Below are 442,829 nucleotides of genomic sequence, written 5' to 3'. Positions count from 1 at the left end.
ACGCCATCTCCGTCGACAAGCTCAACGTCTCCTTCGGCGACTCGCATGTCGTGAAGGACCTCTCCTTCGCGGTCGCGCCGGGCGAGAGCTACGGCATCGTCGGCGAATCCGGCTCGGGCAAATCGACCGTGCTGCGCGTGCTCGCCGGCCTCAATCGCGACTGGAGCGGCGAGGTCGACATCCTCGGCAAGCGCCAGCCCAAGCTCCGCGACAAGGCCTTCTACCGCGCCGCCCAGATGGTCTTCCAGGACCCGTTCGGCTCGCTGCATCCGAAAAAGACCGTCGACGACACTTTGGCGGAGCCGCTCGCCATCCATGGCATCAGCGACGCCGAGGCGAAGATCAGCCGCGCCATGCAGGATGTCGGCCTGCCCACCTCCTTCCGCTTCCGTTATCCGCACCAGCTCTCCGGCGGCCAGCGCCAGCGCGTCGCCATCGCCCGCGCTCTCGTGCTGGAGCCGACCATCCTGCTCTTGGACGAGCCGACCTCGGCGCTCGACGTCTCGATCCAGGCCGAGGTGCTGAACCTGCTCCAGGCCCTGCGGCACGAGCGCAAGCTCATCTATATCCTGGTCAGCCACGACCTCGCCGTGGTCGGGCATATGTGCGAGCGGCTCCTCGTCATGCAGTTCGGCCGCGGCGTTGAGGAGATGACGGCGGCAATGCTCGCCGCACGCATGCCTGAGACGGCCTATGCCCGCGAGCTATTGCGTGCGAGCGAGGGTTTCCGGCGGGCGGGTTGACGTCCGGCATGCGCCCAAAGCGTTTGGCAAGCTGCCGGCTTGGTCGCATTGTCGTCGCAGGATTCGGTTCGACTGGCGCGCTTTCCGATCGACCGGAATGGATCGATCGACGAGAATTCGCGCCGACTCGTGTCGGCCGATCAGGAGTATGTCGTCATGGATGCCATCGCCGAACGCCTGCTGAAGCCGGAGGCCGCGCCTGAGCGCACGCCGGTTCCGCCCTTCGACCTGGTGATCTTCGGCGCCGGTGGCGACCTCGCTTTGCGCAAGCTCTTCCCGGCGCTGGCCCAGCGCAACGAGGAAGGCGTGCTGCCGGAGGAGAGCCGCATCATCGGCATCGTCCGCAAGCAGGAGGATGTCGAGGGCATCCCCAACGAGATCGCCGCCAAGCTCGCCGCCGCCGGCCTGTCGCAGGAGCGCATCGCCGCCTTCCGCCGCCGCCTCACCATGGTGCTGCTCGATGCGGTCAAGCCCGAGACCTATGGCGCGCTGAAGGAGGCGCTCGGCGATTCCCAGCGCGTGCGCTCCTTCTATCTCTCGACGCCGCCGGACCTTTTCATCCCGATCTGCGAGAACCTGGCGAACTCCGGCATCCTGACGCCGACCTCGCGCGTCATCCTGGAGAAGCCGCTCGGGCGCGACCTCGCCTCGGCGCGCGAGATCAACGACGCCGTCGCCCGCATCCTGCCGGAGAGCCGGACCTACCGGATCGACCATTATCTCGGCAAGGAGACGGTGCAGAACCTGCTCGTCTTACGCTTCGCCAACACGCTGTTCGAGCGCTCCTGGTCGAGCCGCGACATCGACAATGTCCAGATCACGGTGGCCGAGACGGTCGGGCTCGAATCCCGCGCCGGCTATTACGACAAGGCCGGCCATCTGCGCGACATGGTGCAGAACCATGTGCTGCAATTGCTCTGCCTGTTCGCGATCGAGCCGCCGAACCAGCTCGAGGCCGACGCCGTCCGCGACGAGAAGGTCAGGGTGCTGAAGGCGCTCAGGCCGATCGTCGGCCCGGACGTGCAGCGCATGACCGTGCGTGGCCAGTACGGGCCGGGCGTCATCGACGGCCAGCGCGTCAAGGGCTACTCCGAGGAGCTCGGCCATCTCAGCGGGACGGAGACCTTCGTCGCGATCCGCTGCGAGCTCGACACCTGGCGTTGGGCTGGCGTGCCGATCTATCTGCGTACCGGCAAGCGCATGGCGCAGCGCTATTCCGAGATCGCCGTCACCTTCAAGCCGGTGCCGCATTCGATCTTCGGCCGCGCTCCCGGCTGCGAGGAGCTCTATGCCAATCGTCTTGTCATCCGGCTCCAGCCCAATGATGGCGTGCAATTGCAGCTGATGATGAAAGTGCCGGGCTCCGGCAAGCTCAAGGTCGTGCCGCGCCAGCTCGACCTGCGCTACGAGACCGCCTTCGACGTGCGCACGCCAGATGCCTATGAGCGGTTGCTCACCGACGTGATCCGCGGCGACCAGACCCTGTTCATGCGCCGCGACGAGGTCGAGCAGGCCTGGAGCTGGATCGACCCGATCCTTGCCGGCTGGCAGGAATACTACCCGCAGCCGCACCGCTACGCCGCCGGCTCCTGGGGACCCTCGCAGGCGATCGGGCTGATCGAGCGCGAGAGCCGCTCCTGGGCCGATCCGGAGTTTACGGAATGAGCGCGGCCGGCCCGCTGGTCCGTCATCGCTTCGAGACGCTGGCCGACGCCTCCGAGGCGCTGGCCGAGGCGGTCGCGGTCAGGCTGCGTGCGCTCGTCGCCGCGCAGGGCAGGGCGCTCGTCGCCCTGCCGGGTGGGACGACGCCTGCGCGGTTCCTCGCGGCGCTCGGTGCGCATGACCTGCCCTGGGAGAGCATCACGCTGATGCCGACCGACGAGCGCTTCGTCGCCCCTGGCGACCAGGCCTCGAACGAACGCATGATCCGCGCAGCCTTCGCCCCGTTGCGCGACGGGCGGAGCCCCTTCGTCTCCTTCCATAATGCCGGGGATGACCTCGCCGTCGCAGCCGCCAGCCTCGACCGCGTGCTGAAGGGCCTGCCGGCGCTCGATATCGTCGTCAGCGGCATGGGCGCGGATGGCCATGTCGCTTCGCTCTTCCCCGGCGAGACGGCGGCACTGACCGCGCCGGCTTCCGTGCACGCCGTCGCCGCGAGCCCGCCTGACCTGCCGCCGCGGCTCTCGCTGTCGCCGGCACGATTGCAGGGCGCTGGCCATGTCGCCTTGCTGATCTCGGGGCAGGAGAAGGAGCGCGTGCTGGCATCGGCGGTCGAGATGCCCGGGGCGTTTCCGGTCGGCCTGCTGCTCGCCCGTCCGCAAGGGCTCGACGTCTACTGGGCCAAGGCGTAAGCGAGGCGCGAAAGGAATTCTGCCGATGTCGATTGCTCCCGAGATCGCCCGCCTCAAGGCTTGCGGCGTCGTACCCGTCGTTGTGATCGACGAGGCCGAGATCGCCGTGCCACTGGCGGAAGCTCTGCTCGCCGGCGGCATCGACGTGATCGAGATCACGCTGCGCCGTCCCGCCGCGATGGCAGCGCTCGAGGTCGTCGCAAAGAAGGTGCCCGGCATCCTGCCCGTCGCCGGCACGGTGGTGACCCCGGCCCAGGCGGCCGAGGTCCACAATGCCGGCGCGCTAGCCGTGGTCAGCCCGGGCTTCACCGAGAGCGTCGACGAGGCCATGCGCAAGACCGGTTTGCCCTGGCTGCCGGGTGTCGCCACCGCCTCCGACTGCATGCGCGCCGTCTCGGCCGGTCGCCTCACCTGCAAGTTCTTCCCGGCCGAGCAGGCTGGCGGTGTTGCCGGCCTCAAGGCGCTGTCAGGCCCGTTTCCGCAGATGCAATTCTGCCCGACCGGCGGCGTCTCGCTCGCCAATCTCGGCAGTTACCTCGCCCTGCCGCAGGTGATCTGCGTCGGCGGCTCCTGGCTCGTCCCGGCCGACGCGGTGAAGAACCGCGACTGGGCGCAGGTGACGAAGCTCTCGCGGGAAGCGCGCGAGAAGGTCGCCGAGCTGCGCGGCTAATCCTCGCTACGAACCCCGCTCCAGGCCAGCTCCTGCGCATAGGTGCGGATGTCGGCCGGCCAGCCTGCGGCCTGCCGGAAGAAGCCGATCTCGTCATTGGCGAAGAGCGCACGCGTCGCCTCCTCGAAACTCGGCAGATTGCCGGCGAGCGCGCTCATGAAGCGATAGGCCGCCTCGCGGGCGATGCGCCCTTGCGTCTCGCCGCGATCGCCGCGCCTGGCCTCGTCGATCAGGCGCCGCAGCGCCTGCGAGGCGCCGCCCGGCTGGGCCAACAGCCATTCCCAATGTCGCGGCAGCAAGGTCACCTCACGCGCGACGACGCCGAGCTTTGGCCGGCCGCGTCCACGGGCTTCGCCGCTGAGGCGCGCGACGACCTCGGCTGGCGTGCCGCGCAGATCGAGGTCAACCACCCGGCCGGTCGCGTCGTCGAAGGTCAGTACAGCCGCTTCCGGGCGCTCGGCCAAACGCTGCTGCACGGCAAGCGCGACCTCGGCCAGGCGGCCGCGGGCCAGGATGGTGTTGCCGTCGAAGGCGGTTGAGAGATGGTCGGCGTCGGGCATGATCGTTTCCTGAGTGAGGCAATAAAATACCCGGATAAAAATACTTGAGTCAATATTGCCCGGGTGATATTTGCAGCGCCTCAACAAGGAGGGCGCGATGCGTCACGAGGACAGGAGGGCCGTCGTCGCGGCCTATAAGGAACGCAAGGTCGTGGCCGGCATCTATCTGGTGCGTTGCCTTGCGAGCGGCGAGCGCTGGGCCGGGCAAGCGCCGGATCTTTCGACCATCCGGAACCGCGTCTGGTTCACGCTGCGCCATGGCAGTCACCGCCAGCACAGCCTGCAGACAGCCTGGACTGCACATGGCGAGGCCGCCTTCGCCTTCGAGGAGATCGAGCAGCTCGACGAGAAGGCGCTCGAAGCCGGCCGCGAGCGCGTCATGAAGGCGCGGCAGGCGCATTGGTGCGCGGAGCTGGGGGCGGAAGCGGTGTGACCCGCCACCGTCACGGCCGGGGGGCTTGCGGGCCGGGTCGTGATCGAGACGTCCGCCGTTGCCGGCGAGGGCACGGTCAGCTGCCTACGGGCCTGATGCGATACAGGATGAAGCGGGAACTCGATGCGACCGGCTCCAGAAGCGGAGTGCGCAAGGCCTCGCCTTTGGGATTGATCAGAAGCAGATAGTTGAAGTCGCGCGTCCAGTTCCTGACATAGGCGAGCTCCTCAGGAGGAGCGGTGCCGTTCGCATAGGCCTGGAGCAAGCTCCAGGGGATCGCTGCGCCTTCAAGCAATTTCAGGTGCTGGGCCGATGGATGGGGCCTGAGAGGCTGCTTGCCGGGGGAGGTGAAGAGGGTCGGCACGAATGCGTCGCGCGTATGCACGGCGAGCGTCGCGGCATGGTACATCGGATAGTCGAGGAGATCGGAGGGCGGATCCTCCTCCTGTCCGAGGCCAGCCGGAAGCAGGCGCGATCCAGATGGCATGAGTTCGAACGCAGCGGTCAGACCCTGATATTCGCTCCGGTAGCTCAACTGCACGAAGATCGCGAAGCTGGCGTTGATCAGACAGGCCAGGACGAGCGTTGTGCGGAATATCTCGGCGATCCGCTCGCGCGGGAAGCGGGCGGCGGAGAAGGCCGGAAGGATCAGCAGCGTCGCGAGCAGGACGCGGCCATCGACGAAGGCCGTGTCGAAGAGCCTGAACGGCAACACCAGGAAAAGCAGTGCGAAGCCTGCAGCCAGCCATGGTCCGGGGCCGACCAGGCGAAGCCAGCCGCGCAGGAAGGCGAGACAGAGCGGAACCGCGAGGAGGAGCGTCGGAACCAGCGAGAATTCGCGGCTCCATCCGTTCAACATGCTCAGCCAGTAGAGTTTGGCGCCTGCCGACCAGATCGTGCCGGTGCCGCCGATCGAGCCCCCGCCTGCGCCGGCCAGGAGCGCAACCGCGATCGCCGGTGCCGCCATGCCGCCCCAGAGGATGGCGATGCGGCGCGGCGGCGGCAGGCCCTGCCTCAAGCGCCAGAGCTCGATTAGGCCGATGGCAAAGCCGTAGATGCCCAGAACGAAGAGGTGAGCGAAATAGAGGATCGTGACTGCAATCGCATGCACGGCTAGGCGCAGGCCGAGCGGGCGATTTGCTAGCCGCACCCAGATCGCCAGGGCAAAGAGCGCAAGGCCGAGGGCGAACTCGAAATTCACGAAGCCGAAGGCGAACGGCATCGCATAAAGCAGCAGGCAGGCGATGATACCAGCCGTCATCGTCCCGCCGCCGGCCGCCGCCGCGAGGGCGGCCGTGCCGCCGACGATCAGGATTTGCGAGACGAGGTAGAACAGTTTGGTCGCCGCTTCGACACCGATCCAGCGAGCCACAGGCGGAACGATGACGTCCATGGCGAGATTGGGATAGGGCGCCCACGCGATCTGATAGAGCGGATGCTCCAGCGCCGTGCCTGCCCGGGCCAGGATCGACATGCGGGCAAGGTGGTTCGGGTAGTCCACCATCGCCGGGATGTCGACGAGCAGGACCGGCAGCAGGCAAAACATCGTCAGGCACGCCAGCGCGGCCAGGTTCGCACGCGATGGCGACGCAGAGGTCACGCGAGAAGGGGCCGAGACGGCGGGGCCGGGCATATGCGCACGCTGAAATCGAGGAAGTGCGGCACCAGAATACGCCGGAACCGTATACATCTCGTTTGGCCGCTACCGCGCGATTCCTCTCCGCTCGGTCACTTCTGGTCGAACGGGCTCTAGCGCAGCCGCTCCACCACGATGTCTGCGATCGCGAGCGAACTCGTCAGGCCGGGGCTTTCGATGCCGAGCAGGTTGACCAGCCCGGGCACGCCATGCACCGCCGGCCCGTCGATGCGGAAATCCACGATCGGCTCGGTCGGCCCATGCAGCTTCGGCCGGATGCCGGCATAGTCGGCGACGAGCGCGCCGTCGGGCAGGCCCGGCCAATAGGTCCGGATCGCCGCATAGAACTTTTCGGCGCGGGCGGGGTCTACGACCAGATCCTGATCGTCGTCTACCCATTCGACATCGGGCCCGAACTTGACGCGGCCGGCCATGTCGATGGTGGCGTGGATGCCTAAGCCCGCCGCTTCCGGCACGGGATAGACCAGATGGCTGAAGGGCTGCTTGCCGAGCAGCGAGAAGTAGTTGCCCTTGGCGAAATACTGCTTCGGCACAAGCTCGGCCGGAAAGCCGTCGAGCTTGCCGAGCAGGCGCGGCGCAGTATGGCCGGCGGAGTTCACCACGGTGTTGACGGTGTAGCTCGCAGGGTCGTCGCCGCCGAAATCGACGCTGAAGCCATCCGCCTCGCGTCGCCATGCGATAATCGGCGTGTTCAGCGCCAGCGAGCCACCGGCGGCCTCGCATTCGCCGAACAGCGACAGCATCAGCGCGTGGCTGTCGACCGTGCCGGTCTCGGGCGAGAGCAGGGCGATCTCGCAGGTCACCTCCGGCTCCAGCGCCTTCGCTTCAACGCCATCGAGCCAGCGCACCGAGGTCACGCCCGAAGCCTGCGCGCGGTTCGCGATCGTCTCCAGCGCCGGCCGCTGGCCGGCATGGGTGCCGACGATCAGCTTGCCGCAGGCCTTGTGCGGCAGGCCGCGCTCGCGAAGGTAGGCGTAGAGGAGCTTGCGCCCTTCGACGCAGACCCGCGCCTTCAGCGAGCCCGGTGGATAGTAGATGCCGGCATGGATGACCTCGCTGTTGCGGGCCGAGGTCTGGGTGCCGATGCCGTCGGCGGCCTCGGCGATCACGACCTCGCGGCCGGCGAGCGCAAGCGCGCGCGCCGTCGCGAGGCCGACGACGCCGGCCCCGATGACCAGGCAGTCGATATCGCTCATGCAGCGCGCTGCGGCATCGCCATTTCGACCAGGCTCGCCCAGTAGGTCATGCCGACCGGGATCGCCTTGTCGTTGAACTCATAGGCGGGGTGGTGCAGCCCGGCGGAATCGCCATTGCCCATGAAGATATAGGCGCCCGGACGCTCCTCCAGCATGAAGGAGAAGTCCTCCGAGCCCATGGTCGGCGGCACGGTGGTGTCGATCGCTTCCTTGCCGAAGGTGCTCTTGGTCGCGCTGGTGACGAAGTCGGTCTGGCCGGCATGGTTGAAGGTAACCGGATAGCCGCGGTCGTATTCCAGCGTGAAGGTCAGGCCGAAGGCCTGGCAGGTGCCGGTGACGATCTCGCGCAGGCGCTTCTCGGCGAGGTCGCGCATTTCGGTCGAGAGCGTGCGGACCGTGCCCTTGATCTCGACATGCTGCGGGATGACGTTGAAAGCCGTGCCTGCCTGCAGCGCCGTCACCGAGACGACGAGGGAATCGAGCGGGTCGGCATTGCGCGAGGCGATGGTCTGCAGCGCGGTGACGAGCTGGCAGGCGGCGACAAGCGGGTCGATCGTCTCGTTCGGCTTGGCGGCATGGCCGCCGCGGCCTTCGAGCTTGAGCAGGAACTTGTCGGCGGCCGCCATCATCGGCCCCTTGCGGATGGCGAACTGGCCGATCGGCAGGCCCGGCATGTTGTGCAGGCCATAGACCTCCTGCACGCCGAAGCGCTCCATCATGCCATCGGCGCACATCTCGCGGCCGCCGCCGCCGCCTTCTTCGGCCGGCTGGAAGATGACGATCGCGGTGCCGTCGAAATCACGGGTGTCGGCCAGGTACTTGGCGGCCCCTAGCAGCATGGCGGTGTGACCGTCATGGCCGCAGGCGTGCATCTTGCCCGCCACGGTCGAACGGTGCTCGAGATTGGTCTCTTCGTGGATCGGCAGCGCGTCCATGTCGGCGCGCAGGCCGATGACCTTGCCCGAGCCCTGGCCCTTGCCCTTGATCACGCCGACGACGCCGGTGCGCCCGATGCCGGTGACGACCTCGTCGACGCCCCATTCCTTCAGCTTGTCGGCGACGATGCCGGCGGTGCGCTGCACGTCGAAGAGCAGCTCGGGATGGCGGTGGAAATCGCGGCGGATCGCGCTGATCTCGGGTTCTATCGCGGCGATGAGATCGGATTTGGGCATGGTGTCCTCGGCAGGTCGCGGCTTTGCAACAAACGGGTTTGGCAGAAAACGGGTTGCCAGCCGCGCAAGCTAGCGCGGAGCCGGGCGTCCTGTCCAAGCCGATTGCGGCATGAGGGGGCGGAGGCTGGCGAATGCGTCGCGCCCTCCTGTCCACATCGCTGCGAAAGGGTTAAGAGCGGCGATCCCGACCTGACGAGTGCTGCGATGTCCGAGGCCAACACCATCCGCGATGTCACGATCCCGGAGCTGCCGAACCATTATCGCGGCAAGGTCCGCGAGAATTACGATTTGCCGGATGGGCGCCGCATCATCATCGCGACCGACCGGCTCAGCGCCTTCGACCGCGCCATCGCCTGCATCCCGTTCAAGGGCCAGGTGCTGACGCAGACGGCGCGCTTCTGCTTCGAGCAGACGGCGGACATCTGCCCCAACCACGTGCTCGACTATCCCGATCCCAATGTCGTGGTCGGGCAGCGGCTCGACATCCTGCCGGTCGAGATCGTGGTGCGCGGCTATCTCGCCGGCACCACCGGCACCTCGATCCTGACCATGTACAAGCAGGGCCAGCGCGAGATGTACGGCGCCCGCTTCCCCGATGGTTTGCGCGACAACGAGGCCTTGCCGCAGGCGATCATCACCCCGACCAGCAAGGCCTTCGACGGCGGCCATGACGAGCCGCTCTCGCCTGCCGAGATCCTGGAGCAGGGGCTGCTGACCAAGGCGCAGTGGGAGACGCTGTCGGATTACGCACAGGCGCTGTTCGCCCGCGGCCAGAAGCTCGCCGCCGAACGTGGGCTGATCCTCGCCGACACGAAGTATGAGTTCGGCACTGATCCCGAGGGCAGGATCATCCTGGCCGACGAGATCCATACCCCCGATTCGAGCCGCTACTGGTTCGCCGGAAGCTATCCCGAGCGCTTCGCGAATGGCGAAAAGCCGGAGAGCTTCGACAAGGATTTCGTGCGCAACTGGGTGGCGGCGCGCTGCGACCCCTATAACGAGCCGATCCCCGCGATCCCGGACGAATTGATCGAGCAGACCTCGCAGGTCTATATCCGCGCCTTCGAGACGATCACCGGCAAGGCCTTCGAGCGGCCGGCCGCCGATGTGGCGCCGCTGGAACGGATCAGGCGGAACCTGGCGCGTTATTTCTGACCTGATGAGGACTCAGGTCCGGGAGCCGCCGAAGCGCCGTCGCCGGGCCGGGTCCGTTGCGGGAAAGCGTCAGAAATCCATGCCGCCCATGCCGCCACCACCCATGGGAGGCATCGGGGCGTCCTTCTTGGGTGCCTCGACGATCAGGGCCTCGGTGGTGATCAATAGGCCAGCGATCGAAGCCGCATCCTGGAGTGCGGTGCGCACCACCTTGGCGGGATCGATCACGCCGTTCGCGACGAGGTCCTGATATTTGCCGGTCTGGGCGTTGTAGCCATAGGCGTAATCCTTCGACTCGAGCAGCTTGCCGACCACGACCGAGCCGTCCTCGCCGGCGTTCTCGATGATCTGCTTGGCCGGGGCCAGGAGCGCGCGCCGCACGATCTCGACGCCGGTCCGCTGGTCAGCATTGGCCGGCTTGACGTCGGCGAGCGCCTTCAGCGCCCTGAGCAGGGCAACGCCGCCGCCCGGCAGGATGCCTTCCTCCACCGCGGCGCGGGTGGCATGCATGGCATCGTCGACGCGGTCCTTCCTTTCCTTGACCTCGACTTCGGTCGCGCCGCCGACGCGGATCACCGCGACGCCGCCGGCGAGCTTGGCCAGGCGCTCCTGCAGCTTCTCGCGGTCGTAGTCCGAGGTGGTGTCCTCGATCTGCGCCTTGATCTGCGCGACCCGAGCCTGGATCTGCTTCTTTGATCCGGCGCCGTCGACAATGGTGGTGTGCTCCTTGTCGATCATGACCTTCTTCGCGCGGCCGAGCATGTCGAGAGTAACGGTCTCAAGCTTGATGCCGAGATCCTCGCTGATGGCCGTGCCACCAGTCAGGATCGCGAGGTCCTCGAGCATGGCTTTACGGCGGTCGCCGAAGCCCGGAGCTTTGACGGCCGCAATTTTGAGGCCGCTACGGAGCTTGTTGACGACGAGCGTGGCGAGCGCCTCGCCCTCGACGTCCTCGGCGATGATCAGCAGCGGCTTGCCGGTCTGCACCACGGCTTCGAGGATCGGCAGCATCGCCTGCAGCGACGACAGCTTCTTCTCGTGAACCAGGACATAGGCGTCCTCCAGCTCGGCCCGCATTTTTTCGGCGTCGGTGATGAAGTAGGGCGAGAGGTAGCCGCGGTCGAACTGCATGCCCTCGACGACGTCGAGCTCGATGGCCAGCGATTTCGCTTCCTCGACGGTGATGACGCCCTCGTTGCCGACTTTTTTCATCGCAGCAGCAATCATTTGCCCGATCTCGGTGTCGCCATTGGCCGAGATGGTGCCGACCTGCGCGACTTCCGCGTTCGAGGTGACCTTCTTCGCGTTCTTCTTGAGGTCCGCCACGGCGGCCTCGACAGCGAGGTCGATGCCGCGCTTCAGGTCCATCGGGTTCATGCCGGCAGCGACGGCCTTGGCGCCCTCGCGCACGATCGCATGGGCGAGCACGGTCGCGGTGGTGGTGCCGTCGCCAGCGGCGTCGTGCTGCTTCGAGGCGACTTCGCGCACCATCTGGGCGCCCATGTTCTCGAACTTATCGGAAAGCTCGATCTCCCTGGCGACGGCGACGCCGTCCTTGGTGATGCGGGGAGCGCCGAACGACTTCTCGATCACGACGTTGCGGCCCTTGGGACCGAGCGTGACCTTGACGGCGTTGGCGAGGATCTCGACGCCGCGCAGCATCTTCTCGCGGGCTTCCGACGAAAATCGCAGTTCCTTGGCAGCCATGATCCGATCCTCCTGGTCGGGGATGAAATGGCGCGGCACTCGGTCATGATGCCGGTGCGGCGATCTTCGTGCCTGGTGATGTCGGGATGATGGTGATGTCCTTAGGCTTTCCCTGGTTCCTTGCCGTTCGCATGTCCGACGGGGGCCGCTCGGCCCGCGGTGAGATGAGTATACCACCCAGACGCTGTACCCTCGAAGATACAGCCTGTCCCGCCCTTGCGCCCGCGAGATTGGTGGCGCCCACGCCGGTTTAGTGCTAAGATACTGGAAATATTGTGAAACGGCAATTTTTTCGTTGCCGGGCCGTTGACTTGGCGCTGCGATCTTTCGCCAGCAGTCACGGAGCAGAAAATGGCCTCGTCCGACTTCGCGCGCCAGCTCGCCGGCTATGGTCTGACCACCGCCGACATCCTCTACCGCCTGCCGGACCATCCCTCGATCCTGCAGGAGTATATCTGGCAGGATTACGATCTGGCGCCGTCTTTCCCGGAGTTGAAGCGCTTCCTCGCCTTCTGGCAGAGGTCGCTCGAAGGCAAGCTCTTCCGCGTCATCGTGAGTCATCACGGCCTGATCGGCCCGGCGGACCTGCGGGCGATCTCCTGCGAATTCAGGCTGCAGTGACAAGGCGGCGATCCACCTCGCGCAGCCGGAGCCGGCGGGGGCCGGCGCCGGCTTCGGTGTTCGCTCGGCGCTTCACTCCGGCTGGATGCCAGCCGCCTTGACGATATCGGCCCATTTTTTGATCTCGACCGGCACGAAGGCCTTGAGCTCGTCCGGCGTGCTGGTTTCCGGCTCGATGCCGGCGGCGAGCAGCCGCTCCTGTGTCGTCTTGTCGTTGAGTGCGGCGACAAAGGCCTGGTTGAGCTTGTCGATGACCGGGCGCGGCGTCTTCGCCGGAGCGAAGGCGGCGAACCAGGCTGCGAGGTCGTAGCCGGCGACTCCGGCCTCCGCCATGGTCGGCAGGTCAGGCGCGAGCGCGCTGCGCTTGGCGGTCGAGACGGCGAGCCCGTTGACCTTGCCCGCCTTGATCTGCGGCAGCGTCGTCGAGATGTCGGCGAAGACGATCGAGATCTGGCCGCCGAGCAGATCGGTGATCGCCTGCGGGTTGCTGCGATAGGGCACATAGGTGAGGTCCAGCCCGGCGAGCGACTTCAGCATCTCGCCGGCGATGCGCGACGAGCTCGAGCCGGCGCCGAAGGTGAGCTTGCCCGGATTGGCCTTGGCGTAGGCGATGAGCTCCCGCACCGTCTTTGCCGGCACGGACTGGTGGGTTGCGAGCGCCAGCGTGATCGTGCCGAGCTTGCCGACCGGCTCGAAATCCTTGACTGCGTCATAGGGCACGCTCTTGAGCAGGCTCTGATTGGCGCCATGGGTGGTGTTGGTGGTGATCAGCAGGGTGTGGCCGTCGGGATCGGCCCGGACGACGTTCTGCGCCGCGATGATGCCGCTGGCGCCGGGGAGGTTCTCGACCACGATCGGCCGGCCGAGAGTTCTCGAGAGATGCTCGCCGAGAATGCGCGCCAGCGCGTCGGTCGCGCTGCCGGCGGCGAAGGGCACGACGAACTTGATGTTCTTGGCCGGGAAGTCCTGCGCTGCCGCCGGCAGGGCAAGGCCTGTCGCGAGCATCGCGGCCGTCGAGAGCATCCACCGTCTCGTCTTCATCATCGTCTCCTCCATTGTCGTGATCATCGCCCGCTTCACGCGGAGTTCTTCAGTCGTCGGGAAGGTCGAGATCGAGCAGGGCCGAGCTCAGGCTCTTGCCGTGGGTATCGAGAATAAGGGAGCGGGTGACACCGCCGCCGAGCGCCTGGCGCATGACGAAATTGAGGGCGCCCAGGCTCGGCACCTCGTAGCGCGTGACTTCGCCGGCGACGAGCGTGCCGAAATGCGCGCCGACGCGCTCGGCCGTGACCTCGCGCGCGAGCCGCGGATAGTCGGCGGGATCGAAGGCGATGAGCGCAATGCTGGAGGTGTTGCCCTTGTCCCCGGTGCGGGCATGGGCGATCTGGCGCAGCTTCATCTCAGCTCTCCAGAATGTGCACGGCGGGAACGACCTGCTCGCGTGGCAGATAGGTCGAGAGCACGCCGAGCACCTCGCGCACCGAGGTCGTGACACCGCCGCCACCGGCCGGGCCGTTGGTGTAGAGCGTCTCGACCTCGCGGCCGATGCGCTGGGCCTCGGCCCGGTTTGCGGTGCGGCCGGCGATGCGGGCCCGAACTTCGTAGGGCTCCTGGCCGCCACGGGCCGAGAGCGTCTCGCCATGCAGGGCATTCACGCCGATCAGGTCGAAGCGCAACTCGCTGGTGGCGACGCCGGTCAGCGCCAGCCGCTCGCGCACGATCGCGAGCGCGAGCTCGCCGCGCGCCCTTGCGCCCGGGCCGGCATAGGAAATCTGGCCTTCGCCGGTGAAGCCTTCCGCGATGCCGAGCGAGACCTTGAGCTGTTCAGGCCGCATCCGGCCGCTTGCGCCCTCGATGCGCACCCGGTCCGGCCCGATCTGCGTAACGCGAGCCTGCGAGAAGTCGGCGGTGACGTCGGGGGTGAGATAGCGGGCCGGATCGTGCAGTTCGTAGAGGATCTGCTCCTTGCAGGTCGCCGGCGTGACCTGGCCGCCCGAGCCCTCGACCTTGGTGACGACGACGCTGCCGTCCTCCGAGGCCTCGCCGATCGGGAAGCCGAGGCGTGCGAGGCCGGCGATATCCTTGAAGCCGGGGTCGGCGAAATAGCCGCCGGTGACCTGGCCGGCGCATTCGAGCAGATGACCGATCAGCGTCGCCTGGCCGAGCCGGTGCCAGTCGTCGAAGGACCAGCCGAACCCGTGGACGAGCGGTCCGACGAAGAGCGACGGGTCGGCGGCGCGGCCGGTGATGACGATGTCGGCGCCTTCGGCCAACGCCGCGGCGATCGGTTCTGCGCCGATATAGGCGTTGGCCGAGACCAGGCTGTCGCCGAGCGCGGAAATCGGACCGCCGCTCTCTTCGATCGCGAGTTCGCTGCCGGCGATGGCCGCAACCACGTCGTCGCCGGTCACGGCGGCGATCCTGAGACCGGGAAAGCCGAGCTCACGGGCGATGCCGGCGGCCTGTTCGGCGGCGGCCAGCGGATTGGCCGCGCCCATATTGGTCACGATGCGGGTGCCGGCGCGCCGGCAGGGTGCCAGAACGGCTCTGAGCCGCTCGCCGAGCAAGGGGTCGAAGCCACCAGCCGGGTTCTTGCGGCGCGCCTGCTGGGCCAGTGCGATCGTGCGCTCGGCCAGGCACTCGAACACGAGATAATCGAGCGCGCCCTTCTCAGCGAGTTCGAGCGCCGGCTCGATCCTGTCGCCGGCATATCCCGCGCCTGCCCCGATCCGCACCGTTTTCATGCGTCCTCCCGTGCTGACATCAGGAGCAGGGTCAAATTGATTAAACAATTGAAATTATTGGATATCAGTAATAGTCATAAATTATGAATCTCGATGTCGGGCAGCTGCGAGCCTTCGTCACGATCGCCCATAGCGGCAGCTTCACCCGCGCGGCGGCGAGCCTGAACCTGTCGCAGCCGGCGCTCACCGTTCAGATTCGGAAACTGGAAGAGGCGCTTGGCGTGCGCCTGTTCGACCGCAACACCCGCGTGGTTGCGCTGACCCGCAACGGTGCCGAGCTCTTGCCGACGCTCGGCCGCATCCTGCGCGATCTCGACGGCGTGCTCGCCGAGACGCGCCAGCTCTCGACCATGCAGCGCGGCATCGTCAGGCTCGCCGTGCTGCCGTCCTTCGCATCGGGTATGCTGCCGGAAATCATCGCTGATTTTCGCACGAGCCATCCGGGCGTCGGCTTTGTGGTCCGCGACGTGATCGCGAGCGGCGTCGCCGAGCTGGTCGCCAGCGGCGAGGCCGATCTCGGCCTGACCGGCGGCGCGGTCTCGAATGCCGACCTCGAAATCCTGCTGCACGGTAGCGACCGGATGCACGCGGTCTATCCGAAAGACCACCCGCTCGCCCGGCTGGCGAAGATCGGGATCGCCGATCTGGCAAGGCACCCGCTCGTGCTCATGGATGCTGCGACCAGCGTCCGGCAGGTGGTCGATCGCGCCTTCGCCGAAACCGGCACGGTGCCGCTCGTCGGTGCAGAGGTGACCTACATGTCGAGTGCCGTCGGCATGGTGCGTGCCGGTTTGGGGGTCGCCATCCTGCCGGGCGCGGCCATGGAGGTCCGGGCCGAGCGCAGCCTGCGCTCGCAGCCGATCGAGGGCGATGGCTTCGTTCGCCCGATCGCGGTGGTGAAGCGTCGCGGCCGGACCCTGCCGCCGGCGAGCGAGCGCTTCCTGGCCGAGCTCAAGCGAATGCTCGCAGCCGAGAGATGATCTCTTCAGTCGGGCGGCTCTCGCCTTGGAACAGCCAAAGAGTCCGCGCGTTGATGCGTGACGATCCTTTCTCGAATGGGAGGCCGCCATGCGCCGCCTGATCGTTCTCGCCGCTTCTTTCGTCCCCTTGCTGGTTTTCGCCGCCAATGACGTCTCGGCGCAGATCAGCGGCAGTGCCTTCCCCGGTGGCGGTGTCCGCGCGGGCGGCGGCGCTCCGAGCGGTGGCGGCGGTCCTGCGCTGTCTGGTCGCAGCTTCGGCGGCGGCAATCGCGTCGGAGTTGGAGGCGGCTTTGGCGGTAATCGCGCCGGCCTCGGAGGGGGAAGCTATGGCTATCGCGGCAGCGCCTACCGCGGCGGCGCGGGCTGGGGCTACCGGTCCAACCGCTGGGATGGCAGCGGCTATTACGGACGTCCGGGTTACGCCCGGCGCGGCTATTATGGCGGTGGCTGGGGATGGGGCGCGGGAGGCCTGGCCGCCGGTGCCATCATCGGGGGCGCTGCGGCTTATCCCTATTATTACGGCACGCCCTATTATGAAGAGCCGCCCCCCTATTACCCCCGGCGATACTATGCCGAGCCCTACTATGCGGCTCCGGCCTCTTCAGGCATCGGCAACTATTGCCAGACGCCCGTCCGCACCTGCCAGCTGATCAATCCGGCCGATCTCGGCGCTGGTTGCTCTTGCCGCGTCGCGGGTGGACGGGCTCGCGGCAGCGTCATTCCGTAGCTGAAGCGTGAAGCCGGAGGGCGCGCCTCGGTCGGTGCTCCCGCGCAGGTCGGCTCAGAGCCCGAATTCCTGGCGCCAGCGCTCGATGTCGTCGAGCGCGACGTTCGAGCCGCACAGCACCAGCGCGACGCGCTCGCCGGGCTTGAACTGGTCCTTGCGCGCCATGGCGGCGGCGACCGTGCAGGACGCGGCCGGCTCGAGCAGGACGCGCCCGTTCTGCAGGACCCAGACCAACTCGCGGACCGCTTCGGCGTCGGGCACGACGATGATCTCCTCGAGGAACTGGCGCGCGGCCGCCATGGTCCGCTCGGTCGCGAAGGGAGCGCCGAGCGTGCGGGCGATCGAGGTCGGGCGGATCGGCACCGGCTTTCCGGCTGCGAGCGCCTGCGTCATCGTGGTGGCGCCCTCTGTCTCGACGCCATGGATGCGCACGGCCGGGTCGAGCCCTTTCAGCGCTGCGCCGACGCCGGCCGAGAAGCCGCCGCCGCCGATCGAAATGAAGACATGGTCGACCCGCCCGCCGGCATCGGCCGCGAGTTCGAGGCCGACGGTGCCATGGCCCGCGATGATCGCGGGGTCGTCATAGGAGTGGACATGGGTCATGCCCTTGCCCTCGTACTTCTCCGCCTTGGAGAAGGCAGCGAGTGCATCCTCGCAGAGCTCGACTTCGCCGCCCGCTTCCTGCGTCAGGCGGATATTGAGCGGTGCGACGTTCTTCGGCATCAGCACCAGCGCCTTGATGCCGAGCATGCTGGCGACCAGCGAGACGGCAATGGCGTGGTTGCCACCGGAGACCGTAACGACGCCGCGTGCCCTCTCGGCTTCGGAGAGGCCGAGCAGCTTGTTGTAGCAGCCGCGCACCTTGAACGAGCCGGCGAGTTGCAGGCTCTCGACCTTGACCACGGTCTCGACGCCGAGCCTGGCCGAGAGGCCGGCGCTCAGGAAGGTCGGGGTCCGCCTGACCTTGCCGGCGATGCGGACGGCGGCGGCCTGGATGTCGGCGAGGGTGACGTCGAAGGACATGGCGGACTCACGGGATTCTTGCTTGGCCGGCACATGAGCGCGTCGGGCGCAGCCCGGTCAAGCGCCCGATGCCGATTGACGACAGACGGTGCGTGCTTAGCCTGCCGGCACGGTTCATGCCTGTCGACCAGCTCATCGGAGATTTTTACCCGTGCGTTATTCCCCCAAGGAGATGCTGGCCAAGCTGGTGTCGTTCAACACCGAGTCCTGGCGCAGCAATCTCGAGCTGATTCATTTCTGCCGCGATTACCTCGCTGCGCATGGCGTCGAGAGCACGATCGTGCCGAGCCCCGACGGCGAGAAGGCCAATCTCTACGCGACCGTCGGGCCGCAGGCCGCCGGCGGCATCGTCCTCTCCGGCCATACCGACGTGGTGCCGGTCGAGGGCCAGGACTGGAGTTCCGATCCGTGGACGCTGACCGAGCGCGACGGCAAGCTCTATGGCCGCGGCAGCTGCGACATGAAGGGCTTCGACGCGATCGCGCTGGCGCTGGTGCCGGAGATGCTTGAGGCCGGGCTGAAGCGGCCCTTCCACATCGCGCTCTCTTATGACGAGGAGGTCGGCTGCATCGGCGCTGCGATCATGATCGATGCGATGGCGGAGGCGGGCTTGAAGCCGTCCGCGGTGATCGTCGGCGAGCCCTCGATGATGCAGGTCGTCACCGGCCACAAGGGTGGCACCCGCATGAAGACGACGGTGCGCGGCCATGCCGTGCATTCGAGCCGCGTCGATATCGGCGTGCCCGCGGTCATGGTCGCCGGCAAGCTGATCGCTTGGCATGACGACGTCATGCAGGAGAACAAGGCGAAGGCGCAGCCCGGCATCGCGTTCGAGCCGCCTTATTCGACGCTGCATGTCGGTGTCGTCGCTGGCGGCACGGCGGTCAACATCACCGCCGAGCATGCCAGCTTCAGCCACGAGGTCCGGGTGATGCCGGGCGACGATACCGACTATGTCGCGCGCTACCGAGCCAAGATCGCCGAGCTGGAGGCGCCGATGAAGGCGATCGCGCCCGAGACCGGCATCACCATGGAGATCACCTCCCAGACGCCGCCGCTGGCACCGGAGAAGGAGGGTGCCGCCGAGACGCTGTCCCGGCGCGTCACTGGCGACAATGCCAACCACGTCGTCGCCTACGGTACCGAGGGCGGCCTGTTCCAGGCGGCGGGCTGGTCGACCGTGGTCTGCGGCCCCGGCGACATCGCCCAGGCGCATCAGCCGGACGAGTTCCTCACCGTGGCTCAGCTCGACGCCGGGACGGCGTTCGTCCGCGCGCTGATCGCGGAGCTGGCCCGCTGACCACGCAAAGCGGGGCGCTTCATTGCGGGCCTTTGATGCGTCCTTCGCAGCTTCGTGCGTTGCATTAGTAAGATTCGCAACAAAGTTCGATCTGGAACGAAGTCGATCGGACGCACTGGACGCGGGCTTCGAACCGTCATTAATCTGCCGCCTTCGTCGGTGTGCCGCCAAAATAAGCAGGCAGCCGGCACCGCTCCTGGGGAGGAGTGGTTTCAACCAATCGGGAGCAGTCTCACATGTCGTTCAAGACCCATTGCCTGGCAGCCGTGGCGGCCCTGGCCTTGATGTGCGGGGCTGGACAAGCCCAGACCTTGCGATACGCCAACCAGGGCGAGCTCAAGTCGCTCGATCCCTACACCGTCAACGAAACCACGACGAACGCCCATCTCGGCCATCCCTATGAAGGCCTGACGGCGCGCGGCAAGGATCTCAAGATCGAGCCGGCCCTCGCCGAGAAGTGGGAAGTGTCCGACGACGGCCTGAAATGGCGCTTCTTCCTGCGCAAGGGCGTCAAGTTCCATGACGGCTCGGACTTCACCGCCGATGACGTGCTCTTCTCGGCCGAGCGCGTTCGCGCCACGGGCTCGAACTTCACCACCCGCATCCCGACCAGCGCCAAGTTCGTCAAGGTCGACGACCATACGATCGACGTCGTCCTGACCGCGCCGAATCCGATCCTGAATGCGCAGTGGGACACCTGGTACATCATGTCGAAGAAGTGGGCGGAGGCGAACAACGCCGTCGCCCCGACCCCTGCGGCCGCGACCACCCCGAGCCATGCCTCGCTCAACGCCAACGGCACCGGTCCCTACAAGATCGAGAGCCATCAGCCGGGCGTGAAGACCGTCTTCAAGCTCAACGAGGGCTACTGGAAGAAGATCGAAGGCAACATCAAGGAGATCATCTTCACGCCGATCTCCTCGGACGCGACCCGCGTCGCCGCGCTGCTCTCCGGCGAGGTCGACGTGATCGAGCCGGTTCCGATCCAGGACATCCAGCGCGTCAACGCCGCGGGCAATGCCCAGGTTCTGACCGGGCCGGAATTGCGCACCATCTTCCTCGGCTTCGACCAGACCCGTGACGAGCTGCTGGAATCGAGCGTCAAGGGCAAGAATCCCTTCAAGGACGTCAAGGTCCGCCAGGCCTTCTACCAGGCGATCGACATCGAGACGATCAAGAGCCGCGTCATGCGCGGGCTCTCGACCCCGTCGCCGCTGATGATCGCGCCGGAGCTGTTCCCGACTGCCGGCTTCACTCGCGCCAAGTTCGACGCCGAAGCCTCCAAGAAGCTGCTCGCCGAGGCCGGCTATCCGAACGGCTTCGAGCTCGGCATGGACTGCCCGAACGACCGCTACGTCAATGACGGCCAGATCTGCCAGGCCGTGGTCGGCATGCTCGCCCGCATCGGCGTCAAGGTCAGCCTCAACGCCCAGCCCAAGGCGCAGTATTTCGCCAAGGTGCTGAAGCCCGGCGGCTACAAGACCTCGTTCTACCTGCTCGGCTGGACCCCCGGCACCTTCGACAGCCACAATGTCCTTTATGACATCCTCGGCTGCCGCGATGTCGCCGGCTCCTCGCGTGGCGAGTCGAACCTCGGCAACTACTGCAACAAGAAGGTCGACGAGCTGACCGATAAGATCCTGGTCGAGTCGGACACCGCCAAGCGCAACGCGATGATCGGCGAGGCCTACAAGATGACCGTCGACGAGTTCTCCTACATCCCGCTCCACCAGCAGGCTCTGGCCTGGGGTGTCTCGAAGAAGGTGAAGCTCGCTCAGCGCGCCGACAATTCGGTGCTGCTCTACTACGCCACCAAGGAGCAGTGAGGGCCTGTAGGGCGCGCGGGCGAAGAGCTCACGCGCCCTTTCTCTATCTGCGGAATAGAGCCGGTCCTGATCAGCTTGCGTCGCAAGCCGATCGGTAAAACGATCTCTATTATGGTTGGAGACGGTTTCACCGATCAGGTTGATTTAACCTGATCGGACCCGGCTCCAGAGGCCGTTCCGTACGAACGGCGTCGGATTCCTTGTAAGGGCGAACATGCTCGCATTTGTGCTGCGCCGGCTGTTCCAGTCGCTGATCGTGATGCTCGCGGTCGCGCTCATCGCCTTCGCCATGTTCCGCTTCGTCGGCGACCCGGTGAACCAGATGGTCGGCGTCGACACGCCGCAGGAGCAGGTCGCGCAGCTGCGCCAGACGCTCGGCCTCGACGAGCCGGTGGTCGTCCAGTTCGCGCGCTATATCTACAACGCCGCACGGCTCGAATTCGGCGTCTCCTACCAGTTCCGCCTGCCGGTGATCTCGCTGCTCGGCGAGCGCGCGCCGGCGACGCTCGAGCTCGCCTTCATGTCGGCGCTGTTCTCATTGCTGGTTGGCATACCCATGGGCGTCTACACGGCGCTGCGCCGCGACAGCTGGCTGGCGAAGATCTTCCAGACGGTCTCGCTCGTCGGCATCAGCCTGCCGACCTTCCTGATCGGCATCCTCCTGATCTACCTGTTCTCGGTGACGCTCGGCTGGCTGCCCTCCTTCGGGCGGGGCGAGGTCGTCAAGATCGGCAACTGGTGGACGACAGGGCTTCTGACCGCCTCGGGCTGGAAGGCGCTCATCCTGCCCTCGATCACGCTCGGCCTGTTCCAGATGACGCTGATCATGCGCCTCGTCCGGGCCGAGATGCTCGAAGTGCTGCGCACCGACTACATCAAGTTCGCCCGCGCCCGCGGCCTCAAGACGAGAGCCATCCATTTCGGCCATGCGCTGAAGAACACGCTGGTGCCGGTCATCACCATCGCCGGCCTGCAACTCGGCTCGATCATCGCCTTCGCCATCATCACCGAGACGGTGTTCCAGTGGCCGGGCATGGGCCTGCTCTTCCTCAAGGCGGTGCAGCAGGTCGATATCCCGATCATGGCGGCCTATCTCATGTTGATCTCCTTCCTGTTCGTCAGCATCAACCTGATCGTCGACCTGCTCTACGCGCTGGTCGATCCGCGCCTGCGCGCGACGATCGGGGCGCATTGAGGTCGGTCATGAGTGTGCAACCCGCTTCCTCCCCGAAAAAGCCGCCCTCCCTCTGGGCCCGCATCCTCGACAGCGACATCCTTGCGAGCTTCCTGCGCTCGAAGGTGACGATGGTCGCGGCCGTCATCGTGCTCGTGATGTTCATTGGCGCCGCCTTCTCGCCCTGGATCGCCCCGACCAATCCGTTCGACCCGGCGACCGTCTTCCTCGCCGACGCCAACATCCCGCCGGCCTGGCAGGATGGCGGCGATCCCAAGTTCATCCTCGGCACGGACGACCAGGGCCGCGATCTCTATTCGGCGATCCTCTACGGCCTGCGCGTCTCACTGATCGTCGGCCTGCTCGGCGTCGCCTTGGCGGCAACGATCGGCATCACGCTCGGCCTGCTTGCCGGCTATCTCGGCGGCCGCGTCGATTCGCTGATCATGCGTATCGCCGACGTGCAGTTGACCTTCCCGGCCATCCTGATCGCCCTTCTGATCGACGGCGTCGTCCGCGGCATCTTCAAGGGCGCGAACCGCGAGGACACCGCCCTCTATGTGCTGGTGATCTCGATCGGGCTCTCCTTCTGGGTGCAATACGCCCGCACCATCCGCGGCTCGACCCTGGTCGAGCGCAACAAGGACTATGTCCAGGCTGCCAGACTCGTCGGCCTGCCGGCGCCGCTGATCATGCTGCGCCATGTCCTGCCGAACGTGATCGGCCCGGTGCTGGTCATCCTGACCATCAACCTCGCGCTCGCTGTGATCACCGAGGCGACGCTCTCTTTCCTCGGCGTCGGCCTGCCGGCGACCCAGCCATCGCTCGGCACGCTGATCTCGATCGGCAATCGCTACCTGTTCTCCGGCGACTGGTGGATCGTCACCTTCCCGGGCGTCACGCTGGCGATCCTGGTGCTTGCCGTGAACCTGCTCGGCGACTGGCTGCGCGACGCCCTCAATCCGAGGCTGCGATGAACAGATTTTGCTGCGCTTGCTGCCTGTTCGCACAGCAAATGCCCGCCGATGTCATGTGTTTTACGCAGATTGGACCCGTGACAGACAAGGGGACGGGTCCTAACATCCGGCGCTTCGGCGGCCGGTCGATCCGGTCGCGACTGGGAGGTCAATTCCGATGAAACCGCGTTATCTTGCGCTTGCCGCCGCACTGTTCGGCGTGTCCGTGCTGGCGCTCGGCGCCGCCGAGGCGAAGCCCGTCAAATGGGCCTCCGCCGGCGATGCGCTGACGATCGATCCGCACGGCCAGAACGAGGGCCTGACGACCTCGGTCAACCAGCACATGTATGAGAGCCTGACCGAGCGCGACCATGCCGGCAAGCTCCACCCGCTGCTGGCTTCGTCCTGGAAGGTGCTGCCGGACGATCCGACCACCTGGGAGTTCAAGCTCCAGGAGGGCGTCAAGTTCCATGACGGCGCGCCCTTCACCGCCGACGACGTGGTGTTCTCCTATGAGCGCGCCATGCAGCCGACCTCGGACTTCAAGGGCTATCTGACCTCGGTCGAAAAGGTCACGAAGGTCGACGACCTGACGGTCCGGATCAAGACCAAGGGCCCGAACCCGCTTTTGGTCAACAACACCTCCTCGATCCGCATCATGAGCAAGGCCTGGGCGGAGAAGAACAACGCCACCAAGGCGCAGGACTTCAAGAACAAGGAAGAGAACTACGCCGTCCGCAACGCCAACGGCACCGGCCCCTTCGTCCTCGTCTCGCGCGAAGCCGACGTGAAGACGGTGATGAAGCGCAACGAGAACTACTGGGCCAAGGCCAAGGTACCGCTCGAAATCACCGAGCTCACCTATGTGCCGATCAAGCAGGACGCGACCCGCATCGCGGCGCTGCTTTCCGGCGAGGTCGATTTCGTCCAGGACGTGCCGGTGCAGGATATCGCCCGGCTGAAGAGCCAGCCGAAGATCCGCGTCACCTCGGGTCCCGAGAACCGCACCATCTTCTTCGGCATGGATGTCGCGTCCAAGGACCTGAAGGGCGACAATGTCGAGGGCAAGAACCCCTTCGCCGACAAGCGCGTCCGCCAGGCGATGAACATGGCGCTCAACCGCTCGGCCATCCAGCGCGTCGTGATGCGCGGCGAGTCGATACCGACCGGCATCATCCTGCCGCCCTTCGCCAATGGCTGGACCAAGGAGCTCGACGCTGCGCCGGCGACCGATGTCGCCAAGGCCAAGGCGTTGCTGGCCGAGGCCGGCTATCCCAACGGCTTCTCGGTGACGCTGCACTGCTCGAACGACCGCTACATCAACGATGAGGGCATCTGCCAGGCGGCGGTCGGCATGTTCGGCCAGATCGGGGTGAAGGTGAACCTGGTCTCGCAGTCGAAGTCGATCCACTTCAACCTGATCCAGAAGAACCCGCCTGAGACCGAGTTCTACCTCGTCGGCTGGGGCGTTCCGACCTTCGACAGCGACTATGTCTTCTCCTACATGTACCACAGCCGCACCGGCTCGCAGGGCAGCTGGAATGCGACCGGCTATTCCGACAAGGATGTCGACGCGCAGATCCAGACGCTCTCCAAGGAGATCGACATCGCCAAACGCGACGCCACCATCGCCAACATCTGGGCGAAGGTGAAGGACGAGACGGTCTACCTGCCGCTCCACCATCAGTCGCTCAGCTACGGCATGAATTCGACCCTCGACATCCCTGTCGACGTCTCGAACAACCCGAAGCTGAAGATGGTTTCGTTCAAGGGCTCGTAGAGCCGGCAATCTGTCGCAGGGGCCGCGCCAAGACGGCCCCTGCGACTTATCGTTCGTATAAGGGGTTCAAGACGCGATGCTCGCCTATATCCTGCGCTCGCTGATGCAGGGGCTGGTGGTGATGCTCGCCGTCGCCTTCATCGCCTTCTCGATGTTCCGTTTCGTCGGCGATCCGGTCGTCAACATGCTCGGCCAGGAGGCGACGCTGCAGGACCGCGCCGAGCTGACTGAGCGGCTCGGCCTCAACGATCCCGTGCCGCTGCAGTTCGCCCGCTTCGTTGCGGACGCAGCGCGGGGCGATTTCGGCATCTCCTATCGCCAGGGCCGCAAGGTCTCCTCGCTGATTCTCGAACGCCTGCCGGCGACGGTCGAGCTCGCCGTGCTTTCGGCGATCTTCGCCTTCGTCACCGGCATCGTCTTCGGTGTCTATGCCGCGATCCGCCGCGACAGCTGGATCGCCAACGTCGTCATGTCCGTCTCCCTGATCGGCGTTTCCCTGCCGACCTTCCTGATCGGCATCGGGCTGATCTATATCTTCGCCGTCGAATTGCGCTGGCTGCCGTCCTTCGGGCGCGGCGACACCGTCCAGATCGGCTGGTGGTCGACCGGGCTGCTGACCGTGAGCGGGCTGAAGTCGCTGGTCATGCCAGTGCTGACGCTCGGCTTCCTGCAGCTCACGCTGGTGATGCGCCTCGTCCGCTCCGAGATGCTCGAGGTGATGCGCGCCGATTTCATCCGCTTCGCCCGCGCCCGCGGCATCCCCGAGCGCAAGATCGAGTTCCGCCATGCCCTGCGCAACACCATGATCCCGGTGATCACCATCGCCGGCGTCCAGCTCGGCGGCGTCATCGCCTTCGCCATCGTCACCGAGACGGTGTTCCAGTGGCCGGGGCTCGGCGCGCTCTTCGTCAACGCCGTGCAGTTCGTCGACGTGCCGGTGATGTCGGCCTATCTGCTCTTCGTCGCCTTCGTCTTCGTGCTGACCTCGCTGCTGGTCGACATCGTCTATGTCGCGCTCGATCCGCGCTTGCGCGGCGGCACACTGGTTCCGGCGAAGTGAGGCTGCGATGACGACAGCTCCACTCCCCACCCCGAAACCGCCGGGCCGCTTCGCCCGGTTCTGGGATTCCGATCTCATCTATTCCTTCCGCTCCTCGCCGATCACGGTGGTGGCGAGCATCATGGCGCTGCTGCTGGTGCTGGCCGCCGTCTTCGCGCCGCTGATCGCGCCATACGACCCGTTCGATCCGTCCTCGCTCGACCTCTCAGACGGCTTCTCGCGGCCGATGCAGCCGAACGAGATCACCGGCAAGGTCTTCTGGCTCGGCTCCGACGGGCAGGGGCGCGACATCTTCTCGGCGATCCTCTACGGCTCGCGCGTCTCGCTGATCGTCGGCGCGGCCTCGGTGCTGTTCTCGCTGGTGCTCGGCGTCGGTCTTGGCCTCGTCGCCGGCTATGTCGGCGGCCGCACCGAGGCGCTGATCATGCGCGTCGCCGACATCCAGCTCTCCTTCCCGGCGATCCTGGTGGCGCTGCTCGTCTTCGGCGTGGCACGCGGTTTGATCGCGCCAGCGGCACAGGAGCAGATGACGCTGCTCGTCCTCGTCATCGCCATCGGCCTGTCGAATTGGGCGCAATATGCCCGCACCGTGCGCGGCTCGACCCTGGTCGAGAAGAACAAGGTCTATGTCGACGCCGCCCGCCTGATCGGCCTCAAGGCCTGGCCGGTGATGCTGAAGCACGTCCTGCCCAATGTCGCCGGTCCCGTCCTGGTCATCGCCACGATCAACCTCGCGCTTGCGGTGATCGAGGAGGCGACGCTCTCCTTCCTCGGTGTCGGCATGCCGCCGACCCAGCCCTCGCTCGGCACGCTGATCCGCTTCGGCCAGCAATACCTGTTCTCCGGCGAGTGGTGGATCCTGCTCTTCCCTTCGCTCGTGCTGATCCTGTTCGCGCTCTCGATCAATCTGTTCGGCGACTGGCTGCGCGATGCTCTCAATCCGAAACTGAGGTGACGATGATACGCTTCTCGTCTTCATTCGTGTCCGCGGAGCTGCGATGACCCAACCCGTCCTCTCGGTTCAGGACCTCACCGTCGAGTTCGTCACGCGGCGTGCCACGCTGCGCGCCCTCGACAAGATTTCCTTCGATATCGCCCGCGGCGAGGTGCTCGGCGTCGTCGGCGAATCCGGCGCCGGCAAGTCGGTCACCGGCTCGGCGATCATCGGCCTGATCGATCCGCCGGGCCGCATCGCCGGCGGCAAGGTCGTGCTCTCGGGCGAGCGCGTCGACAACCTTTCGCCCGAGGAGATGCGCCGCGTCCGCGGCAAGCGCATCGGCATGATCTTCCAGGACCCGCTGACCAGCCTCAACCCGCTCTACCGGGTCGGCGAGCAGTTGATCGAGACGATCCAGACGCATACCGATCTCAATGCGGCGGATGCGCGCAAGCGCGCCATCGCCCTGCTCGACGAGGTCGGCATACCCGCGCCCGAACGGCGCATCGACGGCTATCCGCACGAATTCTCCGGCGGCATGCGCCAGCGCGTCGTCATCGCGCTCGCGCTCTGCGCCGAGCCGGAATTCATCATCGCCGACGAGCCGACCACCGCACTCGACGTCTCCGTGCAGGCGCAGATCATCAGCCTGATCAAGCGGCTCTGCAAGGAACGCGGCACCTCGGTGATGCTGGTCACGCACGATATGGGCGTGATCGCCGAGACTGCCGACCGCGTCGCCGTGATGTATGCTGGCCGCGTCGCCGAGATCGGCCCGGTGCGCGACGTCATCAAGGAACCGCTCCACCCCTATACCCAGGGGCTGATGGGCGCGATCCCCTCGATCACGGGCGATGCCGAGCGGCTCGTGCAGATCCCGGGCTCGATGCCCAGGCTCTCCAGCATCCCCAGCGGCTGCGCCTTCAATCCGCGCTGCTCCAAGGTTTTCGCCCGTTGCCATGTCGACCGGCCGGAACTCATCGATGTCGGCGGCCATCAGGTCGCCTGCCATCTCTACGACCAGGCGAAGGTGCCGAGCGGCAAGACGGAGATCGCGGCGTGAGCGAGAAAGCCTTCGTCCAGGTCCGTGACCTGAAGCGCGTCTTCGACGTCTCCAGGCCCTGGCTCAACCGGGTGCTGGAGAATGCGCCCAAGCAATATCTCAAGGCCGTCGACGGCGTCTCCTTCGACATCCGCAAGGGCGAGACCTTCGCGCTCGTCGGCGAGTCCGGCTCGGGCAAGTCGACCGTGGCGCGCATGGTCGTCGGCCTGTTGCATCCCTCCGGGGGCACGGTCTCGATCGACGGCGTCTCGATGTCCGATCAGGCCGCTTCCGCCGAGCGCCAGCGCCTGCGCAAGCGTATCCAGATGATCTTCCAGGACCCTTACGCCTCGCTCAACCCGCGCTGGCGCGTCGGACGGATCATCGCCGAGCCGATCCGTGCCTTCGGCATCATCCAGGGCGATGCCGCGATCGAGACGCGCGTCGGCGAATTGCTCTCGCTGGTCGGCCTGCATCCCGACGACGGCAAGAAGTTCCCGCACGAATTCTCCGGCGGCCAGCGCCAGCGCATCGCGATCGCCCGCGCGCTCGCTTCCAATGCCGAGTTCATCGTCTGCGACGAGCCGACCTCGGCGCTCGACGTGTCCGTGCAGGCGCAGATCCTCAATCTGATGCGCGATCTGCAGGAGAAGTTCGGGCTGACCTACCTGTTCATCTCGCACAATCTGGCGGTCGTCCGGCACATGGCGACACGCATCGGCGTGATGTATCTCGGCCGCCTCGTCGAGGTCTCCGACGGCAAGCAGCTCTTCGCCGCCCCGCGCCATCCCTATACCAGGATGCTGCTCGATGCGGTGCCCGACCTCGCCATGATCGGCAAGGCGCGCGAGGGCGTGAAGGGCGAGATCCCGAACCCGATCAACCCGCCCTCGGGCTGCACTTTCCACCCGCGCTGTCCGCTGGTCTTCGATCGCTGCCGCATCGAGAACCCGCCGGTGATCGACGGCGTCGCCTGTCATGCGGTGAATGCGGGGCGGGCGGCGGCGTAAGCGCTTTGCTCAGGCGGCGCGCCGGCCATGTAAGCTGAGCAGCTCGAGGCCCTTGCGCGTCACCGTGACCTGCCTGTCCTGACGCGTGAGATAGCCGCGATCGACGGCGTCCTCCCAGACCGTCAGGTGCGGGCAGGAGGTGCGCCAGGTCTCCAGGAGTTCGGCATGGCTGCGCGCGTCGCGTGCGACCCATTCGACGAGATCGAGGATCAGCGGATCGTCTTCGGCAAGCATCGCGGCCTCGCCTTCCCGGGACGGGGCACGATAATAGCGCTCCGCAGCCGGCCAGAAAAGCTGCGTCCCGTCACGCTCCGGTCGGCGGGCTTGGCGCCTTCGGACGGCGGCTCAGGGGCGCCACCGGCCGCTCGGTGCGGTACTGGCCGCGTGCGATCGCGGTGAACAGCAGCGCGACGGCGGTCAGCGTCATCAGCCACCAGGTCTGGAACGAGGCGAAGCCGAGGGCCGCCAGCGCGAAGGCAGTGACATAGGCCGCGACGCCGCCGGCGGCGAGCGCGCCCGGCATGCGGCCGGCGGCGCTGACCGCAAAATAGAGGCAGAGCGCGCTCGTCGCTGCGCCGACAAGGCCGAGCTCATACCAGGTCTCGAACAGGATCGTGGTCGGCACCTCGAGCGGCAGCGCCCCGGTGGTGCGCCCGCGCAGCACGGTGTCGAGACCATGCCCGGTGATGAGCTGCACCGGCCGGCTGGAGATGATGTCGGCCCAGATGTCGAGGCTGATGCCGACCGTGCTGAACACCGCGGGCGAGAGTCGGAAGAACGGCAGCAGCAGGAAGGGCAGGAGCGGGGCGAGCAGCATCAGCCCGGCCATGATGCCGCCCATCAGCCTCGCGCCGACGATGCGGTTGGCGCTGACCGCGCCGAAGGCGATCGCGCCGCAGAGCATCGCCATCGCCTCGCCATCCTCGATGCGCGACAGTGCGAGCAGGCCGACGACCAGCGCCAGTCCCAGCGCGGTCAGGCCGCGCTCGCGCGAGAGCAGCCAGGCGAGCGCCGGCCAGGCCATGATCAGCACGATGCTGACGCCGCGCTCGACGCTACCAGCGGCGTTGGCGGCGCGCGAGTCGATCGGGCTCAGCGCCTCGGTCAGCAGCAGCCCGAGCGCGAAGATCGCAGCGGTGCCGGCGCCCAGGGCCGCGAGGTTGAGGTTCGAGGCCCGCATGCGCTCGGGCAGCGCGGCGGCGCCGGCGAAGCCGAGCGCCACGGCAAGGAAGAGATTGGCCGCCTTCTCGGTGGCCGAGCCGGTATAGGGGCTCCAGATCAGCGAAAGCACCGCCCAGCCGACCAGCGCCCACAGCGTCACGCCGGCGCGGCTGAAGATCGCTGCCCTGATATTGCCGGCGAACCAGCGCGGCGCCTCGATCAGCGCGGCGATCGCCAGCAAGATGACGCCGATCGGCACCAGCACGACGGCGGCGCGGCGCGACACCAGCGAGGCCAGCGGCAGAGCGAGCGCCAGCGTCGCAAAGCCGATGCGGCGCAGCAGCAGAGCTGCGTCGGTCGCGGGGTCGAGAGGCGTCTGGGCGTTGGGACGGATCATGGGCAAGCTGACTCGGCGAGCCGCGCCCGGCCGGAATGCCGAGTTCAGCCCACGCCACCCTAGCGCCTGCCTCAAGCTTCGACTGTAGGTGCGTTGCAACACTGGCAAAGCATCTCGCGCAGTTTGGAACACCTAAAGTTCACTGGCTGCGCCGGCCGTTCCGTGAGATGTAAGAGACGATGACTGCTCCGCTCGCCGCGATCGTCTATTCCACCGGCTTCCCCATCGACGAATTGATGGCGGAGGTGGCCGATACCTTGAAGCGCGAGGCCGTCCGGCTCGGCGGCGTGGTCCAGCACAACGATGGCGATTGCGCGAGCGGCTGCGCCAGCATGTCGCTCGAGGATCTCGCCTCGGGCCAGCTCTTTCCGATCAGCGAGGATCGTGGCGCGGGTTCGGCCGGCTGCCGGCTCGACGCGGCCGGGCTCGCTGCTGCCGGCGCCGCCGTCTCCGGCGCGCTGTCCGGGCCGGTTGATCTCGTCATCGTCAACAAGTTCGGCAAGCAGGAGGTGCTCGGCCAGGGCCTTCGCGCCGAGATCGCCGCCGGCGTCGTCGCCGGGCTGCCGCTGCTGACCGCCGTGCGCGACGACATGCTCGCCGCCTGGTCGGAATTTGCAGGCGAAGACTGGCAGCGCCTGCCGCCCGAATCTGCCGCGGTGACGGATTGGGCGATGGCGGTGCTGCGCCAGCCGGCCTGAAGGCTCGCAAGGAACTACCCGTGCCTGTTGGCAGCGACTTCCTCGACGACTACCTGATCCGGCCCGATCCAGCGGCTGCTCGTCTCGGCGCGACGGTTGCCGGCATCGACCATAGCGGCGCCCGCGTCGAGACCCGCGTCGTCACCGAACGGGCGCTGACCCTCTATCTGAACAGCCAGGAGATCGTCACGATGATGACGATCGGCGACCACCCGGAGTATCTGGCGCTCGGCTATCTCCTCAACCAGAACATGCTGAAGCGTGGCGACCCGGTCGAGGCGGTCGATTATGACGAGGAGCTCGAGGTCGTCGTCGTCCGCACGCCCGAGCGCACCGATTTCGAGCAGAAGCTGAAGAAGAAGACGCTGACCTCGGGCTGTGCCCAGGGCACCGCCTTCGGCGACCTGATGGAGGCGATCGACGAGATCGTCCTGCCGAAAGCCGAGCTGCGCACGAGCTGGCTCTATGGGCTGACCCGCAAGATCAACACCACGCCCTCGCTTTATCTCGAGGCCGGCGCGATCCATGGCTGCGTGCTCTGCGAGCGCGACAAGCCGCTGGTCTACATGGAGGATGTCGGCCGCCACAACGCCGTCGACAAGGTCGCCGGCTGGCTCTTCCGGCACGATGTCGATCCCGGCAGGATGATCTTCTACACCACTGGTCGGCTGACCTCGGAGATGGTGATCAAGACCGTGCGCATGGGCATCCCGATCCTGGTCTCGCGCTCGGGCTTTACCGAATGGGGTGTCGAGCTCGCCCGCAAGGCCGGGCTCACTTTGATCGGCCGCGCTCGCGGCAAGCGCTTCCTGGCGCTCGCCGGCGAGGACCGCATCGTCTTCGATCAGGACCCGGACAGCGTCGAGGAGGAAGGCGGCAAGCATCGCCGCAAGGGATCCGGCGATGACTGATACCAGCCGGGCAACCCTCGGCCTTCTCCTCGCCGGCGGGCTCGCCCGTCGCATGGGCGGAGGCGACAAGCCGCTGCGCACCATCGCCGACCGGACCATCCTCGCTCATGTCGTCGAGCGCTTGGCGCCGCAATGCGACGGCCTGCTGCTCAACGCCAATGGCGATCCCGCCCGCTTCGCCGATTACGGTTTGCCGGTCGTCGCCGACAGCGTGCCGGATTTCGCCGGACCGCTCGCCGGCATTCTCGCCGGGCTCGACTGGCTGGTCGCGAACCGGCCAGACCAGCAATGGCTGGTCAGCGTCGCCGCCGACACGCCCTTCATCCCGCGCGATCTGGTGGCGCGGCTGCATGCGGCGCGTGGAGTGGCGAACGTCCCGCTCGCCTGCGCCGCCTCGGGCGGCTGGACGCATCCAGTGATCGGGCTCTGGCCGGTCGCACTGCGCGAGCAACTGCGCCATGCACTCACCATCGAGGACGAGCGCAAGATCGACCGCTGGACGGCGCGCCATGGCGTCGTTTCGGTCGAATGGCCGGTGACGCCGGTCGACCCCTTCTTCAATGCCAACCGGCCCGACGATCTCGCCGAGGCCGAGCGGCTCCATGCCGCGCTCGGCGCTGCTTGATCGGGGGACGCGCCGCCCCTAGATTCAACTGATAAGCGAAGCTTATTCGCCTGCCTCTGGGGGAAGTCGCATGAAGTCCTTTGTCATCGCCGTCGCCTTCGCCGCCATCGCCGCCTATGGCGCGAGCCTGGTGCTGGCGACCTATCAGCGTCCGGTCGACGTCGCCTACTCGACCAGCAGCGTCCGGCTCTGACGCGTCCCGCTTAGCCTTCCAGCAGGGCTTTCAAGCGAGCGAGGTCGGTCGCGATTGTTTCGGCATCGCGGGCGAACGCGTCGTCCGTCATCTCCGGGTGCCTGAACAGCGTGAACACCACCTCGCTGCCGCTGCCATTGGCGAGCACGCGCATCGGGTTGTGCATCGGCGGGGCGGCGTCGGGAACGACGGCGTGGTCGAGGATGCCGTAGGGGTTGGGCTCGCTGAACATCACGCGCATCGGCCCCATCGGCGTCTGGGCGCGATAGGTCATGCCCTCGACATGGTGGAACTCGCCGCCGAGCCCTTCCGCCCATTTCGGGAAATTCATGGGCTCGGCGAGGAAGCCATAGACCTCCTCGATCGGCCGTTTGATCGAGATGCTGATATGGCGCGCTGGCAAGACGGGCATCACCGCTTCTCCTAAACTTTGACGATAGAACATAACATGAACAAAATCGAATGTCATCGCGTATCGGTGATGGGCTGTGTCCGAGCTTGCCGCGGGTCGATCAAGATTCCGCCGGCTTCCCGGCCCTCTATTCCCGCGGCGACGGATCAGGAGATTCGATATGGAGCAGACCATCGGCTTGGGCTTGGCGATTTTCGTGCAGCACGGACGCGAGCAGCAGGCAGCGGACTTCTACAGCGAGGCGTTCGAAGCACGGCAGTTGAAGGCATACAGGGTCGATGGCGAGATCGCTGGGGTCGACATGCTGATGGGTGGAACGCGGATTTCCGTCGCCGGTTCCAATCCGCGCCGCGAGGAGGAGCCGTCCTATGGCGGTCCGTTCTTCCCCAAGGCGGCCGGCGCGGTCAGCACGATCGTCCAGCTGACGGTGCCGGATATCGAGGCCTGCTTCGCACAGGCGATCGTGGCCGGGGCCGCGCTGCGCGACCGGGTCCAGACCGATGTCGAGGGACGGCGGGTGGCCTCGCTGTTCGACCCGTTCGGGCACATCTGGGTGCTGATCGAGCGGCAGGTGGAGTCGGCTAGAGTGTCTCCCGACCAGCTCGCAGTGCAGGCTGAGCGCTCGAGCGGGCTCGATCTGCGGAACTAGAGCATCGGACCGAAAAGTGGGAACCACTTTTCGGTCCGATGCGGCGATCCAAAAACCCTTATTCGATCACGATCCGTGGCGCTGCCCTGGCCGGCCCGGCGAGGCCGGCCTTCACCTGCCGCGCCAGGGCGACATAGGCCTTGGCATGGGGGCTGTCGGGGTCGCTCGCCACGATCGGGCGGCCGCCATCGGAGGTTTCGCGGATCGGCATGGCGAGCGGGATCTCGCCGAGGAAGGGCACACCCTGCCGCTCAGCCTCGTGCCGCGCCCCGCCATGGGCGAAGATGTCGGAGCGGTGGCCGCATTCCGGGCAGATGAAGTAGCTCATATTCTCGACGATGCCGAGGATCGGCACCTCGACCTTCCTGAACATGGCGACGCCGCGGCGGGCATCGAGCAGCGCCAGGTCCTGCGGCGTCGAGACGATCACTGCGCCAGCGAGCGGGGTCTGCTGGGCCATGGTGAGCTGGGCGTCGCCGGTGCCGGGCGGCATGTCGACGACGAGCACGTCGAGCTCGCCCCAGGCGACCTCGCGCAGCATCTGGGTGATCGCCGAGATCACCATCGGCCCGCGCCAGATCATCGGCGTCTCCTCGTCGATCAGGAAGCCGATCGACATGATCTTCAGGCCATAGGCCTCCATTGGCGCGAGCGTGCGGCCCGAGACCAGCCGCGGCTTGCCGGTGATACCGAAGATCTTCGGCACAGAGGGCCCATAGATGTCGGCATCGAGCACGCCGACCTTGAGGCCGAGCGTCGCGAGGGCCACGGCGAGGTTGGCGGTGGTGGTCGACTTGCCGACGCCGCCCTTGCCGCTCGCCACCGCGATGATCTGCTTGACGCCGGGAATGCCGGCTGCCTTCGGCACCGGCCCGCCGGGGCCGGGCTGGCCATGCGCCTGCCGGCGCGCCTCCGCCGCTTGCGATGGCGCCGGGCGCCCCGGCGCCTTGTCGGCGGTGAGGCCGACCAGCACCTGTGTCACGCCAGGAATGCCGCCGACCGCGCTCTCGGCCGCCTTGCGCACCGGCTCCATCGCGCCGGCCTCGGTCGCGTCGATGCCGATCGCGAAGATGACCTTGCCGTCGTCGATCAGGATGTCGCCGATGCGGCCGGACGCCGCCAGCGATTGCCCGCTCGCCGGCAGCTTCACCAGTTCGAGCGCGCGCAGGATGTCGTTTTGCGAAAGGGCCACGATCTGGGATTCCCGTGTTTGCGCGACGCTAGGCCGCGGCCTTGCGGATGTGGAAGACCAGCAGCTCGCCCTCGCTGCTGCTGAGTTCGATCGCGTCGCCGGTCTCGCGCATCAGGTTCGGGATGTCGATCGCCGCCATCGGATCGGTGCATTCAACCAGGAACAGAGCGCCGGGGGCCGCACTTTTCAGCGCCTTGCGCACGCGCAAAGCGGGAAGAGGGCATTTCAGGCCGCGCAGATTGAGGGGGATCGAAGTCATGCTGCGCTTCATATGATGGCTTTTCGCAAGGGAGCAACAGCATCTATCCTTCTCCCCCCGGGGGGAGAAGGTGTCTGCGAAGCAGACGGATGAGGGAAGTCATGCGCCGGCGCCTTTCATGCCCTCATCCGTCAGCGCTTCGCGCTGCCACCTTCTCGCCCAAGGGGCGAAGGGTTCGCGTGGCGCTTCTCGCGCTTTTCATTGCAGCGTTGCCGGCCACCGCCCAGGAACTGCGCGGCCATGGCGGGCCGGTGCGTGCCGCCGCCGTCTCGGCCGATGGCGCGGTGGCCCTGACCGGCTCCTTCGACCAGTCGGCGATCCTCTGGGACCTGGCGCGCGGCAGCGCCATCAAGGTGCTGCGCTTCCATCAGGGGGCGGTCAATGCAGCGTTGTCCGTCAACGGCGTCGGCTTCGCCACCGGCGGCGAGGATGGCAGGATCGCGCTCTGGCGCGGCGATGCGCCCGAGCCTGCGAAGGTCATCGAGGGGCATAAGGGGCCGGTCGCGGCGCTGGCAATCTCACCGGAAGGGCAGCATCTCGCTTCCGCCTCCTGGGACGGGACTATCCGGGTCATCGGGCTTGCCGATGGTTCTGCGCGCGTGCTCGAAGGCCATCAGGGTCCGGTCAACGGCGTCGCCTTCGCGCCGGGCGGTCTGATCGTCTCCTCCGGCTATGACGCGACCTTGCGCCTCTGGCCCGCCGATGGCGGCGTGCCGCTGATCGTCACCACGCCGGCACCGCTCAATGGCGTTGTCGTCGCGCCCGACGGCGAGATCGCGGTCGCGGCTGCCGATGGCCACTTGCGCCTGTTCGGGCCGGATGGAGTACAGCGCGCCGAAATCCCGGTCGGCGAGACGCCGTTGATCGCACTCGCCATCTCCCCCGATGGTGGAACGATCGCAGCCGGCGGGCTGCGCGGCCAGGTCGCGCTGGTCGACCGCAGGACGCGAACCATCCGCGCGACGCTTGTCGGGCCGGGCCTGCCGGTCTGGTCGCTCGCTTTCCTGCCCGATGGTCGGCAATTGCTCTCAGGCGGCGCCGACCGGCTGGTCCGGCGCTGGAACGCCGTCACCGGCGAGCATGTCGGGGCGGTAGTGCCGCGTGCCGGCGAGGATGCGCTCGCCGCCTTCCAGGGCGAGCGCGGGGCGCAGGTCTTCCGCGCCTGCGCGGCTTGTCACACGCTGACGCCGGCCGATGGCAACAGGGCCGGTCCGACCCTGCATGGCATCTTCGGCCGCCGCATCGCCACCGCACCGGGCTATGCCTATTCCGAGGCGCTCAAGGGCATGGACATCGTCTGGAGCAAGGAAACCGTGGCGAAGCTGTTCGAAATCGGCCCGAACGCCTACACGCCCGGCACCAAGATGCCGGAGCAGACGATCGGCTCGGCTGAAGATCGGCAGGCCCTGGTCGACTGGCTGGAGAAGGCGACGGCCCGCTGACTCCGTCAAAACTGGGGATAACCACACCCTCCGGTTGTCATGACGTAGAGTTAGATCAAGAATTGCCTCGGGTTGGGGCATTTTCCATGACATTCAAGCTGCGCTTGCCGCTGGCATTCATGGCCGGACTGTTCCTGTCCGGCTGCGCGATCACGGATGAGTTTTCACGACAGGGTGGATTTACGGACCGAATTCTAGATGGAGTGCTCTTTAGCGCCGACGAGAAAGAGCACAGGGTTTTCCGATCCTACCTATTGGTAGGTATACTGGCCAGGATTGGCAGTGAATCGCCCGTAAATATTGATGACCGAGAAGCGATTGGCTTCAGAATTGCTCAAGCTGTTCAGGCCAGCAGGGAGGCTTTGATTTGCGCCAGGGACTCAAACTGCGCGTTCTTCGAAGATCGGCAGGCGATACTTGATCGGCGGTTGTTCCGATTGGCGGTCGCTGTTCTGTATCCTGAAGAGACGCGAGACCTGCTTTCCAAGGTAGGAAAATCATTACAAGGTAAGCTGCCGGTCGCGGGGCGGGCGCTGCAGGCGGCCTCGGCTGCCGTCGAGCTGGTTGGAGAAGCCGGAGGGACTGTCAACGAAGCGGCGGGTATCGTGAATTCCTTGCTCGATCTCGGCTTTGTCGCGTTCCAGTACAGTCAGCGACTGGGGCCGCTTTATCGCGATAGCATTGATCTCGATATGAGTATTCTGAAAGAGGCGCTAATCGCGCGGCTGGAGGATGGGGGCTGGTCGTGTAACAAGGATGGAGAGGCCAAAAGCATTGGCATGCCCGTTGATGAGGAGAGCGCTTTAACGGTCGAGGAGGCAAAGAATATTTGCTCGGTAAGCAAACGTGCAACGAGCCTTCATAACAACGGGGTAGGGTCCATTCGTGAATGGCGCGGCTTTCTGAGTGAAACCGCAAAAGCATTGTTAGCGTACATGAAGCCGCAAGACCGTCACTGGGCGCAAGCGAGCGACCTGATTTCACGAGGATGTATGCTGCTCCTCAAAGAGAAGAAGGTGGAGGTTTGTCGCCCTAAGAATTCACTCATTCACGAGCGCGAGCTCAGGCATATGCTGAAACGACAAAAAGAGATCGATAAGGAACTGAATTAAGCTCGCTTACGCCCGATCGAATTGCTCCTACCCCAGCGGATCTTCGCCACGCTCCGCGCGTTCGCGCAGATAGTCGTCGGTGGTGCGCACCGGCGGGCGCTGCGGCGAGAGGTGCGGGTCGAAGCTCTCGTTGACCACGGCCTCGACCCGGCAATCCTCGCACATGCGCAGGATCGAGGCGCGCTTTGCGCCTTCGCCGGCGAACATCCAGTGCTTGTTCTCGAGCTTCGCCGCGATCTTCTCGATCGTGCTCCGGACGCCGAAGGGCTTGGCGCAGGAGATGCAGTGGAATGGTTCCTCCTGCTTGACGATGCGGCGGCCACCCTTCCAGGCGTCGAAATCGATGCGCGGCTCCAGCGTGATCACCTTTTCCGGGCAGGTCGCGGCGCAGAGCCCGCATTGCACGCAGAGGTCCTCCTGGAAGGTGAGTGTCGGCCGCTCCGGATTGTCGCCGAGCGCGCTGACCGGGCAGGCCGAGACGCAGGCGAGGCAGAGCGTGCAGCCCTCCGTGTCGACATGGACCGCGCCGAAGGGTGCGAGCGGCGGCATCGCGACGTTGGCGACCGGCGCTGGCGCGATGGCATGCAGTTCGCCGATCGTCTGGCGCAGCAGCGGCCGCCCGGCTCCCATCGGCCGGAAGCGTGCGGGCTGCGCGGCGCTCGTGCCGGGCGCGATCCTCGTGAGGGTGGCGGCCAGCTGATCGGGGTCGTCGGTCTCGATCAGCGCGGCGCGGGCCTCGCCATAGCCGAGCGCGCCGGCCAGCGCATTGGCATAATCGAGATTGCGCGTCAGGCCGGATATGTCGTGCTTGGGCTTGGCCCGGCCGAGCACGCGGATGGCGGAGGCGCCGAAGGCGAGTGCGGCGGCGAAGGTCTCCAGCCCGATCTGGGTGATCTCGTTGACGCGCAAGGGGAGTACGCGTGCCGGCAGGCCGGCGCCATGGCGCGCGAGCGCCTCGATCAGGGGCTCGCCATGGTCGCCGTCATGAAGGAGCACGACTGGCTCGCGCCCGCCGGCCTCGGCATAGGTGACGAGCAGGGTCCGGAGCTTGCGGAGCAACGCATCGGCCGGAGGCAGCGTATAGGTCACCGCGCCGGTCGGGCAGACGGCGGCGCAGGCGCCGCAGCCGGCGCAGATCTCGGCCGAGATTGCGACATGGTCGCCTGCCGGGGTGATCGCGCCGGTCGGGCAGAGCTCTAGGCAGCGTGTGCAGCCGGTCTTCTTCGAGCGCGCATGGGCGCAGAGCCCTTCGTTGAGGGCGACATAGGCCGGCTTGTCGAACTCGCCGACGAGCCCGCTCGCCTGGAAAGCCAGCCGCTCGACTGCGGCCGGATCGCGCGGGTCGGCACGCAGATAGCCGGCGCGCAGGTCACCCGCCGGGAAGAGTGGCGTGCCGCCGGAGATGTCGATCACGACGTCGCATTGCGAGATCGCGCCATTGCGCGGCGCCTCGAAGACGAGCTTGCCGCGCGAGGAGGGGCTCGGGGCGGCGTAGTCGTTGACGGTGAGCTCGAAGGCGCCGAGCCAGCCGTTCGCCTGCGCGATCGTCCCTTTCAGCACCGGGAATTCGTCGGTGCGCGGCGGCGCGATCTCGCCGGGGCGCGACAGCAGCACGGTGACGTCGAGATGCTCGGCGAGCCGATGCGCCAGGGCGATCGCGACCTCGTCACGGCCATAGATCAGCGCGACACCCTTGCTGGTCAGCGTGGTGAAGGAGGCCGGCGGCAAAGGCTCGCTCGCGGCGGCGAGCAGGGCGGCCATCTTGGGGCCGGCGGCCTTGGCTTCATCCGACCAGCCGGCCTGTTCGCGGATGTTCGTGAAGACGAGATCGCCGGCATAGTCGAGGTCGGCGGCGATCTCTTCGAACAGCGGCGCCTCCTGCGTACAGGCGACAGTGATCGCGTCGCTCTGCCCGAGCATGGCGCGGAAGCGCTCTACCTGGCTGCGGCAGAGATGGCGGTGCTCGCTGATCTCGGCGCCGCTGCAACCGCGCCGCAGCGCCGCGCCGTCGAGAGGCATCGTGTCCTCGCACGAGCAGACCATCAGCGTGCGGGCGACATTGGTCATCGGGCAGGCATCCTCATGATCGCAGCAGCGTCTTTGGTCGCGCTTGCGATAATCTCATCTTATATGGAATTGGAATGGCTCCAAAGAAGCAAGCCTCTCCCTTGGGATGAGAGGCGCAGGGCAGGGACGATGGCGGCAGGGCCGGTCAGGCAGGACGATCTCAGGCGCGAGCCGGTGCTGCCACCGGGGTTTTCGCTCGTCACCCTGCGCGAATCGGGCGATGCCTTCGCCCATGCGCAGGCGATTGCGGTAGAGGCCGGGGCTGCGACCTTGGTCTGGGTGCGACGTTTCGACATCGTCGAGTTCGCGGTGGTGCTGGAGCCTGACGCCATCCTCGCCGAATCCAGGCTTGCGCACTACCTCGCCATGAATGCGCTCGCCGATGCGCTCGCAGTCTATTCGCCGCCGGAGCGGCCACTGCTGTTCCGCTGGCCGGATGCTCTGACCTATGATCTCGGTCTGATCGGCGGTGGCCGCCTCGGCTGGCCGGCCGAGTGCCCGGAGGGGCAGGTTCCGGACTGGCTCGTCTTCGGCGCGATGGTCCGGGCGACGACGATGTCGCCGTTCCAGCTTGGCCAGACCGGTGTTGGCATGGCCGAGGAGGGTTTCGAGGAGGTCGATGCCGTCGATCTGATCGAGGCCTTTTGCCGCCATCTCATGCTCGGCGTCAGCCATTGGCAGGAAGAGGGCGCCAAGGCGGCGGCGCGGCGCTGGCTCGACCGGCTGGAGAAGACTGTCGGCGTGCGTCACGGCATCGAACCGAATGGCGACCTGATCGCGACCTCGCAGCACGGCGTCGAGCACCGAAGCATGGTCGAGGCGCTGGCCAAGGTCGACTGGCTCGACCGCGAGAGTGGAGCGCCGAAGCTGTGAGCACTCTCAAGCTTCCCCGCGCCATCCGGCTCGACCCGTCGGATGGTTTCGTCTTCCGCAAGGCGGCAGAGCCCGGCGAATGGCTGGTCACCGGCTCCTTCCTGTTCACGCCGGAGAGCGTTGCCGGGCTCGACACCAAGGGCCGGGTCGCCTTCCGCTCGGGTTTCCTCGGCATCGGCAGCTTCGGCTGGAGCACACTCGCGGTCGTCACGGAGGCGACAACGGAGGAGCGCGAACGGGCGGTGGCGGCACTCGCCGCGCAATTCGTCGACAAGCTCGGTGCGCCCGATCTTGCGGCTGCACGCGCTGCTGCCGAAGAGGAGATCGCCTTTGCCGCCTCGCTCTGCGATCATCCGGCGCAGACCCTGCTCGCTCTGCATCGTACGCTGGAAGATGGCGAGATTCGCGAACGTTTCCGCAGCCTGATGCCGCGCGGCGACCGGCCGAAGGATGCCTTCCGCGCCTTCGAGTTCGTCGAGGTCGATGGCGAGGACGAGCCGCAGGAGCAGGTCGACCTAATGCAACTGATGAGGGACGCGCCGCGATGACCCATTTCTGGGCGAGCTCCGGCCATCTCCTGCTCGACCGCGAGGAGGGCGGCGGTCTCGTCGTCACCGATGATTTCCTGAAGGCCTATCTGGCGCGGCCGGAGGTGCTGCCGCCTGAGGAGGCCTGCGATGCAGAGCGGGCCTTGCATGCCAGGCTGATGGCAGAGCCGCAGGCCGAGATCGCCGAGCGCGAGATCGCCGCCATCGCCGATGCCGATGCGCGCGAGAACTGGCGCTTCCTGCTCGGCTGGCGCGAGCGCCTGCTGGCGGCGCCGACCTTGCAGGGCGCCTATGCCGGAATCATCCGCAGCGGAGCTTCGGGCATCCCGCCTGTCTTCCTCGACCAGCTTGTGCACGTCATCCTGCGCGCCGGGCTCGACGAGGAGAGCGATCCCTTCGTGGTGCGCGCCGCCGAATGCCTGTTCCGGCCGCAGCGCGCCACGCTCCACGAGAACACGATCCTGCTCGCCGATGCCGAGATGATCGAGGGCCACGAGGCCGACCGGCATGCCTCGCCGCTGCTCGCCATGCTCGGCGGGCCTGCAGTGACCTCGCTCGATATCCTAAAGAGCGCCGATGCCGACCGCTACTGGCAGCGCTCCGACGCCTTCGACATGGTGCTCGACCTCGGCGGCAAGCCCTCGGGCCGGGTCGCGCTCGGCAAGGCGATCGCGCACTGGATCCGGCAGGTCCATGGTTTCGATGTCGAGATCGAAGCCGTCGAGAACGTCCGCGATGCCGATTGGCGCTGGTTCGTCGGCCTCGATGCGCAGGCAACCGCGATCGGCAACGCGCTCTGGAAGGGCGAGATGCTCGATGAAGACAAGGCCTCGCGCCTGATCGCACTCTACCGTTTGACACTGCCATCGGAGGTGCCGGTACTGCCGGCGGCCAAGGGAGCGCCTATCTATCTGATGCTGGCAATGGATGGCGACCGGATCGTCCGGATGAAGCCGCAGAACCTGGTGACCGGCCTGCCGCTCGCGGTGCACGAGATGGCGAACTGAGGACGAGGCCATGCAGCAGCATCACGAGGTCGGTGTCGTGGTCGAGCGACGCAAGCTCGATTCGCCCTGGGCCGACCATGTCTGGGCCCCGATCGCGGTGCTGCCCGAGCCACCGCCGCTCGCGCCCTGGAGCCGGCTGGCCGGCGATGACAGGCGCGAGCAGTTCTATCTCGGCTCGGCCGTGCTGACGCTGCACTCGGTCGACACCGCCCATTTCCGCGAGAATTTCGCGACCGGCCAGGCCAGGCTCTGGGTCGCGGTCAGGCCGACAGGGATCGAGCCGGCGCTGGAGCTGGTCGGCGTCACTGCCGACCCGTCCGAGGGCGAGGTCTTCCTGGAGAATGTCGACGACATCGTCGAGGCCGTGCCGATGCCGGCCGCGATCGCTGAGGCCGTGCTCGCCTTCTTCGAGGCGCATCATGTCGAGCGCGAATTCATCAAGCGCAAGCGCACCGAGCACGATCCGCGCAAGGGTGGCTTGCGGCCGCGCCCGGGCATCGAGCGCGGAGAGGACTGATGTCGCGCCCCGACGACGCGGATCGTGAGGAGGGCTTCCTGGGGCGCTGGGCGCGTCGCAAGCAGGAGGCTCAGCAAACAGCTCCGCCGGCTGCCGAGCCGACACCGATCACCACTGAGCCTGTTTCGGAAACTGCCGCGCCTGCACCTGAACCCGAGATGGTCGAGCCGCCCTCGCTCGACCTGATCGACAAGGATTTCGACCTCGCGCACTGGCTGAAGCAGAACGTGCCGGAGGAATGGAAGCTCAAGGCGCTGCGTCGCGCCTGGGAGAGCGATCCGATGATCTCGGGCTATCTCGATCCGGCCCGCGACTACGCCCTGGACTGGAATACGCCGGGTGGCGCGCCAGGCTACGGGCCGCTCAGCGAGTCGGACAATGTCGAGGAGATGCTGGCCAATATCTTCGGCAAGCCGCCCGAACCCGCCGCCGAGCAAGGCGAGGCGGTGCGTAATGACGTCGCAGTTGTTCAACCTTCGTCTAATGACGAGAGCGGGCCTGATTCTGCTGCGGCGCAGCAGGTTCCTGCTATAGCCGCCGATACCGCCCAGCCAGTGCGGCTGAGCGACGAGGGTGTTTCCCGAAAATACGTTGAAAAAGCCGCTGAATCGCGTGTTTCTCCGAGCGACAATTCTGTTGCGATGCAAAAAACGCCCGATATTCAGCCGCCCCAGCAGCGGGCAAGGCGACGCGGCGGCGGTGCGACACCGCTCTGAGCTTCAGTTGAGAACAATTGCAATCTATGGCGATAAGGTCTCATTATCACCGCGTGTGCCAGCACGTCCGAACGTGCCGGTGCGGGATTGGAGACGCCTTCGTTTATGCGAGACCAAGCTCTGGAACGGGCGATTGGAGCGGCCGGCGGCGTACGTGCGCTGGCGCGGGCGGTCGGTGTCTCGCAGCCGGCGATCTCGAGCTGGAAACGCGTCCCGGCCGATCGCGTGCTCTCCGTCGAGACTCTCACCGGAATTTCGCGCAGCGAGCTCAGGCCCGACCTCTATCCGCACGAACCGATCGTTGCGCCTGCCGCTGCCGAGATCGACGAGATCGACGCTGCCCGCGCCGATGAATTCGAGCTGATCGGCGCCTTGCTCTGGCGCGCTCCGACGGCCGAGACGCTGGCCGCTCTGCAAGGCCTGCGCGGTGATGCCTCGCCGCTCGGCATGGCGCATCTGGCGCTGGCGGAAGCGGCGGCGGAGGCGAGCCCCGACCAGGTCCGCGACGAGTTCTTCCAGATCTTCATCGGCGTCGGCCGCGGCGAGCTCCTGCCTTACGCCTCCTATTATCTCACCGGCTTCCTGCATGAGCGCCCGCTCGCTCTGGTACGCGAGGACATGGGCAAGCTCGGCCTCGCTCGCGCCGAGCGCGTCGGCGAGCCCGAGGACCATGTCGCCGTGCTGATGGACATCCAGGCCAAGCTGATCCGCGGCGAGGTCTCGGGCGAGGGCGTCGACGACGCGTCCTTCTTTGCCCGCCATATCCGGCCCTGGGCCGACCGCTTCTTCGCCGATCTCGAAACCACTCCGGCAGCGCGCTTCTACCGCGCCGTCGGCCGGGTCGGCAGCCTCTACCTTTCGATCGAGACGCAGGCTGCGAGCCTGCCCGCATGACTTACGGCACGGAGGAGACGACGATGTCGCAGAAGAACAAGGATGCGGGGCTCGACCGCCGCAACTTCTTCAAGGCGCTCGGCGCCGGCGCGACTGTAGCGGTCGCACCTGTCGCGGTCACGCCTGCCGCCGCCGTCGATCCCGGCAAGGACGAGACCAAGGCGCGCTATCGCGAGAGCGAGCACGTCAAAGACTTCTACCGCGTCAACCGTTACTGAGGAGGCCGGCGTCATGCTGATCAAGCGCAAATCCGCCGACGTCCAGCGCGGTCGCCTGCAGAGCGCCCTCGGAGGCCTTGCCTCCGGCGTGATGGACCGCCGCTCCTTCCTGCGCCGCTCCGGCCTCGTCGCCGGTGGCGTCGCGGCTGCCGGCGCCCTGCAGATCGGTGCCGTCCGCAAGGCGGAAGCTGCCGGTTACGGTCCCGCGACCGGGACCAAGGTCGTCAAGAACATCTGCACGCATTGTTCGGTCGGCTGCACCGTCCGCGCCGAGGTCGCCAATGGTGTCTGGGTCGGCCAGGAGCCGGCCTGGGAGAGCCCGATCAACCGCGGCAGCCATTGCGCCAAGGGCGCCTCGGTGCGCGAGCTCGTCCATGGCGATCGGCGCATCAAATATCCGATGAAGCTGGTCGACGGGCAGTGGCAGCGCCTGTCCTGGGACCAGGCGGTCAGCGAGATCGGCGACAAGATGATGGAAATCCGCGCCAAGTCGGGCGCCGATTCCGTCTACCTGCTCGGCTCGGCCAAGTTTTCCAACGAGGGCTCCTATCTGTTCCGCAAATTCGCGGCCTTCTGGGGCACCAACAACGTCGACCACCAGGCGCGCATCTGCCACTCGACCACGGTCGCGGGCGTCGCGAACGTCTGGGGCTACGGCGCGATGACCAACTCCTACAACGACATCCGCAATTCGAAGACCGTGATCTTCATGGGCTCGAACGCGGCCGAGGCGCACCCGGTCTCGATGCAGCACATCCTGACCGGCAAGGAGCAGCAGCGCGCCAACGTCATCGTCTTCGACCCGCGCCTGACCCGCACCGCGGCCCACGCCACCGACTATGTCCGCTTCCGCTCCGGCACCGACATTGCGGTGATCTGGGGCCTGATGTGGCACATCTTCCAGAACGGCTGGGAGGACAAGTCCTTCATCGCCGCGCGCGTCCACGGCATGGACGACGTCCGCAAGGAGGTCGAGAAATACGATCCCAAGACGGTCGAGGACATCACCGGCATCCCCGGCGAGCAGCTGAAGCGCGTCGCCCAGACCTTCGCCACGGTGAAGCCGGCGACCTTCGTCTGGTGCATGGGCGTGACGCAGCACTCGGTCGGAACGGCCAATGTCCGCGCCATCTGCACGCTTTTGCTGGCGACCGGCAATGTCGGCTCGAACGGCACCGGCGCCAACATCTTCCGCGGCCACTGCAACGTCCAGGGCGCGACCGATTTCGGCCTCGATATCTCGAATCTGCCTTGCTATTACGGCCTGGTCGAAGGCGCCTGGCGCCATTGGGCCCGCGTCTGGGGTGTCGACTACGACTATTTCATGTCGCGCTTCGACGAAGTCCCGGCCAAGGGCGGCCGCGCCGCCCGTACCCGCAAGCAGAACATGGAGACCTCGGGCCATACCTCGACCCGCTGGTTCGACGCCGCGAACCTGCCGGCCGAGCAGGTCGACCAGAAAGACAACCTCAAGGCCATGTTTGTCATGGGCCATGGCGGTAACACCATCCCGCGCATGCCCGATGCGGTGAAGGGCCTCGAGAAGCTCGAGCTTTTGGTCGTCTGCGATCCGCACCCGACCAATTTCGTTTCGCTCGGCGGACGTAAGAATGGCACCTATATCCTGCCGGTCTGCACCCAGTTCGAGACCTCGGGCTCGCGCACCTGCTCCAACCGCTCGGTGCAATGGGGCGAGAAGGTCGTCGAGCCGATCTTCGAATCCGCCAGCGACTATGCGGTCATCTACAAGCTCTCGCAGAAGCTCGGCTTCGCCACCGAGATGTTCCGGCCCTACGAGATGGTCCAGGGCAAGATCGGACTGGAGCCGACGGCTGAATCGATCCTCAGGGAGATCAACCGCGGCGGCTGGTCGACCGGTTATACCGGCCAGTCGCCCGAGCGCCTCAAGCTGCACATGGCGAACCAGGACAAGTTCGACATCGTGACGCTGCGCGGCGCCAAGGGCTCCCCGGTCGAGAACGACTTCTACGGCCTGCCCTGGCCGTGCTGGGGCACGCCGGAGTACAAGCACCCCGGCACCCATATCCTCTACAACACCTCGCTCGCAGCGAAGGACGGCGGCGGCACTTTCCGCCCGCGCTTCGGCCTGACCCGCGAGCGCACGCTGCCGGACGGAAGCAAGGTCGAGGATACCCTGCTCGCCGAGGGCGGCTCCTACTCTCTCAACTCGGATATCAAGGACGGCTATCCCGAGTTCACCATGGGCGTGCTGAAGAAGCTCGGCTGGGACAAGGACCTGACGCCGGCGGAACTGGCGACCATCTCCTGGATCGGCGGCAACACGATCGACAATGTCTCCTGGTCTACCGACCTGTCGGGCGGCATCCAGCGCGTCGCGATGGAGCATGGCTGCGTGCCCTATGGCAACGGCAAGGCGCGGGCCAATGCCTGGAACCTGCCCGATCCGGTGCCGACCCATCGCGAGCCGATCTACTCGCCGCGCGTCGATCTCGTGGCGAAATGGCCGGCGCGGCCGGACGAGCGGACACTGCGCATCCCGAACCTGCACACCTCGGTGCAGAAGGCGGCGGTCGAGAAGGGCATCGCCAAGTCCTTCCCGATCGTCCTGACCTCCGGCCGCCTCGTCGAATACGAGGGGGGCGGCGAGGAGACGCGCTCGAACAAGTGGCTGGCCGAATTGCAGCAGGACATGTTCGTCGAGATCAATCCGGCGGACGCGGTCGCGCGCGGCATCAGGGACGGCGCCATGGTCTGGGTGACTGGTCCTGAGAACAACTCCAAGGCCAGGGTCAAGGCGCTGGTGACCGAACGCGTCGGCAAGGGCGCCGCCTTCATGCCCTTCCACTTCGGCGGCGTCTTTCAGGGTGTCGACCAGCGCGGCAACTACCCGAAGGGGCTGGACCCGATCGTGCTCGGCGAGTCCGTCAACACCATCACCACCTATGGCTATGACCCCGTGACCGCCATGCACGAAGGCAAGGTCACGCTGTGCCAGATCGCAGCGGCGTGAGGAGGAGCTGAACCATGGCCCGGATGAAATTCCTCTGCGACGCCGATCGCTGCATCGAGTGCAACGCCTGCGTCACCGCCTGCAAGAACGAGAACGACGTGCCCTGGGGCATCAACCGTCGACGCGTCGTCACCATCAATGACGGCAAGCCCGGCGAGCGCTCGGTCTCGATGGCCTGCATGCATTGCACGGACGCACCCTGCGCCGCAGTCTGCCCTGTCGATTGCTTCTACACCACGGCGGATGCGGTGGTGCTGCACAACAAGGACCTGTGCATCGGCTGCGGCTACTGCTTCTACGCCTGCCCGTTCGGCGCCCCGCAATATCCGAAGGTCAGCAACTTCGGCTCGCGCGGCAAGATGGACAAGTGCACCTATTGCTCCGGCGGCCCGGAGGTCGACCTCTCGCCGGCCGAATTCCAGAAATACGGGTCGAACCGCCTCGCCGAGGGCAAGCTGCCGCTCTGCGCCGAGATGTGCTCGACCAAGTCGCTGCTCGCCGGCGACGGCGAGGTGATCGCGCAGATCTACAAGGAACGGGTGGTCAAGCGCGGCTATGGCTCGGGAGCCTGGGGCTGGCAGACGGCCTACCGGGAAACCATCACGATCTGAGCTGGGGGAGGGGGGCGCATCACGGCCTGAAAAGGTCGGGTGCGTTCCTCCCCAGTCAGATACCGCCTTCGTGAAAAGGACGCTCGCAATGTCGCTCCGCGCCCATCTCCGCTTCCTCGTCGCGGCATTGCTGCTGGCCGTCGCGGTCGGCTTCGCCCAGCCCGGCGCCGCCCAGCAGGTCAATCCGACGGCTGACTCGGTCAAGGAGAAGCAGTTCCTCGACGCGCTGAAGGGCAACCCTTCAGCCGAGTTGCAAGGCCGGATCAGCATCCCCGACACCAAGGCGGCGACGCTGGAGCGTCCGGCCGGGCGCGAATGGCGCGCCTTCCATCAGAATACGATGACGAAGATCGGTGCGGTCGCCGTGCTCGGCATGCTGATAGCGCTCGTCGCCTTCTATCTCTTCCGCGGCCGCATCCGGATCGAGGGCGGCCCATCCGGGCAGACGCTGACACGCTTCAACGGCTTCGAGCGCTTCGTCCACTGGCTGACCGCCGCCTGCTTCATCGTGCTGGCGCTATCCGGGCTCAACGTCACCTTCGGCAAATCGTTGCTGCTGCCGCTGATCGGCCCGGAGGCATTCACCAATATCTCGATCCTCGCGAAATGGGCGCACAACTATCTCGCCTGGCCGTTCATGCTCGGCATCGCCCTGATGTTCCTGGTCTGGATCAAGGACAACATCCCCAGCATGATTGACGTCCGCTGGTTCGCGGCCGGCGGCGGCATTGTCGGCAAAGCCCACCCGCCGGCGAAGCGCTTCAATGGCGGCCAGAAGATCGTGTTCTGGACGGTGGTGCTCGGCGGCGCGGCGCTCGGCGTTTCCGGCATCTATCTGCTTTTCCCGGCGACGGCCGGCGGCGTGCTCGACCTGCAATTCTGGAATGTGGTCCATGGTATCGTCGGCGTGCTGATGGTCGCCGCGATTCTGGCGCACATCTATATCGGTACGATCGGCATGGAGGGCGCCTTCGACGCGATGGGCTCCGGCGAGGTCGACCTCAACTGGGCCAAGGAGCACCATTCGCTCTGGGTCGCCGACGAGGTGCGCAAGGGGCATGTCGGGAGCGGCAAGCTGCAGCCGGCCGAGTGAAGCGCTGACGTCATTGCGAGCGCAGCGAAGCAATCCAGAAGGTTTCGCTCGACGGCTCTGGATTGCTTCGTCGCTCCGCTCCTCGCAATGACGGTGAGCCTTGACCGGCTGAACCCATTTGCACGATGACTGCCGGGCGCCTCTTGCGCCCGGCTTTGTCTTTTTTGGGATGTCCTTGTCGATGCGTGTGATCGGACTGGCGGGCTGGAGCGGGGCCGGCAAGACGACCCTCCTCACCAGGCTGATCCCGGAGTTCAACCGCCGGGGCGTTACGGTCTCGACGATCAAGCATGCCCATCACGCCTTCGATCTCGACACGCCCGGCAAGGATTCCTGGGCTCACCGGCAGGCCGGCGCGTCCGAGGTGCTGATCTCGTCGGCGAAGCGCTGGGCGCTGCTGCATGAATTGCGCGACGAGCCGGAGGCCACGCTGCCGGAGCTGCTGGCGCGGCTGTCGCCGGTCGATCTCGTCATCGTCGAGGGCTTCAAGCGCGATCCGCACGCCAAGCTCGAGGTCTATCGCGCCGCCAACGGCAAGCCGCCGCTGCATCCGGATGATCCCAGCATCGTCGCCATCGCCAGCGACACCGCCTTCCCGGAGGCCCGCCGGCCGGTGATCGGGCTCGACGATGTCCCGGCCATCGCCGATTGTCTGTTCGCTGAGGCGCAGCCGCTCGACGCGGTGCTGGCGCGGGCAAAGAAGGGTCTCTGACGATGGCGCAGCTCAGCGCGGATGCCGACGCCTTCGGGCCGATGCTGACCATCGAGCAGGCGGCCGAGCGCGCTGCCGAACGGGTCAAGGCCGTAGCCGGGATCGAGACGGTTCCGCTTGCTGCGGCAGATGGGCGCGTGCTGGCGCAGGACGTGATCGCGCCGGTCGATCTGCCGCCCTTCGCCAACTCGGCGGTCGACGGTTATGCGGTCCGCTTCGCCGACCTGACGGCAGGCGGGGAGACGAGGCTGCCTCTGTCGGGCCGGGTCGCGGCCGGCGCCGACGCTGCCGGTGTCACGACGACGGGGATGGCGGTGCGCGTCTTCACGGGTGCGCCGATGCCGGCCGGTGCCGAAACCGTCTTCATGCAGGAGGATGTCGCACTGGAGGGCGGCGCGGTCGTTCTCCCGGCCGGGCTGAAGCGCGGCGCCAATGCCCGCCCCGCCGGCGAGGATATCGGGCGCGGCAATCTCGCGCTCGCCGCCGGCCGGCGCCTGCGCCCGCAGGATTTGGCACTGCTCGCCGCGCTCGGCCTGACCGAAGTTGCAGTCCGCCGCCGTGTCCGCGTGGCGATCTTCTCGACCGGCGACGAGCTCAACGAGCCCGGCACGGCCCTGCCGCCAGCCGGCATCTACGACGCCAATCGCAGCCTGTTGCGCGCGATGGTGGCTCGCGCCGGGGCGGAGGTTGTCGACCTCGGCATCCTGCGCGATGAGCCGGAGAGCCTTGCCGCGCGGCTGCTTCAGGCGGCGGAAAGCTGCGACCTGATCCTGACCTCGGGCGGCGTCTCGACCGGCGAGGAGGATCACGTCAAGGCGGCGGTGGAGCGCGCCGGCGAACTCGCCTTCTGGCGGGTGGCGATCAAGCCCGGCCGGCCCGTCGCGATGGGGCTGGTCAGCGGCACGCCCTTCATCGGCCTGCCGGGCAATCCCGTCGCGGTCTTCGTCACCTTCGCCTTCGTCGCCCGGACGGTGATCGCGCTGCTGTCGGGTACGACGCCAGCGCGGCTGCATGGCCTGCCGGTCAGGCTCGGCTTTCCCTACAAGAAGAAGGCGGGGCGACGCGAATATGTGCGGGTCACGCTTGCGCCAGGAACTGACGGCATCGCGGTGGCGCAGAAGCACCCGCGGGACGGGGCCGGTGTGCTGACCTCGCTGACCGAGACCGACGGGCTGGTCGAGTTCGCCGACGACCTGACGAGCGTCACTGAGGGCACGATCGCGCCCTTCCTCGCCTATGAGGTGCTGACGGGCTGAGCTTCGCCGTCATTGCGAGGAGCGTCAGCGACGAAGCAAACCAGGGGCGGCAGAGCTCTACGTCTCCCTGGATTGCTTCGCTGCGCTCGCAATGACGGAAATGGCTCAATCGCGCCGGAAGATCACGGTCGCAAGCCAGCCGAACAGTAGCGCGAGGACAGCGGTCGCCAGGCCATAGAGGAACGGCCGCTCATGCGCCGCCGACGCCATGCTCTGTTCCGCACCGGTCTTCACCACTTCGAAATTGGTGGTCTGGCGCGCCAGCACCGAACCGCCGGCATAGAGCAGGATCTCGACTTCGTAAGGACCGGTCGGCGCCGTCGCCGGGATCTTGATCTGCGAGCTGAACAGGGCCGGCGACAGGAAGGTGACGCCGCGCTCGTCGAGCAAGTAAAGCTGCTTGCCTTCGAGGGTTCGGATCAGCGCGTCGCGATAGCGGCCGATATCGAAGTCAAAATCGAAGCCGGCTTGCGAGCGCTGCGCGTTGGCGAGACCGATCCGGTCGCGCCGTGCCGCGTCCTCCGACACGATCTCCTTGATCGGCCGGTTGGTCGCGACCGAGAGATAGATCGAGCGGTCGGGGAAGCGCCGCTGGCTGCGGTTGATCCAGATCGGCCCGACGCGCTCCTTCTCGCGCACGATCAGCATGCGCTGCGGTCCGCGCACCGTGACGACGATGTCGTGGGGGTCGGCGCGCGCCACCGAGCGCCCATCGCGCTCGACCAGGCCGAACACCGCGAGTTGGTCTCCGGTGAAGTTGGAGGCGATCGCGATCCGGTGGGTCGACAGGGCCGCGATCAAGGTCTCGGCCTTCGCCGGAACGCTGGCGAGCGTCGCGAGGCAGGCTGCGGCCAAAGCGAGCGCCGCGCGTCTCATCGCTGCGCTCCCTCCGGCACGACCACCGAATAGGGTTCGTTCGGCGGCAGGAAGAGCTCGACTCCAAAGCGCAGGCCGACCGAGAGGATCAGCAGTGCCAGCAGCAGCCGGAACGACGACACGTTGAGGTTGCGCGCCGCCCGGCCACCGAACTGCGCGCCGATGACGCCGCCGACCAGCAGCAGCATGGCGAGGATGATGTCGACCGACTGGTTGGTGACGGCGTGCAGCACCGTCGCGCCTGACATGGTGACCAGGATCTGGAACAGCGAGGTGCCGACCACCACGGCCGGCGGAATCCGGAAGAAATAGATCAGCGCCGGCACGAGCATGAAGCCGCCGCCGACGCCGAGCACGGCGCCGATGAAGCCGATGACGACGGCGAGGCCCGCGATCGGGATGACGCTGGCATAGAGCTGCGAGCGCGGGAAGCGCATGCGCAGCGGCAAGCCCATCCAGGGCGGGTGCGAGCCGGCCTCGCGCAGGCGGCGGGCCGGCTTGCCGCTACGGTCGCGCAGTGCGGCGCGCACCGCGTCGAACAGCATCAGCCCGCCGATCAAGGTGAAGAGCGTGACATAGGACAGGGTGATGACCAGCTCGAGCTGGCCGAGGCGCCGCATCGAGTTGAAGAACAGCACACCCATGATCGTGCCGAACAGGCCGCCCGCGACCAGGACGCCGCCGAGCTTGAAGTCGAGCGCATTGCGTCGCCAGTAGGTCAGAACGCCGGTCATCGACGAGCCGGCGACCTGGGCCGCGACGGTCGCGACCGCGACGGCCGGCGGGATGTCGAGGAAGATCAGCAATGGCGTCAGGAGGAAGCCGCCGCCGACGCCAAACAGACCCGAGATGAAGCCGACCGCGCCGCTCAGACCAAGGACGAGGAAAATGCTGATCGGCAATTCCGCGATCGGGAGATAGATCTGCACTCTTCCAAACCCCGTCCGCCGTCGACGCCTTCACGCCGGGCATGGTCCGCAGAAGTGGACACCACTTTTGCGACGAGAACGTGCCCGATCTGCCTTACCGGCGCGAATTCGGGCCGAACGGAACGTGCTGCAGCGTCGAGCCAGTGACGCTACAGCCGAAACCTTTTCAATTTGTGCAGCTCTGAGGGACTCTCGGGCGCCTGCTGAAGGGCTCGTGCCGCGACGACTCAGCCGCGGCCGGGCTTCGCCGGCTTCTTGGCTGCGACCGGCTGCTCGTCCCAGCCCTTTGCCGGCGGCGTCACCTCGTTGGCGTTCGCCTCCAGCGGCTTCGGCTTCCAGCTCTCTGTCGCCGCCTTGGCCGCGGCAAGATCGCTGGCGGAGAGCCGGCCCGCGACCTCGTCGCGCTTGCGCCCTGCATCCTCGTCGCCCTGGGCGGCGGCGATCGCGAACCAGCGATAGGACTGGCCGAGATCGGCCGGTGCGCCGAGGCCGCGGCCGAGCAGGATGGCGAGGTTGTACTGGCTGTCGCGCACGCCGTGCTCGGCGGCGCGGCGGAACCATTCGGTCGCCGTGGCGTAGTCCGGCTTGCCGCCGGCGCCTTCGGCGTAGAGCACCGCGAGATTGTGCATCGCCTTGGCGTTGCCGCGTTCGGCGGCGCGGCCATACCAGACCTTGGCGAGCGCCGGGTCGCGATTGGTGCCGATGCCCTTCTCGAACATGTTGCCGAGGCGGAACTGGGCAGGCGTGAGGCCGGCGACGGCGGCGCGCTCGAACAGGCGCAGCGCCAGCTTCGGGTCGCGATTGGCCGGTGCGTCCGCCGCCTGGGCGGCGAGCTGATAGACGGCGCGCGCATCGCCCGCGAGCGCCGCCTTGCGCAGGCCGGCGCTGCCGAGCGCTGCCGGCAGATCGCCGATGCCGGTGACGGTCTCGGTCGCCTCGGACGGGCTCTGCAGGGGCAGTGCGGCGACCAGGGAGGGCACTGTGGCAGCTGGCGTCTCTGGGCTCGCTGCCGGCAAGGTCGGGACAGGCGCGAACGCGGCTGCCTGTGCCGGTGTCGTGCCGAGCTGCAGGGGAGGCAGGGCGGAATTCTGATCCTTTACCGGCGGAGCCGCCTGCTCGATCGGGGCGGACTGCGGTGTCGGCTGGATCGCCGGCGTCTCGACGGGCGCGGCCTTGGAGGGGGCGGTCTGGATGCTCTCGTTCGCCACCTGCTTCTTGGCGCTCTGCTGGGACAGGTAGGTCCCCGCGGCGCCGACCGCCAGGATAAGGGCGGCGAAGCTGAGCAGCAGCGGCCGCCGGCGCTTCTCCATGATCTCCTTGAGGCGCCCGCTGGAGGCCGGCTTGCCGGCCTTGCCGGGCTTGGTCGTCTCGGCCACGGCCGTGGGATTGGCGGAGGCTGCCTCGCTGGCGGCCTTGGCGGAGCGCCGTGCCGCGGCGATCAGGCTCTGGCGCACGGCCTGGGGATCATTGCCCTGCGGGGCGGGCGCATCGGGGCGCGGCCGGCCGGAGCCGGGCTCCAGCGGCAGATCGAGCCCGCTTGTGCGCGGCAGCCGCGGCTCGGCGGCGAAGCGCTCGGCCATCACCGGTGCGGTGAGGGCCGGTGCCCTCGCATCTTCGGCCTCGGTTGCGGCCTGAGCCCGCGGCGCCGCTGCGCTGCCGCGGCGGCCGCGGTCGACACCGAGCTCGGATTCGAGGTCGCCGAGGCGGCCGATGATGGTTTCCAGCGTCCGGTGGACTGCGCCGATCGCATCCTGCGTCTCGCGCCCGGCCGAGACATGGGTCTCGCGCAGGCCGGTCATGAGATCGCTGAGCTCGGACAGGCTCGCGCCGCGCGACGGCGCCATGTCGGCCATGGCGGCCCGTGCAGCGCGCTCGGCGGTGACGGCGGTGTCCTCGCGCATGCCCTGCAGATGGACCACGAGATCCTGTAGCGTCCGCTCGATGCCGTTTTCGGCCGTGCGCGTCGCCGCCTGCTCGTCGAGCCGCTGCGTCAGGCCCGCGATCTGCTGCTCCAGCGCATCGAAGGAATCCGAACCGGCGCCCGGCCGGCCGGCTTCGTCGATCTTGGCTGCAAGGCCGCGCAGCATCTCCTCGACCGGCCGCATGTCGACCCGCGCCAGCGGGGTTCCGCCATCGTCGACCATGTGGGCGAGGGTGCTCGAGGCCGCGAGCTGCTCGACGCGGCTGGTCAGCGCCTCGATCCGTTCATCGAGCCGGCTCGGGGCCTTGTCGGCGAGGTGTTCGAGTTTGACCACCAGGGCTTCGATGCGCTCGGCCAGCTCATTGGACGCCGGGCGCCCGCTGGCGTCGAGCTCGCCGAGACGGGCGATCAGCTGGTCGACCTGGCCGTCGATGACGGAGGTCTTCATCGCCGGCAGAGAATCGATCTTCTGAGCGAGCGCTTCGACCTGGCGCGACAAGGCAAGCAGCGGGCCGCTCTCGCCGAGGCGCTCGCGCGAGCGATCAGAAAGCAGCGTCTCGCGCACATCCTCGATCGCCAGCGACAGGCCGTGCAGGTCGCGATTGTCGTCGCGCAGGCGGCCGACATCCGAGGTCAGCGCGTTGAGCTGCAGCGAGAGATCGTCGAACCGCCGGCCATCCGACGAGGAGACGACCTCGCGCAGCTCGGCCAGCTCGTTCAGGATCGGGGCGATCGTCTGGCGGTCGCCGCCGCGCGTGGCGAGCGCGTCGACCTTGGCGGCGAGATGGGCGATCTCCAGCTCGAAGCGATTGTAGCTTTCATTGGAACGCGTCTCGGCCAGCCGGCCGATCTCGGATTCAATCCGCGCCAAAGGCTTGAGGACCGGATCGAGCCGGTCACGCCCGTCGAAGCGATCGAGCCGGGCGCCGAGCTCGCCGATTGCGCGCTCCAGCGGCCGGTAGGCGCCGCGCTGGTCTTCGGCGCGCGGCACGGGCTGCGGGGCTGGGGCGATCCGGTCGCTGAGCTGGCGCAAATCGTCGCGCAGGCTCGCGAGCGACGGCGCGGGGGCCGGCCGCTCGAAAGCGGTAGCGCGCGCATCACCGTCGAGGGAGCGCTGGCGCGAGCGGATATCGGAAACGGCGGCGGCCAGGCCGTCGCGGCTCAGCACCGGACGCGGCGGTGGTGGCGGCGGCGCGACCGGCCGGCGGCTCGCCTCCTCGGCCCGCCGCTCCATCTCGCTGAGGCGTTCGCCCATCGCCTTGATGGAATCGGCGATCACGCTGGTGGTGCGTTCCTGCCGCTCGACCGTGGCACGCTCGCCTTGCGACAACCGGCTCTCGGTGCGCTCCATCCACTTGGCGATCGAGTCGAGGGCGCTTGCTGTCCTGGCATTGCTGTCGCGCGTCAGGCGCTCCGCCATCGCCGCCTGGGTGATGAACGCGTCCATACGATCACGCGCGATCTCCGGCCTGGCATTGGCAGCCTGGGGTGCCGCGGCCGTCTGCATCCCACCCTGGGAGAGGCGGGCGAGGCGCTCCGACAGCGCGACGATGTCTTGCTCTTCCGCCTCGTTGACGACGGAATCGGGTTCGCCGGCCTCTTCGCGGATCTTGCTGTCGAGCCATTCGCCGAGCGTCATCCCGGCCCGGCGTGCGGCAGTCTTCGCCGCATCGCGTGTGCGCGGGTCGACGCCCTTGACGCTCCAGGGCAGGCTGGTCGCCATGTCACGTTCGCCTCGAGGGGCCGGTCTTGGCTTAGCGAGCGCGCAGCCCCCTCATGCGGCGGCGCCCCTGCGATCTCGGCATTCATGAACATCGGGTTGATGTGGCTGATGCTGGAGATCGCGGTACCGACTTTTCGCAGTCACGGTAAACAGAGCGTTAAGATCAGGGGCGCGGACGTTAATTTTGTCCAAACATGCGCCACGACAGCCCGTTCGAGGCTCGGTATACACGGGGCATAACCGTAACTTACCCCCAGCCGGAGGCGAATAACGTGACGTAAGGGAGCCGTAGCCCCTACATTGCCGGCAACGCAGGAGCGCCTTCCGATGGGGCAGGCAGCTCCGCCCCGCAACCCGCAAGGATCAGATATGCCGCGCCAAGGCTCAGCTCTGGCGGCCACACCGAGTCACGACGGCCGCTCCGCCTCCCCCCAGACGACGAACGACAGCGAAGCCGGTGGCTTCACCATCAGCGATCTCGCCCGCGAGTTCGGCGTCACCCTGCGCACATTGCGCTTCTATGAATCGCGCGGCTTGCTAGCGCCGGCCCGTTCGGGCCTGACCCGGATCTATTCCGGCCGCGACCGTGCCCGCCTCGCGCTCATCCTCAAGGGCAAGCAGCTCGGCTTCACGCTGGTCGAGATCCGCGCCATGCTCGCCAATGAGGAAGGCAAGGAGATCAAGGGCAAGGAGCCGTCCGCCTCGGTCGGTGGCCTGCAGCTCAGCCGCAGCCAGATCGCCGAGCAGCTTGAATTGCTGCGCAGCCAGCGCACCGAGATCGAGGCCGCCATCGCCGAGCTCGAGACGACTCTTTCGCGCCTCGACGCCTGACGCGGCCCGGTCGGCTGACCGGCCCATACCGCTGAGATCACGATGCCCCGAACCTCGCCGGTCCGGGGCATTTTTCGTTTGCAAGCCGATCGCTGCTCGCGCCAATCTCTCTTGGCAGCGCTGTCCGGGCGAAAAAGTTGATGTGGCCCCTTGGCAAGCTGCGACCAGATAGTTTATATATGAACTATTCCGAGGCGCCGCTGTCATATAGAGCCGGCAAGCTTCGTCCAAGATCGTTGTCAAAACGCCAGGGAGGAATGCGATGCCGGTTTACAAGGCACCCGTCGAAGACACGCTGTTCCTGCTCAACGACGTCTTCCAGTTCGAGCGCTACAACAACCTGCCGGGCTTCGCCGAGGCGACGCCCGATCTGGTCGAGGCCGTGCTCGGCGAGGGCGCCAAGCTCTGCGAGGAGGTGCTGCAGCCGCTCAACCATTCCGGCGACAAGGAAGGTTGCAAGCGCAACGATGACGGCTCGGTGACGACCCCGAAGGGCTTCAAGCAGGCCTATGAGGCCTATGCCGCCGGCGGTTGGGTCGGGCTCGCCATGGACCCGGAATATGGCGGCCAGGGGTTGCCCTATACGCTCGGCGCCATCATGAACGAGTTCTCCTCCTCGGCGAACATGGCGTTCTCGATGTATCCCGGCCTGACCATGGGCGCGATGGCCGCGCTCTATGTCCACGGCTCCGACGAGGTGAAGCGCACCTATCTGCCGAAGATGGCCGAAGGTACCTGGTCGGGCACGATGAACCTGACCGAGCCGCATTGCGGCACCGATCTCGGCCTGATCAAGACCAAGGCCGTGCCGAACGGCGACGGCACCTATGCGATCACCGGCACCAAGATCTTCATCTCGGCCGGCGAGCAGGACATCACCGAAAACATCGTCCACCTCGTGCTCGCCCGCATCGAGGGCGCGCCGCAGGGCGTCAAGGGCATCTCGCTCTTCGTCGTGCCGCGCAACGAGGTCGGTGCCGACGGCTCGGTCGGCGCGAACAACCACGTCTCCTGCGGCTCGATCGAGCACAAGATGGGGATTCACGGCAATTCGACCTGCGTCATGAACTATGACGGGGCCAGGGGCTGGCTGGTCGGGACCGAGAACAAGGGTCTCAACGCCATGTTCGTGATGATGAACGAGGCCCGCCTCGGCGTCGCGATCCAGGGCCTGGCCCAGTCCGAGGTCGCCTATCAGAACGCCGTCGTCTACGCCAAGGACCGCCTGCAGGGCCGCGCGCTGACTGGCGCCAAGAACCCCGACAGGGCCGCCGACCCGATCATCGTCCATCCGGACGTGCGCCGCACGCTGATGTCGATCAAGGCCTTCAACGAGGCGGCGCGCGCCTTCGTGCTCTGGAACGCGATCAAGTCGGACGTCGCCCACCGCTCGACCGACGCCGCCGAGCGCCAGGCCGCCGACGATCAGCTCGGCCTGATGACGCCGGTGCTCAAGGGTGTGCTCACCGATGTCGGCTTCGATAATGCGGTGAAGGCCCAGCAGATGTATGGCGGCCATGGCTACATCGCCGAATGGGGCATGGAGCAGTTCGTCCGCGATGCCCGCATCGCCATGATCTACGAGGGCGCCAACGGCGTGCAGGCGATGGACCTGGTCGGCCGCAAGCTCGGCCGAGACGGTGGCCGCGCCATCATGGCTTTCTTCAACGAGGTCGGCGCCTTCGTGAAGGAGAACGAGGGCGACGAGGCGTTGAAGCCGCTGCTGGTTTCGCTCGCAGCCTCGCTCGGCCATCTCCAGCAGGGGACGATGTGGTTCATGCAGAACGCGCTCGCGAAGCCGGACAACGCCGGCGCCGGCGCGCATGACTATATGCACCTGCTCGGCCTGGTCTCGCTCGGCTATATGTGGGCCAAGATGGCCAAGGTCGCGCAGGACAAGCTCAAGGCCGGCGCGAATGGCGCGACCGAGCGCATGAACGCCAAGCTCGTCACCGCCCGCTTCTTCATGGAGCGTTCGCTGCCCGAGACCGCCGCCCATCTGGCGCGGATCACCACGGGGGCGGATTCGACCATGGCGCTGAGCGCCGAGCAGTTCTGAACGTGAACGTCATGCCCGGGCCCAGGCCCGGGCATCTTGCAGAATTGCCTCGTCATGAAATGGTCGGGTCAAGCCCGACCATGACGGCGGGGACCGAAACGAGCCGCAATCGCGGCCAGCCCGGGAGGCCTTGATGGCTGACGCCTTCATCTACGATCACGTCCGGACGCCGCGCGGAAAGGGCAAGGCCGACGGTTCGCTCCACGAAGTCACCGCGATCGAATTGGGCACGCAGACCCTGCGCGCCATCAAGGAGCGCAACAATCTCGATACCAAACTGGTCGAGGACGTCGTCTTCGGCTGCGTCGACCCGGTCGGCGAGGCGGGCGCCGACATCGCTCGTACCGTCGCGCTCAAGGCCGGCTATGGCAAGGAAGTGCCGGGCGTGCAGATCAACCGCTTCTGCGCCTCGGGCCTCGACGCGGTCAATCTCGCCGCGGCGCAGGTCATGTCCGGCCAGAAGGAGATGACGATCGGCGGCGGCGTCGAGAGCATGAGCCGCATCGGCATGGGCGCCTCGGGCTTCGGCATCGCGGTCGACCCCTCCGTCGCTATCGATACCTATTTCATGCCGCAGGGCGTCTCAGCCGACCTGATCGCGACGAAATACGGCTTCTCGCGCGATGATGTCGACGCCTATGCCGTGCGCTCGCACAAGCGCGCCGCGGCCGCCTGGCAGGCCGGCCACTTCAAGAATTCGGTGATCCCCGTCACCGACGTCAACGGCCTGATTATCCTCGACCGCGATGAGACCATCCGCCCGAACACCGACATGCAGGCGCTGGCCTCCCTCAAGGCTTCCTTCGTCCAGATGGGCGAGATGGGCGGCTTCGATGCGGTCGCGACAGCCGCTCACCCGGATGTCGAGTTCGTCAACCACGTCCACCACGCTGGCAACTCGTCGGGCATCGTCGACGGCGCCGCGGCCGTGCTGGTCGGCTCGAAGAAGGCCGGCAAGGCATCCGGCCTGAAGCCGCGCGCCCGCATCCGCGCCTTTGCCACCACCGGCTCCGACCTCGCGCTGATGCTGACCGGCCCGGTCGACGTCACCGAGCTCGTGCTGAAGAAGGCGGGGATGAAGGTCAAGGACATCGACCTGTTCGAGCTGAACGAGGCCTTCTCCTCGGTCGTGCTGCGCTATCAACAGGCCTTCGACATCGACGACGCGGTGCTCAACGTCAATGGCGGCGCCATCGCCATGGGCCACCCGCTCGGCGCCACCGGCGCGATGATTTTGGGCACCGTGCTCGACGAGCTCGAGCGCACCAACAAGCAGGTCGCGCTGGTGACGCTCTGCGTCGCCGTCGGCATGGGCGTCGCCACCATCATCGAACGGGTTTGAGGAGAGAGCCGATGAACCTCGTCAATTTCCGCTTCGAGACCGACGCCGACGGCATCGCCACCCTGACCTGGGACATGCCCGAGCGTTCGATGAACGTCATCACCCCGCAGGTGATGGAAGAGCTCAATCAGATCGTCGACAAGGTCGCCTCGGATGAGGCGATCAAGGGCTGCGTCATCGTCTCTGGCAAGGAGGCCTTCTCCGGCGGCGCCGACCTCACCATGCTGCAGGGCCTGCGCGACCTCTATGTCAAGCTCGCCAAGGAGCAGGGCGAGCAGATCGCGATGCAGCGCTTCTTCGACGAGAGCCGCAAGCTCAGCCAACTCTATCGCAAGCTCGAGACCTGCGGGAAGCCGTTTGCGGCGGCGATCCATGGCGTCTGCCTCGGCGGCGCCTTCGAGCTCGCGCTCTCCTGCCAGCTGCGCGTCGTCTCGGACGATGCCTCGACCCGCGTCGGCCTGCCCGAGATCAAGGTCGGGCTGTTCCCCGGCGCCGGCGGCACCCAGCGCGTCTCGCGCCTGATGCAGACCGGCGACGCGCTGCAGATGATGTTCAAGGGCGAGCAGATCAAGGCGCTGCCGGCCCGCAACTCCGGCCTCGTCCATGCGGTCGTGCCGCGCGACCAGATCGTCGCCACCGCCAAGGAATGGCTGAAAGCCAATCCGCAGGCCAAGCAGCCCTGGGACGATCCGAAGTTCAAGCTGCCGTCCAACAAGGTGCATTCGCCGGCCGGCATGCAGATCTGGCCGCCGGCCAGCGCGATCTATCGCCGCGAGACCAACGACAACTACCCGGCCGCCCGCGCCATCCTGAGCGCGGTCTATGAGGGCCTGCAACTGCCGATGGACCTCGCCCTCAAGGTCGAGAGCCGCTATTTCGCGAAAATCCTGCGGACGAAGGAGGCGGCCTCGATGATCCGCTCGCTCTTCGTCTCGATGCAGGAGCTCAACAAGGGCGCCCGCCGCCCGCCCGACGTCCCGGCTTCGAAGCTGAAGAAGATCGGCGTCATCGGCGCCGGCTTCATGGGCGCCGGCATCGCCTATGTCACCGCCAATGCCGGCATCGAGGTCGTCCTCGTCGACAAGGACCTCGAGGCTGCCGAGAAGGGCAAGGCCTATTCGCACAAGCTGGTCACCGACCAGATCACCAAGGGCCGCGCCAAGACCGCCGATCGCGATGCGCTGCTCGGCCGGATCAAGGCCAGCGCCGACTATGCCGACCTCAAGGGCTGCGACCTGATCGTCGAGGCGGTGTTCGAGGACCCCAAGGTCAAGGCCGAGGTCATCGCCAAGGTCGAGGCTGTGGTCGGTCCCAAGACCATCTTCGGCTCCAACACCTCGACGCTGCCGATCACCGGCCTCGCCGAGCACAGCGAGCGCCCGAAGAATTTCATCGGCATCCACTTCTTCTCGCCGGTCGAGAAGATGCTGCTGGTCGAGATCATCATGGCCAAGAAGACCGGCAAGAAGGCGCTCGCCATGGCGCTCGACTTCGTCCGCGCCATCAAGAAGACGCCGATCGTCGTCAACGACACCCGCGGCTTCTACGCCAATCGCTGCGTCGGCAACTACATCCGCGAGGGCCACCTCATGCTGATGGAAGGCGTGCCGCCGGCGATGATCGAGGCTGCCGGCAAGCAGGCCGGCATGCCGGTCGGCCCGCTCTCGCTCAATGACGAGGTCGCGGTCGATCTCGCCTACAAGGTGCTGAAGGCGACCAAGGCGCAGCTCGGCGACGCCTCCGTCGATCCGGCGCAGGAGAAGCTCCTCGCCGAGATGGTCGAGAAGCACGGTCGCCTCGGCCGCAAGAACAAGAAGGGCTTCTACGACTATCCGGAAGCCGGTCCCAAGCGGCTCTGGCCCGGCCTTGCCGATCTCACCAGGAACAAGCTCGAGCCCGAGCTGGTCGACATGGAAGAGCTGAAGCATCGCCTGCTCGTTACTCAGGCGCTGGAAGCGGCCAAGACCTATGAGGAAGGCGTCGTCACCGATCCGCGCGAGGCCGATGTCGGCTCGATCATCGGTTTCGGGTTCGCGCCGTATTCGGGCGGCACGCTGAGCTACATCGACAATATGGGTGCGGCTGCCTTCGTGAAGCTCTGCGAGGGCCTAGCCAAGAAGCATGGCGAACGCTTCAAGCCGAACCGGCTGCTGAAGCGCATGGCCAAGACCGGCGAGAGCTTCTACGGCAGCGCCGGGAAGAAGGCCGCGGCTTAGGTGTAGTCGGCGCCTTGGCTGTCCGAAGCATCATTGCCTTTCCCGATCCCCGGCTGCGCCTGCCCGCGCAGCCGGTCACGCGCTTCGATGCCGATCTGCGCGCGCTCGCCGAGGATCTGCTCGACACGATGCGGGCCGCGCCGGGCGTCGGCATCACGGCGCCGCATATCGGCGTGCTCTCGCGGCTCGTCATACTGGAGCTCTCGCCCGGCGAGGTCCGCACCTATGTCAATCCGGAACTGGACCAGGTCTCGCGCGAAACCATCCGTCACACCGAGGGCAGCGTCTCGATGCCGGGCGTCACCGACGAACTCGAACGCCACGCCCGCATCCGTGTGCGCTATCAGGATCTCGGCGGGACGGAGCAGAGCGAGGACGCGGACGGCCTGCTTGCCGTCTGCCATCAGCACGAGATCGACCAGCTCGACGGCGTCTTCTGGATCGACCGCCTGTCCCGGCTCAAGCGCGACAGGCTGATCGCGCGCTACAACAAGCTGCGGCGGTAATGTTCTGACGGCAGAGCGTCATGCTCGGGCTTGACCCGAGCATCTCGTTCCGCAGGAGGCTCCAATGCCCCTTCCGGCCGGAGATTCTCGGGTCCGCGCTTCGCTTAGCCCGAGAATGACGCCTGTTCTGCTCAGTTCGCCACCGCCTTGATCACCCGGCGCAGCTTCTCGACCAGTTCCTCGACCTGGGCTTCCGTGATGATCAGCGGTGGCGAGAAGGCGATCGTGTCGGCGGCGGTGCGGACCATCAGGCCTTCATCGCGGAAGAGGCGGTCCATCGCCTCGAAGGCGCGCTTGCCAACGCCCTCCGCCCGCGGCGCGAGGTCGACGGCGCCGACCAGGCCGAGCGTGCGGATGTCGACGACGTTCGGCTCGCCCTTCAGGCTCATCACAGCATCGGCCCAGCTGTCTTCCATCGCCCGGGCGCGCTCGAACAGGCCCTCGTCGCGATAGATGTCGAGCGCCGCCAGGCAGGCCGCAGCCGCCAGCGGATGGCCGGAATAGGTATAGCCGTGGAACAGTTCGATGACGTTGTCCGGCCCGCCCATGAAGGCGTCGTAGATGTGCTTGCGCACGATCACGCCGCCCATCGGCACCGCTCCCGAGGTCACGCCCTTGGCGAAGGTGATCATGTCGGGGATGACGCCGTAGCGCTCGGCGGCGAAGGCGAAGCCGAGGCGGCCGAAGCCGGTGATCACCTCGTCGAAGATCAGGAGGATGCCGTGCTTGTCGCAGATCTCGCGCAGGCGCTTGAGATAGCCCTTCGGCGGCGGCAGCGCGCCGGTCGAGCCCGCCATCGGCTCGACGATCACGGCGGCGATGGTCGAGGCGTCGTGCAGCGCGACGACGCGCTCGAGATCATCGGCGAAATGCGCGCCATACTCCGGCTCGCCCTTGCTGAAGGCCTGCTTCTCGCGGTCATAGGTGTGCGAGATATGGTCGGTGCCGGTCAAAAGCCCGCCGAAGAACTTGCGGTTGTTGACCATGCCGCCGACCGAGATGCCGCCGAAGCCGACGCCGTGATAGCCGCGCTCGCGGCCGATCAGCCGGGTCTTCGAGCCCTTGCCCGAGACGTTCCAGTAGGCGAGGGCGATCTTCAGCGCCGAATCCGCCGCTTCCGAGCCGGAGCCCGCGAAGAAGACATGGTCGAGATCGCCCGGCGCCAGCGCTGCGATGCGGGCGGCGGCGGCGAAGACCTTGGGGTGGCCGTATTGGAAGGAGGGGGCGTAGTCGAGCTCGCGCGCTTGCGCCTGGATCGCCTCGATGATCGGTTCGCGGGCATGGCCGGCATTGCAGCACCAGAGGCCGGCCGTGCCGTCCATCACCGGCTTGCCCTCGGGGGTGTAATAGAACATGCCCTCGGCCCGGGCGACCATGCGCGGGTTCTGCTTGAACGACCGGTTCGCCGTGAACGGCATCCAGTAGGCTTCGAGGTCGTTCGGCGAGCTGACGGCGCGCGGCGCAGAGGTCATGATCCGGTCCCATTTAGTTTTTTAAAGCTTCCTCAACCTAGCAGCGCGGTCGGGGCTGTAAATCCGCGTCGGCTCGGGGCATGCCTGCGTCCGGCGGGCGACAGCCCGTCTTTCTGGGTAGGTGACGTAACGTCGTTTCTGGCGTAGCTTCAGCATGGGGGTAACACTGGACTACGCCCCAATGACTGAAGGCGTTGCCGGTCGGGATGGGAGCGAGCCAGTCGCGCCGGAGGAGATCCGCGCGGAACTGGAACGTGTCCTCGCCTCCGACATTTTCCGCAGCGCGCCGCAGCTGAGCTCTTTCCTGAGCTATGTTGTCGAGCAGGCGCTGGCCGGCCGGGCCGGCGAGCTGAAAGGCTATACCATCGCCGTCGAGGCGTTCGGCCGCTCCGCCGATTTCGATCCGCAATCCGATCCGATCGTCCGGGTCGAGGCCGGCCGCCTGCGCAAGGCGCTCAATCTCTATTTCGCGGCCGACGGCGTACGCGATCCAGTCCGGATCGCTATTGCGGTCGGAGCCTATGTGCCAAGTTTTACGCGACTCGCCGCGTCCGAGTCGGAGCCGACCGCGGTGGCGTCGGATACGGGGCAGGCCGTGATGCCGGCCGCCGCACTGATGCGCTTCCGGCTCTATGCCGCCGGCTCGGCCGCGCTGCTGGCTGCCCTGATTGCGCTTGCCGCCTGGTATGTCTCGCGCATCGGGTCGGAGCCCGGGACGACGATGGCAAAGGGGGATGCGCTCGCATCACGACCCGCATTGTCGGTCACGCCGGAGCAAAAGCCGCCGGAGACCGCTGCCGAACCGGTCACGGTGGCGGCGAGCCTGCCGGTGGTCGCCGTCCTCGTCGCGGGCGACATCGTCGACCCAGCGGTCGAGGATGCGGCGCGGCTGTTCATGCGCCACCTCGTCGACACCATGGCTCGTTTCGACGACCTGCTCGTGGTCAAGACACCAGGCACGGCGCTGCGGCCGGAGGATGGAGCCGATTATGTCCTCACCCTCAACACCGCGCGGGCCGGCGACAAGGTCGAGGGCTTCGTGCGGCTCAGTGCCGCGAAGGACGGACGCATCGTCTGGACCACGTCCGGCGAGCGCAACCTCGCCTCACTTGGGGACGGTGTGGAGCTGCGCGAAATGGCCCAGCAGCTGGCGATCCGGCTCGCCCAGCCTTACGGCATCCTGCATGCCGACCTCAGGCTGGCGACGCTGCCGCCTGCGACCAGCTGTATCTATCAGGCGCTCAACGTCCGCCGGCATATGCGGGCCGAAGAGCACCTTGCCGCTCGCAGCTGCCTCGATGCGCTTATCGCGCGCGATCCCGAATTCCACCCGGCCTGGTCGCATCTGGCGCTGCTCACCGCGGACGAATACGCCTCCGGCCTGAACGTTCGTTCCGGCTCGCCGCTCGATCGTCTTCTCGCCGCCGCGGTCAATGCGGTGCGGCTGGCGCCGGTGAGTGCACGGGCGCACCAGGCGCTGATGGAGGCGCAGTTCCTGCGCGGCATGACGGAGGAAGCGCTCAAATCGGGCCGGGAGGCTCTGGCGCGCAACCCGTACGATCCCGACATCATGGCCGATCTCGGGGCGCGCTATGTCCAGCTCGATCGCGCGGCAGAGGGGCTGCCGCTGCTCGAGCGCGCCGCCGCCCTGAGCAATGGCCGACCCTCCTGGTACGATATCTACCTGTTCCTCGCGGCCCACCTGACCGGCGCCGGCAAGCTCGCCGAAAACCAGGCTGCCTTGATCAAGTCGGACGAGACCCCCCTCGGCCTGATCGGGCGCGCCGTGGCGGGCGCTGCCGCCGACGACCGTGTCGATCTGGCGGAGGTGCTGCGATTGCTCGGACAGGCCGAGCCGCTGTTTGCCCTCGATGCGCGCCTCTATCTGACCCGCAAGGGGTTTTCCCCGGCGGCCAGCGACCGCATTCTCGCTGCCATCGGGCAGGTCGGATTGCAGCCGCGCTAGCGCCGGTTCCTGTGCACTTCTCCGGACGCGCCCGCGAGATTTGTCGAAGGGCCTCGCAGTCGATGAATCCGGTCGCTATTCTGCGTTGATCGCAGCTGATTCGTAGCGTCGCGTTCCCTCTCAACCCCTTGCGCGATTTCGGCCCTTGGCTCGCATCCGACTCAGCGCTCTCTCTCCGGCTGCCAGCGGCGTCGCCGGCTTTTCGCTGGGTGCCGCCGCCATTCTGCTGTTGCCGGGCAATCTCGCCAATGCGCTGGGGCTCCTGAGCGCCGGGCTCGGCCTTGCCGGCGCCGCGGCTCTGGCGCGCCGTAACTCAACGCGCGAGCGCGAGCAGCTGCTCGCAGCGATCGGAGAGGTCAAGGTCCGCCTCGCTACGAATGCGATCCGTGTCGATGCGATGGCGAAGCGCTTCGACCAGATGCCGATGGGCGAGGCTGATGCCGCGCCGGCCAAGGCGATGCTCAATGAGCTGACGGCCGAGGTCGGCCTCCTCGGCGATCTCCTGCAACAGGTCGCGACGACGCTCGGTGAGCATGACGACCAGCTCAGCCGGATCGAGGGGCGGCTCGCCAATCCGCAGCCACAACCGGCACGCCTCGCAGCGTTCGCGCCCGAACGCACCGAGCCCCGCATTCCGGAGCCTCTGACCGCGAGCCGGCAGGATCCCGCCGAAGCGGCGCAGCGCCGCGCCGCCGAAGAGCGTGCTGCCTTGATCAGCGAGGCGCTGGCGAAGGGGCAGGTCGAGGTCCATCTCCAGCCGATCGTCAGCCTGCCGCAGCGCCGGACGCGTGGCTATGAAGCGCTCGTCAGGCTGAGGCTCGACGAGAAGACGCTGCTGCTGCCTTCGGAATTCCTGACCACGATCGAGAAGCGCGGCTTCGGCCCGACCCTCGATGCGCTCGTCCTGACGCGGGCCCTTGCCATCGCGCGTCACCTCGGCAGCAAGTCGGGCGAGCTCTTCGTCTCCTGCAATTTCAGCGCAGCAACCTGGAATTCGTCGCGGGCGCTGGCGGCGTTGTCGCGCATCCTAGAAAAATACCACGATCATATCGGCAATCTCGTCATCGAGGTGCCGCAGCGGGTCTTCAGGTCGTTGGAGCCGGCGAGCCTCGGCCTGCTCGGCGCTATGTCGGCGGGCGGCGTGCGCTTCGCGCTCGACCATGTCTCGGACCTGCGCTTCGACCCGGTTTCGCTGCATGATCGCGGCGTGCGCTTCGTCAAGGCTTCGGCGGCGCTGCTGCTGGCGGAGGCGCGCGGCAGCAAGCTCGTCGATATCGCCGTGGGTGATCTCGCAGTCCAGCTCGCCCGCGGCTCGATCCAGCTCGTGGCCGAGGAGGTCGAGGACGACCCGATGGTCGCCGACATGCTCGACCTCGGCATCGGCTTTGGCCAGGGCATCGTCTTCTCGCCGCCGCGTCCGGTCAGGCCTGAAGTTTTCGCCGAGCCGCGGGTGGAGGCCGCTCCCGCCGCAATTCCCACGCCTGCGGTCGCGTCAGCGCCGCCCGCTTCCGCCGACGTGGTGGAGCATCCCGCTTTGGCACAGCCGGCGGCGGTGAAGCGCGTGCCCTTCCGCGATATCCTGCGCCGCGCCACCGCCTGAACGCCTCGCTGAGGACGGAAGCGCTGGCTCGATTCGGCGAAGCCGCGTAAACAGGCCGCGCCTGTCGCCAGCGGAGCCTGCCCCGTGCCGTCTATCACCCGTCTGCTTTCTGGAATCGCGCCTGTCATCGGCCAGTATGAGCTTTGCCTCTGCGACATCTGGGGCGTGGTCCATAACGGCGTCGCGCCCTTCGCCGCGGCCTGTGACGCCCTGGCGAGGATGCGGGCGGCCGGCGTCACCGTCGTGCTGGTCTCGAATGCCCCGCGCCCGCGCTCGGAGATCGCCGTCCAGCTCGGCAAGCTCGGTGTTCCCGGGGATACCTTCGATGCGATCGTCACCTCCGGCGACGTCGCGCGCGACCTGATCGCCCATCGCGCCGGCGAGCCGCTCTATCATCTTGGCCCGCCGCGTGACCTGCCGCTGATGGCCGGGCTCGATGCGCCGCGCGTCGGCCCTGCCGAGGCGCACTATATCGTCTGCACCGGCCTGTTCGACGACGAGACCGAGACGGCTGAAACCTATGCCGATCAGCTCGCCGGCTTCGCTCGCCGCGACCTGACGCTGATCTGCGCCAATCCGGATCTCGTCGTCGATCGCGGCGGGCGCATCGTGCCTTGCGCCGGCTCGCTCGCGGTGGCCTATGAGAAGCTCGGCGGCAAGGCGATCTATGCCGGCAAGCCGCATGCACCGATCTACGATCTCGCCATTCGCCTCGGCCAGGAGCTGCGCGGCGAGACGGTCGAAAAGGCGCGTATCCTGGCGATCGGCGACGCGATCCGCACCGATATCGCCGGCGCCGTCGGGTATGGGCTCGATTCGCTGATGTGCGTCGCCGGCATCCATGCCGGCGAGATGGAGGGCTTGTCGGAGGAGGCGCTGCAGGGCTGGTTCGGCCGGCAGAACCACAAGCCCGATTACGCCATGCCGCATCTGGCCTGGTGAGTTCCAGCTTTGCGCGAATTCTGATCGTTCGACCGTTCCGGTCGAACGGAAAGCGCGCTCAGGCGGCGCAGGCCGCCTCGATCTTCGATTTCAGCGTCTGCGCGTTGAACGGCTTGACGATGTAGTTGTTCACGCCGGCCTTCTTGGCGGCGATGACGTTCTCGGTCTTCGATTCCGCCGTCACCATGATGAACGGCGTCTCGGAAATGGCGTCCTCGTTGCGGACCTGGCGCAGCAGCTCGTAGCCGGTCATCGGCTCCATATTCCAGTCCGAGATCACTAGCCCGTATTTCTTGTCGCGCATCTTGGCGATCGCGGCAGTGCCGTCGGAAGCATCGTCGACATTCTCGAAGCCGAGTTGCTTCAGCAGGTTACGGATGATCCGCACCATCGTCTGATAGTCGTCCACTACCAGGATCGGCATTGACGGATCGACAGCCATGACGGCGCTCCAAGCAAGTAGTCCGCGGCGCCGACGATGCCGACGCGGGCCGCTCTCGCAGAGAGGCGACCTTTGGTCAACTGTGATAGGCCGGCGACGTTTCAAAGCCGTTAACCCGGTCGCGGAGTGACCTTGCGGCATACGACCTTTGGGGGAGATCGGAACAACGGAACAGGCACCAAAGTTCAATGGTGCGGTGCAGCGACGTGTGAGACGCTTCCTGCTCAATCCGGATGCAGGCGGTCCTCCGCCGTGCTGCAGTTGCGAGAACTGACCGATGATGGCGAGCACGCTCTATCAAGTTCACGCCTTCGAGGATCTGGTCGTCGGGCAGCGCGAGAGCCTGATGCGCACCGTCATGGAGCGCGATATCTCGCTCTTCGCCGATCTATCGGGTGATGCGAATCCGATCCATCTTTGCGACCGCTATGCCGCCTCGACCAAGTTCGGCCAGCGCATCGCCCATGGCATGCTGACGGCGAGCCTGGTCTCGGCCCTGCTCGGCACGCGCCTGCCGGGGCCGGGTGCGGTCTATCTCTCGCAGACGCTCAATTTCCTCGCGCCGGTGAAGATCGGCGATGTCGTCACTGCCCAGGTCGAGGTGGTCGAACTCGTCCCCGAGCGCCGTCGCGCCCGGCTGTTCTGCGAATGCCTGGTCGACGGCAAGGCCGTGCTGGAAGGCGAAGCCTGGGTGGCGTTACCGCGCGCGGCGGCGAAGGGCTGAGGCCCGGCCTTGACGCTCCCCGCTGCTTGGGGCCAAACACGGCCCTAGCCGGGGCTTCCCGGTGCCGACCTTGCGTTCCATGACCTCATCCTCCGGCGCGCCGCGATCCGATGCGCAGCCCGTCTTCGTTCTCGATCCCGGCAAGCCGGTGCCGGCCGAACTGCGCGGCCGGGTGCTGGCGCTCGGCAATTTCGACGGCGTCCATCGCGGCCATGCCGAACTCGCGCGCGTCGCCAGCAAGATGGCGATGGAGCAGGGGACAAGCGCCGCGGCGCTGACTTTCGAGCCGCATCCGCGCAGCGTGTTTCGGCCGGAGCAGCCCGTCTTCAGGCTGACGCCTGAGCCGATCAAGGTCGCGCTGCTCGCCGGCCTCGGGCTTTCACCCAGCTTCATCATCCCCTTCGATCGCGCGATCGCCGGCATTCCGGCGGAGGCCTTCGTCGACGAGCTGTTGCTCGGCCAACTTGGCGCTGCCGGTCTCGTCTGCGGCTATGATTTCCATTTCGGCAAGGGCCGCACCGGCTCACCCGAAATGCTGCAGGCCCGTGCCGGTCATGCCGGCATCCCCGTTGCTGTCGTGCCGCCCTTCGCCTTCCAGGGCGAGCCTGTCTCCTCGACCTTGGTGCGCGCCGCGCTCGAAGCCGGCGACGTCAGCCATGCTGCCGCACTGCTCGGCCGGCCCTGGTTCGTGCGCGGCGAGATCGCCCATGGCGACAAGCGCGGCCGTGATCTCGGCTATCCCACCGCCAACATGCATCTGCCCCGCGACTGCCGCCTGCGCTTCGGCATCTATGTGGTCCGGATGAAGATCGACGGTGTCTGGCGCGATGGCGTCGCCAGCTTCGGTAGCCGCCCGACTTTCGACGACGGCGCGCCCCGGCTCGAAACCTTCGTCTTCGAGTTTTCCGGCGATCTCTACGGCAAGATCGTCGATGTCGCCTTCGTCGCCTTCCTGCGCGGCGAGGCGAAATTCGATACGCTCGACGCGCTGATCACCCAGATGGATGCCGACGGTGCGAGCGCGCGCGACATCCTGGCGAAAACGCCGGCCTTCCTTCCGTAAGCGCCCGCTGCTAGAGCGGGTGGATCGCTATGGTGGCGCGACGCCGTCATTCCGGACAAGCTGCGAAGCGGCGCAGCTCCGGAATCCATCCTAGGGCCTCGAGCTTTACGATGGATTCCGGGACTTCGCTTCGCTACACCCGGAATGACGGCGCGTTTCCATAGTAATCTGAAATGCGTTAGAAGCCGCTCATGTCCGCTCTCCACATTGCACCGTCCCGGCGAATTACGAGCCCGGCTGCCGCCCCGCGCTGACGCGCGGGCGCCTGCGCAGTCCGGGCCGCCACTGCTTTTCCCCAAGCCTTCGCGGACAAGAGCGCAGCGCCAGACCGATCTGGCCCGCCTGTCCGCACTGCCCGAGCCGGATCATGACCGACAAGACCGCTGAGAAGTCCGAGACCGCCGATTATTCGCAGACGCTGTTCCTGCCGCAGACGGAGTTTCCGATGCGCGCTGGTTTGCCGCAGCGCGAGCCCGAGCTGCTCGCCCGCTGGGCGAAGATGGACCTCTACCGCAAGCTGCGCGAGGCCGGCCAAGGCCGCGACCGCTTCGTCCTGCATGACGGCCCGCCCTATGCCAACGGCAACATCCATATCGGCCATGCCCTCAACAAGGTGCTGAAGGACCTGGTGACGCGCTCGCAGCAGATGCTCGGCTACGATTCCAACTACGTGCCGGGCTGGGACTGTCACGGCCTGCCGATCGAGTGGAAGATCGAGGAGCAGTACCGCGCCAAGGGCTTGAACAAGGATGACGTGCCGGTCGTCGAGTTCCGCAAGGAATGCCGCGTCTTCGCCGAGAAGTGGGTCGATATTCAGCGCAACGAGTTCAAGCGCCTCGGCGTCGAGGGCGATTGGGACGACCCCTACCTGACCATGGCCTATGGCGCCGAGGCGCAGATCGCCCGCGAGATCATGAAGTTTGCGCAGAACGGCCAGCTCTATCGCGGCTCCAAGCCGGTGATGTGGTCGGTGGTCGAGAAGACGGCGCTGGCCGAGGCCGAGGTCGAATACGAGGAGCATACGAGCGATACGGTGTTCGTGGCGTTCCCGGTGTTATTTGCGTCTCGCGACGGCGCTAAGATGGCCGCCGATCTTTTGGCTGCAAAGGTAGTAATCTGGACGACTACTCCTTGGACGATCCCTGGAAATCGAGCGATCTCCTATTCGAACAAGATCAGTTACGGGCTGTACAGAGTGACAGGGGCGCCTGCGGGTAACTGGGTGACCGCCGGCCAAACGTACCTTCTTGCCAACAGGCTTGCAGCCGACGTTATGAAGGCGGCCCGCGTAGATGCCTTCGAAAAAGTCCGAGATGTGTCAGCGCAGGAAATCGACGGCTTAGGCTGCCGTCATCCGTTGAGCGGTTTGGACGATCTAGGCGATGGATATAGTTTTGCCGTCCCATTGCTCGACGGCGACCATGTCACCGACGATGCCGGTACCGGTTTCGTCCACACCGCGCCGGGCCATGGCCGCGAGGACTTCGACGTCTGGACGGCCAATGGCCGCATGCTCGCCGAGCGCGGTATCGAGACCCGCATCCCCTACACCGTCGATGCCGATGGCCGCTTCACCAAGGAGGCTCCGGGCTTCGAGGGCGCGCAGGTCATCACCGACAAGGGCGAGAAGGGTAATGCCAACGAGGTCGTGATCAAGGCGCTCGCCGCCTCCGGCAATCTCGTCGCGCGCGGGCGCCTCAAGCACCAGTATCCGCATTCCTGGCGCTCGAAGAAGCCGGTGATCTTCCGCAACACGCCGCAATGGTTCATCGCCATGGACAAGCCCTATGGCGAGGCTGGCGCGCCCGACCTGGAGGCTCCCGCGCCGACCGCCGGCGGCAATGCCGACACGCTGCGCAATCGCGCGCTGAGCGCGATCAAGCAGACGCAGTGGGTTCCCGCCGCCGGCGAGAACCGCATCAACGGCATGATCGCCAACCGGCCGGACTGGGTGGTCTCGCGCCAGCGCGCCTGGGGCGTGCCGATCACCGTCTTCGTCGAGAAGGAGAGCAAGGAGATCCTCCTCGACCCGAAGGTCAACGCCGCGATCGCCGAGGCCTTCGAGCAGGAAGGCGCCGACGCCTGGTTCACCGACACCGATGGCGCCCGCTTCCTCAAGCCCTATGGCTATGATCCGGCCAAGTACGAGCGCGTCACCGACGTGCTCGACGTCTGGTTCGATTCCGGCTCGACCCATGCCTTCACGCTGGAGAAGCGCGCCGACCTGAAGACCCATCGCGTCGTCGATGGCGGCCGCGACAAGGTGATGTATCTCGAAGGCTCGGACCAGCATCGCGGCTGGTTCCATTCGAGCCTGCTCGAAAGCTGCGGCACGCGTGGCCGCGCGCCCTTCGACGTAGTGCTGACCCACGGCTTCTGTCTCGACGAGAAGGGCGAGAAGATGTCGAAGTCGAAGGGCAACGTCACCGCGCCGCAGGACATCATCAAGGACAGCGGCGCCGACATCCTGCGCCTCTGGGTGGCGGCGGCCGACTATTCCGACGACCTGCGCATCGGCAAGGAGATCCTCAAGACCTTCGTCGAGACCTATCGCAAGCTGCGCAACACCATGCGCTGGATGCTTGGGACGCTGGCGCATTTCGACGAGGCGAACCGCATCGCCGATCCGGCCTCGATGCCGGAGCTGGAGCGGCTGATGCTGCACCGTCTCGCCGAGCTCGGTCCGCAGGTCGAGGAGGCCTACCGGACCTATGACTACAAGAAGGTCGTGACCCTGCTTTCGCAGTTCATGAACACCGAGCTCTCGGCCTTCTATTTCGACGTCCGCAAGGACGCGCTCTATTGCGACCCGCGCTCCAGCCATGTCCGCAAGAGCGCGCTGACCGTCGTCGACCAGCTCTTCCGCTGCCTGACGACCTGGCTCGCGCCGATCCTGGTCTTCACCGCCGAAGAGGCCTGGCTCGAGCGCTATCCGGACGCCAAGGTCGGCGAGGCTTCCGTCCATCTTGAGCTCTTCGCCAGGGCGGACGAGGCCTGGCTCGACCCGGAGCTGGCCGAGCGCTGGGCCAAGATCCGCAAGGTACGCCGCGTCGTCACCGGCGCGCTCGAACTGGAGCGCGCCGGAAAGCGCATCGGCTCCTCGCTCGAGGCTGCGCCGATCGTCCATATCGCCGATCCCGATCTGCGCGCGGCGCTGAGTGGCCTCGATCTCGCCGAGATCTGCATCACCTCCGGCGCCAGGATCACGGACGGGGAGGGGCCGGCCGATGCCTTCCGCCTGCCTGATGTTCCGGGTGTCGCGGTCGTGCCGGCGCGGGCTTCGGGCGTCAAATGCGCCCGCTCCTGGAAGTATTTCGACCCGGCCACGGCCGAGCCGGGCTTCCCCGAGGTGACGCCGCGCGACGCCAAGGCGCTGCGCGAGCTCGGGCGCGCGGCCTAGCGCATGTCCCGGAAAAGTGGAGACCGGTTTTCCGATCGGGACATGCGCCAGAATAATCTGATGACGCAGTCGCGCCGCCTCGGCGTCTGGATCGTCGCGCTCACCTTCGTGCTCGACCAGGCGCTGAAGCTCTGGCTGCTCTTCGGCGCGCGCCTCGCCGAAGAGGGGCCGTTCCAGCTCGCCTCCTTCCTGGAGATCGTGCTCGCCTGGAATCGCGGCATCTCTTACGGCCTGTTCCAGCAGTCGACCGATATCGGCCGCTGGGCGCTGGTCGTGCTGTCCATCGTCGCGGCGATCTGGCTCTGGCGCTGGATGTGGCGGACAAGGGATCGGCTGACGGTGGTGAGCCTGGCGCTGATCATCGGCGGTGCGCTCGGCAACGGGCTCGACCGCATCGTCTACGGCGCTGTCGTCGACTTCGTGCATTTTCATGTGGGCAGCTTCAGCTGGTACATCTTCAACATCGCCGATGCGGCGATCGTCTTCGGCGTGCTCGGCCTGCTCTACGAGTCTTTTCGGCCGGGTGCGGACCGCTCGAAGCCGGCCTGACGGAGCTGCTTTGAACCGGCTGGCCACAGGCCATTTACATCGATCCGGCAAAGGGGCTCCCGATTTTGCCGGATATGGGTTAAAAGGCCCGCCATGCTTTTGCCGCGCCGCTGATCCATGACAGCGGCCGACATCCGTACGGAGAGGTGAAATGGCTTATCGGATCCGCGCTTCGCACATGCTGCTCGCGGGCGGCCTGCTGCTGGCGGCGACCCCTGCTTTCGCCCAGGAAGGCATGCTCTTCCAGAATCTGGTGAAGGGCATGGGCCTGTTCGGCACCGACAAGGCTGACATCGAGTACAAGCAGCGCGCTCCGCTGGTCGTGCCGCCGTCCTCGACCCTGCCGAAGCCGCAGGAGGCTGGCGCCAGCCGCAGCGCTGCCTGGCCGGATGATCCGGACGTCGCCCGCCGCAAGGCCGAGCGCGACAGCTCCAACATCCTGTTCTCGAACACCGAATCCTATCGGGCCAACACCAAGCCGCTGCTGTCGCAGGAAGAGCTTCGGCGCGGGCGCGTCACCGGCCGTACGAACGGGCCGGAGGGCATCGTCGAGGACCACAACACCGGCAACAACCAGATCGGGCCGATCCGTATCGGCCGCGAAATGGCGGCGCGTCAGGCCCAGACCGACGTTTCGAACCTGGCCTATGGCAGCGAGCCGCGCCGGCAATATCTGCACGAGCCGCCGACCGGCTATCGCCGTCCAGCCGGCTCGGCCCCTCTCGGCCCGGGCGCATCCGGCCCGCGTGAGGACAAGCAGGCAGTCGGCCAGCGCGAATTCATCACCGGCCAGAAGGTCTACGAGTAAGCGCCGCGATCGTTCCCCGTTGCGTTGGTTTTCCGGCGCGGCCAGCCTATCTATGAACGAGCCTTTCCCCGGCTCGGGTCCTTGCGGGCCCGGGCCGGATTGCTATCGAGCCAGTGCAGGAGCCCACCCCGATATGACGGTCCACACCCCGCCCGGCCAGGTTCCGTCCGGCAACGCAGCCAGCCCGGTCGAATCCTTTCGGCTCCCCAACGGGCTGGAGATCGTCGTCGCGCCCGACCATCGCGCGCCCGTCGTCACCCATATGGTCTGGTACCGCAACGGCTCCGGCGATGATCCGGCGGCTAAGTCGGGCATCGCCCATTTCCTCGAGCACCTGATGTTCAAGGGCACGGCGAAATGGCCGGCGGGTGAGTTCTCGAAGATCGTCGCCGGTTATGGCGGCCAGGAGAACGCTTTCACCTCTTACGACTACACCGCCTATTTCCAGCGCGTGCCAAAGGAACATTTGCGCGCGATGATGGACTACGAGGCCGACCGGATGACCGGTCTTGCCTTCGACGAGAGCGTGGTCGCGCCCGAGCGCGACGTCGTGCTGGAAGAGCGGCGCATGCGCGTCGATGCCGACCCGGCCGCCCAGCTTGGCGAGGAGTTCTCCAGCGCACTCTATGTCCATCACCCCTATGGCACGCCCGTCATCGGCTGGGAGCACGAGATCGAGGAGCTCTCCCGCGACGACGCCTTCGCCTATTATCAGCGCTTCTACACGCCGGAGAACGCCATCCTGGTCGTCGCCGGCGATGTCGAGCCGGCGCAAGTGCTGCGCCTGGCGCAGGAGACCTATGGCGTGATCCCGGCCCGCGGCGAGGCCCCGCGCCGCAAGCGCCCCGCCGAGCCGGAGCCGCGTGCCGCCCGGCGTGTCGTGCTCAACGACCCGCGCGTGCAGCAGCCTTCGCTGCGCCGGGCCTGGCTGGCGCCGACCTATGTCTCGTCCGAGCGTGACGAGGCCTTCGCGCTCGAGCTCGCGGCCGAGATCCTCGGCGGCGGTACGACCTCGCGGCTCTATCGCAAGCTCTGCGTCGAGCAGGAACTCGCCGCCGGCGCCGGCGCCTATTTCATGGGCTCGATGGTCGACCGCTCGACCTTCCAGCTCTCGGTCAGCCCGCGCCCGGGCGTCGAGATGACGGCGCTCGAAGCCGGCCTCGATGTCGCGCTCGCCGCCTTCATCGCGGAAGGGCCGACCGAGCTCGAACTCACCCGTGCCCGCACCCGGCTGGTCGCCGAGACGGTCTTTGCCCGCGACAGCCAGTCCTCGCTCGCCCGCATCTTCGGTTCGGCGCTCGCCGTCGGCGAGACCGTCGAGGACGTGCTGCTTTGGCCGCAGCGGGTCGAGGCAGTGACGCGCGAGCAGGTCACCGAGGCGGTCAGGCGCTATCTCAGGCCCGACCGCTCGGTCACCGGCCTGCTCCTGCCGGCCGCTGCCTGACACCGCGATCAAGCCATTACGGTGGGCTCCGGTCCGCCATCGAGGATTGCTGATGACCGTTTCGCTCGCCCCCGCCATCGCCTCTCCCGGCCCCTCGCTCGCCGTCCAGCGCGTCACTGCCGCCTGCGGCGTCGAGGCCTGGCTGGTCGAGGAGCACAGCCTGCCGCTGCTCGCGCTCGACTTCGCCTTCGATGGCGGCGCCAACCGTGACCCGGCCGACGCCGCCGGCAGCGCCAACCTCGTCTCCGGCCTGCTCGACGAGGGCGCCGGCGATCTCGACGCCGAGGCCTTCCAGGGCCGCCTTGCCGACCACGCCATCAACCTCTCCTTCGACGCCCGCCGCGACGATTTCCACGGCCAGCTCCAGACGTTGTCGCAGCATCGCGAAGTCGCCTTCGAACTTCTGGGCCTGGCGCTCAACGCGCCGCGCTTCGACGCCGACGCGGTGGCGCGCGTCAAGGCGCAGGTGATCGCCGGGCTGCAGCGCCAGGCGCAGAATCCCGACGTGATCTGCCGCAATGCGCTCTTCGCTGCGGCCTTCCCGGGGCACGCCTATGGTCGGCCGGAGCGCGGCGATGTCGCCAGCGTCGGCTCCCTGCAGCCGGCCGGGCTGAAGGCGTTGACGCGCGATCTCTTCACCCGCGGCGGGCTGAAGGTCGTCGCGGTCGGCGACATCACCGCGGCCGAGCTGGCCGCGCGTCTCGACGCTTTGTTCGGCGCTCTGCCGGCCGGCACGCCGCGCGCCCAGCCAGCCGCTCCATTGCCGATCGCCGATCTCGGACAGACGCATGTGCTCGACCTCGACGTGCCGCAGACCGTGCTGCGCTTCGTCGGCCCCGGCTTGATGTGGGACGATCCGGATTTCATCGCCGCGACCGTGCTGAACCATATCCTCGGCGGCTCGGCCTTCACCTCGCGCCTGTTCATGGAAGTCCGCGAGAAACGCGGCCTCGCCTATGGCGTCTCCTCCAGCCTGATGCCGCTGCGCCAGACCGGCTTCCTCGTCGGCGGCACCTCGACCCGCAATGACCGCGTCGCCGAATCGATGAGCGTGATCCGCGAGGAGATCGCCAAGCTCGTGACCGAGGGGCCGAGCGAGCACGAGGTCGAGGAGGCCAAGCGCTACCTGATCGGCTCCTATTCGCTGCGCTTCGACACCTCGCCGAAGATCGCCGGCGAACTGCTCGGCCTGGCGATCCGCGGCGAGCAGCCGGACTTCGTCGAGACCCGCAATCAACGTTTCGCCGCGGTGACGCTGGCCGACGTCCGGCGCGTCGCACAGCGCCTGTTCGGCGAAGGCAAGCTGCTCGTCCAGGCCGTCGGCCGGCCGGTCGGGCTGGTGTGACATGCCTATTGTTTTTTGATGGAAACACGTCGTCATTCCGGACAAGCGCCGAAGGCGCGCAGTTCCGGAATCCATCTAAGGGCGTTGAACTCTACGATGGATTCCGGCGCTCCGCTTCGCTGCGGCCGGAATGACGGCGTGGTTTCGTGCTGTATCCGCCGGCAGAATAGCCCATGACCGTCCGCCGCCTCGATCCCGTTCTGGTCGATCGCATCGCCGCCGGCGAGGTGATCGAACGGCCCGCTGCGGCGGTGAAGGAACTGGTCGAGAACGCGATCGACGCCGGTGCCAGCGCCATTGCCGTCACCATCGCTGCCGGCGGGCGCGAGCTGATCCGCGTCGTCGATGACGGCATCGGCATGAGCCCGGAGGATCTTGCCCTCTGCGTCGAGCGCCACGCCACCTCGAAACTGCCCGACGGAGACCTCTTCGCCATCCGCTCGCTCGGCTTCCGCGGCGAGGCGCTGCCGTCGATCGGTTCGGTGGCGCGTCTCTCGATCACCACCCGCCAGCGCGATGCGGCGCAGGGCTCTGCTCTGGTGGTCGAGGCCGGCGCCAAGGGGGCGGTCCGGCCGGCAGCCGCTGCGTCCGGGACCCGCATCGAGGTCAGCGACCTCTTCATCTTCACGCCCGCACGCCTCAAATTCCTGAAGAGCGACCGGGCCGAGGCGCAGGCCGTCTCCGACATGCTGCGGCGGCTCGCCATCGCCCATCCGGAGGTCCGCTTCTCGCTCGAGGACGAATATGCCGGCGCCTTCGACTGGCCGGCCGAGCCGATCGGCCGTGAGGGCCATCTGCGCCGTCTTGGCCGCGCCCTCGGACGCGACTTCCCCGAGAACGCTTTGCCGGTCGAGACCGAGCGCGAGGGCGTCCGGCTCTCGGGTTTCGCCGGCCTGCCGACCTTCCATCGCGGTACCTCGGCCGGCGTCCACATGGCGGTCAACGGCCGGCCGGTGCGCGACAAGCTGCTGCTCTCGGCCGTGCGCGGCGCCTATGCCGACGTCGTGCCCTCGGACCGGCATCCCGTGCTCTATCTCGACGTGCTCTGCGATCCCGCCGTCGTCGACGTCAACGTCCACCCGGCCAAGAGCGAGGTCCGCTTCCGCGATCCGGCTTTGGTGCGCGGCCTCGTGGTGTCGAGTCTCAAGGCCGCGCTCGCGAGCGCCGGCCATCGCGCCACCACGACCGGAGGCGCCCGCACGCTCGATGCCTTCCGCGCGGTCTTCTCGGGCGGCGGGCTCGGCGGTGGGCCAACCACGATCCAGCGCCCGAACTTCGGCAGCGTCGCCGACTGGCGTCTGCCGGAGTCAGCTGCGGCGCAGCCGATGCAGGCTGGCTTTTCCGATCTCGCCATGCCCTCGGCCGATGCCCGCGCACATCTCGCCGAGCCGCTGCAGGATGCGCTCGACCGGCCGCTCGGCGCGGCCCGTGCCCAGGTCCATGGCACCTATATCGTCGCCCAGACCCGCGACGGCATGGTCATCGTCGACCAGCACGCCGCGCATGAACGCCTGGTCTATGAGCGCCTCAAGGCCGAGCGGGCAAAGGCCGGCATCATCAGCCAGCCGCTGCTCCTGCCCGAGGTGGTCGAGCTCGATCCGGTCGACGCCGACCGGTTGAACGCGGCGGCGGCCGACCTCGCCTCGCTCGGCCTCGTCATCGAGAGCTTCGGGCCCGGCGCCGTGCTGGTGCGCGAGGCGCCGTCCGCCATCGCCGGCGGCAACCTGCAGGGCATCGTCCGCGACGTCGCCGATGCGCTCGCCGAGCATGGCGATGCCGGCTCGCTGGAGCGCCGGCTCGACCATGTGCTGGCGACCATGGCCTGCCACAACTCGGTCCGCGCCGGCCGCCGCCTCCGCCCCGAGGAGATGGACGCGCTGCTGCGCGAGATGGAAGCGACACCGAACTCCGGCCAGTGCAATCACGGCCGGCCGACCTATGTCGAGCTCAAGCTCAGCGATATCGAGAAACTGTTCGGGAGAAGGTGAGCGGCGCAGCTGCGGTCACGTCGGCTTGAACACGCCCGTGTCGAGGTTATGAAGCGTCATACCCGCGTCGCCGGCTTGCGGGTGCCATTTCTCGTCGACAATGGCCTGTAGCTCGCGTCGCGCTGCAGGGTAGTCGACAGCGAGATTGGCTCGCGCTGCCGTCAGGCGCACTTGCATGTTCGAGTGACCGAACAGCCGCATCAAGGCGCGCCGTTGGTCGCCGGGTCGCGATTTCAGCTCATGTTGGATCGCTTGAATCCTGTCATATCGCCTGTTGAAGGCTGCGATCTCATTCCGTTCCAAGGCGTTATACTGCGCGATGCAGAGTTCTTCGAAGAGCCGCGTGAGCGCGCCTGTTGAAAGTGGTGCGAGATTGGCGTCCCTCATTTCAGTACCCCGAATTTTCTCATTGCAGAGAGCCCAACCCGCACCTGCTCGTCCCAGCTTTTGCCGCGCAGGTATTCGCGGGGTGTGAGCCCGCCAAAATCGGGGTTCTTCGTATTGTACCAGCCCGTAATCTCGTGGTGCTTGTATTTCGGTACGCTGACCACATTGTCGGCGGCGTCAATCTGTGATCGTGAAAACCCTTCGGGTCCGCCTGCGCTCTGCTCGACGATGTGGTGATCTTCATAGCCTGGACGCCTCTTGCCGGCGTTCTGTTGAAGCTCTGCAAGCGTTTTCGGCTGATCCTGATAGGATGTGATCGAGGGGATTTCGGAATAGTGTTCTGCTACCTCGATAGCGGTGATGAGAGCTCCGATCGGGCCGGCTCGTCGCAGAATCTGCTTCGCCAGCTCTTTGGCTGCTTGCAAGCGCGAGGGCTTGTCCTTCGGTGGCTCCTTGGGAGGCTCCGGTGGGTCTAATGGCGGCCCGCCATTGTCGCCCATGCTCGGCTGTCGGTCTTGAGCGTAGCCTTCGACATAGATCCATTGCCCGCCGCCCGGCCCGCCTCCGGGCGCACGCGGTTGGTCCGGGTTGAAACCAGCCTTTTCGACGAGCGCCTGCAGGCGGGCGAAGGCCGCCATCATGCGCTCGCCGGCGATATGGCAGGCCAGCGCGCGGGCGCTCAGCTGCCTTGGGCGCCTTGATTGGGGAAGCGATTGTTTGGGAAGCATCCGTGCGCATCTCCGCGACGGATACGAATATTAAGCGCGAAAATCAGACCGGGGATAAGATCGCATTCTATCCTCGTCCGTCGGGGCAAAGACGAGTCCGCCTTACACCGCCTTCAGAAACCGCACCTGCGTCTCGCCATAATCCCGCCGGTCGAGTTCCTCGAACCCTTCGGGCAGCGCGATCTCCACCTCCGCTGCTTCCTCCAGCAGAACGAGCGCATCCTTCGCCAGCCAGCCGCCCTCGTGGGCCGAGGCGAGGGCCTTCTCGCCGAGGCTCTTGCGATAGGGCGGGTCGCAGAAGACGAGGTCGAACGGCGCCATGCCGGTGATCGGGCCGAGCTTCGTCGCGTCGCGGCGGAAGATGCGGCTATGGCCGGCAATCCCCAGCGCCATCTGGTTCTCGCGGATCAGCCCGCGCGCCTCGGCCCCGTCATCGACCAGGAGCGCGAAGGCGGCGCCGCGCGAGAGAGCCTCGAACGCCATCGCGCCGGTGCCGGCGAAGAGATCGAGCACGCGCGCCCCGTCCGCCGCATCGCCATGGCCATGCGCCAGCACGTTGAACAGCGATTCCCGTAGGCGGTCCGAGGTCGGCCGGATCGCGCCGATGCCCGGCTTCGGGCTGGCGAGCGGCCGGCCACCGAAGCGCCCTCCGACGATGCGCATCGATCAGGCCTCAGCCGCGACGGTCACGCCCGCCACCTGAGCGCGGCGGGCCGGACCGTGGCGGACCGGAGCGCGGTGGGCGCTTGTCGCCGCCGGCGCGCGGGCCGCCTCGTCCACCGGGCCGATCGCCACCCGGTCGGTCGCCGGTTGGCTTGTCGCGGAACGGACGGGCAGGGCGCTCGCCGGAGCTCGGCGGGCGTTCGCCAGCACCGCCGCTCGGCGGGCGCTTGCCGCGCGGCGGCTTGTCCGCCCAGTCGCCGCTACCGCTCCAGGGCGACTCGCCGCCGCGATCGCGGCCGAAGCTCTCCTCGCGTGGTGCCCGCTCCGGGCGCTCGCTGCGCGGTGCACGCGCCGGTCGCTCCGCCCGCGGCTCGTCGCTAGGCTTGGCGCTGATGCGCTCGACCTTGACGCGCCGTCCCTTCGGATCGGCGATCGCCTTGTCGCGCACGCGCTTGACCGTGCCGGTCGCCTCGCGCGCCTGCCGCTCTTCCTTCGGGTCGAGGCCGCGCCGCGGAGCCGCCTTGCGCTCGCGCTGCGGCTCGGCCTCGGCATCGCGCCAGACGCCGCGCGTCCATGGCTTGTCGCCGCGTAGCGGGCGCGCATCCTCGGCCCGCTCGACCTGCTCCTCGCGGGGACGGCGGCGCGGCCGGTCGTCGCCCGCGGGCGCGGGCCTGCCGCGCGCCGGCCTCTCGTCCGATCGGATTTCGTCGCGCCGCGGCGAGTCGAAATCGACGCCCGCCTTGGCCATCAGCTCGGTGCCGAGCTGGTCCTTCAGCACCTTGGAGCGAACCTCCTCGGCCTCGCCCTCGGGCAGATCGCCGAGCTGGAACGGGCCGAAGGAGACCCGGATCAGCCGGTTCACCTGCAGGCCGAGATGCTCCAGCACCGTCTTGACCTCGCGGTTCTTGCCTTCGCGCAGATCGACGGTGAGCCAGGTGTTCGAGCCCTGCTCGCGCTCGAACTGGGCTATGACGGGTCCGTACTGGACGCCGTCGATGGTGACGCCGCCCCTCAGTGTATCGAGCTGGCCCTGGTTCACCTGGCCGAAAGCGCGGACGCGATAGCGCCTGAGCCAGCCGGTCTCCGGCAGCTCCAGCATGCGCGCCAGCCCGCCATCATTGGTCAGCAGCAGCAGGCCTTCGGTGTTGATGTCGAGCCGGCCGACCGAGAGCACGCGCGGCAGGTCCTCCGGCAGCGCGTCGAACACGGTCGGGCGCCCTTCCGGATCATGGTTGGTCGTCACCAGGCCGCGCGGCTTGTGGTAGAACCAGAGCCGCGTGCGCTCGCGCGCCGGCAAGGGCTCGCCATCGACCAGCACGACATCGTTCGGGCCGATATCGAGTGCCGGGCTTTCGATCACCTTGCCGTTCACGCTGACGCGGCCTTCCGCGATCAGCGCTTCGCTGTCGCGGCGCGAGGCAACGCCGGCGCGGGCCATCACCTTGGCGATGCGCTCGGGCTCCTGCGGCGCGGCCGGAACCGAGACGGCCTCGGCGATCTCGGCGGCGTTGCGATGCGCCCGGTCGGGGCGAGTGCGGGTCGGGTTGCTGCCGCGCGGCGCGTCGAAGCGCTTGGCGCCGAAGCTGCGGCCTTCACCGCGGTCGTCGCGACGTGGCGGCCGGGCAGCGCGCGGGCCATCGCCACTGCGCTCGCGGAAGGGACGCTCGCCGCGGCCAGGTTCATCGCTGCGGGCCCGCGGCGGCCGGCGCTCCTCGCCGTCACGCGGGCGGAACGGCCGCTCGCCTCCTTCGCGCGGGGGGCGGGATGGTGCGCCATCACGGGAAGGGCGCCCGAACCCACCGGGCCTGTCGTTGCGTGGCCGTTCGCCCTCACGCGGCGGTCGGCTGCTGCGGCGCTCGTCACTGCCGCGGTCGCGAAATGGCCGCTCGCCGCCCTCGCGCGGTGGGCGCGACGGGGCGCCGTCGCGGGAAGGACGCCCGAAGCCGCCGGGCCTGTCGCCGCCAGCCCTGTCGCGACTTGGCCGTTCGCCGGCGCGGGGCGGTCGGCTGGCGCGGCGCTCGTCACCGCCGCGGTCGCGGAACGGGCGCTCGCCTCCCTCGCGTGGCGGCCGCTCGCCGCTTGGGCGCTCGCGGAACGGCTTTTTCTCGAAGCGTGGCGCCGCCGGGCGCTCACCTTCGCTGCGGCGACGCTCGGCACCTTCAGCGGGCGCACGCCGGGGCCGCTCCTCGCCATCGCGCGAGCGGAAGGGGGGCTTCCCGCCACGCCCGGGCGGCCTGCCGCCGGGCCCGCCCCGTCCAGGGCCGCCATCGCGTCCGCCGCCGCGGCCGCCGGTTCCGCCGCCCTTGCGCGGGCCGCGGCTTTTCTGATTGTTGTCGTCGCTCATGGTGGCTCCTGAAGCCGGATCATCGCGGACCGGGTTGCGAAGCGATCCGGGACGGCAGCGGCTCTTGAATCTGGTATTAGCCGGCGCTTGTAGCAGGCGCTTTCGCCCGCTGCGACGGCAAAGATGAAGGTTTTATGGGATCGATCGACGCAAAGCGAGCCGAGGTGGTGCCGATGGCACTGGCGCTGATTGAGGCGCGCGCCGCGGCTGGGCGCGGCGAGGTGCCGGTCGGGGCGGTGATCGTCCGTGACGGCCAGGTGCTGGCAAGCGCCGGCAACCGCACGCTCGAACTGAAGGACCCGACCGCACATGCCGAGACATTGGCGATCCGGCTGGCCTGCGAAGCGATCCAATCGGAACGGCTGATCGACTGCGATCTCTATGTCACGCTCGAACCCTGCCCGATGTGCGCAGCAGCCATCTCCTTCGCCCGGATCAGGCGGCTCTATTTCGGCGCGCCCGATCCGAAGGGCGGGGCGGTCGAGAACGGCGTCAGGCTCTATCACAGCCCGAGCTGTCATCACGCGCCGGAGGTCTATGGTGGCCTGAGCGAGCGCGAGGCGGCGGAGCTGCTGCGCGAGTTCTTCCGGGAGCGACGCTGATGGCGGACGCTATCCGCGCCGCGACATCGGCCGACGCGCAGGCCATCGCCATGCTCAATCGTGCAGCCTTCGGCGGCGAGGACGAGGTCGGCATCGTCGAGCGCCTGCGCCGCGACGGTCTCGTCGCGGTCGAGCTGGTCGCGGAGCAGAGCGGTGCGATCATCGGCCATATCCTGCTGAGCTGGCTGCCGACGATGATGGACGGCCGCGCCGTGAAGGCCTTGGCGCTGGCGCCGATGGCGGTCCTGCCCGGGCTGCAGAAGCAGGGCGTCGGAGGCCGGCTGATCGCGGCGGCGCTGGACGGGGCGAAGGCGGTCGGAGGTGAGGCCGTGATCGTGCTCGGCCATCCCGACTATTATCCGCGCTTCGGCTTCTCGGCGGCGCTGGCACGGAACCTCGCCTCTCCTTTCACCGGCGAGGCCTTCATGGCGCTGGAACTGGTGCCGGGAGCCCTGGCGGGCGAGCGGGGATCGGTCAGCTATCCGGCCGCGTTCGGGCTGTAGCCGTCCATTTCAAGGCCGCTTCGCCGAGTGGATGTCGACCTCATCCGCGCATCGAAGGCCACGGTGGCGCAGCCTGAAGCGCGGCGGCAGAGCTGGTGGGCGAATTCTTACAAGGGCCGGCTTAGCACTTGGATTTCAAGTAATTATCTTTCTTATGATGTATACACCTGTTCTGATTGAAATATAAATTAGGTATCTCTGGTCTATCAAAGGGCTAGTTCGATGGGCCTACTCCCGATGGGGTAAGGAAGCGGTGAGTTGATCGGTTTTGGCGTTGCTGGTGGATATCGCCATGTTTTTGCCTTGTATCATTCGTAGGTCGCCGATGCACTGCTCAGCCAGACCAAGGAATGGTGGCTTGAGCCTTCCATTCCCCTAAGTCGGTTCATCTCCATTATGCGTAAAGTTGCGTTGGCTGCGCTATCCGCGGCCTGTTGGTCTGCGTCCCCCTCCTTCGCCGCCGATACCCATCTCGCGAAGATCTCGTTCCAGCCGCAGGTGAAGGGTCTCGGCTGCCTGAAACCGGAGACCCTCGGCATGATCAAGGAACTCACCGCGAAGATCGGCCCGATCCAGATCACCTCGACCTGCGGCGGACGCCATGCTCGCAACTCCCAGCATTATCGCGGCAACGCCATCGATTTCCGCCCGCTTGCCACCTCGCCCCGGAACGCCGCTGCCGCCGCCAAGGCGATCGCGAGCGTCGGCGGCGTCGGCTCCTATTCGAACGGCCTCGTCCATGTCGATGTCGGCGATCGCGAGATCGCCTGGTACGGCAAGAAGCGCAGCCGCCGCCTGGCCTATGCTGGGCGGGCGCTAGCTCAGAGCAATGTCCGGGCGACCAGATAGCCGCCGAGCCCTAGCAGTCCGGCGAAGAAGCAGAGCTTGAAGGTCGCCGCCGAGATGCGCTGCCGGATCGCCTGGCCGAACCACATCCCGGCGAGCGCCGGCAGCAGCGCCAGCAGCGAGGCGCCGGCAACCTTCAGGTCGAGCGCGCCGGCGCCGACCAGCCCGAAGGACAGGGCGATCGTCGAGACGATGAAGGAGAGGCCGAGCGCCTGCACCAACTCGTCCTTGTCGAAGCCGAGTGCCTGGAGATAGGGCACGGCCGGCAGCACGAAGACGCCGGTCGCAGCGGTGGCGGCGCCGGTGATGATGCCGACCAGCGGGCCGAGCCAGATCTCCGCCTTCTCCGGCACGCGCAGTTTCGCTGCCTTCAGGCCGACCAGCGCATAGAGTACCAGTGCGATGCCGAGCCAGAGCGTCGCCGAGCCGTCCTTGGCCTTTTCCAGCAACCCGGCGCCGGCCCAGGTGCCGACGCAGGTCCCGGCCAGCATCGGCCAGAGCCGCATGGCGATCGCCTTCAGCTTCGGCCCGGTGATCTGCCAGCTATTGGTGACGAGGTTGGGGATGACCAGCAGCGCCGCCGCCTGGGCCGGCGCCATCACTACGCCGAGCACGCCGACCGCGATCGTCGGCAGGCCGAGTCCGATCACGCCCTTGACGAAGCCGGCGAGCACGAAGGTCGCGGCGATGAAGGTGAGGAGCGTCGTCTGGTCCATGATCCTGCCGGCCCTGTCGGTCGATTGCGTTGGATCGCTTGTCGCAGTCCTGCCCGTTCCTGTCGCGAGCGGATACTACGGTCTCGGCCGTAGCGTCCTTGCTTGCCTCAGCAGGCGCGGACGTCATCATGGCAGCCACACTGGAGGCGTTGAGCCATGGCCATGCACGGACCCTATCTCGCCGAGATCGCCCATCTGATGGGCGATCCGGCCCGCGCCAACATGCTGCATGCGCTGATGGACGGGCGCGCGCTGACGGCGAAGGAACTCGCCTTCCTCGCCGGTGTCGCGCCGCAGACCGCGAGCGGCCATCTCGCCAAGCTGATGCAGGGCGGCCTGCTCGGCGTCGCCGTGCAGGGCCGCCATCGTTATTACCGGCTCGCCGGGCCGGAGGTTGCTGCGGCGCTGGAAGGGTTGATGGTGCTTTCCGGCGGGCAGGCGAACGGGCGGCGGCTGCCGTCGCGTGTCGGCGCGGACCTCGCCCGAGCGCGTACCTGCTACGATCATTTCGCCGGACGGCTGGGCATCGCGATCCATGATGCGCTCGTCGCCGGCGGGCATCTCACCGTCGCCGATGGCGGCTATGGGCTGACGCGCTCCGGTGTCGCGCTCTTCGCCGGGCTTGGCGTCGATCCCGCGACCGCAAGCAAGGGCAAGCGGGCCGCGCTGCGTCCCTGTCTCGACTGGAGTGAGCGCCGCCCGCATCTCGCCGGCTCGCTCGCCGCGGCGCTGGCTTGCCGCTGCTTCGAGGACGGCTGGGTGACCCGGATCAGGGACAGCCGTGCCGTGATCCTGACAGAAGAGGGGCGCATAGCGCTGGAGGCTGGTCTGCCGGGCTTCCGCTGCGATGAGCCCGACGCGGTCACGCCGCCCGTTCGAGCGCCTCTGACAGTCTCCGCTTGACCTCCTCCTTCGCTGGCTGCGCGGCCTCGAGGATCGCCTGCCAGCGGAAGAAATCGAGCCCGCCGAACCCTTCGCCGCCTGCTCGGATCAGGATGTCCGGCGGCTGGCGCTCGATCATGCGCTGGACCAGCGCCCGCGTCAGGATCTGCGAGACGCCGACCATCGCTTCCAATGGTTCGGGCACACGGCTGTCGCTGACGGTCGCCGGTGCGCTTGTATCGACCGCGAGCACGAGGCGCCCCGGGCCGAGCAGGCGGTCATAGGGCAGGGGATTGATGGCGCCGCCATCGATCAGCACCCGCCCGCCGATCGTCACCGGCTTGACCAGGCCGGGAATCGCCAGCGAGGCGGCGACGGCCGGCGTCAGCGGGCCGCTGCCGAGGACGACCTCGTCATGCAGATGGTAGTCGGTCGCGACGCAGAGGAAGGGGATGCCGAGTTCTTCGAAGCGATCGGGCACGACCTGCGGCCAGAACAGGTCGAGCAGGCGCTCGCCATCGATCAGCACGGGATTGCCGAGCCCGCCGCGCCAGAGATCGGCGATCTTGCCGATGCGCGCTTCGAGCAACCGGGCAATCACTCGGGCCCGGTCGCGGAAGCTTGCCTCGACATGGGCGCGTAAGTCGCGGCCGGAGAGCCCGGCGGCATAGGCGGCACCGACGATCGCGCCCATAGACGAGCCGGCGATCAACGCCGGCTTCAGGCCGAGCTCGTCGAGCGCCTCCAGCACCGGGATATGGCTGAGGCCGCGCGCGCCGCCGGAACCGAGCACGAGGACGAGCTCGGGGCCGGACGGATCGGGCAGGCGGGCGAGAGGGCTGGAGACGCTGGTCATGGCCTGATGTTGCGGTGCGGGAGCCGCTCAGGCAACCTCCCTTGCGAGGAAAGGTTTCACTGCCGCGAGCGTGTCCTGCGGATTCTCCTCCGGCAGAAAGTGGCCGCTGACGATCGCCTGGCCATCCGCCTGCGGGGCGAAGGTCTCGCGCCAGATCTCGAGCGGACTCGCGCCCTTGGCCGGGATGCCGGCCTCGCCCCATAGCGCCAGGACGGGGCAGAGGATCTTTTTCCCCGCCCCGAGATCGGCCTTGTCGTGTTCGAGATCGGTGGTGGCGCCGGCACGATAATCCTCGCAGGCGGCATGGATGCGCGCGGGGTCGTTGAAGGAGTCGGCGTAGGCCGCCATCGCCAGCGGGTGAAAGGCCTCGATTTTCTTGGCCCGCGTCCAGCTCGCGATCGTGTGGTCGAGCCAGCCGGTGGGGTCGGCCTGGATCAGTTTTTCCGGCACCGGCTCGGGCTGGGCCAGGAAGGTCCAGTGATAGACCTGCATGGCGCGCGCCGCGTTCATGCCCTCCCACATCGACACGGTTGGCAGAATGTCGAGCAGGACGAGCCGCTCGACCCGGCCGGGATGGTCGAGCGCGAGGCGATAGGCGACGCGGGCGCCGCGGTCATGGCCGATCACCGCGAAGCGGTTGAAGCCGAGCGCGCTCATTACGGCGACAATGTCCTCGCCCATGCCGCGCTTGCTGTAGAGCGCCTTGCCGCCATCGCCATGCGGTGCGGCCGACCAGCCATAGCCGCGCAGATCCGGGCAGACGACGGTATGGGTCTTCGCCAGCTCGCCCGCCATTTCGTGCCATTCGGCATGGGTCTGAGGAAAGCCGTGGATCAGCACGAGCGGCGGTCCCTCGCCGCCGACACGGGCGAAGATCTTGCCGACCGGCCCGTCGATCCAGTGCGGTTTGAAGCCGGGGAAGAGGCTGTCGATATTGGTCATGGTTGGGCGCCCTGTGCGACGGCCGGAACGATGTCGGTCCGGCCGAAATCCTCGCCCTTGTAGAGCAGAGACGCGTTCAAAGATTTGGCAAGAGCGTAGGAAAAGCAGTCGCCGAGGTTGAGCTTGGCGGGGTGGCGGCCCTTGCCGAAGCGCAGGAAGGCGTTCGCGGCAATAGAAGCCTGGGCTGGATCGGCAGGAGCGATATCGATGGCGAAATCCGACATGGACTGAGTGAAGCGCTCCAGAGATAGCCCGGGTGCCCGCGTCGAAAGCACCATGACGCACTCCACGAAGCTCATGGCCGAGCAGATATTTCGAGGACTGAAGCTCAACCGTTCCAAGAACGATCGAGCTTCCGGCTCCTCAAGCAGGATCGCAACAATGGCCGAGCTGTCGACGACGATCGCATCAGCCGTCACGATGGCAGGCCGTTCTCATCATAGCCGATGATCTCGTCATCGGTTCTCGGATCGTCGACCCGATAGGTTCGGATTTCAGCCAGCAGCTTCTCGACCTTTTCCATGTCGATCCGCCCCCGCTTCGGCAAGCGTGCCAGACGCTCTTGCGCCGCCGCTTTGACCGCCTCGGTGATCGTCTCGCCGGTCCGGGCCGCGAGTTCCCTCACGATTCGGTCCGCATCCGGGTCCTTGATCAGGATGGCCATGGCATCCTCGTGTATATATCGATCGTCTCTCGATATATACGACGTCGCGACCTTCCTGTCAGCCTTCGCGCTCGCGCTTGACCGCCTGCCAGCCGATATCGCGCCGGCAGAAGCCGCCCGGCCAGTCGATCAGGTCGACGGCCTTGTAAGCCTTGGCCTGCGCCTCGCTGACGCTCTTGCCGAGCGCCACCACATTGAGCACCCGCCCGCCATTGGCGACAAGGTCGTCGCCCTTCGCCTGGGTGCCGGCATGGAAGACCAGCACGTCCTTTTCGGCGGCAGCCTTCTCGATGCCCTTGATGATGCTGCCCTTCTCCGGCGTGGCTGGGTAGCCGTTTGCGGCCATCACGACAGTCAGCGCCGCCTGTTCCGACCAGCGCAGATCGACGGCGTTCAGCACGCCGTCGCGCGCGGCTAGCAATGCCGGCACGATGTCGCTCTTCAGGCGCGGCATCAGCACCTCGCATTCGGGGTCGCCGAAGCGGGTATTGTATTCGATCAGCTTCGGACCATCAGCCGTGATCATCAGCCCGGCATAGAGAATGCCTTTGAACGGCGCGCCGCGCTGGTTCATGCCCGCCAATGTTGGCGCGATGATCTCGGCCATGACGCGCTCCTCCAGAGCCTTGGTCATCACCGGCGCCGGCGAATAGGCGCCCATGCCGCCGGTGTTCGGGCCGGTGTCGCCATCGCCGACGCGCTTGTGGTCCTGAGCCGAGGCGAGGGCGAGCGCATGCGTGCCGTCGCAGAGCGCGAAGAAGCTGGCTTCCTCGCCGATCATCCATTCCTCGATCACGACCTCGGCGCCGGCGGCGCCAAGTCCGCCCGAGAACATCATCGCCAGCGCCTCATTGGCCTGCTCGATGGTCTCGGCCATGACCACGCCCTTGCCGGCGGCGAGCCCGTCGGCCTTGATCACCAGCGGCGCTCCGGTCTTCGCAACGTAAGCCCGGGCTGTAGCCTCGTCGCTGAAGCGGGCGAAGGCGGCGGTCGGGATGCCGAACTCGGCGCAGAGTTCCTTGGTGAAGGCCTTCGAGCCTTCGAGCTGCGCGGCTGCCCTGGACGGGCCGAAGGTCTTGATCCCGGCGGCCTCGAGATCATCGGTGATGCCGTCGACCAGCGGGCCTTCCGGCCCGACCACGACGAGGCCGACGCCCTGCAGTCTGCAGAAATCGGCGACGGCGCGGTGGTTTGCGATGTCGAGCACGACATTCTCGCCGCATTGGCCGGTGCCGGGATTGCCGGGCGCGATGAAGAGCTTGTCGCAGAGCGGCGAGGCCGAGATCGCCCAGGCCAGGGCATGCTCGCGCCCGCCGGACCCGATCAGAAGAATGTTCATCGCATCTCTCCGCTTGCTCAAAGGCGCAATAGCTGCCGCAGGCTGACGGGGCAACGCTTCTGCTTGCGTCCTCCTGCCGCTAAGTTCGCGCCATGGACAGCGAATCGCCTCAAGCCCCCGGCAATGCCCCCGAATGGTCGGTCTCCGATCTCTCCGGCGCGCTCAAGCGCACGCTGGAGGATGCCTTCGGCTTCGTGCGCGTGCGCGGCGAAATCTCCGGCTATCGCGGCCCGGTCGGCTCCGGCCACGTCTATTTCTCGCTGAAGGACGCCAACGCCAAGATCGACGCTGTGATCTGGAAGGGCGTGTTCGGCCGGCTGAAGACCAAGCCCCAGGAAGGGCTCGAGGTCATCGCCACCGGCAAGATCACGACCTTCGCCGGCAAGTCGAGCTACCAGATCATCATCGATTCGCTGGAACCTGCCGGCATCGGCGCGCTGATGGCGCTGCTGGAGGAACGCCGCAAGAAGCTCGCCGCCGAAGGCCTGTTCGATGCCGGCCGCAAGCAGCTCATCCCCTTCCTGCCGCGCGTCGTCGGCGTCATCACCTCGCCAACCGGTGCCGTCATTCGCGACATCCTGCACCGGCTGGAGGAACGCTTTCCGCGCCATGTCCTGGTCTGGCCGGTGCGCGTCCAGGGCGAGAGCAGCGCGGCCGAGGTCGCCAATGCGATCGCGGGCTTCAACGCGCTCCCCGAAGGCGGCCGCATCCCGCGCCCGGATGTGATCATCGTCGCGCGCGGCGGCGGCTCGCTCGAAGACCTGATGGGCTTCAACGAGGAGGTGGTGGTGCGCGCCGCCGCCGCCTCGCTGATCCCGCTGGTCTCGGCCGTCGGCCACGAGACCGACGTGACCCTGATCGACCACGCCGCCGATCTGCGCGCGCCGACGCCGACCGGCGCGGCCGAGAAGGTCGTGCCGGTGCGTGCCGAATTGCTGGCGCAGGTCACCGACCTGTCGCGCCGGCTGTCGGGCGCGACGCTGCGCCTGTCCGAACGTCGCCGTAGCGACCTGCGCGCGCTCGCCCGCGCACTGCCGACGGCGGAGAACCTGCTGGCCGCGCCGCGCCAGCGGCTCGATCTCGCGGCCACGCGGCTCGGCCCGGCACTGGCGCGCAATGCCCGTGCTTACGAACAGCGTCTCGCCCAGCTCGACCGCCGCCTTCATACGCAGTCGCCGGCGGCGCGGCTGAAAACCCATGCCGCCCGCCTTGATGGGCTCGGCAAGCGGCTTGCGGCGGCTCGCGGCGCGCTTCTTCGCACCGAGCGTGATCGGATTGCCCGTGCCGGAGATCGGCTGGATGCCGTCGCCGCACGCGCGGTCGCCGCCTTCTCGCGCCAGCTCCAGCGTCGCCGCGACCGGCTGGAGAGCGTCTGGGCGCTGGCCGCCTCGCTCGGACCGCAGGCGGTGCTGGCGCGCGGCTATGCGCTGGTGCGCGACGAAGACGGCAATCTCTTGCGCAGCGCGGCCGCGGCAAGGCCGGGATTGGCCCTCCAGGTCACGCTTGCCGATGGCAGCTTTGGCGCCGTCGTGCCGGGTGGAACCTCCGCGCCGCCGGCGCCGCGACAACCCGGGCGCAAGGCGGCCGGAGGTGGCGGGCAGGGCGATCTGTTCTGAGATTCGGAAAACCTGCGTTCACCACGGTTTTCGATGAGCCTCGTCCCGTTCAGATAGCGTTCAGCTAGCTCTGGCTAATCGCTGACTGATAGCGGTTGGGGGATGCTCCTAGATGCTCGCCGGTTTCCGGACAGGCCTTGCTTGCGCCTTTGCCATGCTTGCGTTCGCGGGCCTGCAGTCCCAGCAGGCGAGCGCCTCCGAATTCATCTGCAAGCCGTCGACGCTCACACGCGATGCCATCGATCTCGCTTCGGCCTGGAACAGGGGCGGCGCGCCTCTGCGCATTCTCGCCATCGGCTCGTCCTCGACCGAGGGGATCGGCTCCAGCGGCAAGGACAAGACCTATCCGGCCCGGCTCGGCACGCTGCTCCGCGAGGGCCTGTCCGGCCGCTCCATCGAGATGGTCAATGCCGGTATCGGCGGTGAGACCGCGCCGCAGACACTGTCGCGCCTCAAGAGCGCTCTGGTGGAAGGCCGCTACGATCTGGTGATCTGGCAGGTCGGCACCAACGACGCCGTCACCGGCGGCGATCTCGGCACCTTCCGCAATCTCGTCGCCGATGGCATCGCCGCTGCCAAGCAGGTCCGTACCCGGCTCGTCATCCTCGATCCGCAGTTCTACCCCGGCATCAAGGAGACGGCGCGCTACCGTGCCTATGTCGACGCCATCGCCGAGACTGCGCGCGCGCAGGCCGTCCCGGTGCTGTCGCGCTATCAGGCGATGCTGGGCTGGTATCAGCAGGACGAGGCTGGTTTCATGGCCGCGCTCGCCGGCGACCGCTTCCATATGAGCGATGCCGGCTATGCTTGCCTCGCCCAGGACATCGCCCGCTCGCTTCTGGGCGACAAGCCGGCAGTGACGCTCGCAGCCTCGGTGCGCTGAACGTCCGCCGCGCGCTATTTTGAGCCGACGGCGGTCGTCACGAAGTCGATGACCGTGCTTGTGGCTGCCCGGGTCGCCTCCGGATCGGCCCCGACTGTCGGGCCCGTGCGCACGCACTCGTCGCCATAAGTGAAACGGACTTTCGTCGCTTCGTTGATCAGTGCGGCGCTGTCGTCTTCCCGGATACGGCACTGACGGACGGTCTGATCGGCTCGCGCGGCGACAGGCGGATTCGCCCCGAGTGGATTGTCGAAGCCATGCGGCGCATTCGGATATTCGGTCAGCTGGACATCCGCGCCTTGGGCCTTCAGGCGTTCGACGAAGGCTTTGCAGGGCGAAACCGGGTTATAGTCGTCGGGCGTGCCGTGAAAGATGCGGATCGGGCGTTTGGAGACCTCGGCATCGTTGCGATAGGTCGTCGCGCAATCCGGATAGAACACGACATAGGCGGCGAAGTCTGCGCCACTCCTGTTCCAGAGCTTCTGGAACCGGCTGACACTCGAATAAAGGGCCGCCTGCCCGCCGCGCGAGAAACCCATCATTACGATCTTGTTCGGGTCGACGCGCGGATGCTTCGCCAGAATGTCGAGCGAGCGATAGATGTCGAGGATGAAGTTGAGCCGACCCAGCGCCGCTTGATTATCGCCGACACGCATCAGTCCGCGGCCGGTCAAGCCGTCGATGACGAAGGTCGAGACGCCGACCGCGTGGAGCTGGCGCTTCCAGTGTTCGATATTGCCGCCTATGCCGCCGGAACCATGCATTAATACAGCGACCGGCAGGCGACCGGAGCCCTGGGCGATACTGAAGGCGCCAGTCAGGGTGACGTCCTTGCCCTTGTCGTCGCCCGCCAGGAACTGGCTGTCGCTGATGGTGAGAGACGGGAAGGCATGAAGCTCGACTCGCGGCGGCATGTCCTTGGTGGATTGTGCACTGGCTGTTGCGGTGAGCGCGCAGATGGCTGCCGCGGCGCCGGTCAAGCGGATCATTGAGCTTCCCCCTGGTGGCATGTTTCTTTTTGGGCTGCAGCGGAGCTGCTGAGAGCCACGAACAAGCCTAGGAAGCGCGTGATGCCATGTCCATAAGGAAGGTGGCCGGGGGCGTCACTTGCCCATCAGGAAAGCCTTGACCCGCCTGATTGCGTCGTCGCGCGCCGCCGGGTCGGTTCCCACGGTGACCTTGCCGGTACCGGAGGCGGAATAGGCGACGCCTTCCTTCTCGCGCCGGTCCAGGCGCGGATGGTCGAAATCATGCACGGCTCCGGGATAGAGCACGATCTCGACCGGCTCGCCGCGTGCGCGGGCGGCCTTGGCGAGGAAGTCGCAAGGGGCGGGCGGCGTCCAGTCGTCGGCATCGCCCATCAGGATCAGGGTCGGCAGGCGGGCCTCGAAGCTGCCGGATTCCGATTGCGTCCGGCAACCGGGATAGAACGCCACGGCACGCACAAAATCGGGCTGGCGGTCGGCGGGCCTGCGATCCTTCCGGATCGCGGCGAGGATGGTGGAGCCGCCGCCCGACCAGCCGAGCAGCGCGATCGCGTCGCGGCGCACATCGGGCCGCTCCTGCAGCCAGCGCCGCGCTGCCATCGCGTCACCCACGCGCTCGCGGCTGGCGCGGATGGTCACGTCCTTGACGCCGCATTGCGAGCCGAGTCCGCGCGAGCCGTAGCTGTCGGGCATCAGCACGATCAGGCCCGTCGCGGCCAGGCGCTCGCCCCAGTCGCTGTGTCGCAATGAGAGCTTGTCCGGCTCGCGCCAGAGTCCGCCGCAGCCATGCAGCGCGACGACGGCTGGGAAAGGACCGGGCCCCGGCGGGCGGAACAGCACCGCATCGAGCTGGTAGTCGTCATGGGGAATGCGGACGCGCTCATAGCCCCCGGCAATCGCGGGCACCGCGAGCAGGGTAACAAGACCAATCGCCAGGGCCACGGCGCGGGTCAGGCTGGACATCATCGTAACTGACGCTATCACAGAAAGACCCTTCTGGAACAATGCGTTGATTCAGAAGTGGTTGCGTCCTGTCGCAACCTTTACGCTAGCCCTTCGCCGCTCTATCGTCCGGCTCCGTGATGAACATCAACGAACGCCTGCCCCCCTCCGGATCGGAAGCGCTGGTCGACTACGGCCACGGCGAGTTCCGCGTCGTGCGTCCCGGCGCCTTTGTCCGCTGCGCCATCACCGGCGCCGTGATCCGGCTCGAGGATCTGCGCTACTGGTCGGTGGAATGGCAGGAGGCCTATGCCTCGCCGGAAGCCGTGCTGCTGCGGGTCCGCCGCTCAGGCCGTAGCTGAGCGGACCCGCGCAAGCGTCGCGCGCAGCAGCGCATCGAGCGCCGGCTCGTCCTCGAAGACCAGCGTGACCGGCACACAGAGCAGAAGCGAACGCTCGGTGGCCGGCCAGAGCGGCGCGAGCTTGACCATGTCCTTTTCGGTGACGGCGATGCAGCAGGCTTTCGCCTTCGCCTCGGCGATCAGCGCCATGACATCGCCCGCCGTATAGGCGTGGTGGTCGCCATAGGCGTGTTCGCCGACGAGCCGCGCTCCCGCCGCTCGCAAGGTCGCCGCGAATTTCTCCGGCCGGCCGATTCCCGAGACCGCCAGAACCGGCAGATCGGCGAGCTCCGCCTGGATGTTTGCTGGTGGCGTGAGTTTCGCGCGCAGGACTGGTTTTCCGCCGGCGAGTGCCTGGTTGGCGACATGGTCTCCTGCCAAGCCGTCTCCGATCAGGACGATCGCGTCGATCTGCTCCATCTGACCTGCAAGCGGTGCGCGCAGCGGCCCGGCCGGCAGGCACAGGCCATTGCCGACGCCGACTGCGCCGTCGACGACAGCCAGCCGCAGATCCTTGTGCAGCGAAGGGTTCTGCAGCCCGTCATCCATCAGGACGAGGCTGGCGCCGGAACCGCGCGCGAGCGCCGCGCCGGCCGGCCGCTTGCGTGCGACGATGGTCGGCAGGCGGGTGGCGAGCAGCAGCGGCTCGTCGCCGACATCTGCGGGGACGTGCCGGGCCGGATCGACACGAACCGGACCCGTGAGCCGGCCGCCATAGCCGCGCGTCAGGGCAAAGGATGTCTCGCCCATCGCGATGAGCCTGGATGCGAGCGCCAGCGTCGTCGGCGTCTTGCCGGCGCCACCGGCGACGAAATTGCCAACACAGATCACCGGGATACCAGCGTTCGCGCCCGGTTGGCGCATTCGTTTCAGCGTGATCGCGCCGTAGAGCGCCCCGAGCGGGCGCAGCAGCCGGGCGAGGGCGGATGGCGGCGAGCACCACCAGAAGCCCGGGGCGCGCATCAGTCCGTGGCCTCGCGCTGGCCGATCGTGGCCCGCAGCAGCAGCGGCTCGATCGCCTGCACCGTCCGGTCGAGCGCGCCGCTGAGCTCCGTGCTGGTTCGGGCCGCGGCCCGGGCGGCCTGGCGCGCCGCAGCCGGATCGCTGAGCCAGCGATGCACCGCCTGGGCGAGCTCCTGCCGGTCGGCGACCTCAATCGCGCCGCCGCCGGCATCGAAGGCGGCGAAGAGGTCGGCGGATTTGTGGACGAGCGGGCCGTGCAGCAGGGCGCAGCCGAGCTTGGCCGGTTCGATCGGGTTATGCCCGCCGATCGGCGCGAGCGAGCCGCCGATGAAGGCGACGGGCGCCAGCCGGTAATACAGGCCGAGATCGCCGAGCGTGTCGGCGATATAGAAGTCGATGTCGCGCTCGGGTAGCTGCCCGAGTGAACGGCGGGCACTGACGACGCCATTGGCCTTCGCGAGAGCCTCGACCTCGCCGCCGCGATCGGGATGGCGCGGCACGACGATGGTGAGGAGCTTGGGCAGATGCGCCCGGACGCCGAGATGGGCGGCGAGCACATCCTCTTCCTCGCCCGGGTGCGTGGAGGCCGCGACCCAGACCGGTCGGCCCGCCGCCAGGCCGTCAAGCAGAGCAAGTGTGTTGGGATCGGCGGGCGGGGCCGGGACGTCGAATTTCAGGTTGCCGGCGATGCTGACGCGCGGCGCACCGAGCTGGGCGAGGCGCTGCCCGTCCTCCTGCGACTGCGCCAGGCAACGATCGAAGCCGGAGAGCAGATAGCGCGAAGTCTTGGGGAATTTGTACCAGCGCTGGAAGGAGCGCTCCGACATGCGGGCGTTGACCAGGACGAGCGGCACGCTGCGCTTGCCCGCTTCGATCATCAGGTTCGGCCAGATCTCGGATTCGCAGATCAGGCCAAGATCGGGGCGCCAATAGTCGAGGAAGCGCCGCATATAGCGCGGCACATCGAGCGGCAGGAATTGATGGATCGCGCCGGCCGGCAGGCGCTGCGCCAGGAGCCGGGCCGAGGTCACGGTGCCCGAGGTCACCAGCACGGCGAGACCGCGCCGCTGCAGGCGCTCGATCAAGGGGAGCAGCGTCACCGTCTCGCCGACGCTGGCGCCGTGCAGCCAGACCAGAGTCTTCGCTGGTCGCTCGACGCTGGGATATCCGCGTCGCTCCGACAGCCTTGCCGGGTCTTCCTTGCCGCGCCGGCGCCGCCAGAGCAGTAGCCCAGCCGCGGCCGGCTCGAGCAGGGCCGAAACCGTGCGATAGGCGCTGATGACGAAGCTGCGACCGATCATGCGGCGTTGGCCTTGGCAGCGGCCTTGGCGGCCGCGGCCTCGCGCAGGCCTGCGCCTGGATCGCGCGCGCCGATCAGCGCATAGGCGCGTTCATGCACGGCATCCAGCCCGGCCTGGACGGCGAGCCGCGCTTCCTCGCAGGTCGCTTCATCCGCGTCCCGGGCGACCCGGACCGGTTCGCCGACGACGATCGCGCCGCGTCCGAAGGGCAGGCCGATCGAGGCGCGGTCCCAGTTGTTGAAATCGATCCGCCGGCTGGTCACCACCGCGATCGGATGGATCGGCCGGCCCGAGGCCCGCGCCAGCTGGACGATACCGGGACCGCAGACGCGCGCGCGCTTGGGAATATCGGCGGTCAGCACCATGGTGTCGCCGGCGGCGAGCCGCCTGATCATTGCGAGGAAGGCCGGTGCGCCGCCCTTCTCGCGGACTTTCTTGCCCGAGGCCCCCGATCCGCGGATCGCGCCGATGCCGAGCTCGCGCAGCGCCACGGCGTTGAAGCCGCCGTCGCCATGGCGCGAGACCAGCGAAAAGGACGGCATCCAGTCCGGCCGGGCGAACGGGATCATGATGTGCTGGCCGTGCCACATCGCGATGATCAGCGGCAGCTCGCCGCGGACCTGCTCATAGATGTCGGCCGGCTCGACGACGAAGCGGTTCGTGCGTCTGACCAGGCGCAGATAGAAGGCGAGGCTGCGGCCGAGCGCCTCCTGTGCGAACTTCGTCTTGAGCAGGGAAAATCCCATCGAACCGGTCTGGCAGCGTCTTTTATCGTCAGTGCTGGCTCGTCGACGGATCGAGCAGGCGGTGCAGGTGCACGACGAAATAGCGGGTCTGGGCCTGGTCGACGGTCGCCTGCGCCTTCGCCTTCCAGGCGGCATGAGCGGCAGCGTAGTTGGGGTAGACGCCGACGATGTCGACCTTGGAGAGATCCTTGAACTCGACTCCGTCGAGCGAGCTCAGCTCGCCGCCGATCACGAGGTGCAGCAGCTGCTTGTTGTCCTGGCTCGCGCTCATCATCCGTCTCCGGCCTGTGTCTTGAAATATCTGGCGAAAACACGCCGAGGCGTTGCCGGACCCGCTCCGGCTTGCCTCAGCTGCATTTTTGCCGTGCGATCAGATAAGCCATCCGCAGTTCGCGCGCGAGGCCCGTTCAGCAAGAAAATGCGGTTATTTCCGGCAGTTTTCGTTGTACCGTGACGCTAGCAGCGTTGCGCGGCACTCAACTGCGCTGCGGCTGGCTTTCGCGCAGGCGGCGCAAGGCTTGCGCGAGCGGAGTGACGAGGCTGCTTCCGGACGCGACCAGCATGCCGTGCATCGGCACCTCGCGATTATAGCGCATGGCCTCACCTTCGCCTGTCGTGACCTGTCCACCGGCTTCGCTGAGGACGAGGTCGGCGGCGGCAAGGTCCCAGTCGCGTGCATCGGGCGAGACCAGCCCGGCATCGATCGTGCCGTCGGCGATGCGGGTGAGGCGCAGCGCCAGCGACGGGATCTTGTCGGCAGGGATGAAGCTCTCCAGGCGTGCCAGCGCATCGAGCATCGGTTTCGGTCCGGCAATGCGTGCGCCGGCGAGCGTGTCGACCGCGCGTGTCCGGATCGGCCTGCCGTTGCTCATGGCGCCGCCGCCGCTGATCGCCGTATAGGTCGTAGGGCCTGCAGGGGCGTGCACCACGCCGAGTATGGGTCTGCCCTCGTCGAGCAGGGCGACGCAGACCGCCCAGTCGGGCGAGCCGGTCATGAAGGCGCGGGTGCCGTCGATCGGGTCGACGACCCAGACGAAGCGGCGCGACAGGCGCAGCGCATCGTCGACCGTTTCCTCGGAGAGCCAGGCTGCGTCCGGCAGCAGCGCCGACAGGCGCACATGCAGGAAGGTGTCGACGCCGATATCCGCTTCCGTCACCGGTGAGCCGCCGGCTTTCGACCAGGTTTTGGCAGCCGTCTGCGCTCCGGGGCGGAACAGGTCGAGAGCGAGCTGGCCGGCCTCGCGGCAGGAGGCCTCGACCGCGGGCAGCATATCCTCGGCGATTGGCAGTGGAGAAGATTGCATCATGTCCCGTTATGGCCGGAGAGTGCGACGGAACAAGGAAAAAAACCGGGGCCGCCCGAAAGATTCCGTCAAGCATCATCCGGGAAAGCGGCCGGTGTCGGGCTGAAAACCGCTTCAACACCTTTGTTTAACCCAAGCTCTTAAGCGCTCGGACAATCCTTCCGGCCACTCTCCTCCCTGTAAGCACGAGAACCCCGCATCGACAGAGGGTTCCGGGCGGCAGGGATTGAAGAGAGGCGTTAAAACCGATGGCCAGCGTCACGCCGGCCACCGGGGAGAGCGGGCGCGCGCCCGTCTACCCCGGTGGCGCACAGAATCAGAACGGACAGTCCCCGCAGCCGGCAAATGCGCCGTTGCAGCAGGACGGCCCCCGTATCGAACGCATCGGCCCGGTGCGCATCCTGCGCGGCGGCGCCGGCTGGCGTGGCATCGCGCTGCGCCTCGCTGGTGGCGCGATCGCCGACGATGACCGTTTCCAGCTCGCTTTGACCGCAGGCGACGGCCGCTCCGTCATCGTCGCCGTGCTCGATCAGGACGACGCCATTGCCGTCTGGCGCGATGCCGGCCGCGCCAGCGGCCTGCCGCTCCTGCTCGAAACCGGCGACGGCGCGATCACCGAACCCTACCCGCAAATCGGCCGGCTCGCTCTGGGGCCGACCCGCATTCGTCGGCGTCACGCCCTGCTGGCCGGGCGCCGCCCGCGCTTCCTGACGAGGCGCAAGACCGGCCGCCTTGCCGAGCGCCCGGTGGTGATCCGGGGCGAGATCCTGTCCTAGAGCAGGATGCGAAAAAGTGGGAACCGGTTTTTCGCATCGATCCTGCTCTAATCCTTTGATGAGAGACGGATTCAGATTTCAGTTGGCATCGCCTTGCGATTCCAACTGAAATCATCCGGCTCTAGAAGACGAAAGAGACCAGCGCGTCGAGCGCGAAGCCGGCCGCCAGGATCAGGCCGGCATTCCAATTGGACCGGAACAGCATCAGCGCGTTACGCCCATCGGCGCCGGCGATGCTGTAGACCTGCCAGCCCAGGTGGAGCGCGAACAGTCCAAGACCGATGAAGGCGACGAAGCCAGCCCCGGCAAGCCAGGCGGCGACGCCGGCGAGCGCGATCGTCGCGCCATAGCAGATTCCGACGGCCTGCTGGGTGAAGGCGCCGAAATAGCGCGCGCTCGACTTGATCCCGGCGATCACGTCGTCCTCGATGTCCTGCATCGCGTAGATCGTGTCGTAGCCGATCGTCCAGAACACCGCGGCGGCATAGATCAGATAGGCCGGCGGATCGAGCCGGCCGAACACCGCGCTCCAGCCGACCAGCCCGCCCCATGAGAAGGCAAGGCCGAGCACGAACTGGGGCATGTTGGTGATCCGCTTCATGAACGGATAGATCGCGACGATCGCCAGCGAGGCGATGCCGGCGATCACCGTGAAGCGGTTGAACTGCAGCAGAACCATAAGGCCGACCAGCGACAATCCGACCATGAAGAGGGCGGCAGCCTTCGCGCTGACCTGGCCTGACGGCAGGGGCCGGCCGCGCGTGCGCGCCACCTGCGCGTCGAGCTTGCGGTCGACGATGTCGTTGAAGGTCGAGCCGGCGGCGCGCATCACGACCGCGCCGATCAGAAAGAGCAGGCAGTGCCAGAGATTGGGAAAGGGCAGCCCGGCTGCGATCGCGGCGAGCCCGGCCGACCACCAGCACGGTAGCAGCAGCAGCTGCCAGCCGATCGGGCGTTCGATCCGGGCGAGCTTGAGATAGGGCCGCAGACGCTTCGGCGCTTTGGTGTCGACCCAATGCCCGGTCAGCGCGTCGGGAAGTGGCGCATCGGTGAGGGGAGGCGCCATCGTGGCGCCCGCAGCGTCAGAGCGCGCCCTGCGGCACGCGCATCGCGCCGCCGGTGATCGAGTCGGCGCCGCCAAACGGGTTGGCACCTTGCCGCTGCTGCGCCTGCTGCTGCGCCTTGCGCTGCATCGCCGCCTGCTGCTTCACCGCGTTGCAGGCCTGGCCGCGGAAATTATCGGCCTTCTCGTTGTCGGTCTTCATGCCATCAACGAAGGTCGCCGGAATCTGGCACCAATCCTGATTGGCGGTGGCAAACTTGATCAGCGCATTGCCGTTGCCGACCAGCCGGTTGAACGTGCCGCAGGCCTGTTGCGGCGTCATTTTGCGTTTCGCCTTGGTGGAGGCGTTGAGCTGCCCCACGATCGACTGGCGCTCCTGCATGAGCTTCTGCAGGTTCTCACAGCCCGACGGCGCCTGCGCCAAGGCCGGCTCGGCCAGGCCCAGGCTAGCCAGGGCCGCAGCCAGCTTCAGGGTCGCGTATCGCCGCATCATCCGCTCCGCTCTTGTCCCGTAATCTACGCCCGTCCCGGCGTTGCGGGCTTTTCCATAACAGTGAGAGCCATGCGCCAACAAGCGCTGGCTCGCATTTCGCCATGTTCCACTTGCCGATAGCGCGGGATTGTGGCGACTTTCGCGCCATTCTTGTGGATATCGGATTGGGTTCGTATGCGGGATTTCACCAAGCACCGGCTGTTTAGCGAGGCGCCGTTGGCGGCGGAAGCCGTGCTGGAGCTCGCGCGCGACCAGGCCAATTACCTGCTCAACGTCCTCAGATTGCGCGGCGGCGATACCATCCTGGTCTTCAACGGCCGCGATGGCGAATGGCTCTGCGCGATCCGCGCAGAGGGGCGCAAGCAGGCCAGCCTCGAGGCGCTGGAGCAGGTTCGCTCGCAGCCGCCGGCGCCCGATCTCAGCTATCTCTTCGCGCCGCTGAAGCATGCGCGGCTCGATTACATGGCGCAAAAGGCTGTCGAGATGGGGGCGGGCGTGCTCCAGCCGGTCCTGACCCGTTTCACCCAGGTCTCGCGGCTCAACCTCGACCGTCTCGCCGCCAATGCGGTCGAGGCGGCGGAACAGTGCGGCATCCTGGCCCTGCCGCAAATCAGGTCCGAACAACCACTGGCCGCGGCGCTTGCCGCCCTCGAACCGGAGCGGCTGCTGATCTTCTGCGACGAGGCGCTCGGTGCTGAAAGTCCGATTGCTGCCTTGCAGGGCGCATCGCGCGGACCGTTGGCCGTGCTGATCGGTCCCGAGGGCGGCTTCGACGAATCGGAACGCGCGCTGATTCTCCGGCGCGAGCGGACGCTGCGCCTGTCGCTGGGGCCGCGCATCCTGCGGGCCGACACCGCGGCGGTCGCGGCGCTCGCCATCGTCCAGGCGACACTCGGCGACTGGTCCGCCAACTAACTCCGTGGCTTGCGCATTGGCGGTGTCTTTGCTGCCGGTCGGAACGCGGCGACCGGTTCCGCGTTTAGGCGTGGAAACTGCGCCACCGGTCGCAGTTCCGACTCATTGACTGGCAGTCTGGCGCCGCCGCTCCGTTTCGGAGCGCGTCGCCACGGGGGAGAGACATCATGGTGAGCAGCGCCTACCGCTTTGGCGTCGAGGAAGAGTATTTCCTGTCCGACGCAAAAAGCCGCGGCGTCGTGCGCAAGATCGCACCGCATTTCATCGAGGCGGCGCAAGCCGCATTCCCGGACGAGTTGCAGCGCGAAATGCTGCAGTCGCAGATCGAGGTGGCGACGCCGGTCTGCGAGAACATGGCCCAGGCGCGCCTGTCGCTGCGGCGGCTGCGCTCGGATCTCGCCATGCTCGCGCGCGAGCATGAGATGCTCCTGCTTGCCTGCGGCACCCATCCAAGTGCCGCCTGGGCGCGCCAGCGCGCGACCGAGGCCAAGCGTTATGACGGCATCATGCGCGACCTGCAGATGCTCGGCAGCCGCAACCAGCTCTGCGGCCTGCACATCCATGTCGAGGTGCCGGACGAGGAGCAGCGCATCTCGATCATGGTCAGGATGCTGCCCTTTCTGCCGCTGCTGCTTGCGCTCTCGACCTCCTCGCCCTTCTGGCAAGGCCGCCGCACCGGCCTGATGGGCTATCGGCTCTGCGCTTATGCGGAGCTGCCGCGCACCGGCCTGCCGGAGCTCTTCACCAGTGCCGCCGACTACCGGACTTATGTCGACACCATGGTGGCGTCGGGGGCCATGCGCGATTCCAGCTTCATCTGGTGGGCGATCCGATCGTCGCGGAAGCATCCGACGCTGGAGCTGCGCGTCGCCGACAGCTGCACGCGGCTCGACGACACGCTCGCCATCGCCGCGCTCTATCGTTGCCTCGTGCGCCATCTCGCCCGCAAACCCGGGCTCAACTCCGATCTGACGGCCGCCTCGCGCGCCCTCGCCGGAGAGAACATCTGGCGGGCCCAGCGCTATGGCCTGCATGGCGGCTTCGTCTGCGAGAAGCGCCGCGCCATGCTCCCGGTCGGGCAGGTTCTGGACGAGGTGCTGGCACTGCTCGACGAGGACGCCGCCGCGCTCGGCTGCGGCCTCGATCTCGCCCATTGCCGTACCATCATCGCCGGCGGCACAAGTGCCGACATGCAACTCGCGGTCTATGAGGAGGCGCGCGCCGGCGCCGGTGGACAGGCCGCAGGTCTCGTCGCCGTGACCGACTGGATCGCCGCACAGACGCGTGCGGACGAAGACGGGCTCGTGCCGCAAGGGGCAAATCAGCTCCGCGGCGCCGCCTGACGCATCCCCGGCCATGCATGCATTCATGCAAGGTCGAAGCGCGTTCGCACGCGCTGGCGGTCGTTGTCGGATTGTCGCGGCTCGCCTATGTCTGGCGCTCCTCAGCGCATGGCGCGGCGGGCGTCCGCTCCTGCCTGTCATGCTGCACAGTTCGACCCGGAGCGTTCTCCAGCTGCCTGAAAGGGCAGGCGGCGCGCCGGAGCACGCATGCCGGAGCGCCCATGGCCCGCGACGTATCCGATTCGACGCCGATCAGCTCGAAGGCCGAACTCATCGGCTGGATCGCGCAGGGCGAGAAACCGGCCTCCAAATTCAAGCTCGGCACCGAGCACGAGAAGTTCCCGTTCTACACCGACGATCTCGGCCCGGTTCCCTACGAGGGCGCAACAGCCGGCCGCAGCGGCGGTATCCGGCAATTGCTCGAAGGCATGCAGGCCCGGCTCGGCTGGGAGCCGATCCTCGATGCCGGTCACATCATCGGCCTTGCCGGTCCCGATGGCGGTGGCGCGATCTCGCTCGAGCCGGGCGGCCAGTTCGAGCTCTCGGGGGCGCCGCTTGCAGACATGCATGAGACGGCGCGGGAACTCGACCAGCATCTCGTCGATCTGAAGGCTGTCGCCGAGCCGCACGGCATCGGCTTCCTCTCGCTCGGGCACTCGCCGCTCTGGACGCGCGAACAGACGCCGATGATGCCGAAGCGGCGCTATACGATCATGAAGAACTACATGCCCAAGGTCGGTACGCGCGGCCTCGACATGATGTTCCGGACCTGCACGGTCCAGGTCAATCTCGACTTCGCCAGCGAGGCCGACATGGTCCGCAAGCTGCGGGTCTCGCTCGCGCTGCAGCCATTGGCGGCGGCGCTCTTTGCCGCCTCGCCGTTCAGCGAGGGCAGGCTCAACGGCTTCCAGTCGATGCGCTCCGAGATCTGGCGCGACACCGACAATGCCCGCTCCGGCATGCTGCCCTTCGCTTTCGACGAGGGCATGTCCTACGAGGGCTATGTCGACTGGGCGCTCGACGTTCCCCTGTATTTCGTCAAGCGCGGCGACACCTATCACGACGTCGCCGGCGCCTCCTTCCGCGACCTGCTCGCTGGCAAGTTGGCACAATTGCCCGGCGAGCGCGCTACCATGTCGGACTGGGTCAACCATCTTGGAACTCTGTTCCCGGAGGCGCGGCTGAAGCGCTATATCGAGATGCGCGGCGCCGATGCCGGCCCGGTCGAGATGCTGAACGCATTGCCGGCCTTCTGGGTCGGCCTGCTCTACGACGACGTCGCGCTCTCGGCGGCCTGGGACCTGGTCAAGGGCTGGAGCGCAGAGGAGCGCCAGCAGCTGCGCGACACCGTGCCGAAGGCCGGGCTCAATGCCCGGATCGGGACACGCGCCTTGCGGGAACTGGCCCGCGAGGTCGTGGAATTGTCGCGCGCGGGCCTCGCCCGCCGGGCCCGCCTCGACGCACAGGGCCGCGACGAGACACAGTATCTCGACCCGATCGTCGCGATCGCCCAGAGCGGCCGCACGCTCGCCGAGCGCCTGGCTGTCCGCGAGCAGGGCGCCTGGGGCGGCAAGGTCGAGCCGGTCTTCCCGGAGCTCGCCCTCTAGAGCATTTTCGAGCGAAGTGGACACCGGTTCGCGTGAAGAAAATGCAATAAAACAAAGAGCTAGAGCATGTCCGCGATTCAAGGAAACGCGGACATGCTCTAGCCGGCGGGTTCGAGATCAGGCGAAGACGAACCGGCGCGTTTCGGGCTTCGGATTAACCAATCGTCCGGGATTTGGCGCTAATCTGCGGCCATGGCACGCTTCTCCGCCCTGGTTCTCGACTTCCTGCGCGATCGCCGCGGCGCGACCGCGCTGGAATACGGCTTCATCGCGTTTCTGATTTCAATTGCTGCGGTCGCTGCCATCCGGGAAATTGGTCCGTCGCTCGCCGCGAAATATGCCGGCGTGCTGCCCGGCCTCCAGTAGTCCGACGATAGCCCGCGCACTGAGGGCTGAGATGCGAGGCCATCTTGGGCTTCGGCGACTTCGGCCGCCACATTCCGTGGTCAGTTTTAACTGCATTTTACCATGTTGGCCGAGAACTCCGCGGTTTCGCCGGTTTCCGCAGCGATACCAGTGACATTCACTGGTTCTGGAAAGGTTTTCTCAATCGCCGCGCGCCTAGCGTCCAGGCAATCGTCCCGTTGCTTGCCTGTGCCACCTGCGAGGCCATCCGATGCCCGGCCTGTTCCGATCGTTCCTCAAGGACGCACGCGGCGTCAGCGCGCTGATGTTCGGCCTGGCGGCGCCAGCAACCATGCTCGCGGTCGGCGGCGGCATCGACTACAGTCAGGCGGCCTCTCGTCGGCAACGCATTGCCAGCGCGGTCGAACTCGCCTGCCAACACGCAGGGCAGGAAGTTGGCTACCGGAAGAGCCAGACGGGTGCCAACCCCAATCAGGATTACAAGCCGGTCGTCAACGAGATCACGAACAAAAAGATCACCGACGCCGCGATCAACGGGGTCAGCGGCGTTGCGGTTTCAAGCACGATCGCGAACGACGTCATCACCATTACCGTGACTGCGGCCAGCGCCAACGCCTTCGGCGGCATCCTCGGCTATGCGAGCATTTCGGTGGGAGCCGAGCGTAACTGCAACGTTGTGGTGTCGGGATCGGGCACGCCCCCCGGCAAGGTCCTGTTCAGCGAATCCTTCGAGAACAATCACAATGTCGCCTCGAACAGCTGGACCGTCCTGAACAACTGGAATGGCTGGACGACGCAGAGCGGCAAGGGCGGCATCGAGATCAACGGCATTCCCGAGCTTGCGGCCAACACCATCCGCTTCGGCAATTTCTTCGCCGAGCTGGACTCGCACTGCTACACGTCGGGCTGCAAGACCAATTCCAACATGTGGCGCGAATTCGGGACCAACCCGCAGCTCGAGATTGGCGACTACGAGCTGAGCTACTGGTACATCTCGCGCGTCCGCAATCCCGACTATGCCGGCAAGACCCTGTGCGCCTATAAGACGGATTCCACGACGAAATGGAACGAACTCGCCTTGGCGAAGTGGGATGATCAGACCAACCGCATCGAGGTCTTTTTCCAGCAGAAGAAGTCGGGCGCCTATGCCACGCCCGCCAAAGACGTGGACAAGGCCACCGACCAGGTCGATGTCTGCGTGCACACCGACAAGTGGACCGAGCGCAAGATTCCTCTGAAAGTCACGACCAAAGGGACCTATCGCATCTTCTTCCAGGCCGCTGGCCGGGAGGACACCTATGGCGGCCTGATCGACTACATCCGCTTTTGCAGCGGCATATGCCCGTAAGCTGGTGTCGTGATGTCGAAAGGGCTCGTTCTTCAGCTGAATCCAAGGCGCCTGGCGGCGAGGCTGGGCGTTTTCCGCCGGGATATGGCGGGTTCGACGGCGGTTGAGTTCGCCTTCATCGGCATGGTGTTCGTGACCCTGCTGCTCGGCATCATCCAGTTTGCGCTGGTCTTCATGGCGCAGATGTATCTGCACGACGCGGTTTCCGAAGCCGCGACCGGCAAGACCGCGGCGACCTATGCCGGAAACCGGTCCGGGGCCGTCACGCAGATCTGCGGACGAATGTTCGTGCTCGACAATTGCGCCACCAATCTGCTTGTCGAGGCCCAGCCGCTGGCCAGCTACTCGACGGCCCAGCAGGCGATATCGGGAACAGTGTTCGTTGCCGCCGTCGTGGGAACGCCGATGCTGATGCGGGCAAAAGCGCCGGTCGTGACGTTCGTGCCGGGGCTTCCGCAATTGAGCATCAGCGCCACGGCCCTGTATGCGAGGCGTTCGTGATGAAGGCGTTCCCAAAATTGCTTCGGCGTAGCCGGCGGCGTGAGATCGCCAGCGACGAGCGCGGGGTGGCGGCGATCGAGTTCGCCCTGATCAGTACCATGATGTTCATGCTGCTGTCCGGCGCCGTCGATGTCATCCAGATGATCACGGTTCACCGGGATCTTCATCGCATTACGGCGGAGGCTGCGCAGGTTTTGGCCGCATGCCCCGACAGCAGCTCGTGCCGTACAGACTTTCCGCTCGCTCTCGGCGATAGGCGGGTGAACATCACTCCTCAGCTCACGGACGTGCAGATCAGCGCGGCTTCCTTCACGAGGCTCAAAGACAAGATCGACAACATGGCTGGTACGATGACATTTCTGCCTGCCGACATGAACTCGGATGCCTTGGCGATGCTCGCCAACGACGATTCCGGCGTGGCCGTGCTCGCGACCTATACGCACAAGCCGATCATTCTCGGCTTCGCGCAAAAGTGGGGCTTCACCACCACGGATTTCCGCGCCTACACCGTGAATCTGCGTGGCCGCCAGAAGTGAGACCGTCGCCGCGGCCCTTACTCCGCCGCCACCTTGAAGCTCTGCAGATTGTCCAGGCTCTGGATGATGTGCTCGGCGAGCGCATTCGACAGGATCGACGGGTCGTGCCTGGTGCGTAGCAGGCCGATCTTGCAGGAGGGCAGGGTGGAGAAGCCTTCCCCCGGTCCCAGGATGCGCATGCCGGGCCTGACCGCACTCTCCGGAAGCACAGAAACAGCGAGGCCTGCCACCACGGCCGCGCCGACCGCGGTCGAATTCCAGCTGGCATAGAGCACGCGGAAGCGCCGGCCCTTGCTCTCCAGCGCCTCGACCGCCGCCTGGCGCCAGTTGCAGGTCGGCCGTCCCAGCGCCAGCGGCAACGGGTCTTCCTCGTGCACGCAATGGCGGGCCGAGGTCACCCAGAGCAGGGGCTCGATCCGGATGATCTCACCCTGGCCGCGACCCTCGACATGGGTAATGATTGCAAGGTCGATGTCGCCGGTGCCGATCCGCTCCGCCAGCATCGGCGTCGGCTCGCAGACCACGGTGACCTCGGTGCGCGGGTTCGAGCGGGCGAAGCGCGCCAGGATTTCCGGCAGATAGCGATCGGCATAGTCGTCTGGCACGCCGAGCCGGATGCGGCCCTTGAGATCGGCCTCGGTGAAGCTCGCGACGCATTCGAGATTGAGCCGGACGATGCGGCGGGCATAGTCGAGCAGGCGCTCGCCATCCTCGGTCAGCTTGGCGTGCCGGCCGTCGCGGCCGAAGAGCGGCCGGCCGACACGCTCTTCGAGCCGCTTCATCTGCATCGAAACGGCCGATTGCGTCTTGAAGACGATCTCGGCGGCGCGGGTGAAGGAGCCGGTGTCGGAGATGGCGACGAAGGTCTTGAGCTGATCGGCGTCGAGCACATGGGCCATGCCGGCCTCCTCCCAGAGGTTCATCAAGATCGGTTGTGTCAACCATCATAACCATTCGTTTGGCTGATGACCAGAGCAGAGTTATCCTTTGGTCACTATCCCGCTCCTGCCGGCCTGTGTCGCAGCCCGGGTGGAGTATCGACCGTCCAACCCCGAGGAGGCTGTCATGCTGGTCATGACCTTCGTCACGAAGACCTTGTCTGCCGTTTCCGGCGGCGCGGCGCGTGCTGCCGCTCACACGGTTACGGGCACGAAAAATCTGGTGCGCGCCTTCGTGCACCGCCGAGAGGTGATGCGTCTCAGCGAGCTCGATGAGCGCGGCTTGAAGGATATCGGCCTCGTTCGTTCCGATATCGCCGGCGCGCTTGCGACCTCCTGGCTGGAAGACCCGTCCAGTGTGCTGCAGGCCCGCTCCGACCAGCAGCAGTCTGCGGCCGCGAGCCGGCGAGAGGCCGGGGTTCGACGGCCGGTGGTGACCCAGGCCGCGCCGCGGCCGAGCGCCAAGGACATCAAGATCGCGTGCAACGCCTGACCCCTTGGCGTGACGCGTCCCTGCGGGCGGTGGCTTCGGCTGCCGCCCTTTTTTGTGCCCGCATGCGATCGTTAACCGGTTGGCACGCATCGTAACGCTTCATTCAGCAAGTTCGACCACATTTGCGCCGCATTGCGCCGACTTCGGCGCCCCGATCCCTCGCCCCGGGGTTTTCCATGCGACGCTTCCGCTTTCGGCTTCATGATCTGAGGATCAGGACCAAGATCGCCATCCCGATGCTGGTCATGGGAGCGATTGGCATCGGCTCGGCCGTCTACGGCGCATTCGAGTTCGGCAGGATCGAGAAGACCTACGCCGACCTGGTCTCCCAGCGCGCGACGGCCATCCTCGACTCCGCCCGCGCCGCCAGCGCCATGACCGAGATCGTCGGCAATCTCTACCAGGCGATCGCTTATCCCGAGTTCATGAAGCAGAACGGGACCAGCATCGAGAAGGTGAAGACCGCCTATGCGGCCTCGCAGCAGGCGCTGGTCGAGGCCAAGATCAGTTTCCCGCAGCGGGCCGAGAGCTTCGACGAGTTGAGCCGCCGCCTGCAGGCGGCGAAGTCCGACATCGACCAGATCATTGCCCAGGCTGCCCGCGACGAAGACCTGCCGGCGCTCTCGATCATGTCCCAGCTCGACAAGACGATCGGCGAGATCGCCGGCGCTGCCGCCAAGGTCAATGGCGAGATCAAGAAGGATACGGAGGCGGCCTCCGAAGCGCTTGCCGCCGACGCTGATCGCGTCAACCTGATCGTCATCGGCCTGAGCCTCGCAGGGGCACTGCTCGGCCTGATCGGTGGCGCGATTCTGACCAGCGCAGCTATTACGCGTCCGCTGGAGCGGCTCAAGCTCCGCATGGGCCAGATCGCCAATGGCGACTATGCCGGCGAGGTCGAGGGCCAGGGCCGCCAGGATGAGGTCGGTGAAATGGCCCGCGCCGTCCAGGTGTTCAAGGAGAACGGCCTCGCCGTCCAGCGCCTCGAGAGCGAGACCGAAGCTGGCCGCACCGCAGCCGAGCGGCAGCGTCTTGCAGCCGATGCCGAACGCGCCAGCGCCGCGGCGATGCAGCAGCGCCTTGCGGCCGAGCAGGCGGTCGTGGTCAGGGCCCTGGCCGAGGGTTTGACCCGGCTTTCACAAGGCGATCTCAGCGTCCGCGTCGAGGACGAGGTCGCCGCCGACTATGCCGCGCTGAAGCAGGATTTCAACAGCGCCGTCAGCCATCTCGCGCAGACGATCGCGACCATCCAGGCGACCTCCGCCGATGTCGGCAATGCCGCGCGCGAGATCAATTCCGGCGCCGACGACCTCTCGAAGCGCACCGAGGAGCAGGCCTCCTCGCTCGAGCAGACGGCCGCCACCACCGAGCAACTCGCCGCCTCGGTCAAGGCCTCGGCGCAGGCTTCGCGCCAGGCTGTCCAGCTCGCCAACGAGGCGACCGGTGTCGCGGTCAATGGCGGCGCCGTCGCCAGCCAGGCGGTCGAGGCCATGGCGCGGATCGAGCAGGCCTCGAAGAAAATCTCCGACATCACCTCGGTGATCGACGAGATCGCCTTCCAGACCAACTTGCTCGCCTTGAACGCAGCGGTCGAGGCGGCCCGCGCTGGCGACGCCGGCAAGGGCTTCGCCGTGGTCGCCAGCGAAGTGCGCACATTGGCTCAGCGTTCGGCCGAAGCCGCCAAGGACATCACCGCACTGATCGCTCAGTCGGGCGTCGAGGTCGAGCAGGGCGTCGGGCTGGTGCGCGCCGCCGGCGAGGCGCTGAGCCGGATCGTCGAAGCTTCGAAAAAGGTCTCGGCGACGGTCTCGGACATCTCGGCGGCGTCCGCCGAGCAGGCCAACGGTATCGACGAGATGAGCCAGACCGTCGCCCATATGGACGAGATGACCCAGCAGAATGCCGCGCTCGCCGAGGAGAGCGCCGCTTCCGCAGGCTCGCTCAGCGGCCAGATTCGCCGTCTCAACGAGCTGGTCGCGAGCTTCCGCACCGGCGATGATGCCGTGATGCTGACCGGCACGCCGGTCGCGGGTGAGGCCTATGAATGGGATGAACGCCGCCGCGCCTGAGCATAGGCGGCATCACTGGAATTGATGACGGCCACCTTCGGGTGGCCGTTTGCTTATGGGCTCAGGCCTTGCGCTGGCCGCCGCCGAGCATCGTCTCGAAGATCGAGCGCAGCGCGTCCTGCTGGCCCGCCTGGACCTGGCGGCCGTGCTCGAACATCTGGTTGAGCGCATCGAGGCCGATCGAGCCCGGCCCAGTCTCTCCGGAGGACGGGGGCGGCTCGTCCGGCTCGGGCGCAGGCGCCGGCCGGCGGGACTGCGGCGCCGGGCTGGGACTGCTCTCCGGGGCTTGCCCCTGCGCACCACCGAACATGCCGCCGAGGATCTGGCCGAAGATATTGCCCATGTCGGCAGGCATCCCCGGCATGGCGCCGCCGCCGAACGGGCCGCCGCCCGGCGCCTGGCCGGTCGGAGGCCTCTGCCCGCCGAACATGCCGCCGAGGATCGCTTCCAGCGGGTTGGCGGGGTTCGCCTGCGGGGCCTGGGGCTGCTGCCCAGGCATCTGGCCACGCATCATCTCGGCGAACTGGCCGAGAATGCCGCCGAGCCCCTGATTGTTCACCGATTTAAACAGCCCGCCCATCAGGATTGAGGCGATCACCGGCAGCATCTGCTTCAGGACCGCCTGGCCGACGCCGCTGGTCGCCGCGGCCTGGGCGGCAACGGCGTTGGCGACCTCCTTCGAGCCGAAGAGCTGGCTCATCACGTCCTGGCCCATCGGCATCGCCCGGTCGGGAATGCCGTCGCCGTCGCTGTCGTACATCTGGCCGAAGGGCGTCGCCGTCATCATCTGGGCGAGGTTGCCGAAGGCATAGGGGTTCTGGGTCTGGCGCTGCAGCCCCATCGAGAAGGCGGGGAGCAGAGCGTCGAGCGCCGACTGGGTCTGCTGCATCGAAAGCCCGTATTGCCGGGCCAGGTTCTGCATGGCCTGGCCGTTCTGGGCCGATTGCATCATCTCGAAGAGATTCATCATGGCGCGCTCCCTCGCGGGACGAGCCCGCCAACTCACGGAATCGACGATAGCAGCCGGTCGCCGTCAGGCAAGCGACGGTCTCGCAGCCATCCGGGCCGCGCGCTCGAGCCGGGCGATGCCGCGATAGGCGGTGACCAGCGCGGCGATGCCGAACAGGACCGCGCCCAGCGCCGCCCCGGCGAGCGCGCCCTTGGGGCCGGCATATTGCGCCCCCAGCCAGGCGAGGGGCACCGTGCCGAGCGTGGCGCGGCCCCAACTGAACAGGGTCGAATAGAACGGCATGCCGAGATTGTTGAAGGCCGCGTTGGCGACGAAGAGCGCGCCGACGAAGAGCCACATCGGCCCGGCGATCAGGCCGAAGAAGGCGACGAGCTCGGCGGTTTCGCCGCTGGTGCCGAACAGCGCGCTGATCTGGTGACGCAGCAGCGCCAGCAGCAGGCCGGCGACCGCAACATAGGCCGCAGCGAAGACGACGGAATCGGTCAGTGCGCGGCGCATCCGGTCATAGCGCTGCGCGCCCCAGTTCTGCGCCAGGATCGGCCCGACCGCGCCGGACAACGCGAACAGCACACCGAAGGCGACGGGAACCAGCCGATCGATGATCGCGCTCGCCGCGATGACCTGATCGCCGAAGCGGGCGATGATGCCGAAGAAGCAGGCATTGGCGATCGGATTGGCGAGGTTGGTCATGATCGCCGGGGCCGCGATCGCGAAGGTCGGCCGCACGTCGCGGCGCAGGGCTGCAAAATTTGGCCGTGCGATCATCCGGTGGACGCGAAGAGCGCCGTGGAAGCCGACGGCGAGGAAGACGACGCGCGAGAACACGGTCGCCCAGGCGGCGCCATCCGGGCCGAGGCCGAGGCCGAAGATCAGGAGCGGGTCGAGAGCCGCCGTAACGATGCCGCCGGCGAGGGTGACATACATTGCCCGCCTGGCGTCGCCGACGGCGCGCAGGACGCCGGACAGGCCCATGCCGAGCGCCATCAGCGCGTTCGACGGGAGGGTGATCCACAGGAAGGAGGTCGCGACGGCCAGTGATTCGCCTTGAGCGCCGAGCTTGGGCAGCAACCAGGGCAGCAGCGGCAGCATGACGACGCTGAGCGCCAGCCCGGCGATCGCCATCACCGTGAGTGTCGAGCCGGCCATCCGCCGCGCGCCCTCGCGGTCGCCAGCGCCGAGCGCGCGCGCCGTCAGCGCGCTCACCGCGATCATCAGGCCGACATTGAAGGAGATCATCAGGTAGAGCACGATCGTCGCGTAGCCGACACCCGCCGTTGCCTCGGGCCGGCCGAGGCGCGAGACGTAGAGCAGCGACAGGAAGTCGACGACGAAGATCGCGATCAGGCCGACCGAGGCGGTCGCCGTCATCACCGCGACATGGCGGAACGTCGAGCCGCTGACGAAAACGGCCTGCGAGGGTTTCGTGGGCGCGTTCACTCGGCCGGTTCCCCGACCCCGCCGACCGCTATCTCGGCACCGCCATCCTCGATGACGTCCTGCGTCTCCTTGGTGAGCGCCTTCGACTTGCCCTTCGGCGCGATGATGGGCTCGGGCGTGACGCGCGGTACCTTCTCGAGGCCGGCGGCGACGCCCTCGCTGAACTGGATCTCCATGCGCTGGGCATCGCGGTCGCGCACATGCTCGATCACGAAGCTGGCTTCCTCATAGCTCAGGCCGAGCGCTTCCAAGGTCACCCGGCCGAAGCCGAGGGCCGATTCGAAGGTCTCGCGCATCTGGTAGTCGACATCGAGGCGCATCAGATCCATCGCATGGACGCGATCATAGGCGCGGGCATGGATGCGCACGGAAGGGAATTCGACCTTGGCCATCTCGACGATGCGCAGCGCCGCCTGCCGGTCGTCGATGCAGATGCACACGACCTTCGCCTTGCCGGCGCCGGCGGCGCGCAGCACGTCGAGCCTGGTGCCGTCGCCATAATAGATCTTGAAGCCAAACTTCGCGGCGGAACGAATCCGCTCGATATCGGAATCGATGATGGTGACGTCGAGATGCTGCAGCAGCAGCGCCTGCGTCACCACCTGGCCGAAGCGGCCGAAACCGATGACCAGCACCGAGGGCGTCACGCCGTCGAAGGTCTCCTCGATCTCCTCGGGCGGCGGTGCGTTGGCGGCGAGCCAGAGATCGATCAGCTTGGCGGCGATCGGGCCGATCAGCATGCTGAGCGCGGCGATCGCCGTCGCCAGCGCGCCCTGCCTTTCGTCGAGCAGGCCGAGCGAGGCGGCGAGCGGCAGCAGCACGAAGGCGAATTCGCCGGCGGGCGAGAGCAGGGCGCCGGCCCGGATCGCCTCGCTCGTCGAGGAGCAGGAGGCGCGCAGGATCGCCGCGGCAGCGGCGATCTTGAACAGCACCAGGAGCGGTGCTGCCAGCGCCAGCAGCAGCGCGTTCTCGGCGACGAGCTTCAGGTCGATCGACATGCCGACCGCCATGAAGAACAGGCCGAGCAGCACGCCGCGGAAGGGCTCGATATCGGCTTCGAGCTCGTGGCGGAAATGCGAATCCGCCAGCAGCACGCCAGCGAGGAAGGCACCCATCGCCATGGAGAGCCCGACCTTTTCCATCAGCAGGGCGGCGCCGAGCACGACGAGCAGCGCGGCCGCGGTCATCACCTCCTTGGCGCCGGCCTTGGCGAGGAGCCGGAAGAACGGATTCAGCGCATAGCGGCCGGCGAGCACGACGGCGGCGATGGCGAGCAGGGCAAGGCCGAGCCCGGTCAGCGCCGTGGTCGAGCCGCTGCCACGGGCCGCGCCCGTCGTCGCCAGCAGCGGCAGGAAGGCCAGCGCCGGAGCAATCGAGATGTCCTGGAACAGCAGGATCGAGAAGGTGCGCCGGCCGTAGGGCTCGGCGCCGTCGCCGCGCTCCTCCAATAGTTGCAGGGCGATCGACGTCGCCGACAGGGCGAGCGCGAGCCCGATCGCGATGGCGCCGCCCATGGCGACACCGAACTGCCAGGCGGCCGCGCCGATCGCCAGCGCACTGAGCAGCATCTGGGTCAGGCCGGCGCCGAGGATGTCCTTGCGCATCGAATAGAGCCGCGCCGGCTGCAATTCGAGCCCGACCAGGAAGAGCAGCAGCACGACGCCGATCTCGGCGGTGCCGCGGATCGCATCAGGATCCTTGATCACGGCGAGTGCGGAGGGACCGATCGCGATGCCGGCGGCGAGATAGCCCAGCACCGCCGACAACCCGAAGCGGCGGAACAAGGGCACAGCCACCACCGCACCCGCACAGAAGGTCAGGATCGGCGGCAGATAGCTGGCATGCGAGGCGGCGTCGGCCATGCGGGAACTCGTGCTGGAGCGAAGTCAGGCCGCGTCGAGGCAATGGCCGGTTGAGCGCAATGTAGGGCCTGCCGCGGCATCCTGCGAGAGGGGGCGTTGCATGGGCGGCGATGCGCTGCGGCGCCAGGCTTTCTTGACATCGAAGCCGCCAGACCGAAAGAAGGCGCGATCTCCTCGGAACCCGCGCTCCAGTGACCGCCAAGCCGCCGCTCGACATATTGCTCTGCGCCCCGCGCGGCTTCTGCGCCGGCGTGGTCAGGGCGATCGACGCCGTCGAGAAGGCGTTGGCCCTGCATGGTGCGCCGGTCTTCGTGCGCCACGAGATCGTGCACAACAAATACGTGGTCGAATCGCTGAAGCGGAAAGGCGCGGTCTTCGTCGCCGAGCTCTCCGAGGTGCCGGATGCGACGCGGCCGGTGATCTTCTCGGCCCATGGCGTGCCAAAATCGGTACCGGCCGAGGCGCAGGCCCGCAACTTCTTCGCCATCGACGCGACCTGCCCGCTGGTGACCAAGGTGCATCGCGAGGCCGAGGTCCATCGCAAGCGCGGCCGGCACATCCTCTTGGTCGGTCATGCCGGCCATCCCGAGGTGATCGGCACGATGGGGCAGTTGCCCGAGGGCGCGATCACGCTGATCGAGACGCTCGACGACGTCGCGACGCTCGCGCCGCCCGAGGACAAGGAACTGGCCTATGTCACCCAGACCACGCTCTCGGTCGACGACACCCGCGAGATCGTGCAGGCGCTGCAGGCGCGCTTTCCGGCGTTGATCGCCCCGCACAAGGAAGACATCTGCTACGCCACCACCAACCGCCAGGAAGCGGTGAAGCGCGTCGCCCCGCTGGTCGACGGGCTGATCGTGGTCGGCTCGCCCAATTCCTCGAACTCGCAGCGCTTGCGCGAGGTCGCCGAGCGGGCCGGCTGCCCGATATCGCGCCTCGTCCTGCGCACCGACGAGATCGACTGGTCGCTCTTCGGCGGCATCCGCCGCCTCGGCATCACCGCCGGCGCCAGCGCCCCCGAGGTGCTGGTCGAGGAGATCATCGACGCCTTCGCCGAGCGCTATGAGGTCACGGTCGAGACGGTCTCGACCGCCGATGAGAGCGTCTTCTTCCCGCTGCCGCGCGAACTGCGTGAGCCGACCCCGACCGCAGCAGAGTAAAGAACGCGTGGCCGTCTATACCGAAGTGCCCGATGACGAGATGGCTGCCTTCGTGGCGAGCTATGGCATCGGCGATCTGCTCGCGGTGAAGGGCATCGCCGAGGGCGTCTCCAACTCCAATTTCCTGCTCCACACCAGCAAGGCCTTCTACATCCTGACGCTGTACGAAGAGCGGGTCGATATCGCCGATCTGCCCTTCTTCATCGGCCTGATGGAGCATCTGGCCGCGCGTGGGCTGATCTGCCCGCAGCCCGTCAAGGCGCTGAACGGCTCGGCGGTTGGCCGCCTCGCCGGCCGCCCGGCCGCGATCGTGACGTTTCTGGATGGCCTCTCCGTGCGCCGCCCGAATGCGACGCATTGCGCCGAACTCGGCCGCGGTCTGGCTTTGCTGCACCAGGCGGGTGCCGATTTCCCGATGGAGCGGGCCAACTCCCTGTCGGTCCCCGACTGGCGGCCTCTGGCCGAACGTGCCGGCACTGGCGCCGACAGCGTCTCGCCCGGTCTCGCCAACCGCATCATGACCGAGATCGACATTCATGAGCGGTCATGGCCGCAGGATTTGCCGCGTGGCGTGATCCACGCCGACCTCTTCCCGAACAATGTCTTCTTCATCAAGGATAGGCTTTCGGGGCTGATCGACTTCTATTTCGCCTGCACCGACGCCTTCGCCTACGACCTCGCCATCTGCCTGAACTCCTGGTGCTTCGAGGCCGATGCCTCGTTCAACCTGACCAAGGGCCAGGCCATGCTGGCGGGTTATGAGAGCGTGCGCCGGCTCGAGGAAGCGGAAGTCTCTGCGCTGCCGGCGCTGTGCCGCGGCTCGGCGCTGCGCTTCCTGCTGACGCGGCTGGTCGACTGGCTGAACGTGCCGCCGGGCGCGTTCGTCAAGCCGCTCGATCCGTTGGAATACGATCGCAAGCTCGCCTTCCACCAGCGCGTCTCGGACGCCAGAGAATACGGATTGAGGCGATGAGCGAGCCGGTCGAAGTGTGGACGGACGGCGCCTGCTCGGGCAATCCGGGACCCGGCGGCTGGGGCGCGATCCTCAGCTTCAAGGGCAAGGAGCGCGAACTCTCCGGCGGCGAGGCGCAGACCACCAACAACCGCATGGAGCTGATGGGCGCGATCGCGGCGCTGGAGACGCTGACCCGGCCCTGCACGGTCGCGCTCCACACCGACAGCCAGTATCTGCGCCAGGGCATCACCAGCTGGATCCATGGCTGGAAGAAGAACGGCTGGAAGACCGCCGATCGCAAGCCGGTCAAGAACGAGGAGCTCTGGAAGCGCCTCGATGCCGCGCTGAAGCAGCACAAGATCGAGTGGAAATGGGTCAAGGGCCATGCCGGCGACGAAATGAACGAGCGTGCCGACGCGCTGGCGCGCGCCGGGATGGCGCCGTTCAAGCCGGGGCGGTGAGCGGCGGCGGACTGCTATCTCAACGGCAGCTGTGGGTGGGTTGCTGAAATTCGTAGAGCACCTCCTGGGTGTCGCGGTCGCGCCAGCAGCCGACGTTCGACTACTGCCGGAAGGCAGACATTACCGGGCGACTGTTGCTGACCAACCGCTACCGGCCCTCAGCGGGCATTCGCAAGAGTCGCTGCTCACCAGGCGAGTCGCGGGCCAGTCATTGCACTCCGATTTTCTCCCCTGGGCCAATTTGTCGCCCCAAGCCTGCCATGTCCCTAACTCGCCATTAACCTTGATCGGTCAATTCCTCGGACGAGTAGTGGCTCCGCGCGGGCTGTAGCTGCTGCAGTGCGAGGGTAGCAAACCATGCGGCTGATCGTCGGCGCAATCATTGTCTTCGTCTGCGTCTTCGGCAGTTACGCGGCCATGGGTGGCCACCTCTTCGTCCTTTGGCAGCCGTTCGAGTTCGTCATCATCCTCGGTGCAGCGATCGGTGCCTTCATCATCGGCAATCCCCCGCCGGTCCTCAAGGCCGTGCCGTCCATGCTCGGCACGATCCTGAAGGGCTCCAAGTACACGCAGGAATGCTATGTCGAACTGCTGGGGATGCAGTATTCATTGTACAAGCTCGTGAGGCAGAAGGGCATGCTCGCGGTCGAGGAGCACATTGAAAATCCGAGCAAATCGACGCTGTTCAATGCCTTCCCGACGTTTGCTGCGAACCATCATGCGGTCGAGTTCGTCTGCGACTACATGCGCATGTTGACGCTGGGCGCCAACAACGCCCACGAGATCGACGCTCTCATGGACGAGGAACTGGAGACGCACCACCAGGAGCAGGAGCGTCTCGTTTCGGCCATGCAGTCGCTCGCCGACGGAACACCGGCGCTTGGCATCGTCGCCGCCGTGCTCGGCGTGATCAAGACGATGGGGGCAATCAAAGAGCCGCCGGAGGTGCTGGGACACCTGATCGGCGGCGCGCTCGTCGGCACCTTCTTCGGCGTCTTCGTCGCCTACGGCTTCTTCGCGCCGATGGCGGCGTCGCTCAAGAGCACCTTCGACGCGGAAGCCAAATACTTCCTGTCACTCAAGGCGGGCCTCCTCGCCCATGTCAGCGGCCAGCCACCGGTGATGGCGGTCGAATTTGCCCGCAAGGCTCTGATGAGCGACGTCCGCCCGACCTTCAGCGAAGTGGAAGCGGCAACCGCCAAACTGGCCGCCTAGATCCGGCTCAATCTCCAGCAGGGACTCGATGACCAAGCCCGCCCAGACGATTATCGTCAAGAAGGTCAGGAAGGCCGCGCATGCGCACCATGGCGGGGCCTGGAAGATCGCCTATGCGGACTTCGTGACCGCCATGATGGCGTTCTTTCTGCTGATGTGGCTGATCAGCATGACGACGCAGGAGCAGAAGGAAGGCTTGGCGGAGTATTTCGCGCCGGGGTCTTTGAGCCCCAGCACCAGTGGCGCTGGCGGCATGCTGTGGGGTACCGCCCTCGACAAATCAGGCAGCAAGCCGTCGCCGCCACGCGAGGTGGCGACGGGGACCAACAGGCAGGAGGACAGGGCGCGCCGGACCAGCTCTGGCGGCAGCGCCGACCGCGAGGTCAACCGCTCGGTTGCCGGCCAGCAGGCCAGCCACAGCGCGATAGCCAGCCTCCGGCAGACGCTCCAGAGCATGCCCGAGATTGCCGATCTGTCGCGCAACATCGTGATCGAGCCGACCAAGGAGGGGTTGGATGTTGCCCTCATGGACGAGTCCGGCCGCTCAATGTTCCCCGAGGGCTCGGTCCAACCCTACCCGAGCACCCGTCGCGTGCTGGAGACACTCGCGCCCACTCTGCGCCGCCTGCCCAACCGCCTGGCGATCACCGGCCACACGTCCGCCGCGCGCCCGGGCTCGGCGGCGGGCGCCGAGCCCTGGAGCCTTACCACCGGGCGCGCGCTCGCAGTTCGCGAGATCCTGTCGGGCGCAGGGTTCCCCAACGACCGCTTCGCTTCCGTGGTGGGGCGCGCCGACACCGAGCCGGTCTTCCTCGACAATCCTTACATCGCGCCAAACCGACGGGTGAGGATCACTCTGCTCACTGAAGAGCCGCCATTGCCCCCGAACCACTTTCGCTGAACACATCGCCCCGGCCGCCTCACGGTCCGTTTGGGATTGAGCTCAAGGCTGACAAAACGCGAGAGGCTGATCATTGCAACGCGGAGCATGTGCGTCCCGGCATCAGCGCCAGTCGATCGCGAAACGCTATCCATCACGTCAGGCTGTCAGCCAGCCAGGCCCCCGAATCCGGACACTGCAAATGCCCGCAATTGGGCTAACTCCGGTCGCCGGACATCGATCGTCTGATGTCTCAGATGGGTCGGAAGCAGGACGATCAGACCAGTACCCGTTCTCTCCGGCGCCATAGCTACGCGCCCCTCAGCGCCAGCCTAGCCCCGGCGCGACATGCTTCAGGATCGCCTCGATGACATGGGCATTGTAGTCGACGCCCAGCTGGTTCGGCACCGTCAGCAGCAGCGTGTCCGCCTCGGCGATGGCCTCGTCCCTGGCGAGCTCCTCGATCAGCTTGTCAGGCTCGGCCGCGTAGCTGCGCCCGAAGATCGCGCGCGTGTTGTCGTCGATGTAGCCGATCGAATCGTCGCCCTGGTTGCCATGGCCGAAATAGGCGTGGTCGCGGTCGTCGACCAAAGCGAAGATGCTGCGGCTGACCGAGACGCGCGGTTCACGCGCATGGCCGGCCTCCTTCCAGGCCTGCCTGTAGAGGCGGATCTGCTTGGCCTGCTGGATGTGGAACGGCTCGCCGCTCTCGTCGGTCTTCAGCGTCGAGCTCTGCAGGTTCATGCCTGCCTTCGCTGCCCAGACGGCTGTGGCGTCGGAGGACGCGCCCCACCAGATGCGCTCGCGCAGGCCCTCTGAATGCGGCTCCAGCCGCAGCAGGCCGGGCGGATTGGGAAACATCGGGCGGGGGTTGGGGCGCGCGAAGCCTTCGCCGCGTAGGACATCGAGGAAGACCTCGGTGTGGCGGCGCGCCATGTCGGCATCGCTCTGCCCTTCGGGCGGCTGGTAGCCGAAATGGCGCCAGCCATCGATGACCTGCTCGGGCGAACCGCGGCTGATGCCGAGTTGCAGGCGCCCCCGGGCGATGAGATCGGCCGAGCCTGCGTCCTCCGCCATGTAGAGCGGGTTCTCATAGCGCATGTCGATCACGGCGGTGCCGATCTCGATCCGGCTGGTCCTGGCACCGACCGCAGCCAGCAGCGGGAAGGGGGAGGCGAGCTGGCGGGCGAAGTGGTGCACCCTGAAATAGGCGCCGTCAGCACCCAGTTCCTCGGCCGCAACCGCAAGATCGATCGACTGCAGCAGCGTATCGCCCGCCGAGCGCGTCTGCGACTGCGGCGAGGGGGTCCAGTGTCCGAAGGACAGGAAGCCGATCTTCTTCATGGTGCAGCGCCTGTGAATGACCGCGAACGCGGAGCTGTTCCGCGAAAGGAAAACGCCCGGGCGGCTGGTGCCGTCGGGCGTATGTGTTCCTCATATAGGCGGCATCCACGGCATTGCCCTGGCGTTCATGCACCGGCGGCAATGCCTTGCTGCAATCTCAGCGGGAGCAGCGCGCTGGCCCGCCAGCTCAGCCCAGCGGCTGGCGATAGACGATAAAGCCCGATTTCTGCGCAACCTTGTCGTAGAGTTCCTGCGCCTGCAGGTTGCTCTCATGCGTCTGCCAGTAGACGCGGAAAAGGCCCTGCTTCTCGGCCATCTGCCTGACGGCCTCGATCAGCTTGCGGCCGACGCCGTGGCCGCGCGCCTCCTCGCTGGTGAAGAGGTCCTGCAGATAGCAGATCTCGTTCTGGCTCCAGGTCGTGCGGTGCAGCACATAGTTGACGATGCCGAGCGCCTTGCCGTCGCGCTCGGCGATGAAGCCGCCCATCGGCTCCTGGCCGTTCGTCAAACGCGTGAAGGTGGTGTCCGTCGTCTCCGGCGTCAGCGACGACTTGTAGAAGGTGATGTAGCCCAGCCAGAGCGGCTCCCAGGCGGCGCGGTCGCTCGCCACGAGCGGACGGATGCTGATCTCTGTCATGGGCCTGGCGTCTCCTCGATTTTATCGGGAGGCTAGCGGCGGTCTTCGGCGCTGTCTCATGACAAGCGCAGATCGGATCGATCGGATTCGCTGCTGGACATGAACAAGCGCACCCGGCATCGGTCCATTCATTGCCCCAACCATAGAGCGGCCAGCGCGCCGACTCCGGAGAGAATCCAGAGACCTGGCGGGGCAGCCAGCTCACGACCGATACGGACATTACCGCGGCATGCTAAGCTCGGGTTAGCATCAACCGTCGCGGAAGGTTGTCGATATATGAAGGTGCGAAGCATCCAGTTTTTATCGCGAGCTGGATTGGTATTCTTTGCTATTGCGTTGCTGTCATTTCCGGCTGGAAAAATTCTAGGAACGACGGATGCGGAACAGCAGTCGATCAGCATGGCTATATGGTTGTTTTCCGGTTCGGCCGTTCTAATAATCGTCGGAATTCTGTTTTTTGATTGGCTGATCAACGGCTAAGGAAGCAACCGCATTCCGCCAGCGGCGCGTGCCAGAGGTCCGCCTAACGTGCACCTCGAACATTCGCAGTGTGGGGCGCCTTGACTCCTACCGCCCAATAGAGAAACCCGCGCCGAGACGGCGCGGGTTTGAAAGCGGATGGAGCCGAGCTGGGCTCAGAGCTGGTTCAGCAGCGCCTCGGCGCCGGAGAGGTCGGCCTTGCCCGGCGCCTCCTCGACATTGAGCGTGGTCACGACGCCGTCCTCGACGACCATCGAATAGCGCTGCGAGCGGGTGCCCAGGCCGAAGCCCGAGCCGTCCATCGACAGGCCGATCTCCTTGGCGAAGTCGGCATTGCCGTCGGAGAGGAAGGTGATCACGCCGACGCCGCCGGTCGCCTTCGACCAGGCATCCATCACGAAGACGTCGTTGACGCCGGTGACGAAGATCTCCTCGACGCCCTTGGCCTTGATCTCGGCCGCCTTGTTCACAAAGCCGGGCAGGTGGTTCTTATGGCAGGTCGGCGTGAAGGCACCCGGCACGGCGAAGAGCACGATCTTGCGGCCCTTGAACAGGTCGTCCGTGGTCTTGGCGGCCGGCCCATCGGCCGTCATCACGCGAAACGTTGCCTGCGGAAGCTTGTCACCGACCTTGATCGCCATCGCCATGTCTCCTGCTGCGGCTGGTTACCGCCCGGCGGCAGGGTTACGGCTTCGCGTTGCCGATGTCGAGTTCGAGCCGCGTCTCCACCGCCTGCGGTTTTCCGCGCACGGTGATGATGAGCGGCGTCGGACCAGTCGCGCCCTTGGGGCGCTCGACGATCTTGAGCTTCGCGGCGACCGTGCCGTCGGGCTGCGGCATGAGCATCGGCCGGCCGAAGGACCACATCCCGGCGCCCTCGACGAAGACGTCCTCCACCGAACCGCCCTCGGGCGCCTTCAGCAGCAGCTTCACGGCGGCGTCGCCATGCGTGACCTCCAGGATCGAAAGGCGATCGCTGGCCTCGCCGACCTTGATCGCGTGCGGGATCCTCGCCTCAAATTGCTCCAGCCGCGGCGAGGCCACCGAGGTGACGCCGGGCTCGAGCCACAGGCGCGCCTCGCCTTTGGCCGGCACGCAGATCTTGTCGCAGACCGCATAGTCGAGCTTCAGCACCACCGTGACCGGGCGCGTCGGGTCTATCGGCTGGACCGAGACCGGCACCACCACCTGGCCGACATAGCCGATGCCGGAACCGGCGCCGTCCTCGAAGCGCTCGGGTGTCGGCCAGCGCACGTCGAGGCCGCCGACATTCTCCGAGCCGCTCCAGTCGAAGACCGGCGGCACGCCGGCATCGCCGGGGCTGCGCCAATAGGTCTTGAAGCCAGGCGACATCGTGATCTCGACGCCGATGCGCTGCTTGCCCGATGGCGCGGTCGCACCCGCGATCAGGCGCACCGACGAGTAAGCGGCCTTCGACCATGGCGAAACCACGGCTTCCTGGGCGGAAGCCGGCGTGCCGAGCGCCAGCGCGGCGAGGAGAGCGAAGGTTGTGACCGTTTTCACGCGTCTGATTTAGGCGATCCAGTCCAATTTTGCGAGGACGATACCGATGCTGTGATCCCGTATCGGCACATCTTCAAGCATCGCCAGTTTTGCGCCAGCATTGCGGCGAGCACGGAGCGGGTGTTTCGGGGCACGTTCGCGCTACGCCGGAAGGCCGGGATCGCTACCGAGCCAAAGTGATTCCCACATCAGCCCAACATGCTCTACCATGGCGAACATGAATCTCGGCTCGAACCAGCGCGTCAGCGGACGCAGCTATCTCGACGGGCAATGCCTGATCGCCATGCCGGGCATGAGCGATCCACGCTTCGCCCGCAGCGTAGTCTATCTCTGCGCCCATTCCGAGGATGGCGCGATGGGCATCATCGTCAACAAGCCCGCGGCCGATACGCGCTTTCCCGAGCTGCTCGTCCAGCTCGACGTGATCCCGCCTGACCAGGCGATTCGTCTGCCGACACAGGCCGAGAAGGTGAAGGTCCTGCGCGGCGGTCCGGTCGAGACCAAGCGTGGCTTCGTCCTGCACAGCGCCGACTTCTTCCTGGAATCGGCGACGCTGCCGATCGACGACGGCATCTGCCTGACCGCGACGCTCGACATCCTGCGCGCCATCGCCGTCGGCACCGGGCCGGAAAGCGCTGTGCTGGCGCTCGGCTATGCTGGCTGGGGAGCCGGACAGCTCGAATCCGAGATCCAGTCCAATGGCTGGCTGCATTGCCCGGCTGATCCCGAGCTGCTCTTCGATGATGCGCTTGATACCAAATACACGCGGGCGCTCGGCAAGCTCGGCATCGACCCGGCCTTCCTGTCGAAGGATGCCGGGCACGCTTGAAGAGCGTCATGCTCGGGCTTGACCCGAGCATCTCAGGCCCGGCGTCGGACGGAGCTTTCTCGTCATGAGATTCTCGGGTCAAGCCCGAGAATGACGCTTCCGCTTACGCCGCCTCGAAGGTCGAGCTCGACGCTCCCACCAGCCGGCGCGCTTCCGCCGCCGTCATCGGCTGGCCGAAGGTGTAGCCCTGCGCGTACTGGCAGCCGAGCTGGTAGAGCTCGATCGCGTCCGATTCGGTCTCTGCGCCTTCGGCGACGACGTCCATCTGCAGATCGCCGGCGAGCTGGACGATCGAGCGCAGGATCACCGGCGGCTTGCCGTTGCCCATCTGGCGCACGAAGCTCTGGTCGATCTTGATCGTGTCGAACGGGAAGCGCTGCAGATAGGACAGCGAGGAATAGCCGGTGCCGAAATCGTCGAGCGACAAGCCGGCGCCGAGATCGCGGATACGGCTGAGCATCTGCGCCGCATATTCCGGGTTCTCCATCACCAGGCTCTCGGTGATCTCGAGCTTGAGCGTGCCGGGCAGCACGCGCCGGCGCGCCAGCACGGCCTTCACGTCCCGCAGCAGGTCGTGGCGCAGCAGCTGGCGGCTGGAGACGTTGACGCTGGCAAAGATCGGCGGGTCGACCTCGAGCGCGGCCTGCCAGGCGGCGAGCTCGCGCGCCGTGCGGTCCATCACATAGACGCCGAGATCGACGATCAGCCCGCTCTCCTCGGCGATCGCGAGGAAATCCTGCGGCAGCAGCCGGCCCTCGCGCGGATGGTCCCAGCGCATCAGCGCCTCGAAGCCGGCGATGGTCCGATCCTCCAGCCTGACGATCGGCTGGTACATCACCTGGATCTCGCCACGCTCGATCGCCCGGCGCAGGTCGCTTTCGAGTGCGAGGCGATCGTTGCGGTCGCTGCGCATCGCCGGCACGAAGACCTCGACCAGGTTGCCGCCCTGGTTCTTGGCATGGGCCATGGCGAGCTCGGCGTTCTTCAGCGCGTCGTCCTTGCGCGCCGTCGGCGTGCCGTCGAACAGCGCGAGCCCGATCGACGGCGTCAGCACGATCTCGCGCTCGGCGAAGGTGATCGGCGTCGAGACGGCGCGGCGGATCAGCTCGGCCAGGGCCAGCACCCGCTCCGGGTCGCTCTCCGAGACCAGGATCATCGCGAAGATGTCGCCGCCGATCCGCGCCAGCGTATCCTGCGTCCTGAGCAGCCGGCCGAGGCGGCGCGCCAGCGTCAGCAGGATCGAATCGCCGGCCGAGAAGCCGACCGATTCGTTGACCTGCTTGAAGCGGTCGATGTCGATCACGATCACGGTCGGGCGGATGGCGTCGTCGGCGCGGCTGAAGCCGAACACCGCGGTGAGCCGGTCCTGGAACAGCTCGCGATTGGGCAGGCCGGTCAGGTTGTCGTGCACGGCGTCGTGCAGCATGCGCTCCTGCGCCGTGCGCTGCTCGGTGACATCGGCGAGCGTGCCGATGACGCGGATGACCTCGCCATCCGAGCCGATGACCGGCCGGGCCTTCAGGCTGAACCAGTGATAGGCGCCATTGGCGGAACGCAGGCGGAAGTCGAGCTGCAGCTTGCCGCGGCGCTGCTCGATCACCGCGTCGAGCGAGACCCGGTAGCGGTCGCGATCGGCGACGTGCATATGTTCGAGCCAGCGTGCGGCCGAGCCCTCGAGCGCGCCCTTGGACAGGCCGAGCAATATCTCGGTCTGCGGCGAGACGAAGATCTTGTCGGCGGAGACGTCCCAGTCGAAGACGAGATCGCCGGAGCCCGCGAGCGCCAGGGCCTGCCGCTCGGTGTCGGAGACCAGCCCCTGACCCAGCGTGCCGCCGGCGAAGGCGTGCTGCACCACGGTGAAGCCGATCAGCAGGACGATCAGGATGAGGCCGCCGATCAGGGCAGGCGGCACGAGATCGCGCGTGACCTGGCCGACAACGGTGAAGCCCGCCGCCGTCACCCAGACCAGCAGCAGGAACCAGGTCGGGATCAGCATCACCGCCCGTTCATAGCCATGGGTGGCAAGGTGCAGGATCAGCACGAAGCCGATCGCTGCAACGGCAGCGATCGAGATGCGGGCGATGCCCGACGCCATCGGCGCGTCGAAGACCGCAAGGCCGACCAGCCCGGCGAGGCCGAGGATCCAGACGATGGTGATGTGGCTATAGCGCACATGCCAGCGCGACAGGTTGAGATAGGCGAAGAGGAAGACGAGCAGCGTCGCCGCCAGCACCACCTCGGCGCCGGCGCGGTATATTCGCTCGATAGCCGGGGTCAGCGGGAAGATGCGCTGGAAGAAGCCGAAATCGAGCCCGGCATAGGCCAGCACTGCCCAGGCCAGCGCCGCCGCTGCCGGGAAGATGACCGCGCCCTTGACCACGAAGATGATGGTCAGGAACAGCGCGAGCAGTCCGGCGATGCCGATGATGATGCCCTTGTAGAGCGTCAGCCCGTTGGTCTTCTGGCGATAGGCTTCCGGCTCGAACAGATAGAGCTGCGGCAAGTTCGATGATTTCAGTTCCGCCACGAAGGTGACAGTGGTGCCGGGATCGAGCGTGATCTGGAAGATGTCGGCGTCGGGCGCCTCTTCACGCTCGGGCCGCAGGCCCTGGCTCGCGGTGATCGCCTCGATGCGGCGGTCGCCGAGATCGGGCCAGACCACGCCGGAACCGATCAGGCGGTGGAAGGGGGCGACCAGCAGGCGGTCGATCTGCTCGTCGGAATCATTGGTCAGCGCGAAGACGATCCAGTCCGGCCGCGCCCCGGATTCGCGCGCCCGGACGGCGATGCGCCGGACGATGCCGTCGGCCCCTGGCGCCGTCGAGATCTGGATGACGTCGCCATCGGATTTGTTGCGCTCGACCACATCCGTCAGGTCGAGCACCGGCACGTCGAGCGGCACGCGCTGTGCCTCCACCGCCAGCGCTGGCCGCACCAAAGTCAGCAGCACCAGCATGAGAAGGCCGCAAACGGCGATGCCGGACCGGAAAAAGCGATATGGCGATGACAAGGTGGACTCTGCGGGAGGCTCTTCAGGCGTGATGGTCAGTGGTATCGGCGCGACGTGGCGAGGGCAAGGCAATGCCGGCCTCTTCACAGCTTGCGGCCGGTTGCGGAAGGGAGGCGCGGCTCCGAGGCGAGCATGCCGTAGAGCAGGTGGTCGGCCCAGACCCCGTTTATCCTGAGATAGCCGCGGGCCTCGCCTTCGCGGGTGAAGCCGACACGCTCCAGCAGCCGGCGCGACGGCTCGTTGTTCGGCAGGCAGGCCGCTTCGACCCGGTGCAAAGCCAGCTCGGAAAAGGCGAAGTCGAGCGCGCCGCGCACGGCTTCGGTCATATGGCCCTTGCCCGCATGGCGCTGGCCCATCCAGTAGCCGAGCGTGCAGGCCTGCGCGACGCCGCGCCGGACCAGGCCGATCGTCAGCCCGCCCAGCAGGGTTTCCGAATGAGAATCGAGGATGAACAGCGAATAGGCTTCGTCGGACGCGATTTCGCGGGCGGCGCGCTTGACGCGCAGGCGGAAGGACGTCCGGGTCAGGTCGTCCTCGTTCCAGACCGGCTCCCACGGCGTCAGGAAGTCGCGGCTCTCCATCCGCAGGCTCGCCCAGGCCGAGTAATCGCCGGCGAGGGGAGCGCGCATGATCAGGTTCTGGGTCCTGATCAGCGGCCGTGCCGGCGGGTCGGTGGCGAAGCGGAAGAGCGCCATTTCGTCAGGCGGCCCGCGCCAGCATGGCCCGCAGGGCGGCCACCGGGGCGAGGTGGTCGAGCGGACCGACGGCGGCGACGGTGACCACGCCGTCGAGCAGGGCCTGACCGGCCGCGCGCACATCGGCAAGGCTGACCGCGTCGAGCCGGCGCGCCAGCTCCTCGCGTGGGATTGCCCGGCCGAAGACGAGCACCTGCCGCGCCATCTGCTCGAGCTTGCCGCCGGGACTCTCCAGAGAGGCCAGGAGGCCGACCTTCATCTGTGCCCGCGCCCGGGCGACCTCGACCTCGCTGACGTCGCGGGCTGCCTGGCTCAGGCAGTCAAGCGCGACCTCGACCAGCTCGCCGACATCGTCGGGCGCCGTGCCGGCGCTGATGCCGAAGACGCCGCAATCCGAGAAGGGCCAGTGGAAGGCATCGATCGCATAGGCGAGGCCACGGCGCTCGCGCACCTCCTGGAACAGCCGCGAGGACAGCCCTCCGCCGAGCACCGCCGAGAAGATCTGCAACGGGTAATGCGCGCCATTTGTGAATGGCTTGCCGGGGAAACCGAGGACGATATGGACCTGCTCCTCGTCGCCGTCGATGCGGGCTTCGCCGCCGTGATAGCTCGCCTGCGCGCGCGGGCTGGGTGCTGCTGCGGGCTTCGGCTGCAGGGCGGCGAGCGAGGCTTCGGCCAGCGCGACAAGCTCGTCGTGATCGACGGCGCCGGCTGCCGCCAGCACCATGTTGCCGGCATGGTAATGACGGCCGAGATAGGCGCGGATCGCGTCGGGCGTGAAGCTGTTGACCGTCTCCGCCGTGCCGAGGATTGGCCGGCCGAGCGGCTGCTCCGGGAAGGCCGCCTGCAGGAAGCGGTCATAGACGAGGTCGTCCGGCGTATCCTGGACGGCGCCGATCTCCTGCAGGATCACGCCCTTCTCGCGCGCCAGCTCCTCCTCGCTGAGGGCAGGGGCGGTCAGGATGTCGGCGAGGATGTCGACCGCCAGCGGCAGATCCTGGCCGAGCACGCGGGCGGTGTAGCAGGTATATTCGACCGATGTCGCGGCATTGAGGTCGCCGCCGACGCTCTCGATCTCCTCGGCGATCTGCAAGGCCGAGCGCCGGGCCGTGCCCTTGAACGCCATGTGCTCGAGCAGATGGGCGAGGCCGTGTTCATGCGGCAGCTCATCGCGCGCGCCGGCGCCGATCCAGATGCCGAGCGAGACGGTCGAGGCATGGGCCATGCGCTCGGAGACGATGCGCAGGCCGGACGGCAGCGTTGTCAGGCTGACGGCTGGATCGTGGCCGGCTGCCTCGCCCTGTTTCACGGTCTTCGGCTTGTCCGTCTTCGCCTTCAACGTTTTGATCGCCTTCATGCTGCGGCGCTCCGCACGGCGCGGGCCCGCTCGGCGACGAAGCGCTCGAGCTTGCTTTGGTCGTTCGGCAGCACGCTGAAACGCTCCTTGCGCTCCATCAGGTCGGCAAGATGCTCAGGGAGAGCGGGCGTGACGCCGCTCGCTGCCGCGACCGCCGCCGGGAACTTGGCGGGGTGGGCGGTGCCGAGCGCCACCACCGGCGTCGTCGGGTCGCGCGCGAGCAGCTTGCGTGCGGCGGCGACGCCGATCGCGCTGTGCGGGTCGAGCAGATAGCCGGCCTCTCGCCAGGTCGTGCCGATCTCGTTGGCGATCGAAGCTTCGTCCTGCGACACGGCGTCGAAATCGGCGCGGATGCGGGCGAGCGGCTCGGGCGCGATCTCGAAGCGGCCGGATTGCTGCAGCGACTGCATCAGCCGGCGCACCGCCGTGCCGTCGCGGTCATGCGCCTCGAACAGCAGCCGCTCGAAGTTCGAGGAAATCTGGATATCCATCGAGGGCGAGGTCGTCGCTGCGACCCCGCGCATCTCGTAGACGCCGGTCTCAAGCGTCCGCGCCAGGATGTCGTTGCTGTTGGTGCCGATCATCAGCCGGCCGACCGGCAGCCCCATCTGCTTGGCGATCCAGCCGGCGAGGATGTCGCCGAAATTGCCGCTCGGCACTGCGAAGGAGACCGGGCGATGAGGCGAGCCGAGCGCGCTCGCAGCGGTGAAATAGTAGACGACCTGCGCCGCGATCCGCGCCCAGTTGATCGAGTTGACGCCGGAGAGCCGGATCTCGTCGCGGAAGGCGTGATGATTGAACAGCGCCTTCACCAGGTTCTGGCAGTCGTCGAAGGTGCCCTCGATCGCGATGGCGTGGACATTGTCGGCTTCGACGGTGGTCATCTGCCGGCGCTGCACGTCGGAGACGCGGCCTTCCGGATAGAGGATGAAGACGTCGACCCGTTCCAGCCCCTTGAAGGCGTCGATCGCGGCGCTGCCGGTGTCGCCCGAGGTCGCGCCGACGATGGTGGCGCGCTCGCCGCGCTGCGCCAGCACATGGTCCATCAGCCGCCCGAGCAGCTGCATTGCGACGTCCTTGAAGGCGAGCGTCGGGCCGTGGAAGAGCTCGAGCGAGAACAGGTTGTCGCCGAGCTGGACGAGCGGACAGACCGCCGGATGGCGGAAGGTGGCGTAGGCCTCGCCGATCATCGCTTTCAGCGCGCCGGCATCAATGTCGCCATCGGCGAGCGCGCCGATGACGCGCTCCGCCACCTGGGCATAGGGCCTGCCGGCGAAACCCGCGATCTCCTGGGTGCTCAGGCGCGGCAATGTCTGCGGCAGATAGAGGCCGCCGTCACGGGCAAGTCCGGCGAGCAGCGCGTCGGCGAAAGAGAGCGACGGCGCTTCGCCACGGGTCGAAATATGCAGCACGATGATGGTCTCTGATGTCGTGCTGATCCTATAGGCCGGTTGGCCGGGGAGGGCAAAAGCAAAGGCTGATTAGGCGCTCTGCGTCGGCCTCCGCGCCTGCCAGGCATAGGTGCCGAACACACCGATCAGCGTCGCCGCTAGCCCGAACCAGGTCAGCGCATATTGCAAATGGTTGTCCGGGATGCGGGCGATCAGTTCCTTGACGTCGACGCCGGCCGGCGGGGTCAGCCCGTCGCCCTGGCGCTCGGCTTCGAGATAGAACGGCGCCGCTGCGGGCAGGCCGAGCGCTGCGGCGATGCCGGCGGGATCGCGCGTGTAGAACTCGCGCTGCTGCGGCAGGTCGGCCGGGGTAAAGCTGTTGCGGGTTTCCGGGGCGCGCAGATAGCCGGTGATGGTCGCGGCGCCGGTTGCCGGAGCGATCGTCGCAAAGCGGCTTTCCGGCACGAAGCCGCGGTTGATCAGGATCGTCGCGCCGTCTTCCAGCCGAAAACCCTGGAAGACCCAGCGGCCGAAGCCGGAGAGCTGGCGCGAGCCTGGCGGGCCGGCGGCGATGGTGGTGCGCACGCCCGCGATCGGGCCGTCGACGAAGACCCCCTTTGCTTCGGCGCGGGTCAGGTCGAGCTTGACCGGATCGAGCGTAGCCCAGGTCGTCGAAGCCGGCAGGGCCGCCGGCGCAGCGGTTGCTTGCGTCCGCAACTTGTCGAGAAAAAAGCCCTTCTCGGCCCAGCGTTGCATTTGCCAGACGCCAAGTGTGAGCAGAACGATGACGCCCGCGAGCATCATGATGCCCGGCAAAAGCAGCTTGGGTTGGACGGGGAGGGAAGCCTGTTCGCTCACTTCTTCAGCCTGCCTTCTTCGGCCTTGTTGGCGTATTGCAAGGCGACTGCCAGGCCTTTCATCGGCCGCAGCAATCCGAGGCAGGTGACCAGCGCCAGCGGCAGCCAGAGCAGAAGGTGCAGCCAGATCGGCGGGGCGTAGGCGATCTCGACATAAAGCGCGAGGCCGAGCACGAAGAAGCCGGCGATCAGCATGATGAACACGGCCGGCCCGTCGGCCGAATCGGCGAAGGCGAAGTCCAGTCCGCAGGCGGCGCAGCGCGGCTTCAGCTTGAGGTAGCCGTCGAACAGCTTGCCCTCGCCGCAGCGCGGGCAGCGGCCGGCCAGACCCGTCGAGAACGGGGAGGGCGGGGTGATCTGCGGCTGCGCCATCGCTGCCTCCTCAAATGGAAAGGGCGGCCTCGCGGCCGCCCCATTTTCAGGTTCGCGGCCGCTTCCGGCCTGGACCTCAGTGTGCGGCGGGTGTGCCGGAGCCCCAGACATAGATCGAGGCGAACAGGAACAGCCAGACCACGTCGACGAAGTGCCAGTACCAGGCGGCGAACTCGAAGCCGAGATGCTGGTCCGGCTTGAAATGGCCGAGATAGACGCGCCACAGGCAGATCGCCAGGAAGATCGTGCCGATGATGACGTGGAAACCGTGGAAGCCGGTCGCCATGAAGAAGGTCGCGCCGTAGATGTTGCCCTTGAAGGCGAAGGCGGCGTGCGCGTACTCGTAGCCCTGGCAGGCGGTGAACAGGATGCCGAGGATCACGGTCAGCCACAGGGCCTGCTTCAGGCTCTTCCGGTCGCCCTGAATCAAGGCGTAGTGCGCCCAGGTCACGGTCGTGCCGGAGGTCAGCAGGATCAGGGTGTTGAGCAGCGGCAGGTGCCAGGGGTCGAAGGTCTCGATGCCCTTGGGCGGCCAATGCCCGCCGGTGAACTCGGCGCGGGCGAACTGGATGTGCTCGCCGGTGAACAGGCTCGCGTCGAAATAGGCCCAGAACCAGGCGACGAAGAACATCACCTCGGAGGCGATGAACATCATCATGCCGTAGCGGTGATGCAACTGCACCACGCGGGTGTGATGGCCCTCGCGCTCGGCCTCGCGGGTCACGTCCATCCACCAGGCGAGCATGGTGTAGAGCACGCCGAGCAGGCCGACGCCGAATACCAGCGGGCCGATATTCATGCCGAGCAGCGGCAGCGACTTCATCCACATCACAGCGCCGATGGCCATGATGGTCGCGCTGGCGGCGCCGACGATCGGCCACGGGCTCGGATCGACGAGGTGGTAGTCGTGGTTCTTGGTGTGAGCCCCGGCCATCGTGCTTAACTCTCCGCGTCCGTAGAAGTGCAGCGCTTCTTGCGCAGCTTTATAGTTTCGGTTGGTTGCCGTCACCCTTGCTTTCCGCCACCGGCTGCCCGTTCTTCGACGGGAAGTAGGTGTAGGACAGGGTGATCGATTTCAGGCTGGCGAGCTCGCGGTTCAACTCGATCTCGGGATCGATGTAGAACACCACCGGCGCTTCCAGGGTCTCGCCCGGCTGCAGCGTCGTCTCGGTGAAGCAGAAGCACTGGATCTTGACGAAATAGGCGCCCGACTGGTTCGGCTGGACATTGTAGGTCGCGATCCCGGTCATCGGCCGCGAGGACGTGTTGGTGATCTTGTAGAACACCGTCTGCGTCACGCCGACCTGCGCCCTGATCTCCGTCTTCTCCGCCTCGAAGCGCCAGCCCAAAGCGGGCGCGACATTGGCGTCGAAGGCGACCGAGACGATCCGCTCGCTGGTCTTGCCGGTGGCGGCGGTGCCGACCATCGGCGTGCCAGCAAAACCGGTGACCTTGCAGAACAGATTGTAGAGCGGCACCGCGGCGAAGGAGAGCCCGGTCATGGCGAGCACGGCGGCGCTGCAGGCGAGGACAGTGCGGCGATTTCTGGAGGCGGCCGTCATCGCGTCACAGCGGGCGGTTGAGGATCGCCGGCCCGGTCTTGGCCAGCGTCACGATGAAGAAGAACAGCACGAGACCGCCGAGCACGAGCGCGAGCGCGATCGAGCGGCGATTGCGCCTGGCCATGTCCTCCGGCGAGAAGGGGGCCGGCGGCTGCTTCTTGTCCTGTGGGCCCTCGCTCATCCCAGCACCTTGGGCAGCGCCCACATCAGGCCGAGGCCGTTCTCGGCAAGCAGCACGGCGAAGAGCAGGAAGAGATAGAGGATCGAGAAGCCGAACAGGGCATAGGCCGCCTTGTTGGCGGCTTCGCCCTGCGTGACCCGCAGCACCCGCAGCGACAGCCCGATCATGGCGAGCCCGGTCACCACCGAGACGATAAGATAGATCAGCCCGCCGAAGCCCATCAGCGCCGGCAGCACTGCGACCGGGGCCAGCACCAGCGTATAGGCGACGATCTGGCGACGCGTGGCAGCGGGGCCGGCAACGTTCGGCAGCATCGGGATGCCGGCGCGGGCATAGTCGTCGGACTTCACCAGGGCCAGCGCCCAGAAATGCGGCGGCGTCCACAGGAAGATGATCGCGAACAGCACGATCGAGGTCATGCCGAAATCGCCGGTGACCACCGCCTCGCCGATCATCGGCGGGAAGGCGCCGGCGGCGCCGCCGATGACGATGTTCTGCGGCGTCGCCCGCTTCAGCCACATCGAATAGATGACGGCGTAGAAGAAGATCGTGAAGGCCAGCATCGCCGCCGAGAGCAGGTTGGCGACGAGGCCGAGGACCAGCACCGAGCCGACGGAGAGCGTCAGCCCGAAGGCGAGCGCCTCGGACGGCAGAATGCGCCCGGCTGGGATCGGTCGGCCGGCGGTGCGCGCCATCACCGCGTCGATGTCGGCATCCCACCACATGTTGAGGCAGCCCGAGGCGCCGGCGCCGACCGCGATCGCCAGCAGGGCGGCAAAGCCGATCACCGGGTTGACCGTGCCCGGCGCCGCGACCATGCCGCCGAGCGCCGTCACCACGACGAGGAACATCACCCGCGGCTTGAGCAGTTCGAAGAAGTCGCGCGCCTCGCCGGTGGAACTCAGCGAGACTCCGTCGTCAGCCTGGGGGATCTGATCGAAGGCAGCAGACATCGAAATTCGTTCACTTCAACTTTCGTGATGCCCGAGGGCATCGTTTGCGGGATCCGCCCGTCTCCGGAGCGCCTCGGATCAGGCGCTCGGGGGAGGGGCGGCGGCGGGCGCGGGGCCCGCCGCCGATTTGTTCAGTGGTCCGAGCCGGTGATGCGCGGCAGCGTCTCGAACTGGTGGAACGGCGGCGGCGAGGACAGGGTCCACTCCAGCGTGGTCGCGCCTTCGCCCCACGGATTGTTGCCGGCGAGCTCCTTCTTCGTGAAGGCGACGACGATGCCGTAGAACCAGATCAGGAGGCCGGCCGCGAAGATGTAGGAGCCGATCGACGACCAGAAATGCCAGCCGGCGAACGCATCCGGATAGTCGACATAGTGCCGCGGCATGCCGGACAGCCCGAGGAAGTGCTGCGGGAAGAACAGCAGGTTCGCACCAATGAAGGCGACCCAGAAGTGCAGGCTGCCGATCCAGTCCGGGATGATGTAGCCGCTCATCTTCGGGAACCAGTAGTAGAAGCCCGCGAAGATGCCGAACACCGCGCCGAGCGACAGCACGTAGTGGAAATGCGCCACCACGTAGTAGGTCGCGTGCAGCGAGCGGTCGAGGCCGGCATTGGCCAGCACCACGCCGGTGACGCCGCCGACGGTGAACAGGAAGATGAAACCGACCGCCCAGAGCATCGGCGCGGTGAAGCGGAGCGAGCCGCCCCACATCGTCGCGATCCAGGAGAAGATCTTCACGCCTGTCGGTACCGCGATCACCATCGTCGCGAAGACGAAGTAGCGCTGCGTGTTGAGCGACAGGCCGACCGTGTACATGTGGTGGGCCCAGACGATGAAGCCGACCACGCCGATCGCGACCATGGCGTAGGCCATGCCGAGATAGCCGAAGATCGGCTTCTTCGAGAAGGTCGAGATGATGTGGCTGACGATGCCGAAGGCCGGCAGGATCATGATGTAGACTTCGGGGTGACCGAAGAACCAGAACAGGTGCTGGTAGAGCACTGGATCGCCGCCGCCGGCCGGGTCATAGAAGGTCGTGCCGAAATTGCGGTCGGTCAGCAGCATGGTGATCGCGCCGGCGAGGACCGGCAGCGCCAGCAGCAGCAGGAAGGCGGTGACCAGCACGCCCCAGGCGAACAGCGGCATCTTGTGCATGGTCATGCCAGGCGCGCGCATGTTCAGGATCGTGGTGATGAAGTTGATCGCGCCCAGGATCGAGGCTGCACCGGCAAGGTGCAGCGACAGGATGCCGAAATCGACCGACGGGCCGGGGTGGCCTGTCGACGAGAACGGCGGATAGACCGTCCAGCCGGTGCCGACGCCCTTGGCGCCGGGGGCGCCCTCGACGAACATCGAGATCAGCAGCAGGATTAGCGCCGCGACCGTCAGCCAGAACGAGATGTTGTTCATGCGCGGGAAGGCCATGTCCGGCGCGCCGATCATCAGCGGCACGAACCAGTTGCCGAAGCCGCCGATCACCGCAGGCATGACCATGAAGAAGATCATGATCAGGCCGTGGCCGGTGACGAAGACGTTGTAGCTCTGGCCGTTGGCGAAGATCTGCAGGCCCGGCTGCTGCAACTCGATGCGCATCATGATCGACAGGAAGCCGCCGATCAGGCCCGCAATGATCGAGAAGATCAGATAGAGCGTGCCGATGTCCTTGTGATTGGTCGAGAGCAGCCAGCGCCGCCAACCCGTGGGGGTGTGGTGCTCGTGGGCGTGATCGCCGTCATGCCCGTGGGCGTGGGGAGCCGCGGTAGCCATGAAATTCGTCTCCTCCTGCGAATACGGTTCGCGTGAGTTCTTTCAAGAGTGTCGGGTTCAGCGGGTCGCTTCGGCGACCTTGCTGGCGGCGTCGGCCGCATTGGCGAATTTCTGCTTCGCTTCCGCGAGCCAGGCCGTGTAGCGCTCCTGGCTGACGACGCGGATGGCGATCGGCATGAAGGCGTGGTTCTGGCCGCAGATGAAGGAGCACTGACCGTAGAAGATACCTTCGCGGTCGGCCTTGAACCAGGTTTCGTTCAGGCGGCCGGGGATGGCGTCGATCTTCAGGCCGAAGGCCGGCAGTGCGAACTTGTGGATGACGTCGGCGCCGGTGACCTGCACGCGCACGATCTTGCCGACCGGAATGACCGCCTCGTTGTCGACGGCGAGCAGGCGCGGCGCCTCGGATTCGGCGATCTTCTTGGACTGGATCGCCTCGGCGCGCTGCTTCTCGTCGAGCATCAGCGAATCGAAGCCGAAGCTGCCGCCTTCCTGCGGGTACTCATAGGACCAGTACCACTGCTTGCCGGTGACCTTCACGGTCATGTCGGCTTGCGGAATCTCCAGCTGCAGCTTGAGCAGGCGGAAGGAGGGGATGGCGATCACGACCAGGATCAGGACGGGGATGATCGTCCAGGCCACTTCGAGCAGCGCATGGTGCGTCGTCTTCGAGGGAACCGGGTTCGCCTTCTCGTTGAAGCGCCAGGCGACATAGATCAGCAGCCCGAGCACGAACAGCGTGATGATGAAGATGAGTACGTTCACCGAGTCGTGGAACCAGTGAATGAACGTCATCACTTCGGAATTGGCCGGCTGGAGATTCAGCTCCCAGGGCTGCGGCATGCCGTTCTGGGCCGATGCGACGGCCGGCGAAAACGCTATCAGAGCTGCAGCGAGGGCAGCCAGCGCGTTCCTGAGAGGAGTGGTCACAAATCGCATCGGTCCGACATAGCTCCTTTGATGCCGCGCGATCTGTCTCGGTCAGCTTCAAGACAGGCGCGCCGGGACGGCCACGTCTGGCCACCCCGGTTCTTCGGCATTGCGATAAATCAAAGATCACGCTTGCGCCAGTGGGGCAATGACAGGCTGTGACACAGCCCGTGCGGCATAAGTACGCGACACGCGCATGGGCGCCAGGCGGCCGATCGACGCCGCCTGCATCGAGTCCACCGTGTGGACGCTCGTGATGCTTCGCCTTGACAGGAGTCGGGACGCATGGTCGGAACGCATTCTCGCATGGCGGGGGCGCCGTTCGGCATGGGTATGCGTGTATTTCCATGCCGGTAAGGAGAGGATGACAGGGATGCGCTCATTGATCGGTCCCGTGGCCGCGGCGCTCGCCGTCCTTGGCTGCGGCTGGCTTTCGATTGCGCCGGCCCATGCACAGGGTGCGGTGCGTTCCACCCATGGCGACTGGCAGATGCGCTGCGAGACGCCGCCCGGCGCCAAGGCCGAGCAATGCGCCCTCGTGCAGAACGTCGCCGCCGAGGATCGGCCGAACCTCACTCTGCTGGTGATCGTGCTGAAGACGGCCGACCAGAAGAGCCGTCTGCTGCGCGTGGTTGCGCCGCTCGGCGTGCTGCTGCCCTCCGGCCTCGGCCTCAAGATCGACGACAAGGATATCGGCCGCGCCGGCTTCGTGCGCTGCCTGACCACCGGTTGCGTCGCCGAGGTCGTGATGGACGATACCCTGCTCGGTCAGCTCAAGACTGGTAAGAGCGCCACATTCATCGTGTTTCAGACGCCGGAGGAAGGGGTCGGTATTCCGGTTTCACTCAATGGATTCGGCCCCGGCGTGGAGGCTTTGCCGTGATTGATCGCTTCGCTGGCCGCGTCGGCCGGTTCATTCTGCCCGCTGGCCTGGCGCTCGCGCTCGCCGGCTGTGGTTCCTCCGGCTCGTCGAGCACCGGCGAGCCGAGCAGCGCGCAGAAGCTCGGCAATATTCTCATGTTCCAGTCGACCACGCCGCCGCAGCCCAATCAGCTGCCGACCGACGATGAGGTCAACTTCGCCTGCCCCTCGGTGATCATCGCCGATGGCGGCGCCGCGATCCGCGCCCAGTCGGGGCCGGACAGCGGCAGCCTGCGCAGTCAGGTCTCGATCACCACCACCGCGCGCGAGTGCACCCAGGCCAACAAGGATGGCGGCTTCACCCTCAAGGTCGGCGTCGAGGGGCGTATCCTGATCGGTCCCGCCGGTGGCGCCGGCAGCTATGGCGCGACATTGGTCACCCAGGTGATGCGCAACAACCAGGTCATCGCGCGCCGCAGCGCCCGTGTCGGCGGGGCGATCCCCTCCGGCCAGACCGGCGCCGACTTCTCGCATGTCGAGAGCAACATCGTCGTCCCCGGCGGCTCCGGCGAGATCGAGATCATCGTTGGGTTGAACACCGGCGGTGCCGAGCCGGCGCGGCGTCGGCGCAGGTAGGCAGCACGCTGCCGTGAACTGAGGCAGGGGGCCGATTGACTCGGCTCCTCGCTCGTCTATTGCTGGCTCAGCCGCATCATCCCCGCGGGAGAGACCGGAGCCGGACTTGTCCGGACCCGGCGCCGAAGGCGCAACCGCCCCGGAAACGCTCAGGCAAACGGACCGCGTGGGAGTTGGCGCTCTGGAAAGTGGCGGGCCTTTGAGGCTCGCCCACCGACGGGGGTAACTTGCCCAAGGCTTCGGCCGGGGCGGGGAAATCTCTCAGGTCCCGAGACAGAGGGGGCGCGCTCCGGACGAATCCGTCCGGGGCTCGCGCTCGACTCTGGAAGGGATGCCATGGCTGCCGAAGCCGAGACTGCAAGCACCGAACCACTGCTGAAGACGCCGTTCCATGCCCGCCATGTCGCGGCGGGCGCGCGCATGGTGCCGTTCGCCGGCTACGACATGCCGGTGCAGTACCCCGCCGGCATCATGGCCGAGCACAATTGGACGCGCGAGATGGCCGGCCTGTTCGACGTCTCGCATATGGGCCAGGCCTTCCTCGTCGGCCCCGACCATGAGACCACGGCCCGCGCCCTCGAGGCGCTGATTCCGGCTGATATCGTCAACCTGCCGCCCGGCAAGCAGCGCTATTCGCAGCTGCTGAACGAGGAGGGCGGCATCCTCGACGATCTGATGGTGACGCGCTCCGCCGACTCGGACGAGGACGGCGCGCTGCTGCTCATCGTCAACGCCGCCTGCAAGATCGCCGACTATGCTCATATCGAGGCGCGCCTGCCGGCCAATGTGAAGCTGGTCAAGGCCGAGCATCGCGGCCTGATCGCCCTGCAGGGGCCGAAGGCGGAGGAGGCGCTGGCGGCGCTCAATCCCGAAGCTGCCGAGATGGGTTTCATGACTCTGCGCACGCTCAAGCTCGGCGGGGTCAAGGCCAATGTCAGCCGCTCCGGCTACACCGGCGAGGACGGCTACGAGATCTCCGCCGCGGCCGACCGGATCGGCGAGATCTGGGATGCGCTCCTGCTCGACGCTCGCGTGAAGCCGATCGGCCTCGGCGCTCGCGATTCGCTGCGCCTCGAGGCCGGCCTGTGCCTCTACGGCCATGACATCGACACCACGACCTCGCCGGTCGAGGCAGCGCTCAACTGGTCGATCCAGAAGCGCCGGCGCGAGGAGGGTGGTTTTCCCGGAGCGGCGCGCATCCAGCGCGAATTCGCCGAGAAGCCTGACCGCGTCCGCGTCGGCCTGCTGCCGGAAGGCCGGGCTCCGGCCCGCGAGGGCGCGGATATCGCGACCGCCGACGGCACCATCGTCGGCAAGGTCACCTCGGGCGGCTTCGGCCCGACCCTGAACGGCCCCTGCGCCATGGGCTATGTCGCCAGGGAGCATGCCGCTCCCGGCACGAAGCTCGACCTGATCGTGCGCGGCAAGCCGCTGGCGGCGACCATCGCCGCGATGCCTTTCGTCCCCAACCGCTACAAGCGCTGAGCTTCACCCCTTTTCGCCGGAGGAAACCCATGGCCGAGACCCGCTACACCAAGGACCACGAATATATCCGCATCGAGGGCGATACCGGCACGGTCGGCATCACCGACTATGCCCAGGGCCAGCTTGGCGACGTCGTCTTCGTCGAGCTGCCGTCGATCGGCAAGGCGCTGACCAAGGGCGGTGAGGCCGCCGTGGTCGAGAGCGTCAAGGCTGCGTCGGAGGTCTATGCCCCGGTCTCCGGCGAGGTCGTCGCCGTCAATAGCGAGCTCGAAGCAGCGCCCGGCACGGTCAACGAGGACCCAGCCGGCAAGGGCTGGTTCGTGAAGCTCAAGCTCACGGACGCCGCCGAGCTGGAGGGCCTGCTGAGCGAGGCCGAGTACCAGGATTACGTGAAGACGCTCTGAGCGTCGCCGACACCGTCATTCCCGGCCGGAGCATAATCTCCGGCCGGGAAGGCGCTGGTTGAAGAGACGCCCGGGCCGAGCCCGAGCATGACGCCATTCAAGGAAGCCCCATGCGCTATCTCCCCCTGACCGAGACCGACCGCGAGGACATGCTCGCGCGCATCGGTGTGCCCGATGTCGACGCGCTCTTCTCCGATGTGCCCGCCGGCAAGCTGCTGAAGGAGCCGCTCGACCTGCCGCGCGCCAAGGGCGAGCTCGAGGTCGAGCGCATCCTCGGCAAGCTGTCAGCGAAGAACACGGCGGCGGGCGCAGTGCCGTTCTTCGTCGGGGCAGGGGCCTACAAGCACCATGTCCCGGCGACGGTCGACCATCTGATCCAGCGCTCGGAATTCCTGACCAGCTACACGCCCTACCAGCCAGAGATCGCCCAGGGCACGCTGCAATACCTGTTCGAATTCCAGACCCAGGTTGCGGCGCTCACCGGCATGGAGGTCGCCAACGCCTCGATGTATGACGGCTCGACCGGCACGGCCGAGGCGGTGCTGATGGCGCATCGCGTCACCAGGCGGCGTAAGGCGGTGCTCTCCGGCGGGCTGCACCCGCACTACACTCAGGTCGTCGAGACGTTGTCCGAGATGGCGAATGACGAGGTCGTGGCGTTGAAGCCCGACGTTCGCGCCACCGAAGACATCCTTGCTGCGATCGACGACAGCGTCTCCTGCGTCGTCGTGCAGTCGCCCGACGTCTTCGGCAATCTGCGTGACCTGAAACCGATCGCCGACAAGGCGCACGCCCATGGCGCGCTCCTGATCGCGGTCTTCACCGAGGTCGTCTCGCTCGGCGCCGTGACGCCGCCGGGTGCCCAGGACGCCGACATCGTCGTCGGCGAGGGCCAGTCGATCGGCAATGCCCTGAACTTCGGCGGCCCCTATGTCGGCCTCTTCGCCGCCAAGTCGAAATATATCCGCCAGATGCCGGGCCGGCTCTGCGGCGAGACTGTCGATGCCGATGGCCGCCGCGGCTTCGTGCTGACGCTCTCGACCCGCGAGCAGCATATCCGCCGCGACAAGGCGACTTCGAACATCTGCACCAATTCCGGCCTCTGCGTGCTGGCCTTCACCATCCATATGACGCTGCTCGGCCAGGCCGGGCTGACCCGGCTCGCCGAGGTCAACCACGCCAATGCGGTCAAGCTCGCCGACGCGCTCTCCGGCGTGAAGGGTGTTGAGGTGCTGAACGAGAGCTTCTTCAACGAATTCACCGTGAAGCTCGCCAAACCGGCGGCCGAGGTGGCTGAGGCGCTTGCCGCTAAGGGCATCCTGGCCGGCGTGCCGGCCTCGCGCCTGAAGCCCGGCGCCGGGCTCGACGATCTCCTGATCGTCGCCAATACCGAAGTGAACACGGATGAGGATCGGGCGGCCTTCGTGGCGGCGCTCGCGGAGGTGCTGTGATGCTGAACCGTCAGGGACGTCCCACCCAGGCCGGCGAGGCCGCCGCCGAGGTCCACGAGACCTTCACCGGTAACCGCGCGCTGCAACAGATCGAACCGCTGATCTTCGAGATCGGCCATCACGAGTCGACCGGCGTCGACATCGACAGGCCGGCGCCGTTCAAGAGCCGCCTCGGCAAGCATGCGCGCCAGGGTGAGATCGGCCTGCCCGGCCTCTCCGAGCCCGAGACGATGCGCCACTATGTGCGCCTCAGCCAGAAGAACTACGGCATCGACACCGGGCTCTTCCCGCTCGGCTCCTGCACGATGAAGCACAATGCTCGCCTCAACGAGAAGGTGGCGCGCCTGCCGGGCTTCTCCGACGTGCACCCGCTCCAGCCGGTCTCGACCGTGCCCGGCGCGCTCGACGTCATGCTCGAGCTCGCCCGCTATCTGATGACGCTGACCGGCATGCCGGCGGTGGCGCTGAGCCCCAAGGCCGGTGCCCATGGCGAAGCCTGCGGCATGATGGCGATCAAGGCCGCGATCGCCGCCAAGGGCGAGGGCGCGACCCGCAATGTCGTGCTGGTGCCGGAATCGGCTCATGGCACCAACCCGGCGACCGCGGCGCTGATCGGCTTTTCCGTGAAGTCGGTGCCGGCGCGCTCCGACGGCACGGTCGCGGTCGAGGACGTCAAGGCGCTGCTCGGCCCCGACGTCGCCGCGATCATGCTGACCAACCCCAACACCTGCGGCATCTTCGAACCGCAGATTGTCGAGATCGCCGCGGCAATGCATGAGGCTGGCGCTTATTTCTACTGCGACGGCGCCAACTTCAACGCGATCGTCGGCAAGGCGCGGCCCGGCGATCTTGGCGTCGACGCCATGCACATCAACCTGCACAAGACTTTCTCGACGCCGCATGGCGGCGGCGGCCCGGGCGCTGGCCCGGTCGTGCTATCGGAGCGGCTGGCGCCCTACGCGCCGGTGCCGTTCATCCATGTCGAGGGCGGCAAGTCGCGCCTGGTCGAGCACAAGGCCGATGCGCCCGAGGGCAACGACCCCTTCGGCCGCATGACCGCCTTCCACGGCCAGATGGGCATGTATGTCCGCGCGCTCGCCTATATGCTCAGCCATGGCGCCGACGGCATGAAGCAGGCTTCGGAAGACGCCGTACTCAATGCCAACTACATCCGCGCCGGCCTGTCGGACCTGATGTCCCTGCCCTTCCCGGACCACCCCTCGATGCACGAGGCGCTGTTCGACGATGAGTGGCTCAAGGGTACGGGTGTCTCGACGCTCGACTTCGCCAAGGCGATGATCGACGAGGGCTACCACCCGATGACGGTGTATTTCCCGCTTGTCGTCCACGGCGCCATGCTGATCGAGCCGACCGAGTCGGAATCGAAGGCTTCGCTCGACCTGTTCGTCGCGACGCTCCGCGATCTCGCCATCGCCGCCAAGGGCAACGACAAGAGCCGCTTCACCGCAGCTCCGCATCACGCTCCGATCCGGCGCCTCGACGAGACGAGGGCGGCGCGCCAGCCGGTGCTGAAATGGGAAAAGCCGGCGCCGGTCAAGGAAGCGGCGGAGTAAGGCGGACGTTTCGAGGCGGGTCCGATCAGGTTGATCATCTGATCGGATCAGGCGCTCCTAGATTTCGGCCCAGGGATCGATCACGGTCACGCCGAGCCCGGTGAAATGTCGGACGTTGCGGGTGGCGATGGCAAGGCTGTGCGCCGCCGCGGTCGCTGCGAGAAACCCGTCCATGATGGATATGTTCAGCCCGTTGCGACGAGATTGCGCCATCACGTCGCCCCAGAGCGCGGCGATCGACGTGGTGATGGGCAGGAGCCGGTCGCCGAACCGCTCCGGAAGCTCTGCCGCGACCCACTCGCTCAGGCGGGTGCGTCGGCGACCTTCCGTCATCAACGCCACGCCGCGGTAGAGTTCGGCGATCGTGATGATGCTGAGGAAGAGGCCTTCTTCCGGCGTGTCCCGGAGGAAGCGCTCGACTGCCGCAGACGGTAGGGGCTTCTGTGGTTCGGAGATGACGTTGGTGTCGAGCAGGATTCTCACAATTCGATGTCGCGTGGCTGGTCGGTCAGGCGTCTGAGGTCGAGATCAGCCCCGCGCAACGGCGAGTTCTGCAGGAACTCGAGCAAGGTTCCCTTGGGCGCCATCTTCTTCTCCCATTCTTCCACCGATACCAGCACCGCCGCCGGCTTGCCGTTGCGCGTCACCGTCTGTGGACCTTCGGATTTCGCCTTGTCGATCAGTTCGGAGAAGCGTGCCTTGGCGCTGGCCACGGTCCATGTTTCCCTGGGCAGTGCGGTCATGCTGGCCTCCGCGAGAAATGACTATCATGACCATATAGGTCAGAACTGGCTGCGAGCAAGCGCCCGCTGCCCTTTCGTCACCTGGGCGGCCTGCCTTAAGTCTTCCTTGACCATATGCGAGGGAAGCTTCCGATGGCGTGTATTCTCGCGCCTTGGAAGCTCGCCCATGTATCGCGTTCGCCTTCGCCATGTGCTCGCCGCCACGGTCTCCTTCGTGGCGATGCTCTCGGCTTCCCGTGCCGAGGAGCCGGGCTATGGCCCCAGAACCTATGACCGCACGCTCGAGGCGCTGATCACGCATGAGGACATCGCCGGCCGTGGCGGCTGGCCGAAGGTGCCGGGCGCTGCGGCTGCGCTGAAGCCCGATTCGCAAGGGCCGGACGTCGCGCTGCTGAAGCAGCGCCTGATGCTGAGCGGCGATCTGTCGCCCGACGCCTTGCCGGGCGACATCTACGATGTGACCGTCACCGCCGCGGTGAAGCGCTTCCAGCGCCGCCACGGCCTGTCGGAGCTCGGCACGATCGGCCGCCTGACCTTGAAGTCGCTCAACGTGCCGGTCGAGGTCCGTCTCAACCAGCTCACCGCGACGCTGGAGCGCCTCAAGGGAAACGGCTTCAGCTTCACCGAGCGCTATGTCGTGGTGAACATCCCCGGTGCCAGCGTCGAGGCGGTGGAGAAGGGCGTGGTCCAGCGCCGCCATCTCGCCATTGTCGGCCGGCCGGACCGGGCCTCGCCGGTGCTGCAGGCCAGCATCACCTCGGTCAACCTCAATCCCTATTGGACGGTACCGATGTCGATCGTGAAGGCCGACATCATCCCGCATATGCGCAAGGATTCGGGCTTCATCGCCAAGTCCAACATGAAGTTGCTCGGCGCCGAGAATCGCGAGATCGATCCGGCCAGCGTCAATTGGGCGAGCCTGACCAATCCCTATTTCTATGTCCGGCAGGAGCCGGGGCCAACCAACTCGCTCGGCCAGCTCAAGATCGACATGCCGAACAGCGAGGCGGTCTACATGCACGACACGCCGAAGAAATCGCTGTTCCGCAACGATGTCCGCTTCAACTCCTCGGGCTGCGCCCGCATCGAGGGCGTGCGCGATCTCGCAGCCTGGCTGCTCGAAGGCACCGAGTGGACGCAACCGGCGATCGAGGCCGAGATCGCCAAGGGCGAGCGCAAGAACATCACGCTGAAGAAGGCTGTGCCGGTCGCCTGGGTCTACATGACCGGTTGGCAGGACGCCGAAGGCCTGGTGCAGTTCCGCGACGACATCTACGGGCTCGATACGCCGCAGGGCATCGTCACCTCGACGATTCAGCCGCGTCGGCCGAAGCCCAAGCCGGTGGTCGCGCCGACGGCAGCACCTGCCACGGCGAAGCTGCCTCAGCCTGTCGTCCGACCAGCCCTGCCGAAGTCTGCGGCCGCTCCGGTCCCGATGCCGCTCCCGCCGCCCGGGACGGCTGTCGCCATCCAGTAGGAACGAGGGCCTTAGCCTGGTTCCAGTAGGCCAAACGAAAAACGCCGCGGTCCGAAGACCGCGGCGTTCTTGTTTTCTTGCCTGAGGCTCGGGCAGCTCAGTTGAGCTTGGCGCGAACGTCCTTCAGCCCGGCGGTGACCAGATCGGCGCCGGCCTTGCCGGCGACCTGGCCGCGCAGGATGACCTCGGCGGCGCGCGTCGCGGCCTCGGCAGCGGCGGCGCGAACCTCGGCGGTGGCTTGCGTCTCCGCCTGGGTGATCTTGTCCTCGGCCGACTTGGTGCGACGGGTGACGAACTCCGCAAGCTTCTCTTCGGCGTCCTTGGCGAGGCGCTGGGCCTCGTCCCGGGCGTTGGCGACGATCGCCTCGGCCTCGGCCTCGGCCGCCTTGCGCTTGCTCTCGTACTCGGCAAGCAGCAGCTCGGCCTCGTGGCGCAGGCGCCTGGCTTCCGCGAGCTCGCGGGCGACGAGTTCGCCGCGGCCGTCGAGTGCGCCGATGATCCCCTTGAGAGCGCCCATCTTCACCGCCATGGCGAGGAAGATGACGGTCGAGACCAGGACCCAGAAGGTTGGGTTGCTCAGCATGGCGTTCAGCCTCCCAGCGCGGTCTTGACCGCCTTGGCGGCGTCGGCCGGAGCCGGAGCGGCGCCGGTCAGGCGGTTGACGATGGCGCTGGCCGCGTCGGCGGCGATCGCCCCGACATGGCTCATCGCTTCCGTCTTGGTGGCGACGATCATGGCCTCGGCGTCGGCGAGCTTGGCGGCGAGATCGGCCTCGACCGTCTTGCGCCGCGCGGCGCTGTCGGCGTTGACCTTCTCGCGCGTCTCCTGCGCGATCGCCTGCGACTTGGCGCGGGCTTCGGCAAGGGACTTCTCATAGGCCTGGCCGGCCTCTTCGGCCTTGCCCTTCATCGCGGCCGCCTCGTCGAGATCGTTGCCGATCTTGTTGGCGCGGTCCTCGAGGATGCCGCCGAGACGCGGCACGATGACCTTGGCGGCGAGCCAGTACAGGACGCCGAAGGTGATCGCGAGCCAGAGCAGCTGCGAAGCGAAGGTGTTACCCTGGAAAGGCGGGAAGCTGCCGCCGGGGGCGGGAGCCGCGCCGCCATGGGCGGTCGTTCCGGTGGTCGTGGCTGGCGCTGCCATCACTGAACCTCATCCGGCCGCGCGAGCCCATACGGTTCGCACGGCATATGGGAAGGGAGGCGGGAGCCCGCCGCGTGACGCCTCGAAGGGCGTCGCCTGCGGCAGGCTCGGGTAGCGTTCGCGGATCAGACCGCGAAGAGCAGCAGAAGCGCGATCAGCAGCGAGAAGATGCCGAGCGCTTCGGTCAGCGCGAAGCCGAGCAGCAGGGTGCCGCGCTGGCCGTCGGCCGCCGACGGGTTGCGCAGGGCGCCCGAGAGGAACTGGCCGAACAGGTTGCCGAGACCGATGCCCGCGCCGGCCATGCCGAGGCAAGCGAGACCAGCGCCGATGTACTTGGCTGCGACGGGATCCATGGAAATGCTCCTTAGGGGGATGGTTGTGACAGTCGAGGGGTGAACTTGAACCTGGCCGCTCAGTGGCCCGGATGCAGGGCGTCGTGCAGGTAGATGCAGGTCAGCACGGCGAAGACATAGGCCTGGAGCACCGCAACCAGGAATTCGAGCGCGATCAGCGCAATCGTCAGCACGAGCGGCAGCGGCGAGAGGATCGCCCAGCCGCCGGCGAAGAGCAGCGTCGCCACGAAGCCGGCGAAGATCTTCAGCGCGATGTGCCCGGCGAGCAGATTGGCGAAGAGACGAACCGACAGACTGATCGGGCGCGAGACGAACGAGATCACCTCGATCGGCACCAGGATGATCAGCATCAGCGGATGCACGCCCTTGGGCACGAACAGGCCGAAGAAATGCGCGCCATGCTTGGCGATGCCGTAGATGATGACGGTGAGGATCACGATCGCGGCGAGCGCGGCGGTGACGACCAGGTGGCTGGTGACCGTGAAGGCGCCGGGGATCATGCCCAGCAGGTTGCAGACCAGCACGAACATGAAGAGCGAGAATACCAGCGGCACGAACTTCATGCCGTCATGGCCGGCCGAGTCCCTCACTGTATTGGCGACGAACTCGTAGCCCATCTCCGCCAGCGCCTGCAGCCGGCCCGGGACCAGCGAGCGGTTGCGCGTGCCGTAGACGAAGAGCAGCGCGATGATGGCGACGGCGGCGACCATGAACAGGGCGGAATTGGTGAAAGCGATTTCGCTTCCGCCGATCTTGCCGAGAGACACGATCGGCTTGATCTCGAATTGTTCGATCGGACTAGCCATCTGTCGCCCTTGTTCCTGCCATAAGACGGCCCCTTTTCGGGGCCGCGCCTCAGTTCTGCGCGCTCGACTTATCGTCAGTGCGCGATTTCATCAAGCCCGCTGCGCGCACGACGTTCATCACGCCAGCGCCGAAGCCGAGCATCAGCAGGACAATCATCCCGAAGGGCGCCGTCCCGAACCATTTGTCGACGGCCCAGCCGAGCCCGCCCCCGACGATGATGCCGGCGATGAATTCGGTGGAAAGCCGCATCGCCTGACCGATTCCGCTGGAATCGGTCCGACCGCTTTCGCTGCGGCTTTCGGCCTCTGCCTGGCTGGTCACACGCTTCAGGCCCGCATCGAGGGATTTGAGCCGGCTTTCCAGGCTCGCATCCGTTTCTGCAGGCAGCTGCGGGTCCAGGCCTTTTTCGTCCCGGCCCGTCATCGCAGGTAGACAGCCATCATGACACGACCTTTCCGTGCTCGGTTCGCGAGAGAACCGGACAATACCGGAATTGTCGCTGATTTGCGCTGCCTGAACCGGTTGACCCGTTGCCGGATCGCCAATGGCGGGCGCTCGTCGGATTGCCGATCGTTCCCTGCGATGAAGAAGCCCCGCCGCCCGGAAAAATCGGCCGCACCATATTGGCGGCTCCAGGTGGTGTCAAGCTATGCCAGTGTCGATTAATGCCTTGAAAAATAAAATGATTTTAGACTGCGGCGAAGTGCCGGGAGCGATTCTTGTGCGCTGCGGCGAACGAGTCAGACCGCCTCGCGGATACGCTCGGCGGTGTCGAGGTCGACCGAGACCATCTGGCTCACCCCGCGCTCGGCCATGGTGACGCCGAAGAGCCGGTCCATGCGCGCCATGGTGATCGGATTGTGGGTGATCAGGATGAAGCGCGTCGCGGTGTTGCGCGCCATCTCCTCAAGCAGATCGCAATAGCGCTCGACATTGGCGTCATCGAGCGGCGCGTCGACCTCGTCCAGGACGCAGATCGGCGAGGGGTTGGTCAGGAATACCGCGAAAATCAGAGCGGTCGCGGTCAGCGCCTGCTCGCCGCCGGAGAGCAGCGTCATCACCTGCGGCTTTTTGCCCGGGGGCCGTGCGATGATCTCAAGCCCGGCTTCGAGCGGATCTTCCGAATCGACCAGCGTGAGCTCGGCCGTACCGCCGCCGAACAGCACCCCGAACAGATGCTGGAAATGGCCGTTGACGATCTCGAATGCGGCAAGAAGCCGCTCCCTGCCTTCGCGATTGAGCGCCCCGATCGCCTGGCGCAGCCGCCGAATCGCCTCGGTCAGGTCGTCGCGCTCGCTCGCGAGGCCGGTTCGCTTGCCCTGAACCTCCGAGAGCTCGTCGTCGGCGCGCAGGTTGACGGCGCCGAGGCGCTCGCGCTCGGCCTTGAGCCCGGCGAGCCGGCGCTCGACATCCTCGGCCTCGGGTGGAGTGTCCCCTGCTTTCAACCCTGCGATCTGGTGCAGACTGGCGACCTCGGTCTCCAGCCCGTCGACGATCTGGCGGACGACATCGGCTAGTCGTTGCCGCCCCGCTTCGAGCCGCGCTTCCGCGCTCGCCCGGCCTTCACGTGCAGCCGCCAGCCCCTCCAGCGCCGCGCGCGCCTGCCGGTCAGCCTCGGCTTGCGCGACCTCGCCGGCGGCGAGCCTGTCGGCGGCGCGACGCCGGTTGCCCTCGGCGGTTTCGATTTCGGCAAGCAGGCGGCGACGCTCGACCAGGAAGGTGTCGGGCGCCTCCAGCAGCGCCTTGTGCTCGGCCGCGGTCGTCTCGATTCGCCGGCGCGTATCGGCGGCGCTCTGCTCGTTCGTTGCCGCCCGCTCGCGCCAGGCGCGCAGATCCCCAGCGATCGCCTCGCGCCGGCGGCTGCGCAGCTCAGCCTCGCGCCCCTGCGTCTGCACGCGGGCTCGCGCTTCGGACGCCGCGGCGCGCCGCTCACCCAATTCGGCGCGGGCGGCAAGCAGGGCGTTCTCCAGTTCGGGCGCCGGCGCGAGGCCGGCCAAGTCCTGATTCGCAGCCTCGGCCTGCGCCTGCGCATCGGCGATATTCTGGCCAAGCCGGCCGATCGCCTCGGTCAGGGCCGAACGGCGGGCCGCTGTCTCGCCGGCCCTGCGCTCTGCCTGCGCCAGCCGCTCGCGGGCCTGATCGAGGGCGCGGCGCGCCTCGCGGGCCGCCTCCAGCGCCTTCGTCTCGGTCAGCGCTGCCGCCTTGGTGCGCTCGCTCGCCTGGTCGAGACCGTCGCGCGACGCTTCAGCCGCCTCGCGCGCGGCCTGGGCTTCGTGTTCGAGGTCACCGAGGCGGTTCTTCTCCACAAGCCTACGGGCGGCAGGCGAGGGCGCATCGGCGGCGCTGGTGAAGCCGTCCCAGCGCCAGATGTCACCCTCGCGCGAAACCAGTCGCTGACCCGGCAGCAGCCTCAGTCGCAATCCAGCGCCGTCTGCCCGGGCGACGACGCCGATCTGGCGCAGGCGCCGGCCGAGCGCCGCCGGTCCGCGGACATGTTTGGCGAGTGGCTCGGCGCCATCGGGAAGGGAAGGGTCGTCTTCGCCGCCGCCACCGTCGGACCAGTGCGCTGGCGCCGCCGGATCGGCGGAGGCGTCGAGATCGTCGCCGAGCGCCGCGCCCAGCGCGGTTTCATAGCCTTTGGCGGCCGCGATCGAATCGAGGATTGCCGGCCAGCGCCCGCCCGCCGCCGGGGCGAGCAGCTTCTGCAGGGTGCGGACCTCGGTTTCGAGGCGTTGCGCCTTGCGATCCGCTTCCGCAAGGGGGCCACGCAGCCGCGTCTCGTCCTCGCGGGCGGCGGCGAGGGCGCTGCGTGCCGCGCCGGTGGCTGCATCCGCACCCTGCATCGAGGTCTCTGCGGTTGCGACCGTGGCACGCAGCCCGTCGAGCGAGGCGGCGGTGCCGTCGGCGTCGAGTGCCGCCTGGTCGCGTTGCAGCCGCTCGCGTTCGCCGGCGTGGCGGGCCTCGCGCTCCTTCGCTTCGCGCACGGCCCGTTCGAGCGCACCGCGCCGGGCCGCCAGTTCGGAAAGCCGTGCCTGGACCGCGGCATGCTCGGTTTCGGCCGCCGTCAGCGCTTTCTCGGCTTCTGTGAGCTCGGTCGCAGCGGCCTTGCTGCCCCCAGCGGCAGCCTCCGCCTCCAGCCGCAGGCTCTCATCCTCGGCCGTCAGCCGCGCCAGGCTGTCAGTGGCATCTTTCCCGAGATTTTCCTGCCGAGCGAGATCGCCCTGCAATTCGGCAATCCGCTTGGCCAGTTCCTCGGTGCGCTGCTTCGTGCGCCGGTTCTCGGCCTCGATCTCGTCGAGACCGCGCTTCAGCCTAACGAGGGCGGCCGCTGCGGCCGCCTCGTTCTCGCGCAGCTCCGGCAGGGCATGCGCCGCGATCGCCTGCAACCGCGCCGCCTCCGCCTGCACGCCGGTCTTGTCCGCGACCTCGCGCACGGCCGCTTCGAGGGCGCGCTCGGCCACAGCCTCCTGCGCGCGCGCCTCGTGATGGGCGATCAGCGCCAGCACCGCCTCGGCCTTGCGGATGTCCGAAGCGAGGTTGCGATAGCGCGTCGCCTGGCGCGCCTGGCGCTGCAGCGCCTCGACCTGCCCGTCGATCTCGGCGAGCACGTCTTCGAGCCGGTTGAGATTATCCTCGGCGCCCTTGAGCCGCAGTTCGGCCTCGTGCCGGCGGCTGTGCAGCCCGGCGATACCGGCGGCGTCCTCGAGGATGCGCCGGCGTGATTGCGGCTTGGCGGAGATGATCTCGCTGATCTGGCCCTGTCGCACCAGCGCCGGCGAGCGCGCGCCTGTGGCGGCATCGGCGAAGAGGAGCTGCACGTCGCGAGCACGCACCTCCTTGCCGTTGATGCGGTAGGTCGAGCCTTCCTCGCGCTCGATCCGGCGCGTGACCTCGAGCACCTCGGCATCGTTGAAGGCGGCGGGCGCCTTGCGATCGCTATTGTCGAGCGTGAGCGCGACCTCGGCCATGTTGCGGGCCGGGCGCTCGGACGAGCCACCGAAGATGACGTCGTCCATGCCCGAGCCGCGCATGTTCTTGAACGAGCTTTCGCCCATCACCCAGCGCAGGGCTTCGACGAGATTGGACTTGCCGCAGCCATTGGGGCCGACGACGCCGGTCAGCCCCGGCTCGATCTGGAACTCGGCCGGCTCGACGAAGGTCTTGAAGCCGGCGAGCTTGAGGCGCGTCAGCTGCATCGACGCGCCACAACGCTATCGGCCGGCTCAGCTGCCGAGCAGCGGCTCGAGGATCTTGTCGAATTCGGCGAGGCTGAGTGCACCGGAGCGCTTCTGCCCATTGATGAAGAAGGTCGGGGTGGAGTCCACGCCAGCCTTGGCTCCACCTTCCTTAACCTGCGTGACAGCGTCGTAAATGTCCTGCCGTTTCAGGCAGGCTTCGAAAGATTCCTGTGTGAAACCGGCCTGCTTGACCAGGTTCGAGAGCGCATCGACCGGCTTTTCGGTGAAGGCCCAGTTGCGCTGCTGCGCGAACAGCAGGTCGGTCAGCGGGTAGTATTTGTCGGTGCCGTTGCAGCGCGCCAGCATGAAGCCGGCCGTGGCGAGCGGATCGAGCGGGAACTCGCGCAGCACGAAGCGCACCTTGCCGGTGTCGATGTATTTCGCCTTCAGCGCCGGCCAGGTGTCCTTGTGGAAGGTGGCGCAGTGGCTGCAGGTCAGCGAGGCGTACTCGATGATCGAGACCTTGGCGTCGGGGCTGCCGAGCCAGACGTCGCCGAGCGGATTGGCGACGCCGGGAAGGGTCTGGGCCGAGGCGCCCTGGCTGGCGAGAAGCGGCGAGAGGGCCAAGGCGGCGGAGCCGATCAACACCTGGCGGCGGCTGGTCATGAGAAAATCCCTGGTGGCAAAGTAATTGCTGCGGACCATAGTCGCCATCAGGATTGTGGCAAGATCGGTTCGCCGGTTCCCGCTCACGAAGCCGTGTCGTCGGCCGCGACCTGGCGCCGCTGCGCGATGCCGCGCCCAAGCCGCGCCAACGCCTCGCGCAACTCGATGCTCTCGACGCCGGCGACCTGCGCCTCGATCCGCGCCAATACGGCCGGGTCCGGTGGAAGAGCCGGCTTCGGCGCAGGCGGCGGCGCGACCGGTCCCTGCTTCAGCACCAGCTTGCCGACGGCGCGCCAGCCGAGATGGCTGTTGACCCGCTCCAGCACCAGCGGGCCGAGTTGCTGCATCTCCAGCGCGAAGGCGCCTTCGACGCGCACCACCAGCGTCGCCGGGTCCGAGAGTTCCCCCGGTGCGCCACGCCGCCGCGGCCAGTCGATCTTCAGCGGCCGCGTGCGCTGCGCCAGCCGCTCGCCGACGATCTCCGGCCAGAAGGCCACGACCGAGCGCCCGGCGAAGCCTTGGGCAGCAAGCGCGGGCGCGAGACAGTCGTCGATCAGTTCGGCGAGGGGTTTTGCGGCCATGACCTAGTTTGCGCGAGTGGGCTCACGGCTGACAAGCCCGTTGCCCGTGTCGCCGCGACGCAGTTACTTGTTCTTGATCAGGTGAGACGTCATTCCGGACAAGCCGCGGAGCGGCGCAGCTCCGGAATCCATCGAAGGGCACTGAACTCTACGATGGATTCCGGCGCTGCGCTTCGCTACGGCCGGAATGACGGGGAGTTTGAACGGGGTGGGGCGAGGGCTATTGCAGCGCAAGCCATCAGCGTTAAACCGAAGCCATGGACGCTCCCGTTCCCCAACCCCGCGCCGCCGATCTCCTCGCCTGGTACGACCGCCACCGGCGCGTCCTGCCCTGGCGGGCGCTGCCGGGCGAGCGGGCCGACCCCTACCGGGTCTGGGTCTCCGAGATCATGCTGCAGCAGACCACGATCGCGGCGGTAAAACCCTATTTCGAGCGCTTCATGGCGCGGTTTCCGACCGTCGAGGCTCTGGCTTCCGCCCCTTCCGAGAAAGTCATGCAAGCCTGGGCCGGGCTCGGCTATTATTCTCGCGCCCGCAACCTCCACGCCTGCGCCAAGGCGGTCGCAAGCGAGCATGGCGGCCGCTTTCCCGACCGCGAGGACGGCCTGCGCACGCTGCCGGGCATCGGCGCCTATACGGCCGGGGCCGTCGCGGCGATCGCCTTCGACCGGCCGGCCGTCGCGGTCGACGGCAATGTCGAGCGGGTGATCACGCGGCTGTTCGCGATCGAGGACGAGATGCCCGGCGCCAAGCCGCTGATCCGCGAGCGGGTGCTGGCGCTGCTCTCGCATGACCGGCCCGGCGATTTCGCGCAGGCGTTGATGGATCTCGGTGCGACGATCTGCACGCCGCGCTCGCCGGCCTGCGGGCTCTGCCCCTGGCGCGAGCCCTGCCGGGCGCGCATTGCGGGGACGCAGGAGAGCTTTCCGCGCAAGGCGGCGAGGAAGACGGGCAAGACCCGCTATGGCGCGGCCTTTGTCGCGATGCGCGAGGATGGCGCTGTGCTGGTCCGGACCCGCCCGGCCAAGGGTTTACTCGGGGGCATGGTCGAGGTGCCCGGTGGCGAGTGGCGGGCGGATTACGCGCTTGGCGATGCTTTGCGCGATGCACCGGTGTCGGCCAGGTGGCGGCGGCTGATGCTGCCGGTACGCCACGTCTTCACGCATTTCCCGCTGGAGCTGACGGTTTTCGCCGGGCGCGTGCCGCTGGAGACGCAGGCGCCAGACGGCATGCGCTTCACGCCGTTCAACCGGCTGAAGGAGGAAGCGTTCCCGAATGTCTTCCTGAAGGCACTGGAAGCCGGGCTGGAAGAGTTGCAGCAGCCTTAAGCCGCCGCCATCTGCGTCCTCATCTCGCCGCGCAGCGCGTCGAGCAGCATGGCTTTGCCGTCGCGCTCGACATGCCAGAAGGTCCAACCATTGCAGGCCGGCAGCCCCTGCGCCAGCGCGCCGACCTTGTGGATCGAGCCGACAGCGGGGCCGAGCACCAGCGTGCCATCGGCGCGGATGGTGGCGCTGTGGCGGCGCTTCTCGTCGAAGACGCGCTCGCCCGCCTTCACCAATCCGGCCTCGACCAGGCTGAGGAAGGGCACGCGCGGCTCGCTGCGCTTCGAAGGCGCCGTGGCGAAGGCTTCCGGCGGCAGCGGCTGAACCGCTGCGATGCGTTCGCGTGCCGCGTTGGCGTAGATCTGCTCGCGCTCGATGCCGATGAAATGGCGGCCGAGCGCCTTGGCGACAGCGCCGGTCGTGCCGGTGCCGAAGAAGGGATCGAGTACCACGTCACCGGGATTGCTGGCCGAGAGCAGCACGCGGGCGAGCAGCGATTCGGGCTTCTGGGTCGGGTGGACCTTGGTGCCCTTGTCGTCCTTCAGGCGCTCGTCGCCGGTGCAGAGCGGCAGATACCAGTCAGAGCGCATCTGCAGGTCGTCATTGCCGCCCTTCAGAGCCTCGTAATGGAAAGTGTATTTTGAAGACTCGCCCCGCGCCGCCCAGATCAGCGTCTCATGCGCATTGGTGAAGCGCCGACCGCGGAAGTTCGGCATCGGATTGGCTTTGCGCCAGACGATGTCGTTCAGCATCCAGAAGCCGAGATCCTGCAGGATCGAACCGACGCGGAAGATGTTGTGGTAGGAGCCGATCACCCAGAGGGCGCCGTCGGGCTTCAGCGCGCGGCGGCAGGCGGTGAGCCAGGCCCGGGTGAAGGCGTCGTACTCGGCGAAGGAGGCGAACTTGTCCCAGTCGTCGTCGACGGCGTCGACGAGGCTGTCGTCGGGCCGGCGCAAATCGCCGCCGAGCTGGAGATTATAGGGCGGGTCGGCGAAGACGAGGTCGACGCTGCCCGGGGGCAGCGCCTCGATCGCGGCGACGCAATCGCCGACGATCACCTGATCGAGCGGCAGCTCCCGAGGGAGAATCTGAGTGGGAAGAAGGCTCGTGGCCTTCATCCGGGCCCCCAGCGCGGGCCGTCCGGTACGCGAAACCTGAATCCGGACGGGAGCGCTGGCGGTCCCGGTACGCGAGGTACTCATGACGCCAAGACCGTTACGCAACTTCAACAGTCGCGATCCTCGCCGGTCAGGGTAAAGGGCGGGTTTCCAGGTTGAAAAAAATGCGTCCCATTCTGGGGCTGCAGATTTTGCCTAGCCCATTGAATACGTTCGTAAATTCGTAACGGAGGTTAAGGAATGGTAAGCGGCCTCCAGCTGCCGTTGCGGCAGTTTGGGAGCAGTTTCGCGGGTGTCCCGGCCATCAGTTTGGCAGGTAGATTTCGGCCTTCATGAAGGTTGCAGCCTGCCCGGTGATGAGCACGCGCTCGCCCGCCATTTCGCAGCTGAGATGCCCGCCGCGCGCCGAAGCCTGGAAGGCCTCGAGACGGGTCTTGCCGAGCTCGCGGGCCCAATACGGAACGAGAGTGGCGTGGATCGATCCGGTCACCGGGTCCTCCGGAATGCCGGCGCTGGGGGCGAAATAGCGCGAGACGAAGTCATGGCTCTCGCCGCGCGCTGTGATGCCGAAGCAGAGCGGGGCGAGGGTCGCGATCGCCGCGGCATCGGGCACGAACGCGCGCACCGCCGCTTCGTCCGCCAGAACGGCGAAGACGTTCTCGAAATTGCGGAAGAGCGCCCGCGGCGGAACCGGGAAGAGCGCGGCGATGACCGGAGGCAGGGTCTCGACCGGCTCCGGAGTGAAGGCCGGCAGGTCGAGCCGGTAGCCATCGTCTTGCTGCGAGACACGGATCGGGCCGACGCGGGTGGCGAACTCCATCTCGCCCGAGATGCCGTGGGCCCTGGCCAGCACATGCGCGGTCGCGAGCGTGGCGTGCCCGCAGAAGTTGACCTCGTGGACCGGGGTGAACCAGCGCAGATCCCATCCGCTACCGCTCGGGCGGGCGAAGGCGGTCTCGGCCAGATTGTTCTCGCTGGCGATGGCCTGCATCGCCGCGTCTGACAGCCAATCGTCCAGGATGAGGACGGCGGCCGGATTGCCGGCGAAGACCCGGTCCGTGAACGCGTCGACCTGATGCATCGTCAAAATGGGCATGAGGTCTCTGGGTGGCTTAGACAGGCGAGCGCGACCAGACGCCTTTCACCGGCGCAAAGGAATAGCGGTGGGCGGGGCAGGGGCCATGCGTCTTCAGCGCGGCACGATGTGCGGCCGTGCCATAGCCGACATGGCTGATGAAGCCATAGGCCGGATATGCCAGCGAAAGACGCGCCATCATCCTATCGCGCGTCACCTTGGCGACGATCGAGGCCGCGGCGATCGAGGCGATCAGCCCGTCGCCGCCGATGATGGCCTCGCAGCCGCAAGCGAGCGCCGGCGGATCGTTGCCGTCGACCAGCACGAGATCGGGCGACAGCGGCAGGGCGGTCACTGCACGCCGCATCGCGAGCAGGGTCGCCTGCCGGATGTTGATCGTGTCGATTTCCGCCGCGGAAGAACTGCCGACCCCAACCGCCAAGGCACTGCCCAGGATCAGGACAAAGAGCTCTTCGCGGCGTTGGGCGCTGAGTTCCTTCGAATCGGCGAGCCCGTCGGGGATCGCCAGGGGATCGAGAATGACGGCTGCCGCGACGACTGGACCGGCGAGCGGCCCGCGCCCGACCTCGTCCACGCCAGCGACGCGGGCGCGCCCGGCAATCATCGCGGCCTGCTCGCGGCTGAAATCGGCGGTCATGGCTTCGCTATGCCAGATCGTGACGTGAAGGTCTGCCGCGTGCGACGTCACATCCACAATTCGCTGGCACACGATTATCTGGTTTCTTGCATTCCACAGCCCTCATCCTGAGGAGGCCGCGCAGCGGCCGTCTCGAAGGATGATCCAGAGTGCACTCGACGCATCCTTCGAGACGCGCCTGCGGTGCTCCTCAGGATGAGGGCTGCGCGTAGAGCAGGCAGTCGTCAGAACAGGCTCAATTGCGCCTTCTCCTTCTCCGGCTTGACGAAGAGGTCGGTGCGCAGGCGCAGCCGCGCGCTGTTGAAGCCGAGCCGCTCGGCGGCCATCTCGAAGCGCCGGCCGATCATCCAGGCATAGGGGCCGGAACCGACCTGGCGCTGGCCCCAGGCGGCATCGTAGTCCTTGCCGCCGCGGGTCGAGCGAATCAGCGAGACGACGTGGCGCATCTTGTCGGGATGATGCGTCACCAGCCAGTCCTGCACGATATCCTTCACCTCGAGCGGCAGGCGCAGCAGCACATAGCCGGCCTCGCGCGCTCCTGCAGCCTTGGCTGCGTCGAGGATGCGTTCGATCTCGTGCTCGTTGATCGCCGGCACGATCGGCGCGACCAGAACCGTCACCGGAATGCCGGCTTCCGAGAGCCTGCGGATCGTCTCGATGCGCTTGGCGGGCGAAGCGGCGCGCGGCTCCATGTTGCGGGCAAGCTTGGCGTCGAGCGTTGTCACCGAGAGCGCGACCTTGACCAGCCCTTTCGCCGCCATCGGTGCGAGGATGTCGATGTCGCGCTGGACCAGCGCCGATTTGGTGACGATGCCGACCGGGTGGTTGAACTTCGCCAGCACCTCCAGAATCCCGCGCATGATCCGCAGCTTCTTCTCGATCGGCTGGTAGGCGTCGGTATTGGTGCCGATCGCGATGGTGCGTGGCTGGTAGCTCGGCGAGGACAGCTCCTTCTCCAGCAGCAGCGCCGCATCGGGCTTGGCGGTCAGCTTGCTCTCGAAGTCGAGCCCCGGCGAGAGGCCGAGATAGGCATGGCTCGGCCGCGCGAAGCAGTAGACGCAGCCATGCTCGCAGCCGCGATAGGGGTTGATCGAGCGGTCGAACGAGATATCCGGGGAATCGTTGCGTGTAATGATCGTCCGCGGCTTCTCGACCGAAACCTCGGTCTTGAACGGCGGGAGATCGCCGAGCGAGCCCCAGCCGTCATCCTCGCTGATGCGCGTCTCGGCCTCAAAGCGGCCACCGGGGTTGATCGTCGCACCACGCCCGCGCCGCCGTTCCGGGTCGATCTGGCTGCCGACATGGGCGAGCGGGTCGACCGGCGCGAGCCGCACCGGCGCCGAGACGCTTCCCGGCTCGGAGTCGCGGCGCTTGAGCGGTTGCGTCCTGGCTGAGGGTCTGGCCTGCAGCATGGCTTCGTCTCCCGTCGGAATCGGTTGCCCCGAGACCAAGGAATGTGAACATATAGAGAACAAATTGCAAGCGACAGGATTGTGACATGTTGCGCTGCGGCATAAGCTCCGCGGCAATGATCACAGCCGTCATCCGCTCCAATCGCGATGCCGAAGCGCTCGCCGCGACCTTGTCCGTGCTGATTCCGGCGGTGGCGCAGGGCGTGATCGGCCATGCCGTGGTGATCGACGAGGCGGATGACGCTGCGATCGAGCGTCTCGCCGACGAGACCGGTGCCAGCTATGTCCGGGCCAAGAATGGCGAGGCCTGGTCCAGCGGGGTCGCACAGGCGCGCGGCGATTGGGTCATCCTGCTCGAAGCCGGCGATCTGCCCGAGCCGCAATGGACGCCGAGCATCGAGCGGCATCTGCTGACGATGGCGATGCGGCCGGCCTTGATGCCGCTGCGCGGCATGGCCGCGGCGTTGCGCGAATGGGGCGCGGTCTCGCTGCGCTCGCGCCACGTCAGGGCAGGGCTCCTGGCGCCGAAGACGCAGATCCTGTCAGGCCGGCTGGCACGTGCGCCGCGCCGGCTGACGGTGCGGCGCGAACGCGCCGAACTCTGACCTCGGCCGTCATTGCGCGGAGCGAAGCGACGAAGCAATCCAGGGGTCGCCGAGCGAGCCCCTCTGGATTGCTTCGCTGACGCTCGCAATGACGAAGGAAGGTCAGAGCTGGTTCGTCTTGAAGGTGTCGCAGCTCTGCATCGAGCCGGATTTGAAACCGGTGTTGAACCAGCGCGTGCGCTGCGCCGACGAGCCATGCGTGAACGAGTCCGGCACCACCGCGCCGCGGCCGGCCTGCTGCAGCTTGTCGTCGCCGATCGCCGAGGCGGAGCGCAGCGCCTCGTCGATGTCGCCGGGCTGGATGCGGTCCATCGCCTGGATGTTGTAGGCCCAGACGCCGGCGAAGCAGTCGGCCTGCAATTCGACCCGCACCGAGAGCTGGTTCGACTCGCGCTCGGAAACCCGCTCGCGCAGCTGGTTCACCTTGGGCAGGATGCCGAGCAGGTTCTGGATGTGATGGCCGACCTCGTGGCCGACGACATAGGCATAGGCGAAGTCGCCGCCACCGCCGAGCTTGCGCTGCATCTCCTGGAAGAAGGAGAGGTCGAGATAGACCCGCTGGTCGTTGGGGCAATAGAACGGCCCCATTGCCGCCTGCGCCGTGCCGCAGCCGGAGCGGTCGACGCCGCTGAACAGCACCAGCTTCGGCGGCACGTATTTGCGGTTGGCCTGCTGCGGCAGCACCTTGCCCCAGATATCCTCGTTCTGTGCCAGCACGGCCGAGACGAAGCGGCCCATCTCGTCCTGCGGCGGTCCGGCCGATTTGCGTTGCTCCTGCGTCGGCGCGCTGCGCCCGCCGATGCCGCCGATCAGTTCGGCCCCGCCTATCAAGAGGCGCGGATCGATGCCGAGCGCCCAGCCGAGCAGGCCGAGCACGACCATGGTACCGATGCCGATGCCGCCGCGTCCGCCGGGAAGGCCGGCAAATTCGCCGCCGCCACCGCCGCGCCGGTCCTCGAGGTTCTCGGACTGGCGATAATCTTCCCAACGCATGCGCGAACCCTTGTTGCAGCGTCGCCAATGTCGGCGAGGACGCGGTGGAACTCAAGCGAACGATGAAGCTGTGGTCGGCGGCAGCGACGGCAAGCCAGGCCGCTCTGACGCTCCTTCGCGGAGGTAGCGGGCTATTTGGCTTGGCCGCGTGACACGTCGGTGATCATGCGAGCCAGCAGATAGAGCCGGGGCACGATCGAATCGAGCGCGACGTATTCGTTCTGGTTCGAATGGGCGCCGAAGCCCCTGAGGCCGAAGCCTTCGATCACGGGTCCCTTGGCTTCGAGCGCGGCGTAGGCGGCGTCGGTACCTCCGCCGGTCGCCCTTTCAGTGACGGTCAGCTGCCGGTCGATCTCGCCGAAAACCCGCTTGGCATGCGCGCCGAGCGCCTTGGCCGCCTCTGTCGGCGCCAAGGGTGGGCGGCCGCGCGTCAACGTTGCCTCCACCACGGTGTCGGGGATCAGCTTGTTGCCGATGCGCTCCTTCACCGCCGCTTCGATCAGGTCGAAATCGGCCATGCGCAGGGCCCTGACATCGGCTTGCGCCTTCGCCTCGGCCGGAATCGCGTTGCTGACGGAGCCGGCCGAGGCGATCGTCCAGTTCAGCTTGAGGCCCAATTCGGGCTTCGACAGGTCGCGCATCTGCAGGATCTGGTGCGCGAGCTCGTAGAGGGCGTTCCGGCCCTGCTCGGGCGAGCTGCCGGCATGTGAGGCCCGGCCGGTGACCTTGAGCTGCACCGAGGCGATGCCGCTGGTGGCGAGCCGGAGCGCGTCCTGGCCGACCGTGGAGCCCTCGCAGGAGAACACCGCGTCCTGGTCGGCAGCGGTGCGGGTGATCAGCGCCCTGGAGCCGGACGAGCCGATCTCCTCGTCGCCGTTGATGAGCACGGTGAGCGTGCCGTAATCCCTGGCGGCGATCTTGTTGAGCAGCGCGACGGTGTGGAGGATGAGGGCAACGCCGTGCTTGTCGTCGGCGATGCCGAGGCCGTAGGCCTTGTCGCCTTCGATCCGGAAAGGCTGCTGGGCCAGCATGCCTTTGCTGTAGACCGTGTCCATATGCGCCAGCAGCAGGACCTTCCTGGTGCCGGTGCCCTTGAAGCGGGCGAGCACGGTCTTGCCGGGAGATCTGGACGCATCCGCCGAAGCCACCAGCTCGACCTCGCCGCCCAGCGCCTTAAGGCGCTCGGCGATCAGGGCGGCGATCGTCGCGAGGCCTTCGGAATCGCGAGAGCCTGATTCGATCGAGACGAGGGCCTTGAGCGTTTCGAGATAGGCGGGTCTCTCGGCCTCTGCTGCATCGAGCACCGGCTTTTGCGGGGCAGCCAGAGCCGGAACTGCGATGAGCATCAAGAAGCCCGCTGCTGCGCGACGCAATGTCCCGATCCTGCTCATGGCATCCTCCGGTCCAGGCTTCTTCCTTTTACCCATCCTATGTGGGAGCGTCGGCGGTCTCAATGATAGCCGCTGTCGGCCTTCACCTTGCCGCGGAAGGTCCAGTACACGAAGGCCGTGTAGAACAGGATCATCGGTAGGAGGAAGCTGACCCCGATCAGCACGAAGATGTGCGAGCTCGGTGCCGCCGCCGTGTCCCAGATCGTCAGGCCGGGCGGCACCAGATAGGGGTAGTTCGAGATCGCCAGCCCGAGGAAGCAGAGCAGGAAGATCGCGATGGTGAAGGCGAAGGGCGTGAACTCGTGGTTCCCGTGCAGTCGCTTCCAGACCATGTAGCCACAGAAGGCGGTCAGCACCGGGAAGGGCCAGAGCAACAACAGGTTTGAGGGCGTGAACCAGCGCTCGGCGATGCGCGGATGGGCGTAAGGCGTCCACAGCGAGACCAGCGCGGCAAAGGCGAGCAGGCAGAGCAGCAAGGTCTTGGCCTGACGACGGGCACGATCTGCCACCGCCCCTTCCGTCTTGAACACCAGCCAGGTCGCGCCGAGCAGGGCATAGCCGACGACGACACCGGCCCCGCACATCAGCGTAAAGGGCGTCAGCCAGTCGAACGGGCCGCCGGCGAACTGCTTGTCGGCGACCTTGATGCCCTGGATCAGCCCGCCGAGGATGACGCCCTGGGAAAAGGCGGCGGTGGTGGAGCCGAGCCAGAAGGCCAGATCCCAGATCCGGTGCCTGGGCTTGGCCACCCAGCGAAACTCGAAGGCGACGCCGCGGAAGATCAGCGACAGCAGCATCAGCGTCACCGGCAGATACAAGGCCGGCATGATCACGGAATAGGCCAGCGGGAACGCGACCCAGAGGCCGGCGCCGCCGAGCACCAGCCAGGTCTCGTTGCCGTCCCAGAACGGCGCGACCGAGTTCATCATCTGGTCGCGCTCGCCCTCGTCCCCAGTGGTCGGGAACAGGATGGCGATGCCGAGGTCGAAGCCGTCGAGCACGACATAGAGCATCACGGCGGTGCCGATCAGCCCGGCCCAGATCACAGGGAGATACCATTCCATCGCGGTTCTCCTCAGCTCGCCGGCTGGATCTTGTCGTCGCCAGGATGGCCGTCGCCGAAGATCGCCGAGGCCGGTGCCTGCGCCGCCTTCAGCGTCCGCTTCGACGGCTGCTCGGGCGGGTCCTCATGGCTGATCTCATCCGGTCCCTTGGCGATCAGGCGGTTGATCAGCAGGATGCCGGCGGTGAAGACGACGCAATAGACGAAGACGAACAGCGCCAGCGAGATCGCGACCTCTGCCGTGGTGATCGGCGACACCGCATCCTTGGAGCGCAGAATGCCGGTGGCGACCCAGGGCTGGCGCCCGACCTCGGTGACGAACCAGCCGGCGAGAATGGCGACGAAGCCGGCAGGCCAGGTGTACTGGGCGATCCCGAGCCAGCGCTGCGACTCGAAGATGCGGCCGCGCCACCAGAGCCAGGCTCCCACCCAGCCGAACAGGATCATCAGCGTGCCGAGCCCGACCATCAGCCGGAAGCCGAAGAAGGGGATCAGCACCGGCGGGCGGTCCTCCCGCGGGAAGTCCTTCAGGCTCTTGAACAGGGCGTCCATGCTGCCATGGGTAAGCAGGCTGGCGACGCCGGGGATCGAAATCTCGAAGCGGTTGAGCTCGGCCTTCTCGTCCGGCCAGGCGAAGAGCACGAGCGCGCCGGGCTTGGACGAGTCCCAGTGCGCTTCGATCGCAGCGAGCTTGGCGGGCTGGTAGATCGCGGTCTGCTTGCCGTGGAAGTCGCCGATGACAGCCTGCAGCGGTGCGGTCAGTGCGATCATCAGGATCGCCATCCGCACCATCGTCCTGGCCGATTCGGTGCGGTGGCCGGCGAGGAGATGGCGGGCGCCGGTCGCTAGCACCACGAAGGCGGTGGTGAGATAGGCCGCCGTCATCATGTGCGCGTAGCGCAGTGGGAAGGTCGGGCTGAAGACGATCTTCATCCAGTCGACGGGGTAGACGATACCGTCGCGGACCTCGTGCCCGACCGGATACTGCATCCAGCTATTGGCCGACAGGATCCAGAAGCCCGAGAGCGCCGTGCCGCCGGCGACGATCACCGCCGAGAGGAAGTGCAGCCAGGGCGGCACCCGCTTCCAGCCGAAGAGCAGCACGCCGAGGAAGGAAGCCTCGAGGAAGAAGGCGCTGAGCACCTCGTAGCCGATCAGCGGGCCCAGCACATTGCCGGTGACCGCCGAGAACCGGCTCCAGTTCGTGCCGAACTGGTAGGAGAGCACGATGCCGGAGACCACCCCCATGGCGAAGGAGACCGCGAAGATCTTGGTCCAGAATCGAGCGAGGAGGTGGAATTTCTGGTCGCCGGTCTTCAGCCACAGGCCGAGCAGCGTCGCGATATAGGCCGACAGCCCGATCGTGAAGGCCGGGAAGACAATGTGGAATGAAATCGTGAAGGCGAACTGGATGCGGGACAGCAGAAAGGCGTCGATTTCCATCGCATCGCTCCGGCGTACCGGCCACGAACGTCATGGCCGAAAGACCCTGGCGGTTGCAGGGTCTACTTTGCACACGGAATAATCAAGCCGCCGCGGGAGGGCAGCAGTCGGCGGTGACGCAGTGGCATCGCGCCGCTGCGTCAAAGCGTGTCGAGCGCCGCCTTGAGGGCCCGCAGATCGCGCCAGGCCAGGCGCTTCTGCAGGGGCTGGCGCAGCAGGTAGGCCGGGTGCAGCGTCGCGATCGCCCGGATCGTCCGCGTGCCGGTATCGTATTCCCGCCAGCGGCCGCGCGAGGCCAGGATGCCGGAGACGCCGAGCAGCCCCTGCGCCGAGGGACCGCCGATGCAGACCAGGATGTCTGGATCGGCGAGCTCGATCTGGCGCTGGATGAAGGGCAGGCAGATCGCGACCTCCTGCGGCGTCGGCGTGCGGTTGCCGGGCGGACGCCAGGGCAGGAGATTGGCGATGTAGACATGCTCCTGCCGGTTGAGGCCGATCGCCGCCAGCATCCGGTCGAGCAATTGTCCCGAACGGCCGACGAAGGGCAGGCCAGCCCGGTCCTCGTCCGCGCCTGGGGCCTCGCCGACGACCATCACCTTCCCGGCCGGATTGCCGTCGGCGAAGACGAGGCTCTTCGCAGAGGCCTTGAGCGGGCAGCCTTCGAAGCTGGCCAGTGCCGTCTTGAGCTCATCCAGCGTCGTCGCCTCGCGCGCCAGAGCCCGGGCCGACAGGGCCGCTTCATCTGGGGGCGCTGGGGCTGCTGCCGCGGAGCGCCCAGCCGCCTGTGGGGTCGGCGGCACAAGGCGCGCGACAGGCTGGCGTGCCGGGGCAAGCTCCGCTGCAGCTGCGAAATGGTCGTGCGGCGTCTCGTCGAGCGCCTCCGTCACGCCCATCTCGGCGTACCAGGCGATCAGTTCGGCTGCGGAGATGGCGTCGAAGGACATGGGCGGCAGAATACCGCGCCGCAGGGAACGAAGCGAGCCCGTTCGCTGTTGCAAAATAACCGGGAGCCCCGGATAGAGGAATTCCAATCAGCCCCGCGGCTTGGCGAGGCGATCGAGATAGTTCATATATAAACTATCTAACGACATATAAGCGGCGCGGGGTGGAGGGCAGCATGGATCTGAAGGAAGCACAGAGCACGCCGCGCGAGAGCATGGACTATGACGTCGTCATCGTCGGCGCCGGCCCGGCCGGCCTCGCCGCCGCGATCCGGCTGAAACAACTCGACGAGGCGATCTCGGTCGTCGTGGTCGAGAAGGGCTCCGAGGTCGGCGCGCACATCCTCTCCGGCGCGGTCATCGACCCGATCGGCCTCGACAAGCTCCTGCCCGACTGGCGCCAAGACGAGGCGCGCCCGCTTCATACCGAGGTCAGCGAGGACGTCTTCTATGTCCTCGGCCCGGCCGGCGGTGCGCGCCTGCCGAACTTCGCCATGCCGAAGCTGATGAACAATCACGGCAACTTCGTCGGCTCGCTCGGCCTGGTCGCACGCTACCTCGCCGCCCGTGCCGAGGCGCTCGGCGTCGAGATCTATCCCGGCTTCGCCGCCGCCGAATTGCTGTTCAACGAGGACGGCTCGGTCGGCGGCATCGCCACCGGCGACATGGGCATCGCCAAGGACGGCACCGTCTCCGAGCGCTTCACCCGCGGCATGGAATTGCGCGGCCGTTACACCTTGCTCGGCGAGGGCGCGCGCGGCTCGCTCTCGAAGATCGCGATCAGGCGCTTTGCTCTGGATGAAGGCCGCGAGCCGCAGAAATACGGCATCGGCCTCAAGGAAATCTGGCAGGTCAAGCCGGAGAAGTTCAGGAAGGGGCTGGTCCAGCACTCCTTCGGCTGGCCGCTCGACATGTCGACCGGCGGCGGCTCCTTCCTCTACCATTTCGACGACAACCTGGTTTCGGTCGGCTTCGTCGTCCACCTCAACTATACGAACCCGACGCTCTCGCCCTTCGACGAGTTCCAGCGCTTCAAGACCCATCCGATGATCCGCGATGTCTTCGAGGGGGCAAAGCGCCTCTCCTACGGCTCGCGCGCGATCACCGAGGGCGGCTGGCAGTCGGTGCCGAAGCTGACCTTCCCGGGCGGGGCGCTGATCGGCTGCTCGGCCGGCTTCGTCAACGTTCCGCGCATCAAGGGCAGCCACAACGCCATCCTCTCCGGCATGCTGGCGGCCGAGCACCTCGTGCCGGCGCTGGCCGCCGGCCGCGCCCATGACGAGGTGGCCGGGATCGAGGAGAGCTGGCGCTCCTCCGAGATCGGGCGCGACCTCAAGCGGGTGCGCAACGTCAAGCCGCTCTGGTCGAAGCTCGGCACGCTCGGCGGCGTCGCGCTCGGCGGCATCGACATGTGGCTGAACCAGCTCTTCGGCTGGTCGCCCTTCGGCACGCTGAAGCATGGCAAGCCCGACCATGCCACGCTGAAGCCGATCGGCATGGTCACGCCGATCGTCTACCCCAAGCCCGACGGCAAGATTTCCTTCGACAAGCTCTCCTCGGTCTTCCTCTCGGCAACGAATCACGAGGAAGACCAGCCGGCGCATCTGAAGCTGACGGACCCGAATGTGCCGGTGCTGCAGAACCTGCCGATCTATGGCGAGCCGGCGCGGCTCTACTGCCCGGCGGGCGTCTACGAGGTGGTCTACGCCGATCCGGAAAAGCAGTCGCTGCCGCGCTTCGTGATCAACGCCCAGAACTGCGTGCACTGCAAGACCTGCGACATCAAGGACCCGGCCCAGAACATCACCTGGACGGTGCCGGAAGGCGCGGGCGGCCCGAATTACTCGAATATGTGACAGTATTCGATATTGTCATCAAAGATTAAGGCCGCGACGGACGTATCCGGCGCGGCCTTTTTATTGACGCCAGAAGAGGCGGTGAATCAGCCTTTGCGCACGACGGGAGCGGGCTTCTCCGGCTCCTTGGTGGCGCAGCCGCCGGCGATGCCGGCGAGGGTGAGAACGGCCGCGAGCGCGAGCGAGACCTTCTTCATTTGAAACATCCTAATCGAATCGCCGCGAGAGGCCGCGACGAAAGCAACTCTACACGTAATTTCTTGATCGAATCTATCATGAGCACAGCGCTTCCGCATGGCGCCGGAGCTTTTCACGTGAGCGTGACGGCTATGACGCAACCGGGATACCGGACTTGTCGCGAAGCCCGGAAACGGCCATGTTGGCGGCTTAGAGCCTCTAACAAAACCTGAGCAGATCTGGATGGGCTTTGGAGGAGCCGAATGCCAGGAGGAGCGCGCAGCCGATATCCTTCGATATCGGCAAGACGGTCCGACGCCGCAGGCGGCCCTCCAAGGCCCACCTTCGGCACCGGGAATTCGCCCGCCCGAGGCGTCGCGGCCCTTGCCGATACCAACGGTATCGGCTGCACGCCGCTCCTGGCGGATCGGACGAATTGCCGGCGTCCAGACCTGCTCAGATTTTGTTAGAGGCTCTTAAATCGTTCAGGTCACGGTCCCGTCTACGGACCAGTTCCCGGCAGCCGGGGCGGACCGAGGGAGAATGGTGAACGTGACGTTTCAGATCGACGGCCGTAGCGCCGCTCTTATGCTTGCGTTTATTGCGGGGCTGCACGTCGGCATGCCGGCGCTCGCGCAGGCGCGTCCGGTCGACAAGTTCGAGCCGGCAGACAGTCTTGAAGGCAATTATCTGGCGGCTGTGGTCGCAGGCTCGGCCCGCGACCTCGGCGCGGCCTCGATCTATCTGCGCGAGGCGATCAAGAACGATCCGCAGAACAGCGAACTGCTCGAGCGCGGCTTCGTCGCCTTCCTCGCCGACGGCGCGATGAACGAGACCTTCCGCGCCGCCGAGAAGCTGATCCAGCGCGATGCCACTAACGGCTTGGCGCAGCTGGCCCTTGGCGTGCGCGCGCTGAAACAGAAGAATTATGGTGCTGCCCGCACCCAGCTGCAGCGCGGCGGCCGCGGCCGCTCCGCCGACATCACTGCGACCCTGCTCGCCGCCTGGGCCTATTCCGGCTCCGGCGAGACCAATCGCGCGCTGGAGACGCTCGACCGCCTCAAGGGCGAAGCGACCTTCGACCGCTTCCGCGATTTCCATGCCGGGCTGATCCTCGACATCGCCGGCCGCCGCAATGACGCGAATCGTCGGCTCAAGGCGGCTTATGACGCCGAGAAGACCAATCTGCGCCTCGTCGATCTCTGGGCCCGCCAGCAGGCGCGTGCCGGCGACAGCGATGCGGCTTTGGCGACGCTGAACGATTTCGAGCAGCGCGTCCGCCCGAACCATCCGGTGGTGCGCGACGCCATCGCCAAGATCAGCAGCAAGGAGCCGCTGCAGCGCATCGTCGGCAACACGCAGCAGGGCGCGGCCGAGGTGCTCTATGGCCTGGCCAGTGCCGGGATTCTGCAAGGCGACGAGGCGACCGCGCTGCTCTACCTGCGCTTCGCGGTCTATCTCGATCCCGGCCACGACCTTGCCGTGCTGACGCTGGCCGACATCCTAGAGCGCGCCAAGCAGACCGAGGACGCGGTCCAGGTCTACCGGCGCATGCCCGAGAACTCGCCGCTGCGGCCGGTCGCCGACATCCAGATCGGTCTCGGCCTCGAGCAGCTCGGCAAGACCGATGAGGCAGTCAAGCACCTCGAGGGGATCATCGCGGCGCGGCCTGAGGACATCGACGCGACCTCTGCGCTCGGCAACATCTACCGTTCGCGCAAGCGCTTCGAGGAGGCGGCTGCGGCCTATGACAAGGCGGTCGCCAAGCTCGGCACGCCCGGTCGCTCCAATTGGGACCTGCTCTATTCCCGCGGCATCGCCTATGAGCGCACGAAGAAGTGGCCGCAGGCCGAGGCCGACCTGCGCAAGGCGCTGGAGCTGATGCCGGAGGCACTCGGGCGCGAGCGCGCGCTGGTGCTCAACTATCTCGGCTATTCGCTGGTCGACCAGAACCTCAAGCTCGAAGAGGCGCTCGGCATGCTGCGCCGCGCCGTCGAGCTCAGGCCGCGCGACGGCTACATCATCGATTCGCTCGGCTGGGCGCATTACCGTCTCGGCCGTTATGACGAGGCGGTGACGGAACTCGAGAAGGCGATGGAGCTGCGCCCGTCCGATCCGGTGATCAACGACCATCTGGGCGACGTCTACTGGAAAACCGGGCGCTATCTCGAGGCGCGCTACCAGTGGAACTACGCCCGCGATCTCGGGCCGGAGCCCGAGGACCTGACCCGGATCCAGCGCAAGATCGAGAAGGGGCTCGACGATCAGGCGCCGTCTGCGAATGCGGCCGAGCCGAAAAAGGATGGCGGCTGAGCTCTCATGGCTCTGCGCTTCTCGTCATGGTCGGGCTTGTCCCGACCATCCACGTCTTCCTTTGGGCAGGGTGATGTTCAAGTCGTGGATGCTCGCCACAAGGACGAGCATGACGAACTGGACCAGCGTGGTGGTCCTGGCGCCCGGGCATGCCCTTGGAATGACTGCGTAACTCCATGCTGCTCCCGCTGGCGACCCGCGCCCCGGCCAAGGTCAATCTCTCTTTGCGCGTCCTCGGCCGGCGCGCCGATGGCTATCATGAGCTCGACAGCCTCGTCGCCTTCGCCGGCGTTGGCGACGAACTGAGCCTGTCGCCGGGCGAGCCTGCCGGGGTGCAGATTTCAGGCCCGTTCGCCGCGGGCCTCTCGACCGGATCGGACAATCTCGTCCTCAAGGCCGAGCGTGCGTTGCGCGAGGAGATCGCCGGCCTGCGCTCCGGCCGCTTCCATCTCGTCAAGCGCCTGCCGATTGCTTCCGGCATCGGCGGCGGCTCGGCCGATGCAGCCGCGGCCCTGCGCCTGCTGGCGCGGCTCAACGATCTGCCGTTGTCGCATCCGGCACTGCTCGCCGCCGCCGGCCGGATCGGCGCCGATGTCCCGGTTTGTCTCGAAGCCCGCGCCCGCATGATGCGGGGCATCGGCGAGCGGCTCGGCCCGCCGCTGCGCCTGCCGCGCTTGTCCGCGCTGCTGGTCAATCCCGGTGTCGCGGTCGAGACCGCCGTGGTGTTCCGTGCGCTTGGGCTTCAGCCGGGGCAGGGGCATAAAGCCGGCGTGCAGGCATTCAAGGCGGGCGACGCATCGCCGGGGACCCCGGCGACCCCGGCGGCGCTGATCGCCGCTCTGGCCGCTTCCGGCAACGATTTGGAATCGCCGGCCCGCGCGGTCGCGCCGGCTGTCACCGAGGTGCTCTCGGCGCTCTCGGCTTTGCCCGGTTGCCGGCTCGCGCGGATGTCGGGCTCCGGCGCGACCTGCTTTGCTCTGTTCGACGATTGCCGCGCCAGCGCCGAGGCCGGCAAGCTCCTGGCGCATGGCCGACCGCATTGGTGGGTGAAGCCGACTGTGCTGAGATAAGCGTCATAACTCCCCGGGAGGGCGCATCATGACGCTGGCCTCTTTCCTCGCCTATGTCGGTGTCGCGGCGCTGGTGATCTGCACGCCCGGGCCTGACACCGCGCTGACCATCCGCAACACATTGTTCGGCGGGCGCGCCGCCGGCGTGCTGACCGCGCTCGGCGTGGCGACCGGCCTCTCGGTCTGGGCGCTGGCGACCAGTCTCGGCCTCGTCGCGCTTCTGGTCGCGAGTGAGCCGGTCTTCCGCGCCATCCAGTATGCTGGCGCCGCCTATCTGATCTATCTCGGCATCATGGCGCTGCGCGACGCCTTCCGCCGGCAGGGGCCTGCGTCGCCGGCTGCTGCCGCGATCTCGCCGCGGCGGCTCGCGCCGGCCATCGCCTACCGGCAGGGGCTGATCAGCAATCTCGGCAATCCGAAGATCGCGGTCTTCTTCGCGAGCCTGCTGCCGCAGTTCGCGGCCGGCAGCAGCAGCTTCACCACGCTGTTCCTGCTCGGACTGGTCTTCGCGGCGATGACCCTGCTCTGGCTCTCGGCTTACGCGCTGGTCGTCGCCAAGGCCGGCGACGTGCTGCGGCGCTCGCAGGTCAGGCGCGTGATCGAGGCGCTGACCGGCGGGCTCCTGCTGGCACTGGGATTGAGGATCGCCGCCGAGCAGCGCTAAGGGGTCAGAGCAAATCCCGCCACTTGCGGCGGCTGTCGAGTACACGCACGATTTCGATGCCGTTGCTGCTCCTCCGATAGAGAATGACGTAGTTGCCGGTCGGCATCATGCGCAGCCCTGGCCGGATTTCGTCTCTCGCGACGCCGAGTTCCGGCATGTCCGCGAGCCGTTCGCATTGCGTAAAGATCGCTTCGACCCAGCGGTGAGCCGAGGCTTTGCTGTCATATGCGATGTAAAGGGAAATGTCGGCGATATCGGCTTCCGCTTGAGGAAGAAGCCGAAAGCTCATCGCGGCGTCGCAGCCTCGATTTTGGCTTTGATCCGAGCGAGGGCGTCCTCGCTCTCAACCGGCTCGCCGCTGGCAAGACCCTCATCCCAGAGCTGGCGCAACTCGGCGATAGCTTCATTGCGGAGCGTCCGGCGTTCCTTCCAATCGCGCAACGCTTCACGGACGACTTCGCTGGACGAGGCATAGTCGCCGCTGGCGACGGCGCGACGCAGCATCGCCGCCATTTCAGGCGTGATCGCTATGCTGACTTTCTCGACCTGCGCCATCATGCCCTCCGACAGCCTGATGGTAGTAAGCCTTACCACCATTCGCAAGCTGTAGCGGGCTGCTCAGTGCGCCCGTGCCACGCAGAAATCGACGGCCTCGTTGAGCGCCTGCTTCATCGGCGATGACGGGAACAGGCCGAGCGCGTCCTTCGCCATCTTGGCATAGTGGCGGGCGCGCTCGATCGTGTCGGCCAGCGTGCCGTGCTTGCGCATCAGCGCCTGCGCTTCCTCGAGATCGCCGTCGCCGACCTCGCCTTCCTGCAGGGTGCGGCGCCAGAACGCACGCTCCTCCTCGTTGCCGCGGCGGAAGGAAAGTACGACGGGCAGGGTGATCTTGCCCTCACGGAAGTCGTCGCCGACATTCTTGCCGAGCTGGCCCGAGGAGCCACCATAGTCGAGCGCGTCGTCGATGAGCTGGAAGGCGATGCCGAGATTGAGCCCGTAGCTGCGACAGGCCGCGGCCTCGCCCTTCGACGACTGGGCGATCACCGGCCCGACCTCGCAGGCGGCGGCGAAGAGCTCGGCGGTCTTGCCGCGGATCACGGCGAGATATTCGTCCTCGGTGGTCTCGGTGTTCTTGGCGGCGGCGAGCTGCATCACCTCGCCCTCGGCGATGACGGCGGCGGCGGTCGAGAGGATGTCGAGCGCGCGCAGCGAACCGACCTCGACCATCATCCTGAAGGCCTGTCCGAGCAGGAAATCGCCGACCAGCACGCTCGCCTCATTGCCCCAGAGCATGCGGGCAGCGAGCCTGCCACGGCGCATGTCGCTCTGGTCAACGACGTCGTCGTGTAGCAGCGTCGCCGTGTGCATGAACTCGACCGAGGCCGCGAGCTTGACGTGGCCATCGCCCTGATAGCCGCAGAGCGCTGCCGTCGCGAGCGTCAGCATCGGCCGCAGGCGCTTGCCGCCCGACGAGATCAGATGGTTCGCGACCTCCGGGATCATCGTGACCTCTGAGCCGGTGCGCGACAGGATCATCGCATTGACGCGCTCCATGTCGGCACGCGTCAGCCCGACGAGCGGCGCGATCCCGCTCTGGCCGGTGTCCTTGTCTTCGAAAGCTACGACGACGCCCACTCGCAAACTCCGGCCGTTTCTCACGCGCTCGCGCGCCATGCCCTTGCCATAAACGTCGCATGCGTGACCAGCCCCGGCAATCCTGTCGCGACGCAGCAGATTGACGCTGCAGCGCGGCACTGTTCCGGGTCATGCGATCTTTCCTGTTGCGCCTGGCCGGTGCGAAAGGCTCCATGGCGGCATGCATGAACTCGTCCGCTCCAATGACATCGTCCTGCTTGGGGCCATCGAGGCGCTCCTGGCCTCGGCCGATCTGGGTTGCCTGATCGCCGATCAGCACATCAGCGCGCTCGAAGGCATGATCGGCGCCTTTCCGCGACGCCTGCTGGTGCGCGAGCAGGACAGCAAGCGCGCTCGCGCTTTGTTGATCGAGGCGGGTTATGGCGACGAGTTGCGCCATGAAGGCTAAGGCGTCCGGCCTCGGCGAGATCGCCGAGGATCGGCTGCTAGGAGGCCGCCTTCGCCTGCTGCAGCCGGTGAAGGGCCATCGCGCCGGCTCGGATGCGGTGCTGCTCGCCGCGGCGATCCCGGAACTGGGGGAGGGGCCGCTCGCCGACTTCGGCGCGGGTGTCGGCACGGTCGGGCTCGCCGTCGCCTCGCGGCAACCTCAGCTCAGTGTCGTCCTGGTCGAGCGCGATCCGGAGCTGGCCGCGCTCGCGGCCCGTAATGCTGAGCTCAACGACCTCGCCGGGCGGGTGCGCACCATGGTCGGAGTGATCGGCGAGCGGAGCGCGGATCTCGCTCGGGAGGGCCTGACGGCAGCCTCCATGGCTTGGGTCGCGATGAACCCGCCCTTCTTCGAATCAGGCGAGGTGCGCGAATCCCCGGTCGCCAACCGGCGTGCGGCCCATGTCGCTGGCCAATCGCTCGCCGACTGGCTGAAAGAAGCACGGCGTGTGCTGAAGCCGGGCGGTGGCGTCAGCATCATCCATCGGGCCGAAGCGCTGGGGCTGATTCTCGCGGGTCTGGAGGTAGGCTTCGGCGCGATCGAGATCCGCCCGATCCACGGCCAGGCGGAGCGGCCGGCGATCCGGGTGATCGTCTCTGCGCGGCTCGGCAGCAAAAAGCCGGCAGCGTTGCTGCCGGCTCTCGTTCTCAACGGGGCCGATGGGCGCTTCACCGCATTCAGCGAGGCGCTCCATCGCGGCGAGGCCGTGCTCGCCTAGATTGGCTCAGCGGCAGATGCGACGCTCGCGCACCACCCAGCCCCAGCCGTCCCAGTAGCGGACCGGGCGGCTATAGCAGCGCGGGCCGTAATAGCCGCCGCCATAGCCGTAAGCGGGACGGCCATAGCCATAAGCAGGACGGCCATAGCCGTAATGGGGGCGGCCATAATAACCGCGGCCGCCCCAGCCGGGCCGGCCATAATAGCCGTCACCGCCCCAGCCGAAGCTCAGCACCTGTGCGTTAGCCGGAGTTGCAGTGATTGTTCCGATGCCGAGTGCAGCCACCCCGAGGGAGGCTGCGGCTGAAAGTCCAAGAACGAGTTTGCGAAGCATGGTGACCTCCTTCGCGAATGGCCCCGGCCCGTACTAGGCCTATCGGGCATCATCGTGGCGGCAAGCTTGCAGCGGCGAGGCTGAACGGCGTGTTGTCGCGCCGTTCAGCCGATCTTCATCTGCCCGGGTGTCCCGTCAGCGGCAGACGCGCACCGGGCGGATCACCCAGCGCCAGCCGTTCCAGACGCGCCGGTCGACGAAGTAGCAGCGCGGACGGTAGACCGGGCGGCCATAGTAAGGGCGCGGTCCGCCCCATTCGTGCGGACGGCCACGGTGCCAGGCCTGCTGGACCATGCCATCAGCGCTGGCGGCTTGGGCGACGCCTCCCGCGATCGGCGCAGCGCTGGCCGGCGCGACGGAAAGGCCGGTGAAAACCAGAGCGCCGGCTCCGAACAGGGCGGCGGCGAAACGGTTGGACAGCATTGCAGATCTCCTGCTGCTCGCATCGGCCCGACTCAAGCACTCGCCCCGAGAACCGCGGACCGTTCGATGCTGCGCATCCTGCGCTTCCCTTCCTGAACGCGATCCTTGCGCCGGGGTTCAGGCAGCGTTCATCCCGCCGAGCTTGACCATGAGCGCCGCCAGCCCCTAATCACGCCGCAAGTTTCTCGACAGTTTAAAAGGCTGATGCCCTTGGCCGCGTCCTCCGATCCGCTGAACCCGACCCGCTCCTTCCAGGGCTTGCTGCTGACCTTGCAGCGCTTCTGGGCCGAGCGTGGCTGCGTCATCCTCCAGCCCTACGACATGGAGGTCGGCGCCGGAACCTTCCATCCGGCGACGACGCTGCGCGCGCTGGGCCCCAAGCCCTGGAAGGCGGCCTATGTCCAGCCTTCGCGCCGGCCCAAGGACGGCCGCTATGGCGAGAACCCCAACCGGCTGCAGCATTATTACCAGTTCCAGGTCATCCTGAAGCCGTCACCGCCGGACCTGCAGCAACTCTATCTCGACTCACTCAGGGCGATCGGCGTCGATCTCGCCCTGCACGATGTCCGCTTCGTCGAGGACGATTGGGAGAGCCCGACGCTCGGCGCCTGGGGCCTCGGCTGGGAATGCTGGTGCGACGGCATGGAGGTCAGCCAGTTCACCTATTTCCAGCAGGTCGCCGGCGTCGAATGCGCCCCGGTCGCGGGCGAGCTCACCTATGGGCTCGAGCGGCTCGCCATGTATGTCCAGGGCGTCGAGAACGTCTACGATCTCAATTTCAACGGCCTCGAAGGCGAGGACCGCATCAGTTATGGCGACGTCTTCCTGCAGGCCGAGCAGGAGTTCTCGCGGCATAATTTCGAGCACGCCAATACCGAGGTGCTCTTCCGCCACTTCAGCGATGCCGAGGCCGAGTGCAAGGCGCTGCTCGCCGCCGGCGAGGCCGATGCCGGCAGCAACGACCCCAGCCACAAGCTCGCTTTGCCGGCCTACGACCAGTGCATCAAGGCGAGCCATGTCTTCAACCTGCTCGATGCGCGCGGCGTGATCTCGGTCACCGAGCGCCAGAGCTACATCCTGCGCGTGCGCGAGCTCGCCAAGGCCTGCGGTGCAGCCTGGCTGAAGACCGCCGGCGGGGGAGCGAACTAAGGGTCTGTACCCACTATGGATGACGTTCTGATCGGGCCAAAATGCCCGAGAACAAGGAGGGGCCCGCAGCCCGATGCCCCAGGCATCGGGCAAGGGACCGACGCAGCTATCGGGCATTTTCGCCCGACCCCGAAGGGGCGCGGGCCTTTTGATCGGCTGGTGCGTCGCGCGGCCTTGCAAACCCGACGGTTTGCTGCGCCCACGCTCCTGCCCGCCGATCAAAATGCCCAGCGTCAGAACGCCATCCATAGTGGGTACAGACCCTAATGCCTGATCTCCTGCTCGAACTCTTCTCGGAAGAGATTCCCGCCCGCATGCAGCGCAAGGCGGCCGAGGACCTGAAGAAGCTCGTCACCGATGCGCTGGTCGAGCGCGGCCTGACCTATGAAGGCGCCAAGGCCTTCGCGACGCCGCGCCGGCTCGCCCTCACCATCGCCGGCCTGCCCGTACGTGGCCGCGATGTCCGCGAGGAGCGGAAAGGGCCGCGCGTCGGCGCGCCCGACGCAGCCGTGCAGGGCTTCCTCAAGGCGGCCGGGCTCGCCTCGCTCGCTGAGGCGACGATCATCAGCGATCCGAAGAAGGGCGACAGCTACGTCGCCTTGATCGAGAAGCCCGGGCAGGAGACGGTCGCGGCCATCGCCGAGATCGTGCCGGCGGTGATCCGCGCCTTCCCATGGCCGAAATCGATGCGCTGGGGCAAGGCTTCCTCCGAGAGCGGCTCGCTGCGCTGGGTTCGCCCGCTGCATTCGATCCTCTGCACCTTCGGCGCCGAGACCGAGGATCCGGAGATCGTCACCTTCGACGTCGACGGCATCAAATCCGGCAACGTCACCTATGGCCACCGCTTCCACGCGCCGGGGCCGATCACGGTCAAGCGCTTCGATGACTATGTCGCCAGCCTCGAGCGGGCCAAGGTCGTGCTCGATGCCGATCGCCGCAAGGAGATCATCGCGACCGACGCGAAGAATCTCGCCTTCGCCGCAGGGTTGGAGCTGGTCGAGGATGAGGGGCTGCTGGAGGAGGTTGCCGGCCTCGTCGAATGGCCGGTCGTGCTGCTGGGCGATTTCGAGGAACGCTTCCTCGAAATCCCGGGCGAGGCGATCCGCGCCACCATCCGCGCCAACCAGAAATGCTTCGTGCTGCGCGATCCCAATTCCGGGGAACTCGCCAATCGCTTCATTCCGGTCTCGAATCTGATCGCCAGCGATGGCGGCCTGGCGATCACTGCCGGCAATGGCCGGGTCGTGCGGGCGCGCCTCTCCGACGCCGCCTATTTCTGGCAAACCGACCGCGGCGCGCTGCCCGATCTGGATACGCTTAAGGACAGCGCCGAGAAGCTCGGCCTCGACCTTGCCAAGCCGCTCGACCAGCGCATGGCCAAGCTCGACAGGCTCGGCGTCGTCTTCCACGCCAAGCTCGGCACGCAAGGCGAGCGCGTCCAGCGCATCGCCGCGCTGGCGAAGGAGCTGGCACCGATCGTCGGCGCCGATCCGGCGCTGGCCGAGCGTGCGGCGAAGCTCGCCAAGGCCGATCTGCCGACCGAGATGGTCGGCGAGTTCCCTGAGCTGCAGGGGCTGATGGGCCGCAAATACGCCGAGCTGCAGGGCGAGAACGCCTCGGTCGCCGCCGCGATCGAGGAGCACTACAAGCCGCTCGGCCCCTCCGACCGCGTCCCGACCGATCCGGTCTCGGTGGCGGTGGCGCTCGCCGACAAGCTCGACACGCTGGTCGGCTTCTGGGCGATCGACGAGAAGCCGACCGGGAGCAAGGATCCTTACGCGCTTCGCCGTGCGGCGTTGGGCGTGATCCGGCTGGTAGTCGAGAATGGGGTGCGGTTAAGCCTGCTTCGCCTCCTCGGTCCGCTCATGGAACAAGCAATCGCCATTAGTAACTCCGAGGCATCCCAGGATGCTCTCGGCGAAATGCTAGAAAGTTCGATTCCCAAGGCTATCGACCTTCTCTCCTTCTTCCACGACCGCCTGAAGGTCATGCTGCGCGACCAGGGCGCGCGGCATGATCTGGTCGATGCGGTGCTGGGCGAGGGCGCATCGGGCAATGACGACCTCCTGCTCATCACCCGCCGCGTCGCCGCGCTCAGCCGCTTCCTCGAAACGGAGGACGGCAAGAGCCTGCTGGCCGGCTACAAGCGTGCCGCCAACATCCTCAAGGCCGAGGAGAAGAAGGACGGCGAGGGCGCTTTCGCCGGCAAGGCCGATCTCCAGCTCATCGCCGATGCCGGGCTGATCGAGGAGAAGGCGCTCGCGGTCGCGCTCGCGCAGGCGACGCCGAAGGCGGAAGCGGCGGTCGCTGCCGAGGACTATGAGGGCGCCATGACGGCGCTGGCGGAATTGCGGCCGGCGGTCGACGCCTTCTTCGACAAGGTCACGGTCAACGATCCCGATCCGCGCTTACGCGCCAACCGCCTCAAGCTGCTGAACCAGCTGCGCGAAGCGACGCGCGCGGTCGCGGACTTCTCGCGGATTGCGGGGTAAGGCGCAGGGAAGCGCGACGCAGAACCCTCTCCTGGAAGGAGAGGGCAGGGTGAGGTGTAGGCCGCTTGACCAGCGCCGCGAGCGCTGACCGCGCAGCTAGGTTCAGGCCGGCGTTTCCAGTTCGAACACCTCACCCCTACCCCTCTCCTTTCAGGAGAGGGGATCCCGCGCGTCCCTGGTTCTCGCCGGGGCTGAAGCCCTCAGCCAGCTACCCTTCCGGAACTTTTTCCCATGGCTCGACGTTCTCTTCTCCGAGATCGCTGCCTGCGAATGCGTCGCAGCTAGCGGCTCGGGGGGCCGGCTTTCGGCCGCGATAAGAGGATTTGAGCCATGAGCATTCTGATTTCGCTGTTGATCACCATTCTGGTGATCGCGCTGGTGCTTTATCTCGTGCGGATGCTGCCGATCGACGGCAACATCAAGAACATCGTCCAGATCATCGTCATCATCATCGGCATCATCTCGCTGCTGCGTTATCTCGCAGTCTTCTAGTGATAGGGGCCGCCGTCATGCTCGCCCCGCGGCGGGCGTCCATGTGAACATCGCCTTCGTGGCGAGCGCTGGATGGTCGGGACAAGGCCCGGTCGTGGCGGTGGTGACGTCTTCAACCGGCAATTGACGAAAATCCCGCGCTGATCCAGAATCTCATTGGTCCAGAGGGCCCCGGACGCGACCCGTCCCGGGGCCCTTTCCCGTTCGAGCATGGTCCGCAAAAAGTGGAATCGATCTTGCGACCAGACCATGCCCGACAGATCGAGCAATCGCCGCGATGAATTCGCAGAACCGCACCACCCATATCCGCCTGACCTCGCATCCCGAGCCCGGCAACGCCTCGACCCGCTTCCCGATCCAGTGGGGCGCCGGCACGCCGGAGGAGCGCGGCCCGGTCATCGCCTCGACCACGGCGCCGGGAGACCGCAACTGCATCGGCGCCCATGGCGGCTCCTATTCGGTCTATCGCGCGCTCGCGATTTCCGCCCGCGCCATGAACCCGGCGCAGCGGCCGGACCTGACCAACACCCATCCGACCTCCGACATCCTGCCCCAGCCGCAATGGTTCGAGCCGGGCCGGATCGTCTCGCTCGATCCGTTCGGCCATCGCGTCGCCCAGGATTTCGGCAAGTGGATCGGCGAGGGCATCGACATCCGCCCGACCATCGCGGTGACCAAGGCGCGGCTCAACCTGCCCGAGATCCTCGCCGCCATGGCCGGCCACCGGCTGGCGGCTGATGGCGCCATCCTGCATGGCTCCGGCGACATCAGCGTCACCAAGATCGCGGTCGATCCGGTCTGGCACCTGCCGGGGATCGCCGAGCGCTTCGCCACCACCGAGAACGAACTGCGCCGCACGCTGTTCGAGCAGACCGGCGGCATGTATCCCGAGCTGGTGACGCGGCCCGACCTCAAGGTCTTCCTGCCGCCGATCGGCTCGATCACCGCCTATGTCATCGGCGAGGTCTCGGCGATTTGCGATCCCAGGAAGACGCTGGCCTGCCGCGTCCATGACGAGTGCAACGGCTCTGACGTCTTCGGCTCCGACATCTGCACCTGCCGGCCTTATCTCGTGCACGGCATCGAGGAGGCCGTGAAGGAAGCGCAGGCGGGCGGCGTCGGCCTGATCGTCTACAACCGCAAGGAGGGCAGGGCGCTCGGCGAGGTCACCAAGTTCCTCGTCTACAACGCCCGCAAGCGCCAGGAAGGCGGCGATTCCGCCGCGACCTATTTCGAGCGCACCGAATGCGTCGCCGGCGTGCAGGACGCCCGCTTCCAGCAATTGATGCCGGATGTGCTGCACTGGCTCGGCGTGAAGAAGATCGACCGGCTGATGTCGATGTCGAACATGAAATACGACGCCATGGTCGAGAGCGGCATCGAGATCGGCGAACGTGTCGCCATCCCGCCCGAGCTGGTCCCGCCGGACGCTTCGGTCGAGATCGAGGCCAAGAAGGCGGCGGGCTATTACTCGCCCGACGGCTCCCCCGGCGATAACGCACTCAAGGCCACTGTCGGCCGCGACCTCGAGAAGTTCTGATCCACCTATGCCTGACTCCAATCCCGAAGCCGTCCGCCGGCTGCTCAAGCCGGCTGCCGTCCGCGAGCGTGCGCAGGAGATGCTGCAGCTCGGCCTCGCCGGCCGGCTGGCGCATTTCAGCGTCCACCCTGAGCGGCTCACTGCCTGCGCAGCCTATGTCCTGGAAACGATCCGCCAGAACTACCCATCGCTCGACATTCCCTTCCACGCGCGCTGGCGCCATTTCATCATCGCCGGCATGGACCGCTGGAAGGTGCTGGATGCCGGCGCCCAGTTCGCCGACGCCCGGGCCAGGGGACAGGCTGCTTACGACCTCGCCGTGGTCAGCGTCCTGCTCGATGCCGGCGCCGGCGCCGACTGGCGCTACCGCGATGCGGTGACCGGCCAGAGCATCGGCCGTTCGGAAGGGCTGGCGCTGGCCTCGCTCGACATGTTCGGTGCCGGCGCCTTCTCCAGCGATCCGGCGCAGCCGCTGCGGGTTGATAGCGAGGCGCTCCGGCATCTCGACGCCGCGGCGCTGGCTGCCGGCTTCCAGGTTTCGGAGGGCAATCCGCTCGTCGGGCTGGGGGGCCGCGCCGCGCTGCTCAACCGCCTCGGCGAGGAGCTGGAGAAGCATGGGCTGACCCGGCCGGGCGACCTGTTCGACCGGCTGGTCGAGGCGGCCGAGGGGCGCTCGATCCGCGCCGCCTATATCCTCTCGCAGGTTCTGGAGGCGCTCGGCGGCATCTGGCCGTCGCGGCTGAGCTATGCCGGCATCGCGCTCGGCGACAGCTGGAAGCATCCACTGATCGCGCCGGGAGAGGTAACAGCCGGCATCGTGCCCTTCCACAAGCTCTCGCAATGGCTGAGCTACTCGCTGATCGAGCCGCTGCAATGGGCTGGCATCCAGGTCGTCGGCATCGACGATCTGACCGGCCTGCCGGAATACCGCAATGGCGGGCTCCTGCTTGATCTCGGTGTGCTCGAACTGAAGGACTTAGGTGATGCGGTGCGCGGCCACGAGGTTGGCTCGCAGCTCGTCGTGGAGTGGCGGGCGTTGACGGTTGCGCTGCTCGACAAGATCGGCGAATTGGTCCGAGCCGAACTCGGCATGAGCGCCGAGCAGTTGCCGCTCACCAAGGTGCTGGAGGGTGGCACCTGGGCCGCGGGCCGCAGGATCGCTCGTGAGAAGCGTGAAGGTGGCGGTCCGCCCTTGACCATCATCAGCGACGGCACGGTATTCTGACGACAACGACAAGACGAAGGGGATCAGGACTGCATGGCCACGAGCGCTAACGGCGTCACCGTCGTCGACCACCCGCTGGTGCAGCACAAGCTGACGCTGATGCGCGAGAAGGACCGTTCGACCAAGAGCTTCCGCCAGCTGCTGAACGAGATCGGCATGCTGCTCTGTTACGAGGTCACGCGCGACCTGCCGACCGAGCTGATCGAGATCGAGACGCCGCTGCAGAAGTCGATGCAGCCGGTCATCTCCGGCAAGAAGCTGGTCTTCGCGCCGATCCTGCGCGCCGGCGTCGGCTTCCTCGACGGCATGCTCGAGCTCGTGCCGGCCGCCCGCGTCGCCCATATCGGCCTCTATCGTGATCCGCAGACGCTGCAGGCGGTCGAATACTATTTCAAAGCGCCCTCCGACATCGCCGACCGCATGATCGTGGTGATGGATCCGATGCTGGCGACAGCGAACTCGGCGGTTGCGGCGGTCGACCGGCTGAAGGAGCGCGGCGCCCACGATCTGCGCTTCGTCTGCCTGCTGGCGGCGCCCGAGGGCATCGCCCGCATGCGTGATTCCCATCCGGATGTGCGCATCTGGACCGCGGCGATCGACGAACGCCTCAACGACCACGGCTACATCGTGCCTGGCCTCGGCGATGCCGGCGACCGCATGTTCGGCACGCGCTAAGCTATCCACTTGAAGCTCTGGCGATATGCCCTTATCTTATGGGCATATCGCCAAGGAGCATTGCCATGGTTGCTCTGACTGCATTGGATGTCGTCGGTGGCCAGGCGGCGCTGGGTGGCCCCGCCGCCAGCAGCCGCGATCTCATCGCCGCCGTCCGCCGCGGCTTTCCGGTGCGGACGATCGAGCATGTGATCGAGAGCGGCCGGATGACGCTGGCCGAGATCGACGAGCTCGTGCTGCCGCGCAAGACGCTGAGCCACCGCCGCAAGATCGGAACGCTGACCACGGAGCAGTCCGACCGGCTGATGCGCGCCGCGCGCGTCATTGCCGAAGCCGAGGTCACCTTCGGCTCGCAGGACAAGGCGGCAGCCTGGCTGCGCCGGGCGACTGTCGCGCTCGATGGCGAGAAGCCGCTGGCGCTGCTCGACACGGGCGAAGGCGCGGCGCAGGTCGAGGCGCTGCTCGGCAGGATCGCGCACGGCATTGCCGCCTGATGCGCCTGTGGCGCGTCGCTCGCGCCGCCTTCGCCGATCTGAGCGGTGAGGGCGCGCGGCTCTATGGCGGGCGCTGGAACTCGCCCGGATGGCCTGTCGTCTACACCGCCGAGAATCCCGCCCTCGCTATCCTGGAGGTGCGGGTCCATCTCGACCTCGCGCCAGAGCTCATCCCGGACGACTATGTCCTGATCGAGATCGAGACCGGAGCGGCGTCGATCAGCGAGGGCGCGAAGGCGGAGGAGCCGAGATCGATCGGCGATGCCTGGCTGAGTGCAGGCGAGACAACGTTGCTGAGGGTGCCGTCCTTCATCGCACCGCGCAGTACTAATGTGCTGATCAATCCGCGTCATCGCGATGCCGTCTCGATCGCGGTCGTCGGAACGCAGCCCTTCGATTTTGACAGGCGACTCTGGCTGCCGCTTACCCGCTAAGCGATGGAATAAAAAAGCGGACATTTGCCGAGTTTCGTTAGACGTCATAATTCTGCCCACCGGACTCCCGTGGGTCCTATTGCATGCCCTCCAGGATCAGGCCGGGACCAGGCCGCGCACCACACGGAACATCATGGGGAATGATCGGGGACCATCCGGCAGGCCCACCAGATATCCGGCGCAAACATGCTGTTCGATCGAACCGCGGGTCTCATTCGAAAGGGCCATCAACATGCCCGTGACGCTGCCCGGGCCGTCGGTGAACGTGGACCAATAATCCGCGAAGGACTGATATTCACAATCCACGACAACGGGAACCTCCGTCACGTCGACGAGGCCGACCTTCCGCCACAACGCCGCCTGACCGTCAGGCCAGAATTGCGTGCGCCCCGCCCGCATGGATCTCATCCTGGCGACCTCAGCCTCAAGCACAGCGCCGGTATTGTAGACGAGGTCGAAGGCGGGCATGCCACCGAAGAACTGAGTCACAGCGGATGCGACTACGCCGCCCGGACGGGTCACGCGCTTCATCTCCGCAACGACCTGTTCAGTTTCCGGGATAACGTCCAGGGCCAGCGAAGAAACGGCCGCATCAAATACGTTGTCGTCGAACCGCATGTGCCGGACGTCGCCGTGTTCATACGCGATATTGAGGTGGGGTCGACGAAGGCGGGCCCCTTCCAGGTATCCCTCCGACGCATCCACACCGACCACATGCGCGCCGGATTCGGCCAGTGCTTTCGTCAACACACCCGTCCCGCAGGCTACGTCGAGCACGCGACCGCCCGGAGCGACATCGATACGGGCGAGAAACAGGCTTGCCAGACGTTCGCTCCAGCGCCCCATGAAAGCTTCATAGACGTCGGAATCGGTCCAATTATACCGAAGTTGTGCGGTTTCCACGGCTTGCGATCCCCCCTGATCAAGGATGGACCTTAACACGGGCGGGCTGGCCGCGCGCATCACTGCCACGTCGGACTATCCAGCGGAGGCTTATCCCGCCTGGGTCGAATGGCGGATATGCGCGCGATACGGCCGAACCTTCGCCTCGGGGCAACAGTTGCGTCCTACCCAATTCAGGCAGTCGCCGCATCCGGCGTCTCGGCTCGGGCAGCCCGAAAGAAAGCCCGCCCCGTTGCCGGGGCGGGCCTTGTGATCCGGATGGTCACTCAGGCCTTGATGGCGCAAGCGGCAAGCGGATCGACCTGAGATCACTCGATGATCTGGACGACGCGGCGGCTCTGCGGCTCGACCAGCACGGCGCGGTTGTTCACCACCGTGTAGCGATAGCCGCTCGCGCGCTCGCCATATTCGGCCGGCACCTCGCGATAAACCACGCCCTGCTGCGGCAGCACGGTGCCGACGGCTAGGGGTTCGGCATAGGTATAGGACGGGACGCGCTGCTCGACCACATAGGTGCGGAAGCGCGGGGTGTTGTCGCCGATGATCCCGCCGGTCACGCCGCCGACCACCGCGCCGCCGACACCGCCGACGACCGCGCCGACCGGGCCGCCGACGACTGCGCCGCCGACGGCACCCGCAGTGGCGCCACCGACGATGCCGCTGGCCGCGCCGCCCTGGGCGCCTTCAGGATTCTGGGCGAAGGCCGCAGCCGGAACGATGGCGAGGGCCGTAACCAGAGCAAGTTTCTTGAACATGTCGTTCTCCTTACAGAGGGGAAGCCTCAGAGGAGGAAACGGAAAAGTGCCCGGTAGGGTTCCGCTTCGAGAGTCACGAGCTGTGTATGATCGTAACCAAGCCTATCGATTCTTCTGATTTTCCGGCGAGTTAGGGTCGATCACGATCTCGATGCCTGCGGCCAGGAAATCAAAAACCTGGGTCCGTTCAGGCGTGCGCCCGGGATTTTCGAACAATTCGCGGACCGTCGCTTCTTCGGAGAGGAAGAGGAAATCGGCGTGGCTCCCGCCTTCCGGATAGGCGTCGATGGCGTGCCAGGTGCCGCGGTGGAACATCACGCCCGCGCCGTCGAGCCGGAATGCCCGGAGCGCCTCCGGTGCCGGCGGCGTTTCGGACGGTTCTGCCACCACGATGATGGTTGGAGGACCGCCGAGCGGTTGGCGCGCCTCGGTGACGTGGAGGTGCCGCTCGATCAGGGCGACGACGAAGGGCCGCGCATGATAGCGCACGATCTGCAGTCGCGGCCGGCTCTCGGCGGCGAAGGGCTGGATCCAGATGTCGTAGCCCTCGCGGCCGGTGTCGCGCCCGCCCGCGGGGGTGAGGATGCGGCCATAAGGAGCGAAGGCCTCGGCGGAGATCGGATGGACGGGCAGGGCGATGCGGCGCATGCCGCATCGTAGTACGCCGCCGCCAAAAGAAAACGGCGGGCATGAAGCCCGCCGTTCGGTAGGTAAATGATCCGAGAGGCTTATTGCTTCGGCGCGGCGGCGAGCACCGGCGAGAGCTTGTCGGCGTCGCGCTTGATCAGCGCGGCGAAACCGGCGGGGGTACGCTCCTCGGCGGTCGGCAGCACGGTGCCGAGATCGAGCAGGCGCTTCTTGACGGTCTCGTCGTTCAGCGCCTTGTCGAGCGCGGCGACCAGCTTGTCGACGGCTTCCTTCGGCATGCCCTTCGGCGCGGCGATGCCGTTCCAGGCCTCGATCTGGTATTCGGGCAGCCCCGCTTCCTTGGTGGTGGGCACGTCGGGCAGGGCGGGCGAGCGCTGTACCGAGGCGATGGCATAGGCCTTGATCGTGCCTGCCTTGACCTGCTCGGCGACGCTGACGATCTGGTCGCACATGAAATCGATCTGGCCGGAAACGAGATCGTTCAGCGCCGGGCCGGTGCCGCGATAGGCGACCGAGTTCAGCTTCGGCACGCCGAGTTGGCCCTTGAGCAGGGTGCAGGTTGTCCACGACACCGAGCCGACGCCGGCATGGGCTTCGTTCACCTTGTCGGTGTTCGTCTTCACGTAAGTGACGAACTCCTTCAGATCCTTCGGTTCGAAGTTCTTCTTGGCGACGATCAGGATCGGCGTGCCGCCAGCGAGCCCGATCGTCTGCATGCCGTTGATCGGGTCGTATTTCAGGCCGGGATAGGTCGCCGGCGCCGCCGAGAAGGTGCCCAGATGCCCCATCGCGATGGTGTAGCCGTCCGGCGTCGCCGTCAGCGCGCGGGCTATGCCGGTGGTGCCGCCAGCGCCGGCGACGTTCTCGACCACGATCTGCTGGCCGAGGGTCTTCGACATGTTCTCGCTGACGATGCGGGCAATGATGTCCGTCGGGCCGCCGGCGGCGAAGGGCACGATCATGGTGATCGGCCGCTCCGGATACTTGGACTGGGCCTGCGCCGGCAGCGCCAAGGCGAGCGCTGCGGCAAGGCTGAGAGCGAGCTTTTTCATGGGTAATCCTCCCTGACGCGATATCCTGAAGATGGTGGAACGGAGATGGACGACAACCCCGTCATTCGGTGAAGACCTCTTCGCGCTTCTTCGACATCGACGGCAGCAGCGCGATGACGAGGATGGCGACGGCGACCAGCAGCAGCCCGGCGGAGATCGGCCGCTCGATGAAGGTCAGGAACGAGCCGCGCGAGATGATCAGCGCCTGACGCAGCTTCTCCTCCATCAGCTTGCCAAGCACGAAGCCGAGCAGCATCGGCGCGGGCTCGAAACCGAGCTTGATCAGGAGATAGCCGAACAGGCCGAACAGCGCGGTGAAGGCGACGTCGACGGGCTGGTTGTTCACCGAGTAGATGCCGATCGAGCAGAAGATCAGGATCGCCGGGAACATCAGGCGGTAGGGCACCTGCAGCAGCTTCACCCAGACGCCGACCAGCGGCAGGTTGATGACCAGCAGCATCAGGTTGCCGATCCACATCGAGGCGATCATGCCCCAGAACAGGTCGGGATTCTTGGTCATGACCTGAGGGCCGGGGATGATGCCGTGGATCGTCATCGCGCCGACCATCAGCGCCATCACTGCGTTCGGCGGGATGCCGAGGGTGAGCAGCGGGATGAAGGCGGTCTGGGCGCCGGCGTTGTTGGCCGCTTCCGGCCCGGCGACGCCCTCGATCGCGCCCTTGCCGAAGCGGGACGGATCCTTGGCGATCTTCTTCTCGATCGTATAGCTCGCGAACGGGCCGAGCACCGCGCCGTTGCCGGGCAGGATGCCGAGAATGGCGCCGACGCTGGTGCCGCGCAGCACCGGCGCGATCGACTGCTTGATATCGTCCCAATTCGGCAGGAGCCGGCCGATCTTGGTGCGCACGACGTCGCGCGTCTCCGGGTTCTCCAGATTGCGCAGCACCTCGGCGAAGCCGAACACGCCCATCGCCAGCACGGCAAAGTCGATGCCGTCGGAAAGCGGCGGGAAGCCGAAGGTCATGCGCTCCTGGCCGGTCTCGAGGTCGGTGCCGACAGTCGAGAGCAGCAGGCCCAGCATGATCATGCAGAAGGCCTTGAGGATCGAGCCGCGCGCCAGCACGACCGCGAAGCACAGGCCCATCACCATCAGCGAGAAGTACTCGGCCGGGCCGAACAGCAAGGCGAGCTTGGTGAGCGGCGCGCCAAGCGCTGCGATCACCATGGTCGCGACCGTGCCAGCGAAGAAGGACGCGAGCGCCGCCGTGCCGAGGGCGACGCCGGCACGGCCCTGCTTGGCCATCTGGTGGCCGTCGAGCGTGGTCACGACCGAGGTCGCCTCGCCGGGGATATTGACCAGGATCGCCGTGGTCGAGCCGCCATATTGCGCGCCGTAATAGATGCCGGCGAGCATGATCAGCGCGCCGACCGGGTCGAGCCCGAAGGTGATCGGCAGCAGCATCGCGATGGTGGCGATCGGTCCGACGCCGGGCAGCACGCCGATCAGCGTTCCCACCAGGCAGCCGGTGAAGCAGAGCGCAATGTTCTTCAGGGTCAAGGCGACACCGAAGCCGAGCGCGAGATTTGCGAACATCTCACTCATGAATCAGATCCCCAGCAGCCAGGGCGCCAGCGGGATCGGCAGGCCCAGTGCATATTTGAACAGCAGCGCGCAGCCGGTCGTCATCACGGCGGCGAAGATAAGGAGCTCCTTGAGTTTCACGTCCTCGGCCGCCAGGCCGGAGATGATCACGACGAGCGGGCCGGAGACGAGCATGCCGAGCTGCGGCACCTTCAGGGGGCCGATCTCGAAGCCGCGGACCGTCAGGCCGAAGACCACCGCGGCGCCGAGCACGAAGATGACGCCGCGCCAGGACCAGCCGGAAAGCTTCTCGCCATTGTAGCGCAGCGAGTTGAAGGCGAGCAGCGCGCCGAGCCCGGCGCAAATCCAGGCGAAGGCCTTGGGCAGCATGCCAGGGCCGATCTGGCGCAGTGTTCCCGGCGAAAGATCGCTCGACAGGAAAAGCGCCAGCGCGGCCAGCGCGATCATGAACAGGCCGGCTCCCAGATCCTGCGTCGAGCGGATGCGCCAACCTCGCGCGGCCTCGATCTTGTTCAGACTCATCAATGTCCTCCGGCTCGGGTGGTTGCTGTGCGCATGGCGGATTTCCTGCCACGCCCGGTTACGCTGAACGGTAGCACATTGCCGTCGTCGATGAGGGTCACGCTCTCGCGCAGGATGGCGAGGAAGTCGTCGCGGGCAGCGAGCTTCTGATGCGGCCGCCAGGCGACGCCGACGAGGGCGCCGGGGGGCGGCGGATCGAGCAGTGCGCCGCGCAGGCGCCGCATGGTGACGCCCGGGAAGCTCAGCCGCGAGACCCAGTCCGGCGCCAGCGCCATGCCGAGCCCGGCTGCGACCGCGGACATCATCGCCGGCTTCTCTGTTGCCTCGATGGTGACGTTGGGGACCGCGCCGACGCTCTCGAAATAGGCCATGACGAGGTCATAGGCGAAGGGGCGGATACGCTTCGACGGCACAACGAAGGGCTCGCCGACCAGATCCTGCATGGTCAGGTATTCGCGGGCGGCGAGCGGGTGGCTTTCGCTCAGCACCACGATCGGCCGCTCGACGCGCAGGATCTCGAAGGCGCAGTCGGTCGGCTTGCGTGGTGGCCGCAGCAAGGCGAGGTCGAGCTTGCCGGCCTCCAGCATCTGCACCAGGGGCGCCGTCATAGCCTCGACGAACTTGATCTCGATGCCGGGATGGCGCGAGCGGAAGGTGACGAGCGCTTCCGGCACGAAGCTCGACGATGCGGCATCGATCGCGCCGACCCGCAGCACCTTGCTCGAGGCCAGCGAGGCCTCGCGCACCGAGCGGGAGGCGCGCTCCATCCGGACCAGGATGGCCTTGGCTTCTTCCAGCATGATGAGCCCGGCACGCGTGAGCGCGACCTGCCGCGTGGTGCGGGTCAGGAGGCTGACGCCGAGCTCGTCCTCGAGCGCGCTGATCTGGCGTGAAAGTGCCGGTGGTGCGAGGCCGAGCCGCTCGGCAGCCCTGCCGAAGTGCAGCTCTTCCGCCACCGCGATGAAACATCGCAGTTGCCGCAGGTCCATGGTTGTTGCGCTCCCCTCTGGCGTATCGTTTTTTGTGATATCGTCCAGTCGTTTCGGTTATGCCCTTTAGCGCCTGTCGCCAGTTTTGCGACCCTAGAGCAATTCATAATTTTTTGGCAACAAAGCTCGCAGTCACGAAAGCGGCGTCCACAGGGTGAACGCCGCATTCGGCGATGCCGCAGTTACTTGATCTTTTCAGGCTGGTGAGTGGCGGTCCGGCCAGGTCAAGGCGCGGGCGTGGCGGCCTGCTTGGTCTTCCACAACCCGGCCACGCGCCCGTCGATCAGCGCCAATCCGACGAAGATCGCCGCCATGCCGGCGAAATGGCGCGGCAGCAGCTCCTCGCCCAGCAGGCCCGAGCCGAGCAGGATGGCGCTGACCGGGATCAGGAAGGTCACGAGCATGACATTGCTCGGTCCTGCAGTGCGCATGATCCGGAAGAAGAGGATATAGGCCAGCGCCGTCGAGATCAGCGCCAGGCCGAGCGCCGCGAGGATGGCCTGTTGCGAAGGCACCGGCAGCGTCCAGGGCGGATGCAGAACGAAGACGATCGGAACGATCATCACCGTCGAGGCACTGAGCTGGCCGGTGGCCGCAACGAGTGGTGACAGGCCGCGGAAGCGCCGTCCGAACAGGCCGGAGAAGGCATAGGAGACCGCGGCGAGAACGCAGGCGAGCTGCGCCATCAGGTTGGAACCGAGGCCGCCGAGCGCGTCGGGACCCATCAGGATGCCGACGCCAATGAGGCCGGCCAGCACGCCGCCGAGCTTCAACCCGGTCGCCTTCTCGTTGGCGAAGCAGTGCATGACCAGCACAGCGAAGATCGGCGTCGTCGCGTTCAGGATCGAGGCGAGGCCGCTCGCGATCTGCTGCTGGCCCCAGAGGAACAGGCTGAACGGGATCAGATTATTGAGGATGCCCATGCCGAAGAAGGCGAGCCAGATACTGCGCCCCACCGCCATGGACTGTCCGGTGATCCGTACCACGAGGAGCAGCGACAGCGCCGCCAGACCGACGCGCACCTGCACGACGGCGAAGGGCGGCCACTCCGCCACGGTGAGCTTGTTGAAGAAGAACGAGCCACCCCACAAGATCGAGAGGGCGACGAGCAGAAGCCATTCTATCGGCCCCATGCGCAGCGAGGGAGCGGAGGTCGACTGTGTCATGACGGAAGCTGTCCTCGCAGGGCGGGTCATCCTGCGTCAGTAGGCAGCCGGGCAGGGCCCGACCACCCGATTTCCGCAGTCGTCTTACGCAGGTTCAGCTTCGCGCGCTGCCCACATCGCCTTGAAGGCGGGCCGGGCATGGCAGGCGTCGAGCCAGGCCTTGACGTTCGGCGCCGCGTCGAAGAGCTGCGTCGCCGGCTTCGCGTAGCGGATGATCTCGGCGACGTTGATGTCGGCGACGGTGAAGCGCCCGCCCATAACAAAGCCGCTGCCCTCGGTCAGCGCCTTATCGAGCACCGCAAAGGGAGCGGGAAGGGCGGCGAGAGCCGTGGCGACGATGGCGGGATCGCGCTTCTCCGGCGGATAGGCGGCGAGGTGGTAGGTCAGATTGAGCGCCTGAGTCTCGCATTCGGTCGCGGCCCAGAGCGACCACATCGCCGCGAGCCCCTCTTCCTGCACATCCTTCGGCGCGACGGGCCCGCCATGCTTGCGGGCGAGATAGAGATTGATCGCCAGGGATTCGTGCAGGACGAAGCCGTCATCGTCGATCGACGGCACATGACCGTTCGGATTGACCGCCATGAACTCGGCGCTGCGCGTGTGGATCGGCGCGCCCGGGGCATCGGGATCGGGCAGGCGATAGACCTGGATCACCGGCACATGTTTGAAGGCGAGGCCGAGCTCGTTGGCGAGCCAGACATTGCGCGTCGCGCGCGAGCGGTAGCAGCCATAGATGGTCAGGGACATGAGCGGGATTCCGGCGAACGGGAGGGGCTCCGAATCCAGCGGATGCGGAGAAGAATATTCTACGAAGCTCAGCCGAGCTGACGCAAGGTCTCGCGGGCGATGATCAGGCGCTGGATCTCCGATGTGCCCTCGTAAATCCGGGTGATGCGGGCGTCGCGCGCATAGCGCTCGACCGGGAAATCGCGGCAATAGCCGGCGCCGCCATGAATCTGGATCGCCGCGTCGGTGCAGCGATGTGCCGCCTCCGAGGCGAAGAGCTTCGCCATCGAGGCCTCCCTCGAGAACGGCTCGCCGCGATCCTTCTTCGCGGCGGCATCGAGGATCAGCAGGCGCGATGCGTGCAGATCGACCTCGCGATCGGCGATCAGCCATTGCAAGCCCTGGAATTCGGTGAGGGCCTGGCCGAACTGCTTGCGCTCGCGGGCATAGGATTTGGCGGCGTCCATCGCGGCCCGCGCGATGCCGAGCGAAACCGCGGCGACGCCGATGCGCCCGCCAGCGAGCTCGCCGACCGCGACCCGGAAGCCGTCATTCTCCTTGCCCATCAGATTGGCGGCCGGGACACGCGCCCCATCGAAATGGATCGTATTGGTGGCCGAGCCGGTCTGGCCCATCTTCTTCTCGGCCTTGCCGACGCTGACGCCGGGCGTATCGGCCGGCACTAGGAAGACCGAAATTCCCTTGCCCTTGGGGACATCGGGATTGGTCAAGCCCCAGACCACAAAGAGCCCGGCATATTCGCCCGAGGTGATGAAGATCTTCTCGCCGTCGAGAACGTAGGCATCGCCGTCGCGCCGGGCGCGCAGCTTCATGCCAGCGGGATCCGAGCCCGCTCCGGCCTCGGTCAGGCAGAAGGCGCCGGCCGGATAGCGGCCGTCGGCGAGCTTCGGCAAGTGGTCGGCCTGCTGCCGGGAGGTGCCGACCGCCTGGATGACCTCGCCGACCATGTTGGTGACCGAGGTGGTGACCGCCGTCGAGGCGCAGGCCGCAGCCAGCTCCTCCAGCGCCAGCGCAAAGGCGACGGTGCCGGCTTCCGTGCCGCCGAAACCGGCCTGGATGTTGAGCGCCATGAAGCCGTTTTCGGCGAGCAGCTTCAGATTGGCGAGGAATTCCGGCCGGCCCTCGCCGCGGTCGAGCCGCTCCGCCAGAGGAGCCAGCCGTTCGGTCGCGAGCTTGCGCGCGCTCTCGCGGATGAGCTCTTCCTCCTCAGTCAGGGCAAAATGCATGGGGCTGGCTCACTCGGGGAACAGGAGCGCAAACTCTAGAGCCTGCGTCGGTGGCCGCCAATGCGCGGCTTCGCCCGCCGCGTCGTGCGCAAGGAAGCTGCGATGCTCGAAGGGGTTGACGAATGCAGCGCCCGGGCGCATGTGCGCCCCGTTCGTCGATCCGCGCTTCCGGTCCGGCCGGCGACCCCACAGGAACCCACGACCCCCATGCCAAGCGACAGTCCCAGTCGACAGTCCTTGCCGTCCTCGGCTCGCCCGGGCGCCTGACCCTTAACCGGCAGGCTCGCCCCGGTTTGGCCGCTCGACGGCCAAACCAGAAGGAAGCGAGTCATGAACGCCGCTGTCACCGAAACCTTGCCCATTGCCGGCCTCGCCGCGCCGGATCTCGCCGTCACGCTCGCCCGTGCCCACGTCGCCGACATCGTCGAGGCTTTGAACGAGCATGAGCCGGTTTATGCCGCGCAGGCGCTGCTCAGCCTGCCCAAGGGGAGGGCGGTCGATGTGCTCGACCAGCCCGAACTCGCGGAACCCGGCGCAATCCTGAAGGCACTGCCGCTCGAGCGCGCCATCGCCTTGATCCAGGGCATGTCGTCCGACCGGATCGCCGACATCTTCCGCAACGACCTCTCCGAGCCGGAGCGGCATCGCTTCGTCGCGCGGCTCGACCGTGAGACGAAGGCCGCGCTCGCCTCGCTGCTCGCCTATCCCGAGCACAGCGCCGGCGCGATCATGACCACGGAATTCGTCAGCGTTCCCGCCGATTGGACGGTCGCGCGGACGCTCGAGCATGTGCGCACAGTCGAGCGTACGCGCGAGACGATCTACGCGATCTATGTGCTCGATCCCGTGACGGGCACGCTGCAGCAGGCCGTGGGGCTGCGCCGCCTGATTTCGGGCGCGCCCGATGCGCTCGTCGGATCCGCTGCCGGTCGGCGCGAACCGATCAGCGTCTCGCCGCTGACCGATCGCGAGGAGGTGGCGCGGCTGATCGCCAAGTACAACCTGCTCGCCGTCCCCGTCGTCGACGAAGGCAGGTGCGTCCTCGGCATCGTCACCGTCGACGACGTCATCGACGCGATGGTCGACGAGACAACGGAGGACGTCCACAAGCTCGGCGGCATGGAGGCGCTCGGCGAGCCCTACAACCAGATCGGCTTCTTCAAGATGATCAGGAAGCGGGCCGGCTGGCTCAGCATCCTGCTCGTCGGCGAGATGCTGACCGCGTCCGTCCTGCAGCATTACGAGGGCGCCCTCGAGAAGGCGATCGTGCTCACCCTGTTCATTCCGCTGATCATGAGCTCGGGCGGCAATTCCGGCTCGCAAGCGACCTCGCTGATCATCCGCGCTCTTGCGCTGCGCGAGCTCTCCCTGCGCGACTGGTGGCGCGTGGCGTTGCGCGAAGTGCCGACTGGACTGACGCTCGGCGCCATCCTCGGAGCGATCGGCTTTGCCCGCGTCGTGGCCTGGCAGAAGCTCGGCTTCTACGATTATGGAGAGCATTGGCCGCTGGTGGCGGCGACGGTCGGCGCGGCGCTGCTCGGCATCGTCACCTTCGGCTCGCTGACCGGCTCGATGCTGCCCTTCATCATGACCCGGCTCGGCTTCGACCCGGCCAGCGCCTCGGCCCCCTTCGTCGCGACGCTGGTCGATGTCTCCGGCCTGGCGATCTATTTCAGCATTGCCCTGCTGATTCTGAATGGCACGCTGCTATAGCGGGTCGAATGTCGCTCAGGCGGCCGTGCGCGCGACCACCCGGTTGCGGCCGGCCGCCTTGGCTTCGTAGAGCGCCTGATCCGCCGCCTCGACGAGATCGGGCCAATTGCCGCCGGCAGGCGTCATCGCGGCGACGCCAAAGCTGGCGGTGACGCTCACCGTCGCGCCGGTATCGAGTGCGAAGGGCGCGGCGAGGAAAGTGCTGCGCAGACGCTCGGCGATCTGGTCGGGTCGAGTCGTGGGGTCCGCCAGCAGGATGGCGAATTCCTCGCCGCCGAAACGGGCGATGACGTCCGCCGGTCGCAGGGCCGCCTGCAGCCGGCGGGCGGTTTCCTTCAGCACCTCGTCGCCGGCGATATGGCCGTAATTGTCGTTGATCCGCTTGAAATGGTCGATGTCGAGCAGGATCAAGGGCAACGGCTGCTGCTCGGGGCGCGCCGCCAGCATGCTCGCGGCGCGTTGTTCCAGGGCGCCGCGGTTCAAAATCCCGGTCAGACCGTCCGTTTCCGCCAGCTGCCGCAACTGGGCCGTCAGCTTGAGCTTTTCCCGGTCGAGGGCGTCACGCTCGATCAGCTTGCCGCGCAATCTGTCGAGTGCCGTGAAGAGGCTGCCGATTTCGCCGCGCGTGCCGCCCGCCGCAAAGGATCCGCCGGTCTTGCCGGCGGCCAGGGCCATGACGGCGTCCCGTGCCGACAGAAGCGGGCGGAACAGCAATGTCTGGCTGGCGATCACAAGCACGAGCTCGAGAAGCAGAGCGATCAGCGTGACGGCGCTGATGATGATCAGGAGCCGGCGCGCATGCTCGCCATCGGCCTTCACCTTCGCCATGGCGGAATCGAGATACATGTCGCGCAGCCGTTCCAGCGAGCTGAAGGTCGGCACGATCTGGTTCGTGAAGGTGATCGTGTCGAAGCCGTAATTGCCGTCCTGGCCGGTGGCGAGGAGCTCGCGGTAGATCGCCATGCCCTTGCCGAAGAAGTCCTCGACTACGGCGCGGCGCGTCGCCGCGATTTGCGGGTCGGTGTTCGTGCCGGTCTGCTGTTCGACCAACTGCCAGAAACCGAGTACGCGGCCATAGGCGATATCATGTGCCGAGCGGTGTTCGGGGCCGATCGGCGTGCGCGCTGCAATCGAGGCGACGAAGTTGGAGCCCATGCGCCCGACCTGCTCGCGGATGTCGCTCAGCATCCGGGCGACCAGCGCTGTACCGATCAGATGATCGGATTCGGCGGTGTTGAAATCGCTGATCGCGGCATCGACCAGCGCCTGCGCCGTGTCGACGACGCCGAACATCGTCAGGACGACTTTGTGGAAGTCCTGCGGCCTGCGCACCCGCAAGGGCTGCCTGTCGAGAGCATCGATCAGTTGCCGGGCCTCGGTCAACGACCGCTTCGTCTCGGCCAGCTGCTGCGAAAAGCCGGCGATCGGCGATAGCCGATCCAACGCCGCATCGGTGTTCGCTCGGAATGTGATCAGGCGCCGGCGCGAAGGGCTGTCGGTGCTGGGCTCCTCGCCGAGCACGCTGTTGACCGGGCCCCGCTCGGCCGAGAGACGGTTCACGGCATGCATCACCAACTGGAAGCGCTCGAGCCGAGTCTCGCTGAGCCGGGTCGCCTGGAGTTCCCGATAATAGGTCGAGATCAGGATCGTGCCGAGAACCACGGAGCAGCCGAGGATCACCGCGAGGGCCGCCCAGAACCGGTAACTGAGAGTGTGATGCTTCGACATGGCATTACCGGAAGGAGCTTCGGCGCTTGCCGACGGTCTGCGAAAACGCGTCGGCAGAGCGGAGCCGTGCAGACAGAGCGTCTGGTTATCGAAGTTGCGCAGCTGCGCACGGCACCCTGGAAGATGTGCGGCGCTTTCCTTAATATTCCGCTGCGTCAGCGTCGATGCCGGCGACGCGGCGCATTCCTTGCCGGGCTGAGTCTATGGAAATCCTGACCGAGCGGCTCTCGCTGCGCCCCACCAAGCTCTCTGACGTGCCGGCACTCTTCACCTTTCTCGGCGATGCCGAGGCGATGCTGCACACGCAGCAGTTCGCGACGCTGCGCGCCTGCCGCCGCCACGTCGCCGGACATGAATGGCAGCGCCGTCGACTAGGCTGCGCGCCCTGGACGGTCAGGAGTCGCGCAGACGGCGCGATCATCGGCTGGGGAGGTTTGTTCGAGGACCCGTTCGATCCGGGCTGGGGCGTCGAACTCGGATACTGGTTCGCACCCGCGGCCTGGGGCAAGGGCTATGCGAGCGAGCTGGCCGCGGCAAGCGTCGTCGAGGCGCGCGACCAGTTGCATCTACCGGAGCTGCGGGCTTTCGCCCGTCCGGAGAATGTCGGCTCATGCCGGGTTCTGGAGAAGGCCGGTTTCATGCGCCAGCGCTACATCCCCGAGCTGGAGCGCCATCTCTATCGGCACGCGCTCGAACGCTGACCTCAGCTCGCCAGCACCCGCTGCGGCGGGAAGGTGACTTCGACCAGCGTGCCTTCCTTCTTGACGCTGGTGATGGTCAGCGCTGCCCGGTTGGCCTCGACCAGCGCCTTGGTCAACGGCAGGCCGAGGCCGGTGCCGCCGGCTCTGCGGGTCGTCGGCACCTGCCGGAACGGCTCCAGCGCCAGCTTGATCTCGTCATCGTCCATGCCGATGCCGGTGTCGCGCACCCGCAGGATCGCCTCGCCCTGGTCGCCGAGCGCGGTCGAAACGATCACCTGCCCGCCGGCGTCGGTGAACTTCACCGCATTGGAGAGCAGGTTGATCACGATCTGGCGCAGCGAACGTTCGTCGGCGACGACCGGCGGCAGCTTCGGCGCCAGCCCCGAGCGCAGCACGACGCGGCCGCGTTGGGCTTCCGGCTGCAGCAGGTTGACGGCCGAGAGCGCGATCTCGTTCAGGTTGACGCTGCCGAAGTCGAGGTCGAGCTTGCCGGCCTCGATCTTGGCGAGGTCGAGCAGGTCGTTGACCAGGCTGATGACGTAGCCGCCCGACAGGTGGATGTCGCGCAGGTATTCCTTGTAGCGCTCGTTCTCGATCGGCCCGAAGCGCTCCTCGGCCATCACCTCGGCGAAGCCGATGATGGCGTTGAGCGGCGTCCGGATCTCGTGGCTGATCTTGGCGAGGACGTCAGATTTCTGCGCGCTCGCCTTCTCGGCGGTCTTGCGCGCCTCGACCAGCTCGCCCTCGGTCTTCTTCCAGGCGGTGATGTCGCGCAGCACCGCGCAGAACTTGCTGTCCGGCTTCTCGGCAATCCGCCCCATGGTCATGAACAGCGGGATGCGCCCGCCCTGGCGCACGCGGCCGATGACCTCGCGGCCATCGTTCATCAGCGAGGCGACGCCGCCGCCGATCAGGCCGTCGAGATAGTCGAGCGCCGGTGAATGGCTTTCCGGCGCGAACAGCAGGGTGAAGAGCTCGCCGGCGACCTCGCGCTGGTCGTAGCCGAACAGCGCCTCGGCGCTCTTGTTGAGCGAGAGGATGCGGCCGCGCCCGTCGACGGTGACGACCCCGTCGGTCGCCGTGTCGAGCATCGCCGAAAGCTCGGCGACGCGGGCGTCGCTTGCCTCGCCCTCGAGCCGGAGCTGGGCCACCCGGGAGGCGCTCTCTTCCTCCTCGGCCTCGAATTCGGCCGCGAGCTCCTGCTCCTCGGCCTCTTCGGGCGACAGCATCTTGAGATCGCCACCGGGCACGCTGTTGCGGAAGGCCATCAGCGTTGCGGGCTCGCCCTGCCAGCTGACGCTGGAGAGCCGGCCATCGACGCTGATCAACCCGCCCTTGCGGTCGACCAGGATCATCGCACCGTCGCTGCTGCGGCTCGCGCCCTTGATCAGCTGGCTGACGCCACCGGCCGAAGTGAGGTCGTCGAGATCGGCATAGTCAAGCAGATCGAGCAGGGTGCGGTTGGCATAGAGCGCAGCCTCGTCCCGGTTGACCAGCACCGCGATCGGCAGGCGGTCGAGGATCTCGGCATGGGCGTTGGCGACGCGCGGCCGCTGCTCGGAGACGGCGGCTGGCGGAGCGGTCGTCGCAGGAGCGTCCGTCTGCGGCTCATCGGCGTCCTTGGCACGGATGCGCAACGGTGCAGCGACCGGCAGGCGCGGCTCGCCGGGTGCGTCCTCCTCGCCGGCGATGCGGGCGCCGAGCGCCTTGGCGATCTCGCGGAAGGCGTTTCTCTCGGCCGAGGACAGCAGGGTCTTGGACGGTTCGAGCACCGGGCGGACGGCCGCCAGATGGCCGTTGCGCAGCGGGACGACATTGGCCCGCGGTGCCTCGGGGGGCGACTGCGGCGGCTCGTCGGCTTTTGGCGCAGCGTCGTCGTCATCGGCTCGCGCCGTCGGAGCTTCAGTATCGGTCTCTGTGGCTTTGGCTGTCGCGTCCTGGATCTCTGCCTGTGCAGGCGCGTCCTCTTCAGTCTTGTCCTCGCTGGAATCGGTTTGGGTCGCCTCAGCTGCGGCTGCCTCGACAACCTCGTCCGAAACCTGTTCAGGCACGGGGTCTTCCGTGACTGCCACCTCCGGGAGGTCTGCCTCTGGGGCATCGGCTTCCGGCGCGACCGGGACGAGCACCTCTATTGGAGCCTCCCGCTCAGGGAAAGCCTCGTTGGCCGTCGAGCGGACCAGGCCGAAGCCGCGAAAGCCGGCGGGGTTGCGCTCGCTGTCGAACAGCGGAAAGCCGGAAAGCTCGACGCGGGCGCCTTCGCCCGAGTGAACGCGCCACAGCACCGCCCGGCCGCTCCAGGTCGACGAGGTCGCGAGACGTTCGGCCAGATCACCGTCGAGGTCGAGAACGTCGGTGGCGAGCAAAGCGGGCCAGTCGAGCCCTAGAGTCGCGCTCGCGGCCTGCTGGCCGACAAGCTCGGCGAATTCCCGGGACAGGCTGGCCAGCGTGCCATCCAGGTCGCTTTCCCACAGGAAGCGCAGGTTGGCGCGACGCTGCTGCTCGGGTGATTCGGCTTGAACATCAGCTGCTGTGGCGATCGTCGCCGGAGCAGCCGGGGAGGGCGAGGCCGTCGCTGCCGCCGGAGCGCGCGGCTCTTCCTGCGGCACGGTGATGCCCAGGCGGCGCAGATCGGAGGCTGTGACGCCGAGGGCCAGCGCCGAGCCGGCGCCGGCTTCGACGAGCTTGCAGGCGCAGGTCACGAGCCCGGCAAGCGAAGCGCCCAGCCGCAGTCTTTCGAGCCTGAGCCCGTTGCGCGAGGCGAGTCCGCCGGCAAGCAAGCGCAGGCGTTCGCGCGTTGCCGCGGGCAGTTTCGCGGCTCCGCCGAAGGCGTTGAGCAGCGCCTGGCCGCCGGCGTTGGCGAAGCCCGGTTCGTCACCATTGGCCGGCCAGAGCAGCAGCGCGCCCTTGCTGGCAAACTCAGCAAGTGCGGGATCTTGCGCCAGCGCGCCGGCAAGGCCGTTCCAATCCTGCACGGATTCGTTCATCCCGTTCCGTTCAACCTGCTGGCGACCAGCCCGCGCGAATATACCTAACAAATCTTTAATAACCGCGCGAGGTGGGTGAATCCATGCGGGAACTCCGCCTCTCCCCTGACGTTTCCAAACAGCGTTAATATCGCGATGGTCGCCTTTGCCGAGGCGGCGTTGTCATTGCACTGCAATAATGATATTGCAGTGCACAATTAAGGCTCGACGCCAGACACGGCGAGGAAGCCTGGCTCGGTCACAGGAGGACCCACCATGGACGGCAAAAACCCCTACGAAGTCCCCACCGAAATGCGCGAATTCGCCGAGAAGAGCGTCGACCAGGCCCGCAAGGCTTTCGACGGCTTCATCGGCGCGGCCCAGAAGGCTGTCGACGGCGCCCATGGCTCGGCCGAGTCGGCCCGCGTCAACGTCCAGGACATGACCAAGAAGGCCATGACCTATGCCGAGAGCAATATCGCGGCCGCCTTCGACCTCGCCGACAAGCTGGTCAAGTCCCGCGACATGAACGAGGTGCTCCAGCACCAGTCCGAGTTCCTGAAGGCCCAGGTGGCCGCGCTGCAGACGCAGCTCAAGGAAGTCAGCGCGACTGTGCAGGATGTCGCCAAGAAGACAGCCGAGACCGCCGCCAAGGCGACCAAGCTGAAGTGAAGCCGGCGCGCCACGGGCGCGGAGCGGGCTTTCACGATGAGGCGGCCGGGCCAGCGCACGACCCCGTGAGGCAGTGAACTCCTTGCGGGGACGTGACCTAGGTCCGGTTTCGTCGATTGCGCAGGCCCGTCCTGCCGGAACTGTGAAGGAGAGATCCGATGGCGAAGCAGACTATCCCCGGCAAGGCTCCGATCAGCCTCGCGCCGGTCAAGGCATTGAGTGAGTCGAAGCCGGCGGCACCGGTCGTGCCTGCCAAGACCCCCGAGGCCAAGCCTGCGGTGGACGTGAAGCCTGTGGCCGCCCCGGTCGTGGCTGCGCCCGTGCTCAAAGTTGCGCCTCAGCCGGCCGCCGCGCCGGCTGCACCCCAGCCGGTGGTGAAGGCTGCCGCTGTGCCGCCGGTCGCCAAAGCTCCCGAGGCCAAGCCCGTGGTGGACGTGAAGCCGGCCATTGCTCCGGCGGCAGCGATCTCCGCCCCGAAGGTCGAGGCCAAGCCTGTCGCTTCCAAGCCTGCCGCCCCGCAGCCAGTAGCTCAGCCGGTCGCGAAGGCTGCTCCCGCCGCCCTCGCCAAATCTGCGCCGCAACCCGCCGCCAAGGTTGTCGCGGAGCCCGCCAAGCGCATCGTCCTGCAGAAGAAGGTTGCGAAGCCGGCCGCCAAGGCTGTGGCTGTGAAGGCCGCGCCCGCCAAGCCCGCTTCCGTGCCGGCCAAGATCGTGGCTGAGCCGGTCAAGGCGCAACCTGTTCCCGCCAAGGCCGAGCCCGTTGCGGTGAAGCCGGTTGCTCCGGTTGTGGCAAAGCCCGCTCCCGCCCCGCTCAAGCTCGTCGAAGTCGCTCAGGTGGCGAAGCCTGCTCCTGCTCCTGCTGCCACGCCTGCCGTCGCCAAAGCGGTCGAGGCGCCGAAGCCGGTTGCGGTTGCGCCCTTCTCGGCCGTCAACTGGTTCGAGCCGACGCTGGCTCTGACCCGCACCTTCGGGGCCGTCCAGGCCAAGGTGCTCGATCACGCCTGCGCCGAGCTCAAGGCGACGCTGGGCGAGATCGAGACGCTGGCGCGCACGCAGAGCGCCGCCGACGCGGTCGCGCTCCAGGCCAAGGCCTTCCGCCGCAGCTATGAATCGCTCGCTGCCCATCTCGGCGATCTCGCCGCGACCGCCCGCAAGGACCTGCCGCGCTCCTGATTTTCAAAGCCGGCGCGGTTTTCCCCGCGCCGGCCTGCATTTCGCCGTTGCATTCGGCGAAACGCGGCACTAGGTTCCGCGCCGTCGCCGGAGAGCTTCCGGGCGCCGCGACATCAGGCGCAAGCCGTGCAGCCATAGCTCAGTTGGTTAGAGCGCTAGATTGTGGATCTAGAGGTCCCCCGTTCAAGCCGGGGTGGCTGTACCATCTCTCCTTATCCGGTTCCGTTGGTCCTTGAGATTGCGCGCGCGGCCTACGCCGGCCTAGCTTGCCGCCCTGACTGCGCGGCACCGGCCGCCGGCTTCGGGAGCACGCCATGCCCAGCAAGATCGATCTCCTCAATCCCGCCTCGCTCTCGCCGCCGACCGGCTATTCGCACCTCGCCATCGTCAAGGCGGAGCGGCAGGTTCATGTCTCCGGCCAGGTCGCTTACGACCCGATGGGGAAGGTGGTGGGGGAGGGCGATATCGCCGCCCAAGCCGAACAGGTCTACGCCAACCTCGCCGCGGCGCTGGCTGCTGCCGGGACAGACTTCACCAAGGTGTTCAAGCTGGTGACCTATGTCGTCGACCTCAGCACCGAGAAGGCGGTTGCAGTGCGCAAGGTACGGATGAAATACCTCGGCGACGGCCCCTATCCGGCAAGCACCATGGTCGGCGTCACCGCCCTGGTCGATCCGCGCCTCCTGATCGAGATCGAGGCGAGCGCCGCGCTGGATTGAGTGCCAGCCGGCAGGACTTGCGACAAAGGGCGACGCTCGCCATATCCGGTTCACGCGGTTGGGTTCGCCTTTCGCGTACGGAGCGCTGCGCAAGCGGGCTCCGGTAGTTCCAGAGGCGCCTTTCAAGGGCTTCGTGATGACGCGTCCGCCTAGCCTGTCGCATCCCTTCCTGCTCGGCTTCGACGATATCGAGCGGGCTCTCGACCGGGTCGCCAAAGGCGCCGGCGATGGCTATCCGCCCTATAACATCGAGCGCATGCCGCGCACCGAGGACGAGCCCGACAAGCTCAGGATCACGCTCGCGGTGGCCGGATTTTCGCGCGAACAGCTCGAGATCACGCTGGAGGAAAACCAGCTGACCATCCGCGGCCGGCAGGTCGACGACAAGACGCGGCATTTCCTGCATCGCGGCATCGCCGCGCGGCAGTTCCAGCGCTCCTTCCTGCTCGCCGACGGCATGCAGGTTCTGGGCGCCGATCTCTCGAACGGGCTGCTCGCCATCGATCTGGCCCGTCCGGAACCGGAACGGCTCGTCCGGCGTATCGATATCATGAGCCGCGACTAGGGGCCTTCAAGAAGGCGCTTCATAGACGTCAGTCCGAGAGGCATGCGGTTTGCCTTCCGTTCATAATCATGGATGCACAATCAAACCGCCTCGCACTGCTCTGAAGGAGGGCGCGATGACTGAGACCAGAGAGACCCCCCTGACCACGGCTGAATTTGCCGCCCTCGGCAACGGCCAGGTCGCCTATCTCAAGCCGATCATGTCGGACGAGCTGGCGCGCATCTTCCCGCAAGCGCCGGAAATCGAGCCCGGCCTGCAGCTCTTTGCGCTGCTGGCTGCCGATGGCGCGCCGATCCTGGTGACCGATTCCCGCGAGGCCGCGACGGCCAACGCCTGGGAGCACGATCTCAGGATGGTCAGCCTGCACTAAGGTTTCAGGCCGTCGCGGGTACGACCCCCGCGACGGCTGTCACCAGACGCTCGATGTCGTCCGGTGTCGACAGCCGATGGTCGCCATCCTTGATCAGGGTCAGCACGACCGGATCGTGCGGCAGATGTTCGACCAGCTTCAGCGCTTGGCCATAGGGCACATCGGGATCCTTCATTCCCTGCAGGATATGAACGGCGCACCCGGTTTCGATCGGCCGTCCGAACAGCAGATGGCGCCTGCCGTCTTCGATCAGCGCCCGCGTGATCGGCATCGGCTCGGGCGAGTATTCGGAAGGCCGCTGCCAGACGCCATCCTTCGCGATGGTTTCGCGGACAGCCTCCGGCATCTGCGCCCACATCAGCTCTTCGGTGAAGTCGACGGCCGGCGCGATCAGCACGAGGCCAGCCGGGCGCAGTTGCGACGCGCTCTGGCGCAAACGCAGGGTCGTCAGCAACGCGACCCAGCCACCCATCGACGAGCCGACCAGCACAGCCGGGCGTTGGGTATGGGCGGCCAGCACCGCCTGCGCGTCCTCGATCCAGTGCGACATCGTCCACTGCGCGAAGTCGCCACTCGATTCGCCATGGCCGGCATAGTCGAAGCGGATGAAGGCGCGTCCCGCGCGCTCGGCCCAGGCGGCGAGTGCCTCGGCCTTGGTCGCCCGCATGTCCGAGCGCAATCCGCCGAGCCAGACCACCGGCGGGCCTTTGCCGGCCTGCGTCAGCACCGCGATCTCGCGGCGTTCCGCGCCGGCGCCGACGCTCAGAAATTGCGGCTCAGGCCTCGTCACCCTATGCTCTCCTGTGGTGAACCGGGTGAAAGCAGGCAGATGCCAGCTGCAATACCGCCCGATTTGGTCATCATCTGAACCCGATAGCACCCGCGAGTCGCCAAGCAGAAGGCCTTTTCGAGTAGTGAGCACCTCCCTGCGTTCCGGCGCACAATTGTCCCTTCCTTCGACCGAGACGCATCCGCTCGCCGGGCGCACCGTGCTGCAGATCATCCCGGATCTGGAGGCGGGGGGCGCCGAGCGTACCGCCGTCGACATCGCCGCGGGGCTGACCGAAGTCGGCGCGCGGGCGCTGGTCGCGACGGAAGGCGGACGGCTCGTCGCCGAGCTGCAGGCCAAGGGCGGCATCTGGCTGCCGTTTCCGGCCGCGGCCAAGAACCCCGTCTCGATGCTGCTGAACGTGCGGACCTTCGCCTTGCTCTGCAAGCGCGAGCGCGTCGATCTCGTCCATGCCCGTTCGCGGGCACCGGCCTGGGTCGCGCTGGCGGCGACACGGGCGCTGAAGCTGCCCTTCGTCACCACCTATCACGGCTCCTACAACGCCCGCTCGGCCGTGAAGAACCTGTATAATTCGGTGATGGCGCGCAGCGACTGCGTGATCGCCAACTCCGCCTACACCGCCGATCTGATCCGGGCCCGGCACGGCTTCGCCCGTGACCGCATTCGCGTCGTCCATCGCGGCACGGACTTCTCGGCCTTCGCGCCGGCGGCGGTGAATCCGGAGCGGATCAGCGCGTTGCGCAGCGCCTGGGGCGTCGAGCCGCATCAGCGCATCGTGCTGCTGCCCGGCCGGCTCACCGGCTGGAAGGGTCAGAAGGTGTTGATCGAGGCGGCGCGCCAATTGCGCGACGCTGGCGACGAGGACACCGCCTTCATCCTCGCTGGTGATGCACAGGGCCGCGACGGCTATGTGCGCGAGCTCGACGACGCCATCGCCAAAGCCAAGCTCGAAGGGCGCGTCCGCCGTGTCGGCCATTGCAGCGATATGCCGGCCGCTTTCCTGGCGGCCGCCGTCGTGGCCGTGCCCTCGACCGAGCCCGAAGCCTTCGGCCGTGTCGCCGTCGAGGCGCAGGCTATGGGCACGCCGGTCGTCGTCTCCAATCTCGGCGCCGTGCCGGAGACGGTGCTGGCGCCGCCGCAGGTCTCGCCTCAGGAGCGCAGCGGCTGGCATATCCCGCCCGGCGATGCGGCAGCGCTCGCCGAAGCGTTGCGCGAAGCGCTGGCGCTCAGGCCGTCTGCCCGCGACGCGCTGGCGCGCCGCGCCAGGCTGCATGTCGAGCGCCATTTCTCGTTGGCGTCGATGGTCAACGACACACTCGACGTCTATTGCGCCCTGCTGGGGCGCTGAACCCCGCTTGATCCATTGACAACGCTTCGCGTTGTGCAATGTGTCTCACCAACGGCGCGATGCGCCAATCATAGGAGAATACAGCCATTCGTCGTCCCTTCCGAGCCGCACCAACCCCCACCAAGGACGGTCCCCGCGCCAACCGCGACATTCGTGGCGTCCGCGACGTCCAGCTCATCGACGATACCGGCGCCAACCGTGGCGTGGTCTCGTTCTTCGAGGCGCTCAAGATTGCCGAGGACGCCGGTCTCGATCTGGTCGAGATCGCCCCCAATTCTGAGCCGCCCGTCTGCAAGATTCTTGACTATGGCCGCTTCCGCTTCCTCGAGCAGAAGAAGGCGGCCGAGGCGCGCAAGAAGCAGCGCACCATCGAGATCAAGGAAATCAAGCTCCGCCCTGGCATCGACAAGCACGACTACGACGTGAAGATGAAGGCGATGCACGGCTTCTTCGACGAAGGCGACAAGGTGAAGGTCACCCTGCGCTTCCGCGGCCGCGAGATGGCGCACCAGGACCTCGGCGTGAAGGTGCTGGAGCGCGTCAAGGCCGATCTCGTCGAGATCGCCAAGGTCGAGAGCGACTGGCAGCTCGAAGGCCGCCAGATGGTGATGGTGCTTGCGCCGAAGTGATGCCGAGCCGCGCGCCCGAACAAGGCTCGCATTCGCATCGTTTTTTAAGAAGCCCGGCCGTTTCGGCCGGGCTTCGTTGCATTGGACCCGGCCATCAGTCGACCAGGTCAAGGCATTCCCTGGAGCCCGTTTCGATCAGACGGTTCCAATCTGATCGGATCCGGCTCTAGCTGACGGAGCGGATGATCTCGCGATAGGCCGCCTCGGGGAAAGCCTTGAGCGTTTCCGTGCGGACATTGCCGAGCATGGCCAATTGCAGGCAGAAGCGCGCCTGCACGGCATCGTCCGGCGCCTCGCAGATGACGACCATGTCGTATCTGCCCATCGTCATGAAGAAGGCTTTGAAATCGCCGCCCATATCCTTCAGCGCCTGTTTGGCGGTGTCGAGACGGGCGGGCGAATCCTTCAGCTTGCGCGCGCCCTGATCGGTCCAATTGAGCAGCATGATGTAGGTGGTCATCGCGCCTCTCCCCGAAAAGGCCCGGCCTTTCGTCGGAAGCTGCCTACGGCGGCCGGCTTGTCGCCGCATCGGTTCCGGATGGCCGTTGAACCATCCGCCGGGCCTGCCTCGCCACTCTAGCACGATGGACGGGTATCAGGCAGAGCCTAGGGGCTGAGCAGCCGCTTCAGCTTCCGCACGGCGCTGTCCGGCGTCGTCAGCACCGGCTTGCCTGTCGCGGCGGCGACCGCCGATGCCGCTCGCGCCAGGCTGAACTGCGCCAGTGCGATCGTGTCGCAATCTGCCAGATCGGCTGCCGCCAGCGCCGCCAGCCGATCGTGCTCGGGCCCGTCGCCGCGATCGAGCGCGGCGAGCGCGCCTTCGGCGAGCTTCGGCACCACCGTCAGCGATCCCGGAAACTCCGGCGGCATCGACTGGAGCGTTGGCCCGAAGCTGGCGAGGAGACCGATCCTGCCGCCGATCGCCTGCGCTTCTTCGATCATCGCCTCGTTCGGCTTCAGCACCGGCAACGGCGACAGAGCCCGCTGCACCGTCTCGATGCAGGGCCCGAAGGCCGAGCAGGTGAAGAGGATGCCGTCGGCGCCGGTCGCCCGCGCATAGCTCGCAAGACTCAGGAAACGCCCGGTCATCGCCTCGGTGATCCGCCCGTCACGGGACAGATCGGCCGAGAGGCTGTCGTCGAGCAAGTTCATCAGCGTGGCCTCAGGCCACAGCCGCGCGAACGCCGCCTCGATCGGAGGCGGCGAATGGCGCAGCGCATGGATCAGCGCTATCCGCATCAGCGAATGGGATGCGGGTATTGCAGCCCGCCCTTCGAGGCGAGATCGTTCAGCCCCCGCTTCAATTGCAGCTTCGAGCCCGCGCCGACATTGCGCTCGAAGCTCTCGCCGTAATTGCCGACATGCTTGATCACGCGATGGGCCCAGTCATTGGAGAGGCCAAGGCCCTCGCCGAACTTGCCCTCGGTGCCGAGCAGGCGCTTGACCTCGGGATTGCCGGATTTGAGCTGTTCCTCGAGATTGGCCTTGCTCACCCCGAGTTCCTCGGCGTTCAGCATGGCGTAATGCACCCATTTCACCAGCGCGACCCAGCTCTCGTCGCCGCGCTTCACCGCCGGGCCGAGCGGCTCGCGCGAGATCAGCGTCGGCAGGATGACGAAATCGTCCGGCTTGGAGAATTTCAGCCGTTCGGCGGCGAGGCCCGAAGTGTCGGTGGTGAAGGCGTCGCAGCGCCCGGCTTCCAGCGCCTTGACGCCTTCCTCATTGGTGGCGAAGCCGATGATCTCGTATTTCAGTTTATTGGCGCGGAAGAAGTCGGCGAGGTTGAGCTCGGTCGTCGTGCCTTGCGTCACGCAGATCGAGGCGCCGTCCAGCCCCTTCGCCTCGCTCACGCCCAGCGACTTGCGCACCATGAAGCCCTGGCCGTCGAAGTAGTTGATGATTGGCCAGGACATGCCCGCGGTGGTGTCGCGCGACATCGTATAGGTCGCGTTGCGGGCGAGCATGTCGACCTCACCCGACTGCACCACGACGAAGCGCATCTGCGGCGTCGTCGGAATGAACCTGACCTTGTTCGGGTCGTTGAAGATCGCCGCGGCGACGGCGCGGCAAAGGTCGATGTCGAGTCCGTCCCAGCGCCCGTCCGATCCCTGGATGCCGAAGCCGGGCAGGGCGATGTGATTGCCGCAGATCAGTTCGCCGCGCGCTTTGACGCGCTCAAGCGTGCCGGTCTGGGCGGCAGCGGCGCCGGCAAAACCAAGTGTGGCGAGGCCGGCGAAGAGCAGATGTTTCAATGGTTTGGTCTTCAGTCGTTTCATGGCAGTTCCCCTGTGGTGGTCGCTACGGGCTCTTGGCGGCCCGGATCGTGGTGAGTCTTTAGGCCGGTTGGGCCGAGGCCAGGCTCGCGTCGATGGCGTCGCCGAGGCGGTCGACGATCGTATCGACGGTCGCGGCGTCGATGATGAAGGGCGGTGCGAGCAGGATATGGTCGCCGGCGGTGCCGTCGGCCGTGCCGCCCATCGGATAGATCAGCAGCCCGCGCTCCTGCGCCGCCTGCTTGATCCTGGCGTTGAGCTTCAGCGCCGGATCGAAGGGCGTCTTGGTCGAGCGGTCGGCGACGATCTCGACGCCCCAGAAATGGCCGCGCCCGCGGATATCACCGACATGATGGTGGTTGCCGAAGCGCTCGCGCAGGCGCTGCTCCAACCGCGCGCCCTGCGTGCGGACATTGGCCAGCAGGTCGTCGCGCTCGATCACCTTCTGCACAGCGAGCGCGGTGGCGCAGGCGAGGGGATGGCCGACATAGGTCTGGCTGTGCGGAAAAATGCCCGAGCCCTGCCGGACCGCCTCGACGACCCGCTTCGAAGCCAGCATCGCACCGATCGGCGCATAGCCGCCGCCGAGTCCCTTGGCGATCGCCATCAGATCGGGCGCGATGCCCTCCTGCTCGCAGGCGTGCAGGGTGCCGGTGCGACCCATGCCGCTCATCACCTCGTCGAGGATCAGCAGCACGCCATGGCGATCACAGATCTCGCGGATGCGCTTGAAGTAGCCCGGTGCGGCCGGCACCGCGCCGAGCGTCGCACCGACTACCGTCTCGGCGACGAAGGCGCAGACCGTCTCCGGCCCGAGCCCCAGGATCTTCGCCTCGAGTTCGTCGGCGACGCGAAGCCCATATTCCTCGCTGGTCTCGTCAGCGCGGCGGTCGCGATATTCGTAGCAGGGCGAGATGTGATGGCCCTGCATCAGCATCTGCTCGAAGGGCGCGCGATCCTTCATCCGCCCGCCGACCGAGAGGGCGCCCAGCGTGATGCCGTGATAGCTCTGCCGACGCGAGATGAAGTTGACACGCTTCATCTCGCCTTTCTCAACGAAATAATGCCGGGCCAGCTTCAGACAGGCCTCGATCGCTTCCGAGCCCGAGCTGCAGAAATAGACGGAGCCCATGCCGGCCGGCGCCCGCGCGATCAGATGGTCGGCGAGCTCCTCGGCCGCGTCGGTGGTAAAGAAGCTGGTATGGGCATAGGCGAGCTTGTCGATCTGCGCATGCATCGCCGCCAGCACGTCGGGATGGGCATGGCCGAGGCAGGAGACAGCCGCGCCGCCCGAGGCGTCGATATGCTCGCGCCCGTTCTGGTCGCGCAGCAGCATGCCTTCGCCGCCGGTCGCGGTCGGATAGGTCTTGCTCAGCATGCGGTGCAGGATGTGGCTCATCGATGGCCTCGCCTGATGGATCGGGGAGTGAGGAAGGTACCGGCGGCGTCGAGCGCGGCCTCGTGGCGGGCGATCGCGGCGAGCGCGGCCTCGCCCTTGCGCGCCGTCATCAGCGCCGCCAGGCATTCGACCGCGGCGAAGGCCGGCGTCATTGTATGGAAGAAGGAGGGCGTCTCGGTCCCGACCAGCAAGACGACATCGGCGAGAGTGGCGAGCGGTGAGAGCGCGCTGTCGGTCAGCGCGACGACCCTTGCGCCACGTTCCCTGGCGATCTCGGCCGCCTGCACGGTCTGGCGCGTATAGGGCGCGACCGAGACGGCAAAGAGCGCATCGCTCGGGCCGATCCGGCGCAGCGCATCGATGCCGCGTCCACCGGCGCCATCGGCGAGCACCGAGTCCGCTCCGATCAGGTCGCGGATATAGTCGAGCATGAAGGCGGCCGGAAAGGCCGAGCGCAGGCCGAAGCAGAACACGGTCTGTGCTTCGCTCAAGAGGTCCGCGGCCTGCTCGAAGCGGGCGAGCGCCTGCGGCTCGCGCAGCGCCTTGAGATGTTCGGCGAGTGCCGCGAACATGTCCTGCGCGATTGCGCCCGGGCCCTCTTCGCCATGGCGCTGCATCAGCTCGCCGGCGCGGCCGGCAAAGCCTTCCGGCCGCCGCCGCAGCGCCGCCGCATGGACCGCCCGCAATTCGTCATAGCCCTTGAGACCGAAGCGCTGCGCCAGCCGGGTCAGGGTGGCCGGCGACAGGCCGGCCCGCTTGGCCTGCTCGCGCGTCGTCAGCAGCGCGACATCGGCCGGATGGTCGAGCACCCAGCGCGCCGCCGCCTGCAATTGCTGCGGCAAGTGCTCGAAGCTTTGGGTGAGGCTCGCCGTCAGGCCGGGTTTATCCATCGTCAGGACGCTAGCAGGGAGTCACGATGCCTGAAACAAAAAAGTCGATACGATAAAAAGGAAACAGTTGTTTCATTTCGCCAGCGATAGGCGCCACTGCATTCTGCAACTGGCTCAGTTGCGGACGAGCAGTCCGTCGAGCATCAGGTTGAAGGCCTCGATTGCCTTGCGCGAGGTCGCCTGCGGATCGGGCGCATGCGCGATCCATTGCGCAGCATACTGCGTCGCGCCGGCGATCAGCCGCGCCGCCGCTTCGGCATCGATCGGGGCAATGACTCCGGTTTCGACTAACTTCGCCAGGCTTTCCGTCATTGAGCGGATGCATTCGCTGAGCGTCGGCCAGTCCCAGGGATCGCCGAGGACGGCTGGGCCCTCGCGCAGCATGATGCGCTGGATTTCGGGGTCGAGCGCCAGCTCGATATAGGCGGTGCATTCGTTGCGGAAGCCGGTCCAGGGATCATCAGCCTTGGCCGTGGCGGCCCGCATATGCGCGTTCATCTCGCTGTCGATCTCGACGATCACCGCCGCCAGCAGGCCCTTCTTGTCACCGAAATGATGATAGAGTGCGCCCCGCGTCAGCCCGGCGGAGGCGGTGAGTTCGTCCATCGAGGTCTCGGCATAGCCGACCGTGCCGAAGGCGGCGCGCGCTGCGGCGATCAACTTGGCCCGGGTCTCGGCGATCATCTGCGTGCGCGGCTTGCGCGTCATCCATGTTCCTTTCGCATACGAGGCGTATGTGAATTGACATACGGTGCGTATGTAGTTATTCATGTCACATACGCAACGTATGTCAATTACGCTTTGATGTGACGGAGACGTCCATGCCTAACCCCTATCGCGAGATCTTCCGGGCCCCCGGTTCGATCGGCTTCTCGGCCGCCGGCTTCCTCGCCCGCATGCCATTCTCGATGCTGACGATCGGCATCGTCACCATGCTCTCCCAGGCGCGCGGCCAGTACTGGCTTGCCGGCGGCGTCGCCGCGACCTTCGCGTTCTCCAATGCGTTGATCGCGCCGCAGATCTCACGACTGGTCGACCGCCACGGCCAGAGCAAGGTGCTGATTCCCGCCACGCTCGCGACCATCATTGCGCTCATCGGCCTGATGCTGGCGACGCGCCTCGAAGCTCCGATCTGGGTGCTCTTCCTGTTCGCGGCTCTTGCCGGGCTCGAGCCGAGCATGATGGCGATGGTGCGCGCCCGCTGGACCGAGATCTATCGCGACACGCCGCATCTTCGCACCGCCTTCGCCTTCGAATCGGTCATCGACGAGGTCATCTTCATGCTCGGCCCGGTGATCTCGATCGGCCTCAGCGTCATCTGGTTCCCGGAGGCCGGGCCGCTCGCGGCGACGATCCTGCTCGCCGTCGGCATGGCCCTGTTCGTCGTACAGCGCGCGACCGAGCCGCCCGTGCACTCGCAGGGCGTTGGCGCCAGCAGCTCCGCCATCCGCCTGGTGCCGGTGCAGATCATCGCGCTGCTGATGGTGGCGCTCGGCGTCGTCTTCGGCACGGCCGAGGTCACCGCGGTCGCCTTCGCCGAAGCGCAGGGCAACAAGGCGGCGGCGAGCCTGGCGCTCGCGGCCTATGCCGCTGGCTCCTTCATCACCGGCCTCATCTTCGGGGCGCTCCGCCTGCGCCTGCCGCTGGCGACGCAGTTGCTGCTCTCGATCGGGCTGGCCGCGGCGACGACGCTGCCGCTGCTGATCGTGTCCTCGCTCTGGATGCTGGGCATCGTGCTCTTCATCGCTGGCGCCTCGATCTCGCCGACCGTCATCGTCGCCATGGCGCTGGTCGAGCGGCATGTGCCGGCTTCGAAGCTGACCGAGGGCATCACCTGGGTGATGACCGGCATGGGCATCGGCATGGCGGCGGGTTCGGCCGCCTCGGGCTGGCTGATCGACGTCTATGGCGCGAGCACCGGCTTCTACGTCTCGGTCGCCGGCGGCTTCTCGGCGCTGGCGATCGTCGCGGCCGGGTTCTGCCTGATCGCAGAGCCGCGGCAGGCTCGCGAGCCGGCGCTCGCCTGAGAATGAGAGGCCGCGCTTGCAAGGGCGTGGCTTTTCTGTCATAGGCGCCACCTTCGATCGCCCGGCTGATAAGGGCTGCCGTGGCGATCGTTCTTTGCTTCCCAAAGCAAAATTTAAGCGGCGCATTGTTCGCGCTCGCGACCTATGAGGAGCTGAAATGCCCAAGATGAAGACCAAATCGGCCGCGAAGAAGCGGTTCAAGCTCACCGGAACCGGCAAGGTGCTCTATGCCCAGGCTGGCAAACGTCACGGCATGATCAAGCGGACCAACAAGCAGCTCCGCAATCACCGTGGGACGAACGTTCTTTTCGAGGGCGATGCTGCCAACGTGAAGAAGTATTTCCTCCCCAACGGCTAACGCCTGACAACCTTTCCGGAGATCAAACATGGCTCGCGTGAAACGGGGCGTTACGTCCCACGCCAAGCACAAGAAGACTTTCGAGGCCGCCAAGGGCTTCTATGGCCGCCGCAAGAACACGATCCGCGCCGCCAAGGCGGCTGTCGATCGGTCGATGCAATATGCCTATCGTGACCGCAAGAACCGGAAGCGCACCTTCCGCGCGCTCTGGATCCAGCGCCTGAACGCTGCGGTGCGCGAGCACGGCCTGACCTATTCGGTCTTCATGGGCGGCCTCATCAAGGCGGGCCTCGAGCTCGACCGCAAGACCCTGTCGGCCCTCGCCATCGACGATACCGCTGCCTTCACCGCGGTGGTCGAGACGGTCAAGGGCGTACTCGCCGCCGAAGCCAAGGCCGCCTGAGCGACCTCTTCGCTACGGAATTGAGAAAGGCCGGCGGAAACGCTGGCCTTTTTTGTTGTCGGTTTCGAACCTTCAACTGCGCCGTCATCCCGGATGGAGCGAAGCGGAACTCCGGGATCCATCGTAGAGTGCGACGCCCTTCGATGGATTCCGGAGCTGCGCGGCTTCGCCGCTTGTCCGGAATGACGAGGATTATTGTTGTGAGTTTGGCGGTGCCTACGTCTGCACCTTCTCCACCGCCTTCGGCGTCCAGCTCTCGCCGGCGCCGTCGAGGATGCGCTGGTAGGCTTCCTCCGGACTGTCGGCATAGCAGAACAGCTTGAGGTCTTCCGGCCGGATGAAGCCGGCCTCGGCCATCCGTTCGAGATTGATCAGGCCCTGCCAGTAGGCGCTGTCGTAGAGCACGATCGGTACCGGCGGCATCTTGCCGGTCTGCACCAGCGTCATGATCTCGAAGAGCTCGTCGAGCGTGCCGAAGCCGCCCGGGAAGACCACCAGCGCCGCCGCCCGCATGGCAAGATGCATCTTGCGCATCGCGAAGTAATGGAAGCGGAAGGTCAGGTCCGGCGTCGACCAGGCGTTCGGATCCTGCTCATGCGGCAGGGTGATGTTGAAGCCGATCGAGACCGCGCCGGCCTCGACAGCACCGCGATTGGCGGCTTCCATGATGCCCGGCCCGCCGCCGGTGGCGATGACATGGCGCCGGCCGCTCTCCTTGCCGTCGAGGGCGCCGCCGCGTTCCGAGGCGATCTTGGCGAAGCTGCGCGCCGCCTCGTACCAGGGATTGCCCTCGCGCACGCGCGCCGAGCCGAAGACGACGATGGTCGAGAGGATGCCGCGGGCTCGCAGATTGTCCTCGGCCTTCTGGTATTCGAGCATGAAGCGCGCCCCACGCATCGAGTCGCCGAGGAGAAAGTCCTGGTCGAGCGCGGCGATCCGGTAGGAGGGCGAGTTCTTCTGGGCGCTATTGTCTGGCATAGGCGGGCTTCTTTGCGGGGGCGGGTTGCGCTGAAACGATGCGCCACGCCTATCACGTCACGAGATGTATTTCCGCAATACGCCCGCCATGCGTTCGGCGCCGGAATTATGCGGCAGCAGGGTCAGGAAGCGGCCGTCCGGTCCCATCAGATAGGTCAGCGAGCCGTGGTCGATGGTATATTCGCCATGGCCGTGATGCGCTTGCGTCAGCTTGCGGCGATGCACCTTGTAGGCCCTGGCGACCGCTGCCAGCTCGGCCTCGTTGCCGGATAGCCCGACAAGCCGGGGATGGAAGTTCGCGACGTAGACAGCCATGGCGGCTGGACTGTCGTTGACCGGATCGACGCTGATGAACAGCGGCGCGACCTTCGCGGCCAGAGGCCCGAGCGCGTCGAGCGCATGCGCGATGATCGGCAGGTCAACCGGGCAGGTGTCGGTGCAGCGGGTGAAGCCGAAATAGACCAGCATGAAGCGGCCGCGAAAATCGGCCTCGGTGACGCGCTTCCCGCTATGGTCGGTCAGGCTGAATGGGCCGCCGAACTGCGTCGCCAGCGGGTCTTGCGGTGGCCTGGCGGCCGGGGAGGGGCTGTGGCCACCATGATCCTGTGCGCGCGCGGCAACCACCGAGCTGGCAGCAAGGCCGGCGAGCAGGAGACGGCGACTGATCCGTCCGGTCATGGCTTCGGCTTGGGAGCGAGACCCTTGATGCCGAACGGCCCATCCTCGGCGATGATCCGGTTGGCCTGAGGATCGCCGCGCCACCATTCCTCTGCCTTGCCGTTCCTGGCCTCCCAATCGGCCTTGAAGCGCTCGGCGGCGATCCAGTCCTGATCCGGTCGCTCGCGCAGGCGCTGCACGAAGAACAGGGTCACCGCCGGGTTCTCGATCAGCAGGCCGTCGGCCTCAATCTCGCGTCCGCAATAGCCGGCGAGGTCGCCGGTCGCGCCGGCGAAGTCGATGTTCGATTTCGCCACCAGCCTGAAGGTTCCATCGGCGAGTGCGAGCCCGAGCTGCCGCTTGCCGCCGCCGCAATCTGGCGTGCAGCGGCCCTTGAGCTGACACAGCGCATCGACGACGCGCCCCTTCAACACCATCTGCTTTTCGTGCGGGATGTTCCAGGGCTCGGCAGCAAGGGACGGCGTGCCCGCGAGCAACGCAGCGACGCCGAGTGCCTTGACGATAGTATCCATCGCCTCAATTCCCGAACGGCTGGATGCCGTGTTCTTCATGCGTCATCGTGATGACGCCCTTGTCGTCGGCGATGCGGTCGACCAGCAGGTACTTGACGCCGTCGCGCTCGAGCAGCTCACCATCGACCGTGACCTCATGCGTCGCCAGCTTCGCCACGCGCGGATTTGCGGCGCTGTCCTCGTCGTCGCCGATCTTCAGGATCAGGTAGAGATTGCCGCCGGCGTCGCGGATCGCGACCGGGATGCCGCCGAGGGCGCACCAGATGGCGCATTGATGATGCGCCGTGCCTTTGGCGAACATCAGCCCGCTGATCGTGCACCAGCTGTCGCTGATCTCACCGGTGACGGTGACGCGCTGGCCGCTCTGCTGGGCGAGTGCGGGCGCCGCAAAGGCGAAGAGCGCTGCAAAAGCTGCGGATAGGAATGCCGGGCGCAGGGCTTGAGACAAGATTGTCATCTTTGCACGCGATCCCGGAATCCGGCCGGCATTTCCTCGCTTGCGCGATGCTTTGCCAGCACGATTGCCCCTAGCCTCACCGCCGCCGACACCATAGAAGATGCCTCGCAAACGGACCAGAGCAGGCATGAACGACATCGACACCCTTCGCGATTCACTTGTCGGTGAGATCGAGGCGGCCGGCGACGAGGCGGCGCTCGAGCAGATGCGCATCGCGGCGCTCGGCAAGTCCGGCTCGGTCTCGGGCCTGCTGAAGACGCTCGGCACGATGACGCCGGACGAGCGCAAGGAGCAGGGGCCGCGCATCAATGGCCTGCGCGACACCGTCCAGCAGGCGATCAGCGCCCGCAAGGACGCGCTCGGCGAGGCGGCGCTGGAAGCCAGGCTCGCGGCCGAGCGGCTCGACATCTCGCTGCCGGTGCGCGAGGGGCCGGAGGCGCGCGGGCGCATCCACCCGATCAGCCAGGTCATCGACGAGATCACCGCGATCTTCGGCGACATGGGCTTCTCGATCGCCGAAGGCCCGGACGTCGAGACCGACGATCTCAACTTCACCAAGCTCAACTTCCCGGTCGGCCACCCCGCCCGGGAGATGCACGACACCTTCTTCTTCGCGCCGGATTCCAATGGCGAGCGCAAGCTTTTGCGCACCCACACCTCGCCGGTCCAGGTGCGCACCATGCTGTCGCAGGAGCCGCCGATCCGGGTGATCTGCCCAGGCCGGACTTACCGGATGGATTCCGACCAGACCCACACGCCGATGTTCCATCAGGTCGAGGGGCTCGTCATCGACAAGAAGACCCATTTCGGCCACATGAAATGGGTGCTGGAGGAGTTCTGCAAGGCGTTCTTCGAGGTCGAGGGCGTCAAGATGCGCTTCCGGCCGTCCTTCTTCCCGTTCACCGAGCCTTCGGCCGAGGTCGACATCCAGTGCTCGCGCAAGGACGGCGAGATCCGCTTCGGCGAGGGCGACGACTGGCTCGAGATCCTCGGCTGCGGCATGGTCCATCCCAACGTGCTGAAGAATTGCGGGCTCGATCCCGACGTCTACCAGGGCTTCGCCTGGGGCATGGGCATCGACCGCATCGCCATGCTGAAATACGGCATGCCGGACCTGCGGCCCTTCTTCGAGGCCGATATCCGCTGGCTGTCGCATTACGGCTTCCGCCCGCTCGACCTGCCGACCCTGACCGGTGGGCTGACCTCGTAACCTGACCGAGAGGGGAGACGCATGAACGGCGCGCAGTGGGCTGGCCTGATCGCGGCGCTGATGGTCGCCGCCAATCTGCTGTGCCTGGCGATCGCCTTCGTGCGCCTGCGCCGCCGGCAGACGCCGTCGCGTCTCCAGAAGCTCGCTCCGCCGGTGACGGTCGTGCGCCCGGTGCGCGGCATCGAGACCTTCAGCCGGGAGACGCTGACCTCCGGCCTCGAGCTCGACTATCCGCTCTATGAGACGATCTTCTGCGTCGCTGACGGCCATGACCCGATCGTGCCGCTGATCGAGGAGCTGATCGGCACCTATGGCGCGGACCGCGTGCGCCTGATCGTCGGCGACGTCGCCGTCAGCGCCAATCCCAAGCTCAACAACTGCGTCAAGGGCTGGGAAGCGGCGCGCCATGACTGGGTGGTCCTCGCCGATTCCAACGTGCTGATGCCGAAGGACTATATCCAGCGGCTGATGCAATCCTGGCGCGACGACACCGGCCTCGTCTGCTCGACGCCGGCCGGCTCGCGGCCGGGCTGCTTCGGCGCCGAGGTCGAATGCGCCTTCCTCAATACCTTCCAGGCACGCTGGCAATATGCCGGCGAGGCGCTCGGCTGCGGCTTCGCCCAGGGCAAGTCGATGCTCTGGAACAAGCCCTTCCTCGATGCCAATGGCGGCATCGCCGCGCTTGCCGCCGAGATCGCGGAGGATGCGGCTGCGACCAAGCTGGTGCGCAAGGCCGGCAAGCATGTCCATCTCGTCGGGCAGCCCTTCGAACAGCCGCTCGGGCCGCGCAGCCTGCGCGACGTCGTCCAGCGCCAGTTCCGCTGGGCGCGCCTGCGCCGCGTCACCTTCCTGCCCTTCTTCGCGCCGGAGATCCTGGTCGGGCCGCTGGTGCCGGCGCTGCTTGCCGCTTACGCCGCGCCGGCTTTCGGGCTCATGATCTGGCAGGCCGTTCTTGCCGTGCTCGCTGTCTGGTATGCCGGCGAGATCGTGCTGGCGAAGGGCGTCGGCTGGTTTGTGAACTGGCGTACGCCTGCGGCCTACCTGGTGCGCGACCTCGTCTTTCCCGGCATCTGGGCCTATGCCTTCGTCGCCCGCGAGGTGAGCTGGCGCGGCAACGATATGAAGATCAAGACGGACGGCGAGGACGAGCTGAATAAAGCCGCCCCGGCGTTGTCGGCAGCCAATATGCGTAGCGACGGAACACCATGAAGTTCACACTCTCCTGGCTCAAAGAGCATCTCGACACCACGGATTCGCTCGACACCATCACCGAGGCGCTGACCCGCATCGGCCTCGAGGTCGAAGGCGTCGAGGACAAGGCCAAGGCGCTCTCAGCCTTCACCATCGCCTATGTCATCGAGGCCAAGCAGCATCCGAACGCCGACCGCCTGCGCGTCTGCATGGTCGACACCGGCTCGGGCGATCCGGTCCAGGTCGTCTGCGGCGCGCCCAATGCCCGCACCGGCATGAAGGGCGTGTTCTCGCCGCCGGGCACCTATATCCCCGGCAAGGACATCACGCTTGGCAAGGGCGTGATCCGCGGCGTCGAGTCGAACGGCATGCTGGTTTCCGAGGCCGAGCTGCAACTCTCCGAGGACCATGACGGCATCATCGATCTGCCCGAGGATGCGCCGGTCGGCCAGCCCTATGCGATCTATGCCGGGCTCAGCGACGCCGTGATCGAGATCGCGGTGACGCCGAACCGGGCCGATGCGCTCGGCGTTTCCGGCATCGCGCGCGACCTTGCCGCCGCCGGCCTCGGCACGGTCAAGACGGCGCCGGTCCAGCCGGTGCGCGGCGCCTTCCCGTGCCGGGTCGAGCTCAAGCTCGATTTCGCCGAGGAGGACCGCAATCTCTGCCAGGTCTTCGCGCTGCGCATGGTGCGCGGTGTCAAGAACGGTCCGTCGCCGGAGTGGCTGCAGGCGCGCCTGCGCGCCATCGGCCTGCGCCCGATCAACGCGTTGGTCGACATCACCAACTTCATGACCTTCGACCGCAACCGGCCGCTGCACGTCTTCGACGCGGCCAAGGTCAAGGGCAATCTCGTCGTCCGGCGCGCCAAGGAAGGTGAGGAGGTGCTGGCGCTCGACGGCAGGACCTATGCACTCACCTCCGACATGGTCGCGATCTGCGACGACAGCGGCGTCGAGTCGATCGCCGGCGTGATGGGCGGTGAGCATTCCGGCTGCGGCGAGACCACCACCGACGTGCTGGTCGAGAGCGCGCTATGGAACACGCTCAACATCGCCCGCACCGGCCGAGCGCTCGGCATCAACTCCGACGCGCGCTACCGCAACGAGCGCGGCATCGATCCGGACTTCACCCGGCCGGGCCTCGACATGGCGACGCAGATGATCATGACGCTCTGCGGTGGCGAGCCGTCCGAGGTCGTCTTCGCCGGCGATTTGCCGGAGAGCCCGCGCGCCATCGATTTCCCCTGGTCCGAGGTCAAGCGCCTGACCGGGCTCGACCTGCCTCAAGTCGAGATGAAGCTGGCGCTGACCTCGCTCGGCTTCCACGTCTCGGGTGCCGGCGAGCGCGTCAAGGTCGCGCCGCCGTCCTGGCGCGCCGATGTGGAGGGCAAGGCCGATCTCGTCGAGGAGATTCTGCGCATCGCCGGCATCGACCGTGTCGATCCGGCGCCGCTGCCGCGCATCAAGGGCGAGGTGATCAAGCCGGTACTGACCGTGCTGCAGAAGCGCACGCGCCAGGCGAAGCGCCTGCTCGCCAGCCGTGGCCTCACTGAGGCGGTGACCTGGTCGTTCATCTCGCATGATGCGGCCAAGCTCTTCGGCGGCGGCTCGCGCAAGCTCGTGCTCGCCAACCCGATCGCGGCCGATCTCTCCGATATGCGGCCCTCGCTGCTGCCGGGGTTGATCCGCTCGGCGCAGGCCAATGCCGATCGCGGCTTCGGCGACGTCGCGCTGTTCGAGGTCGGCCAGATCTTCCAGAGCGACGAGCCGGAAGGCCAGCTGATCGCTGCTGCCGGCCTGCGCCGCGGCACGGCTCGGCTCGAGGGTGCCGGACGCCATTGGGACGGCGCGGCCAAGCCGGTCGACGCCTTCGATGCCAAGGCTGACGTGTTCGGCCTGCTCTCCGGCCTCGGCGTGCCGGTCGGCGGCCTGCAGATCGTCGCGGGTGGTCCGGCCTGGGCCCATCCCGGCCGCTCGGCCACGCTGCAGTTCGGCCCCAAGGGCGTGATCGGCGCTTTCGGTGAGGTTCATCCGCGCGTGCTCAAGGCGCTCGACGTCAAGGGCCCGCTGGTCGCCTTCGAGATCCATCTCGATGCGCTGCCGCTGCCCAAGTTCAAGCCGACCAAGGTCAAGCCGAAGCTCGCGCTTTCCGACTTCCAGCCGGTGACGCGCGACTTCGCCTTCATCGTCGACAAGGCCGTGGCGGCCGGCGAGATGGCCAGGAGCGCCCAGAACGCCGACCGGGCGCTGGTCTCCGATGTCGGGGTGTTCGATCTCTACGAGGGCGCGGGCGTCGAAACCGGCAAGAAGTCGGTCGCGCTGGCGGTGACGCTGCAGCCGACGCAGAAGACGCTGACCGACACCGAGATCGAGGCGGTCGCGGCTAAGATCGTCGCCGAGATGGCCAAGCGCTACGGCGCGGTGCTGCGGGGCTGAGAGGGGGCATGGTCGCATGCCGGCATCTCCGCCCTTCCCCCTTGTGGGGAAGGGTATGGGGATGGGGGGGCGAGCGACTGGGTGAACCGCTGCTTGTAACAGCGAGGCGGACCGCTTTGACTTTGCGCCCCCCACCCCTGCCCCTCCCCACAAGGGGGAGGGGGTGCGCCAACCGTTATTGATCAGGATTGTGAAATAATCGGCGCAAGAAATCGTTTGAAAATAGGGGTATCGGCTCTGATTGTTGCAATCCGAGAGGCCTGATGTCGCTGACCGAGCTCCCTGTCGCGGACGATCTCTTCCCCGGCTTCCGGCTGCTCGACGTCGCGACGACGGGGGCGCGCATTCGCGTCCGCACCGGCGGCGAGGGGCCACCACTTCTCCTGCTCCACGGCTATCCGCAAACCCACATCATGTGGCGGCGCATCGCTCCGCAGCTGGCGCAGCGCTTCACCCTCGTCTGTCCGGACCTGCGCGGCTACGGCGATTCCGAAAAGCCGCCGAGCGCGGCCGATCACGCGCCTTATGCGAAGCGCGCCATGGCGCAGGACATGGCGGAGGTCATGACCGCGCTTGGGCATGACCGCTTCTGCGTCGCCTCGCATGATCGCGGCGCCCGCGTTGCGCATCGGCTTGCGCTGGACCATGGCGAGCGGGTGCTGAAGCTCGCGACCCTCGACATCGCGCCGACGCGCGAAATGTATCGCCACACCACCGATGCCTTCGCCCGCGCCTATTGGCACTGGTTCTTCCTGATCCAGCCGGCACCGATGCCGGAGCGCATGATCGGCGCCGATCCGGAGTTCTACTGGACGAGCCGGCGTGCGTCGGACATGCGGCTGTTCGAGCCCGCGGCGCTGGGCGAATATCTCCGCTGCTTTCGTGATCCGGCGATGATCCATGCCAGCTGCGAGGATTATCGCGCCGCGGCGACGATCGACATCGCCCATGACGATGCCGATGGCGGCAAGAAGGTCGAATGCCCAATGCTGGCTCTGTGGGGTGAGCGCGGCGCCGTCGGCAGATGCTTCGATGTGCTGGCGCTCTGGCGCGAGCGTGCGGAAAACGTCCAAGGCCGGGCCCTGCCGGGCGGGCATTATCTGGCGGAGGAGATCCCCGATCTCGTCGCCGCCGAATTCTCGGCCTTTTTCGGAGAAGACATATGAGCCGTACCAACCGCGTCTACCGCATCGCCGCCATTGCCGGCGACGGCATCGGCAAGGAGGTCATGCCCGAGGGGCTGCGCGTGCTCGAGGCAGCCTCGAAGAAATACGGCTTCGAGCTGCAGCTCGACGAGTTCGACTTCTCCTCCTGCGACTACTACGCCAAGCACGGCAAGATGCTGCCGGACGACTGGAAGGAGAAGATCGGCGGCCATGACGCGATCTATTTCGGCGCCGTCGGCATGCCCGCGGAGGTGCCGGACCATATCTCGCTCTGGGGCTCGCTGCTGCTGTTCCGCCGTGAGTTCGACCAGTACGTCAATCTCCGCCCCGTGCGGCTGATGCCGGGTGTGCCCGGCCCACTCGTCGGCCGCAAGCCGGGCGACATCGACTTCTTCGTCGTGCGCGAGAACACCGAGGGCGAGTACTCCTCGGTCGGCGGGCGCATGTATGCCGGAACCGAGCGCGAGATCGTCATCCAGGAGACGGTGATGAGCCGCGTCGGCGTCGACCGCGTGCTGAAATACGCCTTCGAGCTGGCGCAGCGCCGGCCACGCAAGAAGCTGACCTCGGCGACCAAGTCGAACGGCATCTCGATCACCATGCCGTACTGGGACGAGCGGGTGAAGGAGATGGCCAGGAACTATCCCGACGTCGCGGTCGACCAGTACCATATCGACATCCTGACCGCGCATTTCGTGCTAAACCCGGACCGTTTCGACGTGGTCGTCGCCTCCAACCTGTTCGGTGACATCCTCTCCGATCTCGGCCCGGCCTGCACCGGCACGATCGGCATCGCGCCGTCAGGGAACATCAACCCGACCGGTGATCATCCCTCGCTGTTCGAACCGGTGCACGGTTCGGCGCCGGATATCGCCGGGCAGGGCATCGCCAATCCGGTCGGCCAGATCTGGTCGGGCGCGATGATGCTCGACCATCTCGGCGAGCACGAAGCCGCCAAGGGGATCGAGGCGGCGATCGAGCGCGCGCTCGGCGACGCCCGCACCCGCACGCGCGATCTCGGTGGTTCGCTCGGCACCGAAGCTGCCGGCAAAGCAGTGGAACAGGCGTTGGGTTGAACGTCTGCAAGATTCTTCGCGCCGCCGGCGCATTCTCCGTGCCGGCTGCTTGCTTAAACCGCCCGATCGGGCCAAACCGGGCTATTGGGTCCGGACTATTGAGGGGATGACCAAGGTATGGATTTCGCATCTTCCGCTTTCTGGACGTCGTTGCTCCAGATCATCTGGATCGATCTTCTGCTCTCGGGCGACAATGCGGTCGTCATCGCGCTCGCGGTGCGTTCGCTGCCGGAGAAGCAGCGCAAGGTCGGTATCTGGCTCGGCGCCGGCGCCGCTGTCGGCCTGCGCATCATCTTCGCGATCGTCGTCACCTATTTGCTCGCCGTCCCCTTCCTGAAGGTCGTCGGCGCGCTCCTGCTGTTCTGGATCGCGATCAAGCTCGCCAAGGGTGAGGAAGAGGCGCATAGCGATATCGAGGCCAGCGACAATCTCTGGAAGGCGGTACGCACAATCGCCATCGCCGACGCGGTGATGAGCCTCGACAACGTGCTGGCGATTGCTGCGGCGGCGCGGGGACATTTCGAGCTCTTCATCTTCGGCCTGCTGCTGACCATCCCGCTGATCATCTTCGGCGCCCGCCTGCTCTCCTCGGTGCTCGAGCGCTTCCCGATCCTGATCTGGCTCGGCGCCGCGCTGCTCGGCTGGATCGCCGGCGAGATGCTGCTCAGCGACATGGCGGTGCTGCAATGGCTGCAGGCGAACATGCCGAGCTGGGTCGTCAGCGTCCCGACCTCCGACGTCAACCCGGTCGGCCTCCTGCCTGCGAAGGTGCCGTTCTATTCGGCGGCGGTGCTCGGCGCGCTGGTCGTCGTCGTCGCCGGCTACCTCCTCAAGAAGAAGCCGGTCGATCAGCCGGGCTGAAACCTACCTCAATCGAGAGTGACGAACGCGGCGGCCATGGTCTCATGGCCGCCGTTTTTCGTGAGACTGATGAAGCCGCTGGCGCGATGGCCAGCCTGCTCGTCTACGACGGTAAAGCGTTCGGTCCCGTCGAGCTGTACCGCGAAGCTCTCCGGCGCCCGTGCGAAGCCGGTGCCAAGCGCTTTCACATAGGCCTCCTTGGCGCTCCAGAGCTGGGCGAAGGCCAGGCGCCGGGCAGGGGCGGGCAGGCTCTCGAACCAGCTTCGTTCGTCGGGGTGCAGCATGGCGAGCGGCGGTTCGCCTGCGAGCGCAACCTGCTCGACGTCGACGCCGACCGGCCGGTGCGCCAGTGCGACCGCGACGAGGCCCGCGCGGGTCGCGAGCGACAGGTGCAAACCCGAACCATGCGGGGCGACGATCAGCGGCCGGCCCGCAGGCTCATGTCCGATCTCGACAGCATCCTCTGCTAGACTGAACTGGCGGGCCAGTACCTTGCGGGCAAGCGAGCGGCGTAACTCCGCGCGCTCCGGCAGGTTTGCGGGCTGCGCCTGAGTCGCGATCAGCCAGACGGCTGGCAGGGCAGCAGCAGTGTCGTCGGCGGAGGAGAGCCAGTGCATGCGGCGGTTCTAGTGCACCGCGCCCTGCGGCGGAAGGAGACGGCCCCGGCTCGCCTTGCACGGGGCTCATGAGGCCCGGAGCTTGCAGGGCGTTGACGTAAGCCAGCGAAAACGGTTCGAGGACACATGCCTTCCGAAGCGAAATCCGAACCGCCGCACGCCGCGCTGCTCACCCTCGCCGGCATGCTGCTCGGCCTGCGCCGCGTTTCCGTACTGATGCCCGGCGTCGTCATCTTCGCCGTCGCTTTCGGCGCCGCCGCCTCGGCCAAGGGGCTGAGCCTTGTCGAGGCCGTGCTGATGAGCGCCCTGGTCTATGCCGGCGTGTCCCAGCTCGTCGCGATGGAGCTCTGGCGGCCGGAATGGAGCTGGGGGGCGATCGTCGCGCTCGCCTTCGTGACGGTGACGGTCAATGCCCGCACCATCCTGCAGGGTGCTTCGCTGCAACCCTGGTTCTCGCGCTATCCCTGGTTCGTGAACGCCTTCCAGCTGTCGTTCTTCACCGATGCGAACTGGCTGGTGGGTACGCGTTATCACAATGAAGGCGGCCGCGATCTCGGCGTCGTGCTGGGCGCCGGGCTGGCGCTCTGGGGCGTATGGGTCGTCATGACGGTCCCCGGCTACCTGCTCGGCGCCCTCGTCGCCGATCCTCGCAAATACGGCATCGACCTCGTCATGCCGATCTTCTTCGCGGCGATGATCGTGCCGCTCTGGCGCGGCAAGCGGGGAGCGCTGCCCTGGATCATCGCCGGCGTCGTCGCGCTGATCACTGTGCGCCTCGTCGACGGCTATGCCTTCATCATCGTGGGGGCGCTGTCCGGCGCCGTGGTAGGGGCTTTCCTCGATGACCCTGCCTGAACCCGGAAGCTGGGGTCCCTATCTCGCCATCCTCGCCATGGCGCTCGCGACCTATCTTTGCCGCATCTCCGGTGTCGTGCTGATGGGCTTCGTGCCGCTGACGCCGCGGGTTCGGCGCGGGCTTGCGGCCTTGCCGGGCTCGATCGTGGTCGCAACCGTGCTGCCGCTGATCGAGCGGCTCGGCCTTGCCGCCGGCCTCGCTCTGCTGGCCGCGATCGCCAGCATGGTCATCAGGCGCAGCGAATTGCTCGCCCTGCTCGTCGGCATGGCCTTCGTCTCGTTGATGCGTGCCGCTGGTTTCTGACCCTCGGGCGCGATGGCGCCTGATGCGATGATCCATCACCGGCTACGATCGCACCCATCACATCAAACGTTCGCCGGCATGTTGACGCCGCCCGGCCTGCGGCAGACGGTGCCGGCTCTCACTTTTAGCTGACCGATCGGAGCGCATGATGGCCTGGTATTCGCAGACATGGACCTGGTTCGATGGCGAGTGGCGCGAGGGCAACCCCGGCATCATGGGCCCGCGTACCCACGCCGCCTGGCAGGCCTCCCAGGTCTTCGACGGCGCCCGTTATTTCGACGGCGTCTCGCCCGATCTCGACCGGCATGCCGCCCGCGTGAACCGCTCAGCCACGGCGATGGGCCTGAAGGCGACGGTGTCGGCCGAGGAGATCATCGCCAAGACGGCCGAAGGCGTGAAGAAATTCAGCAGCGGCACGGCGCTCTACATCAAGCCGATGTACTGGGCCGAGGCCGATGGCCCGTCCACCATCATCGGCGACCCCGATTCGACCCAGTTCGCGCTCTGCCTGTTCGAGGCGCCGATGGGCGATCCCGGCACGGGCTTCTCGGTGACCAAGGGCGCCTATCGCCGCCCGACCTTCGAGACCATGCCGACCGATGCCAAGGCCGGCTGCCTCTATCCCAACAATGCCCGCATCCTGCGCGAGGCGAAGGGCAGGGGCTTCGACAATGCGCTCGTACTCGACATGCTCGGCAATGTCGCCGAGACCGGCACCTCCAACGTCTTCCTCGCCAAGGACGGCGTGGTGAAGACGCCGGCCGTCAACGGCACCTTCCTCAACGGCATCACCCGTCAGCGCACCATCGGCCTGCTGCGCGGTGCCGGCGTGCCGGTCGAGGAGACGACGCTGGGCTACGCCGATTTCGAGCAGGCCGACGAGATCTTCTCCTCCGGCAACTATTCGAAGGTGATGCCGATCTACAAGATCGACGATCGCGAGCTGCAGCCCGGCCCGATGTTCCGCAAGGCGCGCGAGCTCTACATGGACTTCGCTCACAGCAAGGGCGCCTGATACGCAATCCTCTCGAAGGATTGCGTATTCCGCTCGTTGGAAATCACGCAGATGCATGATTTCCAACGATGGACAAAGCCGGCATCGCGAAGCGATCTGCCGGGTTTCGCATGAGGCTTAAATGGCTCGCCTTGCCACCCGCCTCACCGAGCGCCTCGGGATCGAGCATCCGATCCTCTCGGCGCCGATGGCCCTGGCGGGTGGCGGCGCACTTGCCGCGGCCGTGACGCGGGCGGGCGGGCTCGGCCTGATCGGCGGCGGCTATGGCGACGGCGACTGGTTGCGCACGCAATACGCCGCAGCCGGGAATACCCGCACCGGCTGCGGCTTCATCACCTGGTCGCTGGCAAAACAACCGCATCTGCTGGGCGAGGTGCTGGCGCATCGGCCGGCGGCACTGATGCTCTCCTTCGGCGATCCCATGCCCTTCGCAGCCGAGATCGCCGCGGCCGACGTGCCGCTGATCTGCCAGTGCCAGAACCTCGACCACGTCCGGACGGCACTGGAAGCGGGCGCGGCGATCATTGTCGCGCAGGGAGCCGAGGCCGGCGGGCACGGCCATGCCCGTGGTACGCTTCCGCTCGTGCCAGAGGTCGCCGACCTGCTGGCACGTGAGAGCCCGGACACCCTGCTGCTCGCTGCCGGTGGCGTCGCCGATGGCCGCGGCCTTGCTGCGGCGCTGATGCTCGGCGCCGATGGCGTCCTGGTCGGCACACGATTCTGGGCGAGCCGCGAGGCGCTGGTCCATCCGAACCACCATGCCGCCGCCGTCGCGGCGACGGGTGATGAGACAGTGCGCTCGCCGCTCCCCGATATAGCCCGCCGGCTCGACTGGCCGCGACCCTTCGACATCCGCGTCAGCGACAATGCCTTCATCGCCAGATGGCGCAACCGCGAGGCCGAGTTGCGCGCCGCGATCGAGGAGGAGGCACCGGCCTATCGCGAGGCCTTCATGGCCGGCGATCCCGACAAGGCGGCGGTCGTCTTCGGCGAGGCGGCGGGGCTGATCTCGGACATCCTCTCCGCTGGCGAGATCGTCGCGCGCATGGTGGATGAGGCAGCCGGCCACCTGAAGGCGGGAGCCAGACTGATCGCTGGCTGAGCTAGCGTAGCAGCCGCCAGAGTCCGGCCGATCTGAGCCCTCCGAGCGCGACCGCGCCGTAGATGCAGGCAGCCGCGAAGCTCAGTATGGCGAGCGCGATCAGCCGTGGCTCATAAGGGAACGATATCAGCAGGCCATAGAGCGGCTCGGCCAGCAGCCGGGCGACCAGCGCGGCGAAACCGGCGGCGACGCCGACGATCAGGATCAGCAAGGACAGGCCGCGATCGGGATTGGTCCAGCCGCGCTTCAGCGCCAGCCCATAGAGCGCGGCGAGATTGATCCAGGCGCCGACGGCGGTGGCGAAGGCGAGGCCGGGCGCACCATGGCTGCGCCAGAGCAAGAGCTTCAGGCCGACATTGGCTGCGATGGCGCCGAGCGAGACCAGCATCGGCGTGGTCGTGTCGCCGCGCGCCTGGAAGCTCGAAACCTGAGCCCTGATGAGCACGATAGCCGGCAGGCCGATCGCATAGGCGAAGAGCACGGCACCCGCAGCCTGCGTCGCCGCTTCGTCGAAACGGCCGCGTTCGAACAGCGCTCCGACGATCAGTTCCGGGAAGGCCAGGAAGGCGGCGGCGAAGGGAGCGGCGGCGACCAGGGTCAGCGCGATCGCCCGGTTCTGGGCAGCTTCAGCCCTGGCCTCGTTGCCGGTGGCGATGGCGCGGCTCATCGTCGGCAACAAAACGGTCCCAACGCCGATCGCGATCACGCCGAGTGGCAGCTGGTAGACGCGCTCGGCATAGTAGAGCGCCGAATAGGCTCCGGTCGGCAGGAGCGAGGCGATGATCGTGTCGGCGAAGAGAGCGATCTGCACGCCGGCAGAGCCGATCACTGCCGGGCCGAAGGCCTTGAGGAAACTCTTCACCTCGCCGTCGAAGCGAGGTCGCGTCAGCGCCGCCGAGACTCCCACACGCCGCGCCGAGATCCAGAGCAGCAGCCATTCCAGCACGCCGGCGACGGCGACGCCCCAGGCGGCGGCATGGGCCGCACTCGGGAACAGGAAGGCGATGAAGAGCGCCCCGATCAGGCAGATGTTCAGAAGGATCGGTGCCGCTGCCGCGGCGGCGAAGCGATCAACGGCGTTCAGATTGGCCGAGAGCAGCGTCACCAGCGTGACGAAGAGCAGATAGGGGAAGGTGATCCGCGTCAGCGTGACGGCGAGATCGAAGCGGGCGGGATCGTTGACGAAGCCGGGCGCGAGCAGCCGCACCAGCTCCGGCATGAAGGGGATGGCGAGCGCCAGCAAGACAAGCTGGACGATCAGGTTGAGCGAGAAGACACGGTTCGAGAACTGCGCCGCGGCGGCCTCGCCTGACTGCTCGCGGATGCGGCTATAGGCCGGGATATAGGCCTGGTTGAAGGCGCCTTCGCCGAATATGGCGCGGAAATGATTGGGCAGGCGCAGTGCCACCGAGAAGGCGTCCATCAGCCCGCTTGCGCCGAGCGTAGCCGCGAGCACGATGTCGCGGAGGAAGCCGGACAGCCGCGAGAGCAGCGTGAAGCCGCTGACGGAGAGGATCTTTCTCAGCATCGCGCCACTCGGGGCCGCCGGGGTCGGCAGGCCGCACTGAGCTTAGCCGCATAGCTGCGTCGCGAGAGATGGTCCAGCGCCGCGCTCGCCGCGGCGCTATCGGATCAGCGGCGGCAGCGTGTCGTCACGCGACTGGGCGCTGCCGTGCTTGTCGAAACCGACGCGCTCGCCGACCAGATAGAGCGGCCGGCGTTTCACCTCGGCAAAGATGCGCCCGACATATTCGCCGATCATTCCAAGCGAGATCAGCTGGATGCCGGAGAAGAACATGATCGAGACGATCAGCGAGGGGAAGCCGGGCAGGTCGGTGCCGAAAAGCAGCGTCCGGACCATGAAGTAAAGGCCGGTCAGGGTCGCCACGATCGCGATCAGCACGCCGAGCCAGGTCGCGATCTTGAGCGGCACGGTCGAGAATGAGGAGATTCCATCGAAGGCGAAGCTGAAAAGCTTGCTGAAGCGGAACTTGCTCTCGCCATGGGCGCGATCGGCGACCTCGAAGGGCACTCCCGTCGCTGGAAAACCGACCCAGGCATAGAGGCCCTTCGAGAAGCGCGCCCGCTCGGGCAGGGCGCGCAGCGCCTCGACCACGCGCCGGTCGAGCAGGCGAAAGTCACCGGCTCCTTCCGGTAGCTCGGTCTCGCCGAAGCTGGCGAAGAGCTTGTAGAACGCCTTGGCGAAATTGCGCTTCAGGCGGCCTTCGCCGGCCCGGTCGGTGCGCTGGCCATAGACGTTGAGGAAACCCTCGCGCCATTTCGCCAGGAAAGTGGGGATCACCTCAGGCGGGTGCTGCAAATCGGCGTCCATGATCACCACGGCGTCGCCATCGGCATGGTCGAGCCCGGCGGCGATCGCGACCTCCTTGCCGAAATTACGGCTGAAGGAGATGGCGTTGATCCGGCCGTCCTGCGCGTGCAGGGCGCGCAGCGCGGCGAGCGTACCGTCGCGACTGCCGTCATCGACGCAGACGATTTCCCAGGAGGCGACATGGGCATCGAGGATCGGCTTCAGCCGCGCGATCAATGGCTCGAGATTGGTAGCCTCGTTGTACACAGGCACGACGACCGAGAGCTCTGGCCGCAGGGCGGGCGATGCTGTTCCGGCGGAGACAGAAGTGGGCGCAATCGCGGACGACACTTTCGGGGCCTTCATTGCTCGGCTAGGGCTGACATCATGGGGCCATGCCACAGGCTCCATACACCAACGCTGATGAATAGGGGGTAACAGCCGGCATGACCCGCAGCTTCGTGCTCTGCGCCGACGATTTCGCGATGACCGAGGGCGTCAGCCGCTCGATCCTGGAATTGCTCGCGGCCAGCAAGCTCTCGGCGACGGGAGCGATGACCAACCGGCCGCACTGGCCGCACCTTGCAGGCGAGCTTTCGGCATTCTCAGGGCAGGCCGATCTCGGGCTTCATCTCAATCTGACCTGCGCGGCGCCGCTTGCGGCGATGCCGACCGTGGCGCCATCAGGCAATCTGCCGAAGCTCGGAGAGCTCGCGCCGCTGGCGCTGCGCTCGGGCGCTGCGCGTAGCGAGATTGTCAGCGAGATCGACCGGCAGCTTGACGCCTTCGAGCAGCATCTCGGCCGGGCGCCGGATTTTGTCGATGGCCACCAGCATGTCCATGTCCTGCCAGGCATCCGCCGGGCAGTGCTCGATGCGCTTGCTCGGCGCTATCCCGCCGGCTCGGTCTATCTGCGCGACCCCTCCGATTCGATCGCGGCGATCCGCGCGCGCGGCGTCGCCATCGGCAAGGCGCTGATTGTCGCCGGGCTCGCAACCGGCCTGCGTCAGGCTGCGGCCCGGCGTGGCATCCCGACCAATCGCGGCTTCTCGGGCTTCTCGCCCTTCGACGCCGGGCGCGACTTCGCTGCAGACCTGGCGGCCTTTCTCGTGCGTCCGGGACCGGCGCATCTGGTGATGTGCCATCCGGGCCATGTCGACGATGAGCTCGTCGCGCTCGACCCAGTCGTCGCGACGCGGCCTCTGGAGCACGGGGTGCTCACGACCTTCGAGCCACCTCAGGGACTGAGGATCGGCCGTTTCGAGGCGGCCGCGTAGATCCGGCCGATCTGTCGAGATGCGTGCAGGCATCGTCCATACGCAATCGAAAATTTACCCTGATCGAGCATCGTGTCCTTGCCGACCCCGACCTGTCCGGGAAGCGTCGGGTCTGGAGTTCGCAGGATATGAGCGTGATGACCTGGTTACAGTCGCGGTCGCGGCGATCGCAGGTGGCTGTGCCGCAGATCGGCCAGGTCGAGACGGTGATGCGTTCGCTCAGCAGCCAGATCGCTGGAGCGGCCGTCGCCATCGTCGCTGTCGCCATCGTCTTCGTCGTCATCGCGGCCGCCCGCTACAACGAAACCAAGACGCGCGGCGATCTCGAACAGAAGATGATGTCGCTGACCGCGATGATCGCGCATGCCTCGCCGCCGATGATCCTGGCGCGCGACACCATTACCTTGAGCTACATTCTGGAGTCGCTGAAGCGCGATCCCGACTTCGACGCTGGCTTCGTCGCTGATGACCTCGTCGCCCTCGCCTCGGCCGGCCGCAACGACGAGGCGCGGCTCTCGTTCACACCGAACAGGCTCGCCAAGTCGATGGGGCGCGAAGCCTGGGACGTCCTCGGCGAGCAGAATACATTGCGGCTCGAGGACAAGACCTATGTGACGCAACTGCTCACAGTGAAGGTCGGCGGCTTCCAGAAGCAGATCGGCTATGTCGCGCTGCGCTTCGACAAGACCCGGCTGATCGCACGTTCGGCCTGGGAGCAGTTCCTGACGATCGGGATCGGCATCGCCTTGCTCGTCGTCCTCGGCCCCCTGCTCTGGATTTCGTTGTCCCGGACCATGCGCCCGCTGAAAAGCATGACCCGCGCCATCGTCAACATTTCCGACGGCAAGCTCGACACGCCGATCGACGCGGTCGGCCGGCAGGACGAGATCGGCGCCATCGCCAGGGCGCTCGGCGTGCTGAAGCTGCGCCTTGCCGAGCGGGCGAGCCTGCAGGAACAGCAGCTCGCGACGGAAGTCGATCGCGATCGCCACCAGAAGCATACCGAGGAGGCGATCGCGCTGTTCCGTGGCGAGGTCGGCGTCGCGCTCGAAGCTTTCAAGAGTAATGCCGACCGGATGGGCGAGGCATCTGACGGTCTGGCCCGCGTCGCGGCCGAGTCGTCGGAGCGCGCCGCCCGTGCCGCCCAGAACTCGCAGGGCGCCTCGGCCAATGTCGAGAACGCTGCCCAGGCTGCCGAGGAGATGGGCGCTGCGATCCGCGAGGTCGAATTCCAGATACGTCGCGTCCGCACCGAGATCGTAGAGGCTGCTTCGGCGTCCCGCGACACGGCAGGCTCGGTCCAGGCGCTGGACGAAACGGCGCGTGCCATCGGCGAGGTCGTCAACCTTATTCGCGATATCGCTGCGCAGACCAACCTGCTGGCGCTCAACGCCACGATCGAGGCGGCGCGTGCCGGCGAAGCCGGGCGCGGCTTTGCCGTCGTCGCGGCCGAAGTGAAGAGCCTGGCGTCCCAGACGGCCGATGCCACCGACCGGATCGTCAGCCAGGTCGGCGCCATCCAGGGCGCGACGACCGAGGTCGTCGATGCGATCCAGAACATCGCCAGCCGCATGGGTGCGATCGAGAGCTTCGCCAATTCGGTTGCGACGTCGATCGAGCAGCAGGCGATCGCCACCGGCGAGATCGCGAGCGGCGTCGCCATGGCGAGCACTTCGGCGCTCTCGGTCTCCAGCGACCTCAGCGTGCTGGCCGACAGCGTCGAGGAGACCGGGCGTTCGGCCGAGCAGGTCCGAGACGCTGCCGGCGAGGTCTCGGCCCAGGCGATGCGGCTCGATTCGACCGTCGACCAGTTCCTCAAGCGCGTCGCTGCCTGAGCATCCAGCAAATAAAACGGGGCCCTGGAGGGCCCCGTCTATATTCAGCGAACCGAGTTCAAAGATCAGGCCTTGGCGCCGTCGTAGAGTTCGGCGACGTAGTCCCAGTTCACCAGGCTCTCGAGGAAAGCCTTGAGATAATCCGGGCGGCGATTGCGGTAGTCGATGTAGTAGGAGTGCTCCCAGACGTCGACGCCGAGGATCGGCGTGCCGCCATGGACCAGCGGGCTCTCGCCGTTCGGGGTCTTGCTGACGGCGAGCTTGCCGCCCTTGACCTCGAGCCAGGCCCAGCCCGAACCGAACTGGCCGATGCCGGCGGCGACGAAATCTTCCTTGAACTTGTCGACCGACCCGAAGGAATCGGTGATCGCCTTTTCCAGCGCGCCCGGCAGCTTGCCGCCGCCATTCGGTTTCATCCACTTCCAGAAGTGAAGGTGGTTGTAATGCTGGCCGGCATTGTTGAACACGGCCGGGTTCTTGCCATAGGAGCCCTTGACGATCTCCTCGAGCGACTTGCCCTCGAATTCGGTGCCCTTGATCGCGTTGTTGCCGTTGTTGACGTAGGCGAGGTGGTGCTTGTCGTGGTGGTACTCCAGCGTCTCCTTCGACATAAAGGGCTGGAGGGCGTCATGCGCATACGGAAGATCGGGCAGGGTAAAGGACATGGGGCCTCTCCTTGGGCTGTCGAAATCGCGACGTGAGAATGGCTGCAATGACGCAACGCATGGGCAATGTACGCCCGGCGGAACACCCCGCCATTCGCCTGTTAGTTAAGCCGCCCGGTTCGCAGCGGCAACCGCCGAAGCCTGAGAATTCCGGCACGGCCGGCCTGCGTCGCACAGGGTGGTGGCCCCGAGGCCGTTCTGTTGGCAATAAGGCATGGTATCGATAGGTTAACCGCTGGGGCGGCAAGCTGTCGCAGCTCGCCCAGCCTCAAAGGAGCAAGCGTTGGTCAAGCTTTTCGTGGTTCTCGGGCTCGCTCTGCTGGCGGGCGGCGCCTATGCCATCGTCGATGGCTGGGCTTATCTCGTTCTGGAGCGCGGCCTTGCCGAGGTCATCCTCGGGGCACTGGCTGCAACTGCCGGCTTGATCCTGCTTGCGCTCGCGGCCGTGCTCGCGGAAGTCCGTCGGCTCAAGGGATTGGTCAGCGGCGCCATGGCAGTCGTCGCGCTTTCCGAGAAGCGTTTCGACGAACGACCAGTGTCGAACGAGGCGCCTGCGCGCCCGGAACCTGTGCTTGAAAAGGAACAGGCGCCCGAGGCGGGACATGTCGGTATCGCGACCACGCTGGCTGCTGGAGCGGGCGCCGCTGTGGTCGCTGGTGCACTGACCAGCCTGGCGAAGACCGAGGAGCCGGCGGACAAAAAGGCGTCCGATAAGCCGGAAGAAGTCGACAAGACGGATAACGATGACGCAGGCGACGGCAAGCACGCGGACCATGCCGAGACGGTGGCTGCCGAGCCGCAGCAACCGCCTTCGACCGTGACCGCCGTAACCGACGACTGGCTGTTGCCTCCGCTGCCCGCGACGCTCGATGCCGCGCCCTCGGAGGTCGAGCCGGACGAGCGGAGCGAGAGTGCCGAGGCCGAAGGGAAGTCCGAGGCCTCGGAGGACGAACTGGATCGACCGATCCCGGCTGTCATCGACGAGCCATCGCAAACGGACGACGAGAAACGCGACGAAGCAAAGCCCGCTACGGTGTCGGTGGACGAGCCCGAAGCAGAGCAGGTGAGCATCGCGGGCGACACGGCCAAGCAGGAGGCTACGCCCGAGCCGGATGAAGACCGGCTTTGGTGGCCGCACATCGACCGCCCCTCGACCCAGGTGACCACATCGATCGACGACGAATTCACCGCGCTGCGTGATCAACTCTCAGGAGTCGTCAACGCGCCGGAGGTCGAGTTGCCGCGACGCGATCGCGATGTTCTCGGCGCCGTGGAGAGCTGGATAGCGCCACGGCCATGGCCTCCGGTGACGCAGCCGCGCGATCCCGGCGCTCTGGGCGATGTCGAAATCGATACCGCGGACAAGGCTTCGGCGGAGGACGCCGAGGCCGAGACGGTTGCCACTGGCGAGCCTGCGGCCCCCGAACTGGAACCGCAGGAAGAGCCGACGCAGGTGCCGGATCCGGCCGAGGCGGAGATGCCCCCTGCGGAGACGGTGGAAACCGCCGCCGAAGCCAAGTCGAGCAAGGAGTCGTCGGACGAGGAGCCTGCCGCTTCGGAAGAGGGCGTGATCGGAGCCTACCAGGTCGGTGAGACGCAGTTCACCATGTTCGCCGACGGTTCGATCCATGCCCGCACGCCGGATGGCGACTACACCTTCGCCTCGATGGACGAGCTGAAAACCTATCTCGCCAGCGAGAAGGACAAGCTGGAGACGTGAGCCCGGTCCGATCAGATTGGATCAATCTGATCGGTGAATCCGTCTCTCACCTTGAGTTTAGAGACCGTTTTTGCCGTTCAGCTTGTGGGGCAAGCTGAGCGGAACGGGTTCTAGCTCGAACTGACCGGTTCGCTCGCCTTATCCCAGCCGCCGGCAGCCGCCGTGATGGCGAAGGCGTAGGCGAGGGCGGTTTCCTTCAGCGAATCGAAACGCCCGGCGGCGCCTGCATGCCCGGCATCCATGTTGGTGTGCAGCATGACCGGGCCGCCGCCGGTCATGGTCGCGCGCAGGCGCGCCACCCATTTCGCCGGCTCCCAATAGGTCACGCGCGGATCGGCCAGCCCGCCCGTCGCCAGGATCGGCGGATAGGCCTGCGCCTTGACGTTGTCATAGGGCGAATAGCCGAGGATCGTTCGGAAGGCGGCCTCATCCCGGATCGGGTCGCCCCATTCCGGCCATTCCATCGGGGTCAGCGGCAGGCTCTCGTCGAGGATGGTGTTGAGCACGTCGACAAAGGGCACCTCGGCGATGATCCCGGCGAAAAGGTCGGGCGCGAGATTGGCGACGGCGCCCATCAGCATGCCGCCGGCGCTGCCGCCCTCGGCGACGATGCGGCCGCGGCTGGTGAAACCCTCCGCCGCCAGCATCTCGCCGGCGGCGATGAAGTCGGTGAAGCTGTTGGGCTTGTTCTGGCGCTTGCCGTCGAGATACCAGCCCCAGCCCTTGTCGGTGCCGCCGCGGATATGGGCGATGGCGTAGACGAAGCCGCGGTCGACCAGGCTGAGCGGCCGTGTCCGGAACGAGGCGGACATCGCCGCGCCATAGGAGCCGTACCCATAAAGCAGGCAGGGCGCCGAGCCGTCGAGCACGAGGTCGTGCCGGTGCAACAGCGAGACCGGCACCTTTGCGCCGTCCTTCGCCGTCGCGAAGATGCGGCGCACGACATAGGTGTCGGGGTCGTGACCGGACGGGACTTCCTGGCGTTTCACGAAGGTGCGCTCACCGGTCGCCAGATCGTAGTCATAGGTTTCGGCCGGGCGCGCCATCGAGGCGTAAATGAAGCGCAGTCGATCCGTGTCGAATTCATAGCCGGCATCGATGCCGAGCCCATAGGCCTCCTCGTCGAAGGCGATGCTGCTCTCGGCTCCGCTCTTGAGATCGTGGATGACGACGCGCGGCAGGCCCTCTTCGCGTTCCAGGCGGATGAGCCGGTCGGCGAGGCAAATATGGCTGAGCAGGAGCCGGCCGCGCTTGTGCGGGACGAGATCGACCCAATTGGCCGGTGACGGGTCGGCCAGCGGCGCGCGCACGATCTTGAAGTCTTCGGCACCATCGGCGTTGGTCAGGATCAGCAACTCGTCGCCGTGATGCTCGACGCTGTATTGCCGTCCTGCCTGCCGGGCGGCGATCAGCTTCGGCGTACCTGCCTCGTCGGCGAGATCGACCAGCCTGACCTCCGACGTCTCATGGTCACTGCTGGAGATCAGCAGGAAGCGGCGCGACTGGGTCTGGTCGATATCGGCGAACAGGCCGGGATCGGTCTCCTCATAGAGCAGCTCGTCCTCGCTCTGCGGCGTGCCGAGCCGGTGACGCAGCACCCGGGTCGGGCGATGGTCGTCATCGAGCGCGACATAGGCAAAGGCGCTGGAATCAGCGGCCCAGATCATCTCGCCGGAAGTGTTAGCGATCGCGTCCGGCAGGTCCTTGCCGGTTGAAAGGTCGCGGATTCGGATGAGGTAGAGCTCCGAGCCGGCCTCGTCGGCGCTCCAGGCGAGCAGACGATGATCCGGACTATGCTCGGCATCGCCGAGGTCGAAGAACTCCTTACCTTCGGACAACGCGTCGGTATCGAGCATCACCTGCTCGCGTCCGGGCTTGCCGCCCTTGTCTGAACGCGATTTGCGGCAGATCAGTGGGTGCTCGCCGCCGCGCCGGTAGCGGCTATAATAGAGAAACGGTCCGTCCGGCTGCGGCGGCTCGCTGTCATCTTCCTTGATCCGCCCGCGCATTTCCTTGACGAGCTCGCGCTGAAGCGTGCGCGTCGGGGCCATCAGTTTGTCGCACCAGGCGTTCTCCGCCTCGATATGCGTGCGAATCTCGGCCGGCAGGACGTCCGGGTCGCGCAGCACCTCGCGCCAGTTCTCGGCTCGGAGCCAGGCATAGTCGTCGGTCAGGACGACGCCATGGACCGTACTGCTTTGGGGACGAATAGCGGGAACCGGCTGGGCGGAGACCCTGCGTTGGCTAGTCATGCTTGGTCTCCAGCCTCGGTTCAACCATCTCAAAAGCCCGATCCATGGTGGGATCGCTTCATCTTTGCCGAGAGGACAGGTAGAGGTCGGTGGCGGCACTGACAAGGACAACCTTTTCGCGCAAATGCTGCGATGCAAGGCGTGATCGTTACGGTACGCGCTCACAATTTCAGCAATAATATGTCTCGACGAATGTATTCGAATCCTTGTCAAGCCACTTGCGATATTGAACTGCATGGCTTAGACGATTGCCGACTGGTCCGTTTTGCATGATTCTATTCCGGTAGGAATTCGACCGTCTGCCGGCGGAGGTCAGGGAGGGCGCTCGCGCCTGGAAACAGAGCTGGGCGCAGTCATGCTACGACTGGTCAAGAAAACAATGGAGCAACGCCATCATGGCTGACCAAGACGGTTCCGAATTCATCGAGCTCACGGCAGATATCGTTTCCGCCTATGTGTCGAACAATTCTGTCCCGGCGTCGGACTTGCCTTCACTGATCAGCGACGTTCACGCTGCGCTCAATCGTGTCGTCGGCGGCGCTGCCCCGATTGTTCCGGTCGAGGCTCCGAAGCCTGCCATCGCGGTGAAGAAGTCGATTACGGCCGACTATCTGATCTGCCTGGAGGACGGAAAGAAGTTCAAGTCGCTGAAGCGTCATCTGCGCACGCAGTACAACATGTCGCCGGAGCAATACCGCGAGAAGTGGGGCCTTCCGCCCGATTATCCGATGGTCGCGCCGAACTATGCCGAGGCGCGCTCGCAGCTCGCCAAGAAGATGGGTCTCGGCCAGCAACGCCGCAAGCGCCGCTGATTGATCGCCGGCAAGCCGGCTTGATCGCCCATGTCGTGAAGCCGCCGGCCTGACCGGCGGCTTTTTTGTGCTTATCGCTGTGGCAGGTTGCCAGCGCGCCGCGGCGCGTCGGCTATCGAGCCGCGCCCCAAGGCGATGCAAGCCGAAAACTGTCAGGAGCCTGTCGGGACGACCGGTTACGCGCTTGCGCCAAACGACGATAGGAATATATACCTGAAAACGTCACGGTTGAATTTGGGGAGGCGGTGCCCGCAATGGAACATATCATGAACATGATGATTGCCAAGCGGTCGGATCCAACTCGGTTGAGCGCTCCGGCCCGGCTGGCGGAAGCGGCTGTCAGCGGCGCGATGAGCCTGCCGGTCGGGGCGCTACGTGCCGGCCGTGGAACTCGCAGGATCGCCTTCGCCCGCCAGCTCGCAATGTATCTGACCCATGTTGGTTTCGGATTGACCCTGACCGAAGTTGGCGCCTGCTTCGAGCGCGACCGCACGACCGTGCGTCACGCTTGCGCCCTGGTTGAAGATCGGCGCGACCAGCCGGCATTCGATTTCGCCGTCTCGGCGCTCGAGACCGGCCTGGCACATCTTGCTTTCGGATTGCAGCTGCGGTTCGGCCGGGAGGGTTCCCGATGAGCGCAACTGGCGACCGCACCCCGTCTCGCTTGCTCCGGCACCTCAGCGAGCCCGGCGCCTATGCTGTCGACTCGCCTTTAGGCTGTGGGCGGCTCGCGCTCTACCGCCGCGCAGCCGGTGGAACGACGCTCGGGGCCGGCTATGTTCCCGTGGCCGAGGCCGATGTCCTCGTCGCCGCCGGTTTTACCGCCTGGTTCACCGAAGAGGGCAGGCGGCAACTGCGGCTCGTCGACGTCGAGGCGCAAAGGCCGCGTGCGACGACGACGATGGTGATCGATGGGCAGGCGCAGGAAGTCGTGCTGGATGAGCGCGAAAGCCCGCTGCTCTGGCTCCATCGTCGCCTGGGCAAGGACGGGGCGCCGCAGATATCGGCAGCCGAGTTTGCCGCCGGCGAGCGCTTCCGTGCCGATCTGACGCTGGCTCAGATGCTGCCTCGGATCACGGTCAACTGGGACGCAGCTCTCGCTGCCGGTACTCATACGTCGGCGCGTGGTCCGGCCGAGGCCTCCGATTCCAGCCTGGCGGCGCGCCAGCGTGTGCGCCTCGCCTGCAAGCGCCTCGGCCCCGAGCTGTCGGGCCTGGCGATCGACGTCTGCGGCTTCCTCAAGGGGCTCGACCAGGTCGAGCACGAGCGCAAATGGCCGGCACGCTCCGCCAAGGTCGTGCTCCGGTTGGCGCTGTCAGCGCTCGTCGAGCATTACGGGCTGGGCGGAGAGCAGGGTCTGCCTGCCGGTAGCACCGTCTGGCGCGCGCCCGATGCGCGCCCGTCGATCCCGCCTGCGCCGGTCAGTGGCGGTTAGGCCAAGGCCGCGCGGGCGTCGCTCTTGATCCGCTCCATCATGGCGCGCACGCCGTTCGAGCGCTGCGGCGTCAGATGGGCCGCCAAACCGAGGCGCTCATAGATCGCGAAGGCGTCAGTCGTCAGGATCTCCTGCGCCGTGTGTCCGGAATGGATGGCGATGGCGAGTGCGACGAGCCCGCGCACGATATGCGCGTCGCTGTCGCCGCGGAAGGTGAGACGCGTCGTTTCGCCGGGTCCGCCTTCGGCACGGGTCTCGAGCCAGACCTGGCTGGCACAGCCGCGCACCTTGTTGAGGTCGTTATGCGCGCCCTCGGGCAGGGGGGCGAGCGTGCGCCCGAGCTCGATCAGATAGCGGTAGCGATCGTCCCAATCGTCAAGCAGCTCAAAATTGGCGACGATCTCGTCGAGGCTTTCGCTCATGATCTCCGCAGTCGGCCTCCGCCTCGTCCAGCTGCCGATGAGTACGGCGATGGCGAGCGTCTTCGGCCTCTCGTGCGGCGAGGTCAAGCGTCAGCGCTGTCGCGGCTGGGGGTCGCTCGAGCCGGATCCGATCAGATTGTCTCAATCTGATCGGTGAATCCGTCTCGCACTTTTAGTCAGGAGACCGTTTTACCGGTCTGCTTGCAATGCAAGCTGACCGGAACGGGCTCCGGCACGTGTCGCGGCACTCGCGGCCATGGCGAGGACCCGGGCGCGGGTCTCCGGCTCCAGCCCGGCGAGGACCTCGGCCGCTTCGCGCAGGCTGACCGCGCCCTGCAGCGCCGCCTTGGGGTCGATCTTGGCGAGAATTGCAATGGCGGCCTTGGCATCGACCACGATCGCCTCAGGCTCGCTCTTCGTGCCGTGCACGGGCGAGTTCAGCGCGATCACGCCGACGATCGCCAGGCTGCGCAGAAGATAGGCCATGCTTGGTCCCCATCCGGTTCCGGGCTCCCCAGCCCGCGAATGTGAGAACCTTAGCGCGTGGACCGAAAGATCAGGTGTTCCCGAAAGCAGCGATTTGAATCAAAGGCGGCCTACAGTCTTCAGCATCCGTTCACCTTGCCGCCAACAACAGCTGACGTGGAGCATCGTGCTGGGATCCGTGCAATTTGTTGAAAAACAAAGGCTATTTTGGTAAACGCCGAGGAAGTGCCCGGTTTCGGACCCGGTCTCTTTAAGCCCCGCTTAAACGGCAGCCGCGAGGATCACAGCAACAAGGCGGGGTGTAAGTGCCCACGGCCGGCAGAGGTGTGCGTTTGCGGTTTTCCAGTTTGATGACGGCGGTCAGGGCGCAGGTCGCGGCGATGGTCCATCCATCGGCGCTGGCCGATTCGCTCGAACGCATGCGTCACGAGCGCTTCATGCTGACGAGGCTCGTCGTCTCGACCGCGGCGCTCAGCTTGATGCCGGCCTATGTCGCCTGGCGCGGCCGCATCGGGGCGCTCGAACTGCTCGTGCTCGTCGCGATGGCGCTGCCGCTGCTGGCGGTCTTCCTGCTCTCGCGCACCGGGCGGTTGGACCTCGCGCACTGCATTTCCGGCGCCGCCCTGACATTGCTGATCACCACGCTCGCCTGCCTGACCGGTGGAGCCGCCTCGCCGTTGCTGCTCTGGCTTGCGGCCGTTCCGGCCGAAGCGATGTTCTTCGGCTCCCGCTCCTATGTGGCGCGCGCCGCGGCGCTTGCGGCCGTCGGCCTCGGTGCTGTGGTCGCTCTGCAGGGGATGGGCGCGCTCGCCGAGCCGGCGTCCTGGACCTGGCAGGCGATGCCTGCTTTCGCCGCGGTCGCGATTCTGCTCACGGCATTGATCACGGTCGGCTTTCTCTATCGCCGTGACGATGAATTGCGTGAGCACCGCGCTTCCGATGCGCGGGCGCGATTGATGCTCGAGCATGTCGGCGATCTCGTCACCTGGCACGATGCGGCCGGCTCCGTCGTCTTCGCCAACGAGGCCGCCCGTGGCCTGATCGGGGCCGAGCCGGCCCAGTTGTTCGGCCGTGGCCTGTTCGATCGCGTCCACATCGCCGACAGGCCGCTCTTCCTCAAGGCGCTGAGCGATGCCGCACATGGCAGCGGCCGGGCCAACGCCTGCTTCCGTGTCCTGTTCGTCCCGACGGGTGCCGATGGGCATGCCTCGGCGAGTCCGGTCGTGCGCTGGCTCGATCTCAGTGTTCGGCGGATCGAGCAAGCGAGCCCCCATGGCGTCGCAGCCGTCGTCGGCGTCAGCCGCGACGTCACCGACCGGCATGCGATCGACGAGGAACGCGAGCGTAACCACGCCGAGGCGGTAAAGGCGAGCGACGTCAAGGGGCAGTTCCTGGCGACCGTCAGCCATGAGCTGCGCACCCCGCTCAACGCCATCATCGGCTTTTCGGAGATGCTCGGCGGCGAACTCGGTCCGTCCTTCAGCCCGGCGCAGCGTCTGGAATACGCCAGGATCATCCATGATTCCGGCCAGCATCTGCTCGACGTGGTCAACACGCTGCTCGACGTCTCGAAGATCGAGAGCGGAGCGATGACGATCGAGCAGGACTCGCTCGACATGGCCGAGCTCGCCGCGGATTGCTGCAGTGTCGTCGCGCTCAAGGCCAAGACCGGATCGGTCGCGCTCGAACGGATCATCGGCCCGGACCTGCCGCAGCTTCTCGGCGACCGGCGGGCCCTGAAGCAGGTGATGCTCAATCTTCTGTCGAACGCCATCAAGTTCACGCCCGCAGGGGGGCGTGTCACCCTCGCTCTGGTGCGCGATGGCGGGATGATCGACCTGTCGGTGTCCGATACCGGCATCGGCATCGGCGCGGCGGATCTGCCACGGCTGGGCGATCCGTTCTTCCAGGCCAAGTCATCCTACGATCGCGCTCATGACGGCACCGGCCTTGGCTTGTCGGTGGTGCGCGGGCTGGTCGGCTTGCATGGTGGTACGCTCACCATCGAGAGCGCGCCGGGCGTCGGTACCCGCGTTGGCGTCCGCCTCCCGCTCGGCGGCATTTCCACCGCGTGCGAGCCGGCGCGCATCGCAACCTTCGCCCGCGCGCCACGCCGCGGCCTCGAAACCAAGCAACCTGTTCGCCTGACCGCCTGACCGAGAGCTTAAAGACCATGTCAGCCACGCTCGCCGCCCGCGCCCGCTCCGATGCGACGCTGTCCATGCCCGCCCGCCGCCCCGCCGGCCGACGCGCCCCCTCGGCGCCGGCCCGGCTCCTGCGTTGGTTTGCCCGGCGGCCGGGCCGCGGGCTGGTCGTGCTCCTCTTCGCAGCCGTCTCGGTGCTGATCGTCCTGAACGCCGTGCTGTTCCAGAAGGGGCGCCATCCGGCGCCGATGCTGTCGCCGCCGTCGCAATCGGCGGCGCGGCCGGCCGAGCGCCGGGCCGAGACGCCGGCAGTTGCCGAACCCGGGAATTCGGCCGTACCAGCCCAGCAGGCCATCATGCCGCCGTCGCGGCCCGGCGCGCTGGCGCCCGCCGCCCGTGACGCGGCGCCGCGCCCACCGGCGCCGGTCGCGCCCGCCCAGCCGCGGCAGGCACAGGCGGCGCAGGCCCCGGCTCGCCCGGCTCCGGCCGCTCAGCCGGCGGCGGCACGCGATCCGATCGCCGACCTGATCAACGGCGCCGACATTAGGCCGCCGGCGGATATCCGGGGACAGCGGCGCTGACCTGCGTGGTCCGCGGATTGCGGGGGCGCTCTTCGTGCCCCGTCTGACCAGCGATTTCTGGGTCTCGGCCTATCTGCGCCAGGCGGCTCGCGACGGGCTCGTCGCGGTGTTGCGTCGGCGCGGCGCACGCGAGGCCGGCGCCGTCTTCGTCAAGCTCGACCGCCTCGACGGTACGGCCGCACTCTATGGTCCAGCGCCGCAGGCTCTTGCCGACGAGGCTGGCGAACGGCGTTTCCAGCTCGTGCTCGACGCTGATCCGCTCGCGGTCGAGGACCGGGTCACGCGTGAGTTGCGCTTCGACAGCGATCTCTGGCTGGTCGAGATCGAGAACCGCGCCGGCGATGCGCGGCTCGAGCTCGTAGAGGGATAGCGTCAGCAGTTGCCGCCACCGAGTCTGCGCCGCACCTCCTGAACGATGCCGCGCGCGGGAGCGCGCTCGGCGCCGGACCTGGCCGGCGTGCCGCTCGGATCCATCGCAGGCTGCAGGGTTCCTGGACGGGCATGGCGCCGCGCGACACCGCCGATCTGCTGTGCCAGCCGGCGCGCCACTGTCGGCTGCACTGAACGCATCAGCTCGACCAGCGCGAAAATGCGCTCGACCGAGCGCGCCGCCTCGTCGCCGAGCCCGATCAGGAAGCGCGTCGCATCCTCCGGACTTGCCCCGCAGCCGATCAGAGCCAGCGCCGCGAGCCGACGCGACTGATCGTTCGCCATGGCCGTCGCGAAGCGCCCATCGCTGCCGAAGGCATCCGCCAGTGCCGCGAAGGCGCTGGGCCGATCGGAGAGCGCCGTCGCGATCAGTCCGGAGACCTGTTCGGTCGCAAGCGTTGCCGGTCGCGGCGAGGGGGCCAGCGCCTCATGGGCCGCGACGGCGTCGATCATGGCGAGGCGCTTTTCGAGGCTCGCCTGCAGGAAGAGCGGCGTCAGTTCCGATACAGGCAGATCAGACCGCGCCAGCAGGCTCGCGCCGAGCGTGGGCGCCACGACTGCGCGCGGCAGGAGCAGGTCGAGCGCCGCGTGCGGCAGCGGCGCCGCTGTATTGGCGACCAGCGCCGCGTCGATCTCGGCATTGTCGCAGCCGGAGAGTGTGATGCTGGCGTTGCCGGTGAGGTCTCGCCGGCCGGCAAGAGCCACTCTCGCCTCGCGGTCTCCTTCGGCTGCGATCTCCTCGATCTCCGTCGCGGAGAGCGGCATGCCATAGGTGATCAGTGCAGCCAGCACTTCGCCTCCGCGGGCACGGAGGTCGGCGAGCACTTCATGCGGCGCATGCGGCCAGCTCGCGAGCTTGCGGGCGAGGATCGTTGCCGTGGCATCGTCGATCGCCGGGATCGAAGCCTCCGCCATGGCGCGAAAGGCCTCCATGTCTTCAGTCGACGGGCTCGGCGTCGCCAGCAGCAAATCGGTCTTCACCCGCAGCGCGACCTGGCGCAGATCGAGCCCGCCATCGCTGGCCAGCCGGGCGAGCTCGGCGAGATCTGTGGCGATGCGGGACGGCATGGGATGGTTCTCGTCGACGAATTTCACGTTTCGGCAACTTATCCCCGATGCGTTAGCACAGCGTTAACCATGATGCGTGCTGATGGTGCGGAGGATGGGGCGGCGTAGCTCGCGCGTGAGTCCGATCTTACGTGTCGTCCGCGAATTGGGCACAGGCGCCAGCAAGGGAGGCGCATCATGGCAGACGTCATTCCTTTTGCGCCGCGCAGGCGCTCCGCCAGCCAGAGCCCCGCAGCGCTGGGCCCTTCCGGGCAAATCCTGTTCTTCACCGGCGTCCGTTACGAGCGCCAGCCCGAGCCCGCTGCGAGCAAGCCGCCGCGACGGCCGCGCCCCGCCGGCCGCGGCGAGCGCGAGACGCGGCGCAGGCGTCCGGGCTGAAGGGTGCTGGATCACGATAGCCCTGGGTTGAAGCGACCCGAACCGTGACGTGGCCGATTTTCGATCGTTTTGAGCAGGGTTGATGCGGAAAGCCGGTTCCCACTGTTTCGCATCCCACTCCATCGCAGCCGCGGCGCTGTCCTTTTTGCTGCTCGCCGGCTGCTCGACCACCGGCGATCTCGGCCGTCCCCGTCCAAACATCTTCGCTGACCAGATCGCGCCGGCCGTCGGCGAGTGGAGCGCGCGCTTCCGCGGCGAGGCCTCGTCCTGGTTTCATATGACCGACGATGAGGAGCAGTTGCGGGCCCGCGCCTGGCGGATTGTCCTGCCTGCCCATGAGCGCAGTCATTTCGAACGGGAGGTCTCCAAGCTCGCCCATGCCCGTATCCTGCCGGTCGAGGCCCAGTCGAACGACGTCGCCGCCTACCATCGCGCCCTGACCTCCGGCTCGTTCGCCTCGCAGGCGTCGCGCTATAATCGGCTGGCCGAAGACGCCAATGGCGACCGGCTGCTGCTCGGCCAGTTCCGCGCCAACGCCTTGCGGGTCATCAATGCCGATCGCGCTCGGCTGCGTGCCCTCGATGCCTCCCAGCAGGTGCCGCCCGAGCAGCGCGATCCGGCCACTCAGCGCGTCGCGGAGAACGAAGGGCTGATGCTCTGGGTCTGCGAACGGGCTCGTTTCAGGCTGAAGAGCTATCGCTTCTCGCTCGACAACCTCGTCGTCGAGATGCCCTCGCGTGAGGCCGTTCGGGCCGAGCGCGCCATCATGGGGCTGGAGAGCGAGTTGGGCGGCGTCTGCAACCTGCCGCTGATCGGCATGTTCGGCGGAAAGGGCGAGGGCGCGCCGGCGGGGCGGGGGCCTGTCGTCTACAAGGGCTAGCCAGCTTGCGTCCGATCTCCGATTTCAGGCGCAAAACAGGATTCCCATTCCGGTGGAATTGGGTCTAGCCTGCCGACCATGAGCTGGCGAACGGTGGAGTGCCCCATGTCCGTCGCGCACGTCAGATTCACTGCTTCGACCGCGGTAGAGATCCCCGACGATCCACCTGTCGACCAGGGGCATCGCCATGAGGCCGGCGTCGTCGCCTCGAGCGTCTACGCCCATGGCGTCCGCATCGCCGATGTCCCGATCGATGAGGCCGGCGAATGGGCCCGCAAGGACGGCCATGTCGTCTGGATCGGATTGCTCGAGCCGGAGGCGAAGCTGCTGAAATGCGTACAGGAGCAGTTCGGCCTGCACCCGCTCGCGGTCGAGGACGCGACCAACGCCCATCAGCGCCCGAAGCTCGAGCAGTATGGCGACGCGCTGTTCGTCGTCGCCCGCACCGCCCAGATGGTCGACAAGCGCATCGCCTTCGGCGAGACGCATATCTTCATCGGTCGCGGCTACATCGTCAGTGTCCGCCACGGTGCCTCGACCTCGTACACATCGGTCCGGCAACACTGGGAGACTTGCCCGACTTCGCTGGCCAAGGGCGAGGATTTCATCCTCTATGCGATCCTCGATTTCATCGTCGACAATTACATGCCGGTGCTCGAGTCGATCCATGACGAGGTCGAGGAGATCGAGGACAAAATCCTCGCCCGGCCGATGATGCGCGGCGACATCGAGCGGCTCTACATGCTCAGGCGCGACCTCTTGCGCCTGCGCAACGCGGTCGGGCCGCTGGTCGATGTCTGCCAGCGCCTGAGCAATGGCAGCGTGCCGCAGGTGCGCCCGACCCTCGCCCCGATGTTCCGCGACGTGACCGACCATGTCCGCACCGTGCAGGAGAAGATCGACAGCTTGCGGGAGGTGTTGGCCTTCGCTTTCGAGGCGAGCCTGCTCGTCGGCCAAAGCCAGGAGAATGCGATCACGAAGCGGCTCGCGTCCTGGGCGGCCATTCTGGCGGTACCGACCGCGCTTGCCGGCATCTACGGCATGAATTTCAAGAACATGCCGGAACTGGAGATGCACTATGGCTATTACGGCGTCCTGGCGGTGATCATCACCACCTGCCTGACGCTGTTCTGGCGTTTCAAGCGCAATGGCTGGCTCTAGGCGCGCCTAGTCCGCGAGACTGCAGGCGACGCCGGTCGCCAGTGCCTCAGCCTCGCTGCGGTCGAAGGAACGGCGGACTATGACCCGCGCGACGACGAGCCCTTGCAGCGAGGGCGAGATCACACGCAATTCCCGCGAGGTCTCGCCTTCCTCGTCATTAGCCAACCGCTCGTCGAGCTGCTCCTGTGTCATCACCACGAATTCGAGGTTGCCGCGGATCGCTGCCCTATCGGTGATCGCATAGGCGACGCCGCCGCCGCGGCGGTGGACGGTGAGACCAAGCGGCAACGAGCTTGTGCGCGCCACGACGCGTAGCGGACCTGCCGCGAGGTCGTAGCTGCATACGGCCGCGACGCTGTTCGGATCGGTGTCGAGCATGGCAGGCAGTCCGGCCGGAGGCGGCGTCACCAGCTCGGCCCGGCCGTTCATGCCCAGCGCCGCGTAGACGGTGGCGGCGTCGCCCGAGGCCAGAGCGGGAACCCTAAGCACGGTGACGATGTGGACGATGCCGGCGAGCACCAGCCCGGCCAGCGTCAGCAGCACGAGCCGCAGCAGCCCGCTCCCGAGCCGCGACAACCAGCGGCGAGGCCGCGATTGGCCCGCGATCGTGGGCAGCGCTCCGATGTTGTCCGCAGCACTCATCGGCAGTCGATCCGTGCGATGCGGGGCAGGGCGCTTGGCCTGAGCTCGCCGGCATGGCTCGAGATAGGCGTGTCGTAGAGCCGCAGGCGGAGCTGGAAACGTCCTCCTGCCGGCAAGGGCAGCCAGTTGCCGGCCTCGGGCGCCGTCGCCAGCACGATACGCATGCCGCCGCGCTCGCCGCGGACGATCTCGGCGTCGGTGAAGCTCGCGCGCTCGACGGTGGACTGCAAGGAACGGCCGGCGAGATCGGCGACGTCGAGCGACCAGCCGCGCGCCGGCGGCGTTGTCCCGCTGACGAGATAGCGGCAGCGGGCGTCGAGGGCCTGTCCGGCGTCGTCTTCCTTGGCGATGAGCTCCAGGCCTTCGCCTGCGCCGAGCGGCAGGTGGACGCCGCGCGCCAGATAGGCCCGCATATAGGGATCGATGTCGCGCGCGCCGCTGTTCGGCCAGGTCGTCCAGGCCCCGATCTGGGCGCGGCCGAACCAGGGCCGCTCCGCCACGGCATAGCGGGCGGAGACGAGGCCGAGGCCGGCGCCGAGCGCGATCACATAAGCCAGGGGGAGCACGCGCATGGGATGATCTTGGTCCGCATTGGCTTCTAGATCACGTCGCATTCGGGCGGAACCGCCCGAATGCGAGAACCGTGATCGATTCTATGAGTTTAGAGCATTGCTCCCGCGAAAAACCGGTTCCCACTTTTTCGCGCAATGCTCTGAGCCTAGCGAATGACGGAGAGGCCGGTGGGAGCGCCGCGGATCCCGGCCTGGATGGAGGCGCGGGCGGCCCGCGGGGCCTCGACCGACTTGAACATCGTGCCGACGGCGGAGAGCACCTCGAAGGATTTGCGCGACATATGGCCGGCGCTGGCGCCGGCCGCGGGATCACTGGCTTTCGCCACCACAGTCTTGGCGTCGCCAGGCTGCGGCGTCACGCCCGGGATCGGCTTCAGCTCGATGCCCTGATGCGCGAAGCCCATGATCTCCTTCCAGGTCATCGCCGGCAGCGAGCCGCCGGTCATGTTGTTGGTCTCGGAGGAATCATCGTTGCCGAACCAGATCGCGCCGACGAGATTGCCGGTATAGCCGACATACCAGGCGTCCTTGTAGCCATTGGTCGTACCGGTCTTGCCGGCGCTGACGACGCCGTCGAGCGCGGCACGCCGGCCAGTGCCGGCGGTCGGCACGGTCGACAGCATCTGGTTCATCTCGAACGCGACCTGCGTGCTCAGTACCTGTGCCGGCGCCGGCTCGTCGCGGTCATGGCGGTAGATCTCTTCGCCCGCCGAGTTACGGATATCGAAGGCGGCGTAAGGCTTCGCCCGCTTGCCGCCATTGGCGAACACGGCATAGCCGGCCGCCTGCTCGATCACGGTTACCTCCGCTGCCCCGATCGGCAGCGAGACGGTGTCGATCAGCGGCGTGGTCAGGCCCATCGCCCGGCAGGTCTCGACGATCTTGGTCCGGCCGATGCGCGCCGCGCGGGCCTCATGCGTCTCGCCGGTGGCCTTGCCGATCGCGATCGACATCTGCACCGGGATCGTATTGATCGACTTCGCCAGCGCCACCGTCAGTGGCATCGAGCCGGCATAGGAGCGCCCGTAATTGTTCGGGCACCAGTTGCCGATGCAGACGGGCCGGTCGGTGACAACCGTCGTCGGCTTGTAGAGCCCGGCGCTCATCGCCGCCGCGTAGACGTAAGGCTTGAAGGAGGAGCCGGGCTGGCGCAGACTCGCGGTGGCGCGATTGAACTGGCTCGCGCCATAGTCGCGCCCACCGACGATGGCGCGCACCGCTCCATCCGGGTCCATGATCACCGCCGCCGCCTGCTTGGCGCGATAGGCCGGGCCGTGCTGGCGCAGGATCGACTCGACCGCCTCGTCGGCGCGCTTCTGGATCGCCGGGTCGTAAGGCGTCTTCACCGTCAGCACCCTCTCAGGGCCGAGCTTGCCGTCCTCGGCGAGCCTGCGGGTCTCGTCGAAAGCCCAGTCGAGATAGTAGTCCGGATTGGAGTCGCGCCTGCGGTCGATCGGCGTCGCCGGGTTGCGCTTGGCCGAATCGACCTGGCCAGCCGTCATGAAACCGGCATCGACCATGGCGTTGAGCACGTCGTTGGCCCGCGCCCGCGCCGCCGGCAGGTTGACGTGCGGAGCGAACTTGCTCGGGGCCTTGAACAGGCCGGCGAGCATCGCCGCCTCCGCCAGGCTCACATCCTTCACCGACTTGCCGAAATAATAGTCGGCCGCCGCCGCAACGCCGAAGGTGCCGCCGCCCATATAGGCGCGGTCAAGATAGAGCTTGAGAATCTCGTTCTTGGTCAGCCGGTGTTCCAGCCAGAGCGACAGGAAGGCTTCCTTGATCTTGCGGTCGAGCGAGCGCTCGTTGTTGAGGAAGAGGTTCTTGGCCAGTTGCTGGGTGAGCGACGAGCCGCCCTGGACCACGCCCGAGGCGCGGGCGTTGACGGTGAGCGCCCGGAAGGTGCCGAAGACGTCGATGCCGAAATGGTCGTAGAAGCGCCGGTCCTCGGTCGCCAGCACCGCCTTGAGCAGATGGTCGGGGAATTCCTCGAGCTTCAGCGAATCGTCGTGGCGGGCGCCGCGATGGCCGATCTCCGAGCCGTAGCGGTCGAGGAAGGTGACGGCGAAGACCTGGTTCTTGAGCGCCTCTTCGCGCCCCTCCTGGAAGGAGGGGATCGCCAGCATCAGCATGACGATCGCGCCGGCGATGCCGACATTCAGCCCCTCGCTGGCGAATTCGGCGGCGAGCCGTTTCGGCCCGCTGACGGTCAGCCGGTCGGTGGCGCTACGGATGCGTTCATAGACCTCTCCGGCGCGATGGCCGGCTGCGTAGAGCGAGGCGCCGATCCATGCATCGACGCCCAGCGCGAGGCGCTTCAGGCGGGTCGTCCAGCGGGCCTTCCTGAACTCCATCACGGCTTTGCGCCACCCTGAGCATGCCGGCGGCTCGCGCGCGCGGCGTCCCGGTCCGAGCAGCGAGCGCCCGATCCGACACAGGAAGGTAAGTGCTCGACGCCTCCGACGGAAGAGGGCAGCGGTGGAGCTGCACGGCAAAAACGGGTGTTCTGCGCGGCGCGCTCAGCTCTTCGTCGCGAGCAGCGCGAAACGGGTCGAGGACGCCAGCCGGAGCGCATCGTGCAGGGCGGCGTGGCGCTGCTGCGCCTTGATCACCCGTGCGTAGTCGGCCGCCTCGATGCGCGCAAAGCCCGCCTGGCGTAACATAGCGCCGAGCCGCTCCGCGCTCAGGCCCTCGCGGAAGAAGAAACGGCTGGTGATCGAGTCGAAGGCCGCGCGATCGGCGCCATGCGGGGCGGCGCCGGCGCGTTCGCGCAGGAAGGTCGCTGCCCGGTTGAGCAGGCCCTGCAGCCAGGAGCGGTTGATCCAGTCGCCATCAATCACGAGCAGCTTGCCGCCGGGCTTGAGCACCCGGAACCATTCGGCGAAGGCGACCTCGGGATCGGTCAGCGTCCAGACCAGATGGCGAGTGACCAGCGCGTCGTAAATCCCATCGTCGTCGAGCAGGCGTTCGGCATCGCCGGCCAGGATGCGGGCCCTGTCGCCATGCTTGGCGCGGGCGCGGGCCAGCATCTCCTCGGAAAAGTCGATCGCGGTGACCTCATGCCCGAGCGAGAGCAGCGCGCGGGTGATCTCGCCGGTGCCGCAGGCGAGGTCGAGCACCTCGCGCGGTTCGGTTCCGAAGGATTGCCGCAGCAGCGACTGGAAGGCGGCGAGCTCTGCGTCCGATTTGATGGCATGGCCGACCTGCTGGTCGAAGGTGGCTGCGCGCCCGGACCAATAGGACCGGATTTCCTCCTTGAGGGAGAAATTGGCGCCGGGGGTGGAGAGGCTGCTATCGGGCATTGGCATTCGCCGTGCGAAACTGGGATGGAACTATGCTGCCGGTCTGGCGGCGGCAAGCTGCGTATCGCTGCGGCTATGCCTGCGCGCCGAGCCATGGACGACGACGAAGGGCGTCTCGCCCTCGTTCGCCTCGACCCGCGCGACGACGCCATAGACCTCTTCGAGCAAAGCCGGCGTAATGATCTCGCGCGGGTCGCCGAAGGCGGCGAGGCGGCCCTTGGCCAGCACCATCACCTTGTCGGCGATGCGCAGCGCCTGGTTGAGATCGTGGATCGCGATCAGCACGCAGACCTGCCGCTCGCGCGCCAGCCGTGAGACAAGGCTCAGCACCTCGAACTGGCGGTGCAGGTCGAGCGCGCTGGTCGGCTCGTCGAGCAGCATGATCTCGGGCCGGCGCACCAGCGTCTGGGCGATCGAGACGAGCTGGCGCTGGCCGCCGCTGAGCTCGCCGAGGCCGCGGAAGGCGAGGTCGGCGATGTCGAGTGCGTGCAGGGCTTCGTCGATGGCTGCGAGCTCATCGTCACCGACACTCCAGGAGCCGCCCTGCTTGCGGGCGAGCAGGATCGATTCGTAGACGGTCAGCACCGCATTCACCGCCGTATCCTGCGGCAGGTAGCAGGGCGTCTTGCCGTGGGCGCTGACGACTTCGACCGAGCCGGCACCCGGGATCAGTCCGGCGATGCGGCGAAACAGGCTCGATTTGCCGGCGGCGTTGGGACCGATCACGGCGACGATTTCGCCGCCCGTCATCTCGGGCGTGCTGATCCCGCTGAGGATCTGGCGCTTGCCATAGGCGACGCCGACATCGTTGAGCATCAGGCGCTTCACCATGAGCGCCTCCGGCTGGTCAGGATCAGACTGAAGAAGAACGGCACGCCGACCAGCGCCGTGACGATGCTGATCGGGAAGATCAGGCCGGGGATCAGCGACTTGCTGACCACGGAGGAGGCCGACAGGATCGCCGCGCCGGCCAGCGCCGAGGCCGGCAGGAAAAAGCGCTGGTCCTCGCCGATCACCATCCGGGCGATGTGCGGGCCGACCAGGCCGATGAAGCCGATCGTGCCGACAAAGGCGACCGGCACCGCCGCGAGCAGGGCGACGAGCAGCATAGTCTCGAGCCGCAAATACCTGACGTCAATGCCGAAGCTCGCCGCCTTCTCGTCGCCGAGCCGCAGCGTCGTCAGGGCCCAGGCCCGGCGCGCGAACAGCGGGATGCAGAGGACGAGCACGGTCGAGGTGATCGCCAGCTTGTGCCAATTCGCCTTGGTCAGCGAGCCCATCATCCAGAAGACGACGGCGCCAAGCGCCTGCTCGGAGGCGAAGAACTGCAGCAGTGAGAGCAGGGCGTTGAAGGTGAAGACCAGCGCGATGCCGAGCAGCACCACAGTCTCGGTCGTGACGCCGCGGCGCTGGCTCAGCGCATGGATCAGCATGGAGGCGCCCATCGCCATGATGAAGGCGTTGAGCGGCACGATGTAGTCGATCGCGAGCGGCACGATCGCGACGCCGAAGACCAGCGCCAGCGCTGCCCCGAAGCTTGCGGCGGCCGAGATGCCGAGCGTGAACGGGCTGGCGAGCGGGTTGTTCAGCACCGTCTGCATCTGCGCGCCGGCGATCGCCAGCGACGCGCCCGTGACGACGGCCATCAGCGCGACCGGCAGGCGGATATCCCAGATCACGACCCTAACCGCGGCCGGGGCGGTCGAGGGCGAGATCAGCGCGTTGACGACCTCGGCTACGCTGTAGCGCGCCGGTCCAAGCATGAGATCGACGATCAGGCAGGCCAGCAGCACGAGCGCAAAGCCGACGAGGATCAGCTTGCGGCGCAGCGACAGAGCCCGGTAGGCATCGCGGCCCTGGGCCGCGCTCCGGGCAACCTCCGCCGGCTCGGTCACGATCTCGTCGGCGCTGGCCGGAGCAAGGCTCACTTGCCGGGCTCGAGCGAGACCCACAGGCCAGGCTCATAGGGCAGCGGCAGGAAGCGCTCGTGGAGGACCTTCATGGTGGCGCCCGGATCGACGTCCTGGAACAGATCGGGGTGCAGCCACTTCGCGATCTCCTGGATTGCCACGAACTGGTAGGGGCTGTTGTAGAACTGGTGCCAGATGCCGTGGACGCGGCCGTTCTTGACCGCCGCAGTCTGCGAGAAGGCCGGGCGCTTCATCAGATTGGTTAGCTTGCGGCGCGCCTCGGTCATGTTGGCGCCGTAGCCCAGGCCGACCCAGTTGCCGCCGGGGACATAGCCGTCCCAATTGCTGCCGGTGACGATCACGACATCGGGGTTGGACGCGACGATCTGCTCGGCATTGACCGTGCCGAAGGTGCCGGGGATCAGCGGAGCCGCCAGGTTCCGGCCGCCGGCGAACTCGACCATCTTGCCGAAGTTCTCGTTGCCGAAGGACATGCAGCAATCGTCGGAATAGCCACCGGCGCGCTCGACCATGACCAGTGGGCGCTTGAGATCGGTCGCCTTGGCAAGGCGATCGGTCACGACCTTGATCTGCTCGGCGCGGAACGTGATGAAGTCCTCGGCGATCTGCTCCTTGCCGAAGAGCTTGCCGATCAGCCGCATCGACGGCTCGGTATGCTCGAACGGCTTCTCGCGGAAGTCGACATAGACGACCGGAATGCCGACCGAGGCGAGCTTCTCGACCAGCTTGGCCTCGTCGCTGGCGATCTTGGCCTCGATGTTGAGGAAGAGCACGTCGGGCTTGAGCGCGATCGCCTGCTCGATGTCGAAGGCGCCTTCCTTCATGCCGCCGAAGGTCGGCAACTTGGCGATCTGCGGATAGCGCTTTTCATAGTGGCGGTAGGTCTCGGGGTCGGCCTTGCCGAGATCGTCACGCCAGCCGACGACACGCTTGAACGGCTCGTCCTTGTCGAGTGCGCCGACGAAATACATCTGCCGGCCCTCGCCGAGGATGATCCGCTTGACCGGGGCCTCGACCTCGACCTTGCGCCCGACGATGTCGGTCACCGTGACCTTGTCGGCCAGCGCGGGCAGGGCCGTAATGGCAAGGCTTGCGGTCACGGCAAAGGCGCGCAGCAGATGTCGGCGGGTCAGCATCGGGAAGCTCGCAAGCAGGGAAATTCTTCCTCCCGTTAGGCCGATCCGAGTATTCGGTCAATTTTCATAGATTATAATTTCTCTAAACAAAGATTAGAATGAATTTAAGATATAGGCACGCACCACGCATGCTGCGACGCTCGCACGCTTCCCTCTGCCGCCGCGACAGGGCATAAGCGGCCATGGCCGACCCGAAGATCGATAGCGCGCCCTTCTGGCGCACCAAGACGCTCGAGGAGATGACCGAGGCGGAGTGGGAATCGCTCTGCGACGGTTGCGGTCGCTGCTGCCTGGTCAAGCTCGAGGACGACGACACCGGCCGGCTCCACGCCACCGATATTGGCTGCCGCCTGTTCGACGCATCGACCTGCCGCTGCCATGACTACGCCAACCGCTCGAAGACCGTTCCCGATTGCGTCACGCTGACGCCGGACGCGGTGCGCACACTGTCCTGGCTGCCACCGACCTGCGCCTACAAGCTCGTTGGCGAGGGCAGGGACCTGCCCTGGTGGCATCCGCTCGTCTCGGGCGATCCGCAGACGGTCGTCGCCGCAGGGGTGTCTGTCAGAAATCGCGTCTACGCCAATGAGGACGAGGTCGCCGAGGACGAGATCGTCGAGCGCATCGTCAATTGGCCGCTGCGCTGGCCGAAGGCGGCGCGCGGGCGTCAGCGATAAGAACGTGCCGGCGTAGCTTGCCGTGTCCCGGCCCAAGTCTTACTCTTACGTGTAAGAGTAAGGGGGCTCCTATGCGTATCACGTCCAAGGGCCAGGTGACCATTCCTGCCGATATTCGCGAGCGGGCGGGGCTTCTGCCTGAGACCGAGGTGGATTTCGAGTTCGACGGCAAGGTTGTTCGGATTATGCCGGCGATGGCGCACCGCAAACCGGGGCGTGGTGACAGGCTTGTTGCGCATCTGCGCCGCAGCAAGGGCGATATCGCCATGACGACCGATGAGATCATGGCGCTGACGCGCGAGCCCGAATGAGCGCAGTTCTCGTCGACAGCAATGTCCTGCTCGACGTTCTGACGCAGGACACCCGCTGGTCCGCCTGGTCGGCGCGAGCCCTATCCGAGGCCGCTGATCGGCAGCGGCTTGTGATCAACGCGATGGTCTACGCCGAAATCTCGACCCATTATTCACGGGTTGAGGATTTGGATGCCGCCCTCCCCACGACGATGCTGGAGCGGGAGCCGATTCCATTTGCCGCTGCATTTCTGGCCGGCAAGTGCTTCCTTGCCTACAAGAGCCGAGGCGGAGTGAAGCAATCGCCGCTTCCCGATTTTTTCATCGGCGCGCATGCGGCGGTCGCCGGCTACACGCTGATCACACGCGACGCATCGCGCTATCGGACATATTTCCCCGGTTTGCCGGTGATCGCTCCGGACCGGTGAAACGTCGGCATTTTTGGGTCGCCTCTATCTGAACCGCAAATTCTCGCGTGACAGCTGATCGAGCCCGGTCACGCCCATCAGCTTCATGCCGCGCTCGACTTCGGTCTTGAGCTGACCGAGGGCGCGTTCGACGCCGGGCTGTCCGGCGGCTGCGAGCGGGTAGAGATAGTAGCGCCCGACGCCGACGGCCTTGGCGCCGAGCGACAGGGCTTTCAGCACATGCGAGCCGCGCTGGATGCCGCCATCCATGATCACGTCGATGCGGTCGCCGACAGCATCGACGATCTCGGCGAGCTGGTCGAAGGCCGCGCGCGAGCCATCGAGCTGCCGGCCGCCATGGTTGGACAGGATGATGCCGGTGCAGCCGATCTCGACCGCGCGCTTCGCATCGGCCACCGACATGATGCCCTTCAGGCAGAATTGCCCGGACCAGAGCCTGACCATCTCGGCGACGTCGTCCCAGGTCATCGCCGGGTCGAGCATCTCGGTGAAATAGCGGCTGATCGACATGACGCCGCCACCCATGTCCACATGTGTGTCGAGCTGCGGCAGGCTGAATTTCTCATGGGTGAGATAGTTCAGCGCCCATTGCGGCTTGATTGCGAACTGCGTCATGCCGGCGAGGTTGAGCCGGAACGGGATCGAGAAGCCGGTGCGCAGGTCGCGCTCGCGGTTGCCGCCGGTAATGCTGTCGACCGTCAGCATCATCACGTTCACGCCGGCCTCCTTGGCGCGCTCCATCATTGCCCGGTTCAGGCCGCGGTCCTTGTGGAAGTAGAACTGGTAGACCTGCGGGCCGCTATGGGTCTTTCGCAACTCCTCCAGGCTGATAGTGCCGAGCGACGAGACCCCGAACATGGTGCCATAGCGCGCCGCAGCCGCGGCGACCGCGCGCTCGCCCTGGTGATGGAACAGGCGCTGCAGGGCCGTTGGCGAGCAGTAGAACGGCACGGCGAGCTTCTGGCCCATCACCGTGACCGAGGTGTCGACGCTGCTCACGCCGCGCAGGACGTTAGGAACGAGGTCGCAGCGCTCGAAGCTCTCGGAGTTCCGCCGGAGGGTAACCTCGTCATCGGCGCCGCCGTCGATGTAGTTGAAGATCGGGCCCGGCAGTCGCTTCCTGGCAAGGGTACGGAAGTCGTGGAAGTTGTGGCAGTCGTTCAGGCGCATCGTTCGCTTCGGCGTCGTTCTGGGCAGGCGAGGGGCGGCGCTGGCAACCATTGGATCGGCCGCCGCTGCCGCTTTTCAAGGCGGGACTGCACCCTATCGCGCGGCGCCGGCCTTGGCCATATTGCGCCGCCCGTCGACGCCCGGCCTGATATTGCTGGGCGCCGAGATGGCTCAACCGCATGATCATTGATTGTTCATGCGGTTTTCGGCATGACCACGCCGCGCGGTGCGTTGCAGCAGGCGCTGCCGCAAATGCGAAACCATGCGGGCGCGCCGGCGTTCAATGCCGGTCACCAACGTTGGGAAAGGCAGGCTATGGCAGGCGAGAAGTGGGTCTACACCTTCGGCGACGGCAAGGCCGAGGGCGAGGCAGGCATGAAGAACCTGCTCGGCGGCAAGGGCGCGAACCTGGCCGAGATGAGCAATCTCGGACTTCCGGTGCCTCCGGGCTTTACCATCACCACCGAGGTCTGCACCTGGTACTACGACAACGGCAAGAACTTCCCGGCGGCGCTCGACGCTGAGGTCAAGGCGGCACTGGGCGGCATGGCCAAGCTCACCGGCAAGACCTTCGGCGATCCGGCCAATCCCCTGCTCGTCTCGGTTCGCTCGGGGGCGCGCGCCTCGATGCCGGGCATGATGGACACCGTCCTCAATCTCGGGCTCAACGACGTCACCGTCGAAGCCGTCGCCAAGGCCTCGGGCGATGCCCGCTTCGCCTTCGACAGCTATCGCCGCTTCATCACCATGTATTCCAACGTCGTGCTCGACATCGACCACGGCCATTTCGAGGAGGCGCTCGAGGACTACAAGGAGCGCAAGGGCTACAATCTCGACACCGACCTTTCGGCCGACGACTGGAAAGTGCTGGTCGGCAAGTACAAGGACATCGTGAAGAAGGAGCTCGGCTCCGACTTTCCGCAGGATCCGCAGGAGCAGCTCTGGGGCGCGGTCGGCGCCGTCTTCTCCTCCTGGATGAACGCCCGCGCCATCAAGTACCGCGAGCTCAACAGCATCCCCGCCTCCTGGGGCACGGCGGTCAACGTCCAGTCGATGGTCTTCGGCAATATGGGCGAGACCTCGGCGACCGGCGTCGCCTTCACCCGCAATCCCTCGACCGGCGAGAACGCGCTCTATGGCGAGTTCCTGATCAACGCCCAGGGCGAGGACGTCGTCGCCGGCATCCGCACCCCGCAGGACATCACCGAGGTGGCCAAGGCCCTGGCCGGCTCCGACAAGCCTTCGATGGAAAAGGCGATGCCGGAGGCCTATGCCGAGCTCTGCCGCATCTACGGCATCCTCGAGAAGCACTATCGCGATATGCAGGACATGGAGTTCACCATCCAGGAGGGCAAGCTCTGGATGCTGCAGACCCGTTCCGGCAAGCGCACCGCCAAGGCGGCGCTCAGGATCGCGGTCGAGCTCGCCCACGAAGGCCTGATCAGCGAGAAGGAAGCGGTCGGCCGTGTCGAGCCCGGCGCGCTCGACCAACTGCTGCATCCGACCATCGACACCAAGGCCGAGCGGCGCGTGCTGACCGGTGGCCTGCCGGCCTCGCCCGGCGCCGCTGCCGGCGAGATCGTCTTCACCTCCGAGGCGGCCGAAGCCGCCAAGAAGGGCGGCAAGAAGGTCATCCTTGTGCGCGTCGAGACGTCCCCGGAGGACATTCACGGCATGCACGCCGCCGAAGGCATCCTGACCACGCGCGGCGGCATGACCTCGCATGCGGCGGTCGTGGCGCGCGGCATGGGCAAGCCCTGCGTCTCCGGTGCCGGCCAGATCCGCGTCGACTACGCCAAGGGCACGATGACCGTCGGGCCGACGACGCTGAAGGCCGGCGATTTCATCACCATCGACGGCAGCAGCGGCCAGGTCCTGCTCGGTGAGGTCAAGATGCAGCAGCCGGAGCTCTCCGGCGACTTCAGGACCCTGATGGGCTGGGCCGACAAGGTGCGGCGTCTCAAGATCCGCGCCAATGCCGAGACCCCGCGTGACGCCAAGGCGGCGCGCGAGTTCGGCGCCGAGGGTATCGGGCTCTGCCGTACCGAACACATGTTCTTCGACGCCGGCCGCATCCTCGCCGTCCGCGAGATGATCCTGGCCGAGGACGAGAAGGGCAGGCGCGCTGCGCTCGCCAAGCTCCTGCCGATGCAGCGCCAGGACTTCGTCGAGCTCTTCGCCATCATGCAGGGCCTGCCGGTGACGATCCGCCTGCTCGATCCGCCATTGCACGAGTTCCTGCCGCACACCGATGACGAGATCGCCGAGGTCGCCTCGGCGATGGGCACGACCATCGACAAGCTGAAACGCCGTGCCGCTGAACTGCACGAGATCAACCCGATGCTCGGCTTCCGCGGCGTGCGCCTCGCGGTCGCCTATCCCGAGATCGCCGAGATGCAGGCCAGGGCCATCTTCGAGGCAGCGGTGATCGCTGCCAAGGAGACCGGCCATCCGGTCATCCCCGAGGTGATGGTGCCGCTCGTCATGGGCGCGCCCGAGCTCGACCTGGTCAAGGGCCGGATCGATGCGATGGCCGAGGCGGTCCGCAAGGAGAGCGGCAGCGAACTGACCTATCAGGTCGGCACCATGATCGAACTGCCGCGCGCCGCGCTGCGGGCGGAGGAGATTGCCAGGAGCGCCGAATTCTTCTCCTTCGGCACCAACGACCTGACGCAGACCGCGCTCGGCATCAGCCGCGACGATGCCGGCTCCTTCCTCGGTGCCTACACGGCGCGTGGCCTGCTCGAATCCGATCCCTTCGTCACGATCGACCAGGATGGCGTGGGCGAGCTGGTCAGGATCGCCGTCGAGCGTGGCCGCAAGGCCCGGCCGGACATCAAGCTCGGCATCTGCGGCGAGCATGGCGGTGACCCCGCCTCGATCGGCTTCTGCGAGAGCGTCGGACTCGACTACGTCTCCTGCTCGCCCTTCCGCGTGCCGATCGCGCGCCTTGCCGCCGCGCAGGCGGCGCTGGGGGCGATCAAGGCGAAGGACGCCTGAGGCGCTCCTCGTCATTGCGAGGAGCGAAGTGACGAAGCAATCTAGGGGCCGCTGAGCGAGACCGCTGGATTGCTTCGCTTCGCTCGCAATGACGGAAACTTGCTGTGAAGACCCTCACCACCATCGGCTTCGATGCCGACGACACGCTCTGGCAGAACGAGCAGTTCTTCCGGCTGACGGAGGACCGCTTCGTCGCGCTGCTCGGCGAGCATGGCGAGGCGGCCGAGATCTCCGGCAAGCTGCTCGAGGCGGAGAAGCGCAACCTCGCCTTCTACGGTTTCGGCATCAAGGGCTTCACGCTCTCGATGATCGAGACCGCGCTCGAGGTCACCCGCGGCCAGGTCCCGCAGTCGGTTATCGGCGAGATCCTCGCCGCCGGGCGCGAGATGCTGACCCACCCGGTCGAGACCCTGCCGCATGCGCAGGACGCGCTCGCCGCTCTCGCCGGCCGCTACCGGCTGGTGTTGATCACCAAGGGCGATCTCTTCGACCAGGAGCGCAAGCTGGCGCAGTCCGGCCTCGGCGATTTCTTCGATGCGGTCGAGATCGTCAGCGAGAAGAGCGCAGTGACCTATGCGAAGCTGTTCGCGCGCCATGGCGATGGGCCGGAGCGGGCTCTGATGGTCGGCAACTCGCTGAAGTCGGACATCGTGCCGGCGCTCGCCGCCGGCGCCTGGGCCGTCCATGTGCCGCATGATCTGACCTGGGCGCTGGAGCATGCCGAGGAGCCGGCCGGCCATGCGCGTTACCGCAAGCTGGCCGATCTCAGCGGATTGACGTCGGTGCTGCATGACATCGAGTCCTGAGGTCACTCGCCTGCGCCGCGTCGCGCGATATCTGATCGGGCTTGCCGCCATCGCCACTGCGGTTGCTACCTTGCTCGGTCTATTCGCAGGAGCATTCCCCTATCTGGAGCTGATCAATCATTTCCGCTGGCTGCTGCTCGCTGTTTCAAGCCTGGTCGTGGCTGCGGCCTGGTGGGCGGGTGGTCGTGCGCTGCTTCGCATCAGTGCTTCAGTCCTGATCGCCAACCTCGTGCTGGCGTCGCTGCCACTCATGGCCCAGGCCTCGTCGGCCCCTCGGTCGACCTTGCGCGTGACGACCTTCAATCTCTGGATCCACAATCGCGAACCACAGGCGGTGGTCGGCTTCCTGCGTGAGACCGATGCGGATGTCGTCGTGCTTCAGGAGATCGGCAGCCGTCTGGAACAGGAGATCGTCCCGCAGCTCAGGGACAAATATCCGCATGTGGTTTCCTGTGCCCGGCGCAATTGCGGTCTCGTCCTGCTGTCGAAGCTTGGCTGGCTCGACGCCGGATTTTCGGATCGCACGCGCCTGGCTCCGCCGATCGTCTGGGCGCGCTTTGCCGGTGCGGGCCGGCCCTATGTGATCACCGGTCTGCATCTCGCCTATCCGTTTCAACCGGCGATGCAGGTCGATCAGATGGATTGGCTCGCCGAGCGCTTGCGGCAGGCAAGCGACACGCAGATATTGGTCGGCGATTTCAACCTCACCCCCTTTTCGCTCAAGCTCAACACTCTGGCATTCCGGGCGAATTTGCGCCGCCACGCGACATTGGGCGCATCATGGCCCGCAGACCGTTTCACACCTGTCGTCCTGCTCGATAATCTGCTGGCGAGCCCCAACGTCAGGGCGGTCGATGTACGCTATGGCGCCGGCAGCTATGGCTCGGACCACTACCCGGTGACGTTCGATATCGCGATCGACTGACGCCTCGTAGACTGCGGCAGTGTTTCACGATCTCGCTGGGGTACTGGAGCATGCAGAGGAGCCGACCGGGACGTCGTACCTGCGCAAGCTCTCCGATCTCGGCGGGCTGGTCGATCCGGTGCGCGAACTCGGCTGAGCTTCGCTGTCCTAATCGACCCAGAGCCCGCGTTTGCGATGCCAGTCTTCGATCGATTCCTCGGGGTAGCCGTCGAAGCGTTGATCGCGGGGTCCGATGTGGGGTTCGACCCAAGCTGCCTTGAAGCGGAGCAGCAAGTGGGTCTTCTCGCTGGCTTTCGGAAGCTCGCTGTCGATTGCGGACGCAAAGGGGTGAATGAGTTCCGGCCAGGCGGGATCGTAGACCCATAAAGCTGTCGCGCAGCCTTTGCAGAAGCGTCGCTCGCCGCGCGATCTTTCACAGCGGCCCGCATCGTCCCGGATTTCGGCGTGAAAGATGCCGATCAAGTCTTCGCCTTCGATATCGAGGGTCGCCGCATCCGCCATGATGTTGATCGCGAAGCCGCCACCGCCCGCGGTCTTGCGGCAGATCGAGCAGTAGCAGAGCTGGTATGGCACCGGCGTGTGACTGTCGGCTGTGAAGCTCACCTTGCCGCAGCGACAGGAACCTTTCAGCGTGATCGGCATCGCTAGCCTCCGATGGTTTACCGACCACAACCAGCTCGACGCACGGTTGTTCAATGGGCCGCGGTGATGAGGAAAACCCGCTCTGCTGGACCGGCCTTGCAATTTATGCTAGATCGACCGATGTAAGACGAGATGCGGCCGGTTCTGGCCAATCCTCCGCGCGGGTATTCCAGCCGGCGGGCCACTTCAGATCCACCACACGTCGCTACAAGACCATGGCAAGGCGTCCGCGCGTCCGGTCCTGGGTTTCACGAATACGCGGATCTGAAGTGCAAGGATTAGTCCCGTTATGAACAAGGGCACCGTCAAGTGGTTCAACGCCACCAAGGGCTATGGCTTCATCACCCCTGAGAACGGCGGTCAGGACATCTTCGTCCACATTTCCGCCGTCGAGCGGGCCGGCCTGCGCGAGCTGCGCGAGGGCCAGGTCGTCTCGTACGAGCTGATCGCCGATCGCAAGACCGGCAAGTCTTCCGCCGGCAATCTCGCCGTCGCCTGACGATACGATCCGGGCGGACTGTTCCGGTCCGTCCGTTCCAAGATCGGGCTGGCACGCCTGTCCTCGGCCTAATGGCCGAACGATGGGGCGTGCCATGCCTGTTACACCATATCCCCCGGCGCAGTGGCTAGCGGTTCGCCGGGCGGAAAGAGACCATGCGTAGACCGAGATGGCATGCCGAGGCGCTTCCGTTCACCACGTGCGCCCCTGTCATCCGGCTCAGAAAGACCTGATTTGACAAAGTTCACCGACCTCGGCCTGGCCGAGCCGCTTCTCAAAGCGCTCGCCGCCGAAGGTTACGAGACGCCGACGCCGATCCAGGCGCAGGCGATCCCTTCCATTCGCGACGGTCGTGACCTGCTCGGCGCCGCCCAGACCGGCACCGGCAAGACGGCTGCCTTCTCGCTGCCCATGCTGCACCGGCTGATGAACCAGCCGCGGCGCATGCAGCCGCGTTCCGTGCGCGCGCTCATCCTGTCGCCGACCCGCGAGCTTGCAGCCCAGATCGAGGCGAGCATCCGCACCTACGCTCAGTTCACCCCGCTGAAGTCGACGGTGATCTTCGGTGGCGTGCCGGTCGGCAAGCAGATCCGCGCGCTCGGCCAGCATATCGACATTCTCGTCGCGACCCCGGGCCGCCTGCTCGACCTCGTCGACCAGCGCGCCGTCTCGCTGCGCGAGATCGAGTTCCTGGTGCTGGACGAAGCCGACCAGATGCTCGACCTCGGCTTCATCCACGCCCTGCGCAAGATCGCGACCCTGATCCCGAAGCAGCGCCAGACTCTGCTGTTCTCGGCGACGATGCCGAAGGCGATCCGCGAGATCGCCTCCGCCTACCTGACCGATCCGGTCGAGGTCGCGGTTGCGCCCGTCGCGACCACCGCCGAGAAGGTCGACCAGCGCGTCATCTTCACGGAAGCGGGCCAGAAGCCGGCCTTGCTGGCGAAGACCTTGAGCGTTCCCGAGATGGAGCGCGCCATCGTCTTCACCCGCACCAAGCATGGCGCCGACAAGGTCGTGCGCCAGCTCGAGCTCGCCGGCATCAAGTCCGCCGCGATCCATGGCAACAAGAGCCAGGGCCAGCGCGAGCGTGCCCTCGGTGCCTTCCGCGACGGCGAGCTTCTCATCCTCGTCGCGACCGATATCGCCGCGCGCGGCATCGATGTCGACGGCATCAGCCATGTCGTCAATTTCGACCTGCCTAACGTGGCCGAGACCTATGTTCACCGCATCGGCCGTACCGCGCGTGCCGGAGCATCGGGCGTGGCCATCGCCTTCTGCACGCCGGAAGAGCGCGGCGATCTCGCCGCGATCGAGAAGCTGACCAAGGTTGCGCTCACCCCGATCGGCGACGTGCCGCATTGGGACGGCCGTACCCCGAAGAAGCCGCCACAGAACCGCGGTGGTCGCAGCCAGGGGCAGGGCCGGCCGCAAGCCCATAACGGGGCAGGGCAGGGCCAACGCCGCGACGGCAGGGGCGGGCAGGGCCGCAACGCCCAGCGCCCGGAGCAGGGCGAGCGGCAGGAGCAGCGTCGCGAGCAGCCGCGGCCGCATCAGGCGCGACAGGAGCAGCCGCGCCATGAGCGCCCCGCTCCGCGCCATGAGGCGGGCGGCGCGCGAAAAGAAGCGGTTTCCGGCAAGGAAGGGCTTGGCGGCGTGGCGTTCTTGCAGCAAAGAACGGAACAACGACGCACCGGCGGCGGACGGCGGCGCCCGAACTGATACGCGCTAGAGCCGCTAGAGCCCGTTCCAATCAGCTTGCATCGCAAGCTGATTGGTAAAACGGTCTCTAAACTCAAAGTGAGAGACGGATTCACCGATCAGGTTGATCCAACCTGATCGGATCCGGCTCTGGGGCCGAGCCGACAAGGCTTGGCCCTCCCGCCGCAGACAAGACGAAGGATCAGCGAATGGCGAAAGAAGAACTGCTCGAATTCGACGGCACCGTGGTCGAGGTGCTTCCCGACGGCAACTATCGGGTGAAGCTCGACAATGATCACGTCATCCTGGCCTATGCCGCCGGCAAGATGAAGAAGAACCGCATCCGCACCATCGCCGGCGACCGCGTCGTCGTCGAGATGTCGCCCTACGATCTCGATCGCGGCCGCATCAATTTCCGCCAGAAGACCGCGAGCCCCGGCCCGATGCCGCCTCGCCCGCAGAACTTCCGCCGGCGCTGACATGAGCATGTCCCGCAAAAGTGGGCACCGCTTTTGCGATGCGGACATGCTCGACTTTTTTGATTCTGCGCGAATTCTTGTCGTTCGGCCGATTCCGGCAGAACGGAAAGCGCGCTGATGCGCTTCAGCCGGCCCGAGCAGTATTTCGCCGCTGCCGGCGTCGGGCTGGGCGCATTCGCCTCGCTGGCCGTCAACAATGGCTGGATCGCCAAGGGCGGCAGCTTCCCGCCCTTCGTCTATGTGCTTCTGGCATTGGCGCTGGTCGAGGTCGTCGCCGGCTTCGTCACCAAGCAGGCGCCGGGCACGCTCTTCTCTATGCCCGCCCGTATCCTCGCCTTCGCGCTCGGCATCGGCGTGCTGATCCTGCTGACCGGCGGGCTGGCGTGAGCTAACGCCGCCATGCTCGGCTGCAGCGAAGCTGAGAGCCGGGAATCTCCTGACGAGAAGGCGCTGATCCGAGCTTCATCCGGCCTGAGATGCTCGGGTCAAGCCCGAGTATGACGCGCGCTCTATTCGCATCAGCACAAAAAAGAGCCCCGGCCGAAGCCGGGGCGTGAGGTGCTTGTTACGTGGTGACAGGTACTACGTAGAAAACCCAGAAAACTCAGTAGCCGCTTTTGGCCCAGTACTGCGAGCCGGGGCTGACCAGGACCTGGCGCTGACGGGTCGCGTATTCGGCGGGCACGGTCTCGTGCACGACACGCGTTGCGCTGACCATCACGCGCCTGCTGCGCTGGCCATAGACGGCGGGAACGACGTCGTAATCGACCGAGGCCGGCGCCACTTCGACGGTACGCTGCTGATAGCCGTACTGCGCCGGGACATACACCCAGCAGCCGGTTGTCCGGCCGTAAGCATCGCGGCTGACGTCCCAGCGCTTGGTCGCCGGCGAGATCAGGACCTTCTCGGAGACGGTCTTGTACTGGGCCGGGATGTGGCGGGCGATGCGGCGCTCCGGCTGGACCACCACCTTCTCGGTGACGGTATCGTATTCGGCCGGGATGACCTTGGAGAAGGTGCGCTCGGGACGCACGACATAACTCTCGTCGACCGCGCCGTAGACCGGCGGCTTCGAGACCAGCTTGTAGCAGGAGCCGCCACCGCAGTTGCTGACGGGCGCGCTGTAGCAGGAAGAGCCGCCGCAGCCGCCGGCCACAGCCGGGGCGGCGAGGCCGACGAGGGCCGTGGTGGCGAGCGCCGAAAGCGAAAGAAGCTTGAACGTCATAGCTGACTCAACCCTGCATTGCGCCGCGATGCCGCTGCGTCGTTGGGGAGAGAAAGCCTGATATGATCTATGAAGACAAGGTTAACTGCGAAACAAGGTAAAATTAACCAGTCTGGCTCAGCTGCGGGCGGCCTATCCCGCAGCTGGAACGCTTGGCGAAACCAGTATTTGGTGACACCGAGACTGGTCGGAAGCGCGGCCGAGCGGCTCAGCCGAGGCTGGCCTCACTCGATCGCGCCCCGCTTCATGCCGAAGCCTTCGATATAGCAGCCGCAGGACGAGTTCCTTGGCGCGGGCTCGGCCGCGCATGAGCCGCGCGAGGTCAGGCAGACATCGCCGAAGCGGCGGCGCTGGGGCCGGTCATAGCCATAGCGCGGGCCGTCATCGCGGTAACGCGGGCGGTCGTAGCCATAGGGTGGCGGCGGCCTGTCGTAATCATAGCGCGGCGCCGATCGATAATAGGGATCGTAATACTGGGCGTTTGCGCTCGTGATCGACGAGATGGCGGTGCCGATGAGGGCAGCGAGAGCGAGTGTCCTGATCATGCCTGTCCTCCTGGTCTCTCGACCGCAGCCGAGTGTAGATCATTGGAGACCAGGATAAGGGCCGTTCGATGAACGGTGCCTGAGCGCGGTGTTCGTGTTGGCTGTGACGCGGAAGATCGCATCACAGCGCCGAATGTGAGACAGCCGGTAGGTTGCCTCAGTTTAGCTGCCGGCCTTCATGCTGGCGGCCCAGTAATCCTTGACCTGCTTGACCAGTGTCGCGGGCAGCGGGACATAGCCGAGCGTGGTCGCATCAGCCGCGCCGCTCTCGAAGGAGAGGCGGAAGAAGTCGAGCACCTCCTGTGTGCGGCGCGTCCGCGGCTTCGGCACCAGGGCGAAGGTGGTGGCGACGATCGGATAGGCGTCGGCACCCGGCGCGTCGGTCAGCATCAGCCCGAAATCCTTGGCCGTGGCCCATTCGGCGCTGGCCGCGGCAGCGGTGAAGCTCGCCGGATCCGGCTTGACGAAGGCGCCGGCCTTGTTCTGCACCTGGGCATAGGCGAGGCCGGCGCGCACGACCTGGCCGAACTCGACATAGCCGATCGCGTTCTTCGTCCGCTTCACCGCCTCCGTCACACCCTGGCTGCGCTCGGCGCCCTTCCCGACCGGCCAGGCGACTTGCGTATTGACGCCGATCTTCTCGCGCCATTCCGGGCTCGCCTTGGCGAGATAGTCGGTCCAGTTGAAGCTCGTGCCCGAGCCATCGGCACGATAGATCACGCTGATCGGGGCGTCGGGCAGCTTCAGCTCGGGATTGGCCGCCTTGATCGCCGGATCGGACCAGAGCTTGATCTTGCCGAGATAGATGTCGGCGAGGAGTGCGCCGGTGAACCTGATCTGGCCGGGGCCGACGCCGTCGAGGTTCACCACGGGGACGATGCCGCCCATGACGATCGGGAACTGGATCAGGGCCGAGCGCTGCAACTCCTCGGAGGAGAGCGGCCGGTCGGAGGTGCCGAAATCGGCGGCGCGCTGCGTGACGCGGACCTCGCCGCCGAGCGAGCCGATCGGCTCGTAATCGACGCCGATATCGAGCGGGGTCATCTCGGCGCCGTCGGACTTGGCGACGCGATAGCTCTGCGCCCATTTGCCGATGACCGGGAAGGCGAAGCTCGAACCCGCGCCAGTGATCGGCTCGGCATAGGCAGGCGCCACCGACGAGGCAAGAAGGACGCTGGCGACAGCCAGCCTGGCCAGGAGCTTCATGCGTCTATCCACCCTGTCGGGCCCGCAAAGGGGCAAGATCAACAGAGTTACGCTAGGGCGGCGCAGTGACGCTGCGATGACGGGGCGGTCCGGGCAAACGAAAGGCCCCGCCGGCGAGAGCCGACGGGGCCTTTTTTCAACGGTCACGCCCGACTTGCAGCGTGAGGCGACCGCGAGTGCTCAGTGCCAGGTCTGGCGGCCGTACCAGTCGTCGACATCGGTCCGGACCTTGTCCTTCTCGATGCCGTAGCGCTCCTGAATCTTGCCCTCGAGCTGGTCGCGCTTGCCGGCGATGACATCGAGATCGTCATCGGTCAGCTTGCCCCACTGCTCCTTGACCTTGCCCTTGAGTTGCTTCCAGTTCCCTTCGACGCGGTTCCAGTCCATCGGACATCCTCCTGTTCTGAATGGTGTACTGAAACAACGCGCCGGCGGCGGAATGGTTCGATCGCAAGTGATCAGGCGGAAGCCAGGCAGCGGGCCGGCTCGCCGGCAAAGCCTCGCCGCCATTTATGAAGTAGCCGCAGGACAGTTTGCCCCGCGTGCGGGACGCCGGAGGCTACCAGACAGCCTCCGGCCTGATGATCAGCGGCGGTCGTCCGCCGTGGCAATCCTGGCGCAATCAACGATCTTTACAGCGAGCAGATGGACTGGGCGGAACGCCCTGCGCCTGCACGCAGCCGCGGCTGCATGGCCTTGCCGTCAAGACGACATGCGATTGGAGCTTTGAAATGCGTTACTGCGGCCGGCCGGACAGAATAGCTAGAGCGTCCCGTGAAAACGCGCCAGGAGCCCTCCCGGTTCATGCCTCTCTGATCGCAGTGCCCGATCAGATGCCGGCCGGATTTGCCGGCAGCGCCAGGCCCAGGCGGCAGCGATTTGGCGGCCGGGTCCGGATGGCAGGATTTGCCATCGTGTTCCCGATGTCGGCGGCGTCCGCAGCGGAGCTCGCCAGGCCTGCCGCTCAGGCCATCCCGGATACCGCGCTGAAAAAGCCTGACTGGACCGTCGAGCTCGGCGCATTTGGCTTGTTCTCGCCAAAGTTCTTCGGCGCCAAAGACTCCAAATTCTCTGCGCTCCCCTATGTATCCATCAAATACAGGGACATCGCCTTTGCCTCTCTCGACAAGGGCATCGGTGTAAACCTCTTTTCGGCAAACGGCTTCACGGTGGGAGCGTTCGTGAATCTCCGGCCAGGGCGCGAGGTCAAGGAGAGCAGGCGCTATCTGACCGGCCTCGGCGACATCGATCCTGCGCTCGCCGCAGGCGCCTTCGTCAAATACGACTACGGGCGGTTCTTCTCGACGCAGATCACGCTCAGCAAAGGCATCGTTTCGTTCGGCGACAGCAAGAACAAGATCAATGCCCTGGGCTTGCTGGAGAAAACCGAAGGCAATCTCGGCACGCGCATCGACTGGAGCGCCGATGCGCGGCTGCCGCTCTTCGACAACCGGCTGCACCTGTCGGTCGGCCCCCGCGTCAGCTTCTTCGACAAGGAATACGCCGAATCCGCCTATGGGATCACAGCCAACCAGGCGCTGGCATCCGGCTACCGACCCTACAAGGCGAAAGCCGGCGTCGCCGAAGTCGGCGTCGGCGGCAGCGCCCGCTACCGCATCACCGAAAACCTCTCCGCGACCGCCTTCGGCAGCTATACAAGGATTGTCAGCGACGCCGCCAAATCCCCGTTGGTGACCGGGCCCGGCGGCTCGAAGGACCAGTTCAAGGCAGGCCTCGGGCTGACTTACCAATTCGGTTTGTAAGGCTGGCGGTGCGGTGGGGGGACCGGTCTGCCTTCATGCCGGCCTCGACGACCGCCGGCACACCTACGTCGGGCTGGAATCCAGTGATTCTGCGAGTGAGGGCCTGGACATAGTGGCGAGCGGACACGCCAAGCTGGCGTTCGCCATCCAGACCAAGTTCCAAAAAACGGCATTATCCAGCAGTCAGGGTGGCCTTGTCATCAGTTCGATGCTCTCTATGGTTGCGCATCCAATCAGGTGAGGCCAATGGTGTTCAATGCTGAGGGGATTTTCAGGGAGGCCCTGCTCGATTTGGGACTGCACGAAAGTCCCGCTTTCAGCGGCGTGCTTTCACCAAAAGGCGAAGTGGGTGCCGCCCGCGAAGGGGTCAACGCCGTCTTCCTTGAGAACGCCGAGGATTATTACCGGCGCTATCAGGGCTTCAACTATTGGCACGGACTCTGTCGTGAGGCTGGTGAACGGATCGGGCTGAAAGATCCAAAGCTAATTGTCGAAGTAGGGTGCGGATTTGGGAACGCGACGTTGCCGATGCTGGATTTGCATCCGGGCGCGCGGCTGGTAGCGACGGACATTAGCCCAAACCTACTGGCGATCTTGAAGCGGCTGCTGGATTCGCGCGGGCTCAACGACCGATGCTTGCCGGTCGCGATGGATGCTCAAAAGCCTTACCTGAACGAGGGCATAGCCGACTGCGTATTCGGCGCGGCCATCTTGCATCACCTCGCGGAGCCGGGGCCGTTCATCGATATGGCGATGCGGATGCTCAAACCGGGCGCCTCTGCGTTCTTCTTCGAGCCCTTTGAAGCAGGAAACGCCATCTTGAGGCTGATCTGCCAGGAAATTACCCGCGAGGCGAAGTTGCGCCGCGAAAGCGGGCGGGCGCTGAAATTCGCAGAAGCGCAGATCAGCGAGCTCGAGCCTCAGATTTTCCGGCAGAAGACTGAGGGATGGCGCGACCGGGACGACAAATGGGCATTCCCGCGCTCGGTCTTGCAAGATCTGGCCGATGCGGCGGGGGCGGACCTTCGCGTGTACCCCATTCATGACAATGTCGGGCAGTTCACGCAGCATTTTGCCTATCAGATGAAGGCCTACCGCGACATCGATCAAGCCGAGTTGCCCAAGTGGGCCTGGGCCATCTTTGATCGCTATGACCACCACACCTTTTCGGCTGATCAACTCCGGGATCTGCCTATGGCGGGGTGTGGGATCTTCACCAAGCGATAGCCTCGGAAATTTTAGCCGCCAGCCTGACTTTCGGCCACTCCTACGGCAAGTACCGGTACAGTCCACAGCACCCGAAATTGCCGTAGAAGGCGAAACGCTCATCCTCGCAGATCGTGTCGAGCACGGCCTGATACACCCCGTAGACGTGACCGGGATCCGCATTCCCGGCGCCGAGGTAGTCATGGAAGAAGACGAAGCCGCCGGGCTCCAGTACCGATGCCATTCGTGAGGCTGCTTCGTGGGTGGCCTGGTAGCCGTGCCAGTGGTCGACGAAGACAAAGCCGAAACGATGCCCTTCGGCGATCAACTCATCCAAGCGCAGCGTCGCGTCTTTCAAGGTGAAGGTCACACGTTCGGCGCCTTCTCGAGCTGCGACATTTGTGCGGGCGACAGCGTTGGCGTCCGCGTCGATGTCCACTGTTTCCAGCTGGCCGGAACCGCGAGCGTTCAGCGCCTTGGCCATGATCGACGTCGACAGGCCCTTGTGAGTCCCCAACTCCAAAATGTTGCCCGACGAGCGGCGCGTCATCTCATGAAGTTTCAACGCATCAGCCTTCAGCAAGAAGCCGTCGATGCCGATGTCGATCAGGAACGGTAGCCCGAACCTGCCCATTGCACAGCTGCGAAGAGCGCGGTGGCCCGCGTCGAAAGCGGTGTGAAACCGATAGGTGCTCCGGTATGGACGCAGGGAGTTGACGGAGAGCGCGCCGAACGGCTCCCAGCTCGATACCCTCGCGACAGCACGATCCAGCGGATACTTCCTCTTCGGAGGACGCGCACTACGTTCGCGCCATCCGGCGTAGTCCTTATCCGAGAAGCTTTTGTCCATCGTATCGCGCCCCGCGACCGCTTGGAATTTAGAGCGGTCACCAAAGCACGCAACCCAGGGGTGAAAACGACGGCGAAATCGATCACCGTTCGGTCGCGGGAGCGAGCTCAGTTTACTAGGTGGAGCGTCGCTCCTCGGCGCCGTACGGCGAGTCGTCACCAGGAGCCGCATTTGGACAAGGCAACCTCAGCAGCTGCCATGGCCGGGTCCTGCCAATGCAACCGGCGACGGCACCTCAATCGGCCGAACCCTGGCGTAAGCCGGCGCCTATCGTCCCTGCTGCGCCCGGCCGGGTGGAGCAACGTCCTGTTCGAGGGCTTCCGCTTGCGCCTCGTAGGCGCTCGCCATGGCCGTCAGGCGGGCCGCGGCCTCATCATCGCAGGCCGTAACGGCCCAACGGCGGCACTTGAACGCTTTCACACGCAAGTCCTGAGCCTGTCGAATTCTGTCGTGGTCCATGAGGGGCGCTCCAGCACAGCAGATCGCCATGCAACTTGCGGCCGTCAGGGCGGAAAACGCTGCGGTGGCTGGAACAATCGCCAGAGCCTGAATATTTGCGCTCGCCCACCTTCTCGGGTCGGCGCGCCGCGCGGGTAAACCGCACCGCACATCGCCTCTTCACCGCTCTATTCAACCGTCAGGCCGGCTCAAGAGCCCGCACGTCAACGGGGGCATGGCTCTTGAAGTAGAAACGCTCGGCAAGCTGATAGGAAACCCAGGCCAGAAAAGTCGAGCCAGCGAAGGCCGCCGCTCCGAGATAGATTGCGTTAGGTATGGTGCCGGCGCGTTGAATGTACAGCAGCCACCATTCCTTGAAGACGAGGCTGATGGCGACCGAGTGCAGCAAATAGAATGAGTACGAGATCCGGCCGAGTTCGGACAGAGGCTTCCAGGCTAGCGCACGGGCAATAGCACTCTGCCCATCGATCGCTTTGCAGAGGATAACCGAACCGCACCCGGCGAATGCCCAGACGAACTGCGATGTCGTCAACAAACCGACTGTGAAGAAGCTCGTTATGAGAAGATAGAGCGCAATCACCGCATAGTCCGGGAAGGCCTCGGCGACAGCTTTAACCGCCGACTGGCTAAAGGTTGCGACCAGTGCACCCGCGAACAGGAACAGAAAGAACTCGGCGTAGAACCCCATCACACCCGGCAAATATGCTGCGATTATGCCCGCTAGAACGATCGCCGGCACGATAGGAACGCCGACTCGTCGCCCAACTACGACGACCAGCGGGAAAACAAGATAAAACGCCATCTCATAGAAGAGAGACCACGTGACATTGTTGAACACGATGCCGGGCACACCGAGCTGCGGCACGCCATTCAGAAAAAGAAGATTCAGGCCGACGGTTTGCCATGTCGGCGGCGGGATGAGCAGAAAGGGACTCAATGCAGCGCAAATGATCAATGCCAGCAAGAACGCAGGGTAGACACGAACCACACGCTTGCCGACAAATGCGGCATAGTTAAAGGACGTCTTCAACGCGATGCGGCAGATGAGAAATCCGCTGAGCATAAAGAAAATATATACACCGTGATGGGAATGAAAAATCCAGTAAAGTACCCTATCGAATGGGTTGTTCCACTCAGCAAAGCGTACGACATTCGGGTTTCCTCCCCGAAAGGTCGCCATATATGTTCCCCAATAATGAACAAGAAATGTGAGAATGACTGCGACGCCTCTGAGGCCATCGAGGCTGCGATTGCGATCCAACATTAATACGCTGCCTGGCCTCATTGAGAGAACGCGCGCCTTCCTCGCTAACCGGAAGACGGCGCAATCAAGCAGTTATGTCGGAATCCTATGGTTGTCGACTGTCATAGGCGACTGGCCTTACAGGACAAGGCCGTGAGCACGGCAGGACATCAGCCGAGAGGCGAAGTTGCGTGGCGAAAGCGGCCGCGCGCTGGAATTCGCAGAGGTGCAGATCAGCGAGCCTCAGATTTTCAGGCAGAAGACCGAGGGATGGCGCGACGGGACGACAAATGGGCCTCCTTGCGCTCGGTCTTGCAGGAATCCAGTGGTTGCCGAAGACAAGGCCTGAACGACGCCCTTCGGCGATCAAATTCATCCAAACGCAGCGTCGCCAGTCATGGGCCCCGGGGAGTGGATCGAAAGCAAGCCGAGATGACAGGCCCGAGACATCGAAGCTCAAGGCCACCGCCAGAGCGGATATGAGCGAGGCTTAGGCCAGCCAAGATCCGGCGGCCGTCATTGGACAACGATGGGTTGAGGCTTTGAGGCGGAAGGCGTTTCGCCTTGCCTGGAGGCATGGTGGAGGGCACAACTGCCGATAGAATGGCCCCGTTGGCGAGACTGGAAAGTTTTCATGCCGATCCTGACCGTGGCCGACGCCTTCACGCTTCGCGCACTGGAATTTGATCTGACTGCGCTTTATGGCCGGGGCTTCCAGGCGCTGGATTCAGGAACGAGATCAAATTTCCGTAGCGAGACATTCGTTATGGTCAATCGCGGATCACACACAATCCAGAATTGGGACGTGACATTCGCCAATCCTGACGGAACTCATACGGTTGCGCATGTCGTTCGAAATTATGGCGGCTCCTATGCCGGTACATTCGATCGGACGGAAATCACATCGATCGCTGAATATTATGGTGATCAACTGCGCTATACGATCACGGATGTAATTGATCCGACCAACCGCGCATCGACGGTCTACACCACACAGGGCTTTTACGACCGCGTCAACGAGATTACGACCGGCAGTCGCGACGACTACATCATCGGCGGGACAGGTATCGACGATATCGTCGCTGGAGACGGAATGAACTATGTGGCGGCGGGGGCAGGCGATGACGCCGTTCGCGGAGGCAGCCACGCGGATCATCTCGACGGTGGCGAAGGCAACGATACGCTGGATGGCGGCGCGGGGAACGACTATCTCGCCGGCGGACAGGGGAATGACACTCTCTATGGGGGCTGGGGCGCCGACATCCTGAACGGAGGCGAAGGCTTCGACACGGCACTCTTTTACGCGCCGGTTTTCGTGCACCTCGGCGCCCCCGAACTTAATACAGGCGATGCCGCAGGCGACGTGTTCCTATCGATCGAGGCGCTGGTCGGCTCGTCAGGCAACGATGTTCTCATCGGCGACAATGGGAACAATTCAATCGCGAGCGGCAATGGCGAGGACGTTCTGTACGGCCTGGATGGTAACGACGTCTTGTCGGCGTGGGGAGACGGAGACAAGCTATATGGCGGGGCGGGCAACGATAGACTGATCGGAAGTTCGTTTACTCTTATGGAAGGTGGCGACGGCGACGACGTGCTTTCAGGTGGGCATGGCAGTATTCTGCGAGGCGGCGCGGGCAACGACACGCTCTCCGGCCCGTTCGGCTTCAAAATTCTGGAGGGAGGGACCGGGGCGGACCAGTTGGTGGGCGGCCGCGGCTTCGATTGGGCGACCTATGAAAACGCAACCGAAGCTGTGCGGGTGAGCCTTTCGGGGGCCGTGGCCAATACGGGCGAAGCGGCAGGGGATACCTTTTCCAGCATCGACGGTGTTCGGGGCAGTCGCTTCGACGACGTCCTGATCGGCGCGACGGATACTGCCATTTTTGATGGTGGCGACGGCGACGACACGATTGTCAGCCGCGCTGGCGGCAGCCTCTACGGCGGCCGGGGGAATGATACCTATTTTGTCAGCACAGCCTCGGCAGCGGTGGTCGAGGATCAGGACCAGGGCTATGACCGCATCTATTCGAGCGTCAGCTATGTTCTGCCGGACAATGTCGAGGCCTTGAACCTGCAGGACACCGCCGTCACTGGCATTGGCAACGCCCTCGACAACGGAATCGGCGGGAACAGCTTGAACAACGTGCTGTCGGGAGGAGCCGGCAACGATCTGCTGTTCGGTTTCGGCGGCAAGGACACTTTCGTCTTCAGATCAGGCTATGGGCACGACGTGATCGGCGATTTCGAAGGTGCGGGCATTGCCGATGCCGATGTCGTGCAGATTGATCCGGTCCTGGCCGATTCGTTTGCGAAGCTGATGAGCTTTGCGAGCCAGTCCGGGGCAGATGTGGTTTTTGCATTCGACGCCGGCACCTCGCTGACGTTGCAGAATGTCAACCTCGCGCTGCTGCATCAGAGCGACTTCCTGTTCGTATGACCCCGTCGGCCCGGGAGGATTGCGGGACAAGCTGAGACGGTCCGACGCATTCGACAAGGCGTTCTAGAAAATAAGGGCCGCGCCAGGTAGGTGAGGGAGCTGACGGGGCGTCTCACGACGGCCAGCCCATGGATTGCATTTAAAGCGCCCGAGCGGCGGCGTGGCTCACGGAAAGTATCCACAACCGCATGCCGGCGATGCTGCACCCCGACGACTTCGATGCCTGGCTCGACGGCTCGGCCGGCAAGGAGATCCTGATGAAGGCGCCGCCAGAGCTGCAGGAGTGGATCGTCAACCGGCGTATGAACAAGACCGGCGTCGGCGACGACGACCCAGCGACCGCTGCGCCGGTCGAGCCCGAACCGCCTCCGCCCCCTCCGGATACGCCAAAGCAGGGTTCACTATTTTAGCGAGCGCTCCAGATCGTCGGCCCTTCCATCTAGTGATTTCAGGATCTCTAAAATGCGCGACCTTCCCCTCGAGGACTATCCTTTGCTTGGTCTAGCGCTGGTCGTTGCTCAACGCGTCGAGTTCGCGCTTTATGGCCTTGCATCCCATATTGCGCATTCTCCCGAAGGGCAGAAAGAGCGTCGATTCCGAGACCTTACGCCGGAGAAGTTTCTTCGAGGTGATCCAAGCGAGCTTAAGGCCACTCTCGGCCAGCTCGTGGAGGCGTTTGGAGACGCGCTATTTATTCGTACGCCAGATCTAGTGACGTTCTATCAAGATCGGAATTTCATCGCCCACGACTACTATCGTGCTTTCGGGATGAGCGTGGGAGGTCACCCCCAACGCCAAGGCGGGCGCGAATTTCTGCTGAAATTCATAGAGCGCGCGGCCTTTTGGGAAGACATACTAGGAGGTGCGATTGACTTTTTTAAGGAGCGGGCGGCCGAAAAATTTGGCCGATCGGCCGAATTGAACTTCACTCAAGCGGACCGCGAGCGCATGCGCCGCTATCAGGAGCACGCTGCCACTCACCCTCGCGTCAAGGCGCATCTCGAAAGCTTGGTGAAATAACGGCCACGTTCCGAGGAGAGGCGGTCGGGCTGCATCATTGGAGAACCTGGCCATTCTCAGAAATGCGATCTGTTGCCATTTGATCGTTCGCTAGGTGCCATTTGGTTGTTCGCGCTACAACACCGCTGTGAAACGAACGATCAGATGGCAATGGCAGGGGATAGGCGGGATCAGGCGGGATTAGCTGGGATCGGGCGGAAAGGCGCAGTGCTGCAAGTACTTAAGCGCCCTCGCGTATGACATGGACAGGCCAGGCTGCGCTTCCGAGCGAATGACCAAATGGCAATAGCCGTCGATCGCAATGCCCAGACGGTCGCCAGAAGCCCCGAAAAGCTTGAGGGAGCCCTTTAAACTCGGAAGAATCAGGACAGGGTCGGCCGCTCCTTCCGAGTTCTATTTTAGCGAACGTTTTCAAAGAGCAACGTCGCTCCTACGCCGCGAGGCGCTGCCAAGTAACTCGGAACTCCATTAGGCTGCTCGACATCTGGTTCCTGACCAATTCGGACACCAGCCGTCCACTCACGCTACAGCCGAAAATGGCTCTTATCTGACTCTGCGGGCGTTGGCTGTCAGGCAACCCTGATGTGCGCATACAACCCAGCAAACAATTTGCCATGGTTCTAGCCGGGCTTGATCGTGCCTTACGGACCACGGGCATATTCGACCAGCTTCTCCATCTCGTGGGCCTCGGGCACCCCAAGATCCACGAGGCGACCCAACGCTGCATCGATACGATCGTGGTGGGGATGCTCGAGGCCGAGCAGTCCAGGTTCATCGATGATTGCCTTTTCGAACCAGCCGATGACCTTCCGACCGATCCCTAACGTAACCCACATCGCCTGATCTGTTGGCAAGTGCTTGAGCCAAGCCTCGACACCCGAGAGGAGGAAGTCGATATGGCGAGCGCGCGGCGCCACGAGGAGCATGTTCATCGTGCATCGAGCGATGAAAGCGGTCGGGCCGCCGGGAAGAAGCGGACGCAGCACATCGAGCAGCGGATCGACACGATCGAAGACACCCTGCACCAAATAGCTCTGCGTTCCAGCGAATGAATCGTGAGTGTTCATTAGGACCTTTGCGACGATCCGCGCAGTTTCCCGGTCAATCGACAAATCTCCGGGGCGGCGCGACCAGGTCCATCTGCGCAGCGCCAGCGTCCGCTGAGTAAGCAGCGTGCGCAGCTCAACCGCGCGCTCCGAATTGCGCTGTGGGTCGTTGAAATAGAGGACGTCAGCCGCGTGAATAAGTGGTTCGGCCACGTCGCCGAACGATTTATCCGGCAGACCCGTGACTAGCCTCAACTGCTCCGCGAAGCGTGGCGGAGTCATGTCCATCATGGCTATTCCGAGTAGCGCGTAGAACTGTTCGTTCCACTCGTGCTTGCGCCCCTCAATCTCTGTCGCCGGCGGGAGGCCATGGCCGTTTACTTCGGCTGACCAGGTAGCATAGGCATCGACAATCTCGCCGCGCCACTCGATCGCGGACCCTGCTTTGCCGGTGAGCAATCGCAACCATCGCGCGGCCAATTGGCTGTCGGTCCGGATCGTCGCGTCGCCGGTCACAGAGTCGACCAACGGATCGGTCAGCTCGTCATCCGCTAGCGGCGCAATGCCACGACATTCGTCCGGAAACGCCGGCCACTCAGGCTCAGGTCCGCCATCTAGCCATTCCATCTCGGCCGCCGCGGCGCGCGCGTCCTTGGCGGCCTTTTCATGCTCGAACCGCGCCTGCGCCGATGCGTCCTCGTTGCTAGGACGCCAGCGGTATGTGCAACTCGCGAAGGCGGCACGGACGGCGGCTTTCAAAAGCCTGGGATCGTCAGCGAGAATTGCATCTAAGGCAGCCGCGAATGCCGTAGGAGCCGAGCGGTCCCTACGGGCAGCGCTCGCGATCAGGGTTTCGCGATCCCCCGGCGTGCGCTTACGAAGCCACAGATGGACGAGGGCGCAGATTGCAAGCGCCGGCCGGTTGTACCGGAGTTTGTCGCCCGACCCTGCACCTCCGTCGACGCTCTCGGCTAGGGCACGATCGATTGCCGAACGCACCCAATGCTCTTGCGTGTCGAGTAAGATTTCGTCGCCGTCGCGTGCTATCAGCATCGCGGTGGCTACTAACTGTGTCGATCGCATTTTCGACGCGCCGGTATCGCTGTCGCCTGGCAGTTCTCCGGCCGCATAGTCTGCCGCTTCGCGGGCAACTTCGGGCGAAGCTCGGGCGGCATCGCCAATGGCAAGATTGATTTTTGCTTCGACTTCGCTTGATCGGACCAGTTGATCGGACCGCTTGCTCAACCGCTCGAGGTGCTCGGCTTTCGCAAGCGGCGACCGATAAGCACGTCCCCTTTCGGCCGCGACCCAGTTTTCCGGGTGCAGCATGTTCAGCACATACGCTCCCATGAACGCTGGATCGCTAAAATTGGCACGCTCGTCGAAGCGGCCGAGCGCGTCGACCGCGGCTTTGAGCTGAGTGCGCAGCCGGTTCGCAAGCGCATCATCGGCGAGACAACCAACCACCATGTTTGCGAGTGGTATGCTGCGGGAAGGACGTGCCGCCAGATCGGCGAGCAGCACCTTGCCGGAAGGCTCGCGGCCCGAAAATGACCCATCGTCCATCAGGTCAAGGGAATGGCGCGAGTGTTCGGTGGCGAGGAGCTCAGGACACGCCATGAATGGCACAAGCGCCTCGCGGCTTGCCGGCCAGTGGGAGATCAGCAGGTCGACGGCCACGAGGAGATAAGCGGCACAACTACCATCAGGGCCGAGGATGTCGGGGAGCACCGCGTCGATTGGCTCGCCGGCATCGAGCCGAGCGTGTCCCCATGCTTCGAGCGCTTTGAGACCAGATGCGACGGAATATTCTCGAGCCTGGTCCCTCGACCAAAAATAACTCTGCTTCCAGGGGAAGAAGCGCGGCCCGTTCTCGAACACGAGTGTGAAACCGTCGGCGCTGGCACCGGCGCCGCGCGAACCGTGAGAGATCGCCTCCAGCGTTAGCTTTCGGATCAGACCGAGCCCAATCTGGGGCGAGGCCTGGAGCAAATCGAAGAAGGGTGGCTGCGCGGGCGATGGCGGAAGGTAGTCCGAATCGGCGAAGCTGAACTCACGGTCGCGAGATCGGCCATTTGGAGATTCACGCTCCTTGTGCTCGATCAGACTGCCGACGATCAACGCGGCAAGCTCGCTCGGCGCAGCATGTACGAGAAAGCTGCTGAACGATCGAATCGCCTTCACTTTGTGGGTGCCAGGCTCAGCGGCGACTGCACGGAGGTAGGCTTTGGCGTCATCGGGCGCGTGGACGGTAAGCAAAAGCGACCACATTCGCAGATCTTCCACCAGCCGATCGCCCGCCTGCCGGTCGACGTTACCCGCCATCTTGCTACTGGGTATTGTCCTGAGAGCGTCTCGAACGTCCAGCTGCAGCAGCCAGTCAAATAGCATCTTAGCGACGGACTTTGCCAGGGTCGGAGAACCCATCAGGATGACATACTGGATCTCGACGAGGTCGATGACTGCACCAATCGCCTGCAGGGGGATATTCTTCGAGTGGCTCGCGCACCACAGCAAAAGCACCGCGGCGGACCCAGTGGTGTTGGTTCGCAGCGACCTTGGCACGACAGGCTGAGTTCCGCCCTGATCTACGCTTTTGAGAAGATCCGCGGTCGCAACCGTTTCGACCGCGACGATGGCCCTGCATAGCTCCCGGAATAGCGAGCCTCCTTGTGCGAGCAGAGCCACACCGCAGCGATCGAGCAGGCTTAGTCCCAGCTCGGATCGCACGATCGCTAGTAGCGCCTGGCGCCTCCATGAACCGTGAGAGCCCGCAGGCGACAGAAGGGTGAGGATCTCCAGCCAAGAGTCGCACCCGTTCTGCATCTCAAGGGACAACCGCCCGGCAAACTCGATGCCGCGCGCAATGCGCGGCGAAACGGGAGCAGTCAGATCGAGGGTTGTTAGGTGACTGCGGTCCTCGTGGATACGGCATGCGACGGCCCAATCGCGCAGGACGTCGTGATAGAAGCCGAGATGGTCGCGCCTACCCTCGCGTAGCGTCAGCGATCGCAAGAGGTGCGACCGGGCGGTCGAGTCGCTTTTCAGCTCCAGCGCGTCTCCCCCAGTGAGGGATTTGTCGACCAGATCGGCGAGTATCCGCTGAGCTGCGCGCACTACGTCGGCGGAAGCGCCGTCAGCGGTCCGCCACCAATAATCCGCGAGTGCGGCCTCGGTCCGGATGGTGGCCGAGCTGGGCACCTTGAGCAGACGGGAGAGGCGATAAAGGTTACGGGCGATAGGAGCCGCGGGGTGACCGGTGGCAAGCAGCGCGCGAAGCGCCGGCGCATGATCGCTGAGCATCTCGACTTCGGCGTCCTGAAGCTCCCCGACGCTAACCGTTTGGCCGGCTCCGAGGGCGGCAAGGGCATCATCCGCCAGCCAGGTTTCTCCATCCTTCCCGAACTCGGAACGGGCGGTCGCTATGACGGTAAATCCTTCGATCCTGCTGACCTCGAGCAGCAGGTCGTTGACCGTCCGCTGTCGCCCGGGCTCGGCGAACATCTCCAGGCTGTCGATGAAAAGAACACCGCCGCCGCTGGCGGCAAGATCGCTCAGAAACGCCTTCGCCGTGGCCGACACCCCAATCGATTGGGCGTACGCGATCCATCCGCCATCGGGTGTGCCCACCGGGTCGAGCACAATGACGTGCGACTGCCTTAGGTGGCGCTCAGCCAAGTGGCGAAGCACCCCTGATTTGCCGACGCCCGGACCTCCGCGGATTTCGATGAGCCGGTGACTCTCCAGCGCGGAATCGACCGCGGCGATCGCGTCGAGCCGCGGCAAGTGCAGACCTGCGATCGTGTTGCCAATGTTGGCCAACGCCATGCCGGCCATTTCTTTGAGCCTAGCTCTAGCCAGCGAAAAATTCCGATCGCCGGCCAGGCGGAAGCCACGGTTGCGCAGTTCTTCCGACAATGTTTGGAGATCGAGAGATCCGCCAGCCTTGCTGGTCGCGATGGAAATTTCGATGAGGGTGCTCCACAACGCGCCAGCGCGCGGCGTATCCTCGTCGGACAGCACTTGTCCCGCCAGGACGAGCCCGAGCGTCCGCGCGACTGGCGAGCTCGACTCGAAGTCGAATTCAAGGATCAGAAACCGGCGAAGGATGCGCCAAATGGCGTCGTCATTCTCATCGACCCCTTCCGCGACGAGGTTAGCGCGGAACGTCGCAACAAAGTCGCGCATGGATTTGCTCGCGACGCCTTTCGCAGACAAGCGCCGGAAGAAATCGGCACTGGTGCCGGCCATGTCCGCCCACTGGAGCACGTCCTGATACGCGCCGGATATGGCGTTGCTGGTCCTTTGGGTGGCTACGCCGAGGAAATGGCGCTCTTCGGGGCACGATGCGTTTGTGCTTGTTGCGATCTGCGCGCAGACCTCTCGGAAGACGGGATCTTTGGGCGCGAAGGTGATTGTCCGCTTGGACTGAATTTCGAGGAGGCTCTCGCCTGCGGCGTTGCTAGCGTGAACAATCAGGTCGTCAAGGGCATACCCCAACTCGACGCCCTGAAAGCGTACCCGTTCGATCCGAGTATTCTTCAATCCCCGTGGCTCGCTGCGGGCGAGCATAGCGAGCAGATAGAAGGCGCCCAGTTCGCCTTCTATGTAGACGCCGGCGCCTCCGCGAGCGGCCGGGCTTGACCCACGCTCTTCTTCTTCGTTGTCAACCTCTTCGCCGGACATTGCCGAGTTGTGCGTACCCCGCGGTCGGCCGTCAAGCTAACCGGCCACAGCGGCGAGCGCAGGCGCGGGACCATAGCGATCAATACCTCTTTGGTCCCGCGGCACGCGCGCTGACCAGCGCCATATGACAGAGATGGCGATGCCAGCCTTCGCTACCGATGTGCGCCAGACACTGCTCGAAAGAATGGCGAAACGCCACCATCGCCTCCTCTCGCGATCCGGCGGAGCCATCAGTTCCGCGCATACCGTTCTGGTGCCGACCAGCATGCAGGTGGATGACCCATTGCCAAACCGGCGCGCTATCGGATCGCCCTTGGTGCAGCACGATGGTGCCTACCCGGACGTCCACGCAATCCACCGACCAGAACTCGTTACGCTTCTTCTCGTCGTGGTGGTCAGGGCAGGTTCGGCGCAGGATCAGAGCGGGCATCAGCGGTCTGCCACGTTGTGACAGCCTGAAATCCCGAGCTCATAAAGGCCGAAAGTCTGCGCCTTGGCACGCCGGGCAAGCTCTTGAGCGTCGGGTTTGTCGATCTTCAGCGCACAATGATCGACCGCTAGATCGACACGCCGCCCGCCAAAGTCCGTGGCAAAGGCATCCGCCACCTCCCGGCTGCAGAAGCACCATCGCATCAGCCTTATTTCGCGGCGGCCTGGCTCGCTCAGCTCCGTGGTCTCGTGGTCGTAGTGAACGGCCCAGCGATACATGATCCCAATTGCGTTCCCGAGCCCGCGGCCCGGAATGACTATCTCGACCTGGAAAGGATGCGAGCGGTTCTTGTGCTTGTTGGTAACCTCGCCTTTGCGTTTGACCATTGACCCCTCCTGACTCGTGGCGTCAGGAAGTGTTCTTGTTTCGTTCTGATAGGCAAGCAATCCTAGGTTGGGCCTCCCGATAGGGAATGAGGCCTAACAGGAGCGTCTATCTTGAACGGGCCTTATGAAGTCGTCGAGAAACTGACCTACTACGTCGTGCAAACCTACCAGATGGCGGGTCGGAACGGCATTTCGGCTGATGATCCGATGCCGGCACGCGATCGGGATCATGCCCAGCGACTATTTGAGCGATACACGTCGTCGCGAGCTGGCGTCGTTGCTTTTTACCGCACCGGCAACCCGACGACTGGCGACTGGGACGATGCCACCATCATTGCCCGCCACGGCAAGCTGCCGGCCGATGTGGACGGCCTGCGCAACGAGGATGATGCTGATTTCGAGCGCTGGGATATCGGCGAGCGCGACTTGAAAGTGGCTTGAATCTGGAAGGCGGCCGAAAGGCCGCCTTCTACCGCGCCTGGACGAAGAGCGGGAGTGTCTCTTCTGGCTTCACCGGGTTCGGCATCGTCAAAGTGCGTGCCGCTTCGCATTGCTCAGCAACCCGATCTGACTGCCAGTGTTCTGCGATCGAGCGATCCGCGATTCCGGCAATCTCCGCTTCATCGATGCGCTCGACCTGATGAGCGAGCCCAGCAAAGCCAATCACCGTGCTCATTAGGGCGCCAACGGCTGGATTGAGAGACCAGCCTTCGCATTTGTCAGAGACGACGCGGGCAGCTACGCGAAGCTCGATGAATTTCGTCACCAGCGGGTGCCGCTCTTGCGCCAAAGCGGGGCTAGCGCCGCTTATCAGCAGATGCGCGAGGATTATCGCCGTCGTCCTCATATTTGCTCCCTAGATCTCACCGCCAGCCCAAACCACCCGGCCGGCAACCCGCAGGGCTTCAGCGTCCGGAGCAGCAAGCGTCTCGGCCGCATAGCGTTCATTGTCGCTCAGCAGCTGGATCGCCCCCTGCCAGCCTATTGCGATGCGCTTGATCCGAACATTGTTGCCATCGACCAGCACGTAGATTCCATCCTTGCGCGGCCTGTCGATCCGGATGTCGATCAGGCAAATCGCGCCGTCAGGGATCGTCGGAGTCATGCTGTCACCGCGGCTGTCCGCGAACCGCGCGAACTTCTCTGGCAAGCCCAACTCGAGCAACCAAGTGCGCGGGAATGGCAACTTGCCAATCTCATAGGGCCTGGCGTTTTCGATGCCCGGTCCGGCCGAGGCGATGACGTCTAGCATGGGAATCATCACGACGTTGTCGTTGACCGGTGACGCGGCGAGTTCGGCTCTCACCAGATCTGCCGAAAAATCCTCCCCATAAATGAGGTAGTCGGTCGTCACTGCGCAAGCGCGTGCGATCTCGCCCATGCGCAGAGCCGGGATCTCCGACTGATTGCGGCAGTATCTATCGATCGAAGATTGCGGAATTTCCGTCAGCGAAGCGACCCTGCCGCGACCGCCGGCACGATTGATTGCATCAGAAAGCCTTTCCGCCATTTTTGCCGGGTCAATCAGCAAATTTGATCCTTACTGCAGTTAATCGCCAGATTTGCGTTGACACTGCCTCGCATATCTGATGATCTCGCCACAAGTGCCGCCCACAAGTGTGGTTAACACATCAAAGGTGACGTGACGAGACGGAGCCCATGTCGAACTGGACCAAGCAGCAAATCCTTTTCGCGCTTCGCGAAAGCGGCACGACTGTCGCCGCAATCGCCGAGAAGGCGGAGATCAGCCGCTTCACCATCTATGGTGCGTTGGAGCAGCCCTATCCCAAGGTGGCGAACCTCATTTCTGAGGCCTTGGGCAAGCAGCCTCACGACATTTGGCCCGAACATTATGATGCAACGGGTGCGCGCCGGGGCTTGCTCACTCGCGAGAGGGCAGCCTGATGAGCCTGCTCGCCACGCTCACCACCAGTTCTCCAGTCTTCCGCGTCCGCCTTGCCGATATCGACACCTCGGGCCGCCTGCGGCCAGTCGATGAGGCTCACGCGCAACTGATCGCTGCCTCCATGAATGAGGGGCGTCAGATCCAACCCGTCGTGTTGCGCGTTCATCCTGCTGGCAGCGGCTGGAAGCTTGTTGTCGGCGGTCATCGCCATCGAGCTGGCGAGATCAACGGATGGGATGAAATCGACGCGGTAGCGATCGAGTGCAGCGACGATCAGGCGCGTCAGATTGAGATTGACGAAAACCTTGCTCGCAAGGAGCTCACCGCGCTGGAGCGAGCCCAATTTCTGGCAGAGCGTAAGCGGGTATACGAGGCACTGCACCCCCAGACCGCGCACGGGAAGGCCAGGAAGTCGAAGAGGAACGAGGGGAAAGTGGCAAACTTTGCCACTTTCCTGTCCTTCGCGAAGGAGGCTGCCAAGCAGACGGATTTGGCGCCGCGTACAATCCGTCTTTCGATCGAATTGGCTGGCAAACTGTCGCCTGATGCCGTCGCATTGATCCGCGGCACCAAGATTGCGGACAACCAGGCTCAGTTGCAGGCGCTCGCGGCGCTTGATGGGGAGCAGCAGCTCAAAGTCGCTCGCGAGTTCGCCGCAGGACGGGCCACCTCCGTCGCCAAAGCTCGCGTCGGCGCCGGTATCGTGCCGGAGGGCGGCGCAGTGCGAAAGGACGACCGGCCGCTCGTAAAGCTGGAACCGATCATCCAGCGCCTCTCGCGCCAGCAGTTGCTCGACCTGCGCACCATGGTCGACCTTCGACTGAAGGCGACGGAGCCGCTCGCCCAGCCCGCCCGTACCAAAAAGGGCGAAACGGCGTGAAGCTCTGGCTGACAGCATCCGAGCTCGCCGCCCTCGCGCTTCCAGGCTTGCCCGCGACCGATCGCGGCCTGCGCGATCTGGCCGAGCGAGAGGGATGGGCGGGTTTTTCCAGTCTGTGCCGCGCCCGCGCAGGCCGCGGCGGCGGCGTCGAGTATCACGTCAATCTGCTGCCGGCCGCGGCGCGTGCTGCCTATTTCGGGCGCGCAGGCCAGAGCGCGATCGCCGAAGCCGCTTCAACCGCGCTTCAAGCGGCGCCAGACGTCTCGGTGCCGGCCGCAGCGGCTGGCGAACAGCTCGATGCTCGCATCGCCATCCTTGGGGCGCTCCGCGCTTTTCAGAGGGCGGCAGATCTCACGCAGACCGTGGCGATCACTCATTTTGCTGATCTCTACAATCTCCACAGAGTCGACATTCCGGCTTGGGTGCGTGAGCGCGTCCGGCGGCTGTCTTCGCGGACGCTGTTGCGCTGGCTCTCCGTCGCGAGCGATGGCGAAGTGCAGCGGCTCGCGGTCGATCGCGGAGCTTCTCGCAGAGGCAAGGGCCTGCTTGACGCCGGCGCCGATGGCCAGTTGAAGGCCTTCATGCTCGCCCTTGTGGCGCAGAACCCACTCTATACCGCCCGACAAATCTACGAGGCCTGTCGCGGGCGCTATCCGGAGGGCGTCGCCCTGGACGGCGAGATGCGAGCGCTGCCGGGCCAGCGTGCGTTTGAAGTCGCGTTGAAGCGCTGGAAATCCGAGCTTCAAACCGAGCTCATGGCGCTGACCAATCCCGATGCCTTCGTCTCGCGCACGCGTGTCTCAGGCTCCTATACGCACCTGACCACACGGTTGAACGAGCTCTGGCAGATCGACGCTTCACCAGTCGACGCCCTTTGCCTGGACGGTCGCCACTCGGTCTATGCCTGCATCGATATCTGGTCGCGCCGGCTGATCCTGCACGTATCGAAGACCCCGCGCTCCGAAGCCGTCCAGCTCCTTCTGCGCAAAGCACTGGCGGCTTGGGGCGTGCCCGAGCAAGTGAAGACCGACAATGGTTCGGACTTCGTCGCGAAGGCGACACGCCGGCTCTTCGCCGCACTGCAGATCGAGCATGTGACCTCGACCGCCTTCTCCCCCTGGCAGAAGGGCCCGGTGGAGCGGGTGATCCGCACCTTCCAGACTGATCTCGGTCGGACATTGCCGGGTTTCATCGGGCACAGTGTCAGCGATCGCAAGGTGATCGAGGCTCGGCGCGCCTTCGCCTCCCGTCTGGGCACCGATGACGCCAAGGCCTTCGCTGTCGAGCTCAGCGGCGAGCAACTGCAGGCCGAGTGCGATACCTGGGCAGACGCTCAGTATGGCCGGCGCGGCCATGGCGCCCTTGGAATGAGCCCATTCGCCAAGGCAGCGAGCTGGACACAGGCCATCCGTCGCGTCGACGCCCAAGCTCTCACCGTCCTGCTGATGCCTGCCCCTGGCGGCGACGGCATCCGTACCGTCGGTAAGCGCGGCGTCCGCATCGACGGCCATCACTATCTCGCTGCCGGCGTTTCCGTTGGGACGCGTGTGTTTATCCGCCTCGATCCCGCGGACAAGGGCCGCATCTGGTGTCTTGATCCCGACACCGACGCACTGCTCGGCGAAGGCCGCTGTCCTGAGCTACTGGGCGAGGATCCGGCAGCCATACGCGCCGAAGTGGCGGCTGCACAGAAGCGCCTGATCGACGACCGCACTGCCAGCATGCGGGCCGAGCGCCGCAAGATCACCAGCCGCACCGTGCTCGACCTGGCAAGCGCTCGAGGAGACGAGTGGCCGCCTCGCCATCGACATGTCCGAGGTGATCGGCCGGCTGCAGCCGGTGATCCGGATCGAGCCGCTGCGCGCCGGCGCCTGGCTGCTCGCCCAGCACTATGCCGGCGACGATCCCAGCCAGGTGGTGCCGATGCTGCATGACATCGTCCGGCGCAATCGCCTGCGCCATCCGGCCATGCTCGGCGCCGGCCCGATCGAGGTGCTGAAGCCGTGAGCCAGGTCTATCTCCCGGCGAAGATCCCGACGCGCCGGATCGCGCTGAAGATCGACGGCAAGATCATTGACCGCTGGACCAAGGTGCAGCTCGACCACGACATGGGCGAGCTCGCAGCGTCCTTCGAGCTCACCGTACATGACGATGAGCGCGCCAAGGTCGCCTGGGAGTGGACGACGCCGGCTGGTGATGGCGAGCCGATGAATTGGGGCCGCAAGGCTGAGATCACGATCGACAAGAAGACCTGGCTGGTCGGCTGGATCGATGACGTCTGCTCCGAGGTGGGCGAGCAGGGCGGCGGCTATGTCACGATCTCCGGCCGCGACAAGACCGGCGATCTGGTCGACTGCCCGCCCGATCCGCGCGGCAAGCACGAGTACAAGAAGATCAAGCTCGAGGAGTTCGCCAAGAAAATCTGCGAGCCCTTCGGCATCAAGGTCAAATGTGATGTCGACACCAGCCCGGTGCTCGACAAGGCGACGGTCGAGGCTGGCGAGACGGTGATCTCGTGCCTCGCCAAATACGCCAAGCAGCGCGCCGTTATCATCACCAGCGACCGCGTCGGCGGCATCCTGATCACCCGCTCCGGCAAGCAGAAGGCGATCGACGAGATCCACTTTCCCGGCAACGTCACCAGGGTGCGCGCCACCTTCTCGGCCCGCGAGCGCTTCAGCGACTATTTCGTGAAGGGGCAGAGCGAGAAGAACGGCGGGCGTCGCCCGGACAAGGCCGCGCTCAGCGTCGACGAGGAGCCGAAGGACGAGGCGCCCGATCAGCCGGCGCCGGCGACGGATTCCCCGCTCGACAAGCCGGGCGGCGCCGGCGCCCATGTCATGGGCCATGCCAAGGATCCGGACGTCACCCGCTGGCGGCCGCACATCGCGATGTCGCGCACGCAGGCGAAGGATGTCGACGCCCAGAAGCAGGCGGAATGGGAGATGCGCACCCGCCGGGCCAAGGGCGACAAGATGGATTACAGCTATCGCGGCATCACCGGCGGGCCCGGCCAGAAGCCCTGGCAGATGAATACGGTCGCCTTCGTCGAGGACGACTATGCCGGCCTCTCTTCCGAGCAGCTGATCGCTGGCGTCTCGATCTCCTATGACGAACGCGGCGAGATGACCCGCCTGCGCGTCACCGGGCGCGAGGCCTTCGACCTCATGCCGGTCGGCGACCGCCGCTCGCAGAAAAAGTCCGCCAAGAAGAAGGGCGGCAGCAAACCAGGTGGGCTCGACAGCACCGCCAAGCCGCTCTGAGGAGGCGCCCATGTCGGCCGACGCTGAAACGGCTCACGCCTATCGCGGCGTCGTCGCCCGCGCTGCGGTGCGATCGACCAACGATAAGGGGGGCAGCCAGACCGCTACGGTCGAGGTGCATCGCCATGTCGAGCGGACCGATGTCGAGGTGCTCGGCGTTTCCGGCGTCTCGACCAGGCCGCCCGCCGGCGGCGAGGCGATCGTGCTGGCGGTCGGTGGCGATCAGGGCGACCTTGTCGCACTGCCGCTCCAGGCGCCCGGCAACCGCATGGGCGGGCTCGAAGAAGGCGAGGTCGCCGTCCACAACCTCAAGGGCGACCGCGTTCATGTGAAGAAGGACGGCTCGATCGAGAGCACCAGCCGTAAGCGCGTGAAGTCAAAGGTCAAGGACGCCACCGTCGAGGTGCTCGAGGACCGGATCATCGCCAAACTTGGCGCGGCGGCGAACGCGCCGCGCGTCGTGATCCGCCCCGAATATGTCAAGTTGCGCTTCGGCGCCCACTGGCTGGTCTTGAACGCCAGCGGCATCGTCTGCTCGGTCGCGCCGGTGGTCGGCTCGGACCCGGAGCCGGGCGTCTGACCGTCATCGTTTCACTTATAATTTTCGAACTCATCGTTGACCCGGAACAGGACGTTCACTGGCTGAGCTTCCACGACTACGTCTTTGCTTGATGGGTCTCGAAACACACGAGCAAAAAAGCGGATCGTAGGATCAGCCCTGATTTCCTTGGTCGCAGATTCCGCGAAGAGGTACTTGCCGTCCTCGCTATCGTAGATCGCATCGGATCGGTCCTCATATGAAACATCGACAACCAATGGGATGTTGACGGGAACGACGACGCGGAGCCCCGTCGCCGACGTCGCAAGAACCTTGAACTCGCCAATCGATATTTCTCCATCAAGCTGATGCTCGATGACTTCGCCCTCCGGAAGATCACCGCCCACGTATATGGGAATCAGATCGCCAATCTGAGCTTCGATAGCGGCCTCGAGTTGCGCCTGAACCGGCGAACTGGTGAAAATGGTCCGGGCTTCGGCGACAAGTTGAGGTTCATCCATCGCGGCAACCGACGCGAGGAGATCCTCCAGCGAGTTCATTGCCAGCAAATGTTCAGATTGGTCGACAGCCTGACAGACGGCCTTGTCAGCGCCGACCACGTAAATCGTTTCCTTCATACTGTCGCACCAAGCTTCAAGCATCGCGATGTTGAAGGCGTCAGGGAATTCTTTGCTGCCTAGCTTGTGAAACGGAGGTTCGCGCTTGAAATAGCGCTCAAAAACTATCGATGGCGGCACTGTGTCGATGCCATGCTCAATTGCGCGAACCGATCTTATGAACGAAGAAAAATCCCGGAACGCAGCCATCGAGATGGCTGCTTGATCGAATTCAGGCAGGGTCGTAACGAGTTTAGGGTACCGTTGAACCCATCTTCCCAAGTGTCGCTTCGCCCCTTTGAGCGCTGACGTTGTTTCGCCAACGAAGTCGTGCAGCTGCCGCTCGACTTCTTGAAATATGACGTCGGTGATATGCAATACTAGACGACCGCTCGATAGCAGCTCCTTGAGAGCAACCAACGGGGGCGCGGCTGGATTATGCCCGAGCTTCCGGTAGACCTGGGTGTCGAGAAACACATGATGCGTCCTAAGACGAACCGGCGCAGATTTGGGCTGTTCTATCATCGGCATCGCGTCCTCGAGTTAAGGCGGCATACCATTCCTCGGAGCTGAGACGGAAGCGGGTCGATCACGTCGCACCGAACGCGGGACCTGATCCAGACCCGGACGCATGGGAAGGCGCCATGCTAGGGTGAGGTTGTCGACTTCGCCGGGGGAAAAACTTGCGACTGCCAAGACTGATCCGAGCCCGCTTGTTTGCTTCGGTGCCCGTGAATGGAGTGCTTGTAGCATTCAAAGACGTTCCGCTTGCTGTCCAACGCTTTTGCGTTCCGGCTTACCTATACAACGCCGGAGAGCCTGACTTCGACGTCAGCAAATCTGGTTCGGCTTTCCTACTTCGTTATCGCGAATGCAATTTCGCCTTGTGCTGCCGACACCAGATTGCTGCCTTTGATGCCGACCAATTCAGCATCATGCTGCAACAGCCAAATGGCCGGTTCATTGGCTTGCCACCCGATGCGATCGGAGAGGCTCAAGCTCAGCCTCCTCATCAGGCAAACCTCGACGATATTGCATTGTTCGAATACCGCTCGCCGCGCAATGGCCGGGAGCTAAGGCGCCACTTCCTTCAGATTGATTTGGCGACGACTCGAGAGGATTTGGACGCCGGATCGATCATCGCGTCTGCGGCAATCGGCTATCCAACCTCAGCAGTTGAATACTCTGATCCTCTTGAAGGGGGTGGAGTTAACATACGGGTCGGGTGGCTCCGGCTGTATCTGACAGATGCGGCGCCGGCACTGATGGACGAGGAAAATCGTCTACCCATGGTGCAGGACCCGCTCGCGCTGCAGCGGCCGCTGGATAGGCCGGACGGGATGAGCGGCGCGCCCGTTTTTTGCGTTTGGCGATCTGAGGACTGGCAGTGTCACCTCAGCTTCTTAGGCATGATTACGAGCGCCAGAAACGGTCGGTTCATGATCTACAGTGCTCGTCATATCCGTCGAGCGTTGGACGAGTACATTGCCCTATAATCGTCTGACGACCCGAGCTCGGGTCGTGTCCCGGCTTGCGCGCGCGCGACATTGTCCGCGCTATGGCCGACTTCCTCGACGTTGCGCTGATCTTCGATCCGGACACCCGCACGGCTGACGCCGAGCTGGGCGAGGACGGCGATCTGCTGCTCGACGAGACAGCACTTACCCCCATGCTGATCTCGCTCGGCTCCGACCGGCGGGCCCGTCCGGACGATGAGCTGCCGCAAGGCCGCGACGCCCTCAACGTCTCCTCCTCCTTCGTCACTCGTCGCGGCGCGGTTGGTGATGCGCTCGACGCCTATGGCCGCTGCACCGGCTCGCGCCTCTGGCTGCTCGAGCGCGCCAAGCAGCACGAGCTCACCGAGCTCTTCGTCCAGGACGCTGCTAGGGAGGCGCTGCGCTGGGTCGGCGTCGAGACCGAGGCGCCGGCGCAGATCTCGACCAGCTGGCCGCGCCGCGGCTGGCTTGCTCTGGTCTGCCGCGTCGGCGAGACCGAGCTCGAGCTGATGCAGCAGGCCGCCTGATGCCGGCGCCGCTGCCCACGCCCGAGGAATTGACGCGCCGGGCCGAGGCCAGACTTGAAACCTCCTTGAAGCGCATCCGGCCGGACGCGAGCCCGGCGGCGATCGCCCGGGCCGTCCGCTCGGAAAAAGGCCTGCTCGCCGCGATCGTGCGGGCGCAGGCGACCGGGCTCTACGGCGCGCATCTGCATCTCAGCTGGAATGTCCAGCAGCTGATGCCGGATACGGCCGAGGCCGAATTCCTGATCCGTCACGCCTCGATCTGGGGCGTATTCCGCCGGCCGGCGACCAAAGCCGTTGGCCTGGCTCTCTTCACCGGCGTGGCGACCACGGCCGTGCCGGCCGGCCTCGACCTGCGCCTGCCGGGCGGCGGTTTGGCCCTCACCTCGGCCGGCGGCGTCCTGAATGGCGCCGGCGACGCGACGATCGCGCTCGAGGCGGCCGAGGGCGGCGTCCTCGGCAACACTGCCGGCGGCGCCAGCCTGCCGATCGTCACCGTCCAGGCCGGGCTCGATCCCCAAGCTGCGTTGCTCGATGCCAACGGCATGGCTGGCGGCGCCGAGGAGGAGACGGACGAGTCGCTGTTGGCGCGCGTCCTCGCCGAGATCCGCGAGCCCGGTCATGGCGGCGCCAAGCACGATTATCGCCTCTGGATCCAGAACAGCTTCGCCGTCGCCAAGGTCGCGACCGTGCCACTCTGGGTCGGCCCTGGCTCGGTCGGCGTCGTCGTCGCCATGGGAACGGCCGTCGCGCCGACGCCGCCGATCCCGGCCGAGCTCGACGCCATGGCCGCTCATCTCGATGTGCTCCGGCCGGTGACGGCCGAGGTCTACGTCCGGCCGGTGGTGCTGTTGCCGGTGCCGATGCAGCTTGCCGTCGTACCGGACACGCTGCCGGTGCGCGCCGCCGTGCAGGGCGCATCCGCTGCTCATTTCGCGGCGGAGGCCGAGATTGGCGAGCGCTTCGCCCGCTCGCGCCTCTCGGAGGCGATCAGCGCAGCCAGTGGCGAGTACCGTCACTACCTCGTGCTGCCGGCCGGCGATGTCGTGCCCAATCGCGACGCGCTGCCGGTTCCTGGGCTCACGACCTGGGATCCGCCGCCATGAGCCGGAGCGAGGACCAGGTCCTGGACGAGCTGCTGTCGAACCTGCCGCCCGGCTGGATCTGGCGGCGCGATCGCGACAGCGTCATTGCCGCGCTGCTCACACCGCTCGCCGGCGGCATTGCCGAGGTCGAAGCGGTGGCCGAGGCGATGCTGCGCGAGGTCGATCCGCGCCTGGCATCAGTCTGTCTGACCGATTTCGAGCGCGTGCTCGGACCCGATCTGTGCGGTCGCGATAGATCGGCCATGTCGCTCGGCGATCGCCGCCAGCTCGCGCATCAGCGCTGGACGGCGCGCGGTGGCGCCAGCCGGGCATACTTCATCGAGCTGGCCGCCAAGCGCGGCGTCGCAATCACCATCAGCGAGAATCGCGTCACCTATGCCGGTGAGATGGTCGCCGGCGACGAGCTCGTCGATTGGCCGCAGCAGTTCATCTGGATCGTCCATCTCGCCTTCACCGAGGAGAGCTTGTTCGAGGCCGACGAAGGCCAGGCAGGCGATCGCCTCTACGACCTGACCATCAGCGACATCGACTGCGACATTCGCCGGCTGAAGCCAGCGCATACCCAGGTCGTGTTCGACTACGGGAGCCTCTGACATGGACCGCATCGCTCATTCCTCAGCCGTGATCATCGGCGGCAAGCGCCAGTTCCGCAGCAAAGACACCGAGGCGGGGATTCCCGGTACCGTCGTCACCGCGACGCATCTGAATGCGGAGCAGGAGGAGATCGTCGGTTTTATCGAATCGACCACCCAGGCGCCGAACGGCGCCAAGCTCAACCAGCTTGCGATCGGCATCCGCTCTCAGCGCCTGAATTACGTTTTGTGCACTGGCCCGGCCAACGCCTATGCCGGCACGCTCAATCCGGTGATCGCGAGCTATGCTGATCTAATCGTCGGCACGGAGCTTCACTTCTGGATCCCGGCTACCAACACCGGAGATTCGACCATCAACCTCGGGCCCGGACTGGTCTATTTCCGCAGCCCCCGCGGCGCCGTCCTGCTGCCGGGCGATTTGAAGCAGGACACCTTCACAACGGCCATTTGGACCGGCGTGGCGATGCAGCTTACGGCCACCGCGCAGGTGCCGGAGCCGGACATCAACTGGCGCGCCTGGCCAACCGCAAACCGCAACGTCGGCAGCGGCGTGACCGTGATCCAGCTCGACGCAGCCGAGGCCGGATCAAGCCCCACGATGACACTCGGCGCTGGCTTGACGAAGTTCACCGCAACTGTGCCCGGCTGGTACATGCTGTTCGGCTCGATCGTGTCCGCGTCAGGCGCCGCCTTCCTCGGCGCTGGCTTGCGCAAGAATGGCTCCGTCAACCTCACCTCGCAGGGCGGACCGCAGGCCGCATACACCCAGGGCACCGTCACGGTGGCGACCTTGGCCAAGCTCGCGATCGGCGACTACGTCGAATTCTACGCCAGCGCCGGCGGCACCGACCAGATCGACGGGTTCTCGACGACGTTCTCCGGTTCCTTCCTGAAGGCGACGTAACGATGATCAACACGATCCTGAAGCACTATCCGGGCGCCCGCTTCGACAACAGCGGCGGCAATTTCACGATCGAGAATGTCTATGGCGAGGATGGGCTCACCACGCCCCGCATCACGGCCTGGGACGCCGACGCCATCGGGGCGCCGCAACCGACCCAGGAAGAATTCGCCGCGTTGTTGGCCGAGGCGCTGAACGAAGGCCTCAAGGCCTACGTCCGGACCAAGCGCTGGCAGGTCGAGAATGGCGGCGTGCTCGTCAACGGCATCAAGATCGCGACCGACGATCGCGCCAAGACCATGCTGCTCGGCGCCCGCATCGCCGCGATGGCGATGCCTGAGACCTTCACGACGCCATGGTCCGACCTGGACGGCGTCGGCCACCAGCTCGACGCCGCCGGCGTGATCGCCGTCTCCGATGGCGTGCTGGCCCATGTGCAGGCCTGCTTCGTGCTTCAGGACGAACTGATCACAGGCGTTGAGACCGGCACGATCTCGACCATCGAGGCGATCGACGCAGCGGACTGGCCGCCCAACATCTGACACCAGTGGTGACGTGACAGGGGAGCCCGAGGGCTCCGGCGGCCGGTCCTGGGAAGTTCAAGCCGCCCGATGAGGGTCGAAATCACATCGCCCGCCACGGCGGCCGCGAGGCCGCGCGCGCAAGGGCGACGAATCTGGACCTCAGCACAAATGGAATCCGTCAGACCGGTTAACCCCGTCGCCCCTTACGTCGGCGGCAAGAAGCAACTCGCGCGCCGCATCATCGCCCGCATCGCCGAAGTTGAGCACGCGATCTATGCCGAACCCTTCGTCGGTATGGGCGGCGTCTTCCTGCGCCGGCCAGGCCGGCCGAAGGTCGAGGCGATCAACGACGCGTCGCGCGACGTCGCGATCTTCTTCCGCATCCTGCAGCGCCACTACCAGGCGTTCCTCGACATGCTGAAATGGCAGGTGACCAGCCGCGCCGAGTTCGAGCGCCTGGCCGGCCAGGATCCCGACACGTTGACCGATCTAGAGCGCGCCGCCCGCTTCCTCTATCTCCAGCGCCTGAGCTTCGGCGGCAAGGTCGCCGGGCGTTCGTTCGGCATCTCGACCAACGGACCAGCCCGCTTCGACATCACACGCCTGGTGCCGATGCTCGAGGCCGTGCACGAGCGCCTCGCCGGCGTCTGGGTCGACTGTTTGCCCTGGCAGGAGTTTATCCGGCGCTGGGATCGGCCGAGCACGCTATTCTATCTCGACCCGCCCTACTGGGGCACCGAGCACTATTACGGCCGGGGGATGTTTGGCCGTGCGCAGTTCATCGAGCTCAGCGCCGCTTTACAAGCGCTTCAAGGCCGCTTCATCCTATCGTTGAACGACGTGCCCGAGGTGCGCGAGCTGTTTGCCTGGGCCTCGATCGAGACTGTCGAGCTCAGTTATCAGGCGGGCGGTGCGGAGCACACGAAGCGGGTGCGCGAGGTGCTGATCGCTGGACCGCGCGCCTAGTTCGCTCTCCCACCATTGCCGACGCGAGGCTGGCGAAACCGCAGCATCGGCGGGCTGAGTGGCGGTTCCGGAGGCGCCAACCGAGCGCGGCTTAGGTTGATCGCCTGGCGGAACTGCTCGATCGGCAGTATTTCTTCCAGCTGGTCATCGGGGGCAGCAAAGCCTGGAAACTGGCCGCGTTCTCTGGAGCCCTCAGCGATCACTGTGGCAAGCTCCGCCATATGCAGGAACACGCTACGCTCGATTTTTTGCAGCGCCTCCAAAGTCTCCATATCGGCGGACTGAAAATATCGAAGCATCGCTTGTTGGATAAACTTCTCGAGCTGCTTCAACTGCTGGCTCGCATAGACGTTGATGGGCCTGACCGGATGGACATGTGCTGGCCCAAAGATGTTGGTTGAGCGCATGCGGCGCGGAACCGAGGGATCGAAGATTGGAACCGCCCCATCCTTGTCAGCAACGGCATCTGCGAATGTCGCCCAGAGATCGACGCAGCGGTTGAAGATCAGGGTGAACTCGGAATTTGCGAGGCGTAGCGCCCGCTGGTTGCGCAGGCTCTCCTCGGACCTCAGCAACCGCTCCAACAGCACCACGGTCAGCGCGATGCCACAGCTCTCGGTGAAAAAGTTACCTGTCAGCCCGGGATCGATTGCAAAAGGCGCAGGCAGTGGAAAAAAATAGACGATCCAGCAGGCCACCATGACGGCGACGGCGATTATTCCGGCAGAATGTTTCCACGCCCAGCGGCGAAGTGGCGCAAATTTCGATGGATTGGCCGGTTTTGCAGTCATGTGGTTAAGCCCCAGAGCTCGGTAGCGAGGTATAGCAACGTGCGGCTAATCTGCCACCGGCCAAGGGGGGCTGAACGGTGTCGCTTTCGGAACGTATCAAACGAGATGGCCAAGCGGCCGCTCAGGCGCCGGCGGCCGAGCTTGGCTCGTCTCTTCGCACCGCGTTGGCCTTTCTGGAGCAGTGGCCGATATGCGTATCCACCGGCACAGTATCTGACGGAAAGAGCAGCGTCGGGCCATTCGAAGTGGTGGCGCACACATTATCGGGTAATCGCGATGAAGCCAGGCCAGCGATAATAGCGGCTGATGCTTGCGCGGCCGTGATTGACGCCGTTCCCAAGCTCAATATCGAAGAGCTTGGCCGTTGCCATCGCCGCATTGCCACCGCCAAAATGCTCGAGAAGGGCAAAGTGCCCAAAGTTGGTGCCGTTCACATCAGCACCACAACTCAGGGAATCATTTACGCTCAAACGACCGATCTTCCGTTCGAGAATTTAGTAGCCGAGTTGGAAAGGCTGAACGCTTCGGTTCCGTTGGATGGTTGGGTCGACGCGCTGTTGGTCGGGTCGACTGGAATTTTAAGCTATGCGGTCCAGTATCCAGGCGATTCCAAAATAATGGGTGGCAGCCTGCCGCCCGGACGGGGGCGTGTCGGTTGTCCACCGCCGATTTTTATAGTGCCGGTCATCCGGCATGGAGCTGCCGACGCTCTAAATCGACTGGCGTTTCTGCTTGCCGGACAGCTGGCGTTCTTCTCCCCCGGTTACCGTCCTCCGCTCCCCGCGGAGGTCATGGGAAGGGGGGCAACCACGTCGTTTTTGCGCCGGGGAGCCTATTCCTTCGCGCTCGACGGCGAGTTGCGGGCAATGCCAGCGGAGCAGTTGTTCGCCCAATATCTTCCCCGTCGCGCTTTCCACATCGTTCAGGGCGCTAAGACGCTAGGGTCAATCGATCTATTGCCGTGGCAAGACGGTGGCGTCGTCATGCTTCGGGGGCCATTTCCGCTCGAAGCATTGCTTGCCCTTTTGGAGGTGTCACAGGAAGGGGGGCGGCGGGTCACGCGAAGACCCGGTGACCTTCAGCTATCGCAGGTGCTACCGCTCCAGCACGACGGCTTCGTCAGCTTGCTCAAGCGCTTCGAGCAGCGCTCCAATATGCGGGTGACCATTGTCGAGCCCACCTTTGAGAAACGGCTGGTATCGAACGAGGGAACGAGTTCGCCCTACGTGGCCCGACTCTTCCTCGGTCTACTTCACTTGCGAGGAAGTGCTATCCAGGATGAGCACAAGACGAATGAATTCGACGCTATTTTCCACGGGCTGACGACCGCGGTCACTGACCTCCGCGACGCGGCTCGCGCGCTAACGGAAACCTGGTCTTCGCTTCAAAGCAGCGTGGCGAACGGCGTCGGCGTGCGTATGGAGGGAACGACGCTTCAAGTCGAGCATCTCGCGGATCGAGATCTCAATCGGATCTGCGCGGACTTCCTTCGGGCCGCCGTCAATGTGATCAAAGTCAGCTTGCAGGAGCTGGCGAAGTGCCTAGGCACCGACATCGGATTCTGGTTCAAAAAGGAAGAGGCGTTCCTGGCTGGCGTTGAAGCCTTGGCCAAGGACGATCCTGGCTTGGCCGCATATCTCGTGGCGGCGCGTTGTAGCTGGTCCGAGCAGGTCGTTGATCGACGAAATGCGGTTGACCACCATTCCTGGCGATTGCCGCTGGCGACTTACCAGCGCACCGAGGGTCAGATCGAGGTGATTGCCCCGGAGATCGAAGGCGAACCGGTTCTGTCGTACGTCGATCGACAGTTGAATCGAATTTGCTGTGCAGTTGAGGAAATCACCGCACACCTGCTGGCGAACCTCCTTCCAGAGGGGCTGACGCTGCACGAGACACCCGTCGAAAATCGCGATGAGAATTCACCGATACGATTTGAGCTAACCCTTGAGACAGGTGGCAAGACCATCTGGGCATTGCATCATCACAGTCGCCCCTTTCTAGAGAGCTGACAGCCGCTGGCGCCATGTCGGAGAGGGGCACTGCCCTTTCGACCCAGAATATCAACCTGTTGCCATTTGATCGTTCGCTCAGTGCCATTTGGTTTTTCGCGCTACAACCGCCTACGTCTGCCCCGGCCGCAGCTTGTAGAAGACGTGCCGGCCGATCGTATCCATCTTCTTGAGCTTGCGGGCCCAGTACGGCCGGACATAGTCGGCGTGGTAATGCGTCGAGGCGCCGACTTCGGCCAGATAGGTCGTGCCGTCATAGACCTCGCGGGCGATGCGGGTGGCGTCGCGCCAGGGGCCGGGCTCGGTGATGCGCAGCGACTTGCCCTCGCAGGCGAAGGTGAACTGGCAGGCGAGGTGGCGGCTGGCGTTCTGGTAGACCGCGCCGCAGACCGTGTTCGGGTAGAGCCCGCTCTTGACCCGGTTGAGCACCACCTGCGCCACTGCGGCGCGGCCCTGCTCGCCTTCCGAGCGCGCCTCGAAATAGACGGCTTCGGCCAGGCAGCGCTGCTCCTTGGCCATGTTCTCGGGCGCGATCAGGCTGGTGTAGATCTGCTTCTCGGCGGGATCGACAGTGCGCAGGTCCGTGGTCGTCCCGCGCTCCGATTTGGCGACGCGGCTGCGCGATTCGGGTTCGGCGGCGATGGGCGCCAGCTGCATCGGCGTGGCCGAGGTGGCGGCGGCCATGCCTGTGGCCGCCGGCGTGCTGGAGGACTGGCCGAGCGTTGCGGAGACGGTCGGCGTCGCGCCGTCGAGATTGTCCGGGGCGAGTTCGCCATGGCGCGGCGAGCCGATGCTCTTCGGGACAGCTATCGGCGAGGAATCGGACAGGGCGGGGTCGGTGACGCCCTCGTCGCGCAGGAAGGGTTCGAAGCCGATCGGCGGCTCGTCCGGGCTTTCCAGCGCGTCGAGCGAGAAGCCGCCCGAGATCAGCCCCGGCTGGGTGTCGCCGAAGACGACGCGTTCGAGCTCGCCCGGCGGGCCGTTGCGGGTCAGGGTCGGGCGCAGGGCCAGCAGCGGGTCGCCCTTGCTGCTTCGGTCGACCTGCGGGAAGGCGCTGGCGCTGCGCTTCATGTCCTCGCGCGGCCGGCGCGGATCGATCGCGAAGGTGTTCTCGGGCTGCTCGAAGGAGTGGCGGGCCGGCTGGATCAGGCGTGAATAGGCGCGCTCGGGCAGGCGGAAGGCGCTGCTGGCGACGAGGAGCGACGGGCCATCGGCGAGATCGGAGAGCGGGCCGGGCGCAGTGCGCGCGATCAGCGAGCCTGGCGGGCCGGAGGCGTCGGGATTCTGTCCGGCCGAGGCGGTGAAGGAGACCAGCATGCCGGCCGAGAGCGCCCAGGGCGCCACCGTCGCCAGCGCCCAGCGCAGGCGCTGCCAGCCCATTCGCTTCGATCGCCGACGCAGACGCAACTGACCCAGGCCCTCGTATCCGAAAGACGAAAGATGAGCGACCGCGAATAGAGATGATGCAAATTCGCGACAGTTGGATAATCCCGTGTCAGGGTTGAAGCGGGGTTAACGCGGCGGCGCCCGCCACGGCCGGTCTCCGCCAAAAGACGGCTTTCGCGATCGGCGGAATTTCCCTTATGCTGCGCCGCAACAAAGGGAGAGAGACATGAATGCCACCGCCCTCAAGGCCGATTCCGAAGCCAATGCCGTCGCGCTGATCGCTGCCGCCTTGCCCGGTTTCGAGGCTTTGCTGGAGGAGGCGGTCGCTGCCGTCAGGCAAAAAGTGCTGGTCGATGGCCGCATCTCCTCGGCGAAGCTGGAGCAGGAGCAGCACGCCGCCCATGGCCTCTCCTGGCTCGCCACCTACGTGATGGCGCTGCGCGAGCTGAAAGCCTATGGCGAGCGGCTCCAGGGCGAAGACCGCTACGGCGCGATCGAGGACTACGCCATCAGGATCGGCGCCGGCGAATATGCCGCCCAGATCTTCGGCGGCATCCCGATGAGCCAAGGCGAGATCGTCCGGCTACCGTCGCTCGGCCTCACGGCCAAGGCTGTCGCCGCCGCCTGCTCGGATGCGGCCGAGGCGCTGATCGCCGAGGGCAACACGCCTGAAAACCGTGCCCGCTTCGTTTCCCTGTTCAGCCAGAGCCAGGGGCTCGCCAGCGTCGGCGATCCCGGCCTCGACGAGACGCTGGAGGCGATCCGCTCCGAGATGCGCCGCTTCTGCGAGCAGCAGGTCACGCCGCATGCGCATGAATGGCACTTGCAGAACGAATACATCCCGATGCCGGTGGTCGAGCAGATGGCCGAGCTCGGCGTCTTCGGCCTGACTATCCCCGAGGAATTCGGCGGCATGGGCCTGTCGAAGGTCTCGATGTGCGTCGTCTCCGAGGAACTCTCGCGCGGCTATATCGGCGTCGGCTCGCTCGGCACCCGCTCGGAGATCGCCGCCGAACTGATCCTGAATGGCGGTACGGACGAGCAGAAGGCCTATTGGCTGCCGAAGATCGCCTCGGGCGAGATCCTGCCGACCGCCGTCTTCACCGAGCCCAACACCGGCTCCGATCTGGCCTCGCTGCGTACCAAGGCGGTGAAGGACGGTGATGTCTGGAAGGTCCATGGCAACAAGACCTGGATCACCCACCCCGTCCGCGCCGACATCATGACGCTGCTGGTCCGCACCGACCCCGATGCGCCGGGCTATCGCGGCCTCTCCATGCTGATCGCCGAGAAGCCGCGCGGCACCGACGCCGACCCGTTCCCGGTCGCGGGCCTGACCGGCGGCGAGATCGAGGTGCTCGGCTATCGCGGCATGAAGGAATACGAGCTCGCCTTCGACGGTTTCGAGGTCAAGGGCGAGAATTTGCTCGGCGGCGTCGAGGGCCAGGGCTTCAAGCAGTTGATGCAGACCTTCGAGGCAGCCCGCATACAGACCGCGGCGCGGGCGCTTGGCGTCGCGCAATGCGCCTTCGATCTCGGCCTGCGCTATGCGCAGGAACGCATCCAGTTCGGCAAGCCTCTGATCGCTTTCCCGCGCGTCGCCGACAAGCTCGCCATGATGGCGGCCGAGCTCGTCATCGCCCGCCAGCTCACCTATTTCGCCGCCCGCGAAAAGGACGCCGGGCGACGCTGCGACCTCGAGGCCGGCATGGCCAAGCTGCTCGGTGCCCGCGTCGCCTGGGCGGCGGCCGACAACGCGCTGCAGATCCATGGCGGCAACGGCTTTGCGCTGGAATACCCGGTGAGCCGCGTGCTCTGCGACGCCCGCATCCTCAACATCTTCGAGGGCGCCGCGGAGATCCAGGCGCAGGTGATCGCGAGGCGGCTGGTGGAAGGTTGAGGGGGAAGGGGTCTCCCTCTTCCCGGAAGGGCTCCTCAGCAGGAGGCCTCTGAGAATGTGCAGACAGACTCTAGGATGGCACGAAGAAGCCGCTATCGAGATCCATCAGCCGCTCCCTAGCTTGTGACGACTGCGGCTCCCAACCCAGCTTGATAATCGTTTCGAGCACCTGCCGGGACGCTGTAGGCGCGACATAAGCCGTTGCTAGCGCTGCTTGGCAGCGAACCTGTCGATTGGGATGATTGAATAGGCTGGTCAGTGCAATCCGTTGATCGCCAGGTCGGCTCTTGAGCTCGGCGTTTATTCGCCAGATTTCTCCAATTGCTCGGTTCTGCTTCCCAATCTGGAAGCCGAGCTCGGCCTGCTCGCGCAGCTTGGCAAATTCCACAAATCGAAGCACCAGCTGTTCAAGCGACATTTCTCGAAGGTCCGCGCTCTTCATGGCTTGAGAACTCCGTGCAGCTTCATCGCCTGATTGCCGATACGCAGACGCTCTTCCCAGTTCTTGCCTCTCAGATACTCCCGTGGCGTCAAGCCCAGATAACTTTCATTGCGTGTCATGTACCAGCCAGTGATTTCCCAATGCCGCAGCGTCGGGATCAGGACGAGATTGGCGCGGCCGTTGACGAGTGCTCTGGGGTAACCGTCCACCAAAGCCGCAGTCCGTTCAGCGCGGTGGTGCACATCGAAGCCGGCGCGAGGTGACGATACGCCGGCCTCGAGTTCCTGCAAGGTCTTGGGTTCGTCCAGATAGGAGGTGATCCGCGGCAGGTAGCCTCGCAACCAATCGGTGCCCATCAGCTTCCCGATGAAGCCGCGCGCCTGCGTTGATGCACCCGACGTCTTGGCCTGTTGCAGCCAGCGGGCCGAGTTCCTTGTAACCTCGGTCAGCTTAGCTGGATTGGATGGGCGCTCTATTGGGATTGCCGGCGATTCGCCGATCGTCGTCCGATCGAAATCGGTCGCGATGCCCTCGATTGCCTCCGGAAAGATCGAAAGCAAGTCCGGCAGAAGCGGAATGACGCCATCTCCGCCGCCGGTATCTGCCCATCGGCCACCGCCGAATTGGTTTGCGGGTATCCGTGGCTGATCCGGGTTGAAGCCGGCTTTTTCTGCCAGCGTTCGCAAACGCTCGAATGCCGCCAGCATCCGCTCGCCGGCGACGTAGCTTGCGAGAGCGTTGCGTCGCAGTCTTTCGGTGCGACTTCTTTCGGTGACCGATCGACTGCTGAGCATCCGTGCGCTGACCTCCGCGACGGACACGGATACTAAGCACGGCAATCGCACCGGGGATAAGTTTTTTGCTTTTGACCGCAGCAGGCCAAAACTGCGCTGAGACGCTCGGAGTATCTGGCGTTAAAGAAGCGAGCGATCCGACGTCACAGACTCGCCGCAGCCCGCGCCGCCTGGTCGTACTGGCCTGATAGCGAGCGCATCGCGGCGGCGATCTCGGATAGCCGGGCCGGGTCTACCCCGGTCGCGAGCACCGATTTGACCAGGAGCTGCTCGCGGATCTGGGCGTAGCGCTTGCAGGCCTCTTCGCCCGCCGGCGTGATCGCGACCGTCTTCTCCTTGCCCTTGCGCCCACTTTTCAGGAGCTTCAGGCGCTCGAGCTTCTTCAGCGAATAATTCACCAGATGCGTGTCCTCGATGTTGAGGACGAGGCAGATGTCGGCGAGGCGCTTGGCCTTGCCGCGATGGTTGACGTTGTGCAGGACGAGCACGTCCATCGGCGTCAGCTCCGGCACGCCCGCCGCCGTCATGGCGCGCAGCATCCAGCGATGGAAGGCGTTGACGGTCATCGTCAGCGCGAACTCGAACTCCGACAGCGCCGGCATCGCGCCGGAGGCGAGATGACCGGATGAGACGATCGGGCCGAGGTCGTCGGAGGGGTGCATCATGCGGTGCCGAATGGAGCGCGGGATCCCCTCTCCCGGATGGGAGAGGGGCAGGGGTGAGGGCCTGCCCTCTCAAGGTTGGACGACAACGTTGCCGCCGCGCCTTCTGCGGAAACGGCAGGCCCTCATCCGGCGCTCCGCGCCACCTTCTCCCATCCGGGAGAAGGGAAGAGGCGACTCGCCCGTGACAGCGGTCGCCAGCCTCACATCTTCTTGTAGGCGTCGACGATGGCCTGGCCGTCGGCGCCGGCCTTCTTCAGCCAGTCGGCGGTCAGGGTCTCGCCGGCCTTCTTGAAGCCGTCCTTGAGGGCGGGCGACGGTGCGTTGACCTTCATGCCTTTGGCCTTGAGCTGGTCGAGATACCAGTTGGTCTTCTCTTCCCAAGTCTTCCAGCCGCGCGCCTCGGCGTCGGCCGAGGCCTTGAGGATCGCGTCCTGGGTCGGCTTGTCGAGCGCGGCGAAGGCCGCCTTGTTGACGAAGGTGGCGTTCTTCGGGATCCAGGCCTGGACGTCATAGAAATGCGTCAGCGTCTCCCAGGCCTTGGAATCATAGCCGGTGCCGCCCGACGACATGAAGGAGTTGACCACGCCGGTCGCCAGCGCCTGCGGCAGCTCGGCCGCCTGGATCGTCACCGACTGCATGCCGAGGATTTCGCCGAGGCGGGTCGTGCCGACATTGTAGGCCCGCCATTTCAGGCCCTTCATGTCCTCGATCGTGTTGATCTCCTTCTTGGCGTAGACGCCCTGCGGCGCCCAGGGGACCATGAACAGGAGCTTGATGCCCTGGCTGTCGAGCTTCTTCTCGACCGCCGCCTTCGAGGCCGCATAGAGCTTCTTCGACTCGGTGAAGGAGGTCGCCAGGAACGGCACGACGTCGATGCCGAAGATCGGATCCTCGTTCTCGTGCAGCGACATCAGCACCTCACCCATCTGGGCCTGGCCGGTCTGGACGGCGCGCTTGATCTCCGGCGCCTTGAACAGGGAGGCGTTGGCGTGGACCGTGATCGAGAGCTTGCCTGATGTCGCCGCCTCGACGTCCTTGGCGAAGGTGGCGAGGTTCTCGCTGTGCGGATTGTCCGACGGGTAGGCCGCCGGCAGGTTCCATTTCGCCTGGGCGAAAGCGGCTGGGGCGGCGAGTGAGAGGCTCGCGGCGGCGACGCCGGCGACGAGCATGCCCTTGATGAAATCGCTGCGCTTCATTGTGTTCTCCGTTCCCTCTTGGTGGTGGTTGCGCGTCATTTCGGAAAGGCGAGTTCGGGCAGGACCATCACGATCTGCGGGAAGATCGTAATGATCGCCACAGCGGCGACCAGTAGAAAAAAGAAGGGCAGGGCGGCGAGCGCGACCGTGTTCGAATCCTTGCCCGACATGGTCTGCAGCACGAACAGGTTGAAGCCAACCGGCGGCGAGACCTCCGCCATCTCGACGATCAGCACCAGGAAGATGCCAAACCAGACCAGGTCGAAGCCGGCAGCCTTGATCATTGGCAGCACGATCGCGGTCGTCAGCACGATCATCGAGATGCCATCGAGCGCGGCGCCGAGGATGATGTACATCACGGTGAGCGCGGCGATCAGCGCATAGGGCGACAGGTGCAGCGAGTCGACCCAGGCGGCGAGCGCGGCCGGGATGCCGGTATAGGCCATCGAGGTCGACATGAAGGAGGCGCCGGCGAGGATCAGCATGATCATGCAGGTGATCCGCGTCGTGCCCATTACGCTCAGCCAGAAGGCTTCCTTGGTCAGCGAGCCAGACCACCAGGCGATGCCGAAGGAGCCGAGCACGCCCCAGGCGGCGCATTCCGTCGCCGTCGCCCAGCCTAGCAGCAGCGACAGGAAGACCAGCGCGATCAGCAGCATGCAGGGGATGAGATTGGCCGATTCCCTGAGCTTGTCGCGCAGCGCCATCTTCGGCTCGGCCGGCGGTGCCTTGTCGGGGTGCAGCATGTGCCAGACGATGATGTAGCCGGAATAGAGCGCCATCACGAGCAGGCCCGGCAGGAAGCCGGCCAGGAAGACCTGGATGATCGAGACGTTGGCCGCCACCGCATAGACCACCATGGTGATCGAGGGCGGGATCAGGATGCCGAGCGTGCCGGCGCCGGCGAGCGAGCCAAGTGCGAGCTTCTCATCATAGCCGCGGCGCTTCAGCTCGGGGAGCGCGATCTTGGCGACGGTGGCGCAGGTCGCAGCCGAGGAGCCTGATACCGAGCCGAAGATGCCGCAGGCCAGCACGTTGACGTGCATCAGCCGGCCGGGCAGCCAGTTCAGCCAGGGCGCGAGGCCGCGGAACATCTCTTCCGACAGCCGTGTTCGATAGAGGATCTCGCCCATCCAGATGAAGAGCGGCAGGGCGGCGAGTGTCCACGAGGCGCTATTGCCCCAGATCGTCGTCGCGAGCACCGAGCCGGCCGGGATGCCACCGGCGACGAACTGCATTGCCACCCAGCCGCAGGCCATCAGCGAGATCGCGATCCAGACGCCACCCGCCAGCAGGACGACGAGCAGGACGAGCAGCAGCGCGGAGATTTCAATCATCGCCATCGTGTCAGACCCCGCTCGCCATGGCGCGCTCGACGATTTCCTCGTCGGTTTGCGGCGGCGGCTTCTCGTAGCGCGGCGGCTGGCCACGCAGCACGACATGGACGAACTCGTCGAACATGGCGATGAACAGGATGACGAGGCCGCCGGAATAGCCGAGCTGCGGGATCCACATCGGCATGGCGACGACACCGCCGGCGACGTCGTTGAACTCGTAGGACTGCCAGGTCATCACCACGGCGTGCCAGGCGAAGAAGCCGGCGAAGCCGAGGCCGAGGATCAGCGAAAAGCACTCGAAGAGCCAGCGCTTGCGGCCCTGGAAGTGATCGATCAGCAGGCCGACCCGGATCATCTCGCCGGATTTGAAGGTGTGGGCGAGGCCGAGGAAGGCCATCGCCGCCATGCACCAGGACGCGAAATCGTCGCCTGCCGGGATGTTGAAGCCGACCTCGCGGCCGATCGACAGCCCCATCATCAGGACGAGGATCGCGATCAGGAAGAGGCCGGCGGCGTAGCCGGCGAAGAGGTAGAGCGCGTCGAGGAAGCGGCGGATCATGCGCGCGCCTCCGGACGGCATGTCGCCGCGCCAGCCGATTGCGTCATGCGCAAAGCAGCGGTTGCCAGGACCGGTCCCGTCATGAAAGCCTCCCCTAGATCGGCCCGGCCCCTCAGCCATGTCCCGATCGCAAAGCCGATCCTAATCGGCGAAATGAGCTTGTCAACGTTTCATCGACGATTTATCGATGAAACGTCAAAGAGCCACTATGGCCAATAATCGGGGGATCAGATGACGAGCGGCCGTTGGGACTTCTGGATCGACCGTGGCGGCACCTTCACTGACGTGATCGGCCGCGATCCTGCAGGCAAGTTACATGCCCGCAAGCTGCTCTCCGAGAATCCCGGCGCCTATCGCGACGCTGCCGTCCAGGGTATCCGCGACCATCTCGGCCTCAAGGCCGGCGAGCCGATCCCGGCCGGCACGGTCGGCGAAGTCCGCATGGGCACGACGGTCGCGACCAACGCGCTGCTCGAGCGCAAGGGCGATCGCACCCTGCTCGTTACCACCAAGGGTTTTCGCGACGCGCTGCGCATCGGCTACCAGGCCCGGCCCGATATCTTCGCCAAGGAGATCATCAAGCCCGAGCAGCTCTACGACGCCGTGGTCGAGGTCGAGGAGCGCGTGCTCGCCGACGGCTCGGTCGAGAAGGCCGCCGACGAAGCCGCGATCCGCGCCGCCTTGCAGGCGCAATACGATGCCGGTTTCCGCGCCGTCGCGATCGCCTTCATGCACGGCTACCGCTATCCGGCGCATGAGCAGCTTGCCGCCAAGGTCGCCCGCGAGATCGGCTTCCCGCAGGTCTCGGTCAGCCATGAGGTCTCGCCGCTGATCAAGCTGGTCGGGCGCGGCGATACCGCCGTGGTCGACGCCTATCTCTCGCCGATCCTCGCCCGCTATGTCGCGCAGGTCTCGGAAGAGCTCGACATCGCCCGTACCGGCGCGCGGCTGATGTTCATGATGTCCTCGGGCGGCCTGACCGCTGCCGAGCTGTTCCAGGGCAAGGACGCGATCCTGTCCGGCCCGGCCGGCGGCGTCGTCGGCCTCGCCGAGACCGGTCGCTCGGCCGGCTTCGACAAGGTCATCGGCTTCGACATGGGCGGCACCTCGACCGACGTCGCTCATTTCGACGGCGAATACGAGCGCGCCTTCGAGACCGAGGTCGCCGGCGTGCGCATGCGTGCCCCGATGATGCTGATCCACACCGTTGCTGCAGGTGGAGGGTCCATTTTGCATTATGACGGGTCGCGCTTCCGCGTCGGCCCCGATTCCGCCGGCGCCAATCCCGGCCCGGCCGCCTATCGCCGCGGCGGGCCGCTCGCCGTGACCGACGCGAACGTCATGGTCGGCAAGCTGATCCCGTCCTATTTCCCGGCGATCTTCGGTCCCGGCCAGGACCAGGCGCTCGATGTCGAAACGGTGCGCGGGAAATTCGCGACGCTGGCGGCGCAGGTCGGTGATGGTCGCTCGCCCGAGGAGGTCGCTGACGGCTTTGTCCAGATCGCCGTCGCCAACATGGCCGAGGCGATCAAGAAGATCTCGGTCCAGCGCGGCTACGACATCACGCGCTATGCGCTGAACTCCTTCGGCGGCGCCGGCGGCCAGCATGCCTGCCTCGTCGCCGATGCGCTCGGCATCAAGACCGTGCTGCTGCACCCGTTCTCCGGCCTGCTCTCGGCCTATGGCATGGGCCTCGCCGAGATCCGTGCCACCCGCACCGCAGCGCTCGACGTGCCGCTCGACGCAGAGGCCAAGGCGGCAGTCGCCGTCGTTGCTGAGCGACTGGGCGCCGAAACCACGGCCGAGGTCGCCGGCCAGGGCGTTCCCGCAGGCGACATCGCCATCCATGTCCGCGCCCATATCCGCTATGCCGGCACCGACACCGCGATCGCGACGCCCTTCGGCAGCCGCGCCGAGATGCAGGACGCTTTCCAGGCGTCGCACAAGGCCCGCTTCGGCTTCATGGATGAGACCAAGGCGCTGGTCGTCGAGGCGGTCGAGGTCGAGGCCGTCGGTGGCGGCGCCCGTTTTGAGGAGGCTGCGGCCGCCGAGAATGCCGGCGAGCCCGGAATCGCCGAGCGCACCCGCTTCTTCTCCAAGGGGCAGTGGCACGAGGCGGCGATCGTCCGGCGCGAGGCGATGGCACGGGGGCAGGGCATCGCCGGCCCGGCCATCGTGATCGAGCCGAACCAGACCGTCGTGGTCGAGGATGGCTGGACCGCCAAGCTGACGGCGAAGGACCACCTCGTCCTGACCCGTAGCAAGGCGCTGGTCCAGAACGCCGCGATCGGCACCAGGGCCGATCCGGTCATGCTCGAGATCTTCAACAACCTGTTCATGTCGATCGCCGAGCAGATGGGCGTGACGCTGCAGAACACCGCCTATTCGGTGAACATCAAGGAGCGGCTCGACTTCTCCTGCGCAGTCTTCGCGTCGGACGCCTCGCTTGTCGCCAACGCCCCGCATATGCCTGTCCATCTCGGCTCGATGGACAAGTCGGTCGAGACCGTCATCAAGAACAACCCGGTGATCAAGCCCGGCGACGTCTACTGCCTGAACGCGCCCTATAATGGCGGCACGCATCTGCCTGACATCACGGTCTGCACGCCGGTCTTCGACAATGAGGACAAGCAGATCCTGTTCTGGGTCGCGAGCCGCGGCCACCATGCCGATGTCGGCGGCACCGCGCCGGGCTCGATGTCGCCGCTGGCGACCAATATCGAGGAGGAAGGCGTCTATATCGACAATTTCAAGATCGTCGATCAGGGCCGCTTCTGCGAGGAGGATCTGGTCAAGCTTCTGACCGGGGCGCGCTATCCGGTCCGCAACGTCGTGCAGAACGTCAACGACCTGAAGGCGCAGATCGCCGCCAACGAAAAGGGCGTGGCGGAGCTGAAGAAGATGATCCGCTCCTTCGGCCTCGACGTCGTCCAGGCCTATATGGGCCATGTCCAGGACAATGCCGCCGAGAGCGTCGCCCGCCTGCTGACCCGGCTGCATGATTCCGAGTTCACCTATCCGATGGATCAGGGCTGCGCGATCAAGGTGAAGATCACCATCGATCGCGACAAGCGCGAGGCGACCGTCGACTTCACCGGCACCTCGCCGCAGCGGCCGGACAATTTCAACGCGCCGGCGCCGGTGACCCGCGCCGCCGTGCTCTATGTCTTCCGCGTCATGGTCGACGATGCGATCCCGATGAACGCGGGGTGCCTCAGGCCGATCAAGGTGATCGTGCCGGAGGGCTCGATGCTGGCGCCGCGCTACCCGGCTGCCGTGGTCGCCGGCAATGTCGAGGTCAGCCAAGCCGTGACCAACACCCTGTTCGGCGCGCTCGAGGCGATGTCGTCCTCGCAGGGCACGATGAACAACCTGACCTTCGGCAACGACCAGTACCAGTATTATGAGACGATCTGCTCGGGCTCGCCGGCCGGGCCGGGCTTCAACGGCACCTCGGGCGTCCATGTCCACATGACCAATTCGCGCCTGACCGACCCGGAGATCCTGGAGACGCGCTTCCCGGTCGTGCTGGAGGATTTCCACATCCGCCTGGGGTCGGGCGGCAAGGGCGAATGGAATGCCGGCGACGGCACCAGCCGCACCATCCGTTTCCTCAAGACGATGGACTGCGCCATCCTCGCCTCGCACCGCAAGGTCAGGCCCTTCGGCATGAAGGGCGGCGAGCCGGGAGAACTCGGCAGGACGCTGGTCCGACGCCTTTCGGGCGCGGTCGAGGAGCTCAAGCCCTCAGACCAGACGCTGCTCCAGGCGGGCGAAGCGGTCACCGTGATCACGCCGACGGCCGGGGGCTATGGAAAGCGCAAGGGTTGAGGCTCAAGCCAGATCCGTCTGCGCGAAATCGTTGCCCTTGTATAGCAGGGGCAAATCGCGGCTGCGGGCGCAGGCATAGGCAAAGCAGTCGCCGAAATTGAGCGCGGCCGGGTTGCCGACCGCGCGGCTATAGCGCTTCGCTACCTCGATCGCGGCGCGGCCGATGTCCGGCGTCACGGACATCTCCTCGGCGTCGAGATCGGCGACAAACTGCCGGACGCTCGCTTCGGCGTGGGTGATTGTCTCCGCATCGAGCTCGCGGCCTGTGGCTTGCGCCTTCTTTGCGGCGAGGCCGAGAATCGCTTCGAACAGCCCTGGCGGTGACACGCTCAGAGGAGTTGTGGCCGCTTCCATCTGCTCGATCAGTGCTTCCGCGTCGGATTCGCGACCAAGGATCGCGACGATCGCTGATGCGTCTAGGTACATCAGCGCTCGCCCCACATCTCGTCAGTGAAGCGCTTCATGTCGAAATCGCCCGGCGCCTCACCCATGGCATCGGCGAGGGCGAGGCTGCGCGCGAGACGTTGCCGCAGTGGCTTGTCCGCCTCGATGCGTGCCAACTCGTTCTCTAGCGCGGCCTTAACGGCTTCGGTCTTGGTACGCACGCCGGTCGCCCGTTGTACACGCTCGGCCAGGGCATCCACGGCATCGTCGCGAATATAGAGCGGCATGGATCGTCTCCTGATGGATATTCAAATAGGATCTGTCGCATATTCATGCAAGCGCCACAGAACTACAGGGTTCGCCGCCGGATGACTAAGACGCGCATCACGCCTATCTGAAGGCTCTGAGACGGAGACCGACCATGCCCCAGACCTGGATGATCACCGGTGCCAATCGCGGCATCGGCCTGGCGTTGACGATGGAATTGCTGCGGCGAGGGGACCATGTCGTCGCCGCGGCGCGCGATCCCTGGGGCGGAGCTCTGGCTGAGGTTGCCGGCGGGCAAGCCGGGACGCTGACCCCGCTCGAGCTCGACGTCACCTCCGACAGGAGCATCGCCGCGGCCAAGCAGGCGCTCGATGGCCGGCCGATCGACGTGCTCGTCAACAATGCCGGCGTCTACGGCCCGCGTGACCGGCAATCGGCGCTCGACATGGATTTCAAGGCCTGGCGCGAGGTCTTCGAGGTCAATGTCTATGCGCCACTGCGGGTGGCGCAGGCCTTCCTGCCCAATGTCGAGGCGGGCTCGGGCCGCAAGATCGTGACGATCTCGAGCCAGATGGGCTCTCTCGGCCGCAACCCGTCCGGCGCGATCGCCTATCGCTCCTCGAAGGCCGCGGTGAACATGGTCATGGTCAGCTTCGGTAACGCCGTGCGCGACAGCGAGGTCGCGGTGCTGCTCTTCCATCCCGGCTGGGTTCGCACCGATATGGGCGGCGGCGGCGCCGATATCCCGCCGACGGAGAGCGCCGCCGGATTGATCGCGACGATCGACGCCTCGGGCATGGCCCAGACCAATAGCTTTCGCAACTGGAAGGGCGAGGCGATTCCCTGGTAGGCCTCAGTTGCCGCGGGTCGAGGCGAGCCAGAGCCCGCCGCCGATCAGGAAGCCGCCGCTGAACTTCGACATCAACCGGACGCGCTTCTGCGACAGGAAGCGTCCGGCCCGGCCGGAGAGGATCGCATAGGCGCTGTCGCTGACAGCCGCGAACAGCATCGCGATCGCACCCATGATCGCGATCTGGGTGGCATAGTCGCGCGCCGGATCGAGGAATTGCGGGAAGAAGGCGCCGAAGAAGACCAGCGTCTTCGGGTTGCTCAGCGCCACCAACAGTCCCTGCAGGAAAAAGCCGCCACGCGGCGGGCGCGCCTCGGTCGCGCCCTCGGTGATCTCGCCCGCGCTGCGATACATCTTCCAGCCCAGCCAGATCAGATAGGCGGCGCCGGCGAGCCTGACCCAGTCGAACCAGTGGCCCATCGCGGCGATCACCGAACTCAGACCGATGCCGACGATCGCGATCATGATTACCAGCCCGGCCTGGGTTCCTGCCATGTTGAGAAGCCCGGCGCGGCTACCATGCTTCAGGCTGTTGGCGATGATCAGCGTCACCGTCGGGCCGGGCACGATCACGATGACGAAGCAGGCGACGAGATAGGCGGCGAAGAGTTCGAATGACATGGAAGAAGCCTCCGGGCGGCTTGGCGGCCGCCTTTAAGGCGGCGCGTCATTCCTCTCCTGTTTGCGCTGGCCTGTCGAGAGAGGAGGGCGGACGTGTCGAAGGCTGATTTCCAGGTCGTTCCACTGACGCCGGAGCATTGGCCGGCGCTGGAGGATCTCTTCGGCCCGCAGGGGCCTTGCTATGGCTGCTGGTGCATTCATTTCCGCATGCCGCCGAAGCTGCGCAAGCCGCTACTGGGAGAGGGCGCGCGGCAGCTTTTCGAGGAGCGAGTGAGAAAGGGCCCACGACCGGGCGTGCTCGCCTTCGCCGGCGATATCGCGGTCGGCTGGCTGCAGATCGGGCCGCGGGCGCATATCCCTGAGTGGAATAACCCGCGCCGTGCTTCGACGCCTTTGCCCGATGCTCCGGTCGAGGACGAGCGCAACTGGGCGGCGTCCTGCTTCTTCGTCCGCAAGGGTTTTCGTGGCCAGGGCGTCACGGCTGCGTTGCTCTCCGGCGGGGTGGAATTCGCACGGGCGAGCGGCGCGCGCCTGGTCGAGGCCGCGCCGATGGACAATGAGGGCAAGCGCAGCGCCGACGGGCTCTATGTCGGTCCAGAAAGCGTGTTTCAGCGCGCCGGTTTCGTCGAGGTTGCCCGGCAGAAGCCCGGTCGTCCGCTGATGCGGTTCGCGCTCTGAGTGCCGATGATCGCGGACTCGCGCAGGGGGCGTTGTCAAGCTTAAAATTTAAGGTATTTGAAGTAGTTAGCTGGCTCCGTTAAGTATCTGTTTGCTTCGCAGCTGCGAGAAGTCGGCCGCTCGGCTTTGGCGGTGGAAGCAATGCGACGGTTCGGGTTGACGGCGAAGATCACGGTGCTGTTCGCGATCTTCGGGATCGCGGCGGCGCTCGGTCTCGCCAGCGCCGTGCGCGGCCTCGATTCGGTTCACGAGATCGACCGCGAGGCCTTTGGCGGGCAGCAGCTCGCCAACAAGGCCGCGCTGCTCTCGAGCCGCGTCGCGCAGGCTTCGCTGCTCAGCCGCTTCGAGGACGCGACCGAGCCGCGCGCGGTCGAGCAGGCACTCGATCAGCTCGATGCGGCCGTTGAGCTTGTGGACGCGGCTCGCGCCAATCTGATGTCTTCCTTGCCGGCAAATGTACTGCAATCCAACGCGACTCTGGGCGCGCGCATCCGGACCTTCATCGATTTCCAGCGCGACATCGTCGAGATCGGCCGCAGGGTCTCGCCGAAGGCGGCATTGATCGAGGCCTCAGCCGATGCCGCCAAGGAGAATGTCCGCCAGATCATGCTGGTGACCTCGGCCATGCGCGACGAACTCGACCGGCAGGCCGGGATCGCTGCGGCGCGCGCGCAGAATCTCGCCTCGCAGGTGAGGTTGCGTGTCATCGTGATTGCCGCGGGCTTGCCGCTCGCCGGCGGGCTGCTGGCGATCTTCCTGCTCAGGGCGCATCTGACCCGGCCGCTGCGCGAATTGATGGATACGATCAAGCTGGCGACATCGTCGAATCGGGTCGTCGACGTGCCGCATCGCAAGCGCCGCGATGAGATCGGCGAGCTCGCCCGCACGGTGCGGACGCTGAGCGAGGTCCGCGCCACCCTTGTCACGCGCGATGCCGAAGCCGACCTGTCGCAACAGCATCAGCAGCGGCGCACCGACGAGTTGCACAAGATCGCGCAGGAGTTCGAGGCGCGGATCGGCCGCCTGCTCGCCGATATCGGCCGGCTGAGCGAAGGCCTGCGCGCGGCTCTCACCGAATCTGCCGCTCGTGCCGGGCAGATATCGCATAGCGGCAGTGCTGCTGCGCAGGCGGTCGCCGGGGCAGGCGAGGAGGCCGAACGCATCGCCGATGCCGCGGTGCGGCTGGAAGAGGTCGTCGAGCAGATCAATCGCGAGGTCAGGCGCGTCTCGGAGACCGCGAGTTTGGCGACCCGCGACGCGGCCGGCACGGTCGGTCTGGTTGGCCGGCTGACCGAGAACGCCGGCAAGATCCGCGACGTCGTCCAGCTGATCGAGGCGATCGCGCGGCAGACCAACCTGCTCGCGCTCAACGCCACGATCGAGGCGGCGCGAGCGGGCGCACAGGGCCGCGGTTTTGCCGTCGTCGCCAGCGAGGTGAAGGCCCTGGCGACGCAGACCGCCGACGCGACGGCGCAGATCTCGGCTCGTATCGCGACTGTGGACGCGGCACTGTCGCAAGCCGCTCAGGCAATCATCGGGATCGCTAGCCGCGCCGGCGCGGTCGAGCAGGCGAGCACCGAGATCTCGACCATGGTCGCCTCGCATACCGGCCTGTTGCAGGGCCTGGGCGAGACCATCGCCCGCATCTCGGTGGTCACTGGGCAGGCTGCCGCCGCGGTGACGACGATCGCCGGCGCCGGCGTCCAGACCACTGCCCATGCCGAGCAGGGCGCGAGTGGCGCGCGCCAGCTCGACGAGCGGATCTCGGCCCTGCAGGCTGAGGCCGACGAGTTCGCCAGGCGCCTGCGCGCCGCCTGAACCGGCTTGCCACGGCCGGCCGACTCGCGGCCATGTGCGCCATGCCCGAAAGCATGTGCATCTCCCCATGAGCTGGTCACCGCAGCAGGACGCGGCGCTCGCCGCCGTGGCCGATTGGCTCAAGACCGGCTCGCCGCAGCTCTTTCGCCTGTTCGGCTATGCCGGCACGGGCAAGACCACGCTCGCCCGCCATATCGCCGAAGGGGTCGACGGCACCGTCGTCTTCGCCGCCTTCACCGGCAAGGCCGCGCTCGTCCTGCGCAACAAGGGCTGCGAGGGCGCGCAGACCATCCATTCACTGATCTACCGCTCGCGTGGCGTCGACGAGGAGAGCCCGACCTTCGTGCTCAACCGCGAGAGTGCTGCCGCCAAGGCCAAGCTGATCATCATCGACGAATGCTCGATGGTCGACGAGGATCTCGGCCGCGATCTGCTGTCCTTCGGCACGCCGGTACTGGTGCTCGGCGATCCGGCGCAGCTGCCGCCGGTCAAGGGCGGCGGCTTCTTCACCGAAGTCGAGCCGGACGTGATGCTGACCGAGGTCCACCGCCAGGCGGCCGACAACCCGATCGTGCGCATGTCGATGATCGTCCGCGAGGGCGGGCGGCTCGAGATCGGCGACTATGGCGCGAGCCGTATCATCCGGCGCGCTGAGATCACGCCCGAGATCGTGCTGTCGGCCGATCAGGTGCTGGTCGGCCTCAACAAGACGCGCCGGCAATACAATGCCCGCATGCGCCAGCTCATGGGCCATGTCGCCAATGTCCCGGCTGTCGGCGAGAAGCTGGTCTGCCTGCGCAACGACAAGAGCAAGGGGCTGCTCAACGGCGGCGCCTGGATCGTGCAGGAGCTCAAGACTTCGAAGAAGGGTCTCATCACCATGCGGGTGACGCCGGAGGACGACACCGGCGGCAAGCCGGTCAAGGTCTCGGTCATGCCGAACTTCTTCGACGGCACCGAGGACGAAGTGCCCTGGGAGCTGCGCCGCCACACCGACGAGTTCACCTTCGGCTACGCGCTCACCGTGCATAAGGCGCAAGGCTCGCAATGGGACAACATCGTCATGTTCGACGAGGCCTTCGCCTTCCGCGAGCACCGGGCCCGCTGGCTCTATACCGGGCTGACACGCGCGGCCGAGACGATCACCGTGGTCATGTAGACGCTGCGAGCAGGCGGGCGCGCTCGAGGTCCTTGGGGCGGCCGAAACTTTCGATGATGCGCTTGAGCTCATTCCGCTCGGGAACATAGACGGTTGCCGCGCCGACGGTGACCGCCTGCCGAGTCGCTGGCCGGACCGGATGCCACGCTTCGCCGACGCGATGCTCGAAGCCGGCCATGAGATCGACGGGCACGGGCGGCGCCAGCCACTTGGCCAGGATCGTCGAGCGAAATAGTGGGTTCGGCAGCCCCTGATAGGGCTCGATCCCGAGAGCCGGCAGGATGCGGCTGATATCCGCGACGCTGAGCAGGACGTCGACATCGGCAACGGTAATCGGGCTGGCGCCGTGAAGGGCTGCCGCGGCGCTGGCGATGATCCACCAGGGATCGCGTGCCACCTCCATGATCACGGCGACTGAACCGAGGGTTTCGATCAGGGGCGCTGGCAGGCTCATGACCGGCCTATAGCAGCCTCCAAAGTGGTTTCGCCATGCCTTGGCGAGCGAGATTGCGCAAGCGCCGAGGCCAAGCCAGACCGTCACGGTAGATTGGAATTGCGTGAAACGCTGCTGGCGGAGAAGAATTTTCTTGGTATGCGATGATGTCGGCCTGCCCGGCGACGCATCGAGAGCCATCATGAACATCGCTCAGAACTTCGACCTGTGGATCGACCGCCGCGGCAGCAACTGCGCCAAATGGGATAAGATGGAAGCCATCTACGGCGTCCCGGTTTCCGACGGCATCGCCATGTGGGTCGCCGACATGGATTTCCGCCCGCCAGCTTGCGTCCAGGCTGCGGTCGAGGCGATGGCGGCCCATGGCGTCTACGGCTATTTCGGCGACGAGCGGACGAACAGCGACGCCATCCGCTGGTGGATGAAGGAGCGCCATGGCTGGGTGGTCGAGCCGCAGGCGATCTTCACCACCCACGGGCTGGTCAACGGCACCGCGCTCTGCGTCGACGCCTATACCAGGCCGGGCGACGGCGTCGTGCTGATGACGCCGGTCTATCACGCCTTCGCCCGCGTCATTAAGGCGGCGGGCCGCGATGTCGTCGAATGCCGGCTCGCGCAGGAGGATGGCCGCTATGTCCTCGACATCCCCGCCTGGGATGCGCAGATGACCGGCAAGGAGCGCATGCTGATCCTGTGCTCGCCGCATAATCCCGGCGGCCGGGTCTGGAGCCGCGATGAGCTCAGGCAGATCGCCGATTTCTGCGTCCGCCAAGACCTGATCCTGGTCTCGGACGAGATCCATCACGACCTCGTCATGCCCGGCTACAAGCACACGGTCATGGCCAATGCGGCGCCGGAGATCCTTGGTCGCCTGGTGATGATGACCGCGACGACCAAGACCTTCAACATCGCCGGTGCCCATGTCGGCAATGTCATCATCCCGGATGAGGCACTGCGCGCTCCGTTCCGCGCCCGGATGAATGCGCTCGGCATCTCGCCCAACTCCTTCGGCATGGAGATGTCGACGGCTGCCTACAGCCCGCAGGGCGCAGCCTGGGTCGATTCCCTGGTCGCCTATCTCGACGGCAACCGCCGGCTCTTCGACGAGGCGGTCGGCAGCATTCCCGGTATCCGCTCGATGCCGCTGGAGTCGACTTACCTCGCCTGGGTCGATTTCGCCGGTACCGGCATGGATGCCAAGGAGTTCATCGCCCGCGTCGAGAAGCAGGCGAAGATCGCGGTGAACCACGGGACGAGCTTCGGCTCCGGCGGCGACAGCTTCCTGCGCTTCAACCTCGCGACCCAGCGTTCCGTCGTGATCGAGGCCGCCGAGCGCCTGAAGAAGGCATTCGCCGACATGCAGTAGGCAGCTCTGGCGAGGGCTCCTCCCTATAGGATTTCTCTGCGAAACCAGACAAGGCGCGGGGAACCCCTCCCCCTTGTGGGGAGGGGCAGGGGTGGGGGGCGCAAAGTCGAAGCGAACTCGCCGGGAATCGGGCCGATCCGCTTTTACGATCCACCGATCACCCGGTCGTTCGCCCCCCATCCCATACTCTTCCCCACAAGGGGGAAGGGAGGAGCCCGGTGATCAGCCTTTCGCAAAGGAATCCTACAGCCTCTGTGAGGTCGTGCCCTTGGCGATGATTGGGCCGGTCGGCCGGCCGGTCGGCGAGCCGGTCGCGGGCTCGAGTGTGATCTCGAAGAGCTGGTCCTTGCCGAGCGGCAGATTGTCGAGCCTGAGCGGTGTCGAACGGGCGCGGTCGATCAGGCCGACGGAGCGCGGGCCGACGGCGCGGTCCCACAACGTCCAGATCTCCAGCGCCTTGCCAGCCGGTACGTCGATGCTCTGCAAGGGCAGCATCTCGACGCGGCCGTCGGCGAAGGTGTGCACCACGGCGGCGGCGGCGTTGCTGTCGGTCAGCAGCACAGCAACCATCAGAGGTTGACGCTTGGCGCGATCGAGTGCGCCGACGAGACCGACTGCCAGCAGGATGGTCGCCAGCGCGCCAGCGAAGGCAGCGCCGCGCCAGACGAAGAGGCTGTTCCACCACTCCGCAAGGCGGCCGGGGCCGGCCGTGGCCGGGCGCAGCGTCGCTGCCGAGGCTGCCGGCTGGATGAGACCCGCTATTCCGGCCTCGATCCGGGACCAGAGGTCAGCGGGGGGCGTGATCGGCGTAGCTGTGGCGTCAAGCGCTGCGAAATGGCGGCGCCAGCGTTCGACGGCGGTCGCGAAGGCGCTGTCCTGCTCCAGGCGATGCTCTGCGGCATCGCGCTCCTGGCCTTCGAGCAGGCCAAGGACGTATTCGCCCGCGAGCGCGTTGTATTCGGGTGAGGTTGCGTCGGCGGCGGGGCTCATCCGAGGCACTCCTTCAGCGAGAGCAGCGAACGGCGGATCCAGGATTTGACGGTGCCGAGCGGCAGCTTGAGGCGCCCGGCGATCTCGCCATGGGTCAGCCCCTGGACGAAGGCGAGCAGCACCAGGCCGCGCCGCTGCGGCGGCAGCATCTCGAGGCAGGCGCGCAGAGCTGTGGCGTCGGAGAGTTTCGACATCACGGTCTCCGGATCATCCTCCTCGCTCGCGGTCTCCTCGGCGATCGGTGTGTCGCTCGTCTCGGTCCGCTTCTCGTCGCGCAGGATCGAGAGTGAACGGTTGCGCAGGATGGCGTAGATCCAGGTCAGGCCGGCGCCGCGTTCCGGGTCGAAGCGGGCGGCATGTCTCCAGACCAGCACGAACGCATCCTGCACCGCTTCCTCCGCCAGGGCGCGGCGCTTCAGCAGACGCTGCGCCACACCGAGCATACGCGGCGACTCCACCTCGTAGATGCGTTTGAGCGCTGATTTATCGCCGGCGGCGCAAGCGAGCAGCGCGGTTTCAATCTCGCCGGCCTGTCGCGGTTGCGTAGCGTCCGTCGCCATTCCTCTCCCCGCTATCGGCCGTCCTCACGGATGCGGCGAGCCCATTGTTACGCGATAGCTGCGGCCTTGGATGCGATCTGAGCTTTTATTTTTTCGTCCGCATCTGGCCTGCGATTCAGTCGCTATCCGCCATGGGTGCCGCGCCAAAGCAGGCGCAGGCCGACCCTTTTTTGAGATCGCGACACGAACCGGAGGACATCCAATGACCAAGGCTCGCAACCTGCTTCTCGCATCCACCATTCTCGCCACGACCTTCGCTGCGGCGAGCGCAGCCCAGGCCGGCATGCTCGCCGCGCTGACCGGCGACGACACGCTCACCATGGTCGACACCGCGACCCAGAAGGCCGGCAAGTCGATGAAGGTCACCGGCATCAACGGCAAGATCGCCGGCATCGACGTCCGCCCCGCCGACGGCATGCTTTACGCCCTCGCGACCGACGGCACGATCTACACAATCGACCAGGCCGGCAAGGCGACGATGAAGTCGAAGATGGACACGGTGCTCGCCGCCGGCACGATGGCGACGGTCGACTTCAACCCGGCTGCCGACCGGCTGCGCGTGATCGGCGCCGACGGCACCAACCTTCGGGTCAATGTCGACGACGGCAAGACTACGGTCGACGGCAAGCTGAAGTTCGCCGAGACCGACATGCACAAGGGTGAGACGCCGATGGTCATCGCCGGCGCTTACAGCAACTCGGTCAAGGGCACCAAGGAGACGGCGCTCTACGACATCGACGGCAAGATCGGCGGACTGCTGAAGCAGGCGCCGCCGAATGACGGCGTGCTCGGCGCCATCGGCAAGCTCGGCGTCACACCCAAGGCGATCGCCTTCGACATCGAGACGGCCGCCGACGGCACGAACACCGGCTGGCTGGTCGCCGATGGCGGTCTCCACAAGGTCGATCTCGCTACGGGCAAGGCCACGATGGTCGGCAAGATCAGCGGGCTCACCGCACCGGTGCGTGATGTCGCGGCGTTGCCGGCGATGTGACCCGGACTGATCTTCCGATCAGCGGGAGACCGCCGTTCCGCAAGGAACGGCGGTCTTTCCCGTCTCTGGAGCGATTGAGGAGTCGGCCGGGCTTTCGCCATAGTTGCAGTGGAGCCTATGATCGGCGACGCGGATGGCGGAAGGCGAGAGCATGGCGGATCGCTCCGAGCCAAGTCAGAAGGTGCTGGCGCTGCAGCGCTTCGGGCTCGGCCTGAAGCCGGGGCAGGGCGGAGCGCCGGGGGATGTACGCGAGTGCTTGCTCGCGGAGATTCGCAGCGAAGGCGCTGCCCAGCCGCGCGTCAGCTTCTCTGGCGCTGCGCCGATCGGCCGGGCGCTCTATGCTTTCGAGGATGAGGAGCGCGCGGCGCGTGAAGCGCGTCGGGTAGCCGGGCAGGGCATAGGGCAGAGCGTGCAGGTCGCCGCGGCGCCACCGGCCCCCGGCCAGCCACAAGGCCAGATGACGGCGCCGACGCAGCCGGTTCCGCAGTTTCCGCAGACGATCTATCGCGAGGAAGCGGTCGCCCGCGTCCAGGGCGCGCTGGAGGCGGAGACCGGCTTCGCCGAGCGGCTTGTGCAGTTCTGGTCGAACCATTTCTGCATCTCGGTCGCCAAGGGCAATTTCGTGCGCGCCATGGCCGGCGCCTTCGAACGCGAGGCGATCCGTCCCAACATCTTCGGCCGCTTCGAGGAGCTGTTGATCGCGGTCGAGAGCCATCCGGCGATGCTCAATTTCCTCGACAACCAGCTCTCGATCGGCCCGGATTCGCGCGCCGGCAAGCGTCGTGGCCGTGGCCTCAACGAGAACCTCGCCCGTGAGATCATGGAGCTGCACACGCTCGGCGTTTCCGGCGGCTATACACAAGGTGACGTCACCAGCCTGGCGCGGATCATCACCGGCTGGACGGTCGTCGGGCGCGATGCCCGCCTCGGCTTCCCCGGCTCCTTCGCCTTCAATCCTGGCCTGCACGACCCCGGCGGCCAGAGGCTGCTCGGGAAGATCTACCGGCAGGACGGCAAGGAAAAGGGCATGGCGGCGCTCGCCGATCTCGCTCGCCATCCGAGCACCGCCGCCTTCCTCGCCCGCAAGCTCGCCCGTCATTTCGTCGCCGACGAGCCACCACAGGCGCTGGTCGCGGAGCTCGCTCGCGTCTTCCGCGAGACAGGCGGCGACCTTGCTGCGCTCTCGCGGGCACTGGTCGCATCGGAACTCGCGTGGGCCGCGCCTGCGACCAAGCTGCGCACGCCGCAGGAGTTCCTAGTCGCCGCCTTCCGGGCGCTCGGCCGCAAGCCGGATTTCGGCCAGATCGCAGGTCCGCTCGGCGTGATGGGCCAGCCGCTCTGGCAGCCCTCAGGGCCCGATGGCTATCCCGACACGAGCGCGGCCTGGGCGACGCCGGAAGGGATCAAGACCCGCATCGATGTCGCAGCCCAGCTTGGCCGGCAGGCGGCGGGCTCGGTCGCCGATCCGCGCGCGCTGGTCGAGGAGGTGCTCGGCCCGCTCGCTTCGCCGCAGACCCGGCAGGCGGTGGCGCGCGCCGAAAGCAAGCAGCAGGCGCTCGCGCTGCTGCTGATGTCGCCCGAATTCCAGCGGAGGTGAGCATGGCCGCCGATGATGACGATTGCGAACGGATGACGCCCTCGCGTCGCGCCGTGCTTGGTGCGGCGAGCGCGCTCTTCGCCTGGTCCTATATGCCGAAATTCGCCCATGCGGCGGCCGGCTCGCGCGATTCCCGCTTCCTGCTGGTGGTGCTGCGCGGCGCGCTCGACGGGCTCTCGGCCGTGCCGCCCCTCGGCGACCCCGGTTATGCTGACTTGCGTGAAGGCATCGCACTGGCGAAGGATGGGCCGGAGGCAGCGCTGCCGCTCGACGGCTTCTTCTATCTGCACCCGGCGATGCCGAACCTGGCCCGGCTCTATGCCAGCGGGCAGGCGGCGATCGTCCATGCCAGCGCGACCGGCTATCGCGAACGCTCGCATTTCGACGGGCAGGATGTGCTCGAAAGCGGGCAGGGCGGCCCGGGCAAGACCGATTCAGGCTGGCTCAACCGGCTGATCGCCAGCCTGCCGCCGGGCGAGGCGGTCTCGCGTCATGGTGCGCTCGGCGTCGGTGTCGTGCCGCCGCTGGTCGTGCGGGGCGAGGCGCCGGTGCTCGGCTGGGCGCCACCGCGCATGGCGCGGGCCGGCGCCGATCTCGTCCAGCGCCTCGGCGATCTCTATGGCGAGCGCGATCCCGCTCTGGCGCTCGTGCTGAAGCGAGCGATCGAGACCGAACTGATAGCGTCCAGGCAGGGCGCCGAGCAGCCGCGCGGTGGCGGCGGGCCTGATAGTGCCGAGGGCATGAAGCGCATCGCTGAGGGCGCAGCCCGGCTGGTCGGTGCCGAGGACGGTCCGCGCATCGCCGCGTTGGCGTTCGAGGGCTGGGATACGCATGCGAACGAGGGCGGCGCCAAGGGCCGCCTCGCGACGCTGCTCGGTGGGCTCGACGGCGCACTCGCGACCTTCGAGAGCGGGCTGAAGCCGGTCTGGAAGGATACCGTGGTGATGGTGGTCACCGAGTTCGGCCGCACCGCCCGCGTCAACGGCACGGTCGGCACTGATCACGGCACCGGCACGGTCGCCTTCCTTATCGGAGGGGCGGTCAGAGGCAAGCGGATGATCGCCGACTGGCCCGGCCTCAAGCCGGAGCAACTGCACGAGCAGCGCGACCTGAAACCGACCACCGACATCCGCGCCGTCGCCAAGGGGGTCGTCGCGGATCTGTTCGGGCTGTCCGGCCCGGTTCTGGCGGAGAGGGTGTTTCCGGGCACCGGCGGATTAGCGCCGATGCAGGGGCTGGTGGTGTGAAGACGCCGTCATGCTCGCCCTTGTGGCGAGCATCCACGTCTTGAAAACCTACGCCGTTAGCGAAGCTAAGACGTGGATGGTCGGGACAAGCCCGACCATGACGGGGGTCGTCGAGCGACGGGCTCAAGCCCAAGCCCGCCCCTTCAGCTTCTCTTCATAGGCGTCGATCTTGGTCGACTTCTCCATGGTCAGGCCGATATCGTCGAGGCCGTTGAGCAGGCAGTGCTTGCGGAACGGGTCGATCTCGAAGCGGACCTCGCCGCCATCAGGGCCCTTGATGCTCTGGTTCTGAAGATCGACGGTCAGCGTCGCGTTCGAGCCGCGGTCGGCGTCGTCGAACAGCTTGTCGAGGTCGCCCTGCGAGACCACGATCGGCAGGATGCCGTTCTTGAAGCAGTTATTGTAGAAGATGTCGGCGAAGCTGGTGGAGATCACGCAGCGGATGCCGAAGTCGAGCAGGGCCCAGGGCGCGTGCTCGCGCGACGAGCCGCAGCCGAAATTATCGCCGGCGACCAGGATCTCCGACTTGCGATAGGCCGGCTGGTTGAGGACGAAGTCCGGGTTCTCCGAGCCGTCCTCCTTGTAGCGCATCTCCGAGAACAGCGCGGTGCCGAGGCCGGTGCGCTTGATCGTCTTCAGATACTGCTTGGGGATGATCATGTCGGTGTCGACATTGATCACCTTCAGCGGGGCAGGGGTCGAGGTCAGGGTGGTGAAGGGCTGCATGGCGGGTACTCCGGCAGGTCTTTCGTGATGTGGGCGAGGCGGCGCGTCAAAGCTGCGCCGTCAGGAGCTTGAAGCTGGCGAAGGTGAAGAAGGCAGCGAGGCAGGCTTCCGCGCGCCGGCGGATCCTGCGGTAGCCCGCCACCATCGATGCGGTCGAGAACAGGTAGGCATAGGTCTGGTTGATCGCGAGCGAGATCGTCAGGCAGCCGAGGATGATGGCGTAGAGCACCACCGCCGGCGTCTCGGGCCTGAGGCCGAGCGCGATGATCGCTGTCCAACTCAGGATCGCCTTCGGGTTGGTGAGGTGCATCAGGTAGCCGCGCAGATAGAGGCGGCGGCCAGAGCCACTGGCTTTCGGCGGCGGCATCTCCGCCTGCATGGCCGAGCGGGCCGAGCGCCAGGCCAGGAACAGGAGATAGAGCCCGCCGACGATCTTGATGGCGTAGAGCGCCCCGGGACGGGCGACGATCAGCGCGGTGACGCCGACGGCCGCCAGGATACCCCAGGTCACCGATCCCGTGGTGACGCCGAGCGCCAGCGTCATCCCGGCTTTCCGGCCATGCTCCATCGAGGTCGCCATCACCTGGAGATTGCTCGGTCCAGGGCTGGCGACGGCGATGAAAAAGGCCGAGAAGACCAGGGCCAGGTCAGGCAGGTGGCGGATCAGTTCGTCCAGCATCGTCTTTTATCCTGCCGCCTTCTCGATTGCGTCCATGTCGTCGTCGTCGAAGCCGAAATGGTGGCCGATCTCGTGGACGAGCACATGGGTGACGATGGCGCCCAGGCTCTCGTCATGCTCGGCCCAGTAATCGAGGATCGGCCGCCGGTAGAGATGGATGGTGTTGGGCATCTGCCCGGTCTGCGGGGCATAGCCCTGCTGCGGCAGGCCGATCCCGGAGAACAGGCCTAGCAGGTCGAAGGGGCTCTCGGCCTCGAGTTCCTTCAGCACGTCGTCTTCCGGAAACTCGGTGACGTTGATGACGAGGTCGGCGCAGAGCTTGCGGAAATCCTCGGGCAGGCGGTCATAGGCCGCCTGCGCCAGCACTTCGAACTCGGCGCTGGATGGCGCACGCACGCCGTCCCAGTCGAGACCCTGCGAGCCTTCAATCGAGGCAGATGTCTTGATCGAGGGAACGCTGCCCATCACCAGATCTTCAGTTGATGCCCGAGCCACCAGGACAGGCCGATGAAGGCGATCAGCGAGAGACCGCGGCCGATACGCCGGCCCCAGATCTCGATTTGATCGCCTTCCGGCGCGTCCTTGCCAGAGAAGTGGTCGGCCGCGCGCCCCATGGACGAACCAAGGAAGCTCTCATCGTCGCGCCTGACGCGATCGAGCGCTTCCTTGGCCTCCTTGGCACGGGCGGCTTCGCGGGGATCGGTGCTCATGACGTCCTCCCGCGAAACGACCCGCTTCAGCCCAGAGTCCGCACGTCGACGAAGTGGCCGATCAGGGACGCCGCCGCCGCCATCGCCGGCGAGACCAGGTGGGTGCGGCCGCGATAGCCCTGACGGCCCTCGAAATTGCGGTTCGAGGTCGAGGCGGCGCGCTGGCCCGGCTTGAGCTGGTCGGGGTTCATGCCGAGGCACATCGAGCAGCCCGGCTCGCGCCATTCGAAGCCGGCGGCGAGGAAGATCTTGTCGAGCCCTTCGGCTTCGGCCTGCTGCTTCACCAGGCCGGAGCCCGGCACGATCATGGCGTAGTCCAGGCTGTCATGGATCTTCTTGCCCTCGACGATCTTGGCGACCGTGCGCAGATCCTCGATGCGGCCATTGGTGCACGAACCGATCCAGATCACGTCGAGCGGGATCTCGGTCATCTTCGTGCCGGCGGTCAGGCCCATATACTCAAGCGCCCGCTTCTTCGAGGCGCGCTTGACCTCATCCTCGATCTGCTCGGGATCCGGCACGCTGCCGGCGACCGAGACGACGTCCTCGGGGCTGGTGCCCCACGAGACGATCGGCGGCAGGTTGGCGGCGTCGAGCCTGACGATGCGGTCGAAATGCGCGTCTTCATCGGTGCGCAGCGTCTCCCAGTAGCGCAGCGCCTCGTCCCAGGCGGCGCCCTGCGGCGCCTTCGGACGGCCCTTGAGATAGGCGTAGGCCTTCTCGTCCGGCGCGACCATGCCGGCGCGGGCTCCGCCCTCGATCGACATGTTGCAGACCGTCATGCGGCCTTCCATGGAGAGGCCGCGAATGGCTTCGCCGGCATATTCGATCACCGAGCCGGTGCCGCCGGCGGTGCCGATCTCGCCGATGATGGCGAGCGTGATGTCCTTGGCGCCGACGCCCGGAGCGGGCTTGCCGTCGACCTGGACCAGCATGTTCCTGGCCTTCTTCTGGATCAGCGTCTGGGTGGCGAGCACATGCTCGACCTCCGAGGTGCCGATGCCATGGGCCAGCGCGCCGAAGGCGCCATGCGTCGAGGTGTGGCTGTCGCCGCAGACGATGGTGGTGCCGGGCAAGGTGAAGCCCTGCTCGGGGCCGACGATGTGGACGATGCCCTGGCGGATATCGAGCTCGTTGAAGTACTCGACGCCGAACTCCTTGGCGTTCCTGGCCAGCGCCTCGACCTGGATGCGGCTCTCTTCCTCGGCGATGCCCTTGCTGCGGTCGGTCGTCGGGATGTTGTGGTCGACGACGGCCAGCGTCTTGTGCGGCGCATGAACCTTGCGGCCGGTCATGCGCAGCCCCTCGAAGGCCTGCGGGCTGGTGACCTCATGGACGAGGTGGCGGTCGATATAGAGCAGGCAGGTGCCGTCGTCCTGGCGGTCGACGACGTGGTCCTCGAAGATCTTGTCGTAGAGGGTGGTGGGGGCCTTGGTCGCAGTCATGGCTTCAATCGCCTTCGGTATGGAAGTCGGGTAGCGGCCCGCTTTGGGGCCAGCACGCATCGCAACGGCCTGTCGCCGGCCGCATGGCCGGTCTCAGGCGCAGCTAAGGCCGGCTGCGAGCGAGGCCGTGAAGCGGCCGAAGAAGCGCCAGGGCAGGCGGGCATGGTCATGCAGCGCAGCGAAGCCCTGGATGGTCGGAAAACGGCGCAGGTTCAACGTGCGGCGCACTACGCGCCGGACTTCGCTCCTGTTCTGCCGTTTCACCGTCATGACGTGCTTCTACCAGTTCCAAACTGCACGGGCAACGCGGTGAGACTGTCGCAGCGGCAGCCGCGTAGCGCGTTCAGTGCAGGGCTGTTATCTAGCGGCTCCCGGTGCGCCGCGAAAGAGCAGGTTGCGCCGGCAAACGGAACGGTGATGCGATGGCGCGCTTCTTTCCCTTCATGCTGCTGGCGGTCATCGCCTATGGCGTCACCGTCGCGGCGTTGGGCGTGCCGCTCTCGCGTGAGCTTCTCAATATCGGCCTGCCGTCCGGCACGGCCTTCGTCCTCACTGTCAGCGAGCTCCTGCTCGCGATCTCGACGGTCGTGCTGTTCTTCGAGATCATGAACGCGACCAGCGCCAAGTCGAGCTCGATCCTGAACCACGGCCTGTCCATGGTGGTCTTCATCGCCTGCGGGCTGATCTTCCTGTTCGTGCCCGGCTTCGGCACCGGCACCTTCGTGATCATCACGCTGATGGCGCTGGTCGATGTGATCGCCGGCTACTCGATCAGCATCCTGACGGCGCGGCGGGATATGACCTTCGGGAATAACGAGTAGCACTCGCCGTCATTCCGGGGCGTCGCGCAGCGATGAGCCCGGAATCCATAGCCACCGCCTTTTCCGTCATGGTCGGGCTTGTCCCGACCATCCACGTCTTCCTGCGGCAAGTGCGGTGTTCAAGACGTGGATGCTCGCCACAAGGGCGAGCATGACGAACTGGAGCAGCGTTGTGTTCATGGGTTCCGGGCTCGCCGCAGCGCGCCGGCGCTAAAGCTCACTCCGCAACTGCCACAGCTCCGGGAAGAACGAGCGCTCCAGCGCCGTCCGCAGGAACTTCACCCCGCTGGAGCCGCCGGTGCCCTGCTTGAAGCCGATGATGCGCTCGACCGTCTTCATGTGGCGGAAGCGCCATTGCTGGAATTGGTCCTCGACATCGACCAGTTCCTCGGCGAGTTCGTAGAGATCGAAATAGCTGTGCGTGTCGCGGTAGATCGTCAGCCACGCCGCCTTCACCGCCTCGTTCGCGACATGCGGCTGGCTCCAGTCGCGCTCGATGCACTCGGCCGGGACCGGCAGGCCGCGCCGCGCCAGCAGGTGCAAGGCCTCGTCATAGAGGCTCGGCGCCTCCAGCAATTCCCTGAGATGGGCGTGATGCTCGGGATGATGCTTATGCATCGCCAGCATGCGCGGATCCTTGGCGCCGAGGCGGAATTCGAAGGCACGGTACTGGTGGGACTGGAAGCCTGAGGATTGGCCGAGCGCGTCGCGGAAGGCGAGATAATCGGCCGGAGTCATGGTCGAGAGCACGTCCCAGGCGCTGATCAGCTGCGCCTGGATGCGCGAGACTCGCGCCAGCGACTTGAACGCTGGCTGCAATTCGTCGGCCTTGATCGCAGCGATGGCGCCATCGAGCTCATGCGCGGCGAGCTTCAGCCAGAGCTCCTGGACCTGGTGGATGGTGATGAACAAAAGCTCGTCGGGTGCATCGCTCAGCGGCTTTTGCGCCGCGAGCAGCAGGTCGAGGCCGAGATAGGAGCCATAATCCATCCGCTCCTTGAAATCGGTCTGGATGCCCGGCTCGATCCGGCTCTTGTGATCGCCTGTCTCGGTGGTCATCGCGCCGTCCTCGCTGGACTCGCGCCTTGACTGGGGAGAGGCGCAAGATATTTTAAGCTTAAAGTATTTTGTCGGATCGGCAAGGTGGCGGAGCCTGATGATGGACCAGATGACGAATGTTTCCGCGACGCTCGGTCGTCCGCCTTTCGATCTTTCCGCCGAGTTCTCGCGCTTCCGTCAGAACTGGCCGGCCAAGCTGCATTTCGCCGCCCACAGCCACCATTTCTGGCCGGATGCCACCCGCGAGGCGCACTTACGCGCCTGGGACGATTCCGCCCGTCTCGTCGACGGCAAATGGCAGGAGGTGCTCGGCCCGGTCTGGCAGAAGGTCGCGCAGGGCGTGGCGAAGCACCTCAACCTGCCCGGGATCGACGGGCTCGTGCCGGCCAACAACACCCATGAATTCGTCAACCGGCTGCTTTCCTGCCTGCCGCACGAGCGCAAGCCGCGCATCCTGACCAGCGATGCCGAGTTCCATTCCTTCCGGCGACAGATCGAACGGCTCGCCGAGGATGACCTGATCGAGCTCACCGTCGTGCCGGCCGAACCGTTCGCTGGCCTGACGGATCGGCTGGTCGAAGCAGCCAAGCAAGGCCCCGGTCCGGACATGGTCTTCGTCAGCCAGGTCCATTTCAACTCGGGCTATGCGCTGACAGGCCTGGAAAAACTGGTCGACGGCGTCAGTGCCCCCGGCCGGCTCGTCGTGATCGACGGCTATCACGGCTTCCTGGCTCGGCCGACGGATCTCTCCGCCATCGCCGACAAGGCCTTCTACATCGCCGGCGGCTACAAATACGCGATGTCGGGCGAGGGTGCCTGTTTCATGCATTGCCCGCCCGGCTTCGCCATGCGCCCGCGCGACACCGGCTGGTATGCCTCCTTCGGCGCGCTCGCTGGCCCGCAGGACAGCATCGGCTACGCTGAGAATGGCTGGCGCTTCATGGGCGCGACCTTCGACCCCTCGGGCCTCTACCGCATGGGCGCGATGTTCGACTGGCTCGACGCCAAGGGGCTCGACGCCGCCGCGATCCATGCTCACGCCCATGCCCTGCAGGCGATCTTTGCAGAGGGATTGGCACGACAGCCCTGCGGCGTGCTTGCCGTGGAGAACCTCGTCGTGCCGCTAAGCGAGCCGGCGCGCGGCAACTTCCTCACCTTCCGCCACGCCGATGCAGCCCTCTGGCACGAGAAGCTGAAGCAGGCCGGCATCACCGTCGACCTGCGCGGCGACCGCTTGCGTGTCGGCTTCGGGCTCTACCAGAACGAAGCCGATGTGCGACTGCTGCTGGAGCGGCTCATGACCTTGCGGTAGGCTCCTCCCCGATCAGCATGCATACTGCGCTGATCGATCGGACGGAGCTGACGCATGAAGACTCTGCCGGCCCTGGTGATAGCTGCCGCTTTCGCCGCTTTCGCTCCTGCTTTCGCCCAGGCTCCCAAGCCGGCCACCGCGTCTCCGGCCGTGCAGAAGGAGTTCGACGGCTTCATCGGTAAGTTCCGCGCGGCGTTGAAAGCCAACGACCCTGCAGCCGTCGCCGCCATGACGCGGTTGCCCTATATGGCGGACGCGTCCATTGCCGACGCCGCACAGTTCCGAGCGAAGGTCTGGCCGCGCGACTTCAGCGCGAAGAACCGCTCCTGCCTCCAGCGCACCAAGCCGGTCTACGATCGCGACGGCGCCAGGAACGAAATCTACGCCATCGTCTGCGGCGGGAACGTCTTCACCTTCACGAAGACGCAGGCCGGATTCCTGCTCACGGATGTCGATGTCGCCGACTGATCCGGTATCCGTGCAGCAACTGCGCCGGTTTCCTAGCCGGGCCGAGCACCCGCCCTGCGGCCCGGTGCTGCGGGTGTCTCGAAGGTCGATCTTTGTGTCTCGCCCCGAGCCGACAGAACTGACAACAAAAAACGCGGCCCGAAGGCCGCGTTCCTGAAATCCCGATACGGGAAGAGTGGTTTACTTGCCCTTGCTCTCGCCCTTGGCCGGCTTGGCATCGACGCGCTCGGCGATACGGGCCGACTTGCCGCGGCGATCACGCAGGTAGTACAGCTTGGCGCGGCGAACCTTGCCCTTGCGAACGACCTTGATCGAGTCGAGGTTCGGCGAATACAGCGGGAAGACGCGCTCGACGCCCTCGCCATAGGAAATCTTGCGAACGGTGAAGCTCTGGTTCAGCCCGCCGCCATTGCGGGCGATGCAGACGCCTTCATAGGCCTGGACGCGGCTGCGCTCGCCTTCCTTGACCTTGACGTTGACCTGCACGGTGTCGCCAGGCTGGAAATGCGGGATTTCCTTGCCGTCGGCGAGCTTGGCGATCTGCTCCTGGTCGATCTGCTCGATGATGTTCATGGGTCTCTCCATGGCCGTGTTCGCGCGGAAGCGCGGGCTTTCGGCTCGCTGTTTTAAGTTGAGTGCCGGGCCTTACAGGAGCGAAGCGGGTTTGTCGAGCACGAGATGAGCTGTGTGAAGGGTTTTGCCTTGCCCGGTCCGCCTGCCTATGGTCGCGGCCATCGCCAGCCTCGCTTCGGACAGCCGTCATGCCCCAGGATATCGCCAGGGTCGCCCTCGTCACCGGGGCCGCGCGCGGGATCGGGCTCGCCACTGCCAAGCGCTTCCTCGCCGACAACTGGCGCGTCGCTTTGCTCGACATCGATGCGCCGGAGCTCGCCAGGGCGATGGCCGAGCTCGATGCGCCGACTGCGACGATGACCATCGCCTGCGACGTCGCCATGCCGGAACAGGTCTCGGAGGCGGTCGACGCGGTGGTCGAGCGCTTCGGCCGGCTCGATGCTCTCGTCAACAATGCCGGCACGGCCGTGTTCAAGCCGCTGCTGGAGACGACGTATGCCGAATGGCAGCGTGTCCTGGCGGTCAATCTCGACGGACCCTTCCTGACTACACAGGCCGCGGCACCGATCATGGCCGACAATGGCGGCGGCGCCATCGTCAACATCACCTCGATCTCGGGCCTGCGCGCCTCGACGCTGCGCGTCGCCTACGGCACCAGCAAGGCGGCGCTCGCCCATCTCACCAAGCAGCAGGCGGCCGAACTGGCTGGTCTCGGCATCCGCGTCAATGCGGTGGCGCCCGGACCGGTCGAGACCGCCATGGCCAAGGCCGTGCACTCGCCCGAGATCCGGGCCGACTATCACGATGCCATCCCGCTCGCCCGCTACGGCGCGGAAGAAGAACTCGCCGAGGCGATCTTCTTCCTGTGCAGTGATCGGTCGAGCTACATCACCGGCCAGGTGCTCGCCGTCGACGGCGGCTTCGACGCGGTCGGCATCGGCCTGCCGACGCTGCGCGGGCAGCGGCGCAATCGCTAGCCCAGCAACCCCGCCAGCGCTTGTTTCAGCGTGACGCTGCCGCGGCGCGTCTCGCCGACCTCCTCGAAGGCGATCCGGCCGGCATTCATCGCGTCGTAGAGGCCGGCCAGTTCGCGCGCATGGCTCGCGCTCAAGCCCGCGGCGACGAGCCCTGGCTCCCAGTCCTCGCGCGGGGTCGGCACGGCCGCGATCGGCTTGCCGAGCAACTCGCCGAGCGCCTGCGCGGCCTCTTCAGGCGAATACTCCGCCGGCCCCTTCAGGTTGACGATGCGCTCGCCGGTATGCGGGCGGGCGAGCTCGGCGGCGGCCTGCCGGCCGACATCGCTGGCGGAGACGGTCTCCCCCGTGGCGTCGAGTGGCTGGCGCATGCTCGGCAGGATGCCGTGCTCGGCCGCGACGCCAAGGACGCTGCCCCAGTTCTCCATGAATTCGGTGGCGCGGATGAAGGTCAGCGAAGGGGCCGCGCCGCGCAAGGCCTGCTCGAAATCGTGCAGCGCCCGGACGATGCCCGTGCCTTCCACGCGGTGGGCGCCGCTCGACGACAGCGCCACCACATGTGGCACGCCGGCGCGGCGGATCGCCTCGGCGATTGCTGCTCCATTCTGCGCCGCCGCCCCGAAAACATCCTCGGCCGCGAGCGGAACCGGGTTGAGCACATAAACCGCCTGGGCGTCGGCGAAGGCGGCCGTCAGGGCCTCGACATCGTCGAGATCCGCCTTGGCCAGAACGGCGCCTTTCTCGGCCAACGCCGCAGCCCGGCTCGGCTCGCGGACGATCGCCCTGACGGCATGTCCTGCTGCGAGCGCTGCCGCCAGAGCCGCGCCGCCCGTCTGTCCCGTCGCTCCCATGATCGCAAACATCGTGTCCTCCATCGGTTGATGGGGACGGCATAACAGGGCAGTATCATAAGCATAAGTACGCACAATTTTTATACTGGATTGGAGCAGTCGATGCGCCCGTCGCTCAAGGACATCCCCTATGTCTGGTGCCCGGTAGAGGCGACGATCGACGTGATCGGTGGCAAGTGGAAAGCGCTGATCTTGTTCCAGCTGACGCGCGGCCCGTGCCGGTTCAACGGCCTGCGCCGGCTTCTCCCGCATGTGACGCAGCGGATGATGACCCTGCAGCTGCGAGCGCTTGAGGAGGATGGGGTGATCTCCCGCAGCGTGCAGGAAATGGTGCCGCCCAAGGTCGAATATGCCCTGACCGAGCGCGGGTGGGCGCTGGCGCCGATCTTCGAGGGAATGGCGCATTGGGGGCAGGCGCATGGCACGCGCCGGTCGGAGCCGGCCTGAACCGGCGGCAACATTCCGCTTGCGCCTGCTCCGGAACGGCGCAAACCTGTCTTTCGACACCCCTCTTCGACGGCCGCCCGACCCCGTCGGGCCAGAGCGACCGCCGCCTTTCCGGCGTGGGCGCTCCATTCTCGTTCTCGCCGGTCAACCGCCGCCTCGGATTTCGGCTTCAAGCCACCCGTCCGCGCGCGGCCAGAACCGAAGGAGGACGACATGGCTGCGACTTCCAGCAGTGGAGGAAACCCGTCCGGCGTCAGAGGTAGGGGCCCGCGATGCATCGCGCTCGTCGGTCCCTTCCAGAGCGGCAAGACCAGCCTGTTCGAAAGCATTCTGGAGCGTTGCGGCGCAGTCTCGCGTGCTGGCTCCGTCAAGACCAAGAACAGTGTCGGTGACGCCTCGCCGGAGGCGCGCTCCCATCAGATGAGCACCGAGCCCAATGTCGCCAGCGTCGACTTCATGGGCGAGCGCTACACATTCATCGACTGCCCCGGCTCTGTCGAATTCCTGCACGAGATGCGCCATGTCCTGCCGGCGGTCGACGCCGCGGTCGTGGTCTGCGAGGCTGATGACCGCAAGGCACCGGCGCTGGAGCTTGTGCTGCGCGAGCTCGAGGAGGCCGACATTCCGCGCTTCCTCTTCCTGAACAAGATCGATTCCGCCTCGCGGCGCGTGCGCGAGACGCTTGGATTGCTGCAGCGCGCCTCGCGCACCCCGCTGCTGCTCCGGCAGATCCCGATCTGGCAGGGCGGCATCGCGGTCGGCTTCATCGACCTCGCGCTGGAGCGCGCCTTCATCTATCGCGAGCATGCGCCCAGTGAAATCGTGCCGCTCGCTCCCGAAGAGGTCGAGCGCGAGCGCGACGCCAGATTCTCGATGCTGGAAAAGCTCGCCGACTATGACGACGAGCTGATGGAGGGTCTGCTCGGCGACATCGAGCCGCCGCGGGACCTCGTCTTCGACGACCTCGCCCGCGAGCTCAAGGAGCGCCATGTCGTGCCCGTGCTGATCGGCGCAGCCGAGCGCGGCAACGGCGTGACCCGGCTGCTCAAGGCGCTCAGGCACGAGGCGCCGACGCTGGCGGTCACGCGCGGGCGAGTCGGCGTCGTCGATAGCGGCGCGCCGCTGGCGCTGGTGCTGAAGACCTGGCAGTCGGGCCAGGGCGGGAAGCTTTCGCTGGCGCGTATCCTGCGCGGGCGCATGGCGGAGGGCGATGTGCTCACATCGTCCGGCGGTGTCGAGGCTCGTATCGGCGGTGTGCTAGAGCTCAAGGGGGCCGAGCAGCAGCGCCGCCCTGCGGCGGATGAAGGCGAGGTCGTCGCCTTCTCGCGGCTCGAAGGCATCCGCACCGGCGACACCGTCGCCGTCGGCAAGGCCCGGCCGGATATCGTCAGCGCCGTGGCGCCGCCCGAGCCGGTCCATGCGCTGTCGGTCGGCGTCAAGGACCGCAAGGACGAGGTCAGGCTGACCGCCGGCCTCGCCAAGCTGATCGAGGAGGACCCGGCACTTGCTCTTGAGCATCGCGCCGAGTTCGGCGAGATGCGTCTCTCCGGCCAGGGCGAGATGCATCTGCGCGTCACGCTGGAGCGACTGGCGGGGCGCTACGGCATCAGCGTCGACAGTGGTGCGACGCAGCTCGGCTATCGCGAGACGCTACGGGGCAAGGCGAGTGCGCGCGGCCGGCACCGCAAGCAGAGCGGCGGCCACGGCCAGTTCGGCGATGTCGTGCTGGAGATCGCGCCGCTGCAGCGCGGCGAGGGCATCCGCTTCGTCGACCGCATCACCGGAGGCGTCGTGCCGAGGCAGTACATCAGCTCGGTCGAGGCCGGGGTGCGCGACTATTGCCAGCGCGGCCCGCTGGGTTTTCCGCTCGTCGACATCGAGGTGACGCTGACGGACGGCTCCTATCATACGGTCGATTCCTCCGATATGGCCTTCCGGCAGGCGGCGCGGATCGCGATGGGGGAGGCCTGCCCGCAAGCCAAGCCCGTGCTGCTCGAGCCGATCCTGGCGATCGAAATCGTGATTCCATCGGACGCGATGTCGCGTGCCTCGGCGATCGTCTCGGCAAGGCGCGGCCAGATCCTCGGTTATGACGCGCGCCCCGGCTGGCGCGGCTGGGACCAGATCAACGCGCTGATGCCGGAGGCCGAGATGGCAGGGTTGATCGTCGAATTGCGCTCGGCGACGGCCGGTGTCGGCTCGTTCAGCGCCCGCTTCGACCATCTCGCCGAGCTCGCAGGCAAGCCGGCTGACGCGGTGGTCGCGGCTCAGGCGATGGCGCAGGCGCGTTAGAGCCTGTTCCGGTCGATTGCACAGCAGGTTGACCGAAAGAACGGGATTTAGACTAAAGTCTACGAACAAAAGGTGAGGGGCGAATTCATCGGTCGGGTTGTCTAGGCCCGACCGGATTCGGTTCCGGCCTCGGTTTTTGTGCTTTGCCTGCGATTGGATAAGGCGCCGGCTCCGGCCTGTTGCAGCGCAAAAGTTTATATGTAAACTTTCTAGCGGCGGGTGCTTGCGCCCGCCGCTAGGCTTGCGCAGTGTAGCGTGAGACAATCAGAAGATGCGGAACGCGACCGGCCGGCAGCCGGGCGTCCGCGGCGCGGTACCCACACCCGGTAACAGGGCGGGCCGCTGAGGGGGAGGATGACGATGACGGCTCTTTCCGCGGTTCAGGCGACATCGGATGCGCGCCCCTGGCTGGCGCACTATCCGCCGGCCGTGCCGCCCACCATCGACGAGGCTGGAGTCGGCACGCTCGCCGATCTGATCCGCAGCGCCTACGAGACTTATCCTGATCGTCAGGCGTTCGAAAGCTTTGGCAAGTCGATCACCTTCGCTGAGGTCGGTCGCGCGGCGCGCGCCTTCGCCGCCTGGCTGCAGGCGCAAGGCTTCAAGAAGGGTGACCGCATCGCGCTGATGATGCCGAACATCCTGGCCAATCCGGCGACGATCTTCGGCACGCTGCTCGGCGGCTTCACCGTGGTCAACGTCAATCCGCTCTATACGGCTCGCGAGCTGACGCATCAGCTCAACGACTCCGGTGCGCGTGCGCTGGTCGTGATCGAGAACTTCGCCCATGTCGTCGAGGAAGCGCGGCCCAATCTCAAGCTGGAGTCGATCGTCATCGCCACGGCCGGCGATCTGATGGGGTTCAAGGGGGCGATCGTCAATTTCGTCGCCCGCAAGGTCAAGAAGGTGGTGAAGCCCTACAACCTGCCGGGTGCGGTTCCGCTCAAGACGATCCTCGCCCAGCCAGGGACCATGAGCCCGGTCACGATCGCGCCGGAGGATGTCGCCTTTCTGCAGTACACCGGCGGCACGACCGGCGTCGCCAAAGGCGCGGCGCTGACCCACCGCAACGTCGCCTCCAATGTCGAGCAAGCGGCGCTTTGGCTAGGCTGGCAGCTCGAGCCGCCGCATGGCCGCAGCGACTACCAGCACGTCATGGTGACGGCGCTGCCGCTCTATCACATCTTCGCCCTGACCTGCTGCTGCATGTTCATGCTGCGCATCGGCGCCAAGAGCCTGCTGATCGCCAATCCGCGCGACATCGCCGGCTTCATCAAAATCTTGAAAGGGAGCCGGTTCACGCTCTTCTCCGGCGTCAACACGCTTTACAACGCGCTCGCCAGCCATCCCGACATCAAGGATGTCGACTTCTCCGAGCTGCGCTTCTCGGTCGCCGGCGGCATGGCGACGCAGGCCGCCGTCGCCAAACGCTGGAAGGAAGTGACCGGCAAGCCGATCATCGAAGGCTACGGGCTCTCGGAAACCTCGCCTATGGCCTCGGTCAACCGGCCCGATATCGGCGAGTTCACCGGCACGATCGGCTACCCGCTGTCTTCGACCGACTTCGCCATCCGCGATGCCGAGGGCAACGACGTGCCGGCAGGCGATACCGGCGAGATCTGTATCCGCGGACCGCAGGTGATGACCGGCTATTGGAACCGGCCGGACGAGACCGCCAAGGTGATGACGGCAGACGGCTTCTTCCGCACCGGCGATGTCGGCATCCTCCTGCCGGACGGGCAGTTCAAGGTCGTCGACCGGATGAAGGACATGGTCATCGTCTCCGGCTTCAACGTCTATCCGAACGAGGTCGAGGACGTGCTCGCCAAGCACCCGGGCGTGCTGGAATCGGCTGTCATCGGCCTGCCGGATGAGCATTCCGGCGAGGCGGTGACCGCTTTCGTGGTCAAGCGCGATCCTGCCGTCACGGCCGATGAGCTGCGCGCCTTCTGCAAGGAGAACCTGACCGGCTACAAGGTGCCCAAGCAGATCATCTTCCGCGACGCCCTGCCGAAGACCAATGTCGGCAAGGTCTTGCGCCGGGCGTTGCGCGAGGAGGTCGCAGCCGGGCTCAAAGCCTGAGCCCGAGCGGCACGCAAGCCTATTCCGGCGCGTGGATCGTCGCGCGCAGCGCCCTGAATTGCGGCAGCGCGGCGGCGAGCCCGGGCTGGTCGGTCGCGCAGATCAGCGCGGTCCGGCCCTTGGCCGTCTCCAGCGTCGAGGTGAACATGCGCGTGTTCTGTCCGTTCGGGCCGGCTTTGGGCGTGACGATCAGCTCGATGCCGTTGAAGCCCTGGTGCTCGAACAGCTTGAGGTCGGAGACGGTGCCGATCGTCTCGAACATCTCGCGATAGAGCTGCTGCCATTCCGGCTTGGCCATCTGCTCGTTGACGATCTCGCGCGTCAGCTTGGCGTTCTGCGCCGCGCTCTTGAAGCCGAGCGTGCAGAGCTGGCCGGTGCTGTTCACCGCCTTCGGCGTCCCGGTCTTCGAGCTGATGTCGATGGTGACCTCGAATTGTGGGTGCGGCTTGCCGGCCTCGGCCTTGAAGCCGGCTGGCGGCGCGACAGACAGGCTGGTCGCGGCATCGCCATAGGATTGGGCGGCGGCGGCGCCTGCGAACAGGACCGCAGCAAGGGTGGCGGAAAGATAGAGCGGTCGGATCATGGCCACGAGCTAGTTCCCGATTGCGACAGCAAGGAGACGGATGGTTCGGTGCGGCTATGGGCGGCGCACAGCCGCCGCGTCAAGCCGCGAGCAGGGATTTCCCGGCCTGGCCGTGAGCGGTCACCGGCAGGATCTGGCCCGGCGCGATGCTGCGGCCGAAGCGCACCAGAGTGAAATCCTCGGCCCGGCCGGTGTCGCCGCGTTCGGTCAGGACCGAAAGCGGTCGGCCGATGCGGGCGGCAAGATGCCGGACATGGGCGGCTTCCGCCGCCTCGCGCAGGCGGGCAGCCCGCTCCTTGATTTTGCCGCCGGCAACCTGCGGCATGCGCGCTGCCGGCGTGCCCGGTCGAGCTGAGAACGGGAAGCCGTGGACATAGGACAGGCCGCACTCTTCGATCAGGTCGAGCGTGCGGGAAAACATCGCCTCGTCCTCGGTCGGGAAGCCCGCGATCAGGTCGGCGCCGAAGACGATCTCTGGGCGCAACCTGCGCATCTCGTCGCAGAAGCGGACCGCGTCGGCACGGCTGTGGCGGCGCTTCATCCGCTTCAGCACGAGGTCGTCGCCGGCTTGCAGTGACAGGTGCAGATGCGGCATCAGCCGCGGCTCCCCGGCGATCAGGCTGCGCAGATCATCGTCGACCTCGACCGCATCAAGTGAAGACAGCCGCAGGCGCTTCAGCTCGGGCAGCGCCGCGAGAACCGTGCGGACGAGAGCGCCGAGCGTCGATGCATCGGACCTCTCCCGGCCATAGCTCGTCAGGTCGACCCCGGTCAGCACGATCTCGCTGGCGCCATCCTCGACAAGGCGGCGCGCCTGGGCGACGACCTCGCCGACTTCAGCCGAGCGCGCATTGCCGCGTCCGAGCGGGATGACGCAGAAGGTGCAGCGATGGTCGCAGCCGTTCTGCACCTGCAGGAAGCCGCGCGTATGCTGGCCCAGCGCCTGCGTGCGGTGAGGGGTGGCATCGCGCGCCTGCATGATGTCGCCGACGACGATCTTGCCGGCCGGCTCGCTGTCCGGGCTCGCGGCACGCAGACTGTTCGAGCTTGCGAGTGCCCGCCAGCTCGCCATGTCGAGCTTCTCGGCATTGCCGAGCACCCGCGCCACCTCCGGCATGGCGGCGAAGCGCGCGGGTTCGATCTGCGCGGCGCAGCCGGTGACCACGATCGGACGCTCCGGCTTTTCGCGGGCGAGCCGGCGGATCGCCTGGCCGGCCTGGCGCACAGCTTCCGCAGTCACTGCGCAGGTATTGATCACCGCGACGTCGGCGAGGCCGGCGGCCAGCGCCTGTCGCTCGATCGTCTCGCTCTCGACCAGGTTTAGCCGGCAGCCGAAGGTGACGAGCTCGACCGCCATCAGGCGACGGCGGCGAAGAGCTCTGGCTCCAGCACGCCTTCCCAGTCGAGCGCAGCCGGCCCGGTCATCAGCACATGGCCGTCGCTCACACGCCATTCGATCACGAGATCGCCGCCGGGCAGGCTGACGGTCGCCTTGCGATTGGAGAGTTCGCGCCGCACCGCCGCGACCAGCGCCGCGCAGGCGCCCGAGCCGCAGGCGCGGGTGATGCCCGCGCCGCGTTCCCAGACTCGCAGCACGATGCGATCAGGCGCCGTCACGGCAGCGAGGCCGATATTGGCTCGGTCCGGGAAGATCGGGTGATTCTCCAGCAGCGGCCCGATCTGCTCGAGATTGAAGCGATAGGGATCGTCGACGAAGAAGACGGCGTGCGGATTGCCCATGCTGACGGCGCAGGGCGTATGCAGGATCGGGTCGTCGATCGGGCCGATCTGCAGCTCGAAGCGGCTGGTGTCCTCGAAGGGCTCGGCCAGCGGAATCTCGTCCCAGGCGAGCCGCGGTGCGCCCATGTCGACGGTGAAGACCGTCTCCGACAGGCGCGCAACCGGCAGCAGCCCGGCCTTGGTCTGCAGCAGCAGCCCGTCGCGGCCGGACTGCCCCATCCCAGGATCGGCGGTCATCGCCCAGGCGACGCAGCGCGTGCCGTTGCCGCAGGCGCCGGCTTCGGAGCCGTCGGTATTGTAGATGCGGACATAGGCGTCGACACCGGCTGCCTTTGCATCGTGCAGCACCATCAGCTGGTCGAAGCGGGTGCGCTCCTGGCTCGCGATCGCGCGCGCTTCGGATTCGGAGACGAGATGCTTCGTCCCGCGCAGATCGAGCACGGTGATCTCGTTGCCGAGTCCGTTCATCTTGAGGAACCGGCGATTGGCGAGGGCGTTCATATCGTCACATGTCCATGATCATGGCGGTATATGAGCGTGACGCCGAAAAAATGCCACCCTTCGCGATCTTCCTGCCGTAACGGGATCATCGTAGTTTGCGGCTCGGCGCGAATCGGTCGTGTCAGCGCGGGAAGTTCGGGTATGCGGCAGTTGAGATTCAGCGCGCTCCTCCTTGCGCTCGCCTTCGTCCACTCGGCTGCCGCGCAGACGCGCGTTGCGCCGCCCACTGCTGTTGAGAGCACGCCGCTCGCGGCGCCGCCTGGAACGGCGACGCCGGCGCAGAACGCGCAGCCTGCCCAGCCGGCTCCAGCCCAGAATCAGGCGACCCCACCGGCCCCCGCCGAGCCGCAGCCGGTGCAGCCGCCGCCGGCGCCGCAGTCGCCGGTCGTGCCGCAGCCGGTCCAGCCCGCGCCGGCCCCGCAGACGCCGATCGAGCCGCAACCTGTCCAGCCGCCGCCGACTTTGCCCGCTCCGCAGTCGGCACCGCCCGTACAGCAGCAGACCGGCGTGCCGAACCCGAACGCGACTCTCGCCGGCAAGCAGGGCGATCCGTCCGATGTCGACGAGATCGCGCTCGTCGCCAAGCCCGTGCTGCTGCTGGCCGGGCAAGCAAGCTGGGATCAGGGTTTTCAGAAGCTGTCGGAGACCATCGCGCTCCTGCGGGCTGAGGCCGACAAGGCTGGTCTCAAGGTTGCCGGCCGGCCGCTGAGCCTGTTCGTCGAGACCGACGATAACGGTTTCAAGTTCGAGGCGATGCTGCCGGTCGACCGGCCCGCGGATGCCGCCAGGCCGCTGGCGACCGGCGTGCGCAATGGCCAGTCACCGGTCGGGCGCTCGCTGCGCTTCGTGCATACGGCGCCCTATGACGACATCGATTCGACCTACGAGACGATCACCGCCTATCTCGAGGCGAAGAACATCATCGTGAAGGACGCCTTCCTCGAGGAATATGTCAGCGACCTCAAGGATCCCGGCGATCCGAACCTCGAGATCAACGTCTACGTCCAGCCGAAATAGCGCGTGACCTTCCCGTCATGGTCGGGCCTGTCCCGACCATCCACGTCTTCTTTTGCCAAATGCAGTGTTCAAGACGTGGATACTCGCCACAAGGGCGAGCATGACGGCGCGACTACGCCTCCCACACCAGCCCAGGCTGCATCGGCCGGAAGCGTTCCGCCGGCAGGCCCGCCTTTTCCAGTGCGACCTTGAGTGCTTCGGGCGGCCGGCCGACGCCCTCGTCGGTGAGCTGAAACGTGCCCCAATGATGGCCGAGCGCCTGCTCGGCCCGCAGCGCGCGCATCACCTTGACCGCCTCTTCCGGGTTCATGTGGTTGTCGCTCATGAACCAGCGCGGCTCATAGGCGCCGATCGGCAGCGCCGCGAGGCGGAACGGGCCATGCTCTTGGCCGAGCCGCTCATAGAGCGAGCCGTCATGGTAGCCGGTGTCGCCGATATGGAAGAGCTTTCCGGCCGGCGTCGCAATGACGAAAGAGGACCAGAGTGCCATGCGCCGGTCGAAGGCACCGCGCGCCGACCAGTGATAGCTCGGCACCAAGGTGATCGCGACCTTGTCCGACAGCTCCAGCCGCGCACCCCAGTCATGTGCCTCGGCCCGGATCGAACCATCGCGCGCCTTGACGATCATGTCGTTGCCGAGCGGCATGATCATGCGCGGATTGTCGCGCGCATGGAGCAGCGCCAGCGTCTCGACGTCGAGATGGTCGTAATGGTTGTGCGTGACCAGCACGATGTCGATCTTCGGCAGGTCGCCGAAGGCGACGCCGGGCGCATTCACCCGCTTCGGCCCGAAGAAGGAGAACGGGCTCGCGCGCTCGGAATAGACCGGGTCGATCAGGATGTTGAGACCGGCGACTTGGTACAGGAAGGAGGCGTGGCCGAGATGGACGACCCGTAAGGACTCGACGCGCGCCGGCGGCTTGTCCTGCGGCGGGGCCGCGTACTGTGCCGGGAAGGCCTCGCGCTCGCGCTGCGAGAACTGCCAGCGTAGCACATCGGCCAAACCCTTGGTGACCGGCCGGCCATCGCTAAAGACCAGCCCGTCGAAATGGTCGCTGACCGGACCCTGGTAATAGGGATTGCGCGAGCGCGCATAGGAGGCCCAGGCAAGCCCGGTCGAGCCGAGGAGGGCGGGGATGCCGAGGAGGCGCAGGAGTTTGCGGCGTGTCATGACATCGACAAGTCGTGCTCAGGTCGCGCAGCGTCAAGGCCGGGCCACCCCTTTCAAGACAACTTGATTGCCGTCACGTGCAACCAGCGCGTCGGCTCACGGTCGTAGCCGCCGCCAGTTTCCTCGGCGATGTCGAGGCTGCGCCAGCGCCCGATGCCATAGGCCGTGCGCAGCCAGTCGGCGTCCGGATAATTGTAGAATCGGCCGAAACGATCGCGACCTTCCGCCTCGCCGGCCTTGTAGCTGGCGTAGAAGACGCCGCCCGGCCGCAGCGCCCGGTGCACCCTGGCGAGGATACCGGGCAAAGCGGGGCGTGGGACATGCAGCAGGCAGGCATTGGCCCAGATGCCGTCGAACGCCGCGTCTGCCGTGAGGTCTTCGAAGAGCAGCACCGAGACCGGCCTGCCAAGCCGCATTTCCGCCTGTGCGGCGAGTTCGGGGGAACCATCGGTCGGGCTGACGTCGAGACCGAGCCCGAGCAGGGCCTCGCTGTCTTGCCCACCGCCGCAACCGAGTTCCAGCACCTTGCCGCCGGCGGGCACCAACCCGGCGAAGCGCTGCAACCGCGCCTGGCCGAGCTCGCGGGCGCGTCCGGCATAGATCTGCGCTTCGGCTGCGTAGAAGCCGAGCGTGTCCGCGTCGCGTCCGCTCATGCCTGATCCCTCAATTACTGCCCGAGCGCACCGCGACGGTCGCAATACCGGCGCCGACCAGCAGCGTGCCGCCGGCCTTGTTGAACAGGCCGATGGCGCGCGGATTACCGACCACAGCCCGGGCGCGGGAGGCGACCAGCGCGTAGCCGAAGGCATTGGCGAAGGCGAGGGTGATGAAGGTCGCCTCGAAGATCAGCATCTGCGTCCAGAAATCGGCCTTGGCATCGAGGAACTGCGGCAGGAAGGCGACGAAGAAGGTGATGCTCTTCGGGTTCAGCGCCGTCACCAGCCAGGCATGGCCGAGCATCTTCAGCGCCGAGCTCGCATCCTGGCGCGGTTCGGCGTTGAGGCTGCCGCCGGCACGGAAGAGCTTGACGCCGAGATAGATCAGATAGGCCGCGCCGGCCCATTTCAGCGCGGTGAAGATCGTCGCCGAGGTCGCGAGCAGCGCGCCGACACCGAGCATGGACAAGGTCATCGCGGTGAAATCGCCGAGCGCGACGCCGACCGCCATCGGAAAGGCGGTGCGCCAGCCCTGGCCGAGCGCATAGGAGATCACCAGCAGGATGGTCGGCCCGGGGATGACGAGGAGGATGGCGGTGGCGGCGGCGAAGGCGGCCCAGCTTTCGAAGGTCATGATGTAGAGGCTCCGCTAAAAACCAGAGCCATCACCAGACCGGGGCGCTTGTAAAGAGGCTTTTTTCAATCGAGCGGCTGAGCCGCTCCGAGCCTTAAAGCGGCGCGCCCCAGCGGAACGTCGTCCCGCCGCCGCGCACCGGCACGAGCGGCCCGGCCGACATCTCCCGCCGCTTCTCCGGCTCCCCAGCCAGCACCAGCGTCCACCACGCGCCGTAGCGGGTCTGCGGGTTCTTTGCGAGGGCGAGGCCGATGCGCGTCGCCTGCGGCATCGAGAGGTTGGCTTCGTGGCCTGACGACTTCTTCCAGCCGTCGAAGGCTTCTTGCGTCGAGTAGTAGCCGGCGCCGAGATTCTCCGCGGCGCGCGCCGCATCGAGGCCGGCGCCGTGGACACGCGAGGTAAAGCTGCCGGCCGCGTCATGGGAGAGATTGTCGCCGGCCGCCATCGCGTCGGACTGGCGCTGGGCCATCGCGGTCAGCGTCGAATCGAGCCGGACCGGGCCGAGGCCCTTGCCGGCGCGATAGGCGTTGAGGATGCGCATCGCCTCGGCCGGATCGGCCTTCACCGCGGCGAGGCGTTCCTGCTTGCGGGCACTGGGCGGCGCGGCCTCGCGCTGCGTGCCGGCGCAGCCGGCCAGAAACAGGGCGATCAGGAGGGCTGCGCCCGAATGCGTCATCATCTATGTGGAATCCCGGTCATGTCGCCGTCAGGTGGTGGAGCTGCCTAATGGCGGATTCTGGCGGGATTGTCGCGGCGCCCGCCTGAGGCGGGGCGCCGCGTCCTGGCCGGTCAGCCCTGCGCGCCGGAGATCACCCGGCAGAGCGCGTCGCGGACGTAAGCCTCGGGCGCGACCTGACCTTGCTGGACGACGAAGACCGCATCGACGCGGGTGCCGCTACCGCTCTTGCGCGCCGTAATGCGCAAGGTCTGCGGGCGACCGGAGCCGGAGGTTTCCTGGATGGCCAGGACCGAGCTCGTGGCATTGTCGATGCGCATGTCGGCGAAGCCTTCGGCCGAGACCGAGGCGCCGAGGTCTTTCAGCACCCGCGCCGGCGCCCGTTTCGGCACGATGTCCCAGGTCTTGTAGGTCAATCCGGTCAGCATCGGCGTGCCGACCACGGAGAAATTGCCTTCGCAGGACTGGGCCTGCGCCTGGGTGAGGCCGAGCGCGAACAGCGCGGCGGCGAGAACCGGAAGCTTCATGTCATCTCCGTGGAAAGGGTCGGCTCGGAAGAGCCGGCGGGACGCCTGTTGCGCGCTTCAGCTTGACTTTCGCCGCATTTGTCCGCTTTAACGCGCCCATTCGTTTCGCCGACATCGCCGAAACCTCATCCGCCGACCGGGCCGTTCCACTGGAACCGCCGAGAGCCCGGAGGTCAACGCCCGACAGCGCGTCTGCGCCCTCGGGCGCGAAACCGTTTGGCGGATGGCTTGGGTTATGTCGGTCCCAGAGCCGGATCTGATCGGGTTGGTTCAACCTGATCAGTGAATCCGTCTCTCACTTGTTGAGGCCAGGCAAAGCAGGACCGCATGTTCGGCACGCTGAGCGACAGACTTTCCGGCATCCTCTCGGGCCTGACCCGTAGGGGCGCGCTGACCGAGGACGACGTCAACGCCGCGCTGCGCGAGGTCCGCCGCGCGCTGCTCGAGGCCGACGTCGCGCTTGAGGTCGTGCGCAGCTTTACCGACAAGGTTAGAGAGCGTGCCGTCGGCGCCGAGGTGCTGAAGTCGGTCACGCCCGGCCAGCAGGTCATTAAAATCGTCAACGACGTCCTGATCGACACGCTCGGCGGCGAGGGCGAGGGCATTACCTTCGATGCCGTGCCGCCGGTGCCGATCCTGATGGTGGGTCTGCAGGGCTCCGGTAAGACGACGTCGACCGCGAAGATCGCCAAGCGCCTGACCGATCGGGACAAGAAGAAGGTCCTGATGGCGTCGCTCGACACGCGCCGCCCGGCCGCGATGGAGCAGCTCGCCATCCTCGGCAAGCAGGTCGGCGTCGAGACCTTGCCGATCGTCGCCGGCCAGAGCGCCGTGCAGATCGCGCGGCGCGCGATCGAGGCCGGCAAGCTCGGCGGCTATGACGTCGTCATGCTCGACACCGCCGGCCGCGTCACGCTCGACGAGGCGCTGATGGCCGAGGTCGCCGAGGTCAAGGCGGCGACCAATCCGCATGAAGTCCTGCTCGTCGCCGACGCGCTGACCGGCCAGGACGCCGTCAACACCGCCCGCGCCTTCGACCAGCGCGTGGGCCTGACCGGCATCGTGCTGACCCGCATGGACGGCGACGGCCGTGGCGGCGCGGCGCTCTCGATGCGCGCCGTCACCGGCAAGCCGATCAAGCTCGTCGGCACCGGTGAGAAGACCGATGCGCTCGAGGATTTCCATCCCTCGCGCGTCGCCAACCGCATCCTCGGCATGGGCGATATCGTCGGCCTGGTCGAGAAGGCTGCCGCGACCGTCGATGCCGACAAGGCGCAGGAACTGGCGCAGCGCCTCGCCAAGGGCAATTTCGACCTCGGCGACCTGCGCACCCAGCTCCAGCAGATGGAGAAGATGGGCGGCCTCGGCGGGCTGATGGGCATGCTGCCCGGCATGGCGCAGATGAAGAACCAGATCGCCAGCTCGAAGATGGACGACAAGGTCATCGCCCGGCAGATCGCGATCATCAACTCGATGACATCGGCCGAGCGCAGGAATCCCGACCTGCTCAAGAACAGCCGCAAGAAGCGCATCGCCGCCGGTTCCGGCACCTCGCCCGAGGCGATCAACAAGCTGCTCAAGATGCACCGCCAGATGGCGGACATGATGAAGCAGATGGCCCGCCAGAAGGGCGGCATGCTCGGCAAGCTCGGCAGCATGTTCGGGCTCGGCGGCGGCATGGGCGGCCTGCCGGCCGGCATGCCCGACCCCTCGAAGATGGATCCGGTGCAGCTCGCCGAGCTCCAGAAGCAGCTCGGTGCAGGCGGCGGCATGCCCTCGCTGCCCCCTGGCGGCTTCCCCGGCCTGCCCAAGGGCGTCACCCCGCCCGCCGGCATGATGCCGAAGTTGCCGGGCCTCGGCGGTCTGCCAGGCCTCGGCAACAACCCGTTCAAGAAGAAGTAGTTTTACCGCTCAACCCAAAGGAAGAAGAGCAATGTCCCTGAAGATCCGCCTGACCCGTGGCGGCGCCAAGAAGCGCCCGTACTACCGCATCGTCGTTGCCGACGCCCGCTCGCCGCGCGATGGCCGCTTCATCGAGAAGATCGGCGCCTATGATCCGATGAAGGCGAAGGATTCGCCGGAGCGCGTCGTGCTCGACCTCGAGAAGGCCAAGGCCTGGCTCGCCAAGGGCGCCCAGCCGACCGACCGTGTGCTGCGCTTCCTCGACGCCGCCGGCGTGCTGAAGCGTCCGGCCCGCAACAACCCGGACAAGGCTGTTCCCGGCGAGAAGGCCAAGGAGCGCGCCGAGAAGAAGGCCGCCAAGAGCGCTGCGCCGGCCGAAGCTGCGGCTGAGTGAGCTTGTTCAGGCGCGCGATGACTCCTTCCCCCCGCTTGCGGTGGGGAAGGTTGGGATGGGGGGCCGGAAAGCTGGCGCTCCGCCCTGCATCGTTGCGCCGAGCGGCACTGCCCCCCACCCTAGCCCTCCCCACCGCAAGCGGGTGGAGGGGATTGCGTGGTGCGTACGATGGCTGACGAACTCGTCCTGCTCGGCATCATCGGCGCGCCGCATGGCGTGCGCGGTGAGGTCCGGATCAAGACCTTCACCGCCGATCCGATGGCGCTGGCCGAATACGGCCCGCTTGTCGACGAGAAGGGCCGGCGCTTCGAGATCGCCGATGCCAGGCCCGCCAAGGAAGTGGTCGTCGCCCGGCTCAAGGGCGTGACCAGCCGCGAGGGAGCCGAGCTCCTGAATGGCGTGAAGCTCCATATCGAGCGTTCGCGCCTGCCGGTGCCCGAGGACGAGGACGAGTTCCTTCAGGCCGATCTCGTCGGCTGCTCGGTCATCGGCCCTGATGGAGCCATCCTCGGGACTGTCACCGCCGTCGCCAACTATGGCGCCGGCGACCTCATCGACATCGAGACGCCGGATGGCCGCTCGGTGCTGATGCCCTTCACCAAGGCCTATGCGCCACGCATCGACATCGCGGCCAAGCGCATCGAAGCCCTGCCTCCGGCCGGATTGTTCGAGGATGACGATGCTGCCTGAGACGCCGGCCAAGGCCCTGATCTTCGACATGGACGGCACCATCGTCGACAATATGCGTTACCACGACGATGCCTGGGAGGTCTGGTACCGGAAATACGGCCTGCCCTTCGAGCGCGCGACCTTCTCGGCGCGCACGGCCGGCATGGCGATCGCCGACATCATCGGCCCGCATTTTCCCGGAGCCGACGCGGCTGAGCTCGACCGGCTCGTGGAGGAGAAGGAAGGGCTCTACCGCGAGACCTACGGCCCGCTCGTCACGCCGCTCGGCGGCCTCGTCGACCTGCTCGACCGCGCCCGCAGCCATGCCGTGCCGATGGCGGTCGGCACTGCCGCGGCGCCCCCGAACATCGCGCTGATCCTCGACACGCTCTCCCTGCGCGAACGCTTCGCCACCATCGTCTCGCCGAGCCAGGGTTTTCCCGGCAAGCCGCATCCCGACATGTTCCTGGCTGCCGCCGAGCGCATGGGCGTGGCGCCGGCCGACTGCATCGTCTTCGAGGATGCGCCGAACGGCGTCGAGGCGGCGCGGCGTGCCGGCATGCGCGCAGTCGCGGTGCTGACCATGCTGCCGGCCGAAGCTTTCGCCGCCTTCGACAACGTCATCGCCAGCGTGAGCGACTATGCAGCTCTGAACGGCAATCCAGCGCTGCGCTTTGGTTGATTTCGTATGCGCTCCCTACACGAGCCGTCATTCCGGCTGTAGCGAAGCGGAGCGCCGGAATCCATCGTAGAGTTCGGCACCCTTCGATGGATCCCGGGACTGCGCTGCGCTTGCCCGGGATGACGGCGGTGTTCCAGCGCACGAGCCAGGGTGATCATGACCTTCCGCGCCAGCATCCTCACCCTCTATCCCGAGATGTTTCCCGGCCCGCTTGGCGCTTCGCTGGCGGGTGAGGGCCTGCGCACCGGGCTCTGGTCGCTGGAGGCGCACCAGATCCGCGAGCATGGCATCGGCCGTCACCGCAATGTCGACGACAACCCGGCCGGCGGCGGCGCCGGCATGGTGCTGCGCTGCGACGTGCTGGCGGCGGCGATCGACGCGGCGGTTCCGGCGGATGATCTCCGGCCGCGCCTCTTGATGTCGCCGCGCGGCCGACCGCTCAGCCAACGCATGGTCCGTGACTATGTCGCCGGAGACGGCGTCGTCATCGTCTGCGGTCGCTTCGAGGGCGTCGACGAGCGCGTGATCGAGGGGCGCGGCCTGACCGAGGTCTCGGTCGGCGACTACATACTGTCAGGCGGCGAGATGGCAGCCATGGTGCTGCTCGACGCCTGCGTGCGCCTGATCCCCGGCGTGATGGGCAAGGAAGCCTCCGGCACCGAGGAGAGCTTCGAGAACGGGCTGCTCGAATATCCGCACTATACCCGCCCGCGCGAATGGGAGGGCAGGGGCCTGCCCGAGGCGCTGCTCTCCGGCGACCACGCCCGCATCGCCCGCTGGCGGCGCGAGCAGGCGGAGGCGATCACGAGGGAGCGGCGGCCGGATTTGCTCGGTCTCCCTTCTCCCCTCGGGGGAGAAGGTGGCAGCGCGAAGCGCTGACGGATGAGGGAAGGGCGGCTCACCCGGTCGAGGCGCCCTCATCCGCTGCCGGACCTTCTCCCCCGAGGGGAGAAGGGGGCTCGTCAGGGATAAGGCGTCACCGGCAGGCCCTCCGCCAGCCAGCCCTTGTCGGAAGGGTTGCCCAGCAACCCGCCGCGGACATTGACGAGTTCGCGCCAGCCGCGCGCCGCTAGCTTCTTCTGCAAGGTCGAGGTTCGGCTGGCGGTCCGGCAGATCAGCGCGATCGGCTTGCCGGGGTAGTCGAGCTTCAGCGCCGCCAGCCTGACCTCGAAGCCGCTGCCGGTCATGTCGAGCTTGATCGCCCCTTCCGGCACGCCGGTATCGGTCCATTCCTCCGGCGTGCGGATGTCGACGAGCACGATCTTGCCGGCCCTGGCCGCCTCATGCGCCTCGCTGACGGAGAGCGAGGGCAGGGCCGCCTGAGCCTCGGCACGTGCCGGGAGCGAACAGAGCGTGGCGAGCAGCAGGAATGCACGGCGGTTCATGCCGGAGCGTTATCCAAAGGCACGGGCGACCGCAATTCACGAAGCCCGGAAACGGCCGGCGTCTGCTCAGCGACGCGATGAACGAAACCCGGTCTTGTCCGCTTCGGTGATCTCGCGCAGCACCTTGCAGGGGACCCCGGCCGCGATCACGCCGGCCGGAATGTCGCGCGTCACAACGCTGCCGGCGCCGATGATCGTATCGTCGCCGATGCTGACGCCCTGCGTGATCTGGACGCCGCCGCCGACCCAGACCCGGTTGCCGATGGTCACGGGCTTGACATAGCAGCCGCCCGCCACTCGCTCGGCCGGGTCGAAAGCGTGGTTCGCCGTATAGATTCCAACGCGCGGTCCGAGCAGGACGTTGTCGCCGATGGTGATCTCGGCGCCGTCCAGCATGACGCAGTCGAAATTGGCGTAGAAATTGCGGCCGATGCTGATGTTGAAACCAAGCTCGCACCGGAAATTCGGCTCGAAATAGGCGCCGGGGCCGACATCGCGCAGGAAGGCGCGCAGCAGCGCCTCGCGCTCCGCCGGCGGCTGGCCGAAGCTGCGGTTGTAGGTGTCGGTCAACGTCACGGCCCGCGCCCGGGCTGCGATCAGCTCGGGCGTGAGGTCGTCATACATGCGCCCCGACAGCATCAGGGCGCGCTGGTCCTCAAGAGTCATCGCGCCCCGCGCGAGAGCATTTTCGAGCGAAGTGGATACCGGTTCGCGTGAAGAAAATGCGACAAAATAAACGGTGCTCGCTTCAGCGCAGCTCGGCGCAGAAGCGCTGGATGCGGCGGCAGGCCTCTTCCAGCTTCTCGTCCGAGGTGGCGTAGGAGATGCGGAAGTTCGGGCCGAGGCCGAAGGCAGTGCCGTGCACCGCGGCGACCGCCTCGTTCTCCAGCAGGCCCATGACCAGATCCTCGTCGGTCTCGATTGTCTTGCCGTTCGGCAGCGTCTTGCCGATCAGCCCCGAGCAGTCGGGATAGACGTAGAAGGCGCCTTCCGGCGTCGGGCACTTCAGGCCGCGGGTCTGGTTCAGCATCGAGACGACGAGGTCGCGCCGGCGCTCGAACGCCTTCCTGAACACCGGGATGTGCTCCTGCGTGCCGTCGAGTGCCTCGACCGCCGCCCATTGCGAGATCGCCGAGGTGCCCGAGGTCTGCTGGCCCTGGACCAGGTCCATGGCGTTGATCAGGTGCTGCGGGCCGGCAGCGTAGCCGATACGCCAGCCGGTCATGGCGTAGGACTTCGAGACGCCGTTCATGGTCAGCGTGCGCTCATAGAGGCCGGGCTCGACCTGCGCCGGGGTGACGAATTTGAAGTCGCCGTAGACCAGGTGTTCGTACATGTCGTCGGTCAGGATCCAGACATGCGGATGGCGCATCAGCACGTCGGTGAGCGCCTTCATTTCGGCATGGGTGTAGGCTGCGCCCGACGGGTTCGAGGGCGAGTTCAGGATCAGCCACTTGGTCTTCGGCGTGATCGCGGCTTCCAGGTCGGCCGGCTGGAGCTTGAAGTTGTTCTGGATGGTGGCTTCGCAGAAGGTCGGGGTTCCCCCGCAGAGCGCGACCATCTCGGGATAGCTGACCCAATAGGGCGCGACGCAGATGACCTCATCGCCCGGGTTCAGCGTGGCGAGCAGGGCGTTGTAGATGACGTGCTTGCCGCCGGTGCCGACGATGGTCTGCGAGGCCTTGTAGTCGAGGCCGTTCTCGCGCTTGAGCTTGCGGGTGATCGCCTCGCGCAGCTGCGGGATGCCGGGAACCGGCGTGTACTTGGTCTCGCCGCGGCGGATGGCGGCGATCGCCGCCTCCTTGATATTGTCCGGCGTGTCGAAATCGGGTTCGCCGACCGAGAGCGAGATCACGTCCTTGCCCTGCGCTTTCAGATCGCGCGCCTTCTGCGTGATGGTGATGGTCGCAGAGGGCTTCACGCGCTTCAGGGCGTCGGCAAGGAAAGCCATGATCCAAGTCTCCGGGAGGGCAAGGGCGCCCATCGCAGGCGCGCGGCGTGGTTTAGGACCCCAGCGCATGCACTGCAAGCGAGACTGCTTGATATCGGCCAGAAACGTCAGGAATGGGCGGCAGGGCATGCCTGTGACGTTGAGCGAGAATGGCTGACGCCCGGAGCCATATCGCCGTGGCCTGAAACGTGCTTGGTGGCGGAAGCTGGGGAGCCGAAGGAACACAGCGCGCTGACGCGCAGAAGGTTCATGCATGAAACTCCGGATCGGCTACGAGCTCGACTACGTCTTCCCGCAGCCGACCCCGATGATCCTGATGCTGCACGTGCATTTCAGCCGGGTCTCCGACCTCGCTGCGCCGGATCATATGCGCATCCAGCCGCCGACACCGGTCACCGCCTATCGCGACAGCTTCGGCAACTGGTGCAGCCGCCTCGTGGCGCCGCAGGGCGCGATGCGTATTTCCGCCGATGCCGTGATCAGCGATAGCGGCCTGCCCGAAGCGTTCGACCGCACGGCCGGACAGGTGCCGGTGGAGCGCCTGCCGGAGGAATGCCTGGTCTTCCTGCTCGCCAGCCGCTTCTGTGATTCCGATCGCCTGCTCGATCTCGCCTGGCAGCTCTTCGGCCATACGCCGCCGGGCGCGGCGCGGGTGCAGGCGATCTGCGACTTCGTCAACCAGCGCATCGCCTTCGACTACATGGACGCCAGCGTCACCCGCAGCGCCTCCGAGGCCTATCGCGAAGGGCGCGGCGTCTGCCGCGACTATGCCCATCTCGCCATCGCCTTCTGCCGGGCGATGAACATCCCGGCGCGTTATTGCACCTGCTATCTCGGTGATGTCGGCACGCCGCCGCCCTGGCCGCCGGGCGATTTCGCCGCCTCCTTCGAGGCTTTCCTGGATGGCGGCTGGCAAATGTTCGACCCGCGCAACAATGCCCCGCGCATCGGCCGGGTGTTGATCGCACATGGGCGCGATGCTGCCGATGTCGCGATCGCCACCACCTTCGGACCGAACACGCTGACCGGCTTCAGGGTCTGGACGGACGAGGTCGGCGAGGCGGCTTGAGGCCGCCCGGCCTCATTTGTCGAAGAGCGGGGTAGCCTCCGTCTTTTTCTTCGCCCGTAGGGGCACCTTGCGGGTCATGCCCTTGCGGTTCGCCGGAGCGGCGCTCGCCTCTTCAGTCACCGGTTCTGCCGGTGCGGCGGCGACAGCCTTCACAATGGCTGGCTGCGGTGCCTGCTTTTCGGGCTGGGCCGGGTCGATCGTGCGGAAACGGATCATTTCTTCTTCGGTGCCGCCGCTGCCTTGGCGACGGCCGAGGAGAAGCCCGCCGGGGGAGTCGCGCTCGCCTTCGGCTTGTCTTTCTTCGGCTTCTTGGCCTCGCGATTGCTGCGTTGCTCGCCTTTTGCCATGTCTCGTCTCCTTCAATGGGAACAACAGGCGCCGCTGCTTCGGAGCGAAGCGGCTTGAATCTGTGTGGGTCGGGACGGCTGCGAGCTTAGGTCATGGCGGCCGGCTTCCGGCTGCCATGACCGGCTCGCGAAAACCGGACCGTCAAGTCGAAGCAGATGCGGAGCCTAGGGCAGAGTCGCGGCGAGAGCACGCGCTTTCTTGGCGCGCCCCGCCTTGCTCAGGCGGCCTCGCGCAGACGCTCGCGGCGGCGCAGCACGGTGGCGACCGCGACGGCGTTCCAGCGCGGTCGCCCGAAGCAGGGAAAGCCGCGGCGGTTGAGGCGGCGGGCGATGTCGGCGGGATCGCTGATGCCGGCGTCGACGAGTTGATCGATCAGCGCGCCGGCGGCTTCCAGGAAAATGGCGAGCAGCGCCCTGTCGAGGTCGCGGCTCGCCTTGTCGGCTGCCTGCATCCCGTCAATGGATGCCCATGCCATAGCTCGGCTCGACCTCGTTGGGGGAGAGCAGCACGGCATTGGGGTGACCGCCCTCCGAGAGCGCGAAGCGCACCGCTTCCTTCTGGTTGCGGAAGATGCCCTCGCTGCGGCCTTCGAGGTCGCGCGCGACCCAGAAGCCGTGACTCGATTGGCCGACCAGGAAGAGATGGCTCTCGCCGTTGAGCGGCTGTAGCGGCTTGAATTGTCCCATGTCGGCGCGCTCAGTTCGGCAAGGCGAACCAGGCGCGCAGGCCGATGAAGGCTGCGGCTGCCAGTGCGAACACGGCGAGCGCGACCATCTCGGCACAGAGGATTCCAACGACCGGGCGGCGGCTGGCGACGCTGTCATAGACGGCGCGGGCGCGGCGCTGCTGGCTGGTACGGAACAAGGCGTTGTTCATCAACATATCGACCTCCATCGATGCCGATGATGTAGGTCTGGCCCCGATAAGGCCGCCATGCGGAAGGTGTTTCGGCGCATAAGGCCGGCATAAAGATGCTTGCGCCCTATGGTGCCGCCTGCGATTGCGTGCGTATGGACGCACCCTCCAACAACATTGCGATCTATATCGACGCCGACGCCTGCCCGGTGAAGCCGGAGATCTACCGCGTCGCCGAGCGGCACAGGCTCAGGGTCTTCGTCGTCGCCAACAGCTTTATGCAGGTGCCGCGCGAGCCCTGGATCGAACGCGTCGTGGTGCCCGGAAACTTCGATGCCGCCGATGATTGGATCGCCGAACGCGCCCATCGCGGCGCGATCGTCGTCACTTCCGATATCCCGCTCGCGGATCGCTGTATCAAGGCCGGCGCCGACGTGATCGGCCCGACCGGAAAACCCTTCACCGAAGCCTCGATCGGCATGGCGCTGGCGACGCGCGACATGATGGAAGACCTGCGCGCCATGGGTAGTGTCAGCGGCGGGCCGAAACCGTTCTCGCAGAAGGACCGCTCCGCCTTCCTGCAGGCGCTGGATGTCGCGGTGCAGCGCCTGAAGCGGGCGGGCTTTGCGGCGTAACGCCCGTCATGCTCGGGCTTGACCCGAGCATCTCAGGCCAGAGGAGGCTCCGATGAGTGCCTTCTCGTCACGAGATTCTCGGGTCTGCGCTTCGCTCCGCCCGAGAATGACGACTGCGGTAGCCAGTCGCTGGACGTAAATTCGCTTTGCCCCTAATCCTGCGGCGAAAGCCCGTCTCTCAATCGGGCTCCCGGGAGGGTATTCATGTCGCTGACCCGCCGTTCCACGCTCGGCCTCGTTGCCGGCGCCGTCTTCGCTCCGGCCATCGTCCGGGCGCAGAGCTACCCGTCGAAGACCATCACCCTGGTCGTGCCTTACCCGGCCGGCGGGCCGACCGACGCGATCGCGCGCTTCGTCGCGCAGGACCTGTCGGGCTCGATCGGGCAGGGCGTCGTCGTCGACAACCGGGCCGGCGCCTCGGGCGCGGTCGGCACCCGGGCTGTCGCGCATGGTGCCGCAGACGGGCACACTTTCATCTTCGGCAACAACCAGACGCACGGGAACAACATGTTCCTGCTGAAGGATCCCGGCTATGACGCGGTCAAGGATTTCGCCCCGGTCGCCGGCGTCGGTGCCTTCGAGCACGCCTTCGTCGTCCGCAACGACCTGCCGGCCAAAAACATCAAGGAGCTGATCGCGCTCGCCAAGGCGAATCCGGGCAAGCTCAACTACGGCTCGACCGGCGTCGGCTCCGGCTCGCATCTCGCCATGGAGCTGTTCATGCAGCGCACCGGCATCAAGATGACGCATGTGCCGTTCAGGGGCGCCGCGCCGCTGGTGCAGGAGATCATCGGCGGGCGTATCGACATCGCCAATTCGACGCTGCCTTCGGTGCTGGAGCAGATCACCGCCGGCAATCTGCGCGCGATCGCGCTGGCGAGCCCGGAGCGCAACCCGCGCGCCAAGGATATCCCGACGCTGCGCGAGCAGGGCGTCTCCGATGCCGACGCCGATAGCTGGGCTGCCTTCTTCGCCCCCGCCGCGACGCCGGCACCTATCCTGGAGGCGCTGTCGAAGGCGGTGCTGGCCTCGCTCGCCAAGCCGACTGTGACCGAGCAGATCCTCAAGCTCGGTTTTACCCTCAAGGTCCGCGATCCCGCCGCGTTCAAGCCCTATCACCAGCAGGAAATCGCGACCTGGGAGAAGATCATCAAGGAGGCCGGCGTCAAGCCGGAGTGATCCTCGGGTTTCACCGCATACCGGCCTCTTTCGTCATGGTCGGGCTTGTCCCGACCATCCACGTCTTCGCTTTGCTCATCGAATGAAGTGCTCAAGACGTGGATGCTCGCCACGAGGGCGAGCATGACGGGTAGGGCGTGCCCGTCAGGATCGACGCTAACGGAGCCCACCCATGAACCTCATGCCCAGGCTCGCCGCCCGCCGCGAGGCCGGCCGCCCCGTCCGCTGCGCCCTGATCGGCGCCGGCAAGTTCGGCTCGATGTTCCTCGCCCAGGTTCCGCATATCGAGGGGCTCGAAGTCGCGGCGATCGCTGATCTCGATCCCGAGCGGGCGCGCCAGGCCTGCCGCACTGTCGGCTGGGACGAAGCCCGCATCGCAGCCACGCGCTTCGTCGATAGTGGCGTCACCGCAGCGGAGATGGACGGCGTCGAGGTGGTGATCGAGGCGACCGGGCATCCGTCCGCCGGAGCCCGCCATGCGCTCGCCGCGATCGCGGCCAGGCGCCATGTCGTCATGGTCAATGTCGAGGCCGATGTGCTGGTCGGGCCGGTGCTGGCGGCGAAGGCCAGGGCGGCCGGCGTGGTCTATTCCATGGCCTATGGCGATCAGCCGGCGCTCGTTTCCGAGATGGTCGACTGGGCCCGCGCGGCGGGCTTCACTGTGGCAGCCGCCGGCAAGGGCACCAAGTATCTGCCAGCTTATCATCGCGTCACGCCGGACGAGGTCTGGAGCCGTTACGGGCTGACGCCGGAGGCGGCGAAGGCCGCGGGCATGAACCCGCAAATGTTCAATTCCTTCCTTGACGGCACCAAATCGGCGATCGAGATGGCCGCGATCGCCAATGCCTGCGGGCTCGATGTGCCCGCTGATGGCCTCGCCTTCCCGCCCTGCGGCGTCGACGATCTCGCCCATGTCCTGCGGCCGAAGGCTGCCGGCGGCCAGCTCGAGCGCGACGGCATGGTCGAGGTCGTCTCCTCGCTGGAGCGCGACGGCCGGCCGGTCTTCCGCGATCTGCGCTGGGGCGTCTATGTCGTGCTGAAGGCGCCGAACCCCTACGCCGCCGCCTGCTTCAAGCAATACGGGCTGCCGACCGATTCCACCGGCCTCTACGCGGCGATGTACAAGCCCTTCCATCTGATCGGGCTCGAGCTCTCGATCTCGGTGCTGAACGCGGCGCTGCGCGGCGAGCCGACTGGCGCGACGCGGAGCTGGCGCGGCGATGCGGTCGCGACCGCCAAGCGCGACCTCAAGGCCGGCGAGATGCTGGACGGGGAGGGTGGCTACACCGTCTACGGCAGGCTGATGCCGGCCGCCGCCAGCCGTACGGCGAAGGCGCTGCCGATCGGGCTCGCCCACCACGTCAGGCTGACGCGCGACGTCGCCGCCGGAGCCGTGGTCACCAGTGACGACGTTACGCTCGATGAAACCTCGCCGATCGTCTCACTTCGGCGTGAGCTCGAAGCAACCAGCGGCTGAATCGTGCATTCTCCTTGAACGGTTCGCCCCGGATCGGCACGGCTGGCGTCGCTTGTCCGGGACGACCCATCATCAGGAGATGTCGATGCGTCCCGTTCTTGCTGCCGCCCTTGCCCTGACCCTCGCGGCGGCACCCGCCATGGCGCAGCAGCGCTACCCGTCGAGCGCCGGTGAACTCCTGGTCGAGACGGTGGCGAGTGGGCTGGAGAACCCGTGGGGTCTCGCTTTCCTGCCTGATGGGCGCATGCTGGTGACAGAGCGGCCGGGGCGGCTTCGGTTGGTCGGTAGCGACGGCAAGCTCTCGGCCCCGATCTCCGGCGTGCCCAATGTCGTGGCGCGTGGGCAGGGCGGTCTGCTCGATGTCGTGCTCGATCCGAACTTCGCCCAGAACCGCTATATCTACCTCTCCTATGCCGAACCGCGCGCCAACGGCAACGGCACCAGCGTCGCCCGCGCCCGCCTCAGCGCCAATGGCACTGCGCTAGAAGGCCTCAGCGTGATCTTTCGGCAGATGCCGACGATCGCCAGCAACATGCATTTCGGCTCGCGGCTGGTCTTCGACCGGACCGGTGCGCTCTTCGTCACCGTCGGCGACCGCTACAGCCAGCGCGACCAGGCGCAGAACCCGGAGAACCATATCGGCAAGGTGCTGCGCATCCGGCCCGAAGGCGGCGCGGCGGAAGGCAACCCGAAGAAGCCGGGTTGGCAGCCGGAGATCTGGTCGATCGGCCATCGCAACGTCCAGGGCGCCGCGCTCCATCCGCAGACCGGTCAGCTCTGGACGGCCGAGCACGGCGCGCGCGGCGGCGACGAGGTCAATACGCCCAAGGCCGGCCTCAACTATGGCTGGCCGGTCATCACCTACGGCATCGACTATTCCGGCGTGAAGATCGGCGAGGGCACGAACAAGTCCGGCATGGAGCAGCCGCTGTTCTACTGGGATCCGTCGATCGCGCCCTCGGGAGCCGCTTTCTATACCGGCGATCGCTGGCCGGCCTGGAAGAATTCGCTCTTCGTCGGCGCGCTCGCCGGGCAATTGCTGTCGCGGCTCTCGACCGATGGCGAGAAGGTCACCGGCGAGGAGCGCCTGCTCGCCAATCTCGGCGAGCGCATTCGCGACGTCCGGCAGGGGCCGGACGGCTATCTCTATTTGCTCGCCGATGATTCCAACGGCAAGGTGCTGCGGGTCAGGCCGGCGCGCTGAGCGGTGCCGTCTTTCCGGGGCTTTGCGTAGCAAAGAGCCCGGAACCCAGAACCGATGCCGGTTGTGGTGACGGTGCGAGAGCTGATGGCGTCTTCGGAGAAGGCATCGGCTCTGGGTTCCGGGCTCAGGCCTGTCGGCCTGCCCCGGAATGACCGCGGAGGCTCAGAGCAAGCGCGAGCCTCACGGCCCGCAATCCCACTCGCGCTCGACGACGAAGACCTTGCGGGTCGCGAGATGCCCGTTCGTGTCGTAGAGGTCGCCGACATAGTATTCGGTGCCGGTGGCGTCGCGCACGCTGCGGTCGACCTGCAGCGACCAGCCATAGCCGACCCGGTTTCCGCCCTTCCAGTCACGATGCAGATTGCCGGTCGAGGCCGAGGCGAGGATGCGGGCGCGCTCGTCGCTCGGCGAGCAGGTCGGTCCGGCAAGAGCGGCGCCGGAGAGGGTAGCGAGGCACAGGGCGAGCGTCATCGGCTTGAGCAAGGCAGGCATCCTTCGAGGCAATCCGGGGAGAATCAGATGATCTCGGCGAGCCGCGTATCGAGCGACAGAACGAGGCACCAATGTGGCTCGAAGTCGGCTCCCAGCGGCCAGATCTGCTCCTTGAAGATCGTCAGCATGACCGCCTGATAACGCTCGAACCAGTCGCGCTGGCAAAGCACGAACTTGGTCGCGCCGACAATGGTCTCCCGGTCGATGATGCACAGCGGAACGATGCCGGGATTGGCAGCGAGATAGTCCTGCACCGCGACCATCAGCGTCGGGTAGCCGGGGTGCAGCATGTCGTCGAGCACGATCAGCCCGCCCTCGGCAAGGCAGGCCGTGGCGAGCGCCAGATCCTTGCTCAGGGCCGCGCGCGAATGCTCGCCGTCGATATGGATGAAGCGCAGCTTCTCGCCGCGGGCGTGGTTGATCAGTTCGGCCGGGGACATCGCGCCGGCATCGGCCTTGATGGCGACGCGGCGCTCGGGCGCAATGCCGTGCTTCAGGCAGTTCGCCTCGAAACGATCCTTCACCTCGGGATTCGGCCATTCGAAGATGTCGATGCCCAGCGCGATCTCACCGGGCTCGAGCGCATGGGCGAGCGCGATGAAGAAGCGGCCTTCGAAGGCACCGATCTCGGCGATCGGCCCGGCGATGCCGTTTTCGGTCTGCAACCGCAGCAGGCGCGCGCAGACCGCCGCGGCAAAGCGCGAGGACATGCCGACGACGCGCTCATAGCCGTCAGTGAGATAGGCTTCGACGGCGGGATGGCCGGAATGCGGGACGGGCGCCATCGCTCAGGTCCTGGCGTTGAAGATGAAGAAGGCGCCGGCCGCGATCAGCGCAAAGCCGATGGCGTGATTCCAGGTCAGCTGCTCCTTGAGCCAGAACACCGAGAAGCCGGCGAAGACGCAGAGCGTGATCACCTCCTGCATCGTCTTCAGCTCGGCTGCCGAATAGACGGCCGACCCGATGCGATTGGCCGGGACGGCGAGCATGTATTCCGGCAAAGCGATCATCCAGCTCGCCAGGATCGCCAGCCAGATCGCCGTGCTCTTGTAGGAGAGATGGCCGTACCAGGCGAAGGTCATGAAGATGTTCGAGCCGATCAACATGCCGATCGGCAAGAGATGGGCGGTGCTGAGAGCTGGCATGGGGCTTCCCGGAGGGGGGCGGTTGGCGGCGAGGTGTCGAGCTTAGCCGTAGCGCAGCTTCATCGTCAGGATAACCAGGACCAGCGCCAAAGTGACCGAATTGGCTCCGATCAATGGCCAGTAGGCGATCAGCACGCCATAGATCAGCCAGAGCACGATGCCGGTGGCGAACAGCGCCTGCGTCCACAGCGAGATGCCGCTGGTGTCGCGCGTCTTGATCGTCTGCCAGGCCTGCGGCAGCCAGCAGAAGGTGGTGAGCAGGGCGGCACAGAAGCCGAGCGCTTCGATGGCGGCGGTAGACATAGCGGCCTGTCGGCGATTCGCGCGGGGGTTGCGCAGACATAGCCGGTTTCGGCGTTCCGCGCCCCCTCGGGACTTGCATGGTTAACCTCCGTTAACCGCAGCGCCCTAGATTCGCGCCAATCCTGCGATTCGGTGGACCCATGCGCGCATTGATCCTGGCCTTGCCTCTCGTCCTCGCCGCCGTGACTGCGGCCCAGGCCGATTTCGACTCCTGCGTCGCCGGCCTGCGTTCGGCCGCGGCGGCCAAGGGCGTCTCCGGCGCCACCTTCGATCGTGCCATGGCGGGCGTCACGCCCGACATGAAGGTGATCGAGGCGATGAACAACCAGCCGGAGTTCAAGACGCCGATCTGGGATTATCTCGGCACGCTGGTCGACGAGGAGAAGGTCGCGGAAGGGCGCTCGATGATGCGCCAGCATGCCTCGACGCTGGCTGCGGCCGAACAGCGCTTCGGCGTCGATCGCCATACGATCGCGGCGGTCTGGGGTGTCGAGAGCGATTTTGGCAAGGCACGGGGCAAGATGCCGCTGGTCCAGGCGCTCTCGACCGGCGCCTGCCTGGCGCCGCGCCGCAACGCCTTCTTCAAGGGCGAGCTGATCGCCACCCTGCAGATTATCGAGCGCGGCGACGTCCGCGCTGACCGGCTGTTCGGCTCCTGGGCCGGCGCCTTCGGCCATACCCAGTTCATCCCCTCGACCTATCTCAGGCTCGCGGTCGACGGTGATGGCGACGGTCGGCGCGATCTCGTCGATTCGATTCCCGACGCGCTGCATTCGACCGCCAATTTCATGGCCAAGGCCGGCTGGGTCACCGGCGCGGGCTGGGGCTATGAGGTGCGGGTGCCTGGTGGCTATTCCGGCCCGACCGGGCGCAATCCGAAGCAGCCGGTCTCGTCCTGGGCTTCGCGCGGCATCGTCAAGTTCGACGGCTCGGCGCTCTCCGGCTCCGGCAATGCCGGCTTGCTGATGCCGGCCGGCCGCAACGGCCCGGCCTTCCTCGTCTTCAAGAACTACGACGCTGCCTACAGCTACAATGGCGCGGATTCCTATGCGCTGGCGATCTCGCTGCTCTCCGACCGCCTGCGCGGCCGGCCGGGCGTGCAGGGCGACTGGCCGACCGACGACCTGCCGCTGTCGCGCGAACAGCGCCGCGAACTGCAGCGTCTGCTGACCCAGCGCGGCTACAATGTCGGCGAGCCTGACGGCGCGGTCGGCGCGCTGACGCGGGCGGCGATCAAGGATGTCGAGGCCAAGATCGGCATGCCGCAGACCGGCCGCCCGGGCGAGAAGGTGCTGCGCGCGCTGAAGGGCGGGCGGGTCTGAGGCGCAGCCTTCCGATGCTTGCGCACGGCGCTCGCGCCCCGTAAGCAGCCAGCGCATTTCTGTTGCGCGAGGCTCAACCCATGGCGAACCACAAGCTCCTGCTGCTCCCCGGCGACGGCATCGGCCCCGAGGTGATGGGGCAGGTCGAGAAGATCGTCTCCTGGTTCGAGAAGCAGGGCCTCGGCTCGTTCTCGCTTGAGCGTGGCCTCGTCGGCGGCGCGGCCTATGACGCCCACAAGGCGGCTATCTCGGAAGGCGACATGAAGCTCGCCCATGAGGCCGATGCCGTGCTCTTCGGCGCGGTCGGTGGTCCGAAATGGGCCGATGTGCCCTATCAGCATCGTCCCGAGGCCGGCCTGCTGCGTCTGCGTAAGGATCTCGGCCTGTTCGCGAATCTACGTCCGGCGATCTGCTATCCGGCGCTGGCCTCGGCCTCGTCGCTGAAGCCCGAGGTCGTCGAAGGCCTCGACATCCTGATCGTGCGCGAGCTCACCGGCGGCGTCTATTTCGGCGAGCCCAAGGAGATCGTCACGCTGGAGGACGGCTCCAAGCGCGGCGTCGACACCCAGCTCTACACGACCGGCGAGATCGAGCGCATCTGCGCCGTTGCCTTCGAGTTGGCGCGCACCCGCCGCAACAAGGTCTCCTCGGCCGAGAAGCACAACGTCATGAAGACCGGCGTGCTCTGGAAGCAGACGGTCACCGCCCAGCACGCCAGGGACTACAAGGACGTCGAGCTCGAGCATGTGCTCGCCGACAACTGCGCCATGCAGCTGGTGCGCTGGCCGAAGCAATACGACGTCATCGTCTGCGACAACCTCTTCGGCGACATCCTCTCCGACGTCGCGGCGATGCTGACCGGCTCGCTCGGCATGCTGCCCTCCGCCTCGCTCGGCGCCGAGGACAGGGCGACCGGCAAGCGCAAGGCGCTCTACGAGCCCGTGCACGGCTCGGCGCCCGACATCGCCGGCAAGGGCCTCGCCAATCCGATCGCGATGATCGGCTCCTTCGCCATGGCGCTGCGCTATTCCTTCGGCGCCGGCGAGGCGGCCGACCGGCTAGAAGGCGCCATCGCCGACGTGCTCGGCGCCGGCACCCGCACCAAGGACATCGCCGCGCCGGGCGCGAACGCCGTCTCGACCACCGAGATGGGCGACGCCATCGTCAAGGCGCTCGAAGCGCGCGGCTGAGGTCAAGTTCGCTGCTGCACCGGTCGGGTTGCTAATCGGTGCAGCCGTCTGGCTTACGAGCCTCAGCGCAGCGCGCTGAAAAAAGCAAAAGCCTTGGCGACTTTAAGGGTGCCCATGGTAAAACATACCAGCGATGCTGTACCTAAAATTGCAGAAAACCACATCGCAATATCTGTATAACGATCGTATTTATCAAATTGTTTGAGTTCCTCTTCACGATCCAGCCCTCCAAACAGATTTGATGCTGAGACGCTGTTTGAAGTGTGACCTTCATGAAAATAGGTTGCAGCTACAAAGCGCCACGCGAAAAAAGCAAGTCCTGCAGTTAGAGCTGCCAAGACTAGGCCCGCGATAAAGAACTGCATTCCAAATTGCAGCTTATCGGTGAATGGGCCAACTGCGGCCAATTTCGTTTGATCGGCTCTGCCATGGAGCGCGCCGATGAGTGTGAGTAGCGCGATCATCGCGCCGCCGTTCAAAAGAAGTGCGAAGCGGACAAAAATCTTCCCAAATTCAGCGGAGACACCGATTGCGTGAAGCCGAACAGCATGATGGTGCTGGGCGAAAAGTTTAGAACCCTCTTTCCCATCCGCGATTCTTCGCTCGTCCAGCTGCCATTTCCGATCGCGTAGCTCCCCACGAATTGTAAGCCGCTCGTCTTCCGTTAGAGGAACATAAAGCGGATCATTTTTTGGAAGGTCGTCGGACATAAGGAGCGCTTCTGGCCCGATTCTAAGACGGTTCCATTTGCACGCATGCCGAGAGTTTTCGCAAGGTAAGTGTCGTCCCTGCTCACCCTCGTCCCCCACCATACTGCGCCTCGTGCAGGCGCCGATAAATGCCCTGCCGCTGCACCAGTTCCTGATGCCGGCCCTGTTCGGCGACGCCACTCTCGTCGATGACGATGATGCGGTCGGCGTCCTGGATCGTCGCGAGGCGATGCGCGATGACGAGCGTGGTCCGGCCCTTCGACAATTCGGCGAGCGAGGCCTGGATGGCGCGCTCGGTCTCGGTGTCGAGGGCCGAGGTCGCCTCGTCGAGGATCAGGATCGGCGGGTTCTTCAGGAACATCCGAGCGATGGCGAGGCGCTGCTTCTGCCCGCCCGAGAGCTTGACGCCGCGCTCGCCGATCACCGTGTCGAGCCCGTCCGGCAGCCGCGCGATCATCTCGTCGAGCCGGGCGCGCCTGGCAGCCTCGACGATCTCCTCCTCGCTCGCCGTCAGCTTGCCATAGGCGATGTTCTCGCGGAGCGCGCCGGCGAAGAGGAAGACGTCCTGCTGGACGATGCCGATCTGGCCGCGCAGCGAGGCCAGCGTCATCTGGCGGATGTTGATGCCGTCGATGGTGATGCGCCCGCCCTCGACATCGTAGAAGCGCGGCAGGAGCGAGCAGATCGTGGTCTTGCCGGCGCCTGAGGGGCCGACGAAGGCGATGGTCTCGCCGGCGCGGATCGTAAGGTCGATCCCCTTCAGGATGGTGCGATCGGACGTATAGCCGAAGCTGACATTCTCATAGGCGATGTCGCCCTTGAGGCCGGAGATTGTGATGGCTCCGGGCAGGTCGGCGATATCCGGCCTTGTGTCGAGGAATTCGGTGTAGCGCCGGAAGCCGGCGATGCCCTTCGGATAGGTCTCGATCACCGAGTTGATCTTCTCGATCGGCCGGAAGAACACCGTCACCAGCAGCAGGAAGCCGACGAAGCCGCCGGCGCTGAGGTCGCCGATCAGCACGTAATAGGCGCCGGCGATCATCACCGCCATCTGCGTCAGCCGCATGCCGAAATAGCTGAGCGAGGTCGAGGCCGCCATCAGCCTGTAGGCGTCGAGCTTGGTGCGGCGATAGCGCTGGTTGTCGACCGCGAACAGGCTGCGCTCATGCTCCTCGTTGGCGAAGGCCTGGACGACGCGGATGCCGCCGACATTCTCCTCGATCCGCGCGTTGAACGAGCCGACGCTGCCGAACAGCTTCTGCCAGTTCACCGTCATCCGGCTGCCATAGCGGCTGGTCAGCCAGGCGATCAGCGGCACGATCGTCGCGGTGATCAGCGCCAGCTGCGGATGCACGCTCAGCATCAGTGCGAAGGCGCCGATGAAGGTCATCACCGCGATGAACAAATCCTCCGGCCCGTGATGGGCGACCTCGCCGATCTCTTCCAGATCCTTGGTCAGGCGCCCGACGAGATGGCCGGTCTTCTGGTTGTCGAACCAGCCGAAGGAGAGTTTCTGCAGATGGTCGAACGCCTTGCGGCGCATCTCGGTCTCGATGTTGATGCCGAGCATGTGGCCCCAATAGGTCACCACCACCATCAGCCCGGCATTGACCAGATAGATCGCGAGCAGGCCGAGCGAGGCCAGCACGATCAGGCTCCAGTTCCCGCTCGGCAGGAGCTGGTCGACGAAGAGCTTGACCGCGATCGGGAAGCCGAGCTCGAGCAGCCCCGACACCACGGCGCAGCCGAAATCGAGCAGGAACAGACCGCGATGGGGGCGGTAATAGGCGAAGAAGCGACGCAGCATGGCGGGGCTGTTAGCATATTGGCGCCGTGGCGGGCAGCCGGCAGCGGAGGGCGCGCTACGCACAGGCTGCATTGCGCAATCAGGCGAGCCAGCGCAGCGGAGGTACCAATCTTACCTCGTTGACGTACCTGAGGTGAGCGTCACGATCGCCCTTCTGCTGGGGAGGTGCAAACCATGGTCAGATTGGCGCTCATTGCCGGCCTGGTGGCGACGTTTATTATGCTCCCCGGCGCGCCTGCTCGTGCTCAGGAGGGTTGCAAGCAGGTCACCAGTTCCTGCTCGGCTCTGTTCAGGGACTGCGAGCAGAAGTGCAACAAGGTCGGCAACAACCCTTCCGCCTGCGTCGCCCGCGTCTGCACGCCGCCGCTCGCCGGCTGCAAGTCGAACGGCGTCTGGCGCAGCGTCCAGAGCGGATCGGCCTGCTGGGCGACCAAGAACAAGTCCTGAGCTGCCCGGGCCTCCTCTTCCTTGAACGGAAGGCTAACCGCCCAGCCGGTACTTCACGAAGCCTTCGCCGGCGTCGCCTACCGCCTCGGCTTTCAGCGCCTCAGGCTTCTTGCCAGCAGCAGCCGGCGAGGTCGGGAAGGTGACGTTGACGTTCGCCGGCAGCGGCTTCAGTGACCAGTTGCCGTCGGCGGCCGGGTTGATCGTCTTCTTCTCGATGAGGAAGCGCACGATCACATCGCGGTTGAGGTCGGGCGCCTCCAGCACCACCGTCGTCCTGGTGCCCGGGAAATTGCCGCCGCCGGAGGCGCGGTAATTATTGGTGACGACGATGAACTCGGCTTTTTCGTCGATCGGCTTGCCCTGGAAAGCGAGGTCGACGATGCGGTGGGCGCCCGGCGCCACCAGCTTGCCGTCGCCATCGTAGCGCGAGCCTTGCGTCACATCGATCTGATAGGTGACGCCGTCGATCACGTCGAAATTGAAGGCCGGGAAGCCGGGATTGATCAGCGGCTGTTCCTCGGTCTTGGCGACGTCGATTGTGTTGAAGATGCCGGCCGAGCGCTCCAGCCATTCGCGGAGCTGCGCGCCGGTGACTTTCACGATCTGAACCGTGTTCGGGTAGAGATAGATATCGGCGACGTTCTTGATCGCGATCGGCCCGGCCGGGATGTCGGTGAAGAAAGCGGGCCCGGCGCGCCCGCCCGATTTGAACGGTGCGGCGGCCGAGAGGACGGGCAGGTCCTTGTACGGTGTCTGCGCCAGCAGCGGCTTGGCATAGGCGATCTGCGCTTCCGCCACGATCTGCACCGACGGGTCGTCGGCGACGAGGGCGAAGTAGCTGTTGATCGGCGCTGCCGTCGTTCCGACCGGCTCGCGCATATAGGTCAGCGTCGCCTCGTGGTCGGCCTTCACCGTCGCCAGCACGGCGGCTTCGACCTCCGCCTTCGGCACGATCTTGCGATCGGGCGTGCGCTCGTAGATCGGCTTGGGGTCGACCTTGAAGTCGGCGATGCGCCAGCGCCCGTCGCGCTTTTCCAGTTCGAGGTCGACGATGCCGACATGCGAGCCCCAGAAGCCGGGCTGACAGGCCGGCTTGCCGTGCAGCGAGCCCTTCTTGTTGTCGACGCCGGGAATGCCGTCGAAGGCCTTGCCGCCGGGGAAGACGAGGTGCTGGTGGCCGGTCAGGACGACGTCGATGCCGTCAAGCCTGGCGAGATGCAGCGCCGCGTTCTCCTCGCCGCCCTTGCGCTCGCCGCCGGCGATGCCGGAATGGCAGAGCGCGATGGTGAGATCAGGGTGCGCCTGCGCGATCTCCGGCAGGTATTTTTGCGCGGCATCGACGATGTCGGTCGCGGTGACCTTGCGGTCGAGATTGCCCTTATCCCATTGCATGATCTGCGGCGGCACGAAGCCGATCACCGCGATGTTGAGGACGTGCTTGGTGCCGGCCTCGTCCTCGAAGCTCTGCTCGAAGATGCGCCAGGGCTCGATCAGCGTGCCGCCACCGACGCGGTCGACATTGGCGCAGATGATCGGGAACTCGGCGCGGGCGAGGCCGTGCTCGAGGAAGTCGAGTCCGTAATTGAACTCGTGGTTGCCGAGCGTGCCGCATTGATAGGGCAGGGCGTTCATCGCGGCGATCATCGGATGGGTCTCGCCGGCCTTCAGCCCCTTCTTGTAGGCGACGAAATCGCCGAGCGAGGAGCCCTGCAGGAAGTCGCCATTATCGAAGAGCAGGCTGTTCTTCGTTTCCCCCTGCGCCGCCTTGATCAGGTTCGCCGTCTTGGCGAGGCCGACCGTGTCATCGGGCGCGTCGCGGAAATAGTCGTAGGGCACGACGTTGACATGGAGGTCGCTGGTCTCCAGCAGCCGCAGCTTCAGCTTGGCCGTGGCCTGCGCGGCCAGCGGAGTGGTGAGCGCTCCCGCCGCTGCGATGGCGGCCCCGGCCTTGAGCGTGTCGCGGCGGCTGAAACGGGGGGCGCGGTCCATCGTAGGCTCCTGAAGCAAGGTGCTGCGACAGACGCTAGCACCATGGCAGGACCGTGACACGGGGGAAGATGACGGCGTATGGCGAAGCGACAGGCTTTTGAAGGGCGCGGGGAACCCTTCTCCCGTGTGGGAGAAGGGCAGGGATGAGGGATTGCCCTATCCGCAGAAGGCACAGCGGCGCCGTCGCGTTTCCTATTGCAGTGGCGGTCCCTCACCGCTGCCCCTCTCCCATCCGGGAGAGGGGTTCTGCGTGGCGGTTCCCGCGCTCTAACGATGACGTGTAGGTTACCGGCTCACGCCCTCCATCCGCACCCGCCCGTCGGCGCCTTCGGTCCAGGCGGCGATGGCGCCGTCGTCCAGGCGCTTAGCTTTCACCTGGAAAGCCTCGCCTGCGATCAGCGGCGCGAGCCCGCGATAGTCGAGCCGGATCGGTTCGCCACCGGAGAGGGTGGCGATGATGTTCATGATCAGCGTCGCCTGGATCGGCCCATGCACGACGAGCTCGGCATAACCCTCGACGCCGGTGACGTAGGGCTGGTCGTAATGGATGCGGTGGCTGTTGAAGGTGATCGCCGAATAGCGGAACAACAGTACCGGCGAGGCCTCGACCGTCCAGGTCAGGTCGGCCGGACGTGGTTCTTCTGGGGCTGGAGCAGGCGGTGGTTCCGCTCCCGGCTTGGCCGCCTCGCGATAGACGATGTTGTGGCGCTCGCGCAGCGCTACTCCGCGCGCCGTCACGAGCTCATGGTCGACCGCGACGAAGCAGAGCGGGCCGGTGCGGCCGTCCTTGCAGGAGACGTCGCCGATGGTCGAGCGGCGGGTGACCTCATCGCCGGTTCGTAGCGCCGAGATCGTCTCGATCCGCCCGCCGGCCCACATCCGCCGCGGCAGCGCAACCGGCGGCAGGAACTCGCCCTTGGCGGCATGCCCGTCCGGACCGAGCGCTGCCATCGGCGAGATCGGCGGCGCGAGGCACCAGTGCAATGCGAGTGGCGCCTCGCCGTCGGCATAGGGCGCGAGATGCGGCGCGAAGGTCGCCTCATAGCTGGCGACGAGCCGTGGCGTGATCAGGTCGGACGCCGCTTCGCTCTTGCCGATCCAGGATTTCAGATGGTCGATGTTCATCGGGCTTAATAGCTGCGTGGCATGCCGAGCACGTGCTCGGCGAGATAGGACAGGATCAGGTTGGTCGAGATCGGCGCGACCTGGTAGAGCCGCGTCTCGCGGAACTTGCGCTCGATGTCGTATTCCTCGGCGAAGCCGAAGCCGCCATGGGTTTGCACACAAGCATTGGCCGCCTCGAACGAGGCGTCAGCCGCCAGCAGCTTGGCCATGTTGGCCTCGGCGCCCGGATTGGCGCCGGCCTCGTAGAGGCGGATCGCCTCGCGCACCATCAGCTCGGCGGCGCGCATGTTGGCGTAGGCTTTCGCGATCGGGAACTGGATGCCCTGGTTCTGGCCGATCGGCCGGCCGAAGACCTGGCGTTCTTTCGCATAGTTCGAGGCCTTGTCGATGAACCATTTGGCGTCGCCGACGCATTCGGCGGCGATCAGGATGCGCTCGGCATTCATGCCCGAGAGGATGTAGCGGAAGCCCTTGCCCTCCTCGCCGACGAGGTTGGCGGCCGGCACCTTCACATTGTCGAAGAACACCTCGGTGGTGGCGTGGTTCATCATCGTCCGGATCGGCCGGATGGTGAGGCCGGCCTGAAGCGCCTCGCGCATGTCGAGGATGAAGACCGAGAGCCCGTCGGTACGCTTTTCCACCTGGTCGCGCGGCGTGGTGCGGGCGAGCAGCAGCATCAGATCCGACTGCGCCGCCCGGCTGGTCCAGATCTTCTGGCCGTTGACGACGTAATGGTCGCCCTCGCGGCGGGCGGTCGTCCTGAGTGCCGTGGTGTCGGTGCCGCTGGTCGGCTCGGTGACGCCGAAGGCCTGCAGGCGCAGTTCGCCCGAGGCGATCTTGGGCAGATAGCGCTGCTTCTGGTCGGCGTTGCCATGCCTGAGCACTGTGCCCATCACATACATCTGCGCGTGGCAGGCGCCGCCATTGCAGCCCTGGCGCTGGATCTCCTCCATGATCGCCGCGGCGGCCGAGAGGGTCAGGCCCGCCCCGCCATACTCCTCCGGGATCAGGGCTGAGAGGAAGCCGCTCTCGGTGAGTGCCGTGACGAACTCGGCCGGATAGGCCATCTCGCGATCGAGCTTGCGCCAGTACTCGCCCGGATAGTCCGCGCACAGCTTCGCGACCGCCTCGCGGATGTCGGTGTGGTCGGAATGCGTGTTCATCGTTTGCATAGGCGGTCGCCATTCCCTCCACCGTCATTCCGGCTGGAGCGAAGCGGAACGCCGGAATCTATCGTAGGGCGTTGCGCTCTACGATGGATTCCGGAGCTGCGCCGCTGCGCGGCTTGTCCGGAATGACGGCTCTGATTGATTGCCGCATCTGGGAGGCAGTACGGCATCAGGCTGATCGCGCCGCTTTCGCCGTAAACTCGCGGCGCAACGCTTCGTCATGCTCGCCGAGGCCCGGGATTGCGCGCATCGGCACGCGCTTGCCGTCGACCAGCACCGGTGGTGCAAGGACTTCGACAGCGCCATTCGGCGTCGGAACCGGCAGCGCCGTTACGGCCGGGTGGTCGATCAGGTCGGCGACCGTCGAGACCGTGCCGAAGGCGATGCGGGCGGCATCGAGACCGGCTGCCGTCTCGGCATAGCTGCGGGTGGCGAGGATCGACTGGATCGCTGCATCGAGGGCAGGGCGATTGCGCACGCGCAGCACGTTGCTGGCGAAGCGCGCATCCTCGGCGAGCCCGGCATCACCGAGTACACCGCGGGCCAAAATCTGCCATTCGCGCTCGCTCTGGATCGAGATCAGCACCTCGGCATCGGCGAGGCGGAAGATGCCATAGGGCGCGATCGAGGGATGGGCGAGGCCGAGCCGCGGCGGCTCGATCCCGCCATAGCGCCGGGTCAGATAGGGCACGTTCATCAGGTCGGCGATGGTGTCGAACAGCGAGAGCTGGATGCGCGAGCCCTCGCCGGTGCGCCCGCGCCGGATCAGCGCCTCCAGGATCGCGGCATAGGCTGCGTTGCCGGTGGCGATGTCGGCGATCGAGACGCCGATCCGCGTCGGGCCGGATTCGGCGCTGCCGGTGACGGCGGCAAGGCCGGCTTCCGCCTGGATCAGGAGGTCGTAGGCCTTGCGGGTGTAGTGCGGCGTGCCGGGCGCATAGCCGGAAATGTCGCAGGTGATCAGCTTCGGGTGGCGCTGGCGCAGCGCTTCGCTGCCGATGCCGAGGCGGTCGGTCGCGCCGGGGGCGAAGTTCTGGATGAAGACGTCGGCCTCGGCGAGCATCGCCTCGACCATGGCAAGATCATCTGAGGCCTTGAGATCGACCCGGCAGGATTCCTTGCCGCGGTTGATCCAGACGAAATAGGACGACAGGCCCTGCGCATAGTCGTCATAGCCGCGCGAGAAATCGCCTTCCTCGCGCTCGAGCTTGATGACGCGCGCGCCGGCATCGGCAAGGCGGCAGCTCGCCATGGGAGCAGCCACCGCCTGCTCCAGCGCCACCACCAGGATTCCATCGAGAGCATTCACCATCAGATCGCCACGCGCCGTTCATTTTGCGCGAGACACCGATGTCGCGCCTTCGAAGTCAAATAGCGTTTTGCGATGGCCGCCATAGCGCCGCCGGCTCGCTAAGCCGATGCGGCTCCATAGAAAAAGCGTATGGCCTTCATCGCTTTATCCTACTTGTCCGACTGCTGGCTCTATGCGCCCTCTCTGCCCGTGAAGGCTCCTGGTCCCCCTTCCTCGCCATGCAGCGCCACCCCAAAGCCGAGGAGATGTGGGCGCTGCTCGACCTAGTCGGGCTGAAAGAGACCGGCAACCGCATCGTCCGCGAACTACCGGAAGGCATGCGCAAGCTGATCGACATCGCGGTCGCGCTCGCGCTCGAACCGAAGCTGATCTTCATGGATGAGCCGACCAGCGGTGTCTCCTCGACCGAGAAGTTCCAGGTGATGGACACGCTGACCCGCGTGCTCGATGCGCGCGCCACCACGGCCGTCTTCGTCGAGCACGACATGGACGTGGTCGCCCGCTACGCCAGCCGCGTCGCGGTCTGGACCGGCGGGCGCATCGCCCATCAGGGCACGCCCGACGAAATCCTGAACCATCCGGAGGTCCGCGAGACCGTGATCGGGGTAGGAGTCTAGCTCATGTTGGAGATCAGGGAGCTCTCGGCCGAGATCGAAGGCGTGCAGGTGCTGCGCCGCGCCTCGCTGTCGCTGGAGGAGGGCGCGACGGTGGCCCTCATCGGCCGCAACGGCGCCGGCAAGACCAGCCTGCTGCGCGCCATCATGGGCTTCATGAAGGTGACCGGTGGTTCGATCGCCTTCGACGGCAAGCCGCTCGATATGGTGAAGGCGCATGAACGGCCGCGCCTCGGCATCGGCTATGCGCCGGAGGATCGCCGGCTGTTCTCGACCTTCACCATCGAGGAGAACATCCGCCTGCCGGCCGAGGTGATGACGCTCGGCGAGGCCGAAATCGCGAGGAGACTGGAGCGCATCTATGCGGTGCTGCCCGAGCTCGCCGATCTGCGCCAGCGTCCGGCGGCCGGTCTCTCCGGCGGCCAAGGCAAGATGGCGGCGCTCGCTCGGGCGCTGATGATCGGCAGCCGCGTCATCCTGCTCGACGAGCCCTTCCAGGGTCTCGCCCCGGTGCTGGCCAACCGCTATGCCGCTGCCCTGCGCGCCTTGCGCGACAGCCATCCCGACATCGCCTTGCTGATCACCGAATCCAACCCCAGTCTGCTGCGCAACTTCGCCGGCAAGGCCTATGCGATCGAGCGCGGCGAGGTCAGCGAGACCGTGCTGGCGCAAAGCTCGCTCGCCGCGGCCGGGCTGCACTGAGATTGAACGAGACGGCGACGCCGTAGACGGAGACCATCATGACCCAGCACTTCATCAACGGCCGGCACGTTGCCGGCCGCACCGGCGAGACCATGGCGGTGCTCGCGCCCGCGACCGGCGAGGAATTCACCCGCATCGCCTGCGGCACTGCCGAAGATATCGACGATGCGGTGAGGGCCGCTCGCGCCGCCTATGAAGGCGCCTGGGGCAAGCTGACCGCCGCCGAGCGCGGCCGGCTGATTTCGAAGCTGGCGCGCAAGGTCCAGGACCATTTCGAGGAGTTGGCGAAGATCGAGGCGCAGGACACCGGCAAGCCGATGGCGCAGGCCAGGGCCGATATCGAGGCGACGGTGCGCTATTTCGAGTTCTACGGCGGCGCCGCGGACAAGGTCCACGGCCACATCATCCCGTTCCTCAACGGCTACAGCGTCAACGTCGTGCACGAGCCCTATGGCGTCACCGGCCATATCCTGCCTTGGAACTACCCGGCGCAGATGTTCGGCCGCTCGCTCACCGCTTCGCTCGCCATGGGCAATGCCGTGGTGCTGAAGCCCGCCGAGGATGCCTGCCAGACGGCACTGCGCCTCGCCGAGCTCGCCAGCGAGGTCGGCTTCCCCGATGGCGCGATCAACATCGTCACCGGCCGCGGCCATGAGGCAGGCGAGGCGCTCTGCCGCAATCCCGGCGTCGGCTTCATCTCCTTCACCGGCTCGCCGCAAGTCGGCCAGATCATCCAGAAGGCCTGCGCCGACAACTTCATCACCTGCACGCTGGAGCTCGGCGGCAAGTCGCCCCAGATCGTCTTCGACGACGCCGATTTCGAAGCCGCCGTGCCGATCGTCTGCAAGGCGATCGTTCAGAACACCGGCCAGACCTGCTCGGCCGGCAGCCGCGTGCTGGTGCAGAAGACCGTCTATGACGACTTCGTCGGCGCGGTCGCCAAACAGTTCGCCAAGTTGCGCGCCGGCACGCCCGAAATGGACCTCGACTGCGGCCCGGTGATCAACGCCAGGCAGCGCGGCCGGGTGCAGAGCTTCGTCGACCAGGCCCGCGAGCAGGGCATTCCGGTCCTCGCCGAAGGCGCGATCGCCCAGGGCGTACCGAATGGCGGCTTCTATGTGACCCCGACCCTGTTCGGGCAGGTGCCGCGCGGCAACCGGCTGGAGCAGGAGGAGGTCTTCGGCCCGGTCCTCGCTGCCTTCGCCTTCGACGACGAGGAAGATGCCGTGAAGCTCGCCAACTCCACGCCCTACGGCCTTGTTGCCGGCGTCTGGACCAATAATGGCGGACGCCAGCAGCGCGTCGCCAAGCGCGTTCGGGCCGGACAGGTCTTCATCAACGGCTATGGCGCCGGCGGCGGCATTGAACTGCCCTTCGGCGGCACCGGCAGGAGCGGCCATGGCCGCGAGAAGGGCTTCATGGCGCTGGAGGAGTTCGCCGTCGCCAAGACCATCGTGCACAAGCACGGGTGAAGTCCGGCGAAGCAGGTCGCGGCCAGGTTGCTTGCCCGAAGCGAGTAGCTCTGGATCGCTGAAGAACAGGTCTTGCGCCCCGCCGCGGGCGCAACCATTGATTTACTATGATCACGCGGCCGGCAGGCGATACCGTCGAGATTCTGGAAAAGCTGCTAACGCCCCTGCAAGGGCGGCGTATCCTCGACATTGGCTGCGGCAGGGGCAACCTGCTGCAGGCGCTGGTCGAGCGCGGTGCCAGCGTCGTCGGTCTCGATCCGGACGAGGCGATGCTGGAGGTCGCGCAGAAGCTTGCGCCCAAGGCGGCGCTGAAGCATGGCTGCGCCCAGATTTTGCCCTGGGGCGATGCCAGCATGCACGCTGCAATCTTCCTCAACAGCCTGCATCATGTCCCGGTGCCGGACATGCTGCTGGCGCTGGAGGAGGCGGCACGCGTCGTCGGCAGGGGCGGCAGCGTCGTCGTGATCGAGCCCTTGTCGGAAGGCTCCTTCTTCGATGCCTTGCGCCTGATCGAGGATGAGACCGAGGTCAGGCACGCGGCGCAGGACGCGATCGTCCGCGCGATGCGCCGCGGCATCGTCAGCGAGAGCCGGCGGATCGAATACGATCGCATCGAGACGTTCCCCGATGCCGCCGCCTTCATGGCGCGCGCCGTTGCGGCCGATCCCTCGCGGGAGGAACGGGCAGAGGCGGCGCGCGGCAAGCTGCTCGCGCGTTTCGAGGCGCTGTCGGAGCATGAGGATGGCGGCTACGTCCTGCATCAGCCAATCAGGCTGCACCATCTCAAGGTGCCGGTCGGCTCGAAGCCGTCCGTCAATCCCGCGATGTTTGGCTGACGGGCAGCTGCCGCGGGTCCTTGACGCGCCCAGGCCATTCGCCGGTGATGCCCGGCTGGACCGGCCGCTCCAGATAGGTCGAGAGCACGACATAGCTGCGCGTCGCGGTGACGCCGGGAACGTCATAGATCTTGGCCAGCAGGCCTTCGAGCGCATGGGTGCTCTCGGTCCGCACCTTGAGCATCATGCAGGTGTCGCCGGCGACCGAATGGATCTCCTCGACCTCGGGATGGGCCTCGATCGCCAGCAAGGTGGTCGTCTTGCCCCAGCCGGTGGTGTCGACATGGACGAAGGCGAGCAGCGTCTTCCCCGTCGCCTCCGGCTCGATCAGCGCCGCGACCCGCTTGATCACGCCGGAGCGCCGCAACCGCTTCACCCGCTCATGAGCCGCCGGCGGCGACAGGCCGACGCGCTCGCCGAGATCGGCGTAGCTGATCGTCGCATCCTCGACGAGAACGCCTAACAGCTTTCGGTCCATGGCATCGAGTTCGCGATCCGCCCCGCGGCTTCGCCGAACGCCATCTGTTTTTTCGAGCATTCGTCGATCCTCGATTGATCCAGAATTTCATTCGGCCATTCTGTCAAAATGACGAATGAAAATCAAACAGCTTCGAAGGCGCCCCGGATACCCCCGGCAGCCTATGCGCTCTGCCTGTGCATCGGGCTGGTCGGCGCCAACTCGCTGGCGTTGGGGCCGATCGCGCCGCGCGTCGCCGAAAGCTTCGCCAGCGACGTGCCGGCGGTGATGATGGCCTCGGCCGCCTTCGGCATTGGTACGGCAGCGAGCGCCCTGCTGCTCGCCGGCTTGATCGATCGCTTCGGCGCGGGCCGCATGTTGCGCTATGCCCTGATCGCCTTCCTGGTCGCGCTCGCGGCGAGCGGGGCAGCGCCGGTTCTCTCGGCCTTCGTCGGGGCGCAGTTGCTGGCGGGCCTCGCTGCCGGTCTGGCGCTGCCGTCGATCTATACGCTTGCCGCGCTGGCGGCGCCGGCTGGTCGCGAGAGCGACACGCTCGGCGTCGTCCTGTTCGGCTGGACGCTCAGCATGGTCGCCGGCGTCTCGCTCTCGGCGGTGGTTGCCGACCTCTTCGGCTGGCGCATGGTCTACGCCATCGTCGTCGTCGCCGGGGTCGCGGCGATGGCTGGAACCACCAAACTGACCGCGGGCGGCACTGCGACCGGGCGCGCCGCACCATCGCCGCTCTCGGCCTTGCGGGTTCCCGGCATCGCGCCGCTGCTGCTCGCCTGCGCCGCCTTCATGGCCTCGTTCTACGGCGTCTACGCCTATGTCGGCGATCATCTGCATCGCGTGCTGGGTCTGCCGGTCAGCGCCGGTGGCCTGCTCGCTTTGTGTTACGGCCTCGGCTTCGGGGCGACGACGTTCCTCGACCGCTGGATCGACCGCCTCGGCCCGGCTCGCCTGCTGCCGATGTTCTTCGCAGTGGTCGGCGCTGTCTATCTGGTGATGAGCCTGGTCGCTGCGTCTTATCCCGCTCTGCTCGCCGTGGTGTTCTTCTGGGGCATGGCCAACCATGCCGGGCTGAACGTGCTGATCCTCCGGCTGGGCGCACTCGATGCCAGCCGCCGCGGTGCGATCATGGGGCTCAACAGCAGCGTGACCTATCTCGCGCTCTTCGCCGGGACGACGGGCTTCGGGCCGCTCTATGCCCGTGCCGGCTTTCCGGCACTTGCCGGACTGGCGGTCGCGCTGATGCTGGTGGCGGCTCTCGCCGCCGCGCTGGCGCCTCGCTCCGTCATTCCGGGGCAGGCCGCAGGCCTGAGCCCGGAACCCAGAACCGATGCGGGTTCTTGATAGTACTGGGACTGCCAGCCTCTTCCGGAAACGGCATCGGTTCTGGGTTCCGGGCTCGCTGCTTCGCAGCGCCCCGGAATGACGACGCCGGGCTGATCTTACATCTGTATGACGTGGCGGATCGTCCGGCCCTCGTTCAGCGCGTCGAAGCCTTCGTTGATCCCCTCGAGCGGGCTCGAGCTGGTCCAGAGCTTGTCGACCGGCATCCGGCCGCGCAAATAGAGCTCGATGAAGCGCGGGATGTCGCGCACCGGGATGCAGGAGCCGACATAGGAGCCCTTCAGAGTCCGCTCCTCGCCGACGAGCCTAACCGGCGCCAGAGCCATGGTGTGGGCGGGGTTGGCGAGGCCGGCGGTCGTCGTGGTGCCGCCGCGCCGTGTGACCTGGTAGGCGAGCTCCAGCGCTTTGACCGAGCCGGCCATCTCCAGCCCGTGATCGACACCTCCTCGGGTCGCGGCCCGGATCGCCTCGACCACATCGGGCGCGCCGGCGTTGAAAGTGTCGGTCGCGCCGAGCTCGCGGGCGATTTTCAGTTTCTCATCCGACAGGTCGACGGCGATGACACGGGCGGCGCCGCAAGCGGCGGCGCCGAGCAGGGCCGAGAGGCCGACGCCGCCGAGGCCGACGACCACGACGGTTTCGCCGGCACGGACCTTGGCTGTGTTCACCGCGGCGCCGACGCCGGTCAGCACGGCGCAGCCGAACAATGCCGCGATCTCGTGCGGGATATCAGCCTCGATCTTCACCAGCGAATGGCGCGACATCACCGCATGCTCGGCGAAGGCGGAGACGCCGACATGATGGTACACCGGCTTGCCGTTCTGCGAGAGTCTGCGCCCGCCGGCCATGAGTTCGCCGACGCCGTTGGCGGCGTTGCCGGGCTCGCACAAGGCGGGGCGCCCCTCGCTGCACGGCGCGCAATGGCCGCAGGAGGGCACGAAGACCATGACGACACGGTCGCCTTTCCTGAGATCGGTGACGCCGGGGCCGACCTCCTCGACTTCGCCCGCCGCCTCATGGCCGAGCACCATCGGCACCGGGCGTGGCCGGTTGCCGTCGATCACCGAGAGGTCGGAATGGCAGAGGCCCGCGGCGCGGACCCTGACCAGCACCTCGCCCATTCCAGGCGGGGCGAGCTCGACCTCCTCGATCCGGAGCGGCTTCGACTGCGCATAGGGCGCGGCGACGGGACTGGCATGCAGGACGGCGGCGCGGGTCTTCAAGACGTATCCTCGTGGCTGATCTGCAGGCGAGTGTTCGGCTGGTCGCGCCGCCTGTCAAAGACGAAATCCCGATCAGCCGTATAAGGCCGGCGGATCGCTCTCGTCGCCGAGCGTCGCGGTCCAGCTCTCCTCGGTGACGAGGCCGCGCAGGATCTCCCAGGAGAGCTGGCCGATGGCGCGGGCTGCGGCCGTCATCGGCCGCTCGGTCGAATAGGCGAGATAGACCTTGCGATAGAGCGAAGGCTGCTCGATCGGCCAGGTGTGGAAGACTCCAGCCTTCTCCTGCGCCCTGACCGCCATGCGCGGCAGGATGCCATAGCCGAGCCCGCGCTCGGCCAGGCGCTTGATCTGGGCATAGGATTCGATCTCGACCGCAGCGTGGACGGTGGCGTTGATGCCCGCTGCCGCTTCGTCGATCTGGTCGCGCAGGCCATGGCCCGGCCCGGGCAGGATCAGGTCGAGCCCGGCCGCCTCGGTCAGCGTCACCGCCTTGCCGGGCGGGGTCCCGAGCGCCGTCAGGGCCGGCACGCCGAACAGGCAGAGCTCCTCGGTCAGGATGTGGTGGATGCCGAGCCCCTTCGGGTCCGAGGTCGAGTAGATCACCGCAAGATCGACCTCGCCCTTGCGCAGCCAGTCGAGCACGAAGCCGCTCATCGCCTCGGCGATGCGGATGCGCACATCCGGATAGCGCTCCTGCGTCGCCTCGATCAGCGGCACGCTGAACTGCTCGCTGACAGTGCCGGGCAGGCCGATGCGGACCTCCCCGGCCGGTGCCGCCTGCTCGCCGCGGACGCTGTCGCGCAGTTCGGCGAATTCGGCGAGGATGGTGCGGGCCTTGGCGAGCAGACGCTCGCCGGCCTCGGTCGCCTGCACGCCGCGGGTACCGCGATGCAGCAGGGCAACGCCGAGCTCGTCTTCCATATGGCGCAGATGCTGGCTCAGCGCCGGCTGCGCCACCCTTAGCTTGACTGCTGCCTTGGAGAACGAGCCCTGTTCGACGATGGCCGTGAAATAGCGCAACTGGCGCAGATCCATCGCCGCCCGATCCCCCATTGGTTTTGTTTCGTCTCGCCGCGAGGGCGGCAGCTTTCGCTTATGCAGACTAGAGCGAAGCCTTATTGGCCGTCCACTCCGCAGGCGTGCATCTTTCCCCTCCGGCAAGGCCTGACGCGACACAAGGCCGCCCGGCGAAGAAGACGGCGCCCGACGCCGCTCCCCTTTCATCCGGAGGAACGCCATGTCGAAGCTGCTCATTCCCTCCCTCGATCGCCGCGGTTTCCTCTCGGGCGCGGCCGCGCTCGCCGCCGGTGCGACCTTGCCCAGCGGCGTCCTTGCCAAGGCCCCGCTCGCGAACAGCCAGGTGCCCTATTACTACCGTTTCATGCTCGGCCAGGCCGAGATTACGGTCGTCTCGGACGGGCCGTTGCCGCTCGGCGATCCCGGCTCCAGCTTCCTCGGCCTGCCGAAGGAGCAGGTCTACGGCCTGCTGGAGACAAACTTCCTGCCCAAGGACAATGTCGTGCTCGAGCAGAACATCCCGATCGTCAATTTTGGCGACCGGCTCGTGATGTTCGACACCGGCATGGGTTTCTCCAAGGCCTTCGGGCCGACCACTGGGCGGCTGCTGAAGAGCATGCAGGAGGCCGGCATCGACCCGGCCTCGGTCGACGCCATCGTCTGCAGCCACGCCCATATCGATCATACCGGCGGCATCTGCTCGGCCGAGGGCAAGCCCAACTTCCCCAACGCGCAGATCTATATCAGCCAGGTCGACCATGATTACTGGCTCGACGATGCCAGGCTCGGTTCGCCGTTCAAGGCCTTTGGCGAGCATGCCCGCGCCAATCTGCGTCCGGTGCGCGACCGCATCGTCTTCTTCAAGGATGGCCAGGAGTTCCTGCCGGGCATCACCGCGATCTCGGCGCCGGGCCACAGCCCCGGCCACACCATCTTCAACGTCTCCTCCGGCGGGAAGTCCTTCACCTTCCTCGGCGATCTCACCCACCACCCGATCCTTTTGACCGAGAATCCGCGCGTCGAGTTCGCCTATGACTGGGACCCGAAGCAGTCGGTGCAGTCGCGGGTCAGGCTGCTCACCATGCTGGCCGAGCAAAAGATCCCCGTGATGTCCTATCACTTCGCCTGGCCGGGCTTCGGCAATCTCGCCAAGGCCGGCGACGGCTTCCGCTACTATCCAGCGCCGATGCAGATGCTGCGCGGCTGAGCTGTTCCTCCCCCGGACTCAGTCTCCGCAGCGTCCATGCGCGCCTGGAAGCTCTGGCCCCAGGCGCGCATGGCGAGCAGCACTGGCTCCAGCGAGAGCCCGAATTCGGTCAACTCGTACTCCACCTTCGGCGGCACCTCCGGGTAGACGATCCGGCGCACGACGCCATCCGCTTCCAGCTCGCGCAATTGCAGGGTGATCATCCGCGGCGTCGCCCGTGGCGTCAGTCGGCACAGGGCGTTGAAGCGCAGCTTGCCGCGCAAAAGCTGGAACAGCAGCACCGGTTTCCAGACCCCGCCGATCACCGACAAGGTCGCCTCGACGCCGCAGCCTGTGCGAGCCGCAGGTTCGCGTCGTGGTCGTGTCCCGGTTGCATGCGCGCTCTGAAGGGTAGTTACATCCATGATAGTACATGTTCTCTTTGTACGTACTTGTTCCTGATGATCTATGACGACACTTGCCTGCTTCCGCAATCGAACAGGAAGCATGGCGATGAAGGCAGCATGGTATGAACGCAAGGGGCCGGCGAGTGAGGTCCTGCAGGTCGGCGAGCAGCCTCAGCCAGTCGCCGGGCCGGGCGAATTGCTGATCAGGGTCCGCGCCAGTGGCATCAACCCGTCGGACTGGAAGGGCCGCGCCGGCTGGCTCGGCCGCGACCAGATGCCGTTTCCATTGATCATCCCGCACCAGGACGGCGCCGGCGAGGTCGTGGCTGTCGGCTCGCCCGAGCTGGAGAGCCGTGTTGGCGAGCGTGTCTGGTTCTATGAGGCGTCGCTCGGCCGGCCCTTCGGCGGAGCGGCGGGCTATGTCGCGCTGCCGGCGCGGCAGGTGCAGCCCTTGCCGGCTGGCGTCTCCTTTGAGGAAGGAGCCTGCCTCGGCGTGCCGGCGATGACGGCGCATCGCTGCGTCTTCGCGGATGGGCCGGTTGCCGGCAAGGTCGTGCTCATTACCGGCGGTGCCGGCGCGGTCGGTCGCTACGCCGTCCAGTTCGCCAAACAGGGCGGGGCGCGGGTGATCACGACCGTCAGCCGCGAGGAGCAGGCGCGCTCCGCCAAGGCGGCGGGCGCCGATCTCGTGCTCAACCGCCTCTCCGACGATCTGGCGGCACGCATTCGCGAGTTCACCGGCAAGGAACGTGGTGTCGATCGCATCGTCGAGGTCGCTTTCGGCGCCAATCTCGATCTGACCATGCGGGTGCTGGCGCCGCGCGGTGTGGTTGCGACCTATGCTTCCGATGCGAAGCCCGAGCCGGCGCTGCCGTTCTGGCCTCTGATCACGCTCGATGCGACGATCCGCTTCGTCCTCGTCTATGTCATGGATGCGGCCGCGCATGATGCCGCTGCAACCGCGATCGGTGACGGGTTACGAGACGGTTGGCTCAGCCACGAGATCGCCGCGCGCTTCCCACTCGATCAGGTCGCGCAGGCGCATGAGGTGGTCGAGAGCGGCCGCGCCGTGGGCAAGGTCGTGGTGACGAGCTAGTCGTCGTGCAGCGGGCGCGGCACCGTCACGGGCCGCGCCTCGCGCGCCTGCGCTGCCAGCCGCACCGGCGCATTGACCGCGCCGAACCCGCCATAGCCACCGCGCCGCTCGACGATCTCGAAGAAGAAGCGCTGCGCGAAGACGTGGGTGTAGACCTGCAGGAACTCGGCTTCGCCGTCGCGGTCATAGAGGATGTGGTGCTCGCGCAGCCGGTCGAGGAAGGCCGGCTCCAGCCCGTAGCGGGCCTCCAGGTCGTCGTAATAGTTCTCGGGGATATCGAGGAAATCGAGCCCGGCGGCGCGCATCGCGGTCACGGCCGCGAAGATGTCCGGCGAGGTGAAGGCGATGTGCTGCACGCCCGAGCCGAAATGCTCAGAGACGAAACGCGAGGACAGTGTCCGCGTCGCCTGCGAGCCGTTGAGGATGAGGCGGACCGAGCCATTCGCAGCGACCAGCGGCCGGCTCTGCACCAGCCCGGCGGGATCGGCAATGGCGAGCTGCGGGATGCGGTCGAGCGCAAAGAGCGAGGTGTAGAACAAGAGCCAGGACAGCATCTCGTCATAGTCCATCGACTGCGAGATATGGTCGACGTCGGTGAGCAGGGCAGGGGCGCTGCTGCTGCCGTCGATCGCGATGAAGTCGTCATGCCAGCTCTGGGCGCCATCCGGGCGCGGTTCGGTGAAGTAGATCAGGCTGCCGCCGACGCCGCGGATCGCCGGGATTTCCATCTCACCAGGCGCGACACGCTGCTCGAAGGTCGTGTCCTTCAGCGCTCGGGCGCGCGCCATCGTCGCCGCGACATCGGCGACCCGCAGCGCCAGTGCGCAGACGCCGGGTCCGTGCATGATCGCATGCGACTGAGCGAAGCCGTCCTTCTCGGTGTTGACGATCAGGTTGATGCCGCCCTGGCTCCAGCGCGTCACCGCCTTGCTGCGGTGCTCGCCGCTTCTGTGGAAGCCGAGCGCCGAGAACAGCGCGGTCAGCGCTTGCGCCGGTTCCTCGTCCAGCGCGAATTCGATGAACTCGACGCCAAGCAGCGGCGCGCGGTCCGGTATCTCGGCCTTCGCGGGATTGTTCAGCCGAGCCGTCTGGTCGGCGAGTTGGATCAGCGAGCGCAGGCCATCGACCGCGACGCGCTTGGCCGAGCCGGCGCGGAACTGGTCGTTGAAGATCTCGAGCGAGAGCGGGCCGCAATAGCCGGTCGCCTCGACCGCTCGGAGGAAATCGGCGACGGGCAGGTCACCCTGGCCGGGGAAGTTGCGGAAATGCCGGCTCCAGCTCAGCACGTCCATGTCGAGCAGCGGGGCATCGGCGAGCTGGACCAGCTCGATCCGGTCGCCGGGGATCGAGGCGATCGGCTCCAGCGGCGAGCGCCGCGCCAGCGTGTGGAAGGAATCGAGGATCAGGCCGATGCGCTCATGGTTCGCCCGGCGCACGATCTCCCAGGCGTCGCGATAATCGTTGACGTGCTTGCCCCAGGCCAAGGCCTCGAAGCCGACGCGCACGTCATGCTTGCCGGCGAGGTCGCCGAGCTCGCTGAGATCGTGGGCCGCACGGTCGATGCCGCCCAGCGATTGCGGCGAGACGTTCGAGCAGATCAGCATCAACCCGGCGCCGAGCTCGTTCATCAGCTCGAATTTGCGCCGCGCCCGCTCGAAGGTGCGTGTGCGCAGCGGCTCCGGCATGCCCTCGAAATCACGGAAGGGCTGGAAGGCAACGATGGCGAGGCCGAGATCGGCGATCATCCTGCCGACATCGCGCGGATTGCCGTCGAAGGTCAGGAAGTCGTTCTCGAAGACCTCGACCCCGTCGAAGCCGGCTGCGGCGATGGCCTGCAGCTTGTCGGCGAGATCGCCGGAGAGCGAGACGGTGGCGATCGAGGTCGGGTTCATGGTTCAGGCCGCTTCCGTCATCGCGCCGCCGAGGAAGAGTTGGGCGACGCGGGGGTCGGCGAGAATGTCCGCTGCCGGGCCCTGCATGCGGGTCTGGCCGAGCTCCAGCACCAGGCCTTCGTCGGAGATTTCCAGCGCCGAGCGGGCGTTCTGCTCGATCATCAGGATGGTGACGCCCTTGGCGCGCAACTCCTTCAGGATGTCGAAGGTCTCCTGCACCAGCATCGGCGAGAGGCCGATCGAGGGCTCGTCGATCAGTACCAGCTTGGGGTCGAGCAGTAGCCCGCGCACGATCTCGAGCTGCTTCTGCTGGCCGCCGGAGAGCGTCGAAGCCTGGACGTCGGCCTTGGCGCGCAGTGACGGGAAGCGGTCGAGGGCCGCCTCGATGCGCTTTGGCATATCGGTGATCTGGTTGCCGGCCGCGACCGCTCCGAGCTCGATATTGTGGCGCACCGAGAGCTCGGGGAAGATGTTGCGGCCCTGCGGCACGTAGCAGATGCCGGCTTCGAGCAGCTTGCGCTGGTTCCAGTTGGTGATCTCCCGGCCTTCCAGCCGGATATGGCCCTCGCGCACCTTGAGCAGGCCGAAAATCGCCTTGAACACGGTGGACTTGCCGGCGCCGTTCGGGCCGATGACCGTGGTGATCGCGGCGCGCGGCACCTTGAAGGTCGTGCCGTTGAGGATGGTCATGGCGCCGTAGCCGCCGACTACGCCGTCGAGTTCCAGGATGGGGGTGGTCATGGCCGGCTTCCCTTCGATGCGAGGAACCGCGGGAGCCCTCCCTCCTTGTGGGGGAGGGTTGGGAGGGGGGTATCGAGGTCGCAGAGTTGGAGGTGGCTGACTGGTCCGTCGCCGAGGGTGGCATACCCCCCTCTCCAGCTCTCCCCCACAAGGGGGGAGAGAGGAGCAAGGCCGACCGATGGCGAGGTGTTGCTGACGCGGCCGTGCATGTCAGTGCCCCAGATAAGCTTCGATGACTGCCGGATTGGCGCGGACCTCGGCCGGCGTGCCCTCGGCCAGGACCTTGCCCTCGGCCAGCACGATGACGCGCGAGCACAGCGACATCACGAAATCCATGTTGTGCTCGATCACCACGAAGGTCGCGCCCTGCTCGGCATTGATGGCGCGCAGGCGCTCCTTGAGGTCGCCGAGCATGGTCAGGTTGACGCCGCCGGCCGGCTCGTCGAGCAGGACGAGGCGCGGGCCCGCCATGAAGGCCATGGCGGCGTCGAGCAGCTTCTGCTGGCCATAGGACAGGCCGCCGGCCTTGGCGTCGGCGAGATGGCCGAGCTTGAAGAAGCCGATCATCTGCTCGGCCTTTGCCGTCAGCCCGGCATCGCGCGACCCGAAGAAGCGCGAGAGCATCGTGCCTTCGTGCTCCTGGCCGGCGAGGATCAGGTTTTCGCGCACCGAGAGCTCGGGGAAGACCTGCAGCAGCTGGAAGGTGCGGCTGACGCCGAGCCGGTTGAGCTCGGAGGGGCGCATGTTGGTGACGTCGCGCCCGTCGAGCTTCACCGCGCCCTCGGTCGGCTCGAGCTGGCCGAGGATGCAGTTGAACAGGGTCGACTTGCCGCAACCGTTCGGGCCGATGATGCCGAGGATCTCGCCTTCGTTGACCTTGAAGGAGACGCCGTTCACCGCCTTGATGCCGCCGAAGGCCTTGTGGAGGTTCGAGACTTCGAGGACCTGGTTCATCGCGCGCCCTCCTTCTTGCCGGTGAGCTTGGCCCAGCCGCGTTCGAGCAGGCCGCTCATGCCTTGCGGGCAGGCGATCAGCAGCAGCATGACGATCGCCGCGAAGATGATCAGGTAGAGCGAGCCGGCAAAGCGCAGCCATTCCGGCAGCACGACGCCAAGCAGCGCCCCGATGAAGGGCCCGAGCAGATAGCCGGCGCCGCCTGCGACCACCATCAGCAGCAGGAAGAAGCTCTGTGACAGCGAGAAGGGCGAGGGGTCGATGAACTCGACGAGTGGCGCATAGAGCGCGCCGGCAAAGCCGGCATAGGCCGAGCCGATCGCGAAGGCGAGCAGCGTGTACATGCGGGTGTCGATGCCCAGACTCGCGGCACGGATGGGGTTCTCGCGCAGCGCCGTAAAGGCGCGGCCCCAGGGCGAACGGATCATCCACCAGAGCACAGCCGCGAGCAGGAAGGTGACGACCACGACGAAGCGGTGGAAGGCAAGCGCCCCGTCGAGCTTGAGGCCGAAGAAGCTCGGCCGCGGGATGTTGGAGAGACCGAAGACGCCGCCGGTCAGCCATTGCTCATTGCGCAGAACGAGCCAGATGAGCGTCGAGAAGGCGAGGGTGACGAAGGCTAGGTAGTGCGCCTTGACCCTGAGCGCCGGGAAGCCGAGCACGAGCCCGACCGCGAAGGTGAGCAGGCCAGAGATCGCAAAGGAGGCGTACCAGTTCAGCCCGACCTTGCTGGTGAGCAGCGCCGTCGCATAGGCGCCGATGCCCATGAAGGCGGCCTGGGCCAGCGACTTCAGGCCGGCATAGCCGAGCGTCAGGTTGAGGCCCATCACGGCGACGCTCATCACCAGCCAGAGCGAGAGCACATAGGTGCCGTAGCGGCCCATGCCTGATGGAGCGAACCAGAGGATGACCGCGGCGGCGACCAGCGTCAGCAGCGTGCCGTCGACGAAGGTGGGCAGCGGCAGGCGGCGCGCTGCCGGGGCGGCACTGTGGGTTGCGGGCGCGGTCATACCCGGCGCTCCTCTTTGCGGCCCATCAGGCCTTCCGGCTTGACGAGGATGACGATGACCAGGAGCACGAGCGGTACCGCGAGCCGGTAGGAGGTCGAGATGTAGGCGGCGGCCATGCTGTCGACGATGCCGACGATCAGTCCGCCGACAAGGGCGCCGCGGACCTGGTTGAAGCCGCCGACGATCGCCGCGATGAAGGCGAACAGGCCAATCACCTCGCCATTCGAGAACTTTGCCAGATAGATCGGCGAGATCAGCACCGAGGCGACCACGGCGAGGGCCGCGTTGATCACGAAGGTCAGCAGCACCATGCGCTCGACCGGGATGCCGAGGATGCGCGCCACCGTCGGGTTCTGCGCGGTCGCCTGCATCTGGCGGCCAAGGCGGGTGCTGCCGACGAACCATTGCAGCAGGCCGATGACCGCGAACGCAACCGCGATGATCGCGACATGCTGCAGCGAGATCGCCGCGCCGAACACCGAGATCGTCTCGGTCGGGACGAAGGAGGGGAATTTCTGCGCCTCGGCCGAGAAGCCGTCCTTGGCGCCTTCCTTCATGATGATCGACAGCGCCATGGTGGCGATGGCGAGCGGCAATACGCCGTGCCGGATCATCGGGTCGACCACGGCGAGCTTGAAGCCGACGCCGAAGATCAGGATGAAGGCGGCGATGCCGATCAGGGCGCCGAGCCAGATCGGCGCGCCGAAGAGCTTGATCGCGAGCAGGACCAACACGGCCGGCAGCATGACGAACTCGCCCTGGGCGAAATTGATCGTCTGCGAGGTCTGCCAGACCAAGGTGAAGCCGATCGCGGCCAGGGCATAGATCGCGCCCGTGGCGATGCCGGCGATGAGGTAGGCGAGGAATTCGGCCATGGCTTTGCTCGCTCGGTGCGTTGAGCGTCATGGTCGGGGCTGACCCGACCATCTCTGGATATCGAGATTCTCGGGTCGGCGCGTCGCGCCGCCCGAGAATGACGCGCCTGTTACGGGTTGATCTTCGGCAGCGTCGCCGTGATCACCTGCTTGCCGTCCTTGACCTCGGCGAGGAAGCTCTCGCGGTCGAGGTCGCCGTTCTTCTCGACGGTGGTCTCGATCAGGATGCCCGGCTCTTCCGAGGTCTTGATCGTCGCGCCGCGCAGCGTGTCGGCGACGCCCTTCTTGTCGAATTTCTTCTGCTTCTCGGTCGCCCACTTGATCATGTGGACGGCCATGTAGCCCTTCAGGCCGTTATGGTCGGAGGCGTAGTTGTACTTGGCCTGGAACTTCTTGCCGAACTCCTGGAAGGCCGGGATCGGCGCGTCGATCGAGAGGCCGACATGGCCCTTGACGCCATTGGCCGCATCGCCCGCAAGCTCGATCACCTTCGATCCGAGTAGCGTCGTCTCGCCGACCATCGGCTTGGTGATGCCCTGCTGCTTGGCGGCGCGCAGGAAGCGGGCGCTCTCCTCCTCGTTCAGATAAACGAAGATTGCGTCGGCGTTCGAATTCTTGACCTTGATCGCGTCGGCGGCGAAGTCGGCCTGGCCCTGCTCGGTCGAGACGTCGACCGCGAGCTTGATGCCGGCCTTCTCGAGCTCGGGGATGATCGCGTCGCGCCCGCCCTTGCCGAAGTCGTTGTTGACCCAGACGACCGCGACCGAGCCGGCCTTGACCGTCTCCTTCAGGTATTTGGCGATCTTGGGCATCGCCGCGCTCTGGCTGAGCGAGGTGCGGAACAGGTATTCGTTGCCCTGCTTGGTCAGGCCAGCCGCCTCGCCGCCGACGATCTGAGCGATTTCAGCGCGCTGGGCGATCTGCATGGAGGCGCCGATCGGGCCGGAGAAGACCGGGCCGAGCACGGCATAGGTGCCCTCGTCGATGGCGCGCTGCACGGCGGCGCGGGTGTTACCCGGATTGGTCTGGGTGTCGTAATGGACGATCTCGATCTGCTTGCCGAGGATGCCGCCCTTGGCGTTGATGTCGGCGACGGCGAGGTCGATGCCGTTCTTCCAGTTGGTGCCGGCGGTCGCGCCTGCGCCCGAGAGCTCGACGACGTCGACCAGCTTGACCTTGTCCTGCGCCAGCGCCGGCAGGCTGACAGCCATGCCGAGCGCGGCGGCGATGATCCAGTGCTTTTTCATTTTCGTTCCCTCCACTCGTCTTGTCGTTTCTTGATCCCCGCCCGGTGATATCCGGGTCGTCGTGCTCAGGCGGCTACTTGGGCGCCTTCGCGCGCCGCGATCACGGCGTCGAATGCCGCGCCGATGACTGCCTCCGAAACCTCCAGCCCGGTGAACAACCGGAAGGCGTCGACGCCCTGATGGACTGCGAGCTCGCGCCCGGTCATCACGGTGGCGCCGGCCTTTTGCGCCGCTTTCAGCAGCGGAGTAAAGAGCGGGTGATAGACCGCGTCCCCGACCCATTGCGACGCAAGGATCGCGTCCGCCGCGATCGGGATGCCACGGTCCGGCAGCATGCCGATCGGCGTGCCGTTGACGATGCCCGCGGCTCCCTCGGCCGCAGCCTCGGCGCTGTCGGAGATCACGGTCTCAACGCGTGTGCCCAGGGCGGCCGCGAGTGCTTCTGCCTTGCTGCGATCGGTGTCGTAGAGCCTGAGGCGACTGACGCCGCTGCCGGCGAGCGCGAAGGCGATGGCCTTGCCGACGCCGCCCGCGCCGATGATCGCGACCGGCTTGTCGCCATCCTGGCGGCCGAGCCGTCGATAGGCGGTGGCGAAGCCGGTGGCGTCGGTGTTGTGGCCGGTCAGTTTTCCGCCGTCGACGACGATGGTGTTGACCGCGCCCATCGCGGCGGCCTGGTCGGACAGCCCGTCGAGCAGCGGCAGGACCGCTTCCTTGTAAGGGTAGGTCACGTTGATGCCGGAGAAGCCGAGCCGGCGGATGCCGTCGAGCATGGCGACGAGATCGTCGCGCCCTGCGCCGGCGACCTCGATCAGATGGTAGTGCGCCTCGATGCCGGCGGCACGCGCCGCCGCTTCCTGCGCCGCTGGCGTTGCCGAATGCGCGATCGGCGAGCCGAGCAGCCCGAGCAGGACGCGTTTGCTCTTCTTGGCGGTGACGATGGTCGACATTCCACTCCCTCTGGAGCCGGATCCGGTCAGGCTGAATCAGCATGATCGGTGAATCCGCCTCTTACTTTTAGTTGGCGTCCGTCTCGGCAGGCTTGCGCATTAGCCTGAAGCTAAACCGATTTGCAGCCGTAACGCGATAACCAATTCGTCGCTACAGCCTAACCTGATGTTATCTTTCTGCCACAACCCTTGTTGAAACGACGGCAGTCATTTCCTCGCGCAGCAGGCGGACGAAGGTTTCGGCGTAGAGCGAGAGAGCCTTGTCGTTCTTCATCGCGACATAGGTCTGGAAATGGGTCGGCTCCTCGATCGGGATGGTGACGATCCCCTGCATCGAGCCGTGCGCCACGGTGAACTGGTCGATGATGGCGATGCCAAGGCCGGCCCGGACCAGCGTGCAGACCGTTGTCCCGAAACGTGCCTTGATCGCCATGTCGTAGCGGAGCTTCTGGCGCTCGAAGATCTCGCTCATGATTCGGCCATAGGGATCGTTCGGGTCGATGCCGATCAACTGATGCGTGACGATCTCTCGGGCCGAGATGCTGGTGCGGCCGGCGAGTGCGTGGTTCTGCGGGACGATGCAGAGCAGCTCACCCATCGCCAAGGGCATGAAGTCCAGCCCTGGATGATCGAGCTTGTAGCTCATCGCCACGATCTCGCCCTTGCCGAGCAGGAGATAATCCAGCGCCTCCTCGATCTTCAGGATGTTGATATCGATGCGCAGGTCGGGATGCTTGCGCCTGAGGCGCTCGATCGCGCGCGGCACCATGACATGGCAGATGCTCGGCACCGAGCCGAGTTTGAACTCGACATCGCCGCCGCGCTCGATCCGGGCCAGCATCGAGTGCAGGTCGTCGACCTTGCGGTAGACGCCGTTGATCTGCTCGAAGATGTCCTTGGCTTCCGGCGTCGGCACATAGCGCCCGTGCCGGCGGTCGAACAGCTTGAGGCGGAGCGTCCGCTCGGTGTGCTTCATCAAGCGGCTGATGCCGGGCGCCGAGACGTTGAGCAGCTTGGCCGCGCCGGCGATCGTGCCGGTGATCATGATCGCCCGGATCACCTCGATCTGGCGCAACGTGAGCATGGATGGCGTTTCCTCGCCGGCTTCTTGCCGATAGCGGAAGCGAGGGCTGGCTGCCTGTCAAGGCGCCTGGCGTCGGTCTGGGCGAAGCGAGTTGACTCTGGCTCGAATTGCCAGTCACCTGCCTCTACGTCGTCGATCGATCCGGGGGGATGATATGGCTGACCAGGCTCACCCGGTGGCGCCGCATCACCTGCCGGCATTCATCACCGATCCGGGCGGCACGGATTATCTGATGGTGGCCGCGGCGGTCATCCTGATCGGCGCCGTGCTGGGCATCGGCCTGCTCTTCCTGCGCCTGCATACCTTGCCGGAGCGCATCGCGCATAAATCCCACAAGCTGCAATTCGAGATCGTCGCCGTGCTCGGGCTGCTCGCTTTGTTCACGCATGTGCATCTGTTCTGGGTGATCGGCCTGCTGCTCGCTCTGATCGACGTTCCCGACTTCTCCGGCATGTTCAGCCGCATGGCAGGCGCGCTCGAGAAAATCGCCGGTATCGCGCCGGGCCGCGGCGGCGAGGCCGCTTCCGACGTGGAGCATGGAATCGCCCCGCTGGAGGGCGAACCGGCGTCCGCGCCGATCGCGGCCTCCGCGCCAGCCGGCCAGCATTGAGGGGAGGGGGCGATGCTCGAACTTCTCGTCTGCGCGCTCTTCACCATCGTCCCGGATTACCTCTACCGTCGCTATGGTCAGGGCAAGCGGCTGGGCAAGGAGATCACGCTCTACTCGGCCTGGTTCGAACTGCGTTGGGGCATCGTCACCTGCGTCATGCTGACGGTCGGGCTGATCACGGTGATCTTCTACAACCATCCCTCGACGACCAGCGCCACGGTGTTCTTCCGGAGCGTTCCGATCGTGCCGGAGATCAACGGCCGGGTGGCGCAGGTCCATGTCGGCGTCAGCGGCAAGGTGGCGCAGGGCGCGCCGATCTTCACGCTCGACAGCACCAGCCAGCAGGCGGCGGTCGAGACGGCGCGGCGCAAGCTCGCCGAGGTCGACGCGGCGCTCGTGGTCGCGAAGGCCGACATCCTCACCTATGACGGCAAGATCCAGGAGGCGAAAAGCGCGCTGCAGCAGGCGCTCGACGAGCTCCAGACCAAGCGCGAACTGAAGCGGCGCAATGACGACATCGTCGCGACCCGCGAGATCGAGCGGCTCGAGAACATCGTGGCAGGGCGCGAGGCCGCCGTTGCCTCAACGACGGCGTCGCAGGCGGCTGCCCAGACGAAAATCTCGACCTTGCTCCCGGCCGAGCGGGCCAGTGCCGAGGCTGCGTTGGCGCAGGCCGAAGTCGAGCTGAGCAAGACGGTCGTGCGGGCCGGATTCAACGGACATGTCGAGCAGTTCACGCTGCGGCCTGGCGACATCGTCAACCCGTTCATGCGCCCGGCCGGAGCGATCATCCCGGAGGAGGCCGGCCGCGGGCGGCTTCAGGCCGGCTTCGGCCAGATCGAGGCGCAGGTCATCAAGGTCGGGATGGTCGCCGAGGTCACCTGCATTTCGAAGCCCTGGACGGTCATCCCGATGGTCGTGACCGGCGTGCAGGACTTCATCGCGGCAGGCCAGATCCGCAGCGGCGAGCAGTTGATCGACGCCCAGCAGGTCGTGCGGCCGGGAACGATCCTCGCCTATCTCGAGCCGCTCTATCCGAACGGGCTCGACGGCGTGACGCCTGGCTCAAGCTGCATCGCCAACGCCTACAGCAACAACCATGACGTGATCGCGGCCAAGGACACCGGCACGCTTCGCCGCATCGCCCTCCATGCGGTGGACGCCGTCGGGCTGGTGCACGCCATGCTGCTGCGCATCCAGGCGCTTGTGTTGCCGATCAAGACCCTCGTCTTCAGCGGGCACTGAGCGCAGCGGCTGGTTTTCTGGCTCGGCTTGTCGGTCAGAAGCGTCGGCCGTCCCGGCGCTGTGCAACCGGCCGGGACTGCTTCTCCTGGCGGACCGTTGTGCCGAGCGATCGGAATGCTTCGACGCTGGCCGCACCGTTGCGCATTGCCGCATCCATGCGGCCATCATGCATCATCCCGTAATTCTCGAGCTGGGTATCATGGATACAGCCATCCATCCGGTTGCAGGCCGCCGCCGGGCCCGCGGGCAGGCTTCCTGCCAAGGCGATGATGGCCGACGCGGCGAGCGCGCCGCCGGTGATCCTTTGGATCATCGGCGTTCTCCATGGTCAGGCGGCGGAGATTCGCGGCGCCATGGGCGCTTACCCCCGGCCCTTCTTCTGGTATTCGGCGTAGAACTGGTCCGCCATGGCACGTAGCGCCCGGCCGATATTGGCGTATTCATACTCGTTGAGATTGGCGAGCGAGGCGCGGCCCGCCGCTTGCTTCGTGCCGAAGCCACGTCCAGGCAGCAACACGATCCCGGTCTCGTCGGCGATCCGGAACAGGAAATCGCCGGCGGCCGAGCGCTTCGTGACCCATTTGGCGAAGTCGTCGCCATAGAGTTTGCGTGAGATCTCCTCAAGGTCGAGCAGGGTGTAGTAGTCGACGGCGTTCGGATCGCTGTCCTGCTCGATGCCGAGCTCGCGATAAAGCGCGGCCTCGCGCCGGCGGATCAGCTTCTTCAGCTCGGCCTTGTAGCTGTCGCTTTCGTCCATCAGCGCGAACAGCGAGAACAGCACCATCTGGACCTGCTGCGGGGTCGACAGGCCGGCGGTGTGGTTGAGCGCCACCGCCCGGCTGTCGGCGACGATGCGGTCGATGAAGCGCAGCGAGCGTACATCCGGCAGGAGCGAGCCATAGCGGCGGTCGAGACCCTTCTTCGCCTCCTTGGGGAGGGCGCCGAGAGCGACGTCGAAGACGTTCTGCTTGTGCGTGGCGATCACGCCGAGGCGCCAGCCAGTCGCGCCGAAATACTTCGAGAACGAGTAGACCAGCATGGTGTTCTGCGGACAGGTCGCGAACAGCGAGCGGAACCCGTCGGCGAAGGTGCCGTAGACGTCGTCGGTCAGGATGAACAGGTCCGGCCGATGATCGCGCACGATCGCCGCGACGCGGTCGAGGCTGCGGTCGTCCATCTTGACCGAGGGCGGATTGCTCGGGTTGACGCAGAAGAAGATCTTGATCGCCGGGTCCTTGAGCTTGTCCAGCTCCTCGTCCGGGAACTGCCAGCCCTGTGCCGGATCGGCGTTGATCGCGACCTCGACGAGCCCGTATTCGTCGAGCTCGGGGATCTCGATATAGGGCGTGAACACCGGCAGGCCGATCGCGACCTTGTCGCCACGCTTGAGCAGGCCGTTCTGCTTCATCGTGTTGAAGATATAGGCCATCGCCGCCGTGCCGCCCTCGGTGGCGAAGAGATCGATGCTGCCGGCCGGCAGGAAGCCGCCGATCATCTCCTTGACGATGTACTGCTTGACGATCTCCTCGCTGATTTTGAGCATGCGCGGCGGCACGGGATAATTGCTGCCGAGGATGCCCTCGACCATCTCGTGCAGGAAGTCGGAAGGGGGCAAGCCGAGCTGGTCGCGGACATAGCTCAGCGCCCGGCCGAGGAAGACGACGCCCGGCTGGTCGCGGTGCTCGGCCGTGAAGCGCTCGAACCGGCCCTCGATGCCCTCGATCTTGGGCAGGCCGCCGACGCCGTTCTCCATATAGGAATAGGATAGCTCGGCCTCGGCCACGGCGAACAGGCCGAGCCGGAAGAAGGCACGGCGGGGCAGGGTGGCCAGGAAGTTGGGATTGCCGCGGCCGGCATTGAGCATCGTGCGGTTCGCCTTGCCCGATGCCAGCTTGATCAGCTCGTCCTTCAGCTCGAACGGGCTCAGCTTGGCGTATTTCGAATAATCGGTGGTCATGGCAAACTCCGATCGGTTCAGGCAAAGGCGACGACGAGCGGCCCGAGCAGGGTCAGGAAGACGTTGGCCAGGGCGTAGGTGATGGCGAAGGGCGTGGTCGGGATCGAGTTTCCGGCCTTATCGAGGATCTCGCCGAAGGCCGGGTTGGCGCTGCGCGAGCCCGACAGGGCGCCGGCGAAGATCGCGGTGTTGTCGTAGCGCAGGACATAGCGGCCGAAGAGCATGGTGATCAGCAGCGGCAGCAGGGTCACCACGACACCGATCAGGAAGATCGACAGGCCCTTGTCGGCGATCGTGCTGACGGCCTGCAGCCCGGATTGCAGGCCGACCACCGCGACGAAGCCGGCAAGACCGAGATCGCGCAGCAGCGTCGAGGCCGCGCTCGGCATGTTTCCGAGCGCCATATTGCGGCTGCGATACCAGCCGAAAGCGAGGCCGGAGAGGAGCGCGCCGCCGCCGCTGCCCAGAGTCAGCGGAATATCGCCGAACCGGACCACCAGGAGCCCGATCAGCAGGCCGACGACGAGACCGAAGCCGTGGAAGACGAAATCGGTCTTGTCGCTCGGGATGATGACGCTGCCGACCTGCCGCGCGACGCGCTGCACGTCATCGGCCGTGCCGTAGAGCGTGGCGACATCGCCCGGCTCGATGACAGTCTCGCCCTCGAGCGGCAACGGAGTGCCGGCCCGCTTGACCGCGACCACATAGACGCCGTGGCGCAGATCCGCGGCCGTCGAGGTCCGAATCTCGGCGACGGTGCGCTTGACGAAGGCCGGCGCGGTGATCGCGACGTCACGCGTGACGACGACCACATCCATGCCTTCCGAGGATTCGAGTTCCGGCCCGAGTTGCTGCGACAGGCCGACCACACCGGAGCGACGCCCGACCAGCAGGACGATGTCGCCGGCCTGGAGCTTTAGCGACGGTTCCGCGCCGATCAGCGAGCCGCCGCGCTTGATGCGCTCGATGCTGATCGGCTGGGCGCTGGCGCCCTCGATCTCGGCGACGCTGCGCCCGGCTGCGGTCTCGATGCGATAGATGCGGCCGACGAGGTCGGGCGCTGCCGCATGCTCGCCGACACCGTAGCTGCGTGCTCCGGCCAGCATCTCCGCCTCGGCCTTGATCGCGTCGTCGCGAATGCTCCGCCGCATGAACCAGGGCAGGATGTTGACGCAGACGATGATCGCGCCGAACGAGCCGAAGATGTAGGTGACGGCATAGCCGATCGCGACATTGGCTTGCAGCCGCTGGGTCTCGTCGGCGGCGAGGCCGAGCTTGCCGATCGCGGCGCTGGCGGTGCCGATGATCGCCGACTGCGTCAGGCCGCCGGCGGCGATGCCGGCCGCGAGACCCTTGTCGAGACCGAAGGCGCGCGCCAGCACGATGACGGTGAGGAGCCCGCTCACCGCCAGCACGGTCGCCATCGCAATCTCGCGCAGCGACTGGCGCCCGAGCGAGCGGAAGAATTGCGGGCCGCTCTCGAAGCCGACCGCATAGATGAACAGGGCGAAAAGGACGGATTTGATGCCGTTGTCGATCGAGACGCCGACCTGGCTGATGATCACCGCGACCAGGAGCGAACCGGCGACCCCGCCGAGCTGAAATTTGCCGAACTGGAACTTGCCGATCCAGTAGCCCCCCGCCAACGACAGGAACAGGGCGATCTCGGGCGACTGAGCAAACAGGCTGTGCAGCCAGGACATGAGCGCGTCCCTCGACATCGAAGTCTTCGGAAACCAGGTTGCCTGAAGGCAATATTTGGTAAAATTATAATATCTTTGATTGCTTCAGCGTACAGTACTCAACCATTAGGCGTGGTGTCCAGTAGGTTTGGCGGCCGAATTCTGGCGTGTTTCTACGGCAAGCGCGCGTCGGGGCGCCTGCCGTGGAAGCCGGGCATCCAGAAATGGGAAGTGGCGTCAGGCTCAGAGCACGTCGCGCACGCGCACCAGCGTCGAATCCATGTGCTTGCCGATGATCACGGCGAGCGCGTCGCCGTCGCGCTTCAGCAGGGCCTCGATCATCTCCTCGTGCTCGGCCACGGCGCCGGCCCATTTCTCCGGGCCTTCATTGCCGATGAAGCGCAGGCGCTTGATCCTGGCCTGCAGCGTGCCGTGCATCTCGACCAGCACGTTATTGCCTGAAGCGGTGACGATGGCGCTGTGGATCGCCTGGTTGAGCTTGAAATAATCGAGCCGGTTGCGGACCCGGTAGAGCTCCATCATCTCGTCATGCATCGCCTTGATCGCGGCGATGGCCTCGTCGCTCGCTTGCGCGCAGGTCATCCGCCCGCCGAGCTGCTCCAGCGTCTTCAGCACTTCGAGGATCTGCAGCAGGTCATGCGCCGAGAACTTGCGGACGACGGCGCCCTTCGCCGGCTGGATCTCGACGAGGCCCTCGCTCGCCAGGGTCTTGATCGCCTCGCGCAGCGGTGTGCGCGAGACGCCGAGCTGCGCGCCGACGGCGCCTTCGTTGATGCGCTGTCCGGGCGCCAGCCTGCCCTCGATGATCATGTCGCGCAGCCGCTCGAGCACCTCCTCGTGCAGGGTGCGGCGCGTGATGCGCGGATAGACGTCCTGCGCCTCGCTCGACATGCCGGCCTCGTTCGTCATCGCGGCTCTCCTTTGTATCTGTACGGCATGGTGCTTCCGCGCTGTCAACGCGAGCGGTCCGGCTGCGACGTGGCCTTCCCGGCTGGTGGCGGCCCCGCCTGTGGACAGGTGAGGCCGCCACCAGGCTCGCAGCAGGGTAGTGCAGTTAGGTTATGCTGCATACAGCATACTTGCTTTCGCGACGCCCCCCATGATAGGCCAGCGGCAAGCAACCGGCTGCGGCTGGCGTCGGGAGGACGAGATGGACATCAAGGCGCAGGCTTCCTTGCCGGTGATCGCGGTCGCCCTGGGCGACCCCTCCGGCATCAGCCCCGAGCTCACCGCCCGCATCCTGGCCGAGCCCGATCTCAGCAAAGCTGCTCGTTATGTCGTCTTCGGCGACTATCGCCTGTTCCAGCTCGGCGCCGACGATGCCGGCCTGAAGCCCGATCTGCATGTTGTGGGCGAGGGCGATGCCCTGCCGGTCGATGCCGGAAAGGCGGTCTTCGTCGACCTGAAGAACCACGATCCGGCCGACCTCCAGCGCGGCAAGGCAACACTCGCCGGTGGCAAGGCCGCGACCGACAATTTCCGCCGCGCGCTGCGTCTTGCTGCATCCGGCAGGGCCGATGCAGTGTTCTTCACCCCCTTCAACAAGGCGGCGATGCGCTTCGCCTATCCCGGCTATGACGACGAGATTCGCTTCGTGCGGGACGCGATTGCATTCGAGGGGCCGGCCAGCGAATTCAACGTGCTGGACAAGCTCTGGAACGCCCGCGTCACCTCGCATATCCCGCTCTCGGAGGTCGCTCAAAACATCACCCAGGAGCGCATCCTGCGTGCGCTCGACTTGGCTGACCGGAACCTGCGCGCCGCCGGCTTCAACCCGCCGCGCATCGCTGTGGCCGGCATCAATCCTCATGCCGGCGACGGCGGCAATTTCGGCCGCGACGAGATCGACGTGATCGAGCCGGCGGTGAAGGCGGCGAAGGCCAAGGGCTACGTGGTCGAGGGGCCGTTCCCGTCGGATACGGTGTTCCTGCGTGCCAGGAATGGCGATTTCGACGCGGTGCTGACCATGTACCATGACCAGGGCCAGATCGCGATGAAGCTGATGGGCTTCGACCGCGGCGTCACGCTGATCGGTGGCTTCCCGTTCCCGATCTGCACGCCGGCCCATGGCACGGCCTACGAGATTGCCGGCAAGGGCATCGCCAATCTTGGCGCCACCCGCGCGGCGCTGTCGCTCGCGATCAGGATGGCGAGCGAGGGCAAGGCGGCGCGCAAGGCCGCCTGAACCAAAATCCCGGCAGAGCGGCCGTGAAGAGCCGCGCCCCGTTTCCAAACAATCATCCAGGGAGAAACAGCATGAAACGTTTCTGCATTGCAGCGGGCGCTGCCCTTGCCTCCGTCATTGCCGCGGTGGTTCCGGCCGCAGCCTGGCAGCCGACCAAGTCGGTCGAGTTCGTCGTGACCTCGGGGCCCGGCGGCGGCACCGACAATTTCGCCCGCATCGTCCAGTCGATCATCGCCAAGCACAAGCTCATCGAGCAGCCGGTCGTGGTGCTCAACAAGGGCGGCGGCAGCGGCGCCGAGGGCTACATCTACGGCAAGGGCGCCAAGGGCGATGCCCACAAGGTCGTCTTCGGCACCAACAACGCTTATCTGCTGCCCTATGTCGCCAAGCTCGGCTACAAGCTCTCCGACCTGACGCCGGTCTCGGCGCTGGCGCTCGACGAGTTCCTGATCTGGGTCAAGGGCGACGCGCCCTTCAACGACGCCAAGGCCTATGTCGAGGCGGCCAAGGCCAAGCCCGGCAGCTTCAAGATGGCCGGCAGCCAGTCCAAGGATACCGACCAGACGCTGACCGCGATGATCCAGGAGGCGACCGGCGCCAAATGGATCTACGTGCCCTTCCAGGGTGGTGGCGCGGCTGCGACCCAGCTCGCCGGCGGGCATGTCGATTCCAACACCAACAACCCGAACGAGAACATCGGCCAGTGGAAGGCCGGCCAGGTGAAGCCGCTCTGCGTCTTCTCGCCGGTGCGCCTCGCCAAGAGCGACCCGATCCATGACGGCAAGGGCTGGGGCGACATCCCGACTTGCAAGGAAGCGGGCCTGCCGCTCGAAGCCTTCCAGATGCCGCGCACCGTCTGGCTGCCGGCCGAGGTTCCGGCTGACGCCGTCGCCTACTATGCCGACGTCATGGAGAAGGTAAGCAAGACGCCGGAATGGGCTGAGTTCATTGCCCGCACCGCGCAGACCGCCCGCTTCATGAAGGGCAAGGAGCTCACCGAGTTCGTCGCCAAGGACGAGGCCGCCAACGCCAAGGTCTTCAAGAACGAAGGCTGGGTCGTGAACTGACCCGAACAGGTCGAAATCGGATCATCCCGGGCGAGCGCTGCTCGGCCCGGGATGATCGTTCGGAACACCGTCAGCATTCAGGAGAGCGCCGATGATCAGCCGCTTCCAGGCCGAGATCGCGACAGCGCTGGCGACGCTCGCCTTCGGGCTCGTGATCGTCAATGGCGCCCGCGAATTCGGCCTTGGCTGGGATTCCTCCGGCCCGCAGCCCGGCGCCTTCCCGTTCTATTGCGGTTTGCTGATCGCACTCGCCAGCCTCGGCACGATCGCGACCACGATAGGCCGACGGATGGGGGGCTCGGCGGCGCTCGCCGGAATCATCCTCGACAAGGAGCAGGGCAAGCGCGTCCTCTCCTTCTTCGTGCCGATGCTTGCCTTCGTCGTGCTCAGCGTGACGCTCGGCATGTATGTCGCGATGCTGCTCTACCTCGTTTTCGCGATGCGCTTCCAGGGCCGCTATGGCTGGCTGCCCTCGGTCGCGACGGCGATCGGCACTGCTGCCTTCTTCTATCTCGGCCTCGAGAAATTCGCCCAGGTCGGCCTGCTCAAAGGGCCGGTCGAAGCGATGCTCGGCCTCTGAACCAGCGAGCCGGAGCCCTCCATGGAAAACTTCGCTTCGCTCCTCCACGGCTTCGAGGTCGCGCTGACTGCTCATCATGTCGCGCTGATGTTCGCTGGCGTGCTGCTCGGTATCCTGGTCGGCGTGCTGCCGGGCCTTGGGGCGCCGAACGGCGTCTCGCTGATGCTGCCGCTGACCTTCAGCATGGACCCGGTCTCGGCGATCATCCTTTTGACCTCGCTCTATTGGGGGGCGCTGTTCGGCGGCTCGACTACCTCGATCCTGTTCAACATCCCGGGCGAGCCGTCCTCGGTCGCCACCACCTTCGACGGCCATCCGATGGCCAAGCAGGGCAGGGCGACGGAGGCGCTTTCCTTCGCCTTCCTCTCGGCCGGCATCGGCGCCATGGCCGGCGTCATCCTGATCACGCTGCTCTCGGGCTGGGTCGCGCGCTTTGCGCTGAAGTTCTCCTCGCCAGAGTATTTCGCGGTGTATTTCATGACTTTCGCCAGCTTTGTCGGCCTCGGCGGCGCCTCGCCCCTGAAGACCATCGTCTCGATGGCGATGGGCTTTGCCTTCGCCTCGATCGGCATGGATTCGGTCTCGGGCAATGTCCGCCTGACCTATGAGTTCGACGTGCTGCTTGCGGGCGTCAGCTTCCTGATCGCGGTGATCGGCCTGTTCGGCCTCGGCGAACTGCTGCAGACGATGGAGGAGGGCTTACGCTTCGACGGGGTGAAGGCCAAGGTGCGTCCGCGCGACGTGCTCGCCACCGCGCTGAAGCTGCCGCGCTACTGGTTCGCGCTGCTGCGCTCCAGCATCATCGGCATCTGGATGGGCATCACGCCGGGCGGGCCGACGGCCGCTTCCTTCATGAGCTACGCCATGGCCAAGCGTTCCTCGCGCAATCCGGAGAAGTTCGGCAAGGGCGAGCCCGAGGGCGTGATCTCGCCCGAGACCGCCGACCATGCCGCCGGCTCCGCCGCCATGCTGCCGATGCTGGCGCTCGGCATTCCGGGTTCGGCGACCGCTGCGGTGATGATGGGCGGGCTGATGATCTGGGGCCTCAACCCCGGCCCGATGCTCTTCGTCGAGCGGCCCGATTTCGTCTGGGGCCTGATCGCCTCGATGTATCTCGGCAATGTCGTCGCCGTCATCGTCGTGCTCGCGACGGTGCCGCTCTTCGCCTCGATCCTGCGCATTCCGTTCTCGATCATCGGTCCGGTGATCGTCGTGGTCTGCTTCATCGGCGCCTATACCGTCGGCAACAAGCAGTTCGACATCTGGCTGGCGCTCGCCTTCGGCATCGTCGGCTATCTCTTCAAGAAGCTCGATTACCCGATCGCGCCGCTCGTGCTGGCGATGGTCATCGGCGACAAGGCGGAGGACGCCTTCCGCCAGTCGATGATCTTCAGCCAGGGCTCGCTCTCGATCTTCTGGTCGAACGCGCTGGTTGCGAGCCTGATGGCGATCGGCCTCGCGCTGCTGCTCTTTCCGCTGATCGGCTCGACCCGGCGCGGCATCCGCAAGCTGGTGACCGCGCGCGCAGCCAAGGCCTGAGTCAGACGCACTGCCGGATAGTGACTGCCGACGCTATGGTGAACCGTCCAGAACCGAGCCGAGGGCGGAACGCCGATGACGGAATCGAGATTGCGCGCCATCCAGGCCGACATCACGACGCTGACAGTCGACGCCATCGTCAATGCAGCCAACAACTCGCTCCTGGGCGGAGGCGCCGTCGACGGCGCGATCCATCGCGCCGCGGGGCCCGAACTCCTGCAGGAATGCCGCAAGGTGGGTGGCTGCCAGACCGGCGACGCCAAGCTGACCCAGGGCTACCGCCTGCCGGCGCGCTTCGTCATCCACACGGTCGGGCCGGTCTGGCAGGGCGGCGGTCAAAGCGAGGCGGAGTTGCTGGCATCCTGCTATCGCCGCTCGCTGGCGGTCGCAGCCGGGGCGGGCATCCGCACCATCGCCTTTCCGAGCATCAGCACCGGCGTCTACGGCTATCCGGTCGCGCCCGCGGCGAAGATCGCGGTGGCGACGGTCGCTGCCACCCTGAAGAACGGGGCCGCTTTCGACGCGATCACTCTCTGCTGCTTCTCGCCCGAGGACCTCGCCATCTACCAGCGCGAGCTCGCCGAGGCCGGCGATCCGCAGGCGCAGTAGCTCCCACTCTCTTCCAGCCACGAACAACCGAGGCCTTGCCATGACCGAACCCTACAAGGGCATCATCCCGATCGCGCCGACGATCTTCCACGAGAACGGCGATGTCGACCATGACGGCAATCGCCGGGTCATGGACCTGATGGTCGATCAGGGCGTCGACGGCATTTGCATCCTCGCCAATTTCTCTGAGCAGTTCCTCCTGACTGACGCCGAGCGCGACGAGGTCATGCGGCTCTCGATCGAGCAGGTCGCGGGCCGGGTGCCGGTCTGCGTCACCACCTCGCATTTCTCGACGCGCATCGCGGCGCATCGCGCCAAGGCCGCGGCTGACGCCGGCGCCAGGATGCTGATGATGATGCCGCCCTATCACGGCGCGCTGCTCAAGGCCGACGAGCAGGGCATGATCGAGCACTTCAAGATCGTCGCCGATGCCTGCGGCATCCCAATCATCCTGCAGGACGCGCCGCTCTCGGGCGTGACCATGACCGTGCCCTTCATGATCAGGCTCAACAAGGAGGTGCCGCTCGTCCGCTACTTCAAGATCGAGGTGCCGGGCACGGCGGGCAAGCTGCGCTCCCTGATCGAGGCGGGCGGCGACGCCATTATCGGTCCCTTCGACGGCGAGGAGGCGATCACCCTGATGGCCGATCTCGACGCTGGCGCCACCGGTACGATGACCTCGGCGATGATCCCCGATTTGATCAAGCCGGTCCTGGCGGCTCATGCCGCCGGCGATCGCAGAGAGGCGGCGGCGCTCTATGCCCGCGTCCTGCCGATCATCAATTACGAGAACCGGCAATGCGGCCTGCGCTCGGCCAAGGCGGTGATGAAGGCAGGCGGCGTGATCAAGTCGGATGCCGTCCGCCACCCGCTGACGCCGCTGCACCCGAAGACGCGCGAAGGCCTGCTCGAGCTCGCGCGCGAACTCGATCCCTTGGCCCTGCGCTGGGGGAAATAGCCCAGCTGCTCTTGCTGCCCGCCGTCAAAAGCGGGCAGCGATCGTCAATAGGCGCCGATGCCGCCGGATGGCGGCGGCATGTTGCCCCGTCGATCTTTGGTGATGAACTCCGGCGACACCAGGAGCATCCGGGACAGCCAGGAGGAATAGGCCGATAGCAACTGCATGACGGCACGCATAGCTAGCCTCCACATTTGCAAGGCGATCCTAGCAGAAAAACACGTTGTTTGCCGACGAAATCCGATGAATTTGGTGCGTGGCGATCATGCAATCCTGTGATGCGCCACGTAACGAAATCGCGTTGGCATGTCCCGGTCGCGGGGCATATCGTGCAGACACACGATTCCCGCTCCGGAGCCTGTCATGTCCGCCACCGCCAAGCGCGGCTACGCGCCGGAGATCATCGTCGCCGCCGGCTGTCTGATCGCGCTGATCAGCTTCGGCCCGCGCGCCAGCGCCGGCCTGTTCCAGATCCCGATGACATCCGAGTTCGGCTGGGGCCGCGACACGTTCAGCCTCGCGCTCGCGATCCAGAACCTGCTCTGGGGCCTGGGCGCACCGTTCGCCGGCGCGATCGCCGATCGCTTCGGCATGGTGCGGGTGCTCTGCGTCGGCGCACTGCTCTATGCGGCCGGCCTGGTGACGATGGCCTATGCCGGAACACCGCTGCAGCTTCATCTCGGCGCTGGCGTCTTGATCGGCTTCGGCCTCTCGGCCTGTTCCTTCAATCTGATCCTCGCCGCCTTCGGCAAGCTGCTGCCCGAGCAATGGCGCCCGCTCGCCTTCGGCGCCGGCACTGCCGCCGGCTCCTTCGGCCAGTTCCTCTTCCCGCCGATCGGCAACATCCTGATCGAGACGCTGGGCTGGCAGCAGGCGCTGATCGTCTTCGCCTTCACGCTGCTGCCAGTGCTGCCGCTCTCGGTGATGCTGGCGATGCGGGGTTCAAAGCAGCCTGCGGCTGCGCTCGGTGCGGTCGCCGCGCCGAACCAGAGCATTGCGCAGGCATTGGCCGAAGCCTTCAAGCACCGCTCCTATGTCCTGCTTGTGCTGGGGTTCTTCACCTGCGGCTTCCAGCTCGCCTTCATCACCGTGCACATGCCGGCCTATCTCAAGGACACCGGAATGCCGGCCTGGGTCGGCGGCTGGACGTTGGCTGCGATCGGCCTCGCCAATGCGGTCGGCTCGCTCGGCTCGGGCTGGCTGACGTCGCGCATGCCCAAGCGCCATCTGCTCGCCTGGATCTATCTCGGCCGGGCGGTCGCCATTGCCGCCTTTATCTTGCTGCCGCCAAGCCCGATGACCGCGATCGCCTTCGGCATCGTCATCGGCGTGTTCTGGCTCTCGACCGTGCCGCCGACCTCGGCGCTGGTGATGCTGATGTTCGGGACCAAGTACATGGCGATGCTCTACGGCTTCGCCTTCTTCTCGCATCAAGTGGGCGGCTTCCTGGGCGTGCTGCTCGGCGGCATCCTGTATGAGCAGTTCGGCTCCTATACGATCGTCTGGTGGCTCTCGGTCGCGCTCGGCGTCGCCTCGGCGCTGATCAATCTGCCGATCGTCGAGAAACCGGTGGCGCGCGCCGTGCCGCAGCCGGCCTGACCAAACCCGCACCGGCTTGCCGCTTGCGGGCGGCGGCCGGGCGCGCCACTCCTAGGGGCCTGTTCCATGGCTTCCCGGGAGTGAATTCATGTCGACCTTCAAGGCCCTCATCGCCAGCAAGGGCGAAGCCGGCACCAGCATCGCTTTCGGCGAGTTCGCCGAAGCGGACCTGATGGAAGGCGACGTCACCGTCCGCGTCACCCATTCGACGTTGAACTACAAGGACGGCCTCGCCATCACCGGCCGCGCGCCGGTGGTGCGGCGCTGGCCGATGATCCCCGGCATTGATTTTGCCGGCAGGGTCGAGACCTCCGATCATCCGGACTTCAAGCCCGGCGACCTCGTCATCCTCAATGGCTGGGGCACCGGCGAGACGCATCTGGGCGCCTATGCCCAGAAGAGCCGAGTCAAGGGCGATTGGCTGGTGCCGCTGCCGGATGGGATGACGCCGGCCGAAGCGATGGCGATCGGCACCGCCGGCTATACCGCCATGCTGAGCCTGCTCGCGCTGGAGCGTTATGGCGTGAAGCCAGCCGACGGCCCGGTCGTCGTCACCGGAGCGGCCGGCGGCGTTGGCTCGGTCGCGACCGCGCTACTCGCCAAGGCGGGCTGGCACGTCATCGCCTCGACCGGCCGGCCGGAGGAGGCGGATTATCTGAAAGGCCTCGGTGCGGCCGAGATCATCGATCGGAACGAACTCTCCGCTCCCGGCCGCCCGCTTGGCAAGGAACGCTGGATCGCCGGCGTCGATGCCGTCGGCTCGCATACGCTCGCCAATGTCCTGTCGATGACGAAATATGGCGGCGCCGTCGCCGCCTGCGGCCTGGCGCAGGGCATGGACCTGCCGGCCTCGGTCGCGCCCTTCATCCTGCGTTGCGTTGCGCTGCTCGGCATCGATTCGGTGATGTGCCCGAAGCCGCGCCGGCTCGAGGCGTGGCAGCGCCTCGCCCGCGATCTCGACCGCGACAAGCTCGCGGCGATGACGACGACGATCCCGCTCGAGGATGTCGTCGAGACTGGCCGCGCTTTGCTCGACGGCAAGGTCCGCGGCCGGGTCGTGGTCGAGATCGGCTAGGCAAATTCACCGATGCGCTTCTCAAAGAGAGCGCGCAGCCGTTCGCCAGATTGGACTAGATCGGAGACAGGCGTGAAGTCGTCTCCATCTACGATGATAAACTTTATTGTCCCATCCCGAGCTTCGATGATGTCGATCAATCGACCCTTTCGCTCTTGCCGGTAAAAAACAACCATCTTTCCTTGGTAGTCTCGGAATTTGACGTCTGATATTGCATCGAATGTCAGCGAGTTCCCGGCTGAAAGAAAGGCGAGGTGCCGTCTGATACTTTCGAATGCCGCAATTTCCGCCTCGGAAGTTACAATGCCTGTAGTGGGGGGCGGAGCTGGTAATTCAATCGGAGTCGATGCGGGTGTGTTCTCTATCCGGGCGGGTTGCTTGGGAAGTGAGGGGGATATATCAAGTTTTTTGAGAACATTTGATGTAAAAACATCATTGAAGGCGGCCTTTGTGATGGATCGGTAACCTTCGAGCGCGTGAGACCTTATGTGCTTTATATCGTTTTCTTTGAGGAGGAAACGGGTGAAGTCTATAGAGGGTTCTGTGAACTGTTTCGACAGATAGTCGAAAAATGCGCGATGCGTTAGGCTTCGTCGTGCATTCTCTGCTATCGTGTCAGGATCAAATTTAGATTTTGTTAGAGCATAAAGTCCCTCGATAGCCGTGTCAGAGACTTGCGCTTTGGATATTTTCTCGAAATCAATAATTAGAAACGGATCATCGTCCATCATATTCGGTTCTTCAGAGTCTACAAAAAAATCATAGACAATCCCGTCAGTTAGTATTCCAAGTTTTACGCTTTTTGACGCGTTAAAATAACTCTTCAGCTGTCCTCTGTCGTCTTTCTTTCCGTTTCCAACAGATTTGCATTCAATAGCGATAATGGGATTCATTTCTTTCAAAATAGCATAATCGACTCTATTTTTGTATTTGTCCGAGAAGTCGGCGGCATGCTCTGCCGAAACTTCCGTAGGGTCTCTGTCGTCATAGCCTAGCAGTGCGATAAACGGCAGTATCAGAGCAACTTTGGTGGCTTCTTCATTCTTGATGTGCTCGCGAACGCGTTGCACGCGCTCCGCGTAAGAGACAAGATTCGTGCGGAAATCCTCAATCGTGGTCACTCGCTATCCCCCCGGGCATCATTCGCCGGGAAGGATAGCTTGCTAACTCACTATTCCTCAACTGCCATATGCAACGCTAGGCTGTGGGGCATTCTTGAACATCATGTTGTCCAGGAAGGTGCGTGATATTGCTGTTATGACATGGGGAGCGTCGCCACGCTTCAACCCGCTCCCTCAAGCAGCGCTTTTCGCTTCGCCAGCTCGCCGCCGACGAAATCCATGAAGGCGCGCACGCGCGGCGCGTGCCGGATGTCGGGATGGGTTAGAATCCAGAGGCCTGTCGCGAAATCAGGATCTGGCGGCAGCAACCGCACCAGCCCTGGCCGCTGGTCGGCGATGAAGCAGGGTAGGGGGCCGATGCCGACTCCCTGCTCAACCGCTTCCGTCAGCCCAAGCACGGCCGAGGAGCGCAGTGCGATCCGCTCGGCCGGGACATGGTCGCGGACATAGCGGGCCGCCTTGACGTAACCGAGAGGGTCACCGAGCGCGACCCAGTCGCGCCGGAAGAACAGCTTCGGATCGGCCGCTTCTTCTGCCGTCGCCGGCGCGTCGGCGCGGGCGTAGACGGCCCAGTTCAGATTGGCGAGGCGCCGGCCGACCAAGGTCTCGCCCGGCGAATCGCTGGCGCGGATGGCGACGTCGGCGTCGCGGCGCGACAGGTTGAGCGTCTGGCTCGCCATGACGACATCGAGCCGGATCAGCGGATGCGCTGCCCGGAACGCCGCGAAGATCGGCAGCAGCGTATGCAGATAGAGCGTATCGGTGGTGGTGACCCGCAATTCGCCGGAGGGTGCGAGGTCGCGTCCTGCGAGCCGACGCCCGAAGGCGGTGACGTCATCGTCGATGCGCGAGGCGAGCGTCGTCATTTCCTCGCCGGCGGAGGTCGCGACATAGCCGGTCTTGCGCCGTTCGAAGAGGGCGTGGCCGACCTGCTCCTCGACCTGCCCGAGCCGGCGGAACACAGTCGAATGGTTGACGCCGAGCGCGGCGGCCGCCCCAGTCAAGCCGCCGGCGTCGGCGATCGCCTTGATCAGGCGGAAATCATCCCAGGCGAGCTTCGACGTCGACAACGCGCATTCTCCGGCAAGTCCGCGCGCAGCATTGCCGGATCTTGCGGAATTGCAAGCGGGAGCAGGCGATGCCGCCGGCTGTCAGCGTGGGGCGGCGGCGCGCTTCAGCCGGTCGTTGATCGCTTCGCCGAGGCCATGCATCGGGATCGAGGCGACCGCGATCGTCGCTGGGCGCTGGTCGTCGAGCCGGCGCATCGCAGCAAAGAGGTTGGCCGCTGCCTCGGTCAGGTCGCCTGTCGGGCTGAGGTTGAAGGCGAGCGCGGGCAGTGGCCCGCTGTTCGGCTCCGCGCCGAAGCCGAGCCAAGCCTCGTCGGCGAGCGGCGCTTCCGCATCGAGCCTGACGGCGGCCCGGGGGGCGTAGTGCGAGGCGAGCAGGCCGGGCGCGAGCGGCGCCGCACCGCCTTCCGCGACGATGACGAGGGCTTGCCCGATCGCCGCTTCCAGCGCCGCGCGCGGCACGCCGCCGGGTCGCAACAGGCGCGGCGCGCCGCCAAGGCAGGCGACGATGCTGGATTCGACTCCAACCACTGTCGGTCCGGCATCGAGTACAGCATCGATGCGGCCGTCGAGATCGGCGAGCACGTGCTCGGCCTGCGTCGGGCTGACCCGCCCGGAGCGGTTGGCCGAGGGCGCGGCGATCGGCCGGCCTGCGGCCTGGAGCACAGCGCGCGCCACCGGATGCGACGGCACCCGGAGCGCGACGCTGTCGAGACCGGCCCGCGCTAGGCTGCAGATCGTGCAGGCGCTGGAGGCGGGCACGACCAAGGTGAGCGGTCCCGGCCAGAACGCCTTCGCCAGCGCCAGCGCTGGGGCGTCGAAGAGGCCCTGGCGCCTTGCGGCGTCGACATCCGGCAGATGCGAGATCAAAGGGTTGAAGCTCGGGCGCTCCTTCGCGGCATAGATCGAGGCGACGGCCCGATCGTCGCTGGCATCGGCGGCGAGCCCGTAGACCGTCTCGGTCGGCAGCGCGACAAGCCTGCCGGCGCGCAGCAGCTCCGCGGCGGCGGCGATACCGGCCTCGTCGGCGGAAAGGCGCTGGGTCTGGCGAGGGTTGGTCACGGGTGCTCTTGAAAGTTCATATGTAAACTATAACAATGCCGGGATGGCATGCGTGTAGGCGCGCCGGCTGACGCGTGGGCAAGCGCATAGTTCGCGGCTAGCATGGCCGTCAAACGCAACGATGCAGAATGCCCGCCGGGAATGCGCGGGCGCCGAGGGAGGTAAGCGATGTCGTACCGTGCTCCGGTCGAGGATATCCTGGCGACGATGCGCCATGTCGCCGGGCTCGACGCCCTGATCGCTGAGGGCCTCGCACCGGAACTTGCCGACGGCGTCACCGAGGCGGTGCTGGAGGAGGCGGCGAGGTTCGCCGGCGATGTCCTGGCTCCGTTGAACATCGTCGGCGACCGCCACGGCTCCAGGCTCAAGGATGGCATCGTCGTGACGCCACCGGGCTGGAAGGAAGCCTATCACGCCTGGGCTAAAGGAGGCTGGAACGCGCTGCCGGCGCCTGAAGCCTATGGCGGCCAGGCTCTGCCGGTGCTGGTGCAGTCGGCCTGCACCGAGATGTGGAATTCGGCCGCCTTCGCCTTCGCGCTCGGCCCGCTGCTGACGGTCGGCGCGATCGAGGCGCTGCACGCCCACGGCTCCGACTATCTGAAGGAAACCTATCTCGCCAGGCTCGTCTCCGGCGAGTGGATGGGCACGATGAACCTGACCGAGCCGCAGGCCGGTTCTGACCTTAACGCGCTGCGCTCCAAGGCCGAGCGTGCCGGCGACGGCACCTATCGCATCAGCGGCCAGAAGATCTTCATCACCTATGGCGATCACGAGATGACGGACAATATCGTCCATCTCGTCCTCGCCCGCCTGCCCGATGCCCCTCCCGGCACGCGCGGCATCTCGCTCTTCCTCGTGCCGAAATTCATGGTCAATGCCGACGGTTCGCTCGGCGCGCGCAACGATGTCCGCTGCACCGGCGTCGAGCACAAGCTCGGCATCCACGCCTCGCCGACCTGCGCGATGAGCTATGGCGACGAGGGCGGCGCGATCGGCTGGCTGATCGGCGAGGAGAATCGCGGCCTCGCCTGCATGTTCACGATGATGAACAATGCCCGCCTCAACGTCGCGGTGCAGGGTGTCGCTATCGCCGAGCGTGCCTATCAGCAGGCGCTTGCCTTCGCGCAGGAGCGCAGGCAGGGCGCGGCGCTCGATGCGCCGAAGGGTGCGCCGATGAGCCCGATCATCGTCCATCCCGACATCCGCCGCATGCTGATGGAGATGCGCGCCAAGACGCAGGCCGCGCGCACGCTCTCGCTGCTGCTCGCCGCCTTGCTCGACCGTTCGCATCGCGAGACCGACGAGGCCAAGCGCAAGGCCGCGGCCGAACGGGCGGCGATCATCACGCCCATCGCCAAGGCCTACGCCACCGATATCGGCGTCGAGGTCGCCTCTACCGGCGTTCAGGTCCATGGCGGCATGGGCTATGTCGAGGAAACCGGGGCGGCCCAGCATCTGCGCGATGCCCGCATCGCCACGATCTACGAGGGCACCAACGGCATCCAGGCGATCGATCTCGTCCTGCGCAAGCTGCCGCTCTCCAATGGCGATGCGGTCAAGGCATTGATCGGCGAGATGCGAGGCGTCGTTGCCGAGGTGCGCGAGGCCAACACGCCCGGCTTCGGCCACAGCGCGGCGCGACTCGGCGCTGCGGTCGACTCGCTCGAACGCGCCACGCAATGGATGCTGGCGACCATGGGCATCGACCAGGCGAGCGTGCTCGCCGGCGCAACGCCCTATCTCAAGCTGTTCGCGCTTGCCCAGGGCGGCACGGGCCTGGCGAAGAAGGCCTTGGCGATGCGGGACGAGGATCAGGGCGCGGCAGCGCTCGCCACCGCCCGCTTCTATGCCGAGCACCATGTCGGCGAAGCCACCGCGCTGGAGCTCGCGGTGACGGAGGGCGCCGGCGCCGTCGAGGATTCGGCTGCGGTCTTCGCGGCGTGACGCTGCTCGCCGCACCGATCGCGTCAGGCTGGCTTGCGCACGCGCATGTGCAGGAACAGTGGTGCGATGTAGGTGTCGGCGAGATAGGGCACGGCCTTGGCCGTCTCAGCATCGACGCCCGGCTCGTGCATATGCTCGATCCGGAAGCCGGTGGCGACCAGAAGGTTGATCCAGTCGCTGAGGGTGCGATGGAAGCGCGGCACCCGGAACGGCTCGACCCTGGCCTTCTCCTCGGCCGGCGCAGCGCCGAAGCGCCAGCTCTCGACCTCGCCATCGCTGACGCGGAAATACTCGCGGACCTCGATGCCGAGCACGTTGCCGGCCTCGTCGCGCATCACCTTGCGGCCCGGTGTCGCGAAGCAGGGATGCAGGATCGAGAACTGCAGGAAGCCGCCGGGCTTCAGTACGCGCCTGGCCTCGGCGAGGACCAGATCCTGCCGCGGCATATCCATCAGCGACATGAACGCGGTGGCGAAGTCGAAGCTGGCGTCAGCGAAGGACAGGGCCATGCCGTCGGCGACGCGATAGGCGATGCCGAGCGGTTTCTCGGCTTCCGCTTCCTGCGCATGGCGGATGAAGGTCGGGGCGATGTCGATCGCGGTGATGCGTGCGCCGGCCTCAGCGAGCTTTCTCGTGTTCGAGCCCTCGCCGCAGCCGATGTCGAGGCCATCCAGACCGTCGATGTCGGGCAGGTTCGCGAAGAAGGCCGGTGTGTTCTGGGCGTCCCGATAGAGGTCGTAGCCGGCCCGTGCATGCCGGGTCCAGGTTTCGGCATTGGCCTCCCAGCAGGCCGCGACATCGCTGGCTTCCATGATCGTCCTCGCCGTTCGGGGGAGGGGGCTTCTAGCGGAGCCGGTCGCATTGTGCCAGCCCGCTCGCGAGGCTTGTCGCAATGACCGGCGACAGCCTGCCAAAGCCGCTTGCCGGCAAGGTCTGCCTCGCTGCCGGCGCTTCGCGCGGGCTCGGGCGCGGCATCGCCCGAGCGCTTGGCCAGGCCGGCGCCACCGTGATCGTCACCGGCCGCTCCAGCGAGGCCGGACCGCGCACCGACCAGCGCTCGGAAACCTTCGAGGACACGGCCCGCGAGGTCGAGGCTGCCGGCGGGCGCGGCGAGCCCTATCGCTGCGACCACACAAATGAGCGCGAGGTCTACCAGCTCGTGGCGTGGTCCCTGCGCCGTTTCGGCCGCCTCGATTGCGTCGTCGACGCGGTCTGGGGCGGCAACGAGGGCTATGATGGCGAGCGCTATCCGGACGGTTCTGCCTTCGGCGCGCCGTTCTGGCGCCGCCCCGTCGCGCGCCTCGGTCAGAGCTTCGAGAGCGGCGTCTATGCGCAGCTGCTGCTGGCTCGCGCCGTCGCGCCTGCCATGGTGCAGATGCGCCAGGGCCTGATCGTCACGGTGAGCTTCGACACCGCCGGCGGCTATCTTGGCGACGTCTTCTACGACCTCGCCAAGACGGCAATGAACCGGCTGACACTGGCGATGGCGCAGGAACTCAAGCCTTATGGCGTCACGGCGCTCGGTCTTTCGCCCGGCCATGTTCTGACCGAGCGCGTGCGCGACGCCGGCCTGGCTGCCGAGACCACCGAGACGCCGCTCTATGCCGGGCGCGCGGTTGCTGCATTGGCGGCCGATCCGGATGTCGGCCGCCATGCCGGCCAGGTGCTGCATGTCGCCGATCTGGCGCGCAGCTATGGCTTCACCGATGCGGACGGCAGCCAGCCGGACCGGTTCAGCTTGCAGACTTAACGAGGGAGGACACCATGTCGCTCAAGGGCAAGACGCTCTTCATCACCGGCGGATCGCGCGGCATCGGGCTCGCCATCGCGATCAAGGCAGCGCGCGACGGCGCCAATGTCACCATCGCCGCCAAGACGGCCGAGCCGCATCCCAAGCTCGAGGGCACGATCTATACGGCTGCCGCCGAGATCGAGGCAGCCGGCGGCAAATGCCTGCCGCTGATGGTCGATGTCCGCGACGAAGCGAGTGTCGCGGAGGCGATCGCCAAGACGGCTGAGACCTTCGGCGGCATCGACATCGTCGTGAACAATGCCAGCGCGATCTCGCTGAGCAACACCCAGATGACCGACATGAAGCGCTACGATCTGATGCATCAGATCAATACGCGCGGCACCTTCATGGTCTCGAAATACGCCATTCCCCATCTGGAGAAGGCTGAGAACCCGCATATCCTGATGCTGTCGCCGCCGCTCGACATGAAGATGCGCTGGTTCGCGCCGCATCTAGCCTACACCATGGCGAAATACGGCATGAGCATGTGCGTGCTCGGCCTTGCCGGCGAGCTTGCGCCGAAGGGCATCGCCGTCAACGCGCTCTGGCCGCGCACTACAGTCGCGACCGCGGCGGTGAAGAACCTGCTCGGCGGCGACAAGATGGTGCAGGCGAGCCGCACGCCGGAGATGCTGGCCGATGCCGCCTATATGGTCTTCAACAAGCCCTCGCGCAGCTTCTCAGGTCAGTTCCTGATCGACGACAATTTCATGGCGGGCGAGGGCGTCACCGACTTCACGCCCTACCGCGTCGATCCGTCGGTGCCGCTGATGCCGGATTTCTTCGTGCCTGAGGAGATCGCGCCGCCGCAGGGGGTGAAGGGCGGCGTCTGAGCCCGCCAGAGCATTTTCGAGCGAAGTGGGTACCGGTTCGCGTCAAGAAAATGCGGCACATCAAAAAAAGACTGGAGAATTTGCGCGCTTCGGATAAGCGCGCAAATTCTCCAGGGGCTCAGAACTCCTCCCAGCTGTGGTTGTCGCGCGCTCCACCGCCCGCGACCTTGCGGGCGGGCATCGGAGCGGTGTGGGGCGCAGGAGCCTTCCGCGTCGGCGCGCGCGGAGCCGCGCGCGTTTCCGACATCGCGGCTGCGGCGAGGTTGCGCAGGCGTTCCGGCTCGCTGCTCGCCCTGTCATCGCTGCCTGCGATGCGGAAGGCCGCGACGAGCTGGTCCAGGTTGTGGATCTGGTCGGCGAGTGAGGCCGCAGAAGCGGCGCTTTCCTCGGCCAGAGCCGCGTTCTGCTGGGTCATCTCGTCCATATGGGCGACGGTCTGGCTCATCTCGTCGATGCCGTTGGCCTGTTCGCCCGCCGCTGCCGAAATCTCGACGACGGTCGCAGCGACCTGCCTCGATGCCGAGACGATCTTGTCGAGCACCGTCCCGGCCGAGCGGACCAGCTTGACGCCCTCCTCGATCTCAATGGTCGAGGACTGGATCAAGGTCGTGATGTCCTTGGAGGCCTCGGCGGAGCGCTGCGCCAGCGTCCGGACCTCCGAGGCGACCACGGCGAAGCCCTTGCCGGCATCGCCGGCCCGGGCTGCTTCCACCGCGGCGTTCAGCGCCAGCAGATTGGTCTGGAAGGCGATGCCGTCGATCACCGAAGTGATGTCGGTGATCTTGCGCGAGGCGGCCTCGATCCGCTCCATCGCCTCGACGGCGTTCTGCACGATCGTGCCGCCCTGCTGCGCCACGTTCGTGGCCTCGTCGGAGGCCGATGCCGCAACCTTCGAGGAGCCGGCGCTCGCCTTGACGGAGGCTGCGAGCTCCTCGGTCGTGGCCGCGGTTTCCTCCAGCGAGGCGGCCTGCTCCTCGGTCCGCTTGGCGAGATCGTCGGCGCCCGCCTTGATCTCGCGGGCCGAGGCCGAGACCTGCGACGTCGTCGCCTGGATGCCGCCGATCGTCTCCGAAAGCCGCTCGACCGTCTCGTTGACCGAGTGCTTCAGCTCGGCGAAGCGGCCCTGATAGTCGGTCGCGATCCGGCGGGTCAGATCGCCCTGCGAGACTGATGCCAGGATGTCGGCGAACTCCGTCGTCGCGCCATCGACGACGGCGTTGATCTGGTTGATGCCGTTGACCAACTGCTGCATCTGCGCGTCGGCGTTCTCCAGTTGCAGCCGCGCGCTGAAATCGCCCGCCGCCGCCGCGGCGACGACCGTCCCGACATCGCTGACCACGGCGACCATGGCTTCGGTCCGCGCCGTCCGCTCGGCCGCGGCGGCACGTTCCTGCGCTTCGAGGGCCTGAACGCGCAGCCCGTTCTCCTTGAACACAAGGACGGCGGCCGCCATCCCGCCGATCTCGTCATTGCGGCCGCTGTCGATGATCTCGGTCGAGAAGTCGCCCTCTGCCAGCTGCTTCATCGAGGCGGTCAACGCGGTGATCGGGCGCGTTACGCGGCTCTGGACCAGCCAAAGTCCGACCAGCGCCAGCACGAGCGCGGCCAGCAGGACGAGGCCGTACATGACGAGCGAGCGCATTGCGGCGGCTGCCTTCGCGTCGGCGGCATCCGACAGGACGTCGATGGCGTGGCTCGCCACGGCGCCGACGGTTTCGGAGGCGGCGACGATCTGGTCGCGCCATTGGTCGGGATTGATCGAAGGCTTGCGCCCGCCCGTCGCATTGGCGACCAGGTCGGCCCGCGTCGCCTTGAAGGCACCGCCGAAATAGGTGTTCTCGGCGAGTACCAGCGCATCTTTCAGTGCCCGCGGCGTGCTCGCCTGGCCGATGAGCTGCTTCACCACGCCCCAGGCGAACTCCATGCGGGCATCGCTGACGATGACGGCATTGCTCTCCTTGGTGTCGAGCGGCCGGTCCTGGGCGACGGCGTTGTTGAGGACGATCGTCGACGATCCGCTGAACGAGCGCGCTGCCCAGGCCATCGAGCGGATGGAGGTGAGGTTGGCGAAGTTGGCGTCGAGGACGAGGATGCGTTCTTCGAGCGTCGCCGACGCGGTCTCTAGCGCCGTCAGGAACTTGCCGGTCTGGGCCATGCTGGTCCCGACCAGTTCCTTCTCCCGCGCTTCTACCGGGAGCTTCCAGTTGGCGTCGATCTTCGCCCGCAAGGGCTTCAGCGCCGCGACATGGCCGTCGATCTCGTTCGATACGGTCGCTGCAGTGCTGTAGCCGTTCTTCTTGACGATGGCCTGCGCCGTGGCGATCGCATCGTCCAGCCGCTTGCGCCGCGTCAGCACGTCCTCGATCATCCCGCCGTTCTTGTCGGTGGGCATCGTCATCGCGCTCGCGCCGTTGCCGCGTTCGTAGCGGAGATTCTGGAGCGCTGCGAAATACGCCTTGTTCAGATCGGCGAGAACGGAGACCTCGACGGCCGTGTTGTAGCGCGTCCAGGCCTGCCAGAGCGATTGCGTCGAGAGCGTTACGATCGCCGCGCTGGCAAGACCGAGGACGGTCAGGAGCATGGTCTTGATGCTGAGGTTTTTCGCGGCGTTGAGCATGGCAAACTCGGAAGAGAAACTGGTCTGATCGGTGTCTCATCCTGCGATTTATTTTATGCTAACCACGCTGACGCACTTGGCGGCTGGCCAGGACGAGAGATTCCACGCTTGGGGCTCAACCATTGCCCTGGGTGCGTCATCGGTTTGACACTGCAGGACGTTTGGAGTTGTTGCAGTGCAAATCGCGCCGCGAGGCGCCTGATTCCGGATGACCGGCCATGCTCCTGATCCACGGCATCTGCCAGACGCACGGCGACAAGCTCGCGCACCGCACCCTGGCGGTCGAGGAGGAGATTCCACCGGGCTCGATCTGGATCGACCTGCTCAATCCGACATCGGCCGAGGACGCCAAGGTCGAGCAGCATCTCGGCATCTCGATCCCGACCCGTGAGGAGATGCACGATCTCGAGCCCTCGGAGACGATCTATGCCGAGGATGGCGCGCATTACATGACGCTGCGCGTCATCTGCCAGTCGGACACCAATGTCCCCCGCCTCGCCGACGTCACCTTCATCCTGACCGAGAAGGCGCTGGTCACGGTGCGCTATGACGAGCCCGGTGCTTTCAACATCTTCATGAGCCGCGTCACCAAGCCTGGCGGCTGCGAGCTCGAGCCCGCCGGCGTCATCGAGGGGTTGATCGAAGCGATTGTCGATCGCGCCGCCGAGGTGCTGCGCGGGGTCGGCGACCGGATCGACCTGCGCTCGCGCCAGATCTTCGACGGCAACAGCGCCAGCGTCGAGCAGGGCCGTGTCTACCAGGCGGTGGTGCGCAAGATCGGCCAGTACGAGCACATCATCTCGAATGTGCGCGAGAGCATGGTCTCGGTCGAGCGTGTGCTGCTCTACCTCTCGGCCAACTTCAAGCGCACCAAGAAGGCGGCGAGCGGCTTCACCCCGGAGTGGCGGGCCGCGATCCGCGACGTCCAGGCGATCGAGGAACACGCCACCTTCCTGTCGAACAAGCTGCAGTTCATGCTGAACGCGACGCTCGGCCTGGTCAGCATCGAGCAGAACAAGATCATCAAGCTGTTCTCGGTCGTCGCGGTGGTCTTCATGCCGCCGACGCTCGTCGCCTCGATCTACGGCATGAACTTCGAGAAGATGCCCGAGTTGAAGTGGGAGCTCGGCTATCCGATGTCGCTCGTGATCATGGTGGTCGCGGCGATCCTGCCCTACCTCTTCTTCCGCTGGAAGAAGTGGCTCTGACCGAGCCGGCGCCCCCCGCGCCCCAGGATATCGGCGCGAATGACACTCCCGCAAATTCTCTCCTGTTCCCTCGTTGCCGCGATGATGGCGGCTTTCGTCTGGGGCAAGCTGCGCTATGACGTCGTTGCGCTTCTGGCCCTCCTCGCCGGCGTCGCGCTTGGCGTCGTCCCGGCCAAGGAGGCCTTCAAGGGCTTCTCCGACGACATCGTCATCATCGTCGCCAGCGCCCTGATCGTCAGTGCTGCCGTGGCGCGCTCCGGCCTCGTCGAGACCGCACTCGCCCGCATCGCTCCGGCGCTGCGCTCGACGCAGGCGCAGGTCGCGGTCCTGGTCTTCGTCGTCGCCGCAATGTCGGCGATCATCAAGAACATCGGTGCGCTCGCGATGATGCTGCCGATCGCCTATCAGCTCGCCCGCAAGGACGGGAAATCGCCCTCGGTCTTCCTGATGCCGATGGCCTTCGCCTCGCTGCTCGGCGGCATCGTCACGCTTGTCGGCACCTCGCCCAACGTCATCGTCTCGCGCGTGCGCCAGGAGCTCGGTGGCGAGCCCTTCGCCATGTTCGACTTCACGCCGGTCGGCATCGGCATCGCGGTCATAGGCTGCGCCTTTCTCAGCGTCGCCTACCGGCTGCTGCCGAAGGATCGCCAGGGCTCGCGCTCGCTCGACCAGGCGCTCGATATCAAGGATTACGTCACCGAAGCGCGCCTGCCCGAGAAGGGGCCGCTCACCGGCAAGACCATCGCCGACCTCAGGAGGCCGGGCGATGGCGAGGTCGAGGTCGTAGCGATCCTGCGCGATGGCGAGCGCCGCCGGGCACCGCTGCCTGACGCCAGTCTGCGCGCCGGCGATATCCTGCTGCTGCGCGGCGAGCCCAAGGCCCTGGAGCGCGTCATCGCCTCGGGTGAGCTCGAGCTTGCCGGTCAGCACCGCTCGACGCAGCGCGAGGGCTCGCTCGACCCCGCCCGCACGGGGGAGGCGATCGTCACGCAGGGCTCGCTGCTCGAAGGCGTCAGCGCCGCCGAGATCGACCTGCATGCGCGCTTCCACATCAACCTGCTCGGCATCAGCCGCGCCGGCGAGCGCTTCACCGAGCGGCTGCGCGACATCCGCCTGCGCGTCGGCGACGTCGTCCTGCTGCAGGGCGACGAGGATCTCCTGCCCGAGCGCCTGCGCGAGCTCGGCCTGCTGCCGCTGGCGGCGCGCAGCCTTCAGCTCGGCAGCACACGTCGCCGCCTCGTCACCGGGACGATCGTCGCCGCGACGGTCGTCGTCGTCGCGCTCGGCCTGCTGCCGGTGGCGATCGCCTTCTTTGCTGCCGCGGTGCTTCTGCTGGCGACGCGCGCCCTGACGCTGCGCGATGCCTACGACTCGATCGAGGCGCCGATCCTGATCATGCTGGCGGCGCTGATCCCGGTCAGCGACAGCCTGCGCGTCACTGGCGCGACCGATGTCTTCGCCGGTTTGCTGGCGCAGCTCGGCGCCGGCCTGCCGGGCTGGGGCGCCGTCGGGTTGATGCTCGTCGCCGCCATGGCGGTGACGCCCTTCCTCAACAACGCCGCGACCGTGCTGGTGATGGCGCCGATCGGCGCAGGCTTCGCCAAGACGCTCGGCTACAATCCCGATGCTTTCCTGATGGCGGTGGCGATCGGCGCCGCCTGCGACTTCCTCACCCCGATCGGCCACCAGTGCAACACGCTGGTGATGGGCCCGGGCGGCTATCGCTTCGGCGACTATGCCAGGCTCGGCGCGCCATTGTCGCTGCTGGTGATCCTGCTCGCCGTGCCGCTGATCCTCCTGGTCTGGCCGCTGCGATGAGCGCGGGGCGTTCTTGGCCGGAACCCATCTCGACCAGATTGCACCGTCATTCCGGACAAGCGGCGAAGCCGCGCAGCTGCGGAATCCATCAAGGGGCGTTGCGCTCTCCGATGGATTCCGGCGCTCCGCTTCGCTGCGGCCGGAATGACAGCAGGGTTTGAACGAGAACCCCCGCTCCAGAAGGGCGGCCGGAGCGAGGAGAAAGAATCTCTGCCCACATGCTTCAGTGGAGAACACTTCTACTGCCGATGTGGCGTAGAATGGACGTGCTTGGCTTCCCGCAAGTTGCGGCGGTGCTTATATAAGCGGCAAATATGTTCAGCCGCGTTGCGGCGATCTGCGAGTTCCAGCCATGACCACAGTGACGTCCCGAGCCGGCGCGGCGACCGCCGGCGCCAAGCCGTTCTATGCGAGCTTCGGCTTTCAGGTTCTGGCAGCCATGGTGATCGGGCTCGTGCTCGGCTGGATCGCGCGCAATATCGGCCCCGATGCGGCCGGGCAGCCGAATGCACTGACGACCACGCTGGCGACGACTGGCTCGATCTTCGTGCAGCTGTTGCAGGCGCTGGTGCCGCCTTTGATCTTCACGGCGATCGTCGCCTCGATCAGCAATCTCAGGCAGCTCTCCAATGCGGCCGCGCTGGTCTGGCAGACGCTGCTCTGGTTCGCGCTCACCGCTTTCATCGCCGTGCTGATCGGCATCGCGCTCGGCCTGATCATCCAGCCCGGCATCAATTCGGGCGTGCTCGCGGCCAGCGCCAAGGCGCCTGGCTCGGTCGGCTCCTGGCTCGATTTCCTGAAGGGCCTCGTTCCCGCCAACGTCTTCGGCCTGCAGGCCTCGACCCGGATCGATGGCGGCGCGGCGACGACCCGGCTCGGCTTCAACGTGCTGCAGCTGCTGGTGATCTCGATCGTCGTCGGTGTCGCGGCGCTGAAGGTCGGCGAGCGCGCCAACAGCTTCCTCGCCTTCAATGAGTCGCTGCTGGCGATCGTCCGCAAGATCCTGTGGTGGGTGATCCGGCTGACCCCGATCGGCACCATCGGCCTGCTCGGCAATGCCGTGGCGCAATATGGCTGGCAGACCCTGCAGCAGCTCTCCTGGTACGCCTTCGCGATCTATCTCGGGCTCGCCATCGTGCTGCTGATCGTCTATCCGGCCTTGCTCCTCCTGCACGGGCTGTCGCCGCTGCGCTTCTTCGCGGGCGCCTGGCCGGCGATCCAGCTCGCCTTCGTCTCGCGCTCCTCGGTCGGCACCTTGCCGGTGACCGAGGCCGTGACCGAGAAGAGCCTCGGCGTGCCGCGCGAGTACGCCGCCTTCGCCGTGCCGCTCGGCGCGACCACCAAGATGGATGGCTGCGCCGCGATCTATCCGGCGATCTCGGCGATCTTCGTCGCGCAGTTCTATGGTGTCCCGCTCGGCCTGCAGGAATATGTGCTGATCGCCTTCGTCTCGGTGATTGGCTCGGCCGCAACCGCCGGCCTCACTGGCGCAACGGTGATGCTGACGCTGACCTTGTCGACGCTCGGCCTGCCGCTCGCTGGTGTCGGCCTGCTGCTCGCGATCGATCCGATCCTCGACATGGGCCGCACCGCGGTGAACGTCGCCGGCCAGGCGCTGGTGCCGACCATCGTCGCCAAGCGTCAGGGCATGCTCGACCAGGCGCAGTATGACCGCGCTGGTGACATCGAGGCGATCGACGCCGGCGCGCAAACGGCCTGAGGCGGCTCAACGGGGCGGTGCGGCTCGGGCAAGCAGCAACTATGCACGGTTTGCCGCGAGCCGTTCCAGCTCGTCGCCAACCGCGATGGCCCCGCCCTTGATCACCTGCGCCGTGATGCCGCCATGGCCGCGCACGGCGTTGTAACCGCCCGTGCCGAAAGCCTCCTCCATCCGCGAGCAGGGATGGCATTCGCCGGTCCATGCCAGCACGGCCTCCCCAAGCGAGAAGCGATGGTTCTTCAGGGCGAGCAAATTAGTGCCGGCCACGACAATATTGCGTCGGAGCAGATCAGGCGCGACCGTGGTGAGGCCAAGATAGCTGGCGATGGCGGCAAGATGTTCCTGCTGGATCAAGGTGACGTGGCGCGCCCCGCCGGTGCGGCTGCTGTAGTGATCCCCGACCAGGCCTTGCCCTTCGTCCAGCGTTGCCAGGTCGGCGACTGTCATGACGGCGCGTCGTGCCGGTCTGAGACCGATCCAGACGATGCGACCCGGCAGCATGGGAGCTTCAGTCAGGCGTGCGAGCGGTGAGGCGGGGTTGAGCATGAGGTTAGCCTTCCAGCCCGAGGCGCGACAGCAGGGTCTCGCCGCGTCGAGAGAGCCGATAGCCGACATCGAGGCTTTCGGTCAGCTCCAACGCCTTGAGCTTGCGGACATCCTGCTTGAAGGGCAGCACGTCGCGGCCGAGCAAGGTGGCGAGCTTCGGCGCGCGGCGTCCCGGGTGGGTCGCGATCACCCGCAATGTGGCGCGCGTCCAAGGGCGGCGGGAATCGAGCCTGCCGAGGCGTGCGACCAACTCGCCCGTTTCCGCGTCGGTCAGTTCGCCGGTGCGTCGCAAGGCTTCGCGCGGATCGGGGCCGGCGAGACGAATGCGGATGCGGTAGAGGCTGCCCTCGCGGCCGGTCAGCGCGGCGAGCGCGGCTTCGCGCGTTTCGAAGCCTGCGGCCCTCGCATCGGCTGCGTCGATCTGGTCTTCCGTAATCGGCTCGACGGCGTCGATGGCGAGCTGGCCGATCGCCGTCAGCAAGCTGCCACCGCTCTTGACGCTCGGCCGACACCAGCGGCGCAGCACCTGCGTGATGTGGCTCTCGGCGATGCCCTGGAGCGTGCGCCGGTCGAGCAGCACGGCGTCTAGGCCATCACCTTGGCCAGCACGTCCTTCAGCCCGCCATCGCGTTCGAGCCAGCCGGGCACCGGCAGGTTCTTCGAGCGCAGGAATTCCGGATTGAACAGCTTTGATTGATAGCGCGTGCCGTAGTCGCAGAGGATGGTCACGATGGTGTGGCCGGGCCCCATCTCCTTCGCCAGCCGGATCGCGCCGGCGACGTTGATGCCGGAGGAGCCCCCGAGGCACAGGCCCTCTTCCTCCAGCAGCTGGAAGCAGAGCGGGATCGCCTCCTCGTCGGGGATCTGGAAGGCGACGTCGATCGGCGCGCCCTCGATATTCGCGGTGATGCGGCCCTGGCCGATCCCCTCGGTGATCGAGGAGCCCTCGGCCTTGAGTTCGCCGGTGGTGTAGTAGGCATAGAGCGCCGCACCCATCGGGTCGGCGAGGGCGATGCGGATCTTCGGATTGAAGCCCTTGAGCGCGATCGCGACGCCGGCGAGCGTGCCGCCGGTGCCGACCGCGCTGACAAAGCCGTCGACCTTGCCGTCGGTCTGTTGCCAGATCTCCGGGCCGGTGGTCTCGATATGGCCTTGGCGATTGGCGACATTGTCGAACTGGTTGGCCCAGATCGCGCCGTTGGGTTCTGTCCTCGCCAGTTCCTCGGCGAGGCGGCCGGAGACCTTCACATAATTGTTCGGGTTGACGTAGCCGACGGCCGGAACCTCGACCAAAGTCGCGCCGGCGAGCCGCAGCATGTCCTTCTTTTCCTGGCTCTGCGTGTCCGGGATGACGATCACGCTGCGATAGCCCAGCGCGTTGCCGACCAGCGCGAGGCCAATGCCGGTATTGCCGGCTGTGCCCTCGACGATGACGCCGCCAGGGCGGAGCGCGCCGCTCTTTTCGGCGTCGCGGATGATGGCGAGCGCGGCGCGGTCCTTGACCGACTGGCCGGGGTTCATGAACTCGGCCTTGCCGAGGATCTCGCAGCCGGTTTCCTGCGAGGCGCGCTTCAATTTGATCAAGGGGGTGTTGCCGATCGCTTCGACGACGCCGTTGCGGATAGTCATATTAGGCAACTCCAGCCATTTCCCTGCATGCCGTCACCTGATAGGCCAAACCCTCGATTACGTCACGATCCGGAAGCATATGTCCGCCCTCGCCATGAATGAAACGCTCACGATCGCTCGGCTCGGCCAGCGCGGCGACGGCGTCGCCGAGACGGCGGGAGGCCAGGTCTTCGTGCCGTTTGCGCTCCCGGGCGAGAGTGTGCGGGTGGTGCGCGATGGCGACAGAGCGCAGGTTGTCGAGATTCTCGCGCCCTCCGCCTCGCGCATCGCCGCGATCTGCCCGCTCTTCACCCGCTGCGGCGGCTGCGCCGTGCAGCATATGGGCGAGGGGCCCTATGCGGAATGGAAGCGCCAGCAGGTGGTCACGGCGCTGGCTCGCGCCGGACTTGAAACCGAGGTCGCGGCACTGGTCGATGCCCATGGCGCCGGCCGCCGCCGCGTCACCTTCCATGCCCGCCGTGAGGACGATGGCATGCGCGTCGGCTTCATGGCGGCGAGGACCCATGACCTGGTCGAGGTCGAGGCCTGCCCGGTGCTGGCCCCGGGTCTGGCGCGGGCGCCCGCCGTGGCGCAACTCCTCGCCAACCGCCTGCGCTCCTCGAACAAGCCGCTCGACATCCAATTGACCGCTTCTGAAGCTGGCCTCGATGTCGACATTCGCGGCCACGGGCCGGCCGGCGATTCCTTGCGCCGACAACTCACCGAAGCGGCCGAGCGGCTCGATCTCGCCCGCCTCGCCATGCATGGCGAGATCATCGTCGAGCGGCGCGCGCCGTTCCAGCTGATGGGCAAGGCCTCGGTGACGCCAGCGCCCGGCGGCTTCCTGCAGGCGACCGCCGAGGGCGAGGCGACACTGTCGCGGCTCGTGCTCGATGCGATCCCCAAGGCGAAGCGCGTCGCCGATCTCTTCGCCGGTTGCGGCCCGTTCAGCGTCCGGCTCGCCGAGAAGGCGCAGGTTTTGGCCTTCGAGAGCGACAAGGCCGCGGTCCAGGCCTTGAGCCGCGCCGCCAATCATACGCAAGGCCTGAAGCAGGTCGCAGTCGAAGCGCGCGACCTCTTCCGCCGCCCGCTGCTGGAGCATGAGCTCAACGCGTTCGACGCCGTCGTGCTCGATCCGCCGCGCGCTGGTGCTGAGGCGCAGGTCAAGCGGCTTGCGGCATCGAAGGTGCCGCTGATCGCCTATGTCTCCTGCGATGTCGGCAGCTTTGCCCGCGACGCGGCGCTTTTGGTCGCAGGCGGCTATGCGCTGGAGCGTGTGACGCCGGTCGACCAGTTCCGCTATTCCGCCCACATCGAACTCGTCGGCGTCTTCCGCAAGGCTGCCGGCAGCCGCAAATAGTTGATCGCCCTGGAGGCAGGATGAGCGCGCCTACCATCGAAGCTCTGGCCGGCATCGTCGGCGCGAAGAACGTCATCACCGACGCTGATGCGATGGTGCCCTATCTCAAGGAGCCGCGCGGTCTCTTCCACGGCAAGGCGCAGGCGGTGGTGCGGCCGGGCTCGACCGCCGAGGTGTCGGCCGTGATGAGATGGGCGAGCGAGACCGGCGCGACGGTCGTGCCGCAAGGCGGCAATACCGGCATGGTCGGGGGCCAGACCCCGGTCGCCGAAGGCCGGGAGATCATCCTGTCGCTGCAGCGGCTCGACAAGGTCCGCTCGGTCGATGTCTCCGGCGACACCATGACCGTCGAGGCCGGTGTCATCCTGCAGAAGGCGCAGGAGGCGGCCGAGGCCGCCGGGCGGCTCTTCCCGCTCTCGCTCGCCTCGGAAGGCTCCTGCACGGTCGGCGGCAATCTCTCGAGCAATGCCGGCGGCACGGCGGTGATCGCTTATGGCAATGCTCGCGAGCTCTGCCTCGGCCTCGAGGTCGTCCTCGCCGACGGGCGCGTCTGGAATGGCTTGCGCCAGCTCCGCAAGGACAATACCGGCTATGACCTCAAGAACCTCTTCATCGGCTCGGAAGGCACGCTCGGCATCATCACCGCCGCGGTGCTGAAGCTCTTCCCGCTGCCGACGGCGCGCGCCACCGCCTTCCTCGCCGTGCCCGATCCGGAAGCCGCGCTGTCCCTGCTCAACAAGGCCAAGGCCAGCGCCGGCGGCACGCTCACCACATTCGAGATCATGCCGCGCATCGGCCTCGACTTCGTCGTCCGCCATGCCAGCGGCGCCCGCGATCCGCTCTCGGAGCCGTCGCCTTGGTATGTGCTGATGGAGGTCTCGGCGCAGGCCGAGGCCGGGCTCAGCGAGGCAGTCGAAGCCTTCCTCGGCGAGGCGCTGGAGGAGGGGCTCGTCACCGATGCCGTGCTCGCCGGCTCGCTCGGCCAGCGCGCCGATCTCTGGAAGCTGCGCGAGATGCTCTCGGAAGTGCAGACCCATGAGGGCGGCTCGATCAAGCACGACATCTCCGTGCCGCTCCACGCCACGCCCGAGTTCCTGAAGCGAGCTACCGCCAGGGTCGAGGCGATGGTGCCGGGCTGCCGTCCCGTGCCCTTCGGCCATCTCGGCGACGGCAACATCCATTTCAACGTCAGCCAGCCGGTCGGCGCCGACAAGGCCGCCTATCTTGCCGGCTGGAGCGCGATGAACGAGGCGGTGCACGCCATCGTCACCGAGCTCAAAGGCTCGATCTCGGCCGAGCACGGTATCGGCCGCCTCAAGCGTTCCCTCCTGCCGGGCGTCAAGGACCCGGTCGAGCTCGACCTGATGCGGACGGTGAAGGCGGCGCTCGATCCCAAGGGCGTGCTCAATCCGGGATCGGTGCTCTAGCGCATGCGCGAGCGCCGGCCCGTCTTCCAGCAGGTTCTCGGCGAGGACTGGGCGAAGCTCGGCGAGATCATCCGGCGCCATTATTTCTTGCGCTCGTTCAGCGACGATACCATCTGCGCCAAAGGCGTGATGCACGAGGTCGAGCACAGCGCCTTCGCCAGGCTGCTGCTGCCCTTTGCCCGGATCGTCGGGGCGCTGGTGCCCTATCGCGGCCGCGACGTGCCGATCGAGGTGCACTACACCGCGCAACCCAATGACAGCACGCTGCACTGGGATCGGGTGTTCCATTTCGCCGGGCGCAAGCCCTTCCACTTCCGCTCGCGCATGCAGCAGACGGGCCCCAGCCAGGTTATCGAATTCGTCCGCTTCGGCGTCGGCATGCGCCTCAGGGTGACGGCGGAGGAGGGGGCGCTGGTCTTCCGCGATGCGGGCTATGTCTGGCGGCTCTTCGGCTACGACCTGCCCTTGCCGGTCGGGCTTCTCCTCGGCACCGGCTACATCGAGGAACGGCCGATCGATGAGCACAGCTTCAGCATGCGGATGACGCTGAAGCATCCGCTCTTTGGCGAACTGTTCCGCTACAGCGGCGTGTTTGCGGTTCCGGAGGAGACGGTGACCACGGGCGGGGCCGCTGGTCGCTGAAGCACTACAGAGCCATATTGCCCTTGGTGGCGCGGCAGATATCGGCGAGCGCCAGCACCAGATGGTAGAGCACCCGGACCGGGACCCGCTCGCTCATCGGCCGTCCCTGATCGTCGAGTTGGTTGATCCATAGCCCGCTCTTGGCGTCGACGAAGTGCCTGAAGACCAGGCGCAGGTGCTGTTCGAGCCGCACCGAAGCATCGTCGTCGCCCTCGAACTCGATCCTCGCGACGAGCGCCTTCAGATATTCGGTCTGCGGCCAGAGCAGGGCCGCGCCGTTCCGCACGCGGCCTGTCGGATCGACCTCATTCACGACGAGCCGCGATGGATTGGCCGAGGCATCGACCTGACGCTGCCCGAACGCATGGAGCGTTCGCGCCGTCTCGCGAGCCTCGCCCGAACCGGTCAGCCGCTCGTGGTGATAGAGCAACCAGGTCCATTCGAAATGATGGCCGGGTTCCCGGATCAGCCCGCGCGGGCCCGGGAACGTCGCCCAGTTCTCATCGAAAAACTCGCCGAGCGTGCTATTGGCGTCCAGCATCCGCTCCCGCATCAGCCGCACGAGCCTGTCGGCCGTCGCCAGCCAGCGCGGATCGGGCGATGCCGCCGCGAGAGCGTGACAGGCCTCGAGCAGGTGCATATGCGGGTTCTGGCGCCGGGGCTGCGAGCCCAGCGTATCCTCGCGATAACCGCCGTCCGGATGCGCCAGCTCGCGGTCGAGGAAGTCCATCACCTCGCCGGCGATCGCCAGCGCGCCTGTCTCGCCGGTCGCCTTGGCGAACCAGCCGAACGCGAACAGGACGAAGGCGAGATCGTAGAAGTCGGACCTGCCGTCGACAGCCTCTCCGCGCGTCGTGCAGGAATGACTGAAGCGCCCGTCGGCGTCGCGGCAGGCGCCCGCCAGGAAGGCGAAACCGTGTCGCGCCGCTGCCAATGCCCCGGGCACGCCGAGCAGATGCGCATGGCTGAAGACATAGGTCAGCCGTGCCGTGACCAGGGTCGTGCGCAGATCGCTGGCCTCGGGCGTCCCGTCGGGCCCGAGATACTCGACGAAGCCGGGCCGCGCCGGGTCGAAGGTGCGGTTGATCCAGCCTGGTAGCAATGTGCCTGTCAGCCAGGGCTGTAGATCGTCTGGTGCTGGGTTCGACATGCTTTAAATCCTCGGAGCCGCGTGCGAGGCGTGCTCGATCGAGCGCGGCGCTGGGGCAAGTTCCAACAGTCGCGATTTCGGCTCGATGTGTTGGAGCTCGAAATCGCGCTGTCAGGGCAGATCGCGCTCAGGGCGTCGCGACATAGCCGTCGCGGCGCGGGTCGCAGGCGCCGGTCAGCCGGCCCGTAGCCGGATCGCGCGAAACCGCCTGCATGCCGCCGACGCGCATCGTCCAGCCGCTGTCGTTGGCGAAGATGCCGTGCCCGCGCCCGGCCAGCGCCGTGATGGTCGCCGTGGGAAGCCGGTTCTCGACCTCGACTTTGCGGCCATCCCAGAGCCGGGCGCGCGGCGCCTCGATCGCGTCCTGCAGCGGAAGCCCGAAATCGACGTGCTGGACCATGGCCTGCACCTGCGTCTGCAGGATGCCGTAGCTGCCAGGCGTGCCGAGCGCGAGCACCGGCGCGCCATCCTTGGTCGAAAGCGTGGGCGACATGCACATCGGCAGTTCCGAGCCGGGCAGCGAACGGTTCGGGCTGCCGGGCTGGACGTCGGCCCAGTACAGGAAGTTGTTGAGGCAAAGCCCCGTGCCGGGCACCACCACGCCGCTGCCGAAGGGGCTGCCGATGCTCTGCGTCACGCAGATCAGATTGCCGTCGCGGTCGGCGATCGAGAAGGAGGTGGTATGGCCGGGGTCCTCGCCCGCTGGCGCCTGCGGCATCCATTGCTCGGTCGGACCGTCGATCGGCTTGCCGTCGCGGGCCCGCGCCCGCAGCCGCTCGACGAAGGCGTCGGACAGGATCTCGGCGAGCTTCTCTGGTTTGGGATTATTGTGCGCGATCCGGACGCCGGCGGCGAGGCGGATGGCGCGGTAGACGATGTCGAGATGCTCGGCGCCGTTGCGCTCCAACTTGTAGAGGTCGAAGCCATCAAGGATACGCAAGGTCAGCAGGAACTGGAAGCCTTCGCAGGCTGGCGGCGGCACATGCACCTGCCGGTCGCGATAGGCGACAGCGAGCGGCTCGCGCCAACTGGGTGAGACCTTGGCGAGATCGGCCATGGTCAGCGTGCCTCCTTGCGCCTTGAGATGGGCGGTGATCGTCTCGCCGAGTGGCCCCTGGTAGAGATGACCCGGCCCCTTGACGGCGATGTCGCGTAGGGTCGTCGCCAACTCAGGCTGATGCAGGATCTGGCCCAGCGCGACGCTTGTTCCGCCTTCGCGCAGATAGTTCCGCGCCCAATTCTCGTAGAGCTCGGGCCGCTCACGCAGCAATGGCGCCTGCTCGTTGAATTCCACCACGCCGAATTCGGCGATCGGGAAGCCGTCCTCGGCGAGCGCGATCGCCGGGGCGAAGACCTGCGCGAGTGAGAGGCGGCCATAGGCACGGTTGAGCTCGCACCAGCCGGCGAGGTTGCCGGGCGGAGCCACCGCGAGCGCGCCGCGCTCGAGATCGGAGCGCTGGCTGAAGCGCTTGAGCGGGAAGCTCTCCGGCACACGTGGCACGAAATCGAGCACGCGTACGCGCTTCTCAGCCGCGACCCACATCGTCGCCGAGCCCATGCCGGCAAGGCTCGACATGAACGGCTCGACCACGTTGAGCGCGGCCGCGACCGCGCCGACCGCGTCGAAGACATTGCCGCCCTGGGCGAGGATACGGGCACCGGCCTGCGCCGCCAGCGGATGCGCGGCGGCGACCATGCCGTGCAGGGAGCTCATCGTCGGGCGGCGGCCATCCATATCGGGCATTTCCTCTGTTGGTCTCGTTCGAGAGGAGAGTACGCGCGCCGTCATGGCTTGCGCTAGAACAGGCTGCCCTGTGCATCGTCCGGGCCGCCCCGACGAGAACGCATGACGGGCTTGGCGGGAGGCGCCGGCGCCGAGGCTGGATCGAAGGCCTCCTGTACCTCCGGCCCATCATTGGCGACCTTGTTCACCGCGGGGCCGAGCCGGAGCATCTCCAGAAGGTCGTCCGGCGACGGCCGCAGCAGCTCCTGCAGATCGGCCGGTTCGGCCGCCGGATCGAGCCAGGTGTCGAAAGCTTCGGGCGGCACGATGACCGGCGAGCGGTGGTGGATCGCCGCCATCTGACCGTTCGCGGAACCGGTGACCATCGCGACGGTGTCGATCTCGGAACCATCAGGGCTGTGCCAGGTCTCCCACAGCGCCGCGAAGGCGAAGAAGCCCTGATCGGGCTTGCGGAAGAGGTAGGGCCGGTTCTCCTGCTGCCGGCCTTCTCCGAGCCGATGCCATTCATAAAAGCCATCAGCCGGCATCAGGCAGCGCCGGCGGATGAAAGCGGCGCGGAAGGAGGGTTTCTCGCGGGCGCTTTCACTGCGGACATTGATGACCAAAGGAAATGTTTTCGGATCCTTGACCCAGCCCGGGATGAAGCCCCAGCGCATCAGGATGAACTGGCGCCGGCCTTCGTCGAGCCGGACGACAGGCACCGGCTGCGTTGGCGCGATATTGTAACGCGGCGGGAAATTCGGCTGCTCGCGATAGGCGAAGGCCTCGCGCATCGCCTCCGGCGGCAGGGTAATGGCATAGCGACCACACATATAAGGATGACTTCCGTCTTATCGTGACCGGATCAAGACTTTGTTTGCTGTTGGCACAGCATAGTCGCGCCGCTTCCGGGGCCTCTTCATGTCTGCTTCCGCGACCGAGACATCAGCGACCGCGGCGGGCAGAGCCACACCGCAACTCTCGACCGACTATCTCAACCGGCACAGCGAGGCGCTGATGCTGCTGGAGATGGTGCCGCTCGACCGCGAGATCGTCGTTGATCTCAAGGCCTGGCGCGGGCTGGGCTATGTCGAGCATTTCGCGATCTCCCCGCTGCGCTGCGCCGGCGAGGCCACTGCCGCCTATCGCGCGCTCGGCAGGCGCGAGGCGGAGAGTTTCGAGCAGCTCTGCACGGCCATGGACCGGCTGGTCTACACCGCGACGGCGCTGCTCGATGAGATGCCGTCCGAGGAAGACCCCACCCTGATCGTCGATGTCGCGAGCCTGTCGTTGCGCCGCCTGATTGCGCGCGCTACTGCATTCATCAACGCCAATGGCCAGGGTCAGGCGGCCTATATCGATGCCGGTGCCGTGCAGGCCGACATCGATGCCGTAATGGCGAGCTAAACGCTCCGCACGCCGCCGAGCAGGAATTCGCGGTTGCCGTCGCCGCCCTCGATCGGGGAGGGGATGAGCCCGCTGATGGCGAAGCCGAGTCCGCTGACCGCGTCCGCGATCTCGGTGCAGATCTGCTCCTGAAGCGCCTCATTGCGCAGCACGCCTCTCTTCAGCGCCGAACGCTTGGTCTCGAATTGCGGCTTCACCAGTGCGACCAGCCGGGCCTGCGGCGCCAGCAGCTTTGCCACCGCCGGCAGCACCAGCTTCAGCGAGATGAAGCTGACGTCGATCGCGGCGAGTGCCGGCGCCTGGGTGAAAAGGGAGGGATCGAGTGTGCGGATGTCCTGGCTCTCCAGGCTGGTCAGGCGCGGATGCCCGTGCAGGCTCTCATGCAACTGCGCCTGGCCGACATCGATGCCGTAGACATGGGCCGCGCCGCGCCGGAGCAGCACATCGCTGAAGCCGCCGGTCGAGGCGCCGACATCAAGGCAGGTCAATCCGTTTGGGTCGAAGCCGAAGGTATCGAGCGCCGCGGCGAGCTTCACCCCGCCGCGCGAGACGTAAGGATGCGCTGCCTGAGCCTCGATCTTCGCCGCTGCGAGCACCGTCTCCGACGCCTTGCGCAACACGACGCCGTCGGCGCTGACGAGGCCCGCGGCGATGGCGGCCTGCGCCCGCGCACGGCTCTCGAACAGGCCGCGCTCGAGCAGCAGCAGGTCGGCGCGGACCCGGCGCGGCAGGCCGGCGGTCATGGGCTCAGGCGCGCCGTGCTGCGCTGGCCGGGCCGAGCGCGGTCTCGACGGTGCGCACGATCCCGGCGGCGTCGAGCCCGGCCTGTGCATACATCGCCTCGGGCTTGTTGTGCTCCTGGAAGATGTCGGGCAGCGTCAGACTGCGGATCTTCAGGCCGCGATCGAGTGCGCCTTCGCGCGCCAGCAACTGCAGCACATGACTGCCGAAGCCACCGACCGAACCTTCCTCGACCGTGATCAGCACCTCGTGTTCACGGGCGAGGCGCAGGATCATCTCCTCGTCGAGCGGCTTGGCGAAACGGGCGTCGGCAACAGTGGTCGAAAGCCCGCGTTGGCCGAGCTGCTCGGCTGCCGTGAGGCATTCGGCCAGCCGCGTGCCGAGCGAGAGCAGGGCGACCTGCGTGCCTTCCCGGACGATCCGGCCCTTGCCGATTTCGAGCGGCACGCCGTGCTGAGGCATCTCGACGCCGACGCCCTCGCCACGCGGATAGCGGAAGGCGATCGGGCCGTCGTCATAGGCGGCTGCTGTCGCCACCATATGGGTGAGCTCGGCTTCGTCGGCAGCCGCCATCACCACCATATCGGGCAGGCAGGCGAGATAGGCGACATCGAAGGCGCCGGCATGGGTCGCACCGTCGGCTCCGACGAGCCCGGCCCGGTCGAGCGCGAAGCGAACCGGCAGCTTCTGGATCGCGACGTCGTGCACGACCTGGTCATAGGCGCGCTGCAGGAAGGTCGAATAGATCGCGCAGAACGGCTTGAAGCCCTCGGTCGCCAGACCCGCCGCGAAGGTCACCGCATGCTGCTCGGCGATGCCGACATCGAAGATGCGGCCCGGGAATTCCTTGCCGAAGGCGTCGAGCCCGGTGCCGGACGGCATGGCGGCGGTCACCGCCACGATCTTCTCGTCCTCACGCGCGGCCTTGACCAGCGCGTTGGCGAAGACATTGGTGTAGCTCGGCGCGTTCGCCGGCGCCTTGGCCTGAAGGCCGGTGACCGGATCGAACTTGACCACACCGTGATACTTGTCGGCGCTTGCCTCGGCCGGGGCGTAGCCCTTGCCTTTCTGCGTCACGACATGGACGAGAATCGGCCCCGTCTCGGCGTCGCGGACATTGCGCAGCACCGGCAGCAGATGGTCGAGATTGTGCCCGTCGATTGGGCCGACATAGTAGAAGCCGAGCTCCTCGAAGAGGGTGCCGCCAGTCCAGAAGCCGCGGGCATATTCCTCGGTCCGCTTCGCCTTCTCATGGAAGAAACGCGGTAGCTTCTCGGCGAGGTACTTGGCGATCTCGCGCAGCGAACGATAGGTCCGGCCGGAGACGAGGCGCGCGAGATAGGCCGACATCGCGCCGACCGGCGGGGCGATCGACATGTCGTTGTCGTTGAGGATGACGATCAACCGCGAGCCCGTCGCCCCGGCATTGTTCATCGCCTCATAGGCCATGCCGGCCGACATGGCGCCGTCGCCGATCACGGCGATGACGTTGTTGCGCCCGCCCGCCAGATCGCGCCCGACCGCCATGCCGAGGCCGGCCGAGATCGAGGTCGAGGAGTGGGCGGCGCCGAACGGGTCGTACTCGCTCTCGGCCCGTCTGGTGAAGCCGGAGAGGCCTCCCGGCTGGCGCAGCGTGCGGATCTCGGCGCGGCGGCCGGTCAGGATCTTGTGCGGATAGGCCTGGTGACCGACATCCCAGATCAGCCGGTCGCGCGGCGTGTCGAAGACATGGTGCAGCGCGACGGTGAGCTCGACCACACCGAGGCCGGCGCCGAGATGGCCGCCGGTGACGGAAACGGCATCAATGGTCTCGGCCCGGAGCTCGTCGGCGAGCTGGCGCAACTGTGCGTCGTCGAGCCGGCGCAATGCGGCGGGATCGGGCGTCTGGTCGAGAAGCGGAGTGTGGGGGCGAGGCAAGGGCTGGCCGAAGCTTGCTGGATCGTGCCTCCGAAATAGTCTTTCACGGCGACGCTGGCAAACCGGCTTGTCGTCGCAGCCGGGCAGGAAACGGGTGGGAGCAAGCGGTCCGATCTGGAAAATCAGGGTCATCCTCTTTGCTGGATGTCTCCCATGACCTCGCCCTTCTTCATCGCCCTGCTGCTGGCAGGCGTCACGGCGCAGTTCGCCGACAAGCTCGCGCTCGACACGATCACGCTCGCAGCAACGCAGGCCGGCGCGACGCCGCGCTTCGTCGGTTTGCTGGTCGCTGCGCAGTCGGCGGCCTGGCTGCTGATCTCGCTGCCGGCCGGCGTGCTCGCCGATCGCATGGCGCCGCGCACATTGATCCTCGCCGGCGGTGCCCTGATGGCGCTGGGTTCCAGCCTAGGCGCGGTTCTGCTCGCCAGCGGCGCGATCGGGCCGGCGCTGGCGCTCTCGACCTTCATCGCGGCGGCGGGACCAGTCACCATCGCGCTCTCGATCTTCGTGCTGATGCCGAAAGCCGTGACGCTCGCCGAGCTGCCGCGCGCCAACAGCCGCCTCGAGCTCGGCCGGGCGGCCCTCAGTCTGATCGCGCCGCTTATCGCCGGTTGGGCGGTGGCACGCGCTTCGGGCTGGCTCAGCCTGGGGCTTTGCGCCGCCTGTGGCGTCGTCGTGATCCTTGCGGCAGCCCGCCTCCCGGCTGAGCGCCCGCCTGTGCAGCCGCGCCAGCCCTTGCACCGCGCCATCGCCGAGGGCGGCGCCTTCGTCGCGCGCCATCCTTATCTCAGGCCGATCGCGCTCTGCGCCATCGGCTGGAACCTCGCCTTCTTCGCTTTCATGGCGCTGCTCGCGCCCTATGCGCTGCGTGTGCTGGCGCTCGACCCCGCCGCGGTCGGCCTGGCATCCTCGGTCTATGGTGCGGGCGCGATCGCCGCTGCGCTGTCCGGCGCCTGGCTGATCGCGCGCCTGCCGACCGGGTTCCTGTTCGTCTTCGGTCCGGCGGTCTCGCTCTTCGGGGCAGCCGCGCTGGCGCTCGCGCCGCCGGCGCTGGGCTGGCCGGCGCTGGCACTCGCCTTCTTCCTGTTCGGCTTCGGTCCGATCCTCTGGTTCATCACCCAGACCACCTTGCGCCAAGCGGTGACGCCGCAGCCGCTGCTCGGCCGCGTCAGCGCGACGATCACCACCGCCATGTATGGCATGCGCCCGATCGGGGCGCTCGCCGGCGGCCTCGCCGGCGAATGGCTCGGCGTCGAGGCGGCGATGTGGCTGCCGGTCGGCCTCTTCGCGCTGTCGATGCTGGCGATCCTGGCCTCGCAGATGCCGCGGTTGAAGGTGATGCCGGTGGGGGAACTCAGCGCTCCGGCAGCGGAATGAATTCTTCCTCGTCGCCGGGCACGGTGTCGAAGCGGCCGGTCTTCCACTCCTGCTTGGCCTGGTCGATGCGCTCCTTCGAGGACGAGACGAAGTTCCACCAGATATGGCGGGGGCCGTCCATCGGCTCGCCGCCGATCAGCATCAGCCGGCTCTGATCGACGGCGAGGATCGAGATCCGGTCGCCCGGCTTGAAGATCAGGAGCTGGCCGGCGCCGAACTCATCGCCGGCGATGTCGATCTTGCCGGTGACGATGTAGACGGCACGCTCGTGATAGTCAGGGTCGAGCGGCAGGATCGCGCCTGGCGCCAGCACGGCCTCGGCATAGAGCGTCTCCCAGGG

General features: G+C 66.4%; 435 protein-coding genes, 1 tRNA gene, 1 pseudogene and 1 riboswitch (2 of these 438 cut by a window edge). Of the genes and pseudogenes, 221 read left to right on the top strand and 216 right to left on the bottom strand.

Annotated features, from left to right (window positions below):
- The 4 genes from B6S44_RS20965 to eda all read left to right on the top strand — a co-directional run.
- On the top strand, positions 1-743 hold the 3' portion of the coding sequence (locus tag B6S44_RS20965; RefSeq protein ID WP_129158784.1) for an ABC transporter ATP-binding protein. It extends 13 nt beyond the left edge of the window; 743 of the gene's 756 nt are visible here — the last part of the coding sequence; its start codon lies beyond the left edge, outside the window; the stop codon is at positions 741-743.
- A 156-nt stretch (positions 744-899) separates the two neighbouring features.
- Complete coding sequence (zwf, locus tag B6S44_RS20960; protein ID WP_129158783.1) at positions 900-2,408, top strand: glucose-6-phosphate dehydrogenase; 1,509 nt, start codon at positions 900-902, stop codon at positions 2,406-2,408.
- Entirely contained in the window at positions 2,405-3,094 is a 690-nt protein-coding gene (pgl, locus tag B6S44_RS20955) for a 6-phosphogluconolactonase (protein ID WP_129158782.1), read from the top strand. The genes zwf and pgl overlap by 4 nt, the downstream gene beginning before the upstream one ends.
- A gap of 25 nt (positions 3,095-3,119) precedes the next feature.
- On the top strand, positions 3,120-3,764 hold the full coding sequence (gene eda, locus B6S44_RS20950; RefSeq protein WP_129158781.1) for a bifunctional 4-hydroxy-2-oxoglutarate aldolase/2-dehydro-3-deoxy-phosphogluconate aldolase: 645 nt from the start codon (positions 3,120-3,122) through the stop codon (positions 3,762-3,764).
- Here the strand turns inward: eda and B6S44_RS20945 are convergent.
- Complete coding sequence (locus B6S44_RS20945) at positions 3,761-4,324, bottom strand: DUF2239 family protein (protein ID WP_129158780.1); 564 nt, start codon at positions 4,322-4,324, stop codon at positions 3,761-3,763. The genes eda and B6S44_RS20945 overlap by 4 nt on opposite strands.
- Before the next feature lie 97 nt (positions 4,325-4,421).
- Between B6S44_RS20945 and B6S44_RS20940 the strand changes: the two genes are divergently transcribed.
- A complete protein-coding gene (locus B6S44_RS20940; RefSeq protein WP_129158779.1) occupies positions 4,422-4,757 on the top strand; it encodes a GIY-YIG nuclease family protein in 336 nt (111 codons plus the stop codon).
- A gap of 76 nt (positions 4,758-4,833) precedes the next feature.
- Here B6S44_RS20940 and B6S44_RS20935 read toward each other — a convergent pair whose 3' ends face one another.
- The 3 genes from B6S44_RS20935 to B6S44_RS20925 form a co-directional block, all read right to left on the bottom strand.
- Positions 4,834-6,303 carry a hypothetical protein gene (locus tag B6S44_RS20935; protein ID WP_129158778.1) on the bottom strand — a complete coding sequence of 490 codons (1,470 nt, stop codon included), beginning with the start codon at positions 6,301-6,303 and terminating at the stop codon, positions 4,834-4,836.
- Positions 6,304-6,506: 203 nt separating this feature from the next.
- The gene (locus tag B6S44_RS20930; RefSeq protein ID WP_129158777.1) at positions 6,507-7,610 is read right to left on the bottom strand and encodes an NAD(P)/FAD-dependent oxidoreductase; all 1,104 of its coding nucleotides are present in this window, start codon (positions 7,608-7,610) and stop codon (positions 6,507-6,509) included.
- The gene (locus B6S44_RS20925; protein ID WP_129158776.1) at positions 7,607-8,782 is read right to left on the bottom strand and encodes a M20 aminoacylase family protein; all 1,176 of its coding nucleotides are present in this window, start codon (positions 8,780-8,782) and stop codon (positions 7,607-7,609) included. Before B6S44_RS20925 ends, B6S44_RS20930 begins: the two co-directional genes overlap by 4 nt.
- A 204-nt stretch (positions 8,783-8,986) precedes the next feature.
- Here B6S44_RS20925 and B6S44_RS20920 point away from each other — a divergent pair, with 204 nt between their 5' ends.
- A complete protein-coding gene (locus B6S44_RS20920) occupies positions 8,987-9,937 on the top strand; it encodes a phosphoribosylaminoimidazolesuccinocarboxamide synthase (RefSeq protein ID WP_129158775.1) in 951 nt (316 codons plus the stop codon).
- Between the two features lie 69 nt (positions 9,938-10,006).
- On the opposite strand, the gene groL is transcribed toward B6S44_RS20920, so the two are convergent.
- On the bottom strand, positions 10,007-11,644 hold the full coding sequence (gene groL, locus B6S44_RS20915; RefSeq protein ID WP_129158774.1) for a chaperonin GroEL: 1,638 nt from the start codon (positions 11,642-11,644) through the stop codon (positions 10,007-10,009).
- 351 nt (positions 11,645-11,995) lie between these two features.
- Between groL and B6S44_RS20910 the strand changes: the two genes are divergently transcribed.
- On the top strand, positions 11,996-12,265 hold the full coding sequence (locus B6S44_RS20910; protein WP_129158773.1) for an usg protein: 270 nt from the start codon (positions 11,996-11,998) through the stop codon (positions 12,263-12,265).
- 72 nt (positions 12,266-12,337) lie between these two features.
- Here B6S44_RS20910 and B6S44_RS20905 read toward each other — a convergent pair whose 3' ends face one another.
- From B6S44_RS20905 to B6S44_RS20895, 3 genes are all read right to left on the bottom strand, one after another.
- Entirely contained in the window at positions 12,338-13,288 is a 951-nt protein-coding gene (locus B6S44_RS20905) for a Bug family tripartite tricarboxylate transporter substrate binding protein (RefSeq protein WP_206735197.1), read from the bottom strand.
- A gap of 67 nt (positions 13,289-13,355) precedes the next feature.
- On the bottom strand, positions 13,356-13,664 hold the full coding sequence (locus B6S44_RS20900) for an AtuA-related protein (protein WP_129158771.1): 309 nt from the start codon (positions 13,662-13,664) through the stop codon (positions 13,356-13,358).
- 1 nt (position 13,665) lies between these two features.
- The gene (locus B6S44_RS20895; protein WP_129158770.1) at positions 13,666-15,009 is read right to left on the bottom strand and encodes an acyclic terpene utilization AtuA family protein; all 1,344 of its coding nucleotides are present in this window, start codon (positions 15,007-15,009) and stop codon (positions 13,666-13,668) included.
- An 83-nt stretch (positions 15,010-15,092) separates the two neighbouring features.
- Here B6S44_RS20895 and B6S44_RS20890 point away from each other — a divergent pair, with 83 nt between their 5' ends.
- Positions 15,093-15,989 carry a LysR family transcriptional regulator gene (locus tag B6S44_RS20890; RefSeq protein ID WP_129158769.1) on the top strand — a complete coding sequence of 299 codons (897 nt, stop codon included), beginning with the start codon at positions 15,093-15,095 and terminating at the stop codon, positions 15,987-15,989.
- 88 nt (positions 15,990-16,077) lie between these two features.
- Positions 16,078-16,716, top strand: coding sequence for a hypothetical protein (locus tag B6S44_RS20885; protein ID WP_129158768.1), 639 nt, complete (start codon positions 16,078-16,080; stop codon positions 16,714-16,716).
- A gap of 54 nt (positions 16,717-16,770) precedes the next feature.
- On the opposite strand, the gene B6S44_RS20880 is transcribed toward B6S44_RS20885, so the two are convergent.
- Positions 16,771-17,739: a threonine ammonia-lyase gene (locus B6S44_RS20880; RefSeq protein WP_129158767.1), complete on the bottom strand. Its 969-nt coding sequence runs from the start codon at positions 17,737-17,739 to the stop codon at positions 16,771-16,773.
- A 151-nt stretch (positions 17,740-17,890) separates the two neighbouring features.
- Here B6S44_RS20880 and argE point away from each other — a divergent pair, with 151 nt between their 5' ends.
- From argE to B6S44_RS20835, 9 genes are all read left to right on the top strand, one after another.
- A complete protein-coding gene (gene argE, locus B6S44_RS20875) occupies positions 17,891-19,039 on the top strand; it encodes an acetylornithine deacetylase (RefSeq protein WP_248309672.1) in 1,149 nt (382 codons plus the stop codon).
- A 236-nt stretch (positions 19,040-19,275) separates the two neighbouring features.
- Positions 19,276-20,865, top strand: a complete 1,590-nt coding sequence (locus B6S44_RS20870) for an ABC transporter substrate-binding protein (RefSeq protein WP_129158766.1) — start codon at positions 19,276-19,278, stop codon at positions 20,863-20,865.
- A 214-nt stretch (positions 20,866-21,079) separates the two neighbouring features.
- Positions 21,080-22,060, top strand: a complete 981-nt coding sequence (locus B6S44_RS20865) for an ABC transporter permease (protein WP_057187942.1) — start codon at positions 21,080-21,082, stop codon at positions 22,058-22,060.
- Positions 22,061-22,068: 8 nt separating this feature from the next.
- Positions 22,069-23,016 (top strand): ABC transporter permease, encoded by a 948-nt coding sequence (locus tag B6S44_RS20860; protein WP_129158765.1) that lies wholly within the window; start codon positions 22,069-22,071, stop codon positions 23,014-23,016.
- A 157-nt stretch (positions 23,017-23,173) separates the two neighbouring features.
- Positions 23,174-24,775 (top strand): ABC transporter substrate-binding protein, encoded by a 1,602-nt coding sequence (locus tag B6S44_RS20855; RefSeq protein WP_129158764.1) that lies wholly within the window; start codon positions 23,174-23,176, stop codon positions 24,773-24,775.
- Positions 24,776-24,851: 76 nt separating this feature from the next.
- The gene (locus B6S44_RS20850; RefSeq protein ID WP_129158763.1) at positions 24,852-25,835 is read left to right on the top strand and encodes an ABC transporter permease; all 984 of its coding nucleotides are present in this window, start codon (positions 24,852-24,854) and stop codon (positions 25,833-25,835) included.
- A gap of 7 nt (positions 25,836-25,842) precedes the next feature.
- Complete coding sequence (locus B6S44_RS20845; protein ID WP_129158762.1) at positions 25,843-26,790, top strand: ABC transporter permease; 948 nt, start codon at positions 25,843-25,845, stop codon at positions 26,788-26,790.
- Positions 26,791-26,833: 43 nt separating this feature from the next.
- The gene (locus B6S44_RS20840) at positions 26,834-27,835 is read left to right on the top strand and encodes an ABC transporter ATP-binding protein (protein ID WP_129158761.1); all 1,002 of its coding nucleotides are present in this window, start codon (positions 26,834-26,836) and stop codon (positions 27,833-27,835) included.
- Entirely contained in the window at positions 27,832-28,824 is a 993-nt protein-coding gene (locus B6S44_RS20835) for an ABC transporter ATP-binding protein (RefSeq protein ID WP_129158760.1), read from the top strand. The genes B6S44_RS20840 and B6S44_RS20835 overlap by 4 nt, the downstream gene beginning before the upstream one ends.
- Positions 28,825-28,833: 9 nt before the next feature.
- Here the strand turns inward: B6S44_RS20835 and B6S44_RS20830 are convergent, their stop codons facing one another.
- Together B6S44_RS20830 and B6S44_RS20825 are read right to left on the bottom strand one after the other, a co-directional pair.
- On the bottom strand, positions 28,834-29,058 hold the full coding sequence (locus B6S44_RS20830; RefSeq protein WP_129158759.1) for a hypothetical protein: 225 nt from the start codon (positions 29,056-29,058) through the stop codon (positions 28,834-28,836).
- 70 nt (positions 29,059-29,128) lie between these two features.
- Positions 29,129-30,382, bottom strand: coding sequence for a peptide ABC transporter permease (locus tag B6S44_RS20825; protein ID WP_129158758.1), 1,254 nt, complete (start codon positions 30,380-30,382; stop codon positions 29,129-29,131).
- A gap of 179 nt (positions 30,383-30,561) precedes the next feature.
- Between B6S44_RS20825 and B6S44_RS20820 the strand changes: the two genes are divergently transcribed.
- From B6S44_RS20820 to B6S44_RS30095, 4 genes are all read left to right on the top strand, one after another.
- On the top strand, positions 30,562-31,080 hold the full coding sequence (locus B6S44_RS20820) for a DUF2478 domain-containing protein (protein ID WP_129158757.1): 519 nt from the start codon (positions 30,562-30,564) through the stop codon (positions 31,078-31,080).
- Positions 31,081-31,100: 20 nt separating this feature from the next.
- Positions 31,101-31,991: a formate dehydrogenase accessory sulfurtransferase FdhD gene (locus tag B6S44_RS20815; protein ID WP_129158756.1), complete on the top strand. Its 891-nt coding sequence runs from the start codon at positions 31,101-31,103 to the stop codon at positions 31,989-31,991.
- Positions 31,984-32,616 carry a molybdenum cofactor guanylyltransferase MobA gene (mobA, locus tag B6S44_RS20810; protein ID WP_129158755.1) on the top strand — a complete coding sequence of 211 codons (633 nt, stop codon included), beginning with the start codon at positions 31,984-31,986 and terminating at the stop codon, positions 32,614-32,616. The genes B6S44_RS20815 and mobA overlap by 8 nt, the downstream gene beginning before the upstream one ends.
- 70 nt (positions 32,617-32,686) lie before the next feature.
- A complete protein-coding gene (locus B6S44_RS30095; protein WP_282568191.1) occupies positions 32,687-32,809 on the top strand; it encodes a hypothetical protein in 123 nt (40 codons plus the stop codon).
- 10 nt (positions 32,810-32,819) lie between these two features.
- On the opposite strand, the gene B6S44_RS20805 is transcribed toward B6S44_RS30095, so the two are convergent.
- Positions 32,820-33,221, bottom strand: a complete 402-nt coding sequence (locus tag B6S44_RS20805; RefSeq protein WP_129158754.1) for an SRPBCC family protein — start codon at positions 33,219-33,221, stop codon at positions 32,820-32,822.
- Between the two features lie 160 nt (positions 33,222-33,381).
- On the opposite strand from B6S44_RS20805, the gene B6S44_RS20800 reads away from it, so the two are divergent.
- On the top strand, positions 33,382-33,870 hold the full coding sequence (locus B6S44_RS20800; protein WP_129158753.1) for a VOC family protein: 489 nt from the start codon (positions 33,382-33,384) through the stop codon (positions 33,868-33,870).
- A gap of 58 nt (positions 33,871-33,928) precedes the next feature.
- Here B6S44_RS20800 and B6S44_RS20795 read toward each other — a convergent pair whose 3' ends face one another.
- Both B6S44_RS20795 and B6S44_RS20790 read right to left on the bottom strand, forming a co-directional pair.
- A complete protein-coding gene (locus B6S44_RS20795) occupies positions 33,929-35,062 on the bottom strand; it encodes an Mrp/NBP35 family ATP-binding protein (RefSeq protein WP_129158752.1) in 1,134 nt (377 codons plus the stop codon).
- Between the two features lie 28 nt (positions 35,063-35,090).
- The gene (locus B6S44_RS20790) at positions 35,091-35,321 is read right to left on the bottom strand and encodes a sulfurtransferase TusA family protein (protein WP_248309671.1); all 231 of its coding nucleotides are present in this window, start codon (positions 35,319-35,321) and stop codon (positions 35,091-35,093) included.
- A 179-nt stretch (positions 35,322-35,500) separates the two neighbouring features.
- On the opposite strand from B6S44_RS20790, the gene B6S44_RS20785 reads away from it, so the two are divergent.
- Both B6S44_RS20785 and B6S44_RS20780 read left to right on the top strand, forming a co-directional pair.
- Positions 35,501-36,763 (top strand): c-type cytochrome, encoded by a 1,263-nt coding sequence (locus B6S44_RS20785; RefSeq protein WP_248309670.1) that lies wholly within the window; start codon positions 35,501-35,503, stop codon positions 36,761-36,763.
- A gap of 86 nt (positions 36,764-36,849) precedes the next feature.
- A complete protein-coding gene (locus tag B6S44_RS20780) occupies positions 36,850-37,875 on the top strand; it encodes a hypothetical protein (RefSeq protein WP_129158749.1) in 1,026 nt (341 codons plus the stop codon).
- Positions 37,876-37,902: 27 nt separating this feature from the next.
- Here B6S44_RS20780 and B6S44_RS20775 read toward each other — a convergent pair whose 3' ends face one another.
- Positions 37,903-39,942, bottom strand: a complete 2,040-nt coding sequence (locus tag B6S44_RS20775; protein WP_129158748.1) for a 4Fe-4S binding protein — start codon at positions 39,940-39,942, stop codon at positions 37,903-37,905.
- Positions 39,943-40,071: 129 nt separating this feature from the next.
- Between B6S44_RS20775 and B6S44_RS20770 the strand changes: the two genes are divergently transcribed.
- From B6S44_RS20770 to B6S44_RS20715, 12 genes are all read left to right on the top strand, one after another.
- Positions 40,072-40,815: a biotin/lipoate--protein ligase family protein gene (locus tag B6S44_RS20770; RefSeq protein ID WP_129158747.1), complete on the top strand. Its 744-nt coding sequence runs from the start codon at positions 40,072-40,074 to the stop codon at positions 40,813-40,815.
- Positions 40,812-41,363 (top strand): DUF6505 family protein, encoded by a 552-nt coding sequence (locus B6S44_RS20765; protein WP_129158746.1) that lies wholly within the window; start codon positions 40,812-40,814, stop codon positions 41,361-41,363. Before B6S44_RS20770 ends, B6S44_RS20765 begins: the two co-directional genes overlap by 4 nt.
- The gene (locus B6S44_RS20760) at positions 41,360-42,370 is read left to right on the top strand and encodes a DUF6352 family protein (RefSeq protein WP_129158745.1); all 1,011 of its coding nucleotides are present in this window, start codon (positions 41,360-41,362) and stop codon (positions 42,368-42,370) included. Before B6S44_RS20765 ends, B6S44_RS20760 begins: the two co-directional genes overlap by 4 nt.
- A 10-nt stretch (positions 42,371-42,380) precedes the next feature.
- Complete coding sequence (locus tag B6S44_RS20755) at positions 42,381-42,887, top strand: DUF3305 domain-containing protein (RefSeq protein ID WP_129158744.1); 507 nt, start codon at positions 42,381-42,383, stop codon at positions 42,885-42,887.
- Positions 42,887-43,603: a DUF3306 domain-containing protein gene (locus tag B6S44_RS20750; protein ID WP_129158743.1), complete on the top strand. Its 717-nt coding sequence runs from the start codon at positions 42,887-42,889 to the stop codon at positions 43,601-43,603. The genes B6S44_RS20755 and B6S44_RS20750 overlap by 1 nt, the downstream gene beginning before the upstream one ends.
- 105 nt (positions 43,604-43,708) lie before the next feature.
- Positions 43,709-44,497 carry a Cro/CI family transcriptional regulator gene (locus B6S44_RS20745; RefSeq protein WP_129158742.1) on the top strand — a complete coding sequence of 263 codons (789 nt, stop codon included), beginning with the start codon at positions 43,709-43,711 and terminating at the stop codon, positions 44,495-44,497.
- Positions 44,494-44,715, top strand: coding sequence for a formate dehydrogenase (locus tag B6S44_RS20740; RefSeq protein ID WP_465246126.1), 222 nt, complete (start codon positions 44,494-44,496; stop codon positions 44,713-44,715). The genes B6S44_RS20745 and B6S44_RS20740 overlap by 4 nt, the downstream gene beginning before the upstream one ends.
- A 13-nt stretch (positions 44,716-44,728) precedes the next feature.
- Complete coding sequence (locus tag B6S44_RS20735; protein WP_129158741.1) at positions 44,729-47,707, top strand: formate dehydrogenase subunit alpha; 2,979 nt, start codon at positions 44,729-44,731, stop codon at positions 47,705-47,707.
- A 14-nt stretch (positions 47,708-47,721) separates the two neighbouring features.
- Positions 47,722-48,318, top strand: a complete 597-nt coding sequence (gene fdh3B / locus B6S44_RS20730; RefSeq protein WP_126113572.1) for a formate dehydrogenase FDH3 subunit beta — start codon at positions 47,722-47,724, stop codon at positions 48,316-48,318.
- An 88-nt stretch (positions 48,319-48,406) separates the two neighbouring features.
- Entirely contained in the window at positions 48,407-49,411 is a 1,005-nt protein-coding gene (locus B6S44_RS20725) for a formate dehydrogenase subunit gamma (protein WP_129158740.1), read from the top strand.
- A 181-nt stretch (positions 49,412-49,592) separates the two neighbouring features.
- Positions 49,593-50,123 (top strand): molybdopterin-guanine dinucleotide biosynthesis protein B, encoded by a 531-nt coding sequence (gene mobB / locus B6S44_RS20720; protein ID WP_129158739.1) that lies wholly within the window; start codon positions 49,593-49,595, stop codon positions 50,121-50,123.
- A gap of 2 nt (positions 50,124-50,125) precedes the next feature.
- The gene (locus B6S44_RS20715; RefSeq protein ID WP_129158738.1) at positions 50,126-51,379 is read left to right on the top strand and encodes a molybdopterin molybdotransferase MoeA; all 1,254 of its coding nucleotides are present in this window, start codon (positions 50,126-50,128) and stop codon (positions 51,377-51,379) included.
- A 105-nt stretch (positions 51,380-51,484) separates the two neighbouring features.
- Here the strand turns inward: B6S44_RS20715 and B6S44_RS20710 are convergent, their stop codons facing one another.
- The 3 genes from B6S44_RS20710 to B6S44_RS20700 form a co-directional block, all read right to left on the bottom strand.
- Complete coding sequence (locus tag B6S44_RS20710; protein ID WP_129158737.1) at positions 51,485-52,255, bottom strand: TIGR02186 family protein; 771 nt, start codon at positions 52,253-52,255, stop codon at positions 51,485-51,487.
- Positions 52,252-53,184, bottom strand: coding sequence for a sulfite exporter TauE/SafE family protein (locus tag B6S44_RS20705; RefSeq protein WP_129158736.1), 933 nt, complete (start codon positions 53,182-53,184; stop codon positions 52,252-52,254). Before B6S44_RS20705 ends, B6S44_RS20710 begins: the two co-directional genes overlap by 4 nt.
- Before the next feature lie 227 nt (positions 53,185-53,411).
- The gene (locus tag B6S44_RS20700; protein WP_129158735.1) at positions 53,412-56,828 is read right to left on the bottom strand and encodes an SEL1-like repeat protein; all 3,417 of its coding nucleotides are present in this window, start codon (positions 56,826-56,828) and stop codon (positions 53,412-53,414) included.
- A 369-nt stretch (positions 56,829-57,197) separates the two neighbouring features.
- Here B6S44_RS20700 and B6S44_RS20695 point away from each other — a divergent pair, with 369 nt between their 5' ends.
- The 5 genes from B6S44_RS20695 to B6S44_RS20675 all read left to right on the top strand — a co-directional run bounded on the left by B6S44_RS20695 (position 57,198) and on the right by B6S44_RS20675 (position 63,782).
- A complete protein-coding gene (locus B6S44_RS20695) occupies positions 57,198-57,659 on the top strand; it encodes a MerR family transcriptional regulator (RefSeq protein ID WP_129158734.1) in 462 nt (153 codons plus the stop codon).
- 262 nt (positions 57,660-57,921) lie between these two features.
- Positions 57,922-59,718, top strand: a complete 1,797-nt coding sequence (locus B6S44_RS20690) for an acyl-CoA dehydrogenase C-terminal domain-containing protein (protein ID WP_129158733.1) — start codon at positions 57,922-57,924, stop codon at positions 59,716-59,718.
- 133 nt (positions 59,719-59,851) lie between these two features.
- Positions 59,852-61,060: an acetyl-CoA C-acetyltransferase gene (locus B6S44_RS20685; protein WP_129158732.1), complete on the top strand. Its 1,209-nt coding sequence runs from the start codon at positions 59,852-59,854 to the stop codon at positions 61,058-61,060.
- Positions 61,061-61,071: 11 nt separating this feature from the next.
- Positions 61,072-63,276: a 3-hydroxyacyl-CoA dehydrogenase NAD-binding domain-containing protein gene (locus B6S44_RS20680; RefSeq protein ID WP_129158731.1), complete on the top strand. Its 2,205-nt coding sequence runs from the start codon at positions 61,072-61,074 to the stop codon at positions 63,274-63,276.
- 14 nt (positions 63,277-63,290) lie between these two features.
- Positions 63,291-63,782 carry a peptide deformylase gene (locus B6S44_RS20675; RefSeq protein ID WP_129158730.1) on the top strand — a complete coding sequence of 164 codons (492 nt, stop codon included), beginning with the start codon at positions 63,291-63,293 and terminating at the stop codon, positions 63,780-63,782.
- Between the two features lie 131 nt (positions 63,783-63,913).
- Here the strand turns inward: B6S44_RS20675 and aptA are convergent, their stop codons facing one another.
- Positions 63,914-65,254 (bottom strand): omega-aminotransferase AptA, encoded by a 1,341-nt coding sequence (gene aptA, locus B6S44_RS20670; protein ID WP_129158729.1) that lies wholly within the window; start codon positions 65,252-65,254, stop codon positions 63,914-63,916.
- Positions 65,255-65,435: 181 nt separating this feature from the next.
- Between aptA and B6S44_RS20665 the strand changes: the two genes are divergently transcribed.
- The 3 genes from B6S44_RS20665 to B6S44_RS20655 all read left to right on the top strand — a co-directional run bounded on the left by B6S44_RS20665 (position 65,436) and on the right by B6S44_RS20655 (position 69,762).
- Entirely contained in the window at positions 65,436-67,220 is a 1,785-nt protein-coding gene (locus B6S44_RS20665) for a hypothetical protein (protein WP_129158728.1), read from the top strand.
- A gap of 145 nt (positions 67,221-67,365) precedes the next feature.
- Positions 67,366-68,820, top strand: coding sequence for an EAL domain-containing protein (locus B6S44_RS20660; protein ID WP_129158727.1), 1,455 nt, complete (start codon positions 67,366-67,368; stop codon positions 68,818-68,820).
- An 84-nt stretch (positions 68,821-68,904) separates the two neighbouring features.
- Positions 68,905-69,762 (top strand): TIGR01459 family HAD-type hydrolase, encoded by an 858-nt coding sequence (locus B6S44_RS20655; protein ID WP_129158726.1) that lies wholly within the window; start codon positions 68,905-68,907, stop codon positions 69,760-69,762.
- 58 nt (positions 69,763-69,820) lie between these two features.
- Here the strand turns inward: B6S44_RS20655 and B6S44_RS20650 are convergent, their stop codons facing one another.
- Complete coding sequence (locus B6S44_RS20650; RefSeq protein ID WP_126113555.1) at positions 69,821-70,204, bottom strand: response regulator; 384 nt, start codon at positions 70,202-70,204, stop codon at positions 69,821-69,823.
- Positions 70,205-70,481: 277 nt separating this feature from the next.
- Here B6S44_RS20650 and B6S44_RS20645 point away from each other — a divergent pair, with 277 nt between their 5' ends.
- From B6S44_RS20645 to mutL, 8 genes are all read left to right on the top strand, one after another.
- Positions 70,482-70,928 carry a MaoC family dehydratase gene (locus tag B6S44_RS20645; RefSeq protein WP_465246125.1) on the top strand — a complete coding sequence of 149 codons (447 nt, stop codon included), beginning with the start codon at positions 70,482-70,484 and terminating at the stop codon, positions 70,926-70,928.
- A 79-nt stretch (positions 70,929-71,007) separates the two neighbouring features.
- Complete coding sequence (locus B6S44_RS20640; protein ID WP_129158725.1) at positions 71,008-71,991, top strand: bifunctional riboflavin kinase/FAD synthetase; 984 nt, start codon at positions 71,008-71,010, stop codon at positions 71,989-71,991.
- 367 nt (positions 71,992-72,358) lie between these two features.
- Entirely contained in the window at positions 72,359-75,391 is a 3,033-nt protein-coding gene (gene ileS, locus B6S44_RS20635; protein WP_129158724.1) for an isoleucine--tRNA ligase, read from the top strand.
- A gap of 42 nt (positions 75,392-75,433) precedes the next feature.
- Positions 75,434-75,940: a signal peptidase II gene (gene lspA / locus B6S44_RS20630; RefSeq protein WP_465246124.1), complete on the top strand. Its 507-nt coding sequence runs from the start codon at positions 75,434-75,436 to the stop codon at positions 75,938-75,940.
- A 151-nt stretch (positions 75,941-76,091) separates the two neighbouring features.
- Entirely contained in the window at positions 76,092-76,748 is a 657-nt protein-coding gene (locus B6S44_RS20625; protein ID WP_129158723.1) for a hypothetical protein, read from the top strand.
- 133 nt (positions 76,749-76,881) lie between these two features.
- On the top strand, positions 76,882-78,192 hold the full coding sequence (locus B6S44_RS20620; RefSeq protein ID WP_129158722.1) for a M16 family metallopeptidase: 1,311 nt from the start codon (positions 76,882-76,884) through the stop codon (positions 78,190-78,192).
- Positions 78,193-78,244: 52 nt separating this feature from the next.
- Complete coding sequence (locus B6S44_RS20615) at positions 78,245-79,537, top strand: M16 family metallopeptidase (RefSeq protein ID WP_129158721.1); 1,293 nt, start codon at positions 78,245-78,247, stop codon at positions 79,535-79,537.
- A 173-nt stretch (positions 79,538-79,710) separates the two neighbouring features.
- The gene (mutL, locus tag B6S44_RS20610; protein WP_129158720.1) at positions 79,711-81,525 is read left to right on the top strand and encodes a DNA mismatch repair endonuclease MutL; all 1,815 of its coding nucleotides are present in this window, start codon (positions 79,711-79,713) and stop codon (positions 81,523-81,525) included.
- 15 nt (positions 81,526-81,540) lie between these two features.
- Here the strand turns inward: mutL and B6S44_RS20605 are convergent, their stop codons facing one another.
- The 4 genes from B6S44_RS20605 to B6S44_RS20590 form a co-directional block, all read right to left on the bottom strand.
- Positions 81,541-81,912, bottom strand: coding sequence for a DUF2019 domain-containing protein (locus B6S44_RS20605; RefSeq protein WP_129158719.1), 372 nt, complete (start codon positions 81,910-81,912; stop codon positions 81,541-81,543).
- The gene (locus B6S44_RS20600) at positions 81,909-82,640 is read right to left on the bottom strand and encodes a hypothetical protein (RefSeq protein ID WP_129158718.1); all 732 of its coding nucleotides are present in this window, start codon (positions 82,638-82,640) and stop codon (positions 81,909-81,911) included. The genes B6S44_RS20605 and B6S44_RS20600 overlap by 4 nt, the downstream gene beginning before the upstream one ends.
- Before the next feature lie 102 nt (positions 82,641-82,742).
- Entirely contained in the window at positions 82,743-83,303 is a 561-nt protein-coding gene (gene rsmD, locus B6S44_RS20595; protein WP_129158717.1) for a 16S rRNA (guanine(966)-N(2))-methyltransferase RsmD, read from the bottom strand.
- A gap of 10 nt (positions 83,304-83,313) precedes the next feature.
- Positions 83,314-85,647, bottom strand: a complete 2,334-nt coding sequence (locus tag B6S44_RS20590) for a pseudouridine synthase (protein WP_129158716.1) — start codon at positions 85,645-85,647, stop codon at positions 83,314-83,316.
- Positions 85,648-85,820: 173 nt separating this feature from the next.
- Here B6S44_RS20590 and B6S44_RS20585 point away from each other — a divergent pair, with 173 nt between their 5' ends.
- From B6S44_RS20585 to B6S44_RS20575, 3 genes are all read left to right on the top strand, one after another.
- Positions 85,821-86,249, top strand: coding sequence for a nucleoside deaminase (locus tag B6S44_RS20585; protein ID WP_206735208.1), 429 nt, complete (start codon positions 85,821-85,823; stop codon positions 86,247-86,249).
- Positions 86,249-86,752, top strand: a complete 504-nt coding sequence (locus B6S44_RS20580) for a GNAT family N-acetyltransferase (RefSeq protein ID WP_129158714.1) — start codon at positions 86,249-86,251, stop codon at positions 86,750-86,752. The genes B6S44_RS20585 and B6S44_RS20580 overlap by 1 nt, the downstream gene beginning before the upstream one ends.
- Positions 86,753-87,163: 411 nt before the next feature.
- The gene (locus B6S44_RS20575) at positions 87,164-87,601 is read left to right on the top strand and encodes a D-Ala-D-Ala carboxypeptidase family metallohydrolase (protein WP_164985897.1); all 438 of its coding nucleotides are present in this window, start codon (positions 87,164-87,166) and stop codon (positions 87,599-87,601) included.
- Here B6S44_RS20575 and B6S44_RS20570 read toward each other — a convergent pair.
- Entirely contained in the window at positions 87,574-88,314 is a 741-nt protein-coding gene (locus B6S44_RS20570) for a sulfite exporter TauE/SafE family protein (protein WP_129158712.1), read from the bottom strand. The two genes, B6S44_RS20575 and B6S44_RS20570, sit on opposite strands and share 28 nt — an antisense overlap.
- A 156-nt stretch (positions 88,315-88,470) precedes the next feature.
- Here B6S44_RS20570 and B6S44_RS20565 point away from each other — a divergent pair, with 156 nt between their 5' ends.
- Positions 88,471-89,217, top strand: a complete 747-nt coding sequence (locus tag B6S44_RS20565; RefSeq protein WP_248309669.1) for an ArsR/SmtB family transcription factor — start codon at positions 88,471-88,473, stop codon at positions 89,215-89,217.
- Here the strand turns inward: B6S44_RS20565 and B6S44_RS20560 are convergent.
- The 5 genes from B6S44_RS20560 to purD are packed head-to-tail and all read right to left on the bottom strand — an operon-like array spanning position 89,177 to position 92,997.
- Positions 89,177-90,052, bottom strand: coding sequence for a patatin-like phospholipase family protein (locus tag B6S44_RS20560; RefSeq protein WP_129158711.1), 876 nt, complete (start codon positions 90,050-90,052; stop codon positions 89,177-89,179). The two genes, B6S44_RS20565 and B6S44_RS20560, sit on opposite strands and share 41 nt — an antisense overlap.
- 27 nt (positions 90,053-90,079) lie before the next feature.
- Positions 90,080-90,994, bottom strand: a complete 915-nt coding sequence (locus B6S44_RS20555) for an alpha/beta fold hydrolase (protein ID WP_129158710.1) — start codon at positions 90,992-90,994, stop codon at positions 90,080-90,082.
- A complete protein-coding gene (locus B6S44_RS20550; protein ID WP_248309668.1) occupies positions 90,991-91,413 on the bottom strand; it encodes a type II toxin-antitoxin system VapC family toxin in 423 nt (140 codons plus the stop codon). Before B6S44_RS20550 ends, B6S44_RS20555 begins: the two co-directional genes overlap by 4 nt.
- Positions 91,410-91,658, bottom strand: a complete 249-nt coding sequence (locus B6S44_RS20545) for a type II toxin-antitoxin system VapB family antitoxin (protein WP_129158709.1) — start codon at positions 91,656-91,658, stop codon at positions 91,410-91,412. The genes B6S44_RS20550 and B6S44_RS20545 overlap by 4 nt, the downstream gene beginning before the upstream one ends.
- 58 nt (positions 91,659-91,716) lie before the next feature.
- Positions 91,717-92,997 carry a phosphoribosylamine--glycine ligase gene (gene purD, locus B6S44_RS20540; protein WP_129158708.1) on the bottom strand — a complete coding sequence of 427 codons (1,281 nt, stop codon included), beginning with the start codon at positions 92,995-92,997 and terminating at the stop codon, positions 91,717-91,719.
- A 92-nt stretch (positions 92,998-93,089) separates the two neighbouring features.
- On the opposite strand from purD, the gene xseA reads away from it, so the two are divergent.
- Positions 93,090-94,613 carry an exodeoxyribonuclease VII large subunit gene (gene xseA, locus B6S44_RS20535; RefSeq protein WP_129158707.1) on the top strand — a complete coding sequence of 508 codons (1,524 nt, stop codon included), beginning with the start codon at positions 93,090-93,092 and terminating at the stop codon, positions 94,611-94,613.
- Between the two features lie 154 nt (positions 94,614-94,767).
- The gene (locus B6S44_RS20530; RefSeq protein WP_164985896.1) at positions 94,768-95,496 is read left to right on the top strand and encodes an SGNH/GDSL hydrolase family protein; all 729 of its coding nucleotides are present in this window, start codon (positions 94,768-94,770) and stop codon (positions 95,494-95,496) included.
- 14 nt (positions 95,497-95,510) lie between these two features.
- Here B6S44_RS20530 and B6S44_RS20525 read toward each other — a convergent pair whose 3' ends face one another.
- Both B6S44_RS20525 and B6S44_RS20520 read right to left on the bottom strand, forming a co-directional pair.
- Entirely contained in the window at positions 95,511-96,485 is a 975-nt protein-coding gene (locus B6S44_RS20525; RefSeq protein ID WP_129158705.1) for a dienelactone hydrolase family protein, read from the bottom strand.
- 114 nt (positions 96,486-96,599) lie between these two features.
- The gene (locus tag B6S44_RS20520) at positions 96,600-97,448 is read right to left on the bottom strand and encodes a dienelactone hydrolase family protein (protein WP_248309667.1); all 849 of its coding nucleotides are present in this window, start codon (positions 97,446-97,448) and stop codon (positions 96,600-96,602) included.
- Positions 97,449-97,564: 116 nt separating this feature from the next.
- Here B6S44_RS20520 and B6S44_RS20515 point away from each other — a divergent pair, with 116 nt between their 5' ends.
- Entirely contained in the window at positions 97,565-97,786 is a 222-nt protein-coding gene (locus B6S44_RS20515; protein WP_110488173.1) for a DUF2093 domain-containing protein, read from the top strand.
- Here B6S44_RS20515 and lpxK read toward each other — a convergent pair.
- The 5 genes from lpxK to B6S44_RS20490 all read right to left on the bottom strand — a co-directional run bounded on the left by lpxK (position 97,772) and on the right by B6S44_RS20490 (position 102,142).
- Positions 97,772-98,788, bottom strand: coding sequence for a tetraacyldisaccharide 4'-kinase (gene lpxK / locus B6S44_RS20510; RefSeq protein WP_129158703.1), 1,017 nt, complete (start codon positions 98,786-98,788; stop codon positions 97,772-97,774). The two genes, B6S44_RS20515 and lpxK, sit on opposite strands and share 15 nt — an antisense overlap.
- A complete protein-coding gene (locus B6S44_RS20505; protein WP_129158702.1) occupies positions 98,788-100,089 on the bottom strand; it encodes a 3-deoxy-D-manno-octulosonic acid transferase in 1,302 nt (433 codons plus the stop codon). The genes lpxK and B6S44_RS20505 overlap by 1 nt, the downstream gene beginning before the upstream one ends.
- The gene (locus B6S44_RS20500; protein ID WP_129158701.1) at positions 100,086-100,835 is read right to left on the bottom strand and encodes a lysophospholipid acyltransferase family protein; all 750 of its coding nucleotides are present in this window, start codon (positions 100,833-100,835) and stop codon (positions 100,086-100,088) included. The genes B6S44_RS20505 and B6S44_RS20500 overlap by 4 nt, the downstream gene beginning before the upstream one ends.
- Positions 100,836-100,863: 28 nt before the next feature.
- Positions 100,864-101,106, bottom strand: coding sequence for a DUF4170 domain-containing protein (locus B6S44_RS20495; protein ID WP_129158700.1), 243 nt, complete (start codon positions 101,104-101,106; stop codon positions 100,864-100,866).
- A 205-nt stretch (positions 101,107-101,311) separates the two neighbouring features.
- On the bottom strand, positions 101,312-102,142 hold the full coding sequence (locus B6S44_RS20490) for a 3'(2'),5'-bisphosphate nucleotidase CysQ (protein WP_129158699.1): 831 nt from the start codon (positions 102,140-102,142) through the stop codon (positions 101,312-101,314).
- A gap of 245 nt (positions 102,143-102,387) precedes the next feature.
- Between B6S44_RS20490 and B6S44_RS20485 the strand changes: the two genes are divergently transcribed.
- A complete protein-coding gene (locus B6S44_RS20485) occupies positions 102,388-102,915 on the top strand; it encodes a DUF6101 family protein (RefSeq protein ID WP_129158698.1) in 528 nt (175 codons plus the stop codon).
- Positions 102,916-103,036: 121 nt separating this feature from the next.
- Here the strand turns inward: B6S44_RS20485 and ubiA are convergent, their stop codons facing one another.
- Together ubiA and B6S44_RS20475 are read right to left on the bottom strand one after the other, a co-directional pair.
- A complete protein-coding gene (gene ubiA / locus B6S44_RS20480) occupies positions 103,037-103,981 on the bottom strand; it encodes a 4-hydroxybenzoate octaprenyltransferase (protein WP_129158697.1) in 945 nt (314 codons plus the stop codon).
- Positions 103,982-103,997: 16 nt separating this feature from the next.
- Complete coding sequence (locus B6S44_RS20475; protein ID WP_129158696.1) at positions 103,998-104,552, bottom strand: hypothetical protein; 555 nt, start codon at positions 104,550-104,552, stop codon at positions 103,998-104,000.
- A gap of 93 nt (positions 104,553-104,645) precedes the next feature.
- On the opposite strand from B6S44_RS20475, the gene B6S44_RS20470 reads away from it, so the two are divergent.
- From B6S44_RS20470 to B6S44_RS20440, 7 genes are all read left to right on the top strand, one after another.
- Positions 104,646-105,386: a 16S rRNA (uracil(1498)-N(3))-methyltransferase gene (locus B6S44_RS20470; protein WP_129158695.1), complete on the top strand. Its 741-nt coding sequence runs from the start codon at positions 104,646-104,648 to the stop codon at positions 105,384-105,386.
- A 167-nt stretch (positions 105,387-105,553) separates the two neighbouring features.
- On the top strand, positions 105,554-106,729 hold the full coding sequence (locus B6S44_RS20465; RefSeq protein ID WP_129158694.1) for a carboxylate-amine ligase: 1,176 nt from the start codon (positions 105,554-105,556) through the stop codon (positions 106,727-106,729).
- Positions 106,730-106,950: 221 nt separating this feature from the next.
- Complete coding sequence (locus B6S44_RS20460) at positions 106,951-108,336, top strand: glutamate--cysteine ligase (protein ID WP_129158693.1); 1,386 nt, start codon at positions 106,951-106,953, stop codon at positions 108,334-108,336.
- Positions 108,337-108,528: 192 nt separating this feature from the next.
- Positions 108,529-108,702 carry a Flp family type IVb pilin gene (locus B6S44_RS20455; protein ID WP_129158692.1) on the top strand — a complete coding sequence of 58 codons (174 nt, stop codon included), beginning with the start codon at positions 108,529-108,531 and terminating at the stop codon, positions 108,700-108,702.
- A 250-nt stretch (positions 108,703-108,952) separates the two neighbouring features.
- Positions 108,953-110,050: a TadE/TadG family type IV pilus assembly protein gene (locus B6S44_RS20450; protein WP_129158691.1), complete on the top strand. Its 1,098-nt coding sequence runs from the start codon at positions 108,953-108,955 to the stop codon at positions 110,048-110,050.
- A 12-nt stretch (positions 110,051-110,062) separates the two neighbouring features.
- On the top strand, positions 110,063-110,551 hold the full coding sequence (locus B6S44_RS20445) for a TadE/TadG family type IV pilus assembly protein (protein ID WP_129158690.1): 489 nt from the start codon (positions 110,063-110,065) through the stop codon (positions 110,549-110,551).
- Entirely contained in the window at positions 110,551-111,087 is a 537-nt protein-coding gene (locus tag B6S44_RS20440; protein WP_248309688.1) for a TadE/TadG family type IV pilus assembly protein, read from the top strand. The genes B6S44_RS20445 and B6S44_RS20440 overlap by 1 nt, the downstream gene beginning before the upstream one ends.
- Positions 111,088-111,104: 17 nt before the next feature.
- Here the strand turns inward: B6S44_RS20440 and B6S44_RS20435 are convergent, their stop codons facing one another.
- Positions 111,105-111,986, bottom strand: coding sequence for a LysR substrate-binding domain-containing protein (locus B6S44_RS20435; protein ID WP_129158886.1), 882 nt, complete (start codon positions 111,984-111,986; stop codon positions 111,105-111,107).
- A gap of 166 nt (positions 111,987-112,152) precedes the next feature.
- Here B6S44_RS20435 and B6S44_RS20430 point away from each other — a divergent pair, with 166 nt between their 5' ends.
- Positions 112,153-112,518 (top strand): DUF1127 domain-containing protein, encoded by a 366-nt coding sequence (locus B6S44_RS20430; protein ID WP_129158688.1) that lies wholly within the window; start codon positions 112,153-112,155, stop codon positions 112,516-112,518.
- A gap of 176 nt (positions 112,519-112,694) precedes the next feature.
- Positions 112,695-114,587 carry a methyl-accepting chemotaxis protein gene (locus B6S44_RS20425; protein WP_129158687.1) on the top strand — a complete coding sequence of 631 codons (1,893 nt, stop codon included), beginning with the start codon at positions 112,695-112,697 and terminating at the stop codon, positions 114,585-114,587.
- 61 nt (positions 114,588-114,648) lie between these two features.
- On the opposite strand, the gene B6S44_RS20420 is transcribed toward B6S44_RS20425, so the two are convergent.
- The 3 genes from B6S44_RS20420 to B6S44_RS20410 form a co-directional block, all read right to left on the bottom strand.
- Positions 114,649-115,557 carry a DUF937 domain-containing protein gene (locus B6S44_RS20420; RefSeq protein ID WP_129158686.1) on the bottom strand — a complete coding sequence of 303 codons (909 nt, stop codon included), beginning with the start codon at positions 115,555-115,557 and terminating at the stop codon, positions 114,649-114,651.
- 63 nt (positions 115,558-115,620) lie between these two features.
- Positions 115,621-116,994: an MATE family efflux transporter gene (locus B6S44_RS20415; protein ID WP_248309666.1), complete on the bottom strand. Its 1,374-nt coding sequence runs from the start codon at positions 116,992-116,994 to the stop codon at positions 115,621-115,623.
- Positions 116,991-118,856, bottom strand: a complete 1,866-nt coding sequence (locus B6S44_RS20410; protein ID WP_129158685.1) for a monovalent cation:proton antiporter-2 (CPA2) family protein — start codon at positions 118,854-118,856, stop codon at positions 116,991-116,993. The genes B6S44_RS20415 and B6S44_RS20410 overlap by 4 nt, the downstream gene beginning before the upstream one ends.
- 191 nt (positions 118,857-119,047) lie before the next feature.
- Between B6S44_RS20410 and ispH the strand changes: the two genes are divergently transcribed.
- The 5 genes from ispH (at position 119,048) to B6S44_RS20385 (ending at position 123,551) form a co-directional block, all read left to right on the top strand.
- Positions 119,048-120,019: a 4-hydroxy-3-methylbut-2-enyl diphosphate reductase gene (gene ispH / locus B6S44_RS20405; RefSeq protein ID WP_129158684.1), complete on the top strand. Its 972-nt coding sequence runs from the start codon at positions 119,048-119,050 to the stop codon at positions 120,017-120,019.
- A gap of 7 nt (positions 120,020-120,026) precedes the next feature.
- Complete coding sequence (locus B6S44_RS20400) at positions 120,027-120,992, top strand: homoserine kinase (RefSeq protein ID WP_129158683.1); 966 nt, start codon at positions 120,027-120,029, stop codon at positions 120,990-120,992.
- The gene (gene rnhA, locus B6S44_RS20395; RefSeq protein WP_129158682.1) at positions 120,989-121,435 is read left to right on the top strand and encodes a ribonuclease HI; all 447 of its coding nucleotides are present in this window, start codon (positions 120,989-120,991) and stop codon (positions 121,433-121,435) included. Before B6S44_RS20400 ends, rnhA begins: the two co-directional genes overlap by 4 nt.
- A 357-nt stretch (positions 121,436-121,792) precedes the next feature.
- A complete protein-coding gene (motA, locus tag B6S44_RS20390) occupies positions 121,793-122,650 on the top strand; it encodes a flagellar motor stator protein MotA (protein ID WP_129158681.1) in 858 nt (285 codons plus the stop codon).
- 28 nt (positions 122,651-122,678) lie between these two features.
- Positions 122,679-123,551 carry a flagellar motor protein MotB gene (locus B6S44_RS20385; protein ID WP_129158680.1) on the top strand — a complete coding sequence of 291 codons (873 nt, stop codon included), beginning with the start codon at positions 122,679-122,681 and terminating at the stop codon, positions 123,549-123,551.
- Positions 123,552-123,851: 300 nt separating this feature from the next.
- Here B6S44_RS20385 and B6S44_RS20380 read toward each other — a convergent pair whose 3' ends face one another.
- The 4 genes from B6S44_RS20380 to B6S44_RS20365 form a co-directional block, all read right to left on the bottom strand.
- Complete coding sequence (locus B6S44_RS20380; protein ID WP_129158679.1) at positions 123,852-124,874, bottom strand: LLM class flavin-dependent oxidoreductase; 1,023 nt, start codon at positions 124,872-124,874, stop codon at positions 123,852-123,854.
- A gap of 187 nt (positions 124,875-125,061) precedes the next feature.
- On the bottom strand, positions 125,062-125,511 hold the full coding sequence (locus B6S44_RS20375; RefSeq protein ID WP_129158678.1) for a GNAT family N-acetyltransferase: 450 nt from the start codon (positions 125,509-125,511) through the stop codon (positions 125,062-125,064).
- Between the two features lie 635 nt (positions 125,512-126,146).
- A complete protein-coding gene (locus B6S44_RS20370) occupies positions 126,147-126,632 on the bottom strand; it encodes a peroxiredoxin (protein WP_129158677.1) in 486 nt (161 codons plus the stop codon).
- Between the two features lie 43 nt (positions 126,633-126,675).
- Complete coding sequence (locus B6S44_RS20365; RefSeq protein ID WP_129158676.1) at positions 126,676-127,515, bottom strand: protein-disulfide reductase DsbD domain-containing protein; 840 nt, start codon at positions 127,513-127,515, stop codon at positions 126,676-126,678.
- A gap of 208 nt (positions 127,516-127,723) precedes the next feature.
- Here B6S44_RS20365 and B6S44_RS20360 point away from each other — a divergent pair, with 208 nt between their 5' ends.
- Positions 127,724-128,344: a YqgE/AlgH family protein gene (locus tag B6S44_RS20360; RefSeq protein WP_129158675.1), complete on the top strand. Its 621-nt coding sequence runs from the start codon at positions 127,724-127,726 to the stop codon at positions 128,342-128,344.
- Positions 128,345-128,447: 103 nt separating this feature from the next.
- Here B6S44_RS20360 and B6S44_RS20355 read toward each other — a convergent pair whose 3' ends face one another.
- The 12 genes from B6S44_RS20355 to coxB all read right to left on the bottom strand — a co-directional run bounded on the left by B6S44_RS20355 (position 128,448) and on the right by coxB (position 141,427).
- Entirely contained in the window at positions 128,448-131,300 is a 2,853-nt protein-coding gene (locus B6S44_RS20355) for an EAL domain-containing protein (protein ID WP_129158674.1), read from the bottom strand.
- Between the two features lie 137 nt (positions 131,301-131,437).
- Positions 131,438-132,049 carry a GNAT family N-acetyltransferase gene (locus B6S44_RS20350; protein WP_129158673.1) on the bottom strand — a complete coding sequence of 204 codons (612 nt, stop codon included), beginning with the start codon at positions 132,047-132,049 and terminating at the stop codon, positions 131,438-131,440.
- 4 nt (positions 132,050-132,053) lie between these two features.
- A complete protein-coding gene (locus tag B6S44_RS20345) occupies positions 132,054-133,406 on the bottom strand; it encodes a M16 family metallopeptidase (protein ID WP_129158672.1) in 1,353 nt (450 codons plus the stop codon).
- Entirely contained in the window at positions 133,403-134,818 is a 1,416-nt protein-coding gene (gene thrC / locus B6S44_RS20340; RefSeq protein WP_129158671.1) for a threonine synthase, read from the bottom strand. The genes B6S44_RS20345 and thrC overlap by 4 nt, the downstream gene beginning before the upstream one ends.
- A gap of 69 nt (positions 134,819-134,887) precedes the next feature.
- Positions 134,888-135,655: an SURF1 family protein gene (locus B6S44_RS20335; RefSeq protein WP_129158670.1), complete on the bottom strand. Its 768-nt coding sequence runs from the start codon at positions 135,653-135,655 to the stop codon at positions 134,888-134,890.
- Positions 135,652-136,026, bottom strand: coding sequence for a DUF983 domain-containing protein (locus tag B6S44_RS20330; protein ID WP_129158669.1), 375 nt, complete (start codon positions 136,024-136,026; stop codon positions 135,652-135,654). Before B6S44_RS20330 ends, B6S44_RS20335 begins: the two co-directional genes overlap by 4 nt.
- 76 nt (positions 136,027-136,102) lie before the next feature.
- Positions 136,103-136,960 carry a cytochrome c oxidase subunit 3 gene (locus tag B6S44_RS20325; RefSeq protein WP_126113499.1) on the bottom strand — a complete coding sequence of 286 codons (858 nt, stop codon included), beginning with the start codon at positions 136,958-136,960 and terminating at the stop codon, positions 136,103-136,105.
- Positions 136,961-137,009: 49 nt separating this feature from the next.
- Positions 137,010-137,588: a cytochrome c oxidase assembly protein gene (locus B6S44_RS20320; protein ID WP_129158668.1), complete on the bottom strand. Its 579-nt coding sequence runs from the start codon at positions 137,586-137,588 to the stop codon at positions 137,010-137,012.
- A 4-nt stretch (positions 137,589-137,592) separates the two neighbouring features.
- On the bottom strand, positions 137,593-137,769 hold the full coding sequence (locus tag B6S44_RS29435; RefSeq protein WP_164547522.1) for a hypothetical protein: 177 nt from the start codon (positions 137,767-137,769) through the stop codon (positions 137,593-137,595).
- A complete protein-coding gene (locus tag B6S44_RS20315) occupies positions 137,766-138,722 on the bottom strand; it encodes a heme o synthase (protein WP_129158667.1) in 957 nt (318 codons plus the stop codon). The genes B6S44_RS29435 and B6S44_RS20315 overlap by 4 nt, the downstream gene beginning before the upstream one ends.
- A gap of 131 nt (positions 138,723-138,853) precedes the next feature.
- Complete coding sequence (gene ctaD / locus B6S44_RS20310; protein WP_129158666.1) at positions 138,854-140,488, bottom strand: cytochrome c oxidase subunit I; 1,635 nt, start codon at positions 140,486-140,488, stop codon at positions 138,854-138,856.
- Positions 140,489-140,545: 57 nt separating this feature from the next.
- Positions 140,546-141,427, bottom strand: a complete 882-nt coding sequence (gene coxB, locus B6S44_RS20305) for a cytochrome c oxidase subunit II (RefSeq protein WP_129158665.1) — start codon at positions 141,425-141,427, stop codon at positions 140,546-140,548.
- Positions 141,428-141,782: 355 nt separating this feature from the next.
- Here coxB and B6S44_RS20300 point away from each other — a divergent pair, with 355 nt between their 5' ends.
- The 6 genes from B6S44_RS20300 (at position 141,783) to gcvPB (ending at position 147,829) form a co-directional block, all read left to right on the top strand.
- Positions 141,783-142,301 (top strand): invasion associated locus B family protein, encoded by a 519-nt coding sequence (locus tag B6S44_RS20300; protein ID WP_129158884.1) that lies wholly within the window; start codon positions 141,783-141,785, stop codon positions 142,299-142,301.
- Complete coding sequence (locus tag B6S44_RS20295) at positions 142,298-142,915, top strand: hypothetical protein (RefSeq protein WP_129158664.1); 618 nt, start codon at positions 142,298-142,300, stop codon at positions 142,913-142,915. Before B6S44_RS20300 ends, B6S44_RS20295 begins: the two co-directional genes overlap by 4 nt.
- 75 nt (positions 142,916-142,990) lie before the next feature.
- Positions 142,991-143,090: riboswitch (glycine riboswitch) on the top strand.
- Between the two features lie 161 nt (positions 143,091-143,251).
- The gene (gcvT, locus tag B6S44_RS20290) at positions 143,252-144,400 is read left to right on the top strand and encodes a glycine cleavage system aminomethyltransferase GcvT (RefSeq protein ID WP_129158663.1); all 1,149 of its coding nucleotides are present in this window, start codon (positions 143,252-143,254) and stop codon (positions 144,398-144,400) included.
- 29 nt (positions 144,401-144,429) lie between these two features.
- Positions 144,430-144,804 carry a glycine cleavage system protein GcvH gene (gcvH, locus tag B6S44_RS20285; protein ID WP_129158662.1) on the top strand — a complete coding sequence of 125 codons (375 nt, stop codon included), beginning with the start codon at positions 144,430-144,432 and terminating at the stop codon, positions 144,802-144,804.
- Positions 144,805-144,914: 110 nt separating this feature from the next.
- Positions 144,915-146,255, top strand: a complete 1,341-nt coding sequence (gcvPA, locus tag B6S44_RS20280) for an aminomethyl-transferring glycine dehydrogenase subunit GcvPA (RefSeq protein ID WP_129158661.1) — start codon at positions 144,915-144,917, stop codon at positions 146,253-146,255.
- Positions 146,255-147,829: an aminomethyl-transferring glycine dehydrogenase subunit GcvPB gene (gcvPB, locus tag B6S44_RS20275; RefSeq protein ID WP_129158660.1), complete on the top strand. Its 1,575-nt coding sequence runs from the start codon at positions 146,255-146,257 to the stop codon at positions 147,827-147,829. The genes gcvPA and gcvPB overlap by 1 nt, the downstream gene beginning before the upstream one ends.
- A 57-nt stretch (positions 147,830-147,886) precedes the next feature.
- On the opposite strand, the gene B6S44_RS20270 is transcribed toward gcvPB, so the two are convergent.
- A complete protein-coding gene (locus tag B6S44_RS20270; RefSeq protein WP_129158659.1) occupies positions 147,887-148,312 on the bottom strand; it encodes a type II toxin-antitoxin system VapC family toxin in 426 nt (141 codons plus the stop codon).
- On the bottom strand, positions 148,309-148,572 hold the full coding sequence (locus B6S44_RS20265) for a type II toxin-antitoxin system Phd/YefM family antitoxin (protein WP_129158658.1): 264 nt from the start codon (positions 148,570-148,572) through the stop codon (positions 148,309-148,311). The genes B6S44_RS20270 and B6S44_RS20265 overlap by 4 nt, the downstream gene beginning before the upstream one ends.
- Positions 148,573-148,738: 166 nt before the next feature.
- On the opposite strand from B6S44_RS20265, the gene B6S44_RS20260 reads away from it, so the two are divergent.
- Entirely contained in the window at positions 148,739-150,049 is a 1,311-nt protein-coding gene (locus tag B6S44_RS20260; RefSeq protein ID WP_164985894.1) for a L,D-transpeptidase family protein, read from the top strand.
- Between the two features lie 97 nt (positions 150,050-150,146).
- Here the strand turns inward: B6S44_RS20260 and B6S44_RS20255 are convergent, their stop codons facing one another.
- The 8 genes from B6S44_RS20255 to B6S44_RS20220 form a co-directional block, all read right to left on the bottom strand.
- Complete coding sequence (locus B6S44_RS20255) at positions 150,147-150,629, bottom strand: F0F1 ATP synthase subunit B family protein (protein ID WP_129158883.1); 483 nt, start codon at positions 150,627-150,629, stop codon at positions 150,147-150,149.
- A gap of 8 nt (positions 150,630-150,637) precedes the next feature.
- On the bottom strand, positions 150,638-151,192 hold the full coding sequence (locus B6S44_RS20250) for a F0F1 ATP synthase subunit B (protein WP_129158656.1): 555 nt from the start codon (positions 151,190-151,192) through the stop codon (positions 150,638-150,640).
- Positions 151,193-151,317: 125 nt separating this feature from the next.
- A complete protein-coding gene (locus tag B6S44_RS20245) occupies positions 151,318-151,545 on the bottom strand; it encodes a F0F1 ATP synthase subunit C (RefSeq protein ID WP_091831801.1) in 228 nt (75 codons plus the stop codon).
- Between the two features lie 59 nt (positions 151,546-151,604).
- Positions 151,605-152,351 carry a F0F1 ATP synthase subunit A gene (locus tag B6S44_RS20240; RefSeq protein ID WP_129158655.1) on the bottom strand — a complete coding sequence of 249 codons (747 nt, stop codon included), beginning with the start codon at positions 152,349-152,351 and terminating at the stop codon, positions 151,605-151,607.
- A 49-nt stretch (positions 152,352-152,400) separates the two neighbouring features.
- Complete coding sequence (locus tag B6S44_RS20235) at positions 152,401-152,775, bottom strand: AtpZ/AtpI family protein (RefSeq protein ID WP_129158654.1); 375 nt, start codon at positions 152,773-152,775, stop codon at positions 152,401-152,403.
- A 317-nt stretch (positions 152,776-153,092) separates the two neighbouring features.
- Positions 153,093-156,548: a chromosome segregation SMC family protein gene (locus tag B6S44_RS20230; RefSeq protein WP_129158653.1), complete on the bottom strand. Its 3,456-nt coding sequence runs from the start codon at positions 156,546-156,548 to the stop codon at positions 153,093-153,095.
- Between the two features lie 27 nt (positions 156,549-156,575).
- Complete coding sequence (locus B6S44_RS20225) at positions 156,576-157,196, bottom strand: DsbA family protein (RefSeq protein ID WP_110488443.1); 621 nt, start codon at positions 157,194-157,196, stop codon at positions 156,576-156,578.
- Positions 157,197-157,279: 83 nt separating this feature from the next.
- Entirely contained in the window at positions 157,280-157,777 is a 498-nt protein-coding gene (locus B6S44_RS20220; protein ID WP_129158652.1) for a DUF721 domain-containing protein, read from the bottom strand.
- A gap of 257 nt (positions 157,778-158,034) precedes the next feature.
- Here B6S44_RS20220 and mutY point away from each other — a divergent pair, with 257 nt between their 5' ends.
- Positions 158,035-159,105, top strand: coding sequence for an A/G-specific adenine glycosylase (gene mutY, locus B6S44_RS20215; RefSeq protein WP_129158651.1), 1,071 nt, complete (start codon positions 158,035-158,037; stop codon positions 159,103-159,105).
- On the opposite strand, the gene B6S44_RS20210 is transcribed toward mutY, so the two are convergent.
- The 4 genes from B6S44_RS20210 to B6S44_RS20195 all read right to left on the bottom strand — a co-directional run bounded on the left by B6S44_RS20210 (position 159,102) and on the right by B6S44_RS20195 (position 163,365).
- Positions 159,102-160,304 (bottom strand): site-specific DNA-methyltransferase, encoded by a 1,203-nt coding sequence (locus B6S44_RS20210; protein ID WP_129158882.1) that lies wholly within the window; start codon positions 160,302-160,304, stop codon positions 159,102-159,104. The genes mutY and B6S44_RS20210 overlap by 4 nt on opposite strands.
- Positions 160,305-160,524: 220 nt before the next feature.
- The gene (locus B6S44_RS20205) at positions 160,525-161,316 is read right to left on the bottom strand and encodes a PhzF family phenazine biosynthesis protein (RefSeq protein WP_129158650.1); all 792 of its coding nucleotides are present in this window, start codon (positions 161,314-161,316) and stop codon (positions 160,525-160,527) included.
- Between the two features lie 16 nt (positions 161,317-161,332).
- The gene (locus B6S44_RS20200) at positions 161,333-161,953 is read right to left on the bottom strand and encodes a ribonuclease HII (protein WP_129158649.1); all 621 of its coding nucleotides are present in this window, start codon (positions 161,951-161,953) and stop codon (positions 161,333-161,335) included.
- Positions 161,954-162,177: 224 nt separating this feature from the next.
- The gene (locus B6S44_RS20195) at positions 162,178-163,365 is read right to left on the bottom strand and encodes a PA0069 family radical SAM protein (RefSeq protein ID WP_129158648.1); all 1,188 of its coding nucleotides are present in this window, start codon (positions 163,363-163,365) and stop codon (positions 162,178-162,180) included.
- Between the two features lie 116 nt (positions 163,366-163,481).
- Between B6S44_RS20195 and B6S44_RS20190 the strand changes: the two genes are divergently transcribed.
- Positions 163,482-163,970, top strand: a complete 489-nt coding sequence (locus tag B6S44_RS20190; protein WP_129158647.1) for a hypothetical protein — start codon at positions 163,482-163,484, stop codon at positions 163,968-163,970.
- A gap of 102 nt (positions 163,971-164,072) precedes the next feature.
- Here B6S44_RS20190 and ypfJ read toward each other — a convergent pair whose 3' ends face one another.
- The 5 genes from ypfJ to B6S44_RS20165 all read right to left on the bottom strand — a co-directional run bounded on the left by ypfJ (position 164,073) and on the right by B6S44_RS20165 (position 169,804).
- Positions 164,073-164,963, bottom strand: coding sequence for a KPN_02809 family neutral zinc metallopeptidase (gene ypfJ / locus B6S44_RS20185; protein WP_129158646.1), 891 nt, complete (start codon positions 164,961-164,963; stop codon positions 164,073-164,075).
- Positions 164,964-165,094: 131 nt separating this feature from the next.
- The gene (locus B6S44_RS20180; protein ID WP_248309664.1) at positions 165,095-166,309 is read right to left on the bottom strand and encodes a M20/M25/M40 family metallo-hydrolase; all 1,215 of its coding nucleotides are present in this window, start codon (positions 166,307-166,309) and stop codon (positions 165,095-165,097) included.
- Between the two features lie 104 nt (positions 166,310-166,413).
- Positions 166,414-167,418 (bottom strand): cytochrome d ubiquinol oxidase subunit II, encoded by a 1,005-nt coding sequence (gene cydB / locus B6S44_RS20175; protein ID WP_129158644.1) that lies wholly within the window; start codon positions 167,416-167,418, stop codon positions 166,414-166,416.
- Between the two features lie 11 nt (positions 167,419-167,429).
- Positions 167,430-168,860, bottom strand: coding sequence for a cytochrome ubiquinol oxidase subunit I (locus tag B6S44_RS20170; RefSeq protein ID WP_129158643.1), 1,431 nt, complete (start codon positions 168,858-168,860; stop codon positions 167,430-167,432).
- A 140-nt stretch (positions 168,861-169,000) separates the two neighbouring features.
- Entirely contained in the window at positions 169,001-169,804 is an 804-nt protein-coding gene (locus B6S44_RS20165) for a uracil-DNA glycosylase (RefSeq protein ID WP_129158642.1), read from the bottom strand.
- A 173-nt stretch (positions 169,805-169,977) separates the two neighbouring features.
- Here B6S44_RS20165 and B6S44_RS20160 point away from each other — a divergent pair, with 173 nt between their 5' ends.
- The 4 genes from B6S44_RS20160 to B6S44_RS20145 all read left to right on the top strand — a co-directional run bounded on the left by B6S44_RS20160 (position 169,978) and on the right by B6S44_RS20145 (position 175,881).
- Entirely contained in the window at positions 169,978-171,657 is a 1,680-nt protein-coding gene (locus tag B6S44_RS20160) for an electron transfer flavoprotein-ubiquinone oxidoreductase (protein ID WP_248309663.1), read from the top strand.
- A 729-nt stretch (positions 171,658-172,386) separates the two neighbouring features.
- Positions 172,387-174,147: a tetratricopeptide repeat protein gene (locus tag B6S44_RS20155; protein ID WP_248309662.1), complete on the top strand. Its 1,761-nt coding sequence runs from the start codon at positions 172,387-172,389 to the stop codon at positions 174,145-174,147.
- Between the two features lie 179 nt (positions 174,148-174,326).
- A complete protein-coding gene (locus tag B6S44_RS20150; protein WP_129158880.1) occupies positions 174,327-175,217 on the top strand; it encodes a 4-(cytidine 5'-diphospho)-2-C-methyl-D-erythritol kinase in 891 nt (296 codons plus the stop codon).
- Positions 175,218-175,245: 28 nt separating this feature from the next.
- Positions 175,246-175,881, top strand: a complete 636-nt coding sequence (locus B6S44_RS20145) for a LysE family translocator (protein WP_248309661.1) — start codon at positions 175,246-175,248, stop codon at positions 175,879-175,881.
- 4 nt (positions 175,882-175,885) lie between these two features.
- Here B6S44_RS20145 and B6S44_RS20140 read toward each other — a convergent pair whose 3' ends face one another.
- From B6S44_RS20140 to B6S44_RS20130, 3 genes are read right to left on the bottom strand one after another with little or no spacing between them, the layout of a single operon-like run.
- Positions 175,886-176,170 (bottom strand): type II toxin-antitoxin system RelE/ParE family toxin, encoded by a 285-nt coding sequence (locus B6S44_RS20140; RefSeq protein ID WP_129158640.1) that lies wholly within the window; start codon positions 176,168-176,170, stop codon positions 175,886-175,888.
- Positions 176,167-176,439, bottom strand: a complete 273-nt coding sequence (locus B6S44_RS20135) for a type II toxin-antitoxin system ParD family antitoxin (RefSeq protein ID WP_349236380.1) — start codon at positions 176,437-176,439, stop codon at positions 176,167-176,169. Before B6S44_RS20135 ends, B6S44_RS20140 begins: the two co-directional genes overlap by 4 nt.
- A 60-nt stretch (positions 176,440-176,499) precedes the next feature.
- Positions 176,500-177,516 carry a polyprenyl synthetase family protein gene (locus B6S44_RS20130; protein ID WP_248309660.1) on the bottom strand — a complete coding sequence of 339 codons (1,017 nt, stop codon included), beginning with the start codon at positions 177,514-177,516 and terminating at the stop codon, positions 176,500-176,502.
- A gap of 181 nt (positions 177,517-177,697) precedes the next feature.
- Here B6S44_RS20130 and B6S44_RS20125 point away from each other — a divergent pair, with 181 nt between their 5' ends.
- Both B6S44_RS20125 and B6S44_RS20120 read left to right on the top strand, forming a co-directional pair.
- The gene (locus tag B6S44_RS20125) at positions 177,698-177,925 is read left to right on the top strand and encodes a putative signal transducing protein (RefSeq protein WP_129158637.1); all 228 of its coding nucleotides are present in this window, start codon (positions 177,698-177,700) and stop codon (positions 177,923-177,925) included.
- Positions 177,915-178,682 carry a tRNA1(Val) (adenine(37)-N6)-methyltransferase gene (locus B6S44_RS20120; protein WP_129158636.1) on the top strand — a complete coding sequence of 256 codons (768 nt, stop codon included), beginning with the start codon at positions 177,915-177,917 and terminating at the stop codon, positions 178,680-178,682. Before B6S44_RS20125 ends, B6S44_RS20120 begins: the two co-directional genes overlap by 11 nt.
- 6 nt (positions 178,683-178,688) lie before the next feature.
- On the opposite strand, the gene B6S44_RS20115 is transcribed toward B6S44_RS20120, so the two are convergent.
- Entirely contained in the window at positions 178,689-179,015 is a 327-nt protein-coding gene (locus B6S44_RS20115) for a hypothetical protein (RefSeq protein WP_129158635.1), read from the bottom strand.
- Between the two features lie 135 nt (positions 179,016-179,150).
- On the bottom strand, positions 179,151-179,438 hold the full coding sequence (locus B6S44_RS20110; protein ID WP_129158634.1) for a hypothetical protein: 288 nt from the start codon (positions 179,436-179,438) through the stop codon (positions 179,151-179,153).
- Positions 179,439-179,669: 231 nt separating this feature from the next.
- Here B6S44_RS20110 and B6S44_RS20105 point away from each other — a divergent pair, with 231 nt between their 5' ends.
- The 8 genes from B6S44_RS20105 (at position 179,670) to B6S44_RS20070 (ending at position 187,939) form a co-directional block, all read left to right on the top strand.
- Positions 179,670-180,587, top strand: coding sequence for a glycine--tRNA ligase subunit alpha (locus tag B6S44_RS20105; RefSeq protein WP_206735206.1), 918 nt, complete (start codon positions 179,670-179,672; stop codon positions 180,585-180,587).
- A gap of 266 nt (positions 180,588-180,853) precedes the next feature.
- Positions 180,854-183,079, top strand: a complete 2,226-nt coding sequence (gene glyS, locus B6S44_RS20100; RefSeq protein WP_129158632.1) for a glycine--tRNA ligase subunit beta — start codon at positions 180,854-180,856, stop codon at positions 183,077-183,079.
- Between the two features lie 330 nt (positions 183,080-183,409).
- Positions 183,410-183,571 (top strand): Thivi_2564 family membrane protein, encoded by a 162-nt coding sequence (locus tag B6S44_RS20095; protein ID WP_129158631.1) that lies wholly within the window; start codon positions 183,410-183,412, stop codon positions 183,569-183,571.
- A gap of 277 nt (positions 183,572-183,848) precedes the next feature.
- Complete coding sequence (locus tag B6S44_RS20090; RefSeq protein ID WP_129158630.1) at positions 183,849-185,111, top strand: GTP cyclohydrolase II; 1,263 nt, start codon at positions 183,849-183,851, stop codon at positions 185,109-185,111.
- Positions 185,112-185,118: 7 nt separating this feature from the next.
- Complete coding sequence (locus tag B6S44_RS20085; RefSeq protein WP_129158629.1) at positions 185,119-186,336, top strand: URC4/urg3 family protein; 1,218 nt, start codon at positions 185,119-185,121, stop codon at positions 186,334-186,336.
- A gap of 33 nt (positions 186,337-186,369) precedes the next feature.
- Positions 186,370-187,011 (top strand): uracil phosphoribosyltransferase, encoded by a 642-nt coding sequence (gene upp / locus B6S44_RS20080; RefSeq protein WP_129158628.1) that lies wholly within the window; start codon positions 186,370-186,372, stop codon positions 187,009-187,011.
- A gap of 65 nt (positions 187,012-187,076) precedes the next feature.
- Entirely contained in the window at positions 187,077-187,505 is a 429-nt protein-coding gene (gene parS, locus B6S44_RS20075) for a type II RES/Xre toxin-antitoxin system antitoxin (RefSeq protein ID WP_129158627.1), read from the top strand.
- On the top strand, positions 187,505-187,939 hold the full coding sequence (locus tag B6S44_RS20070; RefSeq protein WP_129158626.1) for an RES family NAD+ phosphorylase: 435 nt from the start codon (positions 187,505-187,507) through the stop codon (positions 187,937-187,939). Before parS ends, B6S44_RS20070 begins: the two co-directional genes overlap by 1 nt.
- Positions 187,940-188,035: 96 nt before the next feature.
- Here B6S44_RS20070 and B6S44_RS20065 read toward each other — a convergent pair whose 3' ends face one another.
- From B6S44_RS20065 to B6S44_RS20020, 10 genes are all read right to left on the bottom strand, one after another.
- Positions 188,036-188,902 carry a class I SAM-dependent methyltransferase gene (locus B6S44_RS20065; protein ID WP_248309685.1) on the bottom strand — a complete coding sequence of 289 codons (867 nt, stop codon included), beginning with the start codon at positions 188,900-188,902 and terminating at the stop codon, positions 188,036-188,038.
- Positions 188,903-189,150: 248 nt separating this feature from the next.
- Positions 189,151-189,597 carry a DUF1236 domain-containing protein gene (locus B6S44_RS20060; protein ID WP_129158625.1) on the bottom strand — a complete coding sequence of 149 codons (447 nt, stop codon included), beginning with the start codon at positions 189,595-189,597 and terminating at the stop codon, positions 189,151-189,153.
- 102 nt (positions 189,598-189,699) lie between these two features.
- Positions 189,700-190,245: an ureidoglycolate lyase gene (locus B6S44_RS20055; RefSeq protein WP_129158624.1), complete on the bottom strand. Its 546-nt coding sequence runs from the start codon at positions 190,243-190,245 to the stop codon at positions 189,700-189,702.
- 80 nt (positions 190,246-190,325) lie between these two features.
- Positions 190,326-191,297 carry a tripartite tricarboxylate transporter substrate-binding protein gene (locus B6S44_RS20050; protein ID WP_129158623.1) on the bottom strand — a complete coding sequence of 324 codons (972 nt, stop codon included), beginning with the start codon at positions 191,295-191,297 and terminating at the stop codon, positions 190,326-190,328.
- 61 nt (positions 191,298-191,358) lie between these two features.
- Positions 191,359-192,861, bottom strand: a complete 1,503-nt coding sequence (locus tag B6S44_RS20045; protein WP_129158622.1) for a tripartite tricarboxylate transporter permease — start codon at positions 192,859-192,861, stop codon at positions 191,359-191,361.
- 3 nt (positions 192,862-192,864) lie between these two features.
- On the bottom strand, positions 192,865-193,383 hold the full coding sequence (locus tag B6S44_RS20040; RefSeq protein WP_129158621.1) for a tripartite tricarboxylate transporter TctB family protein: 519 nt from the start codon (positions 193,381-193,383) through the stop codon (positions 192,865-192,867).
- Entirely contained in the window at positions 193,383-194,372 is a 990-nt protein-coding gene (locus B6S44_RS20035) for a LysR family transcriptional regulator (RefSeq protein WP_126113456.1), read from the bottom strand. Before B6S44_RS20035 ends, B6S44_RS20040 begins: the two co-directional genes overlap by 1 nt.
- Positions 194,373-194,596: 224 nt before the next feature.
- Positions 194,597-195,538 carry a DMT family transporter gene (locus tag B6S44_RS20030; protein ID WP_248309659.1) on the bottom strand — a complete coding sequence of 314 codons (942 nt, stop codon included), beginning with the start codon at positions 195,536-195,538 and terminating at the stop codon, positions 194,597-194,599.
- Positions 195,539-195,622: 84 nt separating this feature from the next.
- Positions 195,623-196,285: a glutathione S-transferase family protein gene (locus B6S44_RS20025; RefSeq protein WP_129158620.1), complete on the bottom strand. Its 663-nt coding sequence runs from the start codon at positions 196,283-196,285 to the stop codon at positions 195,623-195,625.
- A gap of 68 nt (positions 196,286-196,353) precedes the next feature.
- On the bottom strand, positions 196,354-197,511 hold the full coding sequence (locus B6S44_RS20020) for an acyl-CoA dehydrogenase family protein (RefSeq protein ID WP_129158619.1): 1,158 nt from the start codon (positions 197,509-197,511) through the stop codon (positions 196,354-196,356).
- Positions 197,512-197,841: 330 nt separating this feature from the next.
- On the opposite strand from B6S44_RS20020, the gene mgtE reads away from it, so the two are divergent.
- On the top strand, positions 197,842-199,224 hold the full coding sequence (gene mgtE, locus B6S44_RS20015; protein ID WP_129158618.1) for a magnesium transporter: 1,383 nt from the start codon (positions 197,842-197,844) through the stop codon (positions 199,222-199,224).
- 15 nt (positions 199,225-199,239) lie between these two features.
- Here mgtE and B6S44_RS20010 read toward each other — a convergent pair whose 3' ends face one another.
- Positions 199,240-200,952, bottom strand: coding sequence for a GGDEF domain-containing protein (locus B6S44_RS20010; RefSeq protein ID WP_129158617.1), 1,713 nt, complete (start codon positions 200,950-200,952; stop codon positions 199,240-199,242).
- Positions 200,953-201,155: 203 nt separating this feature from the next.
- On the opposite strand from B6S44_RS20010, the gene B6S44_RS20005 reads away from it, so the two are divergent.
- Positions 201,156-201,653 (top strand): GNAT family N-acetyltransferase, encoded by a 498-nt coding sequence (locus B6S44_RS20005; RefSeq protein ID WP_129158616.1) that lies wholly within the window; start codon positions 201,156-201,158, stop codon positions 201,651-201,653.
- A gap of 2 nt (positions 201,654-201,655) precedes the next feature.
- Here the strand turns inward: B6S44_RS20005 and B6S44_RS20000 are convergent, their stop codons facing one another.
- A complete protein-coding gene (locus tag B6S44_RS20000) occupies positions 201,656-204,637 on the bottom strand; it encodes a sensor histidine kinase (protein WP_129158615.1) in 2,982 nt (993 codons plus the stop codon).
- 255 nt (positions 204,638-204,892) lie between these two features.
- Here B6S44_RS20000 and B6S44_RS19995 point away from each other — a divergent pair, with 255 nt between their 5' ends.
- From B6S44_RS19995 to B6S44_RS19970, 6 genes are all read left to right on the top strand, one after another.
- Entirely contained in the window at positions 204,893-205,288 is a 396-nt protein-coding gene (locus B6S44_RS19995; RefSeq protein WP_129158614.1) for a phasin, read from the top strand.
- Between the two features lie 158 nt (positions 205,289-205,446).
- Entirely contained in the window at positions 205,447-206,460 is a 1,014-nt protein-coding gene (locus B6S44_RS19990; RefSeq protein ID WP_206735196.1) for a hypothetical protein, read from the top strand.
- Positions 206,461-206,588: 128 nt separating this feature from the next.
- A tRNA-His gene (locus B6S44_RS19985) sits at positions 206,589-206,665 on the top strand.
- A 109-nt stretch (positions 206,666-206,774) separates the two neighbouring features.
- Positions 206,775-207,179 carry a RidA family protein gene (locus tag B6S44_RS19980; protein WP_129158613.1) on the top strand — a complete coding sequence of 135 codons (405 nt, stop codon included), beginning with the start codon at positions 206,775-206,777 and terminating at the stop codon, positions 207,177-207,179.
- 136 nt (positions 207,180-207,315) lie between these two features.
- On the top strand, positions 207,316-207,744 hold the full coding sequence (locus B6S44_RS19975) for an Hsp20 family protein (protein WP_126113446.1): 429 nt from the start codon (positions 207,316-207,318) through the stop codon (positions 207,742-207,744).
- Between the two features lie 115 nt (positions 207,745-207,859).
- A complete protein-coding gene (locus B6S44_RS19970) occupies positions 207,860-208,114 on the top strand; it encodes a BQ00720 family protein (protein ID WP_129158612.1) in 255 nt (84 codons plus the stop codon).
- A gap of 4 nt (positions 208,115-208,118) precedes the next feature.
- Here the strand turns inward: B6S44_RS19970 and B6S44_RS19965 are convergent, their stop codons facing one another.
- Complete coding sequence (locus tag B6S44_RS19965) at positions 208,119-208,904, bottom strand: alpha/beta hydrolase (RefSeq protein ID WP_248309658.1); 786 nt, start codon at positions 208,902-208,904, stop codon at positions 208,119-208,121.
- 124 nt (positions 208,905-209,028) lie between these two features.
- Here B6S44_RS19965 and B6S44_RS19960 point away from each other — a divergent pair, with 124 nt between their 5' ends.
- Both B6S44_RS19960 and infC read left to right on the top strand, forming a co-directional pair.
- Entirely contained in the window at positions 209,029-210,252 is a 1,224-nt protein-coding gene (locus B6S44_RS19960; protein ID WP_248309657.1) for a glycosyltransferase family 4 protein, read from the top strand.
- 86 nt (positions 210,253-210,338) lie between these two features.
- The gene (infC, locus tag B6S44_RS19955; RefSeq protein WP_129158609.1) at positions 210,339-210,881 is read left to right on the top strand and encodes a translation initiation factor IF-3; all 543 of its coding nucleotides are present in this window, start codon (positions 210,339-210,341) and stop codon (positions 210,879-210,881) included.
- Positions 210,882-211,047: 166 nt separating this feature from the next.
- Here the strand turns inward: infC and B6S44_RS19950 are convergent, their stop codons facing one another.
- The 6 genes from B6S44_RS19950 to B6S44_RS19925 all read right to left on the bottom strand — a co-directional run bounded on the left by B6S44_RS19950 (position 211,048) and on the right by B6S44_RS19925 (position 216,151).
- Complete coding sequence (locus tag B6S44_RS19950) at positions 211,048-211,341, bottom strand: GYD domain-containing protein (protein WP_129158608.1); 294 nt, start codon at positions 211,339-211,341, stop codon at positions 211,048-211,050.
- Between the two features lie 146 nt (positions 211,342-211,487).
- A complete protein-coding gene (locus B6S44_RS19945) occupies positions 211,488-212,120 on the bottom strand; it encodes an aspartate/glutamate racemase family protein (protein ID WP_129158607.1) in 633 nt (210 codons plus the stop codon).
- Complete coding sequence (locus tag B6S44_RS19940) at positions 212,120-213,157, bottom strand: amino acid ABC transporter substrate-binding protein (protein WP_129158606.1); 1,038 nt, start codon at positions 213,155-213,157, stop codon at positions 212,120-212,122. Before B6S44_RS19940 ends, B6S44_RS19945 begins: the two co-directional genes overlap by 1 nt.
- A gap of 58 nt (positions 213,158-213,215) precedes the next feature.
- Positions 213,216-214,553 carry an aspartate aminotransferase family protein gene (locus B6S44_RS19935; protein WP_129158605.1) on the bottom strand — a complete coding sequence of 446 codons (1,338 nt, stop codon included), beginning with the start codon at positions 214,551-214,553 and terminating at the stop codon, positions 213,216-213,218.
- On the bottom strand, positions 214,550-215,443 hold the full coding sequence (locus B6S44_RS19930) for a MurR/RpiR family transcriptional regulator (RefSeq protein ID WP_129158604.1): 894 nt from the start codon (positions 215,441-215,443) through the stop codon (positions 214,550-214,552). Before B6S44_RS19930 ends, B6S44_RS19935 begins: the two co-directional genes overlap by 4 nt.
- 114 nt (positions 215,444-215,557) lie before the next feature.
- Positions 215,558-216,151, bottom strand: coding sequence for a TetR/AcrR family transcriptional regulator (locus tag B6S44_RS19925; protein ID WP_129158603.1), 594 nt, complete (start codon positions 216,149-216,151; stop codon positions 215,558-215,560).
- 113 nt (positions 216,152-216,264) lie between these two features.
- Between B6S44_RS19925 and B6S44_RS19920 the strand changes: the two genes are divergently transcribed.
- From B6S44_RS19920 to rplT, 3 genes are all read left to right on the top strand, one after another.
- Positions 216,265-217,470, top strand: a complete 1,206-nt coding sequence (locus B6S44_RS19920) for an MFS transporter (RefSeq protein WP_129158602.1) — start codon at positions 216,265-216,267, stop codon at positions 217,468-217,470.
- 157 nt (positions 217,471-217,627) lie between these two features.
- Positions 217,628-217,828, top strand: a complete 201-nt coding sequence (gene rpmI / locus B6S44_RS19915) for a 50S ribosomal protein L35 (protein WP_110488066.1) — start codon at positions 217,628-217,630, stop codon at positions 217,826-217,828.
- 28 nt (positions 217,829-217,856) lie between these two features.
- Positions 217,857-218,231 carry a 50S ribosomal protein L20 gene (gene rplT, locus B6S44_RS19910; protein WP_129158601.1) on the top strand — a complete coding sequence of 125 codons (375 nt, stop codon included), beginning with the start codon at positions 217,857-217,859 and terminating at the stop codon, positions 218,229-218,231.
- A 216-nt stretch (positions 218,232-218,447) separates the two neighbouring features.
- Here the strand turns inward: rplT and B6S44_RS19905 are convergent, their stop codons facing one another.
- The 4 genes from B6S44_RS19905 to B6S44_RS19890 are packed head-to-tail and all read right to left on the bottom strand — an operon-like array spanning position 218,448 to position 220,856.
- The gene (locus B6S44_RS19905) at positions 218,448-219,209 is read right to left on the bottom strand and encodes an LOG family protein (RefSeq protein WP_129158600.1); all 762 of its coding nucleotides are present in this window, start codon (positions 219,207-219,209) and stop codon (positions 218,448-218,450) included.
- Positions 219,210-219,266: 57 nt separating this feature from the next.
- Complete coding sequence (locus B6S44_RS19900; RefSeq protein ID WP_164985893.1) at positions 219,267-219,887, bottom strand: SCO family protein; 621 nt, start codon at positions 219,885-219,887, stop codon at positions 219,267-219,269.
- On the bottom strand, positions 219,884-220,399 hold the full coding sequence (locus B6S44_RS19895) for a hypothetical protein (RefSeq protein ID WP_129158598.1): 516 nt from the start codon (positions 220,397-220,399) through the stop codon (positions 219,884-219,886). Before B6S44_RS19895 ends, B6S44_RS19900 begins: the two co-directional genes overlap by 4 nt.
- A gap of 4 nt (positions 220,400-220,403) precedes the next feature.
- A complete protein-coding gene (locus tag B6S44_RS19890) occupies positions 220,404-220,856 on the bottom strand; it encodes a hypothetical protein (protein WP_129158597.1) in 453 nt (150 codons plus the stop codon).
- 127 nt (positions 220,857-220,983) lie between these two features.
- On the opposite strand from B6S44_RS19890, the gene pheS reads away from it, so the two are divergent.
- The 6 genes from pheS (at position 220,984) to B6S44_RS19860 (ending at position 228,798) form a co-directional block, all read left to right on the top strand.
- Positions 220,984-222,066, top strand: a complete 1,083-nt coding sequence (gene pheS, locus B6S44_RS19885; protein WP_129158596.1) for a phenylalanine--tRNA ligase subunit alpha — start codon at positions 220,984-220,986, stop codon at positions 222,064-222,066.
- A 21-nt stretch (positions 222,067-222,087) separates the two neighbouring features.
- Positions 222,088-223,275, top strand: a complete 1,188-nt coding sequence (locus B6S44_RS19880) for a glycosyltransferase (protein ID WP_129158595.1) — start codon at positions 222,088-222,090, stop codon at positions 223,273-223,275.
- A complete protein-coding gene (pheT, locus tag B6S44_RS19875) occupies positions 223,272-225,695 on the top strand; it encodes a phenylalanine--tRNA ligase subunit beta (RefSeq protein WP_129158594.1) in 2,424 nt (807 codons plus the stop codon). The genes B6S44_RS19880 and pheT overlap by 4 nt, the downstream gene beginning before the upstream one ends.
- Before the next feature lie 263 nt (positions 225,696-225,958).
- Positions 225,959-226,861: an alpha/beta fold hydrolase gene (locus B6S44_RS19870; protein ID WP_129158593.1), complete on the top strand. Its 903-nt coding sequence runs from the start codon at positions 225,959-225,961 to the stop codon at positions 226,859-226,861.
- Positions 226,858-227,937 (top strand): tartrate dehydrogenase, encoded by a 1,080-nt coding sequence (locus B6S44_RS19865; RefSeq protein WP_129158592.1) that lies wholly within the window; start codon positions 226,858-226,860, stop codon positions 227,935-227,937. Before B6S44_RS19870 ends, B6S44_RS19865 begins: the two co-directional genes overlap by 4 nt.
- A 117-nt stretch (positions 227,938-228,054) precedes the next feature.
- Positions 228,055-228,798: a TerC family protein gene (locus tag B6S44_RS19860; protein WP_129158591.1), complete on the top strand. Its 744-nt coding sequence runs from the start codon at positions 228,055-228,057 to the stop codon at positions 228,796-228,798.
- A gap of 8 nt (positions 228,799-228,806) precedes the next feature.
- Here the strand turns inward: B6S44_RS19860 and B6S44_RS19855 are convergent, their stop codons facing one another.
- Positions 228,807-229,415: a 4'-phosphopantetheinyl transferase superfamily protein gene (locus B6S44_RS19855; protein WP_129158590.1), complete on the bottom strand. Its 609-nt coding sequence runs from the start codon at positions 229,413-229,415 to the stop codon at positions 228,807-228,809.
- Positions 229,416-229,541: 126 nt separating this feature from the next.
- Between B6S44_RS19855 and B6S44_RS19850 the strand changes: the two genes are divergently transcribed.
- The 4 genes from B6S44_RS19850 (at position 229,542) to B6S44_RS19835 (ending at position 232,691) form a co-directional block, all read left to right on the top strand.
- Positions 229,542-230,270, top strand: coding sequence for an AzlC family ABC transporter permease (locus tag B6S44_RS19850; RefSeq protein ID WP_129158589.1), 729 nt, complete (start codon positions 229,542-229,544; stop codon positions 230,268-230,270).
- Entirely contained in the window at positions 230,257-230,574 is a 318-nt protein-coding gene (locus tag B6S44_RS19845) for an AzlD family protein (protein WP_129158588.1), read from the top strand. Before B6S44_RS19850 ends, B6S44_RS19845 begins: the two co-directional genes overlap by 14 nt.
- 148 nt (positions 230,575-230,722) lie before the next feature.
- The gene (locus B6S44_RS19840; RefSeq protein WP_129158587.1) at positions 230,723-231,589 is read left to right on the top strand and encodes a branched-chain amino acid aminotransferase; all 867 of its coding nucleotides are present in this window, start codon (positions 230,723-230,725) and stop codon (positions 231,587-231,589) included.
- A gap of 121 nt (positions 231,590-231,710) precedes the next feature.
- Positions 231,711-232,691 (top strand): NAD(P)H-dependent flavin oxidoreductase, encoded by a 981-nt coding sequence (locus B6S44_RS19835; protein ID WP_129158586.1) that lies wholly within the window; start codon positions 231,711-231,713, stop codon positions 232,689-232,691.
- Between the two features lies 1 nt (position 232,692).
- Here B6S44_RS19835 and murJ read toward each other — a convergent pair whose 3' ends face one another.
- Together murJ and B6S44_RS19825 are read right to left on the bottom strand one after the other, a co-directional pair.
- Positions 232,693-234,219 carry a murein biosynthesis integral membrane protein MurJ gene (gene murJ, locus B6S44_RS19830; protein WP_129158585.1) on the bottom strand — a complete coding sequence of 509 codons (1,527 nt, stop codon included), beginning with the start codon at positions 234,217-234,219 and terminating at the stop codon, positions 232,693-232,695.
- 96 nt (positions 234,220-234,315) lie between these two features.
- Complete coding sequence (locus B6S44_RS19825; RefSeq protein WP_129158584.1) at positions 234,316-235,368, bottom strand: glycosyltransferase family 2 protein; 1,053 nt, start codon at positions 235,366-235,368, stop codon at positions 234,316-234,318.
- Between the two features lie 80 nt (positions 235,369-235,448).
- On the opposite strand from B6S44_RS19825, the gene B6S44_RS19820 reads away from it, so the two are divergent.
- Together B6S44_RS19820 and B6S44_RS19815 are read left to right on the top strand one after the other, a co-directional pair.
- A complete protein-coding gene (locus tag B6S44_RS19820; RefSeq protein ID WP_129158583.1) occupies positions 235,449-236,279 on the top strand; it encodes a ChbG/HpnK family deacetylase in 831 nt (276 codons plus the stop codon).
- Between the two features lie 173 nt (positions 236,280-236,452).
- Positions 236,453-238,114, top strand: a complete 1,662-nt coding sequence (locus B6S44_RS19815) for a methyl-accepting chemotaxis protein (RefSeq protein WP_164985892.1) — start codon at positions 236,453-236,455, stop codon at positions 238,112-238,114.
- A gap of 65 nt (positions 238,115-238,179) precedes the next feature.
- On the opposite strand, the gene B6S44_RS19810 is transcribed toward B6S44_RS19815, so the two are convergent.
- Positions 238,180-238,779, bottom strand: a complete 600-nt coding sequence (locus B6S44_RS19810; protein ID WP_129158581.1) for a superoxide dismutase — start codon at positions 238,777-238,779, stop codon at positions 238,180-238,182.
- Positions 238,780-239,200: 421 nt separating this feature from the next.
- On the opposite strand from B6S44_RS19810, the gene B6S44_RS19805 reads away from it, so the two are divergent.
- Complete coding sequence (locus B6S44_RS19805) at positions 239,201-240,499, top strand: hypothetical protein (RefSeq protein ID WP_129158580.1); 1,299 nt, start codon at positions 239,201-239,203, stop codon at positions 240,497-240,499.
- Positions 240,500-240,609: 110 nt separating this feature from the next.
- On the opposite strand, the gene B6S44_RS19800 is transcribed toward B6S44_RS19805, so the two are convergent.
- The gene (locus B6S44_RS19800; protein WP_129158579.1) at positions 240,610-242,751 is read right to left on the bottom strand and encodes a S9 family peptidase; all 2,142 of its coding nucleotides are present in this window, start codon (positions 242,749-242,751) and stop codon (positions 240,610-240,612) included.
- Positions 242,752-243,146: 395 nt separating this feature from the next.
- Here B6S44_RS19800 and B6S44_RS19795 point away from each other — a divergent pair, with 395 nt between their 5' ends.
- The 3 genes from B6S44_RS19795 (at position 243,147) to B6S44_RS19785 (ending at position 244,998) form a co-directional block, all read left to right on the top strand.
- Positions 243,147-243,563 carry a Ros/MucR family transcriptional regulator gene (locus B6S44_RS19795; protein WP_129158578.1) on the top strand — a complete coding sequence of 139 codons (417 nt, stop codon included), beginning with the start codon at positions 243,147-243,149 and terminating at the stop codon, positions 243,561-243,563.
- A 305-nt stretch (positions 243,564-243,868) separates the two neighbouring features.
- Positions 243,869-244,198, top strand: coding sequence for a helix-turn-helix domain-containing protein (locus B6S44_RS19790; RefSeq protein WP_282568190.1), 330 nt, complete (start codon positions 243,869-243,871; stop codon positions 244,196-244,198).
- Complete coding sequence (locus B6S44_RS19785; protein ID WP_129158576.1) at positions 244,195-244,998, top strand: DUF6456 domain-containing protein; 804 nt, start codon at positions 244,195-244,197, stop codon at positions 244,996-244,998. The genes B6S44_RS19790 and B6S44_RS19785 overlap by 4 nt, the downstream gene beginning before the upstream one ends.
- Here B6S44_RS19785 and B6S44_RS19780 read toward each other — a convergent pair.
- On the bottom strand, positions 244,995-245,420 hold the full coding sequence (locus tag B6S44_RS19780) for a SufE family protein (protein ID WP_129158575.1): 426 nt from the start codon (positions 245,418-245,420) through the stop codon (positions 244,995-244,997). The two genes, B6S44_RS19785 and B6S44_RS19780, sit on opposite strands and share 4 nt — an antisense overlap.
- A 189-nt stretch (positions 245,421-245,609) precedes the next feature.
- Positions 245,610-245,906 carry a hypothetical protein gene (locus B6S44_RS19775; RefSeq protein WP_129158574.1) on the bottom strand — a complete coding sequence of 99 codons (297 nt, stop codon included), beginning with the start codon at positions 245,904-245,906 and terminating at the stop codon, positions 245,610-245,612.
- A 350-nt stretch (positions 245,907-246,256) separates the two neighbouring features.
- Here B6S44_RS19775 and B6S44_RS19770 point away from each other — a divergent pair, with 350 nt between their 5' ends.
- The 3 genes from B6S44_RS19770 to B6S44_RS19760 are packed head-to-tail and all read left to right on the top strand — an operon-like array spanning position 246,257 to position 249,001.
- Positions 246,257-248,062 (top strand): sensor histidine kinase, encoded by a 1,806-nt coding sequence (locus tag B6S44_RS19770; protein ID WP_129158573.1) that lies wholly within the window; start codon positions 246,257-246,259, stop codon positions 248,060-248,062.
- Between the two features lie 17 nt (positions 248,063-248,079).
- Positions 248,080-248,631 carry a hypothetical protein gene (locus tag B6S44_RS19765; protein ID WP_129158572.1) on the top strand — a complete coding sequence of 184 codons (552 nt, stop codon included), beginning with the start codon at positions 248,080-248,082 and terminating at the stop codon, positions 248,629-248,631.
- 34 nt (positions 248,632-248,665) lie between these two features.
- Positions 248,666-249,001 carry a DUF1491 family protein gene (locus tag B6S44_RS19760; protein WP_129158571.1) on the top strand — a complete coding sequence of 112 codons (336 nt, stop codon included), beginning with the start codon at positions 248,666-248,668 and terminating at the stop codon, positions 248,999-249,001.
- A 2-nt stretch (positions 249,002-249,003) separates the two neighbouring features.
- Here the strand turns inward: B6S44_RS19760 and B6S44_RS19755 are convergent, their stop codons facing one another.
- Entirely contained in the window at positions 249,004-250,128 is a 1,125-nt protein-coding gene (locus B6S44_RS19755) for a DUF2336 domain-containing protein (RefSeq protein WP_129158570.1), read from the bottom strand.
- Positions 250,129-250,305: 177 nt separating this feature from the next.
- Here B6S44_RS19755 and B6S44_RS19750 point away from each other — a divergent pair, with 177 nt between their 5' ends.
- The 3 genes from B6S44_RS19750 (at position 250,306) to corA (ending at position 252,547) form a co-directional block, all read left to right on the top strand.
- Positions 250,306-250,506 (top strand): hypothetical protein, encoded by a 201-nt coding sequence (locus B6S44_RS19750; RefSeq protein WP_129158569.1) that lies wholly within the window; start codon positions 250,306-250,308, stop codon positions 250,504-250,506.
- Positions 250,507-250,588: 82 nt separating this feature from the next.
- Complete coding sequence (locus B6S44_RS19745; RefSeq protein ID WP_129158568.1) at positions 250,589-251,386, top strand: hypothetical protein; 798 nt, start codon at positions 250,589-250,591, stop codon at positions 251,384-251,386.
- A 105-nt stretch (positions 251,387-251,491) separates the two neighbouring features.
- Positions 251,492-252,547, top strand: coding sequence for a magnesium/cobalt transporter CorA (gene corA, locus B6S44_RS19740; RefSeq protein ID WP_129158567.1), 1,056 nt, complete (start codon positions 251,492-251,494; stop codon positions 252,545-252,547).
- Between the two features lie 6 nt (positions 252,548-252,553).
- Here the strand turns inward: corA and B6S44_RS19735 are convergent, their stop codons facing one another.
- The 7 genes from B6S44_RS19735 to B6S44_RS19705 form a co-directional block, all read right to left on the bottom strand.
- Complete coding sequence (locus B6S44_RS19735; protein ID WP_129158566.1) at positions 252,554-253,189, bottom strand: DUF1254 domain-containing protein; 636 nt, start codon at positions 253,187-253,189, stop codon at positions 252,554-252,556.
- Positions 253,186-253,761, bottom strand: a complete 576-nt coding sequence (locus tag B6S44_RS19730) for a DUF1214 domain-containing protein (protein WP_164985890.1) — start codon at positions 253,759-253,761, stop codon at positions 253,186-253,188. The genes B6S44_RS19735 and B6S44_RS19730 overlap by 4 nt, the downstream gene beginning before the upstream one ends.
- A 146-nt stretch (positions 253,762-253,907) precedes the next feature.
- Entirely contained in the window at positions 253,908-256,115 is a 2,208-nt protein-coding gene (locus B6S44_RS19725; RefSeq protein ID WP_129158876.1) for a transglycosylase domain-containing protein, read from the bottom strand.
- A gap of 165 nt (positions 256,116-256,280) precedes the next feature.
- Complete coding sequence (locus tag B6S44_RS19720) at positions 256,281-257,063, bottom strand: class I SAM-dependent methyltransferase (RefSeq protein ID WP_129158564.1); 783 nt, start codon at positions 257,061-257,063, stop codon at positions 256,281-256,283.
- Between the two features lie 30 nt (positions 257,064-257,093).
- A complete protein-coding gene (locus B6S44_RS19715) occupies positions 257,094-257,891 on the bottom strand; it encodes an ABC transporter ATP-binding protein (RefSeq protein WP_465246133.1) in 798 nt (265 codons plus the stop codon).
- Entirely contained in the window at positions 257,888-258,961 is a 1,074-nt protein-coding gene (locus B6S44_RS19710) for a FecCD family ABC transporter permease (RefSeq protein ID WP_129158875.1), read from the bottom strand. Before B6S44_RS19710 ends, B6S44_RS19715 begins: the two co-directional genes overlap by 4 nt.
- Positions 258,962-258,987: 26 nt before the next feature.
- On the bottom strand, positions 258,988-260,109 hold the full coding sequence (locus tag B6S44_RS19705) for an ABC transporter substrate-binding protein (protein ID WP_164985907.1): 1,122 nt from the start codon (positions 260,107-260,109) through the stop codon (positions 258,988-258,990).
- A gap of 203 nt (positions 260,110-260,312) precedes the next feature.
- On the opposite strand from B6S44_RS19705, the gene B6S44_RS19700 reads away from it, so the two are divergent.
- From B6S44_RS19700 to B6S44_RS19690, 3 genes are all read left to right on the top strand, one after another.
- Positions 260,313-260,807, top strand: coding sequence for a YcgN family cysteine cluster protein (locus B6S44_RS19700; protein ID WP_129158561.1), 495 nt, complete (start codon positions 260,313-260,315; stop codon positions 260,805-260,807).
- A 71-nt stretch (positions 260,808-260,878) separates the two neighbouring features.
- The gene (locus B6S44_RS19695) at positions 260,879-261,118 is read left to right on the top strand and encodes an AbrB/MazE/SpoVT family DNA-binding domain-containing protein (protein ID WP_129158560.1); all 240 of its coding nucleotides are present in this window, start codon (positions 260,879-260,881) and stop codon (positions 261,116-261,118) included.
- Entirely contained in the window at positions 261,115-261,525 is a 411-nt protein-coding gene (locus B6S44_RS19690) for a type II toxin-antitoxin system VapC family toxin (protein WP_129158559.1), read from the top strand. Before B6S44_RS19695 ends, B6S44_RS19690 begins: the two co-directional genes overlap by 4 nt.
- Positions 261,526-261,549: 24 nt before the next feature.
- Here B6S44_RS19690 and B6S44_RS19685 read toward each other — a convergent pair whose 3' ends face one another.
- Positions 261,550-262,695 (bottom strand): alpha-hydroxy acid oxidase, encoded by a 1,146-nt coding sequence (locus tag B6S44_RS19685; RefSeq protein ID WP_129158558.1) that lies wholly within the window; start codon positions 262,693-262,695, stop codon positions 261,550-261,552.
- Positions 262,696-263,010: 315 nt separating this feature from the next.
- Here B6S44_RS19685 and ppdK point away from each other — a divergent pair, with 315 nt between their 5' ends.
- The 3 genes from ppdK (at position 263,011) to B6S44_RS19670 (ending at position 267,426) form a co-directional block, all read left to right on the top strand.
- The gene (ppdK, locus tag B6S44_RS19680; RefSeq protein WP_129158557.1) at positions 263,011-265,695 is read left to right on the top strand and encodes a pyruvate, phosphate dikinase; all 2,685 of its coding nucleotides are present in this window, start codon (positions 263,011-263,013) and stop codon (positions 265,693-265,695) included.
- A gap of 104 nt (positions 265,696-265,799) precedes the next feature.
- Positions 265,800-266,501, top strand: coding sequence for an HAD family hydrolase (locus B6S44_RS19675; protein ID WP_129158556.1), 702 nt, complete (start codon positions 265,800-265,802; stop codon positions 266,499-266,501).
- Positions 266,485-267,426 carry an endonuclease/exonuclease/phosphatase family protein gene (locus B6S44_RS19670; protein ID WP_129158555.1) on the top strand — a complete coding sequence of 314 codons (942 nt, stop codon included), beginning with the start codon at positions 266,485-266,487 and terminating at the stop codon, positions 267,424-267,426. The genes B6S44_RS19675 and B6S44_RS19670 overlap by 17 nt, the downstream gene beginning before the upstream one ends.
- 147 nt (positions 267,427-267,573) lie before the next feature.
- Here B6S44_RS19670 and B6S44_RS19665 read toward each other — a convergent pair whose 3' ends face one another.
- Complete coding sequence (locus tag B6S44_RS19665) at positions 267,574-268,068, bottom strand: GFA family protein (protein WP_129158554.1); 495 nt, start codon at positions 268,066-268,068, stop codon at positions 267,574-267,576.
- A 289-nt stretch (positions 268,069-268,357) separates the two neighbouring features.
- On the opposite strand from B6S44_RS19665, the gene B6S44_RS19660 reads away from it, so the two are divergent.
- From B6S44_RS19660 to B6S44_RS19645, 4 genes are all read left to right on the top strand, one after another.
- Positions 268,358-268,567 (top strand): cold-shock protein, encoded by a 210-nt coding sequence (locus tag B6S44_RS19660; protein ID WP_110488019.1) that lies wholly within the window; start codon positions 268,358-268,360, stop codon positions 268,565-268,567.
- Between the two features lie 234 nt (positions 268,568-268,801).
- On the top strand, positions 268,802-270,289 hold the full coding sequence (locus B6S44_RS19655; RefSeq protein ID WP_129158553.1) for a DEAD/DEAH box helicase: 1,488 nt from the start codon (positions 268,802-268,804) through the stop codon (positions 270,287-270,289).
- Positions 270,290-270,477: 188 nt separating this feature from the next.
- Complete coding sequence (gene infA / locus B6S44_RS19650; protein ID WP_057187732.1) at positions 270,478-270,747, top strand: translation initiation factor IF-1; 270 nt, start codon at positions 270,478-270,480, stop codon at positions 270,745-270,747.
- Positions 270,748-270,864: 117 nt separating this feature from the next.
- Positions 270,865-271,134, top strand: coding sequence for a hypothetical protein (locus tag B6S44_RS19645; RefSeq protein WP_129158552.1), 270 nt, complete (start codon positions 270,865-270,867; stop codon positions 271,132-271,134).
- Between the two features lie 217 nt (positions 271,135-271,351).
- On the opposite strand, the gene B6S44_RS19640 is transcribed toward B6S44_RS19645, so the two are convergent.
- The 4 genes from B6S44_RS19640 to B6S44_RS19625 all read right to left on the bottom strand — a co-directional run bounded on the left by B6S44_RS19640 (position 271,352) and on the right by B6S44_RS19625 (position 274,110).
- Positions 271,352-271,972 (bottom strand): hypothetical protein, encoded by a 621-nt coding sequence (locus B6S44_RS19640; protein WP_129158551.1) that lies wholly within the window; start codon positions 271,970-271,972, stop codon positions 271,352-271,354.
- Between the two features lie 224 nt (positions 271,973-272,196).
- Positions 272,197-272,517: a hypothetical protein gene (locus B6S44_RS19635; protein ID WP_129158550.1), complete on the bottom strand. Its 321-nt coding sequence runs from the start codon at positions 272,515-272,517 to the stop codon at positions 272,197-272,199.
- Between the two features lie 162 nt (positions 272,518-272,679).
- On the bottom strand, positions 272,680-273,723 hold the full coding sequence (pstS, locus tag B6S44_RS19630; RefSeq protein WP_129158549.1) for a phosphate ABC transporter substrate-binding protein PstS: 1,044 nt from the start codon (positions 273,721-273,723) through the stop codon (positions 272,680-272,682).
- Between the two features lie 180 nt (positions 273,724-273,903).
- The gene (locus tag B6S44_RS19625; RefSeq protein WP_057187726.1) at positions 273,904-274,110 is read right to left on the bottom strand and encodes a CsbD family protein; all 207 of its coding nucleotides are present in this window, start codon (positions 274,108-274,110) and stop codon (positions 273,904-273,906) included.
- Positions 274,111-274,619: 509 nt separating this feature from the next.
- On the opposite strand from B6S44_RS19625, the gene B6S44_RS19620 reads away from it, so the two are divergent.
- Both B6S44_RS19620 and B6S44_RS19615 read left to right on the top strand, forming a co-directional pair.
- Positions 274,620-275,486, top strand: a complete 867-nt coding sequence (locus B6S44_RS19620; protein WP_164985889.1) for a MipA/OmpV family protein — start codon at positions 274,620-274,622, stop codon at positions 275,484-275,486.
- Between the two features lie 246 nt (positions 275,487-275,732).
- The gene (locus B6S44_RS19615; protein WP_129158547.1) at positions 275,733-276,713 is read left to right on the top strand and encodes a class I SAM-dependent methyltransferase; all 981 of its coding nucleotides are present in this window, start codon (positions 275,733-275,735) and stop codon (positions 276,711-276,713) included.
- Between the two features lie 40 nt (positions 276,714-276,753).
- On the opposite strand, the gene B6S44_RS19610 is transcribed toward B6S44_RS19615, so the two are convergent.
- Together B6S44_RS19610 and B6S44_RS19605 are read right to left on the bottom strand one after the other, a co-directional pair.
- Complete coding sequence (locus B6S44_RS19610) at positions 276,754-277,542, bottom strand: O-methyltransferase (RefSeq protein ID WP_164985888.1); 789 nt, start codon at positions 277,540-277,542, stop codon at positions 276,754-276,756.
- A 637-nt stretch (positions 277,543-278,179) separates the two neighbouring features.
- Positions 278,180-279,265, bottom strand: coding sequence for an acyltransferase family protein (locus B6S44_RS19605; RefSeq protein ID WP_164985887.1), 1,086 nt, complete (start codon positions 279,263-279,265; stop codon positions 278,180-278,182).
- A gap of 613 nt (positions 279,266-279,878) precedes the next feature.
- Between B6S44_RS19605 and B6S44_RS30090 the strand changes: the two genes are divergently transcribed.
- The 3 genes and pseudogenes from B6S44_RS30090 to B6S44_RS19590 all read left to right on the top strand — a co-directional run bounded on the left by B6S44_RS30090 (position 279,879) and on the right by B6S44_RS19590 (position 282,704).
- Complete coding sequence (locus B6S44_RS30090; RefSeq protein WP_129158544.1) at positions 279,879-281,684, top strand: calcium-binding protein; 1,806 nt, start codon at positions 279,879-279,881, stop codon at positions 281,682-281,684.
- Positions 281,685-281,851: 167 nt separating this feature from the next.
- A pseudogene (locus B6S44_RS19595) lies at positions 281,852-282,094 on the top strand (hypothetical protein); the annotation flags it as partial.
- A 52-nt stretch (positions 282,095-282,146) separates the two neighbouring features.
- Positions 282,147-282,704, top strand: coding sequence for a hypothetical protein (locus B6S44_RS19590; protein WP_129158542.1), 558 nt, complete (start codon positions 282,147-282,149; stop codon positions 282,702-282,704).
- Between the two features lie 641 nt (positions 282,705-283,345).
- On the opposite strand, the gene B6S44_RS19585 is transcribed toward B6S44_RS19590, so the two are convergent.
- The 3 genes from B6S44_RS19585 to B6S44_RS19575 all read right to left on the bottom strand — a co-directional run bounded on the left by B6S44_RS19585 (position 283,346) and on the right by B6S44_RS19575 (position 289,252).
- Entirely contained in the window at positions 283,346-288,436 is a 5,091-nt protein-coding gene (locus B6S44_RS19585; RefSeq protein ID WP_129158541.1) for a P-loop NTPase family protein, read from the bottom strand.
- 79 nt (positions 288,437-288,515) lie between these two features.
- Positions 288,516-288,866 (bottom strand): hypothetical protein, encoded by a 351-nt coding sequence (locus B6S44_RS19580; protein ID WP_129158540.1) that lies wholly within the window; start codon positions 288,864-288,866, stop codon positions 288,516-288,518.
- On the bottom strand, positions 288,866-289,252 hold the full coding sequence (locus tag B6S44_RS19575) for a hypothetical protein (RefSeq protein WP_129158539.1): 387 nt from the start codon (positions 289,250-289,252) through the stop codon (positions 288,866-288,868). Before B6S44_RS19575 ends, B6S44_RS19580 begins: the two co-directional genes overlap by 1 nt.
- Before the next feature lie 111 nt (positions 289,253-289,363).
- Here B6S44_RS19575 and B6S44_RS19570 point away from each other — a divergent pair, with 111 nt between their 5' ends.
- Positions 289,364-289,693 carry a hypothetical protein gene (locus tag B6S44_RS19570; protein ID WP_129158538.1) on the top strand — a complete coding sequence of 110 codons (330 nt, stop codon included), beginning with the start codon at positions 289,364-289,366 and terminating at the stop codon, positions 289,691-289,693.
- Positions 289,694-289,721: 28 nt separating this feature from the next.
- On the opposite strand, the gene B6S44_RS19565 is transcribed toward B6S44_RS19570, so the two are convergent.
- Both B6S44_RS19565 and B6S44_RS19560 read right to left on the bottom strand, forming a co-directional pair.
- Complete coding sequence (locus tag B6S44_RS19565; RefSeq protein ID WP_129158537.1) at positions 289,722-290,099, bottom strand: hypothetical protein; 378 nt, start codon at positions 290,097-290,099, stop codon at positions 289,722-289,724.
- 9 nt (positions 290,100-290,108) lie between these two features.
- Complete coding sequence (locus B6S44_RS19560; protein ID WP_129158536.1) at positions 290,109-290,783, bottom strand: S24 family peptidase; 675 nt, start codon at positions 290,781-290,783, stop codon at positions 290,109-290,111.
- A 128-nt stretch (positions 290,784-290,911) separates the two neighbouring features.
- Between B6S44_RS19560 and B6S44_RS19555 the strand changes: the two genes are divergently transcribed.
- The 5 genes from B6S44_RS19555 to B6S44_RS19535 all read left to right on the top strand — a co-directional run bounded on the left by B6S44_RS19555 (position 290,912) and on the right by B6S44_RS19535 (position 295,881).
- Entirely contained in the window at positions 290,912-291,157 is a 246-nt protein-coding gene (locus tag B6S44_RS19555; protein ID WP_129158535.1) for a helix-turn-helix domain-containing protein, read from the top strand.
- Positions 291,157-292,038, top strand: a complete 882-nt coding sequence (locus tag B6S44_RS19550) for a ParB/RepB/Spo0J family partition protein (protein WP_129158534.1) — start codon at positions 291,157-291,159, stop codon at positions 292,036-292,038. Before B6S44_RS19555 ends, B6S44_RS19550 begins: the two co-directional genes overlap by 1 nt.
- A complete protein-coding gene (locus B6S44_RS19545; RefSeq protein WP_129158533.1) occupies positions 292,035-293,972 on the top strand; it encodes a DNA-binding protein in 1,938 nt (645 codons plus the stop codon). Before B6S44_RS19550 ends, B6S44_RS19545 begins: the two co-directional genes overlap by 4 nt.
- Positions 293,973-294,041: 69 nt before the next feature.
- The gene (locus tag B6S44_RS19540) at positions 294,042-295,301 is read left to right on the top strand and encodes a phage baseplate assembly protein (protein WP_129158532.1); all 1,260 of its coding nucleotides are present in this window, start codon (positions 294,042-294,044) and stop codon (positions 295,299-295,301) included.
- A 10-nt stretch (positions 295,302-295,311) separates the two neighbouring features.
- Positions 295,312-295,881, top strand: coding sequence for a phage baseplate assembly protein domain-containing protein (locus B6S44_RS19535; RefSeq protein ID WP_129158531.1), 570 nt, complete (start codon positions 295,312-295,314; stop codon positions 295,879-295,881).
- An 11-nt stretch (positions 295,882-295,892) separates the two neighbouring features.
- Here B6S44_RS19535 and B6S44_RS19530 read toward each other — a convergent pair whose 3' ends face one another.
- Positions 295,893-296,933, bottom strand: coding sequence for a PIN domain-containing protein (locus B6S44_RS19530; protein WP_129158530.1), 1,041 nt, complete (start codon positions 296,931-296,933; stop codon positions 295,893-295,895).
- A 236-nt stretch (positions 296,934-297,169) separates the two neighbouring features.
- Between B6S44_RS19530 and B6S44_RS19525 the strand changes: the two genes are divergently transcribed.
- The 7 genes from B6S44_RS19525 (at position 297,170) to B6S44_RS19495 (ending at position 302,566) form a co-directional block, all read left to right on the top strand.
- Positions 297,170-297,952 (top strand): hypothetical protein, encoded by a 783-nt coding sequence (locus tag B6S44_RS19525; RefSeq protein WP_129158529.1) that lies wholly within the window; start codon positions 297,170-297,172, stop codon positions 297,950-297,952.
- Between the two features lie 62 nt (positions 297,953-298,014).
- A complete protein-coding gene (locus B6S44_RS19520; RefSeq protein ID WP_129158528.1) occupies positions 298,015-298,479 on the top strand; it encodes a phage GP46 family protein in 465 nt (154 codons plus the stop codon).
- Positions 298,479-299,582 carry a baseplate J/gp47 family protein gene (locus tag B6S44_RS19515; protein WP_129158527.1) on the top strand — a complete coding sequence of 368 codons (1,104 nt, stop codon included), beginning with the start codon at positions 298,479-298,481 and terminating at the stop codon, positions 299,580-299,582. Before B6S44_RS19520 ends, B6S44_RS19515 begins: the two co-directional genes overlap by 1 nt.
- Positions 299,579-300,175, top strand: a complete 597-nt coding sequence (locus tag B6S44_RS19510; protein ID WP_129158526.1) for a YmfQ family protein — start codon at positions 299,579-299,581, stop codon at positions 300,173-300,175. The genes B6S44_RS19515 and B6S44_RS19510 overlap by 4 nt, the downstream gene beginning before the upstream one ends.
- A 1-nt stretch (position 300,176) precedes the next feature.
- Entirely contained in the window at positions 300,177-301,079 is a 903-nt protein-coding gene (locus B6S44_RS19505) for a hypothetical protein (RefSeq protein WP_129158525.1), read from the top strand.
- A gap of 2 nt (positions 301,080-301,081) precedes the next feature.
- Positions 301,082-301,618, top strand: a complete 537-nt coding sequence (locus B6S44_RS19500) for an XkdW family protein (protein WP_129158524.1) — start codon at positions 301,082-301,084, stop codon at positions 301,616-301,618.
- Positions 301,619-301,768: 150 nt separating this feature from the next.
- Positions 301,769-302,566 (top strand): DNA adenine methylase, encoded by a 798-nt coding sequence (locus tag B6S44_RS19495; RefSeq protein ID WP_129158523.1) that lies wholly within the window; start codon positions 301,769-301,771, stop codon positions 302,564-302,566.
- On the opposite strand, the gene B6S44_RS19490 is transcribed toward B6S44_RS19495, so the two are convergent.
- Complete coding sequence (locus tag B6S44_RS19490) at positions 302,563-303,357, bottom strand: hypothetical protein (protein WP_129158522.1); 795 nt, start codon at positions 303,355-303,357, stop codon at positions 302,563-302,565. The genes B6S44_RS19495 and B6S44_RS19490 overlap by 4 nt on opposite strands.
- Positions 303,358-303,434: 77 nt before the next feature.
- On the opposite strand from B6S44_RS19490, the gene B6S44_RS19485 reads away from it, so the two are divergent.
- The gene (locus B6S44_RS19485; RefSeq protein WP_129158521.1) at positions 303,435-305,366 is read left to right on the top strand and encodes a hypothetical protein; all 1,932 of its coding nucleotides are present in this window, start codon (positions 303,435-303,437) and stop codon (positions 305,364-305,366) included.
- A gap of 111 nt (positions 305,367-305,477) precedes the next feature.
- Here B6S44_RS19485 and B6S44_RS19480 read toward each other — a convergent pair whose 3' ends face one another.
- A complete protein-coding gene (locus B6S44_RS19480; protein ID WP_129158520.1) occupies positions 305,478-306,746 on the bottom strand; it encodes a cell wall hydrolase in 1,269 nt (422 codons plus the stop codon).
- Between the two features lie 232 nt (positions 306,747-306,978).
- Here B6S44_RS19480 and B6S44_RS19475 point away from each other — a divergent pair, with 232 nt between their 5' ends.
- Positions 306,979-308,652 carry an acyl-CoA dehydrogenase family protein gene (locus tag B6S44_RS19475; protein WP_129158519.1) on the top strand — a complete coding sequence of 558 codons (1,674 nt, stop codon included), beginning with the start codon at positions 306,979-306,981 and terminating at the stop codon, positions 308,650-308,652.
- Between the two features lie 70 nt (positions 308,653-308,722).
- On the opposite strand, the gene B6S44_RS19470 is transcribed toward B6S44_RS19475, so the two are convergent.
- The 6 genes from B6S44_RS19470 to B6S44_RS19445 all read right to left on the bottom strand — a co-directional run bounded on the left by B6S44_RS19470 (position 308,723) and on the right by B6S44_RS19445 (position 313,645).
- On the bottom strand, positions 308,723-309,094 hold the full coding sequence (locus B6S44_RS19470; RefSeq protein ID WP_129158518.1) for a DUF2019 domain-containing protein: 372 nt from the start codon (positions 309,092-309,094) through the stop codon (positions 308,723-308,725).
- On the bottom strand, positions 309,091-309,801 hold the full coding sequence (locus tag B6S44_RS19465; RefSeq protein WP_164985886.1) for a hypothetical protein: 711 nt from the start codon (positions 309,799-309,801) through the stop codon (positions 309,091-309,093). Before B6S44_RS19465 ends, B6S44_RS19470 begins: the two co-directional genes overlap by 4 nt.
- A 230-nt stretch (positions 309,802-310,031) precedes the next feature.
- Entirely contained in the window at positions 310,032-310,553 is a 522-nt protein-coding gene (locus B6S44_RS19460) for a winged helix DNA-binding protein (RefSeq protein WP_129158516.1), read from the bottom strand.
- Positions 310,554-310,753: 200 nt separating this feature from the next.
- Positions 310,754-311,749: a TRAP transporter substrate-binding protein gene (locus B6S44_RS19455; protein WP_206735194.1), complete on the bottom strand. Its 996-nt coding sequence runs from the start codon at positions 311,747-311,749 to the stop codon at positions 310,754-310,756.
- A gap of 35 nt (positions 311,750-311,784) precedes the next feature.
- The gene (locus B6S44_RS19450) at positions 311,785-313,092 is read right to left on the bottom strand and encodes a TRAP transporter large permease (RefSeq protein WP_129158515.1); all 1,308 of its coding nucleotides are present in this window, start codon (positions 313,090-313,092) and stop codon (positions 311,785-311,787) included.
- 4 nt (positions 313,093-313,096) lie between these two features.
- Positions 313,097-313,645 (bottom strand): TRAP transporter small permease, encoded by a 549-nt coding sequence (locus tag B6S44_RS19445; protein WP_126113370.1) that lies wholly within the window; start codon positions 313,643-313,645, stop codon positions 313,097-313,099.
- Positions 313,646-313,876: 231 nt separating this feature from the next.
- Between B6S44_RS19445 and B6S44_RS19440 the strand changes: the two genes are divergently transcribed.
- Positions 313,877-317,476: a hydantoinase B/oxoprolinase family protein gene (locus B6S44_RS19440; RefSeq protein WP_129158514.1), complete on the top strand. Its 3,600-nt coding sequence runs from the start codon at positions 313,877-313,879 to the stop codon at positions 317,474-317,476.
- 3 nt (positions 317,477-317,479) lie between these two features.
- Here the strand turns inward: B6S44_RS19440 and B6S44_RS19435 are convergent, their stop codons facing one another.
- Positions 317,480-317,917: a type II toxin-antitoxin system VapC family toxin gene (locus tag B6S44_RS19435; protein WP_248309654.1), complete on the bottom strand. Its 438-nt coding sequence runs from the start codon at positions 317,915-317,917 to the stop codon at positions 317,480-317,482.
- Positions 317,902-318,147, bottom strand: coding sequence for a type II toxin-antitoxin system VapB family antitoxin (locus B6S44_RS19430; RefSeq protein ID WP_129158513.1), 246 nt, complete (start codon positions 318,145-318,147; stop codon positions 317,902-317,904). Before B6S44_RS19430 ends, B6S44_RS19435 begins: the two co-directional genes overlap by 16 nt.
- A 134-nt stretch (positions 318,148-318,281) precedes the next feature.
- On the opposite strand from B6S44_RS19430, the gene B6S44_RS19425 reads away from it, so the two are divergent.
- A complete protein-coding gene (locus B6S44_RS19425) occupies positions 318,282-318,977 on the top strand; it encodes an SDR family oxidoreductase (protein WP_129158512.1) in 696 nt (231 codons plus the stop codon).
- A 3-nt stretch (positions 318,978-318,980) separates the two neighbouring features.
- Here the strand turns inward: B6S44_RS19425 and B6S44_RS19420 are convergent, their stop codons facing one another.
- On the bottom strand, positions 318,981-319,598 hold the full coding sequence (locus tag B6S44_RS19420) for a LysE family translocator (protein WP_129158511.1): 618 nt from the start codon (positions 319,596-319,598) through the stop codon (positions 318,981-318,983).
- Positions 319,599-319,691: 93 nt separating this feature from the next.
- On the opposite strand from B6S44_RS19420, the gene B6S44_RS19415 reads away from it, so the two are divergent.
- The 3 genes from B6S44_RS19415 to B6S44_RS19405 all read left to right on the top strand — a co-directional run bounded on the left by B6S44_RS19415 (position 319,692) and on the right by B6S44_RS19405 (position 323,253).
- Complete coding sequence (locus B6S44_RS19415) at positions 319,692-320,276, top strand: GNAT family N-acetyltransferase (RefSeq protein ID WP_129158510.1); 585 nt, start codon at positions 319,692-319,694, stop codon at positions 320,274-320,276.
- Between the two features lie 141 nt (positions 320,277-320,417).
- Positions 320,418-322,094 carry a methyl-accepting chemotaxis protein gene (locus B6S44_RS19410; protein ID WP_129158509.1) on the top strand — a complete coding sequence of 559 codons (1,677 nt, stop codon included), beginning with the start codon at positions 320,418-320,420 and terminating at the stop codon, positions 322,092-322,094.
- A gap of 67 nt (positions 322,095-322,161) precedes the next feature.
- Positions 322,162-323,253: an ATP-dependent DNA helicase gene (locus B6S44_RS19405; RefSeq protein ID WP_129158508.1), complete on the top strand. Its 1,092-nt coding sequence runs from the start codon at positions 322,162-322,164 to the stop codon at positions 323,251-323,253.
- Here B6S44_RS19405 and B6S44_RS29680 read toward each other — a convergent pair.
- Positions 323,246-323,890, bottom strand: coding sequence for a hypothetical protein (locus B6S44_RS29680; RefSeq protein ID WP_206735193.1), 645 nt, complete (start codon positions 323,888-323,890; stop codon positions 323,246-323,248). The genes B6S44_RS19405 and B6S44_RS29680 overlap by 8 nt on opposite strands.
- Here B6S44_RS29680 and B6S44_RS19395 point away from each other — a divergent pair.
- The gene (locus tag B6S44_RS19395; RefSeq protein WP_129158507.1) at positions 323,889-325,073 is read left to right on the top strand and encodes a MalY/PatB family protein; all 1,185 of its coding nucleotides are present in this window, start codon (positions 323,889-323,891) and stop codon (positions 325,071-325,073) included. The genes B6S44_RS29680 and B6S44_RS19395 overlap by 2 nt on opposite strands.
- Before the next feature lie 243 nt (positions 325,074-325,316).
- Here B6S44_RS19395 and B6S44_RS19390 read toward each other — a convergent pair whose 3' ends face one another.
- Positions 325,317-326,063: an anti-sigma factor gene (locus tag B6S44_RS19390; protein ID WP_129158506.1), complete on the bottom strand. Its 747-nt coding sequence runs from the start codon at positions 326,061-326,063 to the stop codon at positions 325,317-325,319.
- Entirely contained in the window at positions 326,060-326,623 is a 564-nt protein-coding gene (locus tag B6S44_RS19385; RefSeq protein ID WP_129158505.1) for a sigma-70 family RNA polymerase sigma factor, read from the bottom strand. Before B6S44_RS19385 ends, B6S44_RS19390 begins: the two co-directional genes overlap by 4 nt.
- A 202-nt stretch (positions 326,624-326,825) precedes the next feature.
- Here B6S44_RS19385 and B6S44_RS19380 point away from each other — a divergent pair, with 202 nt between their 5' ends.
- From B6S44_RS19380 to B6S44_RS19370, 3 genes are all read left to right on the top strand, one after another.
- A complete protein-coding gene (locus B6S44_RS19380) occupies positions 326,826-327,617 on the top strand; it encodes a DUF4394 domain-containing protein (RefSeq protein ID WP_129158504.1) in 792 nt (263 codons plus the stop codon).
- A 151-nt stretch (positions 327,618-327,768) separates the two neighbouring features.
- Positions 327,769-329,214: a DUF1800 domain-containing protein gene (locus B6S44_RS19375; RefSeq protein WP_129158503.1), complete on the top strand. Its 1,446-nt coding sequence runs from the start codon at positions 327,769-327,771 to the stop codon at positions 329,212-329,214.
- A gap of 2 nt (positions 329,215-329,216) precedes the next feature.
- Positions 329,217-330,461 (top strand): DUF1501 domain-containing protein, encoded by a 1,245-nt coding sequence (locus tag B6S44_RS19370; protein ID WP_248309653.1) that lies wholly within the window; start codon positions 329,217-329,219, stop codon positions 330,459-330,461.
- Positions 330,462-330,584: 123 nt separating this feature from the next.
- Here the strand turns inward: B6S44_RS19370 and leuD are convergent, their stop codons facing one another.
- From leuD to B6S44_RS29430, 6 genes are all read right to left on the bottom strand, one after another.
- The gene (gene leuD, locus B6S44_RS19365; protein ID WP_129158502.1) at positions 330,585-331,187 is read right to left on the bottom strand and encodes a 3-isopropylmalate dehydratase small subunit; all 603 of its coding nucleotides are present in this window, start codon (positions 331,185-331,187) and stop codon (positions 330,585-330,587) included.
- 46 nt (positions 331,188-331,233) lie between these two features.
- Complete coding sequence (locus B6S44_RS19360) at positions 331,234-331,866, bottom strand: LysE family translocator (RefSeq protein WP_129158501.1); 633 nt, start codon at positions 331,864-331,866, stop codon at positions 331,234-331,236.
- Between the two features lie 6 nt (positions 331,867-331,872).
- A complete protein-coding gene (locus tag B6S44_RS19355) occupies positions 331,873-332,331 on the bottom strand; it encodes a metallopeptidase family protein (RefSeq protein ID WP_129158500.1) in 459 nt (152 codons plus the stop codon).
- On the bottom strand, positions 332,331-332,576 hold the full coding sequence (locus tag B6S44_RS19350; RefSeq protein WP_126113353.1) for a hypothetical protein: 246 nt from the start codon (positions 332,574-332,576) through the stop codon (positions 332,331-332,333). The genes B6S44_RS19355 and B6S44_RS19350 overlap by 1 nt, the downstream gene beginning before the upstream one ends.
- Positions 332,577-332,602: 26 nt before the next feature.
- Positions 332,603-334,021, bottom strand: a complete 1,419-nt coding sequence (gene leuC, locus B6S44_RS19345) for a 3-isopropylmalate dehydratase large subunit (RefSeq protein ID WP_129158499.1) — start codon at positions 334,019-334,021, stop codon at positions 332,603-332,605.
- 93 nt (positions 334,022-334,114) lie between these two features.
- Complete coding sequence (locus B6S44_RS29430) at positions 334,115-334,291, bottom strand: hypothetical protein (protein ID WP_164985855.1); 177 nt, start codon at positions 334,289-334,291, stop codon at positions 334,115-334,117.
- A gap of 152 nt (positions 334,292-334,443) precedes the next feature.
- Here B6S44_RS29430 and B6S44_RS19340 point away from each other — a divergent pair, with 152 nt between their 5' ends.
- A complete protein-coding gene (locus B6S44_RS19340) occupies positions 334,444-334,842 on the top strand; it encodes a hypothetical protein (RefSeq protein WP_126113351.1) in 399 nt (132 codons plus the stop codon).
- A 210-nt stretch (positions 334,843-335,052) separates the two neighbouring features.
- On the opposite strand, the gene kynA is transcribed toward B6S44_RS19340, so the two are convergent.
- Positions 335,053-335,901, bottom strand: a complete 849-nt coding sequence (kynA, locus tag B6S44_RS19335) for a tryptophan 2,3-dioxygenase (protein WP_129158498.1) — start codon at positions 335,899-335,901, stop codon at positions 335,053-335,055.
- Between the two features lie 109 nt (positions 335,902-336,010).
- Here kynA and B6S44_RS19330 point away from each other — a divergent pair, with 109 nt between their 5' ends.
- Both B6S44_RS19330 and B6S44_RS19325 read left to right on the top strand, forming a co-directional pair.
- Positions 336,011-337,213, top strand: coding sequence for an aminotransferase class V-fold PLP-dependent enzyme (locus tag B6S44_RS19330; RefSeq protein ID WP_129158497.1), 1,203 nt, complete (start codon positions 336,011-336,013; stop codon positions 337,211-337,213).
- 54 nt (positions 337,214-337,267) lie between these two features.
- The gene (locus B6S44_RS19325; protein ID WP_129158496.1) at positions 337,268-337,681 is read left to right on the top strand and encodes a hypothetical protein; all 414 of its coding nucleotides are present in this window, start codon (positions 337,268-337,270) and stop codon (positions 337,679-337,681) included.
- A 180-nt stretch (positions 337,682-337,861) separates the two neighbouring features.
- Here B6S44_RS19325 and rplS read toward each other — a convergent pair whose 3' ends face one another.
- Positions 337,862-338,254 carry a 50S ribosomal protein L19 gene (gene rplS, locus B6S44_RS19320; protein WP_110487983.1) on the bottom strand — a complete coding sequence of 131 codons (393 nt, stop codon included), beginning with the start codon at positions 338,252-338,254 and terminating at the stop codon, positions 337,862-337,864.
- Positions 338,255-338,442: 188 nt separating this feature from the next.
- Here rplS and B6S44_RS19315 point away from each other — a divergent pair, with 188 nt between their 5' ends.
- Complete coding sequence (locus B6S44_RS19315; RefSeq protein WP_129158495.1) at positions 338,443-339,231, top strand: SDR family NAD(P)-dependent oxidoreductase; 789 nt, start codon at positions 338,443-338,445, stop codon at positions 339,229-339,231.
- Here B6S44_RS19315 and B6S44_RS19310 read toward each other — a convergent pair.
- Positions 339,228-340,091, bottom strand: coding sequence for an NmrA family NAD(P)-binding protein (locus B6S44_RS19310; RefSeq protein ID WP_164985885.1), 864 nt, complete (start codon positions 340,089-340,091; stop codon positions 339,228-339,230). The two genes, B6S44_RS19315 and B6S44_RS19310, sit on opposite strands and share 4 nt — an antisense overlap.
- Before the next feature lie 90 nt (positions 340,092-340,181).
- Between B6S44_RS19310 and B6S44_RS19305 the strand changes: the two genes are divergently transcribed.
- From B6S44_RS19305 to B6S44_RS19295, 3 genes are all read left to right on the top strand, one after another.
- The gene (locus B6S44_RS19305; protein ID WP_129158493.1) at positions 340,182-340,526 is read left to right on the top strand and encodes a winged helix-turn-helix transcriptional regulator; all 345 of its coding nucleotides are present in this window, start codon (positions 340,182-340,184) and stop codon (positions 340,524-340,526) included.
- 213 nt (positions 340,527-340,739) lie between these two features.
- Positions 340,740-342,818 carry an elongation factor G gene (locus B6S44_RS19300; RefSeq protein ID WP_129158492.1) on the top strand — a complete coding sequence of 693 codons (2,079 nt, stop codon included), beginning with the start codon at positions 340,740-340,742 and terminating at the stop codon, positions 342,816-342,818.
- Between the two features lie 360 nt (positions 342,819-343,178).
- Positions 343,179-344,900 carry an AMP-binding protein gene (locus B6S44_RS19295; RefSeq protein ID WP_129158491.1) on the top strand — a complete coding sequence of 574 codons (1,722 nt, stop codon included), beginning with the start codon at positions 343,179-343,181 and terminating at the stop codon, positions 344,898-344,900.
- A 19-nt stretch (positions 344,901-344,919) separates the two neighbouring features.
- Here B6S44_RS19295 and B6S44_RS19290 read toward each other — a convergent pair whose 3' ends face one another.
- The 3 genes from B6S44_RS19290 to dapF all read right to left on the bottom strand — a co-directional run bounded on the left by B6S44_RS19290 (position 344,920) and on the right by dapF (position 347,724).
- On the bottom strand, positions 344,920-345,489 hold the full coding sequence (locus B6S44_RS19290) for a hypothetical protein (RefSeq protein WP_129158490.1): 570 nt from the start codon (positions 345,487-345,489) through the stop codon (positions 344,920-344,922).
- A gap of 73 nt (positions 345,490-345,562) precedes the next feature.
- Complete coding sequence (gene mtaB, locus B6S44_RS19285; RefSeq protein ID WP_129158489.1) at positions 345,563-346,840, bottom strand: tRNA (N(6)-L-threonylcarbamoyladenosine(37)-C(2))-methylthiotransferase MtaB; 1,278 nt, start codon at positions 346,838-346,840, stop codon at positions 345,563-345,565.
- A complete protein-coding gene (gene dapF / locus B6S44_RS19280; RefSeq protein ID WP_129158488.1) occupies positions 346,840-347,724 on the bottom strand; it encodes a diaminopimelate epimerase in 885 nt (294 codons plus the stop codon). Before dapF ends, mtaB begins: the two co-directional genes overlap by 1 nt.
- Positions 347,725-347,865: 141 nt before the next feature.
- On the opposite strand from dapF, the gene B6S44_RS19275 reads away from it, so the two are divergent.
- Positions 347,866-348,741 (top strand): GyrI-like domain-containing protein, encoded by an 876-nt coding sequence (locus B6S44_RS19275; RefSeq protein ID WP_129158487.1) that lies wholly within the window; start codon positions 347,866-347,868, stop codon positions 348,739-348,741.
- 112 nt (positions 348,742-348,853) lie between these two features.
- Here B6S44_RS19275 and B6S44_RS19270 read toward each other — a convergent pair whose 3' ends face one another.
- The 5 genes from B6S44_RS19270 to B6S44_RS19250 form a co-directional block, all read right to left on the bottom strand.
- Positions 348,854-349,912, bottom strand: coding sequence for an MBL fold metallo-hydrolase (locus B6S44_RS19270; protein WP_129158486.1), 1,059 nt, complete (start codon positions 349,910-349,912; stop codon positions 348,854-348,856).
- 53 nt (positions 349,913-349,965) lie between these two features.
- Positions 349,966-350,565, bottom strand: coding sequence for a class I SAM-dependent methyltransferase (locus tag B6S44_RS19265; protein WP_129158485.1), 600 nt, complete (start codon positions 350,563-350,565; stop codon positions 349,966-349,968).
- Between the two features lie 10 nt (positions 350,566-350,575).
- On the bottom strand, positions 350,576-351,202 hold the full coding sequence (locus tag B6S44_RS19260; RefSeq protein WP_129158484.1) for a LysE family translocator: 627 nt from the start codon (positions 351,200-351,202) through the stop codon (positions 350,576-350,578).
- 94 nt (positions 351,203-351,296) lie between these two features.
- Positions 351,297-351,881 carry a CAP domain-containing protein gene (locus B6S44_RS19255; protein WP_129158483.1) on the bottom strand — a complete coding sequence of 195 codons (585 nt, stop codon included), beginning with the start codon at positions 351,879-351,881 and terminating at the stop codon, positions 351,297-351,299.
- Between the two features lie 110 nt (positions 351,882-351,991).
- Positions 351,992-352,405 (bottom strand): hypothetical protein, encoded by a 414-nt coding sequence (locus B6S44_RS19250; RefSeq protein WP_129158482.1) that lies wholly within the window; start codon positions 352,403-352,405, stop codon positions 351,992-351,994.
- A gap of 327 nt (positions 352,406-352,732) precedes the next feature.
- Here B6S44_RS19250 and ffh point away from each other — a divergent pair, with 327 nt between their 5' ends.
- From ffh to trmD, 5 genes are all read left to right on the top strand, one after another.
- Positions 352,733-354,307 carry a signal recognition particle protein gene (gene ffh / locus B6S44_RS19245; RefSeq protein ID WP_129158481.1) on the top strand — a complete coding sequence of 525 codons (1,575 nt, stop codon included), beginning with the start codon at positions 352,733-352,735 and terminating at the stop codon, positions 354,305-354,307.
- Between the two features lie 31 nt (positions 354,308-354,338).
- Complete coding sequence (rpsP, locus tag B6S44_RS19240; RefSeq protein ID WP_057187673.1) at positions 354,339-354,701, top strand: 30S ribosomal protein S16; 363 nt, start codon at positions 354,339-354,341, stop codon at positions 354,699-354,701.
- A 168-nt stretch (positions 354,702-354,869) separates the two neighbouring features.
- Positions 354,870-355,391, top strand: coding sequence for a ribosome maturation factor RimM (gene rimM, locus B6S44_RS19235; RefSeq protein WP_129158480.1), 522 nt, complete (start codon positions 354,870-354,872; stop codon positions 355,389-355,391).
- Positions 355,375-356,052 (top strand): HAD family hydrolase, encoded by a 678-nt coding sequence (locus B6S44_RS19230; RefSeq protein WP_206735192.1) that lies wholly within the window; start codon positions 355,375-355,377, stop codon positions 356,050-356,052. The genes rimM and B6S44_RS19230 overlap by 17 nt, the downstream gene beginning before the upstream one ends.
- 156 nt (positions 356,053-356,208) lie before the next feature.
- Positions 356,209-356,931, top strand: coding sequence for a tRNA (guanosine(37)-N1)-methyltransferase TrmD (trmD, locus tag B6S44_RS19225; protein WP_129158479.1), 723 nt, complete (start codon positions 356,209-356,211; stop codon positions 356,929-356,931).
- 83 nt (positions 356,932-357,014) lie between these two features.
- Here trmD and B6S44_RS19220 read toward each other — a convergent pair whose 3' ends face one another.
- From B6S44_RS19220 to B6S44_RS19210, 3 genes are all read right to left on the bottom strand, one after another.
- On the bottom strand, positions 357,015-357,437 hold the full coding sequence (locus tag B6S44_RS19220) for a rhodanese-like domain-containing protein (RefSeq protein WP_129158478.1): 423 nt from the start codon (positions 357,435-357,437) through the stop codon (positions 357,015-357,017).
- A 66-nt stretch (positions 357,438-357,503) separates the two neighbouring features.
- Positions 357,504-358,103 (bottom strand): sugar O-acetyltransferase, encoded by a 600-nt coding sequence (locus B6S44_RS19215; protein WP_129158477.1) that lies wholly within the window; start codon positions 358,101-358,103, stop codon positions 357,504-357,506.
- Positions 358,104-358,185: 82 nt separating this feature from the next.
- On the bottom strand, positions 358,186-359,388 hold the full coding sequence (locus B6S44_RS19210; protein ID WP_129158476.1) for a pyridoxal phosphate-dependent aminotransferase: 1,203 nt from the start codon (positions 359,386-359,388) through the stop codon (positions 358,186-358,188).
- A gap of 253 nt (positions 359,389-359,641) precedes the next feature.
- Here B6S44_RS19210 and B6S44_RS19205 point away from each other — a divergent pair, with 253 nt between their 5' ends.
- A complete protein-coding gene (locus tag B6S44_RS19205) occupies positions 359,642-360,457 on the top strand; it encodes a transglutaminase-like domain-containing protein (RefSeq protein WP_129158475.1) in 816 nt (271 codons plus the stop codon).
- A 12-nt stretch (positions 360,458-360,469) separates the two neighbouring features.
- Here the strand turns inward: B6S44_RS19205 and B6S44_RS19200 are convergent, their stop codons facing one another.
- From B6S44_RS19200 to B6S44_RS19185, 5 genes are all read right to left on the bottom strand, one after another.
- Positions 360,470-360,673 (bottom strand): hypothetical protein, encoded by a 204-nt coding sequence (locus B6S44_RS19200; protein ID WP_129158474.1) that lies wholly within the window; start codon positions 360,671-360,673, stop codon positions 360,470-360,472.
- Positions 360,670-360,804, bottom strand: a complete 135-nt coding sequence (locus B6S44_RS30085) for a hypothetical protein (RefSeq protein ID WP_282568189.1) — start codon at positions 360,802-360,804, stop codon at positions 360,670-360,672. Before B6S44_RS30085 ends, B6S44_RS19200 begins: the two co-directional genes overlap by 4 nt.
- Before the next feature lie 218 nt (positions 360,805-361,022).
- Positions 361,023-361,280 carry a hypothetical protein gene (locus B6S44_RS19195; RefSeq protein WP_129158473.1) on the bottom strand — a complete coding sequence of 86 codons (258 nt, stop codon included), beginning with the start codon at positions 361,278-361,280 and terminating at the stop codon, positions 361,023-361,025.
- Positions 361,261-361,491 carry a hypothetical protein gene (locus tag B6S44_RS19190; protein ID WP_129158472.1) on the bottom strand — a complete coding sequence of 77 codons (231 nt, stop codon included), beginning with the start codon at positions 361,489-361,491 and terminating at the stop codon, positions 361,261-361,263. Before B6S44_RS19190 ends, B6S44_RS19195 begins: the two co-directional genes overlap by 20 nt.
- A gap of 10 nt (positions 361,492-361,501) precedes the next feature.
- Positions 361,502-361,681 carry a hypothetical protein gene (locus B6S44_RS19185; protein ID WP_129158471.1) on the bottom strand — a complete coding sequence of 60 codons (180 nt, stop codon included), beginning with the start codon at positions 361,679-361,681 and terminating at the stop codon, positions 361,502-361,504.
- 134 nt (positions 361,682-361,815) lie between these two features.
- Between B6S44_RS19185 and B6S44_RS19180 the strand changes: the two genes are divergently transcribed.
- The 4 genes from B6S44_RS19180 to B6S44_RS19165 all read left to right on the top strand — a co-directional run bounded on the left by B6S44_RS19180 (position 361,816) and on the right by B6S44_RS19165 (position 366,155).
- Positions 361,816-362,295 (top strand): YaiI/YqxD family protein, encoded by a 480-nt coding sequence (locus tag B6S44_RS19180; RefSeq protein WP_129158470.1) that lies wholly within the window; start codon positions 361,816-361,818, stop codon positions 362,293-362,295.
- Between the two features lie 204 nt (positions 362,296-362,499).
- Positions 362,500-363,474, top strand: a complete 975-nt coding sequence (locus B6S44_RS19175; protein ID WP_129158469.1) for a Bug family tripartite tricarboxylate transporter substrate binding protein — start codon at positions 362,500-362,502, stop codon at positions 363,472-363,474.
- A gap of 172 nt (positions 363,475-363,646) precedes the next feature.
- Positions 363,647-364,951, top strand: a complete 1,305-nt coding sequence (locus B6S44_RS19170; RefSeq protein ID WP_129158468.1) for an NAD(P)H-dependent oxidoreductase — start codon at positions 363,647-363,649, stop codon at positions 364,949-364,951.
- Positions 364,952-365,036: 85 nt separating this feature from the next.
- On the top strand, positions 365,037-366,155 hold the full coding sequence (locus tag B6S44_RS19165) for a PQQ-dependent sugar dehydrogenase (RefSeq protein WP_248309652.1): 1,119 nt from the start codon (positions 365,037-365,039) through the stop codon (positions 366,153-366,155).
- Between the two features lie 180 nt (positions 366,156-366,335).
- On the opposite strand, the gene B6S44_RS19160 is transcribed toward B6S44_RS19165, so the two are convergent.
- Genes B6S44_RS19160 through B6S44_RS19145 form a run of 4 tightly spaced genes read right to left on the bottom strand, consistent with a single transcriptional unit; the run spans position 366,336 to position 368,095 of the window.
- A complete protein-coding gene (locus B6S44_RS19160; RefSeq protein WP_126113305.1) occupies positions 366,336-366,647 on the bottom strand; it encodes a hypothetical protein in 312 nt (103 codons plus the stop codon).
- Positions 366,648-366,670: 23 nt separating this feature from the next.
- A complete protein-coding gene (locus tag B6S44_RS19155) occupies positions 366,671-367,432 on the bottom strand; it encodes a class I SAM-dependent methyltransferase (protein WP_129158466.1) in 762 nt (253 codons plus the stop codon).
- 3 nt (positions 367,433-367,435) lie between these two features.
- On the bottom strand, positions 367,436-367,792 hold the full coding sequence (locus tag B6S44_RS19150) for a DMT family protein (RefSeq protein ID WP_129158465.1): 357 nt from the start codon (positions 367,790-367,792) through the stop codon (positions 367,436-367,438).
- Positions 367,793-367,834: 42 nt separating this feature from the next.
- On the bottom strand, positions 367,835-368,095 hold the full coding sequence (locus B6S44_RS19145) for a SemiSWEET family sugar transporter (RefSeq protein ID WP_129158464.1): 261 nt from the start codon (positions 368,093-368,095) through the stop codon (positions 367,835-367,837).
- A 140-nt stretch (positions 368,096-368,235) separates the two neighbouring features.
- Here B6S44_RS19145 and B6S44_RS19140 point away from each other — a divergent pair, with 140 nt between their 5' ends.
- Positions 368,236-369,417 (top strand): lytic murein transglycosylase, encoded by a 1,182-nt coding sequence (locus B6S44_RS19140; RefSeq protein ID WP_129158463.1) that lies wholly within the window; start codon positions 368,236-368,238, stop codon positions 369,415-369,417.
- A gap of 80 nt (positions 369,418-369,497) precedes the next feature.
- Entirely contained in the window at positions 369,498-370,607 is a 1,110-nt protein-coding gene (leuB, locus tag B6S44_RS19135; RefSeq protein ID WP_129158462.1) for a 3-isopropylmalate dehydrogenase, read from the top strand.
- Between the two features lie 62 nt (positions 370,608-370,669).
- Here the strand turns inward: leuB and B6S44_RS19130 are convergent, their stop codons facing one another.
- From B6S44_RS19130 to B6S44_RS19100, 7 genes are all read right to left on the bottom strand, one after another.
- Positions 370,670-371,317, bottom strand: coding sequence for a hypothetical protein (locus B6S44_RS19130; RefSeq protein ID WP_129158461.1), 648 nt, complete (start codon positions 371,315-371,317; stop codon positions 370,670-370,672).
- 82 nt (positions 371,318-371,399) lie between these two features.
- Positions 371,400-373,124, bottom strand: coding sequence for an ABC transporter ATP-binding protein (locus B6S44_RS19125; protein ID WP_129158460.1), 1,725 nt, complete (start codon positions 373,122-373,124; stop codon positions 371,400-371,402).
- A 245-nt stretch (positions 373,125-373,369) separates the two neighbouring features.
- Positions 373,370-373,558, bottom strand: coding sequence for a hypothetical protein (locus B6S44_RS19120; RefSeq protein ID WP_129158459.1), 189 nt, complete (start codon positions 373,556-373,558; stop codon positions 373,370-373,372).
- A 46-nt stretch (positions 373,559-373,604) separates the two neighbouring features.
- Positions 373,605-375,560, bottom strand: coding sequence for a bifunctional 2',3'-cyclic-nucleotide 2'-phosphodiesterase/3'-nucleotidase (locus B6S44_RS19115; protein WP_129158458.1), 1,956 nt, complete (start codon positions 375,558-375,560; stop codon positions 373,605-373,607).
- Positions 375,561-375,845: 285 nt separating this feature from the next.
- Positions 375,846-376,685: an HTD2 family dehydratase gene (locus tag B6S44_RS19110; RefSeq protein ID WP_129158457.1), complete on the bottom strand. Its 840-nt coding sequence runs from the start codon at positions 376,683-376,685 to the stop codon at positions 375,846-375,848.
- A 5-nt stretch (positions 376,686-376,690) separates the two neighbouring features.
- Complete coding sequence (locus B6S44_RS19105; protein ID WP_129158456.1) at positions 376,691-377,857, bottom strand: acyl-CoA dehydrogenase family protein; 1,167 nt, start codon at positions 377,855-377,857, stop codon at positions 376,691-376,693.
- Between the two features lie 166 nt (positions 377,858-378,023).
- Positions 378,024-379,166 carry a CaiB/BaiF CoA transferase family protein gene (locus B6S44_RS19100; protein ID WP_129158455.1) on the bottom strand — a complete coding sequence of 381 codons (1,143 nt, stop codon included), beginning with the start codon at positions 379,164-379,166 and terminating at the stop codon, positions 378,024-378,026.
- A gap of 218 nt (positions 379,167-379,384) precedes the next feature.
- Between B6S44_RS19100 and B6S44_RS19095 the strand changes: the two genes are divergently transcribed.
- The 4 genes from B6S44_RS19095 (at position 379,385) to B6S44_RS19080 (ending at position 382,790) form a co-directional block, all read left to right on the top strand.
- Positions 379,385-379,783 (top strand): ATP-binding cassette domain-containing protein, encoded by a 399-nt coding sequence (locus B6S44_RS19095; protein WP_248309651.1) that lies wholly within the window; start codon positions 379,385-379,387, stop codon positions 379,781-379,783.
- A gap of 3 nt (positions 379,784-379,786) precedes the next feature.
- Complete coding sequence (locus B6S44_RS19090; protein WP_129158453.1) at positions 379,787-380,482, top strand: ABC transporter ATP-binding protein; 696 nt, start codon at positions 379,787-379,789, stop codon at positions 380,480-380,482.
- Between the two features lie 38 nt (positions 380,483-380,520).
- Complete coding sequence (locus B6S44_RS19085; protein ID WP_129158452.1) at positions 380,521-381,954, top strand: aldehyde dehydrogenase family protein; 1,434 nt, start codon at positions 380,521-380,523, stop codon at positions 381,952-381,954.
- Positions 381,955-382,061: 107 nt separating this feature from the next.
- Entirely contained in the window at positions 382,062-382,790 is a 729-nt protein-coding gene (locus tag B6S44_RS19080; RefSeq protein ID WP_129158451.1) for a class I SAM-dependent methyltransferase, read from the top strand.
- Here the strand turns inward: B6S44_RS19080 and B6S44_RS19075 are convergent.
- Positions 382,768-383,328 (bottom strand): Lrp/AsnC family transcriptional regulator, encoded by a 561-nt coding sequence (locus B6S44_RS19075; RefSeq protein WP_129158450.1) that lies wholly within the window; start codon positions 383,326-383,328, stop codon positions 382,768-382,770. The two genes, B6S44_RS19080 and B6S44_RS19075, sit on opposite strands and share 23 nt — an antisense overlap.
- 48 nt (positions 383,329-383,376) lie before the next feature.
- Between B6S44_RS19075 and B6S44_RS19070 the strand changes: the two genes are divergently transcribed.
- The gene (locus B6S44_RS19070; protein ID WP_129158449.1) at positions 383,377-384,600 is read left to right on the top strand and encodes an MFS transporter; all 1,224 of its coding nucleotides are present in this window, start codon (positions 383,377-383,379) and stop codon (positions 384,598-384,600) included.
- Between the two features lie 98 nt (positions 384,601-384,698).
- Here B6S44_RS19070 and B6S44_RS19065 read toward each other — a convergent pair whose 3' ends face one another.
- Positions 384,699-385,823: a zinc-dependent alcohol dehydrogenase family protein gene (locus B6S44_RS19065; RefSeq protein WP_129158448.1), complete on the bottom strand. Its 1,125-nt coding sequence runs from the start codon at positions 385,821-385,823 to the stop codon at positions 384,699-384,701.
- A gap of 72 nt (positions 385,824-385,895) precedes the next feature.
- Entirely contained in the window at positions 385,896-386,858 is a 963-nt protein-coding gene (locus B6S44_RS19060) for a LysR family transcriptional regulator (protein ID WP_129158447.1), read from the bottom strand.
- 202 nt (positions 386,859-387,060) lie between these two features.
- Between B6S44_RS19060 and B6S44_RS19055 the strand changes: the two genes are divergently transcribed.
- Positions 387,061-388,047, top strand: coding sequence for an MBL fold metallo-hydrolase (locus tag B6S44_RS19055; protein ID WP_129158446.1), 987 nt, complete (start codon positions 387,061-387,063; stop codon positions 388,045-388,047).
- Here the strand turns inward: B6S44_RS19055 and B6S44_RS19050 are convergent.
- Positions 388,014-388,352 carry a winged helix-turn-helix transcriptional regulator gene (locus B6S44_RS19050; protein ID WP_465246132.1) on the bottom strand — a complete coding sequence of 113 codons (339 nt, stop codon included), beginning with the start codon at positions 388,350-388,352 and terminating at the stop codon, positions 388,014-388,016. The two genes, B6S44_RS19055 and B6S44_RS19050, sit on opposite strands and share 34 nt — an antisense overlap.
- A gap of 187 nt (positions 388,353-388,539) precedes the next feature.
- On the opposite strand from B6S44_RS19050, the gene B6S44_RS19045 reads away from it, so the two are divergent.
- Positions 388,540-389,529, top strand: coding sequence for an NADPH:quinone reductase (locus B6S44_RS19045; protein ID WP_129158444.1), 990 nt, complete (start codon positions 388,540-388,542; stop codon positions 389,527-389,529).
- Here B6S44_RS19045 and B6S44_RS19040 read toward each other — a convergent pair.
- The 8 genes from B6S44_RS19040 to B6S44_RS19005 all read right to left on the bottom strand — a co-directional run bounded on the left by B6S44_RS19040 (position 389,526) and on the right by B6S44_RS19005 (position 398,282).
- Positions 389,526-391,421: a bifunctional sugar phosphate isomerase/epimerase/4-hydroxyphenylpyruvate dioxygenase family protein gene (locus B6S44_RS19040; protein WP_129158443.1), complete on the bottom strand. Its 1,896-nt coding sequence runs from the start codon at positions 391,419-391,421 to the stop codon at positions 389,526-389,528. The two genes, B6S44_RS19045 and B6S44_RS19040, sit on opposite strands and share 4 nt — an antisense overlap.
- A 3-nt stretch (positions 391,422-391,424) precedes the next feature.
- The gene (locus B6S44_RS19035; protein WP_129158442.1) at positions 391,425-392,162 is read right to left on the bottom strand and encodes an ABC transporter ATP-binding protein; all 738 of its coding nucleotides are present in this window, start codon (positions 392,160-392,162) and stop codon (positions 391,425-391,427) included.
- Between the two features lie 210 nt (positions 392,163-392,372).
- Entirely contained in the window at positions 392,373-393,116 is a 744-nt protein-coding gene (locus B6S44_RS19030; protein WP_129158441.1) for an ABC transporter ATP-binding protein, read from the bottom strand.
- Positions 393,113-394,126: a branched-chain amino acid ABC transporter permease gene (locus B6S44_RS19025; protein ID WP_129158440.1), complete on the bottom strand. Its 1,014-nt coding sequence runs from the start codon at positions 394,124-394,126 to the stop codon at positions 393,113-393,115. Before B6S44_RS19025 ends, B6S44_RS19030 begins: the two co-directional genes overlap by 4 nt.
- Entirely contained in the window at positions 394,123-395,001 is an 879-nt protein-coding gene (locus B6S44_RS19020) for a branched-chain amino acid ABC transporter permease (RefSeq protein WP_129158439.1), read from the bottom strand. The genes B6S44_RS19025 and B6S44_RS19020 overlap by 4 nt, the downstream gene beginning before the upstream one ends.
- A gap of 110 nt (positions 395,002-395,111) precedes the next feature.
- Positions 395,112-396,248, bottom strand: a complete 1,137-nt coding sequence (locus tag B6S44_RS19015) for an ABC transporter substrate-binding protein (protein ID WP_129158438.1) — start codon at positions 396,246-396,248, stop codon at positions 395,112-395,114.
- Positions 396,249-396,313: 65 nt separating this feature from the next.
- Positions 396,314-397,198 (bottom strand): shikimate dehydrogenase, encoded by an 885-nt coding sequence (locus B6S44_RS19010; RefSeq protein ID WP_129158437.1) that lies wholly within the window; start codon positions 397,196-397,198, stop codon positions 396,314-396,316.
- Between the two features lie 169 nt (positions 397,199-397,367).
- The gene (locus B6S44_RS19005; RefSeq protein ID WP_129158436.1) at positions 397,368-398,282 is read right to left on the bottom strand and encodes a LysR family transcriptional regulator; all 915 of its coding nucleotides are present in this window, start codon (positions 398,280-398,282) and stop codon (positions 397,368-397,370) included.
- A 154-nt stretch (positions 398,283-398,436) separates the two neighbouring features.
- On the opposite strand from B6S44_RS19005, the gene B6S44_RS19000 reads away from it, so the two are divergent.
- Both B6S44_RS19000 and B6S44_RS18995 read left to right on the top strand, forming a co-directional pair.
- A complete protein-coding gene (locus B6S44_RS19000) occupies positions 398,437-398,892 on the top strand; it encodes a hypothetical protein (RefSeq protein ID WP_129158435.1) in 456 nt (151 codons plus the stop codon).
- Between the two features lie 12 nt (positions 398,893-398,904).
- Positions 398,905-400,137, top strand: a complete 1,233-nt coding sequence (locus B6S44_RS18995; RefSeq protein WP_129158434.1) for an HlyD family secretion protein — start codon at positions 398,905-398,907, stop codon at positions 400,135-400,137.
- 34 nt (positions 400,138-400,171) lie between these two features.
- Here the strand turns inward: B6S44_RS18995 and B6S44_RS18990 are convergent, their stop codons facing one another.
- The 4 genes from B6S44_RS18990 to B6S44_RS18975 form a co-directional block, all read right to left on the bottom strand.
- Complete coding sequence (locus B6S44_RS18990) at positions 400,172-400,450, bottom strand: hypothetical protein (protein WP_129158433.1); 279 nt, start codon at positions 400,448-400,450, stop codon at positions 400,172-400,174.
- Positions 400,451-400,498: 48 nt separating this feature from the next.
- The gene (locus tag B6S44_RS18985) at positions 400,499-402,094 is read right to left on the bottom strand and encodes a bifunctional aspartate transaminase/aspartate 4-decarboxylase (protein WP_129158432.1); all 1,596 of its coding nucleotides are present in this window, start codon (positions 402,092-402,094) and stop codon (positions 400,499-400,501) included.
- Between the two features lie 17 nt (positions 402,095-402,111).
- Positions 402,112-403,797, bottom strand: coding sequence for an aspartate-alanine antiporter (aspT, locus tag B6S44_RS18980; protein ID WP_129158431.1), 1,686 nt, complete (start codon positions 403,795-403,797; stop codon positions 402,112-402,114).
- Positions 403,798-404,019: 222 nt separating this feature from the next.
- Entirely contained in the window at positions 404,020-404,706 is a 687-nt protein-coding gene (locus B6S44_RS18975) for a GntR family transcriptional regulator (protein WP_129158430.1), read from the bottom strand.
- A 241-nt stretch (positions 404,707-404,947) separates the two neighbouring features.
- Here B6S44_RS18975 and B6S44_RS18970 point away from each other — a divergent pair, with 241 nt between their 5' ends.
- The 6 genes from B6S44_RS18970 (at position 404,948) to B6S44_RS18945 (ending at position 410,735) form a co-directional block, all read left to right on the top strand.
- Positions 404,948-405,982, top strand: coding sequence for a 4-hydroxythreonine-4-phosphate dehydrogenase PdxA (locus B6S44_RS18970; protein ID WP_129158429.1), 1,035 nt, complete (start codon positions 404,948-404,950; stop codon positions 405,980-405,982).
- 71 nt (positions 405,983-406,053) lie between these two features.
- The gene (locus B6S44_RS18965) at positions 406,054-407,049 is read left to right on the top strand and encodes a Bug family tripartite tricarboxylate transporter substrate binding protein (RefSeq protein WP_129158428.1); all 996 of its coding nucleotides are present in this window, start codon (positions 406,054-406,056) and stop codon (positions 407,047-407,049) included.
- Between the two features lie 91 nt (positions 407,050-407,140).
- The gene (locus B6S44_RS18960; RefSeq protein WP_129158427.1) at positions 407,141-407,629 is read left to right on the top strand and encodes a tripartite tricarboxylate transporter TctB family protein; all 489 of its coding nucleotides are present in this window, start codon (positions 407,141-407,143) and stop codon (positions 407,627-407,629) included.
- Between the two features lie 21 nt (positions 407,630-407,650).
- The gene (locus B6S44_RS18955; protein ID WP_129158426.1) at positions 407,651-409,168 is read left to right on the top strand and encodes a tripartite tricarboxylate transporter permease; all 1,518 of its coding nucleotides are present in this window, start codon (positions 407,651-407,653) and stop codon (positions 409,166-409,168) included.
- A 75-nt stretch (positions 409,169-409,243) separates the two neighbouring features.
- The gene (locus B6S44_RS18950; protein WP_129158425.1) at positions 409,244-409,777 is read left to right on the top strand and encodes an O-acetyl-ADP-ribose deacetylase; all 534 of its coding nucleotides are present in this window, start codon (positions 409,244-409,246) and stop codon (positions 409,775-409,777) included.
- A gap of 40 nt (positions 409,778-409,817) precedes the next feature.
- Positions 409,818-410,735, top strand: a complete 918-nt coding sequence (locus B6S44_RS18945) for a dihydrodipicolinate synthase family protein (RefSeq protein ID WP_129158424.1) — start codon at positions 409,818-409,820, stop codon at positions 410,733-410,735.
- Positions 410,736-410,779: 44 nt separating this feature from the next.
- Here B6S44_RS18945 and B6S44_RS30080 read toward each other — a convergent pair whose 3' ends face one another.
- A complete protein-coding gene (locus B6S44_RS30080; RefSeq protein ID WP_282568187.1) occupies positions 410,780-410,914 on the bottom strand; it encodes a hypothetical protein in 135 nt (44 codons plus the stop codon).
- A gap of 184 nt (positions 410,915-411,098) precedes the next feature.
- Here B6S44_RS30080 and B6S44_RS18940 point away from each other — a divergent pair, with 184 nt between their 5' ends.
- Both B6S44_RS18940 and acuI read left to right on the top strand, forming a co-directional pair.
- Positions 411,099-412,334, top strand: coding sequence for an MFS transporter (locus B6S44_RS18940; RefSeq protein WP_129158423.1), 1,236 nt, complete (start codon positions 411,099-411,101; stop codon positions 412,332-412,334).
- Positions 412,335-412,422: 88 nt separating this feature from the next.
- Positions 412,423-413,409: an acrylyl-CoA reductase (NADPH) gene (gene acuI / locus B6S44_RS18935; RefSeq protein WP_129158422.1), complete on the top strand. Its 987-nt coding sequence runs from the start codon at positions 412,423-412,425 to the stop codon at positions 413,407-413,409.
- Here acuI and B6S44_RS18930 read toward each other — a convergent pair.
- The 3 genes from B6S44_RS18930 to B6S44_RS18920 all read right to left on the bottom strand — a co-directional run bounded on the left by B6S44_RS18930 (position 413,406) and on the right by B6S44_RS18920 (position 416,659).
- Entirely contained in the window at positions 413,406-414,530 is a 1,125-nt protein-coding gene (locus tag B6S44_RS18930) for a type I restriction enzyme HsdR N-terminal domain-containing protein (RefSeq protein ID WP_129158421.1), read from the bottom strand. The two genes, acuI and B6S44_RS18930, sit on opposite strands and share 4 nt — an antisense overlap.
- 161 nt (positions 414,531-414,691) lie before the next feature.
- Positions 414,692-415,600 carry a LysR family transcriptional regulator gene (locus tag B6S44_RS18925; protein WP_129158420.1) on the bottom strand — a complete coding sequence of 303 codons (909 nt, stop codon included), beginning with the start codon at positions 415,598-415,600 and terminating at the stop codon, positions 414,692-414,694.
- A gap of 81 nt (positions 415,601-415,681) precedes the next feature.
- Positions 415,682-416,659 carry an L-threonylcarbamoyladenylate synthase gene (locus tag B6S44_RS18920; RefSeq protein WP_129158419.1) on the bottom strand — a complete coding sequence of 326 codons (978 nt, stop codon included), beginning with the start codon at positions 416,657-416,659 and terminating at the stop codon, positions 415,682-415,684.
- Between the two features lie 168 nt (positions 416,660-416,827).
- Here B6S44_RS18920 and B6S44_RS18915 point away from each other — a divergent pair, with 168 nt between their 5' ends.
- Complete coding sequence (locus tag B6S44_RS18915) at positions 416,828-418,603, top strand: acyl-CoA dehydrogenase (protein WP_129158418.1); 1,776 nt, start codon at positions 416,828-416,830, stop codon at positions 418,601-418,603.
- A gap of 23 nt (positions 418,604-418,626) precedes the next feature.
- Here the strand turns inward: B6S44_RS18915 and B6S44_RS18910 are convergent, their stop codons facing one another.
- Complete coding sequence (locus B6S44_RS18910; protein ID WP_129158417.1) at positions 418,627-419,415, bottom strand: class I SAM-dependent methyltransferase; 789 nt, start codon at positions 419,413-419,415, stop codon at positions 418,627-418,629.
- An 80-nt stretch (positions 419,416-419,495) separates the two neighbouring features.
- Here B6S44_RS18910 and B6S44_RS18905 point away from each other — a divergent pair, with 80 nt between their 5' ends.
- Both B6S44_RS18905 and B6S44_RS18900 read left to right on the top strand, forming a co-directional pair.
- Entirely contained in the window at positions 419,496-420,353 is an 858-nt protein-coding gene (locus B6S44_RS18905) for an SDR family NAD(P)-dependent oxidoreductase (RefSeq protein WP_206735191.1), read from the top strand.
- Positions 420,354-420,367: 14 nt separating this feature from the next.
- Complete coding sequence (locus B6S44_RS18900; RefSeq protein ID WP_129158416.1) at positions 420,368-421,228, top strand: SDR family oxidoreductase; 861 nt, start codon at positions 420,368-420,370, stop codon at positions 421,226-421,228.
- 118 nt (positions 421,229-421,346) lie between these two features.
- Here the strand turns inward: B6S44_RS18900 and B6S44_RS18895 are convergent, their stop codons facing one another.
- Positions 421,347-423,845, bottom strand: a complete 2,499-nt coding sequence (locus B6S44_RS18895) for a methyl-accepting chemotaxis protein (protein ID WP_129158415.1) — start codon at positions 423,843-423,845, stop codon at positions 421,347-421,349.
- Between the two features lie 218 nt (positions 423,846-424,063).
- On the opposite strand from B6S44_RS18895, the gene B6S44_RS18890 reads away from it, so the two are divergent.
- The 3 genes from B6S44_RS18890 to B6S44_RS18880 all read left to right on the top strand — a co-directional run bounded on the left by B6S44_RS18890 (position 424,064) and on the right by B6S44_RS18880 (position 428,591).
- Positions 424,064-425,053 carry a magnesium transporter CorA family protein gene (locus B6S44_RS18890; RefSeq protein ID WP_129158414.1) on the top strand — a complete coding sequence of 330 codons (990 nt, stop codon included), beginning with the start codon at positions 424,064-424,066 and terminating at the stop codon, positions 425,051-425,053.
- Between the two features lie 39 nt (positions 425,054-425,092).
- The gene (locus B6S44_RS18885) at positions 425,093-426,871 is read left to right on the top strand and encodes an SLC13 family permease (protein WP_129158413.1); all 1,779 of its coding nucleotides are present in this window, start codon (positions 425,093-425,095) and stop codon (positions 426,869-426,871) included.
- A gap of 352 nt (positions 426,872-427,223) precedes the next feature.
- A complete protein-coding gene (locus tag B6S44_RS18880) occupies positions 427,224-428,591 on the top strand; it encodes a dicarboxylate/amino acid:cation symporter (RefSeq protein WP_129158412.1) in 1,368 nt (455 codons plus the stop codon).
- 39 nt (positions 428,592-428,630) lie between these two features.
- On the opposite strand, the gene B6S44_RS18875 is transcribed toward B6S44_RS18880, so the two are convergent.
- Genes B6S44_RS18875 through B6S44_RS18865 form a run of 3 tightly spaced genes read right to left on the bottom strand, consistent with a single transcriptional unit; the run spans position 428,631 to position 430,766 of the window.
- Complete coding sequence (locus B6S44_RS18875; protein WP_129158411.1) at positions 428,631-429,137, bottom strand: MOSC domain-containing protein; 507 nt, start codon at positions 429,135-429,137, stop codon at positions 428,631-428,633.
- 4 nt (positions 429,138-429,141) lie between these two features.
- The gene (locus B6S44_RS18870; protein ID WP_129158410.1) at positions 429,142-429,717 is read right to left on the bottom strand and encodes an ASCH domain-containing protein; all 576 of its coding nucleotides are present in this window, start codon (positions 429,715-429,717) and stop codon (positions 429,142-429,144) included.
- 5 nt (positions 429,718-429,722) lie between these two features.
- Complete coding sequence (locus B6S44_RS18865) at positions 429,723-430,766, bottom strand: cysteine synthase A (protein WP_129158409.1); 1,044 nt, start codon at positions 430,764-430,766, stop codon at positions 429,723-429,725.
- 94 nt (positions 430,767-430,860) lie between these two features.
- Here B6S44_RS18865 and B6S44_RS18860 point away from each other — a divergent pair, with 94 nt between their 5' ends.
- The 3 genes from B6S44_RS18860 to B6S44_RS18850 are packed head-to-tail and all read left to right on the top strand — an operon-like array spanning position 430,861 to position 434,174.
- Positions 430,861-432,105, top strand: a complete 1,245-nt coding sequence (locus tag B6S44_RS18860; protein ID WP_248309650.1) for a class I SAM-dependent RNA methyltransferase — start codon at positions 430,861-430,863, stop codon at positions 432,103-432,105.
- Positions 432,106-432,125: 20 nt separating this feature from the next.
- Positions 432,126-433,532: an FAD-binding oxidoreductase gene (locus tag B6S44_RS18855; RefSeq protein WP_129158407.1), complete on the top strand. Its 1,407-nt coding sequence runs from the start codon at positions 432,126-432,128 to the stop codon at positions 433,530-433,532.
- Between the two features lie 3 nt (positions 433,533-433,535).
- Positions 433,536-434,174: a DUF4166 domain-containing protein gene (locus tag B6S44_RS18850; protein WP_129158406.1), complete on the top strand. Its 639-nt coding sequence runs from the start codon at positions 433,536-433,538 to the stop codon at positions 434,172-434,174.
- 4 nt (positions 434,175-434,178) lie between these two features.
- On the opposite strand, the gene B6S44_RS18845 is transcribed toward B6S44_RS18850, so the two are convergent.
- The 3 genes from B6S44_RS18845 to B6S44_RS18835 form a co-directional block, all read right to left on the bottom strand.
- Positions 434,179-435,324: an AGE family epimerase/isomerase gene (locus tag B6S44_RS18845; protein ID WP_129158405.1), complete on the bottom strand. Its 1,146-nt coding sequence runs from the start codon at positions 435,322-435,324 to the stop codon at positions 434,179-434,181.
- 127 nt (positions 435,325-435,451) lie between these two features.
- A complete protein-coding gene (locus tag B6S44_RS18840; protein WP_206735190.1) occupies positions 435,452-437,059 on the bottom strand; it encodes a gamma-glutamyltransferase family protein in 1,608 nt (535 codons plus the stop codon).
- A 62-nt stretch (positions 437,060-437,121) separates the two neighbouring features.
- Positions 437,122-437,880, bottom strand: coding sequence for an SOS response-associated peptidase (locus B6S44_RS18835; RefSeq protein ID WP_129158403.1), 759 nt, complete (start codon positions 437,878-437,880; stop codon positions 437,122-437,124).
- Between the two features lie 88 nt (positions 437,881-437,968).
- Between B6S44_RS18835 and B6S44_RS18830 the strand changes: the two genes are divergently transcribed.
- On the top strand, positions 437,969-438,454 hold the full coding sequence (locus B6S44_RS18830; protein WP_129158402.1) for a hypothetical protein: 486 nt from the start codon (positions 437,969-437,971) through the stop codon (positions 438,452-438,454).
- Here the strand turns inward: B6S44_RS18830 and B6S44_RS18825 are convergent.
- Both B6S44_RS18825 and dxs read right to left on the bottom strand, forming a co-directional pair.
- Positions 438,451-439,197, bottom strand: coding sequence for a TlyA family RNA methyltransferase (locus B6S44_RS18825; protein WP_129158401.1), 747 nt, complete (start codon positions 439,195-439,197; stop codon positions 438,451-438,453). The genes B6S44_RS18830 and B6S44_RS18825 overlap by 4 nt on opposite strands.
- 4 nt (positions 439,198-439,201) lie before the next feature.
- Complete coding sequence (gene dxs / locus B6S44_RS18820) at positions 439,202-441,112, bottom strand: 1-deoxy-D-xylulose-5-phosphate synthase (protein ID WP_129158400.1); 1,911 nt, start codon at positions 441,110-441,112, stop codon at positions 439,202-439,204.
- A gap of 153 nt (positions 441,113-441,265) precedes the next feature.
- Between dxs and B6S44_RS18815 the strand changes: the two genes are divergently transcribed.
- Entirely contained in the window at positions 441,266-442,489 is a 1,224-nt protein-coding gene (locus tag B6S44_RS18815) for an MFS transporter (protein ID WP_164985884.1), read from the top strand.
- On the opposite strand, the gene B6S44_RS18810 is transcribed toward B6S44_RS18815, so the two are convergent.
- Positions 442,467-442,829 carry the final stretch of a pirin family protein gene (locus B6S44_RS18810; protein ID WP_129158398.1) on the bottom strand. The gene runs 558 nt beyond the window's last position, so only the last 363 of its 921 coding nucleotides appear in the window; the start codon falls outside the window, past its right edge; the stop codon is at positions 442,467-442,469. The two genes, B6S44_RS18815 and B6S44_RS18810, sit on opposite strands and share 23 nt — an antisense overlap.

This window comes from Allobosea sp. Tri-44, assembly GCF_004123845.1.
Classification (GTDB): Bacteria; Pseudomonadota; Alphaproteobacteria; order Rhizobiales; family Beijerinckiaceae; genus Allobosea.
This window is presented reverse-complemented; position numbering and strand designations above follow the sequence as displayed.

Excerpts from the sequence above, each read along its gene's own strand:
- zwf (WP_129158783.1), top strand. The coding sequence starts at position 900 with ATGGATGCCATCGCCGAACGCCTGCTGAAGCCGGAGGCCGCGCCTGAG.
- pgl (WP_129158782.1), top strand. The coding sequence starts at position 2,405 with ATGAGCGCGGCCGGCCCGCTGGTCCGTCATCGCTTCGAGACGCTGGCC.
- eda (WP_129158781.1), top strand. The coding sequence starts at position 3,120 with ATGTCGATTGCTCCCGAGATCGCCCGCCTCAAGGCTTGCGGCGTCGTA.
- B6S44_RS20945 (WP_129158780.1), bottom strand. The coding sequence starts at position 4,324 with ATGCCCGACGCCGACCATCTCTCAACCGCCTTCGACGGCAACACCATC.
- B6S44_RS20940 (WP_129158779.1), top strand. The coding sequence starts at position 4,422 with ATGCGTCACGAGGACAGGAGGGCCGTCGTCGCGGCCTATAAGGAACGC.
- B6S44_RS20935 (WP_129158778.1), bottom strand. The coding sequence starts at position 6,303 with ATGTTTTGCCTGCTGCCGGTCCTGCTCGTCGACATCCCGGCGATGGTG.
- B6S44_RS20930 (WP_129158777.1), bottom strand. The coding sequence starts at position 7,610 with ATGAGCGATATCGACTGCCTGGTCATCGGGGCCGGCGTCGTCGGCCTC.
- B6S44_RS20925 (WP_129158776.1), bottom strand. The coding sequence starts at position 8,782 with ATGCCCAAATCCGATCTCATCGCCGCGATAGAACCCGAGATCAGCGCG.
- B6S44_RS20920 (WP_129158775.1), top strand. The coding sequence starts at position 8,987 with ATGTCCGAGGCCAACACCATCCGCGATGTCACGATCCCGGAGCTGCCG.
- groL (WP_129158774.1), bottom strand. The coding sequence starts at position 11,644 with ATGGCTGCCAAGGAACTGCGATTTTCGTCGGAAGCCCGCGAGAAGATG.
- B6S44_RS20910 (WP_129158773.1), top strand. The coding sequence starts at position 11,996 with ATGGCCTCGTCCGACTTCGCGCGCCAGCTCGCCGGCTATGGTCTGACC.
- B6S44_RS20905 (WP_206735197.1), bottom strand. The coding sequence starts at position 13,288 with ATGCTCTCGACGGCCGCGATGCTCGCGACAGGCCTTGCCCTGCCGGCG.
- B6S44_RS20900 (WP_129158771.1), bottom strand. The coding sequence starts at position 13,664 with ATGAAGCTGCGCCAGATCGCCCATGCCCGCACCGGGGACAAGGGCAAC.
- B6S44_RS20895 (WP_129158770.1), bottom strand. The coding sequence starts at position 15,009 with ATGAAAACGGTGCGGATCGGGGCAGGCGCGGGATATGCCGGCGACAGG.
- B6S44_RS20890 (WP_129158769.1), top strand. The coding sequence starts at position 15,093 with ATGAATCTCGATGTCGGGCAGCTGCGAGCCTTCGTCACGATCGCCCAT.
- B6S44_RS20885 (WP_129158768.1), top strand. The coding sequence starts at position 16,078 with ATGCGCCGCCTGATCGTTCTCGCCGCTTCTTTCGTCCCCTTGCTGGTT.
- B6S44_RS20880 (WP_129158767.1), bottom strand. The coding sequence starts at position 17,739 with ATGTCCTTCGACGTCACCCTCGCCGACATCCAGGCCGCCGCCGTCCGC.
- B6S44_RS20870 (WP_129158766.1), top strand. The coding sequence starts at position 19,276 with ATGTCGTTCAAGACCCATTGCCTGGCAGCCGTGGCGGCCCTGGCCTTG.
- B6S44_RS20865 (WP_057187942.1), top strand. The coding sequence starts at position 21,080 with ATGCTCGCATTTGTGCTGCGCCGGCTGTTCCAGTCGCTGATCGTGATG.
- B6S44_RS20860 (WP_129158765.1), top strand. The coding sequence starts at position 22,069 with ATGAGTGTGCAACCCGCTTCCTCCCCGAAAAAGCCGCCCTCCCTCTGG.
- B6S44_RS20855 (WP_129158764.1), top strand. The coding sequence starts at position 23,174 with ATGAAACCGCGTTATCTTGCGCTTGCCGCCGCACTGTTCGGCGTGTCC.
- B6S44_RS20850 (WP_129158763.1), top strand. The coding sequence starts at position 24,852 with ATGCTCGCCTATATCCTGCGCTCGCTGATGCAGGGGCTGGTGGTGATG.
- B6S44_RS20845 (WP_129158762.1), top strand. The coding sequence starts at position 25,843 with ATGACGACAGCTCCACTCCCCACCCCGAAACCGCCGGGCCGCTTCGCC.
- B6S44_RS20840 (WP_129158761.1), top strand. The coding sequence starts at position 26,834 with ATGACCCAACCCGTCCTCTCGGTTCAGGACCTCACCGTCGAGTTCGTC.
- B6S44_RS20830 (WP_129158759.1), bottom strand. The coding sequence starts at position 29,058 with ATGCTTGCCGAAGACGATCCGCTGATCCTCGATCTCGTCGAATGGGTC.
- B6S44_RS20825 (WP_129158758.1), bottom strand. The coding sequence starts at position 30,382 with ATGATCCGTCCCAACGCCCAGACGCCTCTCGACCCCGCGACCGACGCA.
- B6S44_RS20820 (WP_129158757.1), top strand. The coding sequence starts at position 30,562 with ATGACTGCTCCGCTCGCCGCGATCGTCTATTCCACCGGCTTCCCCATC.
- mobA (WP_129158755.1), top strand. The coding sequence starts at position 31,984 with ATGACTGATACCAGCCGGGCAACCCTCGGCCTTCTCCTCGCCGGCGGG.
- B6S44_RS30095 (WP_282568191.1), top strand. The coding sequence starts at position 32,687 with ATGAAGTCCTTTGTCATCGCCGTCGCCTTCGCCGCCATCGCCGCCTAT.
- B6S44_RS20805 (WP_129158754.1), bottom strand. The coding sequence starts at position 33,221 with ATGCCCGTCTTGCCAGCGCGCCATATCAGCATCTCGATCAAACGGCCG.
- B6S44_RS20800 (WP_129158753.1), top strand. The coding sequence starts at position 33,382 with ATGGAGCAGACCATCGGCTTGGGCTTGGCGATTTTCGTGCAGCACGGA.
- B6S44_RS20790 (WP_248309671.1), bottom strand. The coding sequence starts at position 35,321 with ATGACTTCGATCCCCCTCAATCTGCGCGGCCTGAAATGCCCTCTTCCC.
- B6S44_RS20780 (WP_129158749.1), top strand. The coding sequence starts at position 36,850 with ATGACATTCAAGCTGCGCTTGCCGCTGGCATTCATGGCCGGACTGTTC.
- B6S44_RS20775 (WP_129158748.1), bottom strand. The coding sequence starts at position 39,942 with ATGACCAATGTCGCCCGCACGCTGATGGTCTGCTCGTGCGAGGACACG.
- B6S44_RS20770 (WP_129158747.1), top strand. The coding sequence starts at position 40,072 with ATGGCGGCAGGGCCGGTCAGGCAGGACGATCTCAGGCGCGAGCCGGTG.
- B6S44_RS20760 (WP_129158745.1), top strand. The coding sequence starts at position 41,360 with ATGACCCATTTCTGGGCGAGCTCCGGCCATCTCCTGCTCGACCGCGAG.
- B6S44_RS20755 (WP_129158744.1), top strand. The coding sequence starts at position 42,381 with ATGCAGCAGCATCACGAGGTCGGTGTCGTGGTCGAGCGACGCAAGCTC.
- B6S44_RS20750 (WP_129158743.1), top strand. The coding sequence starts at position 42,887 with ATGTCGCGCCCCGACGACGCGGATCGTGAGGAGGGCTTCCTGGGGCGC.
- B6S44_RS20745 (WP_129158742.1), top strand. The coding sequence starts at position 43,709 with ATGCGAGACCAAGCTCTGGAACGGGCGATTGGAGCGGCCGGCGGCGTA.
- B6S44_RS20740 (WP_465246126.1), top strand. The coding sequence starts at position 44,494 with ATGACTTACGGCACGGAGGAGACGACGATGTCGCAGAAGAACAAGGAT.
- B6S44_RS20735 (WP_129158741.1), top strand. The coding sequence starts at position 44,729 with ATGCTGATCAAGCGCAAATCCGCCGACGTCCAGCGCGGTCGCCTGCAG.
- fdh3B (WP_126113572.1), top strand. The coding sequence starts at position 47,722 with ATGGCCCGGATGAAATTCCTCTGCGACGCCGATCGCTGCATCGAGTGC.
- B6S44_RS20725 (WP_129158740.1), top strand. The coding sequence starts at position 48,407 with ATGTCGCTCCGCGCCCATCTCCGCTTCCTCGTCGCGGCATTGCTGCTG.
- mobB (WP_129158739.1), top strand. The coding sequence starts at position 49,593 with ATGCGTGTGATCGGACTGGCGGGCTGGAGCGGGGCCGGCAAGACGACC.
- B6S44_RS20715 (WP_129158738.1), top strand. The coding sequence starts at position 50,126 with ATGGCGCAGCTCAGCGCGGATGCCGACGCCTTCGGGCCGATGCTGACC.
- B6S44_RS20710 (WP_129158737.1), bottom strand. The coding sequence starts at position 52,255 with ATGAGACGCGCGGCGCTCGCTTTGGCCGCAGCCTGCCTCGCGACGCTC.
- B6S44_RS20700 (WP_129158735.1), bottom strand. The coding sequence starts at position 56,828 with ATGGCGACCAGCCTGCCCTGGAGCGTCAAGGGCGTCGACCCGCGCACA.
- B6S44_RS20695 (WP_129158734.1), top strand. The coding sequence starts at position 57,198 with ATGCCGCGCCAAGGCTCAGCTCTGGCGGCCACACCGAGTCACGACGGC.
- B6S44_RS20690 (WP_129158733.1), top strand. The coding sequence starts at position 57,922 with ATGCCGGTTTACAAGGCACCCGTCGAAGACACGCTGTTCCTGCTCAAC.
- B6S44_RS20685 (WP_129158732.1), top strand. The coding sequence starts at position 59,852 with ATGGCTGACGCCTTCATCTACGATCACGTCCGGACGCCGCGCGGAAAG.
- B6S44_RS20680 (WP_129158731.1), top strand. The coding sequence starts at position 61,072 with ATGAACCTCGTCAATTTCCGCTTCGAGACCGACGCCGACGGCATCGCC.
- aptA (WP_129158729.1), bottom strand. The coding sequence starts at position 65,254 with ATGACCTCTGCGCCGCGCGCCGTCAGCTCGCCGAACGACCTCGAAGCC.
- B6S44_RS20665 (WP_129158728.1), top strand. The coding sequence starts at position 65,436 with ATGACTGAAGGCGTTGCCGGTCGGGATGGGAGCGAGCCAGTCGCGCCG.
- B6S44_RS20650 (WP_126113555.1), bottom strand. The coding sequence starts at position 70,204 with ATGGCTGTCGATCCGTCAATGCCGATCCTGGTAGTGGACGACTATCAG.
- B6S44_RS20645 (WP_465246125.1), top strand. The coding sequence starts at position 70,482 with ATGATGGCGAGCACGCTCTATCAAGTTCACGCCTTCGAGGATCTGGTC.
- B6S44_RS20640 (WP_129158725.1), top strand. The coding sequence starts at position 71,008 with ATGACCTCATCCTCCGGCGCGCCGCGATCCGATGCGCAGCCCGTCTTC.
- ileS (WP_129158724.1), top strand. The coding sequence starts at position 72,359 with ATGACCGACAAGACCGCTGAGAAGTCCGAGACCGCCGATTATTCGCAG.
- lspA (WP_465246124.1), top strand. The coding sequence starts at position 75,434 with ATGCGCCAGAATAATCTGATGACGCAGTCGCGCCGCCTCGGCGTCTGG.
- B6S44_RS20625 (WP_129158723.1), top strand. The coding sequence starts at position 76,092 with ATGGCTTATCGGATCCGCGCTTCGCACATGCTGCTCGCGGGCGGCCTG.
- B6S44_RS20620 (WP_129158722.1), top strand. The coding sequence starts at position 76,882 with ATGACGGTCCACACCCCGCCCGGCCAGGTTCCGTCCGGCAACGCAGCC.
- B6S44_RS20615 (WP_129158721.1), top strand. The coding sequence starts at position 78,245 with ATGACCGTTTCGCTCGCCCCCGCCATCGCCTCTCCCGGCCCCTCGCTC.
- mutL (WP_129158720.1), top strand. The coding sequence starts at position 79,711 with ATGACCGTCCGCCGCCTCGATCCCGTTCTGGTCGATCGCATCGCCGCC.
- B6S44_RS20605 (WP_129158719.1), bottom strand. The coding sequence starts at position 81,912 with ATGAGGGACGCCAATCTCGCACCACTTTCAACAGGCGCGCTCACGCGG.
- B6S44_RS20600 (WP_129158718.1), bottom strand. The coding sequence starts at position 82,640 with ATGCTTCCCAAACAATCGCTTCCCCAATCAAGGCGCCCAAGGCAGCTG.
- rsmD (WP_129158717.1), bottom strand. The coding sequence starts at position 83,303 with ATGCGCATCGTCGGAGGGCGCTTCGGTGGCCGGCCGCTCGCCAGCCCG.
- B6S44_RS20590 (WP_129158716.1), bottom strand. The coding sequence starts at position 85,647 with ATGAGCGACGACAACAATCAGAAAAGCCGCGGCCCGCGCAAGGGCGGC.
- B6S44_RS20585 (WP_206735208.1), top strand. The coding sequence starts at position 85,821 with ATGGCACTGGCGCTGATTGAGGCGCGCGCCGCGGCTGGGCGCGGCGAG.
- B6S44_RS20580 (WP_129158714.1), top strand. The coding sequence starts at position 86,249 with ATGGCGGACGCTATCCGCGCCGCGACATCGGCCGACGCGCAGGCCATC.
- B6S44_RS20570 (WP_129158712.1), bottom strand. The coding sequence starts at position 88,314 with ATGGACCAGACGACGCTCCTCACCTTCATCGCCGCGACCTTCGTGCTC.
- B6S44_RS20565 (WP_248309669.1), top strand. The coding sequence starts at position 88,471 with ATGGCCATGCACGGACCCTATCTCGCCGAGATCGCCCATCTGATGGGC.
- B6S44_RS20560 (WP_129158711.1), bottom strand. The coding sequence starts at position 90,052 with ATGACCAGCGTCTCCAGCCCTCTCGCCCGCCTGCCCGATCCGTCCGGC.
- B6S44_RS20555 (WP_129158710.1), bottom strand. The coding sequence starts at position 90,994 with ATGACCAATATCGACAGCCTCTTCCCCGGCTTCAAACCGCACTGGATC.
- B6S44_RS20545 (WP_129158709.1), bottom strand. The coding sequence starts at position 91,658 with ATGGCCATCCTGATCAAGGACCCGGATGCGGACCGAATCGTGAGGGAA.
- purD (WP_129158708.1), bottom strand. The coding sequence starts at position 92,997 with ATGAACATTCTTCTGATCGGGTCCGGCGGGCGCGAGCATGCCCTGGCC.
- xseA (WP_129158707.1), top strand. The coding sequence starts at position 93,090 with ATGGACAGCGAATCGCCTCAAGCCCCCGGCAATGCCCCCGAATGGTCG.
- B6S44_RS20530 (WP_164985896.1), top strand. The coding sequence starts at position 94,768 with ATGCTTGCGTTCGCGGGCCTGCAGTCCCAGCAGGCGAGCGCCTCCGAA.
- B6S44_RS20525 (WP_129158705.1), bottom strand. The coding sequence starts at position 96,485 with ATGATCCGCTTGACCGGCGCCGCGGCAGCCATCTGCGCGCTCACCGCA.
- B6S44_RS20520 (WP_248309667.1), bottom strand. The coding sequence starts at position 97,448 with ATGATGTCCAGCCTGACCCGCGCCGTGGCCCTGGCGATTGGTCTTGTT.
- B6S44_RS20515 (WP_110488173.1), top strand. The coding sequence starts at position 97,565 with ATGAACATCAACGAACGCCTGCCCCCCTCCGGATCGGAAGCGCTGGTC.
- lpxK (WP_129158703.1), bottom strand. The coding sequence starts at position 98,788 with ATGCGCGCCCCGGGCTTCTGGTGGTGCTCGCCGCCATCCGCCCTCGCC.
- B6S44_RS20505 (WP_129158702.1), bottom strand. The coding sequence starts at position 100,089 with ATGATCGGTCGCAGCTTCGTCATCAGCGCCTATCGCACGGTTTCGGCC.
- B6S44_RS20500 (WP_129158701.1), bottom strand. The coding sequence starts at position 100,835 with ATGGGATTTTCCCTGCTCAAGACGAAGTTCGCACAGGAGGCGCTCGGC.
- B6S44_RS20495 (WP_129158700.1), bottom strand. The coding sequence starts at position 101,106 with ATGAGCGCGAGCCAGGACAACAAGCAGCTGCTGCACCTCGTGATCGGC.
- B6S44_RS20490 (WP_129158699.1), bottom strand. The coding sequence starts at position 102,142 with ATGATGCAATCTTCTCCACTGCCAATCGCCGAGGATATGCTGCCCGCG.
- B6S44_RS20485 (WP_129158698.1), top strand. The coding sequence starts at position 102,388 with ATGGCCAGCGTCACGCCGGCCACCGGGGAGAGCGGGCGCGCGCCCGTC.
- ubiA (WP_129158697.1), bottom strand. The coding sequence starts at position 103,981 with ATGGCGCCTCCCCTCACCGATGCGCCACTTCCCGACGCGCTGACCGGG.
- B6S44_RS20470 (WP_129158695.1), top strand. The coding sequence starts at position 104,646 with ATGCGGGATTTCACCAAGCACCGGCTGTTTAGCGAGGCGCCGTTGGCG.
- B6S44_RS20465 (WP_129158694.1), top strand. The coding sequence starts at position 105,554 with ATGGTGAGCAGCGCCTACCGCTTTGGCGTCGAGGAAGAGTATTTCCTG.
- B6S44_RS20460 (WP_129158693.1), top strand. The coding sequence starts at position 106,951 with ATGGCCCGCGACGTATCCGATTCGACGCCGATCAGCTCGAAGGCCGAA.
- B6S44_RS20455 (WP_129158692.1), top strand. The coding sequence starts at position 108,529 with ATGGCACGCTTCTCCGCCCTGGTTCTCGACTTCCTGCGCGATCGCCGC.
- B6S44_RS20450 (WP_129158691.1), top strand. The coding sequence starts at position 108,953 with ATGCCCGGCCTGTTCCGATCGTTCCTCAAGGACGCACGCGGCGTCAGC.
- B6S44_RS20445 (WP_129158690.1), top strand. The coding sequence starts at position 110,063 with ATGTCGAAAGGGCTCGTTCTTCAGCTGAATCCAAGGCGCCTGGCGGCG.
- B6S44_RS20440 (WP_248309688.1), top strand. The coding sequence starts at position 110,551 with ATGAAGGCGTTCCCAAAATTGCTTCGGCGTAGCCGGCGGCGTGAGATC.
- B6S44_RS20435 (WP_129158886.1), bottom strand. The coding sequence starts at position 111,986 with ATGGCCCATGTGCTCGACGCCGATCAGCTCAAGACCTTCGTCGCCATC.
- B6S44_RS20430 (WP_129158688.1), top strand. The coding sequence starts at position 112,153 with ATGCTGGTCATGACCTTCGTCACGAAGACCTTGTCTGCCGTTTCCGGC.
- B6S44_RS20425 (WP_129158687.1), top strand. The coding sequence starts at position 112,695 with ATGCGACGCTTCCGCTTTCGGCTTCATGATCTGAGGATCAGGACCAAG.
- B6S44_RS20420 (WP_129158686.1), bottom strand. The coding sequence starts at position 115,557 with ATGATGAATCTCTTCGAGATGATGCAATCGGCCCAGAACGGCCAGGCC.
- B6S44_RS20410 (WP_129158685.1), bottom strand. The coding sequence starts at position 118,856 with ATGGCCGACGCCGCCTCGCATGCCAGCTATCTGCCGCCGATCCTGACC.
- rnhA (WP_129158682.1), top strand. The coding sequence starts at position 120,989 with ATGAGCGAGCCGGTCGAAGTGTGGACGGACGGCGCCTGCTCGGGCAAT.
- motA (WP_129158681.1), top strand. The coding sequence starts at position 121,793 with ATGCGGCTGATCGTCGGCGCAATCATTGTCTTCGTCTGCGTCTTCGGC.
- B6S44_RS20385 (WP_129158680.1), top strand. The coding sequence starts at position 122,679 with ATGACCAAGCCCGCCCAGACGATTATCGTCAAGAAGGTCAGGAAGGCC.
- B6S44_RS20380 (WP_129158679.1), bottom strand. The coding sequence starts at position 124,874 with ATGAAGAAGATCGGCTTCCTGTCCTTCGGACACTGGACCCCCTCGCCG.
- B6S44_RS20375 (WP_129158678.1), bottom strand. The coding sequence starts at position 125,511 with ATGACAGAGATCAGCATCCGTCCGCTCGTGGCGAGCGACCGCGCCGCC.
- B6S44_RS20370 (WP_129158677.1), bottom strand. The coding sequence starts at position 126,632 with ATGGCGATCAAGGTCGGTGACAAGCTTCCGCAGGCAACGTTTCGCGTG.
- B6S44_RS20360 (WP_129158675.1), top strand. The coding sequence starts at position 127,724 with ATGGCGAACATGAATCTCGGCTCGAACCAGCGCGTCAGCGGACGCAGC.
- B6S44_RS20355 (WP_129158674.1), bottom strand. The coding sequence starts at position 131,300 with ATGCTGGTGCTGCTGACTTTGGTGCGGCCAGCGCTGGCGGTGGAGGCA.
- B6S44_RS20350 (WP_129158673.1), bottom strand. The coding sequence starts at position 132,049 with ATGGCGCTCTTCCGCTTCGCCACCGACCCGCCGGCACGGCCGCTGATC.
- B6S44_RS20345 (WP_129158672.1), bottom strand. The coding sequence starts at position 133,406 with ATGAAGGCGATCAAAACGTTGAAGGCGAAGACGGACAAGCCGAAGACC.
- B6S44_RS20330 (WP_129158669.1), bottom strand. The coding sequence starts at position 136,026 with ATGGCGCAGCCGCAGATCACCCCGCCCTCCCCGTTCTCGACGGGTCTG.
- B6S44_RS20325 (WP_126113499.1), bottom strand. The coding sequence starts at position 136,960 with ATGGCCGGGGCTCACACCAAGAACCACGACTACCACCTCGTCGATCCG.
- B6S44_RS20320 (WP_129158668.1), bottom strand. The coding sequence starts at position 137,588 with ATGACGGCCGCCTCCAGAAATCGCCGCACTGTCCTCGCCTGCAGCGCC.
- B6S44_RS29435 (WP_164547522.1), bottom strand. The coding sequence starts at position 137,769 with ATGAGCGAGGGCCCACAGGACAAGAAGCAGCCGCCGGCCCCCTTCTCG.
- B6S44_RS20315 (WP_129158667.1), bottom strand. The coding sequence starts at position 138,722 with ATGTCTGCTGCCTTCGATCAGATCCCCCAGGCTGACGACGGAGTCTCG.
- ctaD (WP_129158666.1), bottom strand. The coding sequence starts at position 140,488 with ATGGCTACCGCGGCTCCCCACGCCCACGGGCATGACGGCGATCACGCC.
- coxB (WP_129158665.1), bottom strand. The coding sequence starts at position 141,427 with ATGCGATTTGTGACCACTCCTCTCAGGAACGCGCTGGCTGCCCTCGCT.
- B6S44_RS20300 (WP_129158884.1), top strand. The coding sequence starts at position 141,783 with ATGACAGGGATGCGCTCATTGATCGGTCCCGTGGCCGCGGCGCTCGCC.
- gcvT (WP_129158663.1), top strand. The coding sequence starts at position 143,252 with ATGGCTGCCGAAGCCGAGACTGCAAGCACCGAACCACTGCTGAAGACG.
- gcvH (WP_129158662.1), top strand. The coding sequence starts at position 144,430 with ATGGCCGAGACCCGCTACACCAAGGACCACGAATATATCCGCATCGAG.
- gcvPA (WP_129158661.1), top strand. The coding sequence starts at position 144,915 with ATGCGCTATCTCCCCCTGACCGAGACCGACCGCGAGGACATGCTCGCG.
- gcvPB (WP_129158660.1), top strand. The coding sequence starts at position 146,255 with ATGCTGAACCGTCAGGGACGTCCCACCCAGGCCGGCGAGGCCGCCGCC.
- B6S44_RS20265 (WP_129158658.1), bottom strand. The coding sequence starts at position 148,572 with ATGACCGCACTGCCCAGGGAAACATGGACCGTGGCCAGCGCCAAGGCA.
- B6S44_RS20260 (WP_164985894.1), top strand. The coding sequence starts at position 148,739 with ATGTATCGCGTTCGCCTTCGCCATGTGCTCGCCGCCACGGTCTCCTTC.
- B6S44_RS20250 (WP_129158656.1), bottom strand. The coding sequence starts at position 151,192 with ATGGCAGCGCCAGCCACGACCACCGGAACGACCGCCCATGGCGGCGCG.
- B6S44_RS20245 (WP_091831801.1), bottom strand. The coding sequence starts at position 151,545 with ATGGATCCCGTCGCAGCCAAGTACATCGGCGCTGGTCTCGCTTGCCTC.
- B6S44_RS20240 (WP_129158655.1), bottom strand. The coding sequence starts at position 152,351 with ATGGCTAGTCCGATCGAACAATTCGAGATCAAGCCGATCGTGTCTCTC.
- B6S44_RS20235 (WP_129158654.1), bottom strand. The coding sequence starts at position 152,775 with ATGACGGGCCGGGACGAAAAAGGCCTGGACCCGCAGCTGCCTGCAGAA.
- B6S44_RS20230 (WP_129158653.1), bottom strand. The coding sequence starts at position 156,548 with ATGCAGCTGACGCGCCTCAAGCTCGCCGGCTTCAAGACCTTCGTCGAG.
- B6S44_RS20225 (WP_110488443.1), bottom strand. The coding sequence starts at position 157,196 with ATGACCAGCCGCCGCCAGGTGTTGATCGGCTCCGCCGCCTTGGCCCTC.
- B6S44_RS20220 (WP_129158652.1), bottom strand. The coding sequence starts at position 157,777 with ATGGCCGCAAAACCCCTCGCCGAACTGATCGACGACTGTCTCGCGCCC.
- mutY (WP_129158651.1), top strand. The coding sequence starts at position 158,035 with ATGGACGCTCCCGTTCCCCAACCCCGCGCCGCCGATCTCCTCGCCTGG.
- B6S44_RS20210 (WP_129158882.1), bottom strand. The coding sequence starts at position 160,304 with ATGAGTACCTCGCGTACCGGGACCGCCAGCGCTCCCGTCCGGATTCAG.
- B6S44_RS20205 (WP_129158650.1), bottom strand. The coding sequence starts at position 161,316 with ATGCCCATTTTGACGATGCATCAGGTCGACGCGTTCACGGACCGGGTC.
- B6S44_RS20200 (WP_129158649.1), bottom strand. The coding sequence starts at position 161,953 with ATGACCGCCGATTTCAGCCGCGAGCAGGCCGCGATGATTGCCGGGCGC.
- B6S44_RS20195 (WP_129158648.1), bottom strand. The coding sequence starts at position 163,365 with ATGCTGCAGGCCAGACCCTCAGCCAGGACGCAACCGCTCAAGCGCCGC.
- B6S44_RS20190 (WP_129158647.1), top strand. The coding sequence starts at position 163,482 with ATGATCACAGCCGTCATCCGCTCCAATCGCGATGCCGAAGCGCTCGCC.
- ypfJ (WP_129158646.1), bottom strand. The coding sequence starts at position 164,963 with ATGCGTTGGGAAGATTATCGCCAGTCCGAGAACCTCGAGGACCGGCGC.
- B6S44_RS20180 (WP_248309664.1), bottom strand. The coding sequence starts at position 166,309 with ATGCTCATCGCAGTTCCGGCTCTGGCTGCCCCGCAAAAGCCGGTGCTC.
- cydB (WP_129158644.1), bottom strand. The coding sequence starts at position 167,418 with ATGGAATGGTATCTCCCTGTGATCTGGGCCGGGCTGATCGGCACCGCC.
- B6S44_RS20170 (WP_129158643.1), bottom strand. The coding sequence starts at position 168,860 with ATGGAAATCGACGCCTTTCTGCTGTCCCGCATCCAGTTCGCCTTCACG.
- B6S44_RS20165 (WP_129158642.1), bottom strand. The coding sequence starts at position 169,804 with ATGTCCTTCGACGCCATCTCCGCAGCCGAACTGATCGCCTGGTACGCC.
- B6S44_RS20160 (WP_248309663.1), top strand. The coding sequence starts at position 169,978 with ATGGATCTGAAGGAAGCACAGAGCACGCCGCGCGAGAGCATGGACTAT.
- B6S44_RS20145 (WP_248309661.1), top strand. The coding sequence starts at position 175,246 with ATGACGCTGGCCTCTTTCCTCGCCTATGTCGGTGTCGCGGCGCTGGTG.
- B6S44_RS20140 (WP_129158640.1), bottom strand. The coding sequence starts at position 176,170 with ATGAGCTTTCGGCTTCTTCCTCAAGCGGAAGCCGATATCGCCGACATT.
- B6S44_RS20135 (WP_349236380.1), bottom strand. The coding sequence starts at position 176,439 with ATGATGGCGCAGGTCGAGAAAGTCAGCATAGCGATCACGCCTGAAATG.
- B6S44_RS20125 (WP_129158637.1), top strand. The coding sequence starts at position 177,698 with ATGCATGAACTCGTCCGCTCCAATGACATCGTCCTGCTTGGGGCCATC.
- B6S44_RS20120 (WP_129158636.1), top strand. The coding sequence starts at position 177,915 with ATGAAGGCTAAGGCGTCCGGCCTCGGCGAGATCGCCGAGGATCGGCTG.
- B6S44_RS20115 (WP_129158635.1), bottom strand. The coding sequence starts at position 179,015 with ATGCTTCGCAAACTCGTTCTTGGACTTTCAGCCGCAGCCTCCCTCGGG.
- B6S44_RS20110 (WP_129158634.1), bottom strand. The coding sequence starts at position 179,438 with ATGCTGTCCAACCGTTTCGCCGCCGCCCTGTTCGGAGCCGGCGCTCTG.
- glyS (WP_129158632.1), top strand. The coding sequence starts at position 180,854 with ATGCCTGATCTCCTGCTCGAACTCTTCTCGGAAGAGATTCCCGCCCGC.
- B6S44_RS20095 (WP_129158631.1), top strand. The coding sequence starts at position 183,410 with ATGAGCATTCTGATTTCGCTGTTGATCACCATTCTGGTGATCGCGCTG.
- B6S44_RS20090 (WP_129158630.1), top strand. The coding sequence starts at position 183,849 with ATGAATTCGCAGAACCGCACCACCCATATCCGCCTGACCTCGCATCCC.
- B6S44_RS20085 (WP_129158629.1), top strand. The coding sequence starts at position 185,119 with ATGCCTGACTCCAATCCCGAAGCCGTCCGCCGGCTGCTCAAGCCGGCT.
- upp (WP_129158628.1), top strand. The coding sequence starts at position 186,370 with ATGGCCACGAGCGCTAACGGCGTCACCGTCGTCGACCACCCGCTGGTG.
- parS (WP_129158627.1), top strand. The coding sequence starts at position 187,077 with ATGGTTGCTCTGACTGCATTGGATGTCGTCGGTGGCCAGGCGGCGCTG.
- B6S44_RS20070 (WP_129158626.1), top strand. The coding sequence starts at position 187,505 with ATGCGCCTGTGGCGCGTCGCTCGCGCCGCCTTCGCCGATCTGAGCGGT.
- B6S44_RS20065 (WP_248309685.1), bottom strand. The coding sequence starts at position 188,902 with ATGCGCGCGGCCAGCCCGCCCGTGTTAAGGTCCATCCTTGATCAGGGG.
- B6S44_RS20060 (WP_129158625.1), bottom strand. The coding sequence starts at position 189,597 with ATGTTCAAGAAACTTGCTCTGGTTACGGCCCTCGCCATCGTTCCGGCT.
- B6S44_RS20055 (WP_129158624.1), bottom strand. The coding sequence starts at position 190,245 with ATGCGCCGCATCGCCCTGCCCGTCCATCCGATCTCCGCCGAGGCCTTC.
- B6S44_RS20050 (WP_129158623.1), bottom strand. The coding sequence starts at position 191,297 with ATGAAAAAGCTCGCTCTCAGCCTTGCCGCAGCGCTCGCCTTGGCGCTG.
- B6S44_RS20045 (WP_129158622.1), bottom strand. The coding sequence starts at position 192,861 with ATGAGTGAGATGTTCGCAAATCTCGCGCTCGGCTTCGGTGTCGCCTTG.
- B6S44_RS20040 (WP_129158621.1), bottom strand. The coding sequence starts at position 193,383 with ATGAGTCTGAACAAGATCGAGGCCGCGCGAGGTTGGCGCATCCGCTCG.
- B6S44_RS20035 (WP_126113456.1), bottom strand. The coding sequence starts at position 194,372 with ATGGACCTGCGGCAACTGCGATGTTTCATCGCGGTGGCGGAAGAGCTG.
- B6S44_RS20030 (WP_248309659.1), bottom strand. The coding sequence starts at position 195,538 with ATGACACAGTCGACCTCCGCTCCCTCGCTGCGCATGGGGCCGATAGAA.
- B6S44_RS20025 (WP_129158620.1), bottom strand. The coding sequence starts at position 196,285 with ATGTCCCTGACCATCTATGGCTGCTACCGCTCGCGCGCGACGCGCAAT.
- B6S44_RS20020 (WP_129158619.1), bottom strand. The coding sequence starts at position 197,511 with ATGCATTTTGCCCTGACTGAGGAGGAAGAGCTCATCCGCGAGAGCGCG.
- mgtE (WP_129158618.1), top strand. The coding sequence starts at position 197,842 with ATGAACGCCGCTGTCACCGAAACCTTGCCCATTGCCGGCCTCGCCGCG.
- B6S44_RS20010 (WP_129158617.1), bottom strand. The coding sequence starts at position 200,952 with ATGTCGAAGCATCACACTCTCAGTTACCGGTTCTGGGCGGCCCTCGCG.
- B6S44_RS20005 (WP_129158616.1), top strand. The coding sequence starts at position 201,156 with ATGGAAATCCTGACCGAGCGGCTCTCGCTGCGCCCCACCAAGCTCTCT.
- B6S44_RS20000 (WP_129158615.1), bottom strand. The coding sequence starts at position 204,637 with ATGAACGAATCCGTGCAGGATTGGAACGGCCTTGCCGGCGCGCTGGCG.
- B6S44_RS19995 (WP_129158614.1), top strand. The coding sequence starts at position 204,893 with ATGGACGGCAAAAACCCCTACGAAGTCCCCACCGAAATGCGCGAATTC.
- B6S44_RS19990 (WP_206735196.1), top strand. The coding sequence starts at position 205,447 with ATGGCGAAGCAGACTATCCCCGGCAAGGCTCCGATCAGCCTCGCGCCG.
- B6S44_RS19980 (WP_129158613.1), top strand. The coding sequence starts at position 206,775 with ATGCCCAGCAAGATCGATCTCCTCAATCCCGCCTCGCTCTCGCCGCCG.
- B6S44_RS19975 (WP_126113446.1), top strand. The coding sequence starts at position 207,316 with ATGACGCGTCCGCCTAGCCTGTCGCATCCCTTCCTGCTCGGCTTCGAC.
- B6S44_RS19970 (WP_129158612.1), top strand. The coding sequence starts at position 207,860 with ATGACTGAGACCAGAGAGACCCCCCTGACCACGGCTGAATTTGCCGCC.
- B6S44_RS19950 (WP_129158608.1), bottom strand. The coding sequence starts at position 211,341 with ATGACCACCTACATCATGCTGCTCAATTGGACCGATCAGGGCGCGCGC.
- B6S44_RS19945 (WP_129158607.1), bottom strand. The coding sequence starts at position 212,120 with ATGCGGATAGCGCTGATCCATGCGCTGCGCCATTCGCCGCCTCCGATC.
- B6S44_RS19940 (WP_129158606.1), bottom strand. The coding sequence starts at position 213,157 with ATGAAACGACTGAAGACCAAACCATTGAAACATCTGCTCTTCGCCGGC.
- B6S44_RS19935 (WP_129158605.1), bottom strand. The coding sequence starts at position 214,553 with ATGAGCCACATCCTGCACCGCATGCTGAGCAAGACCTATCCGACCGCG.
- B6S44_RS19930 (WP_129158604.1), bottom strand. The coding sequence starts at position 215,443 with ATGGATAAACCCGGCCTGACGGCGAGCCTCACCCAAAGCTTCGAGCAC.
- B6S44_RS19925 (WP_129158603.1), bottom strand. The coding sequence starts at position 216,151 with ATGACGCGCAAGCCGCGCACGCAGATGATCGCCGAGACCCGGGCCAAG.
- B6S44_RS19920 (WP_129158602.1), top strand. The coding sequence starts at position 216,265 with ATGCCTAACCCCTATCGCGAGATCTTCCGGGCCCCCGGTTCGATCGGC.
- rpmI (WP_110488066.1), top strand. The coding sequence starts at position 217,628 with ATGCCCAAGATGAAGACCAAATCGGCCGCGAAGAAGCGGTTCAAGCTC.
- rplT (WP_129158601.1), top strand. The coding sequence starts at position 217,857 with ATGGCTCGCGTGAAACGGGGCGTTACGTCCCACGCCAAGCACAAGAAG.
- B6S44_RS19905 (WP_129158600.1), bottom strand. The coding sequence starts at position 219,209 with ATGCCAGACAATAGCGCCCAGAAGAACTCGCCCTCCTACCGGATCGCC.
- B6S44_RS19900 (WP_164985893.1), bottom strand. The coding sequence starts at position 219,887 with ATGACCGGACGGATCAGTCGCCGTCTCCTGCTCGCCGGCCTTGCTGCC.
- B6S44_RS19895 (WP_129158598.1), bottom strand. The coding sequence starts at position 220,399 with ATGGATACTATCGTCAAGGCACTCGGCGTCGCTGCGTTGCTCGCGGGC.
- B6S44_RS19890 (WP_129158597.1), bottom strand. The coding sequence starts at position 220,856 with ATGACAATCTTGTCTCAAGCCCTGCGCCCGGCATTCCTATCCGCAGCT.
- pheS (WP_129158596.1), top strand. The coding sequence starts at position 220,984 with ATGAACGACATCGACACCCTTCGCGATTCACTTGTCGGTGAGATCGAG.
- B6S44_RS19880 (WP_129158595.1), top strand. The coding sequence starts at position 222,088 with ATGAACGGCGCGCAGTGGGCTGGCCTGATCGCGGCGCTGATGGTCGCC.
- pheT (WP_129158594.1), top strand. The coding sequence starts at position 223,272 with ATGAAGTTCACACTCTCCTGGCTCAAAGAGCATCTCGACACCACGGAT.
- B6S44_RS19870 (WP_129158593.1), top strand. The coding sequence starts at position 225,959 with ATGTCGCTGACCGAGCTCCCTGTCGCGGACGATCTCTTCCCCGGCTTC.
- B6S44_RS19865 (WP_129158592.1), top strand. The coding sequence starts at position 226,858 with ATGAGCCGTACCAACCGCGTCTACCGCATCGCCGCCATTGCCGGCGAC.
- B6S44_RS19860 (WP_129158591.1), top strand. The coding sequence starts at position 228,055 with ATGGATTTCGCATCTTCCGCTTTCTGGACGTCGTTGCTCCAGATCATC.
- B6S44_RS19855 (WP_129158590.1), bottom strand. The coding sequence starts at position 229,415 with ATGCACTGGCTCTCCTCCGCCGACGACACTGCTGCTGCCCTGCCAGCC.
- B6S44_RS19850 (WP_129158589.1), top strand. The coding sequence starts at position 229,542 with ATGCCTTCCGAAGCGAAATCCGAACCGCCGCACGCCGCGCTGCTCACC.
- B6S44_RS19845 (WP_129158588.1), top strand. The coding sequence starts at position 230,257 with ATGACCCTGCCTGAACCCGGAAGCTGGGGTCCCTATCTCGCCATCCTC.
- B6S44_RS19840 (WP_129158587.1), top strand. The coding sequence starts at position 230,723 with ATGGCCTGGTATTCGCAGACATGGACCTGGTTCGATGGCGAGTGGCGC.
- B6S44_RS19835 (WP_129158586.1), top strand. The coding sequence starts at position 231,711 with ATGGCTCGCCTTGCCACCCGCCTCACCGAGCGCCTCGGGATCGAGCAT.
- murJ (WP_129158585.1), bottom strand. The coding sequence starts at position 234,219 with ATGCTGAGAAAGATCCTCTCCGTCAGCGGCTTCACGCTGCTCTCGCGG.
- B6S44_RS19825 (WP_129158584.1), bottom strand. The coding sequence starts at position 235,368 with ATGAAGGCCCCGAAAGTGTCGTCCGCGATTGCGCCCACTTCTGTCTCC.
- B6S44_RS19820 (WP_129158583.1), top strand. The coding sequence starts at position 235,449 with ATGACCCGCAGCTTCGTGCTCTGCGCCGACGATTTCGCGATGACCGAG.
- B6S44_RS19810 (WP_129158581.1), bottom strand. The coding sequence starts at position 238,779 with ATGTCCTTTACCCTGCCCGATCTTCCGTATGCGCATGACGCCCTCCAG.
- B6S44_RS19800 (WP_129158579.1), bottom strand. The coding sequence starts at position 242,751 with ATGACTAGCCAACGCAGGGTCTCCGCCCAGCCGGTTCCCGCTATTCGT.
- B6S44_RS19795 (WP_129158578.1), top strand. The coding sequence starts at position 243,147 with ATGGCTGACCAAGACGGTTCCGAATTCATCGAGCTCACGGCAGATATC.
- B6S44_RS19785 (WP_129158576.1), top strand. The coding sequence starts at position 244,195 with ATGAGCGCAACTGGCGACCGCACCCCGTCTCGCTTGCTCCGGCACCTC.
- B6S44_RS19780 (WP_129158575.1), bottom strand. The coding sequence starts at position 245,420 with ATGAGCGAAAGCCTCGACGAGATCGTCGCCAATTTTGAGCTGCTTGAC.
- B6S44_RS19775 (WP_129158574.1), bottom strand. The coding sequence starts at position 245,906 with ATGGCCTATCTTCTGCGCAGCCTGGCGATCGTCGGCGTGATCGCGCTG.
- B6S44_RS19770 (WP_129158573.1), top strand. The coding sequence starts at position 246,257 with ATGACGGCGGTCAGGGCGCAGGTCGCGGCGATGGTCCATCCATCGGCG.
- B6S44_RS19765 (WP_129158572.1), top strand. The coding sequence starts at position 248,080 with ATGTCAGCCACGCTCGCCGCCCGCGCCCGCTCCGATGCGACGCTGTCC.
- B6S44_RS19755 (WP_129158570.1), bottom strand. The coding sequence starts at position 250,128 with ATGCCGTCCCGCATCGCCACAGATCTCGCCGAGCTCGCCCGGCTGGCC.
- B6S44_RS19750 (WP_129158569.1), top strand. The coding sequence starts at position 250,306 with ATGGCAGACGTCATTCCTTTTGCGCCGCGCAGGCGCTCCGCCAGCCAG.
- B6S44_RS19745 (WP_129158568.1), top strand. The coding sequence starts at position 250,589 with ATGCGGAAAGCCGGTTCCCACTGTTTCGCATCCCACTCCATCGCAGCC.
- corA (WP_129158567.1), top strand. The coding sequence starts at position 251,492 with ATGTCCGTCGCGCACGTCAGATTCACTGCTTCGACCGCGGTAGAGATC.
- B6S44_RS19735 (WP_129158566.1), bottom strand. The coding sequence starts at position 253,189 with ATGAGTGCTGCGGACAACATCGGAGCGCTGCCCACGATCGCGGGCCAA.
- B6S44_RS19730 (WP_164985890.1), bottom strand. The coding sequence starts at position 253,761 with ATGCGCGTGCTCCCCCTGGCTTATGTGATCGCGCTCGGCGCCGGCCTC.
- B6S44_RS19725 (WP_129158876.1), bottom strand. The coding sequence starts at position 256,115 with ATGGAGTTCAGGAAGGCCCGCTGGACGACCCGCCTGAAGCGCCTCGCG.
- B6S44_RS19720 (WP_129158564.1), bottom strand. The coding sequence starts at position 257,063 with ATGCCCGATAGCAGCCTCTCCACCCCCGGCGCCAATTTCTCCCTCAAG.
- B6S44_RS19700 (WP_129158561.1), top strand. The coding sequence starts at position 260,313 with ATGGCCGACCCGAAGATCGATAGCGCGCCCTTCTGGCGCACCAAGACG.
- B6S44_RS19695 (WP_129158560.1), top strand. The coding sequence starts at position 260,879 with ATGCGTATCACGTCCAAGGGCCAGGTGACCATTCCTGCCGATATTCGC.
- B6S44_RS19690 (WP_129158559.1), top strand. The coding sequence starts at position 261,115 with ATGAGCGCAGTTCTCGTCGACAGCAATGTCCTGCTCGACGTTCTGACG.
- B6S44_RS19685 (WP_129158558.1), bottom strand. The coding sequence starts at position 262,695 with ATGCGCCTGAACGACTGCCACAACTTCCACGACTTCCGTACCCTTGCC.
- ppdK (WP_129158557.1), top strand. The coding sequence starts at position 263,011 with ATGGCAGGCGAGAAGTGGGTCTACACCTTCGGCGACGGCAAGGCCGAG.
- B6S44_RS19670 (WP_129158555.1), top strand. The coding sequence starts at position 266,485 with ATGACATCGAGTCCTGAGGTCACTCGCCTGCGCCGCGTCGCGCGATAT.
- B6S44_RS19665 (WP_129158554.1), bottom strand. The coding sequence starts at position 268,068 with ATGCCGATCACGCTGAAAGGTTCCTGTCGCTGCGGCAAGGTGAGCTTC.
- B6S44_RS19660 (WP_110488019.1), top strand. The coding sequence starts at position 268,358 with ATGAACAAGGGCACCGTCAAGTGGTTCAACGCCACCAAGGGCTATGGC.
- infA (WP_057187732.1), top strand. The coding sequence starts at position 270,478 with ATGGCGAAAGAAGAACTGCTCGAATTCGACGGCACCGTGGTCGAGGTG.
- B6S44_RS19645 (WP_129158552.1), top strand. The coding sequence starts at position 270,865 with ATGCGCTTCAGCCGGCCCGAGCAGTATTTCGCCGCTGCCGGCGTCGGG.
- B6S44_RS19640 (WP_129158551.1), bottom strand. The coding sequence starts at position 271,972 with ATGACGTTCAAGCTTCTTTCGCTTTCGGCGCTCGCCACCACGGCCCTC.
- B6S44_RS19635 (WP_129158550.1), bottom strand. The coding sequence starts at position 272,517 with ATGATCAGGACACTCGCTCTCGCTGCCCTCATCGGCACCGCCATCTCG.
- pstS (WP_129158549.1), bottom strand. The coding sequence starts at position 273,723 with ATGAAGCTCCTGGCCAGGCTGGCTGTCGCCAGCGTCCTTCTTGCCTCG.
- B6S44_RS19625 (WP_057187726.1), bottom strand. The coding sequence starts at position 274,110 with ATGGACTGGAACCGCGTCGAAGGGAACTGGAAGCAACTCAAGGGCAAG.
- B6S44_RS19620 (WP_164985889.1), top strand. The coding sequence starts at position 274,620 with ATGGCAGGATTTGCCATCGTGTTCCCGATGTCGGCGGCGTCCGCAGCG.
- B6S44_RS19615 (WP_129158547.1), top strand. The coding sequence starts at position 275,733 with ATGGTGTTCAATGCTGAGGGGATTTTCAGGGAGGCCCTGCTCGATTTG.
- B6S44_RS19610 (WP_164985888.1), bottom strand. The coding sequence starts at position 277,542 with ATGGACAAAAGCTTCTCGGATAAGGACTACGCCGGATGGCGCGAACGT.
- B6S44_RS19605 (WP_164985887.1), bottom strand. The coding sequence starts at position 279,265 with ATGTTGGATCGCAATCGCAGCCTCGATGGCCTCAGAGGCGTCGCAGTC.
- B6S44_RS30090 (WP_129158544.1), top strand. The coding sequence starts at position 279,879 with ATGCCGATCCTGACCGTGGCCGACGCCTTCACGCTTCGCGCACTGGAA.
- B6S44_RS19590 (WP_129158542.1), top strand. The coding sequence starts at position 282,147 with ATGCGCGACCTTCCCCTCGAGGACTATCCTTTGCTTGGTCTAGCGCTG.
- B6S44_RS19585 (WP_129158541.1), bottom strand. The coding sequence starts at position 288,436 with ATGTCCGGCGAAGAGGTTGACAACGAAGAAGAAGAGCGTGGGTCAAGC.
- B6S44_RS19580 (WP_129158540.1), bottom strand. The coding sequence starts at position 288,866 with ATGCCCGCTCTGATCCTGCGCCGAACCTGCCCTGACCACCACGACGAG.
- B6S44_RS19575 (WP_129158539.1), bottom strand. The coding sequence starts at position 289,252 with ATGGTCAAACGCAAAGGCGAGGTTACCAACAAGCACAAGAACCGCTCG.
- B6S44_RS19565 (WP_129158537.1), bottom strand. The coding sequence starts at position 290,099 with ATGAGGACGACGGCGATAATCCTCGCGCATCTGCTGATAAGCGGCGCT.
- B6S44_RS19555 (WP_129158535.1), top strand. The coding sequence starts at position 290,912 with ATGTCGAACTGGACCAAGCAGCAAATCCTTTTCGCGCTTCGCGAAAGC.
- B6S44_RS19550 (WP_129158534.1), top strand. The coding sequence starts at position 291,157 with ATGAGCCTGCTCGCCACGCTCACCACCAGTTCTCCAGTCTTCCGCGTC.
- B6S44_RS19535 (WP_129158531.1), top strand. The coding sequence starts at position 295,312 with ATGTCGGCCGACGCTGAAACGGCTCACGCCTATCGCGGCGTCGTCGCC.
- B6S44_RS19520 (WP_129158528.1), top strand. The coding sequence starts at position 298,015 with ATGGCCGACTTCCTCGACGTTGCGCTGATCTTCGATCCGGACACCCGC.
- B6S44_RS19515 (WP_129158527.1), top strand. The coding sequence starts at position 298,479 with ATGCCGGCGCCGCTGCCCACGCCCGAGGAATTGACGCGCCGGGCCGAG.
- B6S44_RS19510 (WP_129158526.1), top strand. The coding sequence starts at position 299,579 with ATGAGCCGGAGCGAGGACCAGGTCCTGGACGAGCTGCTGTCGAACCTG.
- B6S44_RS19505 (WP_129158525.1), top strand. The coding sequence starts at position 300,177 with ATGGACCGCATCGCTCATTCCTCAGCCGTGATCATCGGCGGCAAGCGC.
- B6S44_RS19500 (WP_129158524.1), top strand. The coding sequence starts at position 301,082 with ATGATCAACACGATCCTGAAGCACTATCCGGGCGCCCGCTTCGACAAC.
- B6S44_RS19495 (WP_129158523.1), top strand. The coding sequence starts at position 301,769 with ATGGAATCCGTCAGACCGGTTAACCCCGTCGCCCCTTACGTCGGCGGC.
- B6S44_RS19490 (WP_129158522.1), bottom strand. The coding sequence starts at position 303,357 with ATGACTGCAAAACCGGCCAATCCATCGAAATTTGCGCCACTTCGCCGC.
- B6S44_RS19480 (WP_129158520.1), bottom strand. The coding sequence starts at position 306,746 with ATGGGCTGGCAGCGCCTGCGCTGGGCGCTGGCGACGGTGGCGCCCTGG.
- B6S44_RS19475 (WP_129158519.1), top strand. The coding sequence starts at position 306,979 with ATGAATGCCACCGCCCTCAAGGCCGATTCCGAAGCCAATGCCGTCGCG.
- B6S44_RS19470 (WP_129158518.1), bottom strand. The coding sequence starts at position 309,094 with ATGAAGAGCGCGGACCTTCGAGAAATGTCGCTTGAACAGCTGGTGCTT.
- B6S44_RS19465 (WP_164985886.1), bottom strand. The coding sequence starts at position 309,801 with ATGCTGGCGGCATTCGAGCGTTTGCGAACGCTGGCAGAAAAAGCCGGC.
- B6S44_RS19460 (WP_129158516.1), bottom strand. The coding sequence starts at position 310,553 with ATGATGCACCCCTCCGACGACCTCGGCCCGATCGTCTCATCCGGTCAT.
- B6S44_RS19455 (WP_206735194.1), bottom strand. The coding sequence starts at position 311,749 with ATGAAGCGCAGCGATTTCATCAAGGGCATGCTCGTCGCCGGCGTCGCC.
- B6S44_RS19450 (WP_129158515.1), bottom strand. The coding sequence starts at position 313,092 with ATGGCGATGATTGAAATCTCCGCGCTGCTGCTCGTCCTGCTCGTCGTC.
- B6S44_RS19445 (WP_126113370.1), bottom strand. The coding sequence starts at position 313,645 with ATGATCCGCCGCTTCCTCGACGCGCTCTACCTCTTCGCCGGCTACGCC.
- B6S44_RS19440 (WP_129158514.1), top strand. The coding sequence starts at position 313,877 with ATGACGAGCGGCCGTTGGGACTTCTGGATCGACCGTGGCGGCACCTTC.
- B6S44_RS19430 (WP_129158513.1), bottom strand. The coding sequence starts at position 318,147 with ATGCCGCTCTATATTCGCGACGATGCCGTGGATGCCCTGGCCGAGCGT.
- B6S44_RS19425 (WP_129158512.1), top strand. The coding sequence starts at position 318,282 with ATGCCCCAGACCTGGATGATCACCGGTGCCAATCGCGGCATCGGCCTG.
- B6S44_RS19420 (WP_129158511.1), bottom strand. The coding sequence starts at position 319,598 with ATGTCATTCGAACTCTTCGCCGCCTATCTCGTCGCCTGCTTCGTCATC.
- B6S44_RS19410 (WP_129158509.1), top strand. The coding sequence starts at position 320,418 with ATGCGACGGTTCGGGTTGACGGCGAAGATCACGGTGCTGTTCGCGATC.
- B6S44_RS19405 (WP_129158508.1), top strand. The coding sequence starts at position 322,162 with ATGAGCTGGTCACCGCAGCAGGACGCGGCGCTCGCCGCCGTGGCCGAT.
- B6S44_RS19395 (WP_129158507.1), top strand. The coding sequence starts at position 323,889 with ATGAACATCGCTCAGAACTTCGACCTGTGGATCGACCGCCGCGGCAGC.
- B6S44_RS29680 (WP_206735193.1), bottom strand. The coding sequence starts at position 323,890 with ATGATGGCTCTCGATGCGTCGCCGGGCAGGCCGACATCATCGCATACC.
- B6S44_RS19390 (WP_129158506.1), bottom strand. The coding sequence starts at position 326,063 with ATGAGCCCCGCCGCCGACGCAACCTCACCCGAATACAACGCGCTCGCG.
- B6S44_RS19385 (WP_129158505.1), bottom strand. The coding sequence starts at position 326,623 with ATGGCGACGGACGCTACGCAACCGCGACAGGCCGGCGAGATTGAAACC.
- B6S44_RS19380 (WP_129158504.1), top strand. The coding sequence starts at position 326,826 with ATGACCAAGGCTCGCAACCTGCTTCTCGCATCCACCATTCTCGCCACG.
- B6S44_RS19375 (WP_129158503.1), top strand. The coding sequence starts at position 327,769 with ATGGCGGATCGCTCCGAGCCAAGTCAGAAGGTGCTGGCGCTGCAGCGC.
- B6S44_RS19370 (WP_248309653.1), top strand. The coding sequence starts at position 329,217 with ATGGCCGCCGATGATGACGATTGCGAACGGATGACGCCCTCGCGTCGC.
- leuD (WP_129158502.1), bottom strand. The coding sequence starts at position 331,187 with ATGCAGCCCTTCACCACCCTGACCTCGACCCCTGCCCCGCTGAAGGTG.
- B6S44_RS19360 (WP_129158501.1), bottom strand. The coding sequence starts at position 331,866 with ATGCTGGACGAACTGATCCGCCACCTGCCTGACCTGGCCCTGGTCTTC.
- B6S44_RS19355 (WP_129158500.1), bottom strand. The coding sequence starts at position 332,331 with ATGGGCAGCGTTCCCTCGATCAAGACATCTGCCTCGATTGAAGGCTCG.
- B6S44_RS19350 (WP_126113353.1), bottom strand. The coding sequence starts at position 332,576 with ATGAGCACCGATCCCCGCGAAGCCGCCCGTGCCAAGGAGGCCAAGGAA.
- leuC (WP_129158499.1), bottom strand. The coding sequence starts at position 334,021 with ATGACTGCGACCAAGGCCCCCACCACCCTCTACGACAAGATCTTCGAG.
- B6S44_RS29430 (WP_164985855.1), bottom strand. The coding sequence starts at position 334,291 with ATGACGGTGAAACGGCAGAACAGGAGCGAAGTCCGGCGCGTAGTGCGC.
- B6S44_RS19340 (WP_126113351.1), top strand. The coding sequence starts at position 334,444 with ATGGCGCGCTTCTTTCCCTTCATGCTGCTGGCGGTCATCGCCTATGGC.
- kynA (WP_129158498.1), bottom strand. The coding sequence starts at position 335,901 with ATGACCACCGAGACAGGCGATCACAAGAGCCGGATCGAGCCGGGCATC.
- B6S44_RS19330 (WP_129158497.1), top strand. The coding sequence starts at position 336,011 with ATGACGAATGTTTCCGCGACGCTCGGTCGTCCGCCTTTCGATCTTTCC.
- B6S44_RS19325 (WP_129158496.1), top strand. The coding sequence starts at position 337,268 with ATGAAGACTCTGCCGGCCCTGGTGATAGCTGCCGCTTTCGCCGCTTTC.
- rplS (WP_110487983.1), bottom strand. The coding sequence starts at position 338,254 with ATGAACATCATCGAGCAGATCGACCAGGAGCAGATCGCCAAGCTCGCC.
- B6S44_RS19315 (WP_129158495.1), top strand. The coding sequence starts at position 338,443 with ATGCCCCAGGATATCGCCAGGGTCGCCCTCGTCACCGGGGCCGCGCGC.
- B6S44_RS19310 (WP_164985885.1), bottom strand. The coding sequence starts at position 340,091 with ATGTTTGCGATCATGGGAGCGACGGGACAGACGGGCGGCGCGGCTCTG.
- B6S44_RS19305 (WP_129158493.1), top strand. The coding sequence starts at position 340,182 with ATGCGCCCGTCGCTCAAGGACATCCCCTATGTCTGGTGCCCGGTAGAG.
- B6S44_RS19300 (WP_129158492.1), top strand. The coding sequence starts at position 340,740 with ATGGCTGCGACTTCCAGCAGTGGAGGAAACCCGTCCGGCGTCAGAGGT.
- B6S44_RS19295 (WP_129158491.1), top strand. The coding sequence starts at position 343,179 with ATGACGGCTCTTTCCGCGGTTCAGGCGACATCGGATGCGCGCCCCTGG.
- mtaB (WP_129158489.1), bottom strand. The coding sequence starts at position 346,840 with ATGGCGGTCGAGCTCGTCACCTTCGGCTGCCGGCTAAACCTGGTCGAG.
- dapF (WP_129158488.1), bottom strand. The coding sequence starts at position 347,724 with ATGAACGCCCTCGCCAATCGCCGGTTCCTCAAGATGAACGGACTCGGC.
- B6S44_RS19275 (WP_129158487.1), top strand. The coding sequence starts at position 347,866 with ATGCGGCAGTTGAGATTCAGCGCGCTCCTCCTTGCGCTCGCCTTCGTC.
- B6S44_RS19270 (WP_129158486.1), bottom strand. The coding sequence starts at position 349,912 with ATGACACGCCGCAAACTCCTGCGCCTCCTCGGCATCCCCGCCCTCCTC.
- B6S44_RS19265 (WP_129158485.1), bottom strand. The coding sequence starts at position 350,565 with ATGAGCGGACGCGACGCGGACACGCTCGGCTTCTACGCAGCCGAAGCG.
- B6S44_RS19260 (WP_129158484.1), bottom strand. The coding sequence starts at position 351,202 with ATGACCTTCGAAAGCTGGGCCGCCTTCGCCGCCGCCACCGCCATCCTC.
- B6S44_RS19255 (WP_129158483.1), bottom strand. The coding sequence starts at position 351,881 with ATGATGACGCATTCGGGCGCAGCCCTCCTGATCGCCCTGTTTCTGGCC.
- B6S44_RS19250 (WP_129158482.1), bottom strand. The coding sequence starts at position 352,405 with ATGAAGCTTCCGGTTCTCGCCGCCGCGCTGTTCGCGCTCGGCCTCACC.
- ffh (WP_129158481.1), top strand. The coding sequence starts at position 352,733 with ATGTTCGGCACGCTGAGCGACAGACTTTCCGGCATCCTCTCGGGCCTG.
- rpsP (WP_057187673.1), top strand. The coding sequence starts at position 354,339 with ATGTCCCTGAAGATCCGCCTGACCCGTGGCGGCGCCAAGAAGCGCCCG.
- rimM (WP_129158480.1), top strand. The coding sequence starts at position 354,870 with ATGGCTGACGAACTCGTCCTGCTCGGCATCATCGGCGCGCCGCATGGC.
- B6S44_RS19230 (WP_206735192.1), top strand. The coding sequence starts at position 355,375 with ATGACGATGCTGCCTGAGACGCCGGCCAAGGCCCTGATCTTCGACATG.
- trmD (WP_129158479.1), top strand. The coding sequence starts at position 356,209 with ATGACCTTCCGCGCCAGCATCCTCACCCTCTATCCCGAGATGTTTCCC.
- B6S44_RS19220 (WP_129158478.1), bottom strand. The coding sequence starts at position 357,437 with ATGAACCGCCGTGCATTCCTGCTGCTCGCCACGCTCTGTTCGCTCCCG.
- B6S44_RS19215 (WP_129158477.1), bottom strand. The coding sequence starts at position 358,103 with ATGACTCTTGAGGACCAGCGCGCCCTGATGCTGTCGGGGCGCATGTAT.
- B6S44_RS19210 (WP_129158476.1), bottom strand. The coding sequence starts at position 359,388 with ATGGCTTTCCTTGCCGACGCCCTGAAGCGCGTGAAGCCCTCTGCGACC.
- B6S44_RS19205 (WP_129158475.1), top strand. The coding sequence starts at position 359,642 with ATGAAACTCCGGATCGGCTACGAGCTCGACTACGTCTTCCCGCAGCCG.
- B6S44_RS19200 (WP_129158474.1), bottom strand. The coding sequence starts at position 360,673 with ATGATCCGTTTCCGCACGATCGACCCGGCCCAGCCCGAAAAGCAGGCA.
- B6S44_RS30085 (WP_282568189.1), bottom strand. The coding sequence starts at position 360,804 with ATGGCAAAAGGCGAGCAACGCAGCAATCGCGAGGCCAAGAAGCCGAAG.
- B6S44_RS19195 (WP_129158473.1), bottom strand. The coding sequence starts at position 361,280 with ATGGCATGGGCATCCATTGACGGGATGCAGGCAGCCGACAAGGCGAGC.
- B6S44_RS19190 (WP_129158472.1), bottom strand. The coding sequence starts at position 361,491 with ATGGGACAATTCAAGCCGCTACAGCCGCTCAACGGCGAGAGCCATCTC.
- B6S44_RS19185 (WP_129158471.1), bottom strand. The coding sequence starts at position 361,681 with ATGAACAACGCCTTGTTCCGTACCAGCCAGCAGCGCCGCGCCCGCGCC.
- B6S44_RS19180 (WP_129158470.1), top strand. The coding sequence starts at position 361,816 with ATGGACGCACCCTCCAACAACATTGCGATCTATATCGACGCCGACGCC.
- B6S44_RS19175 (WP_129158469.1), top strand. The coding sequence starts at position 362,500 with ATGTCGCTGACCCGCCGTTCCACGCTCGGCCTCGTTGCCGGCGCCGTC.
- B6S44_RS19170 (WP_129158468.1), top strand. The coding sequence starts at position 363,647 with ATGAACCTCATGCCCAGGCTCGCCGCCCGCCGCGAGGCCGGCCGCCCC.
- B6S44_RS19165 (WP_248309652.1), top strand. The coding sequence starts at position 365,037 with ATGCGTCCCGTTCTTGCTGCCGCCCTTGCCCTGACCCTCGCGGCGGCA.
- B6S44_RS19160 (WP_126113305.1), bottom strand. The coding sequence starts at position 366,647 with ATGCCTGCCTTGCTCAAGCCGATGACGCTCGCCCTGTGCCTCGCTACC.
- B6S44_RS19155 (WP_129158466.1), bottom strand. The coding sequence starts at position 367,432 with ATGGCGCCCGTCCCGCATTCCGGCCATCCCGCCGTCGAAGCCTATCTC.
- B6S44_RS19150 (WP_129158465.1), bottom strand. The coding sequence starts at position 367,792 with ATGCCAGCTCTCAGCACCGCCCATCTCTTGCCGATCGGCATGTTGATC.
- B6S44_RS19145 (WP_129158464.1), bottom strand. The coding sequence starts at position 368,095 with ATGTCTACCGCCGCCATCGAAGCGCTCGGCTTCTGTGCCGCCCTGCTC.
- B6S44_RS19140 (WP_129158463.1), top strand. The coding sequence starts at position 368,236 with ATGCGCGCATTGATCCTGGCCTTGCCTCTCGTCCTCGCCGCCGTGACT.
- leuB (WP_129158462.1), top strand. The coding sequence starts at position 369,498 with ATGGCGAACCACAAGCTCCTGCTGCTCCCCGGCGACGGCATCGGCCCC.
- B6S44_RS19130 (WP_129158461.1), bottom strand. The coding sequence starts at position 371,317 with ATGTCCGACGACCTTCCAAAAAATGATCCGCTTTATGTTCCTCTAACG.
- B6S44_RS19125 (WP_129158460.1), bottom strand. The coding sequence starts at position 373,124 with ATGCTGCGTCGCTTCTTCGCCTATTACCGCCCCCATCGCGGTCTGTTC.
- B6S44_RS19115 (WP_129158458.1), bottom strand. The coding sequence starts at position 375,560 with ATGGACCGCGCCCCCCGTTTCAGCCGCCGCGACACGCTCAAGGCCGGG.
- B6S44_RS19110 (WP_129158457.1), bottom strand. The coding sequence starts at position 376,685 with ATGAACATCGACCATCTGAAATCCTGGATCGGCAAGAGCGAAGCGGCG.
- B6S44_RS19105 (WP_129158456.1), bottom strand. The coding sequence starts at position 377,857 with ATGCAAACGATGAACACGCATTCCGACCACACCGACATCCGCGAGGCG.
- B6S44_RS19100 (WP_129158455.1), bottom strand. The coding sequence starts at position 379,166 with ATGGTGAATGCTCTCGATGGAATCCTGGTGGTGGCGCTGGAGCAGGCG.
- B6S44_RS19095 (WP_248309651.1), top strand. The coding sequence starts at position 379,385 with ATGCAGCGCCACCCCAAAGCCGAGGAGATGTGGGCGCTGCTCGACCTA.
- B6S44_RS19090 (WP_129158453.1), top strand. The coding sequence starts at position 379,787 with ATGTTGGAGATCAGGGAGCTCTCGGCCGAGATCGAAGGCGTGCAGGTG.
- B6S44_RS19085 (WP_129158452.1), top strand. The coding sequence starts at position 380,521 with ATGACCCAGCACTTCATCAACGGCCGGCACGTTGCCGGCCGCACCGGC.
- B6S44_RS19080 (WP_129158451.1), top strand. The coding sequence starts at position 382,062 with ATGATCACGCGGCCGGCAGGCGATACCGTCGAGATTCTGGAAAAGCTG.
- B6S44_RS19075 (WP_129158450.1), bottom strand. The coding sequence starts at position 383,328 with ATGCTCGAAAAAACAGATGGCGTTCGGCGAAGCCGCGGGGCGGATCGC.
- B6S44_RS19070 (WP_129158449.1), top strand. The coding sequence starts at position 383,377 with ATGACGAATGAAAATCAAACAGCTTCGAAGGCGCCCCGGATACCCCCG.
- B6S44_RS19060 (WP_129158447.1), bottom strand. The coding sequence starts at position 386,858 with ATGGATCTGCGCCAGTTGCGCTATTTCACGGCCATCGTCGAACAGGGC.
- B6S44_RS19055 (WP_129158446.1), top strand. The coding sequence starts at position 387,061 with ATGTCGAAGCTGCTCATTCCCTCCCTCGATCGCCGCGGTTTCCTCTCG.
- B6S44_RS19045 (WP_129158444.1), top strand. The coding sequence starts at position 388,540 with ATGAAGGCAGCATGGTATGAACGCAAGGGGCCGGCGAGTGAGGTCCTG.
- B6S44_RS19040 (WP_129158443.1), bottom strand. The coding sequence starts at position 391,421 with ATGAACCCGACCTCGATCGCCACCGTCTCGCTCTCCGGCGATCTCGCC.
- B6S44_RS19035 (WP_129158442.1), bottom strand. The coding sequence starts at position 392,162 with ATGACCACCCCCATCCTGGAACTCGACGGCGTAGTCGGCGGCTACGGC.
- B6S44_RS19030 (WP_129158441.1), bottom strand. The coding sequence starts at position 393,116 with ATGAACCAGGTCCTCGAAGTCTCGAACCTCCACAAGGCCTTCGGCGGC.
- B6S44_RS19025 (WP_129158440.1), bottom strand. The coding sequence starts at position 394,126 with ATGACCGCGCCCGCAACCCACAGTGCCGCCCCGGCAGCGCGCCGCCTG.
- B6S44_RS19020 (WP_129158439.1), bottom strand. The coding sequence starts at position 395,001 with ATGGCCGAATTCCTCGCCTACCTCATCGCCGGCATCGCCACGGGCGCG.
- B6S44_RS19015 (WP_129158438.1), bottom strand. The coding sequence starts at position 396,248 with ATGAAAAAGCACTGGATCATCGCCGCCGCGCTCGGCATGGCTGTCAGC.
- B6S44_RS19010 (WP_129158437.1), bottom strand. The coding sequence starts at position 397,198 with ATGTCGACCATCGTCACCGCCAAGAAGAGCAAACGCGTCCTGCTCGGG.
- B6S44_RS19005 (WP_129158436.1), bottom strand. The coding sequence starts at position 398,282 with ATGCTCACGTTGCGCCAGATCGAGGTGATCCGGGCGATCATGATCACC.
- B6S44_RS19000 (WP_129158435.1), top strand. The coding sequence starts at position 398,437 with ATGGCTGACCAGGCTCACCCGGTGGCGCCGCATCACCTGCCGGCATTC.
- B6S44_RS18995 (WP_129158434.1), top strand. The coding sequence starts at position 398,905 with ATGCTCGAACTTCTCGTCTGCGCGCTCTTCACCATCGTCCCGGATTAC.
- B6S44_RS18990 (WP_129158433.1), bottom strand. The coding sequence starts at position 400,450 with ATGATCCAAAGGATCACCGGCGGCGCGCTCGCCGCGTCGGCCATCATC.
- B6S44_RS18985 (WP_129158432.1), bottom strand. The coding sequence starts at position 402,094 with ATGACCACCGATTATTCGAAATACGCCAAGCTGAGCCCGTTCGAGCTG.
- aspT (WP_129158431.1), bottom strand. The coding sequence starts at position 403,797 with ATGTCCTGGCTGCACAGCCTGTTTGCTCAGTCGCCCGAGATCGCCCTG.
- B6S44_RS18975 (WP_129158430.1), bottom strand. The coding sequence starts at position 404,706 with ATGACGAACGAGGCCGGCATGTCGAGCGAGGCGCAGGACGTCTATCCG.
- B6S44_RS18970 (WP_129158429.1), top strand. The coding sequence starts at position 404,948 with ATGGACATCAAGGCGCAGGCTTCCTTGCCGGTGATCGCGGTCGCCCTG.
- B6S44_RS18965 (WP_129158428.1), top strand. The coding sequence starts at position 406,054 with ATGAAACGTTTCTGCATTGCAGCGGGCGCTGCCCTTGCCTCCGTCATT.
- B6S44_RS18960 (WP_129158427.1), top strand. The coding sequence starts at position 407,141 with ATGATCAGCCGCTTCCAGGCCGAGATCGCGACAGCGCTGGCGACGCTC.
- B6S44_RS18955 (WP_129158426.1), top strand. The coding sequence starts at position 407,651 with ATGGAAAACTTCGCTTCGCTCCTCCACGGCTTCGAGGTCGCGCTGACT.
- B6S44_RS18950 (WP_129158425.1), top strand. The coding sequence starts at position 409,244 with ATGACGGAATCGAGATTGCGCGCCATCCAGGCCGACATCACGACGCTG.
- B6S44_RS18945 (WP_129158424.1), top strand. The coding sequence starts at position 409,818 with ATGACCGAACCCTACAAGGGCATCATCCCGATCGCGCCGACGATCTTC.
- B6S44_RS30080 (WP_282568187.1), bottom strand. The coding sequence starts at position 410,914 with ATGCGTGCCGTCATGCAGTTGCTATCGGCCTATTCCTCCTGGCTGTCC.
- B6S44_RS18940 (WP_129158423.1), top strand. The coding sequence starts at position 411,099 with ATGTCCGCCACCGCCAAGCGCGGCTACGCGCCGGAGATCATCGTCGCC.
- acuI (WP_129158422.1), top strand. The coding sequence starts at position 412,423 with ATGTCGACCTTCAAGGCCCTCATCGCCAGCAAGGGCGAAGCCGGCACC.
- B6S44_RS18915 (WP_129158418.1), top strand. The coding sequence starts at position 416,828 with ATGTCGTACCGTGCTCCGGTCGAGGATATCCTGGCGACGATGCGCCAT.
- B6S44_RS18910 (WP_129158417.1), bottom strand. The coding sequence starts at position 419,415 with ATGGAAGCCAGCGATGTCGCGGCCTGCTGGGAGGCCAATGCCGAAACC.
- B6S44_RS18905 (WP_206735191.1), top strand. The coding sequence starts at position 419,496 with ATGACCGGCGACAGCCTGCCAAAGCCGCTTGCCGGCAAGGTCTGCCTC.
- B6S44_RS18900 (WP_129158416.1), top strand. The coding sequence starts at position 420,368 with ATGTCGCTCAAGGGCAAGACGCTCTTCATCACCGGCGGATCGCGCGGC.
- B6S44_RS18895 (WP_129158415.1), bottom strand. The coding sequence starts at position 423,845 with ATGCTCAACGCCGCGAAAAACCTCAGCATCAAGACCATGCTCCTGACC.
- B6S44_RS18890 (WP_129158414.1), top strand. The coding sequence starts at position 424,064 with ATGCTCCTGATCCACGGCATCTGCCAGACGCACGGCGACAAGCTCGCG.
- B6S44_RS18885 (WP_129158413.1), top strand. The coding sequence starts at position 425,093 with ATGACACTCCCGCAAATTCTCTCCTGTTCCCTCGTTGCCGCGATGATG.
- B6S44_RS18880 (WP_129158412.1), top strand. The coding sequence starts at position 427,224 with ATGACCACAGTGACGTCCCGAGCCGGCGCGGCGACCGCCGGCGCCAAG.
- B6S44_RS18875 (WP_129158411.1), bottom strand. The coding sequence starts at position 429,137 with ATGCTCAACCCCGCCTCACCGCTCGCACGCCTGACTGAAGCTCCCATG.
- B6S44_RS18865 (WP_129158409.1), bottom strand. The coding sequence starts at position 430,766 with ATGACTATCCGCAACGGCGTCGTCGAAGCGATCGGCAACACCCCCTTG.
- B6S44_RS18860 (WP_248309650.1), top strand. The coding sequence starts at position 430,861 with ATGAATGAAACGCTCACGATCGCTCGGCTCGGCCAGCGCGGCGACGGC.
- B6S44_RS18855 (WP_129158407.1), top strand. The coding sequence starts at position 432,126 with ATGAGCGCGCCTACCATCGAAGCTCTGGCCGGCATCGTCGGCGCGAAG.
- B6S44_RS18850 (WP_129158406.1), top strand. The coding sequence starts at position 433,536 with ATGCGCGAGCGCCGGCCCGTCTTCCAGCAGGTTCTCGGCGAGGACTGG.
- B6S44_RS18845 (WP_129158405.1), bottom strand. The coding sequence starts at position 435,324 with ATGTCGAACCCAGCACCAGACGATCTACAGCCCTGGCTGACAGGCACA.
- B6S44_RS18840 (WP_206735190.1), bottom strand. The coding sequence starts at position 437,059 with ATGGATGGCCGCCGCCCGACGATGAGCTCCCTGCACGGCATGGTCGCC.
- B6S44_RS18835 (WP_129158403.1), bottom strand. The coding sequence starts at position 437,880 with ATGTGTGGTCGCTATGCCATTACCCTGCCGCCGGAGGCGATGCGCGAG.
- B6S44_RS18830 (WP_129158402.1), top strand. The coding sequence starts at position 437,969 with ATGTCTGCTTCCGCGACCGAGACATCAGCGACCGCGGCGGGCAGAGCC.
- B6S44_RS18825 (WP_129158401.1), bottom strand. The coding sequence starts at position 439,197 with ATGACCGCCGGCCTGCCGCGCCGGGTCCGCGCCGACCTGCTGCTGCTC.
- B6S44_RS18815 (WP_164985884.1), top strand. The coding sequence starts at position 441,266 with ATGACCTCGCCCTTCTTCATCGCCCTGCTGCTGGCAGGCGTCACGGCG.